Source organism: Croceicoccus sediminis (genome assembly GCF_007570835.1).
GTDB classification, from domain to species: Bacteria; Pseudomonadota; Alphaproteobacteria; order Sphingomonadales; family Sphingomonadaceae; genus Croceicoccus; species Croceicoccus sediminis.
The window spans coordinates 1,132,659-1,585,393 of the sequence record NZ_SUNC01000001.1; the positions used below are offsets into that span (position 1 = coordinate 1,132,659).

450 protein-coding genes, 7 tRNA genes, 1 other RNA gene and 1 pseudogene (2 of these 459 cut by a window edge) are annotated in these 452,735 nt (G+C 63.7%); 200 read left to right on the forward strand and 259 right to left on the reverse strand.

Features of this window, described 5'->3' with window-relative positions:
- A protein-coding gene (locus tag FAX90_RS05260; protein ID WP_240704735.1) for an NUDIX hydrolase crosses the window boundary here: on the forward strand, positions 1-286 show its 3' portion. 248 nt of this gene lie to the left of the window's left edge; the window shows 286 of its 534 coding nt (coding positions 249-534); its start codon lies off the left edge, out of view; it ends in the stop codon at positions 284-286.
- A 68-nt stretch (positions 287-354) separates the two neighbouring features.
- The gene (locus FAX90_RS05265; protein WP_144096158.1) at positions 355-1,713 is read left to right on the forward strand and encodes an MFS transporter; all 1,359 of its coding nucleotides are present in this window, start codon (positions 355-357) and stop codon (positions 1,711-1,713) included.
- Positions 1,714-1,716: 3 nt separating this feature from the next.
- Here the strand turns inward: FAX90_RS05265 and FAX90_RS05270 are convergent, their stop codons facing one another.
- On the reverse strand, positions 1,717-2,277 hold the full coding sequence (locus FAX90_RS05270) for a YqgE/AlgH family protein (RefSeq protein ID WP_144096160.1): 561 nt from the start codon (positions 2,275-2,277) through the stop codon (positions 1,717-1,719).
- Positions 2,278-2,353: 76 nt separating this feature from the next.
- Complete coding sequence (locus FAX90_RS05275; RefSeq protein WP_144096864.1) at positions 2,354-3,307, reverse strand: ABC transporter ATP-binding protein; 954 nt, start codon at positions 3,305-3,307, stop codon at positions 2,354-2,356.
- 118 nt (positions 3,308-3,425) lie between these two features.
- On the opposite strand from FAX90_RS05275, the gene FAX90_RS05280 reads away from it, so the two are divergent.
- The 3 genes from FAX90_RS05280 (at position 3,426) to FAX90_RS05290 (ending at position 5,626) form a co-directional block, all read left to right on the forward strand.
- Positions 3,426-3,644 (forward strand): zinc-finger domain-containing protein, encoded by a 219-nt coding sequence (locus tag FAX90_RS05280; RefSeq protein ID WP_144096162.1) that lies wholly within the window; start codon positions 3,426-3,428, stop codon positions 3,642-3,644.
- Positions 3,645-3,720: 76 nt separating this feature from the next.
- Positions 3,721-5,148, forward strand: coding sequence for a metalloprotease TldD (tldD, locus tag FAX90_RS05285; RefSeq protein WP_144096164.1), 1,428 nt, complete (start codon positions 3,721-3,723; stop codon positions 5,146-5,148).
- 79 nt (positions 5,149-5,227) lie between these two features.
- Positions 5,228-5,626, forward strand: coding sequence for a hypothetical protein (locus FAX90_RS05290; protein WP_144096166.1), 399 nt, complete (start codon positions 5,228-5,230; stop codon positions 5,624-5,626).
- Here the strand turns inward: FAX90_RS05290 and FAX90_RS05295 are convergent, their stop codons facing one another.
- Together FAX90_RS05295 and FAX90_RS05300 are read right to left on the reverse strand one after the other, a co-directional pair.
- Complete coding sequence (locus FAX90_RS05295) at positions 5,627-6,532, reverse strand: hypothetical protein (RefSeq protein ID WP_144096168.1); 906 nt, start codon at positions 6,530-6,532, stop codon at positions 5,627-5,629.
- Complete coding sequence (locus FAX90_RS05300; RefSeq protein ID WP_170234873.1) at positions 6,532-7,578, reverse strand: diacylglycerol/lipid kinase family protein; 1,047 nt, start codon at positions 7,576-7,578, stop codon at positions 6,532-6,534. The genes FAX90_RS05295 and FAX90_RS05300 overlap by 1 nt, the downstream gene beginning before the upstream one ends.
- 193 nt (positions 7,579-7,771) lie before the next feature.
- On the opposite strand from FAX90_RS05300, the gene FAX90_RS05305 reads away from it, so the two are divergent.
- The 13 genes from FAX90_RS05305 to FAX90_RS05365 all read left to right on the forward strand — a co-directional run bounded on the left by FAX90_RS05305 (position 7,772) and on the right by FAX90_RS05365 (position 21,208).
- Positions 7,772-8,188, forward strand: a complete 417-nt coding sequence (locus FAX90_RS05305) for a secondary thiamine-phosphate synthase enzyme YjbQ (RefSeq protein WP_144096172.1) — start codon at positions 7,772-7,774, stop codon at positions 8,186-8,188.
- A 100-nt stretch (positions 8,189-8,288) separates the two neighbouring features.
- The gene (locus FAX90_RS05310; protein ID WP_144096174.1) at positions 8,289-9,089 is read left to right on the forward strand and encodes a transglutaminase-like domain-containing protein; all 801 of its coding nucleotides are present in this window, start codon (positions 8,289-8,291) and stop codon (positions 9,087-9,089) included.
- A 225-nt stretch (positions 9,090-9,314) separates the two neighbouring features.
- Positions 9,315-10,778 carry a glucose-6-phosphate dehydrogenase gene (zwf, locus tag FAX90_RS05315; RefSeq protein ID WP_144096176.1) on the forward strand — a complete coding sequence of 488 codons (1,464 nt, stop codon included), beginning with the start codon at positions 9,315-9,317 and terminating at the stop codon, positions 10,776-10,778.
- Between the two features lie 87 nt (positions 10,779-10,865).
- The gene (edd, locus tag FAX90_RS05320; protein ID WP_144096178.1) at positions 10,866-12,695 is read left to right on the forward strand and encodes a phosphogluconate dehydratase; all 1,830 of its coding nucleotides are present in this window, start codon (positions 10,866-10,868) and stop codon (positions 12,693-12,695) included.
- Positions 12,696-12,729: 34 nt separating this feature from the next.
- Entirely contained in the window at positions 12,730-13,341 is a 612-nt protein-coding gene (eda, locus tag FAX90_RS05325) for a bifunctional 4-hydroxy-2-oxoglutarate aldolase/2-dehydro-3-deoxy-phosphogluconate aldolase (RefSeq protein ID WP_144096180.1), read from the forward strand.
- Positions 13,342-13,352: 11 nt separating this feature from the next.
- Entirely contained in the window at positions 13,353-16,151 is a 2,799-nt protein-coding gene (locus tag FAX90_RS05330) for a phosphoenolpyruvate carboxylase (protein WP_144096182.1), read from the forward strand.
- A 36-nt stretch (positions 16,152-16,187) separates the two neighbouring features.
- Entirely contained in the window at positions 16,188-17,162 is a 975-nt protein-coding gene (locus tag FAX90_RS05335) for a bile acid:sodium symporter family protein (RefSeq protein WP_144096184.1), read from the forward strand.
- 35 nt (positions 17,163-17,197) lie between these two features.
- Complete coding sequence (argB, locus tag FAX90_RS05340) at positions 17,198-18,106, forward strand: acetylglutamate kinase (RefSeq protein WP_144096187.1); 909 nt, start codon at positions 17,198-17,200, stop codon at positions 18,104-18,106.
- Positions 18,106-18,591 (forward strand): hypothetical protein, encoded by a 486-nt coding sequence (locus FAX90_RS05345; protein WP_144096189.1) that lies wholly within the window; start codon positions 18,106-18,108, stop codon positions 18,589-18,591. Before argB ends, FAX90_RS05345 begins: the two co-directional genes overlap by 1 nt.
- Before the next feature lie 109 nt (positions 18,592-18,700).
- A complete protein-coding gene (locus FAX90_RS05350) occupies positions 18,701-18,994 on the forward strand; it encodes a YggT family protein (RefSeq protein WP_144096191.1) in 294 nt (97 codons plus the stop codon).
- Positions 18,994-19,866 carry a bifunctional methylenetetrahydrofolate dehydrogenase/methenyltetrahydrofolate cyclohydrolase FolD gene (gene folD / locus FAX90_RS05355; RefSeq protein WP_144096192.1) on the forward strand — a complete coding sequence of 291 codons (873 nt, stop codon included), beginning with the start codon at positions 18,994-18,996 and terminating at the stop codon, positions 19,864-19,866. Before FAX90_RS05350 ends, folD begins: the two co-directional genes overlap by 1 nt.
- Positions 19,866-20,567 carry a Cif family virulence factor gene (locus tag FAX90_RS05360; RefSeq protein ID WP_144096194.1) on the forward strand — a complete coding sequence of 234 codons (702 nt, stop codon included), beginning with the start codon at positions 19,866-19,868 and terminating at the stop codon, positions 20,565-20,567. The genes folD and FAX90_RS05360 overlap by 1 nt, the downstream gene beginning before the upstream one ends.
- 5 nt (positions 20,568-20,572) lie before the next feature.
- Complete coding sequence (locus tag FAX90_RS05365) at positions 20,573-21,208, forward strand: MarC family protein (RefSeq protein ID WP_144096196.1); 636 nt, start codon at positions 20,573-20,575, stop codon at positions 21,206-21,208.
- Positions 21,209-21,212: 4 nt separating this feature from the next.
- Here the strand turns inward: FAX90_RS05365 and FAX90_RS05370 are convergent, their stop codons facing one another.
- Together FAX90_RS05370 and FAX90_RS05375 are read right to left on the reverse strand one after the other, a co-directional pair.
- Positions 21,213-21,836 carry an LON peptidase substrate-binding domain-containing protein gene (locus tag FAX90_RS05370; protein ID WP_144096198.1) on the reverse strand — a complete coding sequence of 208 codons (624 nt, stop codon included), beginning with the start codon at positions 21,834-21,836 and terminating at the stop codon, positions 21,213-21,215.
- A gap of 12 nt (positions 21,837-21,848) precedes the next feature.
- Positions 21,849-22,757 carry a tetratricopeptide repeat protein gene (locus FAX90_RS05375; RefSeq protein ID WP_144096865.1) on the reverse strand — a complete coding sequence of 303 codons (909 nt, stop codon included), beginning with the start codon at positions 22,755-22,757 and terminating at the stop codon, positions 21,849-21,851.
- 224 nt (positions 22,758-22,981) lie between these two features.
- Between FAX90_RS05375 and FAX90_RS05380 the strand changes: the two genes are divergently transcribed.
- A tRNA-Gly gene (locus FAX90_RS05380) sits at positions 22,982-23,056 on the forward strand.
- Between the two features lie 81 nt (positions 23,057-23,137).
- On the opposite strand, the gene FAX90_RS05385 is transcribed toward FAX90_RS05380, so the two are convergent.
- The gene (locus tag FAX90_RS05385; RefSeq protein WP_144096200.1) at positions 23,138-24,001 is read right to left on the reverse strand and encodes a DUF2785 domain-containing protein; all 864 of its coding nucleotides are present in this window, start codon (positions 23,999-24,001) and stop codon (positions 23,138-23,140) included.
- 108 nt (positions 24,002-24,109) lie between these two features.
- Between FAX90_RS05385 and yghU the strand changes: the two genes are divergently transcribed.
- Both yghU and FAX90_RS05395 read left to right on the forward strand, forming a co-directional pair.
- The gene (gene yghU, locus FAX90_RS05390; protein ID WP_144096202.1) at positions 24,110-24,946 is read left to right on the forward strand and encodes a glutathione-dependent disulfide-bond oxidoreductase; all 837 of its coding nucleotides are present in this window, start codon (positions 24,110-24,112) and stop codon (positions 24,944-24,946) included.
- Between the two features lie 72 nt (positions 24,947-25,018).
- On the forward strand, positions 25,019-26,344 hold the full coding sequence (locus FAX90_RS05395; RefSeq protein WP_144096204.1) for a GntP family permease: 1,326 nt from the start codon (positions 25,019-25,021) through the stop codon (positions 26,342-26,344).
- Positions 26,345-26,361: 17 nt separating this feature from the next.
- Here the strand turns inward: FAX90_RS05395 and dcd are convergent, their stop codons facing one another.
- The 4 genes from dcd to mobA form a co-directional block, all read right to left on the reverse strand.
- Positions 26,362-26,916, reverse strand: coding sequence for a dCTP deaminase (dcd, locus tag FAX90_RS05400; protein WP_144096206.1), 555 nt, complete (start codon positions 26,914-26,916; stop codon positions 26,362-26,364).
- A gap of 96 nt (positions 26,917-27,012) precedes the next feature.
- Positions 27,013-27,711: a glycoside hydrolase family 25 protein gene (locus FAX90_RS05405; protein WP_240704737.1), complete on the reverse strand. Its 699-nt coding sequence runs from the start codon at positions 27,709-27,711 to the stop codon at positions 27,013-27,015.
- Positions 27,712-27,716: 5 nt separating this feature from the next.
- Positions 27,717-28,199 (reverse strand): UPF0262 family protein, encoded by a 483-nt coding sequence (locus FAX90_RS05410; protein WP_144096208.1) that lies wholly within the window; start codon positions 28,197-28,199, stop codon positions 27,717-27,719.
- A gap of 63 nt (positions 28,200-28,262) precedes the next feature.
- Positions 28,263-28,796 (reverse strand): molybdenum cofactor guanylyltransferase, encoded by a 534-nt coding sequence (gene mobA, locus FAX90_RS05415; RefSeq protein WP_144096210.1) that lies wholly within the window; start codon positions 28,794-28,796, stop codon positions 28,263-28,265.
- A gap of 152 nt (positions 28,797-28,948) precedes the next feature.
- Here mobA and FAX90_RS05420 point away from each other — a divergent pair, with 152 nt between their 5' ends.
- Positions 28,949-29,620 carry a glutathione S-transferase family protein gene (locus tag FAX90_RS05420; RefSeq protein ID WP_144096212.1) on the forward strand — a complete coding sequence of 224 codons (672 nt, stop codon included), beginning with the start codon at positions 28,949-28,951 and terminating at the stop codon, positions 29,618-29,620.
- Positions 29,621-29,656: 36 nt separating this feature from the next.
- Here the strand turns inward: FAX90_RS05420 and FAX90_RS05425 are convergent, their stop codons facing one another.
- The 7 genes from FAX90_RS05425 to FAX90_RS05455 all read right to left on the reverse strand — a co-directional run bounded on the left by FAX90_RS05425 (position 29,657) and on the right by FAX90_RS05455 (position 35,980).
- Entirely contained in the window at positions 29,657-30,604 is a 948-nt protein-coding gene (locus FAX90_RS05425; RefSeq protein WP_144096214.1) for a complex I NDUFA9 subunit family protein, read from the reverse strand.
- A gap of 110 nt (positions 30,605-30,714) precedes the next feature.
- A complete protein-coding gene (locus FAX90_RS05430) occupies positions 30,715-32,520 on the reverse strand; it encodes a SulP family inorganic anion transporter (protein WP_144096216.1) in 1,806 nt (601 codons plus the stop codon).
- Positions 32,520-33,749, reverse strand: a complete 1,230-nt coding sequence (locus tag FAX90_RS05435; protein ID WP_144096218.1) for an NAD(P)/FAD-dependent oxidoreductase — start codon at positions 33,747-33,749, stop codon at positions 32,520-32,522. Before FAX90_RS05435 ends, FAX90_RS05430 begins: the two co-directional genes overlap by 1 nt.
- Before the next feature lie 16 nt (positions 33,750-33,765).
- On the reverse strand, positions 33,766-34,188 hold the full coding sequence (locus FAX90_RS05440) for a protein tyrosine phosphatase family protein (RefSeq protein WP_144096220.1): 423 nt from the start codon (positions 34,186-34,188) through the stop codon (positions 33,766-33,768).
- 3 nt (positions 34,189-34,191) lie between these two features.
- Positions 34,192-34,608: a DUF6691 family protein gene (locus tag FAX90_RS05445; RefSeq protein ID WP_144096222.1), complete on the reverse strand. Its 417-nt coding sequence runs from the start codon at positions 34,606-34,608 to the stop codon at positions 34,192-34,194.
- On the reverse strand, positions 34,605-35,054 hold the full coding sequence (locus tag FAX90_RS05450) for a YeeE/YedE family protein (RefSeq protein ID WP_144096223.1): 450 nt from the start codon (positions 35,052-35,054) through the stop codon (positions 34,605-34,607). Before FAX90_RS05450 ends, FAX90_RS05445 begins: the two co-directional genes overlap by 4 nt.
- Positions 35,051-35,980 (reverse strand): MBL fold metallo-hydrolase, encoded by a 930-nt coding sequence (locus FAX90_RS05455; protein WP_144096225.1) that lies wholly within the window; start codon positions 35,978-35,980, stop codon positions 35,051-35,053. Before FAX90_RS05455 ends, FAX90_RS05450 begins: the two co-directional genes overlap by 4 nt.
- A 76-nt stretch (positions 35,981-36,056) precedes the next feature.
- On the opposite strand from FAX90_RS05455, the gene FAX90_RS05460 reads away from it, so the two are divergent.
- The 3 genes from FAX90_RS05460 to FAX90_RS16530 all read left to right on the forward strand — a co-directional run bounded on the left by FAX90_RS05460 (position 36,057) and on the right by FAX90_RS16530 (position 37,432).
- A complete protein-coding gene (locus FAX90_RS05460) occupies positions 36,057-36,698 on the forward strand; it encodes a peroxiredoxin (protein ID WP_144096227.1) in 642 nt (213 codons plus the stop codon).
- Positions 36,698-37,039, forward strand: a complete 342-nt coding sequence (locus FAX90_RS05465; protein ID WP_144096229.1) for an ArsR/SmtB family transcription factor — start codon at positions 36,698-36,700, stop codon at positions 37,037-37,039. Before FAX90_RS05460 ends, FAX90_RS05465 begins: the two co-directional genes overlap by 1 nt.
- A 243-nt stretch (positions 37,040-37,282) precedes the next feature.
- Positions 37,283-37,432, forward strand: coding sequence for a hypothetical protein (locus tag FAX90_RS16530; protein WP_170234874.1), 150 nt, complete (start codon positions 37,283-37,285; stop codon positions 37,430-37,432).
- 102 nt (positions 37,433-37,534) lie between these two features.
- Here FAX90_RS16530 and FAX90_RS05470 read toward each other — a convergent pair whose 3' ends face one another.
- The 3 genes from FAX90_RS05470 to FAX90_RS05480 form a co-directional block, all read right to left on the reverse strand.
- A complete protein-coding gene (locus tag FAX90_RS05470) occupies positions 37,535-40,939 on the reverse strand; it encodes an acyl-[ACP]--phospholipid O-acyltransferase (protein WP_240704738.1) in 3,405 nt (1,134 codons plus the stop codon).
- Between the two features lie 122 nt (positions 40,940-41,061).
- Positions 41,062-42,135: an ACR3 family arsenite efflux transporter gene (arsB, locus tag FAX90_RS05475; protein WP_144096231.1), complete on the reverse strand. Its 1,074-nt coding sequence runs from the start codon at positions 42,133-42,135 to the stop codon at positions 41,062-41,064.
- An 86-nt stretch (positions 42,136-42,221) separates the two neighbouring features.
- Positions 42,222-43,118, reverse strand: coding sequence for an ROK family protein (locus FAX90_RS05480; RefSeq protein WP_338080247.1), 897 nt, complete (start codon positions 43,116-43,118; stop codon positions 42,222-42,224).
- A 360-nt stretch (positions 43,119-43,478) separates the two neighbouring features.
- Between FAX90_RS05480 and FAX90_RS05485 the strand changes: the two genes are divergently transcribed.
- Complete coding sequence (locus FAX90_RS05485; RefSeq protein WP_240704739.1) at positions 43,479-44,555, forward strand: LacI family DNA-binding transcriptional regulator; 1,077 nt, start codon at positions 43,479-43,481, stop codon at positions 44,553-44,555.
- 88 nt (positions 44,556-44,643) lie between these two features.
- Positions 44,644-45,213 (forward strand): superoxide dismutase family protein, encoded by a 570-nt coding sequence (locus FAX90_RS05490; protein ID WP_144096233.1) that lies wholly within the window; start codon positions 44,644-44,646, stop codon positions 45,211-45,213.
- 77 nt (positions 45,214-45,290) lie between these two features.
- On the opposite strand, the gene FAX90_RS05495 is transcribed toward FAX90_RS05490, so the two are convergent.
- Positions 45,291-46,283, reverse strand: coding sequence for a L,D-transpeptidase family protein (locus FAX90_RS05495; RefSeq protein WP_240704740.1), 993 nt, complete (start codon positions 46,281-46,283; stop codon positions 45,291-45,293).
- 165 nt (positions 46,284-46,448) lie between these two features.
- Here FAX90_RS05495 and ettA point away from each other — a divergent pair, with 165 nt between their 5' ends.
- Together ettA and FAX90_RS05505 are read left to right on the forward strand one after the other, a co-directional pair.
- The gene (ettA, locus tag FAX90_RS05500; RefSeq protein ID WP_144096237.1) at positions 46,449-48,122 is read left to right on the forward strand and encodes an energy-dependent translational throttle protein EttA; all 1,674 of its coding nucleotides are present in this window, start codon (positions 46,449-46,451) and stop codon (positions 48,120-48,122) included.
- A 148-nt stretch (positions 48,123-48,270) separates the two neighbouring features.
- Positions 48,271-49,263: an RcnB family protein gene (locus tag FAX90_RS05505; RefSeq protein WP_240704741.1), complete on the forward strand. Its 993-nt coding sequence runs from the start codon at positions 48,271-48,273 to the stop codon at positions 49,261-49,263.
- Between the two features lie 67 nt (positions 49,264-49,330).
- On the opposite strand, the gene FAX90_RS05510 is transcribed toward FAX90_RS05505, so the two are convergent.
- Positions 49,331-49,888 carry a cytochrome b gene (locus FAX90_RS05510; protein WP_144096239.1) on the reverse strand — a complete coding sequence of 186 codons (558 nt, stop codon included), beginning with the start codon at positions 49,886-49,888 and terminating at the stop codon, positions 49,331-49,333.
- A gap of 87 nt (positions 49,889-49,975) precedes the next feature.
- Here FAX90_RS05510 and FAX90_RS05515 point away from each other — a divergent pair, with 87 nt between their 5' ends.
- Both FAX90_RS05515 and trxC read left to right on the forward strand, forming a co-directional pair.
- On the forward strand, positions 49,976-50,650 hold the full coding sequence (locus tag FAX90_RS05515; protein WP_144096241.1) for a prolyl hydroxylase family protein: 675 nt from the start codon (positions 49,976-49,978) through the stop codon (positions 50,648-50,650).
- 21 nt (positions 50,651-50,671) lie between these two features.
- Complete coding sequence (gene trxC / locus FAX90_RS05520) at positions 50,672-51,118, forward strand: thioredoxin TrxC (RefSeq protein WP_144096243.1); 447 nt, start codon at positions 50,672-50,674, stop codon at positions 51,116-51,118.
- A 3-nt stretch (positions 51,119-51,121) separates the two neighbouring features.
- Here trxC and FAX90_RS05525 read toward each other — a convergent pair whose 3' ends face one another.
- The 4 genes from FAX90_RS05525 to putP form a co-directional block, all read right to left on the reverse strand.
- Positions 51,122-51,874 carry an SDR family NAD(P)-dependent oxidoreductase gene (locus FAX90_RS05525; protein WP_144096245.1) on the reverse strand — a complete coding sequence of 251 codons (753 nt, stop codon included), beginning with the start codon at positions 51,872-51,874 and terminating at the stop codon, positions 51,122-51,124.
- An 18-nt stretch (positions 51,875-51,892) separates the two neighbouring features.
- Positions 51,893-52,417, reverse strand: coding sequence for a nuclear transport factor 2 family protein (locus FAX90_RS05530; protein WP_144096246.1), 525 nt, complete (start codon positions 52,415-52,417; stop codon positions 51,893-51,895).
- 283 nt (positions 52,418-52,700) lie between these two features.
- The gene (locus FAX90_RS05535; RefSeq protein WP_170234875.1) at positions 52,701-53,369 is read right to left on the reverse strand and encodes a TetR/AcrR family transcriptional regulator; all 669 of its coding nucleotides are present in this window, start codon (positions 53,367-53,369) and stop codon (positions 52,701-52,703) included.
- A gap of 47 nt (positions 53,370-53,416) precedes the next feature.
- Entirely contained in the window at positions 53,417-54,895 is a 1,479-nt protein-coding gene (putP, locus tag FAX90_RS05540) for a sodium/proline symporter PutP (protein WP_144096249.1), read from the reverse strand.
- Between the two features lie 362 nt (positions 54,896-55,257).
- Here putP and FAX90_RS05545 point away from each other — a divergent pair, with 362 nt between their 5' ends.
- The 3 genes from FAX90_RS05545 to FAX90_RS05555 all read left to right on the forward strand — a co-directional run bounded on the left by FAX90_RS05545 (position 55,258) and on the right by FAX90_RS05555 (position 58,630).
- A complete protein-coding gene (locus FAX90_RS05545) occupies positions 55,258-55,761 on the forward strand; it encodes an energy transducer TonB (RefSeq protein WP_144096251.1) in 504 nt (167 codons plus the stop codon).
- Between the two features lie 164 nt (positions 55,762-55,925).
- Positions 55,926-57,875, forward strand: coding sequence for an outer membrane protein assembly factor BamB family protein (locus FAX90_RS05550; RefSeq protein ID WP_144096253.1), 1,950 nt, complete (start codon positions 55,926-55,928; stop codon positions 57,873-57,875).
- Complete coding sequence (locus FAX90_RS05555; protein WP_144096255.1) at positions 57,872-58,630, forward strand: glucose 1-dehydrogenase; 759 nt, start codon at positions 57,872-57,874, stop codon at positions 58,628-58,630. Before FAX90_RS05550 ends, FAX90_RS05555 begins: the two co-directional genes overlap by 4 nt.
- Before the next feature lie 2 nt (positions 58,631-58,632).
- On the opposite strand, the gene FAX90_RS05560 is transcribed toward FAX90_RS05555, so the two are convergent.
- A complete protein-coding gene (locus FAX90_RS05560; protein ID WP_144096256.1) occupies positions 58,633-60,174 on the reverse strand; it encodes a BCCT family transporter in 1,542 nt (513 codons plus the stop codon).
- A gap of 387 nt (positions 60,175-60,561) precedes the next feature.
- On the opposite strand from FAX90_RS05560, the gene FAX90_RS05565 reads away from it, so the two are divergent.
- Together FAX90_RS05565 and FAX90_RS05570 are read left to right on the forward strand one after the other, a co-directional pair.
- The gene (locus tag FAX90_RS05565; protein ID WP_338080248.1) at positions 60,562-63,234 is read left to right on the forward strand and encodes a TonB-dependent receptor; all 2,673 of its coding nucleotides are present in this window, start codon (positions 60,562-60,564) and stop codon (positions 63,232-63,234) included.
- Between the two features lie 79 nt (positions 63,235-63,313).
- Positions 63,314-65,287 (forward strand): tetratricopeptide repeat-containing sulfotransferase family protein, encoded by a 1,974-nt coding sequence (locus tag FAX90_RS05570; RefSeq protein WP_144096258.1) that lies wholly within the window; start codon positions 63,314-63,316, stop codon positions 65,285-65,287.
- Here FAX90_RS05570 and FAX90_RS05575 read toward each other — a convergent pair.
- The 3 genes from FAX90_RS05575 to FAX90_RS05585 form a co-directional block, all read right to left on the reverse strand.
- Entirely contained in the window at positions 65,270-66,505 is a 1,236-nt protein-coding gene (locus tag FAX90_RS05575; RefSeq protein WP_144096260.1) for an MFS transporter, read from the reverse strand. The two genes, FAX90_RS05570 and FAX90_RS05575, sit on opposite strands and share 18 nt — an antisense overlap.
- Before the next feature lie 75 nt (positions 66,506-66,580).
- On the reverse strand, positions 66,581-66,973 hold the full coding sequence (locus FAX90_RS05580; protein WP_144096262.1) for a metallopeptidase family protein: 393 nt from the start codon (positions 66,971-66,973) through the stop codon (positions 66,581-66,583).
- Between the two features lie 34 nt (positions 66,974-67,007).
- Positions 67,008-68,660, reverse strand: a complete 1,653-nt coding sequence (locus tag FAX90_RS05585; protein ID WP_144096264.1) for a lysine--tRNA ligase — start codon at positions 68,658-68,660, stop codon at positions 67,008-67,010.
- A gap of 97 nt (positions 68,661-68,757) precedes the next feature.
- Here FAX90_RS05585 and FAX90_RS05590 point away from each other — a divergent pair, with 97 nt between their 5' ends.
- Complete coding sequence (locus tag FAX90_RS05590) at positions 68,758-69,162, forward strand: hypothetical protein (RefSeq protein WP_144096265.1); 405 nt, start codon at positions 68,758-68,760, stop codon at positions 69,160-69,162.
- 9 nt (positions 69,163-69,171) lie between these two features.
- Positions 69,172-69,945: a polyphosphate kinase 2 gene (gene ppk2 / locus FAX90_RS05595; protein ID WP_144096267.1), complete on the forward strand. Its 774-nt coding sequence runs from the start codon at positions 69,172-69,174 to the stop codon at positions 69,943-69,945.
- A gap of 119 nt (positions 69,946-70,064) precedes the next feature.
- Here ppk2 and FAX90_RS05600 read toward each other — a convergent pair whose 3' ends face one another.
- The 4 genes from FAX90_RS05600 to FAX90_RS05615 all read right to left on the reverse strand — a co-directional run bounded on the left by FAX90_RS05600 (position 70,065) and on the right by FAX90_RS05615 (position 72,302).
- On the reverse strand, positions 70,065-70,364 hold the full coding sequence (locus tag FAX90_RS05600) for a hypothetical protein (protein ID WP_144096269.1): 300 nt from the start codon (positions 70,362-70,364) through the stop codon (positions 70,065-70,067).
- Between the two features lie 112 nt (positions 70,365-70,476).
- Positions 70,477-70,977 (reverse strand): hypothetical protein, encoded by a 501-nt coding sequence (locus tag FAX90_RS05605; protein ID WP_144096271.1) that lies wholly within the window; start codon positions 70,975-70,977, stop codon positions 70,477-70,479.
- A 10-nt stretch (positions 70,978-70,987) separates the two neighbouring features.
- Positions 70,988-71,230 carry a DUF2188 domain-containing protein gene (locus FAX90_RS05610; protein ID WP_144096273.1) on the reverse strand — a complete coding sequence of 81 codons (243 nt, stop codon included), beginning with the start codon at positions 71,228-71,230 and terminating at the stop codon, positions 70,988-70,990.
- A gap of 19 nt (positions 71,231-71,249) precedes the next feature.
- Positions 71,250-72,302: a ribonucleotide-diphosphate reductase subunit beta gene (locus tag FAX90_RS05615; protein ID WP_144096275.1), complete on the reverse strand. Its 1,053-nt coding sequence runs from the start codon at positions 72,300-72,302 to the stop codon at positions 71,250-71,252.
- Positions 72,303-72,691: 389 nt separating this feature from the next.
- On the opposite strand from FAX90_RS05615, the gene FAX90_RS05620 reads away from it, so the two are divergent.
- Positions 72,692-72,949, forward strand: coding sequence for a DUF2171 domain-containing protein (locus tag FAX90_RS05620; protein ID WP_144096278.1), 258 nt, complete (start codon positions 72,692-72,694; stop codon positions 72,947-72,949).
- Between the two features lie 104 nt (positions 72,950-73,053).
- On the opposite strand, the gene FAX90_RS05625 is transcribed toward FAX90_RS05620, so the two are convergent.
- Positions 73,054-73,776, reverse strand: a complete 723-nt coding sequence (locus FAX90_RS05625) for a sulfotransferase (RefSeq protein WP_170234876.1) — start codon at positions 73,774-73,776, stop codon at positions 73,054-73,056.
- Positions 73,777-73,893: 117 nt separating this feature from the next.
- The gene (locus tag FAX90_RS05630) at positions 73,894-74,283 is read right to left on the reverse strand and encodes a PepSY domain-containing protein (protein WP_144096281.1); all 390 of its coding nucleotides are present in this window, start codon (positions 74,281-74,283) and stop codon (positions 73,894-73,896) included.
- Between the two features lie 226 nt (positions 74,284-74,509).
- Here FAX90_RS05630 and FAX90_RS05635 point away from each other — a divergent pair, with 226 nt between their 5' ends.
- Positions 74,510-74,692 carry a hypothetical protein gene (locus FAX90_RS05635; protein ID WP_144096283.1) on the forward strand — a complete coding sequence of 61 codons (183 nt, stop codon included), beginning with the start codon at positions 74,510-74,512 and terminating at the stop codon, positions 74,690-74,692.
- A gap of 162 nt (positions 74,693-74,854) precedes the next feature.
- Complete coding sequence (locus FAX90_RS05640) at positions 74,855-75,076, forward strand: DUF2171 domain-containing protein (RefSeq protein ID WP_144096285.1); 222 nt, start codon at positions 74,855-74,857, stop codon at positions 75,074-75,076.
- Between the two features lie 72 nt (positions 75,077-75,148).
- On the opposite strand, the gene FAX90_RS05645 is transcribed toward FAX90_RS05640, so the two are convergent.
- From FAX90_RS05645 to FAX90_RS05660, 4 genes are all read right to left on the reverse strand, one after another.
- A complete protein-coding gene (locus FAX90_RS05645; protein ID WP_144096287.1) occupies positions 75,149-78,595 on the reverse strand; it encodes a CheR family methyltransferase in 3,447 nt (1,148 codons plus the stop codon).
- Between the two features lie 94 nt (positions 78,596-78,689).
- Positions 78,690-79,418: a Crp/Fnr family transcriptional regulator gene (locus FAX90_RS05650; RefSeq protein ID WP_240704742.1), complete on the reverse strand. Its 729-nt coding sequence runs from the start codon at positions 79,416-79,418 to the stop codon at positions 78,690-78,692.
- Positions 79,419-79,456: 38 nt separating this feature from the next.
- Complete coding sequence (locus tag FAX90_RS05655; RefSeq protein WP_170234879.1) at positions 79,457-79,975, reverse strand: PAS domain-containing protein; 519 nt, start codon at positions 79,973-79,975, stop codon at positions 79,457-79,459.
- Between the two features lie 313 nt (positions 79,976-80,288).
- Positions 80,289-82,346 (reverse strand): ribonucleoside-diphosphate reductase subunit alpha, encoded by a 2,058-nt coding sequence (locus tag FAX90_RS05660; protein WP_144096291.1) that lies wholly within the window; start codon positions 82,344-82,346, stop codon positions 80,289-80,291.
- A 552-nt stretch (positions 82,347-82,898) separates the two neighbouring features.
- Here FAX90_RS05660 and FAX90_RS05665 point away from each other — a divergent pair.
- Positions 82,899-83,138, forward strand: a complete 240-nt coding sequence (locus tag FAX90_RS05665) for a GlsB/YeaQ/YmgE family stress response membrane protein (protein ID WP_144096293.1) — start codon at positions 82,899-82,901, stop codon at positions 83,136-83,138.
- Between the two features lie 55 nt (positions 83,139-83,193).
- On the opposite strand, the gene FAX90_RS05670 is transcribed toward FAX90_RS05665, so the two are convergent.
- Positions 83,194-84,033: a GGDEF domain-containing protein gene (locus FAX90_RS05670; RefSeq protein ID WP_144096295.1), complete on the reverse strand. Its 840-nt coding sequence runs from the start codon at positions 84,031-84,033 to the stop codon at positions 83,194-83,196.
- A 226-nt stretch (positions 84,034-84,259) separates the two neighbouring features.
- Positions 84,260-85,870, reverse strand: coding sequence for an L-aspartate oxidase (gene nadB, locus FAX90_RS05675; protein ID WP_144096297.1), 1,611 nt, complete (start codon positions 85,868-85,870; stop codon positions 84,260-84,262).
- A 272-nt stretch (positions 85,871-86,142) separates the two neighbouring features.
- Between nadB and FAX90_RS05680 the strand changes: the two genes are divergently transcribed.
- Positions 86,143-87,327, forward strand: a complete 1,185-nt coding sequence (locus tag FAX90_RS05680; protein WP_144096299.1) for an acetyl-CoA C-acyltransferase family protein — start codon at positions 86,143-86,145, stop codon at positions 87,325-87,327.
- Positions 87,328-87,440: 113 nt separating this feature from the next.
- Here FAX90_RS05680 and FAX90_RS05685 read toward each other — a convergent pair whose 3' ends face one another.
- Positions 87,441-87,791, reverse strand: a complete 351-nt coding sequence (locus tag FAX90_RS05685; RefSeq protein WP_144096301.1) for a hypothetical protein — start codon at positions 87,789-87,791, stop codon at positions 87,441-87,443.
- A gap of 305 nt (positions 87,792-88,096) precedes the next feature.
- On the opposite strand from FAX90_RS05685, the gene FAX90_RS05690 reads away from it, so the two are divergent.
- On the forward strand, positions 88,097-88,480 hold the full coding sequence (locus FAX90_RS05690) for a hypothetical protein (protein WP_144096303.1): 384 nt from the start codon (positions 88,097-88,099) through the stop codon (positions 88,478-88,480).
- Between the two features lie 129 nt (positions 88,481-88,609).
- On the opposite strand, the gene FAX90_RS05695 is transcribed toward FAX90_RS05690, so the two are convergent.
- The 4 genes from FAX90_RS05695 to FAX90_RS05710 form a co-directional block, all read right to left on the reverse strand.
- Positions 88,610-90,139: a thioredoxin family protein gene (locus FAX90_RS05695; protein ID WP_144096305.1), complete on the reverse strand. Its 1,530-nt coding sequence runs from the start codon at positions 90,137-90,139 to the stop codon at positions 88,610-88,612.
- A 67-nt stretch (positions 90,140-90,206) separates the two neighbouring features.
- Positions 90,207-91,061: a DMT family transporter gene (locus FAX90_RS05700; protein WP_205700619.1), complete on the reverse strand. Its 855-nt coding sequence runs from the start codon at positions 91,059-91,061 to the stop codon at positions 90,207-90,209.
- A gap of 212 nt (positions 91,062-91,273) precedes the next feature.
- Positions 91,274-92,860 carry a glutamine-hydrolyzing GMP synthase gene (guaA, locus tag FAX90_RS05705; RefSeq protein WP_144096307.1) on the reverse strand — a complete coding sequence of 529 codons (1,587 nt, stop codon included), beginning with the start codon at positions 92,858-92,860 and terminating at the stop codon, positions 91,274-91,276.
- A 49-nt stretch (positions 92,861-92,909) separates the two neighbouring features.
- Positions 92,910-94,295 carry a sugar transferase gene (locus tag FAX90_RS05710; RefSeq protein WP_144096309.1) on the reverse strand — a complete coding sequence of 462 codons (1,386 nt, stop codon included), beginning with the start codon at positions 94,293-94,295 and terminating at the stop codon, positions 92,910-92,912.
- Positions 94,296-94,521: 226 nt separating this feature from the next.
- On the opposite strand from FAX90_RS05710, the gene FAX90_RS05715 reads away from it, so the two are divergent.
- From FAX90_RS05715 to FAX90_RS05750, 8 genes are all read left to right on the forward strand, one after another.
- Positions 94,522-95,427, forward strand: a complete 906-nt coding sequence (locus tag FAX90_RS05715; protein WP_144096311.1) for a pirin family protein — start codon at positions 94,522-94,524, stop codon at positions 95,425-95,427.
- 36 nt (positions 95,428-95,463) lie between these two features.
- A complete protein-coding gene (gene hisG / locus FAX90_RS05720) occupies positions 95,464-96,126 on the forward strand; it encodes an ATP phosphoribosyltransferase (RefSeq protein WP_144096312.1) in 663 nt (220 codons plus the stop codon).
- Entirely contained in the window at positions 96,126-97,430 is a 1,305-nt protein-coding gene (gene hisD / locus FAX90_RS05725; protein WP_144096314.1) for a histidinol dehydrogenase, read from the forward strand. Before hisG ends, hisD begins: the two co-directional genes overlap by 1 nt.
- Before the next feature lie 3 nt (positions 97,431-97,433).
- A complete protein-coding gene (locus FAX90_RS05730; protein WP_144096316.1) occupies positions 97,434-97,961 on the forward strand; it encodes a DUF1993 domain-containing protein in 528 nt (175 codons plus the stop codon).
- The gene (nusB, locus tag FAX90_RS05735; RefSeq protein ID WP_144096318.1) at positions 97,958-98,404 is read left to right on the forward strand and encodes a transcription antitermination factor NusB; all 447 of its coding nucleotides are present in this window, start codon (positions 97,958-97,960) and stop codon (positions 98,402-98,404) included. Before FAX90_RS05730 ends, nusB begins: the two co-directional genes overlap by 4 nt.
- Before the next feature lies 1 nt (position 98,405).
- Complete coding sequence (gene thiL / locus FAX90_RS05740) at positions 98,406-99,308, forward strand: thiamine-phosphate kinase (RefSeq protein WP_144096320.1); 903 nt, start codon at positions 98,406-98,408, stop codon at positions 99,306-99,308.
- Between the two features lie 113 nt (positions 99,309-99,421).
- On the forward strand, positions 99,422-101,587 hold the full coding sequence (locus FAX90_RS05745; RefSeq protein ID WP_144096322.1) for a sodium-translocating pyrophosphatase: 2,166 nt from the start codon (positions 99,422-99,424) through the stop codon (positions 101,585-101,587).
- Positions 101,588-101,736: 149 nt separating this feature from the next.
- Positions 101,737-102,657, forward strand: coding sequence for an acyl-CoA thioesterase (locus tag FAX90_RS05750; RefSeq protein ID WP_144096324.1), 921 nt, complete (start codon positions 101,737-101,739; stop codon positions 102,655-102,657).
- 88 nt (positions 102,658-102,745) lie between these two features.
- Here FAX90_RS05750 and FAX90_RS05755 read toward each other — a convergent pair whose 3' ends face one another.
- Genes FAX90_RS05755 through FAX90_RS05765 form a run of 3 tightly spaced genes read right to left on the reverse strand, consistent with a single transcriptional unit; the run spans position 102,746 to position 105,701 of the window.
- Entirely contained in the window at positions 102,746-104,197 is a 1,452-nt protein-coding gene (locus tag FAX90_RS05755; RefSeq protein ID WP_144096325.1) for an SPOR domain-containing protein, read from the reverse strand.
- A 40-nt stretch (positions 104,198-104,237) separates the two neighbouring features.
- Positions 104,238-104,966, reverse strand: coding sequence for a CopG family transcriptional regulator (locus FAX90_RS05760; protein WP_144096327.1), 729 nt, complete (start codon positions 104,964-104,966; stop codon positions 104,238-104,240).
- A 15-nt stretch (positions 104,967-104,981) separates the two neighbouring features.
- Positions 104,982-105,701, reverse strand: a complete 720-nt coding sequence (locus FAX90_RS05765; RefSeq protein ID WP_144096330.1) for a ParA family protein — start codon at positions 105,699-105,701, stop codon at positions 104,982-104,984.
- A gap of 109 nt (positions 105,702-105,810) precedes the next feature.
- Between FAX90_RS05765 and FAX90_RS05770 the strand changes: the two genes are divergently transcribed.
- The 5 genes from FAX90_RS05770 (at position 105,811) to FAX90_RS05790 (ending at position 108,769) form a co-directional block, all read left to right on the forward strand.
- Complete coding sequence (locus FAX90_RS05770; RefSeq protein ID WP_144096332.1) at positions 105,811-107,067, forward strand: DUF418 domain-containing protein; 1,257 nt, start codon at positions 105,811-105,813, stop codon at positions 107,065-107,067.
- Between the two features lie 46 nt (positions 107,068-107,113).
- On the forward strand, positions 107,114-107,326 hold the full coding sequence (locus FAX90_RS05775) for a (2Fe-2S)-binding protein (protein ID WP_338080250.1): 213 nt from the start codon (positions 107,114-107,116) through the stop codon (positions 107,324-107,326).
- A gap of 85 nt (positions 107,327-107,411) precedes the next feature.
- Positions 107,412-107,894, forward strand: a complete 483-nt coding sequence (gene bfr / locus FAX90_RS05780; protein ID WP_144096334.1) for a bacterioferritin — start codon at positions 107,412-107,414, stop codon at positions 107,892-107,894.
- Between the two features lie 4 nt (positions 107,895-107,898).
- Positions 107,899-108,336 (forward strand): cytidine deaminase, encoded by a 438-nt coding sequence (locus FAX90_RS05785; protein ID WP_144096336.1) that lies wholly within the window; start codon positions 107,899-107,901, stop codon positions 108,334-108,336.
- A 49-nt stretch (positions 108,337-108,385) separates the two neighbouring features.
- The gene (locus tag FAX90_RS05790; protein ID WP_144096338.1) at positions 108,386-108,769 is read left to right on the forward strand and encodes a hypothetical protein; all 384 of its coding nucleotides are present in this window, start codon (positions 108,386-108,388) and stop codon (positions 108,767-108,769) included.
- A 6-nt stretch (positions 108,770-108,775) separates the two neighbouring features.
- On the opposite strand, the gene FAX90_RS05795 is transcribed toward FAX90_RS05790, so the two are convergent.
- A complete protein-coding gene (locus FAX90_RS05795) occupies positions 108,776-109,219 on the reverse strand; it encodes a DUF1761 domain-containing protein (protein ID WP_240704743.1) in 444 nt (147 codons plus the stop codon).
- A gap of 111 nt (positions 109,220-109,330) precedes the next feature.
- Here FAX90_RS05795 and rimO point away from each other — a divergent pair, with 111 nt between their 5' ends.
- Both rimO and FAX90_RS05805 read left to right on the forward strand, forming a co-directional pair.
- Positions 109,331-110,698: a 30S ribosomal protein S12 methylthiotransferase RimO gene (rimO, locus tag FAX90_RS05800; RefSeq protein WP_144096339.1), complete on the forward strand. Its 1,368-nt coding sequence runs from the start codon at positions 109,331-109,333 to the stop codon at positions 110,696-110,698.
- Between the two features lie 90 nt (positions 110,699-110,788).
- Positions 110,789-111,550: a competence/damage-inducible protein A gene (locus FAX90_RS05805; protein ID WP_144096340.1), complete on the forward strand. Its 762-nt coding sequence runs from the start codon at positions 110,789-110,791 to the stop codon at positions 111,548-111,550.
- Positions 111,551-111,737: 187 nt separating this feature from the next.
- Here the strand turns inward: FAX90_RS05805 and FAX90_RS05810 are convergent, their stop codons facing one another.
- Both FAX90_RS05810 and FAX90_RS05815 read right to left on the reverse strand, forming a co-directional pair.
- Positions 111,738-112,904 carry a glycosyltransferase gene (locus tag FAX90_RS05810; RefSeq protein ID WP_144096341.1) on the reverse strand — a complete coding sequence of 389 codons (1,167 nt, stop codon included), beginning with the start codon at positions 112,902-112,904 and terminating at the stop codon, positions 111,738-111,740.
- Entirely contained in the window at positions 112,904-113,686 is a 783-nt protein-coding gene (locus FAX90_RS05815; protein ID WP_240704744.1) for a COG4705 family protein, read from the reverse strand. Before FAX90_RS05815 ends, FAX90_RS05810 begins: the two co-directional genes overlap by 1 nt.
- A 171-nt stretch (positions 113,687-113,857) precedes the next feature.
- Here FAX90_RS05815 and FAX90_RS05820 point away from each other — a divergent pair, with 171 nt between their 5' ends.
- On the forward strand, positions 113,858-114,322 hold the full coding sequence (locus FAX90_RS05820) for a helix-turn-helix transcriptional regulator (RefSeq protein ID WP_240704745.1): 465 nt from the start codon (positions 113,858-113,860) through the stop codon (positions 114,320-114,322).
- A gap of 86 nt (positions 114,323-114,408) precedes the next feature.
- Here the strand turns inward: FAX90_RS05820 and rplA are convergent, their stop codons facing one another.
- Positions 114,409-115,107 (reverse strand): 50S ribosomal protein L1, encoded by a 699-nt coding sequence (gene rplA / locus FAX90_RS05825; RefSeq protein WP_144096344.1) that lies wholly within the window; start codon positions 115,105-115,107, stop codon positions 114,409-114,411.
- 4 nt (positions 115,108-115,111) lie between these two features.
- On the reverse strand, positions 115,112-115,543 hold the full coding sequence (rplK, locus tag FAX90_RS05830; protein WP_066764063.1) for a 50S ribosomal protein L11: 432 nt from the start codon (positions 115,541-115,543) through the stop codon (positions 115,112-115,114).
- 244 nt (positions 115,544-115,787) lie between these two features.
- Here rplK and FAX90_RS05835 point away from each other — a divergent pair, with 244 nt between their 5' ends.
- From FAX90_RS05835 to FAX90_RS05850, 4 genes are read left to right on the forward strand one after another with little or no spacing between them, the layout of a single operon-like run.
- Positions 115,788-117,131 (forward strand): arylsulfotransferase family protein, encoded by a 1,344-nt coding sequence (locus FAX90_RS05835; RefSeq protein ID WP_144096345.1) that lies wholly within the window; start codon positions 115,788-115,790, stop codon positions 117,129-117,131.
- Positions 117,113-117,352, forward strand: coding sequence for a hypothetical protein (locus FAX90_RS05840; RefSeq protein WP_205700620.1), 240 nt, complete (start codon positions 117,113-117,115; stop codon positions 117,350-117,352). Before FAX90_RS05835 ends, FAX90_RS05840 begins: the two co-directional genes overlap by 19 nt.
- Positions 117,352-117,735: a hypothetical protein gene (locus FAX90_RS05845; RefSeq protein WP_144096346.1), complete on the forward strand. Its 384-nt coding sequence runs from the start codon at positions 117,352-117,354 to the stop codon at positions 117,733-117,735. The genes FAX90_RS05840 and FAX90_RS05845 overlap by 1 nt, the downstream gene beginning before the upstream one ends.
- On the forward strand, positions 117,735-118,784 hold the full coding sequence (locus FAX90_RS05850; RefSeq protein ID WP_144096347.1) for a sulfotransferase: 1,050 nt from the start codon (positions 117,735-117,737) through the stop codon (positions 118,782-118,784). Before FAX90_RS05845 ends, FAX90_RS05850 begins: the two co-directional genes overlap by 1 nt.
- A 60-nt stretch (positions 118,785-118,844) precedes the next feature.
- On the opposite strand, the gene nusG is transcribed toward FAX90_RS05850, so the two are convergent.
- Both nusG and secE read right to left on the reverse strand, forming a co-directional pair.
- The gene (nusG, locus tag FAX90_RS05855) at positions 118,845-119,381 is read right to left on the reverse strand and encodes a transcription termination/antitermination protein NusG (RefSeq protein ID WP_144096348.1); all 537 of its coding nucleotides are present in this window, start codon (positions 119,379-119,381) and stop codon (positions 118,845-118,847) included.
- Between the two features lie 25 nt (positions 119,382-119,406).
- Positions 119,407-119,601: a preprotein translocase subunit SecE gene (secE, locus tag FAX90_RS05860; RefSeq protein WP_144096349.1), complete on the reverse strand. Its 195-nt coding sequence runs from the start codon at positions 119,599-119,601 to the stop codon at positions 119,407-119,409.
- Positions 119,602-119,903: 302 nt separating this feature from the next.
- Here secE and FAX90_RS05865 point away from each other — a divergent pair, with 302 nt between their 5' ends.
- Entirely contained in the window at positions 119,904-121,436 is a 1,533-nt protein-coding gene (locus FAX90_RS05865) for an alanine/glycine:cation symporter family protein (protein ID WP_144096350.1), read from the forward strand.
- A 196-nt stretch (positions 121,437-121,632) separates the two neighbouring features.
- Here the strand turns inward: FAX90_RS05865 and FAX90_RS05870 are convergent.
- A tRNA-Trp gene (locus FAX90_RS05870) sits at positions 121,633-121,708 on the reverse strand.
- Positions 121,709-121,818: 110 nt separating this feature from the next.
- Between FAX90_RS05870 and aat the strand changes: the two genes are divergently transcribed.
- Positions 121,819-122,544 (forward strand): leucyl/phenylalanyl-tRNA--protein transferase, encoded by a 726-nt coding sequence (aat, locus tag FAX90_RS05875; protein WP_205700621.1) that lies wholly within the window; start codon positions 121,819-121,821, stop codon positions 122,542-122,544.
- Here aat and FAX90_RS05880 read toward each other — a convergent pair.
- The 4 genes from FAX90_RS05880 to FAX90_RS05895 form a co-directional block, all read right to left on the reverse strand.
- On the reverse strand, positions 122,451-123,026 hold the full coding sequence (locus FAX90_RS05880; protein ID WP_240704746.1) for a DUF2155 domain-containing protein: 576 nt from the start codon (positions 123,024-123,026) through the stop codon (positions 122,451-122,453). The two genes, aat and FAX90_RS05880, sit on opposite strands and share 94 nt — an antisense overlap.
- Positions 123,023-123,421, reverse strand: coding sequence for an NADH:ubiquinone oxidoreductase subunit NDUFA12 (locus tag FAX90_RS05885; protein WP_144096351.1), 399 nt, complete (start codon positions 123,419-123,421; stop codon positions 123,023-123,025). Before FAX90_RS05885 ends, FAX90_RS05880 begins: the two co-directional genes overlap by 4 nt.
- 74 nt (positions 123,422-123,495) lie before the next feature.
- A complete protein-coding gene (locus FAX90_RS05890; RefSeq protein ID WP_240704747.1) occupies positions 123,496-124,011 on the reverse strand; it encodes a DUF192 domain-containing protein in 516 nt (171 codons plus the stop codon).
- 2 nt (positions 124,012-124,013) lie between these two features.
- Entirely contained in the window at positions 124,014-124,625 is a 612-nt protein-coding gene (locus FAX90_RS05895; protein ID WP_240704748.1) for a regulatory protein RecX, read from the reverse strand.
- Positions 124,626-124,779: 154 nt separating this feature from the next.
- Between FAX90_RS05895 and FAX90_RS05900 the strand changes: the two genes are divergently transcribed.
- On the forward strand, positions 124,780-126,549 hold the full coding sequence (locus FAX90_RS05900; protein WP_144096352.1) for a fatty acyl-AMP ligase: 1,770 nt from the start codon (positions 124,780-124,782) through the stop codon (positions 126,547-126,549).
- 91 nt (positions 126,550-126,640) lie between these two features.
- Here the strand turns inward: FAX90_RS05900 and FAX90_RS05905 are convergent, their stop codons facing one another.
- A complete protein-coding gene (locus FAX90_RS05905; RefSeq protein ID WP_144096353.1) occupies positions 126,641-127,036 on the reverse strand; it encodes an MAPEG family protein in 396 nt (131 codons plus the stop codon).
- A 2-nt stretch (positions 127,037-127,038) separates the two neighbouring features.
- Entirely contained in the window at positions 127,039-128,610 is a 1,572-nt protein-coding gene (locus FAX90_RS05910) for a DUF389 domain-containing protein (protein WP_144096354.1), read from the reverse strand.
- Between the two features lie 153 nt (positions 128,611-128,763).
- On the opposite strand from FAX90_RS05910, the gene FAX90_RS05915 reads away from it, so the two are divergent.
- On the forward strand, positions 128,764-130,632 hold the full coding sequence (locus FAX90_RS05915; protein WP_144096355.1) for a glycoside hydrolase family 15 protein: 1,869 nt from the start codon (positions 128,764-128,766) through the stop codon (positions 130,630-130,632).
- A 43-nt stretch (positions 130,633-130,675) separates the two neighbouring features.
- On the opposite strand, the gene FAX90_RS05920 is transcribed toward FAX90_RS05915, so the two are convergent.
- Positions 130,676-130,807 (reverse strand): entericidin A/B family lipoprotein, encoded by a 132-nt coding sequence (locus tag FAX90_RS05920; protein ID WP_144096356.1) that lies wholly within the window; start codon positions 130,805-130,807, stop codon positions 130,676-130,678.
- A 124-nt stretch (positions 130,808-130,931) separates the two neighbouring features.
- Between FAX90_RS05920 and FAX90_RS05925 the strand changes: the two genes are divergently transcribed.
- From FAX90_RS05925 to FAX90_RS05940, 4 genes are all read left to right on the forward strand, one after another.
- On the forward strand, positions 130,932-132,050 hold the full coding sequence (locus FAX90_RS05925) for a transporter substrate-binding domain-containing protein (protein WP_240704749.1): 1,119 nt from the start codon (positions 130,932-130,934) through the stop codon (positions 132,048-132,050).
- Between the two features lie 107 nt (positions 132,051-132,157).
- Positions 132,158-133,369: a toxic anion resistance protein gene (locus FAX90_RS05930; protein ID WP_240704750.1), complete on the forward strand. Its 1,212-nt coding sequence runs from the start codon at positions 132,158-132,160 to the stop codon at positions 133,367-133,369.
- 11 nt (positions 133,370-133,380) lie between these two features.
- Positions 133,381-134,226: a hypothetical protein gene (locus FAX90_RS05935; RefSeq protein ID WP_205700622.1), complete on the forward strand. Its 846-nt coding sequence runs from the start codon at positions 133,381-133,383 to the stop codon at positions 134,224-134,226.
- 1 nt (position 134,227) lies between these two features.
- Complete coding sequence (locus FAX90_RS05940) at positions 134,228-134,524, forward strand: polyhydroxyalkanoic acid system family protein (protein ID WP_144096357.1); 297 nt, start codon at positions 134,228-134,230, stop codon at positions 134,522-134,524.
- Here the strand turns inward: FAX90_RS05940 and FAX90_RS05945 are convergent.
- From FAX90_RS05945 to FAX90_RS05970, 6 genes are all read right to left on the reverse strand, one after another.
- Positions 134,521-134,961, reverse strand: coding sequence for a DUF2721 domain-containing protein (locus FAX90_RS05945; RefSeq protein WP_144096358.1), 441 nt, complete (start codon positions 134,959-134,961; stop codon positions 134,521-134,523). The two genes, FAX90_RS05940 and FAX90_RS05945, sit on opposite strands and share 4 nt — an antisense overlap.
- Before the next feature lie 41 nt (positions 134,962-135,002).
- Positions 135,003-135,809, reverse strand: coding sequence for a class I mannose-6-phosphate isomerase (locus FAX90_RS05950; RefSeq protein WP_144096359.1), 807 nt, complete (start codon positions 135,807-135,809; stop codon positions 135,003-135,005).
- Positions 135,806-136,843: a mannose-1-phosphate guanylyltransferase gene (locus FAX90_RS05955; RefSeq protein WP_144096360.1), complete on the reverse strand. Its 1,038-nt coding sequence runs from the start codon at positions 136,841-136,843 to the stop codon at positions 135,806-135,808. The genes FAX90_RS05950 and FAX90_RS05955 overlap by 4 nt, the downstream gene beginning before the upstream one ends.
- A 4-nt stretch (positions 136,844-136,847) precedes the next feature.
- Positions 136,848-138,080, reverse strand: coding sequence for a glycoside hydrolase family 130 protein (locus FAX90_RS05960; RefSeq protein WP_240704751.1), 1,233 nt, complete (start codon positions 138,078-138,080; stop codon positions 136,848-136,850).
- 25 nt (positions 138,081-138,105) lie between these two features.
- Positions 138,106-140,469: a glycosyltransferase family 4 protein gene (locus FAX90_RS05965; protein WP_144096362.1), complete on the reverse strand. Its 2,364-nt coding sequence runs from the start codon at positions 140,467-140,469 to the stop codon at positions 138,106-138,108.
- A 188-nt stretch (positions 140,470-140,657) separates the two neighbouring features.
- Entirely contained in the window at positions 140,658-141,452 is a 795-nt protein-coding gene (locus FAX90_RS05970) for a TonB family protein (RefSeq protein WP_205700623.1), read from the reverse strand.
- Between the two features lie 56 nt (positions 141,453-141,508).
- Between FAX90_RS05970 and FAX90_RS05975 the strand changes: the two genes are divergently transcribed.
- Positions 141,509-141,919, forward strand: a complete 411-nt coding sequence (locus FAX90_RS05975; RefSeq protein ID WP_240704752.1) for a response regulator transcription factor — start codon at positions 141,509-141,511, stop codon at positions 141,917-141,919.
- A 10-nt stretch (positions 141,920-141,929) separates the two neighbouring features.
- On the opposite strand, the gene FAX90_RS05980 is transcribed toward FAX90_RS05975, so the two are convergent.
- The 13 genes from FAX90_RS05980 to FAX90_RS16810 form a co-directional block, all read right to left on the reverse strand.
- Positions 141,930-142,406 (reverse strand): A24 family peptidase, encoded by a 477-nt coding sequence (locus FAX90_RS05980; RefSeq protein WP_144096365.1) that lies wholly within the window; start codon positions 142,404-142,406, stop codon positions 141,930-141,932.
- Positions 142,407-142,434: 28 nt separating this feature from the next.
- Positions 142,435-143,172 (reverse strand): tetratricopeptide repeat protein, encoded by a 738-nt coding sequence (locus FAX90_RS05985; protein ID WP_144096366.1) that lies wholly within the window; start codon positions 143,170-143,172, stop codon positions 142,435-142,437.
- Positions 143,173-143,200: 28 nt separating this feature from the next.
- Positions 143,201-144,181, reverse strand: coding sequence for a type II secretion system F family protein (locus FAX90_RS05990; RefSeq protein WP_144096367.1), 981 nt, complete (start codon positions 144,179-144,181; stop codon positions 143,201-143,203).
- Positions 144,182-144,183: 2 nt separating this feature from the next.
- Positions 144,184-145,185: a type II secretion system F family protein gene (locus tag FAX90_RS05995; RefSeq protein ID WP_144096368.1), complete on the reverse strand. Its 1,002-nt coding sequence runs from the start codon at positions 145,183-145,185 to the stop codon at positions 144,184-144,186.
- Positions 145,182-146,558 (reverse strand): TadA family conjugal transfer-associated ATPase, encoded by a 1,377-nt coding sequence (locus FAX90_RS06000; protein ID WP_240704753.1) that lies wholly within the window; start codon positions 146,556-146,558, stop codon positions 145,182-145,184. The genes FAX90_RS05995 and FAX90_RS06000 overlap by 4 nt, the downstream gene beginning before the upstream one ends.
- 3 nt (positions 146,559-146,561) lie before the next feature.
- On the reverse strand, positions 146,562-147,701 hold the full coding sequence (locus FAX90_RS06005; RefSeq protein ID WP_170234881.1) for a CpaE/TadZ family protein: 1,140 nt from the start codon (positions 147,699-147,701) through the stop codon (positions 146,562-146,564).
- Positions 147,702-147,744: 43 nt separating this feature from the next.
- Positions 147,745-148,377: a TadE/TadG family type IV pilus assembly protein gene (locus FAX90_RS06010; RefSeq protein ID WP_144096370.1), complete on the reverse strand. Its 633-nt coding sequence runs from the start codon at positions 148,375-148,377 to the stop codon at positions 147,745-147,747.
- Positions 148,374-148,904: a TadE/TadG family type IV pilus assembly protein gene (locus FAX90_RS06015; RefSeq protein ID WP_144096371.1), complete on the reverse strand. Its 531-nt coding sequence runs from the start codon at positions 148,902-148,904 to the stop codon at positions 148,374-148,376. Before FAX90_RS06015 ends, FAX90_RS06010 begins: the two co-directional genes overlap by 4 nt.
- Positions 148,901-150,520, reverse strand: coding sequence for a pilus assembly protein TadG-related protein (locus tag FAX90_RS06020; RefSeq protein ID WP_144096372.1), 1,620 nt, complete (start codon positions 150,518-150,520; stop codon positions 148,901-148,903). The genes FAX90_RS06015 and FAX90_RS06020 overlap by 4 nt, the downstream gene beginning before the upstream one ends.
- 37 nt (positions 150,521-150,557) lie before the next feature.
- A complete protein-coding gene (locus FAX90_RS06025; protein ID WP_144096373.1) occupies positions 150,558-150,833 on the reverse strand; it encodes a hypothetical protein in 276 nt (91 codons plus the stop codon).
- Positions 150,823-152,184, reverse strand: a complete 1,362-nt coding sequence (locus tag FAX90_RS06030; RefSeq protein ID WP_144096374.1) for a type II and III secretion system protein family protein — start codon at positions 152,182-152,184, stop codon at positions 150,823-150,825. Before FAX90_RS06030 ends, FAX90_RS06025 begins: the two co-directional genes overlap by 11 nt.
- Before the next feature lie 4 nt (positions 152,185-152,188).
- Positions 152,189-153,070, reverse strand: a complete 882-nt coding sequence (cpaB, locus tag FAX90_RS06035; RefSeq protein ID WP_144096375.1) for a Flp pilus assembly protein CpaB — start codon at positions 153,068-153,070, stop codon at positions 152,189-152,191.
- A 182-nt stretch (positions 153,071-153,252) separates the two neighbouring features.
- A complete protein-coding gene (locus FAX90_RS16810; RefSeq protein WP_240704754.1) occupies positions 153,253-153,486 on the reverse strand; it encodes a Flp family type IVb pilin in 234 nt (77 codons plus the stop codon).
- Between the two features lie 375 nt (positions 153,487-153,861).
- On the opposite strand from FAX90_RS16810, the gene FAX90_RS06045 reads away from it, so the two are divergent.
- From FAX90_RS06045 to FAX90_RS06055, 3 genes are all read left to right on the forward strand, one after another.
- Complete coding sequence (locus tag FAX90_RS06045; RefSeq protein WP_144096376.1) at positions 153,862-155,091, forward strand: phosphatase PAP2 family protein; 1,230 nt, start codon at positions 153,862-153,864, stop codon at positions 155,089-155,091.
- A gap of 103 nt (positions 155,092-155,194) precedes the next feature.
- Positions 155,195-155,995, forward strand: a complete 801-nt coding sequence (locus FAX90_RS06050; protein WP_144096377.1) for a hypothetical protein — start codon at positions 155,195-155,197, stop codon at positions 155,993-155,995.
- 66 nt (positions 155,996-156,061) lie between these two features.
- Positions 156,062-156,763 (forward strand): Crp/Fnr family transcriptional regulator, encoded by a 702-nt coding sequence (locus FAX90_RS06055; RefSeq protein ID WP_144096378.1) that lies wholly within the window; start codon positions 156,062-156,064, stop codon positions 156,761-156,763.
- A 22-nt stretch (positions 156,764-156,785) separates the two neighbouring features.
- On the opposite strand, the gene FAX90_RS06060 is transcribed toward FAX90_RS06055, so the two are convergent.
- Positions 156,786-157,487: an OmpW/AlkL family protein gene (locus FAX90_RS06060; RefSeq protein ID WP_144096379.1), complete on the reverse strand. Its 702-nt coding sequence runs from the start codon at positions 157,485-157,487 to the stop codon at positions 156,786-156,788.
- Between the two features lie 411 nt (positions 157,488-157,898).
- On the opposite strand from FAX90_RS06060, the gene ccoN reads away from it, so the two are divergent.
- From ccoN to FAX90_RS06110, 10 genes are read left to right on the forward strand one after another with little or no spacing between them, the layout of a single operon-like run.
- A complete protein-coding gene (gene ccoN, locus FAX90_RS06065; RefSeq protein WP_144096380.1) occupies positions 157,899-159,566 on the forward strand; it encodes a cytochrome-c oxidase, cbb3-type subunit I in 1,668 nt (555 codons plus the stop codon).
- An 11-nt stretch (positions 159,567-159,577) separates the two neighbouring features.
- Positions 159,578-160,327, forward strand: a complete 750-nt coding sequence (ccoO, locus tag FAX90_RS06070; RefSeq protein WP_144096381.1) for a cytochrome-c oxidase, cbb3-type subunit II — start codon at positions 159,578-159,580, stop codon at positions 160,325-160,327.
- Positions 160,324-160,494, forward strand: coding sequence for a cbb3-type cytochrome c oxidase subunit 3 (locus FAX90_RS06075; protein ID WP_144096382.1), 171 nt, complete (start codon positions 160,324-160,326; stop codon positions 160,492-160,494). Before ccoO ends, FAX90_RS06075 begins: the two co-directional genes overlap by 4 nt.
- Complete coding sequence (ccoP, locus tag FAX90_RS06080) at positions 160,487-161,407, forward strand: cytochrome-c oxidase, cbb3-type subunit III (protein WP_144096383.1); 921 nt, start codon at positions 160,487-160,489, stop codon at positions 161,405-161,407. The genes FAX90_RS06075 and ccoP overlap by 8 nt, the downstream gene beginning before the upstream one ends.
- The gene (gene ccoG, locus FAX90_RS06085) at positions 161,394-162,935 is read left to right on the forward strand and encodes a cytochrome c oxidase accessory protein CcoG (protein WP_144096384.1); all 1,542 of its coding nucleotides are present in this window, start codon (positions 161,394-161,396) and stop codon (positions 162,933-162,935) included. The genes ccoP and ccoG overlap by 14 nt, the downstream gene beginning before the upstream one ends.
- Positions 162,935-163,405 carry a FixH family protein gene (locus FAX90_RS06090; protein ID WP_338080252.1) on the forward strand — a complete coding sequence of 157 codons (471 nt, stop codon included), beginning with the start codon at positions 162,935-162,937 and terminating at the stop codon, positions 163,403-163,405. The genes ccoG and FAX90_RS06090 overlap by 1 nt, the downstream gene beginning before the upstream one ends.
- Complete coding sequence (locus FAX90_RS06095) at positions 163,402-165,531, forward strand: heavy metal translocating P-type ATPase (protein ID WP_276612206.1); 2,130 nt, start codon at positions 163,402-163,404, stop codon at positions 165,529-165,531. Before FAX90_RS06090 ends, FAX90_RS06095 begins: the two co-directional genes overlap by 4 nt.
- Positions 165,528-165,677, forward strand: coding sequence for a cbb3-type cytochrome oxidase assembly protein CcoS (gene ccoS, locus FAX90_RS06100; RefSeq protein ID WP_144096385.1), 150 nt, complete (start codon positions 165,528-165,530; stop codon positions 165,675-165,677). Before FAX90_RS06095 ends, ccoS begins: the two co-directional genes overlap by 4 nt.
- Positions 165,674-165,895, forward strand: a complete 222-nt coding sequence (locus FAX90_RS06105; protein WP_144096386.1) for a hypothetical protein — start codon at positions 165,674-165,676, stop codon at positions 165,893-165,895. Before ccoS ends, FAX90_RS06105 begins: the two co-directional genes overlap by 4 nt.
- 49 nt (positions 165,896-165,944) lie before the next feature.
- The gene (locus FAX90_RS06110; protein WP_144096387.1) at positions 165,945-167,255 is read left to right on the forward strand and encodes a radical SAM protein; all 1,311 of its coding nucleotides are present in this window, start codon (positions 165,945-165,947) and stop codon (positions 167,253-167,255) included.
- Between the two features lies 1 nt (position 167,256).
- On the opposite strand, the gene FAX90_RS06115 is transcribed toward FAX90_RS06110, so the two are convergent.
- Genes FAX90_RS06115 through ggt form a run of 3 tightly spaced genes read right to left on the reverse strand, consistent with a single transcriptional unit; the run spans position 167,257 to position 170,189 of the window.
- Positions 167,257-167,679, reverse strand: coding sequence for an NUDIX domain-containing protein (locus FAX90_RS06115; protein WP_144096388.1), 423 nt, complete (start codon positions 167,677-167,679; stop codon positions 167,257-167,259).
- Between the two features lie 52 nt (positions 167,680-167,731).
- Positions 167,732-168,385, reverse strand: a complete 654-nt coding sequence (locus tag FAX90_RS06120) for a 6-phosphogluconolactonase (protein ID WP_144096389.1) — start codon at positions 168,383-168,385, stop codon at positions 167,732-167,734.
- A 28-nt stretch (positions 168,386-168,413) separates the two neighbouring features.
- Positions 168,414-170,189: a gamma-glutamyltransferase gene (gene ggt, locus FAX90_RS06125; protein WP_144096390.1), complete on the reverse strand. Its 1,776-nt coding sequence runs from the start codon at positions 170,187-170,189 to the stop codon at positions 168,414-168,416.
- Positions 170,190-170,324: 135 nt separating this feature from the next.
- On the opposite strand from ggt, the gene FAX90_RS06130 reads away from it, so the two are divergent.
- Positions 170,325-171,809: a hypothetical protein gene (locus FAX90_RS06130; protein ID WP_144096391.1), complete on the forward strand. Its 1,485-nt coding sequence runs from the start codon at positions 170,325-170,327 to the stop codon at positions 171,807-171,809.
- On the opposite strand, the gene FAX90_RS06135 is transcribed toward FAX90_RS06130, so the two are convergent.
- Complete coding sequence (locus FAX90_RS06135; protein ID WP_144096392.1) at positions 171,800-173,263, reverse strand: ArnT family glycosyltransferase; 1,464 nt, start codon at positions 173,261-173,263, stop codon at positions 171,800-171,802. The two genes, FAX90_RS06130 and FAX90_RS06135, sit on opposite strands and share 10 nt — an antisense overlap.
- A gap of 95 nt (positions 173,264-173,358) precedes the next feature.
- Here FAX90_RS06135 and FAX90_RS06140 point away from each other — a divergent pair, with 95 nt between their 5' ends.
- On the forward strand, positions 173,359-174,114 hold the full coding sequence (locus tag FAX90_RS06140) for a hypothetical protein (RefSeq protein ID WP_144096393.1): 756 nt from the start codon (positions 173,359-173,361) through the stop codon (positions 174,112-174,114).
- 22 nt (positions 174,115-174,136) lie between these two features.
- Positions 174,137-174,892, forward strand: coding sequence for an SDR family oxidoreductase (locus tag FAX90_RS06145; RefSeq protein WP_144096394.1), 756 nt, complete (start codon positions 174,137-174,139; stop codon positions 174,890-174,892).
- Between the two features lie 7 nt (positions 174,893-174,899).
- On the opposite strand, the gene typA is transcribed toward FAX90_RS06145, so the two are convergent.
- Positions 174,900-176,723, reverse strand: a complete 1,824-nt coding sequence (gene typA / locus FAX90_RS06150; protein ID WP_144096395.1) for a translational GTPase TypA — start codon at positions 176,721-176,723, stop codon at positions 174,900-174,902.
- A 273-nt stretch (positions 176,724-176,996) separates the two neighbouring features.
- On the opposite strand from typA, the gene FAX90_RS06155 reads away from it, so the two are divergent.
- From FAX90_RS06155 to FAX90_RS06165, 3 genes are all read left to right on the forward strand, one after another.
- Positions 176,997-179,684 carry a TonB-dependent receptor gene (locus tag FAX90_RS06155; RefSeq protein ID WP_144096396.1) on the forward strand — a complete coding sequence of 896 codons (2,688 nt, stop codon included), beginning with the start codon at positions 176,997-176,999 and terminating at the stop codon, positions 179,682-179,684.
- Positions 179,685-179,802: 118 nt separating this feature from the next.
- Entirely contained in the window at positions 179,803-180,213 is a 411-nt protein-coding gene (locus FAX90_RS06160; RefSeq protein ID WP_144096397.1) for a DUF805 domain-containing protein, read from the forward strand.
- Between the two features lie 36 nt (positions 180,214-180,249).
- Positions 180,250-180,660, forward strand: a complete 411-nt coding sequence (locus FAX90_RS06165; protein ID WP_144096398.1) for a DUF805 domain-containing protein — start codon at positions 180,250-180,252, stop codon at positions 180,658-180,660.
- Here the strand turns inward: FAX90_RS06165 and FAX90_RS06170 are convergent.
- Together FAX90_RS06170 and FAX90_RS06175 are read right to left on the reverse strand one after the other, a co-directional pair.
- Complete coding sequence (locus FAX90_RS06170; protein ID WP_144096399.1) at positions 180,647-183,175, reverse strand: ABC transporter permease; 2,529 nt, start codon at positions 183,173-183,175, stop codon at positions 180,647-180,649. The two genes, FAX90_RS06165 and FAX90_RS06170, sit on opposite strands and share 14 nt — an antisense overlap.
- Complete coding sequence (locus FAX90_RS06175; protein WP_144096400.1) at positions 183,172-183,879, reverse strand: ABC transporter ATP-binding protein; 708 nt, start codon at positions 183,877-183,879, stop codon at positions 183,172-183,174. Before FAX90_RS06175 ends, FAX90_RS06170 begins: the two co-directional genes overlap by 4 nt.
- Before the next feature lie 52 nt (positions 183,880-183,931).
- Between FAX90_RS06175 and FAX90_RS06180 the strand changes: the two genes are divergently transcribed.
- A complete protein-coding gene (locus FAX90_RS06180; RefSeq protein WP_144096401.1) occupies positions 183,932-184,597 on the forward strand; it encodes an arylesterase in 666 nt (221 codons plus the stop codon).
- Between the two features lie 7 nt (positions 184,598-184,604).
- On the opposite strand, the gene recF is transcribed toward FAX90_RS06180, so the two are convergent.
- Positions 184,605-185,684 (reverse strand): DNA replication/repair protein RecF, encoded by a 1,080-nt coding sequence (recF, locus tag FAX90_RS06185; RefSeq protein WP_144096402.1) that lies wholly within the window; start codon positions 185,682-185,684, stop codon positions 184,605-184,607.
- Positions 185,685-185,907: 223 nt separating this feature from the next.
- Here recF and FAX90_RS16535 point away from each other — a divergent pair, with 223 nt between their 5' ends.
- Positions 185,908-186,048 (forward strand): hypothetical protein, encoded by a 141-nt coding sequence (locus FAX90_RS16535; RefSeq protein ID WP_170234882.1) that lies wholly within the window; start codon positions 185,908-185,910, stop codon positions 186,046-186,048.
- A complete protein-coding gene (locus FAX90_RS06190; RefSeq protein WP_144096403.1) occupies positions 186,045-186,254 on the forward strand; it encodes a PspC domain-containing protein in 210 nt (69 codons plus the stop codon). The genes FAX90_RS16535 and FAX90_RS06190 overlap by 4 nt, the downstream gene beginning before the upstream one ends.
- An 18-nt stretch (positions 186,255-186,272) precedes the next feature.
- Here the strand turns inward: FAX90_RS06190 and FAX90_RS06195 are convergent, their stop codons facing one another.
- Positions 186,273-187,022, reverse strand: coding sequence for a queuosine precursor transporter (locus FAX90_RS06195; protein WP_240704755.1), 750 nt, complete (start codon positions 187,020-187,022; stop codon positions 186,273-186,275).
- 69 nt (positions 187,023-187,091) lie between these two features.
- Between FAX90_RS06195 and FAX90_RS06200 the strand changes: the two genes are divergently transcribed.
- Positions 187,092-187,168, forward strand: a tRNA-Arg gene (locus FAX90_RS06200).
- 5 nt (positions 187,169-187,173) lie between these two features.
- Here FAX90_RS06200 and FAX90_RS06205 read toward each other — a convergent pair.
- The 3 genes from FAX90_RS06205 to bufA2 form a co-directional block, all read right to left on the reverse strand.
- Complete coding sequence (locus tag FAX90_RS06205; protein ID WP_144096404.1) at positions 187,174-187,953, reverse strand: HvfC/BufC family peptide modification chaperone; 780 nt, start codon at positions 187,951-187,953, stop codon at positions 187,174-187,176.
- Positions 187,950-188,786, reverse strand: a complete 837-nt coding sequence (gene bufB, locus FAX90_RS06210) for an MNIO family bufferin maturase (protein ID WP_144096405.1) — start codon at positions 188,784-188,786, stop codon at positions 187,950-187,952. Before bufB ends, FAX90_RS06205 begins: the two co-directional genes overlap by 4 nt.
- A 92-nt stretch (positions 188,787-188,878) precedes the next feature.
- Entirely contained in the window at positions 188,879-189,163 is a 285-nt protein-coding gene (bufA2, locus tag FAX90_RS06215; RefSeq protein WP_144096406.1) for a BufA2 family periplasmic bufferin-type metallophore, read from the reverse strand.
- Positions 189,164-189,368: 205 nt separating this feature from the next.
- Between bufA2 and FAX90_RS06220 the strand changes: the two genes are divergently transcribed.
- Genes FAX90_RS06220 through FAX90_RS06235 form a run of 4 tightly spaced genes read left to right on the forward strand, consistent with a single transcriptional unit; the run spans position 189,369 to position 191,298 of the window.
- Entirely contained in the window at positions 189,369-189,650 is a 282-nt protein-coding gene (locus tag FAX90_RS06220) for a BufA1 family periplasmic bufferin-type metallophore (protein WP_144096407.1), read from the forward strand.
- A 28-nt stretch (positions 189,651-189,678) separates the two neighbouring features.
- Positions 189,679-190,131, forward strand: coding sequence for a DoxX family protein (locus FAX90_RS06225; RefSeq protein ID WP_144096408.1), 453 nt, complete (start codon positions 189,679-189,681; stop codon positions 190,129-190,131).
- Positions 190,128-190,658, forward strand: coding sequence for a sigma-70 family RNA polymerase sigma factor (locus tag FAX90_RS06230; RefSeq protein WP_144096409.1), 531 nt, complete (start codon positions 190,128-190,130; stop codon positions 190,656-190,658). Before FAX90_RS06225 ends, FAX90_RS06230 begins: the two co-directional genes overlap by 4 nt.
- 1 nt (position 190,659) lies before the next feature.
- Positions 190,660-191,298: an NrsF family protein gene (locus tag FAX90_RS06235; RefSeq protein ID WP_144096410.1), complete on the forward strand. Its 639-nt coding sequence runs from the start codon at positions 190,660-190,662 to the stop codon at positions 191,296-191,298.
- A 10-nt stretch (positions 191,299-191,308) separates the two neighbouring features.
- Here the strand turns inward: FAX90_RS06235 and FAX90_RS06240 are convergent, their stop codons facing one another.
- The 4 genes from FAX90_RS06240 to FAX90_RS06255 form a co-directional block, all read right to left on the reverse strand.
- Entirely contained in the window at positions 191,309-192,112 is an 804-nt protein-coding gene (locus FAX90_RS06240) for a S1/P1 nuclease (RefSeq protein ID WP_144096411.1), read from the reverse strand.
- Positions 192,113-192,240: 128 nt separating this feature from the next.
- Entirely contained in the window at positions 192,241-194,751 is a 2,511-nt protein-coding gene (locus tag FAX90_RS06245) for a TonB-dependent receptor (protein WP_144096412.1), read from the reverse strand.
- A 303-nt stretch (positions 194,752-195,054) separates the two neighbouring features.
- Positions 195,055-195,981, reverse strand: a complete 927-nt coding sequence (locus tag FAX90_RS06250) for an isopenicillin N synthase family dioxygenase (protein WP_144096413.1) — start codon at positions 195,979-195,981, stop codon at positions 195,055-195,057.
- Positions 195,982-196,038: 57 nt separating this feature from the next.
- On the reverse strand, positions 196,039-197,358 hold the full coding sequence (locus FAX90_RS06255; RefSeq protein WP_144096887.1) for a NupC/NupG family nucleoside CNT transporter: 1,320 nt from the start codon (positions 197,356-197,358) through the stop codon (positions 196,039-196,041).
- A 205-nt stretch (positions 197,359-197,563) separates the two neighbouring features.
- On the opposite strand from FAX90_RS06255, the gene FAX90_RS06260 reads away from it, so the two are divergent.
- Positions 197,564-198,169 (forward strand): exopolysaccharide biosynthesis protein, encoded by a 606-nt coding sequence (locus FAX90_RS06260; protein ID WP_144096414.1) that lies wholly within the window; start codon positions 197,564-197,566, stop codon positions 198,167-198,169.
- 22 nt (positions 198,170-198,191) lie between these two features.
- Here FAX90_RS06260 and queF read toward each other — a convergent pair whose 3' ends face one another.
- A complete protein-coding gene (queF, locus tag FAX90_RS06265) occupies positions 198,192-198,653 on the reverse strand; it encodes a preQ(1) synthase (protein WP_144096415.1) in 462 nt (153 codons plus the stop codon).
- Positions 198,654-198,751: 98 nt separating this feature from the next.
- Between queF and FAX90_RS06270 the strand changes: the two genes are divergently transcribed.
- The 8 genes from FAX90_RS06270 (at position 198,752) to FAX90_RS06305 (ending at position 205,908) form a co-directional block, all read left to right on the forward strand.
- Entirely contained in the window at positions 198,752-199,582 is an 831-nt protein-coding gene (locus FAX90_RS06270; protein WP_144096416.1) for a sulfurtransferase, read from the forward strand.
- Positions 199,582-200,811, forward strand: a complete 1,230-nt coding sequence (gene metC / locus FAX90_RS06275; RefSeq protein ID WP_144096417.1) for a cystathionine beta-lyase — start codon at positions 199,582-199,584, stop codon at positions 200,809-200,811. The genes FAX90_RS06270 and metC overlap by 1 nt, the downstream gene beginning before the upstream one ends.
- The gene (locus FAX90_RS06280) at positions 200,808-201,905 is read left to right on the forward strand and encodes a mechanosensitive ion channel family protein (protein WP_144096418.1); all 1,098 of its coding nucleotides are present in this window, start codon (positions 200,808-200,810) and stop codon (positions 201,903-201,905) included. Before metC ends, FAX90_RS06280 begins: the two co-directional genes overlap by 4 nt.
- Positions 201,906-201,996: 91 nt before the next feature.
- Complete coding sequence (gene cobA, locus FAX90_RS06285; protein WP_144096419.1) at positions 201,997-202,767, forward strand: uroporphyrinogen-III C-methyltransferase; 771 nt, start codon at positions 201,997-201,999, stop codon at positions 202,765-202,767.
- Entirely contained in the window at positions 202,764-203,060 is a 297-nt protein-coding gene (locus FAX90_RS06290; protein ID WP_144096420.1) for a DUF2849 domain-containing protein, read from the forward strand. Before cobA ends, FAX90_RS06290 begins: the two co-directional genes overlap by 4 nt.
- Position 203,061: 1 nt before the next feature.
- On the forward strand, positions 203,062-204,696 hold the full coding sequence (locus FAX90_RS06295; RefSeq protein WP_144096421.1) for a nitrite/sulfite reductase: 1,635 nt from the start codon (positions 203,062-203,064) through the stop codon (positions 204,694-204,696).
- A complete protein-coding gene (locus FAX90_RS06300; protein WP_144096422.1) occupies positions 204,689-205,114 on the forward strand; it encodes a DUF934 domain-containing protein in 426 nt (141 codons plus the stop codon). Before FAX90_RS06295 ends, FAX90_RS06300 begins: the two co-directional genes overlap by 8 nt.
- Positions 205,114-205,908, forward strand: coding sequence for a phosphoadenylyl-sulfate reductase (locus FAX90_RS06305; protein ID WP_144096423.1), 795 nt, complete (start codon positions 205,114-205,116; stop codon positions 205,906-205,908). Before FAX90_RS06300 ends, FAX90_RS06305 begins: the two co-directional genes overlap by 1 nt.
- 84 nt (positions 205,909-205,992) lie before the next feature.
- On the opposite strand, the gene FAX90_RS06310 is transcribed toward FAX90_RS06305, so the two are convergent.
- Entirely contained in the window at positions 205,993-207,036 is a 1,044-nt protein-coding gene (locus FAX90_RS06310; protein WP_144096424.1) for a PAS domain-containing sensor histidine kinase, read from the reverse strand.
- Positions 207,037-207,107: 71 nt separating this feature from the next.
- Here FAX90_RS06310 and FAX90_RS06315 point away from each other — a divergent pair.
- Positions 207,108-207,269: pseudogene (locus tag FAX90_RS06315) on the forward strand (phosphoadenylyl-sulfate reductase); the annotation flags it as partial.
- Between the two features lie 49 nt (positions 207,270-207,318).
- On the opposite strand, the gene FAX90_RS06320 reads toward FAX90_RS06315, so the two are convergent.
- The 5 genes from FAX90_RS06320 to FAX90_RS06340 form a co-directional block, all read right to left on the reverse strand.
- On the reverse strand, positions 207,319-207,612 hold the full coding sequence (locus FAX90_RS06320) for a hypothetical protein (protein ID WP_144096426.1): 294 nt from the start codon (positions 207,610-207,612) through the stop codon (positions 207,319-207,321).
- A 306-nt stretch (positions 207,613-207,918) separates the two neighbouring features.
- Positions 207,919-208,827 carry an NAD-dependent epimerase/dehydratase family protein gene (locus tag FAX90_RS06325; protein WP_144096427.1) on the reverse strand — a complete coding sequence of 303 codons (909 nt, stop codon included), beginning with the start codon at positions 208,825-208,827 and terminating at the stop codon, positions 207,919-207,921.
- Positions 208,824-209,990, reverse strand: coding sequence for a glutamate 5-kinase (gene proB, locus FAX90_RS06330; protein WP_144096428.1), 1,167 nt, complete (start codon positions 209,988-209,990; stop codon positions 208,824-208,826). Before proB ends, FAX90_RS06325 begins: the two co-directional genes overlap by 4 nt.
- 26 nt (positions 209,991-210,016) lie before the next feature.
- Entirely contained in the window at positions 210,017-211,105 is a 1,089-nt protein-coding gene (obgE, locus tag FAX90_RS06335) for a GTPase ObgE (protein WP_144096429.1), read from the reverse strand.
- Between the two features lie 28 nt (positions 211,106-211,133).
- Complete coding sequence (locus FAX90_RS06340) at positions 211,134-212,642, reverse strand: glycerol-3-phosphate dehydrogenase (protein WP_144096431.1); 1,509 nt, start codon at positions 212,640-212,642, stop codon at positions 211,134-211,136.
- A 142-nt stretch (positions 212,643-212,784) separates the two neighbouring features.
- Here FAX90_RS06340 and glpK point away from each other — a divergent pair, with 142 nt between their 5' ends.
- A complete protein-coding gene (gene glpK / locus FAX90_RS06345) occupies positions 212,785-214,284 on the forward strand; it encodes a glycerol kinase GlpK (RefSeq protein WP_144096433.1) in 1,500 nt (499 codons plus the stop codon).
- A 57-nt stretch (positions 214,285-214,341) separates the two neighbouring features.
- Here the strand turns inward: glpK and FAX90_RS06350 are convergent, their stop codons facing one another.
- Complete coding sequence (locus FAX90_RS06350; protein ID WP_144096435.1) at positions 214,342-215,238, reverse strand: PAS domain-containing protein; 897 nt, start codon at positions 215,236-215,238, stop codon at positions 214,342-214,344.
- Positions 215,239-215,573: 335 nt separating this feature from the next.
- Between FAX90_RS06350 and FAX90_RS06355 the strand changes: the two genes are divergently transcribed.
- Positions 215,574-217,598, forward strand: coding sequence for a YadA family autotransporter adhesin (locus tag FAX90_RS06355; protein ID WP_144096437.1), 2,025 nt, complete (start codon positions 215,574-215,576; stop codon positions 217,596-217,598).
- Between the two features lie 224 nt (positions 217,599-217,822).
- Positions 217,823-218,416 (forward strand): c-type cytochrome, encoded by a 594-nt coding sequence (locus FAX90_RS06360; protein WP_144096439.1) that lies wholly within the window; start codon positions 217,823-217,825, stop codon positions 218,414-218,416.
- An 80-nt stretch (positions 218,417-218,496) separates the two neighbouring features.
- On the opposite strand, the gene FAX90_RS06365 is transcribed toward FAX90_RS06360, so the two are convergent.
- Together FAX90_RS06365 and FAX90_RS06370 are read right to left on the reverse strand one after the other, a co-directional pair.
- On the reverse strand, positions 218,497-218,790 hold the full coding sequence (locus tag FAX90_RS06365; RefSeq protein WP_144096441.1) for an EthD family reductase: 294 nt from the start codon (positions 218,788-218,790) through the stop codon (positions 218,497-218,499).
- A gap of 32 nt (positions 218,791-218,822) precedes the next feature.
- On the reverse strand, positions 218,823-219,383 hold the full coding sequence (locus FAX90_RS06370; protein WP_144096442.1) for a rhodanese-like domain-containing protein: 561 nt from the start codon (positions 219,381-219,383) through the stop codon (positions 218,823-218,825).
- A gap of 78 nt (positions 219,384-219,461) precedes the next feature.
- Between FAX90_RS06370 and FAX90_RS06375 the strand changes: the two genes are divergently transcribed.
- A complete protein-coding gene (locus tag FAX90_RS06375) occupies positions 219,462-220,262 on the forward strand; it encodes a quinoprotein dehydrogenase-associated SoxYZ-like carrier (protein ID WP_144096444.1) in 801 nt (266 codons plus the stop codon).
- The gene (locus tag FAX90_RS06380) at positions 220,259-221,224 is read left to right on the forward strand and encodes a quinoprotein relay system zinc metallohydrolase 1 (protein WP_144096445.1); all 966 of its coding nucleotides are present in this window, start codon (positions 220,259-220,261) and stop codon (positions 221,222-221,224) included. Before FAX90_RS06375 ends, FAX90_RS06380 begins: the two co-directional genes overlap by 4 nt.
- Here the strand turns inward: FAX90_RS06380 and FAX90_RS06385 are convergent.
- The 4 genes from FAX90_RS06385 to FAX90_RS06400 all read right to left on the reverse strand — a co-directional run bounded on the left by FAX90_RS06385 (position 221,221) and on the right by FAX90_RS06400 (position 226,469).
- Positions 221,221-221,751 carry a cytochrome b gene (locus FAX90_RS06385; protein ID WP_240704756.1) on the reverse strand — a complete coding sequence of 177 codons (531 nt, stop codon included), beginning with the start codon at positions 221,749-221,751 and terminating at the stop codon, positions 221,221-221,223. The two genes, FAX90_RS06380 and FAX90_RS06385, sit on opposite strands and share 4 nt — an antisense overlap.
- Positions 221,748-223,790: a TonB-dependent receptor plug domain-containing protein gene (locus tag FAX90_RS06390; RefSeq protein WP_420810966.1), complete on the reverse strand. Its 2,043-nt coding sequence runs from the start codon at positions 223,788-223,790 to the stop codon at positions 221,748-221,750. The genes FAX90_RS06385 and FAX90_RS06390 overlap by 4 nt, the downstream gene beginning before the upstream one ends.
- A 148-nt stretch (positions 223,791-223,938) precedes the next feature.
- Positions 223,939-225,342 carry a porin family protein gene (locus FAX90_RS06395; RefSeq protein ID WP_144096447.1) on the reverse strand — a complete coding sequence of 468 codons (1,404 nt, stop codon included), beginning with the start codon at positions 225,340-225,342 and terminating at the stop codon, positions 223,939-223,941.
- Positions 225,343-225,479: 137 nt separating this feature from the next.
- Complete coding sequence (locus FAX90_RS06400; protein ID WP_144096450.1) at positions 225,480-226,469, reverse strand: PQQ-dependent catabolism-associated beta-propeller protein; 990 nt, start codon at positions 226,467-226,469, stop codon at positions 225,480-225,482.
- Positions 226,470-226,615: 146 nt separating this feature from the next.
- On the opposite strand from FAX90_RS06400, the gene pedF reads away from it, so the two are divergent.
- The 4 genes from pedF to FAX90_RS06420 all read left to right on the forward strand — a co-directional run bounded on the left by pedF (position 226,616) and on the right by FAX90_RS06420 (position 230,555).
- Entirely contained in the window at positions 226,616-227,050 is a 435-nt protein-coding gene (pedF, locus tag FAX90_RS06405) for a cytochrome c-550 PedF (protein ID WP_144096451.1), read from the forward strand.
- Positions 227,051-227,054: 4 nt separating this feature from the next.
- A complete protein-coding gene (locus tag FAX90_RS06410) occupies positions 227,055-227,924 on the forward strand; it encodes a substrate-binding periplasmic protein (RefSeq protein ID WP_144096452.1) in 870 nt (289 codons plus the stop codon).
- 131 nt (positions 227,925-228,055) lie between these two features.
- A complete protein-coding gene (locus tag FAX90_RS06415) occupies positions 228,056-229,810 on the forward strand; it encodes a methanol/ethanol family PQQ-dependent dehydrogenase (RefSeq protein ID WP_144096453.1) in 1,755 nt (584 codons plus the stop codon).
- Positions 229,811-229,895: 85 nt separating this feature from the next.
- Positions 229,896-230,555: a response regulator gene (locus FAX90_RS06420; protein WP_240704757.1), complete on the forward strand. Its 660-nt coding sequence runs from the start codon at positions 229,896-229,898 to the stop codon at positions 230,553-230,555.
- 22 nt (positions 230,556-230,577) lie between these two features.
- Here the strand turns inward: FAX90_RS06420 and FAX90_RS06425 are convergent, their stop codons facing one another.
- The 4 genes from FAX90_RS06425 to adh all read right to left on the reverse strand — a co-directional run bounded on the left by FAX90_RS06425 (position 230,578) and on the right by adh (position 236,191).
- Positions 230,578-232,806 carry a hybrid sensor histidine kinase/response regulator gene (locus FAX90_RS06425; RefSeq protein WP_144096455.1) on the reverse strand — a complete coding sequence of 743 codons (2,229 nt, stop codon included), beginning with the start codon at positions 232,804-232,806 and terminating at the stop codon, positions 230,578-230,580.
- Complete coding sequence (locus tag FAX90_RS06430) at positions 232,806-233,945, reverse strand: FIST N-terminal domain-containing protein (RefSeq protein ID WP_144096456.1); 1,140 nt, start codon at positions 233,943-233,945, stop codon at positions 232,806-232,808. The genes FAX90_RS06425 and FAX90_RS06430 overlap by 1 nt, the downstream gene beginning before the upstream one ends.
- A 160-nt stretch (positions 233,946-234,105) precedes the next feature.
- Positions 234,106-234,516 (reverse strand): DUF779 domain-containing protein, encoded by a 411-nt coding sequence (locus FAX90_RS06435; RefSeq protein ID WP_144096457.1) that lies wholly within the window; start codon positions 234,514-234,516, stop codon positions 234,106-234,108.
- 154 nt (positions 234,517-234,670) lie between these two features.
- Entirely contained in the window at positions 234,671-236,191 is a 1,521-nt protein-coding gene (adh, locus tag FAX90_RS06440; RefSeq protein WP_144096458.1) for an aldehyde dehydrogenase, read from the reverse strand.
- Positions 236,192-236,362: 171 nt separating this feature from the next.
- Between adh and FAX90_RS06445 the strand changes: the two genes are divergently transcribed.
- Positions 236,363-237,628, forward strand: coding sequence for a Zn-dependent hydrolase (locus FAX90_RS06445; RefSeq protein ID WP_144096459.1), 1,266 nt, complete (start codon positions 236,363-236,365; stop codon positions 237,626-237,628).
- On the opposite strand, the gene FAX90_RS06450 is transcribed toward FAX90_RS06445, so the two are convergent.
- From FAX90_RS06450 to FAX90_RS06480, 8 genes are all read right to left on the reverse strand, one after another.
- Positions 237,629-238,525: a kinase gene (locus FAX90_RS06450; RefSeq protein WP_240704758.1), complete on the reverse strand. Its 897-nt coding sequence runs from the start codon at positions 238,523-238,525 to the stop codon at positions 237,629-237,631.
- Positions 238,503-240,266, reverse strand: coding sequence for a flotillin family protein (locus tag FAX90_RS06455; protein ID WP_144096460.1), 1,764 nt, complete (start codon positions 240,264-240,266; stop codon positions 238,503-238,505). Before FAX90_RS06455 ends, FAX90_RS06450 begins: the two co-directional genes overlap by 23 nt.
- Positions 240,267-240,290: 24 nt before the next feature.
- A complete protein-coding gene (locus FAX90_RS06460) occupies positions 240,291-240,917 on the reverse strand; it encodes an OB-fold-containig protein (RefSeq protein WP_144096461.1) in 627 nt (208 codons plus the stop codon).
- 102 nt (positions 240,918-241,019) lie between these two features.
- Positions 241,020-242,963, reverse strand: coding sequence for an asparagine synthase (glutamine-hydrolyzing) (gene asnB, locus FAX90_RS06465; RefSeq protein ID WP_144096462.1), 1,944 nt, complete (start codon positions 242,961-242,963; stop codon positions 241,020-241,022).
- An 83-nt stretch (positions 242,964-243,046) separates the two neighbouring features.
- Entirely contained in the window at positions 243,047-244,138 is a 1,092-nt protein-coding gene (locus tag FAX90_RS06470) for an aspartate/ornithine carbamoyltransferase family protein (RefSeq protein ID WP_144096463.1), read from the reverse strand.
- Positions 244,135-244,257 carry a hypothetical protein gene (locus FAX90_RS16890; protein ID WP_276612217.1) on the reverse strand — a complete coding sequence of 41 codons (123 nt, stop codon included), beginning with the start codon at positions 244,255-244,257 and terminating at the stop codon, positions 244,135-244,137. Before FAX90_RS16890 ends, FAX90_RS06470 begins: the two co-directional genes overlap by 4 nt.
- Positions 244,254-245,678 carry a sodium:solute symporter family transporter gene (locus FAX90_RS06475; RefSeq protein WP_144096464.1) on the reverse strand — a complete coding sequence of 475 codons (1,425 nt, stop codon included), beginning with the start codon at positions 245,676-245,678 and terminating at the stop codon, positions 244,254-244,256. The genes FAX90_RS16890 and FAX90_RS06475 overlap by 4 nt, the downstream gene beginning before the upstream one ends.
- Positions 245,671-245,970, reverse strand: a complete 300-nt coding sequence (locus FAX90_RS06480; RefSeq protein ID WP_144096465.1) for a hypothetical protein — start codon at positions 245,968-245,970, stop codon at positions 245,671-245,673. The genes FAX90_RS06475 and FAX90_RS06480 overlap by 8 nt, the downstream gene beginning before the upstream one ends.
- 383 nt (positions 245,971-246,353) lie before the next feature.
- Here FAX90_RS06480 and bioB point away from each other — a divergent pair, with 383 nt between their 5' ends.
- On the forward strand, positions 246,354-247,409 hold the full coding sequence (gene bioB, locus FAX90_RS06485; protein ID WP_144096466.1) for a biotin synthase BioB: 1,056 nt from the start codon (positions 246,354-246,356) through the stop codon (positions 247,407-247,409).
- Between the two features lie 58 nt (positions 247,410-247,467).
- On the opposite strand, the gene FAX90_RS06490 is transcribed toward bioB, so the two are convergent.
- Complete coding sequence (locus tag FAX90_RS06490) at positions 247,468-249,921, reverse strand: TonB-dependent receptor (RefSeq protein WP_170234883.1); 2,454 nt, start codon at positions 249,919-249,921, stop codon at positions 247,468-247,470.
- 184 nt (positions 249,922-250,105) lie between these two features.
- Here FAX90_RS06490 and FAX90_RS06495 point away from each other — a divergent pair, with 184 nt between their 5' ends.
- On the forward strand, positions 250,106-251,617 hold the full coding sequence (locus FAX90_RS06495) for a tetratricopeptide repeat-containing sulfotransferase family protein (protein WP_144096468.1): 1,512 nt from the start codon (positions 250,106-250,108) through the stop codon (positions 251,615-251,617).
- 45 nt (positions 251,618-251,662) lie between these two features.
- Here the strand turns inward: FAX90_RS06495 and FAX90_RS06500 are convergent, their stop codons facing one another.
- The 7 genes from FAX90_RS06500 to bioF all read right to left on the reverse strand — a co-directional run bounded on the left by FAX90_RS06500 (position 251,663) and on the right by bioF (position 258,393).
- Entirely contained in the window at positions 251,663-252,178 is a 516-nt protein-coding gene (locus tag FAX90_RS06500; protein WP_144096469.1) for a hypothetical protein, read from the reverse strand.
- Complete coding sequence (locus tag FAX90_RS06505) at positions 252,175-253,689, reverse strand: alkaline phosphatase PhoX (protein WP_144096470.1); 1,515 nt, start codon at positions 253,687-253,689, stop codon at positions 252,175-252,177. Before FAX90_RS06505 ends, FAX90_RS06500 begins: the two co-directional genes overlap by 4 nt.
- 244 nt (positions 253,690-253,933) lie before the next feature.
- Positions 253,934-255,208, reverse strand: coding sequence for an adenosylmethionine--8-amino-7-oxononanoate transaminase (locus tag FAX90_RS06510; protein ID WP_144096471.1), 1,275 nt, complete (start codon positions 255,206-255,208; stop codon positions 253,934-253,936).
- Complete coding sequence (gene bioD / locus FAX90_RS06515; RefSeq protein ID WP_144096472.1) at positions 255,205-255,837, reverse strand: dethiobiotin synthase; 633 nt, start codon at positions 255,835-255,837, stop codon at positions 255,205-255,207. The genes FAX90_RS06510 and bioD overlap by 4 nt, the downstream gene beginning before the upstream one ends.
- Entirely contained in the window at positions 255,834-256,607 is a 774-nt protein-coding gene (locus FAX90_RS06520) for a methyltransferase domain-containing protein (protein ID WP_144096473.1), read from the reverse strand. Before FAX90_RS06520 ends, bioD begins: the two co-directional genes overlap by 4 nt.
- Positions 256,604-257,236 carry an alpha/beta fold hydrolase gene (locus FAX90_RS06525; protein WP_144096474.1) on the reverse strand — a complete coding sequence of 211 codons (633 nt, stop codon included), beginning with the start codon at positions 257,234-257,236 and terminating at the stop codon, positions 256,604-256,606. Before FAX90_RS06525 ends, FAX90_RS06520 begins: the two co-directional genes overlap by 4 nt.
- Complete coding sequence (bioF, locus tag FAX90_RS06530) at positions 257,233-258,393, reverse strand: 8-amino-7-oxononanoate synthase (RefSeq protein WP_144096475.1); 1,161 nt, start codon at positions 258,391-258,393, stop codon at positions 257,233-257,235. Before bioF ends, FAX90_RS06525 begins: the two co-directional genes overlap by 4 nt.
- Positions 258,394-258,566: 173 nt before the next feature.
- Between bioF and FAX90_RS06535 the strand changes: the two genes are divergently transcribed.
- The gene (locus tag FAX90_RS06535) at positions 258,567-259,466 is read left to right on the forward strand and encodes a sensor histidine kinase family protein (protein ID WP_144096476.1); all 900 of its coding nucleotides are present in this window, start codon (positions 258,567-258,569) and stop codon (positions 259,464-259,466) included.
- Positions 259,467-259,503: 37 nt separating this feature from the next.
- Here FAX90_RS06535 and FAX90_RS06540 read toward each other — a convergent pair whose 3' ends face one another.
- Positions 259,504-259,713 (reverse strand): hypothetical protein, encoded by a 210-nt coding sequence (locus FAX90_RS06540; protein ID WP_144096477.1) that lies wholly within the window; start codon positions 259,711-259,713, stop codon positions 259,504-259,506.
- Positions 259,714-260,124: 411 nt separating this feature from the next.
- Here FAX90_RS06540 and FAX90_RS06545 point away from each other — a divergent pair, with 411 nt between their 5' ends.
- Positions 260,125-261,504, forward strand: coding sequence for an NAD-dependent succinate-semialdehyde dehydrogenase (locus FAX90_RS06545; protein ID WP_144096478.1), 1,380 nt, complete (start codon positions 260,125-260,127; stop codon positions 261,502-261,504).
- Between the two features lie 87 nt (positions 261,505-261,591).
- Here FAX90_RS06545 and FAX90_RS06550 read toward each other — a convergent pair.
- Positions 261,592-261,666 (reverse strand) — tRNA-Gln (locus tag FAX90_RS06550).
- A 98-nt stretch (positions 261,667-261,764) separates the two neighbouring features.
- Between FAX90_RS06550 and FAX90_RS06555 the strand changes: the two genes are divergently transcribed.
- Both FAX90_RS06555 and FAX90_RS06560 read left to right on the forward strand, forming a co-directional pair.
- Positions 261,765-262,814: a DNA topoisomerase IB gene (locus FAX90_RS06555; protein WP_144096479.1), complete on the forward strand. Its 1,050-nt coding sequence runs from the start codon at positions 261,765-261,767 to the stop codon at positions 262,812-262,814.
- A 132-nt stretch (positions 262,815-262,946) separates the two neighbouring features.
- Positions 262,947-264,518, forward strand: coding sequence for a peptide ABC transporter substrate-binding protein (locus tag FAX90_RS06560; protein WP_240704798.1), 1,572 nt, complete (start codon positions 262,947-262,949; stop codon positions 264,516-264,518).
- Between the two features lie 15 nt (positions 264,519-264,533).
- On the opposite strand, the gene FAX90_RS06565 is transcribed toward FAX90_RS06560, so the two are convergent.
- The 7 genes from FAX90_RS06565 to FAX90_RS06595 all read right to left on the reverse strand — a co-directional run bounded on the left by FAX90_RS06565 (position 264,534) and on the right by FAX90_RS06595 (position 269,896).
- A complete protein-coding gene (locus FAX90_RS06565) occupies positions 264,534-265,634 on the reverse strand; it encodes a branched-chain amino acid aminotransferase (RefSeq protein ID WP_144096481.1) in 1,101 nt (366 codons plus the stop codon).
- 80 nt (positions 265,635-265,714) lie between these two features.
- The gene (locus tag FAX90_RS06570; RefSeq protein WP_240704759.1) at positions 265,715-266,920 is read right to left on the reverse strand and encodes an APC family permease; all 1,206 of its coding nucleotides are present in this window, start codon (positions 266,918-266,920) and stop codon (positions 265,715-265,717) included.
- Positions 266,921-267,001: 81 nt separating this feature from the next.
- Positions 267,002-267,370: a 50S ribosomal protein L19 gene (gene rplS / locus FAX90_RS06575; RefSeq protein WP_144096482.1), complete on the reverse strand. Its 369-nt coding sequence runs from the start codon at positions 267,368-267,370 to the stop codon at positions 267,002-267,004.
- Positions 267,367-268,113: a tRNA (guanosine(37)-N1)-methyltransferase TrmD gene (trmD, locus tag FAX90_RS06580; RefSeq protein ID WP_144096483.1), complete on the reverse strand. Its 747-nt coding sequence runs from the start codon at positions 268,111-268,113 to the stop codon at positions 267,367-267,369. Before trmD ends, rplS begins: the two co-directional genes overlap by 4 nt.
- 33 nt (positions 268,114-268,146) lie before the next feature.
- Entirely contained in the window at positions 268,147-268,962 is an 816-nt protein-coding gene (locus tag FAX90_RS06585) for a TIGR04222 domain-containing membrane protein (RefSeq protein ID WP_170234884.1), read from the reverse strand.
- A 14-nt stretch (positions 268,963-268,976) separates the two neighbouring features.
- A complete protein-coding gene (locus tag FAX90_RS06590; protein ID WP_144096485.1) occupies positions 268,977-269,534 on the reverse strand; it encodes a glycine-rich domain-containing protein in 558 nt (185 codons plus the stop codon).
- Positions 269,531-269,896, reverse strand: coding sequence for a hypothetical protein (locus FAX90_RS06595; protein ID WP_144096486.1), 366 nt, complete (start codon positions 269,894-269,896; stop codon positions 269,531-269,533). The genes FAX90_RS06590 and FAX90_RS06595 overlap by 4 nt, the downstream gene beginning before the upstream one ends.
- 122 nt (positions 269,897-270,018) lie before the next feature.
- Here FAX90_RS06595 and FAX90_RS06600 point away from each other — a divergent pair, with 122 nt between their 5' ends.
- The gene (locus FAX90_RS06600) at positions 270,019-270,939 is read left to right on the forward strand and encodes an NAD(P)/FAD-dependent oxidoreductase (RefSeq protein WP_144096487.1); all 921 of its coding nucleotides are present in this window, start codon (positions 270,019-270,021) and stop codon (positions 270,937-270,939) included.
- An 11-nt stretch (positions 270,940-270,950) separates the two neighbouring features.
- Here FAX90_RS06600 and rimM read toward each other — a convergent pair whose 3' ends face one another.
- Genes rimM through ffh form a run of 3 tightly spaced genes read right to left on the reverse strand, consistent with a single transcriptional unit; the run spans position 270,951 to position 273,474 of the window.
- Positions 270,951-271,460 carry a ribosome maturation factor RimM gene (rimM, locus tag FAX90_RS06605; protein ID WP_144096488.1) on the reverse strand — a complete coding sequence of 170 codons (510 nt, stop codon included), beginning with the start codon at positions 271,458-271,460 and terminating at the stop codon, positions 270,951-270,953.
- An 8-nt stretch (positions 271,461-271,468) separates the two neighbouring features.
- Positions 271,469-271,933: a 30S ribosomal protein S16 gene (rpsP, locus tag FAX90_RS06610; RefSeq protein ID WP_144096489.1), complete on the reverse strand. Its 465-nt coding sequence runs from the start codon at positions 271,931-271,933 to the stop codon at positions 271,469-271,471.
- Between the two features lie 56 nt (positions 271,934-271,989).
- Positions 271,990-273,474 (reverse strand): signal recognition particle protein, encoded by a 1,485-nt coding sequence (gene ffh, locus FAX90_RS06615; protein WP_144096490.1) that lies wholly within the window; start codon positions 273,472-273,474, stop codon positions 271,990-271,992.
- A 323-nt stretch (positions 273,475-273,797) separates the two neighbouring features.
- On the opposite strand from ffh, the gene FAX90_RS06620 reads away from it, so the two are divergent.
- From FAX90_RS06620 to FAX90_RS06640, 5 genes are all read left to right on the forward strand, one after another.
- Entirely contained in the window at positions 273,798-275,468 is a 1,671-nt protein-coding gene (locus FAX90_RS06620) for a putative bifunctional diguanylate cyclase/phosphodiesterase (RefSeq protein WP_144096491.1), read from the forward strand.
- Between the two features lie 77 nt (positions 275,469-275,545).
- Positions 275,546-276,367, forward strand: coding sequence for a diaminopimelate epimerase (dapF, locus tag FAX90_RS06625; RefSeq protein ID WP_144096492.1), 822 nt, complete (start codon positions 275,546-275,548; stop codon positions 276,365-276,367).
- The gene (locus FAX90_RS06630; RefSeq protein ID WP_144096493.1) at positions 276,364-277,587 is read left to right on the forward strand and encodes a MiaB/RimO family radical SAM methylthiotransferase; all 1,224 of its coding nucleotides are present in this window, start codon (positions 276,364-276,366) and stop codon (positions 277,585-277,587) included. Before dapF ends, FAX90_RS06630 begins: the two co-directional genes overlap by 4 nt.
- Positions 277,584-278,507 carry a signal recognition particle-docking protein FtsY gene (ftsY, locus tag FAX90_RS06635; RefSeq protein ID WP_144096494.1) on the forward strand — a complete coding sequence of 308 codons (924 nt, stop codon included), beginning with the start codon at positions 277,584-277,586 and terminating at the stop codon, positions 278,505-278,507. Before FAX90_RS06630 ends, ftsY begins: the two co-directional genes overlap by 4 nt.
- Positions 278,507-279,172: an inner membrane-spanning protein YciB gene (locus tag FAX90_RS06640; RefSeq protein WP_144096495.1), complete on the forward strand. Its 666-nt coding sequence runs from the start codon at positions 278,507-278,509 to the stop codon at positions 279,170-279,172. Before ftsY ends, FAX90_RS06640 begins: the two co-directional genes overlap by 1 nt.
- 59 nt (positions 279,173-279,231) lie before the next feature.
- Here FAX90_RS06640 and FAX90_RS06645 read toward each other — a convergent pair whose 3' ends face one another.
- Positions 279,232-280,203 carry a sensor histidine kinase gene (locus FAX90_RS06645; protein WP_144096496.1) on the reverse strand — a complete coding sequence of 324 codons (972 nt, stop codon included), beginning with the start codon at positions 280,201-280,203 and terminating at the stop codon, positions 279,232-279,234.
- Positions 280,204-280,324: 121 nt separating this feature from the next.
- On the opposite strand from FAX90_RS06645, the gene FAX90_RS06650 reads away from it, so the two are divergent.
- Positions 280,325-280,600 carry a DUF1294 domain-containing protein gene (locus FAX90_RS06650; RefSeq protein WP_144096497.1) on the forward strand — a complete coding sequence of 92 codons (276 nt, stop codon included), beginning with the start codon at positions 280,325-280,327 and terminating at the stop codon, positions 280,598-280,600.
- Positions 280,601-280,606: 6 nt separating this feature from the next.
- Here the strand turns inward: FAX90_RS06650 and FAX90_RS06655 are convergent, their stop codons facing one another.
- From FAX90_RS06655 to FAX90_RS06725, 16 genes are all read right to left on the reverse strand, one after another.
- Complete coding sequence (locus FAX90_RS06655; RefSeq protein WP_144096498.1) at positions 280,607-280,840, reverse strand: hypothetical protein; 234 nt, start codon at positions 280,838-280,840, stop codon at positions 280,607-280,609.
- Positions 280,841-280,844: 4 nt separating this feature from the next.
- Positions 280,845-281,171, reverse strand: coding sequence for a hypothetical protein (locus tag FAX90_RS06660; protein WP_144096499.1), 327 nt, complete (start codon positions 281,169-281,171; stop codon positions 280,845-280,847).
- 21 nt (positions 281,172-281,192) lie between these two features.
- Positions 281,193-283,094 carry a potassium transporter Kup gene (locus FAX90_RS06665; protein WP_144096500.1) on the reverse strand — a complete coding sequence of 634 codons (1,902 nt, stop codon included), beginning with the start codon at positions 283,092-283,094 and terminating at the stop codon, positions 281,193-281,195.
- 106 nt (positions 283,095-283,200) lie between these two features.
- Positions 283,201-283,932 carry a tetratricopeptide repeat protein gene (locus FAX90_RS06670; RefSeq protein ID WP_205700624.1) on the reverse strand — a complete coding sequence of 244 codons (732 nt, stop codon included), beginning with the start codon at positions 283,930-283,932 and terminating at the stop codon, positions 283,201-283,203.
- Positions 283,929-284,318 carry a cytochrome c-type biogenesis protein gene (locus tag FAX90_RS06675; protein ID WP_144096892.1) on the reverse strand — a complete coding sequence of 130 codons (390 nt, stop codon included), beginning with the start codon at positions 284,316-284,318 and terminating at the stop codon, positions 283,929-283,931. The genes FAX90_RS06670 and FAX90_RS06675 overlap by 4 nt, the downstream gene beginning before the upstream one ends.
- A gap of 35 nt (positions 284,319-284,353) precedes the next feature.
- Positions 284,354-284,914 (reverse strand): DsbE family thiol:disulfide interchange protein, encoded by a 561-nt coding sequence (locus tag FAX90_RS06680; RefSeq protein WP_144096501.1) that lies wholly within the window; start codon positions 284,912-284,914, stop codon positions 284,354-284,356.
- A complete protein-coding gene (locus FAX90_RS06685; protein ID WP_144096502.1) occupies positions 284,911-286,893 on the reverse strand; it encodes a heme lyase CcmF/NrfE family subunit in 1,983 nt (660 codons plus the stop codon). The genes FAX90_RS06680 and FAX90_RS06685 overlap by 4 nt, the downstream gene beginning before the upstream one ends.
- A complete protein-coding gene (gene ccmE / locus FAX90_RS06690; protein ID WP_144096503.1) occupies positions 286,890-287,354 on the reverse strand; it encodes a cytochrome c maturation protein CcmE in 465 nt (154 codons plus the stop codon). Before ccmE ends, FAX90_RS06685 begins: the two co-directional genes overlap by 4 nt.
- A complete protein-coding gene (locus tag FAX90_RS16540) occupies positions 287,351-287,494 on the reverse strand; it encodes a hypothetical protein (RefSeq protein ID WP_170234885.1) in 144 nt (47 codons plus the stop codon). The genes ccmE and FAX90_RS16540 overlap by 4 nt, the downstream gene beginning before the upstream one ends.
- Entirely contained in the window at positions 287,491-288,261 is a 771-nt protein-coding gene (gene ccmC, locus FAX90_RS06695) for a heme ABC transporter permease CcmC (RefSeq protein ID WP_144096504.1), read from the reverse strand. Before ccmC ends, FAX90_RS16540 begins: the two co-directional genes overlap by 4 nt.
- 107 nt (positions 288,262-288,368) lie before the next feature.
- Positions 288,369-289,427: a Glu/Leu/Phe/Val family dehydrogenase gene (locus FAX90_RS06700; RefSeq protein WP_144096505.1), complete on the reverse strand. Its 1,059-nt coding sequence runs from the start codon at positions 289,425-289,427 to the stop codon at positions 288,369-288,371.
- Positions 289,428-289,498: 71 nt separating this feature from the next.
- A tRNA-His gene (locus tag FAX90_RS06705) sits at positions 289,499-289,575 on the reverse strand.
- Between the two features lie 170 nt (positions 289,576-289,745).
- Positions 289,746-290,744: a type II secretion system minor pseudopilin GspK gene (gene gspK / locus FAX90_RS06710; RefSeq protein WP_144096506.1), complete on the reverse strand. Its 999-nt coding sequence runs from the start codon at positions 290,742-290,744 to the stop codon at positions 289,746-289,748.
- Positions 290,741-291,325: a type II secretion system minor pseudopilin GspJ gene (gene gspJ / locus FAX90_RS06715; protein ID WP_144096507.1), complete on the reverse strand. Its 585-nt coding sequence runs from the start codon at positions 291,323-291,325 to the stop codon at positions 290,741-290,743. Before gspJ ends, gspK begins: the two co-directional genes overlap by 4 nt.
- Positions 291,322-291,699 carry a type II secretion system minor pseudopilin GspI gene (gene gspI / locus FAX90_RS06720; protein ID WP_170234886.1) on the reverse strand — a complete coding sequence of 126 codons (378 nt, stop codon included), beginning with the start codon at positions 291,697-291,699 and terminating at the stop codon, positions 291,322-291,324. Before gspI ends, gspJ begins: the two co-directional genes overlap by 4 nt.
- Positions 291,700-291,701: 2 nt before the next feature.
- Positions 291,702-292,193: a GspH/FimT family pseudopilin gene (locus FAX90_RS06725; RefSeq protein ID WP_144096509.1), complete on the reverse strand. Its 492-nt coding sequence runs from the start codon at positions 292,191-292,193 to the stop codon at positions 291,702-291,704.
- Positions 292,194-292,273: 80 nt separating this feature from the next.
- Here FAX90_RS06725 and FAX90_RS06730 point away from each other — a divergent pair, with 80 nt between their 5' ends.
- Together FAX90_RS06730 and FAX90_RS06735 are read left to right on the forward strand one after the other, a co-directional pair.
- The gene (locus FAX90_RS06730) at positions 292,274-292,906 is read left to right on the forward strand and encodes a prolyl hydroxylase family protein (RefSeq protein WP_144096510.1); all 633 of its coding nucleotides are present in this window, start codon (positions 292,274-292,276) and stop codon (positions 292,904-292,906) included.
- Positions 292,903-293,451, forward strand: a complete 549-nt coding sequence (locus FAX90_RS06735; RefSeq protein ID WP_144096511.1) for a GNAT family N-acetyltransferase — start codon at positions 292,903-292,905, stop codon at positions 293,449-293,451. The genes FAX90_RS06730 and FAX90_RS06735 overlap by 4 nt, the downstream gene beginning before the upstream one ends.
- A gap of 4 nt (positions 293,452-293,455) precedes the next feature.
- Here the strand turns inward: FAX90_RS06735 and FAX90_RS06740 are convergent, their stop codons facing one another.
- From FAX90_RS06740 to FAX90_RS06760, 5 genes are read right to left on the reverse strand one after another with little or no spacing between them, the layout of a single operon-like run.
- Positions 293,456-293,752, reverse strand: a complete 297-nt coding sequence (locus tag FAX90_RS06740) for a putative quinol monooxygenase (RefSeq protein ID WP_144096512.1) — start codon at positions 293,750-293,752, stop codon at positions 293,456-293,458.
- Complete coding sequence (locus FAX90_RS06745) at positions 293,749-294,057, reverse strand: putative quinol monooxygenase (RefSeq protein WP_144096513.1); 309 nt, start codon at positions 294,055-294,057, stop codon at positions 293,749-293,751. Before FAX90_RS06745 ends, FAX90_RS06740 begins: the two co-directional genes overlap by 4 nt.
- A gap of 14 nt (positions 294,058-294,071) precedes the next feature.
- Complete coding sequence (locus FAX90_RS06750) at positions 294,072-294,620, reverse strand: nuclear transport factor 2 family protein (RefSeq protein WP_144096514.1); 549 nt, start codon at positions 294,618-294,620, stop codon at positions 294,072-294,074.
- Positions 294,617-295,216, reverse strand: a complete 600-nt coding sequence (locus FAX90_RS06755) for a nuclear transport factor 2 family protein (RefSeq protein WP_144096515.1) — start codon at positions 295,214-295,216, stop codon at positions 294,617-294,619. The genes FAX90_RS06750 and FAX90_RS06755 overlap by 4 nt, the downstream gene beginning before the upstream one ends.
- Entirely contained in the window at positions 295,213-295,833 is a 621-nt protein-coding gene (locus tag FAX90_RS06760; protein WP_144096516.1) for a nuclear transport factor 2 family protein, read from the reverse strand. The genes FAX90_RS06755 and FAX90_RS06760 overlap by 4 nt, the downstream gene beginning before the upstream one ends.
- Before the next feature lie 236 nt (positions 295,834-296,069).
- Here FAX90_RS06760 and FAX90_RS06765 point away from each other — a divergent pair, with 236 nt between their 5' ends.
- Together FAX90_RS06765 and FAX90_RS06770 are read left to right on the forward strand one after the other, a co-directional pair.
- Complete coding sequence (locus FAX90_RS06765; RefSeq protein WP_144096517.1) at positions 296,070-298,583, forward strand: TonB-dependent receptor; 2,514 nt, start codon at positions 296,070-296,072, stop codon at positions 298,581-298,583.
- 115 nt (positions 298,584-298,698) lie between these two features.
- A complete protein-coding gene (locus tag FAX90_RS06770; protein WP_240704760.1) occupies positions 298,699-300,849 on the forward strand; it encodes a PQQ-dependent dehydrogenase, methanol/ethanol family in 2,151 nt (716 codons plus the stop codon).
- 65 nt (positions 300,850-300,914) lie between these two features.
- Here FAX90_RS06770 and FAX90_RS06775 read toward each other — a convergent pair whose 3' ends face one another.
- Complete coding sequence (locus tag FAX90_RS06775; protein ID WP_170234887.1) at positions 300,915-301,376, reverse strand: nuclear transport factor 2 family protein; 462 nt, start codon at positions 301,374-301,376, stop codon at positions 300,915-300,917.
- 59 nt (positions 301,377-301,435) lie between these two features.
- Positions 301,436-302,074 carry a TetR/AcrR family transcriptional regulator gene (locus tag FAX90_RS06780; RefSeq protein WP_240704761.1) on the reverse strand — a complete coding sequence of 213 codons (639 nt, stop codon included), beginning with the start codon at positions 302,072-302,074 and terminating at the stop codon, positions 301,436-301,438.
- Positions 302,075-302,381: 307 nt separating this feature from the next.
- On the opposite strand from FAX90_RS06780, the gene FAX90_RS06785 reads away from it, so the two are divergent.
- Positions 302,382-304,727, forward strand: coding sequence for a TonB-dependent receptor (locus FAX90_RS06785; RefSeq protein ID WP_144096519.1), 2,346 nt, complete (start codon positions 302,382-302,384; stop codon positions 304,725-304,727).
- Positions 304,728-304,817: 90 nt separating this feature from the next.
- Here FAX90_RS06785 and FAX90_RS06790 read toward each other — a convergent pair whose 3' ends face one another.
- Positions 304,818-306,335, reverse strand: a complete 1,518-nt coding sequence (locus tag FAX90_RS06790; protein ID WP_144096520.1) for a 2OG-Fe(II) oxygenase family protein — start codon at positions 306,333-306,335, stop codon at positions 304,818-304,820.
- Between the two features lie 17 nt (positions 306,336-306,352).
- Here FAX90_RS06790 and FAX90_RS06795 point away from each other — a divergent pair, with 17 nt between their 5' ends.
- From FAX90_RS06795 to FAX90_RS06830, 8 genes are read left to right on the forward strand one after another with little or no spacing between them, the layout of a single operon-like run.
- Positions 306,353-306,670, forward strand: a complete 318-nt coding sequence (locus tag FAX90_RS06795; protein ID WP_144096521.1) for a putative quinol monooxygenase — start codon at positions 306,353-306,355, stop codon at positions 306,668-306,670.
- The gene (locus FAX90_RS06800) at positions 306,667-307,458 is read left to right on the forward strand and encodes an SDR family NAD(P)-dependent oxidoreductase (RefSeq protein WP_144096522.1); all 792 of its coding nucleotides are present in this window, start codon (positions 306,667-306,669) and stop codon (positions 307,456-307,458) included. The genes FAX90_RS06795 and FAX90_RS06800 overlap by 4 nt, the downstream gene beginning before the upstream one ends.
- Positions 307,459-307,489: 31 nt before the next feature.
- Positions 307,490-307,945: a cupin domain-containing protein gene (locus FAX90_RS06805; RefSeq protein ID WP_144096523.1), complete on the forward strand. Its 456-nt coding sequence runs from the start codon at positions 307,490-307,492 to the stop codon at positions 307,943-307,945.
- Positions 307,942-309,243 carry a M24 family metallopeptidase gene (locus FAX90_RS06810; RefSeq protein ID WP_144096524.1) on the forward strand — a complete coding sequence of 434 codons (1,302 nt, stop codon included), beginning with the start codon at positions 307,942-307,944 and terminating at the stop codon, positions 309,241-309,243. The genes FAX90_RS06805 and FAX90_RS06810 overlap by 4 nt, the downstream gene beginning before the upstream one ends.
- Before the next feature lie 19 nt (positions 309,244-309,262).
- The gene (locus tag FAX90_RS06815; RefSeq protein ID WP_144096525.1) at positions 309,263-310,267 is read left to right on the forward strand and encodes a thiamine pyrophosphate-dependent dehydrogenase E1 component subunit alpha; all 1,005 of its coding nucleotides are present in this window, start codon (positions 309,263-309,265) and stop codon (positions 310,265-310,267) included.
- Positions 310,268-310,280: 13 nt separating this feature from the next.
- Positions 310,281-311,270 (forward strand): alpha-ketoacid dehydrogenase subunit beta, encoded by a 990-nt coding sequence (locus tag FAX90_RS06820; RefSeq protein ID WP_144096526.1) that lies wholly within the window; start codon positions 310,281-310,283, stop codon positions 311,268-311,270.
- Positions 311,271-311,285: 15 nt separating this feature from the next.
- Positions 311,286-311,528 (forward strand): biotin/lipoyl-containing protein, encoded by a 243-nt coding sequence (locus FAX90_RS06825; RefSeq protein ID WP_144096527.1) that lies wholly within the window; start codon positions 311,286-311,288, stop codon positions 311,526-311,528.
- Positions 311,529-311,534: 6 nt separating this feature from the next.
- On the forward strand, positions 311,535-313,898 hold the full coding sequence (locus FAX90_RS06830) for a membrane-bound PQQ-dependent dehydrogenase, glucose/quinate/shikimate family (RefSeq protein WP_144096528.1): 2,364 nt from the start codon (positions 311,535-311,537) through the stop codon (positions 313,896-313,898).
- 17 nt (positions 313,899-313,915) lie between these two features.
- Here the strand turns inward: FAX90_RS06830 and FAX90_RS06835 are convergent, their stop codons facing one another.
- Entirely contained in the window at positions 313,916-314,449 is a 534-nt protein-coding gene (locus tag FAX90_RS06835; RefSeq protein WP_144096529.1) for a VOC family protein, read from the reverse strand.
- A gap of 180 nt (positions 314,450-314,629) precedes the next feature.
- Here FAX90_RS06835 and FAX90_RS06840 point away from each other — a divergent pair, with 180 nt between their 5' ends.
- Both FAX90_RS06840 and FAX90_RS06845 read left to right on the forward strand, forming a co-directional pair.
- Entirely contained in the window at positions 314,630-315,982 is a 1,353-nt protein-coding gene (locus tag FAX90_RS06840; protein ID WP_144096530.1) for an aromatic ring-hydroxylating oxygenase subunit alpha, read from the forward strand.
- Positions 315,979-317,325 carry an aromatic ring-hydroxylating oxygenase subunit alpha gene (locus FAX90_RS06845; RefSeq protein ID WP_144096531.1) on the forward strand — a complete coding sequence of 449 codons (1,347 nt, stop codon included), beginning with the start codon at positions 315,979-315,981 and terminating at the stop codon, positions 317,323-317,325. The genes FAX90_RS06840 and FAX90_RS06845 overlap by 4 nt, the downstream gene beginning before the upstream one ends.
- A gap of 86 nt (positions 317,326-317,411) precedes the next feature.
- Here FAX90_RS06845 and FAX90_RS06850 read toward each other — a convergent pair whose 3' ends face one another.
- From FAX90_RS06850 to FAX90_RS06860, 3 genes are all read right to left on the reverse strand, one after another.
- The gene (locus FAX90_RS06850) at positions 317,412-318,164 is read right to left on the reverse strand and encodes an SDR family oxidoreductase (protein ID WP_144096532.1); all 753 of its coding nucleotides are present in this window, start codon (positions 318,162-318,164) and stop codon (positions 317,412-317,414) included.
- A gap of 59 nt (positions 318,165-318,223) precedes the next feature.
- Positions 318,224-319,141, reverse strand: a complete 918-nt coding sequence (locus tag FAX90_RS06855; RefSeq protein ID WP_205700625.1) for an SDR family oxidoreductase — start codon at positions 319,139-319,141, stop codon at positions 318,224-318,226.
- Positions 319,142-319,281: 140 nt separating this feature from the next.
- Positions 319,282-319,932 carry a TetR/AcrR family transcriptional regulator gene (locus FAX90_RS06860; RefSeq protein WP_144096534.1) on the reverse strand — a complete coding sequence of 217 codons (651 nt, stop codon included), beginning with the start codon at positions 319,930-319,932 and terminating at the stop codon, positions 319,282-319,284.
- Between the two features lie 256 nt (positions 319,933-320,188).
- Here FAX90_RS06860 and FAX90_RS06865 point away from each other — a divergent pair, with 256 nt between their 5' ends.
- From FAX90_RS06865 to FAX90_RS06880, 4 genes are all read left to right on the forward strand, one after another.
- On the forward strand, positions 320,189-321,826 hold the full coding sequence (locus FAX90_RS06865; RefSeq protein WP_144096535.1) for a class I adenylate-forming enzyme family protein: 1,638 nt from the start codon (positions 320,189-320,191) through the stop codon (positions 321,824-321,826).
- 134 nt (positions 321,827-321,960) lie between these two features.
- Positions 321,961-322,722, forward strand: a complete 762-nt coding sequence (locus tag FAX90_RS06870) for an SDR family NAD(P)-dependent oxidoreductase (RefSeq protein ID WP_144096536.1) — start codon at positions 321,961-321,963, stop codon at positions 322,720-322,722.
- On the forward strand, positions 322,722-324,089 hold the full coding sequence (locus tag FAX90_RS06875; RefSeq protein WP_240704762.1) for an aromatic ring-hydroxylating oxygenase subunit alpha: 1,368 nt from the start codon (positions 322,722-322,724) through the stop codon (positions 324,087-324,089). The genes FAX90_RS06870 and FAX90_RS06875 overlap by 1 nt, the downstream gene beginning before the upstream one ends.
- Positions 324,090-324,115: 26 nt before the next feature.
- Complete coding sequence (locus FAX90_RS06880; RefSeq protein WP_144096537.1) at positions 324,116-325,276, forward strand: acyl-CoA dehydrogenase family protein; 1,161 nt, start codon at positions 324,116-324,118, stop codon at positions 325,274-325,276.
- A gap of 12 nt (positions 325,277-325,288) precedes the next feature.
- On the opposite strand, the gene FAX90_RS06885 is transcribed toward FAX90_RS06880, so the two are convergent.
- The 5 genes from FAX90_RS06885 to FAX90_RS06905 are packed head-to-tail and all read right to left on the reverse strand — an operon-like array spanning position 325,289 to position 329,276.
- Positions 325,289-325,786 (reverse strand): MaoC/PaaZ C-terminal domain-containing protein, encoded by a 498-nt coding sequence (locus tag FAX90_RS06885; protein ID WP_144096538.1) that lies wholly within the window; start codon positions 325,784-325,786, stop codon positions 325,289-325,291.
- The gene (locus FAX90_RS06890) at positions 325,783-326,736 is read right to left on the reverse strand and encodes an acyl-CoA thioesterase (protein WP_144096539.1); all 954 of its coding nucleotides are present in this window, start codon (positions 326,734-326,736) and stop codon (positions 325,783-325,785) included. The genes FAX90_RS06885 and FAX90_RS06890 overlap by 4 nt, the downstream gene beginning before the upstream one ends.
- Positions 326,736-327,203 carry a VOC family protein gene (locus FAX90_RS06895; protein ID WP_144096540.1) on the reverse strand — a complete coding sequence of 156 codons (468 nt, stop codon included), beginning with the start codon at positions 327,201-327,203 and terminating at the stop codon, positions 326,736-326,738. Before FAX90_RS06895 ends, FAX90_RS06890 begins: the two co-directional genes overlap by 1 nt.
- A complete protein-coding gene (locus FAX90_RS06900; protein ID WP_144096541.1) occupies positions 327,200-328,003 on the reverse strand; it encodes an SDR family oxidoreductase in 804 nt (267 codons plus the stop codon). The genes FAX90_RS06895 and FAX90_RS06900 overlap by 4 nt, the downstream gene beginning before the upstream one ends.
- 46 nt (positions 328,004-328,049) lie before the next feature.
- Positions 328,050-329,276, reverse strand: a complete 1,227-nt coding sequence (locus FAX90_RS06905; RefSeq protein WP_144096542.1) for an aromatic ring-hydroxylating oxygenase subunit alpha — start codon at positions 329,274-329,276, stop codon at positions 328,050-328,052.
- Positions 329,277-329,489: 213 nt separating this feature from the next.
- On the opposite strand from FAX90_RS06905, the gene FAX90_RS06910 reads away from it, so the two are divergent.
- Positions 329,490-330,122 (forward strand): TetR/AcrR family transcriptional regulator, encoded by a 633-nt coding sequence (locus tag FAX90_RS06910; protein ID WP_144096543.1) that lies wholly within the window; start codon positions 329,490-329,492, stop codon positions 330,120-330,122.
- 8 nt (positions 330,123-330,130) lie between these two features.
- Here the strand turns inward: FAX90_RS06910 and FAX90_RS06915 are convergent, their stop codons facing one another.
- On the reverse strand, positions 330,131-330,901 hold the full coding sequence (locus tag FAX90_RS06915; RefSeq protein ID WP_144096544.1) for an enoyl-CoA hydratase-related protein: 771 nt from the start codon (positions 330,899-330,901) through the stop codon (positions 330,131-330,133).
- A gap of 26 nt (positions 330,902-330,927) precedes the next feature.
- On the opposite strand from FAX90_RS06915, the gene FAX90_RS06920 reads away from it, so the two are divergent.
- Positions 330,928-331,392 (forward strand): VOC family protein, encoded by a 465-nt coding sequence (locus FAX90_RS06920; protein ID WP_144096545.1) that lies wholly within the window; start codon positions 330,928-330,930, stop codon positions 331,390-331,392.
- A gap of 28 nt (positions 331,393-331,420) precedes the next feature.
- On the opposite strand, the gene FAX90_RS06925 is transcribed toward FAX90_RS06920, so the two are convergent.
- Genes FAX90_RS06925 through FAX90_RS06935 form a run of 3 tightly spaced genes read right to left on the reverse strand, consistent with a single transcriptional unit; the run spans position 331,421 to position 334,151 of the window.
- Positions 331,421-332,572 (reverse strand): thiolase, encoded by a 1,152-nt coding sequence (locus tag FAX90_RS06925; RefSeq protein WP_144096546.1) that lies wholly within the window; start codon positions 332,570-332,572, stop codon positions 331,421-331,423.
- On the reverse strand, positions 332,569-332,934 hold the full coding sequence (locus FAX90_RS06930) for a Zn-ribbon domain-containing OB-fold protein (protein ID WP_144096896.1): 366 nt from the start codon (positions 332,932-332,934) through the stop codon (positions 332,569-332,571). The genes FAX90_RS06925 and FAX90_RS06930 overlap by 4 nt, the downstream gene beginning before the upstream one ends.
- Positions 332,934-334,151 carry a CaiB/BaiF CoA transferase family protein gene (locus tag FAX90_RS06935; RefSeq protein WP_144096547.1) on the reverse strand — a complete coding sequence of 406 codons (1,218 nt, stop codon included), beginning with the start codon at positions 334,149-334,151 and terminating at the stop codon, positions 332,934-332,936. The genes FAX90_RS06930 and FAX90_RS06935 overlap by 1 nt, the downstream gene beginning before the upstream one ends.
- A 170-nt stretch (positions 334,152-334,321) precedes the next feature.
- Here FAX90_RS06935 and FAX90_RS06940 point away from each other — a divergent pair, with 170 nt between their 5' ends.
- On the forward strand, positions 334,322-335,131 hold the full coding sequence (locus FAX90_RS06940) for a sugar phosphate isomerase/epimerase family protein (RefSeq protein WP_240704763.1): 810 nt from the start codon (positions 334,322-334,324) through the stop codon (positions 335,129-335,131).
- Here FAX90_RS06940 and FAX90_RS06945 read toward each other — a convergent pair.
- The 18 genes from FAX90_RS06945 to rpsB form a co-directional block, all read right to left on the reverse strand.
- Positions 335,128-335,760 carry a TetR/AcrR family transcriptional regulator gene (locus FAX90_RS06945; protein WP_144096549.1) on the reverse strand — a complete coding sequence of 211 codons (633 nt, stop codon included), beginning with the start codon at positions 335,758-335,760 and terminating at the stop codon, positions 335,128-335,130. The two genes, FAX90_RS06940 and FAX90_RS06945, sit on opposite strands and share 4 nt — an antisense overlap.
- 151 nt (positions 335,761-335,911) lie before the next feature.
- Complete coding sequence (locus FAX90_RS06950; protein ID WP_144096550.1) at positions 335,912-336,859, reverse strand: DUF808 domain-containing protein; 948 nt, start codon at positions 336,857-336,859, stop codon at positions 335,912-335,914.
- Between the two features lie 199 nt (positions 336,860-337,058).
- Complete coding sequence (gene rpmE / locus FAX90_RS06955; protein WP_144096551.1) at positions 337,059-337,283, reverse strand: 50S ribosomal protein L31; 225 nt, start codon at positions 337,281-337,283, stop codon at positions 337,059-337,061.
- Positions 337,284-337,407: 124 nt separating this feature from the next.
- Positions 337,408-337,851: a 3-hydroxyacyl-ACP dehydratase FabZ gene (gene fabZ / locus FAX90_RS06960; protein ID WP_144096552.1), complete on the reverse strand. Its 444-nt coding sequence runs from the start codon at positions 337,849-337,851 to the stop codon at positions 337,408-337,410.
- 11 nt (positions 337,852-337,862) lie between these two features.
- Complete coding sequence (locus FAX90_RS06965; RefSeq protein WP_144096553.1) at positions 337,863-338,516, reverse strand: OmpH family outer membrane protein; 654 nt, start codon at positions 338,514-338,516, stop codon at positions 337,863-337,865.
- Positions 338,516-341,173, reverse strand: coding sequence for an outer membrane protein assembly factor BamA (gene bamA / locus FAX90_RS06970; protein WP_144096554.1), 2,658 nt, complete (start codon positions 341,171-341,173; stop codon positions 338,516-338,518). Before bamA ends, FAX90_RS06965 begins: the two co-directional genes overlap by 1 nt.
- A 215-nt stretch (positions 341,174-341,388) precedes the next feature.
- Entirely contained in the window at positions 341,389-342,498 is a 1,110-nt protein-coding gene (gene rseP, locus FAX90_RS06975; RefSeq protein WP_170234888.1) for an RIP metalloprotease RseP, read from the reverse strand.
- Position 342,499: 1 nt separating this feature from the next.
- Positions 342,500-343,654, reverse strand: a complete 1,155-nt coding sequence (dxr, locus tag FAX90_RS06980; RefSeq protein WP_144096555.1) for a 1-deoxy-D-xylulose-5-phosphate reductoisomerase — start codon at positions 343,652-343,654, stop codon at positions 342,500-342,502.
- The gene (locus FAX90_RS06985) at positions 343,651-344,436 is read right to left on the reverse strand and encodes a phosphatidate cytidylyltransferase (RefSeq protein WP_144096556.1); all 786 of its coding nucleotides are present in this window, start codon (positions 344,434-344,436) and stop codon (positions 343,651-343,653) included. Before FAX90_RS06985 ends, dxr begins: the two co-directional genes overlap by 4 nt.
- Complete coding sequence (gene uppS, locus FAX90_RS06990) at positions 344,423-345,067, reverse strand: polyprenyl diphosphate synthase (RefSeq protein WP_144096898.1); 645 nt, start codon at positions 345,065-345,067, stop codon at positions 344,423-344,425. Before uppS ends, FAX90_RS06985 begins: the two co-directional genes overlap by 14 nt.
- An 80-nt stretch (positions 345,068-345,147) precedes the next feature.
- On the reverse strand, positions 345,148-345,705 hold the full coding sequence (gene frr, locus FAX90_RS06995) for a ribosome recycling factor (protein ID WP_144096557.1): 558 nt from the start codon (positions 345,703-345,705) through the stop codon (positions 345,148-345,150).
- Between the two features lie 24 nt (positions 345,706-345,729).
- Positions 345,730-346,461: a UMP kinase gene (gene pyrH / locus FAX90_RS07000; RefSeq protein WP_144096558.1), complete on the reverse strand. Its 732-nt coding sequence runs from the start codon at positions 346,459-346,461 to the stop codon at positions 345,730-345,732.
- 117 nt (positions 346,462-346,578) lie between these two features.
- Positions 346,579-346,839 carry a hypothetical protein gene (locus FAX90_RS07005; RefSeq protein ID WP_144096559.1) on the reverse strand — a complete coding sequence of 87 codons (261 nt, stop codon included), beginning with the start codon at positions 346,837-346,839 and terminating at the stop codon, positions 346,579-346,581.
- A gap of 49 nt (positions 346,840-346,888) precedes the next feature.
- A complete protein-coding gene (locus tag FAX90_RS07010; RefSeq protein WP_144096560.1) occupies positions 346,889-347,428 on the reverse strand; it encodes a carboxymuconolactone decarboxylase family protein in 540 nt (179 codons plus the stop codon).
- A gap of 142 nt (positions 347,429-347,570) precedes the next feature.
- Positions 347,571-347,834, reverse strand: a complete 264-nt coding sequence (locus FAX90_RS07015) for a hypothetical protein (protein WP_144096561.1) — start codon at positions 347,832-347,834, stop codon at positions 347,571-347,573.
- 89 nt (positions 347,835-347,923) lie between these two features.
- A complete protein-coding gene (locus tag FAX90_RS07020) occupies positions 347,924-349,441 on the reverse strand; it encodes a hypothetical protein (protein ID WP_205700626.1) in 1,518 nt (505 codons plus the stop codon).
- A gap of 193 nt (positions 349,442-349,634) precedes the next feature.
- On the reverse strand, positions 349,635-350,558 hold the full coding sequence (gene tsf / locus FAX90_RS07025; protein ID WP_144096562.1) for a translation elongation factor Ts: 924 nt from the start codon (positions 350,556-350,558) through the stop codon (positions 349,635-349,637).
- A gap of 130 nt (positions 350,559-350,688) precedes the next feature.
- A complete protein-coding gene (gene rpsB / locus FAX90_RS07030) occupies positions 350,689-351,441 on the reverse strand; it encodes a 30S ribosomal protein S2 (protein WP_144096563.1) in 753 nt (250 codons plus the stop codon).
- Between the two features lie 373 nt (positions 351,442-351,814).
- On the opposite strand from rpsB, the gene FAX90_RS07035 reads away from it, so the two are divergent.
- Positions 351,815-352,069, forward strand: a complete 255-nt coding sequence (locus tag FAX90_RS07035) for a hypothetical protein (RefSeq protein WP_144096564.1) — start codon at positions 351,815-351,817, stop codon at positions 352,067-352,069.
- Here the strand turns inward: FAX90_RS07035 and FAX90_RS07040 are convergent.
- Both FAX90_RS07040 and FAX90_RS07045 read right to left on the reverse strand, forming a co-directional pair.
- Positions 352,041-352,847, reverse strand: a complete 807-nt coding sequence (locus tag FAX90_RS07040) for a CDP-alcohol phosphatidyltransferase family protein (protein WP_144096565.1) — start codon at positions 352,845-352,847, stop codon at positions 352,041-352,043. The genes FAX90_RS07035 and FAX90_RS07040 overlap by 29 nt on opposite strands.
- Positions 352,848-352,867: 20 nt before the next feature.
- On the reverse strand, positions 352,868-353,617 hold the full coding sequence (locus FAX90_RS07045) for a phosphatidylserine decarboxylase (protein WP_144096566.1): 750 nt from the start codon (positions 353,615-353,617) through the stop codon (positions 352,868-352,870).
- Positions 353,618-353,788: 171 nt separating this feature from the next.
- On the opposite strand from FAX90_RS07045, the gene FAX90_RS07050 reads away from it, so the two are divergent.
- On the forward strand, positions 353,789-356,017 hold the full coding sequence (locus FAX90_RS07050) for a TonB-dependent receptor (RefSeq protein WP_144096567.1): 2,229 nt from the start codon (positions 353,789-353,791) through the stop codon (positions 356,015-356,017).
- Positions 356,018-356,051: 34 nt separating this feature from the next.
- Here FAX90_RS07050 and FAX90_RS07055 read toward each other — a convergent pair whose 3' ends face one another.
- On the reverse strand, positions 356,052-356,681 hold the full coding sequence (locus tag FAX90_RS07055; protein ID WP_170234889.1) for a TetR/AcrR family transcriptional regulator: 630 nt from the start codon (positions 356,679-356,681) through the stop codon (positions 356,052-356,054).
- Positions 356,682-356,788: 107 nt separating this feature from the next.
- Between FAX90_RS07055 and FAX90_RS16545 the strand changes: the two genes are divergently transcribed.
- Genes FAX90_RS16545 through FAX90_RS07070 form a run of 3 tightly spaced genes read left to right on the forward strand, consistent with a single transcriptional unit; the run spans position 356,789 to position 359,071 of the window.
- Positions 356,789-357,211: a hypothetical protein gene (locus FAX90_RS16545; protein ID WP_170234890.1), complete on the forward strand. Its 423-nt coding sequence runs from the start codon at positions 356,789-356,791 to the stop codon at positions 357,209-357,211.
- The gene (locus FAX90_RS07065) at positions 357,204-357,578 is read left to right on the forward strand and encodes a MaoC family dehydratase (RefSeq protein WP_144096570.1); all 375 of its coding nucleotides are present in this window, start codon (positions 357,204-357,206) and stop codon (positions 357,576-357,578) included. Before FAX90_RS16545 ends, FAX90_RS07065 begins: the two co-directional genes overlap by 8 nt.
- Before the next feature lie 5 nt (positions 357,579-357,583).
- Positions 357,584-359,071 (forward strand): class I adenylate-forming enzyme family protein, encoded by a 1,488-nt coding sequence (locus FAX90_RS07070; protein WP_144096899.1) that lies wholly within the window; start codon positions 357,584-357,586, stop codon positions 359,069-359,071.
- Here FAX90_RS07070 and FAX90_RS07075 read toward each other — a convergent pair whose 3' ends face one another.
- Positions 359,072-359,614, reverse strand: a complete 543-nt coding sequence (locus tag FAX90_RS07075) for a nuclear transport factor 2 family protein (protein WP_144096571.1) — start codon at positions 359,612-359,614, stop codon at positions 359,072-359,074.
- Between the two features lie 156 nt (positions 359,615-359,770).
- Between FAX90_RS07075 and FAX90_RS07080 the strand changes: the two genes are divergently transcribed.
- On the forward strand, positions 359,771-361,276 hold the full coding sequence (locus FAX90_RS07080; RefSeq protein WP_144096572.1) for an aldehyde dehydrogenase family protein: 1,506 nt from the start codon (positions 359,771-359,773) through the stop codon (positions 361,274-361,276).
- Here FAX90_RS07080 and FAX90_RS07085 read toward each other — a convergent pair.
- On the reverse strand, positions 361,273-361,974 hold the full coding sequence (locus tag FAX90_RS07085) for a TetR/AcrR family transcriptional regulator (protein WP_170234891.1): 702 nt from the start codon (positions 361,972-361,974) through the stop codon (positions 361,273-361,275). The two genes, FAX90_RS07080 and FAX90_RS07085, sit on opposite strands and share 4 nt — an antisense overlap.
- A gap of 118 nt (positions 361,975-362,092) precedes the next feature.
- On the opposite strand from FAX90_RS07085, the gene FAX90_RS07090 reads away from it, so the two are divergent.
- On the forward strand, positions 362,093-364,186 hold the full coding sequence (locus FAX90_RS07090) for a PQQ-dependent dehydrogenase, methanol/ethanol family (protein ID WP_240704764.1): 2,094 nt from the start codon (positions 362,093-362,095) through the stop codon (positions 364,184-364,186).
- Positions 364,187-364,274: 88 nt separating this feature from the next.
- Here FAX90_RS07090 and FAX90_RS07095 read toward each other — a convergent pair.
- Positions 364,275-364,360: transfer RNA gene (locus tag FAX90_RS07095), tRNA-Tyr, on the reverse strand.
- A 156-nt stretch (positions 364,361-364,516) separates the two neighbouring features.
- On the opposite strand from FAX90_RS07095, the gene rlmB reads away from it, so the two are divergent.
- A complete protein-coding gene (gene rlmB, locus FAX90_RS07100; protein WP_144096575.1) occupies positions 364,517-365,323 on the forward strand; it encodes a 23S rRNA (guanosine(2251)-2'-O)-methyltransferase RlmB in 807 nt (268 codons plus the stop codon).
- Positions 365,324-365,349: 26 nt separating this feature from the next.
- Positions 365,350-366,177, forward strand: coding sequence for a hypothetical protein (locus tag FAX90_RS07105; protein ID WP_144096576.1), 828 nt, complete (start codon positions 365,350-365,352; stop codon positions 366,175-366,177).
- 115 nt (positions 366,178-366,292) lie between these two features.
- Here FAX90_RS07105 and FAX90_RS07110 read toward each other — a convergent pair whose 3' ends face one another.
- The 5 genes from FAX90_RS07110 to ffs form a co-directional block, all read right to left on the reverse strand.
- Entirely contained in the window at positions 366,293-366,565 is a 273-nt protein-coding gene (locus FAX90_RS07110) for an HU family DNA-binding protein (RefSeq protein WP_066763228.1), read from the reverse strand.
- Positions 366,566-366,845: 280 nt separating this feature from the next.
- Positions 366,846-369,239 carry an endopeptidase La gene (gene lon, locus FAX90_RS07115; protein WP_420810957.1) on the reverse strand — a complete coding sequence of 798 codons (2,394 nt, stop codon included), beginning with the start codon at positions 369,237-369,239 and terminating at the stop codon, positions 366,846-366,848.
- Between the two features lie 150 nt (positions 369,240-369,389).
- Entirely contained in the window at positions 369,390-369,734 is a 345-nt protein-coding gene (locus FAX90_RS07120) for a YbaB/EbfC family nucleoid-associated protein (protein WP_144096578.1), read from the reverse strand.
- Positions 369,735-369,789: 55 nt separating this feature from the next.
- A complete protein-coding gene (locus FAX90_RS07125) occupies positions 369,790-371,622 on the reverse strand; it encodes a DNA polymerase III subunit gamma/tau (RefSeq protein ID WP_144096579.1) in 1,833 nt (610 codons plus the stop codon).
- A gap of 148 nt (positions 371,623-371,770) precedes the next feature.
- An RNA gene (gene ffs, locus FAX90_RS07130) (signal recognition particle sRNA small type) lies at positions 371,771-371,865 on the reverse strand.
- 135 nt (positions 371,866-372,000) lie between these two features.
- Here ffs and FAX90_RS07135 point away from each other — a divergent pair.
- Positions 372,001-372,534, forward strand: coding sequence for a hypothetical protein (locus tag FAX90_RS07135; protein ID WP_144096580.1), 534 nt, complete (start codon positions 372,001-372,003; stop codon positions 372,532-372,534).
- 14 nt (positions 372,535-372,548) lie between these two features.
- Here FAX90_RS07135 and FAX90_RS07140 read toward each other — a convergent pair whose 3' ends face one another.
- The 3 genes from FAX90_RS07140 to FAX90_RS07150 all read right to left on the reverse strand — a co-directional run bounded on the left by FAX90_RS07140 (position 372,549) and on the right by FAX90_RS07150 (position 376,340).
- Entirely contained in the window at positions 372,549-372,827 is a 279-nt protein-coding gene (locus FAX90_RS07140; protein ID WP_066763236.1) for an ETC complex I subunit, read from the reverse strand.
- 95 nt (positions 372,828-372,922) lie between these two features.
- Positions 372,923-375,337 (reverse strand): ATP-dependent helicase HrpB, encoded by a 2,415-nt coding sequence (gene hrpB / locus FAX90_RS07145; RefSeq protein ID WP_144096581.1) that lies wholly within the window; start codon positions 375,335-375,337, stop codon positions 372,923-372,925.
- A gap of 13 nt (positions 375,338-375,350) precedes the next feature.
- Positions 375,351-376,340, reverse strand: a complete 990-nt coding sequence (locus tag FAX90_RS07150) for a polyprenyl synthetase family protein (protein ID WP_420810967.1) — start codon at positions 376,338-376,340, stop codon at positions 375,351-375,353.
- Positions 376,341-376,477: 137 nt separating this feature from the next.
- Here FAX90_RS07150 and FAX90_RS07155 point away from each other — a divergent pair, with 137 nt between their 5' ends.
- Positions 376,478-376,786, forward strand: coding sequence for a chorismate mutase (locus tag FAX90_RS07155; RefSeq protein ID WP_144096583.1), 309 nt, complete (start codon positions 376,478-376,480; stop codon positions 376,784-376,786).
- Positions 376,787-376,813: 27 nt separating this feature from the next.
- Here FAX90_RS07155 and FAX90_RS07160 read toward each other — a convergent pair whose 3' ends face one another.
- From FAX90_RS07160 to FAX90_RS07180, 5 genes are all read right to left on the reverse strand, one after another.
- Positions 376,814-377,251 carry a PilZ domain-containing protein gene (locus FAX90_RS07160; RefSeq protein ID WP_205700628.1) on the reverse strand — a complete coding sequence of 146 codons (438 nt, stop codon included), beginning with the start codon at positions 377,249-377,251 and terminating at the stop codon, positions 376,814-376,816.
- 101 nt (positions 377,252-377,352) lie between these two features.
- Positions 377,353-378,684, reverse strand: coding sequence for a sensor histidine kinase (locus tag FAX90_RS07165; RefSeq protein WP_144096900.1), 1,332 nt, complete (start codon positions 378,682-378,684; stop codon positions 377,353-377,355).
- Between the two features lie 148 nt (positions 378,685-378,832).
- Entirely contained in the window at positions 378,833-379,510 is a 678-nt protein-coding gene (locus FAX90_RS07170) for a response regulator transcription factor (protein ID WP_144096585.1), read from the reverse strand.
- Positions 379,511-379,646: 136 nt separating this feature from the next.
- Positions 379,647-379,955 carry a PepSY domain-containing protein gene (locus FAX90_RS07175; RefSeq protein ID WP_144096586.1) on the reverse strand — a complete coding sequence of 103 codons (309 nt, stop codon included), beginning with the start codon at positions 379,953-379,955 and terminating at the stop codon, positions 379,647-379,649.
- A 94-nt stretch (positions 379,956-380,049) separates the two neighbouring features.
- Positions 380,050-380,784 (reverse strand): SIMPL domain-containing protein, encoded by a 735-nt coding sequence (locus FAX90_RS07180; RefSeq protein WP_144096587.1) that lies wholly within the window; start codon positions 380,782-380,784, stop codon positions 380,050-380,052.
- Positions 380,785-380,956: 172 nt separating this feature from the next.
- Here FAX90_RS07180 and FAX90_RS07185 point away from each other — a divergent pair, with 172 nt between their 5' ends.
- From FAX90_RS07185 to FAX90_RS07210, 5 genes are all read left to right on the forward strand, one after another.
- Positions 380,957-382,786, forward strand: a complete 1,830-nt coding sequence (locus FAX90_RS07185) for an ABC-F family ATP-binding cassette domain-containing protein (protein ID WP_144096588.1) — start codon at positions 380,957-380,959, stop codon at positions 382,784-382,786.
- 576 nt (positions 382,787-383,362) lie between these two features.
- Positions 383,363-383,614 (forward strand): S1 domain-containing protein, encoded by a 252-nt coding sequence (locus tag FAX90_RS07195; protein WP_144096589.1) that lies wholly within the window; start codon positions 383,363-383,365, stop codon positions 383,612-383,614.
- Positions 383,615-383,673: 59 nt separating this feature from the next.
- The gene (locus FAX90_RS07200; protein WP_144096590.1) at positions 383,674-383,874 is read left to right on the forward strand and encodes a hypothetical protein; all 201 of its coding nucleotides are present in this window, start codon (positions 383,674-383,676) and stop codon (positions 383,872-383,874) included.
- Entirely contained in the window at positions 383,871-384,119 is a 249-nt protein-coding gene (locus tag FAX90_RS07205; protein ID WP_144096591.1) for a hypothetical protein, read from the forward strand. The genes FAX90_RS07200 and FAX90_RS07205 overlap by 4 nt, the downstream gene beginning before the upstream one ends.
- A 1-nt stretch (position 384,120) precedes the next feature.
- On the forward strand, positions 384,121-384,306 hold the full coding sequence (locus FAX90_RS07210; RefSeq protein WP_144096592.1) for a hypothetical protein: 186 nt from the start codon (positions 384,121-384,123) through the stop codon (positions 384,304-384,306).
- Between the two features lie 307 nt (positions 384,307-384,613).
- Here FAX90_RS07210 and FAX90_RS07215 read toward each other — a convergent pair whose 3' ends face one another.
- From FAX90_RS07215 to FAX90_RS07225, 3 genes are all read right to left on the reverse strand, one after another.
- Complete coding sequence (locus FAX90_RS07215; protein ID WP_144096593.1) at positions 384,614-386,437, reverse strand: DUF885 domain-containing protein; 1,824 nt, start codon at positions 386,435-386,437, stop codon at positions 384,614-384,616.
- An 11-nt stretch (positions 386,438-386,448) separates the two neighbouring features.
- Positions 386,449-388,251, reverse strand: coding sequence for a DUF885 domain-containing protein (locus FAX90_RS07220; protein ID WP_144096594.1), 1,803 nt, complete (start codon positions 388,249-388,251; stop codon positions 386,449-386,451).
- A gap of 93 nt (positions 388,252-388,344) precedes the next feature.
- Positions 388,345-388,860 carry a DUF6456 domain-containing protein gene (locus FAX90_RS07225; protein WP_144096595.1) on the reverse strand — a complete coding sequence of 172 codons (516 nt, stop codon included), beginning with the start codon at positions 388,858-388,860 and terminating at the stop codon, positions 388,345-388,347.
- A gap of 117 nt (positions 388,861-388,977) precedes the next feature.
- On the opposite strand from FAX90_RS07225, the gene FAX90_RS07230 reads away from it, so the two are divergent.
- Complete coding sequence (locus FAX90_RS07230) at positions 388,978-389,550, forward strand: helix-turn-helix domain-containing protein (protein ID WP_144096596.1); 573 nt, start codon at positions 388,978-388,980, stop codon at positions 389,548-389,550.
- Here FAX90_RS07230 and FAX90_RS16550 read toward each other — a convergent pair.
- From FAX90_RS16550 to FAX90_RS07250, 5 genes are all read right to left on the reverse strand, one after another.
- The gene (locus tag FAX90_RS16550) at positions 389,547-389,684 is read right to left on the reverse strand and encodes a hypothetical protein (RefSeq protein ID WP_170234892.1); all 138 of its coding nucleotides are present in this window, start codon (positions 389,682-389,684) and stop codon (positions 389,547-389,549) included. The genes FAX90_RS07230 and FAX90_RS16550 overlap by 4 nt on opposite strands.
- 93 nt (positions 389,685-389,777) lie before the next feature.
- Positions 389,778-390,761 (reverse strand): protein translocase subunit SecF, encoded by a 984-nt coding sequence (gene secF / locus FAX90_RS07235; protein ID WP_144096597.1) that lies wholly within the window; start codon positions 390,759-390,761, stop codon positions 389,778-389,780.
- Positions 390,762-390,773: 12 nt separating this feature from the next.
- Positions 390,774-392,372 carry a protein translocase subunit SecD gene (gene secD, locus FAX90_RS07240; RefSeq protein ID WP_144096598.1) on the reverse strand — a complete coding sequence of 533 codons (1,599 nt, stop codon included), beginning with the start codon at positions 392,370-392,372 and terminating at the stop codon, positions 390,774-390,776.
- Between the two features lie 10 nt (positions 392,373-392,382).
- The gene (gene yajC / locus FAX90_RS07245; protein ID WP_240704765.1) at positions 392,383-392,715 is read right to left on the reverse strand and encodes a preprotein translocase subunit YajC; all 333 of its coding nucleotides are present in this window, start codon (positions 392,713-392,715) and stop codon (positions 392,383-392,385) included.
- 219 nt (positions 392,716-392,934) lie between these two features.
- Positions 392,935-393,011, reverse strand: a tRNA-Pro gene (locus FAX90_RS07250).
- Between the two features lie 211 nt (positions 393,012-393,222).
- Between FAX90_RS07250 and FAX90_RS07255 the strand changes: the two genes are divergently transcribed.
- The 4 genes from FAX90_RS07255 (at position 393,223) to FAX90_RS07270 (ending at position 399,002) form a co-directional block, all read left to right on the forward strand.
- The gene (locus FAX90_RS07255) at positions 393,223-393,762 is read left to right on the forward strand and encodes a heme NO-binding domain-containing protein (protein ID WP_144096599.1); all 540 of its coding nucleotides are present in this window, start codon (positions 393,223-393,225) and stop codon (positions 393,760-393,762) included.
- Complete coding sequence (locus FAX90_RS07260) at positions 393,750-395,744, forward strand: EAL domain-containing protein (RefSeq protein WP_144096600.1); 1,995 nt, start codon at positions 393,750-393,752, stop codon at positions 395,742-395,744. The genes FAX90_RS07255 and FAX90_RS07260 overlap by 13 nt, the downstream gene beginning before the upstream one ends.
- A 107-nt stretch (positions 395,745-395,851) precedes the next feature.
- The gene (locus FAX90_RS07265; protein ID WP_420810958.1) at positions 395,852-397,375 is read left to right on the forward strand and encodes a DUF4139 domain-containing protein; all 1,524 of its coding nucleotides are present in this window, start codon (positions 395,852-395,854) and stop codon (positions 397,373-397,375) included.
- Positions 397,376-397,385: 10 nt separating this feature from the next.
- Positions 397,386-399,002, forward strand: a complete 1,617-nt coding sequence (locus FAX90_RS07270; protein ID WP_144096601.1) for a DUF4139 domain-containing protein — start codon at positions 397,386-397,388, stop codon at positions 399,000-399,002.
- On the opposite strand, the gene FAX90_RS07275 is transcribed toward FAX90_RS07270, so the two are convergent.
- Positions 399,003-399,464 carry an Lrp/AsnC family transcriptional regulator gene (locus FAX90_RS07275; RefSeq protein ID WP_144096602.1) on the reverse strand — a complete coding sequence of 154 codons (462 nt, stop codon included), beginning with the start codon at positions 399,462-399,464 and terminating at the stop codon, positions 399,003-399,005. It lies immediately after the preceding gene.
- Between the two features lie 106 nt (positions 399,465-399,570).
- On the opposite strand from FAX90_RS07275, the gene phhA reads away from it, so the two are divergent.
- From phhA to FAX90_RS07295, 4 genes are all read left to right on the forward strand, one after another.
- On the forward strand, positions 399,571-400,440 hold the full coding sequence (gene phhA / locus FAX90_RS07280; protein WP_144096603.1) for a phenylalanine 4-monooxygenase: 870 nt from the start codon (positions 399,571-399,573) through the stop codon (positions 400,438-400,440).
- Complete coding sequence (hppD, locus tag FAX90_RS07285; protein ID WP_144096604.1) at positions 400,437-401,546, forward strand: 4-hydroxyphenylpyruvate dioxygenase; 1,110 nt, start codon at positions 400,437-400,439, stop codon at positions 401,544-401,546. Before phhA ends, hppD begins: the two co-directional genes overlap by 4 nt.
- Before the next feature lie 150 nt (positions 401,547-401,696).
- Positions 401,697-402,572, forward strand: a complete 876-nt coding sequence (locus FAX90_RS07290) for a mechanosensitive ion channel family protein (protein ID WP_338080257.1) — start codon at positions 401,697-401,699, stop codon at positions 402,570-402,572.
- Positions 402,573-402,635: 63 nt separating this feature from the next.
- Positions 402,636-403,793, forward strand: coding sequence for an iron-containing alcohol dehydrogenase (locus FAX90_RS07295; RefSeq protein ID WP_144096605.1), 1,158 nt, complete (start codon positions 402,636-402,638; stop codon positions 403,791-403,793).
- 9 nt (positions 403,794-403,802) lie between these two features.
- Here the strand turns inward: FAX90_RS07295 and FAX90_RS07300 are convergent, their stop codons facing one another.
- The 9 genes from FAX90_RS07300 to FAX90_RS07340 form a co-directional block, all read right to left on the reverse strand.
- The gene (locus FAX90_RS07300) at positions 403,803-403,964 is read right to left on the reverse strand and encodes a DUF2474 domain-containing protein (RefSeq protein WP_338080258.1); all 162 of its coding nucleotides are present in this window, start codon (positions 403,962-403,964) and stop codon (positions 403,803-403,805) included.
- Positions 403,951-404,946, reverse strand: coding sequence for a cytochrome d ubiquinol oxidase subunit II (gene cydB, locus FAX90_RS07305; protein WP_144096606.1), 996 nt, complete (start codon positions 404,944-404,946; stop codon positions 403,951-403,953). Before cydB ends, FAX90_RS07300 begins: the two co-directional genes overlap by 14 nt.
- Complete coding sequence (locus FAX90_RS07310) at positions 404,946-406,427, reverse strand: cytochrome ubiquinol oxidase subunit I (RefSeq protein WP_144096607.1); 1,482 nt, start codon at positions 406,425-406,427, stop codon at positions 404,946-404,948. The genes cydB and FAX90_RS07310 overlap by 1 nt, the downstream gene beginning before the upstream one ends.
- Positions 406,428-406,525: 98 nt before the next feature.
- A complete protein-coding gene (locus tag FAX90_RS07315) occupies positions 406,526-407,521 on the reverse strand; it encodes an ABC transporter ATP-binding protein (protein WP_144096608.1) in 996 nt (331 codons plus the stop codon).
- 3 nt (positions 407,522-407,524) lie between these two features.
- Positions 407,525-408,358: a carbohydrate ABC transporter permease gene (locus FAX90_RS07320; protein WP_144096609.1), complete on the reverse strand. Its 834-nt coding sequence runs from the start codon at positions 408,356-408,358 to the stop codon at positions 407,525-407,527.
- A complete protein-coding gene (locus tag FAX90_RS07325) occupies positions 408,355-409,278 on the reverse strand; it encodes a carbohydrate ABC transporter permease (RefSeq protein ID WP_205700629.1) in 924 nt (307 codons plus the stop codon). The genes FAX90_RS07320 and FAX90_RS07325 overlap by 4 nt, the downstream gene beginning before the upstream one ends.
- Entirely contained in the window at positions 409,275-410,585 is a 1,311-nt protein-coding gene (locus FAX90_RS07330; RefSeq protein ID WP_144096610.1) for an ABC transporter substrate-binding protein, read from the reverse strand. Before FAX90_RS07330 ends, FAX90_RS07325 begins: the two co-directional genes overlap by 4 nt.
- A gap of 2 nt (positions 410,586-410,587) precedes the next feature.
- On the reverse strand, positions 410,588-412,123 hold the full coding sequence (gene ggpS / locus FAX90_RS07335) for a glucosylglycerol-phosphate synthase (protein ID WP_144096611.1): 1,536 nt from the start codon (positions 412,121-412,123) through the stop codon (positions 410,588-410,590).
- Between the two features lie 22 nt (positions 412,124-412,145).
- Positions 412,146-412,916, reverse strand: a complete 771-nt coding sequence (locus FAX90_RS07340; RefSeq protein ID WP_144096612.1) for an HAD-IIB family hydrolase — start codon at positions 412,914-412,916, stop codon at positions 412,146-412,148.
- Between the two features lie 539 nt (positions 412,917-413,455).
- Here FAX90_RS07340 and FAX90_RS07345 point away from each other — a divergent pair.
- Positions 413,456-415,063, forward strand: coding sequence for an alpha-amylase family glycosyl hydrolase (locus FAX90_RS07345; protein ID WP_144096906.1), 1,608 nt, complete (start codon positions 413,456-413,458; stop codon positions 415,061-415,063).
- Positions 415,064-415,105: 42 nt separating this feature from the next.
- On the opposite strand, the gene FAX90_RS07350 is transcribed toward FAX90_RS07345, so the two are convergent.
- Positions 415,106-415,348, reverse strand: a complete 243-nt coding sequence (locus tag FAX90_RS07350) for a DUF2312 domain-containing protein (protein ID WP_144096907.1) — start codon at positions 415,346-415,348, stop codon at positions 415,106-415,108.
- Between the two features lie 198 nt (positions 415,349-415,546).
- Positions 415,547-415,894, reverse strand: a complete 348-nt coding sequence (locus FAX90_RS07355) for a DUF1244 domain-containing protein (RefSeq protein ID WP_144096613.1) — start codon at positions 415,892-415,894, stop codon at positions 415,547-415,549.
- Between the two features lie 89 nt (positions 415,895-415,983).
- On the opposite strand from FAX90_RS07355, the gene pyk reads away from it, so the two are divergent.
- The 3 genes from pyk to FAX90_RS07370 all read left to right on the forward strand — a co-directional run bounded on the left by pyk (position 415,984) and on the right by FAX90_RS07370 (position 419,432).
- Positions 415,984-417,438 carry a pyruvate kinase gene (pyk, locus tag FAX90_RS07360; protein ID WP_144096614.1) on the forward strand — a complete coding sequence of 485 codons (1,455 nt, stop codon included), beginning with the start codon at positions 415,984-415,986 and terminating at the stop codon, positions 417,436-417,438.
- 81 nt (positions 417,439-417,519) lie between these two features.
- Entirely contained in the window at positions 417,520-418,521 is a 1,002-nt protein-coding gene (locus tag FAX90_RS07365; protein ID WP_144096615.1) for a threonine aldolase family protein, read from the forward strand.
- Complete coding sequence (locus FAX90_RS07370) at positions 418,518-419,432, forward strand: DMT family transporter (RefSeq protein WP_240704766.1); 915 nt, start codon at positions 418,518-418,520, stop codon at positions 419,430-419,432. Before FAX90_RS07365 ends, FAX90_RS07370 begins: the two co-directional genes overlap by 4 nt.
- On the opposite strand, the gene FAX90_RS07375 is transcribed toward FAX90_RS07370, so the two are convergent.
- A complete protein-coding gene (locus tag FAX90_RS07375) occupies positions 419,385-420,191 on the reverse strand; it encodes a Rossmann-fold NAD(P)-binding domain-containing protein (RefSeq protein ID WP_144096616.1) in 807 nt (268 codons plus the stop codon). The two genes, FAX90_RS07370 and FAX90_RS07375, sit on opposite strands and share 48 nt — an antisense overlap.
- A gap of 125 nt (positions 420,192-420,316) precedes the next feature.
- Between FAX90_RS07375 and pepN the strand changes: the two genes are divergently transcribed.
- From pepN to FAX90_RS07390, 3 genes are read left to right on the forward strand one after another with little or no spacing between them, the layout of a single operon-like run.
- Entirely contained in the window at positions 420,317-422,968 is a 2,652-nt protein-coding gene (gene pepN / locus FAX90_RS07380; RefSeq protein ID WP_144096617.1) for an aminopeptidase N, read from the forward strand.
- Entirely contained in the window at positions 422,961-423,722 is a 762-nt protein-coding gene (pgeF, locus tag FAX90_RS07385; RefSeq protein ID WP_144096618.1) for a peptidoglycan editing factor PgeF, read from the forward strand. Before pepN ends, pgeF begins: the two co-directional genes overlap by 8 nt.
- Positions 423,719-424,171 carry a protein tyrosine phosphatase family protein gene (locus FAX90_RS07390; protein ID WP_144096619.1) on the forward strand — a complete coding sequence of 151 codons (453 nt, stop codon included), beginning with the start codon at positions 423,719-423,721 and terminating at the stop codon, positions 424,169-424,171. The genes pgeF and FAX90_RS07390 overlap by 4 nt, the downstream gene beginning before the upstream one ends.
- Before the next feature lie 4 nt (positions 424,172-424,175).
- Here the strand turns inward: FAX90_RS07390 and FAX90_RS07395 are convergent, their stop codons facing one another.
- The 3 genes from FAX90_RS07395 to FAX90_RS07405 form a co-directional block, all read right to left on the reverse strand.
- A complete protein-coding gene (locus tag FAX90_RS07395; RefSeq protein WP_144096620.1) occupies positions 424,176-425,072 on the reverse strand; it encodes a dienelactone hydrolase family protein in 897 nt (298 codons plus the stop codon).
- 88 nt (positions 425,073-425,160) lie between these two features.
- Positions 425,161-425,565 carry a VOC family protein gene (locus FAX90_RS07400; RefSeq protein WP_144096621.1) on the reverse strand — a complete coding sequence of 135 codons (405 nt, stop codon included), beginning with the start codon at positions 425,563-425,565 and terminating at the stop codon, positions 425,161-425,163.
- Between the two features lie 28 nt (positions 425,566-425,593).
- On the reverse strand, positions 425,594-426,604 hold the full coding sequence (locus FAX90_RS07405; RefSeq protein WP_144096622.1) for an NAD(P)H-dependent flavin oxidoreductase: 1,011 nt from the start codon (positions 426,602-426,604) through the stop codon (positions 425,594-425,596).
- Between the two features lie 234 nt (positions 426,605-426,838).
- Between FAX90_RS07405 and katG the strand changes: the two genes are divergently transcribed.
- The 3 genes from katG (at position 426,839) to FAX90_RS07415 (ending at position 431,724) form a co-directional block, all read left to right on the forward strand.
- Positions 426,839-429,040, forward strand: coding sequence for a catalase/peroxidase HPI (gene katG, locus FAX90_RS07410; protein ID WP_144096623.1), 2,202 nt, complete (start codon positions 426,839-426,841; stop codon positions 429,038-429,040).
- Positions 429,041-429,241: 201 nt separating this feature from the next.
- On the forward strand, positions 429,242-429,412 hold the full coding sequence (locus FAX90_RS16555; RefSeq protein WP_170234893.1) for a hypothetical protein: 171 nt from the start codon (positions 429,242-429,244) through the stop codon (positions 429,410-429,412).
- Between the two features lie 164 nt (positions 429,413-429,576).
- On the forward strand, positions 429,577-431,724 hold the full coding sequence (locus FAX90_RS07415) for a TonB-dependent receptor (RefSeq protein ID WP_144096624.1): 2,148 nt from the start codon (positions 429,577-429,579) through the stop codon (positions 431,722-431,724).
- Positions 431,725-431,830: 106 nt separating this feature from the next.
- Here the strand turns inward: FAX90_RS07415 and FAX90_RS07420 are convergent, their stop codons facing one another.
- Positions 431,831-433,099: an aspartate kinase gene (locus FAX90_RS07420; RefSeq protein ID WP_144096625.1), complete on the reverse strand. Its 1,269-nt coding sequence runs from the start codon at positions 433,097-433,099 to the stop codon at positions 431,831-431,833.
- A gap of 54 nt (positions 433,100-433,153) precedes the next feature.
- Here FAX90_RS07420 and ubiG point away from each other — a divergent pair, with 54 nt between their 5' ends.
- Both ubiG and FAX90_RS07430 read left to right on the forward strand, forming a co-directional pair.
- Entirely contained in the window at positions 433,154-433,903 is a 750-nt protein-coding gene (ubiG, locus tag FAX90_RS07425; protein WP_144096626.1) for a bifunctional 2-polyprenyl-6-hydroxyphenol methylase/3-demethylubiquinol 3-O-methyltransferase UbiG, read from the forward strand.
- A 49-nt stretch (positions 433,904-433,952) separates the two neighbouring features.
- Complete coding sequence (locus tag FAX90_RS07430) at positions 433,953-434,582, forward strand: DUF4259 domain-containing protein (protein WP_144096627.1); 630 nt, start codon at positions 433,953-433,955, stop codon at positions 434,580-434,582.
- Positions 434,583-434,606: 24 nt separating this feature from the next.
- On the opposite strand, the gene FAX90_RS07435 is transcribed toward FAX90_RS07430, so the two are convergent.
- The 3 genes from FAX90_RS07435 to FAX90_RS07445 form a co-directional block, all read right to left on the reverse strand.
- Positions 434,607-435,290: a DUF2059 domain-containing protein gene (locus FAX90_RS07435; protein WP_144096628.1), complete on the reverse strand. Its 684-nt coding sequence runs from the start codon at positions 435,288-435,290 to the stop codon at positions 434,607-434,609.
- A gap of 68 nt (positions 435,291-435,358) precedes the next feature.
- Positions 435,359-436,147: a siderophore-interacting protein gene (locus tag FAX90_RS07440; RefSeq protein WP_144096629.1), complete on the reverse strand. Its 789-nt coding sequence runs from the start codon at positions 436,145-436,147 to the stop codon at positions 435,359-435,361.
- Positions 436,148-436,198: 51 nt separating this feature from the next.
- Positions 436,199-436,546, reverse strand: a complete 348-nt coding sequence (locus FAX90_RS07445; RefSeq protein WP_144096630.1) for an ArsC family reductase — start codon at positions 436,544-436,546, stop codon at positions 436,199-436,201.
- Positions 436,547-436,651: 105 nt separating this feature from the next.
- Here FAX90_RS07445 and aroC point away from each other — a divergent pair, with 105 nt between their 5' ends.
- From aroC to FAX90_RS07465, 4 genes are all read left to right on the forward strand, one after another.
- Complete coding sequence (gene aroC / locus FAX90_RS07450; protein WP_144096631.1) at positions 436,652-437,722, forward strand: chorismate synthase; 1,071 nt, start codon at positions 436,652-436,654, stop codon at positions 437,720-437,722.
- A gap of 211 nt (positions 437,723-437,933) precedes the next feature.
- A complete protein-coding gene (gene ahpC / locus FAX90_RS07455; RefSeq protein ID WP_144096632.1) occupies positions 437,934-438,500 on the forward strand; it encodes an alkyl hydroperoxide reductase subunit C in 567 nt (188 codons plus the stop codon).
- 134 nt (positions 438,501-438,634) lie between these two features.
- Positions 438,635-440,248: an alkyl hydroperoxide reductase subunit F gene (gene ahpF, locus FAX90_RS07460; RefSeq protein WP_144096633.1), complete on the forward strand. Its 1,614-nt coding sequence runs from the start codon at positions 438,635-438,637 to the stop codon at positions 440,246-440,248.
- A 92-nt stretch (positions 440,249-440,340) separates the two neighbouring features.
- Positions 440,341-440,943, forward strand: a complete 603-nt coding sequence (locus FAX90_RS07465; RefSeq protein ID WP_144096634.1) for a Pr6Pr family membrane protein — start codon at positions 440,341-440,343, stop codon at positions 440,941-440,943.
- Here the strand turns inward: FAX90_RS07465 and FAX90_RS07470 are convergent.
- Genes FAX90_RS07470 through FAX90_RS07480 form a run of 3 tightly spaced genes read right to left on the reverse strand, consistent with a single transcriptional unit; the run spans position 440,940 to position 443,363 of the window.
- Positions 440,940-441,521 carry a Smr/MutS family protein gene (locus FAX90_RS07470; protein ID WP_144096635.1) on the reverse strand — a complete coding sequence of 194 codons (582 nt, stop codon included), beginning with the start codon at positions 441,519-441,521 and terminating at the stop codon, positions 440,940-440,942. The two genes, FAX90_RS07465 and FAX90_RS07470, sit on opposite strands and share 4 nt — an antisense overlap.
- Positions 441,518-442,672, reverse strand: a complete 1,155-nt coding sequence (mltA, locus tag FAX90_RS07475) for a murein transglycosylase A (protein WP_144096636.1) — start codon at positions 442,670-442,672, stop codon at positions 441,518-441,520. Before mltA ends, FAX90_RS07470 begins: the two co-directional genes overlap by 4 nt.
- Before the next feature lie 10 nt (positions 442,673-442,682).
- Positions 442,683-443,363 (reverse strand): Tim44/TimA family putative adaptor protein, encoded by a 681-nt coding sequence (locus FAX90_RS07480; RefSeq protein ID WP_144096637.1) that lies wholly within the window; start codon positions 443,361-443,363, stop codon positions 442,683-442,685.
- 278 nt (positions 443,364-443,641) lie between these two features.
- Between FAX90_RS07480 and secB the strand changes: the two genes are divergently transcribed.
- From secB to FAX90_RS07500, 4 genes are all read left to right on the forward strand, one after another.
- On the forward strand, positions 443,642-444,175 hold the full coding sequence (gene secB, locus FAX90_RS07485; RefSeq protein WP_144096638.1) for a protein-export chaperone SecB: 534 nt from the start codon (positions 443,642-443,644) through the stop codon (positions 444,173-444,175).
- A 33-nt stretch (positions 444,176-444,208) separates the two neighbouring features.
- Positions 444,209-445,777 carry a murein biosynthesis integral membrane protein MurJ gene (gene murJ, locus FAX90_RS07490; protein ID WP_144096639.1) on the forward strand — a complete coding sequence of 523 codons (1,569 nt, stop codon included), beginning with the start codon at positions 444,209-444,211 and terminating at the stop codon, positions 445,775-445,777.
- 40 nt (positions 445,778-445,817) lie between these two features.
- Positions 445,818-446,834 carry a tryptophan--tRNA ligase gene (gene trpS / locus FAX90_RS07495; protein WP_144096640.1) on the forward strand — a complete coding sequence of 339 codons (1,017 nt, stop codon included), beginning with the start codon at positions 445,818-445,820 and terminating at the stop codon, positions 446,832-446,834.
- A gap of 200 nt (positions 446,835-447,034) precedes the next feature.
- Complete coding sequence (locus FAX90_RS07500) at positions 447,035-447,718, forward strand: DUF4136 domain-containing protein (RefSeq protein ID WP_144096641.1); 684 nt, start codon at positions 447,035-447,037, stop codon at positions 447,716-447,718.
- Between the two features lie 78 nt (positions 447,719-447,796).
- Here FAX90_RS07500 and dut read toward each other — a convergent pair whose 3' ends face one another.
- The 5 genes in view from dut to FAX90_RS07525 are tightly spaced (at most 39 nt apart) and all read right to left on the reverse strand, a layout consistent with a single transcriptional unit that may run on beyond the window.
- Complete coding sequence (gene dut, locus FAX90_RS07505; protein WP_144096642.1) at positions 447,797-448,282, reverse strand: dUTP diphosphatase; 486 nt, start codon at positions 448,280-448,282, stop codon at positions 447,797-447,799.
- Positions 448,269-449,495: a bifunctional phosphopantothenoylcysteine decarboxylase/phosphopantothenate--cysteine ligase CoaBC gene (coaBC, locus tag FAX90_RS07510; RefSeq protein ID WP_144096909.1), complete on the reverse strand. Its 1,227-nt coding sequence runs from the start codon at positions 449,493-449,495 to the stop codon at positions 448,269-448,271. Before coaBC ends, dut begins: the two co-directional genes overlap by 14 nt.
- Positions 449,492-450,556, reverse strand: a complete 1,065-nt coding sequence (locus FAX90_RS07515) for a hypothetical protein (RefSeq protein ID WP_144096643.1) — start codon at positions 450,554-450,556, stop codon at positions 449,492-449,494. The genes coaBC and FAX90_RS07515 overlap by 4 nt, the downstream gene beginning before the upstream one ends.
- A 39-nt stretch (positions 450,557-450,595) precedes the next feature.
- Complete coding sequence (gene ubiB / locus FAX90_RS07520) at positions 450,596-452,155, reverse strand: 2-polyprenylphenol 6-hydroxylase (protein ID WP_144096644.1); 1,560 nt, start codon at positions 452,153-452,155, stop codon at positions 450,596-450,598.
- A 10-nt stretch (positions 452,156-452,165) separates the two neighbouring features.
- Positions 452,166-452,735 carry the 3' portion of a class I SAM-dependent methyltransferase gene (locus FAX90_RS07525; RefSeq protein WP_144096645.1) on the reverse strand. Its footprint extends 180 nt past the window's final position, so only the last 570 of its 750 coding nucleotides appear in the window; its start codon lies beyond the right edge, outside the window; its stop codon occupies positions 452,166-452,168.

Sequence of the window (452,735 nt, forward strand, 5' to 3'; positions counted from 1 at the left end):
CGAGCTGGAGGAGGAAACCGGCTATCGCGCAGGCGAACTGATCGACGCGGGCGAATTCATGTCCAGCCCCGGCATGGTCAGCGAAAGCTTCACCCTTGTCATCGCCAAAAACCTTGAAAAAATCGGCCCCGGCGGCGGGACAGAAAGCGAGGACATCACCGTCCACCGCGTGCCGCTGGCCGCTATCGGCAGCTTCGTCGAAGACCAGCGCCGCGCGGGCAAGGCCATCGACGTCAGGGTGCTGATGCTGCTCTCCGCCGACCTGCTTAAAACGGCAAGGGACTGATAAACCACGTTATTACGCGCTTTGGCCGCGCCGGGTGTTCCTGCATACTTTGCGCAGGGGGACTATCTATGGCGAGTGTGGCGATTGGTGCGGGGAACGGGCTTGTCCTGACGAGGAGCAGGCCGCTCCGGCTGCTGACGCTCCTGCTCTTCTATTTCGCGCAAGGCTTTCCGATCGGGCTGTTCCTCTATGCGCTGCCCGCGTGGATGAGCGCAAACGGCGCCACCACGCCGGAAGTCGCAGCGGTCGTGGCCGCGGCATCGCTGCCCTGGTCCCTGAAGCTGATCAACGGCTTTCTCATTGACCGGTATACTTATTTGCCGATGGGCCGGCGTCGGATCTGGATCATCGGCGCACAGGCCCTGATCGTCGTCGTGCTTCTGGCCGGGGCCGTGATCTCTCCCGATGCTCGCGACGTGTTCCTCCTGTCCGCTTTCGGCCTTGCATCGAACGCGGCGGTGACTTTCCAGGACGTGGGCATCGACAGCCTTGCCGTCGACATCATGCCAGAGGACGAGCGAGCAAGGGCCGCGGGCATCATGTTCGGCGCGCAGCTACTGGGCATTGCCGCCGCGACGTCGCTTGGCGGCGCGCTGTTCCAGTATTTCAGCCTTCCGGTCGGGCTGATCGCCCTTGCGATCGCGCCGCTTGCGGTCATGCTCTACGGCATCGCCATCCGCGAACGCGACGGCGAACGCCGCCTGCCCTGGACGGCGGGGGAGAGCCACCCCGGCAATGTCGCGATCCAGGTCGAGGCATGGTGGCCCTTGCTGAAATCGGCGGTCCGCGCGCTGGCCGTACCGATCACGCTGGGCATCGTGCCGATTCTTCTGGTCCGATCGATCCCGCACGGCGCGTTCGAGGCGTTTCACCCCGAACTCTTCACCCAGATCGCGGGGCTCAGCATCAGCGACTATACCAATCTCATCTCCACCTCGTCGCTGGTCAGCGGAGTGCTGGGATTGGTCGTCGGAGGGTGGCTGGTGGATGCCATCGGTTCACGCACGAGCCTTTTGATCGGCACGGTGTTGGGCATCGCCCTGCTGACCTTCATGGGGTTTGCGAGCGACTGGTGGACCGAGCGTTGGTGGCTGACGACCTTCATCATCGTCTTCGACATCCTGAGCCTGCTCTATATCGTCGCGACCATCCCGATCTGCATGCGGCTATGCCTGCCCGCCGTGGCGGCGACCCAGTTCACGATCTACATGGCCGTCGGCAATTTCGGACGCCCGCTGGGGGCATGGATGGCATCGTGGACGGCCGGTGCGGGCCATCCGCAATGGTTGTACTGGTGTGCCGCGATCGCGTGGGGCTTTGCGACGTTGATGGCCCTTTTCGTCCGCTTTCCGGAAAAAGGCGCCGCGGTGGAAGAGGTCGTATCCGACCTTCCCGGCGCGGACGGCATTCCGGCCAGGGTCGACTGACGCTCAGGCCGTGCCGGTCTGACCGACCAGCAGCGCCGGATCGACGCCTTCGGCCGCCCACGTCGCGGCCCAGCGTCCCTCCGCCTCGACATCGAACAGAATGCCGGGCCGCCCTTCGGCCGCGTACCAGCCGTGGCGGTGCATTTCCTCGTCCAGCTGGCCATCGCCCCACCCGGCATAGCCGAGCGACATGATCCAGCGTGCGGGCCCCGTACCCTCTGCAATCGCGCGCAGGATGTCGGCCGAATTGGACAGTGCGCCCAGCGGCTCGACCAGCATCGTGGAATCGTCGCTCCAGTCCGGCGAATGGATCACGAAGCCGCGCCCCGTTTCGACAGGGCCGCCGTGGTGGATCGGGCAATCGGGCGCGACGCCGGGGTCGATGTCCATTTCGCGCAGGACATCGTGAAACGTGATCCCCTCGCGCAAGTGGCCGATGCCGACACCGAAGGCGCCTTCCGCTTCGTGGGCAAAAATCGGGATCACCGAATGTTCGAAATTGGGATCGCCCATTCCCGGCATGGCCAGGAGAATGCGTCCAGTCAGGTATTGCCCATCGCTCATCCCTGCCAAGGTAGGGATCGCACCCCCGCCTTGCAAAGCCTGTCTGCCCCGGAACTCCGCTCGTTCAGCAACCTTTTCAGCGCACGGCGTCGCTGGTCAGCTGGACGAAGACATCCTCAAGGTCGGCCTCGCGCGTGGTGACGTCGACGATCGAATAGCCCTGCTGGTTGACCAGTGTCAGCACGTCGCCCGCGTTCATACGGTCCATGTCGTAAGTGATCGCCACCGTGCGGTCGGCGGTCACTTCGCTCTTGCTGAAAGCCTCGTGCGTGGGTGCGGCAGTGATGTCGCGGTCGAGCGTGAGGACGACGACTTTCTCACGCCCCAGCGCGAGCAGTTCGTGCGTCGGCTTGTCGGCGATCAGCTTGCCGTGGTTGATGATCGCGATCCGGTCGCACAGTTCCTCGGCTTCCTCGAGGTAATGCGTGGTCAGCACGACGGTCACGCCGCGCTTGTTCAGATCGACTACAAGCTCCCACAGCTGGCGGCGCAAATCGACGTCGACGCCTGCCGTCGGTTCGTCCAGGACCAGGATCGGCGGCGAATGGACCATGGCCTTGGCCACCAGCAAGCGGCGCTTCATCCCGCCTGAAAGCGAACGGGCATAGGCATCGGCCTTGTCCTCCAGCCTGACCGCCTGAAGCAGTTCGGCGGTGCGGCGCTGCGCCTTGGGAACGCCGTAGTATCCGGCCGTGTTGTCCAGCACCTCTGCCGGGGTGAAGAAGGGGTCGAAGACAATTTCCTGCGGCACAATGCCGATCGACGCCTTGGCATTGCGCCGGTCGCGGTCGATGTCGAAACCCCAGATCGAAACCGAACCGCCGGTCTTGCCGACAAGGCCGGCCATGATGTTGATCAGTGTCGACTTGCCCGCGCCATTGGGGCCAAGCAGCCCGAAGATGCCGCCTTGCGGCACGTCGAAAGTCACGTCGTCCAGCGCGAGCTTGCCCTCCTCCTGCTTTCCGGTGGGGGCATATCGCTTAGTCAGGTTGCGGATGGAGATTGCTGCGTCAGTCACGCGCGGCGTCATGCGCCAAGGCGGAGCGCGAGGCAAGTCGCGTCGATCGCCTGCCCGTTTCGATCCCCCGCCCTTTTTCTGCAGCAACTGGTGCTTGCGGCCACGCGGACCTGTTGGTAATCGCCATCGCATGAATCAGGCGCCCGAAACGATCTACACGGACAAATCCCGCGTTAGCTGCGACGGGGCCACCGATATTCGCGGCGGTGCCGCGCTCGGCCACCCGCGCGTATGGCTGGAAATCGACGAAAAAGGCTACGTCGAATGCGGCTATTGCGACCGCCGTTTCGTACTCGAAGGCGGCCCGGCGCATGACGTGACCGGCGCTCCTCCCGAAGGGGCCGTCTGATCGCGATCACGCGCCTTGCAAGTCATTCGCACTTGCCTGCTTCCGATTTGGTTACATTTGTGCCTATATCACGGTGATGGAAAGCTCCGCTGACCCCCGCTCGCTGCTTTACCGGTCCGATCTGCTGGACCCGGACACCGCTCGCGACCTTACGGCAAAGGCGCTTGAGGGCTGCGACGATGGTGAACTTTACCTCCAGTTCTCGGCATCCGAATCGCTGGTTTTTGACGATGGCCGTTTGAAGACGGCCGACTATTCGCGCGAAAGCGGGTTTGGCCTGCGCGGCATTTCGGGCGAGGCGACCGGCTTTGCCCACGCCAACGAGATTTCCGCCGACGCCATCCGCCGGGCAAGCGAGACGCTGAGCCTGCTGGACGAGACGAAGTCGCCCATGGCCGCCGCGCCGCGCGCCACCAACCGGCACCTCTACACCGATGAAAGCCCGCTCGACGCGGTGCCTTTCGCGGAGAAGGTGAAGCTGCTCGAAACCATCGACGCCGCCGCGCGCGCCCGCGACCCGCGCGTCAAGCAGGTCAGCGCATCGCTGCTGGGCAGCTGGTCGGTGATAGAGATCGTGCGCCCCGACGGCTTTACCGCGTTCGACGTGCGCCCCCTCGTCCGGCTCAATATCTCCATCGTGACGGAGGCGAACGGCCGCCGCGAAACCGGCACCTTCGGCATGGGCGGGCGCAGGCTCTATGACGACATGTTCGATCCCGCGTGCTGGAACAAGGCGCTCGACCGCGCGCTCGAACAGGCGCTGGTGAACCTTGAAAGCGTCCCTGCCCCGGCAGGCGTGCGCCCAGTCCTGCTCGGCAACGGCTGGCCCGGTGTCCTTCTGCATGAAGCGGTGGGCCACGGGCTGGAAGGCGACTTCAACCGCAAGAAGACCAGCGTGTTCTCAGACCGCGTCGGACAGCGCGTCGCCGCCCCTGGCGTGACGGTGATCGACGACGGCGCGATGGCGGGCCGCCGCGGTTCGCTGAGCATCGACGATGAGGGAACCCCGACCGGAGAGACCGTCCTGATCGAGGACGGCATCCTCAAGGGCTACATGCAGGACCGCTTGAACGCGCGGCTCATGGGTGTGGAGCCGACCGGCAACGGCAGGCGGCAGTCCTATGCCCACGCCCCGATGCCGCGCATGACCAACACTTTCATGACCGCCGGCGAAGACGATCCGGGCGACCTGCTGGCGTCGATGAAGGACGGCATCTGGGCCAAGAGCTTTGGCGGCGGGCAAGTCGACATCGTTTCGGGCAAGTTCGTGTTCTCCTGCACAGAGGCCTACAAGGTCGAGAATGGCAAGGTCATCGCCCCGATCAAGGGCGCGACGCTGATCGGCGACGGACCTACGGCGCTGACCAGGATCGTGGGCATCGGCAACGACTTTGCGCTGGATGACGGCATCGGCACCTGCGGCAAGGCCGGGCAGGGCGTGCCGGCGGGCGTCGGTCAGCCGACCCTGCTGATCGAGGGGCTGACCATCGGCGGAACGGGCTGACTTCACTTCATCGGCCTATCGCAAGTCAGCGTCGGTTCAGCCAGTTTCCGTTACGGAGTCGCGGTAGAGGAGCGATAAGATGAAAACTGCAAAAATCATTACCGCCGCCGCACTGGCCGGAATGCTGGCCACCCCCGCGATGGCCGCTAAGAAAGACCCCGAAACCCGCCTTGCCGAAAAGCTCGAAGGCCGCGTGGCCGGTGAACCGGTGCGCTGCATCGACATGAACCAGGTATCCAGCAGCACGATCTACGACAAGACCGCGATCGTGTTCGATTCCGGGTCCACGCTTTACGTGAACCGGCCCGAAAACGGCGAGAGTTCGCTGCGCCGGAACAACATCATGGTCACCAAGACTTTCTCCAACCAGCTGTGCAGCGTCGATACGGTCGAAATGCGCGACAGTACCGGTTTCTGGAGCGGTGTGGTCTTCCTGGGCGATTTCGTCCCCTACAAGAAGGTCAAGGACGAAGGCTGATCACCCCTTTTTCGCGCGGGACTTCGCGCGGAGATAGGACGCGACGAGCACCGGGGAAGAAATCAGGGGGTGCTTTTCGCGAAACGGCGTCAGCGGCACCGCGACGCCGGTATGACGTTCCACCTTCCAGGCAAGGTAACGCGCCCCGCCCGCGAACGTGGTAGCGGCGCGAAGCAGGCGCAGGACGTTGAGCGGCTTGCCAAGCCTCCGCCTGCGTGACCATCGCGTCAGAATACGCTGACGCCCCCGTTCGGTCAGCTTGGGGCGAAGCGTTTCGCCATCCACCGAAAAGGGAATACCGCCCGCGGACCAGGCATCGCGCATCAGTCCGTCAAAGTGCCCGGCCCCGAAAGTCAGGATCTGCTGTTCGCGGCCCGGTTTCTCGACCCGCAGTTCGGCCTTGTATGTCGCGCGGAACAGCGCCCCCCAATAATCGCTTTCCGTCCCCGCGTCCGGACCCAGAGCGGCAGCGAACCGGCTTGCCGTGATCGCGGCGGCGCGCACGGCGGATACGACCGCGTCACGCGCGGGTTCGTCCACCGTCCAGGCCAGCGCGCACGGCTGTACGAACCGTGCCCAGATCGTCGTGTCGAGGTGTTGGCCCGAGGCCGCGTGGGCGAAAGTCGCCAGGCGCATCTCGGCAACTTTGGCGCGCAAGACCTGCCCGTCCATTTCCAGTTCGTGATAGCCGACCCGCGGCCACAGGCCCTTTTCCCGCGCACCCCAGGTCAGGACGTAGAAATCGAGCACGCCGTCGAGCGAGCCGCTGCGCAAGTTGGAGCCGTAGAACAGCACCGCGCGGGCATCGGCCTGCCGCGCCAGCTTTTCCGCGAAAGCCCGCACTTCGGGCCGAACGTCGGCCGCAAGCGCGGTCTCTATCCGCGCCGTGAGCGGATCTGGGGTCATCAGGAGGTGACGAAAGTGACCGGTGCGCCCTTCCGCAGCAGGTAATCGCCCGCGGGAAAGCGTTCGCCGTCGAGGATGAAACCGCCTTCAAGGTCGATCCGCAGTTCGTCGGTATCGACGCGGTGAACACCTTCGGCAGCCATGGTCTTCCACGGCTTGCCGCGCAGGACGCGGGCAAAGACCCGCAAAAAGCGGCGCGGCGGTGCGTCTACCACAAGGGTTTTCAGGCCAGCGCGGCGTTCACCGAAGATACGCAGGCCCAGCGGCAGACGCTCCATCGTGGAGGCCAGCATGATGAAGCGCTTGTTCGTGCTGTTGGTGGCGGTTTCGGCCTGCAGATCGGCATCTTCGCCATAGCGGATCGCCATCGACTTGCCCTGTCGCCAGGTCGAATTGCTGCCGCCCATGAGCGTGCTGGCCACGGCGCCGAAGATCGACAGCCCGACGGCAAGGTTGTTGACCGCACCGAAGCGATGCGTGGTCTGCGCAAGGTCGGTCGCATCGACGAACACGCCAGCCCCGAACAGGAAGCCGAGAACGGGACGTCCTTCGTGCACACGCTCGATCTCGATCGGGGGGCGTTCAACGAAGCTGCCTGCCTTCCAGGCCGCGATCATCTGGCAGATGTCCCATTCGTCGGGCACGCCAAGATCGATCGCCAGCGCGTTCGTCTTGCCGCAGGGCAGAACGCCGATCACCGGCGGGGTGTCGCCCCAGATGTCGGTTCCGCACGTCAGGACGTCGCGCACTGTACCGTCGCCGCCAGCCACGATGACCAGTTCGACGCCGTCATGCTTGAAAGCGGCCAGCGTGCGGCGCAGTTCGTGGCGCGTGCGCGGTGCCTCGACCGTGACGCCGTCGGGCACGGCCAGCGGGCGGCGCTTGTTGCGATAGCTGCGGGGATTGGAAATGACGGCGACGCCTGCGCCTTCGCGCGCGTTGGATCCACGGCGCGACGGCTCGGCCTGCTCAGATCGAGCAGGACCGCCTACACCGTCAAACGCAAAAAGCGGCGTGGTGCAATCGTCATAGATCGTGCCATCCATCTGAGTGACATAGCGACGGGCCTGCCAAAAATCATCCGTAAAAAATCTGAAATATTTGGTCATGTCATCCCCGCAACAGTGCGGCATGGCTGAAACACAAAGGTAAATCGCGCCTTTGCGGACTTGGAAGGTGACGCGAAAGACGTGTGATGCGCCCTGTGCAAAAGCGCCCGGATTTGCGAATACGACCGCGATGCGACAGGCGATCACCACTTTGGAAATTCGGACCGGTGGCCGCGGTCTTGTCGAATTCACGCGCGAAGTCGCGGCCTTCGTGCACGACACGGGCATTGAAACCGGCCTGCTCACGGTGTTTTGCCGCCATACGTCGGCGTCGTTGACCATTCAGGAAAACGCCGCACCCGAAGTACGGCAGGACATCACCGACTGGCTGGACCGGATCGCGCCAGAAGACGGCGGATGGATTCACGACGACGAAGGGCCGGACGACATGCCCGCGCATCTCAAATCGATCCTGACGGGCGTTTCGCTTTCCATTCCGGTCGCATCGGGCGTGCCGGTCCTTGGCACTTGGCAGGGCGTCTACCTTGTCGAACATCGCACCCGCCCGCATGTACGGCAGGTCGTGCTGCACGTGTCGGGCGAATAATCTTTCGCAAGGCATGGATAGGAATATCGCCGCCTGCGTTGAGGTCGGTAAAAGGGGCCGCTGCGCCCCGCCCCGCACTTTTCCAAATCGAGATCATTTCATGGCCATCACGATCAAGTCGTCTATCGCCTACCGTTTCGCAGAACCGACCGATTTCCTCCTCCAGATGGAGGCAGCCGCCATTCCCGAGCAGATGCTGACTGGCCCCGGCCTGACCCTTTCCCCGACCGAGCACACCGCCCGCGTTTCGGGCGAGGACGCGATCGGAGAGCGGATCTGGCTGCGCTGTGCCGGGGAATTTCGGGCCGAGTACGAGATTACCGCCGAGATTCAGCGCGCCCTGCCCGATATAACGCAGCTCCCCTCGCTGCTGCCCCACGACCTTCCGGGCGAGGCAGTGCCCTACCTGTTCGATTCCCGGTTCTGTCCGGCGGACCAGTTTCACAGCTTCGTCGAGGGCGAGTTCGGAGAGCTTCAGGGCGGGCAGCGCATCGGGGCTATCCACGACTGGGTGGCGCACAAGTTCAGCTATGTTCCCGGCTCCAGCACGTCGACGACAACCGCGCTCGACAGTTTTGTCGAGCGGCAGGGCGTCTGCCGCGACTATGCCCACGTGGTCATCACGCTGGCCCGCGCGTCAGGCATTCCGGCCCGCTATGTCAGTTGCTACGCCCCGAACGTCGAACCGCAGGACTTTCACGCGGTGGCCGAAGTCTTCCTGGCCGACCCCCAAGACCCTGTCGGCACCGGCAGCTGGCACATCGTCGATGCGACCGGAATGGCCGACCCGCGCCAGGTGGTGAAGATCGGCGTTGGCCGCGACGCGGCAGAGGTCAGCTTCCTCACCAGCTATGGCATCGCCGAATTCATCGACAAGCAGATCACCGTTACGGAAACTTGATCCGGGGGCACATCGCGCCGCACCGCCGCCATCACGCACCGCGCTGCATACGTATTTGCCGGTTGTGAACGTTCTCAAAGCTATCTATGCTTGCCGTAATGATGGATTGTGGCATGCCAAAGCCTCTGCTTCCCAAGCTTTGCTGCAATTGCTAACAACAGGGCCTGAAGGTCCGAGCGGGAGAAAATTCGCGACCATGTGCATCACGACTGTGCGGTTTGCCGCATGACCTTTTCGGCGAACAAGCTCCTGCTCTTCGGTGCGACCGGAGACCTGTCGCAGCGCATGCTGCTACCCTCGCTCTGCGCGCTGACGTCTGACGGGCTGCTGCCCGACAATATCGACATCATCGGCACGGCCAGATCGGAATATACCGACGAAAGTTTCCGCAATTTCGCGTCAGAGGCGTTGGCAAAGTTCCTGCCCGCCGGGCGCAAGGTCGATATCGACACCTTCCTGACGAAGCTGCGCTACCAGGATCTCGACGCCTCCACGCCCGAAGGGTTCGATGCCCTGGCCAAGTGTGTCGGCCCGATCGGGACCGGCGAAAACGAAGGCCTGTCGATCTTCCTTTCGACCGCCCCTTCGCTGTTCGAACCGACGATCAAGGGCCTTGCCGCCAACGGACTTGCCCCCAACGGCAGGGACGCCAACGTGCGAATCGGACTGGAAAAGCCGCTGGGCACCGATCTGGCCAGTTCGTGCCAGATCAACGACGCGGTCGCCTCTGCCTTTACCGAAGACCGCATTTTCCGCATCGACCACTACCTGGGCAAGGAGACGGTCCAGAACCTGCTGGCCCTGCGCTTTGCCAACATCATGTTCGAACCGCTGTGGAACGCGGCGCATATCGACCATGTGCAGATCACCGTCGCCGAAACCGTGGGCCTTGAATCCCGCGTCGGCTATTACGACGGCAGCGGCGCGCTGCGCGACATGGTGCAGAACCACATCCTGCAGCTTCTCGCCCTTGTCGCGATGGAGCCGCCGACCAGCTTCGACGCCACTGCCGTGCGCGACGAAAAGGTGAAAGTCCTGCGCGCCCTGCGCCCGATTCAACCTAGCGAGACCGTGACGGGCCAGTACAAGGCCGGTGCCATCAACGGCGAGGCCGTGCCCGGATACGACGACGAACTGGGCCGCGACAGCGAGACCGAGACGTTCGTCGCGCTGAAGGCCCATATCGACAACTGGCGCTGGAAGGGCGTGCCGTTCTACTTGCGAACCGGCAAGCGCATGCCCGAACGTACGACCGAAATCATTGTGAAGTTCCGCGACGTGCCCTTCTCGATCTTCGAGGATCGCGGCGCGAAGACGCTTCCCAACACGCTCGTCATCGGCATCCAGCCGCGAGAGAACATCCGCCTCTCGCTCATGGCGAAAGTTCCGGGGCTGGACCGGGGCGGCATCCGCCTGCGGCAGGTTCCACTGGACATCGCCATGCCCGACGCCTTTGCCGGTCCCGAACGCCGCATCGCCTACGAACGCCTTTTGCTCGACTTGGTCGAAGGCGACCAGACGCTGTTCGTGCGCCGCGACGAGGTCGAGGCCCAGTGGAACTGGATCGACGGCATCCGCGAAACGTGGGGCGAGGCGAACATCACGCCCAAGACATATACTGCCGGTAGCTGGGGGCCTTCGTCCGCCATCGCGCTGGCCGAACGCGACGGAGTTACCTGGCACGAATAGCCGGGCATAGCGCCGATCTGATATGCTGCAACGCGGTCAGCCGGGAAGAGGGAGCCCGGCCCCGCCAGAAGAGACCGAAGGAAAACCGTGGCCGAACTGCACCCCACCCTCGCCCGTGTGACACAGCGCATCGTCGAACGCAGCCGCGACAGCCGCGGCCGATATCTCGACCTCATGGCCCGCGAAGCCGACCGGCATCCCGACCGGACGGCGCTCGCCTGCTCGAACCTTGCGCACGGCTATGCCGCGATGGGCGACGACAAGGCCGCGATCGGCAGCGGCAAGGCGCCCAACCTTGCCATCGTCACCGCCTACAACGACATGCTTTCGGCGCATCAGCCCTATGGTCGTTATCCCGAGGCGATGAAGATCTACGCCCGTGAAGCCGGCGCGACGATGCAGGTCGCAGGCGGCGTCCCCGCGATGTGCGACGGCGTTACGCAGGGGCAGGACGGGATGGACCTGTCGCTGTTCAGCCGCGATACCATTGCCATGGGCACCGCCGTGGCATTGAGCCACGAAATGTACGACGGCATGGCCCTGCTCGGCATATGCGACAAGATCGTGCCGGGCCTGCTGATTGGCGCGCTGCGTTTCGGCCACCTGGCCTGCGTTCTGGTTCCTTCGGGCCCGATGCCCAGCGGGATCGGCAACAAGGAAAAGCAGAAGACCCGTCAGCTTTACGCAGAAGGCAAAGTCGGCCGCGACGAACTGCTGGCCAGCGAAAGCGCGTCCTATCACGCGCCGGGCACCTGCACGTTCTACGGCACCGCCAACTCCAACCAGATGATGATGGAAATGATGGGCCTGCACATGCCGGGCGCGGCCTTCATCCCGCCCAACACCCCGCTGCGTTCAGCCCTGACCCGCGCCGCCGTGCACCAGCTGGCGAAGATTTCGACCCGCGGATCGGACCCGCGCCCGCTTTCGGCATGCGTCGATGAAAAGGCGATCGTGAACGCGGTCGTCGGCCTGCTGGCGACCGGCGGATCGACCAACCACGCGCTCCACGTGCCCGCTATCGCGCGTGCCGCCGGAATCCAGATCGACTGGGAGGATTTCGACGACCTGTCGAAGGTTGTCCCGCTGATCACCCGCGTCTATCCCAACGGCACCGGCGACGTGAACGCGTTTCACGCCGCAGGCGGCATGGGCTACGTCATCCGCGAACTGCTGGATGCAGGGCTTGCCCATGACGACATCAGGACGGTCGGCGGGTCGAGCCTTTCGGACCAGGCGCAGGAACCCGTCATGCAGGACAAGGACCTGTCGTGGCAGGCCGCGCCCGCCACCCCGCTCGATCCCACGATGCTGGCCCCCGTGTCCGATCCGTTCAACCCGGACGGCGGCATGCGCCTTTTGACGGGTAACCTCGGCCGTGCGACGATCAAGACCAGCGCGGTAGAAGAAGAACGCTGGGTGATCGAGGCTCCGGCCCGCGTATTCCAGACCCAGGAAGACGTCGCCAAGGCGTTCAAGGCAGGCGAACTGGACCGCGACGTCGTCGTCGTCGTCCGTTTCCAGGGGCCCCGCGCCAACGGCATGCCCGAACTGCACAAACTGACGCCGCCGCTCGGCGTCTTGCAGGATCGCGGTTTCAAGGTCGCACTGGTGACCGACGGCCGCATGTCGGGTGCATCGGGCAAAGTCCCCGCCGCCATCCACTGCACACCCGAGGCGCTGGCCGATATCGATGGCAACAGCGGTCCGCTTGCCTACCTTCAGGATGGCGACATCGTCCGCGTCGATGCGCGCGACGGGACGCTTTCGACCACGGCGGACCTTTCCGGACGTCAGCCCGCCGCCGCGCCGCCCGCCGCGTGGGGCGTGGGCCGCGAACTCTTCGCCATGATGCGCGCCGGGGCCGATGGCGCCGAAAAGGGCGGATCGGCGATGCTCGCGCTTGCCGGTCTCTGACCGCACCGAACAGATTTGAAGAACAGGGAATACCATGACCGACATTCACTCCATCATGACCAAAGCGCCCGTCATCCCGGTCCTCGTGATCGACGATGTCGATGATGCGATCCCCATCGCAGAGGCGCTGGTCGAAGGCGGCATCCCCTGCCTCGAAGTCACGCTGCGCACGCCCTGTGCGCTCGACGTGATCGAAGCGATGAAGACCGTGCCCGGCGCGATCGTCGGGGCCGGGACGGTCCTGTCGACCAAGGATCTGGAGAAGGTCCTGCGTGCCGGCGTCGAATTCGTCGTCTCGCCCGGCCTTACCGAAAACCTTGGCCGCGCGGCGAAGGAGTCGGGCGTGCCTTTCCTGCCCGGTGTCGCCACCAGTGCCGAGATCATGACCGGGCTCGACATGGGCCTTTCGCACTTCAAGTTCTTCCCGGCAGAGGCTAACGGCGGCCTGCCCGCGCTCAAGGCCATTGCCGCCCCGTTCGGCATGGCGAAGTTCTGCCCGACCGGCGGTGTCTCGTTGAAGACCGCGCCCGACTGGCTGGCCCACCCGCAGATCCTTTGCGTCGGTGGCAGCTGGATCGCGCCCAAGGGCGCCGACAAGGATACCATCCGCAAGCTTGCCGCCGAAGCCGCCGCACTCAAATCCTGAAGGGGACCTGCATGAACCCGAAGATTGCCGCGCTCCACGACCGTCTTCGCGAGCTGCATACGCGGACCCGCGAAACTCCGCTTTTCAACCCGGTCTTCCAGCTAGGGCTGGAGTTCTCGCGCAAGCTTGAAACGGGCGAGATCGACCTTGCCGAAATCAACGCGCTGGTCAGCGCGCTGGAATGCGAAGGGCTGCTGGCCCGCGCGCAAAAACTAGACCGCATGGTCGCGCCGATGGCGGCAGAGGAAAACCTCAAGGTCTTCGAAAAACCGGCTGCCGATTTCGAAAGTTTCGCGGCCCGCTGGCAACATCCCCTGCTGCATGTCGTGTTCACCGCGCACCCGACCTTCCTCCTGACCCCGGCGCAGGCGGGTTCGGTCGCAGAGGCCGCAACGGAAGGGCGGGTCAACGGCGATACGGTATGCGCCGCCCCGCACGAGCGGACGATGATCACGCTCGACAGCGAACACGACGCCGCGATGGCGGCCATGTCCCGTGCCCAGGGCGCGCGCGACCAGATCGTGCGGACACTGTTCAAACAGGCGCGCGACAACTGGCCGTCCGAATGGAAGGGCTTTGCCCCCACGCCTGTGCGGCTGGCCACCTGGGTGGGTTACGACATGGACGGCCGCACCGACATCGGGTGGAACACCTCCATCCGCTATCGCCTGTCGGAAAAGGCGGAGCGGCTGACGTCCTATGCCGCGATGCTGGCGCAGGACGCGCCGGAAATGGCGGCGCGCCTGTCGGCCGCTGCCGAACATACTGGCGACATGGCAGCTCTTTTCGCCAAGGACTTGTCCGATCCCGCGCTGCTGTCGCACGCGGCCAATTCGCTGACTGCGGATAACCCCGCAAAGATCGTCTCGCTAACCCCCATCATTGCCGAGCTGGAACAGATGGCCGGCGATGCGGGCGAGGACACCGCCATCGCGCTGCTGACTGCCGCCGCCGCCATGCGTGCGGACGGGCTGGGCATGGGGCTTATCCATTTCCGCGTGAACTCCAGCCAGCTGCAGAACGCGATCCGCCGCCGGGTTGACCCGGAATCGAAGCTCGACCTGTCGAGCCAGGCCGCGCTCAACACCATCCGCACCGCGCTTGAGGATGTGAAGCCGCTCAACGCCAACTTCGCCGCGCTTGCGATCGAGGGCAGCACCGCGATCCGTCAGTTCCTGGCGATGCAGCAGATCCTGAAGCACGTCGACGCCGACGCGCCGATCCGCATGCTGATCGCGGAATGCGAACAGCCGCAGACCGTGCTGGCCGCGCTCTATTTCGCAAAGCTGTTCGGGATAGAGGACAAGGTCGACGTATCGCCCCTGTTCGAGACCGAGGCCGCGCTGGAACACGGCGGCCGTTTCCTCGACGCACTGCTGGCAGAAGACCAGTACCGCGATTACGCCCGCCTGCGCGGCCGCGTCTGCATCCAGACCGGCTTTTCCGACGCGGGCCGTTTCGTCGGCCAGATCCCGGCCAGCCTTGCCATCGAACGCCTTCAGGGCCGTCTTGCCGACGCGATGAAGGCCAACGGGCTGTCGGGCAAGGACGGGGCCGACGTTGCCGCGCTGATCTTCAACACGCACGGCGAATCGATGGGCCGCGGCGCGCATCCCGCGTCGATGAAAGACCGGCTGGAATGGCCGCTGTCGCCTTGGGCGCGCCGCCGTTTCGTGCGCGCAGGCATCCGGCTCGAACCCGAAGTCAGCTTTCAGGGTGGTGACGGATACTTGTGGTTCGGCACCCCCGAACTGGCGCTGGCCACTTTGTCGCGCATTGCCGAAACGCCGCCGACCGACGCCGATATCGACGCGCCGACGGACCAGTTCTATCGCCGCACCGATCTCAGCCTCGATTTCTACCGCGCGATCCGCCGGGTGCAGAACCGGCACCTCGTCTCGGTCACCTACAGCCGGGCGATCACCGCGTTCGGCCTTGGTCTGTTGAACGACACCGGCAGCCGCCGTTCGCGCCGCCAGTCTGATCTCGCCTCCGACCGGAAGATGAGCCTGCGGCAGATCCGCGCGATCCCGCACAACGCCATCCTGCAGCAACTGGGCTATCCGGTGAACGTGATCGCAGGGTTCGGCACGGCGGCGGAAAACAACGTCGAGGAAATCGCCGATCTCCTCTCTACCAGCGAACGGGGCAAGCAGATGCTGCGCCTCGTGCGCGCGGCAGACGCGCTGGCCAGCATCAAGACGGTGGCTGCCTATGGCGAACTGTTCAATTCCGCCTATTGGGCCAGCCGCCCCTATCGCGGCACCGAAAAGCACCTGACCGATGCCTGCCTGACGCTGGCCGACTACCTGACCAAGGACGACCGCGTCGGCACCTTCCGCCGCCTGGCCAGCCGCCTTCGCGTCGATGCCATGCACTTGCACAAGCTGATGGACGCCATCCCGGGCGCAAACGAGGAGTGGGGCCCCGCGATCACGGACCGAGAGCACAAGCGCCGCTCCATCGGGGTCTTGCAGGCTCTGCGCCTGGCCCTGCTTCAGCACATGTTCCTGAAAGCGGTGCAAGTCCCCGTCTTCTCCCGGTCCAACGACATCAGCCGCGAGGACGTGCTGGAAATGGTCTTCACGCTGCGTATCGACGATGCCTTGTCGCAGATGCGCCGCGCCTTCCCGACCAGCTTCCCGTCGATCGACGATTTCCAGATCGTCGAGGGCAGCCAGTATCCCGATGGTGGCGACAGCGGGTATCACGCGATCCGGCGCGAATTCATCGATCCGATCGAGAATGCCTATGCACTTGTGCTCAGGATCGGTACCGCCATCGCGAACGAGTTCGGCGCGCACGGCTGAACCCCGCCGCTAATGGCCATCGCAGAAGGGAAGCACATGGCAGGTCTGCTGGCCCGGTTTCGGCCCGATCCCTTCGTCCTGTCGCTGTTCGCTGCGATCGTGCTCGCCTCGCTCCTGCCGCCGCGCGGGATCATGGCGGACGTCTTCGGATGGGCGGCGGACGCGGGGATCGTGCTGCTGTTCTTCCTGCACGGCGCGAAGCTTTCGCGTCAGGCGATTATCGGCGGGATGACGCACTGGCGGCTGCATCTCGTGATCCTGGCAACGACGTTCGCGTTCTTTCCGGTCTGCACCCTGGCCCTGTCGCTGGTGCCGGGGCTTGACGAGAACTTGGCCCGCGGCCTCGTCTTCATCGGCGCTGTGCCGTCGACGATGCAAAGCGCGGTCGCGTTTACGGCCATGGCGGGCGGCAATGTCGCAGGCGCGGTCTGCGCGGCGGCGATTTCCAACATGGCGGCCGTTTTCGTCACGCCCTCGCTGTCCGCCTTGATGGCAGGGGGCAGCGGCGGGGCCGAGATTTCCGGAACCGCCGCGCTGCGCATCGTCCTGCAACTGCTGGTCCCTTTCATCGCGGGCCACATGCTGCGCCCCCTGATCGGCGGGTTCGTTTCGAAGCATAAAAAGGCCGTATCGCTTGCCGACAAGGGCACGATCGTCCTGATCGTCTTCGTGGCATTCGGCGCGTCGGTGCGTGAAGGGTTGTGGCAACAGACCGGCCTTGACGAACTTGCGCTGGTCGTCGCCCTGTGCCTTGTCCTGCTGGCGGCGGTGTTCACGGCGACAACGCTGGCGGGGCGCTGGCTCGGCTTCTCGCGCGATGACCGGATCACCATCCAGTTCGCCGGATCGAAGAAGAGCCTTGCCGCCGGCGTCGCCTTTGCCGGGGTGCTTTTTCCGCCCGCCAGCGTGGGCGCGGTGCTGCTGCCGCTGATGATATTCCACCAGGCGCAGATGGTCGTATCGGCGCTTCTGGCCGCACGATGGGCACGCGAAGGCGCGCAAAGCGATTGATTGCAGGTGCATTGGCGTGCAATGGCGGCGCCACTATGGTCGATCCTCTGAACCCCAGTGACAAGGCGGTGCTCGCCAAGGCGGAAATCCTCGTAGAGGCGCTTCCCTATATCAAGCGATATGCGGGGCGGACTTTCGTCATCAAGTATGGCGGCCACGCGATGGGAGATCCCGAGGCGGCACAGGACTTTGCCGAAGACGTCGTCCTTTTGGGCGCGGTCGGCATCAATGTCGTGGTCGTCCACGGCGGCGGGCCGCAGATCGGGGCCATGCTGAAGAAACTGGGCGTCGAATCGAGCTTCGTCGACGGCCTGCGCGTGACCGACAAGCAGACGGCGGAAATCGCCGAAATGGTCCTGTCGGGCCGGATCAACAAGGAACTCGTCAGCTGGATCGCCAATGCCGGGGGCCGCGCGCTTGGCATTTCGGGCAAGGACGGCGGACTGGTGAAGGCGACGAAAGTGCACCGCACCCGCAAGGACCCGGACAGCGCGATCGAACAGGTCGTCGACCTGGGATTCGTGGGCGAACCGCAGCACGTCGACACGCGCATCATCGACACCGCGGTGTCGGCCGGGCTTATCCCCGTAATCGCGCCGATCGGCGTGGGTGATGACGGGCATACCTACAACATCAACGCCGACACCATGGCAGGCGCCATCGCCGCCGCCGTGGGCGCGGCACGCCTGTTCCTGTTGACCGACGTTCCCGGCGTTCTGGACAAGCAAGGCGGCCTGATGACCGACCTCACCCCCACCGGCATCGCCAAGCTGAAAGACGATGGCACGATCAGCGGCGGCATGATTCCCAAGCTCGAAACCTGCGTTCAGGCGGTCGAGGCGGGCTGCGACGCGGCAGTCGTGCTCGACGGGCGCGTTCCGCATGCGATGTTGCTCGAAATCTTTACCGAACGCGGCGCTGGCACGCTGATCCGCAACGACTGATGCGCGGACACATTGCCATTGCCCTCGCCTGCCTCGCGCTTGCCGCCTGCTCGCAAGGGACAGAAAGCGCAGAGCAACCGACCGAGCCGGTCGAAACCGCGCCCGTAGCGGAGCAAACGGCCAGCCTTCCCGCGCTTCCCGGCGCACAGGACAAGGACCCGCAGGCCCTGCTCGATTACTGGAAAGCGGCCATCGAAAGCGGCGACTATGCAGCGGCCGCCAAGGCCTGGAACGATGAAGCTCTCGCGCAGGCGCAAGATCAAGATTACGGGCAGGCAGACCTGCGCGTCACTTATGGCGAGCAGCAGCTGGAAGGCGCGGCAGGCTCCAGCTACCTGACCGTGCCCGTCACGATAAGCGCCATCGGACCAGACGGCGAATCGATCGATCGGACCGGCACGATGACCGCCAGGCGCGTGAACGACGTCCCCGGAGCAAGCGCACAGCAACTGAGCTGGCGCATCCGTTCGATCGACTGGAACTGATCCACGCGCGCTTTTGCACCGGCAGAGGCGTATTGGATGGTTGATACACCGCCCGCCCGTCGGCTAGATGCAAAGGGCAAGCCCCCCATTGCCGCCAAGGAATTCGCGCGTGCTCCTGCTTACCCTCATTCAGATCATCGACCTGCTCGTCTCGGTCGTCGTCTTCCTGGTCATCGTCCAGTTCGTGCTGTCGCTGCTGATCGCGTTCAACGTGGTCAATACGTCGAACCAGTTCGTCGCTGCGATCTATTCGGCAGTGAACGCCTTGCTGGAACCGATATTGCGCCCGATCCGGCGCATCATGCCCAACACCGGCGCGATCGATTTCTCGCCGCTGGTGCTGATCATCGGGCTCAACATCCTGCAGATCGTCCTGCGCAACCTTGCCGTGGCGGGTTACTGATGGCCGACATCATCGACGGAAAGGCCTTTGCCGCCGACCTGCGCGGCAAAGTGGCGAAAGGCGTCGCCGAATTCAGTGCGCAGGCGGGGCGCAAGCCCGGTCTCGCGGTCGTTCTGGTGGGTGAAGACCCGGCCAGTCAGGTCTATGTGCGCAACAAGCACAAGGCGACCGTGGGTGCGGGCATGGAAAGCTTCGAACATCGCCTGCCCGCCGAAACGTCGCAGGAAGACCTGCTGGCTCTGGTCGAGAAGCTGAACGCCGATCCGGCGGTCGACGGTATCCTGGTACAGCTTCCCCTGCCCAAGGGTATGGACGAAAACGCCGTGATCCAGGCGATCGACCCGGACAAGGACGTCGACGGCTTTACCACGGCCAGCGCGGGGCGCCTGATGACGGGTCTGCCCGGTTTTGTCGCCTGCACGCCGCTGGGGTGCCTGATGCTGCTGAAAGACCGGCTTGGCGACCTGTCGGGCAAGACCGCGGTGATTATCGGCCGCTCGAACATCGTGGGCAAACCGATGGCACAGCTGCTTCTGCGCGAAAGCTGCACCGTTACTGTCGCGCACAGCCGGACCACAGACCTTCCCGAAGTCGTGCGCGGCGCAGATATCGTCGTCGCAGCCGTCGGGCGGCCCGAAATGGTCAAGGGCGACTGGCTGAAACCGGGTGCGACGGTGATCGACGTGGGGATCAACCGCGTCCCCGCCGCCGAAGATGGCAAGACCAGGCTCGTCGGCGACGTCGATTTCGCCAGCGCCAGCGAAACCGTCGGCGCGATCACCCCCGTTCCCGGCGGCGTCGGTCCGATGACGATCGCCTGCCTGCTCTACAACACGCTCGAAGCTGCAAGGCGCCGCGAAGGCCTCGCCTGATGCGTTTCGCCGCCGTCTTTCTCGCCATTGCACTGGCCGGTTGCGCCGCCGGTGGCCCGCCACGCAGCGGACCCGGAGGATCGACGTTGAAACCCATCGCACAACCCGGCGATGTCGTGGCCGCCGAGCTGGCTTTTGCTTCGATGGCGCAGGAAAAAGGCCAGTGGACCGCCTTTGCCGAATATGCCGCCGATGACGGCATCATGTTCGTGCCGCAACTGGTCAATGCTAAGGACTGGCTGAAAAAGCGCGAAAACCCGGCCCAGTCTGTTGCATGGCAACCGCACGAGGTCTGGGCCAGCTGCGACGGATCGGTCAACGTGACACGCGGCGCGTGGCAGCGCCCTGACGGCAGCACAGGCTGGTTCACCACCGTCTGGCAGCGTCAGAAGGACGGCGAATACCGCTGGCTGATGGACCACGGCGACACTCTGGAAAAGCCTCTGGCCGAACCCGAATTGATCGATGCGCACGTCGCCGATTGCCCCACCCTGCCATGGGCGCCGGCACAGGAACTGCAGCAAGGCGTTCCCGGCAATGGTGAATTCTTCGGCGGATCATCGGATGACCGCACCCTGCGCTGGGGAGGAAGGGTCGACCAGTGGGGCGGCCGGATCGTGACCGTCGACGTGTGGGACGGTGACCAGTTTCAGCGCGTCCTGCACCAGACCGTCGCGCCGCCGCCCAAGGCGGCCGAGTAGGACCGATGGTCGAGCTTTTCGTCTCTGCCTTCATCACGCTGTTCGTGGTGATCGACCCGCCCGGCTGCGCGCCGATCTACGCGGGCCTGACCGCCGATGCCAACAATGCGCAGCGCCGGTCGATGGCGATCCGCGCGACCGTGATCGCCACGATTATCCTGCTGATCTTCGCCTGGTTCGGCGAAGGGCTGCTGGGCGCGTTGCATATCGAACTGGATTCCTTCCGGATCGCGGGCGGCATCATGCTCTTCGCCATCGCCATCGACATGGTCTTCGAAAAGCGGACCGAACGCCGCCACGACCGCGCCGACAAAGTCCGCGCACAGCACGCCGATTCGCCGGAAGTGGACGACGTTTCCGTCTTCCCGATGGCGATGCCGATGCTGGCAGGTCCGGGCGCGATCGCGTCTATCATGTTGCTTATGGCGCGCGCTTCCACGGTTGAGGAAACGGCCGCGGTCCTTGCCGCGCTGGGCGTGGTGATGGTGCTGACGCTTGCCGCGCTGATCGCCGCCGCGCCGCTGATGCGGTTCTTTGGCGACCAGTTCGAATCGGTGGTGACCCGCCTTCTGGGTGTCTTGCTGGCCGCGCTCGCCGCCCAGTTCGTGATCGACGGGCTTCGCGGCAGCTTCAACTTATAGGCTGCTATTGCAGCGTTCCGGTCTCGTCATCGTCGTGACAGCCGTAGAACTGCATCAACTGAACCAGCAGCTCGCACCGCTCATTAAGGTCGGACGCCTCCAGCAAGGCCTGTTTCGAAGCCGCATCGAAGGGTGCGACTTGCGAAATTCCGTTCACCAGTGACAGGTCGTCGAGCCGGGACACCTGCTCCCAGTCGACCGAATAACCCTGACGGTCCGCAAAGCGTCGCGATTCCTGTTCAAGCGATGCCCGCTCGATCGGGAGCAGCACCGCTTCCTCGTTCTCTTCCAGCAATTCGGCATCGACTTGCCGGAACGGTGTGGTCACGTCGAGTTCCCTGACGATGCGATAGCGCGCCAGTCCGTCGAGCACGATATTGAAACGGCCGTCCTCCAGCGCCTCGACATCGTCGATCCGCCCAAGGCAGCCGACATCGAACAGGGGCGAACCCTCGGCCGGGCGCATGGGCTGGATCATGCCGATCATCCGGTCCCGCGCCAGCGCGTCCTTTACCAGCGCGCGGTAACGCGGCTCGAAGATGTGCAGCGGCAGCTGCAGTCCGGGGAACAGCAGCGCCCCCGACAAGGGGAAGATCGAGATACGCGAAGTCTCTGTGCCGGAACCCATGCCGACTTCGCCCTATCCGAACAGGATCAGGGAAAGCTTGCGGCGCTGTGCCCCGACCCAGGGATCTTCCAGCCCGACGGCTTCGAAAATCTGGAGCAGCTTGGCCTTGGCCGCGCCATCCTGCCACTCCGGCTCGGTACGAACCATGGAAAGCAGCGTTTCGGCCGCCTCGTCACGCGAACCGGCGGCGAAGGCCGCTTCGGCAAAGGCCATCTGCGCATCCATGTCGGCCGGACGTTCCGCCGCGGCCTTGCGCAGGTTTTCAAGCTCGCTGTCGTCGGGCTTGTTCTTGGCCAGTTCCAGCGCGGCGACCGCGCGTTCGATGGCCAGGTCCTTGCGCACGTCCTCGGGCAAGCTGGCAATCGCGGTTTCCGCATCCTCGACGTGACCGGCCTCGATCATGGCGCGCAGCAGGCCAGCCTGTGCCTCGACATTGTCGGGGGCCATCTGGACGATCTGGGCGAAGATGCCGAGCGCGCGTTCCGCATCGCCGCCCGAAAGCACTTCCTCGCCCATCGCCAGAAGCGGGGCGACGTCCTGCGCCGCGTCTTCGCCCGGCGCGCCCGCTTCTACGGGAAGCTGCGAGAGGAGCTGGTCCAGAACCTGCTTCAACTGCGATTCGGTGCGGGCCTGGGTCAGGTCGGCAACCGGCTGGCCCTGGAACATGGCATAGACCGTCGGGATCGAGCGGACCTGGAACTGCGAGGCGATGAACTGTTCCTCATCGACGTTCACCTTCGCAAGAATCACGCCCTTGTCGGCATAGTCGGCCGCGACCTTTTCCAAGATCGGGGTCAGCGCCTTGCAGGGCCCGCACCACTCTGCCCAGAAGTCGAGAATCACCAGCTTCGTCTTCGACGGTTCGACGATATTGTCGCGGAACCGTTCGACGGCTTTCTGTTCGTCGATGTTGAGGCCCATACTCGCCAAGGGGGAATTCTCCTGTCTGTCCATGCTTTGCGCCGGCATTTGTGCGGCGTCGGTCGTTGCGTGCAATGTGGGGCAACGGTCGGGTTTTTCCAAGGGTCGACAAAGAATGTGCGCTGGAGTGAATTTTTCCGGTTGCAGGCCTGAAATACCCCTGTTAAAGGCGCGCCTCACCCCGACCGGAAGGGCTTCTTTCCAACCGGTTGCAGGCGTTCAGAGCGGGCGTAGCTCAGGGGTAGAGCACAACCTTGCCAAGGTTGGGGTCGAGGGTTCGAATCCCTTCGCCCGCTCCATTTCCTCACATGGAAAACAAATGATCGCAGGCGCTTAGGTGCCGGGCGATCATTTCGTGTGCCTGCGCGGCAAGCCCTGATTCAAGGCGCGGTGCGGCGCACGATTCGCTGGGCATGGTCGGATAGGGCAATCGCAGGACTGTCACCCAGCTGGCCCGTCATTGCCATGATCTCCAGCGCAAAGGCGCGTGCATTGTGCATGCGGATCAGGGCCGCTTCGTCGGCGTAACGATCGCTGCGGGCGGCCTCTTCCTCGGGATAAAGCGTGTCAAACCACTGTGCCCATTGCGCATCGGTCATGAAATCGCGATCGGCCAGATAGATCACCGGCCGGGCCAATCGCGCCGGTTCGCCAAAACGGTAGGCGTGGAACGACGGCGCGACCTGTTCGTGGATGGCGTCGAGCATGACCTTGGCCGACGCGCGCCCAAGTTTGCGGTTCAGGGCCAGTTGCATGACAAGGTCCGCCCCGTGCGCGACGCCGTGGCGCCAGCCTTCGCCGGGCACGAATCCGCGATAGTCACGAACGCTTTCGAGGTAGAGCGAGGCGAACAGTGCCAGCCGTTCGCGGTCCCCGTCCTCAAGCCATGGATCGATCCGGTCCGTCCGCGCGACTTCGGCCAAGACCAGCGCGGCGAAGGGCCCGATAAAGCCCGGATCGTCGGCATCCGCCCCTTCGATCGCACCGGCCGCCGCTTCGGCCAGCATGTCCATCAGGTCGCCGCGTCTTTCGGGCTCTACGCCCCGTTCGCGCAAGGCCTCCACGAAAGCGGCATAGGCCCCTTCGTCGCGGATCGCGGGATCGGGATCGCCAAGACAGGCGACCATCGCGCGCAGGTCTTCGCGGCTTCCAGAGCCAATCACCTCCACCGCGTCGAAATCGGGCGAGGCTGAAACGAGCGGGCAGGCCGCAACGGCGGCGGCGACAAGCAGGTTGAGCGACATGATCGCAGGTTTCCCCGCGCTGACCCGGATTGTCCAGAGCTTGTCGTCGCCCGATCGCTGCCTATCTGCGCCATGCACCTTTTCGCAGCCAGCAAGGACTTATCCGCGATGACCGAGAGCTATACTCCGCCCGAAATCTGGAAATGGGACGATCAGGGCAGCGGAGAGTGGACTTCGATCAATCGACCGTTTTCCGGCGCGCGAAGCGAGAAAGACCTGCCGAAAGGGCAACATCCCTTCCAGCTCCATTCGCAAGGCACGCCGAACGGGCAGAAAGTCACGATCCTGTTCGAGGAACTGCTGGCCGCCGGGCACACCGGCGCGGAATACGACGCCTGGCCGATCTGGATCGGCGACAGCGACCAGTTCACCTCCGGTTTCGTGGAGATCAATCCGAACTCGAAAATCCCTGCGCTGATCGACCTTAGCGGCGAACAGCCGATCCGCCTGTTCGAATCGGGTTCGATCCTGCTGCACCTGGCCGAGAAGTTCGGTGCCTTCATCCCGGCCGATCCGGCAGGCCGCGCCGAATGCCTCAACTGGCTGTTCTGGCAGATGGGTAGCGCGCCCTATCTTGGCGGCGGGTTCGGGCACTTCTACGCCTATGCGCCCTATCCGATGGAATATCCCATCGACCGCTTCACGATGGAAACGAAGCGCCAGCTGGACGTGCTGGACAAACAACTGGCGGCCCGTGAATTCATCGCAGGCGACGATTATACCATCGCCGACATCGCGATCTGGCCCTGGTACGGCAAACTGGCGCTGGACAAGTCGTACAAGAACGCGGGCACTTTCCTGCAAGTGCAGGAGTACGAAAACCTGCAACGCTGGGCAAAACAGATAGCAGAACGCACGCCGGTCCGCCGGGGCGAAAAGGTCAATCAGCGTGAAGGCGCGCCCGAACGACACAGCGCCGCCGACCTCGACGCGTTATTCCAATAAGCCTCTTCTTTCCGATGGTTTGACCGAACGTCTCCTCCCCTCCATGAAGGTGCAAACCTTCGGGGAGGACGAATGCTAAGCTGGATCGGGCTGATCGGTGGCCTTGCCCTTCTGATCTGGATGACGGTCAGGGGCATCAACATCCTTATCGCCGGGCCGATCGCCGCGCTTGTCGTGGCGGTTACCGCCGGGCTGCCGCTGCTGCCGCCGCTGGCCGAAACGCTGGCGGACGGCACTACCGCGCCCGATTATGCCAGCAGCTACATGGCCGGGTTCTCCAGCTTCCTGGCCGACTGGTTCCTGATGTTCCTTTTGGGCGCGATCTTCGGAGAGGTCATGGCCGCGTCGGGTGCGGCGGCCTCCGTCGCGCGGTTCATCACGCACAAGCTGGGCAGCAAATACGCGCTGGCCGCGACCGTGCTGGCTTGCGCCGTGCTGACCTATGGCGGGGTCAGCGTCTTCATCGTCGCGTTCTCGGTCTATGGCCTTGCCGTCGAACTGTTCCGCGAAGCGAACCTGCCGCGCCGCTTCATTCCCGGCGCACTGGCCTTCGGGTCGGTCACGTTCACGATGACCAGCGCGGGCAGCCCCGAAATCCAGAACCTGATCCCCATGCCGTTCCTTGGCACGACCGCCTATGCCGCGTGGGAGGTCAGCCTGATCGTCGCACTGTTCATGGCGACGCTAGGCTACATCCTGCTGTCGCGCATGGTGAAGAAGGCTGTCCTGGCCGGAGAGGGATTTTCCACGCGCGAGGCGGACGAGCGGTTCGAGGTCGATACCACCCTGCCCTCGCCCCTTTTGGCGATCATGCCGCTGGTCGGCGTGCTGGGCGTTTTTCTCGTCTCGCAGTCGCTGGGCAAATGGGCGCTGGTCCTTGCCCTTGGCGCGGGCGTGGCGCTGGCCTGTCTGGTCGGGTGGAGCGAGCGGGGCCGGTTTGCCGCCACGTTTTCGCGCGGTGCGACGGGCGCGGTCGTGGCGATCACCAATACCTGCGCGGTCGTCGGTTTCGGATCGGTCGCCAAGCTTTCGCCCGCCTTTCTGCAAGCGCTCGATGCGGTGCAGGCCATTCCGGGCAATCCCCTGATCGGCGCGGCCATCGCGGTCACCGTCATTGCCGGCCTGACCGGAAGCGCGTCTGGCGGCCAGACCATCGCCTTGCCGCTGATCGCACCGCATTACCTGGAGGTCGGTGCCAATCCGGAGGAACTGCACCGCGTCGTGGCGATTGCCTCGGGCGCGCTCGATAGCCTGCCCCACAACGGCTATGTCGTGACCACGATCCGCGCGGTCTGCGGCGAAACGCATCAGGCCGCTTACAAGGCGGTGGCGGTGACCACGGTGATCGTGCCGTTGATCGGCTTGGTCCTCGCGCTCACCCTTTTCACGCTCTTCTAGGTCTCACGACCCTCGCTTCAGAGCCGGGGAAGCGTGACCCCGCGCTGGCCCATGTACTTGCCCGCGCGGTCGGCATAGCTCGTCTCGCAAGGCTCGTTCCCTTTCAGGAACAGGAACTGGCACGCGCCTTCATTGGCGTAGATCCGGGCCGGGAGCGGCGTGGTGTTCGAAAATTCCAGCGTCACGTGCCCTTCCCAGCCCGGTTCGAGCGGGGTGACGTTCACGATGATGCCGCACCGCGCATAAGTACTCTTGCCAAGGCAGATGACCAGCACGTCGCGGGGCACGCGGAAATATTCGACTGTGCGCGCCAGTGCGAAAGAATTGGGCGGGATGATGCAGCAGTCGGTCTTCTTGTCGACGAACGAATTGCTGGCGAAATCCTTGGGGTCGACGATGGCGCTGTCGATGTTCGTGAAAATCTTGAACTCATCCGCTACGCGCGCGTCATAGCCATAGGACGACAGGCCGTAGGAAATGCACCCGTCGCGCCGCTGGGCTTCGACGAAAGGCTCGATCATGGCCTCGTTCTGCGCTTTTTCGCGGATCCATTTGTCGGAAAGAATCGCCATGCCTTCACCCGTTTCCTTGCAGCGGCGGTTTCCTTGCCCGTTCCGGCAAAGGAGGGGCAAGCCTGACGGGCCGATAGGTCGTGGATTAAGCGCGCATCAGGGCCGCGCGACCAGCCATGCGACCGGCCCTTCGACCGGTCCGGTGCGAAGCGCGGAATTGGCCGTCCACAGCGCCCAGGGCCGCCCGGCATAGTCCGGCTCCAGCCAGTCGCGCGACAGCCACAACTGCCGTTCGGCCCGCGCGCCAAAGCCGTATTCATCCTCGAACGCGGCGGAAGGGGCCAGGATGGCGCGCTTGCCCGAATGCATCTCGATCTGGTTGAGGAAGACGACGAGTTCGGATTCGAGCTCTGCCGGGCGGACCCGCGGGCTGCAATTTTCGCCCGACCGTGCCAGCACCACCGCAGGCGGCAGCATTTCGGCATCGCGCGGCACGATGGTCACGAAATTGGCCGACTGTTCGTCCGCGCGGCGGCACGGGTCATAAACGTGGACCGGCCCCGCCTGCATCCCCGCCTTGCGCATGGCGTCGACGGTTTCGGGAAAGCTTTCATTGCGCTTGCCCGCGCCCAGGCTGGCCGTGACATAGCCGAAACTCGCCCCGTCTCCGGGCAGTTCGGGGATCGACACCCCACCCTCCTGCCCCGTCAGCCACACGCCCTGCACCGGGTATTCGGCGGTGTCGGGGCGCCAATGGGACAGTTTCCACCATAGAATGCCTGCAATGGCCGCGATCAGCGCCAGCGCGATCAGCCACAGGCCCGGCCTGTGCCGGAGCGTCCGCTTGCCCGCCACGTGCCTCAGCCCCGGATATGGAGGACGCAGATCAGCGTGAACAGGCGGCGCGCTGTGGCGAAATCGGTTTCCACTTTGCCTTCCAGCCGTTCAAGCAGCAGGTCGGCCGCGTTGTTGTGAACCCCGCGCCGGGCCATGTCGATCGTCTCGATCTCTTGCGGGCTCGCCTTGCGGATGGCCTGATAATAGCTGTCGCAGATCGCGAAATATTCGCGGATCGGGCGGCGGAAACGGGCAAGACCCAGAAGCAGCACTTCAAGCTGCGTGCCCGCTTCGTCGGCGATGTCGATCGACAGGCGGCCGTCCACGACCGACAGGACAAGCTTGTACGGCCCCTCGTTCCCCGCCTCGAACGCGCGAAGCGGTTTGAAGGTATTATCCTCGATCAGGTCGAAGATCGCGATCCGGCGCTCCTGCTCGATATCAGGATTGCGCCAGAGGATCGTCGCTTCGTCCAGCGAGATGTCTATGATGCGAGGGTCCGCCATGGCTAACCCCTGCCATCGCAAATGCCGCGCCGCTGGACAAGCGGGCATTGGTGCAATCCACGTTTAGCGTTGCGTAAGCCGGTCAAGATCTTCCGGTGTGTTCACGTTTGCGGGCGGTTCGGGCAGGTCGATCAGGCGCGCCCCGGCCCTTTCGGCAAAGTGCAGGACCGACCGCCGTTCCGATCCGGTCAGGATTTCTTCCAGAACGCCAAGCGCGCTTACCGGCCACAACCCGATGACGGGCTGGCTTTCGGCACAGGCCGGACCGGGCGAGAGGTGATCCAGAAGGTCGGCTGGCAGGTTCACGCTGTCCACCCCGCAAGTCAGCACCGCGCCGAACCCGTTGTCTTTCGCATGGCGCAGCGCCCCGGCCAGCCCGCCCAGAGGACCCAGCCCCGCCTTGGGCCAGTCCGCAACCGTGTTTACCGATGCTTCCTCGCGGCCCGCGACGACGACATCGCCGCAAATCGCGCCCAGCGCGGCAATGGCGCGGTCGATCAGGGTCTGCCCGTCCAGCCTCGCCAGCGCCTTGTCGCTGCCAAAGCGGGTCGCCTGTCCGCCTGCGAGTACGCATCCGAGTGTCGTCTCGACCGTCATATGGCCTCTCCCTGCCGCGACTTGCCCACTATTTGCCAAATCGTGTGCATCACGTGTTGACGCGGGGGTAACTCCTGCGTCAATCGGAATTGTGCCGGTTCGGGGGATCCGGTGCGGGGGACCCTTTACGGAAAGGCATCGTTTCTTCGGCCATGTGGCGGCTCTATCAGTTTCCGCTCTGCCCGTTCAGCCGCAAGCTGCGCCTGCTGCTTGCGGAAAAAGGCGTGTCTTTCGAACTCGTTCGCGAAAACCCTTGGGAAATGCGCGACGAATTCTTCCTGATGAACCCGACGGGCCGAACGCCGGTAATGCGCGAAGACGCGAAAAACATCACCCTGTCGGACAGCCGCGCGATTGCCGAATATTTTGAGGAGACGATCCCGAAGAACCCGATGATCAACGGCACGGCCACCAATCGCGCGGAAATCCGGCGTCTGATGGCCCTGTTCGATGAAAATTTCTTTGGTGACGTCACCGGCCCGCTGCTGATGGAACGCTATACCAAGCGTGTCGTCGCGCGGCAGGCGCCCAATTCCACCGCGCTGCGCAACGCGATGCGGCTTGCGGACGAACATCTCGATTACGTCGATTACCTGATCGACCATCGCCCCTGGCTTGCCGGTTCGACGATGAGCCTTGCCGACCTGACGGCCGCGGCGCAGATTTCGGTCGCGGACTATCTTGGCGGCATCAACTGGCAGGGGCACGAGCAGGCCCGCAGCTGGTATTCGGTGTTCAAGAGCCGTCCCAGCTTCCAACCGCTTCTGGCGGACAGGATGGAAGGCGTGCCGCCGCCGCGGCACTATTCCGACATCAACGCCTGATTTTCGGATCGGTCGGCCCGCAACGGGGCCTGCCGATCAGGCCTGTGCTTCGTGGAAGCGGCCGTGCTTGCGGTAACGCGTCATCCAGCGGTCGAGGAACAGCGTCATTGGCGAAGGTTCGATGCCCAGCTTGGCAAAACCGGGGCAATCGCCGCCCGCCACGTTGCCCTGCGCCAGCATCTCGTACTGATCGCTGCTGATCGGCGCGCCGGGCAGCCAGCCGGTCGCCTTGGCAATGGTCCGCCCCGCGAAATCGGGCAGCGGCAGAAATGCGCGCGACCGATACTGCGCCTTGGCGATCCGTTCGTTGAGTTCCAGCATGGTCAGCACTTCGGGACCGGCCAGTTCGTAAGTCTTGCCCGCAAGCGAGGGGTTTTCGAGCACCGCCACGATCGCGGCGGCCACGTCCTCGACATGGACGGGCTGAAGCTTTGCGTCCGGCGCGAATACCGGAAGGAACGGCAGCGCCGAAATCAACCCGCCGAACATGTTCAGAAACTCGTCGTCCTCACCGAAGATGATCGAGGGTCGCATGATCGTCGCGCCGGGGAACGCGTCGGACACTGCCTGTTCGCCGATGCCCTTCGAACGCTGATAGGCGACTTCGCTGTTCGCGTCGGCGCCGATGGCCGAAACGTGCACGAACGCGGTGGCACCGGCCTTTTTCGCAAGCTCTGCCGCGCGGCCCGCGCCGCGCCCCTGCACGGCATCCAGATCGCCGTCGAACGCACCGACGAGGTTCACGACCATGTCGGAACCGGCAACGATCGCCTCAACCGACTTGGGGCTGCGGATATCCATCGCCGCGAACTGCAGCTGGCCCAGGTTTGCCAAGGGCTTGAGGTGCCAGGATTTCTTGGGATCGCGGCTTGCCACGCGCAGGCGGACACCCTTGCGCAGGAGATCCTGCGCAACGCGGGTTCCGAGGAATCCGCTTCCCCCGATGAGAGTGACGAGCTTGCCGGCCAGATTCGAGGACGCCATGTCCTGCCCTTTCGCAATCGCAGTGATACCGTGGCGGCGCTTTGGCACGCACCCGCCATTCCTGCAACCGTCCAGACGCGCAAACGCTCCCGCCCGGGTGCAGGAACGGGTCAGATCATGCCGCGGGCATGGTCGCTTGTTTGCAGATGATCGTTGCCATCGTCGCGGACCAGTTTGGCAAAGGCGCGGGCCTGCGACAGGAATACCTCGCCGCTCAGTTCCTCCACGAAATGGGTCCGCATCAGACGGTCCATGACAGGGCCTTTCACTTCGGACAGGTGAAGCCCGATCCCGGCGTCGGATAGGCGGTGGTTGATCGCCTCAAGGCTTTCGAGGCCCGATGCGTCGACCTCGTTCACCGCGCTGAACATCAGGATGACGTTGCGCACCTCCGGCTGGTCGGCGACGCGTTCCAGCACGTATTCCTCAAGCCAGCGTGCATTGAGGTAAGTCAGGCTTTCATCCACGCGGATCGACAGGACATGGGGCACGGTGAAGACGTCGTGCCGTTCGACATTGCGGAAATGCTCGGTCTCCGGCACCCGCCCGATAACCGCCGCGTGCGGGCGGGATGCCCGCCACAGGTAGAGCAGAAGGCCGACCGCGACACCCGCGATGACGCCCAGTTCGACCCCAGCCAGAAGCGTGATGCCGATGGTGGCCACGTGGGCGGCGAAGTCCGACTTGGAATAGCGCCAAAGCTGCCCCGGCGTCTTGAGATCGACAAGGCTGAGCACCGCAACGATGATCGTCGCGGCCAAAGTCGCGATGGGCAGGTTGAATAGCAACGGTGTCAGGAACAACGAGGCCAGCGCGATCCCGACAGCGGTAAACGCCCCCGCCGCCGGCGTTTCCGCGCCCGCGTCAAAGTTCACGACCGAACGGGCAAAGCCGCCCGTCACCGGATAGCCGCCGGAAAAGGCGCTGGCGATGTTCGAAGCGCCAAGGCCGATCAGTTCCTGGTTCGGCGCGATCCGCTGCCGCCGCTTTGCCGCCAGCGTCTGTGCGACGGATACCGATTCGACAAAACCGATGATCGAGATGAGGAGCGCCGGCACCCAGAGCTGTGAAATCAGGCCAAGGTCGGTCGACGGCACGGCAAAGGGCGGCAAGCCTTGCGGGATTTCGCCGACGAGGTTCACGCCCTTGTCGCCAAGGTCCAGCACGATCGCGGCGACGATCGTGACCGCCACGGCGACCACTGGCCCCGCCTTCGCGCCGATTTCGGCCATCCGCGGCTTCAGCCCCAGCTTCATCAGCGCCGGTTTCGCACCCTTTCGGACCCAGAACAGGAACACCGTTGCGAAAACGCCAACCGCCAATGCCCAGACGTTTACGTTGCCAATGTTCGAAAATAGCGAGCCCAACATGTCGGGCCAGTTGTCGCCCCCCGCCTTGACGCCCAGAATATGCTTCAACTGGCTGGTCGCGATCAGGATGCCGCTGGCCGTGATGAACCCGGAAATAACCGGGTGCGACAGCAGGTTGGCCAGAAATCCCATGCGCAGGATGCCCAGAATGGCCAGCATCACGCCCGAAAGCGCAGCCAGCGTGATCGCCGCTTCAAGGTATTGCTCCGTCCCCTGAGCCGCGACTGCTCCGGCGGCCGATGCCGTCATCAGCGATACGACCGCGACCGGCCCCACTGCCAGGGTCCGGCTGGTCCCGAATATCGCATAGGCGACCAGCGGCAGGATCGAGGCATAGAGGCCGACGACCGGCGGAAGCCCTGCCAGCAAGGCATAGGCAAGGCTTTGCGGGATCAGCATGATCGTGACGATCACCGCCGCGATCAGGTCATTGGTGAAGATCGACTTGTCATAGCGCCGCCCCCAATCAAGGATCGGCAGATACTGCGCGACGATACCCGGTTTGGGTGCCTTGCCCGGCGCGGCCGCAGCTTGTTGCGTGGTCATCATTGGGCCTGCTTCTCGTGCGGCTTGACCAGCCATTCATGCCCTTTGAGCATGCCATTCCAGTAAATCCACGGCAGCGCCTCGGACTTCAAGAGCCACGACAGGCGGCGCGGACGCGTGCCGTCGATGATCCACTTGGGAAACGTTGGCAGAAGCTTTCCGTCGTATCCGAACTCGGCCAGGACGATACGGCCCTTTTCCACCGTCAGCGGGCAGGAACCATAACCGTCGTAGTCGGCCACCGGTTCGCCGCCATTCATCACCGACAGCGCGTTCACGGCCACGATCGGGGCCTGCTTGCGCGCGGCGGCGGCGGTCTTGGCATTCGGCGTCGAACCGGCATCGCCAAGGCCGAAGACGTTGGGATACTTCACGTGCCGCATCGTGAACTTGTCGACTTCGACGAAGCCGCTCTCTCCGGCGAGGGGGCTGTCGGCGATGAAGTCGGGGGCGACCTGCGGCGGAACGACATGGATCATGTCGAAATCGCGCGTGACTTCGCCCGCCTCGGTGCTGAACGTCGCCCTGCGCGACGGTCCGTCCACGGCGACAAGGGTCGAGCCGAAGTTCAGTCCGATGCCGTAGTGGTCGACATATTCCATTAGTGCCGGGACATAGGCGGGCACCCCGAACAGCACGCCGCCCGCGTTGTGAAACTGGACATCGATGTTGGGCAGCGCGCCATTGTGCTCCCACGTGTCGCACGACAGGTACATCGCCTTTTGCGGGGCGCCTGCGCACTTGATCGGCATCGGCGGCTGCGTGAACAGGGCGCGGCCCGATTTCAGGTTCTTGACCAGGTCCCAGGTGTAGGGCGCAAGATCGAAGCGATAGTTCGACGTCACGCCGTTCTTGCCCAGCGTATCGACTAGGCCGTCGATCTTTTCCCATGCCAGCCGGATGCCCGGTGCGACGATCAGCATTTCGTAAGTGATCGTGGTCCCATCGGACAGGGTGACAGTGTTGTTTTCCGGCTGGAAACTGGTGGCCGATTCGCGGATCCATTTCACGCGGTCGGGCATGACGTCGGCCATCGGGCGGCATGTCACCGGCGCCTGGAACACGCCGCCGCCCACCATGGTCCAGCCCGGCTGGTAATAGTGCGAAGGCGATGGTTCGACGATCGCAATGTCGAGCAGCGGCTCACGCTTCAGCATCGAGGCTGCAGTGGCGATGCCCGCCGACCCGCCGCCGATGATCAGAACCGTGTGCGAAAGTGCCTGCGCCATCGTCTTCTCCTGTCCTTTATTTGTTTTCGCAGACCAGCGCGTCGCGCATGGCCGACAGGTCGTACCCTGCCGATGCTGCGCGCGAGAGGCGGTCGTCTATCGACCGGTCTTCCGGATTGGCGAGTGTTTCCAGCGTGATCGAACGCGTTCCGGTGCGGCAATAGGCCAGAACCGGGCCGTTGGCGGCCTGCCGCACCCCGCGAAAGCGGGCGACGGCGGTTTCGGGAAAGGCCCCGCCCGATACGGCGATAAGGTGGAAATCAAGGCCCGCGCGCTTTGCCGCCTTGGCAATGGCGACAGACGTGGGCTGCCCCGCCTCTTCGCTGTCGGGTCGGTTGCAGATGATCGTGGTGAAGCCTTCACGCGCGATCTCAGCAACGTCATCGGGGGCGATCTGCGGCGAAACCGCGAAGCGATCGTCGATGCGGCGGATTTCCATCGTTCAGTTCCGTTCGAAAAGGCGCAGGATCAGCATCCCGGCAAACATCGAGGCAACGAATGCGGCGGCCTTGGCCGGTTCGATGACCAGCGCGGCAATGCCCGGCCCCGGACAAAGCCCCGCGATGCCCCAGCCGATGCCGAACAGCGCCGAACCGCCGATCAGGCTGGGCGTAAGGTCGGTGCGATCGGGAATGTGGAACTTTTCGGCAAAGAGCGGCTCCACCATGCGGGGCACGATGCCCCACGCGACGGCCATCACGATCACCGCGCCGCCCATCACGAAGGCAAGCGTCGGGTCCCAGGCACCGAAAATGTCGAGGAAACCGCGCACGCGCGCCGGATCGGTCATCCCGCCGATGGTAAGGCCAGCACCGAATATCGTCCCGGCGATGAGAGGAGTTATCAGCTTGCTGCTCATTTCAGCACCTCCATGCCCATCGCGTTCATCACCGCGACCGTGACGATCCCGGCGGCCATGAACGTCGCCGTGGCGACGATGGAACGGGCCGAAAGCCGGCTGACGCCGCAAACGCCGTGACCGCTGGTGCAACCGCTGCCCAGCCGTGTGCCGATGCCGACCAGGACGCCCGCGACGACGATCGGGGCGAAGCCTGCGAACTGCGCTTCGACCCCGCCCGTGACCAGCGCGACGATCAGCGCGCCCAGCGGCAGGCCCAGCACGAAGGCCCAGGCCCCGCCGCGCGACATGCCGCTGCCACCGACACCGGTTGCCTTGGCGAAAATGCCCGAGACACCGGCGATGCGTCCCATGCCAAGCAGCATGATCGCGGCCGAAACACCGATGAGGATGCCGCCGATCAGGCCCGCAAGCGGGGCGGCGTCGGGAAAACCGGGGATCGTCATACCGCGTTCACCGGAATCTTGATGTAGGAAACGCCGTTGTCCTCCGGCTCGGGCAGGCGCCCGCCGCGAATGTTCACCTGCACGCTGGGCATGATCAGGTTCGGCATGGCCAGTGTCTTGTCACGGCTGGTCCGCATTTCGACGAACTCGTCCTCGGTTACGCCGTCCTTCACGTGGACGTTCTCCTCTCGCTGCTGTCTGACCGTGGTTTCCCACGCATATTCGTCGCGGCCCGGTGCCTTGTAATCGTGGCACAGGAACAGACGGGTATCGTCCGGCAGCGAAAGCAGGCGGCGGATCGACTGGAACAGCTGGCGTGCATCGCCGCCGGGGAAATCCGCGCGGGCGGTGCCGAAATCGGGCATGAAGATCGTGTCGCCGACAAATGCGGCATCGCCGATCAGGAACGCCATGTCGGCGGGAGTGTGGCCCGGCACATGGATGGCCATGCCCTCAAGCTCACCGATGCGGAAAGTTTCGCCGTCTTCGAACAGCTTGTCGAACTGCGAACCGTCGCGCTGAAATTCGGTACCTGCGTTGAACAGCTTGCCGAACACTTCCTGCACGCGGACGATGTCCTTGCCGATGGCCAGCTTCCCACCCAGCTTCTGCTGAAGATAAGGCGCGGCGGAGATATGATCGGCGTGGGCGTGCGTCTCGATCAGCCACATCACTTTCAGATTATTCGTATCTATATACTCGATAATGCGGTCGGCCGACCCATTAGACGTTCGACCAGAGGCCGATTCGTAGTCCAGCACCGAGTCGATGATCGCGGCTTCGTTCGTCGCGGGATCATGCACGACGTAGCTGACGGTATACGTGGCTTCGTCGAAAAAGCCAGCAATCGTAGGCCTCAAGGCCTTGTCGGCTTGTGCGCGGCCGATCTGCTCGGCAGCGCGATCGATAACAGCATCCTGGGACATGGTAGTCTCCAAACTTTATTTACATAAATCGTGTATATGTATTGCCTTCAGAAAGTCAAGGTGCAATAAGGGCTGTATGGACCAGACCAACCCGCCCTGCTCCGGCCTGCGCATCGGCGACATCGCACCGGATTTCTCCGCCCGCAGCACCGCGGGCGACGTCCGCCTGTCCGAGTTTCGCGGACGCTGGCTCGTCCTGTTCTCGCACCCGGCCGACTTCACGCCCGTGTGCACGACCGAATTCGTCGAGCTGGCGAAAATGGCGCAGGATTTCGAAGATCGCGATTGCGCGCTCATGGCGCTGTCGGTGGACAGCCTGTTCTCGCACTTCGCCTGGCTGCGGATGATCCGCGACCGGTTCGGGGTGGAGGTGCGCTTTCCCATCATAGAGGACCCAACGCTCGTCATCGGGCGCGCCTACGGGATGGTCGCCGCCGATGCTTATGACAGCGGCACCGTACGCACCACGTTCTTCATCGATCCCGATGGGCTCGTGCGCGCCATGACCTGCTATCCGGCCAATGTCGGCCGTTCGACCCCCGAAATGCTTCGCCTGCTGGACGCCCTGCAGGCCGCCGACGAACGCTCCGCCCTTGCACCCGCCAACTGGCAGCCGGGCGATCCCATGCTTCAGCAGCCGAATGCCACGCTGGACGATGTCTATGGCGCCAAGGGTGACAGCGACTGGTTCCTGCGCACCACGAAGGAAGCGAAGTGATGTCCGGCGAACCGCCGATCGATGCGCTGAAGGCCGTGGCCCACCCGGTGCGCTATCGCATTCTACAGGCGCTTTCGGGCGGAGAGCTGAACGTCGGCCAGATCGAGGAGGCGACCGAGATCGCACAGCCGGGCCTGTCGCAGCAGCTGGCCGTCCTGCGCGGCGCAGGGCTGGTCCAGTCGCGCAAACAGGCAAAGCTCGTCTTCTACAGCCTCGACGCAGAAGCCATCCAGGTCGTGGTTTCGGCCCTTGCCGACCTGTCTGGCGCGACGGTCCGCGGCACACAGGCCACGCCTCGCCGTGCATTGCCGGGTGCTGCAAACTTTGCCCGGCTTTCCTGATTCGCGGGCCGTTTCGTTAACCATTTTGGCGACGCAAAAATCGTTAACATCGGCGCGAATCGGCACGAAGCAGCAAAAATTTTCAACCTTTGCTTAACCATTTAAACCGTTCGTCAAGCGCGCCGAACGGTCGTTTTGGCGCGACTTCGCACCGTCTCGGCTTGGTTAATCGGTTCGACGCGGGAAACCTTTTCTGGCTTGGAGGATTTTAACGGACAAGTAACGAATGCATGAGGTAGACCAATGTTCACTCCCAGCTATCGCAGCAGTTCGCCCGACCGGTGGACTATGCCGCGTCCGTTTTCGGACGCTTCACAGCGCTATGCCAAGTTCGGCGCACTTCAGCCCATGGAAGCCCCCGGCTTCTGGGAACGCCTGATCCGCGGCAACTGATCGCCACGCGGGGCCAACCCGCGGGCCAAAATTCCACATGGGAGAGGCCGTTCCGGTTCATCCGGGCGGCCTCTTTCCATTTCGGCCCACGGTTTCGCCCGGTTAAGCGCCTTCTGCCAGCGCCATTGCGTTCAAGGTGACGTAGTCGATCTTGCCCGTGCCTAGAACCGGGAGAGCGTCTACGACCCGGATTTCGCGCGGGACCATGATTTCGGCAATGCCGTTCGCCTTGGCCCACGCCTGCAACGCCTTTGCCTGCGCATCGGGGGCTGTGGTGTAGAGCACCATCTGCTCACCCTTTTTCGGATCAGGCCGCGTCACGACAGCATTTTCCGCGTCCGGCCAGACCGCGGCGGCATAGCCTTCGACCGCGGGAAGCGAGACCATTTCCCCACCGATCTTGGCAAACCGCTTGGCCCTGCCTCTGATCGTGACGAAGCCTTCGTCGTCGATCGTGACGATGTCGCCCGTATCGTGCCAGCCACCTTCGGGCGGTTGCAGAACGCCCGGATCGTCCGCCAGGTAATAACCTGCCATGACATTCGGGCCGCGGATGAACAGGCGGCCCCCTTCTTCGATCCCGGGCACATCGTCCAGCCGCGCCTCTATCGCGGGCAGAAGACGCCCGACCGACCCCGCCTTGAAGTGCATCGGCGTGTTGACCGCGATGACCGGCGCTGCCTCTGTCGCGCCATATCCTTCAAGGATGCGTAGCCCGAACTTGTCGGCATAGATCCGGCGCGTCTCGTCACGCACTTTCTCTGCCCCGGCAAAGATATAGCGCAGGGAATAGAAATCGTACCCGTGCGCCATGCGCGCATAGCCGGACAGGAACGTATCGGTCCCGAACATGATCGTCGCATTGGCGTCATAGGCCAGCGCCGGCACGATCCGGTAATGCAGAGGGCTGGGATAGAGCACGGTCCTGATCCCGTTCAGCACCGGCAGCAGCGTGCCGCCTGTCAGCCCGAAGCTGTGAAACACCGGAAGCGCGTTCAGCACCACGTCGCTGCCGTTGAAGTCGATCCGCGCCGAAAGCTGCGCGCAGTTGGCCAAGAGATTACGATGGCTGAGCACGACGCCCTTGGGCGTGCCTTCCGATCCGCTGGTGAACAGGATGACCGCCGGACTGTCGGGCGAAACGCCCAGTTTCGCGTGCCGATGTTCGACGCGGCCCACGGAAAAGGCGGCCCATGCCTTTTCCGGCCCGTCGATGGATTCGGCCAGATCCTCAAGGTAACGAACGTCGATCCCCTCGCCCTCAAGCGCGGCGATCGCACCGTGCAGCTTGGCCTGTTCGACGAAGGCCCGCGCGGTCACGACCGTCCTGACTTTCGCGGTGGCGCAGGCCGACTTCAGGCTGGCCTCGCCCACGGTGAAGTTCAGCATGGCGGGAACGCGCCCGATCGACTGCAGGGCGAAGAACGCCGCCACGACGCCGTTGACGTTGGGCATCAGCAGGCCGACCGCCTCGCCCACTTCGGTCCCTTGCGCCAGCCGCTTGCCCAAAAGGCCCGACCCCGCGATCAACCGGTCGAACGACACCTGCTTTCGGGTCACGTCCTCGATCACCGGCGTGTTGCCGCCGTGCAATTCGCGCGCGGCGCACAGGGCGGTAAAGAGCGTGCGGTCGATCTCGGTCGTGTCGAAGATCATCCGGCTCATTTCGTCATAGAGCCGCCGACCGGCGATGGCCCGGCGTTCGCGCGCGCTCATCTCCCCTTCGATGGCGAAGCGCCTTTGCGGCAGGACGTCGATGGTGATCTTCGGGAAAAGCTGTTGCCGGACTTTGCCCTTGAGGCGCGAGAATGGAGTGAACTGCGGCCCGTCCAGCCGGACCGGGACGATCGGGGCATCGGCCTTGTCAGCGACCATGCCGGGGCCGTCGAACACTTTCATCAAGGCGCCGGTCACGGTGATGCGCCCTTCGGGGAAGATCACCAGCGTGCGCCCTTCGCGCACGGCGCGGACCATGGCCTTGGCCGACATGGGGTTGGTCGGGTCGACCGGGAAAATCTCGAACAGGCTAAAGAACGGTTTGAGCCAGAGATTGCGGGCAATCGCGGTGTGGACCGCGAAAGTCGGCTTGCCCGGCAGGAACGCGCCCAGCAGCACCCCGTCGAGAAACGAGAGGTGGTTCACGATGACCACCGCCCGCTCTCCCTTGGCGGGCATGTTCTCAAGACCGGTCACTTCGACCCGGTACAGCAGGCGCAGGACGAAGGCGGCGATTTGCTTGAACAAGTATTCGGGCAGCAGCCAGATCGACACGAATGCGACGATCAGGGTCAGCCCGCCCAGCACGGCAAGCAGGCCCGGCGTCGCAAAGCCGATGGACAGAAGCGCGGTCATGATCGCCACCAGAAACACAGTCACGCCTGCATTCACAATGTTGTTCGCGGCGATCACGCGCGATCGTTCTTCGGGATCGGACCTGACCTGCAGGAAGGCATAGAGCGGCACGATGAACATCCCGCCCGACAGCGCGATGACGGCAAGGTCGGCCAAAATGCGATAGGACGAGGGGTGGTCGAGAAACTGCCCCACGCTCGCCCCGGCGGTCCGCGGCACGAAACCGCTGGTCGAGAAATAGAGATCGATCAGGCCGAGCGCGAGGAACAGGGCGGAGACCGGTACGAACTTTGCCGATACCTCGCCTTTCAGCAGCCGGTTCACCAGAAGAGAGCCGATCGCGACGAACATCGAGAACACGATCAGGAACAGCGTGACCACGCCCTGCTGCGCATCGAGAGTGCCGCTGACCAGCGGGGCGAACAGCGAAACGACGACCGCGCCGCAAGCAAAGAACCAGCTGATGCCCAGAATGGCGAGCCAGACCCCGCGGGCGTGATGCGCGATGGAAAGGATGCTCATCGTCGCGCGCCAGATATTCCGGTCGATCCGGTGGCTTTCGCGCACGGGCGGCGCGCTGGGCACGGCAAGGCTGACAAGGAAGCCGAGCCCGGCAAAACAGACCGCCGTGATGCCGCCGACCCACGGATCGATGATGCCCGCCAGAAGCTGACCGCCCAGGATTGCGACGAAAGTGCCCGCCTCGATCAGGCCGGTGCCGCCCATGACTTCTTCGCGTTTCAGGTGCTGCGGCAGGATCGAATACTTGACCGGACCGAAGAACGTCGATTGCAGCCCCGACAGGAACAACGCCAGCAAGAGGACCGGGATCGACTGCAACACGAAGCCCAGCAGGCCGAAGCCCATGATCACCACTTCGCCCAGCTTTACGAAGCGGATCACTTTCGACTTGTCGATGGTGTCGGCGATCTGCCCCGCCATGGCCGAGAACAGGAAGTAGGGCAGGATGAACAGGCCGGTCGAGATCGTGGCCAGCATCTCCGCCTTGCCCGGTTCGGCGGTGTAGACGGTAAAACTGGCCAGAAACAGCAGGGAGAATTTCAGCAGGTTGTCGTTGAATGCGCCCAGGAACTGGACAACGAACAGCGGCGCAAAGCGGCGCTTGGCCAGCAAGGACAGGTCAGGTGCGGACAATCGTTCCCCCTACGCGAAAACGCGATGCGCCGGACGCTAGTCGAGCCGGGCTTGGCCGCGCTAGGCCCGCGTGTGTTAAAATTGTGCGTAGACGCTACGGCTTGCGCCCGAACCGGGCCGCATCAGGCCGCCGGAAAGCTGCCGCGCGTGCGGTTCGCGATGGCGACGAGAGAGAGCATCACCGGCACTTCGACCAGAACGCCCACCACCGTCGCCAGCGCCGCCCCGCTGCCCAGCCCGAACAGGCCGATGGCGACCGCGACGGCCAGTTCGAAGAAGTTCGACGTGCCGATCAAGGCGCAGGGCGCGGCAATCGCGTGGGGCACGCGCCAGACCCGCGCGGCGGCATAGGCGATGGCGAATATGCCATAGCTCTGCACCACGATCGGCGCGGCGATCAGTGCGATCAGCAGCGGGTTGCCGACAATCGTGCCAGCCTGAAAACCGAAAAGGAGCAGCACCGTCAGCAGCAAGCCGACGATCGAAAGAGGCTTCATCGCGTGGATAAAGCGCGAAACCGCCGCCACGTCTCCGCCGCTGCGCGACAGGAGCCGTGCGCGAACGATGGCCCCGGCGGCAAGCGGTACGACGACGTAGAGCAGGACCGAAAGCAACAGCGTTTCCCACGGAACCGCGATATCGGTCACGCCCAGCAGAAGCGCGACGATCGGGGCGAAAGCGACGATCATGATCAGGTCGTTCGCGGCCACCTGCACCAGGGTATAGGCGGGGTCGCCGCGAGTCAGTTGCGACCAGACGAAAACCATCGCTGTGCAGGGCGCAGCGCCCAGCAGGATAAGACCGGCGATATATTGCTGCGCATCGGCAGGCGCGATGAGGTCCGCGAAGAAGACCTCGAAGAACAGGACCGCCAGCGACGCCATCGTGAACGGCTTGATCAGCCAGTTCACGACCAGCGTGATGATCAGCCCCTTGGGCCTGTCCCCCACGCGGCGCACCGCCCCGAAATCGACCGCGACCATCATCGGGAAGATCATCGCCCAGATCAGCACCGCGACCACCAGGTTGACCGAGGCATATTCGACGCCCGCCAGCGCCGCGAAGGCGCCGGGCAGAACGTTGCCCAGCACTATCCCTGCAAGGATCGCCCCCGCGACCCAGACCGACAGCCACTTTTCAAAAAGGCCGAGCCCGGCTTCACGCGCGTCCACCGTTCCCTGATCAGTTGCCCCCATCGCCAATCGATCCCCGACATTGCCAATGGGCCGCGCTTTTCAGAATCGCGCGAACCGATCAACGATTTTCGGCAACGGTCACAAGATCAGCGGTCGAGCGCACGCATGGCCAGCGCCAGCGCACCGGCTGGCCCCGCCCTATCGCCAAGCGCGGGGGCGCGGATCATGTCGTCCAGCCGCGCCGTGTCGATGTCGGTAAGATAACCGGCAAGGATCTCGGGAATACACGCCCGCGCCTTATCCAGAAGGTGCGGCTGACGGTTCGTAACCCCGCCACCGACCAGAATACGCTGCGGCGAGAACGTCAGGATCAGCTGCGCCAGCAATTCGGCAAGGTCGCTTGCCACCGGGCACCACGCCGGATCGTCCGCCGCCAGTTCGCCGGGATGAACGGGCAGTCTTTCAAGGAGCGCGGGCCCGCTCAGCAGCCCTTCGGCGCAATCTGCGTGGAACGGACAGACACCCGCAAAGGTATCCCCGTCAGCACGGCGCATACGGACGTGCCCCGCCTCCGGGTGCAGCAATCCGTGTACCGGCACGCCGTCGAGCAGGATGCCTGCGCCAAGCCCCGTGCCGATGGTGATGTAGATCGTGTTCGAACACCCTTGCGCCGCGCCAATGGCGTATTCGGCCATGGCAGCTGCATTCACGTCGGTATCGAGGCCGATCGGGCAATCGAAACGCGCGGCGACGAGCGCATGGACGGGCGTGTTCGCCCAACCCGGCTTGGGCGTGGCGAGTATCGAGCCGAAATCGGAAGCATCGCGCGAAACGCGAATGGGGCCGAAGCTGGCGATACCGATGGCGGCCAGCGCCTCAACCTCGTTCCATTCGGCCAGAACGTCGATCATTGCACTCAGCGTTTCGTCCGGCGTCGTCGTCGGAAAGGACCGCATCTCTACCACGTCGAGCCCGCGTCCGCGCACCGCGATGGCCTTGGTACCGCCGAGTTCGATCCCGGCAACGGGCGTCATCGTGTCCATGGTGCGGCGTCCTCCTTGTTATCGCGGCCTTTTGCAGAGCGTTCCCGCACTGCAAGGCAAAGTCCAGTCAAATCAGGGAAGTGGTTGGGGGTGGCTCTTTTGAGGGAAGAGGAGCCACCCCCACGCGTCCGATCCCGAGAATTCGGAAAAGGCGCCGCACAAAAGGACCGGTTGAGGGAGAGAGATGCGAAACGCGGAAAAGAGCATTGCAAGCCGCTAGTCCGAAGCGCCGCAATGCCCTTTTCCGGTGTCCGCGCCGGTCCGCTTGTGCAAGTGCTTTGCAATCGTTTGCAAGAAGAGTCAAGATGTACTTGCGCAAGACCGGTCCGCGCCCCTGTCCGAAACGAGGGTTTGCGCCCGATGCTGCTCCCAATCTATGTCATGCACATGGACGAACTGCCCCAATCGCCGGACGAGGAGGAACAGGTACAGGTTCGCACGCTTGCCGACCTTGCGAAGCTGGCGGGCGTCTCCACCGGAACGGTGTCTCGCGCACTGGCGGGGTCGAAGCTCGTCAAGGCCAGGACCCGCGAAAAGATCCAGTCCATGGCGCGCGAACACGGGTTTCGCCCCAACCAGATGGCAAGCAAGCTGCGCACGCAGCGCACCGGCATCATCGGCGTGGTGATCCCCTTGGGGCACGAACTGAAGCAGCATATTTCCGACCCATTCTTCATCAAGCTGATCGGCCATCTGGCGGACGAGCTGACAGAGAACGGCTACCAACTGCTGCTGAGCCGGGCGATCCCGTCCGAAACGCCCGACTGGCTCGACCGCATCTGCGGCTCCGGCATGGTCGACGGGGTCATCGTCATCGGCCAGTCCGATCAGTTCGACGCGATCGAAGAATGCGCGAAGACTTATCCCAAGATGGTGATCTGGGGCGCGCATCGCGCAGGTCAGCACCAGTGCACCGTCGGCACCGACAACGTGAAAGGCGGAGCGATTGCCGCGCGCCGCCTGATCGATGCGGGCGCGCGCAAGCTGGCGTTTTTCGGATTTCACACCGGGATCGAGATCGCGGACCGCCTTGCCGGGGCGCGGCAGGTCGCGGACGAGGCGGGTGTCAGCTTCATGCATCTGCCCTGCCACATGTCGGACGACCTGATCGAATCCGAACTGCGCGAACACCTTGCAATCCATGCGGACAATATCGACGGGATCATCACCGCGTCCGATCTCATCGCCACGCACGCGGTACATATCCTGGGCGGAATGGGCCGGTCGGTGCCCGGAGACATCCAGGTGATCGGCTTCGACGACCTGCCGCTCTCTTCCCGTACACAGCCGCCGCTCTCCTCCATAAGACAGGATATCGAGCGCGGAGCGAAGGAAATGGTAGCAAAGCTTCTCGATGCGATTGCGGGGCGCACGATCGAACCGCTCATCATGGAACCGTCGCTGATCGATCGCGGCACCACGCTGCCGCTTCGCTAAGGCAGATCGGAACACAATCGGCGTTTGAACGCTGAGACAGGAAGGCGCGCATCGCAATGCGGGTCTTGCGCAAAACAAGGAGTGAAACGTGAAAGCCCTTAAAGCCAAAGCTTCCATCCTCGCGCTGGCCGCGCCATTTGCCCTGGCCGCGTGCGGCGATTCGGCCGAACCCGCGGGCGAGGCGACGATGGACCCGGCTGCCGCCGAAACTGCAGAGGCCCAGACCGCTACCGCCGAGTTGAAGGACACCGAAGGCAATGTCGTCGGCAATGTCACCGTGACCGGTGAGGATGGCGCCCTGATGGTCGAAGTGAACGCGATGAACATGCCCGCCGGCATGCACGGCGCGCATATCCACGAAACCGGTGACTGTTCGGCAGGCGATTTCGCCAGCGCTGGCGGCCACTGGAACCCGGACAACAAGAACCACGGTCCCAACAGCGAACCGCCCAACCCCCATGCCGGTGACATCGGCAATATCGAAATCGCCGAAGACGGCACGGGCACGCTGTCCAACACGTCTTCGGGCACATGGGCAGGCCTGATGGATGCGGACGGTTCGGCCTTCGTCGTCCATGCCGATGCCGACGACAAGGAAAGCCAGCCTTCGGGCAACGCCGGTGCGCGTATCGCCTGCGGTGTATTCGTTTCGAGCTGATCGAGGCGTCGAGACATGAAAAGGGGCGGGCCGCCATATCGGCGCCCGCCCCTTTTTCGTGTCGGTACTATCGAAATTTAACGGAAAGCGACCTTCACGCCCTGGCTGACCGCCTCGGCCAGTTCGTGTGCGTCCCAGTTGGTCAGGCGGACACAGCCGTGGCTGTTCGTCTTGCCGATCAGGCTGGGATCGGGCGAACCGTGAATGCCATAGCCGTCCTTGGTCAGGTCGATCCACGTGCCGCCCACCGGATTGTTCGGCCCCGCCGCAATGGTCAGCTGTTCATCAGGGCCCCAATCGTTCGCTTCGGGGTTGAAATAGTACTTGGGCGCAGGGGCGACCGCGCGCACTTCCATCTCGCCTTCGGGGCTGGGAAACGAAGTGCTGCCGATGGAGGCGGGGTAAGTCGCGACCAGTTCGTCCTTGTCGTTGAACACGGCCAGTTCGTTCGTGTCCTTGTGAATCTCGATGCGCGCGACATTGGCGTTCAGCTTCTCGTCGCCGTGGTTCACGATCGTCAGCGTCTGGCCCGCCTTGCCGAAATCGGCATCGGGATTCAGCGCGGACAGGAAGTCTGCATCCATGTGAAACCGCTCGGCCAGCATTTCGCGGGCGTCCTCATAGCCTGACGCGGACAGTTTCGCGCGTTCGGCAAAATCGCTCGGGATCGTGACGAAGTCGGTGGCGGCGTCCTCGTCCGTCACGGTGTAAGTCGCAAAGATCGCGCTGCCCTCCTTCGACTTCAGCGAATCGATCAGGTCCTGGTCCACCCCGCCCTCGCCAAGGCCGTTTGCCCGGCGATAGGCGGCGATGGCGCGGTCGGTATTTCCGCCCCCGTAACCGTCGATCACGCCCGGCGAATGGACCGACCGGTCGAGCAGGACCTGTACGGCCAGCGCGTCGATCGTACGGTCGCCCAGCATCGACTGCGTCACCCCGTCGGGAAGCGTGAAGCCGTATTGCGAAGTGGTGGACGCGCTTGCCTCGACCTTCGGGGACGAACCTGATGCGCTATCCTGTGCGAATAGCGGCGTGGCGGAAAAGGTCAGGGCGGTGGAAAGTGCGAGCAATTTTATAGTTTTGTGCATGCCCGACCAACGGGTACCTGCCATGACCGTTCCCCAAGACGCCCACTGCCCGTGTCCCTTGGCCCTCGCCCCTTGCTCGCAGCCCCCATTACGCCTATCTGCGCGGCAAATCCCTTCAGTTTCAGATTTCGCCCAAGAGGACGACAGATGGCCGCCCAGTACGCATACGTCATGAAGAACATGACGAAGACTTTCCCCGGCGCGCAAAAGCCGGTGCTCTCCAACATCAACCTGCAGTTCTATCAGGGCGCCAAGATCGGCATCGTCGGCCCGAACGGTGCGGGTAAGTCGACCCTGATCAAGATCATGGCCGGTGTGGACACCGACTTTACCGGCGAGGCATGGGCCGGTGAGAACATCACCGTCGGCTATCTGGAGCAGGAGCCCGAACTGGACGAGAGCAAGACCGTGCTCGAAAACGTCAAGGACGGTGCGCGCGACATCGCCGACATGGTCGATCGCTTCAACCAGATCGGCATGGAAATGGCCGAGGAAGACGCCGACTTCGACGCGCTGGGCGCGGAGATGAGCGAGCTTCAGGACAAGATCGACGCGGTCGACGGCTGGACGCTGGACAACCAGCTCGAAGTCGCGATGGAAGCGCTGCGCTGCCCGCCGGGCGACTGGCCCGTCAGCGACCTGTCGGGCGGTGAAAAGCGCCGCGTGGCGCTGACCCGCCTGCTGATCCAGAAGCCGTCGATCCTGCTGCTGGACGAACCGACCAACCACCTCGACGCCGAATCCGTGCAGTGGCTTGAAAACCACCTCAAGGAATATGCCGGTGCCGTGCTGATGATCACCCACGACCGCTACTTCCTCGATAACGTGGTGGGCTGGATCCTCGAACTCGACCGTGGTTCGTACTACCCCTACGAAGGCAACTACTCGACCTATCTCGAAAAGAAGGCCAAGCGTCTCGAACAGGAAAGCCGCGAGGAATCGGGCAAGCAGAAAGCCCTGTCGCGCGAGCTTGAGTGGATCCGTCAGACCCCCGCCGCGCGCCAGACCAAGTCGAAGGCCCGTATCCGCAAGTTCGAGGAACTGCAGAACAGCCAGGACAGTCGCCAGGTCGGCAAGGCCCAGATCGTCATCCAGGTGCCCGAACGCCTTGGCGGCAAGGTGATCGAGGCCAAGAACATCACCAAGGCCTATGGCGACAAGCTTCTGTTCGAAAACCTGTCGTTCATGCTGCCGCCGGGCGGCATTGTCGGCGTGATCGGTCCTAACGGCGCGGGTAAGTCCACGCTGTTCAAGATCATCACCGGCAAGGAAGAACCCGACAGCGGCACGATCGAGATCGGCCAGACGGTCCACCTCGGTTATGTCGACCAGAGCCGCGACCACCTGAATCCCAAGCACAATGTCTGGGAAGAGATTTCCGACGGCCTCGACTACATGAAGGTCAACGGACAGGACATGTCGACGCGCGCCTATGTCGGTGCCTTCAACTTCAAGGGCCAGGACCAGCAGAAGAACGTCGGCAAGCTGTCGGGCGGTGAACGCAACCGCGTCCACATGGCCAAGATGCTGAAGGAGGGTGGCAACGTCCTCCTGCTCGACGAACCGACCAACGACCTCGACGTCGAAACGCTGGGCGCGCTTGAAGACGCGATCGAGAATTTCGCCGGTTGCGCCGTGGTCATCTCGCACGACCGCTTCTTCCTCGATCGTCTGGCGACTCACATTCTCGCGTTCGAGGGCGACAGCCACGTCGAATGGTTCGAAGGCAACTTCGAGGCTTATGAGGAGGACAAGCGCCGCCGTCTGGGCGATGCCGCGGATCGCCCGACCCGCCTTGCCTACAAGAAGCTGACCCGCTGATCGAATACTGCCCCGCCGTTCATGTAAGTATGCCTTAACATGAACGGCGGGATGCAGGCCGGTTCAGGACTGCGACAGACGGATACATATAGATACTACCACAGCGACCGAGACGTGCGCCTAGCGCCGATCCATGTGGAGAGTATCAATGACCAGGGCCAAAGCCTTCAATGCAGTGACGGGAGCGTTGCTCTGCGCCACCATGCTGGCAGGTGCACCGATCGCGCAGGCTGCCGAAATCGCACCTCGCACCGGCGTAACCGCTGGTATCGACATGAGCGCAAACTTGCGCGACAAGGAAGAACGCCGCTCGCAGCGCCGTTCAGAACGCGTCAGCAGCCGAGAGGCACCGCGCCTGCGTTCGTCGGGACGACAGGAAACGCGCGACACCCGCGCCCAGAACAACCGCCGCACCAGTTCCAGCCAGTCGAACCGTTCGGACGAACGTTCGGGTCGTCAGTGGAACCAGTCTGACCGTCGCAGTGAAACGGCGAAGACCCGTTCGGGTCGGGATTGGAACCGGAGCGAGAGCAGGCCTAACCGGGGCGACACGCACCGCGATCGTATCCGCCAGGCCGAACGCGATCAGAACGACCGTGCCCGCTCTGGCGATCGCAACCGGTCCTATGCCGACCGCGACCGCAATCGCGATTATTCGAGCCGCGACCGGACCCGGAATCGGGACCGTGACACGAACTGGCGCGATCGCACGCGCCACGTCGATCGCAGCGACCGCTATCGTGACAGGGACCGGAACTACCGGGACAGGAACTATCGCGACCGCGACCGGAACTATCGCGACCGTGACCGCTATGCGCACCGCAATCACCGCAAGTGGAATCGCCAGTGGCGGCACAACAACCGCTACGACTGGCACCGCTATCGCACGCACAACCGCAGCCTTTATCGGGTCGGCCGGTATTACTCGCCCTATCGCGACTATCGCTATCGCCGCCTGTCGATCGGCTTCACCATCGGCTCGCTGTTCTACAGCTCGCGGTACTGGATCAACGATCCGTGGCGCTATCGCCTGCCCGAAGTCTACGGCCCCTATCGCTGGGTCCGCTACTACGACGACGTGATGCTGGTCGACATGTACAGCGGCGAAGTTGTCGACGTGATCTACGACTTCTTCTGGTAAGGTCAGGGTCGCAGACCTTAGCCGGAAGGACGGCCCCCCGAGCATCGCTTGGGGGGCCGTTTTCGCATCAGCGCTTGCCCAGACCGGGGATCATCCGCCCCAGTTCATTGGTCTTGTCATAGAACTGATGCTTGAGCGCACCCAGAATGTGCAGGACGATGAGCACCGACATCCCGGTCCACAGCGTCTCGTGGACTTCAAGAATCGATTTGCCCGCGCTCGGGTTTTCCGCGACCGGCAGGGCGAACATTTCGAAAAGGCCAAAAATATCGACGGTTTTCCCGTAAGACGACACGGCAAGCCAGCCGGTCAGCGGAATCCCGATCAGCAGGAAGTAGAAAAGCACATGGGCGGTCTTTGCCAGCATGCGTTCCCACTTGGCATAGTCCGAATGCATTGCCGGCGGCGGGTTCATCAGGCGCCATATGATGCGCAGCACCGTCAGGAACAGAATGGTTATGCCCAGCGCCTTATGCGGGTTCATGTAGGCCGCAGCGGCCGCGCCCTCGAGATGATGTCCCGTCTCGGCCAGTCGCCAATTGACGATGACAGCGATCGCGATGACCCAGTGCAGGATGATGGCCCCCATCGAATAGCGGGCCTGAGAGGTGTTGCTTGTTGCCATTGTGCTGTGCTTAGCCTTTCGTGACGAAGTCCAAAATCGGACAATCCTGACCCTATTGATACCGTTCCAGAAAATCGAAGCAATCAAATGGCAAAGACCGGACGCACCGACAAAGCGAACCAGCGCGAAATCGCCGCCATGAACGAGGCCGTTCTCGCCCGTCTGAAAGCCGATGACAGCGTACAGGTCCTCGTCGACGACAAACTGCAACTGTTTGGTATTCCCGACTTCTTCTCGCCTGAAGAGTGCGAGCGGTTGATGAAGATGGTCGACGATACCGCCCGCCCCTCGCCCGTGTTCGACGTCGATTACGGCAAACAGGCGCGCACCAGTTATTCGGGCGATCTCGATCCCTACAATCCGTTCGTGCGCATGTTGCACCGGCGGATGGACGACCTGATGGGAGTGCCGGAAAACTGGGGCGAGACGATGCAGGGCCAGCGTTACGCCGTGGGCCAACAGTTCAAGGCCCACCACGACTGGTTCGACACCAGCCAACCCTACTGGACCGGAGAGGTCTCGCTCGGCGGACAGCGGGCCTGGACGCTGATGGTCTATCTTAACGACGTGGAAGAAGGCGGTTCGACCGATTTTCCCAAGGCCAATATCGCCGTCCCGCCGCAGCAAGGCACCCTGATCGCGTGGAGCAACGCCAACGCCGACGGCAAGGTGAACATGGAAACGCTGCACGCCGGAACCCCGGTCGTCAAAGGGGTCAAATACGTCGTCACTCGCTGGTACCGCGCCCGCGCGTGGTACTAGGCTGAACAGGAGTTCTTCGCCATGGCCGCCACCGACAGCAAGATCGTCGCCTGCCCATCGTGCAACACCTTGAACCGCATGCCCGACGCAAAACCGGCGGCAGAGGCGAAATGCGGCAAGTGCGGATCGATGCTGTTCAAGGGCAAGGTGCTGACCCTGACCGCTGCGAACTTCGACGCCCATGCCGCAAAGGGCGACTTGCCATTGCTGGTCGATTTCTGGGCGTCGTGGTGCGGCCCGTGCCGCCAGATGGCCCCGGCCTTTGCCGCCGCGGCGCAGCAGCTTGAACCCGGCATGCGGCTGGGCAAACTCGATACAGAGGCGGAGCAGGCAATCGCCGGGCGGTACGGCATCCGGTCCATCCCCACGATGATCCTGTTCGCGAAGGGCCGCGAAGTGGCGCGCCAGTCGGGCGCGATGCCGACCGGCGCGATCGTTTCGTGGGCGCGGCAGGCCTTCCCGCGCTAGGGCTTACTGCGCGGTAAGGCCGCCATCGACGACGAATTCGGCGCCCGTGATGTACTTCGCCCCGTCCGAAATCAGGAAGGCGATGGTATGCGCGATGTCGTCCGGCTCTCCCATGCGTTTCATCGGGATCGACGCGTTGATCGCGTCGTAGCCATCGGGATTGTCGGCAATCGCCACTTTCTGCATGTCGGTCCAGATCACGCCGGGATGCACGGTATTCACGCGGATGCCCTTGTCCGCCACTTCCATCGCGATCGACTTGCTCATCAACCGGACCCCGCCCTTGCTGGCCGCATAGGCTGCCGTGCCCGCTATCCCGACAAGGCCGGCCACCGACGACAGGTTCACGATGGCCCCGCTCTCCTGCTCTTTCATCGCGGGAAGCACCGCGCGGCAACCCAGGTAGACGCTCTTCAGGTTGACGTCGATCTGCTTGTCCCAGCTTGCCTCGTCGAGGTCTTGCATGAAACGCAGCACGGCGATCCCCGCGTTGTTGACCAGCCCGTCGATACGGCCCCGTTCCTTCGTCACGGTATCGACCAGTTCGGTCCATGCCGCAGCGTCGGTCACGTCCTGCGCCAGGCCGGTTGCCGTCAGCCCTTCTTCGCGCAATTCGGCGGCGCGCGCGGCAACTGCGCCAGCATCAAGGTCGGTCAGGTAGATGGCATGGCCCTGGCGCGCCAGCATGCGGGCCGTGGCAAATCCCAGGCCCGCATCGGAAGCGGCGCCGGTCACGATAATGGTCTTTTGCGTCATGGATCAGTCTTTCCGTTTTCAGGCATTTCGCAGCCAGGCCCGGTCGTAGGACCGGTCCTTCATGTCGTGACGGCCGGTCAGGGCATCGGCGAGGTCGGTTTTCAGGAATTCGTCGGCGGCAGGTTCCTTGCGCGCCCAGTCGTTGACTTCGGACCGGTGGGCAAAGCGCCATTCGCCATCGCGACGTTCATAGCGGTCGATGTACCGGCCGCAGATCGTCATATCGACGGGTGCGCCATCCTCCACGATGCGGTGGAAGGCATAGAAATAGACTTCGCCGAAAGCCATGTCGGCATCGTCCTCGTCGAACCAGATAAGGTGCTGGCCGATGAGGTGCTGGTTGGCCAGGTGTTCGACCAGCAGGCCTTGGGCAAAGCGGACGAAGTCGGGGCCGCTGCCGACGAAGATGCCATAGTCGGTCGTGGAATCGGGCCAGAACGTGCTCATCTGCAGATCGGCGTCGAGGCGGTCCTGACCGCGCATGTACCGGGCGGCCAGATCGCGGATCGCGTCTTTCGCCAAAAGCCTGTCGAGGTCGTTCATCGCTTTTTATCCCGTTATCGCGTTGAAAACGGAGCCGGCAGGCGGGTGGTGTTGCCTGCCGGCCCAGGTTCAAGTCTGCATGGTGCGAGGGAGGGCAGCCATGCGAGGGAAACTGCATGGGGTCATCGGTCCGGAAAGGACGCGCAATGGTGCCGTCGTGTCTGACATCGCCTATCCTTTCCCGTGACCGGCGAGGCCTGTCTTTTGTCTGGCGCCTCGCGGGGTGCCCCTGGTTCAGGGCAACTGCGAAACTGTCACAGCCGGCAATTACAGTGCACTGCAATTATGGATAGGTTTCGGCGGCCTTAATACGCGCGATGGCATCCCGGGCATCGGCAAGCACCGCGGTCTGAAGATCGCCCCGGACATGCGGGGCAAGAACTTGCCAGACGGCCAGCCGCATGTGCGCGTTCAACGCCTTGTCGGCGATCGTCCCGCCCGACCACAGCGAGATGAGGCTGACGATCCGCATGGCCAGCAGGTTGCAGATCAGGGGTACGTCGGATGCGTCGACGATACCCCGGTCCGCCAGGGGTGCGAGCGCGACGCCAACGTGCCGTTCGTAAATCTCTCCCAGCGAAACCAGATCAGGATTGCGCACCAGCACCGTCGCCAGCCCGCGGGCGAGCGCAGGCGCGGCCAGAGTTTCGTGGGCAAGCGTATCGGCCAGTGCATGGAAATAGCCCAGATCGCCGACACCTGCATTATCGGCGATACTGCTGATGATCGCTTCGGATCGTTCGCGCGCGCTGGTCGCGACGAGGATGTCCTTCGACGAATAGATGTTGAACAGCGTGCGTTCCGCGACCTTTGCGGCCCTTGCGATCATCTTCATCGACACGCCGTCATAGCCGTGTTCGGCCAGCAGGGCGTAAGTCGTCGACAGGATGCGGGCGCGGCGTTCGAGTTGACGCGGCGTCAGGGCGCGCGGGCCGGTGGTCGCCTGTTCCACGTGCTGAGCCCTCCCCGCCTTTTCCGTAACGCCGAACGCCGCCCCGATCAGGCCGCCTGCGAGGGGGCGGTCTTGGGCGCGGTCGCGCGGCTGACGATGACGATCATCAGCCACGCCACGATGAAGCCGGGAATGATCTCATAAACGCCGGGGCCGCCAAGGAAGCTGGCGTTGAAACCCAGAGCAATCCACGCAATCACGACCAGCGCGCCCGAAACCAGCCCTGCGACCGCGCCCGTCCCGGTCATCCGGTCCCAGGTAAGCGCCAGGACGATCAGCGGACCGAAAGCAGCGCCAAAGCCTGCCCAGGCATTGGACACGAGGCCAAGGACTTCGCTTTCCGGGTCGGAGGCAATGGCGATCGCGGCCAGCGCGACAAGCAGGACGCAGACGCGCGAGACGTTCACCGTTTCCCGCTCTGACGCGGATTTACGCAGGAAGAGGCGGTAGAAATCCTCAGTCAGCGAGGACGAGGCGACGAGCAGCTGCGAGCTGATCGTGCTCATGATCGCGGCCAGCAGCGCCGCGAGCAGGAAGCCCGTGATCAGCGGGTGGAACAGCGTGTCGGCCAGCAGGATGAAGATCGTTTCCGGATCCTCCAGCACGAGATTGTTAATCTCGACATGGGCGCGGCCAAGGATGCCGACGCCCAGCGCGCCGATCAGCGACACGAACATCCAGCTCATGCCGATGTTGCGCGCGGTTTTCACGCCGCCTTCGCGGACGGCCATGAAGCGCACGATGATGTGCGGCTGTCCGAAATAGCCCAGGCCCCAGGTGACCGCCGACAAAAAGCCAACGACGGTGAGCCCCGAAAACAGCGAGAGAAACTCCGGATTGACCCGCCGAAGTGCTTCGGAAACGCTGGCACTGCCGCCATCGCTGGTCAGGACGACGATCGGCATCAACACCAGCGCGACGACCATGATGCAGCCCTGCACGAAGTCGGTCAGCGACACGGCCAGGAAGCCACCGACCATCGTATAGGCCAGCACGACCCCCGCCGTCAGCCAGATGCCGGTCATGTAATCGCTCATCCCCGTATCGCCGAACAGGCCCGCAAAGCTTGTCACGAACAGCTTGCCGCCGCCAACAAGCCCTGCGGCCGTATAGACGGTGAAGAACAGCACGATGATGATCGCGGAAACGACACGCAGCGCGATGGCGCGGTCGGGGAAGCGGTTGGCGAGGAATTCGGGGATCGTCAGGGCATTGCCGTAATCCACCGTCTGCTGGCGAAGGCGCGGCGCCACGATGATCCAGTTGGCCAGCGCGCCGACGAAAAGGCCGATCCCGATCCACGCCTCGACAAGGCCGCTGGCATAGAGCGCGCCGGGCAGGCCCAGCAGCAGCCAGCCCGACATGTCGGACGCGCCTGCGGACAAGGCCGCGACGGCAGGAGGCAGGTTTCGTCCGCCCAGAAGGTATCCTTCCGAACTGTCGGTCGACTTCTTCCAGGCAAACAGGCCGATGCCCAGCATCAGCACGAAGTAGAGGGTGAGGGAGATGAGTGTTCCAGTAGCCATGCGCACGGAGTTAATGGAGCGAATCGCGTTTGGCCACCGCAGTGAGCAGGAAAGTCCGATTGCTGCGCCCCGCCGCTGATCGGCTTGGCGATCCTGACACGCATGTAAACAGATATGCAACAATATCGCCCGTGCAGAAATGTTAGATATCAAAAACGGACATATCGGAACCGTCAGTTGCAACTAAATAAAGTTGACCATGTAACATTTGACAGATTTCAGATTCGGGCAGACCTTTCGCGCCTGAAGTTGGGGGGAATTAGCCAGCTTCTGGCCGACCACTCGTCTATTTGCGAAATTACAGGCGTCGCAGCGCATACCAACTGACCCGTTGGCCGGCCATCCATAGAAAGGATGGTCCGATGAAGTACATCACGAAAACAACCGCATGCATCATGGCAGCCGCCATGCTGACCGTGTCAGCGCCCTCAGCGGCAGGGGACGATGAAATCGTCGTCGCCGCACAGCCGGGCATGACGACATGGGTCGGCAAGGTCTCCGAAGACCTTTCCGCGACCTTTGAACGCACCCGCATACCTTCGCTTAACGCTATTCCAAGCGACTATGCGCAAGTGCAGTTCACATGCGACGAAAACGGCAAGCCGGCGCAGATCGCGCTTGTCCGCAAGTCGCGCAGCGGCTGGATCGATCGCGCCGCATTGCGCGCGGTCCGCAGGCTGAAGACGATGCACCCGCTGCCCCAAAACGTCCGCGAAGGTCAGCTTTACCAGGCCGACTTCATCTTCGCGGAAAACGAAAGGGCCTATGACCGGGTCGCCGACGCGGTACACGAGAGCCATGCACGCATGCTCGCGTCCGAAGACCGGACAGTCATCGCGCTCGTGATCGCGCGCTCCGCAGGATAAGGGCCGCAGCGCGGCGACCCGGAAAACACAAGGGGCGGACGGACACCGCCCCTTTCTTCTGCATTCCTTGCATTTCTGACAGTAAGGACAGCTTACCGGCGCGGTCCCGCTCGTCCATTCACCGGTTCAACACAACCGCATGTGAATTGTCGGGAGAATAGAGGATGGGTATCGGGATTGCGAGGCAAAGGCTTCGCATCGGGGCGCTGGGCATTGGCAGCGCGGCGCTTGTAACGGCAATCGCTTTTGGCACGAGCGGGCTCAACGCCGCACCGCGCGACCAGCAGGGCGTGGCGGCAGACAATTACCGCGATCTCAGCACCCTGCCCCCGGAAACCAACGAACAGGGCGACAGGATCTGGACCGAGGTTTGCGCCGCCTGTCACGACACCGGCGTCGCGCGCGCACCGGCAAAGCTGATCGTTCAGCAGATGACGCCCGAGGCGATCTACAAGGTGCTGACCACCGGCATCATGGCGCCGATGGCCGGTTCACTGGACGACGGCGAGAAAAAGGTCGTCTCTGAATACCTCGCCGGTCGTCCGATGGGTACGTCCACGCCCACACCCGCGCCCCGGTGCGAAGGCGCAAAGGCAGGGTTCGATCGCGGCGCGCCGACCAGCTATCCCTTCTGGGGCGTCGATGCGGGCAACACCCACTTCGTTTCGGCCGAGATGGCGGGGATCGACGCGCAGAATGTCGGCGATCTTGAACTCAAGTGGGCGCTTGCCATCCCCAACGCCACGCGCGTGCGTTCGCACCCCGCCTTCGCCGGCGGCGCGGTGATCTTCGGCGGACAGGACAACACGGTCCGCGCCCTGGACGAGGAAACTGGCTGTCTGCGCTGGACCTTCGAAAGCGATGCCGAAGTGCGCACCGGCATCACGGTGCAAAGCTGGGACAAGGACGATCCCGACGCCAACCCGCTCGCCTTTTTCGGTGACGTGACCGGCAATGCCTACGCCGTCGAAGCCTTTACCGGAAAGCAGGTCTGGAAGATTTCCGCCGACGACCATTCGTCCACCACGCTGACCGGCGCGCAGGCCTATCACGATGGCGTGCTCTACATTCCGGTCTCCTCGCTGGAGGAAGGCGCGGCGGCCACGGACGGCTATCCGTGCTGTTCTTTCCGCGGATCGCTGCTCGCCGTCGATGCGGCGACGGGAGAGGAGAAGTGGCGCACCTACCTGGTCGAGGAACCGAAGGAAGGGTCGCCCGGCTTGCTGGGCAATGCCCTGATCGGTCCGTCGGGCGTGCCGATATGGTCGGCCCCGACGCTCGATCCAGAACGCGGCCGCATCTATGTCGCGACCGGCGACAACTACACCGGCCCCGCCACCGAAATGAGCGATTCGCTCGTCGCTCTCGACATGGAAACGGGCGCGATCGATTGGCATTTCCAGGCCTTTGAAGACGACGCCTGGAACGGCTCTTGCGAAGAAGCGGACCAGACCAACTGCCCCGAAGAGGACGGCCCCGACTACGATTTCGGCGTGAACCCGGTCCTCGCCAAGACGAAGGACGGCAAGGACATGATCCTGCTGGGCCAGAAATCTGGCGCGGCCTTCGGCGTCGACCCGGACACCGGCAAAATGGTCTGGAAAACGCAGGTCGGCCGGGGCGGGGTCGTGGGCGGCATCCATTTCGGCATGGCGGCGGTGAACGGCGTGCTGATCGTGCCGGTATCCGACGTTCCCGACGGGCAGGAATACGACATGGACCCGCGCCCGGGCATGTACGCGCTCGACATCGCGACCGGCGAATATGTCTGGCAGGCCCCGTCCGAAGATGTCTGCGAAGGGCGTTCGCTCTGCTATCCCGGCTATTCCGGCGCGATTTCGGTAACGCCGGACCTCGTCTTTGCAGGCGCCAACGATGGCCACGTCCGCGCCTATCGCGTGTCGGACGGCAAGGTCGTGTGGGATATCGACACGACGGTCGAATATACCGGCGTGAACGGCGAAAAGGGGCGTGGTGGTTCGTTTTCGGGCGGGTCGGCGCCGATGCCGCACAAGGGCATGCTGTTCATCACCTCGGGCTATGGCTTTTCGGGCAAGATGCCCGGCAACATGTTCCTCGCCTATGGCGTCAAGGATGACGCCGACACCGAATGAGCGGCCGGATCGAAGGCAAGGTCGCGCTGGTCACCGGCGCGGCCTCGGGCCTTGGTGAGGCCATCGTCAGGCGCTTCGTCGCCGAGGGAGCGAGCGTCGTTGTCGCCGACATCGATGAACCGGTAGGACGTGCGCTGGCCGAAGAACTGGGCGATGCGGCCAGCTTCCTCTCGCTCGACGTGACGAAGGAGGACCGCTGGATCGACGCCTTCGCGGCAATGGAAATCGTCCACGGGCGCTGCGACGTGCTGGTCAATTGTGCGGGGATCACCACGATGGGCAATGTCGAGGAATGCTCGCTCGACGCGTTCCGGCACGAACTGGACGTCGATCTGGCAGGTGTTTTCCTGGGCTGCAAACACGTCGTCCCGCTGATGAAGAAGACCGGCGGTTCGGTCATCAACATCGCCTCGATGGCGAGCATCCGGGCCAGCGACTACCTCGTCGCATACAACGCGGCGAAGGCGGGCGTAACGCACATGACGAAGTCTGTGGCGCTGCACTACGCGAAATCCGGTCACCAGATGCGCTGCAATTCGGTCCATCCCGGCGTGATCCGCACGCCGATCCTCGACAAGGTGCTGGAACAGTCGGACGATCCCGACGCGCTCTATGCCCAATGGGTCGCCGGGCACCCCATAGGTCGCATCGGTCGTCCCGACGAGGTCGCGGCGCTATGCCTCTACCTCGCCAGTGACGAAAGTTCCTTTGCCACCGGCGCGGAGTTTGTCCTCGACGGTGGCTCCTCGCTCTAGCGTCAGTCGGCCGGCGGGACTTCGGCGCGCAAGAGCCGTATCAGGCCCGCCACCATCGCCAGCAGCACCAGCGCAAAGGGCATACCGGTGACGATCGCCGCCGTCTGCAGCGCATCCGTGCCGCCCGACCACAACAGGGCACCGGCCAGAACGCCGATTGCGATGGCCCAGGTGACGCGCGGAATGAACCCTGCGTGCTGGTGCCCGCCCGATGCGATCATCGCGGTGACCAGCGCGCCGGAATCGGCCGAAGTCACGAAGAACGTGGCGACGATGATGATCGCGAGGCCCGAAGCGATCTGGGCGATGGGGTAGTGCGCCAGAAACGCGAACAGGGCGTCCGGCATCGATTGGTTCACCGCCTCCGACAGGCCCCCTGCCCCGAACAATTCGATATGCAATGCGCTGTCGCCGAAGATCGTCATCCACATGAACGTGAAAAGCGTGGGCACCAGCAGCACGCCGCTGATGAATTCGCGGATCGTACGGCCATAGGAAATGCGCGCGATGAAAATGCCAACGAACGGCGACCAGCTGATCCACCAGGCATAATAGAAGATCGTCCACCCGCTCTGCCAGTCGCCCGGCGTGTAGGTTTCCGTCCATGTCGAGAGGTAGATGAAGCGCTGGAAGTAATAGCCGATGTTCTGGACGAAGGCGTCCATCAGGAACACCGTAGGCCCGGCGATGAACACGAAAGCCGCCAAAAGCACTGCCAGCGACATGTTGATTTCGGACAACCTGCGGATGCCCTTGTCGAGGCCCAGCGCCACCGAAAGCGTCGCCAGGCCAGTTATGATCACGATCAGGATCGCCTGGACCATCCCGCCTTCGGGCAGCCCGAAGAGCAAGTTCAAACCGGCATTGATCTGCGCCGAACCAAAACCCAGCGATGCCGCCACGCCGCAGACCGTGGCGGTGATGGCCAGCACGTCGATCGCATCGACCAGCCAGCCCGGTACGCGGGGAAAGGCCGCCTGAAGGAACGATCCGATAGAAAGCGTCAGGTTCCGGTTATAGGCGATGTAGGCCAATGACAGCCCGATGATCGCGTAGATCGCCCATGCGTGAAGGCCCCAATGCAGGAACGTCAGGCCCATCGCGTGCTGGGCATTGCTGGCAAAGCCGCGCGGCAGGACTGCGTCGGGGTTCGAAAAGGCCGAAACCGGCGGGTTCGAAAAATGCATCACTGGCTCTGCCACGCCGTAGAACAGCAGGCCGATGCCCATCCCCGCGCTGAACAGCATCGAGAACCATGTCAGCATCCCGTAATGCGGCTTGGCCCCTTTGCCGCCCAGCCGCACGTCGCCCATGCGCGACACGGCAAGCCAGACCGCCGCGACGAGCAGGATATTGACGGTAAGTACCAGAAACCACCCGAAAGTGTGCGTCACATAGGCCTGTACCGCACCGAATCCCTTACCCGCGGCACCGGCGTTCAGCACCGCGAACAGTATCAAGGTCCCTATAAGTCCGATCGCCCCGAAGAATACCGTAGGTTTGAAGTTGTCGGAACTGCCCGAACCACCTGGTTGACTTGCCACCCGGCAATGCTCCCGAAAGTATGATTGCGATATTTACTTAGAAATAACGCAGAAAAGAACTGATCCGCGGCGCCCTGTGTCCGTGACGCCAAAGTATCACTACTGTTGCAGTGCAGCATCGGCATTCGATCCCGCTGCTTCTCCGTCGAATATGCGCTGTGTTGTGTTTATGCAACGCCAATATGATTATTCTGTAGATTGGCGCCCTGTCCGGTGGCCATCGCTTGAAAGCTTTCCTAGACGGCCGCCAAGGGTTGAGGACTCCCGCCCTCATCGTTGGGCATACTCTGCACATTGTTGCGGAGTGCGTATCACTTCGCCGACGTCCTCGCCCTGCCTGCGGACCAGCCCGGTCTGCCGAATGCACGATTGAAAACCAGCAGGGGAATGACAGTAATGACGAAGTTCAGCCGCGGCGCCTCCCTCGGCGCGCTGGCGATGGCAATCGCCGTCCCCGCCCATGCACAGGACACGCAAAGCCAGCCCGCCGACCAGCAGGGCGCACAGCGTAAGGGCGGCCTCAACGTCATCGTGGTCACCGCGACGAAGCGCACCGAAAGCCTTCAGGACGTGGCCGTTTCGGTCAATGCGCTTGGCGAGGACGAACTCGACAATCTCGGCGTCGATACGTTCGCCGACTATCTCGACCAGCTGCCCAGCGTCACCGCCGGTGGCAGCGGACCGGGGCAGAGCACGATCTACATTCGCGGCCTTGCCTCCACCACGCCGAACCTGACAACGGCGGGCGTCGCGGGCCTTGCCCCCAACGTCGCGATGTACCTCGACGAACAGCCGCTGGCTCAGCCGGGCCGCAACCTCGACGTCTATGCCGCCGATCTTGCGCGTATCGAAGTGCTCGGCGGGCCGCAGGGCACGCTGTTCGGCGCATCGTCGCAGGCAGGCGTCGTTCGCCTGATCACCAACAAGCCCAGCCTTTCGGGCTTTGCCGCCAAGGCCAAGGGCGAGACCTCGTTCACCAAGGGCGGTGAGACCTCCTACAAGGCAGAGGTCATGCTGAACTTCCCGGTCACCGACCGGCTGGCACTGCGCGCGGTCGCCTTCATGGACGATCAGGGCGGCTACGTGGACAACGTGGCCGGTCAGCAGACGCTTGAAGAAAGCGCCCGCTTCCGCCCCGCCGGCACGGTTCGTTCCAACGGCGTTCCGGTCAGCCCGCTTCGCGCCGGTTTCCAGAGCACGTCCGACCTTTCGGGCGTAAACTTCCTGGCGGCCGACAATGCAGGACTGGTCGAGGAAGACTTCAACGATACGCAGTACACCGGCTTCCGCGTCGGCGCGTTGTATGAAATCAACAACGACTGGACGCTGACGATCAGCCACATGCGCCAGTCGGTCGAATCCGACGGCGTGTTCTTCGCCGACCCGACACTCGACGGTCTCGATGACCTTGAAATCCAGCGGTACGAGGACGACCGTCTCGAAGACGATTTCTCGAATACCGCGTGGACGATCGAAGGGCGTCTGGCGATGCTCGATGTCATCTACACCGGCGCCTATACCGATCGCGAAACGCAGCAGCGGGTCGACTACACCGACTACCTCTTCGCCGGTCAGTACCTGCCGTATTACATCTGCGACGGTTCGGTCAGCTATCCGGGCGATGCCGCGCCCAGCGGTACGTGCCAGGCCCCGAACCTGTTCGTGACTTCGAACGGTTCGACCGAAGTGATGACGCACGAATTCCGCGTCAACACGCCGGCCGACAACCGCCTGCGCGCAACCGTCGGCGTCTTCTATCAGGACCTGAAACTGAAGGAGCGCAATGACTTCGTCTATCCCGGTAGCGAGCTTGCGCAGCCGTTTGGCGGCTTTGTCGATAACTTCCCGTTCCCGGGCGCCTACAACTCGGATGCGGGACCGTTCCCCTACGGCACGATCTTCCGCAACGACGTGAAGCGCACCGACCAGCAGTTCGGCCTGTTCGGCGAAGCCAGCTTCGACGTTGTCGAAGACCTGCTGAGCGTCACGCTGGGCGCGCGCTATTACGACGTCGAGGTCGACTTCGAAGGCTCGGCGAACTCGTCGTTCTGTAATGCGGGTGCGACAAGCGATGCCAATGCGTTCGGCACCAACATTTCGGACCTTTACGACGGTGACGGCCAGTACACCTTCATCGGTTCGTGCAACGCTGACCTGCGCCAGACGTTCAACGAAGGCGATAGCATCGACGACATCATGGCCGCGGGGCTTTCGCAGGCGCAGGCAACACAGGTCTTCAACGCCCTTGCCGCGCCCGACAAGGCCAAGGCCAGCGGCACGATCGTCAAGGGTACGATCACGCTGACCCCTGCCGACGACGTGATGTTCTACGCCACCTATTCGGAAGGCTATCGTCCGGGCCTGCTCAACCGTCCGGGCGGTGCGACCAACGGGGCGGGCTTCACCGTGCCGTTCGAGCTCGATACCGACGAGGTGAAGAACTACGAAATGGGCTGGAAGACCGAGCTGTTCGATCGCCAGTTCCGCTGGAACGGCAGCGCGTTCTATGTCGACATCAGCCGTCTGCAGACGACGATCTTCGATCCCAGCATCACCAACCTGTTCTTCTCGGACAATGCGGCCAATGCGGAAATCTGGGGCCTGGAAAGCGACTTTACCTTTGCGCCTTACGCGGTGCCGGGCCTGACGGTCGCGGGTGCGGTCTCGTTCCTCGATACCGAGATCACCAAAGTGCTGACCCCGACGAACGACGTGATCAAGGGCGAACCGCTCGCCTACGCTCCGGAGTTTCAGGGCAACCTTCGCGTACGGTACGAATGGGACCTGTCGGACAGCCTGACGGCACACGTCATGCCGCAGATGACCCATTCGGGTTCGAAGTACACGGACATCATCGAAATCAACAAACTGAAGCTCGACAGCTACACGACGTTTGCGATGTCTGCCGGTGTGACTGCGGACATGTGGTCGGCGGAGATCTTCGGTGAAAACCTGACCGATAAGCGCGCCCAGATCGCGGGCAGCTTCTATTACGATCGTGCCCGCATCACGACGAACCGCCCGCTGACGGTGGGCATGCGGGTTTCGTTCAATTACTGATCGACGCTAAACGCGCCGAAGGAGCGGCGGGCGGGCCATGGCCTTGCCCGCCGCTTCCTGTTTCTGGCAAGGCAAACGCATGACCCAGAGCCCCGACATCCCATCCGCGCTGAGCGACGCGCAAGCCGCGCTTAAGGATGGACGCTTCGATGCAGGGCTGCTTGCCGCGCAGTCCGCCTTGCAGGCAGAGCCGGAAAATACCGAAGCGCTCTACCTCGCCGCCGTTGCCGCGCGCTATGTCCGGCGTTTCGTCGATGCCGAGGCCTATCTTGCCAGCCTCATCGCACTCAGCCCCGAATATGGCCGCGCCTGGCAGGAACAGGCCCATCTTGCCCGCGCGAAGGGAGAGGACGCACGCGCCCTTGCCGACTATTCGCGCGCATGCCGCTACAACCCCGCGCTGGAGGCGAGCTGGCGCGCGCAGGCCGAACTGCTGTCGCTGGCCGGGCGCAGCGGCGAGGCTGCGGGCGCGCAGGCCCAGGCCGACAAGCTGCGCGCCATGCCGCGCGAACTGATCGCGGCAAGCAATCACCTTCACGAAGGGCGCCCTTTGCGGGCAGAAGAACTGTGCCGCCACTACCTGCGCCGTAACCCGCGCGACGTGGAAGGCATGCGACTCCTGGCCGAAATCGGACGCAGGCTGGGCATCCTTGACGACGCGGAATTCCTGCTGGAAAGCGCGCTCGCCTTTGCACCCGACGACGCGGCGCTGCGACTGGATTACGTGCAGGTCCTGCGCGCGCGGCAGAAGTATGCACGCGCCCGCGAAGAGGCCGAAAAGCTTTATGAACGCGACCCGGCCAACCCCCTGTTCCAATCGCACCTCGCCATCGAATCCATGCAGACCGGCGATTTCGACCGCGCCTTCGAGCTGTTCGACGCGGTTCTGGAAAAGCTGCCGTCGGACCCCGCCACGCTGACCTCGCGGGGTCATGCGCTGAAAACGTGCGGACGTCAGGACGAGGCGGTCGCATCCTACCGCGCGGCACTGCGCGCCAGCCCCGCGCATGGCGACACGTGGTACGCGCTGGCGAACCTCAAGACCTATTGCTTTACCGACGACGAAATCGCCGCGATGCGACAACAGGTCGAACGCCCCGATCTCGCCTTCATGGACCGGGTCCACATCCTCTTCGCGCTGGCCAAGGCCGAAGAGGACCGGAAAGACCACGCCGAGGCCTTCCGCCTTTACGAGGAAGGCAACCGCCTGAAACACCGACAGAGCGGATACAGCGCCGACCGGATGAGCGAGGAACTGCACCGTCAGGCCGAAGTCTGCACCCCTGCCCTGTTCGAGAAACATTCCGGCCATGGCCACGATGCACCGGACCCGATCTTCATCGTCGGCCTGCCGCGTGCCGGATCGACCCTGCTGGAACAGATCCTCGCCTCGCACTCGATGGTCGACGGGACACTGGAATTGCCCGACATCCTTGCGCTTGCCCACCGGCTGCGCGGGCGCAAGGCGGGTGAAAACCTCTATCCGCAAGTGCTGCACGACCTGACGACGGAGCAGCTTGAGAAGATGGGTCGCGGTTATATCGACAGCACGCGCATCCACCGACAGGGCGCGCCGTTCTTCATCGACAAGATGCCGAACAATTTTCGGCACGTCGGCCTCATCCACCTCATCCTGCCCAATGCCAAGATCATCGATGCCCGCCGCGCGCCGATGGATTGCTGCTTCTCCGGGTTCAAGCAGTTGTTCGCCGAGGGGCAGGAGTTCACTTACGGGCTGACCGAGATCGGCCGCTATTACGCCGACTACGTCGACCTGATGGACCATTGGGATAATGTCCTGCCCGGCCGTGTCCTGCGCGTTCAGCACGAAGACGTGCTCGACGATCTGGAAGGACAGGTGCGCCGGATGCTCGACTATCTCGGCCTGCCGTTCGAGGATGGCTGCCTCGACTTCCACCGCACCGATCGCGCGGTTCGCACCGCCAGTTCAGAGCAGGTTCGCCGCCCGATCAATCGCAGCGGACAGGGCGCGTGGAAACCGTTTGAACCCTGGCTCGGCGAATTGAAGGACGCGCTAGGCGCTCTCGTCTGAATGTTGTGAGGCCGGCTCCAGCGCGGCGGCGGCAGGCGTTGTGCGCGGCAGGATCTGGTAGGGCTGCTGGTCTTCGCCGGCCACCGCGTCGGACCGGTACATTCGCCACAGCGCAAAGCCGAGACCCGCCACGCCAAGCGCCGTCGTGAACAGGAACAGCCCCCTTGCCCCGAACGCGGCGATCGCCGCCGATCCCAGCAGCGGGCCACCCGCCGCGCCGCCTGAATAGAGCAGGATCAGCACGCTGCTCGCACTCAACTGTTCTTCTACCGTCAACCGGTCGTTCGCGTGGGCGACACAAAGCGGATAGAGCGAGAAGACGAACCCGCCGAACAGCGCGCCGACCGCGAATATCACCAGGTGATCGGTGAGCAGCGCGAGCACGAGCGAGGCCAGCACGATCCCGCCCAGCACCATGGCGATGACCAGGCGGCGATCGATGCGGTCTGACAGGCGGCCAAGCGGCCATTGCAGCGCGACACCGCCCGCGATCACCACCGACACGAACAGCGCGACATCGGACAGGGAAAACCCGCTGCGCCGCGCATAGAGCGCGCCGAGACCGTAAAAAGCGCCCATCATCACGCCGGTCAGCGTCACCCCTACCGTGCCCAGCGGCGATGTGCGGTACAGGGAGGGCAGCGAGAGGTGGTGCCCGTCATCGGGCAGCGGCGGACTGTCGATCTTGGTCAGGAGAACCGGGACCGATGACAGCGAAACCAGCATCGAGGATATCACGAAGGGCAACATCAACCCGGTATCGAGTTCCAGAAGGAACTGCCCCACCGCCTGCCCCGAATAGAGCGCGATCATGTAGGCCGCCAGGATCGCCCCCCGGCTCTGCGCATCGGCACGGTGGTTCAGCCAGCTTTCGAGACAGATGAAGACACCCGCGACACAGACCCCGTCGATCAGGCGCAGCGCGCTCCACAACACGGCGTTCTGGTAAAGCGAATAGAACAGCGTGCTGGACGACAGGACCGTGACCACCGTGGCAAAGCTGCGGATGTGCCCGACCTGCTTGATGACGTTGGTCAAGGTGAGCGAGCCCACCACCAGCCCGAAGAAATAGGCGCTGGCCATCAGGCCGACGACAGGCGCGGACGCACCTGCCGCTTCCATGCGCATGGCGAGCAGCGTGGGCATGAACCCGTTGCCCGCCATGAGGACGAGAACGGCGAGCAGGAGGCCCCTGATGGCAAAGACGCGGTCGATCATTGGGCGCCCCTTATTGATCCACCCCCGGTCCACGCAACCCTTGTAGCATGCCGCCCGGCGATAGTCCCAAACGGTCTATCGAACCTGGTCTTCCAAGGCGTGCATATCATCGTCCGACAGGCCGAAATGGTGACCGATTTCGTGCACCACGACATGAGTGACCAGCGCCTCCAGCGTCACGCCGGTTTCGCACCATTCGGCCAGCAGCGGTTGGCGATAGAGCGTGACCTGCGGCGGCATCGATCCCGAATGCCAGACCGATTGTTCGGTCAGGGGATGTCCGTGGTAGAGGCCGGACAAGTCCCACTCGCTCTCGATCTCCAGCGCGTCGAGCGTTTCGCGGTCGGCGAACTCCTCCACCCGGATCACGATATCGCCAAGGTGCTGGGCGAACGGTTCGGGCAGCCGGTTTAGCGCGGCAACCGCCAGCCGCTCAAACATGGCGGCATCGGGCGCCTGGCCCGCCATCAGGGGCGTGCGCCTTTCCCGATGGCGAACGGCGTCATGCCTGCTCAGGCTCGGTCCGCATCATCGCCTTGGCAATGAGGCGGCGGGTATTCTCGATCCCGTAGAGCGCGATAAAGCTGCCCATGCGCGGCCCCTGGCTCGATCCCAGCAGGGTTTCGTAAAGCGCCCGGAACCAGTCGCGCAGGTTATCGAACCCGAATTCCTCGCGCTTGCCGATCTCGTAAACGGCGGTCTGCAGGTCCTCTGCCGGGGTTTCGTCGTCGAAACCGCCCAAGGCGCGGTCCAGCGCGTTCAGTGCCTTCATCTCATTCGCAGCCGGAGGCCGCTTGACGAGGGTGGGCGCGACGAAATCGCGGTTGTAGGCCAGCGCCCGTTCGACCAGCACGTCGAGATCGGGGTGCGCCGCCGGGTCGGCATCGTGGATGTAGTTGCCGAGGTAGTTCCAAACCTGGTCGCGCGTCGCCTCTGCGCCCAGCACGGACACGAGATTGAGCAGAAGGCCGAACGTCACCGGCAGGCTGTCGCCCGCACCGGGCACTTGCGCGCCGTCATGCCCACCGTTCGCACCCAGCAGGTGCCACGCGGCATTGCCAAGTTGCTGCTCGATCGGCTGCGACGGGATCTTCTCGCGGAACTGCCAGTATTCGTCGACGGCCTTGGGAATGATGCCGACGTGAAGCTGCTTCGCGCTCTTCGGTTCGCGGAACAGGTAGAAGCCGAGGCTCTCCTCGCTACCGTAAGTCAGCCATTCCTCGATCGTCAGGCCGTTGCCCTTCGACTTGGAAATCTTCTCTCCGTTCGCGTCGAGGAACAGTTCGTAGATCATGCCCTCGGGCTTACGCCCGCCGAGGATCTTGGCGATCTTTCCCGACTGCGTGACGCTGTCGGTAAGGTCCTTGCCGCACATTTCATAGTCGACGCCCAGCGCGACCCAGCGCATGGCCCAGTCGACCTTCCACTGCAACTTGGCCTGCCCGCCAAGGATCGACTGCGTCACGCTCGTGCCGTCGCTGTCCTTGAAGCTGACCGTTCCCGCTTCGGCATCGACCACGGTGACCGGCACTTGCAGCACCTCGCCCGTGGTCGGGCTGACCGGCAGGACCGGCGAATAGGTCGCGCGGCGTTCTTCGCGCAAGGTGGGCAGCATGACGCCCATGATCGCGTCGTAGTGGCGCAGGACGTTCTTCAGCGCATCGTCGAACTGGCCCGAATTGTACCGGTCGCTTGCCGCGATGAATTCGTAGTCGAAACCGAACCGGTCGAGAAATTCGCGCAGCATCGCATTGTTGCGGCCGCCGAAACTGTCGTTCGAACCGAACGGATCGGGAATGCGCGACAGCGGCATGCCGAGATGTTCGGTCAGCATCTCCTTGTTCGGCACGTTGTCCGGCACCTTGCGCAGGCCGTCCATGTCGTCCGAAAACGCCACCAGCCGCGTGGGATGCCCGCCGGTCAGCACTTCGTAAGCGCGGCGGACGAGCGTCGTGCGCAGGACTTCCTGAAACGTCCCGATATGCGGCAGGCCCGACGGGCCGTACCCGGTTTCGAACAGCACCGGCACCAGATTGCCATCGGCGTCCCGCTTTCCGTTGGGGAAGCGTTTGGCGAGCCGCTGGGCTTCCTGAAAGGGCCAGGCCTTGGAGTTTGCGGCGGCGGTCTGCAGCTGTTCTTGCGTCACGGTTTCCATGCCGCGTGCATTGGCCGCGAAAGCGGCTTTTCGCAAGGGCTGTCATTTCGTGGCGGAGCGCTTACCTTGATCGTCGATACAATTCAGGAGGCCGACGATGCGCAAGGGACTGATCGCTTTGATGGGGGCCATGACGATGACCGGTTGCGTCACCGCCGAGGATGGTGAGGACATGGCCCTGCCGGTCTGCCCGGTGGAAACGCGCGGGTGGGAGGCGTGGGTGAACGCCATGCCCGGCCCCGATGCGACCCCGACCCTGATCGTGATGGGAGAGGCGCTGATGCCCGAAAAGGCCACCGCCGTCCTGACCGCGGGGCCGACCGACCGCATGATGCCGCCCGGACAGCGTGTCGCCCTGTCAATAGAGCCGTCCGACCGCGCCGCCGGGTGGGACCAGGTCCGGCTGGAGATAAAGCCCGCCCTGCCCGAGTATTCGAGCGTGGTGATCGGCTGCGGCGGGAATACGATCGCGACCATTCAGCCCGTCATGGTCGCGCAATAAGCCGCCGCCGTGAAGAAGAAGGACTACGAAGACGCGCTCGACACGCTGGCGCTCGAACTGGTCGGCATGGCGCGATGGGCGCGGGCGAAGGGTGAGCGGATCGTCGTCATCTTCGAAGGGCGCGACACCGCCGGCAAAGGCGGCGCGATCAAGGCGATCCACGGCACGCTGAACCCGCGCCAGTGCCGCATCGCCGCCCTGCCCAAGCCCAGCGAGGACGAGAAGACGCAGTGGTATTTCCAGCGCTACGTCGCGCACCTGCCGTCGGCGGGTGAAATCGTGCTGTTCGACCGCAGCTGGTACAACCGCGCCGGGGTCGAGAAAGTCATGGGCTGGGCCAGCGAGGACGAGGCGCAGGCCTTTTTGCGCGCCGCGCCGATCTTTGAAAAGATGCTGGTCGACGATGGCATCCGCCTGTTCAAATACTGGCTCACCGCCAGTCAGGAGAGCCAGGAGGAACGGTTCCGCGAACGGCTGGACGATCCGCTGAAACGCTGGAAACTTTCGCCCACCGACATCGCGGCCCGCGATCTTTATGCCGACTATACCGCGGCGCGGGAGAGGATCTTTGCCGAAACGCACACGGCATGGGCGCCGTGGACGGTGGTGGACTTCAACGACCAGAAGCGCGGGCGGCTAACGCTGATCCGCCACTTGCTGGACCGCCTGCCCGACACCCATGTCGAGCCGGAGCCGATCGCGTGGACCCCATTGGGCCACGAACCGCTGACCGAGGATTTCAGGACATTGCACCCGATCGAGGATTACCCGGTCGAGGACTGAAACGCGCCATGCCGCAGGTGACAGGGGCGAACCCGTGTCACCCGGCGCATGAAGCCAGAAGCACTACCCTCGCAAGAACGCGCGGGGGCAGGTAAATACCCCGCGCGCGGCCCCGCCGATCAGCGCACGTTGCTATAGATCGTGTTGGTCAGGTAGCTGGCCTGCTGGACCGACGCGGCCTCTTCGGTCAGCGGACGGACACGCTGCGGCCTTTGCGCCTCTTCCCTTGCCAGCACGGGAAGCTCCTGCGCCTCGCGCCGGTTGTAGGGCCGTTGACGCATATCCCCCTCGGCAAAGACCGAGACGGGCCGCATCGACGCGGCAACGTCGGCCTTGATGCGCGAAGGCGTATCGGATTTGGCAGAGATCTGCGGCCCCGGCGCTACGAGAAGCAGGGCGGCGGCAGTGATGGTAAACATGGCAATCCCCCGTGTTGCTGACGGAGGTATATCACGCGCCCCCGAGTCGGGCCGCGTGATTTGGGTCACGGCGAAATACTTGGAAAATGACTATTTGCTCTGTCACTTTGGCCTAGATCGATTGACGACCCGCCGCAGTGGCTTTTGCTCTAAGGCGAGATTTTATGTAGCCGTCTTCCTTACGGAACGCGTAAAGAAAAACGATCATTCCTGCAATAATCGCTAGAATGGACAAGATTGAATCTTTTTTCGGAAAATCAGGCACCAAGCAATCGATTGAGATAGCGAAGAAATAGAGAAACCCTGATGTGAAGAAAGTCCGATATAAACCAGCATTGGCAACAAGAGTTTCTAGCTTCGGATCTTTCTCCTCAGCAGTTACAAACGCATCGTAATCTTTTTTTTCGAGAAAACTAACAGATCGAAGAAGCGGATCAAGGCATAGTGATCCAAGACGATTAGCCGTCACTCCGACTACAAATGCGACAAGCAAAAACGCCCCGAGTTCGTGAGGGCTTGGAATCGGGTATCCGCTATAGTGCAAGGCGTATGAGAGCGCCGCCCCCGGAACCAGATTTGCAACTAAATTATAAGCGTCAAGCTTATCGAACATGAACCCCTACTCAATGCTCAGTGTCACGAGGTGGGAAAGGATCGCGTTTGCCGATTGTATCCTTGCTCCTGATCTTTCCGTTAAGACCATGAGTGTTCAGCTCACCACCGCCAGAGTTACGAAGCATGCCTTTGGCGGCGGATTCCGCCTCACGCTGGGTTCTGTGGATTGAAGAAGCCCGGCTTGCACCATGCTTCTTGTTAACCCAATTCCCATCAGAGTTTCGATACACGGACCGATCGTTACTCGACATACTTCACTCCTCTTTTTACTCACTCCGCCGCTTCGGTATCCCCGAACAGGCCCGGACCGTCGTCTTCGGCATCGTTGGCTTCGGCGCCCTTGGCGGCCTTGCGGCGGTTGTCGAAGTTGGACCACACGGTGTTCCAGTCGCCCGTGGTCGCGCCCTTCGAATATTCGGTCGCGCGGGTTTCGAAGAAGTTGGCGTGTTCCACCCCGTTGAGCAGCGGCGTCAGCCACGGCAGCGGGTGTTCCTCGATCATGTAGACCGCCGGCAGGCCGAGCTGCGACAGGCGCCAGTCGGCGATGTAGCGGATGTAACGCTTGATCTCGTTCGCGCTCATCCCCGGAACCGGGCCCTGTTCGAAGGCCAGGTCGATGAAGGCGTCTTCCAATCGCACGGTCTTCTGGCACGTGTCGATGATGTCTTCCTTCACCGCCTTCGTCAGGCAGCCGCGTTCGGCGCAGAAGGCGTGGAACAGGCGGGTGATCCCTTCGCAGTGCAGCGATTCGTCGCGCACCGACCACGACACGATCTGGCCCATGCCCTTCATCTTGTTGAAGCGCGGGAAGTTCATCAGCATCGCGAAGCTAGCGAAAAGCTGCAGCCCTTCGGTAAAGCCGCCGAACATGGCCAGCGTGCGGGCGATGTCTTCATCGTTGTCGACGCCGAACTGCTGAAGGTAGTCGTGCTTGTCCTTCATCTCCGAATATTCGAGGAACATGCCGTACTCGCTTTCGGGCATGCCGATCGTGTCGAGCAGGTGCGAATAGGCGGCGATGTGGATCGTCTCCATGTTGGAGAACGCGGCCAGCATCATCTTCACCTCGGTCGGCTTGAACACGCGGCCGTACTTTTCGTGGTAGCAGTCCTGCACCTCGACGTCGGCCTGCGTGAAGAAGCGGAAGATCTGCGTCAGCAGGTTGCGTTCATGGTCCGACAGCTTCTGCGCCCAGTCGCGGCAGTCTTCGCCCAAAGGAACTTCCTCGGGCATCCAGTGGACCTGCTGCTGCCGCTTCCAGAACTCGTACGCCCAGGGGTACTCGAACGGCTTGTAGGTCTTGCGGGCTTCGAGCAGCGACATGGGCGATATTCTCCGTTCGGGTGCGAGTCAGTTCGGGCGTCGAGCCACAAGATATAGCATGGCATCGCCGCTCCGTTACGTACCGGTAGCGTCTTTTCCCCAGCGGACACGCGGTTATCCACGGCGCGTTTTCACCCGTATTCCCGATATGGGGACTTGCCCTGCCCGCTTCCAGACGGCGCGCGAGTCGCTCTTGGTTAACGGCCTGCCGCAGCGAATAGGCCGCTCGTCGCGAAGCGGGCGTAAATCGTTCGAATGCGGCGGAAATCGGGCACTTTGGACGGAACGGAGCGCGCTATCGGCGCGTTTATGTTACAAGCCGGCCGAGGGTATCCACCCCTTTGCCTTCGGCCGGTCACCCATCCCACTTACAGGAAGGAGTGCATGACATGAGCATTGCAAGCCAGATCAAGGAACACATGACAGTCATCGGCGCCGACGGCGCCCCCGTCGGCAAAGTCGACAGTGTCGAGGGTGAGCGTATCAAGCTGACCAAGGACAGCACCAGCGCGGGCTTTACCCAGGAAACCCATCACGGCCACCACCACTACCTGCCGCTCGGCCTCGTCGCCGACGTGGAAGGTGACACGGTGCGCCTGTCGGCAACCGGCGCGAACGCGGCGGAACTGTTCGAGCAAGAGGCCTGAGCCTTACCCGCATGACGCGATTGGCCGACCGGCCATGACGAAACGCCCCCGGCCGCACCCGCGGCTGGGGGCTTTCGTTTGGCTGGCTTCCATCTGAAGGGCTCTTACTTTTTAGCCGAAAGCTTCCTGCGAAGGCCCGCCATCAGCCTGCGGGCCGACCGTGCGTCCAATGCCCAGCCCGATCCCTGCAAGTGCTGCAACCGCTTCGCGCCTATTGCCGCGATCTGCGCCTCGTCCAGTTCCTCGCCCAGCCATGCCAGAAGCGGGGCGAAACCTTCGGGCTTTCCGTCGTAGTCGGCGTGGTCGATCAGGAAGGTGCGGCGCGGCTCTCTTGCGTGGAATTGGCGATACCAGCGCGTCGCCTCGTTCAACTGTGCGCGAGCGGTGTCGGGATCGCGGTCCTTCCACCAGCCGGAGCGCAGCGTCTTTTCAACGTCGCGCGTGTTGAACACGATCCGGGCATCGGGGAAGGCATCGAGCATGAAGCGCATGGCATGGTGAAACCCGGCTTCGTCGATCACTTCGGGCAAGTATCGGATTTCCTTGAAGCCGGTAACCCGCGTTCCCGGCGGCGGGCAGAGCACGTCGTTCGTGAATGCCGCGGCAAGCGACGCGGCAAAGGCATCCGGGTCCAGCGTGTCGATCCCGAACCACGGGGTATCCGGGCCGTCGGCAAGGTGGCCGAAGCGATCGTGGGAATCGCGCACGACATGGGCCGCCTGCGCCAGCGCGTTCAGCGCCCCGCCGTTTTCCCCGCGAATGCAATAACCGGGGATCGCGTTCAGCAGGTTGGTCAGCGCGGTCGAACCCGACCTGCCGAAAGTCACCACGAATAGATGCTGCAAGATACCTGCCCCTGCCCTCGCTCACGCCGGTGCGTGCCAGTGCCGCATATCTCGGCACAGGCATGGCACCATTGCAAGGGCAGCGGCGGGCTTGTCCGCCTACTTCCAGAACCAGCGCGGGGAGAGCCGGCGGCTTTTGCGGTTGCGCCACATCTGCACGTAGAGCCAGATACCCGAGAAGCTGAAAAAGATCATCGCAAGGCCCGAGAGGACCGAGATCGCGGTACCGATCGGCCCGAAAGTCTCGCCCGAATGGAGGTGATGGAACAGGCCGACCATCGAACGGATACCGCTCGTCGCGCGTGGAGGGCTGCAACGCCAGCCTTCCGGGCATTCGAACCCTTGCGGAGGCGTGGCCAAGGCGGCCACTGCCGGATCGGGCGCGCCCTGGGGCCAAAGCACGGCCACCTGGCTCAACACGCCGGTGACCGCGATCCAAAGCAGGAAGATACCAAAAAAGACCGAAAGCCACCGGTGCCATTTACGCATTTAACGCCCCTTCGTTGAAATAGTTCGAAATCCGCTTGGCGCGCTAATTCATGGTTGCCGCTGCATAAACCATCGAACTGTCGCAGTTTGTAACCGGGAGCAGGGTTACCGCCGGATTAGGCATGATTTTCGGAATCGGAATAACCACCCTTTTTTGCGCATCGTTCAAACCCCGCTGCCAATATCGTCCGTGCGTGATCGCAAATGCACGAGACCAGGAAGAAGGATGAACGACATGCTTGAGAAACTTGGAGTGAAAAGCGGAATGGCGGTCTACGACGCGGCCGGCCAATCGCTGGGTGCCGTCGAAACCGTGGGCGAAAACGACTTCACCGTTGGTGCGAAGGGCTACACTGTGAACGACGTCCAGATGGTCGAGCCAAGCGGCATCTACCTGTCGGTCAAGTAAGCCCCTCCTTCCTACGCAGCCGATCGGACGGACCGCAAGGCACCCCCCCACCCCTACTCCGCAGGCCCCCACCCCACGAGGCGTTACGCTAACGCGTCGAGGCGTGGACCCGATCACCGATCTGTCCGTTAATATAGTAAATACAGACAGATAGGAGTTTTTATGTTTGAGAAGCTGCGCATCAAGGAGCACATGGAAGTCACCAACATCAACGGCCAGCACATCGGTACCGTCGATGAAGTCGAAGACGACCGTATCAAGCTGACAAAGTCGGATTCGAGTGACAACATGCACCATTTCGTCGCGCTCGACGATATCGACCGCATCGACGACAATCGCATCTACCTGAAGGCGATGGCGATTATCCCAGAGGGCGTCGCCTGACGCTTACAGACATACCCAGAAAAGCCCGCGCCATCCTGACGGCGCGGCGCGAAGGCCCGGCGGAGACCCCCTCTACGCCGGGTTTTCTGCGTGCGCCTTGTGCGTCAGACCGTTGAGTTTCAACGTGCGATGAAATTCGCCGTCGCCCTGCGCGCCTTCCAGTTTGGCGTCCAGCTGACGGACCGATGCTTCGACAAGGCGGGTGCCGAAACCGGCGCTGGGGCCTTTTTCGGTGATGCCGTCCATCTTCTCGATCCAGGACACGACGACCTTGTCGCCGGCCTCTCCGATGTCGATCATCAGCTCGCCGCCTTCATCGGACAGCGCACCGTACTTGGTCGCGTTCGTTGCCCATTCGTGGAAGATCAACGCCAGCGACGTAATCTTGTCGGTCGGAATGACGGCATCGCCGCCTACGACGCGTACATCCTGCTTGCTGCGCGCGGGCAGCAGGACGACATCGATCAGTTCGCGCAGGCCGACCGGTTCGTCCACGCGCCGCTTCTGGGTCAGCGAATGGGCGCGGCCCATCGCGTCGATGCGGCGTTTCAGGTCCGATGCGAATTCTTCGACCGTCTCGCTCTCACGGTGTGAGATACCGATCATCGCCCCCACGACCGCGAAGAGGTTCTTGATGCGGTGGTTCATCTCGCGCAGCAGCAGGTCGCGTTCTGCCAGCGCCTTGCGTTCGGAGGAAATGTCGTAAGTCACGCCGACGAAGCGGTATTCTCCGCCCATCTCGATCCGACGGGCCAGCCCGTGCAGCCAGCGCTCCTCACCGGCACGCGTGACGATGCGGAAAGTCTGGTCGAAATCGCGCTTGCCGTCCATCGCACCGCGCAAGGCGGCGCTGACCTCGTCGCGGTCGTCGCCGTGAACGCGCTTGATGATGAGATCCATGCTGGTCGATTCGCGCTCGTCCGTGTCGAGCAGTTCACGTTCGACATCGTCCAGCTCGGTCCGGCCGGTCAGCGGATCGTATTCCCAGATGCCGATCCGCGCGACCCGCAGGGCCAGTTCCAGCCGCTCACGCTGTTCGGCCAGTTCGCGTTCCATGGCCAGCGCCGAAGTGATGTCGTTGAACACCAGCGTCGCGCCATCGACGGTCCCGTCCTGGCGCAAGTAGGGCAGCACGCGCAGCGCGTAATCCTGCCCGGTTTCGGTCTTGTGCGCCCGCGTCTCGGCCTTTTCCCCGGTCTGCGAAACCTTGCGGGCAAGATCCATATAGCGATCGTCGCTTAGCAAGGTCGTGACTTCGGACAGCTTGCGTCCGCGGTCACCCTGCTGGAACGGGAAGAGCGAGCAGGCCTCGTCAGTGAAACTGCGAATCCTGAGATCGGCGTCAACCACGATGACGGCCAGCTGTGTGGAATCGAAGAAGTTCTCAAGATCCGCATTGGCGACGACCAGCTGATCGACCTTGTTGCGAAGCTCGTCGTTGACGGTGGTCAGCTCCTCGTTCGTCGACTGGAGCTCCTCGTTCATCGACATCATTTCTTCGTTGGAGCTTTTCAGCTCCTCGTTCGCGGTCTCCAGCTCTTCGACAGTGGAGCGGAGCCGGTGGCGGGTAATGCGCAGTTCGTCTTCAAGGAACTCCAGCTGATCGTCGTTCTCTCCCAATTCGACGAACTCGTCCTCGGCCAAGGGGACGAAAGGCCCGCTTTCGCGGATGACGATAAGGAACGTGCCGTCGCGCACCGGATCGCAGATGACCTGGACCGGCTGATCGCCGAAATCGGTGCGAACCGATACGTCGCGCGCAACGCGGCGGTTCTTGCTCTCCGCCGACTGACGGATCAGCGCGCCCATCACTTCGCGCAGGCCCGTCTTGGCAAGCGAGGTCGCATGCAGGCGGCGATCGCGGTCGGCGGGAAAATCGAGATAGCGCCCGACCTGCCCCCAGGTGTTCAGGATCGTCGATTCCGCGTCCACCAGCAGCGAGGGCGAAGTATAAGTCTCGGTCAGCTTGCGCAGCGCCTCTCCCTCAAGCCAGCTGCGTTCGTACTGATACGACTGACGCTCCATCGTGGTGCGCGACGGGCGGCGCGTAGTGCCGGGAAGCTCCAACGGGTAATTCGGGTGCATGCCAGTGCGCAGGAACAGACGGTGCTTCGCATCGACCGGCGAGAAGAGGTCGTCGTAGCGGCCGATCGTCTCGGACGGGCCCAGCAGCAGCCAGCCATCGGGGCGCAACGAATAATGGAACAGCGGCAGGACGGCCTGTTGCAGCCGCTCGTCGAAATAGATCAGCAGGTTGCGACAGGAAATCAGGTCGATCCGCGAAAACGGCGGGTCCTTGATCACCGAATGCAGGCTGAAACGCACCATGTCGCGGATCGAAGCATTGATCGCGAAAGTATCGCCGTGCCCGACGGTGTAGAGGCTGCGCATCGGTTCGGGAATGTCGGCCAGCGCAGCGATCGGATAGATGCCTTCGCGCGCGATGCGCAGCATCTGGTCGTCGATATCGCTGGCGATGACCTGAACCGTGATCTGCCGGTCCTGCGCGCGCAATTCCTGGTCAAAGAGCATGGCGATGGAATAGGCTTCCTCGCCGCTGGAACAGCCCGGCACCCAGACACGGATACCATGGCGCTGGTCGGCCATGCGGACCAGCGGCCGGATGACGGTATTGTGCAGGACGTCAAAGGCATCCGGGTCGCGGAAAAACCGGGTGACGTTGATCAGCAGGTCGCGGAACAGCGCCTGGCATTCGTCGACGTCGCTGCGCAGGCGTTGAACGTAGGTCGACAATTCCTCGATCCCCAGGACCTGCATCCGGCGTTCGATCCGGCGGCCCAATGTCGATCGCTTGTAGCCTGAAAAGTCGTGTCCGATCTGATCGCGCAAGGTGCCGCACAAATCGTCGATGGTGTCGACGACCGCGTCGGCGGCCTCTTTCTCATCGACGTATTCGAGGCTGCGGTCGAAGAAATCGCGCAGGCAGGTGATGATCTCGTTGGCGTTGCGCACGAAGTCGACGAGGCCGGTGCCAACCGCCGACATGGGCATGCCGTCATAGCGCGCGCCCTCAGGCTCCTGCGCGACGGCGACGCCGTGGTGTTCCTTGATCGCGCGCAGCCCGCGGCTGCCGTCAGCGCCCGTTCCCGAGAGGATGACACAGGCCGCCCGGTCGCCCAGGTCCTCTGCCAGCGCCTCGAAGAAGTCGTCGATCGGCCGGCGCATGCCGCGCGGGTCCTTGAACTCGGTAAGCTGAAGCACACCGTCCCTGACCGACAGGCCGGACCCGGGAGGGATGACGTAGATATTGTCACGTTCCAGCACCTCGCCGCCCACGATCTGGCGCACCGGCATGTCGGTGTACCGTTCGATCAGCTGCGCCATCAGCGATTCGTGATTTGGATCAAGATGCTGCACGATGACGATGGCCATGCCCGGCAGCCCTTTCGAGCCACCCAGCATTTCCCTTAGCGCCTCCAGGCCACCGGCAGATGCCCCGACGCCAATGACGGGGAACTGCGGCTCGGCCTCTGCGTCCCGTGGAGTCCGCGATACCATCCGGGCAGGACGTTATCGCCTCATTCGAAACGTTACAATCGTCTTGTTTCAATCGTTGTCAGATTAACGTCACATCAATCTAACCATCTTCGAATCAAGCGACTTCGGTCTCCAATGCGTCGGCAAGGTAGAGGTCGCCCTGACCGTAGAGATAGGCCCCATCGAACTGAGCCAGTTTCTTCAATCTCTCCATGTCGGAGATCATGACGCGGCCGCGCGAAAAGTCGATCAGGCCCGCCTCGCGCATGGCGCGCACCGTGCGGTTCATGTGGATCGCCGTCGTGCCGCAGGCATCGGCCAGTTCCACTTGCGTCAGCGGCATGGCGCAGCTTGACGGTTCCGCCAGCCCCACGAAATTCAGCCTGTGCCACAGCTCGGCGATAAGGTGCGCCAGCCGGCCATCGGCGTTCAACTGCTCCAGCTTCAGGATCCATTCGCGGTGCAGCGCCGCATCCAGCAATGTTGCGAACCACAACAGGCGTGTCAGGTGCGGTTCGGTCCGCATGACTTCGACCAGCCGGGCATGCGGCGTATGGCCGACGACCGTGTGACCGATTGTGACGATGTCATGGTCCAGCCGCTTCAGCGCGAAACCGTGCAGGTCCACGAAGTCGCCAGGCACGTGGATGCCGATGATATGCCGCTTGCCTTCGCGCGTGATCGAACGCGCGATGAACCCGTCGATCAGCATCGTCGATTTTTGCGCAATGTCACCGCGGCCGATCAGCTTGGTCGGCGTCGTGTAGATTTCGGTTTCCTCGACAAGATCCTCGAGCAGGTCCTTCTCACGGTCACGCATTTCGTGACGGAGCCGACCCATCATGAAACGTCCGGTCCTGGGGTGTCCCATCGCGACTGCCATCACGTCAGCTTCGCCTGGGCGATCAACGCCGCGCTGTTGGCAAGCGAGCGGAAGGTGCCGAGCGTCACCATCCCCATCTCTCCCGCGAGAGAGCCGAGTTCGCGAATGTCGTTGCGGAGCGATTCGTCATATCCGTTGTGGCCGCGGCGGTCGTGTTTCGAAAAATCGAACTGCGATCCGATGATGAAGGCATCGGTCCCGTCGCGGCGGATCTTGGTCATGTAGAGAAGGTTCAGGAACGGCGTACCATCCTTGCGAACATTGGGGACCAGGAACCTGTCTTCCAATGCGTCATCATCGAAGATGAAATGGTGCATGCGATCACGCACCGGACCAGCGCCGGCTTCGGGCTGGAGGAAGCGACAATTGTGCCCCACGACATCCGCGCTGGAGTAACCGGTCAACCGCTCGAAAGCGGCATTTACCGCGATCAGCGGTACATCCTCGGCGCGAGCGTCGGCCACGCTCAGCGCGATACCGCTGTTTTGCATGAACTCGATGATCGGATCGGCAAGCATGCCTCTTTTCGTCCCCCGACGTTGGAGTTTTACGCCTTTCTCAACACGCCCCCTCATATAGACATTTGTTAAACTGACGAGGGGGCAGGGCAAATTTATTCATACCCTTGCGCCGCTCCGTTCCCGGCACGACGACGATATATTTCCAACGGGCGAGGCGGCGCGGCGGTTCCTCGCAATGCGACGAAACGTGCGTAAATCCGCCATGTTAAGTCATTCGACCGGCAAGGTGATTTTGCGCGGCACCTCAATAGAAAAGGGCCGGAAGGCGTGATGCCCCCGGCCCTTCATCCTGATTTCGATCCTCGTGCCCTCACTGGCAGGCGAGGCATTCCTCGTAGTCGGTCTCTTCACCCGCGGCGAGGTTGAACTTTGCCGCGTCCTTGGTGTTGTCGGCCTCCACCCCGCCGGCAAAACCGGCGCGCTGCACCGACTTCGACCGCAAGTAGTACAGCGACTTGATGCCCATTTCCCATGCACGGAAGTGCAGCATCATCAGGTCCCACTTGTCGACATCAGCGGGGATGTAGAGGTTGAGGCTCTGCGCCTGGTCGATGAAAGGCGTGCGATCGGCCGCGAATTCGAGCAGCCAGCGCTGATCGATCTCGAAGCTGGTTTTGTAGGTCGCCTTCTCCTCGGGCGTGAGGAAGTCCAGGTGCTGGACCGAACCGCCGTGTTCGAGGATCGAGTTCCACACATTGGTGGAATCCTTCGACTTTTCACGCAGCAGCTTTTCCAGATACGGGTTCTTCACGACGAAGTTACCCGACAGCGTCTTGTGCGTGTAGATGTTGGCCGGGATCGGTTCGATGCAAGCGCTGGTCCCGCCACAGATGATCGAGATCGACGCGGTCGGCGCGATCGCCATCTTGCAGCTGAAGCGTTCCATCACGCCCACGTCCTCTGCATCGGGGCAGGGCCCGCGTTCGTGGGCCAGCATCATCGACGCCTCGTTCGCCTTGGCGTTCACATGCTTGAAGATCTGCATGTTCAGCGCCTTGGCCATCGCGCTTTCGAACGAGATGTTCTTCGATTGCAACAGCGAGTGGAAGCCCATCACGCCCATGCCGACGCTGCGTTCGCGTGCGGCGGAATACTTGGCGCGGGCCATTTCGTCGGGGGCGCGGTCGATATAGTCCTGCAGCACGTTGTCGAGCATGCGCATGACGTCTTCGATGAAGTTCTTCTCGCCCTTCCACTCGTCCCAGGTTTCAAGGTTCAACGAGGACAGGCAGCAGACCGCGGTACGATCGTTGCCGAGATGGTCGCGGCCGGTCGGCAGCGTGATTTCCGAACACAGGTTCGAGGTCGAAACCTTGAGCCCCAGTTCGCGGTGATGCTTGGGCATCATGCGGTTCACCGTGTCGTTGAACACGATATAGGGTTCGCCCGTGGCAAGGCGGGTTTCGACCAGTTTCTGGAACAGGGCGCGCGCATTCACGGTCTTGCGGACCGACCCGTCACGCGGGCTGAGCAGGTCGAAGTCCGCACCGTCGCGCACCGCTTCCATGAATTCATCGGTCAGCAGCACGCCGTGGTGCAGATTCAGGGCCTTGCGGTTGAAGTCGCCCGAGGGTTTACGGATTTCGAGGAACTCCTCGATCTCGGGGTGAGAGACGTCGATGTAGCAGGCGGCCGAACCACGGCGCAGCGAGCCCTGCGAAATGGCGAGCGTGAGGCTGTCCATGACGCGCACGAACGGGATGATGCCGCTGGTCTTGCCGTTGAGGCCGACCGTCTCGCCGATCCCGCGGACCTGGCCCCAATACGTGCCGATGCCGCCGCCGCGCGATGCCAGCCACACGTTCTCGTTCCAGGTGCCGACGATGCCTTCAAGGCTGTCCTCAACCGAGTTCAGGTAGCATGAGATCGGCAGGCCCCGGCCGGTGCCGCCGTTCGACAGGACGGGCGTTGCCGGCATGAACCACAGCTTGGAGATGTAGTCGTAGAGGCGCTGCGCGTGTTCCTGATCGTCCGCATAGGCGTCGGCCACGCGGGCGAAGAGATCCTGATAGGTCTCGTTCGGAAGCAGGTAGCGATCCTTCAGCGTTTCCTTGCCGAATTCGGTGAGGTTCGCATCGCGTTCGGCATCGGTGACGATGGTAAAGCGGCGCGGCATGATGTCCTTCGACGACCGCTTGGGCGCGGCGGCGCTCTTCACCGCCTCGGCAACGGCGTTGCCAAGCGCCTCGGCGGCGGCTTCTGCCACCGGTGCGTCCTCGATCGTGTCCGTCTTGTTCATCTTGTCCTGCACGTCTGCCTCCACGGGCGTTGTCTCCTTGGGAGGGGCCTCGAACATGTCGCTCGTCGTATCGTCGCCGCTCACGTCACCGGCATTCACGCGACCATCGTCCCCGTTCCTGAAATCCATTTCGATACCGCCCCGTTTTGCCGCCCCGACCCGTCCATCGGACCTGGCGACGTGTTGCACTCCGGCCGACCTGCGCGACCGGCGGTGGTTCCGGACATGTCCGGCAAACCTGTTACCTGATCCAGCCCCACAGATCGTCTTCGGCCACTTGCCGCAAGCATTCCGGGAGCGGCTTTTGCGTTCACCTTGTGAACAGCACCAATCCCTAGGTCTTGCGGTCCTCCCGTCGAACCGACCGCTAGGGATAGTGCCTCAACGCGCAGACCAAGCAAGCGCAATTTATCCACCGAACCGTGCACCAGACGATGCCGCAGCGCGGCGACGCGTGGACCAAGCTTGACCCGCGGATGGCGCAAGGGGGTAGGCGCGGTTTAAAAAACTTTTCCCCAGTTTGATGATGCCGGGGCGCACTCACCATATATGGTAGGGGGCAACCCCTAATAAAAGGCTGACGGGCGCTATTTGCGATAATCGCGGGCATCGCGGGTTCGCCCGGCGAAACCTTTTCGCGCTAGTGAAGTTGCATCACCGATTCGGCATAGAAGGACAGACATGCTCAACATCATCGGCGCCATCGTATCGGGCCTTATCGTCGGTATCCTTGCCCGCTTCTTCTATCCGGGCGAAGTGGACCTGGGCTTTTTCGCGACGATCGCGCTGGGCATCGGCGGCTCGCTGCTGGCGGGCCTGATCACCAGCCGCGGCCGGTCGGAGTTTTCGCGCCCCGGATGCCTTGCCTCCATCCTTGGCGGCATGGCGCTTATCCTGATCGGCCGCGTCCTCCTTACGTGAGGCATCTTGCAGCGCGGCGGCCTGTTGGCCCGATCCGCGCGGCACATGTCCTGGTTCAGGCCGCGCGGCGCTCCGACTTGCACTCGTAAAGCCGCGCATCGGCCAGTTCCATCGCGCTTTCCAGCGTGTCGTTGTTCCGGCGCTCCATGCTCGCGACGCCCCATGAAAAGCCGACCGGACGGCCATCGACGACCGCGTCGGGCGCCTCGTCCACGGCGAGAGAGATGCGTTCGATGATCTCGCTGGCGGCGCGTTCGCCAAGGCCGGGGAAGAACATCACGAATTCGTCCCCGCCCCAGCGGCCCGCGATATCGCCGGCGCGCATGTTGCCGACCATGCGCTGCGCCAGGCCGCACAGCACGCGGTCACCCTCGGCATGGCCCAGTTCATCGTTCACTTTCTTAAATCGGTCCCCATCCAGCACGGCGACCGTGCCGCCGCCACCCGCGCGCAGAACCGCCGCGACGGTTTCCTCGAACCCGCGACGGTTCAACAGGCCGGTCAGCATGTCTGTCCCCGCCTCGGTGCGCAGTTCGTCCATGCGCGATACGGTCTCGCGCGATGCGCGGCTGACGGCGTGGAGCAGCTGGCCGGCAAGGTCGGGACCGCCCACCGGTACGTTTTCGACGATCTGCCCGCGTTCAAGCCGTTCGAGATCGCGCGTCGCACGCTGCAACGGAGCGAGCAGGCCCGCGAGCGCGAAGATGCCGATGGCCGAACCGGCAACAGTCGCGACCAGAAGCGGCAGGAAGATGGACCACTGCCACTCGCCCAACGCCGCCTCTACGCCCGCGAAGACCAGGATCGGTACGTGGACCGATGCGAAGCAGACCGTGAAGACGCGAAGCGCAAAACTGCGGGGGAAGATAAACCGGGTGGCGTTGTAAAAGCGCATGCCTGCTCGGACCCTTTTGCTGGTGCGACACGGCAAGGTCTACGAACAACGCCTTAAAACTTTGCAGAACTCACTTGGTTAAGCACCACAAGACAAACCCTAAGGGTCTGTGAAAAAGCCCGAAATAGCCTCCAGATCAATAGCTTGGGCGAAACCCGGGCGTTGACCAACACAAATAGGCTCGAAAGAACTACGCAAATTACGTAATTTCAGCCCCGCGACCGGGTCAGGGCACCAGGATCGTATCGCGCGCCACTTCGTCGGTCTGCGGATAGTCGACATTGTAGTGCAGCCCGCGGCTTTCCTTGCGGCGACGCGCGCTGCGCACGATCAGGTCGGCGGTCTTGAGCAGGTTGCGCAGCTCGATCAGGTCCTTCGAGACGCGGAAGTTGCCGTAATACTCGTCCACTTCCTCGTTCAGCAGGCGGATGCGGTTGGCCGCCCGCTCCATCCGCTTGTCGGTTCTCACGATGCCGACATAGTTCCACATGAAGCGGCGAATTTCGGTCCAGTTCTGCTTGATGACGACTTCCTCGTCCTGCGTCGTCACGCGGCTTTCGTCCCACATCCGCACCGGCCGCGGCGGAGAGAGTTCGCCAAAGCGTTCGCAGATGTCGCGCGCCGCGGCATCGCCGAACACGAAACATTCGAGCAGGGAGTTGGACGCAAGCCGGTTCGCCCCGTGCAGCCCGCTCTCGCTGCATTCGCCGATGGCGTAAAGCGCGGGCAGGTCAGTCCGCCCCTGCAGGTCCACGCGCACCCCGCCGCAGGTATAGTGCTGGGCTGGGACGACGGGGATCGGCTCCTTCGTCATGTCGATGCCAAGGCCCAGCAGGCGTTCATAGATCGTGGGAAAATGCTCGCGCACGAATTCGGGTTCGCGGTGGCTGATGTCGAGGTGCACGTAATCGAGGCCAAGTCGCTTGATCTCATGGTCGATGGCGCGGGCCACGATGTCGCGCGGGGCCAGTTCCAGACGTTCGTCGAATTCGGGCATGAAGCGCTTGCCCGCCTCGGCCCCTGCTTCGGGCGGCAGCTTCAAAATGCCACCCTCGCCGCGGACGGCCTCTGTAATCAGGAAGTTCTTGACCTCCAGGTTGTAGAGACAGGTCGGGTGGAACTGCATGAATTCCATGTTCGACACGCGGCAACCTGCGCGCCAGGCCATGGCGATGCCGTCGCCCGTCGCGCCGCGCGGCGCGGTGGAGAACAGGTAGGTACGCCCCGCCCCGCCCGTGGCCAGCACGGTGGCCCGTCCGGTCAGCGCCTCGACCTTGCCCTTGCCGGTGTCGAGCGCATAGACGCCCCAGACCTGCTGGCCGCCCTGCGGCTCGACGAGGTTGCGATCGCGGATCAGGTCGATCGCCACCATGTTCGGGCGCATCGTGATGTTGGGATTGGCATTGGCGGCGCGCAGCAACGCTTCCTGCACGGCCCAGCCGGTGGCATCGTCGACGTGCACGATACGGCGGTGCGAATGCCCGCCTTCGCGCGTCAGGTGCAGACTGCCTTCTTCCGTATTGAACGGCACGCCCAGATCGACCAGCCGCTTGATCGCCGCGGGTGCGTGTTCGATCACGTATTCGACCGTTTCCAGCCGGTTCAGCCCCGCGCCTGCGATCATCGTGTCGCGGATATGGTCCTCGAACGTGTCGCCTGCGTCCAGCACCGCGGCGATGCCGCCCTGCGCCCATGCGGTCGACCCCGAATTCAGCGCGCCCTTGGCCAGAACGAGCACACGGCAATGTTCGGCCAGCACCAGCGCGGCAGTAAGACCTGCCGCACCCGAACCAACAATCACAACGTCGTAATCACGGTCGGCGGCTGCGTCGGTCATGCTCTCTCCAATGGCTGGCTCCGGACTTCGGCTGCCCCATCGGCACGCCTTGCCACCGTCATCGCCATGTCACAAGCATTGCTGCTCGATCGGGCTTTCCAGGGCCCATTGGCACCGTAGACTTTCGACGGGCTGGACGCAGGGCGAAATCCTGCCTATTTCGCACTCGCACACTGAACGCCGGACATGTCCGGCACCGGGGCATCGGGCCTTTTTTCGAGTGCAGTGAAAACCAGGAAGCCCGCGCCCCCTGACGGAAAGGACCTGATCCGATGAATGCAGTCTATCTCGTCTCCGCGGCTCGTACCGCAATCGGCACGTTCGGCGGCGCCCTCAAGGACGCGAACCCCGGTTCGCTTGGCGCGGTTGCGATCAAGGGCGCACTGGCCCGTGGCGGAGTCGATCCGGAACTGATCCAGCACACGATCATCGGCAACGTCGTTCCTTGCGAACCGCGCGACGCCTACGTCAGCCGCATCGCCGCGGTCGAAGCCGGCATCCCGCACGCGGCGCCCGCGCTTACCGTCAACCGCCTGTGCGGTTCGGGCATGCAGGCCATCGTTTCGGCAGCACAGCACATCATGCTGGGCGATCATGACGTCACCGTCGGCGGCGGCAGCGAAGTCATGAGCCGCGCGCCCTATTTCGCCATGGGCGTGCGCTGGGGCCTCAAGCTGGGCGATGCTGCCATGATGGACGGCATGCTGGGCGCGCTGCACGATCCCTTCCACCGCTATCACATGGGCATCACGGCCGAAAACGTGGCCGAAAAGTACGAGATCAGCCGCGAACAGCAGGACGCCTTCGCCGCGGAATCGCAGCGCCGCGCCTCTGCCGCGATCGAAGCCGGATACTTCAAGGACCAGATCGAACCGGTCGAAGTGAAGGTAAAGCGCGACACCGTGATGTTCGACACCGACGAACACGTGAAGGCCGGAACCACCGCCGAAAAGCTGGCCGGCCTGCGCCCCGCCTTCAAGAAGGACGGCGGCACGGTTACCGCCGGTAACGCATCGGGCATCAACGACGGTGCGGGCGCGGTCATCCTCGCCAGCGAGGAAGCGGTGAAGAAGAACGGCTGGACGCCGATGGCGCGCTTGGTTTCCTATGGCCACGCGGGCGTCGATCCGGCCTACATGGGCATCGGCCCGGTTCCGGCCAGCCAGATCGCCATCGAAAAGTCGGGCCTGTCGAAGGAACAGCTCGACGTGATCGAATCGAACGAAGCTTTCGCCGCACAGGCCTGCGCCGTGTCGAAGCAGCTCGACCTCGACCCCGCCAAGGTGAACCCGAACGGTTCGGGCATCTCGCTCGGCCACCCGATCGGCGGCACCGGCGCGATCATCGTTACCAAGCTGCTCTACGAACTGCAGCGCACCGGCGGCAAGTACGGCCTTGCCACGATGTGCATCGGCGGCGGCCAGGGCATTGCCACGGTCTGGGAAAACCTGGGCTGATCGTCCTACCGGTCCGAAACAGCCGATCCGAAACGAAAAGGGCGGCCCTTCGCGGGGCCGCCCTTTTTCATTTGCGCCGGTGTTCACGGCGCCGCTGAGATGCCCCCCGCGCGTCAGGCGAAGAGGTCGTGATCCATATCCTTCTGGTGCGCGTTGGGCACGGGAAGTTGGTTATCGTCGCGCTTGCGATCGATCTCCGGCTCGTCCTCGGCAATCGGGGCGGCCATGCCCATCATGCGCGCACCCATGGTCACGGGCATCATCCAGAATTCGATCCAGCTCGCCAGCAGCGGCAGGCCCGCGTCGTTGAAAGGGGTCGGTGTGATGTCGTTCTTGTTCGGCATTCGTCCGGCTCTCCCGAATTGGAAACTGCACGCTTCGACTACGCAAATCAGCCTGTGGTCGCCTTTACCGATTCTGTCGATCGACGAAATATCACGGCCGATGCGGCGATTGTCGCCCATTTGGCGGCAAAAATAAACAACGTGCTCTCAACCTTATGAAAGCGCGAAAGAACATTGTGTTCCCAAACGGGAATCGCCCCGCCCGAAGGGTAAAATCAACCATGTCGGGTAACCCCACCTCAACTGCAAACGGTGACGGCTGCACAGGGTTGCACGCGTAGACTGTGGGCAAGGAAGGCCGGACGTGCCTGGCGCGCCAAAGCCATCAACGGGCCCGTCCGACCTTCCGACCGGAAGTGGAACGCTTTGACCGCACCCTGGCGACTGCCCGGTATTCAAAAGACGAATACAAGGAGACATGGGACATGAAAGCCACTTTGAAGACCGTCGCCGCCGCGGCCGCCGTGACGCTCGCCCTGCCGACCCTCGCCATGGCGGATCAGGGCGAAGCTGGCGGCAAATCGGTCAATTCGGCCCAGGTCGCCAATGGTGACTGCATCGGCTTCGTCCCCGGTCCCAACGGCGAAATCACGACCCCTTTACTGAAATCGGCCAGCAAGGTTCAGCGCGTTCACAACAAGAACGGTGCTTTCTCGATGTGCCATTTCGATGTTCCGGCCCAGCAGAAACCGGCCTCGATCCGCGTGACGGAAGGCTTCACCTGCCTTGTTTCGGGCGTGCCGACCAACGAGTCCGTCATGCAGGTTTCACCCGGTGGTCGCGGCCTGCTCCTTTGCCGCGTCGACTGACGGTCCAGACCTCGGGACGCGTGCCCGCCGCTCCGGCCCTTGCGGCCCTAGCGGTGCGTGGCGCGCGTATCCGGCCGGGCGGCGGCGTTTGTGCGGACGGCGCCGTCCGGCCATTTCACTAAAGGCCGATCAGGCGCTTTTCATCCAGCCGCCACAGGCCTCAGCCTTCTCGCCCTGCCGGGCACAGACTTCGGCCATGCGCGCCTCGACATCGTCCAGCACCGCGCTGCCGCCGTGCTCCTTGCTCCATTTGACCAGCGCCTCGCCCCAGCGGTCGGCCGCGCGCTGCGTGCGCTGGTAATAACCGTCGGGACTGTTGGCGAGTTCGGATAGAACCGCGTCCGCACTGGCCAGAACGGCTGCATCGTCGTCGGGTTTTTCGTCCATGACCGTCATGGCATAGGACACGGCCCACTGGACGCGGGTGGCGGGGCCTTCGGCGGCCTCATAGGCCTTGCGCGCCCATTCCACTGCCTTGTCGGAATCGCCGTCTTCTGCCGCACGGTCGGCCATGATCGCCATGTAGTAATAGGGCGAAGGCGATGTCTCGATCTCGGCCAGAAGCAGCTTGCTCGCCGCGTCGCGGTCGCCGATTTCGTCCAGCACCATGGCGGCATAGCTCATCACCGACTTGCGGGCGATGGGATCGCTGGCCGCCTTGTCGATGGCCGCCATGCGCTTGCGCACCTTGGTCTTGAGCGGATCGTCCATCGTGCCCATGCCTTCGGCCAAGAGCACTTGCCCGTAAGTCGCGTAAGTCCGGTCGAGCAGGGTCAGCGACTTGTCGGCATCGATCGCCTCCAGCGCGCTCTCCAATTCCTGAGCCAACGCCGTGCGCGTCTCACCCGAAGGCAGCGCGGCAACCAGCGGACCGCCCATGTAGGCCAGCTCGTAACGGTTTTCGATGGTCTCGTCCCGGCTGGCCAGAATGCCGGGCAGCACGGTTTCGAGCGTGTTTTCCTGCGCCGCGGAGAGCTTGTAGCCATCACCCTCCCGCTCTGCCTTGCGGGTCAGGGCGAGCAGGGCGAAACGCCGTTTCAGCGCATCGTCCGGCGCGTTCTTTGCCAGCGTCTCCAGCAAGTCGGCTTCCGAACCGCTTTCCTTGAACCGGGCCGGATCGTTGCCCCATGCAAAGCCGCCAAGGATGGTCCAGTCCTCGTCCGACAGGGATGCAGGATCGGATTTCGCATCGGCCAGAACGGCGTCGATGGTGCGCGTGCGACCCGCGGCCAAAGTCAGCAGGTCGGGCAGCTGCGATGCCATCGTCGCGCTCGAAATGCGGGTGATTTCCGTGCCGTCAGGGGTCAGCGCGATAACCGTGGGATATCCGCTGATGCCGAACCGGTCGCCCCACTTTTGCGCGCCCTGCGTATCGCCGTCGAGGTAGACGGGCACGAAATCGCGGGTCTTGGCGATGAAGGCCGGGTCCTTGAACAGCGTTTGCTTCATTTCCGCGCAGGGCGGGCACCATTGCGCGCCCCAGTAGAGCAGGACCGGCTTCCCGCTTTCCTGCGCCTCTGCCAGCGCGTCGTTCACGTCGCCCTCGCGCCATGCGATGGACTGGCTTTCCAGCGCCTCGGTCCCGGCAGTGTCGGTACACGCCGCGACGACGGCTGTGCAGGACAGCGCCAGCGCGAGCTTGAATGTAAATGCCTTCATGGCGCCCCTTCCTGAGGTTCGACGAAAAAAACAGCCTATCGCAATGCGCCGTGGCTGCAAGCGCGCTTCACTTGCGCAGCGTAAGCACGATACCGCCGATGATCATCGCGCCCGCCACGGCAAGGCGCATGGTCAGCGGCTCTGCCAAAGTGACGGCCGCGATCAACGCGGCGGCGACGGGAGTTGCCAGTTGGACCGTCGCGACGGTGGCAAGGCCAAGGCGCGGGGCCACGGCATACCACGCGACATAGCCCAGCCCCGACGTGATCGCCCCTGCCGCGACGGCCAGCCAGATGCCGCTGACGCTAGCCCCCGCAATGTCATGCGGGCCGATCGCGGCGACAAGCGCGATGGCCATCGGTGTCGCCAGCAGAAAGTTCGCCGCCGTACGCCGGGCCGGATCCCCCGCGCCGCGACCCAGCAGGGTGTAGATGCCCCATGCCACGCCCGCCACCGCCATCAGCGCTGCGGCAAAGGCGTCTTGGGGTACCGAAGCGGCGGGCGCGATCAGCCATGCGACTCCAACCAGCGCGAGGACCAGCCCCGCCAAGCCTGCCGCGCCCGCCCGTTCCCCGTGCGCCATGCCGATGACCATGATCGTGGCCTGCACGCAGGCAAACAGAACCAGCGCGCCCGTTCCTGTCGGCAGCGCGATATAGGCGAACGAGAACGCGGCGGCATAGATGAACAGGGACACAGCACCCGGCAGGTCCGAACTGCGCGGCAGCCCGCGTTTCAGGAAGACCGGAAGCAGGATCGCCGCCCCGCTGGCCAGCCGCACCAGCGTATACCCGCCCGCATCGATCGCACCGCTGCCGATAGCCGCGCGCGCCAGCAGCGAATTGCCCGCAAAAGCCGCGATGGCCAAGGTCGCCAGCAAAAGCAGGACGGCGGGCCGCATCGCGGCTTTCGGGTCAGACATCGGCGGTCATCCTGCTCGCAAGACTAGCGCAGGAATGCGCGGTGGCCATTACCCAAAGGTCGCGTAGAGCCCGAGATCCAAGCCTACGCGTCGCTGTCGCTCGCGAGCAACCGGCCGAAACCGTCCCCCGGACGGCCATAGGTCGTTCTACGCTTCGCTGTCGCTCGCGAGTGATCCGACAAATCCGTCCCCCGGACGGTTTCGTGTCTGGATCACTCCCACTCAATCGTGCCCGGCGGCTTCGACGTGTAGTCGTAAACCACGCGGTTGATGCCCTGCACTTCGTTGACGATGCGGGTCGCGACGTTCGACAGGAAAGCCCCGTCGAACGGATAGACGTCGGCCGTCATGCCGTCGGTGCTGGTCACTGCGCGAAGGCCGCAGACGCTGTCGTATGTGCGCGCGTCGCCCATGACGCCCACGGTGCGGACCGGCAGCAGCACCGCAAAGGCCTGCCAGATCGCGTCGTAGAGGCCCGCGTTGCGGATTTCCTCGAGGTAGATCGCGTCGGCCTTGCGCAGGATGTCGCACTTTTCCTTGGTGACTTCGCCCGGAATACGGATCGCAAGGCCCGGCCCCGGAAAGGGATGGCGACCCACGAAAATCTCAGGCAATCCCAGTTCGCGGCCCAGTTCGCGCACTTCGTCCTTGAACAGTTCGCGAAGCGGTTCGACCAGCTTCATGTTCATGCGTTCGGGAAGGCCGCCGACGTTGTGGTGGCTCTTGATCGTGACGCTCGGCCCGCCGGTGAACGAAACGCTCTCGATAACGTCGGGATAGAGCGTGCCCTGCGCGAGGAAGTCCGCGCCGCCGATCTTCTTCGCCTCGGCCTCGAACAGGTCGATGAAGGCCGCGCCGATGAACTTGCGCTTCTTTTCGGGATCGGTCTGTCCGGCAAGCCCGCCAAGGAACATCTCCTCGGCGTCCACATGGACCAGCGGGATGTTGTAATGGTCTCGGAACAGCGTGACGACCTGCTCTGCCTCGTTCATGCGCATGAGGCCGTGGTCCACGAAAACGCAGGTCAGCTGATCGCCGATCGCTTCGTGGATCAGCACCGCGGCAACCGCGCTGTCGACGCCGCCCGAAAGGCCGCAGATGACCTTACCATCGCCCACCTGTTCACGGATTTCGGCGATCTTGGTGTCGCGGAACTGCGCCATCGTCCAGTCGCCCGCGCAGCCGCAGACATGCCGCACGAAATTGGCGATCAGCTTGCCGCCGTCGGGCGTGTGAACCACTTCGGGGTGGAACTGCGTGCCGTAATACTTGCGCTTCTCGTCCGCGATGACCGCGAAGGGCGCGCCGTCGCTGGTCGCCACGATCTCGAAACCGGGCGCGAACCGGGTGACCTTGTCGCCGTGGCTCATCCACACCTGATGGCGTTCGCCCTCGGCCCAGAGGCCGTCGAACAGGGCGCAATCCTTTGTCACGGTCAGGAAGGCGCGGCCAAATTCGCCGCCCTCACCCGTTTCGTGGCCCGGCCGCACTTCACCGCCAAGCTGGTGCGTCATGACCTGCTGGCCATAGCAGATACCCAGGATCGGCAATCCGCTGTCGAACAGGCACTGCGGCGGGCGCGGGGAACCGTCGTCGGGCACGCTGGCGGGGGAACCCGACAGGATGATGCCCGAAGGCTTGAGGCGGGCAAATGCCTCTTCCGCCATCGTGAAAGGCGCGATTTCGGAATAGACGCCCGCTTCGCGTACGCGGCGGGCGATCAGCTGGGTAACCTGGCTGCCGAAATCGACGATGAGGATGGTGTCGCCGTGAGGCGCTTCAGTATCTGCGTTGGCCATGGGCGCGCGATAGGAAGCAAGCGCGATTCTGTCCAGCGCGGGTGTGTTCTCAGTATGCCTTGGGGTGGACCAGCACCCGGACGGTCGCCAGCACGATGCGCAGATCGCGCCAGATCGACCAGCCGTTGCGGTATTCAAGGTCCGCCTGAAGCCGGGCGCGCAAGTGATCTTCGTGATCGGTCGCGCCGCGATGCCCGCGCACCTGGGCAAGGCCGGTCAGGCCGGGTTTCAGCGCATGGCGTTCCCAGTACCGGGGGTCGACCTGCCAATAGAGCTTGTCCCCCGCCTTCGCCATCGGCGCATGAGGGCGCGGGCCCACGATGCTCATCTGACCTACAAGCACGTTCAAAAGCTGCGGCAGCTCGTCAATGGAAGTGGCGCGGATGAACTGGCCAACCCGCGTCACGCGTGGATCGCCGCGCGTGGTCAGCCGCGCCGCCCGTGCATCGCATTGTTCCACCCGCATCGAGCGGAATTTCAGCACCGTGAAAGGACGGTTGCCCTGCCCCACCCGCTGCTGCCGGAACAGGATCGGCCCGCCGTCTTCCGCCACGATGGCCAGCACGACGATCGCGAATATCGGGATCAACAGCACGATGGCGACGATAGACATGGCAAGATCGAAACCGCGCTTCACGATCCGGTGATGTGGGGCCAGCGGGTGGGCCGCGACGACCAGCGTGCCCCGATCCCCAACGCGACCCGCGCCGATCACGCCCAGCGCATCGACCTGTGGATCGATGATCTCCCCCCTTGCGTCGAAGCTTTTCAGCACCTCGGCCCAGCGCATGCGGCGTTCGGGCGGGCAGCACACGACGACGCGGTCCATCCGGTGCATCAGGCCCCCGATCCGGCCCAGCATGACGGGATCGTCGGCATCGGGGCGCAGGCCCATCGCCCCTGCCTCCACCCGCAAGTTCCGGGCCGCCCCAGCGCAGCGGCAGCCATCCTCTATCAGCAGGATGCGTTCGGCCACTGCGTTGCACAGGATGCGAACGCGGATCGCGATGACGATACGGCACAGCACCATGGCGCAGATCGCCAGCACCACGCCCAGCAGCGAGGCGATACGCGACACGTCCTGCGCGGCCTTGACCGCGAAGAGGACGAACATGACGCCGGCGGCAGCATAGAGCATGGCCCGCCCCCCGCGCGCGGCAGACAACGTCGGCCGCAGCAGCACCCGCCCCTGATAGGCCCCGGTGACGATGGCCGCCCCGACGGTAAGCGGCGGCAGGAGAGCGGCAAAGTCCATCGTGCGGTGGGACAGGGCGATTCCGTGCAGAGCGCAGGCCAATACAAACGCGAGGTAGACCGCCGCCCCGTCGCACACCGCGACAAGGCTTTGCACGGCCAGTCGCTGCCCCTGCCCCAGGCCGGTCGGCCGGTGGAGGGTCGCGGTGTCGGCGCCCGTGATGGTCGAGATTGCGTTCATGCGCGGCGCGCGGCCACCCCTTTTTCCAGTGCCGTTGCGATCTATGGCAAGGCGTAAGGTCTGGGGCGGACGGGGTTAATCGAAACAAACTCCGATCCTAAGCAAAACGCGCTGTTTGCGGGGGTTTTACCGCCGGATCGGATCAATCCCTTGCGCGTTGGGACAGGACACGACTTCGACACCTTTCGCAGGCACCCTGCGCCGCGCAACCATGAAGGACCCGCAGATGAGCACGGACGAGACTTCCCCCTTCACCACCACGGTAGAGCCGGTAAGCCACGACCTTGGCGGCTTCACCGTGCGCCGGGCGGTGCCTTCGCCGCGATGCCGGATGGTCGGCCCCTTTGTTTTCGTGGACGAGTTCGGACCCGCGCAGTTGCAGCCGGGCGACGCGATGGACGTGCGCCCGCATCCGCACATCAACCTGTCGACCGTGACTTACCTGATCGAAGGCGCGATCGATCACCGCGATTCGCTGGGCACTTTCGCCACGATCCGGCCCGGCGCGGTCAACCTGATGACGGCGGGCAGCGGCATCGTCCATTCCGAACGCACTCCGCAAAAAGAGCGTGAGACCGGCTTTCCCCTCTATGGCATGCAGACCTGGCTCGCCCTGCCGGAGGACAAGGAAGAGATTGATCCCGCCTTCGAAAGCATCGCGGCCGACGATCTGCCGGTCCTGAACGATACCGGCGTCAGCGCGCGGGTCATCATGGGCAGCCTGTGGGGCAAGGCCGCGCCTACGACCTGCCATGCCGAAACGATCTATGCCGATATCGCGCTGGACGCGGGCGCATCGGTCCCCATCGACGCCGAAGCGGACGAACGCGCGGTCATGCTCATCGGCGGAGAGGCGCGCATCGATGGCGAACCGCTCGACCTCTATTCCCTGCATGTCCTGCGCCCCGGTGCGGCGATGACCTTAATCAGCGATACGGGCGCGCGTGTCATACTGCTGGGCGGCGAGGTGATGGGCCGCCGGACGGTGTGGTGGAACTTCGTGTCAAGCCGTCGGGACCGCATCGAACAGGCGAAAGAGGACTGGCAGGCAGGGCGTTTTCCCAAGGTTCCGGGCGATGAAAAGGAATTCATTCCCATTCCCGAAAAGCCCAAGACCGTCAGTTACCCCTAGCCTAAGCCGGTCATGCGGCCTATCTGCCCGCCTGTCATGACCGCAACACTTACATTCGCCGTGCCCAAGGGGCGCATCCTGGAAGAAGCGCTGCCCCTGATGGCGCGCGCCGGTATCGTTCCCGAAGCCGGGTTCCACGACAAGAAGAACCGCTCGCTTTCCTTCGCCTGCGAAGATCCATCGATGCGCGTGATCCGCGTGCGCGCCTTCGACGTGGCGACTTTCGTTGCGCATGGCGCAGCCCATGCCGGTATCGTGGGTTCGGACGTGATCGAGGAATTCGATTATTCCGACCTTTACGCACCCGTCGATCTAGACATCGGCCACTGCCGCCTGTCGATCGCGGAGCCGAAGGACGGCGCCGCGGGCGAAGCCGACAATGCCAGCCACGCGCGCATTGCGACGAAGTATCCCAACCTCACCCGCCGCTGGTTCGAGGCGCGGGGCATCCAGGCGGAGTGCGTGAAACTGAACGGCGCGATGGAACTGGCGCCTTCGCTGGGCCTTGCCACGCGGATCGTCGATCTGGTGTCCACCGGTACGACGCTGCGCGAAAACGGCCTTGTCGAAACGGCCGAACTGCTGCCCGTGTCGGCGCGCCTGATCGTGAACCGCGCCGCGCTGAAGACGCACCCGGAACGGCTTGGCGCGCTGATCGACAGCTTCCGCGCGCTCGCGGCAGAACCAAAGGCCGCCTGATGAAGCGGCTCGTTTCTTCCGATCCCGGCTTCGAAAAGGCGTTCAAGCGCCTCGTCGCCGACCGGCGCGAGACGGACGACGATGTCGGCCGCGACGTGACCCGCATTCTCGAACGCGTCCGCGCAGAGGGTGACGAGGCTCTGGTCGACTATACGAAGCGGTTCGATCACTGGGACCTTGCGGGCGATGACGACTGGCGCATCGGGGCAGAGGCTTGCGCTGCGGCCTATCACGCACTGGACGGCGTGCTGCGCGATGCGCTGGAAACGGCGGCGACGCGGGTCCGGGCCTATCACGAAGCACAGCTGCCGCAGCGCCGCGATTACCGCGACGAAGCGGGTGTGCGGCTGGGTGCGATCTGGCGGCCGGTCGATGCGGCGGGGCTTTACGTGCCGGGCGGACGCGCGGCCTATCCGTCTTCGCTGCTGATGAACGCCATTCCTGCCAAGGTCGCGGGCGTCGGACGGCTTGCCGTCGTCACGCCGACCCCGCGCGGGCACATCAATCCGCTGGTCCTTGCCGCCGCGCACATCGCGGGGGTGGACGAGATCTGGCGCATCGGCGGGGCGCAGGCCGTGGGCGCGCTGGCATATGGCACCGACCGCATCGCGCCGGTCGACGTCATCACCGGCCCCGGCAACGCCTGGGTGGCAGAGGCGAAGCGCCAGCTTTACGGCACGGTCGGCATCGACATGGTCGCAGGGCCCAGCGAAATCCTGGTGATCGCGGACAAGGGCAACGACGCGGGCTTCATCGCCGCCGACCTGCTTTCGCAGGCGGAGCATGATCCCGTCGCGCAGTCGATCCTGATCACCGACGATGCCGAATTCGCCGACCGCGTGGCCGACCGCGTCGGTGTGGAACTGGCCCAGCTTTCGACCCGCAAGGTGGCCGAACAGTCGTGGAGGGACCACGGCGTCATCATCGAGGTGGCTTCGATGGACGAAGCGCCCGCGCTGGCCAATGCGCTGGCTGCCGAACATGTCGAACTGGCCGTCGCCGATCCCGAACCGCTGCTTGAATCGATCCGGCATGCAGGGTCGATCTTCATGGGTCGTTCCACGCCAGAGGCCATCGGGGACTATGTCGCCGGGCCGAACCACGTCCTGCCCACGGGCCGCCGGGCGCGGTTCGCCAGTGGGCTTTCAGTGCTCGATTTCATGAAGCGCACCAGTTTCATCCAGCTTGACGATGACGCGCTGGCCGCTATCGGCCCCGCCGCCGTCGCACTGGCAGAAGCCGAGGGGCTGCCCGCCCACGCGCGTTCCGTTTCGATCCGGCTCGACCGCCGCAGGGGAGAATAGACAATGCCTATCACGCTCTACGATGCTTTCGTCCCGACTTGCCTGCAGCAGCTTGGCGCGGTTTCCGGCCTGCTCGACAAGGCAGAGGCGCATTGCACGGCAAACCGGTGGCAGCCTGAAAAGGTCATCCAGGCAAAGCTTGCCCCTGACATGTTCGATTTCGCCTATCAGGTGAAGTCCTGCTACACGCACAGCGCGCTTGCCATCGAAGGGGCGAAGTCCGGCACGTTCAGCCCGAACATGGACGATGCGCCGACGACTTTCGACGGGCTGAAGGCCCTGATCGCCAACGCCATCGCGGCGATGGAGGCGGTGACCGTGGACGAACTGGAAGCCCTGATCGGCAAGGACGCGCAATTTGCTTTCCGCGATTTCCGCATCCCCTTCACGGCCGAGAATTTCCTGCTGAGCTTATCGCTCCCCAATTTCCAGTTTCACGCGACCACGGCTTACGCGCTGCTGCGCCACCTTGGCATAGAGATCGGCAAGCGCGACTATCTGGGCGCCATGCGAATGAAGACCGACCAATGAACGCACGATCCCAGTCCCGCTCCGCCGCGCGCCTCGCCGCGGTTCAGGCGCTTTACCAGATGGACATGGAGAAGACCCCGCTGGCGCGGCTTCTCGATGAATTCCATCAGCACCGCCTCGGCCGCGAAATCGAGGACGAGCAATATGCCGACGCCGAAGTCGCGTTCTTCGACGATGTCGTGAAAGGCGTCGACGCGCGCCGCGAGGAGATCGACGGCATCGTGTCGGCAAAGCTGGCCGAAGGCTGGTCACTCAATCGGCTGGACCGCACGATGCTCCAGATCCTGCGCTGCGGCGCATACGAACTGATGGCACGCAACGACGTGCCCAAGGCGGCGGTCATCACTGAATATGTCGACGTCGCCCACGCCTTTTTCGAAGAGCGTGAGGCCAAGTTCGTCAACGGCCTGCTCGACGCCATCGCCAAGGACGTAAGAGGCTGACGTGAGCGAGAGCGGCGAGGAACGCTTCATCGCCGCACTGCGCGCCATCGCGACATCGCCGGGTGCGCGCGGCCTTGCCGACGACGCCGCCGAACTCAGGCTTTCCTCCGCCACGCTGGTCGTGACCCACGACATGATGGTCGAAGGCGTCCACTGGCTGCCCGGACAGGACGCCGCCGACATCGCGTTCAAGCTGGTGGCCGTCAACCTGTCCGACCTTGCTGCCAAGGGCGCGGCACCGCTGGCGCTGATCCTTGGCTACATGCTGGGCGATGCGGACTGGGACGCGCGCTTTGCCCAAGGCCTTGCCGAGGCGGTCGACACTTTCGGGGTGCCGCTGCTGGGCGGCGACACGGTCTCCTCCCCGCAGGATAGCGCGCGCAGCGTCGGGCTGACCGCGATCGGCCGCCCCGCCGTCATCCCCGCCCCGTCGCGCACCGATGCGCGGGCGGGACAAGCCTTGTGGGTCACGGGCGAACTGGGCGGCGCGCTTGCCGGGTTCGAGGCGTTACAGGCAGGCTCTGCCGACGAGGCGCTGACCCGCCGCTTCCGCCGCCCCCTCCCCCGCATGGACGAAGGGCAGGCGCTTGCCCCGCTGGCCGGGGCGACGATGGACGTGTCGGACGGCCTGCTGCTCGACGCGAGTCGCATGGCAGAGGCCAGCGGCACGACCATCGCCATCGACAGCACCGCCGTGCCGGTCTGTGACGCGCTTGCGGATCGCAGGCTGGAGGCGATGTCGTGGGGCGACGACTACGAGCTTCTCTTCACGCTTCGCGAAGAACGCGAACCGCCCTTTGCCGCGACGCGCATCGGCAGGGTTCTGCCGCGCGGAGACCATCCGCTCCTCCTCGACGGATCGCCGCCGCCCCCGCAAACGCGCCTCGGCTATCGCCACGACTGATGCCCGCAAGGCCCTGTGCACAGGGCGCTTGCGCCGCGCTCGATACCGTGTAGCTTCCCCAGCCAGACGCCCCGCGGAATAGGGGCGCGGACAAAACAGGAGGGGATTCCAACGTGGATCTAGTTACGATCGCTATCGTACTGGGGCTGCTTGCCATCGTGTATGGCTTTGTCACCAGTCGCCAGGTTCTGGGCGCTGCCGCAGGCAGCGAGAGAATGCAGGAAATCGCCGCCGCAGTTCAGGAAGGGGCTCAGGCCTACCTCAAGCGGCAATATACCACCATCGCCATCGTCGGCGTGATCGTCGCAGTGCTCGTCGCGATATTCCTCGGAATGATCAGCGCCGTGGGCTTCGTGATCGGCGCGATCCTTTCGGGCGTTGCGGGCTTCATCGGGATGAACATCTCGGTCCGCGCAAACGTCAGGACGGCAGCGGCGGCGCAGACCGGCCTTCAGGAAGGCCTGACGCTTGCGTTTCGCGCCGGTGCCATCACCGGCATGCTGGTGGCGGGTCTTGCCCTTCTCGCGATCGCGGGTTTCTACGGATACCTGACGATGGTGGCCGGTTACACGGTCGGCGGTGAGGATCGCACGGTCATCGATGCGCTGGTCGCGCTGGCGTTCGGTGCTTCGCTGATTTCCATCTTCGCACGTCTTGGCGGCGGCATCTTCACCAAGGCCGCCGACGTCGGCGCCGACCTTGTCGGCAAGGTCGAGGCGGGTATTCCCGAAGACGATCCGCGCAACCCGGCGGTGATCGCGGACAACGTGGGCGACAACGTCGGCGACTGTGCCGGCATGGCAGCCGACCTGTTCGAAACCTATGTCGTGACCGTGGGTGCGACGATGGTGCTGACCGCGCTGCTGCTTTCGGGCGTTCCGCAGCTGGCCGGCCTCATGGCGCTGCCGCTGCTGATCGGCGGTGCGTGCATCCTCACCTCGATCGTGGGGACCTATTTCGTCCGTCTCGGCTCGAAGAAGTCCATCATGGGCGCGATGTACAAGGGCTTCCTCGTCACCGCGATCCTTTCGGTCCCGGCGATCTACGTCGTCACGCAGCTTGCATTGGGCGACATGAACGCGCCGATCCAGGCAGGCGACCCCGGCCTCATCGCCAATGTCGATGCAGGGATGCCCTTGGCAGAGGAAGGCACGGCCAGCCAGGTCGGCGGCTTTACCGGCATGGACCTGTTCTGGTGTTCGATGCTGGGACTGGTCATCACCGGCCTGATCATCTGGATCACGGAGTATTACACCGGCACGAACTTCCGTCCGGTACGCTCAATCGCCAAGTCGTCGGAAACCGGCCACGGCACCAACGTGATCCAGGGCCTTGCCATCAGCATGGAGGCGACCGCGCTTCCCACGCTGGTCATCGTGGCAGGCATCATCATCGCTTACCAGCTGGCGGGCCTGATCGGGATTGCCTATGCGGCAACCGCGATGCTGGCACTGGCCGGCATGGTCGTCGCGCTCGACGCATATGGTCCGGTGACGGACAACGCGGGCGGTATCGCCGAAATGGCCGACATGGACGCAGAGGTTCGTGAAAGGACCGACGCGCTCGATGCGGTGGGCAACACCACCAAGGCCGTGACCAAGGGTTACGCGATCGGTTCGGCGGGCCTTGCCGCGCTGGTCCTGTTCGCCGCCTACACGACCGACCTTGCTCACTTCTTCCCCGATCTCGACGTCGATTTCAGCCTCGAGAACCCATACGTCATCGTCGGACTGCTGCTCGGCGCGCTGCTCCCGTACCTGTTCGGTTCGATGGGCATGACGGCGGTGGGCCGCGCGGCGGGCGACGTGGTGAAGGACGTGCGCGACCAGTTCGCCAAGGACCCCGGCATCATGGCCGGGACCAGCAAGCCGAACTATGCCCGCACGGTCGACCTCGTCACCAAGGCGGCGATCAAGGAGATGATCGTCCCCTCGCTGCTGCCGGTTCTGGCGCCCATCGTGGTCTATTTCGTGATCACGCTGATCGCGGGGCCGCAGAACGGCTTTGCGGCGCTGGGCGCACTGCTTCTCGGTGTCATCGTGGGCGGCCTTTTCGTCGCCCTGTCGATGACCGCGGGCGGCGGCGCGTGGGACAACGCGAAGAAGTACATCGAGGACGGCAACCACGGCGGCAAGGGCAGCGATGCCCACCATGCCGCGGTGACGGGCGATACCGTCGGCGATCCCTACAAGGATACCGCAGGCCCCGCCGTGAACCCGATGATCAAGATCACGAACATCGTGGCCTTGCTCCTGCTGGCGGCGCTTGCTGCCGGCTAAGACCTAGCCCCATGGTTGGGGTCCAGCCCCGCCCGGTTCCTGCCGGGCGGGGCTTTTCTTTGGCCTGCCCGGCCGTCAAGCGCCCGATTTCTTCCGCCATGCCGTAACGGCGTTGACGCGGGGCCGGGGCCGCTGCAAGGCTCGGCCCCATGACATCGACCACACGTTCGCTGCTGACTGGCACCGATGCCGAACGCGCCGCCATCCTCGCCGAGCTTCTGACCGTCAGGGAAGTCGCCCACGACATCTTCCTTGCCCCGCGCATGCCCGACGGGGTGGGCCGCATCTTTGGCGGGCAGGTCGTGGCACAGGCGCTGGCCGCCGCACGGCAGACGGTGGACGAAGGGCGTAAACCCCATTCGCTCCACGCCTATTTCCTGCGCGGCGGGGACGAGGCCTATCCCATCGAGATGCGGGTCGAACGCGACTTCGACGGCGGCAGCTTTTCCAACCGCCGTGTCATCGCATCGCAGAACGGCACGCCGATCCTGAACCTCACCGCCTCGTTCCAGCGCCATTCGATCGCGCCGTCATGGCCGGTGTCCATGCCCGATGTTCCGGGCCCCGAAGGGCTGATGGATGAACTCGATTCGCCTGCGCGGAAGAATCCGGTGGATCTGGGCGATCGCATTCCCGCCCTGATCCGCCATCGCGCGTTCGAAATGCGTATCCCAGGCCATCAGTGGTTCAACGGCAAAGCGCCCGATGGGCCAATCTTCTTCTGGTTCCGCGTCACCGCGCCGCTATCCGACGACCTGGCGGTCCACCGGCTCGCGCTGACGTACCTGTCGGATTATGGCCTGCTGTCGACCGCGCTGGTCAATCGGGGCATTCGCATCAAGTTCGACGAGGCGCGAATGGCCAGCCTCGACCACGCCTTGTGGTTCCATGCCGATGCGCGGGTCGACGACTGGCTGTGCTTCGTCACCGATTCGCCCTTCCTCGGCGCGGGCCGCGCGCTGACGCGGGGACAGTTCTTTACCCGCGATGGCACGCTGGTCGCCTCCGCCTCGCAGGAAGGCATGATCCGCCTGCCCGAAGGCAGCTATACGCCGCCCGCCGCGGACTGATCCGGCCGCCCACACGAAAAAGGCGGCCCCCGTCAAATGACAGGCACCGCCCTTATCCCCCTCCGCCGCGGCGGAGCGTCTATACTGGTCAGTCGGCCTTGGCGACGCGGACCTTGTCCGACTTCGCATTGGCCTTGGCGATCGGCAGGCAACCGTGGCCGCTGCTCTTCACCGCATTGCACATCTGGGCCGCGGACTTTGCATCGAAGCCGCCCGCTGCGACGCGGAAGTAGTCGGTTCCGTCGACGCTGGCCTTGGTGATGACGGGCTGCTGCCCCTTGAGGTTCGAATAGCGCGACTGGAACACCTTCCAGCCTGCACGGGCATTGGCCTCGCTGGTATAGGAGCCGAGCTGCGCGACGTGCGTGCCGCTGGCCGACGGGGTCGGCAGCCTGGGCGCGGCGGGCTTGGCCGATGCCTTCGGCGCGGCCTTGGCCGGAGCTACGGCAGCGACCTTGACCGGCTTCGCCTCGACCGGAGCGGCCTTCTTGGGCGTGGGCTGGATGACGGCCATCTGCATCATGGCAGGCTGCGAGGCGGGAACCGATGCGGTCTTCACGCCGGATGCCTTGGCGACTTCCTTGGCCGGTTCGTCCATGCGGGCGACGATGACCGGTTCGGCCTTCTTGGGCGCAGGAACTGCGGCAGGCTTGGGCTCGACCTTGGCTTCTGCCACCTTGACCGGAGCAGCCTTGACCGGGGCCGGGGCAGGTGCCGCCTTGACCGGAGCCGGAGCCGGAGCCGGCTTGGCCTCGGCCATCACCGGTGCCGGAACGGGTTTCGGCGCAGCGGGGAAGTTCGCAAGGGCGAGCTGCGCGGGCATGCCGGCATCGTCCTTGAATTCGGCGCCGACAAGACGGGCGACGCGAACGCCGACCTGGTCGGGACGTGCGGTCATGGCCCATTCGGTCATGCGCTTGTCGATCACGTCGGCAGGAACGTCCTGCGCCGCCATCATGCGCGCCTCGCGCCAGCGCCCGTCGAGGGCGAAGGCATAGGCAAGGTTCTGGCGGTTCTTGGGATTTTCGTTACCGGCGCGGATGTCCGACGCGATGATCTCAACCCCGCGGGCGGTTTCCCCGGCCAGCGCAAAGGCAAGGCCGCGATCCGATGCCGGAATGGCATTGCCGTGCAGGGCCAGCGTGCCGACCGCGCTGCGGGCGCTGCCGCTGCCGATCTCGGCAAGGGCGAGCATAAGTGCGGTGCGCGGGCTGCTGTCGCCCAGCGACACGGCTTCCATAAGGGCCTGACGGGCCGATGCGAGGCGGCCATCGCGAAGATAGGCCTTGCCCAGCAGCGTGCGGCGCGATGCGTCGCGCGGTTCGGCCTGAACGGCTTCCTCGGCATAGCGCACGGCCTTTGCGGTATCGTTTTCGGCCAGCGCCTCGCTCGCCCTGGCGACCGAACGGTCACTGGCGATTGCGGGTTGTGCGATCATGGCGCCTGCCAGCATCGTGCCGGCAAGCAGCGGCGCGGCAACTGCGCCGAGGCCAAGGCGGCGGACGCGTTTCGCGGTTTCGAAGCGGATGCTCTTGCTCATCGGTTGCGGTCCTTGCTCTCGTATTCCCAGTGCGATGGGATCAGTTCCACGAAGTGCCTGCGGGGGGCATTGTAGCACCCTTGCCCGCCTGCTTTCCAAGATATTCTTCAATGGCATGCTCGGCGAAATCGGCCTCGTGCATGCCCTGGCGTCCGGCTGCATTGCGAAGCTGCTCGCGAAGGGCCGGGTTCAGGTGAAGAACCGTGACCGGCCCACGCCCGAAGATCAGCGCCATGAAATGCGCCCATGCGGCACGGATCTGTCCGAACAGGCCGACCGGGATTTCCTCTTCCGGCTCTGCATAGACATCCTCTGCATAGACGCGCTCTGCTGCTGCCGGAGCGGTGGCGACAGGCTGCGTTGCCGCGGCCTGCAGGCGTTCCTGCATCTCGCCGACCGGATTGGCGGGCGGAGACGGGCTCCACGCCGGGGCCGAGGCGTTCCATTCGCTCGCTTCGTCGTCGTAGCTGTCGGCCTCGTCCCAGTCGGGATCGCTCGACCCGCCGTTCACGTAAAGCGAATCGGCCGAATTGCTCATGGCGGTAAGGCCGATCGCGCTGCGCTGTCCGAAATTGGGGGTGGCTGCGCCATCGCCCATGTCGTTCCAGCCGCAGTCGTCCTCTGCGCCTGTCAGCCAGCCCGAAAGGCCGCCTGCATTGGCCGAGCCGAAGCCTGCCTGCTGAACCTGCGATTGTCGGCGCATGGCCGGACGTGCTGTGCCCTTCTTGGCCAGCAATCCGCCTGCACCCGGTTGCATCGTACCTGCCATCACGACATCGCCTCCTTACGACCCGGCCACGCGGCGGCCGAAGCCACCTTGCGCACGACCGCTGGCCGAAGCCCCGGCGCCTGCCTTCTGGCCGGCGAACACGGTGCGACGGAAGTTCTTTTCGAGACGCTCTGCAAGATACGCCCAGAGCTGTTCGATCTCTTGCGCCGAACGGCCGTAGGGATCGATTTCCATGACCGTGCGGCCGTCGATCATCGAGGCGGCAAAGTCGGTGCGGTGGTGAAGCACGACCGGCGCGACAGTGCCGTACTGGGCAAGCGCGGCGGCGGCTTCGGACGTGATGCGCGCCTTCGACAGGGCCGAGTTGACGACGAAGACCAGCGGCTTGTTGGCGCGGGCGCAGATGTCGACAGTGGCGCCGACGGCGCGAAGATCGTGCGGAGAGGGGCGCGTCGGGACAACGACCAGCTCTGCGACCGAGATCACCGACTGGATCGCCATGGTAATCGCGGGAGGGGTGTCGATGACGGCCAGCTTGAAACCCTGTTCGCGAAGCGTGACAAGATCCTGTGCCAGGCGGGCCACTGCGGTCTGGGCGAAAGCGGGGAATTCATCCTCGCGCTCGTTCCACCAGTCGGCGAGCGATCCCTGCGGGTCGATGTCGATAAGAACGACCGGGCCTGCCCCGGCGCGCTGGGCCTGAACGGCCAGGTGACCCGACAAAGTCGTCTTGCCCGATCCACCCTTCTGTGAAGCCAATGCGAGTACGCGCACCGATGATCCCCTTCAGTGACACTGATATGCTGGCTGCCACTCTTGCGGTGTAACCCTAATTTTGCGTTAAGACTGACCGCCAAGCGCGATAAAAAGGCCCGCTCCCTGCATGACGGATGACACGTCGCAGCCCCAAGTGGTTGCAGATAATCGAAGAATTCCCGTCATCGACCTGGCACGCGGTCTTGCCGTGCTGGGCATACTGGTCATCAACGTGACGACGATGGCCGGACCGGGAATCGCGGCAGGTTCGCCGGATTGGCACGGCCATGCCGAAACGGGCGACTGGATCAGCTTCACGATCACCTGGCTCCTGTTCGAGGGCAAGATGCGCGCGCTGTTCGCGACTCTGTTCGGGGTGAGCCTTGTCCTGTTCCTGTCGCGCGGTGACGAATATTCGCGGATCGTCGAACAGGTCCGCCGCCTGCTGTGGCTGGCGATCTTCGGCTATCTGCACTTCGCCCTGTTCTGGTGGGGCGACATCCTGTTCACTTACGCCATCGCGGGCATGGTCGCGCTGTTCTTCAAGGATCTGTCGCCATCGCGCCTGTTCGTGATGGGGATCGGCGCGTACCTGTTCGCCAGCCTTGCGGCAGCAGCGCAGGTCTGGTCGACGCTGTCGGCGGTCAATGCGGTCCATTCTGGGACGGCAACGGCGATGGAGGCCGATTTCGTCGCGCAGAACGCGGCCTTCTTCGCAGAGCGGACCGGCCTCAAGATGGCCGAATACGCGATGCCGTTCGTGGAGGCGCTGCGATACCGGCTGACCGTCATGCCCGCCTATCCCTTCACCCTGGCATCGGAAGCGGTGTTCGAGGCGCTGCCCCTGATGCTGTGCGGGATGGGTCTGGCGCGAAGCGGGTTCTTTACCGGGCAATGGCCGCGCAAGTCGCTGGTCCTGATCGCTGTCGTCGGCGCGGCGGTGGGACTCTTCTGGTACGCGGCCATGCTGCTCTATGCCGCATCGCAGGGCTTCGACATCGTAACGGCCAGCCTCTTGCCCTATCGCATCGGGATGATCGGGCGCTTCGCCATGGCGGCAAGCTACCTTGCCCTGATCGCGCTGTGCGGCACGGCGATCGTGCAATGGCGGATCGGACAGCGGATCGCGGCGGCAGGGCGGATGGCGTTCAGCAACTACCTGGGATCGACCGTGGTGATGACCTTCCTGTTCCACGGCTGGGGCCAGAACCTTGCCGTGCGGGAATACGAACACACCACGCTGATGCTGTTCGTCCTTTTAGGCTGGGCCTTGATGCTGGGCTGGTCGAAACCCTGGCTCTCGCGCTTTGGCATCGGCCCGCTGGAATGGTTGTGGCGCATGCTGGCAGGGGTCGGAATCCGCAAGGCGAAGCGAGCGGTCTGAGCCGCCGGAAATCGCCAATTGCTTTTGCAATCAATTCTCATTAACAATGATTCGCATAGGCAACCTAGAGGCCGATTCGACGATGTACCTTTGCATCTGCAACGCGATCCGGGAAAAAGACTTCCGCACCCTGGCCCCCCTTTGCGGCGGCGATGCGGAAGAAATCTATCGGGAACTGGGCCACGCGCCCCAGTGCCGGCAGTGCCTTGAAGAGGCGAACGACATCCTGTGCGAAATGGGATGCGCCTGCGCGGCCTGACCCGCGGATAAGAGGCCTTTGCCCTTGCGTCCGCGAATCCGAACGATCATCAAGGCCCGCGAACCGATAACAGGAGTCCGGCCCGATGAAGGGTGACGCAAAAGTCATCGAGTACCTGAACAAGGCGCTCACCAACGAACTGACCGCCGTCAACCAGTACTGGCTGCACTATCGCATGCTGGACAACTGGGGCGTGGCCAAGCTGGCCGAGTTCGAGCGGCACGAATCCATCGACGAGATGAAGCACGCCGACCAGCTGGCCGACCGCATCCTGTTCCTCGACGGGCTGCCCAACTTCCAGGCCATCGGAAAGCTGAAGATCGGCGAGAACGTCGAGGAAATCCTGAAGGCAGACCTCGCCCTTGAGAACGAGGCGATTCCCCTGCTGCGCGATGCCATCGCCCACTGCGAGGACGTGCGCGACTATGTCAGCCGCGACTTGTTCACCTCCATCCTCGATAGCGAGGAAGACCACGTCGACCACCTCGAAAAGCAGTTCGACATGATCGAGCGGATGGGCATCGAAAACTACGTCCAGCTCAATTCGAAATCCGTCCACGACGAGTGATATCGTGGCCGGTCACGACACCCTGATTGCCCTAGCGCGCGAGGCGGCGGCGAAAGCCCATGCGCCCTATTCCGGCTTTCACGTCGGTGCGGCGGTCGAAAGCGCGGACGGCACGATCGTCACCGGCGCGAACATGGAAAACGCCTGTTACCGTCTCGGCATCTGTGCCGAACAGTCCGCCCTGACCGCGGCGCAGCACGCCTTCGGATTGAAGAACGTGGTGCGCATCGCGGTCGCCGGCGGCCCGATGCGCGGCGGCGCAGTGGTCGGCGACGATGTCGTCACGCCCTGCGGCGGGTGCCGACAGGCGATATACGAGGCGGCGGCGCTATCAGGTCACGACGTCGAAATCGTCTCTGCCAGCGCGGAGGGCGACGCGGTAGAAGTGCGCCGGATATCAGAGCTGCTGCCCATTGCCTTCGGGCCCGACGCTCTGGCCTGACCTGCCCGCGCCGTGTTAACCCCCATGCGGGTCGTGCAAGGGGGAAGCCATGAAAGAACTCATCGCCTGCATCGCCGCTGTCGGCCTTGCCGCCTGCTCGCAACCTTCGCAAATCTCGGATTCCGCGCCCTCACCCGAAGTCGCCGGCTTCGTGGCCGGACCGGGCACTTATGCCGTCGGCGATGACACCACGGTCTACGTCAAGACGCAGCTGGACGAGGATGGCACTTACGTCGACATGGACGATACCGAGCCTGTCGACGGCGGCACGTGGCGCGTGGACGGGGCGACGATGTGCTTCGATCCCGAAGGCGATGCAGCGGACCGGCAGGAGCGCTGCTGGATCAACGGACCGCAACAGGCCGACGGCAGCTTCATGTCGACCCGCGACGACGGCAGCCAGGCCTATCGCGTCACGCCGATAAGCGAATGATCCCGCTCAACTGCGGGCGAAGAACGTGAGCCCCATGGCAAGATAGGCGCAGAACCAGAAGCCCGCATCGATCAGGGCAATGACGCGCGGCGTGCGCTGATGCAGGTAATTGGTCCAGAGTGCGGGGATCACGAAGAACAGCGCGACGCCCCCGCTCATCATCGGGTAGAGCCACCACTTCGACGGATCGGAAAGCCGGGCGAACATGTGGCCCAGCATGGCCGCCGACACCAGCACCAGAAGGAAGGTGAAGAACATCGTCGTGAACGGCCGGCGCCGGACTTCCAGACCGCCCGGCCCGGCCATCACGGCCATCGGGCGCGAAAATACGCGATACCAGATCGCCGCGACGACCATGGCGGCCAACGCGGCGAGAACGACGCCAATCCAGTCGACAGGACCCATCCGTACTCCGCCTGCAAATTCCCGCTGTCCGGGCGGGAAGCTCACTCTTGCAACGGTCCCTACACCCAATTCGCGCAGAGTTTAAGGGCAGGCGCGCTCTTGCACAGTCAACGAACCGCTGGCGCGCACGGCCCGTCGCGTGTATCGGCGCGGCAAATGGCTCAAGAAATCGCACCCTCCCCCAAAGTCGGCATGGTCAGCCTCGGTTGTCCCAAGGCGCTCGTCGATTCCGAACGCATCCTCACCCGTCTGCGCGCGGACGGTTATTCGATGAGCGCGGATTACGAAGGCGCGGACGTCGTGCTGGTCAACACTTGCGGCTTCCTCGATTCCGCCAAGGAAGAGAGCCTAGACGCGATTGGCGAGGCGATCGCCGAAAACGGCCGCGTCATCGTCACCGGCTGCATGGGCAACGAGGCGGAGATGATCCGCGCAAAGTACCCCGACGTCCTGGCCGTTACCGGCGCGCACCAGTACGAACAGGTGGTCGAGGCGGTTCATGAGGCCGCCCCCGCCGCGCGCGGGCCTTTCGTCGACCTCGTGCCGCAACCCGACATCAAGCTGACGCCGCGCCATTATGGCTATCTGAAGATTTCGGAAGGCTGCAACCACTCCTGTGCGTTCTGCATCATTCCGGACCTGCGCGGAAAGCTGGCCAGCCGCCGAATTGATGCGGTCCTGCGCGAAGCGGAAAAGCTGGTCGCCGCGGGCACGAAGGAACTTCTGGTCATCAGCCAGGATACGTCGGCCTATGGCGTCGACGTGCGCCATGAAGAACGCATGTGGAAGGGTCACCCCATCCGCACGCACATGACCGACCTTGCCCGCGAACTGGGCAAGCTGCGTACGCCGCAGAACGAAGTGCCGTGGGTGCGCCTTCACTACGTCTATCCCTATCCGCACGTCGACGCGGTCATCCCGCTGATGGCGGAAGGGCTGCTGACGCCCTACCTCGACATTCCGTTCCAGCATGCCAGCCCGTCGGTCCTGCGCGCCATGAAGCGCCCTGCGAACGAGGCGAAAGTGCTCGACCGCCTGAAATCGTGGCGTGAGATCTGCCCAGACATCACCGTACGCTCCAGCTTCGTCGTCGGCTTCCCCGGAGAGACCGAGGACGATTTTCAGTACCTGCTCGACTGGCTGGAAGAAGCGCAGCTCGACCGGGTCGGTGGGTTCCGGTTCGAGCCGGTCGAAGGCGCGCAGGCCAATGCACTGCCCAATCCCGTGCCCGAAGAGGTGAAGGAAGAGCGTTACGCCCGCCTGATGGAAGTGACCGAGCGGATCAGCGCGGCCAAGCTTGCCGCCAAGGTCGGCCGGACCCTGCCCGTCATCATCGACGAAGTGGGTGAGCCGGACGAGGACGGCGACATCGGCGCCACGGGCCGCAGCCAGGCCGACGCGCCGGAAATCGATGGCAACGTCTTCCTGCGCGACGTGCCGTCCGATCTGTCCGCCGGCGACATCGTAAGCGTGACGGTGGAAGACGCCGACGCCCACGACCTGTTCGGCGTCATCGCCCCCTGAAACAAAGCGGGCGTCGTGAAAACCGGTGCCATGCGGACATCGACCACAACGGATTTGACCGGCGGCGCGCCAGAAGGCAGGAGAGGCGCAATGACCCAAGCAAGCCGCATCTGGACCGCAGCCATCATCGTCATCGGCGATGAAATCCTGTCGGGCCGCACCCAGGACAAGAACATTTCCCAGATCGCCACCTGGCTTGGCATCCAGGGGATTCGCCTGCGCGAAGTGCGCGTCGTGTCGGACGACATGGACGCGATTGCCGAAGCGGTGAACATCCTGCGGGCGCGCAACGATTACCTGTTCACCACCGGCGGCATCGGGCCGACGCACGACGACATCACCGTCGATGCCGTATCGGCAGCGCTGGGCGTGGACGTGATCGTCCATCCCGAGGCGCGCGCCATCCTTGAAAAATACTATGCCGACAAGGGCGGCGTGAACGAAGGCCGCCTGCGCATGGCGCGCACCCCTGCGGGCGCTTCGCTGATCCCCAACCGCTATTCCGGCGCTCCGGGCATCCAGATCGACAACATCTATGTCATGGCGGGCGTACCGCACATCACCGCCGGAATGCTCGACGCGCTGACCGGCTCGCTCGAAGGCGGCGAACCGTTGATGAGCGAAACCGTCGGCGCATGGGTTCCCGAAAGCGAGATCGCAGGGCTCCTGCTCGAACTGGAACGCGCGCACGAAGGGTCGCAGATCGGCAGCTACCCCTTCTTCCGCGAAGGCCGCGTCGGCGCGAATTTCGTGGTCCGCTCGACCAGCCAGGACACGATCAAGAGCGTAATCGACAGCCTCTGCGAAGGGCTGGGCGAGATGGGCTACGACTTTACGCCGGGCGGGATCTGAGCGCGCAGGCCCATTGCCAACGGTGATCGAGGCGGCAGCGTGTCACTCTGCCCCATCACCTGAAAACCCAACAATCACGGGCTTTCCGCCTGCCACCTTCCGGGTGACAAGTTGGCGGAGAAGTTTGCCTATTTCACAGAGCAGCCCGTTCGCCAGCCCGCCCCCGCCGCAGTAGGGAACCAACCGTTCAGGCCCGCGCGACGGGAAAGGCGGCCACTTCCGGACCGCGCGCCAGTTGCACTTCGCGCGCAAGGCAGTTGGCCCAGTCCTGCATGCACTTGTCGATGGCGAAGTCCCCTGCCCGCCCGCGTTGCGCACGTGGGGAGCGCAGCGCAGTCAGTTCGATGTCGATGCACGCGGCAAGGTCAGCGACATCGTTCGGGCGGGCAAGGGTTCCGAACCGGCCATGGCCGAGCATTTCGGCATTTCCGGTCGGACAATCGGTGGCGACGATCTTCACCCCGCAGGCCAGAGCCTCCAGCAAGGCATTGCTGGCCCCTTCCCAGCGCGACGGCATCACGAACAGGTCCGCCGCTGCGATCAGGGGAAACGGGTTTTCGAGAAAGCCCGCAAAGTGGACGCGCGATGCGGTGCCCAGACGGTGCGCCAGCAAGCGCAGGTTCGCTTCCTCGGGACCGGTTCCGGCGATGACCAGCCGCAAATCGGGCCGCCCCGCCAGCGCCGCGATCAAGAGGTCGAACCCTTTTTGCGGAGCCAGCCGCCCCATCGCGACCAGCAGGGGCCCGTGCCCCCGCGGCAGGCCGGCGGGCAGCGCTGCATCTCCTGCCATCCGGTCGATGCGGGCAATGTCGACCCCATTGGAGATGACGTCGATCATCGCCTTGGTTCCGCTGGCCTCGATCTCGGGCCGCAGGGCTTCGGCGACGGCAATGACGCGGTCCGCGCCGAGATACTTCGACAGTTTGACCAGGCCCGGCTCCTTGCCGGGACGGCGAGAGGAATTGCTCGCGCGCAGGACCAGCCGCATCTGGCCGCGCAGGCCCGACAGCAGAGCCGCAGCGCTGACCGGCAAGTGCGAATGGTTGCCCCCGCTGACCACCACGGCGGGGCGGTGACGACGGACAAGTCCGGCCAGCGTCGGCACCGCGAGCGCGAGGGCGACGGCACGCGGCATGCCGCTTCCCACGTCGCACGACCGTACCGGAATGTCTTCCGGCACTCGGTCGCGTAGCGGGCCCTTGCCGCTGACCGACCAGAGTTCGACGGCTAGCCCCTGCCTGCGCGCGGCGGCGGCGATCTCGATCGATTTGGCCACCGTGCCGCTGGCGCGGAAATCGTGGTTCACGATGACCACGTCGGGGCGGTCGGTCATGCGGGGCGAATCGCCGATCATCAGTGCACCTGTTGGGCCGAGCGCGATGCCGCGCGCTGAGGAAGGAGGAAAACGAGCAGGACGATTGCCGTGCCCAGCACGAGGGACGCAGCCGCGCGGCTGAGCTCCAACCCGCCTTGCGCCACCGGCTTGTCGAGAAAATCGCCTACGACTGCGCCCAGCGGGCGAGTCAGGATGAACGCGGCCCAGAACAGGGCGGCCTTGTTCGCCGAAGTGAAGAACCACAGCGCCGCCACGACCGCGAGCGCCCCGCCGAAGATCAGCGCGGCACCCAGATAACCCGGCCCGCCATCGGCAACCCAGTCGCCCAGCGCGGTGCCGAGCGTCTGCGACAACGTGATGGTGAGCCAGTAGAACATCTCTACCTTGGGGGTGCGAACCGACAGGACCGACACCGTGCCCATCGTTAAATGCCACGCTAATATCGCGCCGAGCACCAGCGTCAGCAGGAGCAACGAGCCGCCCGGATAGCCGATGCCGAGCGAGCGGGTCGCAAAGTCGGCCATGGTCGTACCGGCGGTGGTCGATGCGATGATGGTCGCCCAGTAGAGCGCCGGGTGAAAACGCGATGCCCTGATCTGCGCGATCACCAGCGCGATCAGCAGGGTGGCAAAAATGGCCGTGCCGACCAGATAGCCGAGATTGAGCGACATGCTGACCGTATCGCCTGCGGTTTCCCCGAAGGTCGTGGCAAGAATCTTGATGATCCAGAAGCCCAGCGTGATCGCAGGGACTTTGGTCAGGTCGGCGTAGTCGTCCCGGTCGGGTGTCGTTGGCATCATGGAAGGCTCGCAGCGATTGGTTGAGACCTACGAACTAGAAATCGATGGCGATGCGCTCCATAAGCGGGCGCTGCCTGCGATAAGCACACGCTTATGACGCGCCGATTACGGTCGTTTCAGGGATGGGAGACTCGCTTGATATCAACCCGCCGACTGCCACCGCTGCGCTTCGTGACCGCGGTTGTCGTGGTCCAGGCCATCGCTGCGATCTACTTTCTCGTCGACGGCGTGAACGACATGCTGCGCGCCGGATCGGGGATGACGACGCTCGAGGCATCGCTCGAGGCGCTGGTCGCGCTGGGCTTGCTGGCAGGCGTCGTGCTGGGCGTTTTTGCCATCCGCGCCGCGGCACGCGAAGCGCGCGAGACGGAACAGGCGCTGGATCTTGCCCGCGGCGCGCTGGCCGAAGCGATCGAGCGGGAATTTGCCAGCTGGGGGCTGACCGCATCGGAAGCGGACGTGGCGCTCTTTGCGCTGAAGGGCTGCACTGTCGAACAGATCGCGACAATGCGCTCGTCCGCACAAGGGACGGTGCGCGCGCAGTTGAGCCAGGTCTATGCCAAGGCCGGCGTCAATTCGCAGGCCGCGCTGATGGCGACGATCATGGAAGACCTGCTACCCCAGCGGAACGACTGAGCCGCCGGCCTGTCAGGCATAGAAAAAGGGCCGGGAGGACGTGCCCCCGGCCCTTTTTTCGTGAACCTTGCTTAAGGTCGTAGCGCTCAGGCGCCTTCGACTTCGGCGAGGTCGATCTTCAGGCCCGGGCCCATCGAAGAGGTCACGGTGACCTTCTTGACGTACTTGCCCTTGGCGCCCGAGGGCTTCGCCTTGACGATCGCATCGACGAATGCGTCGAAGTTGGCCTTCAGCGCATCGTCCGAGAACGACAGCTTGCCGATGCCCGAATGGATGATGCCCAGCTTCTCGACGCGGAATTCGACCTGGCCGCCCTTGGCGTCCTTGATGGCCTGTTCGACGTTCGGGGTGACGGTGCCCAGCTTCGGGTTCGGCATCAGGCCCTTGGGGCCCAGAACCTTACCGAGGCGGCCGACGACGCCCATCATGTCCGGCGTCGCGATGACGCGGTCATAATCGAGGTTGCCGTTCTGCATGTCTTCCATCAGGTCTTCGGCACCGACCTTGTCGGCACCGGCGGCCAGAGCCTTTTCGGCATTGTCACCGCGGGCGAACACGGCGACCTTGACGTCCTTGCCGGTACCCGAGGGGAGCGAGACCATGCCGCGGACCATCTGGTCGGCGTGACGCGGGTCGACGCCGAGGTTCATCGCGATTTCGACGGTTTCGTCGAACTTCGCGCTCTTCAGGTCGCGCAGAGTCTTGATCGCTTCGTCAACGCCGTACAGCTTTTCGTTGTCCAGCTTTTCGGCCAGCGACTTCTGCTTCTTGGTCAGCTTTGCCATGTGATCAGCCCTCCACCACGTCGAGGCCCATCGAACGCGCGCTGCCTTCGATGATCTTGGTTGCCTGTTCGATGTCGTTTGCGTTGAGGTCGGCCATCTTCTGTTCGGCGATGGCGGCGACTTCGCTGCGCTTGATGGTTCCGGCCGAAACCTTGCCCGGTTCCTTGGAACCCGACTTCAGCTTGGCGGCCTTCTTCAGCAGGAACGAGGCCGGCGGCGACTTGGTCGTGAACGTGAAGCTGCGATCGGCATAGACCGTGATGGTCGTCGGGATCGGCATACCCTTTTCAAGGTCCTGCGTGGCGGCGTTGAACGCCTTGCAGAATTCCATGATGTTCACGCCGCGCTGACCCAGCGCGGGACCGATCGGCGGGGACGGATTTGCAGTGCCCGCAGGCACCTGGAGCTTGATATAGCCCTCGATCTTCTTGGCCATGATGGCCTCCTTTCACACTGTCGGACCGGCCCTTTCGGACCGATCCTCCTGATAAGCGGTACATGCGGCATCCACCGGACACCTCCCGCACGGAATCACCCGCCCGAAGGCAAGCGAAGGCGCGCACTTAGCGGTTTTGCGGGTGAATGCAAGCAAATCCCCCTTGTCAGCAGCGTTTTTAGCGGGATGTTAACCAAGTTCTTTCAGGCAGGTTGGGACAAACGGGGGCGATAGTCGATCTGCAATGGGTAAAGCGGAAGAAAACGGTGACCGCGTCGGTAGGATAATGCTGTTCGCGGCAGGGTTCACGCTGGCTGGTCTTGCCGGTGCGCTCGGCATGTCGCCTTTCAACGAACTAGCAAGCGGCGCGCGCGCCACGGTCGGTCTGATAACGGAGGTATCCTCGGACCGCCCGGCGATGCTGATGCCTACCGCTTACCCCGGCGAACAGCTCGTCACGATCGACAAAGAAGCGATTCAGCCAGGACTGACCTTGATCCAAGGGATCATGCCGGGAGGCAATCAGGTTCGTCTGATCTCTGCGGACGGGCGCGAACTGCACCGCTGGCGAGCGGATTTTTTCAAGATATGGCCTGACGCGGCCAAGGTGTTTGGTCGCGACCCTATACCGGCCACCGAAAATCACTATTTCATTCAGGGCATGCACCCCTTCGCTGACGGCTCGCTGCTCGTCAGCTTCGGACAGTTGGGTACGGCCAAGCTGGACCGATGTTCCAACCTCGTGTGGCGCACCGACCGGCAAACACACCATTCGATCACGGCCACGAAAGATGGCAAGGTCTGGATACCCGGCGCAATCTCCGTTTTCGATACGTCCGAAGACCTTTTTCCTGCCGGACTAAACGCGGAAAAACTACACGCCATGGCGGGCGACAATCTGTCCAAGGCGTTCAACAACTCGGTGCTTTTGGTAAACGCGAACGGCAATGTGGAGCGCGAGCTTTCCGTCCTACGCGCCGTTAAGGAAGCAGGTCTTGAGAACGCGCTTTACACCTCGCTGCAGGAAGTGCCGCAGGATCCGATACACCTCAACGACATCGAGATCGTGACGGAGCCGCTGGCGGCGAAGATCGGCGGCGTGGAAGAAGGCGACCTCCTGCTGTCTATTCGCGAAATGAACATGCTCGCCATCATCGATGACGAAACCGGTGTGTTGAAATGGGAAAAGCAGGGTCCGTGGTTGCGTCAACACGATGTCGACATCACGCCGGACGGCAAGATCGAGATTTTCAATAACCGGTCCAAGACCATTGGTGATTGGGTCAAGGGAAGCCAGATACTGTCATTCGATCCCGCGACCGAGCAGGTACGCGTGCTATACCCGGTCGGCAGTCAGGACAATTTCTACTCACACATCATGGGCGCGCACCAGGCGCTGCCCAATGGCAATCGCATGATCGTCGAATCGACCGCAGGCCGCGTCTTCGAAGTGACGCCCGCGGGCGAGATCGTGTGGGATTACCGCCTGCCCTACGACGATGAGGCAGCATCGCTCTTTTCATATGCAATTCGCGTTCCGGAAGATTTCTACAAAGGGGAAGACTTGTCATGTCCTTCACGAACCTGAAGACCGCCGCGCTGGCGGCCATCACGCTGGCGCTGTTCGCCGGTGCCAGCCCGGCCCACGCCTACATGGGCGCGGGCGCAGGGCTTAGCGCAATCGGATCGGTGCTGAGCTTCATCGGCGTCGTCCTGCTGATGATCGTCGGCTTCGTCTGGTATCCGGTAAAGCGCCTGCTTCGCCGCAAGCGCGCCAATGCCGCGATGGAAGACACCGGAGCCGAGTGATGCTGGCTGCCTACCTTGCCACTTGCGTCCTGTTTGCAGGCGCCTTCGCCCTGCTGGGGGTCGTCGGGCGCACGATGACGATGTTCGCCGCGATGCGGGGATCGTTCGCGGTCATGCGCGACCCGGCGATGGACGATCTGGCCAAGGAAAAGGCGATCCAGAAAGGTTCGGTCGAACTGCTCGGCCACCTCGTCGCGGTAGTCGCGATGCTGGCGCTGGCATTCGGGGTGGCCGCGGTCCCGGCGTTGATCGGCAGTTGGGCGGGACTGTTCACGTTTGACGAATTCGTGGCTTTCACGCTGCGGCCCGATGTCCTGATCGCAACGATCGCGGTGTTCACAGGCCTTGCCTTCGTCGTGCGCAAACGACGGATGCAGGCCTGATGGCGGTAGAAGACTACAACTGGGCGGACCGGCTGGTCCACAGGCTCGCGTTCGGAAGCAAGGTGCCGCAGGACGTCCTGTGCGACCTCGAGGCGCAGTTCTATGCGCAGCAGATCGCGCAGCAAAAGGCGATGGCGCCGATCTTCATCACCTCGTTGCCGCGTGCGGGCACCACGGTCCTGCTGGAAGTGCTGGCCCGCCATCCGGCACTCGTCGCGCACAGCTATCGCGACATGCCCTTCGTGCTGTCGCCGATCATCTGGCGCCGCGTGTCGAGCCGCTTTCACGTTGCGCAAGACGCGGCAGAACGCAGCCACGGCGACGGGCTGATGATCAACGTCGACAGCCCCGAAGCTTTCGAGGAAGTGCTTTGGCTGCGCGAGTTTGCCGGACACTACGCCGCGAAAGGCATCAAGACGTGGGACCGCCTTCCGGACGCGTTCGTCAAGACCTTCCGCGATCACATGAAGGCGCTCATCGCCTCACGCGGGGTGGAGCATGGCGGGCGTTATCTGTCGAAGAACAACGCCAATATCGCGCGGTACGGCGCGCTGGCCCGCGCCATGCCCGATGCAAAGTTCCTGCTGCCGCTGCGCCACCCGCTGGACCAGGCCGCGTCGCTTTTGCAGCAGCACGTGCGGGCGATGGCAGAACATGACGCGACGCCCTTTGCCCGTGCCTATACCCGCGATGTCGGCCACTTCGAATTCGGTCGCAATCACCGCCCGATCCTGTTCGGCGAATTCGCGACCGACGGGCTGGACGCGCTGCACATCGACTATTGGCTCGCCTATTGGACTGCGGCCCATCGCCAGTTCGAAAGCGACATGCGCGCCATCGTGCTGGACATGGAAGCGCTGACGAGCGGGGTCACGAAGGTCGAAACGGTCTTCGAAAAGCTCGATCTTGCCCCATCGCCAGAAGCGCAGGCCCATGCCGGCGGCTTGCTGCGCCCCCTGCCCCACCGGCGTGAGGACAGCGGCTGTGACGCGAACCTGCTGAACGCCGCCACCGCCCTTTACGAAACGATCCGCAGCCGGGCGATCTGATCCACAAACGAAAAGGGGCGGCCGAAGCCGCCCCTGTCGTTCCTGCGTTGCCGCGAGGCCTTATTTCGAGAGTTCGACCTGCTCGAAGTCGAGTTCGACCGGCGTTGCGCGGCCGAAGATCGAGACGCTGACCTTGACCTTGCTCTTGTCGAAGTCGAGCTCTTCCACCACGCCGTTGAAGCTGGCGAAGGGGCCGTCGAGAACCTTGACCGAATCGCCGATTTCGTAATCGACGCTGATCTCGCGCTTGGGCTGCGAAGCCATTTCCTCGCGCTGGCCAAAATAGCGGGCGGCCTCGCGCTCGGAGATCGCCTGCGGCTTGTTGTTGTTGCCGAGGAAGCCGGTGACCTTCGGCGTGTTCTTCACGAGGTGATAGATGTCGTCGTTCATCGCCAGCTTGGCGAGGACGTAGCCGGGCATCGTCTTGCGCTCGGTCTGGACCTTCTTGCCGCGCTTGACCTCGGTGACGGTTTCGGACGGAACCTCAACCGCTTCGACGAGCGCTTCGAGACCGGTGCGCTCCGCTTCGGCGAGGATTGCTTCCTTCACCTTGTTTTCAAAGCCGGAGTAGGCGTGGATGATGTACCAGCGAGCCATGTTCTTTTCCTGAATGTGTCTTCGATCAGACCAGCGACAGCAGCCACTGCATGACCGCGCCGAACAGCGAATCGACGCCGAGGAAGAAGACCGACAGGATGACCATCATGATGCCGACGAAGATCGCCGTGCTGGTCGTTTCCTTGCGGGTCGGCCAGACGACCTTGGAGCCTTCTGCTCGGACCTGGCGGAAAAATTCGCCGGGGCTGGTCTTGGCCATCGTGTCTCTTCCTTGACTTGTCGTTCGAACGGACTGTGTTTCGGCATCGGTCCATCGCCGCTCCGAGCGAGGCTGGAGACGGCGTTTAAAGTTCCGATGTCGGAATTGCGGAACTGCCAATAGTATCGCACGCGCCTCGGTGCAAGGGGGGAGACGCCTTTGCAGACCGCTTCACCGCGATTGATCGGCCCGTCATACCCCAATGGACGGTGCAAAGCGCGCGATTGGCGCTTTCCAAGCGTGCGGAGGACCGATAGCAATTGTAACCATTCTGCAATCGGGATCACGGACGGGACAACTGCATGACAGTAGAAGCTCAGGCCGGGGCGGGCCTTATCGACCACGTCACCAACGTATCCGACTTCATCTGGGGCGGCACGTGGAACGGGGAACCTGTCCTTGCCATTGCCGGGCAACCGGTCCCGCCGATGACGATCGTGCTGCTGGGCGTGGGCCTGTGGCTCATGTTCGGGTTGAAGTTCTATCCCTTGCGCAACCTCGGTTCTGCCTTTGCCGGTCTGTTCAAGGGCCGCAAGGGCCAGGGCGCGGGCGAAATCAGCCCCTTTGCCGCGCTGTCGACCGCGCTTTCGGGACAAGTGGGCACCGGTAACCTTGCCGGCGTCGCCACGGCCATCGCGCTGGGCGGGCCGGGCGCGATCTTCTGGATGTGGATCACCGCCCTCATCGGCATGGCCCTGGCCTTTGCCGAAGGTTCGCTGGCCATCCGCTATCGCGAAAAGACCAGCGACGGTACGTATCGCGGCGGCCCGATGAGCTACATCATGATCGGGCTTGGTCCCAAGTGGACGTGGCTGGCCATCGTGTTCTGTATCGGCACGCTGTTCTCCGGCCTTGTCACGGGCAACTCGATTCAGGCGAACGCGGTGGCCGACGGCCTCAACGAACTCTTCGGGATCGAGGAATGGCTGGGCGGCCTGATCACCGCGATTGCCGTGTTCATCGTCATCATCGGCGGCATCAAGTCGATCGGCAACGTCGCCGAAAAGGTCGTGCCCTTCATGGCCTTTGCCTATGTCGCCATGGCGATCGTTGCCATCCTGCTGAACCTGCAGGACATCCCCGAAACCTTCAGCCGGATCTTCGCCGGCGCCTTCAACACCCAGGCGGCCAGCGGCGGTTTCGTCGGCGCGGCTATCGCGCTTGCCATCCGGGCCGGTGTCGCCCGCGGCCTGTTCTCTAACGAGGCGGGCCAGGGTTCGACCCCGATCGCCCACGCCGTCGCACAGACGAACGATCCGGAACTGCAGGGCCGCATGGCAATGCTGGGCACGTTCATCGACACGATCGTGATCTGCACGATGACCGCGCTGGTGATCCTGACCGTCGAAGGCCCGTTCAATCACGCGGGCGAAGCGGTGAAGCACGCGTGGCAGTCCGACCTTCAGGGCTTTGCCGTCACCTCGGGCGCCTTTGCGGCGGCGTTCCCGTTTGCCATCGGGTCGATCCCGATCGGCACGCTGGTCGCCTCGCTCGCGCTCATCCTGTTCGTGTTCACCACGCTGCTGACGTGGAGCTACTACGGCGAACGCGCGATCACCTTCATCTATGACCGCGTGCCCGGATCCACCCGCAAGGGTGAGAAGATTCTCCACATGGGCTGGCGGGTGCTGTGGTGCGTGGTGATCTTCATCGGCTCTTCGCAGGACCTGACGCTGGTCTGGCGCCTTGGTGATATCTCTAACGCGGCGATGGCACTGCCCAACCTGCTCGCGCTCGCGCTGCTGTCAGGCGTGGTGTTCAAGCTGGCCAAGGGACAGCGCAAGGCAGGGCCCGACCACACCCGCGCAACGCCGGAAGAGCCGGAGGAATACTGACGCTTACGGCCACGGCCTAGCATGACGAAGGGCGGCGCGATTCGGTTCGCGCCGCCCTTTTCGTTTGAGCGCGCGACGGGCCGAAGACTGGCACGGATGAACCGCTAACTCAGGTCCCTGAAAGAAGGGCGGGGACAGGCTTGCGCGCCCTTCTGCGCATCGGCAGGGGCGTTGTCGCATCAATCTGAAAGGAAAGTGGCAGGAGTGGCAGGATTCGAACCCGCGGCCCTCGGTTTTGGAGACCGATGCTCTACCAACTGAGCTACACTCCTGCGGGTGGAGCGGCCTCTATCGCCCTTCGCAGCGGCTGACAAGCGCCTCTTGCAAGGAAATTGGTCGCCCGGCGTGACAAGCCCCCGAACGCGCGCCATGATGCCGCCCGATGTCGACCGGCGCTCCTCCCGACAAGTCCCATGCGGTGATCGCGCCAGACCTGCTTCTGCTCGCCTATCGCAGCGGCATCTTCCCGATGGCCGAAAGCCGCGACGATCCGGAAATCATGTGGATCGAACCGCGCGAACGCGCGATCATCCCGCTAGGCGGCCTGCAAGTGTCGCGGTCGCTGGCCAAAGAGCTGAAGCGCGGCCGCTTCACCGTCACCTGCAACCGCGCCTTCGGGCAAGTCATGGCCGAATGTGCGGCCCCCCGCCCGGACGAGGACGGGGAGGAAGGCGAAAGCTGGATCAGCGACCGGATCGTGGCCAGCTATACCCTGCTGCACCGGCTGGGCCATGCCCATTCGGTCGAAGTGTGGGACGGCGAACGGCTGGTCGGTGGGCTTTACGGCGTCGCGTTCCAACGCGTGTTCTGCGGCGAATCGATGTTCAGCCGCGTGTCCAACGCATCGAAGATCGCGCTGTGCTGGCTGGTCGCTGCGATGAAGGAGGCGCGGATGGAACTGCTCGACTGTCAGTTCATGACCGCGCACCTTGCCTCCATGGGCGCGTTGGCCATGCCGCAGTCGGCCTATCTGGAAAAGGTGGAGCAGGCCTGCCGCCCCGCAGATTTCGCGCCTTACGTTCCGCTGCCCGAAGCGTTCGAGGCGCTGGCCGCGGCCTCTTCCTCGCCGGGGAAGGTCATTGCGCAGTCCTTGATCCACACGTCGTAGATCGGATGCTCCATCACGTTGAGTGACGGGCTGTTGAGGAACAACCAGCCCGAAAATACGCGTTTCCAGTCCGGATTGTCGTCCTGGCGATCGTCGGTGGTGAAGACCTGCACGAAAGCGCCTTCTTCCGGCTCGTTGTCCCAAGGCGGGCGGCGTTCGCAGGTCTTCAGGCGAATCAGCACATCGTCGACGCGCCGTTCCTCACCCGGTTTCAGGACGATGTCCTGCGTCAGGTTGTTACGCTTGTTGAGCAGGCCCAGCGTCGCGACACGTTCTTCCATCGGCGTGCCTTCGGGCAAAGTGCCGTCGGGTGCCTGTTCCTCGGTCGCGGAATGAGTTTCGTTGGCCGCGGGCGTCGCGATCGGTTCTTCCGTCTGGACCGCGGGGGTGCCGCCCTCTTCGGACGGTTCGTCGCCGCAGGCGGTCAGCATCAGCGCCGCGCCCAGCGCGAGGGTCGCGGCCTGCAGGGCGCGTCGGCTCACTGGTCGGGCGACCACGCTTCGTAATCGCCGGTCGCACGCGCACGCACGCCGCCTTTTTCAAGCGCGCCCGCAGGGCGATAGGCGCCCGCGGTGCCGGTGGCGTTGGGGGTATAATCAACCTCGAAAATGCGCGGCGGGGGCAAGTGCGATTCGGGAACCGAATCGAAGGACCCGTGCAGCCATCCGTGCCATTCGGCCGGAACGCGGCTGGCGTCGTTGGCGCCGTCGTAGATCACCCAGCGGCGTTCGCGCCCTTGCGCATTCAGCTTCTTCGCGCGGTAATACTTGTTCCCCTGCGCGTCAGTGCCCACGTGCTCGCCATGGCGGCTCGTGTTCATCATGGTCGTAATGGTGGCACCGTTCCACCAGGTGAAGATCTTGCCGAGGATGCTCATGATGCAGGAGCGATTAGCCGCAAGCGCGCGGGCGCGCAACTGCAAGACGCAACCCCACGCGGCAATCCGCGCCCTTATCCCGCCGGAGCGGTGAAAGTGACCCGGTCCCCCGGCTCCAGACCCAGCTGCGCGGCGCGGCCCCCGGCCAGTTCCAGCACGTACATGACCGGCCCGACCGAACGCACCGAATTGAGGTCGTAGGGCTGCGCTTCGGCGCCGATCGAATCCACTGTGCCGTCGGCCTTGATGAAGATGATGTCGAGCGGGATGACCGTGTTCTTCATCCAGAAGCCCTGACGGCTCGGCTGCGAGTCGGTGGTCGAGAAATCGAAAATCATCCCCTCGTCCGCGCCCAGTTCGGTGCGGAACATCAGGCCGCGGCCGCGTTCCTGGGGGGTTCCGGCATATTCGGCGGCGATCTCGTGCGTCTTTCCGTCGATGGTCAGCGTCACCGGCACGATGGCAAGACCCGATACGAGGTGGCGTGCAACGCTCTTCTCGCTCGCCGCGCCTTCGGGCTGCTGTGCCGCAGGGGTGCAACCGCCTGCTGCCATCAGGGCCAGCAGCACAGGTGCCAGTATCGATTTCATCTCTATTCCTCTTCGTCGAGAGCATGGGCCCAGTCGCGGGCCGTGTCCTGATCCGGCGCATCCACCAATTCGCGCGCCGCGTCCAGCGCGTGACCAGCTCGGATCATTGCCGCCACCTGCTTTTCGCGCACGGCCCTGTCGTCCGCCGGTGCCCCTTGCGCGCCGAACGGGCCGAAGCGGCGTTTTTCGGCCATGCGCAAGGCGGCGTGACGCTTTTCGCCTTCCGCGATTTCGTGCCGGTCCTCGCCCGCGATGCCGGCCTGGTCCAGCGCCGCGCCGACGCGCCTTGCGCCATAACCACGTCGCAGCAGGCTTCCGGTCTTCACGCGGGCATATTCTCCGTCGTCGACATAACGCTTTTCCACGAAGCGGGAGACGAGCGCGGCGACGTCCGGCGGGGCCGCGCCCTCGTCCTGCCCTTCCCAACCGCGTTCGCGCAATTTTCGCCGGCAATATCGTTCAAGCGCCTTCGCCGAAGTCGCAAAGCGGGCGACATAGGCGACGGCCAGTTCGTCGAGCGCCGCCGGGGTCAAAGGCTTTCTTACCCTTGCAGCCCGGCTTTTCCGGGGATATTCGCCCTCGCTTCGATCCATCGCGCCATATTCGTGCCACACTCTCGTAACAATGGAAACGGCCTCACGGGTCGCAAGCGGTGGATGTAACAGTAAAAACGGCTCTTGCACCGGGGGGAGCGAATTTCATGCCGTATTCATCGGGCGACAGGCTAGAGCGGCCGGATTTGCAATTGGACGGGAAAGCTAAGTTTTGATGACTCAGACCGCCCCCACGGCTGACACGACCCTCGTTCCCACGCCGAACGCGGATACGCTTGCGCGCCGTTTGGCAGACTTCGACACCTTTGCCGACGCGATCGATTACGCGGCGAAGGGCAATCGCGGCCTGAATTTCCACGATCCGCGCGGCAAGCTGACCCGGGTCTATCCCTATTCCGAACTGCGCGAAGATTCGCTGGCGATGGCCCGCAGGCTGGTCGCCGCCGGGATCAAGCCGGGCGACCGCGTTGCGCTGATCGCTGAAACCGGCACCGAATTCGCGGCCCTGTTCTGCGGCGCAGTCTATGCCGGGGCCTGGCCGGTCCCCCTGCCCCTGCCGACCAGCTTCGGGGGCAAGGAAAGCTATATCGACCAGTTGTCGGTCCAGCTTCAGTCCAGCGACCCCACGGTCCTGTTCTACCCCGCCGAAATCGCCGCCATGACCGAGGCCGCGGCCGAGCGTCAGGGTTGCCAGGGCATCGACTGGAATTCCTTTGCGGAGCGTGAGGCACCCGAAGTCGCGCTGCCGATCTTGAAGCCCGATGACATCTGTTATCTGCAGTATTCCTCCGGCTCGACCCGTTTCCCGCACGGCGTTGCCGTCACGCACCGCGCGCTGTTGTCGAACCTTGCCAGCCACTCGCACGGCATGTGTCTTGCCGAAAACGACCGCTGCATATCGTGGCTGCCGTGGTATCACGACATGGGCTTGGTCGGCTGTTTCCTCTCGCTCATCGCGAACCAGGTTTCGGGCGATTACCTGAAGACAGAGGATTTCGCCCGCCGCCCGCTGGCGTGGCTGGACCTTATCAGCCGCAACGAAGGCGATTCCATCTCGTACTCGCCGACCTTCGGATACGACATCTGCGCCCGCCGCATTTCCAGCCAGTCGAACGTTGCCGAACGGTTCGACCTGTCGCGCTGGCGGCTTGCGGGCAACGGCGCGGACATGATCCGTCCCGACGTGATGCAAGGCTTCGTCGACGCCTTTGCCGAGGCCGGTTTCAAGGCCAATGCCTTCACGCCCAGCTACGGCCTTGCCGAAGCGACGCTGGCCGTGACGATCATGCCGCCGGGCGAAGGCATCCGTGTCGAACTGGTCGAGGAAGAGCGTCTTTCCGGCACTCCGCGCGATCTTTCGCGCCCGGCCCGTTATCGCGCCATCGTCAATTGCGGCAAGGCCGTGAAGGACATGGAAGTCGTGATCCGGGGCGAGGATGGCCGCGAACTGGCCGATCACCGCATCGGCAAGGTCTGGTGCCGCGGGCCCAGCGTCATGCACTCCTATTTCCGCGATCCCGAAGCGACCGAGGCGTGCCTGTTCCCGAGCGAGGACGACAACGGCCCGTGGCTGGATACCGGCGACATGGGTTACATGGTGGACGGTTACCTGTTCATCGTCGGCCGCGCCAAGGACATGATCATCATCAACGGCAAGAACCACTGGCCCCAGGATATCGAATGGGCCGTGGAACAGCTGCCGGGCTTCCATCAGGGCGACATCGCCGCATTCGCGGTACAGGCCGAAAACGGCGAGGAAGTACCCGCCGTCCTTGTCCACTGCCGCATCTCCGATCCGGTCGAGCGTGTGAAGCTGCACGACCAGATCCGCGACAAGGTGCGTTCGATTACCGGCATGAACTGCGTCGTCGAACTCGTCCCGCCGCGCACGCTGCCCCGCACGTCATCGGGCAAGCTGAGCCGCGCCAAGGCCAAGAAGCTTTACCTGTCCGGCGAGATCGAGCCTTACCAGCTCGCCGCCTGAGAGTTGATCGCCTGAACCTTATCGGTTGGAGAGGAGGGGCGGCCCCACGTAGGGCCGCCTCATTCCGCTTCCAAGCCGCTGATATGCTCCATCAGCCCCAGAGAAGGGGCCAAAGCACCATGATCAGCCCGACCACGCTGATCAGGAATACGATCGTCCTGACGACCGGAATGCCCGCCCAGTAAAGCGGCAGGTAGACGATCCGCGCGCCCAGCCAGATCCAACCGCCCAGCGCGGTCATGTCGCTGGTCTTGCCCGCGGCCACAACGCCCAGAAGACCGATGATCGCGATCGGCAGCGTTTCCTGAAAATTGTCGCGCGCCCTTTCCAGCCGGGCCGGTACGGGATTGAGCGGGGGCATGTCCTCGTCCCGCGCGCCGGTGTTCCATTTCGTCCCGTATTGCTTCGTCTTGAAATGGACGGCCGTAAAGATGTGCACCAGCAGCAGGATCGCCGCATAGACCAGTATCCTGATTTCAATAGCCATCATCATTCCTCTCTCGAAAGCGTGTCGGGCGTAGCCCAGGCGGTCCGGACGAGGCCGTTCGTCCCGCGCGTATCCTCGACTATGATCGGCACCTGCTTTTCCTCCAGCGCCTTTCGCACGGGCGCGATATCCGCTGCCGTACCGATCAGGCGGACCGGCGCGTTGATGCGCTGTGCCGACCAGGCGATCAGGTCCACGGCCACTTGCCCCTCTGTCGTCAGCACGCGGCCGTCAGGCACGGTTCCATCCTCCGCCGCAGGTGGCGCCTGGGTCCGCACGTCAGGCAGCGGCCCAGCCGGGGGCAGGAGCGTGACCTGCCAGCGCGGCACACTTTGCGCGATGCGCGTCTCCAGCGCGGCGTAAGTCGCCAGCTTCGCGCCGGGCAACGGGGCTGCCGTCACTTGCGCGCGGCGCGCCTCCCGGTCGACGAAGACGTCGGCCTCGCGCACTCCGGCGATAAGCGCGAGCCTTCCGACAAGATCGCGAACCTCGCGGTCGTTCGCCGCCTGCTCCCTTGCCCGCGCGGCGCTCAATTCGGCCTGTTCGGCGGCAGACGCGCTGGTCCCCACCTCGAACTGGTCCAGTGTCAGGGCGACCGGCGCTTCCATGATGCGCGAAAGCCGGCGGGACACCGCTTCTTCGGCCCCGGAACGCAGTTCGGGCGTCAGCACCGTGGCGTTGACCGAGATGGGGTCGGCATCGAAATCGATGTCGATCTGCGAAACGCGGGCCTTGCCGGGAAAGCTGTCCAGAATGGCGCTGTTGGCCAGGCGCTGGGCGTTCGATTCCCTCGCGATGGACACCAGCGACAGGCCCAGCGGCACGGCAAGCCCGGCAAAGGCGATGACGACAAGGACGTCCTGCAGCCGCGTCTGCTTGTCCGAAAGCTGCGTGTGAAACCCATAAAGCCGCGCCATCATCATGGCGGTCAGCGCGATGGTGATCAGGTTGGTGACGTAAAGCAGCAGCGCGCCCGAAAAGACCGTCCAGTTGAGCGTGGCAAGGCCAAAGCCCACCACGGCCAGAGGCGGCATCAACGCGGTCGCGATGGCAACGCCGACGACCGTACCCTCGCGCCCGCGGATCATCGCATAGGCACCGGCAAGTGCGGAAAAGAACGCGATGAACAGGTCGAACAGGTTGGGCCGCGTGCGTGCCGCGATTTCGGGCGTCACGGTCTGCAGCGGCGAGATCGCGACGATCAGCGCGGTGAACAGCACGGCCAGCACCGTACCGATGGCAAGCGCGCGCAGCGACTTGCGCATCCAGGCATAGTCCCCCGTCGCCAGTGCAAAGCCGAGGCCGATGATCGGCCCCATGAGCGGCGAGAGAAGCATGGCGCCGATAACGACGGCAGGCGACGACAGGAGCAGGCCCAGCACCGCGATACCCGCCGACATGGCCAGCATGAACATGTAGCGGGCCGAGATGACCGCCTCTTCGCGGCGATTCTCGATGACGGAACTTTGGTCGACCGTGTTCACGACCGAATGCCGCCACCACAGCCTGAGCGACAGCAGCACGCCGGTAAAGCTGGTCCTGGCGCGGCGCACCGCGTCTGATTGTTCTACCATCGGTCTTCCCCGCGGCGGGCTCCATCCTCGCTCGTCATCCCGCCGTCATAGCGGACGCAGGGCTGCTGTCGAGAACGGGCGATCGTTGTGCAATGCAAAAAATTTCGCGCCCCGCCCTTCACAGCGGCGACCTTGTTCCTAAACTCGGACCGGATGACACAGCCGAATCACGAGGGCCAGAGCCCCGCCGCCGATCGCCGGACCGCCGAACATCCCGCGCATCTTGGCGACTATGCCAATCTCGAATTGTGGCCCATCGGCAATTGCCAGGCATCGGCACTGGTCGACCGGCACGGGACTTTCACCTGGGCCTGCATCCCGCGCGTCGATGGCGATCCGGTGTTCTGTTCGCTGCTCGACAACGGCCGTTCCAAGGACGAGGCGATCGGTTTCTGGTCCATCGACATGGAAGGCGGCGGCGTCGTTTCGCAGGAATACATCCGCAACACGCCGATCCTGAAGACAACATACGCCGACGATCACGGCAACGCGCTCGAAGTGCTCGATTTCTGTCCGCGTTATCGCGACAAGGGCCGCATCTATCGCCCCGTCGCCTTCGTGCGCGTGGTCCGCCCCGTCAGCGGCAGCCCGCGCATTCGCATGGCGCTGCGCCCGGCGGCCGAATATGGCGCGCAAATGCCCGAACGCAGCTTCGGGTCCAGCCACATAACCTTCAAGATCCCGGCCATGGCCATGCGCCTGACGACCGATGCGCCCATCGGGCTGGTCCAGCAGGAAACCGCCTTTCGCGTCGAACGCCAGCTGCATTTCTTCTTCGGGCCGGACGAAAGCTTCTCGACCAGCCTTGAAAGCGGCATTGGCGACATGCTGTCCCGCACGGCCAAGGAATGGCGCCACTGGGTGCGCGGGCTTGCCATTCCGTTCGAATGGCAGGACGCCGTCATCCGCGCCGCGATCGGGCTGAAACTGTGCCAGCACGAAGATACCGGCGCGATTGTCGCGGCGCTGACCACCTCTATTCCCGAACACGCGGATTCCGGGCGGAACTGGGACTATCGCTACTGCTGGATCCGCGATTCCTATTACACGGTGCAGGCGCTGAACCGGATCGGCGCGCTCGACGTGCTGGAAAGCTATCTGGGTTTCCTGCGCAACATCGTCGACAATGCCAACGGCGGTCACATTCACCCGATGTTCGACGTGCGCGGCAATCCCGAACTGCCCGAGGGAGAGGCCGAGCATCTTGCCGGGTATCGCGGCATGGGGCCGGTGCGCATCGGCAATGCGGCCTGGTTCCAGATCCAGCATGACGCCTATGGCCAGATCGTCCTGTCAAGCGCCCAGGCCTTTGCCGACCGCCGCCTGCTGCGCATGAGCGGGGTGGAAGATTTCCGGCAGCTGGAAAAGGTGGGCGAACGCGCGCTGTCCGTCTGGGATCAACCTGACGCGGGGCTTTGGGAACTGCGCAATTCCAGCCACGTGCACACATACTCGGCCGCCATGTGCTGGGCCGCCTGCGACCGGCTGGCCCATGCGGCACAGGAACTGGAGCTCAAGGACCGCGAGGCATACTGGCGCGAAAACGCCGCGCGCCTGCGCGAAGAGATCATGGAAAAGAGCTGGAACGAGGAAGAGGGCCTGATTTCCTCGACCTTCGGCGGCAAGATGCGCGATGCCTCGATCATCCAGCTGCTCGACCTTCGCTTCATCGCCAAGGACGATCCAAAAATCCACTCAACCCTGAAAGTCGTGGAGAAATCGCTGCGGCGGGGCGACCACATGCTGCGTTACGACAGCAAGGACGACTTCGGCGTGCCGCATACCGCGTTCAACGTCGCGACCTTCTGGCTGATAGAGGCGCTGTCGCTGACCGGTCAGGCCGAAGAGGCGCGACGCCTGTTCGAAGTCATGCTGGACCGCCGGACCGGCGCAGGCATGTTGAGCGAGGACATCGATCCCGCCTCACTCGAACTATGGGGCAACTACCCCCAGACCTATTCGCTGGTAGGGATCATCAACTGCGCGGTCATGCTGACCAAAAGCTGGAACGAATACCGCTAGGGCGTGCGGGGCGGGCCGGGAAACCGTCCCGCCCCTTGCTCGATCAGTTGATGGCTTCTTCGCCGGCGCGGCCGACCGAACTGATATCCTCGCCAAGGCCCTTCACGGTATTGCAGGCGGCAAGGCCCATGACGATGGAGACGAGCGCAGCGCCCTGGACGATTTTGCGGATCATGGTTCGTGTTCTCTTGATGAAATGGTGGCCCATAATAGGCGAGCCATCCCTTTCAGGGAATATCGATTGCCCACAGATGAACCGCCGGGGTTGCAACCCCTTCGGTTTGCGGCATGATCGCCCGATGGATCGCATGACGAGCCCTCATGGCCGCAAACCGCCCGCAATTCTTGCCACGCTGCTTGCCTGCCCCTTGCTGCTGTTCTGCCTCGCCCTGCTTGTCCCCGCGACCGCGGCGGCACAGGACGGCGCGGAAATGCGCATCGCCACGCGTGAGGCACCCCCTTTCGCGATGAAGGACGACGACGGCCGCTGGCAAGGGCTCGCCATCGAACTGTGGCGCGCGGTGGCCGAAGAAAACGGATATGATTACACTCTGGTCGAAACCGACCTGCCCGACATGATCGGCGGCGTCGCCAGCGGCGAATACGATGCCAGCGTCGGTGCGCTCACCATCACGCAGGCCCGCGAAGAGGATGTCGATTTCAGCCACCCCTTCTACGCCACCGGCTTCGGCATTGCCGTGCGCAAGGAACCGGCGTCCTACTTCTCGCTGATTGGCAAGTTCTTTTCGTGGGATTTCATGAAGACGCTTGCCGTTCTGGTCGCGATGCTGACCGTAGTCGGCGTGCTGTTCTGGCTGGCAGAGCGCAAGCGCAATTCGGATGAATTCGCCAGCGATGCAAAAGGTATCGGGTCGGGTTTCTGGTTCGCTGCGGTGACGATGACGACGGTGGGTTACGGCGACAAGGCGCCGCGCACCCCGGCGGGCAAGATCGTCGCGCTGATCTGGATGTTCACCGCCCTGCTGATCATTTCCACCATCACCGGCATGATCGCATCGTCGCTGACGGCCGACCGGCTGGAAGGCGCGGTCACCGGGCCGGGCGACCTCAACGGTGTGCGCGTGGGCACGATTTCGGATTCGGCAGGAGAGGAGTGGCTGGCCCGCGACGGGATCAGATCGACCGGTTTTTCCAAGGTTTCCGACGGGCTGGCGGCATTGGGCGCAGGAGAGATCGACGCTTTCGTGCATGACGACCCCCTGCTGCGCTATTCCGTGGGGCGCGGTGAGCTTGGCGACTTGCGGGTCCTGCCCGGTTCGTTCGGGCGGCAGGACTATGGCATCGCCCTCCCCGAAGACAGCCCCCTGCGCGAAGACGTGAACATCGCGCTTCTGCGTCATATCGAAAGCGACGACTGGCTGGCTCATATCACGCGGCAACTGGGGCCGACCGAATGACGGGACGGGCCGCCTGAGGGATGCGTTCGGCAGTCCTTGAAATACGTGTCTTACATAGCTAATACAGTTACTGAACCACTGGGGCCTGTGCGCTCTTCAATTACGGGATGACCATGGCAGAACAGCCGACCGCAACTGCGACCGCAACCGAACTCTCGCTGGAGGCACCCAGCCCCGTTCCCGACGTGAAGCCCGAAAAGGCCGCAGGGCTGGTCCCGGTCGAGGAAGAGACGAGGTCCAAGCTGGAGGCGAAGGTCGACCTTTTCGTCACGGACCTGATCGCGCAGGATGCCAATTCGCCCGAATTCGGCAAAAAGGTCGACCAGCTGACCAACATGGGCCGCAAGGAAATCATGGCGGCATCGTCGATGTCGAACCGTTTCCTGGACCGCCCGGTTCGCGCGATGGATGCCGACACCGGCATCGGCGCGGACCTGACCGAATTACGCCAGACGGTCGAGGATCTGGACCCCGGCCGCAAGGGCAAGCTGACGGGGCGCAAGCTGTTCGGCATCATCCCGTTCGGCAACAAGCTGAAAGGCTATTTCGACAGCTATACCAGCGCGCAGGGCCACATTCAGGCGATCCTGGCCCGTCTTGCCAGCGGCAAGGACGAACTGTTGATGGACAATGCCGCCATCGACGTCGAACGGCAGAAGCTGTGGGACGCGATGGGCAAGCTTGAGCAGATGATCCACATCTCCAAGACGCTCGACGGCAAGCTTGAGGACGCGGCGAACGACCTTGATGCGACCGATCCCGCCAAAGCCAAGGCGATCCGCGAATCCGCACTGTTCTACACGCGTCAGCGCACGCAGGACCTGCTGACGCAAATGGCGGTCAGCGTTCAGGGCTACCTCGCGCTCGACCTGGTGAAGAAGAACAACGTCGAACTGGTGAAGGGCGTGGACCGCGCCAGCACGACGACCGTGTCGGCCCTGCGCACCGCGGTCACCGTGGCGCAGGCGATGACCAACCAGAGGCTGGTCCTGGGCCAGATCACCGCGCTCAACGACACGACGGCGGGGATCATCGATTCCACCAGCACGCTGCTGCGCGACCAGACCGGCAAGATTCACGAACAGGCCGCATCCAGCACGATCCCGCTGGAAACGCTGCAGCGCGCCTTCCAGAACATCTACGACACGATGGACACGATCGACACGTTCAAGCTGAAGGCGCTCGATTCGATGAAACAGACGGTCGACACCCTGTCTGACGAGGTCGAACGGTCGCGCGGCTACATCGCCCGCGCCGAAGGGGCGTCCAAGGCCCAGATCGATACGCAGAACAACCCGCTGCTGAGCCTGGATAGCTGAACGCGCGACCCATGGCCGACAGCACGCACGATACATCCCGCATCATGGACGGGGCCCGCACCAGCCTCGCGGTGAACCGCACCGGCGGCTATCACCGCGGGTCCATCGGCGCCGGTTCCGCGCGGCTGAAGCGGGAGCATGCGGCAAAGAAGTTCAAGCGGATCTTCTTCGCGCTGGCCGCCATCGTGATCGCGGCGATGGGCTTCGGCCTGTTCATCAGTGCGCTGGGTTTCGAAGGACTGTTCATCACCGTCCTGCTGGCGGTCATCGCCGTCTTCGTCCTGTCGAAGTTTCCCCGGATCAAGGTGCCCAAGGCGGCAACGCTGTCGCGCGGCGATCTTCAGCAGAACGTGGCGAAGACCGAACTGTGGCTGGAACACCAGCGCCCCGCCCTGCCCGCGCCCGCCGTGACGCTGGTCGACCAGATCGGCGTTCAACTCGACGGATTGGGCGTGCAGCTTCAGGGTCTGGACGAAAACACCCCCGCCGCCGTTTCGGTCCGCAATCTCGTCACGCGCGACCTGCCAGAGGTCGTGTCCAGTTATACCAGGATACCGCGCCACTTGCGCTCAACGGAAAGCGCGGGCAGCACGCCCGACCGGCAAGTTACCGAGAGCCTTGAGAGCATCAGCCGCGAGATCGACACCGTGACGCGCCAGCTGGCCGAAGGCGATCTCGATGCCCTGGCCGTGCGGACCCGCTATCTCGACTACAAATATGGCAGCGCGATGGACGAAACGGCCGCCCTGCCCCCACCCGGCGCGCCCGATCCGGCGCTGCCACCGGTCAGCCCCGCGCCAAAGGCGCTGGGCGAAACAGACCCGCTTGCACCTGAATCTTCATCCAAGGAAAACTGACATGCGCGTAGCCGTGCCGCACTCCCTCCCCAAGGCGGAGGTGCGCCGTCGCCTCAACGACAAACAGGATTCGATTTCCGGCTTCGTGCCGGGCGGCATGGCCGATATCGAGACCAGCTGGGCCAGCGAAGATCGCATGGTCATGACCATCCGCGCCATGGGCCAGGAACTGACCGGCAACGTCGATATCGAGGACGCGGCCGTCGTCTTCACGATCGACCTGCCGCCTGCGCTGTCCTTCGTCGAGCCGATGATTTCCGGCGCAATCGAACAGAAGGGTCGCAAGCTGCTGAGCTAAAGGTCGCGGTCCAGTTCGAGGTAGGCCAGCGGGACGCGTAGCTGTTCCGAGGCGACCCGCGTTTCCATCAGGAACAGGACGAGGCCACCCAGCAGGAATGCGATGGCCGAGGCAAAGGAGATCGCAACCGCCGGTTCGGTCGCCGCGTGCAGGAACTGGTTCGAAAAGATCAGCACGACGGTAATCCCGATCGTAATCGCGCTGAGCACCATCGACAGCTGCGCACGCCCGATCAGGGTGGTGCGGCGGGCCAGCATGCGCAGTTCGCGTACGCTGGCGTCATGGGCCTCGCCCTCTGATTCGCGGAACGCGACCTGCATTTCGCGGGTCCGGTCGACAACGCGCGACAGCCGCGACGCCATCATGTTGAGAATGTTGCCGATGGCGACGAGCACGAACACCGGCGCGAGCGCGAGTTGGATGGTCTGTACGATCATGCGGCTCTTCTAACCGCGCCCGCGCCCCGCGAAAAGACGGATCAACAGGCCCTCGTCAGCAGAGCCGTCGCGTCTTGTGCGATTTCGACGCAGTGGATGTCGTCGGCCAGCGCACATTCGCCGACGGCAACCGGCCTGCCCGCGATCGACACACCCTCGCTGCGCGGGATGACCAGCAGTGCGCCGGGATAATCGCCTCCGATGGCAGGTTCCACCGGACCTTCCACCCTGTCGAGCAGGAAGAACGGCCCTTCGACCAGCCGCAAGGTCCCGCTTTCGGGGACGACCCGGTGAAGCGACATGTCGTAAGGCTCGCCCCTGGCGACCGCCATGCCTTCTTCAAGATGCAGTTCGCGCGGGCGACCATAGTCATAGAGGCGGTAGGTAATGTCGCTGTTCTGCTGCACCTCGATCAGGCTGACGCCTGCACCGATGGCGTGGACCGTATTGGCCGGGATGTAGAAGAAGTCGCCCGCCTTCACCTCGTGCCAGACGAGCAAGTCCTCGATCGACCCGTCGAGCGATGCGGCGCGCATCGTTTCGGGATCGAGGTCCCTTGCAAACCCGACACCGAGCGTCGCCCCCGGTTCGGCATCGATGACGTACCAGCATTCGGACTTGCCCTGCCGGCCCATGCCCGCCGCTTCGGACTGATCGTCGTCGGGGTGAACCTGCACCGACAGCTTCTCGCTGGTGAAGATATATTTGACGAGCAGCTCGGGCAGCGCCTCTGGCGGTTCAAACCAGATTTCGCCGATCCGCTGCCCCTCTGGCGCGGTGAACGGCGCAGGGAGCGTGTCCTTGCCCCAGGGCTTTTCGACCGAGATCGTTGGCAGAACCATGCTCATTGCGAACACGCACCCGACAGTTTGCCGACCTTTTGCGCCCCATCCGCGGTGGTAACGAGTATGTCATCCCCGTCGACCACGACGATCACGTCCTGAAGCCCGATGACCGATACGCGCGGACCGTCGCTATCGACCATGACATTGTGGCAATCGACCAGTTCGACCCGCCCCTTAACGACGTTTCCGTCATCATCGCAGGCCCTCGCCTCGCGCAGCGCCTGCCAGTTGCCGATGTCGGACCAGCCCATTGCGACAGGCACCATCGCTGCCTTTTCCGTGTTTTCCATGACGGCGTAGTCGACGCTTTCGCTCTCGATCTCGGCGAAGGCCTTGGCCTCTGGATAGAAGCGGCGACCATCGACGTGCCCCGCGCTCACCGCCAACCGCGCCTTTTGCGCGATGTTGGGACGGTATGCGGCCAGTTCGTCCATGAACGTGCCCGCGCGAAAGGCGAAGATCCCTCCGTTCCAGCTATACCCGCCCTCGGCCAAAAAGGCTTCCGCGCGGGCGCGATCGGGCTTTTCGACGAAACGTTCGATGCGCCATGCGCTGACGCCTAGCGCGTCCCCCTGTTTCAGATAGCCAAAGCCGGTTTCGGGCGCGTCCGGCGTGATACCGAACGCGACCAGCCAACCTTCGCCCGCCAGTTCGGCCGCGCGCGCGGCGGCCGTGTTGAAGGCCGCGCAATCGGCAATGTGATGATCGCTGGGGCACACCAGCATCACGTCATCTTCGTCCAGCCTGCACGCGGCCAGGGCAATGGCGGCGGCGGTATTGCGGGCCATGGGTTCGACGATGACGGTGCCGTCGGCTGCCTCCAGCTGCGCCTCGACATGGGCTAGGTGCGCGGTGCCGGTGACGACGACGGGTGGGCCGAACATGTCCGGATCGGCGCATCGTTTGAGGGTAGAAACGAACAACGGCTCTTCATCCACCAGCGGGATGAAGGGCTTTGGCCGCGAAGCCCGCGATCTGGGCCAGAGACGGGTCCCGCTTCCGCCACAAAGGACTACGGGGACCAAATGCGATGCCACTATCCTACTCCATAATCTTCATTATTTCGCCGACCGTAGACGTTGCGAAGCCGACCGCACTATCGGAAATCCCATAGGGCACCAAGATATTCTCACCCATTTTCAGGGCACCGCACGTATAGACCACATTAGGGACATAACCCGACCGGTCGTCATCTTCGGCGGTAAGGACGGGCGCCTTGCTGCGGGCCAGAACTTTCGACGGATCGTCCCGGTCCAGCAGCGCGCAGCCCAGTGCATATTTGCGCATCGCGCCGACGCCATGCGTGAACAGGAGCCAGCCGTGATCGGTAAGGATCGGGCTGCCGCAATTGCCGATCTGGATGAATTCCCAGGGATATTTCGGCCCCATCAGAAGTTCGCCCTCGTCGTCCCAGCACGACAAGTCGTCGGAGCGCAGCAGGAACAGGTTCTTCCCGTCCTGCCGCCCGACCATGACGTACTGCCCGCCGATCTTTTCAGGGAACAGGGCCATACCCTTATTGCGCCCTGCCTTCCCCTGAATTGCCTCAAGCGTGAAGCTCTTGAAGTCGCGCGTGCGCATGAGTTCTGACCGGATCGAACGGCCGGAATAGGCCGTGTAGGTCCCGATCCATTCGTAATCGCCGCCGCCATGGTCGAAACGGACGAGGCGCAAGTCTTCCAGCCCGCCGGCCTGCTGTTCGGTCACCGGAAAGATCACGGTGTTCGACAGGCTGGAATCGGCGTTGCGATAGACGGTGACCGCCGTATCGCCCGCGACTTCGGCAATCGCGCTGTCGGCGGCGGTCGCAAAGCTCGATTGCGGCCAGAGATCGAATTCGCCGCCGGGTTCGAAGATACCCTCGCGAAAGGCGATCGAAGAGATGTGCCCTTCCCCTACCGCGCGCAGCGACATGACGAAGCGGCAGGCTCCGTCCGACATGCCCGACTGGTCAGGATGCGGGACGATCGACGGGTTCATCAGGGCCGCGGCGGCATAAGTATATTCGTGGCAGAAATAGCTGCCGATCAGCTTGCGCCGCATTTCGGAAAAGCGCGAACCGTCGAAGCCGAGCACGTCCTCGACCTCGGTATAACGTTCGAGAAACATGTTCTCCGTCTGCCAGTGGCGTTCGGCGAAATCCTGCTGCACCCGGCGATATTCGATGGCCGCCTGCTCTTCGGTAAGTCCGGCGATATCCTCGATCAGCCTGGCGGCGCGATTTCCGTCCGCCGTCCGTGCCTGCCAGCCAAGATGGAACGGGCGAAGGACCACCCGCGAAGGGTCCGCATGCAGCCGCTCATCTGAAATGTGTAGCGGGCTGTCGGGGTAATCGCTGGTTCTCAATGACTTCTCCGGACGAATCGGCTCGCTGCACATTTGCCAGCGCTACCACGGCGTAGTGGGCAAGCTGAAATGCCAAAATCGATTCCGCCCCGCAATTGCGGTTCGCCCCGCGCGGAGTGATCCCGTCGCGGCAGCGGCCAGAGGCAATGTCGGCAAGGACGACGTTGCGATCGTTGTCGCCCAGGAACCAGCGGTATGCGGTCGTGGCGTGATCGTACCAGAACCGGTCCTGCGTCGCGCGAAACGCGGTCTTCGCCGCGTCGACCGCGGCCTGTGCCTCAAGCGGCTGCTGATCGAAAGGCAGGACCTCGTGCGGCTGATGGAAACTGTCCGAACCGACCGCGCGGAAGTTGCCCTGTGCCGAAGTCTGCTGCTGCGCGATCCAGCGCAGCGACGACAGGCCAGAAGCCAGCCATTCGGGGCGGTCGAGCAGTCGGCCCGCCTCTATCAGGGCCTGAGAGAGGCGCGGATTGTCATATCCCAGAACGCATTCGAACCAGGCCCAGTCGGGGCGGCGCGATTCGTCCAGCAGGCTGTGCAGCATGGTTCCGCCCCGCTGCAGCAGGGCGCGAGCACCGGCGTGGTCCTTTTCGCCTTCCAGCCGGCCAACCGCGCCCAGCATGGCAAAGGCGACCGCACGGGGGGAATCGATATCGGCGAAACCGGCCAGCGCCGCATCGAACAGCCCGCGAGCCCACCAGCGCATGTCCTCGGTCCGTCCGCGCGATGCGGTGTGGCCCAGGGCCCAGATCGCGCGCCCATTGGAATCGTCGGAGCCGCAGTCCTCGGACCAGGTTCGGTCATAGGCCATGAAATTACGAAAGCGGCCTTGTGCCGGATCGAAGGCGTGCTGGACGAAGGAGGCGAACATGGCAGCATAACGGTCCGCCTCGCGCGCTTCCATCCGGCCGGTCACGTTCATCAACATCAGCGCGCGAGCATTGTCATCGAGGCAATAGCCGTGGCTGCGATCGGGTATGGTGCCGATCGCGTGCTGCATCATGCCGACATCGTCGCACATCGCGGTTACGCCGCCCATGCCGGGCACTGCGAACAGGCGCGAAGCGGCGGGGCGCCGATCGCCAAGGCACTTTTCGACCAGCGAAGCGGCGGCATCGGCAAACCGGGGCCAGATCGTTTCACGCCCCTTGTCATAAGCGCGGCGCTGCATCGCGGCCAAGGCCTCGGGCCGGTCGAGAAGGCCGTTCACCGCCTCTGCCACCGCCTGCGACGATCCGGGTTCGAACAAGTGTCCAACCCCATCGGAAAGCAGTTCGGACGCGTGGATATAGGGCGTGGAAACCACTGCCTTGCCCAGCGCGACCGCATAGCTGAGCGTGCCCGACGTCGATTGCTGAAGGTTTGGGTAGGGCGTGAGATAGATATCGCACGCCTCGAGCTGGTCGAGCAACTCGGGCGTGTCGAGATAACGATCCACCCATTCGATCATGTCGGCAACGCCAAGCCGGGCCGCCAGACCCTGCAACCCTTCGCGGTAGCTTTCGCCGTGTTCGGCAACGAGATTGGGATGCGTCGCGCCGACGATGCGATAGAGGACGTCGGGATGGCGTTCGGCAATCGCAGGCAGGGCCTCGATCACCGTTTCGATCCCCTTGCCGGGGCCGAGCAGGCCGAACGTCATCAGGACGGGCCGCTCGCCAAGGCCAAGCTGCGCCTTGAACCGGTCCTGCCGCCCGAAGGGACGGTCCGGCGCGCCATGGGGAATGACCGTCAGCCGTTCCCGCCCGATACCGTACAGGCGGGCCAGCAGGTCGGCGGAATGGTGAGACATGACCATGACCCGCGCCGCACGCGACAGCAGGTGGGCCAGTATCTCACGCTGTTTGTCACCGGGTTCGGCCAGGACAGTGTGGAGCGTCAGGATGATCGGGGCCGCGATGCGATCGACGAAATCGCAGACCATTTCGCCGCATTCGCCGCCGAAGATGCCGTATTCGTGCTGAAGCCAGACGACATCGGCGCCGCTGTCGTTGATGGCCTGTGCCGCGCGGCGATAGTCGTCCGCATCGTCTTGCACGATCTCGCGGGCAACGCCTTCGTATTCGAGGGGGTCGCCGGCATCGACCAGTGCGTGGACATCGACCGCCAGTTCGCCATGATGATGGCCAAGCTGTTCGACCAGATCGGACGTGAATGTCGCGATGCCGCACTTGCGCGGAACATAAGTGCCGACCACGGCGACGCGGCCTGTGACGTGATCGGAAGTCTGTCCGGGAAACAATGTGACAACGTCGGCTTGGCCGGCCCCGACAGTTTCGGCAAGAACGCTTTCGAGCGGGCTGCGATCATCCGGCATGGGCTTCCTCGCGTTATCGGGGTGTACCGGAAGGAAACCCCCGAGTGGACCGACAGTTCCTTCGCAGATGCAAAATTGTCGGCTCGGTCACGACGACTCGTAACGAGGATAACACGGGCAAGGCTATTGGAAGAAATGTTAATTTGCACTTGCGAAATAATCTCGCAAGTGCGGCGGGATGGCCGATCTTACTGCCACCACCATTGTTTCCAGCCGACTTTTTCGCTGGTCGGGTTGCCGTCACCGTCAATCGCCGGGCGATAGCGGAAACGCTCCAGCACCAGCTGACAGGTAATGCGATCGACCTCGGAATTTCCGCTCGACCGGCGGACGCGGCAATCGCGGGTGCGGCCTTCGGGGGTCACCGTGAAATGCACGATCACATAGGCTCCGTCGCGGTCCTGCGCGCTGCTGCGCGGATAATCCTTGGCGCGGATTTCGCCCGCGATCTTTTCGGCATGGCGCGCGAAAGGCACGCCGCCCGAACCTGTGCCCTCGCCGCCGCTGCCGGTGCCGACACCCGGTCCTCCGCCGCCCGTGCCGGTGCCGTCCTCGGCCGCGCCCGACCGGGTCTGGTCGCCGGTTGAGGAGACGGGCGGGACTGGTGGGTCCTCTTTCTTGGGAATACGTGCCGGCGGAGCGCTGACTTCCTTGGGAGTGGCCTCGGCAGCTTCTTCGCCGGACGCGCCCTCGGGCTCTATCTCTTCCACTTTCTTTGGCGGTTCTTCCGGCTCGCTCTGAAACGGGATCGAAAACGACGTGACCGATTTCACCGCCTCGGGCACGATGTCGATATCGAATGCTCGCAGCAGGCCGAAAATGACCGCGACGTGGATCAGGCCCACGACAATCACGGTCGCCAGCTTGCGCCCGGTCAGGCGGGAGCGTGCGCGACTGATGATGCTTTCACGGCGAGAGAATGTGCCTTGCGGGGCCTGGTCCATGGCGGTGAAACGTATGCCGCCCCCGCCCCGTTCCCGCAAGCCGACCGCTTCGCCCGCGCCCGCCCTATCATGGCTGGAAACAGACGGAGGTAATCATGGCCTATATCCTCGTGGCGGACGACGACGAGATTCTTGCAGAAATGGTGCGGCACCGGTTGGCGACCGTCGGGCATGAAGTAATGGTGGTCGAAGACGGGGAAGAGGCGCTGCGCTGTGTGGCGCAGCGTTTGCCCGATGCGATCCTGCTCGACTGGATGATGCCGATCCGTTCGGGAATGGAAACGCTGGTCGAATTGAAAAGCCATCCGCAGCGGTGCCACGTGCCCGTCGTCATGATGACGTCACGGCGCAGCCAGACCGATGTCCTGGCCGCCCTGCGCGCAGGTGCGACCGATTACATGACAAAGCCTTTTTCGCCCGAGGACCTGGCGCTCAGGATCGAAGGCTTGCTGGAAAGGAAGCGGCATGTCTCAGAGGATGGCGCCGTGCGCCAGAGCCTCCACTAAACAGCGGCGATCAATAGGGCAGCAGGCCCACCGCCGGATTGGAAAGCTGCATGATGATACCGCCCGCCGCAATCGCGACGCCATAGGGCATGACCTTGTCGCCCTTGGAGATCTTGCGCTTTGTCACCTTGAAAATGATGAGCCAGACGATCGCCACGACCAGACCGGCCAGGGCGATCGACACGAACAAGCCAAGCGCCTCCGAAATGGGAAACCAGGCCGCGCTGGCGGCATAGAATTTCGCATCGCCGCCGCCCCACAGCTTCATCGCAAAGATGATCATGGCAACGACCAGCGCGCCCGCGAAATGGCCGAGTGACGACAGGCCCAGTTGCCACCCGTTAAGCGCGGTCACCAGGACAAGACCGGCGACCAGCATCGCGGCGTTGAGCCAGTTGGGAATGCGCCGCGTGCGGATGTCTGAAACCGCCCCGACAAGAGCAAAGAGAGTAAAGATCGCGGCAAGCGCGACAGCAGCCGTATTCACGCGGGGTTATTCCTGGATTGTTGGGGGATCAATTCCGCCTGTCCGAACCCGTATCGTTCAGGACGATGCGGATCGGATAGGAAGCCTTGCGAGCCATTCTGCTGCGGTGGACCTGCCGCGTAACCTGCCGGGCGGAACGTTTTGTTTCCACGCGAACGGGCGAGTCCACTTCCGACAGTGCCATGCGCACGACCGGTTCGACCTGCTTGCCCACGGTGACCTGCCCCTTCGCCACACGGGCAACGCGCGTTGGCTGGCGGCTTTCCACGGTGACCGCGCCCGACACGTTGACGGGACGGGTTTCGACCGTGACAGGGCCGTGCAACTGCGGCTGGGGCGCTTCGCGAACGGCCAGTTCGATGGGTTCCAGTTCGGGATAGACCGGCGCCATCACCGGTCCGCGTCCTTCGAGACGGGCAAGGTTGCGGGCAAAGCGTTCGTCCTGCGGCGCGGCGGCAACGGCACGCGCGAAATAACGCTGCGCCAGATCGGGCCTGCCGATGCGGTCATATGCGATCGCCATGCCGTTGAACGCCTCTGCCGCGTAGCGCGGATCGTACGATGCCTGGCGGAAAGCGGTGACCGCCCGTGCGGGACGGTTCGCCTCCAGGTGGACTTTCCCCATGGCGAGGCGGCTTTCGAAGTAGTCGCCCATGTCGATCGATGCCGGATCGACAGCGGCACTGTTCGAGCCAAAGACCGACTGGCAGCCACCGAGCGTTGCAGCGACCAGCACGAGACCGGCGACGTTTGCAATCTTCCGCATGTTTCCCCCCTTTGGAACCACGAACCTGTTATCGCGACATCATCGGGAAGATGTCCCGAACGACGCGGATGGATGCCGGGAGCATGAGAACCCCGATCATTGTCGGCAACATGCATACCACAAGTGGTATCGAAATGAGAACCGGCAGACGGTGGGCCTTTTCCTCGGCCCGCATACGGCGCTTTTCACGCATTTCAGAGGCATAGACACGCAGCGTGGACGACATGCTGGTGCCCAGCTTGTCCGACTGGATCAGGAGTGTCGTGAACGACCGGATTTCGTCGACGCGGGCCATGTCGGCCAGGCGGCGGAAAGCCTCCTCGCGGCTGGCACCGGCGCGCAGGCGCAGCACCGCGATGGAAAGCAATTGTGCCACCAGCGGGTGCGAGTGCACCATTTCGCGGCCGACACGGTCCATCGCAGCCTCGATACCGAGGCCTGCCTCGACGCAAACGAGCAGGAGATCGAGGCAGTCCGGAAAGCCGTTGACGATCTCTTCCTTGCGGCGATCGGCCTTTGCCTGAACGAAAAGGTTCGGGAAATAGAGCCCCAGCAGGCCCAGCAGCGACGCGCCGATGTAGATCGTGAAGAAACCCGGCGGTTCTTCGGAATATCCGTACATCAGGATAACGTACATCAGCGGAAAGAACGCCATCGCGCCGATGCGCGCCATCGTGAAGATGCGCGGCGCGGAGGGATGGGTATAGCCCGCTGCGATCAACTTGTCGCGAAGGCGCTCGCTCTTGGTGTCGGTCAGGTCGAGGCCGGTCCGCTCCACCATGTCGGCAAGGCGGGCCCATGCGCCCTGGTTGTCACGCTGCCGCAGGCTGGCCGCCGACATCTCGCCACCCGCATTCGTCGGGGCGGCGATCTGCTGCAGTCCGGCGCGAATCTGCGCCCGGCGGTTCATCACGTTGATCACGACCAGCGCGATACCGACGACGACGATGAAAATGCCGATCAGCGTGGCAATGCGTGTCGCTTGGTTCTGGAGAACGAGATCAAGCATCGTCAGACCTTCAGGTTAACGAGATTGCGGATCCAGAAGAACCCGATCGCGTAGAGCGCCATCAGGCAGATGAAGCCGATGATGAACATGCCCTCGCCCGCAACGCTGAGATAGAATTCAGGGTTCACCGTGAACAAGCCGATGAACGCCACGATCGGCAGGATGGTCAGCATCCAGCCCGTCATGCGCCCTTCGGAGCTGAGTGCGCGGACCTTCATGTAAAGGCTCGCCCGCTGGCGGATGACGTCCGACAGGTTGGCCAGGATTTCCGCCAGGTTGCCGCCCGTTTCGTTCTGGACCGAAAGCGAGACGACGAACATGCGAATGTCTTCAAGGTCCCAGCGGTCCGCCATCGCGCTGAGCGCGTCGGTCAGTTCCGCACCATAGGCCACTTCGTCCGAAACGATGCCGAATTCGCTGCCGATGGGATCTTCCATCTCCGTCGTCAGCAGCTCGATGGCCGATGCGATCGGATGGCCGGCCCGCAGCGCGCGCACGAAAACGTCGAGCGCGACGGGGAACTGTTCTTCCACCTTCTTGCGGCGCTTTTGCGCGATGGAGGAAATGACCATCAGCGGCAACAGGATCGCAGCGCAGATCGCAATGGCCATGGCAAGCACCAGGACTCCGGCCGAAAACTCGATCCCCGTCCCGCCGATCGCCAGCAGGATCAGCGCCATGATGAGGACGAAGGCACCGATCATCACGAACAGCATCTGGCTGGCCGAGATCGGCAGGGCCGCGGTCATCAAGGTACGCTCAAGCTTGACCACCATGCCCGCCAATACGGGCGGCAGGTTGGTCATCGTCTTGGGCGTCGCCTTGCGCAGGCGAGCGAGGATTTCCTCACGCGTGCTGCCTTCGCGGATCATCTTCAGGCGCTTGTTCACGGCGCGAGTATGCGCGGTGCGGCTGAAGGTGAAGTCGAGGAAGACCTGCGCGATCAGGAACACCGTCCCGAAGACGGCGATGAGCGTGATGATCTTGAGAAGTGCGTCTATCATCGGTTCATATCGAAGTCAGGGCGGAACAGTTCGGACGGAAGTTCGATACCGGCGGATACCGCCTCGGCATGGAACTTGGGCCGGATGCCGGTCGCTTCGAAGCGGCCGATCACGTTGTTGTGTTCGTCACGGCCCGAAATCTTGAAGCGGTAGATTTCCTGCATCGTGATCGTGTCGCCTTCCATGCCGGTCAGCTCCGAAAGGCTGAGAACGCGGCGGCGACCGTCGGCAAGGCGGCCGACCTGAACGACAACGTTGATGGCCGATGCGATCTGCGCGCGCGCCGATCGGGCACCGATTTCGATCCCGCTCATGCCGATCATCTGCTCGATACGCGAAAGCGCGTCGCGGGCGGTGTTGGCGTGAACCGTGGTCATGGAACCGTCGTGGCCGGTGTTCATCGCCTGAAGCATGTCGAATGCCTCCCCGGCGCGGACTTCGCCGACGATGATGCGGTCAGGGCGCATACGCAGTGCGTTCTTCACCAGATCGCGCTGTGTGACCTCGCCCTTGCCCTCGATGTTGGGCGGACGCGTTTCGAGGCGGGCGACGTGTTCCTGCTGAAGCTGAAGCTCGGCGCTGTCCTCGATGGTGACGATACGTTCGCGGCTGTCGATGAAGGACGACATGGCGTTGAGCAGGGTCGTCTTGCCCGAGCCGGTACCGCCCGAGATCAACACGTTGCGGCGCGATGCAACGACCGCGCGCATGACATGCGCCATCGGTTCGGGGACCGAGCCCAGTTCGATCAGGCGGTCAATGCCGATGCGCTTCTTCGCGAACTTACGAATGGAGAGCAGCGAACCGTCGACGGCCAGCGGCGAGACGATCGCGTTGACACGCGAACCGTCGGCAAGGCGTGCGTCGACGAAAGGCGATGATTCGTCGACGCGGCGGCCGACCGCGCTGACGATCTTCTGGATGATCCGCATCAGGTGCTTGTCATCCTGGAATTCGGTGCGCGCGCGTTCGAGAATACCCGAACGTTCGACGAAGACCGTCTTGGGACCGTTCACCAGGATATCGGTGATCGAATCGTCCTGAAGCAACGGCTCGAGCGGGCCAAGGCCCAGCAGTTCGTCCAAAACGTCGTCGACGAGCGCGGTCCGTTCCGTCCGGTTCAACGCCTCATGACGCTGGGACAGGATTTCGTTGATGATCTCGCTCAGTTCCGCACGGATCTGTTCGCGCGGCATCTTTTCAAGCGCCGACAGATTGATCCTGTCGAGCAGGGCGCGGTGGATCGAGACCTTGAGGTCGAGCGCACGCTTCTGCTGCTCGTCCTGTTCGCCGTCCAGCGTTTCCAGCTGCATCGGTCCATCGACGACCGGCGGGTCGACCTTTTCCTCGGCGCGCTTGACCGACCACTTCATAGATTAACCCCCAATGGTTCGGTCGCAGATTTCATCCGCCAGCCGGTCGACGTCCTTTACGAACGCGGCCTTGCGGTTGTTGTCCGACAGGAGGACCCCCTGGTCCTGCGCCATCTGCAGATCCCCACGATCACGCGAGACGGTTGCGAATACCTGTCGGTTCAGCGTCTCTGCGACCTCGTTGACGCTGATGGACTGGAAAAGCTTCTTGCCGACGCGGTTGACGACCACGCGGACGTTCTCCGGGCTGACGTTCATCACGTCGAACAGTTCGACGACGCGCTTCGTCTGGCGAAGTCCCGTGATCGACTGGTCGGTGACCAGCAGGTTCTCATTACAGGCGAGCGCGGCCGACAAGGTCCAGTTCGTCCAGTTCGCCGGAAGGTCCAGCAGGACAAAATCGAACGTCTGACGCGCGACGATCAGCATCTTGAGCAAGCGATCGACATCGACATCTTCAAGCGGTGCAATAACCGACGGCGCGCCGATGACCCAGAAGCCCTGCGGCGCGGCCAGCGCGGAATCGCGCACCAGATCGGTGTCGAGCCGTTCCGACGCCTCCAGCAGGTCAAGCACCGTGGTGGTGGGCGTCAGGCTCAGATAATTAGCGACCTGCCCGAATTGCAGATCGAGATCGATGACGCACACGTCCATCGGCCGCCCGCGGCAATCGGTGAGCGAAGCTGCAAGATGCGTGATCAGCGTCGTGGCGCCAACACCGCCGGCGGCGCGGACCATCGAAACCATCGGCGCAAGCGAGGACCTGGTGACGGGCGCGACACTGGCCGACGTGTCGAGAAGCTGGGCGGTGAGCTCCTCCACGTCGAAAGGCAGCGTCGCCACATCGCTGACACCCTGGCGAATCAGGGTGCGCGTCATCGCCAGGTCGGCCTGTTCCAGCGCAACGATCAGCGGCAGGCCGGGACGCTTCTCACGTACCGCCGAGACGCGGTTCAGTGATGCCTGCGAAGCCGGATCGACTTCGAGGACAAGCACGACCGCGCGCGACATGACTTCGTCGGGCAGCGCGGCATCGGCCGCCAGATCAACGACGTGCACTTCGCTGCCGAAACGGTTTTCAAGCGCAGCCGCATGGTGATCCTGCGCGACGATGTAGATGCCCGAAGGCAAATTGCGATCCATCCTGATTCCAGTTTCCGAAGGAACTTCCATTTTGCCCATCATCCTAACTCGCGATCGCCCCGTCCCCGTCCTCGAGCGTGAGCGAGTACGAGAAGTTCGGGTAAGGAACATTCACGCCGACCAGGGTCAGCGTGATAGGCTGATAACGCATATTGGTTAAAGTGACGGTAACGATGGGAGCGACGTCTGCAAGCGGCTGATCGGCATCATCGACCGCCGGATCGGCAACATACCCAAGCCCGCTACCGGCATAAGACACGGTGACATCCTGGTCGCTGAGCCGCGGTGTCGCGACACGCATGCGCGTTACGATCGCATCGAACGCGGTCGCGTTGTAATTGCCGTTATAGCACAGCCCCGAACCGCCTGAGCAAGAACAACTGGTGTCGTTACACGTGATCGTCTGCATCGCTTCGGCACAGATCGTGTCGCCCGCGACGATCGCTGCGCCGTTGCAGGTTTGCCCGGCGAAACTGCCGCTGTTGAGTGCGCCGGGCACGATGTCCGTTGCAACCGCATAACGCGCGCCAAGTTGAACGGCCTTTTCGTACTGGTTCAGTTGCCAAGCGTACCGGCCCACGTCGATCACGCCGAAAAGAAGCAGCAGCGCGGCCGGCAGGACCAGAGCGAATTCGGCGGCACCTGCACCGCGGTTGTCCCGGATGAACCGCATCATACGCCAATCACCGGTGCATGGCTTTCGGCCGCGAGACGGTACGAATTGTTCATCACGCCGAGAGCGCCGAGAATCGAGAAATACGGGACAGCCGGGGCGGAAACGGTGACGACCGCACCTGTTCGCGCGTTACCGGCAGAATCGTTACCGAGAGAATCGAAGATGCCGGTCGATACGAATGCCGTGCAATCGACGGACACGCTGACCTGCGCGTTGGTCCACCCTGGAAGTTCTGAAGGACCGGTACCCGCGGTATTGCCGGTCCGCGTCAGGTTCTTGATCTTCGTTTCAACTGTCGACGCAATCGGCGCATAGCCCGCACCGCTCGGGTTACAGACTTCCGAATAGTTGAGACGCGCGGCGTAACGCGCGCCGTTACGCACCGATTCGACCAACTTCTGCTGGCTCCAGAAGAAGTTGCCCGCTTCCATCGCCACGAAGATCAAGGGCAGGATCATCGGCAGCGAAAGGACGAATTCCGCTGCGGGCGACCCACCCTCGTCGTGAAGGAAATCACGCAGGATCATCGGATCAGCACCGCCTTGCGCTTGGTGTAGCCCTGAAACGAATTGTTCGCCCCGGGAGGCGTCGCCTCACCGTTCATTTCGACATAGAACGACTTTTCCTGGCCGTTTGAGGCCGTAGTCGTGAGCAGGAAGACATCGACCCAGTTGATAATGTCGACCACGCCGCTACCGCGCAGGTCCGTGCAGTCGACAGCGGCGATGGTGAGAGCCCGGCGATCCTTAAGGCTCGACGGAGCCAGCTGAGTCGCATCCGCAAATTCGGGTCTCGCGCAATAGAGCGTGACGGAGAATCTTCCGTTGTTCTCCTGTACGGTCGCCCGACCGACTTCCACGTTATCGTTCGCCGCCACGCGATTGGCGTAATCGGCATTTTCCCACTGATAGACCTCGTATCGGGTCGGAGTTCGTGCCGGCTCCGATCCTGCATCATATCCGATACCCTGGAAGACCGAATTTGCCGAAGTCCCGCCATGGTAGAACGACATATACTCGCTGAAATTGCTCGACGTCCAACCGTCACCGATCCGGCCATAGGGCGAACAGTCGCCGGCGAGGACGCATGCCTCGATCTCGTAACCGGCAGGGGCGTCGATATCGCCTGAGATCGCCGGGTCCGTTGCCAAGGCGGACCCCGTCGTACCGCCCGTTGAAGTGCACGTCTTGGCATCGGCGTCGGCTTCGGATGCCAGCTGCGTCCACCTCTTCGTTTCGACAAGCTGCTTCGTCTGGTTTCTTGAAGCGCAGAAACTGCCATCGTTCATGCAGTCCGGAATGCCGTTCTGATAGACGCCGAAACGTGTGTTGAACGCCTCGCCCTGCTTGTCGACGATACCCGGCTGGGCCTCAACCTCTTCGCCGGTGCAGTTCTCGTTCGTGTTCGCCCAACCAAGCGAAGTCGTAAGGTTGTTGCCGCTCAACCCCTCGGGCCGCGTGTAGGGAAAATCGAGAAACCCGAAGATGCCCGGATTGCTGTCGGTGCTGGTGCTCGGCACGCTGTGCATCTTGAGCCCTGAACCGAAATAGTCATCGGCATCGAACCCCGGAGGCGCGCAGAACATCAGCGGCGGAACCTTGCAATAAGCCGAGGTCAAGCTCGCCATCGCTGTCGCGCCCGCATTGCCGGTAATCGCGCCGACAATGGGCGTCAGGGCATAGCGTACCTGCCGGTTGCCGATCGCGACCTGCACGATCTTCGCCTTCGTCGCGGCATTGCTGGGCGTGCTCTGCTCGCTGACCACACGAACCGGTGCGTCATCGACGTAATCTTCCCAGAACGTGTAGGAAATCTGGGTGATTGGTCGTGTTTCGCCGTCGGCATCGTCATCAATGTTGGACAGGCGCGTAACGTTCACGAAATCGCTGCCCGAAGAAGCAAAGGTCGCATTCGTCGCCTGGATTGCCCGGACTATGGAATCTTCCTTGCCATCAAGCTGGCTGGCCGCAGCGAGCGCCGCCTGGTCGGCCGCGTTCTGCAATTCGGAATCGAGCGCCATGACACGGGCGTAGTCGAATCCGACGCCCGCCATCGCGACGAGCCCGAAGAGCGACAGGGCGTAAAGCGGAGCGATTGCCCCGTCTTCGTTAACCCCGAACTTGCGAATTGCCTTCCCCACCATGGCAAACAAGCTTTTTCAGCTTCCTCCTGATTCCATATTAGTTACCAAAACTCAGGCCACCGCCCGAATTCTGCTCGGGCTCTTCGACTGAACCTTCGCGATAGGCGTCAACAGCATCTGCGGCCACCTCGGCGTCGCCTTCCATCGGCCCATCATACTCCGGATCAGGGTCGACGACCATGGCCGCGTACGTCATGCGGTTCGCCTCACCGAAATCCTCGGGATCGAACTTGCCCGCTTCGGGACTGTTGTAGGTCGCGCAGCCTGCCAGAGCGAGAGCTGCGGCGCTGACGCCTGCGATCTTAATATTCATATGCCGTCTCCCCCACGGGCATGTTCGGTGCCAGGTCTACCGGCTGATAATCATCCCCGGCCAGAAGCGTATCGAGCACGTCAGGGTCCTCGACACGATCGGTCGGCAGGCGAACCTGATCAGGCCGGATCGGCTTCACCAAGCGCGGTGTCACGACGATCAAAAGCTCGGTCTCACCCTTCTGGAAGCTCGTCGACCTAAAGAGCGACCCGATGATCGGAATCGAGCCGAGCAGCGGGATCTGGTTCACCGTGGTCTGGTAATCCTGACGCAGAAGACCCGCGATCGCAAAGCTTTCGCCGTCGCGCAGTTCCAGCGTCGTGCTGGCACGGCGTGTCTGCAAACCCGGAACAGCGATGCCGTTGACCGTGACCGATGCGGACGGGTCGAGCGAGCTGACCTCCGGTTCGACCACGAGGTTGATCACGCCATTGCCAAGAACCGTCGGGGTAAAGGCCAGGCCAACACCGAAGTCCTTGAATTCGACCGTGATGCCGTCGCCATTGCCCTGCGAAACAGGGATCGGAAACTCACCACCTGCCAGGAACGAGGCGGGCTGTCCCGAAAGAGCAACCAGCGTCGGCTCGGCCAGAGTTTTCGACATGCCCTTGCGTTCCAGCACGTCGAGATAGGCATCGATATCGAGATCGCCGATCGAGAACAGCGTGCGGATCACGCCGAATGCACCGCTGACCGCGTCGACGGCGAGACCGCCCACGTCGGAACTGGCCGATGCGCCCGGTCCGCTGGCGAACTCGACATCCGATCCGATGCCGAACCCGCGAACGCCGAGTTGCTCACCGACAGTGCGGTTCACTTCGGCGAAACGGACTTCGAGCATGACCTGCTGACTGCCGCGAACGGTAAGCAGGTTGACGACGGCATCACCGGCAAAAGCTTCCGCGATGCGCGCGGCGCGGCTGGCGACACCGGCGTCGGTGACGCTGCCCGAAAGGACGATCTTGCCGCCCGAAATGCGGGCATCGATGCCCTCACCCGGAACGAGCGAGGCGATTTCGGAGCGGATTCCGTCAACGTCGGGACCGACGGTGACATCCATGACCGCGATGACCCGGTTTGCCCGATCATAAAGCGTCAGGCTGGTCGTGCCCATCGACTTGCCCAGCACATAGATCGAACGATCCGAGACGGGCAGAACGTCGGCGATACCCGGATTGCCGACCATGGCACGAGAGATTGCGCGCTGTGCGGTGACGACCTCGCTTTTGTTGATGGCAACTTCGAGCGAACCGGCATGGAGACCGTATCCGCTGTCCGCCTGCGCGTAAGCAGCCGGCGCGGTGAGCGCCGCAGCTGCCAGAGAGCAGGCCATGATGGTGTGCTTCAGCATTGGATCAATTCCCCCCAAGACGTCCGACGCTGTAATCAGTCGGGGCCGTCCCCCTGACGACGGTCATGCTAGGCCCGCTAGGCCGCGGTGCAGCGACATTGCCGCCCGACGGCATCGGACCCGAAGGCGCAGGCGCGGCTGCGGCCTGCTGACGCACGTTCCCGCCGCCCGAACGCTTACGGAAAGGGCTGACATCGCGGGTCATCACGGCAACGCCGGGACCTTCATCAGCATTTTCGACATTGCGCAGGACCAGGCTCATTTCGCCCATCTTGCGTGCAAGCGTAAGCTTCTGTGCGCCAAACAGGTCGACAAGGACCGTCGCGGTACCGGCAAGGCCCGGCTCGGTCGCGTTTTCACTTTGTGTTGTGCCGATGGCGAGAACCTGGACGGCTTCCATCACCACTTCGGTCACCTGCTCGTCATCTCCCAGGTCGCGGGTGAGAAGGACGTCGACGATGTCGGCGGGACGAATGAAGCCGGACACGGCGTTCGTGGCGCTGATCGGGATCGACATCGCCCGCATGCCATCGGGCAGCTTGGCGGAAAGAACCGCGCGCCCGCTCAACTTGTCGGCCAGGATCGGTTCGCCCGGTACGATCGGGCGCAGGGCGACTTGCCCGCCCTGAAGAAGTTCTTCCATGGAGAAGAAGGCGCCGACAGGAACCGAATTAGCCGGATAATTCTGAAGACGGATATTCTCGGTCGTCAGCGCGCTGCCGAAGTCGAGAGGCTGTGTCGCGACGACGATACGCGCGAGCTGCTGCTCTTGCGCCGTACGCTCCTGCCGTTCCTCGATCCCCGAGAAATAAGAGTTTGCAAGTACGACCGCGACGAGACCGAGCCCGACGGCGATCAGGATATAGATTAGGTTTCGACTACCCATATTTCCCCCCTTGGCCGCGAAACCTAACAGTATCGCGCTCCGTCGCCAACATACACCAATTGATTCGTAAAGGAATCACCCAAAATGGGGCATGTTCAAAACTGACGGATTTTCCGGGTCCCACCCCGGAAAAAAAGCCCCGCCGTTGCGGGCGGGGCTTTAAATTCCAATCGCAATCCGGATCAGAGCGTATCAGTGCACTCTGCTGCGCTCGGGTCGAGGCCGACGCTCGATGCGGTCGTGTTGTTGCAGTTGTAGATGTCGGTCGATGCGCCGTCGACGGCTTCCTTGACGTTCGCGCCCAGGACGAGGGCGGCAGCGCCGATGCCAACGCCGACGACGGCGATGATCAGGGCGTATTCAGCAGCCGATGCGCCGGCTTCGTCAGCGACGAAATTCTTGATGAAAGTCTTCATGATAACATTCCCCAGTTTCGCATGATGATCATGCGTGTCCAAATCATAGGGTCCGGCCTCTATTTCCGGGTACCCAAAGGACCGAAGTCGAAGATCTGAGACATTCCAGGCCCCACCCGGATGTTTCGATGCCCCCCACTCGGCATGTTTCGAATCTGCTGAAACTCGGCCGAATCGTCAATTGATTACCAACTCGTAAAAAAATCGCTTTGCCTTCATACATTTAGCAGCCCGCAATCCTAACGGGCATCGTTAATTTCTGTCATAATCCAATCGATCCGGCGAAAGACCACGCAAAAACCGCCTGAAAACAGCGTTTTCCGGCCCATTTCGCCCGATTTCGCGCAAAGCCGTTCCCATCTGGCACAATTTCTAATGCAAAAAGCGGCCCCATGCCGTGGTCTTGGCAGACTCGTACTCTCTGCCGCGCAGTTGATGATCACGAAGTGTAACTTGCCTTGGCCCGGTTTTCGGAAGAAAACTTGCAGCATGGGGGGAAACAGATTTTCATCTGCGGGTTGGCTGCTTCGCCATGTCCGGAAATCAGACATGGCGCTGTTGCTGTGTTGCGCTTTCGCTCTCGGCTGTAGCCTGCTCGCAGGCTGGATTGGCGATGCGCAACCTCTTGTCGCTCCAACGGTGACGATGAGGCAATGGCCGGTTCTGTTCTTGCCGCTTTTCCTCTGGCTTGCCTGGGTGATATTCCTGATGATCAGGCGCAAGTACGAAAAGCCATTGAAAGTCGTCTGGCGGTTGCTGCGACGCGACCCGCTCTGGTTGATCCGGGCGATGCTGATATTGGCGGTAATGTCGGTGGCGGCGCCCGCCTACTCGATATTCAAGCTTCAGATCCCGCATATCATCCCGTTTTACGCCGACGATGCGATTATCAGGATCGAGGCGGCGCTGTTCGGGCAAGACCCCTGGAGGTTGACCCACGCGGTGTTCGGAATGCGCGGGACCGTAGTGCTCGACCGGCTCTACATAGTCTGGTTTCCCGTATCGGCATTTCTGGTCACATGGTCGATCATGACCCGTGACCGCGTGTTTCAGGCCCGCGCCATCGCGACCATCCTGTTCGTCTGGTTCGTGCTTGGCAATTTCGTCGCCTTGGCACTCTCTTCGTGCGGCCCCGTTTATTACGAGCACTTCTATGGCGATGACAGGTTTGCGCCGCTGATGGATACGCTGCGCGCTTATCACGCACAGGCAAATATCAAGGCGGTGGCGGTCAGCGACTGGCTGATTTCAGACGAGGCCCAAGGAAAGCTGGGCACGGGCATATCCGCCATGCCGTCGGTCCATGTCGGAATGACATTCGTGACATGGCTGCTGGTCCAGTCCCGCATCGGCTGGAAAAATCCGATGTCGGCAATTCTGGCCGTCTATGTGGCGTTGATCTGGATCGCTTCGGTGCACCTTGCGTGGCATTACTGGCTCGATGGGCTGGTTTCCATCGTGGGGGCTGCGCTGTTCTGGAAGGCGACGGGCTATTTCCTGCAGCCGGAGCGCAAGGTGCGAGCCACAGCCCTTGGCGAATCGGAGCCGCACGCACCCGAAATTCCGGACGGTTCCATGGCTGTCGAAGCGGGCCGGACGGCATAGCCTTCGCCAAAGACGCCGTTCAGGCCCTCGCCCGCGATGAAAGGTTGCACATTGCGCATCTTCGTCGGACAGGATCGACGCGATGTTTCCCTATCGAAGACACATGCTCCGCCTGATCGCACAGCAAAAGCGGCGGCTCATGCGGCAGAGCCGCCGGTTCGTCGACCTGCTGGAAGCCAACCTGGTCAAGGTGGCGATCGGCTGGTTCGCGATCATCGGCATTCTCACCACGCTTCGCCTTGCCGGTCCGGCCGCGCCGATCAACGTGCTGAGCGATGCCTGGGCGATGATGATCGGGTACGCCATCATCGCGGTCGCGCCGGTGCTGGGCTATCTGGTCGGGGTTGGCGCGGCGCGGGCGCTGGGGCGGGACTTTCGCCTGCGTTACCGGTTCGCCCTGTTCGGCAGCTGGCAACCCATCGATGCATTACGGGCGCGGGCAAGGCCCGAATTCGGTCCATACGGCTTTCTCGCCTCGCTCGTCTTCGGGCTGCTGCTCAATGTCGCGATCCGCACGTTCGAGTTCTTCACCGCGGTCCCGGCAATGAGCGCGAACGCACCGGCTTGGGCGCAGACGATGTTCGCGATCATGGCGGTCGATCTGGTCGTCACCAGCTTCTTCTACATGACCAGCCTTGCGTTGGCCCTGCGGCTCAACCCGCTGTTTCCACGAATGCTGTTCCTGGCCTGGGCGATTGACATTTACATGCAGCTGTTCCTGGCCAGCAGCCTGAAGACCGTCGGGGGCCTGCCCGAAACGCTGCACCAGCCCATGCTCGACCTTCTGAACGGCAATGTGACCAAGGTGCTGATCGGATCGGTGATCTGGCTGCCGTACCTGCTGCTTTCGCGGCGCGTGAACCTGACCTATCGGCTGCGTATCCCCGCGCCGCGCGATGCATAAAACTGCAACCACCTAGTCAATTTAGCCAATTGTAGGCGATCTGGCGCACTGATAAGGCCGCGACCCATGGATTCTTGCCAAACATGTGTCGTGCGCAACCGGGCGATCTGTGCCGATCTCGATGGTGACGAACTCGGCGTGCTCAACACGATCGGCCGTCGCCGCAACCTTCAGGCGGGGGAGCAGCTGCTGTGGGAAGGCGAGGACGCGGTCCTTGTCGCCAACGTCATCGAAGGGGTGCTGAAGCTTTCCAATTCGATGGAAGACGGGCGCGAACAGATCGTGGGCCTTGTCTATCCTTCCGACTTCATCGGCCGCCCGTTCGGGGCCACCACGCCCTATGGGGTCGAGGCCTTGACCGATTCGCGTGTCTGCGTCTTTGCCCGCAAGGATTTCGACAAGTTCGCGCGGGAACACCCCCGGCTTGAGCACAAGCTGCTGGAACGAACGCTGACCGAACTGGACCGCACGCGAAAGTGGATGCTGCTGCTTGGTCGCAAGTCGGCGGAAGAGCGGTTGGCCACGTTCCTCATGGAAATTTCGCAGCGGCTGGACCCGGCGACCTGTTCCGATCCCGATCCCGACGCGCACCGGGTTTTCGACATTCCCTTTTCGCGCCAGCAGGTAGGCGACGTGCTGGGCCTGACGATCGAGACCGTCAGCCGACAGTTCACAAAGTTGAAGCGGGACGGGGTCATCGACCTGCCGTCCCGCCGCTCGGTCGAAATTCTCGACCGTTTCGAATTGGAAGCCAGGGCAGGCGGCTGACCGCCCGCCCCTTCTCCGTTCCTTACATACGATAGGTGAGGCCCGCGCTCACCACCCACGGGTCGAGCTTGTGCTCGGTCCGCAGGACTTCGGTATCCCCTGCGTACCAATGCGCCGTCTGGTCGACGAAATATTTCTTGGCATCGACCGACAGACCAAGGCCATTGTCGTTCAGCTTGAAGTCGACACCGGCCTGCAGAGCAAAGCCGAATTCATCGTCCATCTTCTGCGAATCAGCGCCAAGCGCCTTCGTCGTTGCGCCAGACTTGTCCTGAATCCACAGGAAGTAGGTGGGGCCGACGCCAAGGTAGGGTTTGAACGGACCTTCGGTGAAGTGATACTTCAACGTGAAGGTCGCCGGGATGACGCGGGCGTCGGAGACCAGCTCGGTCCCGGCAAGGCCGTTCGCACCGTCGACGTCGTGCTGCGTCACGCAGCAAATCGTTTCGACCGAAATGTTGGGCGTGAAGAAATATTCAATCGCCAGCGTCGGCACGAAGTTGTCGTTCGCCTTGGTATCGAAATCGGCGGCAGGCGACACGGTCAGCAGCGTGTCGAGCAGGGCCGGATCGACGTATTTCACCTCTTTCAAGCCACCATCGGGCAGGACGCCCGTACCCATCAGCTTGATCTGGATCTTTCCGTCCGGACTGCCCGCATGTGCAGCCGCCGGAAGCATGGCCGCGGCCATGACGGCGCTTGCGGCAAGTGCGAACTTCTTCATCTCGATACCTCCCTGTCGGGGTGATCCCCGTTCAATGGCAATAGTTCAAAACCTGGTTGGGAAGACTTTACGCATAGAGTTAATTTCAAATTCGCAAAGTCTTCATTCAGAATCTGTGAAATACATACATTACTTTCTGAAATCACTTTTCGTGTCATGAAGACAATCGCGAAGTGATGACAGGCGTAACGCACGAATTTCCTTCAGGCGATTTGCCATTTCGCCTTGATGACTTGCCTTTGCTCTTGCCGAACCGGCTCTGCATTGATCGAGCGCAAAATCCTGCACCTGCGAAGAAAAAGGCGATCTGGCCCGACCGTTTGACCTGCATCAATGCGCAGCCGCCCGCGCAGGACCAGAGGGCAACGGGATCAAAAATGCCCTTTGGACAAAACGGAAAGGGGGACGACCGTGGAAACGGTTCTCACTCGTGCGGGTATCTGGCTCGTCGTATTTACACTCGCTATCGCCGCGATCGCCCTTGCGGCCGACGGTGCCTATGCGATTCACATGGGAATCGTGGCCGCGGCCGCGCTCATCGCGCTTGCCGCGACGGTAACCCGGGCCGACTATTCGGCCGCTGCCAATTCCATCCTGCGCGCGCCGGCCGACCCGTCGCGTTACGATGACGATCCGGTTCGCTGGGGCGTCATCGCCACGGTATTCTGGGGCATGGCCGGTTTCGCCGCCGGGCTTTTCATCGCGGCGCAGCTGGCCTGGCCGGTCCTGAACATGGAACCCTATCTGAACTTCGGACGCCTGCGCCCGCTGCATACCAGCGCGGTGATCTTCGCGTTCGGCGGCAATGCGCTGATCGCGACGAGCTTCTACATCGTGCAGCGCACCTGCCGCGCGCGGCTTGCCCTTCCCGGCCTCGCCCGCTTCGTGTTCTGGGGATACCAGATGTTCATCGTCCTTGCGGCCACCGGCTACTTGCTGGGCGCGACGCAGGGCAAGGAATATGCCGAGCCGGAATGGTACATCGACTGGTGGCTGACGATCGTCTGGGTCGCGTACCTTGCCGTCTTCGTCGGTACGATCCTGAAGCGCAAGGAACCCCACATCTACGTGGCGAACTGGTTCTTCCTGGCCTTCATCCTGACCGTTGCCATGCTGCATGTCGTCAACAACCTCGACATGCCGGTCTCCCTGTTCGGTAGCCGCTCCTACCCGGTCTTCGCCGGTGTGCAGGGCGCGCTGGTGCAGTGGTGGTACGGCCACAACGCGGTGGGCTTTTTCCTGACCGCGGGCTTCCTTGCCATGATGTACTACTTCGTGCCGAAGCAGGCCGAACGCCCGATCTATTCCTACCGCCTGTCGATCATCCACTTCTGGTCGCTGATCTTCCTCTATATCTGGGCAGGTCCGCACCACCTTCACTACACCGCGCTGCCTGACTGGGCACAGACGCTGGGCATGGTGTTTTCCGTCATGCTGTGGATGCCCAGCTGGGGCGGCATGATCAACGGGCTGATGACGCTGAACGGCGCATGGGACAAGGTCCGTACCGATCCGATCATCCGCATGATGGTGATGAGCCTGGCCTTCTACGGCATGAGCACGTTCGAAGGCCCGATGATGAGCATCAAGAGCGTCAACTCGCTCTCGCACTACACCGACTGGACCATCGGCCACGTCCACTCCGGCGCGCTGGGCTGGAACGGGATGATCACCTTCTCGGCGATCTACTTCCTGGTTCCGCGCCTGTGGAACCGCGAACGGCTCTATTCGCTGCGCATGGTGAACTGGCACTTCTGGCTCGCGACGGCAGGCATCGTCTTCTACGCCGCGTCGATGTGGGTCGCCGGTATCACCCAGGGGTTGATGTGGCGCGAATACGGCGCCGACGGCTACCTCGTGAACTCGTTTGCCGAAACCGTCGCGGCCCTGCACCCGATGTACATCCTGCGCGCCTTTGGCGGCCTGCTGTACCTTGCCGGCGGTGTCCTGCTGGTCGTCAACGTCTGGGCCACGATCCTTGGCAAGCTGCGCCAGGAAAAGCCGATGAACGATGCCGCCTACGACGCAGAGGCCGACCGCCCCTACGTTCCCGCCCCCGCGCTTTCGGCCGCTAACTGAGGGTTCCTGCCATGAGCATGACCGAAAAGCACAAGAAGCTTGAAAAGAACGTCACGCTGCTGGGCGTGGCCGCATTCGCCACCGTCACGATCGGCGGCATCGTGGAAATCGCGCCGCTGTTCTGGATCGACAACACGATCGAGGAAGTGAACGGCATGCGCCCCTACACCCCGCTCGAACAGGCAGGGCGCGACATCTATGTCCGCGAAGGCTGCTATGTCTGCCACAGCCAGATGATCCGCCCCTTCCGGGACGAGGTCGAACGCTATGGCCACTACAGCCTTGCGGCCGAATCAATGTACGACCACCCGTTCCAGTGGGGGTCGAAGCGTACCGGGCCGGACCTTGCCCGCGTGGGCGGCCGCTATTCCGACGAATGGCACGTCCAGCACCTTGAAAACCCGCAGTCGGTGGTGCCCGAAAGCGTGATGCCGCAATACGGCTTCCTCGCCGAAACGCCGCTGTCGGTTCACGACATGAGCGCGAACCTCACTGCCCTGTCGCGGGTGGGCGTGCCCTATTCGGACGAGATGATCGAGAACGCAGACGCGGACATGAAGGCGCAGGCGAACCCGATGGCCGATACCGCCGGCCTGTCCGAACGCTATGGCGACAAGGTCAACTTGCGCGACTTCGACGGCAAGCCGCAGAAGCTGACCGAAATGGACGCGCTGATCGCCTACCTGCAGGTGCTCGGCACGATGGTCGACGTCGACGCCGCCGCCGCGCAGGAAGAACTCGCCACGGAGAAGGGCCGGTGAACAGCCACTCCTTCTACGAAACGCTGCGGCATCTCGCCGACAGCTGGGGCCTGCTCACCATGATGCTCGTATTCCTCGTGCTTGCCGCCTGGCCGTTCCGGCCCGGTGCCCGCCAGCGCAACGAGGATGCGGCGACGATGATCTTCAAGGACGAGAACGATGGCTGAGAAAAGACTCGACGAAGCCACGAACACCGAAACCGTCGGCCACGAATGGGACGGGATCGAGGAACTGAACACCCCGCTGCCGCGCTGGTGGCTGTGGACTTTCTACGCCACGATCGTCTTCGCGGTCGGCTACGTCATCGCCTATCCGGCATGGCCGATGATCAGCCAGGGTACTGAAGGCGTGCTGGGCTGGACCAGCCGCGGCGAGCTGGCCAGGGAAATGGACGCGGCGCGCAAACAGCGTTCCGAAGTGGTCGCGGCCCTTGCCCGCACGCCGATCGAGCGGCTGGACCCGGAATCGCCGCTGATGCGCGCCGCCATTTCGGGCGGGGCCGCGGCGTTCCGCGTCAACTGCGTCCAGTGCCACGGCGCCGGGGCGGCAGGGTCGAAGGGGTATCCCAACCTCAACGACGACGACTGGCTGTGGGGCGGTGACATCAAGGCCATCGAATACACGCTGGTCCACGGCATCCGCCAGCCGGACGGCGAAGAAACCCGCTTTTCCCAGATGCCCGCGTTCGGCCGCGACGGTATCCTGAGCGGTGCGGAAATTTCCGACGTCACCAGCTTCGTACGCAGCCTGTCGGGCCTTGAACCGACCAGCGCGGCATCGCAGCGTGGCAGCGCGCTGTTCGAGGCGAACTGCGCTGTCTGTCACGGGTCCGACGGCACGGGGCTGCGCGAATTCGGTGCGCCCAACCTTGCCGACGCCATCTGGCTTTACGGCAGCAGCCGCGATGACGTGACCGCGACGATCACCAATTCGCGTTACGGCATGATGCCCGCATGGGGCGAACGGCTCGATCCGGTGACGGTGAAGATGCTGGCCGCCTACGTCCATTCGCTTGGGGGCGGTGAGGATTTCATCGAAATCGCCGAGGACCCGGAGGTCGAGGTCGATGAAGCCCCCTGATCCCCTACCTGAAGGTGATCTCATAGATCGCGCGCGCGTTGCCAAGGATGCCCATCCGGCAACGGCGCGCAAGCCTTCCACCCCGCCCCCTGCCGGGCCGGACGTGCCCGCCACGCTTTACGAAAAGCACAAGACGGTCCACCCCAAGCGGATCGACGGACCGTTCCGCCGCTTCAAGTGGCTGATCATGTTCGTCACGCTGGCGATCTATTACGGCACGCCGTGGATCCGCTGGGACCGCGGTCCCTACGCCCCCGATCAGGCGGTTCTGATCGACCTGGCCAACCGCCGTTTCTACATGTTCGATATCGAGATCTGGCCCCACGAATTCTACTTCGTCGCGGGCCTGCTCATCATGGCGGGCATCGGCCTGTTCCTCGTCACCAGCGCGGTCGGCCGCGCGTGGTGCGGCTATGCCTGTCCGCAGACGGTGTGGACCGACCTGTTCCAGCACGTCGACCGCTTCGTCGACGGCGACCGCAATGCGCGCATACGGCTCGACAAGGCGCCGTGGACGGCGGGCAAGGCCGCGCGGCGGTTCTGGAAGTGGACGATCTATCTCGTCATCTCGTTCTGGACCGGCGGCGCGTGGATCATGTATTTCGCCGACGCACCGACGCTGACCCGCGAATTCTGGGCGGGCGATGCCGCATTCGTCGCCTATGCCACCGTTGCGGTCCTGACCGGCACGACCTTCTGGCTGGGCGGGTTCATGCGCGAACAGGTCTGCGTCTACATGTGCCCCTGGCCGCGTATCCAGACCGCGATGCTCGACGAAAAATCGCTGATCGTGACGTACAAGCACTGGCGCGGAGAGCCGCGCGGCAGCCTGAAGAAATCACAGAAAGAGCCTGAAAAGTTCGGCGACTGCGTCGATTGCAACCAGTGCGTCGCCGTCTGCCCAACCGGGATCGACATCCGCGAAGGCGCGCAGATCGGCTGCATCACGTGCGCGCTGTGCATCGATGCCTGCGACCGGGTGATGAAGGATGTCGGCCGCCCGCGCGGTTTGATCGACTATGCAACGCTCGAAGATTGCGAGCGCGAAGCCGCGGGCCATCCGCCCCGCCCCGTCATCAAGACACTGATGCATCCGCGCACGTTGATCTATTTCGGCGTGTGGTCGGCGATCGGCATCGCCCTGCTCTTCGCATTGGGTGCGCGCGAACGCACGGGCATCACCGTCCAGCCCGACCGCAACCCGCCCTTCATGCTGCTGAGCGACGGGTCGGTGCGCAACAGCTACACCGTAAAGCTGCGCAACATGCAAAGCCGCCCGCGCGAAATGGAACTGTCCATCGTGGGCCTGCCCGGCGCGATGATGTGGACCGACGACATGAACCGCGATGCCGCGGCCCGTTCTATCGTCCGCGAAGTCGCCGCCGACGTCACCCTGCCGCTGCGCATCTACGTCATGGCCCCGCGCGGCAACGAGGAACAGGACTTCAGCTTCAAGGTCACCGCCCTCGACGCCGAGGGCGAAAGCGACAGTACCGAAACCGCGTTCAACGCACCCGAGGCCCCCTGATGATGAGCAAGTCCCCCTCTGCCGCAAAGCCCCGCTTCACCGGCAAGCACATGACCGCGATCCTCGTCGGCGGGTTCGGCGTGGTCGTCGCGGTCAACATGCTGATGGCAACGCTCGCCACTTCCAGCTTCGGCGGTGTGGTCGTCGAAAACTCCTATGTCGCCAGCCAGAACTTCAACGAATGGCTGGACCGGGCGGAACAGTCCGAGGCGCTCGATTATGCCGTCTCGCCGGTGCACCGCGCCGATGGGCGGGTCACGCTCACGACCGAAGGCGTTCCCGCGGGATCGCAAGTCACGGCCATCGCCCGCCACCCGCTGGGCCACATGCCTGACGAAGCGCTGACCTTCGTGCTGACTTCGGACGGCACCTGGGCCAGCACGCGCCCGCTGCCCGAGGGCCGCTGGACCCTGCGGTTCGATATCAAGGCCAACGGCACCCAGTGGCGCGGGGAAAGGCCCTTGCCGTGAACGCGGTCACCCTCACTTCTTCGGACGCCGCCTGCATCGACAGCCGCTTCACCGTGCCCGGCATGCGCTGTGCCGGGTGCATCGGCAAGATCGAGCGCGGTCTGGCCGAAGTGCCGGGGGTCGCGGCGGCGCGCGTTAACTTTTCGGCCAAGCGCGTCGCGGTCAGCCATGCGCCGGACCTGACCGACGCGCAGATTGTCGATGCGCTCAACCATCTGGGTTTCGAGGCGCAGCCGGTGGCGGAAAACCCGCTGGCACGCGACGACGCGGAAACGAAACGCCTGCTTCGCGCGCTGGCCGTCGCGGGCTTTGCCATGATGAACATCATGCTTCTGTCCGTCGCGGTCTGGTCGGGCGCGGACGGCATCACGAAAGAGCTGTTCCACTGGCTGTCCGCCGCCATCGCCCTGCCCGCCGTCGCCTACTCAGGCCGCCCCTTCTTCGCCTCTGCCGCGATGGCGCTGCGTTATCGCCGCACCAATATGGACGTGCCGATTTCCATCGGCGTCCTGCTGGCCACGGGGATGAGCGTTTACGAAGTGCTGACCGGAGGCGAACACGCCTATTTCGACGGCGCGGTCATGCTGCTGTTCTTCCTTCTGGCGGGCCGCGTGCTCGATGCCGTGATGCGCGACAAGGCGCGTTCGGGCATCGCTTCGCTGCTTTCGCGCATGGGGCGCGGCGCGCAAGTCGCCTATCCGGGCGGCGAAACGAAATGGGTCGATGCCGCCGACCTGGCCCCCGGCATGACGATGCAGGTCGCCGCCGGAGAGGCGCTGGCCGCCGATGGCGAGATCATTACGGGCGAAAGCCGGTTCGACCGGTCCATGCTGACGGGCGAAAGCGTGCCCGAGGCTGCTGGCCCCGGCGATATCGTCCATGCCGGGACCATCAACCTCTACGCCCCCGTCACCGTGCGCGTGACCGCAGCCGCCGAAGACACCGCGATTGCCGACATCGCCCGCCTGATGGACGAGGCCGGACAGTCGCGTAGCAAGTACGTGCGCGTGGCGGACCGGGCAGCACGACTCTACGCCCCGGCGGTCCACTCGCTCGCTGCGCTGACGTTCCTCGGCTGGATGATCGCGGGGGCGGGCGTGCACCAGTCTCTGCTGATCGCGATTGCGGTGCTGATCATCACGTGCCCCTGCGCGCTGGGCCTTGCGGTTCCGGCGGCGCAAGTCGTGGCTGCTGGCGCGCTGATGAAGCGGGGCCTGCTGATCAAGGACGGCAGCGCGCTGGAACGCCTGGCCGAAGTCGATCACGCGCTTCTCGACAAGACCGGCACGCTGACACTGGGCGAACCGCGCCCCGCATCGATCGCGGCGCTGGGCGAAGAGGATCGCGCCGTCGCCCTCGCGCTCGCACAGGCGAGCCGCCACCCGCTGAGCAAGGCATTGGCCGCGACGCTGCGGCAGGCAGGCGTAAGAGCGGCGGACGTCACCGATATCGCGGAAACGCCCGGTGAAGGCCTGCGCGGCAGGTTCAATTACCGCCCCGTGTCGCTGCTGCGCCCCGAACATGGCGGCGAAGGCCTTGCCGTCGTCTTGCACAACGATGAGCGCGAGTGCGTCATCGTCTTTACCGATCCATGGCGGTCCGACGCGGCAGAGGCCATCGACGCCCTCGCCTCGCTCGGCATAGCCAGCGCCATCGTATCGGGCGACAGCAGCGACGCGGTGTCCCGCGCGGCCTGTGAATTCGCGATTCCCGCAACCGGCGGCATGTCGCCCGCCGACAAGCTGGCCGAGCTGGAACGCCGCCGCGCCAGTGGCCAGAAAGTGCTGATGGTGGGCGACGGGTTGAACGACGGACCGGCCCTTGCCGCAGCACACGTCTCCATCGCGCCCGGCGGGGCCAGCGACGTCAGCCAGCAGGCCGCCGACGCGGTCTTCGTGGGCGAGGCGCTGATGCCCGTGCCGCTGGCCGTCCGCGTCGCGCGGCGCACGATGAAGACCGTGCGCCAGAACTTCGTCATGGCCGCTGGCTACAACGTCCTGGCCGTGCCGATCGCGATTGCCGGATATGTCACCCCGCTGATCGCAGCGGTTGCGATGTCGCTTTCCTCGCTCGTCGTCGTGGGCAATTCGCTGCTCCTCGCCCGCGCGGCAAGGGGCGGGCGATGAACGGGTTGCTGTTCCTGATCCCCGTCGCGCTGGGCATGGGCGGGCTGGGCTTGGCCGCGTTCTTCTGGTCGATGCGCAGCGGCCAGTACGAAGATTTGGACGGTGCGGCGCAGCGCATCCTGATCGATGAAGAGGACGAGGCATGAACGGCCTTCTGACCAGCCTTGCCGCCGTCGCGCTGGTCCCGGCGATGACCGGCATGCCGCCCGAACAGGCCGGACGCACCATTACGGTGACGCTCTGCACCGGGGGCACGATGTCGATCCCCATCGACGGACAGGCCCCGGCCAAGGGCGTTGCCCCCTGCTGTGCAAAGGGGTGTCGTTCGCGCAGAAAAATCAAGGCGCAACAAGCCGCTGATTGATCGAAAGCAATGAACCCACCCGGCAAGGCGCGATAGAACCGTTTTCATCATGTGGCCCTATCTTCCCGACCTGCTGGCCGTGCCCGTACCGCGCTATACCAGCTATCCCACTGCCGCCGAATTCGGTGAGGCGGGCGAAGACGATTTCCTGGCCGCGCTGGACAGCGCGAACTCGGACGTCTCGCTTTACGTTCACATCCCCTATTGCCACGAAATCTGCTGGTACTGTGGGTGCAACACGGGCGCGGCCAACCGGCAACAGCGGCTGGCCGCCTATCTCGAAGCCTTGCAGGCGGAAATCGTGATGGTCGGCAACCGGCTTCCGGCAGGTGCGCGCGTGCGGCACATCGCATTTGGCGGCGGCAGCCCGAATGCGATCGCGCCTATCGAATTCGTGCGGCTGATCGATGCGCTGACGCTGGCTTTCCCGCTGGTCGATCCCACGCTCTCGGTCGAACTGGACCCGCGCACGCTGACCGAACCGTGGGGCGAAGTGCTGTCTCACGTGGGCGTCGAACGCGCCAGTCTGGGCGTGCAGACGTTCGACCCCGCGATCCAGCAGGCCATCGGCCGCGTCCAGCCGGTCGAACTGATCGAACGCGCGACAGACATGCTGCGCCGCGCGGGCGTCACGTCGCTGAACTTCGACCTGATGTACGGCTTGCCGGGACAGGACCTTGAACGCCTGCTCCTCTCGCTCGACACCGCGGCACGGATGGGGGCGGACCGGATCGCGCTGTTTGGTCTCGCCCACATCCCCTCAATGTTCCCCCGCCAGAAGAAGATCGACGGCAGCACGCTGCCCGGCGCGCGCGAACGGTTCCAGATGATGCAGGCGGGTTATGACCGTCTGGTCGGCCACGGATACGATCAGGTCGGGTTCGATCACTTCGCCCTGCCCGGCGACCCGATGTCGCGCGCGGCGCTGAGCGGGAAGCTGCACCGCAATTTCCAAGGCTTTACCGACGATGCCGCCCCCGTCGTCATCGGTCTTGGTGCCAGCGCGATCAGCCAGTTTCCGCAAGGCATCTATCAGAACGAAAAGGCGGCGGGCCGCTATCGCGCGATGATAGGTGAAGGCGTGCACCCGACCCGGCACGGCATCGCCCGCTGTCAGGATGATCGGCGGCGCGGGCGGGTCATCGAACAGATCCTGTGCCACGGACGCGCGGCGATGGACGTCGAAGTACTGCAAAGCGCGATCCCGCGCCTGCAACCCTTCCTCGATGCGCGGCTATGCCATGTCTTTGACGGGCAGCTGATCCTGACCAGCGATGCCCTGCCCTATGCACGGGGGATCGCGGCCTGCTTCGACCCCTACCGCGTGAAAAGCGACCGTAAGTTCAGCAACGCGGTCTGATTTAGCGCGTCACGGCCTTCGCGACGTACTTTCGCGCCCACTCCGGCGTCGTCGCGGGAAGATCGTCTGCCGCAAAGAACGCGATCTCCGCGATCTCGCGATCATCGGGTACCGGCGTGCCCGAAAAGGTCGCGGCAAAGACGCTGACAAGGTTTGTCGCTCCGTGCAGGTCGATCTCCTCGACATGTACCAGCGTGATCGTGGCGACGGTCACGCCGACTTCTTCGGCCAGTTCGCGCCGGGCGGCGACTTCGGCATCTTCGCCGTCACGAACCCCGCCGGTCGGCACATGCCATTCGTCCCGCTTGCGATAGGAATGGCGCACCATCAGAACCTCGCCCGCGTGGTTGCGCGCGACGATGGCACACCCCCTCAACCGGGGTTTACGCCATCGCCACCAGCGCCTGCGGACCAGTTCCGCCACGCGCAACAACCGCCGGTGGACCCCGGCGGGCAGTAAGTTCGCAAAAGGAACGTCAGGCAAAGCAGGAGACTTCGCCTCGCGCGTGGCCCAACAGACGCGCGACGGGCAGGTCGTTATCGCCCTTCGCCGCTTCCTCGAAGACCTGCAATTTGTCCTCGCCCCGGATGACGAACATCAGCGCCTCTGCCGACAACAGCTTGGGCAGGGTCATCGTCACGCGGTCGAACGGTGCCTCCGGCGGCAAGGGATCAGGCGTCAGGCGGCGGACCTGCCGGTCGTCGTCCACTTGCGGATCGGTGTTGGGAAACAGCGAGGCGATATGCCCGTCACCGCCCATGCCCAGCCAGGCCAGCGCAAAGTGCGGCGGCTGGCTGCCTTCGTCGAGCGGGACGACGCGGGCGCCCGTCCCTTCCAGCGTGGCAGCAAGACGTCCGAAATTGCTCGCCTCGTGATCGGCGGGCACGCAGCGGTCATCGCCCGGCCAGATTTCCAGCCGCGACCAGTCGAGGTCCTTCTTCGCCAGCTCCGCAAGGATCGGGAACGGCGTCGATCCGCCGGGCACGGTGATGGCGACGGTGCCTTCGCGGCGGTCCAGTTCGTGGGCAAGGCGGGCGTGCAGCCAATCGGCGATCTGGGCGTCGCTGGCGTCGTGGTGAAAGGCGATTTCGGTAAGCAAGGGGGTATTCTCCGATTGGGTCGTGCCCATGCAACGCACAGGCGGCGCGCAGGTGCCATCAATATCCGGCGGCGATGCCATCCTTTCGCATTTCGGTCGCGCCGGTAAAGACCCCGGTTTCCGGGTCGCGGGCAATCGCCTGGTATCCGCCGAAAGGCACGCCGGAGTAGTCGTATTCGACCTTGTGCCCCATCGCGCGCAGCTTTTCCGCGGTTTCGGCCGGAATACCAGGTTCGATGAACAGCGTGCCCAGCGGGTCCGCCGTGGGTCCATCCAGCGCCTCGGTCGGCTGGCGTCCGCCGTCATGCATCAGCCGCGCGGCATCGCCCGCTTCTTGCAGGTTCATCCCGAAATCGACGATATTGACCAGGATCTGGACATGGCCCTGCGGCTGCATACCGCCGCCCATCAGGCCAAAGCTCATCCACGGTTTACCGTCCTTCTTGATGAAGGCGGGAATGATCGTGTGAAAGGGCCGCTTGCCCGGTGCGTAGGCATTGGGATGTTCGGGATCGAGACTGAAGAGTTCGCCGCGGTCCTGGAACATGAAACCCAGCCCGTCGGGCGACAGGCCGGACCCCATGCCGCGATAGTTGGACTGGATCAGGCTGACCATCATGCCGTCCTTGTCCGCGACGGTCAGGTAGGTCGTATCGCCCTCCCCCTCAAGCTTGGGTTCGCCCGGAGCGAAATCCGCGCTGGCCTTGTCCGGATCGATCATCGCGAACCGCTCGCGGCCGTATTCGTCCGACAGAAGTTCATCGGGGAATCTCGCAAAATCAGGGTCGGCATAGAACCGCGCGACATCGGCAAAGGCCAGCCGCTTGGCCTCTGTGATGTAGTGCAGCACTTGTGCGGACCCGCGCGAATATTGCGACAGGTCGACGTTCTTCAGGATGTTGACCATCTGCAGCGCGGCAAAGCCCTGTCCGTTGGGCGGCAGTTCGCACAGCTCGTACCCGTCCTTGTAGGCAACGCAGGCCGGTTCCACCCAATCGCTGTGATGCGCGGCGAAATCCTCGTAGCGCAGGGCCGATCCGGTGCGTTCTAGATAGTCCGCCATTGTGCGGGCCATCTCGCCTTTGTAGAATTCGTCCCGGCCCTTTTCGCCCAGCGCCTCCAGCGTGTCGGCAAGTTTCGGGTTCCTGAAGACGTCCCCCGCTTTCGGGGCGCCATCGGCGAACCAGACCGAGCGGGCATTTTCAAACTCCGGGATCATTGGCATGCGGCGCTCGAACGCTTTCAGGCTGCCGTTCAGGTAATACCCGATGACCGGCGCGATCGGATGTCCTTCACGGGCATAGCGCACGGCCGGGGCCAGGACCTGGCTCATCGGCAACTTCCCGTATTTCGCGTGCATTTCGAACCACGCATCGACCGTGCCGGGGATCGTCACCGGAAGCGGACCGACCGGCGGGATGGACGCCGCATCGCCCAGCTGCGCCTTCAGCTGCGCCAGTGTTTGCCCGCGCGGCGTGCGGCCGGACCCGTTGATCCCGTGCAATTCGCCGGTCGCGGGGTCGAGCACGATGGCGAACAGATCGCCGCCGATGCCGTTGCCGGTCGGCTCCATCAGGCCAAGCGCGGCGTTGGCCGCAATCGCCGCATCGACCGCGCTGCCGCCCTGTTGCAGGATGTCGAGCGCGATCTGCGTCGCTAGTGGCTGGGCCGTAGCCGCCATGCCGTTCATCGCCATGACCGGACTACGCGACCAATCGGCCCCCACCGGCCGCGCCCCGGCACCGATCTCTTCGGTGGCGGCCCTGTCCTGCGCTACTGCGGGGACTGCCGCCATGGCGATGGCGATGGCAAGCGGGAAGAAAGTTCTGATCATGCGTGGGCCTGCCCATTGTTAGGGAAATGGTTTCAACCGAGACCACGCTATGAGCGCACAGGGCACAGGGCAAGTGTGGCGGTAGCGATCCACCATCTTGCGCTGGCACGATCCACGCGCCAAACATCGCAGGTGATGGGGGAAATTCGAAAAACCGGCCGCTGGCCTGTCATCAGTGCACCGCTGCGCCGTGTGATCGTCGCGGCAACGATCGTGCTTTTCGCACTGGTCTGGCGTTACACGCTGTTTGGCAATCCGACGCTTCACGTCGACGACGAATTCTATTTCGTGGTCGGCCAAAGGATGCACGCGGGCGACCTGCCGTATGTAGACCTTTGGGATCGCAAGCCTTTCGGGCTGTTCCTGATCTATTACCTGATCGGGTTCTTCTCGGACCAGGTCATATCGTATCAGATCGCCGCTTGGCTTTTCGTCAGCGCGACCGGCATCGCGATCTACGCGATTGCGCGGCAGTGGACGACGCCGCTCGCCAGCATTTTGGCGGCATTGCTCTATATCGCCGCTCTCGGCGTGTTCGGGGGTCAAGGCGGACAGGCACCCGTATTCTACAACCTGTTCATCGCCATCGCCGCCCTGCTGATCGTGAAATGGACGAAAGATGACAGTGCCCGCCCTGACTGGCGCGTGTGGACCGCCATGGCGATGTGCGGTCTCGCGCTGACCGTAAAGCAGACCGCCATCGCGGAAAGCGCGTTTTTCGGCCTGTTCGTGCTTTATCGCCTGTACAGAAACGGCGCGACCCAGGCGCGTATCGCCATCACGGCCCTTGCCGCGATGGCGATCGGTATCTTTCCCTTTGCGATGACCGGCTTGTTCTATGCGCTGTCGGGTTACTGGTACGAATTCTATCAGGCCATGTTCCTGTCGAACCTCGACAAGGCCTATCCCGACGCGGAACAGATGGCGCGCAGGGCGCTGGTCCGCTTCATCTATTTGCTGCCGATCGGGATCGGGATTGCCCTGACGTTCACGCAGCGGGCGGGCCTCGCCCGCCGCGACCGGGCGTTTATCGCAGGCTGGCTGATCGCAGGTGTGATCGGCGTCGCGCTCGTTCCGAACTTCTGGATTCACTACATCCTGCCGCTCCTCCTGCCGGTCGTGGTCGCGGCAGCACCGGCTTTCGGCATAAGGCATCTCGGCCCGCTGATCGCGCTCGCCTCGATCAGCTATGGCGCCGTTACCGCGCCACCCTTACGGCAGGCCTATACGGATCAGTCCATCAAGGACTTCGACACGCTATTGGCGGCGCTGCCTTCGGACCCCGATGCAAGGGTACTGGTCTTCGAAGGACCGGTGATGGTCTATAATTATCGGAAGCAGGGCGATCTGCCCGTCATATTCATGCCCAGCCACCTCAACATGGAATCCGAGAAAGATGTCGCGCACGTCAATACGCTGGAGGTTGTCCGAGCGGAACTTGCGAAGAAACCCAGAGCCATCGTTCTTGCCCCGACTGCGCGCGGCCTACCTGCGAACCTCGAAACTTTTGCTGCCGTGAGGCGCTATATCGCGCTTCACTGCCGTGACGAGCGGGAAATCGAACTTCTGGAGCAATGGTCGAGGTGGAAGATCGAGATCAAATCTGCGTGCTACGGCTGAGCGCAGCGAAAGACGGACACGTATCTGCTCGAAAGCGCAGCCTTCTCCACTAGCTGGCAGTTTCGGGTGAGAAAATCATTGACTGACTTTCGATTCGCCCGATGTTCTGCCGATCCCGCAATTTGTGGCGCGATCACGACAGCGCCGGGTCGGGAACTCAGAACCCTTTCGATTTCTTTCGCCTGATCGATGCCGAGTGAATTGCGCTCCAATGCATTGTTGAGATGGTCCGGGTAGATGTAACGAGTGGGAAAGCAGGTATCGGAAAGCGAGTAGAGCGCTGTTGGTCCATCAAAGACAAAAAGGCAGCGCTTAGCCGATACGTAGGGCCGAACTGCATCGGCCAATTTTTCGATTGCGGCCTTCTGTTCAGAAGCATCGGACCACTGCAAAACCACACGCCCAGCCCAAAAGCTGACTGCAATCAAAATGACGGCGACCAGCTTTCCGATGATCGGCTCATCGATCAGCCAGACGGCCAGCAGATTGCAGCCAATCGCCGCCGCAATAAAGTAATACGGGTAAGCCGAGCCCAGCGCGAAATACGAAATCAAGGCCCCGGCCGCGTAAGCCAGGACGATCACCCTCCCACCGGTCAGCTGTCGCCGCATCAGAACCAGCAGCACGCCCGCCACGGCCGCACAGGCGGGCAGGAGCGCCTTCACCAATATCACTTTCCCCCACATGACCGTCGCAGCGCCCGACGGGCGCCCGCGTTCGAGGATCGAAAAGAAGTTCGCGAACAGAAACGCGTCAAGCTGCCCCATCGCGGCATAGACGAGCGCGGCGATCAGCGTCGGCAAGACACCCAGAATGCCGAACAGCGCCGCCAGACCGAAAACGCGCTTCACATCCCGGAACCGCTGCCACGCGATGACCAAGAGCGATATCCCGCAGGCGATGCAGACGAAAACGGCGGTGTATTTCACCTGTAGCGACAGTCCGCCCAGCGCCATCGCGATCATCGCGAACTTCACGAACTCTCGATCGTCCGCCTCGCTCGCGCGCAGCGTGAACAGCAGCATGAGCAGCGTGATCGGGATATAGAACACCTCGCTCTGCCCCACTGGCCCATAGTACATCGGGAAGGCCAGCAGGCACATCAGGCCGCCGACGACGCAGGCGAATTGCCCGGCGAAGCGGCGCGAGATCGTCCAGGCGAGCCAGGCCGTCCACGCCGCGCTCAAGGCCGCAAGCACCTGGTAACCGTAGACGCTGCCCCCGCTTATCAGAGCGCCGAAAGCATAGATCAGGAACAGTCCGATCGGCTTCCTGTCCCACAGGTCAACATAGGGCACATACCCGTCGAGCATGCGCGAGCCGATGAGGTGGTAAAGCTGTTCGTCGAAATCAGGAGCCGGATTGCCGAAATGCGGCAGGCGCAGCAGCGCCGAACAAACCGCGAAAAGCAGAAAGGCACCCGCGCCTTGCCATGACCGGAAACGGTTCTGCACGATTGACGGCCCCCTGAACGCAAACTTCGCGGACAACCCGCGATGCCCCCGCCTGCGATCTTGCCGATTGCTGCGCGATGCCGCAACTACGCTTGATGCCCAGTCCCCTCGTCATCGTCACCGGCCTGTTCGTCGCCGTCTTCGCGGCCGTGCATCTCAATATCTATCGCTTGCGGTTTCTGGACGTTTCGCCGCGCAGTGCCTGGCTTTCGTTTTCGGGCGGCGTCGCGGTGGCCTATATCTTTCTGCACGTGCTGCCCGATCTGGGTGCGCACCAGAAAATATTCGCACACGAACTGCGGCTAAGCGCGAAGCTGGCCGAAACGCTCGTCTATTCGCTGACGCTGATCGGGCTGGTTTGCTTCTATGGGCTGGAGCGGATGGTGAAAGTGTCGCGCCAGCGTTCGCGCGCGAAGGGACAGGGCGACCGGATCGAGGATCACCTCGAATGGGTCCACGCCGGGTCCTATGCCGTGCTCAACCTGCTGGTCGGCTACCTGCTGCTGCACCGGGAAGAGACCGGACCCTGGCCGCTCGCGCTCTACTTCATCGCGATGACGCTGCATTTCCTGACCAGCGATTACGGCATGCGGATCGACCATCCAGAGGCCTATGAGAAACGCGGGCGGTGGGTTCTGTCGGCCAGTGTCATCGCTGGCTGGGCGCTGGGACTTGCGGTGTCTCTGCCGCCGGTGGCCATCGGATTTCTCTTCGCGTTTCTGGCAGGCGGGATCATTCTCAACACGCTGAAAGAGGAACTGCCCGAAGACCGGTCCAGCCGGTTCGGCCCCTTCCTTGGCGGGGCGCTGGTCTATTCGGTGATCATGCTGGGCGAACGTTCAATCGGCTGAAGCGGCTGCGACAGGAGGGAATATGGCACAGATCAACGTGGTCACGGGCGCGAGCAGCGGGGTCGGCCGCGCGCTGTGCCTGCAATTTGCCGCCAAGGGGGAACGCGTGCTGGCCCTGGCCCGCCGCGCGGACGAATTGGAAACCCTGAAAGCCGCCTTCCCCCACCTGATCGCCGTCGTTCCCTGCGATTTGGCCAGTCCCGCTGGCCGCGTGGCAGCCGCCGCTGCGTTGAGGGAGGAGGACGAAGTGCGCGCCCTGGTCCACAGCGCAGCCATCGCCTCGCTTGAGGACATGCGCGAGATGACGAGTGCCTCGTACCACGCGATGATGGCGATCAATCTGGAAGCGCCGCTGTTCCTGACCCGCGATCTCCTGCCGCGCATGGCGAAAGGCGGGCGAGTGCTGCACCTGTCTTCGGGATCGGCGCACCGAACGCTGGCGGGCAACGGCCTTTACTGCATATCGAAGGCCGCGCTGCTGATGGCCAAGGACGCCTGGAACGCGGATCTGGCGGGAAGCGGGGTGACCGTGGGTTCGGCGATGCCGGGCGTCGTCATCGGCCCGATGCAGGACGCGGCGCGCGAGAACGACCATCCTTCGTCAGCCGTTTTTCTCGGTTTCCGGGACGATGGCCGGCTGATCCGCCCCGAACGGGTGGCGGAATTTCTTTACTGGCTGCTGCGATCCACCGGCGACGAAGCTTTCGCCGCCGGGGACTGGAACATTTTCGACGAGGCCCACCATGCCGAATGGCTGGACGGGCCCCTGTCGGGATAGCGCTGGCTTACGCCGCGTCGGCCTTGCGACGGGCCTTCTTGCGCTCATGCGGGTCGAGCAGGGCCTTGCGCAGGCGGATCGTCTGCGGAGTGACTTCGACCATCTCGTCATCGTCGATATAGGCGATGGCCTGTTCCAGCGTCATCTTCTTCGGCGGGGTCAGGCGGATGGCGTCATCCTTGCCGGTCGAGCGGAAGTTGGTGAGCTGCTTCGACTTGAGCGGGTTGACCTCAAGATCGTCCGGCTTGGCGTTCTCGCCGATCACCATGCCTTCGTAGACCTTTTCCTGCGGGCTCACGAAAAGGATGCCGCGATCTTCGAGCGCGTTCAGCGCGTAGCCGACGGCCTCACCGGTGCAGTTCGAGATCAGGACGCCGTTCTGGCGGCCTTCGATCGGGCCCTTGTAGGGGCCGTAGCTGTCGAACAGGCGGTTCATGATGCCCGTGCCGCGCGTGTCGGACAGGAATTCGCCGTGATAGCCGATAAGGCCGCGCGACGGGGCGAGGAAACCGAGACGAGTCTTGCCCGGGCCCGAGGGGCGCATTTCGGTCAGCTCTGCCTTGCGGCGCTGCATCTTCTCGACAACCGTGCCCGAAAACTCGTCATCGACGTCGATCACGACGGCTTCGTACGGTTCGGTGCGCTGGCCGTTTTCTTCGCGCAGCAGCACGCGGGGACGCGAGATGCCAAGCTCGAAACCTTCGCGGCGCATCGTCTCGATCACGACGCCCAGCTGAAGTTCGCCGCGACCGGCGACTTCGAAGCTGTCCTTGTCGGCCGATTCGGTGACGCGGATGGCGACGTTGGTTTCCATCTCGCGCATCAGGCGGTCGCGGATCAGGCGGCTCGTCACCTTGTCGCCTTCGCGGCCCGCGAAGGGGCTGTCGTTGACAGCAAAGCGCATGGCCAGCGTCGGCGGGTCGATCGGCTGTGCGGCGATCGGTTCGGTCACGGCGGGGTCGGCGATGGTGTTCGCGACGGTCGCCTTTTCAAGGCCCGCCAGCGCGATGATGTCGCCTGCGCGTGCTTCTTCTACCGGCACGCGTTCAAGACCGCGGAACGAGAGCAGCTTCGATGCGCGGCCCGTTTCGATGATCTTGCCGTCCATATCCATGGCGCGAATCGGGTCGTTGACCTTGATCGTGCCCGACTGGACGCGGCCCGTCAGAACGCGGCCCATGAAATTGTCGCGGTCGAGCAGGGTGGCAAGGAACGAGAACGGCGCATCGACGTCGAGACCCGGGGCCGGAACGTGATCGCGGATCAGTTCGAACATCGGCGTCAGGCTGCCTTCGCGGGCGGTGATGTCCTCGCTGGCATAACCGTTGCGGCCCGATGCGTAGAGAATCGGGAATTCGAGCTGTTCGTCGTTCGCGCCCAGGTTCACGAAGAGGTCGAACACTTCGTCGAGCACTTCTTCGGGACGGCCGTCGGGACGGTCGATCTTGTTGACGACGACGATCGGCTTCAGGCCCAGTGCCAGCGCCTTGCCGGTCACGAACTTGGTCTGCGGCATCGCGCCTTCCGCGCTGTCGACCAGCAGGATGACGCCGTCGACCATCGAGAGGATGCGTTCCACCTCTGCGCCGAAGTCGGCGTGGCCGGGGGTGTCGACGATGTTGATTCGCAGGCCTTCCCACTCGATCGAGGTCGGCTTCGCAAGGATGGTGATCCCGCGTTCCTTTTCCAGATCGTTGGAATCCATGGCGCGTTCCTCGACGCGCTGGTTGTCGCGGAAAGTGCCGGACTGCCGGAACAACTGGTCGACCAGGGTGGTCTTCCCGTGGTCGACGTGGGCGATAATAGCAATGTTGCGCAGCTCGGCGGACATGGTCGGAAGCCTCGAAAATTCGTGTTTTTTGGCGGGTATGTGCAACGCGGGCCGAAATCCACCGGCGAGGCGCCGCGCGCCCTACCGAAAATGATGCGATGCAGCAAGCAAATAAGGGCGTGGCATCTTCGCAACGCTACGGGAAATTCCGTTAACCTATACGTAAGGTAAGGATTGCCACCATCGGTTAATAGCCTTACGTATAGGTGAGAAGCCACCGGAATCCCCCAAGACAGAACAACCCGGCTGGTTGAGAGTAGAGGAACGCTACCCATGCAAACGATCCCGACCGGCCGTTTTGCCGTTCGTACGGTTTTGACATCCAGCTGCGCCCTGGCGGCGGTCATGGCCGCGCCTGCGCTGGCCCAGGATACGACGGAAGAAGTCGAAATCGAGGTTACCGAGGAAGTCGAGTATGCCGAACCGGCAACCGAATATGCGGAGCCGTCGAGCGACAGCAACACCATCATCGTGACCGCGACGAAGCGCGAACAGACGCTTCAGGACGTGCCGGTCGCCGTTACCGTGACGACCGAGGAAGACCTTGAGCGCGCCGAAATCCGCGACCTAAAGGATCTGACCAGCATTGCCCCTTCGCTGAAGGTGACGCAGCTTCAGTCGAGCGCGAACACCAATTTCATCATTCGCGGCTTCGGCAACGGCGCGAACAACGCCGGTATCGAACCCTCGGTCGGCGTCTTCGTCGACGGCGTTTACCGTTCGCGCTCTGCCGCGCGCATCAACGACCTGCCCGACCTGCAACGCATCGAAGTGCTGCGCGGTCCGCAGTCGACGCTGTTCGGCAAGAATGCCAGCGCCGGCGTCATCTCCGTCGTGACGGCAGAACCGCGCTTTACCTTCGGCGGCGAAGCCGAAGTGAGCTACGGCAACTTCGACTCGATGGTCGCCAAGGCGAACGTCTATGGCCCGCTGACCGACACGATCGCGGCCTCCATCGGCGGCGGCATCAACAAGCGTGACGGCTACATCACCGACCTCGGCACCGGCGGCAAGACGAACGAGCGTGACCGCTGGTTCACTCGCGGCCAGCTGCTGTTCGAACCGGGCGGCGTCTTCAAGGTCCGCCTGATCGGCGACTATGAAAAGACCAACGAGAACTGCTGCGCCAACGTGCTGTTGCAGGAAGGTCCGATCGGCGCCGCGATCACCGCCCCCGCCCCGTTCGGCCTGGGTGCCGGCAATTCGGACCCGAACGATCCCTATGCCGATGTCATCTATTCGAACTTCCCCAGCACGAACGACATCGAGAACTGGGGCTTCTCGGGCCAGATGGATTTCGGCTTCGGCCCGTTCAAGCTGACCTCGATCACCGCCTATCGCGGCGTCGATGCCATCACCAACCAGGATTCGGACTTCACCGGTGCGGACCTCATCAGCCGCAACTTCCAGGACCTGTCGATCCGCACGTTCACGCAGGAATTCCGCGCGAACGCCTCGTTCGGTCCGGTCGACCTGCTGCTGGGCGCGTTCTACTTCGATGAATCCATCGATCAGGTGAACCAGCTCTATTACGGCGACGACCTGCGCCAGTTCGCGAACATCGGCATTTCCGGCCTCAGCGGCGGGGCGTTCGACGTTCCGAGCCTGGAGCAGTTCTTCGGCCAGCTGGCCGGTGCGCCGGGCGTGTTCGACAACCAGTTCTTCATCGGCAACCGCGGTCTCGACGAAGCCTACACGCTCGACAACGAGGCGCTGAGCCTGTTCGGGCAGATGGACTTCTACGTCACCGACCGCCTGACGCTGACGGCTGGCATCAACTACACGAAGGACAAGAAGAAGTTCTCGACCAACGTGGTCAGCTCCGACGTGTTCTCCTCGCTCGATCTCGACGCGTTCGTGACCGGCGCGACGCAGGCCGGCATCAGCCAGACGGTTGGCGGCATCCTGGGCGTTCCGGGTGGTTTCGCCACGGCCGACCAGATCGCCGCTTTCGCAGGCAGCCAGCCGGACCTCTATCAGCAGATCGCCACCGGCGCCGCTGCTGCGGCCGCGCCTATCGGCAACCTTGCCGCGTTGCAGTACCTGCCGCCGTTCCTCAACGTCCCCAACTCGGTCGAGAGCGGGAAGCTGAGCGACGACGATATCTCCTACACCCTGCGCGTCGCCTATGACGTGACCGACAGCCTCAATGCCTACTTGTCCTATGCGACAGGGTATAAGGCACCGTCGGTCAACCTGTCGCGCGACAGCCGTCCGGCGTTTGCCGACCGTGCCTCGATCGAGGCGGCGGGGCTCGACTTCCCGACGCAGGAATACGGCAGCCGCTTTGCGGATGCTGAGGATTCCAAGGTTATAGAGCTTGGCCTGAAGGGCGATTTCGGTCCGGCGAACTTCACCTTTGCCGCCTTCAGGCAGACAATCACCGGATTCCAGTCGAACATCTTCACCGGCACCGGCTTCTTCCTTGCCAACGCGGGCAAGCAGGAAGCCATCGGTTTCGAATTCGACGGCTCGGTCCGTCCGGTCGATCCGCTGCTGCTGCGCATGGCGGTCACCTACCTCGACAGCGAGTACAAGGACTTCCCGCTGTCGGGCGTGGGCGACCTTTCGGGCACGGCCGTGGCCGGCGTTCCGGCGATCTCGGCAACGTGGTCGGCGCAGTACACGCATGATTTCGGCAACGGCGACGCGCTGATCGCGCGTGGCGACTATCACCACGAATCGGCGGTGCAGATCGTCGAAGGCCTGCCCGGCTTCATCGAATTCGGCCAGGCCGCGGCCATCGGCGCCGCCGCGCAGTTCCAGCGCGAAGTCAACGAAGTGAACGCCTCGCTGACTTATGCCATGCAGAACGGGCTGCAACTGTCGGTCTGGGGTCGCAACATCACGAACGACCGCTACCTGCAGTCGATCTTCGACACGCCGATCCAGCCGTTGAGCATTTCGGGTTACCCGAACCAGCCGCGTACTTACGGCGTGACGGCACGCTACAAGTTCTGATCCGCTTTCAAGACGGGAAATTTAAAGGGGTCGTACCGAAAGGTGCGGCCCCTTTTGCTTTTTGACATAGAACAGGCAATAAGTTGCGCAGCGACCTTATCGTGAAGGGGGAATTTTTATGGAATGGATGTTGCTGCCGTACCGGCGGTATTTCGAGTTTTCGGGCCGTTCGCGGCGCAAGGAATACTGGATGTTCGCGCTGTTCAACTTCCTGGTCTATATCGGTTTCATGCTGATCATGATGGCGCTGGGCGGCGGCATGGAATACGGCGAAACCGCTTCGATGAGCCCGCTGGCATCGGTGGTGATGATCGCGATGTTCGCCTGGGGCCTTGCGACGATCATTCCGTCGCTGGCCGTCACGTTTCGCAGGCTGCACGACACCGACCGTTCGGCATGGTGGATCCTGATCGGTTTCGTGCCCATCATCGGCGGACTTGTCCTGCTGTACTTCTACCTGATCGAAGGGACGCACGGGCCGAACCGGTTCGGGCCCGATCCCAAGGAAGGTGAAGCGCGCGGCGTCTGATACGCCCTTCTTCAAAGACAAACGGGGGGTTTGTCGATGAACCTGATATTTGCGCCCTATCGGCGATATTTCGATTTCTGGGGTCGGTCCAGCCGCAGCGAGTATTGGGGCTTCATGGCCCTGATACTGATGCTCTGGGCCGTCACCGTGGTCCTTGGCTACAGTTTTGGCGGCAGGCTGAAAGATGGCGTGCTGGTCGGCGGCAGCGCGATGGTCGACGTGCTGAACATGGCCTACACGCTGTTCGTGCTCGGCTCACTCATCCCGATATTCACGGTGACGATCCGGCGGTTGCACGATGCCGGTCATTCGGGGTTCTGGCTACTGATCTACCTCGTCCCGCTGATCGGGGCACTGTTCATGCTCTACATGATGTTCAAGACCGGGGACATCGGCGCGAACGCCTATGGCCCCGATCCTCGGCTCGATTACGTCATAAGCTCCTGAGCGCGCGGGCCGGTCTTGCGCGCAGGACCGGCAGCGACGCCGCCACGGCGGCCAGCACGACGAGAAGCACCCCGCCGCCCAGCACGGCGAGCACTATCGGCAGGTCGGGGCGATAGGGAAATTCGAACAGGCGGGTCATGACCAGCCAGCCCGTCCCCAAGCCGATGCCCAACCCGATCGTGCCCAGCACGGCGGCCAGGATCAGGTATCGCGTCAGCAAGGCACCCAGAAGCTGCCCCTGGCTTGCACCCAGAACGCGCAGGACGACCGTGTCGTAAGTCTCCCGGGAGCGCGCAGCGGCAATAGCGCCCAGCAACACGGCCAGCCCCGCCAGCACGGCGACACTGGCAGCGGCAAGGATGGCGACCGCAAGGCTGGACAGGATTTCGCGCGCCTCTGCAAGAACGCCGCCGATCTCGATCACCGAAGTCGTCGGAAAGGCGCGGACCAGCGCGCCCAGCAGCGGGCCCCCGTCCGTGCCATCGGACAGGATGACCGAAGCCGAGAGGTTGTGCGGCGCATCGTCGATGGCACCGGGCGCGAAGACGAGGACGTAGTTGAAGCCCAGATCGTCCCACTCGATCCGGCGGAACGAGGCGATGGTCGCCTCACGCTCCACCCCCAGCAGGCCGATGGAGAGCTTGTCCCCAATCTCGAGATCGAGCGCATTGGCCAGATCCTGATCAACCGATACCAGCGGCGGCCCGTCGTAGTTCTCAGGCCACCACTCGCCCTCGCTCACCACATTACCGTCGGGCAGTTGCGCGGAGTATGTCAGGCCCCGCTCTCCCCTCAGCGCCCATGCACCTTCGGGAATATCATCAAGCTCCGACACCCGCGTCATCGCGTCTTCGGGGCCATAGGCGAGGATCGCCCCGCGCAGCGATGGCACGGTCCGCACTTGCGATCCCGGTGCCTCGCGCTCCACGATCTGCCGGAACGAACCCTCTGCATCGCGCGGCAGGTCCAGCACGAAGTAATCGGGCGCCTTTTCGGGCACGGTCCCGGCGATATAAGCGTCGAGACTGGTCTGGATCGCGGCGATCGCGGCAAAGGACGACAGGCCGAAGCCCAGCGCCGTGACCAGGGCGATCGTCGGCGCGCCCGGCCGGTCCAGCGCGGAAAGGCCCATGCGCATGGCGAGCGACCCGCGCGTGCGTGGCACGCGGGCGGCAAGCCTGCGAATGAGAATTCCCAGCAGCGCCAGCAGGCCCAGCACGACCGCCGCCCCGCCCAGGAAACCGGCCGTCAGCAAAGGCTCGTGCGCGGTTACAAGCGCCAGCGCGACAATCGCGATCAGCCCCGCCGCGACCGGCTTGGCCGCCTTGCGCCATAGGCCTGCGGGCAATGTCACCCGCGAACGCAGCAGTGCCATGGCCGTGATCGAACGCGAGGCGAGCAGCGGCGGCGCGGCAAACACGAACGCGACCAGAAGGCCGAACACCGCCGCCCGGATCAACGCCAGCGGGTCCAGCACGAAGCCGGTTTCGACCGGCAACAGGCCTTCGAGAAGTGCGGCCAGCGCGGGCACCGCGAGGACGCCGACAACCAGCCCGCCCCCGATACCGATCAACGCGGCGGCCAAGACCTGCAAGGCATGTATCCGCAAGACATCGTCCGATGTCGCGCCCAGCACTTTCAGGGTCGCGACCGTACCGCGCCGCGATTCCAGCCACGAAGACACCGCGCCCGCGATGCCGATCCCGGCGATGACCAGCGCGGCCAGCCCGACAAGGCCGAGGAACTGGCCCATATTGGCCATCAACCGGTCCGCCCCCGGCGATGCCCTGTCGCGCGTGCGGGTTGCCCAGCCGGAATCGGGGAACCGCGCCTCGAACGCATCTGCCACGGCCTGCGGGTCCGCGCCCGCGGGCAGAGCCACGCGGTATTTCGCACGCATCATCGAACCGAACTGGACCAGCCCGCTTTTCTGCATCGTGCCCTGCGACACCAGAACCGGCGCGCCCAGCGCGAAGCCTTCGGAAAGGCGGTCGGGTTCGCGCGCGATCACGCCCGCGATGCGCACGTCTTCCTCGCCCAGCCGGATCGTATCGCCGATCGCGACGTCCAAGCGGTCGAGCACCCCGCCATCGACCCATGCCGCGCCGTCGGGCGGCGGGCCCGCGTCCTTGTTTCCTTCGAGTTCAAGCCTGCCATAGAGCGGCCAGGCCCCGTCGACCGATTTCAGCTGAACCGGAGAGACATTGCCGTTTTCCGCGCTGGCCATCGCCTGAAGCCGGATTCCGCCCGATACCGGGCCCAGTTCACGAAGCGCGTCCAGTTCCTGGGCGCTCGCCTCGCGGGCATAGATCGCGAATTCAACGTCGCCGCCCAGGATTTCCTGGCCGCGCTCGGACAGTTCGCCGCGGATCGCGGATTCCAGCGTTCCGATCGCCGCCAGTGCGCCCGCGCCGAGGAACAGGCAGATGACGAGCAGGCGCAGCCCGCGGAATCGCCACGAAAAATCGCGCTTCGCCAATCGAAAGGCGAGCGCCCAGCGACTTTGTCCGCTCATCCGTTCAGACGGTCCGTAACGATGCGCCCGTCGGCCAGTTCAAGCACCCGCTCGCACTTTTCGGCGAGTGAGGGATCGTGCGTGATGAGGAACAGCGTCGCCCCCATCTCCGCGCGCCGGGCAAACAACAGATCGATGACTTGCGCCCCGGTTGTGCTGTCCAGATTGCCGGTCGGCTCGTCTGCGAACAACAGCGGCGGGCGCGGGGCCAGCGCGCGAGCAATGGCGACGCGCTGCTGCTCACCGCCCGAAAGCTGCATGGGATAGTGATCGAGCCGGTGGCCGAGGCCGACCGCCTCAAGCTCTTCCCGTGCCCGGCCAAAGGCATTGTCCGCGCCTGCCAGTTCGAGCGGAGTGGCGACGTTTTCGGTCGCCGTCATCGTGGGCAGCAGGTGGAAAGCCTGAAGCACGATACCGATCCGGCCACGCCGCGCGCGAGCCAGCGCGTCTTCTGACAGGCCGGAAAAATCCTCCCCCGCCACGTCCAGCTTGCCGCCGCTCGCCCTCTCAAGCCCTGACAGCACTGCCATAAGCGACGATTTGCCCGATCCCGACGGGCCCAGCAGCGCCACCGTCTGCCCTTCGGGCACCACGAGGTCGATGCCTTTCAGGATCGGTACAGGGCTTCCCGTGTTACCCAGTTCAAGGGTCAGGGCTTCGGCATGGATGGCAGGGCGGGTCGCGATGTCTGGGGGGCTTTGCATGGAGCCCACAAGATTGGCATGGATGGGGCGAGCTGCAAGGAAATTGATCGAAATGCGTAAGTTGATCGCGGCACTTGCCGCACTGGCCCTCGCGGCCTGCGGACAGGCAGAGGGTACGAAGGCCGATGGCGGCACCGCCGAAGCGGATGCGCCGATCGGTCAGCCGACGATGGTGCTGGCCTTTGGCGACAGTCTTTTTGCCGGGTACAACCTGCCGCAATCGGCGGCCTATCCGGCCCAGCTGGAGCAGGCGCTACGCCAGCGCGGGATGAACGTGCGCGTGCAGAATGCGGGCGTTTCGGGCGACACTACGTCCGCCGGGCGGCAGCGGCTGGAATTCGTGCTCGATTCCATGACGGTGAAGCCTGATGTCGCGCTCGTCGAACTGGGCGGGAACGACATGCTGCGCGGCCTGCCCCCGGCACAGGCGCGTCAGAATCTTGATGCGATCATGGCCGAACTCGACCGGCGCGATATCGACATCGTCGTCATGGGCATGAAGGCCGCGCCCAACATGGGCGGCGACTACGCGGGCGAGTTCAACGCGATCTTCCCCGACTTGGCTGACAAGTACGATGCCGAACTGGTGCCGTTCTTCATCGAACCGCTGATCTTCGATCGTTCGCTGGTGCAGTCGGACCAGATCCATCCCACAGCAGACGGCGTGAAGGCGATGGTCGAAGAATCGGTCGATACGATCGAGGACGCGCTGAACTGAAGCGGGCCTAGAGCGGCACCGCCTCGCCCGATGTGACCCGCCATGCGGCGGGGCGTTCGGGAAGGCTGGCAAAAGGTTCGGTCTCCGTCCCCGTCATCCAGATCTGCGCACCGGTAGCGGCAAGGCGTTCGTAAAGCACCGCGCGGCGCACCGGGTCGAGGTGGGCCGCGACCTCGTCCAGCAAGAGGACCAGCGGACGCGATCCGGCGGCCAGTTCGGCATGGGCAAGCGTGATCGCGATCAGCATCGCCTTCTGCTCTCCGGTCGAACACTCCGCCGCCGCGCGCCCTGTCCCCGCCATCGTGACCGACAGATCGTCGCGATGCGGGCCCGCCAGCGTACGGCCCGCCCCGCGATCGGCAGCTCGGCCCGCGCGCCAAAGCTCAACCAGTTCGCCCGCATCGGCAGGCGCGGCGGGTTCGACGCGCAACTCGGGCTGCGCGAACGGACCGTCGGGCACGGCGGCAATAGCCTCGGCCAGGCGCGCGACCGTTTCGGCCCGCCCCTGGGCGATAAGGGCGCCTGCCTCCGCCATTTCCTTTTCCAGCGCGTCGAGCCAGCCCGCATCGGGCCGGGCATCGCCGCCCATCAGCCGGTTCCTTTCGCGCAGGGCCTTGTCATAACGGGTCGAATGCGCCGCATGATCGGGGCGTAGGGCCAGCACCATGCGGTCGAGGAAACGTCGGCGTCCACCGGCGCTGTCGGTGAACAATCGGTCCATTGCCGGGGTCAGCCACGTAACCGAAAGCCATTCGGCCAGCCGCGTTGCCGGCAGCGGCGCACCGCTGGCCTGCACGATCCGGCGGCCCGGATTGTCGGCCCGCAGCGCTGTGCCGATCCGAACCGGCGTTACCCCGCTGACCAGATCGGCCCCGACCGCGAAACCGCCATGCGCACCTTCGCGCGGGATGTCGGACAATTGCGCCCGCCGCAGCCCCCGCCCCGGTGCGAGCAGCGATAGCGCTTCCAGCACGTTGGTTTTCCCCGCGCCGTTGGGGCCGATGAGCAAGTTGAAACGCCCCGCGCCCTCTAGCCGGGTGGCGGCGTGATTCCTGAAATCGGCAAGGCGGATACGGTCCAGCGCCATCGCCTATGCGCTTAGGGTTCGCCCGCGTGCAGGAAAAGGTCGAAATGCCAAAACCAATACTTGGTGAATTTTCCCAATTCGCGGCATTATTAACATCCGTTCATCTCGCGAAACCAAAGCAAGCATCTGAAAAACGGTGATTTTCAAAACTGGCACGGTTGCTGCAATGTATCTGGCATGAACGGCACGACGCCGTATCAACCAGTAAACAAGGGGAATTAAAATGACCAATCTTTCGCAGATCTCTTCGCAGGTGACCGCTGGCCTGGCCGCTCTTGCCATCTCGCTCTTCGCCATTTCGGCAACGGTTTCGCCGGTCGATTTCGCCGCTCAGGCCCCGATCGCTTCGGAAATGCGCGCATGAGCAACGTGACCAATTCCAACGGAGGCTCGCCGCGCAAGTTCCATCTCGACAAGAGGCGCGGCAAACTGATGGGCGTGTGCGCCGGCATCGCCGAATACTTCGGCATCGACGTCACGCTCGTCCGCATCCTGGTGGTCGTGGGCACGCTGGCCGGTTTCGGCTCGCTGATCCTCGTCTACCTGCTTATCGGGCTGATCGCGGACTGACCCTCCGCGATCACACCCTCAATCGACTTTCGCAAACGGCGAGAAGTCGGTGTCGGTGTCGTAGACATCGACCCCTTCACGCCGTTTCAGCCATCCCACGACGAGATAGGTGACCGGGGTCAAAAGCGCCTCCCAGCTCACTTTCAGCACCCATTGCGTCACTGCGACCCAGAACACCTGCTCTACCGTCCAACCCATCGTGCCCAGGAACGCCAGCGGATAGAATATCGCGCTGTCGACGCCCTGCCCCACGACGGTCGATCCGATCGTCCGGCTCCACAGTGCCTTGCCCCTGGTCCATATCTTCATGCGGGCAAGGACGTAGGAATTGACGAATTCACCCGCCCAGAACGCGATGATGGAGGCACCGGCGATACGCCATGCCTGTCCGAACAGGTTTTCGTAGTCCGACTGGAACGGCCAGCCCTCGGCAGGCGGCAGGGCCACGACGACTTCGGCCATGACGACCATGAAGATCAGCGCCCCGAACCCTGCCCAGATGCACCGGCGCGCACGGGCATAGCCGTAAACCTCGGTCAGCACGTCGCCGATGACGTAGGATATCGGGAAAAACAGCACGCCCGCGCCGAAATACCATTCGCCCAGGATCGGAAGATCGACCACGGACCGTTTCGATGCGCCGATGATGTTGGACAGCAAGAGGACGGTGACAAAGGCCGCCATGACAAAGTCGAAATACCGGAACAGCCGGTGCCCGGCTGCCTTGCCATCGACCCGCGCGGGCCCCGTCGAGCGTTCACTATCCACGCATCAGGGCCTATCGCGATTTGCGCCCCGCGAAAAGAACGCTATCTGCACCTGCACACAGTGATATGCGCGCCCTTAGCTCAGCTGGATAGAGCACGGGACTTCTAATCCTGAGGCCGCAGGTTCGACTCCTGCAGGGCGCGCCAATCGCTTACCCGTCGATCCCGGCGATCCAGCCTTCGCCCAGCCAGCGGGCGAGGAACCTGCCCGCACCGGCGATGGCGGCGTCTTCTCCGGCCATCTCGACCAACGCTTCGCACATCGCGCCATATGTCGATCCGCCGATCATCCGGGACAGCGCCGCGTATTCGAGCGGATCGACCATTACGAAGGCGGGCGTGCGGCCATCACGCCAGACGAGCGCGCCCATCGCCGGTTCGAGCGTGGGCGCAGACCTTGCCGCCTCTACGTCCCCATCTTCACCCAGCATGGGCCAAAGTGCGGACCATTCGCGCGTTACGGAACGCAAGGCAAAACCGGGCACGAAGGACAGGCGCATCGCGTGCCAGTTCTCGTCCGCGAAATCCTGCGTTGCTGCGGCAAAGCCACTGGCGTCCAGTGGTGTGCACTCGGCGCAGACCAGCGCCTGCTGCATCGACCATTCGAGCCACGCGCATTCGGCCACGTCGGCGTCGGACGGACACAGCGTTTCTAGCGTGGTTTCGAAGCCCCGCCCCGCATCGTCGATCGTCCAGCCCGAGGGCGGGTTCGCGACAAGGTGATGAATCGCGGCGGCCGTAAAAGCATCCTCGCCGACCAGCAGCCGCGTGCGCGGGTATGCGCCTTCGAGCACTTCGACCAGGCGCGTGCGATAGGCATTGCGGTAGATGGCGAAACCGCGCTCTTCCCGCGCGCTCCACGAAGCGGGCAGCGCGGATTCGTCCGAGCGTAACGCATCAAGGAATGCGTTCTGCAGCGCGGCTAACGTCATGCCGCCCTCGCCCGCTTGCTGCCCTCTACGATAGTGCGGGCCCGGCCCAGTTCGGTGAGCAGGTCGGCCAGCGGCGGGATCGCGTCGTCCCGCTCGATCATGATGGCGACGGGGCCAAGGCGCGGCGCGGCCGCAGCCAGGAGCGCCCAGACGCCCTCGCACACGTCCCGGTCATGCGTATCGATCAGGATTTCGCCCGGCATGTGCCCGGCCAGATGGACCTGCCGCACCCGGTCCAGCGGCAACGCGGAGAGATAACGCGATGCATCGAACCCGTGGTTATGCGCGCTGACGAAGACGTTGTTGAGGTCGAGCAGGAGGTAACACCCCGTTCGCCGCACGACTTCGGCAAGGAAATCGTGTTCGGCATACTCGTCCTGCGGAAAGGTCATGTAGCTCGACGGGTTTTCCAGCAGGATCGGGCGGCGCAGCCTGTCCTGCGTTTTCTGGATATTGGCGCAGACCACGTCGAGCGCCTCTTCCGTCATCGGCAGGGGCAGCAGGTCGTGGCTGTTGTGCGCGCTCGACCGGGTCCAGCACAAGTGGTCCGAAACCCAAAGCGGTTCGACCCGCTGCACCAAAGCGGCAAGATGATCCAGATAGTGGTCATCGATCCCGTGCGCCGATCCGGGCGAGAGCGAGACTCCGTGCATCACGACCGGGTGCCTGGCGCGCACCGCGTCCAACACGTCGAGCGGGCGCCCACCGTCGACCATGAAGTTTTCTGAGATCACTTCCACGAAATCGACCGGCACGTCGATATCGAGGAAATCGCGGTAGTGCGGCTGCCTCAGGCCAAGGCCGTAACCGCCGAAAGGCTCGATCGCGTTCATCAACGAAGGCTCCTGAAAGAAATGTGAGCGGCCCGGCGGAAAGGGTGACGGGAAGCCGGGCCGCCCTGGGGCGGTGGATCAGCGGCCCGGGATCAACCCAGGTCGCCGATCGTGCCGCCCTTGCTGAGGCACTGGCCCGCGGTCATCGCCTTGAAACCATGGCCCTTGCAGGCGTTCATGCCCTTGCATTCGTGCGCGGTGGTCTTGCAGTCGGCCGTGCCCTTGCACGAATTGACGCCGTAGCAATGGACGGTGTCCTCGCTGGCGATGGCCTTGCCGGTGCTGCCTGCAGGCGCGGTCGCGGCAAGGGCGGCGGTAGCCGAAAGCGCGAAGGTGGCCGCGGCGGCGGCAATGGCGGACTTGTTGGAAAAGGACATGGCAAAGCTCCTGACAAAGGTGAGGCGCGCCCGGCGTGTCTGTGCCGGGCAGGCATCCCTTCATTCGCTCGCCCGCCAGCCACGGTTACAGGCCACGAAAATTATCCTGTGTCGAAACCGCGCTGTAACCGCGGGGCAATGCGCCGCGAATGACCTTGCAGGCACCGCACATCGCCGGGCCGTAGTATCAAGGAGCATTCGCCCCATGTCCCACCGTCCCTTCGCCGCCCTCGCCGGAGCCGTCCTGACGGGCGCCATCGCCGCCAGCCTCGCCGCCCCCGCCTCTGCCGCAGAGCCCAAAATGGAAAAGTGCTACGGCGTCGCCAAGGCGGGCCAGAACGATTGTGCCGCAGGGCCGGGCACCAGCTGTGCCGGCACGTCCACCCGCGACTGGCAGGGCAATGCCTGGAAGTTGGTCGAAAAAGGCATGTGCACTTCGATCAGGACGCCCAAGGGCACAGGCTCGCTGACACCGATCAAGCGCTGATCGGCAAAGGGGGGCAGGTAAGATGCTGATGCTGAGCCGCCGATGGCACGAGCTTACACGCCTGCTGGCGTCCCGCTGGGCCGAAGGTTTCGCCCTCTTCATCGTGCGCATCGCGCTTGCCGGAGTGTTCTGGCGGTCGGGACGCAGCAAGGTGGTGGAGGGAACGTGGCTGCAGGTCAGCGACGCAACGAATTACCTGTTCGAATACGAGTATTCGGGCGTCCCCCTGCCCCCTGCCTTTGCCGCGCAGATGGCAACGCTGGCCGAATTCGTGCTGCCCATACTTGTCATACTGGGTCTGGCGACGCGGCTATCGGCGCTGGCGCTTCTGGCCATGACGATGATGATACAGGTCTTCGTCTATCCCGAAGCATGGTGGTCGGTCCACGTGATCTGGGCCGCGCTCGCCCTCGTCCTCGTGTCGCGGGGCGCAGGTCCCTTTTCCCTCGATGCGCCGCTCGCGCTATGGTCGCGGGCGTGACGGGGGACGAGGCCACTCTGGCGCGGTTGATGCGCGCGGCCCAGTCGGGCGACAAGCGGGCCTATTCGGCGCTGCTGGAGGAAGTCGCGCGCTGGCTGCGCCGGTATTTTCGCGGCCGCATTGCCCCGGAACGCATCGACGACCTGATCCAGGACGTGCTGATCTCGCTTCATGCCAAGCGTGCGACATACGATCCCGAACGCCCGTTCTTTCCATGGATCGCGGCCATCGCCCGCTATCGCTGGCTCGACCACCTTCGCGCCGACTATCGCGGGCGCACCGCCGAACTGCACGACGATGCGGCGGTAAAGGACAGCGACGAGGAAGTCGTCGTCGCACGCGTCAGCCTTGACCGACTGTTCGAACAGCTTCCACCCGCACAGGCCGAAGTGATCGAGATGGTGCGTATCGAGGGACGCTCCATCGCAGAGGCATCGGAAAAGACCGGGCAGAGCGCGTCCCTGGTCAAAGTGAACATACATCGCGGACTGAAGAAACTGTCCGCGCTCGTCGAAAAGGCAAATTGAGATGACGACCCCCGAAACCCGATCGTTGATCGACGAACTTGCCGCCGACAGCGTGCCCGTCACGCCGATGCGGAAAGGACGCGGTATCGCGCAGGCGCTTGCCGCCTTCGCGGTGACGGTCGTTATCGTCCTTGTCCTGCTGGGCGCGCGCGACGGGCTGTTGCAGGGCGAATTTTCCGTCTTCTTCGTGGTAACGAACCTGCTGCTGCTCCTGCTCGGCACTGCCTGCACACTGGCCGTGGTCGCGATGGCCAGCCCGCGCGTCGGGGCAGAGCATGACGGGCCGCGCTGGGCCATGGTCATGGCCGCGGTGATCCCGGTGGCGGGCGTGGTCGCGCTGGCCGGACATGTCGGCCCAGTACCCTATCACTGGGACGAGCCGCTGTGCGTCCTGTTCGGACTGATCTCCGCGATCGTCGCGGGTTCGGTGCAGTACCGCTGGCTCAGGCGCGGCGCGCCGGTTTCGCCAGAACGGGCAGGCCTGCTGCTGGGCACGGGCGCGGGCGCGCTGGGCACGGTGGCCTATGGCCTGTCCTGCCCGTTCAATTCGGTTGTCCACTTGGGACTTTGGCACGCAGCGCCGGTCGTGATCGCGGCCCTGTTCGGGCGCTTCGTCCTGTCCCGGTTCCTGCGCTGGTAGGATCGGGCGTTCAGCCAGTGGGTTCCGCGCCGAAGACCCAGTCGAGATAGGCCGCAAGGCGCACACCGCCCTGGGCCAGGCGACGCTCTGCCACAGGGCGCCATGTCCACTGGTAGGAATAGCCGATCGATGTCGCGTCCGCCGGCGGATAAATCCGATCGCGCAGCGCGATGCTTTCCGCCATCCATGTTTCCGGCCGGGCATCCCACCATGCGATCTTCTGCTGATTGGTCATGTGCCGCTCCAGGCTGTCGGCATATTCGGTGTAGCTTAGGCCATTGCCCTCCAGCAGCGCCGTGTCCCAGAGCGAGTGGAGATTGGTTTCCTCGCCGAACCACTCGATCTTGAACTGGTTGCCGCCGCGATCGGTGCCGTTGCCGTTATGCAGCGGCTGGTGAAGGTCGCCCACGATGTGAACGACGAAGCGCAGGGCCAGCGCCTTGTCCTCTCGCGTCGCATCGGGATCGCGCAAGGTGGCGGTGAAGCGGCGGAGCGCGGAATAGGCATCGCCCTCGGGCGGCGCGCCGACTTCGTCATAAGTCTTGCCCTCAGGCACGGTGACCCAGTGCCAGGGATAGGAAGTCTTCTGCCAGTATTCGTCCGGGTCGGACTTCTGCTCGTCCGGCCATGTCGCCGCCTCTGCCAGCGTTTCGCCGTGATCGAGGATCAGCGCGATGTTAGCCGCCGTGCGGCCGTCGACATTGTCCGCCGCGATCTGGCCGACCACGCGGTGGCCGAGCTGCCCCCATGCATGGGCGGTCGTGGACAGGGAAAGGCTAAGGCCGATTGCGGCGAGAATCATGGACTTGCGCATGGGTGATATTCCTAACTTTCGCGCGCGCACCGCGCAAACACGAAGGCGGCGGCATCCCGCTGGAATGCCGCCGCCCCGTTACCTTTTGAAGTACGAACCCCGAATAGCCGAGGCCCGCCCCTCTACGATCAGTAGCCGATGATCAGCGAAATGCTGCCTGCGCGCGGCGCACCGATCTGGGCAAAGCCGAAGTCATCCAGCGAACCACCGAAGTAGCCGACGTAGTATTCGTCGAACAGGTTGGTGATATTCAGCTGAACCGCAACATCGCCACCGGTCGGGAACTGTGCGATCGTGTAACGTGCGTCGAGATCGACCAGCGTGTAGGCCGGGACACGGTCGGTGTTGAGGTCGTTGACCCAACGCTTACCCGTGCGCTTAGCCTGCGCACCCAGTTCGAAGTCACCGAAAGCAACCTGACCGCGAGCGCCGAACGAGTAGTTCGGGGTGCCCGATTCCGAGTTGCCCGCCGTTGCCAGGACGCCGCCTTGCTCGTCGGCGACCACGTTGTCCTTAATCTCGGATTCGTTGAGCGAACCGAAAACGTAGAGCAGCGTGTTGCTGGTCGGACGGAACGCAATCGAGGCATCGACGCCGTACTTATCGACACGGCCGAGGTTACGATAGACCGTTGCACCTTCGCCGTTGTTGGCTTCCGGGTCGAACGCGCTTGCGAGGCGATCGTTGTAACGGGTGTACCAACCGGCAATTTGTGCCGTGATCTTGCCGCGCTGGAAGCGGAAACCCAGATCGAAGCTGTCGGTCGTTTCCGGAACCGGACGCGCGAAGTCGTCATCGGCCAAGTAGAGCGAGTCGTACAGCGGATCGGTGCCGGGGACCGAGAGGCCCTTGGCGTAGTTACCGAAGACCGACGCATTGTCGACGAACTCGAACGTGAAGCCCAAGTTCGGGAGCAGCTTGTCGTACTTGTACGTACGCGTCTGCGGACGAGCGTAATCGGGGTTCAGCGCTTCGTATTCGGCAAGGTCCTGACCCGGGTTCGGGCAATCGACGAAGCCATTGATCGAGGTCGTGTAGCAGTTCTGGTTCAGCTCGCGCTTGAAGAACGGCGCACGCAGGCCAAGGACCGTGGTGAGACGATCTTCGAGGAAGCGGCCACGATATTCACCCGAAACCTGATGCAGGATCGCATAGGACAGGCGGTCACGCTTGTTCACTTCCAGACCGTTCACGTCGAGCAGCGGGTTGTCGATCGCGAAAGGATCGCTGATCTCGCCGTTGCCCTTCATGTAGGTAATCTGGCCGGTCTGACGGTGACGTGCGCGGTCCCATGTGTAGGCAACGCGAACGCGGTGTTCGGGGGCCAGGTCGTAGATCAGGTTCGCGACGACGCCGTAACGGTTCGTGCGCGTCTGGCTGGGATCGTTACCGGCGATCTCATCTTCCATGTCGCCGTCGCCGTTGAGGTCACGGCCGAAGTAGTAACCGCCGTTGAATGCACCGGTCAGGCCGGTCGTACCGCCCCAAGGGGTGAAGTACGATTCGCGAAGATCGTCGGGACCGCCACCATTGGCTTTGACGTACTGGTAGGACGGGTCGAAAGTGAACACGAGGCCATCGGCCAACGTGAAACGCGACGAACCGCGGATGTTGCCCGTGTCGGACGGGTTGTAGCGGCGATAGAACGCAGCGCCGCAGCCATTACGATCGTCATAGTCGACGCTTTCGCCCGGCGAACCGGTCGCATCACCACTTTCGACGGCGAGGACATCGGTACCGACCGAGCACGGGTAGGAGCCCGAACCTTCGTAGGCGTTGAAGCGGTCAGCCTTGGTGAAAGCGCCGTCGTAGTAGCCGAGGAGGTCGCTGAGACGTTCCGAACCGGCGAAGTTGTTGCGGTTCTGGTTGAAGTGGCCAGCGACCGAAACAAAATCGCCGTTGTCGCCGAGATCCTGGAAGATGCGGCCATTGAACTGCGTCTTGTTGATCTTGCCGTACGGATTGTAAGGCACGCCATAAGTGGTGTAGCTGGCCGAACCGAATGCCTTCAGGCCCGAACCGGTGATGTCGCCAGTGTCGAACATGAAGAAGCCGCGGGTGTAGAGGCTGTCCGAAAAGTCGTTCTTGGCAAGGACGTCACCAAACGTCATCGTCGCCATGATCGCCATGTCGTCGCCCGGTTCGCGGGTACGGATGTTGATCGTGCCGCCCGAAGCCGATGCGGTCGGGCTGTCGACGTCGGTGGTGCCGAGGTTGACGTTGACCGATTCCAGCACTTCGGAATCAACCTGCTGGTTGGTGTAGAGCGCGTAGTTGCCCGAATCGTTCAGCGGCAGGCCGTCGAGGGTCTGCGAAACGCGGTCGGCGCCGAAGCCGCGAACGGTGAAGCCACCGCCCGACGAACCCCAGGGGTCGTTGTTCTGGAAGCTGACGCCGGGGACGAGGTTGACGATGTCGTTGACCGTCTGTCCGGGACGCTGGCGACGGATGACTTCCTGCTCGAGGACCTGCTTGGCCTTCGGCGTATCCGGAATTTCGACGCCGCCGACATTGTCGACGCGGAAACCGGTGACGACGATTTCGTCTTCGAAGTCGACCGAACCGGTCGACTGGGCGTGGGCAGTGGCCGGGATCGCAACAGCGATCAGCGCAGCACTGCGAAGCAGCATGGTCTTCATTGGATAAAGTCCCTGAATTGTGATTCGACCCCGACGGCAATTTCCCTCGGACGAGGGCCGCTTAGAAGCGCGATGCGTCGTTATTTTTTCCGTTTCGCGACTGCAATATGACACACCGGCAAGCGCGTTGCCGGGCCATGCCGAAACTGGACGTGAATTACCTGATTTTCAGAGAAAAACCGTCAGTTTACCGTGACTTGCAGCCTGTGTTGCTGCAATACCACATGGATCGGCATTTTTCATTTCATACGAAACTTTTCGCGCATGTCGCCACACGATTCTCGGCGAAAGCCGAATCGCCCATTACATCAGGCCGATTTCCTTCAGGCGGATCGCGAGGAAATCGTGCGCCGTCAGCGAATCGGGATACTGGTCCGGATGTTCGTCATCGATGCACGAGGTCAGCGTCCTGATTTCGAAATCGGGGCGGAAATGCAGGAAGAACGGCATCGAGTAGCGTGAGTGCCGCGCACGCTCGCCCTCGGGATTGCGGACCTGGTGGATGGTCGAGCGCAGCCGGTCGTTGGTCAGGCGGCTCAACATGTCGCCGATGTTGACGGCCAGCGCGCCCTTGGGCGGCTGCACCGGGATCCATTCGCCCTGCTGCGACAGCAGTTCGAGGCCTGCCTCCTCTGCGCCCAGGAGCAGCGTGATCGTGTTGATGTCGCCATGGGGCGCGGCGCGCACAGCACCGTCCGCGTTCTCGATCGGCGGATAGTGCAGCAGGCGCATGACCGAATTGCCCTTCTCCACAGTCGCGTCGAACCAGTTCGGCTCCAGCCCGAGGTGGAGGGCGATCGCGGACAGGATCTTGGCCCCGGCCTTTTCGAATTCGGCATAAAGCGTCTCGAACGTTTCGCGAAAACCCTCGACTTCCGTCGGCCAGACGTTGGGCGCCATGTAATCGGCCAGCGGATCGCCTTCGGGCAGAGTGCGCCCGATATGCCAGAATTCCTTGAGGTCCTTCTTGTCGTAGCCCTTCGCTACTTCGGTCTTGAACGGGGTATAGCCGCGCGCACCGCCGCCGCCCGCGATGAAGTAGGACCGCTTCACGTCTTCCGGCAGCGCAAAGAACGCGCGCGACAGTTCCTCGGCCCGCGCGATCAGGTCCTGGTCGATGCCGTGGTCCTGAACGACGGCGAAACCGTATTCGCCGAAGCTTGCGCCCAGCCTGTCGGCAAGCTGGTCGATCGGGTCGTTGAGCGAAACGGCGGCAATCGGGCTGGTCATGGGGCTACTCTGTCGATTCGTATCGGTTGAAACTATCACGTGCCCATAGCCAGCGGCTCAGGCTAGGAAAAGTCCTGCAAGCGCCGCGCTCATCAGGTTGGCGAGCGAACCAGCGGCAAGCGCTCTCAATCCCAGTTTCGCAACGACCGGACGTTGGTTCGGTGCCAGGCCGCCGATCACCGCGATCTGGATCGCGATGGACGAGAAGTTGGAGAAGCCGCAAAGCGAGAACGTCGCGATGGCGCGGGCCCGCGGGCTGAGAGCCGAGGGATCGAGCGCGCCGAGGTCGATGAAGGCGACGAATTCGTTGAGCACGATCTTGGTGCCGAACAGCCCGCCTGCGATCTGCGCTTCCTGCCACGGGATGCCCAGCAGGAACATGACGGGCGAGAATATCCAGCCCAGGATCGCCTGGAACGTCAGCCCTTCGAGGCCGACGAGTTCGCCAGCGCCCGACAGGAGCCCGTTGGCCAGCGCGACGAGCGCGACGAACGACAGGACCATCGCGCCAACGGCGACGGCGATCTTCACGCCGGTCTGCGCGCCCTGTGCAGCGGCCATCAGGATATTGGCGGGTTTTTCCTCGTCATCGTGGGCGTCGGGCACGTCGTCGCTCTGCCGTCCGCCTTCGGGCATCAGGGCAGCGGGGCCTTCACCGCTGCGGCGGCCTTCGGGAAGGTCGAGTTCGCCTTCGGCAGCAGCACCCGGCTCGTCGATGTCGGGCATGATGATCTTGGCCATGAGGATGCCGCCCGGCGCGCTCATGAAAGCGGCGGCCAGAAGGAACGGCAGGTATTGTTCGCCAAGCAGCGAGGCGTAGGCGGCAAGGATCGTGCCCGCAACGCCCGCCATCCCGACGCACATCATCGTGAACAGGCGGCTGGGGGCCAGCCCTGCCAGATAGGGACGCACGACCAGCGGGCTTTCCGACTGGCCGACGAAGATGTTGGCCGCCGCCGCCAGCGATTCGACGCGGCTGATGCCCGTAATCCAGCCGATCCCGCCGCCGACCCAGCGGATCACGAACTGCATGATGCCAAGGTAATAGAGAACCGAGACGAGGCTGGCGAAGAAGATGATGACCGTCAGCGCCGCGATGGCAAAGCTGTTGCCGCCGATTTCCGGGCTGGCCAGCGGGCCGAAGATGAACTTCGTCCCCTCGCCCGCATAGCCCAGCAGGTTCGACACGCCCCGGCTCATCGCCGCGATCGTGGCAACGCCCCAGGGCGTGCGCAGGACCAGCAGCGCCATCAGCGCCTGAAGCGCGAAGGCCGCACCGACGACGCGCAGGCGAATGCGGCGTCGCGCCGTGGACAGGGCAAAGGCAATGCCGAGGATGACGGCAATGCCGGCAAGGCTGATGAGCTGGCTGGGCATGTTAAGGAGAGCGTTCCCGCGAAGTGAGTTAGTCGCGGGCGAAACCTTTAGACACAAGTGCGCCGCGATGCAAAGCGCGTTGCCGAATAGGTGATGACGCCCGATCGACAGGAACGTCCGGTCCAAGGCTCCCGGCACCAGATCGCCAGCCATGCGTTTACATGCAAAGGCAGGGAACGGGAAACCCTGGCAACAGGGGATTACGATGGCGAAAGACCCGCACAGCGTGTGCGAGATTCTCGACTGCCTCGACGAAGTGGCGGAAGAGCACAAGAAAGTCAGCATCGGCGACATTCTCGACGCCATCGGCAATCGCAGTTACGGCCCGGCGCTGATGATCCCCGCTCTGCTGGAACTCACGCCCATCGGCGCCATTCCGGGCGTCCCGACGTTCCTTGCCGTGATCGTGGGGCTGATCGCGCTGCAGATGCTGTTCGGCAAGAGGCACCTGTGGTTGCCCGGTTTCATCCGCAATCGCAGCGTCAGCGCCGACAAGGTCGAAAAGTCGAGCAAGAAGCTGCGCAAGATGGCCGCGTTCCTCGACAAGTGGTTCCACGGCAGGCTCAAGGCGCTGACCACCGGAGTGCCGGTGCGCATTGCCGCCGTCCTTATCATCGGTTTGTGCGCGACGGTTCCGCCGCTGGAACTGCTGCCGTTCGCCAGTTCGGGACCGATGCTGGCGGTGGCCGCCTTCGGGCTGGCGCTGATGGTGCGCGACGGCTTGCTGATGCTGATCGCCACCGCGCTCAGCCTTGCCGCCTTCGGGCTAGGCTTCACGATGATGGGCGGCGAGGAAAGCGGCGGCGGCTAGGTTTCAGCCCGATCCGCGATAATCAGCCCCGGCCGCGATAGGACGCAACGCCCTGATCCGGCACCCACAGCCCTTCGGGCGGCGTGCCGGTTTGCCAGAACACGTCGATGGGAATGCCACCGCGCGGATACCAGTATCCCCCGATGCGCAGCCAGACGGGCTTCATTTCGTCCGCCAGCCGCTGGCCGATGCCCACGGTCACGTCCTCGTGAAACCCGCAGTGGTTGCGGAACGAGCCGAGGAACAGCTTCAACGACTTCGATTCCACGATCGTCTCGCCCGGCGCATAGTCGATGACGATATGCGCAAAGTCGGGCTGGCCGGTCACGGGGCACAGCGAGGTAAATTCGGGCGCGGCAAACCGCGTGAGATAGAGCGAGCCGACGCGCGGGTTGGGCACGTAGTCGAGAACAGCCTCTTCCGGCGAAGCGGGAAGCGCGCTGGTCTGCCCCAGGTGGAGCGGGGAAATCTGTTCGTCTGCCATGGCGTGGGCCTTTCGCACGCGGACGCTTTTCGCTCAAGCGCCTTGGCAAGGGGCGGCGGCGAAGGCTAACCCCGACAGCAGACGTGGAGAATGCTGCAATGAACATGCTCGTTTCGACCCAGTGGCTTGCCGATCACCTCGACGACGTCGTGCTGCTCGATGCAAGCCATCATCTTGCCGACACGGGCCGCGACGCGGCGGCGGAATATGCAGCAGGGCACATTCCCGGCGCACGCTTCGTCGGATTCCATACGATTGCCGATCCTGACAGCGGTCTCGACAACACCGTGCCCAAGGCAGACGCGTTTGCCGCGCGCATGGGCGAACTGGGCGTCGGCGACGACAGCACGGTCGTGATCTACGACGACAGCGCGCTCCATTCCTCGGCCCGCCTCTGGTTCCTGTTCCGCCTGTTCGGGAAAGAGGCGAGCGTTCTGGATGGGGGCCTGGCCAAGTGGAAAGCCGAGGGACGCTCCGAAACACGGGACGTCCCCTCTCCCACCCCGGCGACTTTCACTGCCAAGGCGGACGAAAGCCTGTTGCGCGACAAGGCCGCGATGCTGGCCAATGTCGACACCCGCGCCGAACAGGTCGTCGACGCACGCGGCGCGGCCCGTTTCACCGGAGAGGCGGAGGAAATCCGTGCCGGTCAGCCCGGAGGCCACATTCCCGGCGCACGCAACATCCCGATCGGCATGCTGTTTCAGGAAGACGGCACGATGAAGGACGCCGCCGCGATCGAGGGCGAGTTCCTGGGCGCGGGGCTGGACCTGTCGCGCCCGATCGTCACCACTTGCGGGTCCGGCGTGACGGCGGCGGTGCTTTCGCTTGGCCTTGCGCGGCTGGGCAAGGACAGCGCACTCTATGACGGAAGCTGGAGCGAGTGGGCCGCCGATCCGGCAACGCCCAAGGCGACGGGCGCGGCCTGATGGCGAAGACCGATGGCAAGAACCTGAAACCCGGCACCAGAGTCGTCACTGCCGGTCGCAGGCCGGAATGGACCGGCATTCCCGGCCAGCCGGGCCGTGTGGTCAGCCCCGCCGTCTGGCGCGCCAGCACGCACCTTTACGAAGACAGCGCGGCGCTGGCCGACGGACCGAAGACGAACGAGGACGGCCAGTTCTTCTACGGCCGCCGCGGGTCGCCGACCCAGTGGGCCTTGTGCGAGGCACTGACCGCGCTGGAGCCCGGTGCGCATGGCACGATGCTCTATCCGTCCGGCGTAGCGGCGATCGCGGGCGCGCTGCTTTCGGTCGTCAGGCCCGGCGGCACACTGCTCATCACCGACAACGCCTATGACCCGACGCGCAGCATGGGGACGGGCCTGCTCAAGACTTTCGGCGTGGAGACGAAGTTCTTCGACCCGCTCGACCTCGACGCGTTCCGCACGCTGGTGGCGCAAGGGGTGCAGGCGGTTTTTCTGGAAGCGCCGGGCAGCCTGTCGTTCGAAGTCTGCGACATCCCCGCACTGGCCGCCATCGCCAAAGATGCGGGCGCGTGGGTGCTGATCGACAATACCTGGCCGGGGCCGACCGGCCTGCACGCGATCGAACTGGGCTGCGACGGTACGGTCAACGCGCTGACCAAGCATGTCGGCGGGCATAGCGACCTGATGATGGGGGCCGCCACGGGCACCGAACGGCTCTATCGCCGGCTGCGCCGCACGGCACAGCAGATGGGTCAGGTCGTCTCTCCCGACGATGCGGCCCTTGCCTTGCGGGGCTTGCGCACGCTGGACGTCCGGCTTGAGCGCGAGACGCAAAGCGCGCTGGCGATAGCCCGCTGGCTGGCGGACCGGCCGGAGGTGGAGACCGTGCTGTGCCCCATGCTCGAAGGCGCGCCGGGGCACGAATTGTGGAAGCGCGATTTCATCGGCGGGTGCGGCCTGTTCGGCTTTGTCCTGAAAACACGCGATGCCGATGCGCGGGCGCGTTTCATCGATGCGCTCGACCTGTTCGGCATCGGCTATTCATGGGGCGGCTTCGAAAGCCTGGCCCTGCCCACCAATCCGGCAAAGGACCGGTCGGTCGCCAGCTGGCCTCCGCCGGGGGTGGACCCGGCCTGCACCCTCGGGGTACGGCTGTCCATCGGCCTTGAAGATCCCGCCGACCTGATCGCGGATCTGGAACAGGGCTTTGCAGAAATGGAACGCGCATGACCGTCGCCGCCGAAACGCCCGCACCCGAAACGACCGAGACTGCGGCCTCGGCAGTCGATCAGGTGGCGGCAACGGCAACGCCCGTCCCTACGGCTACGCCCACCCCGACCGAGGCGGCAGACCCGCTGAAAGGCGCGGACCAGATCAAAGAGGCCGTCGCCGAACAGTCGATGACCGTCGCCCAAATCATCGAACAGCTCGACAGCTTCGGCGTGACCATCGGCGACACGCGCTTTTCGCTTTGGACCATTCTGGTCGTCGTACTCGTCATCGCCTTCGTGATTATCCTGGCGCGCGTCGGCAGCAAGATGGCCCACTCCGCGCTGAAGCGGATGAACCGGCTTTCCCCGACGCAGAACCTGCTGGCCGAAAAACTGACCACGCTGGCGGTGTGGGCCTTTGCCATCCTGATCGGTATCGACCTGCTCGACATCGACCTTACCGCATTTGCAGTCTTTTCCGGCGCCTTCGGCCTTGCCATCGGTTTCGGTCTGCAGAAGACGTTCGGCAACCTGATCGCAGGGATGATCCTGCTGATGGACAGGTCGATCAAGCCGGGCGACGTCATCGCCGTATCGGACATGGCGGGGAACGAAACGTTCGGCCAGATCCGCAAGATCGGCATTCGCGCGATATCGGTCACCACGCGCGACGAACGCGAATACCTGATTCCTAACGAAAACCTGATGGTCAACCAGGTCGAGAACTGGTCCTATTCCAGCCGCAACGTCCGCATGCAGGTGCCGGTCGGGGTTTCCTACAACTGCAACATCAAGCTGGCCGAAGAGCTGATGCTGGAAGCGGCGAAAAGCTGCAAGCGCGTGCTGGAACTCCCCCCGCCCAGCGTTTGGCTGTCCGAATATGGCGACAGCTCGGTGAACTTCATGATCCACTGCTGGATCCGTGACCCCGAAGAAGGCGTGGGCAATGTCCGGTCCGAAGTCCTGAAGAAGCTCTGGGACCTGTTCCAGGAAAACGACATCGAGATCCCCTTCCCCCAACGCGACATCAACTTGCGGAACAACGAACAGTTCGAACAGCTGATTTCCGCCATCGCGCAGCGGCTGGAAGACAAGGGCAGCGACAAGACCTGATAGCCAGACAAGGGGCGTTGAAAGCTGATCTAGCCCCCCTGCAAAGCATTCTGGCTGGCATCATCGGTGTGATGCGCGCATTTGCCTTGTCATGGCCAATCACGCATCCCATCCCGGACGGGTCTTTCTCGTCGGTGCAGGTCCGGGCGATCCCGACCTTTTGACGCTGCGCGCGGCGCGGTTGCTGACATCGGCGAAGATCGTCGTTCACGACGGGCTGGTCGATCCCTCGATCCTTGCCATGGCGAACCCGCAGGCGCGGATGATCTCCGTCGCCAAGCGCCGCGCCCACCACACCATGCCGCAGGAAGACATCTGCGCCCTGCTGGTACGAGAAGCGCTGGCAGGAAACGACGTCGTGCGCTTGAAGGGCGGCGACCCGCTGGTCTTCGGACGCGGCGGGGAAGAGGCAGAGGCCTGCCGCGCGGCTGGCGTCCCGGTTGAAATCGTGCCCGGTATCTCCGCCGCCAACGCCGCAGGGGCCGCCGCGCAGATCGCGCTAACCCACCGCGACCATGCCAGCGTCGTCAGCTTCGTCGCGGGCCAGTGCAAGGGCCTTTCCGATCAGGACTGGTCGGGCCTTGCAGGGGTCGGCCGTACGCTGGTCATCTACATGGGCGTAAAGACCGCGCCGCAGATCGCCGAAAAGCTGATGGCCGACGGGCTTGCCCCCGACATGGCCGTTGCCGTGATCGAAAATGCCGCACGCCCCGAAATGCGGGTCATCCGCGGGCTGCTGGCCGGACTGCCCGACCTTGTCGAGGAAAACCGCGTCAAAAGCCCCGCCCTGATCGTAATCGGCGAAGTCACCCGCGAACACGACGCGGACCTTGCCGCCATTGCCGTGAAAGCAGAACAATGAAGATCCTGACCGGAAACGACCTCAAGACCGGCGACGTGACCTGGTGGGACGGCCAGGGCTGGTCGCGCCACGTGAACGATGCCGTCGACGTCGGCGAAAAAGCCGATGAAATCGCCGCTCGCGAAGAGGCAAGCCGCAATGTCGTGAGCGCCTATGCGATCGACGCGACGAAGGACGAAAACGGCGTGCGCCCCGCGCACATCAAGGACCGCATCCGCGCCCTTGGCCCCACGGTCCGCCCCGACCTGACCCTGAAACCCGCCGATCCCACCGCCGGCAACTGGGTGATCTGAGATGTACAAATACGACAACTACGACCAGCAGATGGTCGACACCCGCGTCGAGGAATTCCGCGACCAGACCCGCCGCCGCCTGTCGGGCGAGCTGAGCGAGGAAAAATTCCGCCCGCTGCGCCTGATGAACGGGCTCTATCTGCAGCTTCACGCCTACATGCTGCGCGTCGCCGTGCCCTATGGCACGCTGTCGGGTGCGCAGATGAAGGCGCTGGGCGATATCGCGGACAAGTACGACCGCGGCTACGGCCACTTCACCACGCGTCAGAACATCCAGTACAACTGGATCAAGCTGGAAGATGCACCGGAAATCCTGGCCGATCTCGCCAAGGTGGAGATGCACGCCATCCAGACCAGCGGCAACTGCATCCGCAACATCAGTTCCGATCACTTCGCCGGTGCCGCCGCCGACGAACTGGTCGACCCGCGCCCCTATGCCGAACTGCTGCGCCAGTGGTCGAGCTTCCACCCGGAGTTCAGCTACCTGCCGCGCAAGTTCAAGATCGCCGTCATCGCAGCGGACACCGACCGCGCGGCCATGCGCCTGCACGACATCGGCATCCAGATCGTGAAGAATGACGCGGGCGAAATCGGCTGTGCCTTCTACGTCGGTGGCGGTATGGGCCGCACCCCGATGGTCGCGCCCTGCATCAACGAATTCGTGCCGCTGGACGACCTGATCACCTATTCCGAGGCTTGCCTGCGCGTCTACAACCGCCACGGCCGCCGCGACAACAAGTACAAGGCGCGTATCAAGATCCTCGTCCACGAAATGGGCAAGGACGAATACACGCGTCAGGTCGAGGAAGAGTTCGCACACCTGAAATCGCAGGGCATCGAACCCCCGCTGGCAGAGCTGGAGCGGATCAAGCCGTATTTCGCCGACCCCGCCTTCAAGTCGGGCCTGTCGGACGAGATCGACCGCACCGACACCGACTTCGCCCTGTGGGTGGACCGCAACACCGTCGTCCACAAGGCCCCCGGCTATGTCAGCGCGGTGATCTCTCTGAAGCCTGTCGGCGGTATTCCCGGTGACGCCAGCGCGGACCAGATCCGCCTGATGGGCGAACTTGCGACCGACTATTCGTTCGACGAATGCCGCGTGACCCACACGCAGAACATCGTCCTGCCGCACGTCGAAAAGGCGCGCCTCAAGGACCTGTTCGACATTCTCGACGCGAACGGCCTGTCCTCGCCCAATCTAGACACGATCGAGGACATCATCGCCTGCCCCGGCCTCGATTATTGCTCGCTCGCCAACGCACGTTCGATCCCCGTCGCTCAGAAGATTTCGGAGCGATTCTCCGGCAGCGGCAAGACCGCCGAACTGGGCGAACTGAAGCTGAAGATCTCGGGCTGCATCAACGCCTGCGGCCACCACCACGCGGGCCACATCGGCATCCTGGGTGTCGACCGCAAGGGCGTCGAAAACTACCAGCTGCTGCTGGGCGGTAGCGAGGCGGAAGACACCTCGCTCGGCAAGATCACCGGCCCCGGTTTCAGCGAGGACGGCATCGTCGACGCGGTCGAAAAGGCCGCCGACGTCTACATCGCCAATCGCGAGGATGGCGAACGCTTCCTCGATACCTATCGCCGCATCGGCATGGATCCGTTCAAGGAGGCGATCTATGGTTGAGTTTCTCCGTTTCCGCGACGACGAAGTGTCGGAAAGCCCCGCCGTTACCGTCGACGCGTTCGGCGAACAGTCGAACGCTGGCGCCGTCCGCATCGAACCGGGCGACGACGCGCGCGAACTGCTTCCGCATCTTGCCCACATCGCCCGCGTGGAAGTGAACTTCCCCGTGTTCGGCGACGGGCGCGGTTATTCGGCGGCGCGCATCCTGCGCGAAGCCGGGTATGAAGGCGAAATCCGTGCCGTCGGCGATGTCGCTGTGGACCAGCTGGCCTATATGCGCCGCTGCGGTTTCGATGCGTTCGAACCGGAAAAGGCGATGAACGAGGCGGACGTGAAGACCGCGCTGGAACGCTGGGAAGAGGTCTATCAGAAGACCGTCGACGGACGCACGCCGATCTGGGCGCTTCGGCACGGCTGATGACCGAAGCTGCCCGCCGTCTCGACCGTATCGACACCGCTGCGCGTTTCACCGCAGAGGACGCCGCCGCGCTCAATGCGCGCTTTGCGGATGCCTCCGCGCTGGATGTCCTGCGCGCGGTGCTGATCGATGGCGTGGCGGGCCGCGTTGCGATCGTGTCCAGCTTCGGGGCGGAAAGCTCGGTCCTGCTGCACCTCGTGTCGCAAGTGGACAAGGCGGCGCCCGTCCTGTTCCTTGAAACGGGCAAGCATTTCCCCGAAACGCTGGCCTATCGCGACCTTCTGGCCCGCACGCTGGGCCTGACCAACGTCATCAACCTGACGCCCGATGCAGACACGCTGGCGGCCAAGGACGAAAGCGGTCTGCGCTGGTCCTATGACCCCGACGGCTGCTGCGAAATCCGCAAGGTGATCCCGCTCGCAAAGGAACTGGCCGGTTACGATGCGTCGATCACGGGGCGCAAGGCGTTCCAGTCGGCCACCCGCGCCGACCTGCCGATCTTCGAGGTGGACACATCCGACGCGGCGGGCCGCCTGAAGGTGAACCCGCTCATCGGGTGGAGCCGCGACGATCTTCTTGCGTACATGGACGATCAGGGCCTGCCGCCCCATCCGCTGGTGGCGCAAGGTTATCCCTCGATCGGCTGCATGCCCTGCACCAGCACCGTCGCACCGGGCGAAGACCCCCGCTCGGGCCGCTGGCGCGGTTGGGACAAGACCGAATGCGGCATCCACCAGGTGCCGGGCCTGACCAAGGATGGCGACCTGCCGCCCGATTTCGATCCGGTGTTCTGAAGCGGCTCTGCGCGCTTTACGCCAAGCGGCGCGGAGCACCAGCTGGCGACCTGACCTTCGGCCAATGATTCGCCAGCGTCGGTCTTAGCCGCTGATTTCTATGGTAAAGCAGGTTTCGTCGTCATTCGACAGGACGGTCAGATCGCCGCCATGGGCCTTGACGATTTCGGACGAGATAAACAGGCCAAGACCCAGGCCCTGCTGGCTTCTTTGAACCTCGTCACGCAGGAACGGCTGGAACAGGTGTTGCCGCGCGTGGGGACCGATCGGCGGTCCAGCATTACAGACCATCAGCGTCAGCCGCTCTCCCTCGATCACGCAGTCGATCCTGACAGGCTTGCCCAGGTCGCCGTGTGTCACCGCATTGCCAAGAAGGTTCGATAGGACCTGTTCGATCCTGGGAATGTCCAGCCGGACCGCGCCGTTGGCCTTGTGGCTGACCTCGAAATCGGCACGCGGCGTGGACTCTTTCATTTCGTCCACGATCCGCCGGATCGTCTCGCTCAGATCGGTGACGGACTGACGGTTCAGGCCGATGCCACTACCCAGTCGTACCCTTGCGAAGTCCATCATGTTGTTCACGAGCTCGACCATCCGCGAAGTGCTTTGCCGCATCCCATCCACCACCTCGAGGTGCGCGGGGTCCTCCAGTCGTCGTGACAGGATCGACACGCCCGAACTGACCGCGGCAAGCGGGTTGCGAAGATCGTGGCCCAGCACCGCCAGAAACTGTTCGCGCAATTCGGCCTCTGACCGTTGCTCCTCGATCACCTCTACGTTTTGCCGATCTTCGGTAATGTCGCGCGCGGTGCAGACGACGAGATCGTTTTCGGGGACAGCAACCCATCGAAGCCAGCGGTAGAGCCCGTCTTTCGACCGATATCGATTGGTGAATTCAAGCACCGGATCGCCGCCGGTGACCTTTGCGAACGCCGCGACGGAACTGGAAATATCGTCTTCGTGAACGAAATCGCCGTAACTGCGCCCTTCAAGTTCGTCCTGCCGCCAGCCCAGAACCTTCTCCCAAGCCGGGTTCACGGCCTGGAAAACACCGTCGAGCCGGATGACGGACAGCAGATCGGGAGTAATCTGCCAAGTCAGACTGGCTTCGGGATTCGATTCTTGCATGGCGTTATCGTGTACCAACAAGACATCGAGCAAGCATCTGATATTTACGCAGTCGTACCGGGTCCAACGCTCCGTCGATCGGCTGCATGCCCTGCACAAGCACCGTCGCACCCGGCGAAGACCCCCGCTCGGGCCGCTGGCGCGGGTGGGACAAGACCGAATGCGGCATCCACCAGATGCCGGGCCTGACCACGGATGGCGACCTGCCGCCCGATTTCGATCCGGTTTTTTGAGAGGTCGGTTTTTTCGGCAGCCAGGACAAGCAAAAGGGTTGGCTCAACATCATTCGCGAAAGATCACCAACTCACCTTCATTCAGGGAGGTGAGCGCTTCCCAAGAATCAGTTCCCGTGACTTCCCGACGGCTGGCGGCAAACTCCTCGGTTGCGACGTCGTTCGAATAGGCTCTTACCAAGAGGCCGCCATATGAAAGCTTCAGGTCCGTACACAGGTCGCGCAGAACGTCGGTCCAGAGTTCGAGGCTGTCCGGACCACGCTTGGCAGGCTTGTCATTGGCCTTGCGCTTGCCGTCCAAGGCGCGTGCGATCTTCGCATCAGACCAGCCCTTGCGCTTCATCTGCGCCTCTTCTTTCGCGAGTTTCCTTTCGAAAGCTTCGGGTGAAAGGTGAGGAGGCGCAAGAACGGTACCGCAGTCACACCACCCGATCATGGTGAGATACTGACTCTCTCCCTAACGAAGAACCTTGCGGATCGACGGATTGTCTATCGGAGTTGCCGCCCGGCCGTGACGATGCATGATACCCCCGACTGCAGCGACATCATCGACCGGCGCGATTAGCGTGATAAAATAGCACATTGGGGGCAACATGGCGCAATGGCACCGGATCTACAATTGTATGGTCAGCCGCCCATCCACTTTGACCTATAGCCACCCCTCGGCCCGATACCACTGGGCCGTCTGCTTCAAACCCTCCACCGTCGCAATTCGTGGCTCCCACAGGTCGGCAGGCGGACGGTGGTCCGGGTCTGCCACCCAGTCGGAGTGCACCATGTAGCTGGCGCGGTCTGGCGTCAGTTTCGCGTTTTCCCCGCGTACCAGCCGGTCGATCCGGGCCGCGCCCTTTACCAGCATCGCGGGCATCGACAGCGGCGTGACCTTGCGGCCCACTGCCTCGCCGATGGCCTTGGCCATCTCGACATGGCGCCAACCGCCTTCGCGTCCGTCGTCAGGGTCATAGACCTTGCCCGCATGGGCCCCGCCGTCGGTTGCCAAAGCCAGCAGCAGCGCGGCAAGATCGGCCGCGTGGATCATCGAGGCGCGGCCTTCGGGCGGCAGGGGCACGACGCCCAGCTTCGCCGCCTTGAACAGCTCGAACATCTCGGTATCGCGGGGGCCGTAGATCGCGGGCGGGCGCACGATGGTCCATTGCCGGTCGCTCTGCTCCACCGCGACTTCGCCGCCGAACTTGGACTTGCCGTAATCGGACAGGAACGGCTCCCGCGCAGAGAGCGAGGAAACGTGGACGAACCGCTGCACCCGCGCAGCCGTCGCCGCATCCAGCATCGATTTCGTACCAGTGACGTTTCCCGCGACGAAGCCGGCCTTATCAGGCGCGTTCACCACGCCTGCCACGTGAACGACCGCGTCCACGCCGGTGCACAGTGTTTTCAGCGCGTCGGTCGCGGCCAGGTCGCCGCGCACCCATGTCACGCCGTCGCGCGGCTGTTGTTCGCGCCGCGTCAGGGCACGCACCTCGTGCCCTTCGCTGAGAGCGAGATCGAGCAGCGTCGAGCCGACAAAGCCCGTCGCACCCGATAGCGCCAGCTTCACCGGCGCATGCTCACGATCACCATCTGGTCGCGGTGGATGACCGCGCTGCGCGGCGCATAGCCGAGCAGGCGTTCCTGGTCGTCCGAATGGCGGCCCATGATGGCAAAGACTTCGGATGCGTCGTATTCGGCAAGGCCCTTGGCGATCTGTTCGCCGTCCGGCCCGCGCACTTCGACCACGTCCCCGCGCGAGAAATTGCCCGTCACGTCGGTAATGCCCTTGGCCAGCAAGCTGTTACCGTCATGCATGGCCTTGGCCGCACCAGCATCGACGACCAGCGTGCCGCGCATCCGCAAACGCCCGCCCAGCCACGCCTTGCGCCCGCTGTCGCGGCGGCGCGGCAGGAACAGCGTGCCGATCCCGCCTTGCAAGGCGCGGGCCAGCGGCGCGGTATATTGTCCGTTGACGATGGCGAGCGCGATACCGGCGCGTTCGGCGATTTCCGCCGCCTGCAACTTCGACGTCATGCCGCCCGACCCCAGGCCGGAACCCGATCCGCCGTCGGCCATGTCGTGGATTTCCTTGGTCACGCCGTGGACCATCGGAATCATCTTCGCGCCTGGGTCTTTCGGGTTGCGATCGTAGAGCCCGTCGATGTCCGACAGCAGCACGACCGCATCGGCCTTCCCCGCCTGCGCCACGCGCGCGGCAAGGCGATCGTTGTCGCCGAAACGGATTTCGTGGGTGGCAACCGAATCATTCTCGTTCACCACCGGCACGACACCGCGATCAACCAGCCGCTTCAGCGTGGCCGAAGCGTTGAGATAACGGCGGCGGCCCTCAAGGTCCTCCAGCGTGACGAGAAGCTGGCCCGTCGTCAGGCCATGTCCGCCCAGAAGATCGGCCCAGAGCGCGCTCAACTCGATCTGCCCCACCGATGCGGCGGCCTGTGCATCGGCAAGATTGGCGCGCCCGCCCTTTTCAAGCTGAAGCCGCGACGCGCCCAGCGCGATAGCGCCGGAAGAGACGACGATGACTTCCTGCCCGCGAATGACCGCGGCGGAAATCTCGCCGGCCAGCGATGCCAGCCATTCGCGGCGCGGCTGGCCATCCGGGCCGACCAGCAGGGCCGAGCCCACTTTGATGACGATGCGCTTGCACGTGCGCGGCAGCGTCAGATCGTGAAGATTGGTAATCTTGTCGAGCGGTTGGGAATTATCCATTACGCCTGTCGTATCTGTCTGCGGGTTCAAAGCGGGGACCAATCGCTGGACGTGTCGTCGCCCGCGCCGCCATCGGGTCCCTCGTGCTCTGCGCCCTTGGTTTCGGTCCGTGTCTTTTCGGGCAGGTACTGCAGAATGGCATCCATCAGTTTTTCGATGCCCGCGCCGGTCGCGCCAGAGATCGGAAAGACCTCTTTCGCGCCCGCCTGCTTCAATTCCTCGGCAAAGCCGGCGATCAATTCCTCGTCGCCCAGATCGACCTTGTTCAGCGCCACGAGGCGCGGTTTGTTTTCAAGGTCTTCGGCATAGGCGGCAAGTTCTTCCTCGACGATGCGCATCGCCTCCACCGGCTCCTGCCCTTCTCCGGTGCCCGACATGTCGATCAGGTGGATCAGCACGCGGCAGCGTTCGATGTGGCCCAGAAAACGATCGCCGATGCCCGCACCCTCTGCCGCGCCCTCGATCAGGCCGGGAATGTCGGCCAGCACGAATTCGCGGCCCTTGTGCCGCACGACGCCCAGTTTGGGGACCAGCGTCGTAAAGGCATAGTCACCGACTTTCGCGCGGGCGTTCGTCACCGCGTTGATGAAGGTCGACTTGCCCGCGTTGGGAAGCCCGACAAGACCGACGTCGGCCATGAGTTTCAGCCGCAGCCAGACCCACATCTCCTCACCCGGAACACCGGGCTGGTGCTGGCGCGGGGCGCGGTTGGTGCTGGTCTTGTAACTGGCGTTGCCACGCCCGCCCATTCCGCCTTCGAGGAAAACGACCCGCTGGCCGACCTCGGTAAAGTCGGCAAGCACGGTCTCCCGATCGTCGTCCGAAATGATCTGGGTGCCGACGGGCACTTCGATCACCAGCGGTTTCGCACTGGCGCCGGTGCGGTCCTTGCCCATGCCATGGCCGCCGCGCGGGGCCTTGAAATGCTGTGTGTAGCGGAAATCGATCAGGGTATTGAGCCCTTCGACCGCTTCGAACACGACGTCGCCACCGGCCCCGCCGTCACCGCCGTCGGGTCCGCCATACTGGATATATTTTTCGCGCCGGAACGACACCGCGCCGGGGCCGCCCCCGCCGGACTTAATGTAGATCTTGGCCTGGTCTAGAAAATGCATGGGCCGCATGTAGGGCGCACAGCGCGATTTAGCCAGTGGGTGCGTAGCCGTTGAAATAGGCGCTGAGCCTTTCATGGGTCCCGCCCGGCGCGTGAAGCCCCATCTTGCTCCGTCGCCAGAGCACGTCGTCCGCGCTTCGCGCCCATTCGTGGACCGCCAAGTAATCGACTTCCGCCCTGGTCAGCCCGCCGCCGAAATCCTCGCCCATGTCGTCAAGGCTGCGGGCCTTGCCGATGATAAGTTCGGCCTTCGTGCCATAGGCGCGTGCAAGGCGGCGAAGCAGGTCGTGCGGCAGTTTCGGGTGCGCGCGAGCAAGACCGACGAGGTAATCTTCGAAATCGGCGAAATCGCCACCGGGCAGTGTCGCCCCTGCCGTCCATGCGCCGCCAGCGCCCGGCAGGTCCAGTTCCTCCATCGCGTGTTCGGCAAGGCGGCGATAGGTCGTGATCTTCCCGCCGAAGACGTTGAGCAGCGGCGCTTCCTCGCCCCCACCGCGATCGAGATCGAGGACATAGTCGCGCGTTACCGCCGATGCGTTCTTCGCCTGGTCGTCGAACAGGGGCCGCACGCCCGAATAGGTCCAGGCGATGTCGCCGCGGGTCGTCGTCTTTTCGAAATAGCGATTCGCCGTATCGAGCAGGTAGGCGATCTCATCATCCGAGATTTCCGCATTTTGCGGGATATCGGCGCAAGGCACGTCGGTCGTGCCGACAAGCGTGAATTCCCCCTCGTAGGGAATGGCGAAGACGATGCGCCGGTCCGGGTTCTGCAACATGAAGGCATGGTCGCCGGGATAGAGGCGCGGCACGATGATGTGGCTGCCCTTGATCAGGCGCACCTGCCCCTTGGGCTTTGCATCGGCAATGTGGCCGATGACATCGCTGACCCACGGGCCCGCCGTATTGACGATGGCCCCGGCGTTGACCGTATGGATGCCGTGCGCGTCCTCGACCCTGGCGGTCCAGCCCGATCCTTCGCGTCCGGCGGACAGGAAGCGGGTGCGGGTCCGTACCGTCGCGCCGCGCTCCACCGCGCTCATCGCGTTGAGGACGACGAGGCGCGCATCCTCCACCCAGCAGTCGGAGTAGACGAAGCCCTTGCCCTTGCGGTCGGCCAGCCCTTCGCCCTGCCGCGCGCGGTCCAGCCGCACCGTTTCGGTCTTGGGCAGGCGTTTGCGGCCGCCGATATGGTCGTAAAGGAACAGGCCCATGCGCACCATCCAGCCCGGACGCGGGCTTTGCGTCTGGGGCAGAACGAAGCGCAACGGCCAGATGATGTGCGGCGCCATGCCCCAAAGCCGTTCGCGTTCCTGAAGCGATTCGCGCACCAGCCGCACTTCGCCATATTCAAGATAGCGCAGGCCGCCGTGGATCAGCTTTGTCGATGCGGACGAGGTATGCGAGGCCAGATCGTCCTTCTCCACCAGCAGAACGGAAAGGCCCCGCCCTGCCGCGTCGCGCGCGATACCGGCACCGTTGATCCCGCCCCCGATGACGAGGAGATCTACGGACTGCGGGAGTTCATGGCTTTGCTGCATTGCACCAAACCTAGCGACGAGTGGCCGCCGGTTAAAGCCCCCGCGCAAGAACGGCTTTCCCGCCGGGGTTGACCATCGCGGCCCGCATCGCGACTCTCGCAGGCGAAAACGCCTGAATCGTCATGCCAAAACCGGAGACACGATGACCGCCAGCGGCCCCTATATCCTCGCCATCGATCAGGGAACGACTTCGACGCGAAGCATCCTGTTCGATGCCCGGCTCGACAGGGTATCGGTCTCTCAGCAGGAATTCGCGCAGCATTATCCCCGGCCCGGCTGGGTCGAACACGATGCCGAGGAAATCTGGACGAAAACGCTGGAAACCGCGCGCGGCGCGCTGGCCAGCGCCGATGTCCCGGCAGACGCGGTGGCGGCCATCGGCATCACCAACCAACGTGAAACCGTGGTCATCTGGGACCGCGCGACCGGGGAGCCGATCCACAAGGCCATCGTCTGGCAGGACCGCCGCACCGCCGCGATGTGCGAGGAATTGCACGAAGCCGGGCACGAGGAGATCGTCCGCAAGACGACCGGCCTGCTGCTCGACCCCTATTTTTCGGCGACCAAGATCGCGTGGATCCTGGACGAAGTGCCCGGTGCGCGCGAACGGGCCGAACGCGGCGAACTGGCCTTTGGCACGATCGACTGTTTCCTGCTGTGGCGGCTGACCGGCGGGCGCGTCCATGCGACCGATGCCACCAATGCCAGCCGCACGCTCCTGCTCGATATCGAGAAGGGGGAATGGAGCGACGCGCTTTGCCATCTGCTTCGGGTGCCCCCCGCCTTGCTACCGCGCATCGGCGACAATGCCGAAATCTACGGCGAAACCGATCCAGGCCTGCTGGGCTGCGCCATTCCTGTCGCGGGCATGGCGGGCGATCAGCAGGCGGCCCTGTTCGGGCAGGCCTGTTTCCATCCCGGCATGGTCAAGTCCACGTACGGCACCGGCTGTTTTGCCGTCGCCAATACCGGCGAAACGCCGCTGCGTTCGGCAAACCGCCTTTTGACCACGGTGGGATATCGTCTGAACGGCAAGACCACTTACGCGCTGGAAGGGTCGATCTTCGTGGCGGGCGCGGCGGTCAAATGGCTGCGCGACAGCCTAGACCTCGTCGAGAATTCGGCCGAGACGGCCGAGCTTGCCGCGACGCTGGACGACAACGGCGGGGTCTACATGGTCCCGGCGTTTACCGGGCTTGGCGCGCCGCACTGGGACCCGCACGCACGCGGGGCGCTTTTGGGCATGACGCTGGGCACGACGCGTGCGCACATCGCCCGCGCCACGCTGGAAGCCGTGGCATACCAGACGATGGACCTGCTCGACGCGATGAACGCCGACGGCGCGCCCCCGCCCGATGCAATGCGGGTCGATGGCGGGATGGCCGCCAACGACTGGTTCTGCGCCTTTCTTGCCGACATGCTGGCCACGCGGGTCGACCGGCCGCAGGAGCTGGAAACGACAGCGCGCGGCGCGGCGGCCCTGGCGGGGTTGGGCGTGGGCCTGTTCGAAAACCTTCAGGCGATCGAGGCGCTGTCGAACTTCGACCGGAGCTTCGAACCGTCGATGGCAGAGGAAAAGCGTGCCGAACTGGCCGATGGCTGGCACGCGGCGCTGTCACGGGTGAAAGCGCACGGGGCCTGACCGCTCAAGACAGACCGCGGGACAGATGGGCGGCCCCTGATCGGTCAGGCGTCGCCCTCAGCTTTCGGCTCGGTCCTTCGTGCCTTCCGCCGTCAGCATGACAATGGCCCCTTCTGCGCCATAGGCCCCGTGAAGCTGCACGATCGACAGTTTCGCATAGGAAACCTTGCCGCTGTTGCTGAGAAAGCCGACCTTCACCTGCTGGGGCGGACCGCCGCGCAGCACGCTTTCCAGCTTGTCGCGGAACGCCACGCGGTCCTCGCGCGCGACGAGATCGACGAGGGCAACGCCGATCAGGCGTTCTTCGTCCAGCGACACCATGCGCGCGAAGGGATCGTCGACACGTTCGATCGTGCCGCGGACGGACAAACGGACATAGCCGACCTCGCCATGCACGCTCATCGCCTCGAGGATGGAGGCCTTGACGTCGGCGAGTCGATGCCGCTGCACGTCCTCGGTGATGTCGCGGAACATGAGCACGTTGGTGTTGCCCAGCGGAAAGGACTGAAAACGCAGCCACGCGCCGTCCTTGAAAGGAGAGGGAATGTCCGCGGCACTGGGCTCGCCGCCGACGACGGTACGGCGCGCATGCACCTCCATCAGCGATCCGGTAACAGATGGCAGGGCCTCTACAAGAAGCTGGCCGGTGAAATCGTTGGAATTCTTCCGGCAGATGGCGCCAGCGACCCGATTGGCATACTGGATGCGCAAATCAGAATCGCAAATGATGAGAGCCTCGTCGATCCATTCGGCGAGGCCGACAAGCTCACTCGCGCCGCCCCTGCCTGCAGCGTCGGTGTTTTCGCTGATCAGACCACGGTATTTTTCAATGTCCAGAAGGACATGGGTTTCCTTGCCGTGGTTGGTAATGAAGACCGCCTTGTCGGATGCGACATCGCGCCAATGCGAAAACGCCCGAACAACCTCCGCTGCCGTAGCGGTGACACCGCTCATTATGCGTCTCCTCGATCTTTTGAGGTTAAAGTTTTTTCTTCACTTCGATCGCCGAACGATACTGCGATATTACTAATCAGAAATTGATTATACACAAAATACACGAGGAATTCTGCATCTCATCACATACCGCCTGTCGGATAAACTTCACAGACCGTCGCACAACAATGACAAATAACGATATTAACTAATATTAATTTCGCACTAAACTCTCGGAAGGCGTGCTGATTTCGTAATTTTAGTAAGATCAAGTAACCGAATCATTTACCTGATCTTTTTGTCAGCACTGCGAGCCTCTCCTCATCCCGAATGGGTTTATCAGGGGAGAAATTACAGTGAAGTGCAACAATCTAAACGCCCGCTTCGCCATGTTGGCGACTGTCGGCATCAGTGCTCTCGCCATGTCCAGCAATGCCCAGGCGCAGGTTACGCCCGTCGTGGACGTCTGCACCGGCATCAGCCTCGATCCCTCGGCCGTGACAACCATCGTGGGAGAGACCGTCCAGCCGGTCGAGGATATTGAATCGGTGCTCAACGGGCTGGTTCTCAGCCCCTTGCTGGCAGGCCTCGGACTGCCGGTACTCAACAGCGACCTTGCCACAACTCTCGACAACATCGCGAACGGCAACCAGATCGCGCTGACCGTGCTGGACACCAACGGCAACATCGTCACATCGTCCGATGCCTGCAATGTCACCGCTGACGGCTATACGCTGAACCAGGAAGCCGGCATTGCGATCGGTGGCAATTCGATCACCGGCCTTGGCGCGAATGGCCTCGACGCATCGGCGGGCGAACTGGACGCGATTGCTTTCGGTAACAGTGCGACGACTACGGCAGGCGCAACGGGTGCGATCGCCATCGGTGCCGACAGTTCGGTTTCCGCGGTCGACGGTATCGCCCTTGGCAACGGGGCAAGCGCGACTTTCGCCAACTCGGTCGCCATCGGTGCCGGTTCGGTCACGTCGCGCGGCGCGGTGACGGGCTATTCGTCGCCGGGCCTTGCCGGAACGTTCGATTCCGTCGGTGAAGTGGCGGTCGGCGCGCCCGGTGCCGAACGTCAGATCACGAACCTTGCCCCCGGCACTGCGGCGACCGATGCCGCCACGGTCGGACAGGTCCAGGGCGCGCTGGACGCGGTGGACGCGCTGGCCGATGTCGCGGTCCAGTATGACGACGGCACTTTCGCCACCGTCACGCTGCAGGGCCCGGGCGGCACCACCGTCACCAATGTCGCCGACGGCGCGCTCAACGCCACGTCGAGCGATGCGGTCAACGGTTCGCAGCTGTTCGCGACGAACCAGAACGTGCAGGCCAACACCGATGCGATCACCGCACTGGATGGCCGCGTCACGACGAACGAGACCGACATTGCCAACCTCGACGGCCGGGTCACGACCAACGAGACCGATATCGCCAACCTCGACGGCCGCCTCACGGTGAACGAGGGCGACATCGCCAGCATCGACAACCGCGTGACGGTGAACGAAGGCGATATCGTTGCCATTGATGGCCGCGTCACCAGTAACGAGACCGCGATCACCAACCTGCAGACACAAGTGGGGAACGTGCCGCTCGGCTATGTCGACGATGGTGACGGCATGACCCCCAGCAGCACGCCCACGCAGACCGTTGCCATGATCGGCGCGGCGGCAGGCCCTGTCACGCTGACCAACGTTGCATCGGGTTCGCTTTCGGCGACATCGTCGGACGCGGTGAACGGCTCCCAGCTTTTCGCCACGAACCAGCAGGTCGGCCAGAACACGACCGATATCGCCACCAATGCGAACAATATCGCTGTCAACACGGCCAATATCTCGCAAAACACCAGCGATATCCAGGTGATCCAGAACAACCTTGCCGGCAGCACGGTTGTCGCGGTCCAGTATTCGAACGCCGACAATCCGCGCGTCAGCAACGGCGGCGTGATTTCACAGGACGTGACGCTGATCGGGCTCGATCCGAATGCGACGGTGGGTCTGCACAATGTTGCCGACGCCGTGTCCGACTTCGACGCGGTGAACCTGCGCCAGTTGCAGTCGGGCATCGATGCCGCGCTGGCCCAGTCGAACGCCTATACCGACATGCGCTTTGCCGAGATCGCCTTCGATCTCGATAAGGTCCGCCGTGCGTCCTATGCCGGCACGGCAGGCGCTCTGGCGGTATCGGGCCTGCCGCAGGTGATCGAAAGCGAAGGCCAGATGATGGCCGGTGCGATCGGCCATTATCGCGGGGAAACCGCCTTCGCCATCGGCTATTCGGCATCGTCTGACGATGGCCGCGCGGTCTTCAAGTTCAACGGCACCGTCGACACCCATGGCTATGCCGGGATCAGCACGGGCGCGGGTTTCGCCTTCTGACCCTTTGACGAAACTTCGCGTTGCGGGGGTGTAGCGGAGGTCATGCGACCCATTCCCTGACATCCGCGCACCCCCGGGCCAGCCCTTGCGATTGCGATCGCGAGGGCTGGTTTCTTTGTTAGTTGCGAAGATGGGCCGGGACGATACCAGCCAAAAGTGCAATGTCGGCAAAGCCGCCGCCGTGCGATTGAACGCCCTGAAACAAATCGTTCGAGAGGACAGCCATGCGTAAATCGTCCCTGGTTCTGGCCGGCACTTCGCTAGCCCTTGCCCTGTCGCTTGCCGCTTGCGGCGGCGCGCCTGAACAGGCGGAGGAAACCCCCGCCGCCGAAGTGACCGAGGCACCTGCCGAAGTCGCCGCATCGGACGCGGCGATGGAACCACCCGTCGCCGAGGAAACGGCAGAGCCCGAGCCCGAACCGACCCCCACGCCGACACCGACGCCCACGAAAACGGCGGAACCGAAGAAGGAGGCGGCTGCCGCGCCGGAACCCAAGGCTGAGCCGGTCCAGGTCGCCGAACTGACGCCGCCAGCATCATTCAATCGCTGCGCAGTGTGCCACACCTGGGAAAAGGGCGGAGAGAACAAGCTGGGCCCGAACCTGTGGGGCACTTACGGCAAGCAGGCCGGTTTCCATGCAGGGTTCAAGTATTCCGACGCCATGAAGGATTCGGGCGTAACCTGGGACGATGCCACGCTGAACCAGTGGCTGGAAAACCCGCGCAAGTTCATCCCCGGCAACCGCATGAGCTTCCCCGGCCTGAAGGACGAGGCGAAGCGGCAGGAAATCATCGACTTCCTGAAAAAGCTGAAGTGATCACGGCGTAAACGCGAGCTCAGTCTACGCCAGACAAGGGACCCGGCCTCACCTCTCGGCCGGGTCCCTTTTTCGTGCGATCAGTCGGCGCGGTAGATCGCCGGTTGGATGTCGGTGAATTTGGCGACATCGGCCAGCACGCCCGGCGTTTCGGGCGCTGCCAGCGCCTTGTCGATCTGGCCCTGTTCGTCGAAGTTCAGCGCAACCATGCAGGCAAAGGGCTGCGCATCGTCATAGGGCCAGCTGACGTCCGCGCTTTTCAGGCCATGCGGCCCCCATGCATCGTTCACCACCGTCATGTGGGTGCCCAGATAGTATTCGCGGTCGAACGTGTGCCCTTCGTGTCTGGGGTAATAGACATACAGCCTGGCCATTTTCGGATAACTCCTCTTCCTTCACAAAAGCGTCAGTGTGACGGGACGGCGACTGGCACCGCCACGACCAGCGGCTCGACCTTGCGCCACCCCTCTATCCCTTCGGCCAGCCACCAGACGCCATCGTGCCCTTGCGCGGCAAGGCGTCTGGCCGCGTTCCAGCCCATCCAGCAATCGGTGCGGCAGAACAGGATGACGGGCAAGTGCGGATTGCGGCGGCGGGCATCGGTCACTTCGCGCACCAGCGCGTTCCACAAGGCCGGATCGGCATCGCCGCGCCCGGCCTCGGGGTGCCACACGGCACCGGGGATCGTCAGGTGTTCTTCGGAAAGTCGCCAGCGCCCCGTCTCGGGGTCGCGAACCCCGCCGCCTGCGGGCAGGACATCGATGAACAGCGCGTCCTTGCCGGGGTCGAGCAACAGCGCAGCGGGAAGCGCAAGCCGGGCCGAGGGGCGCGGATCACGGTCGACCGGCGCGCGGTAGCGGTCCGTGCGATAGCCATTGTCATCGAACACCGCACGCTCCTGCGCGGCGGACGGCACCGCAAGGCAAGTCGCCACCACGGCCAGCAAAATCGCATTTGCCTTCGCCATTTTCCCTCGCCTTCCCGTTCTTGGACCAAAGTGCAATGTGGCGCAGAGCGGTCCTGCACTACATTGTTCTTTGGACCCATGCGCATCGCGAACAACATCCTGCCCGCCGCGGCCACCCTCGTTATGGCCCTCGCCGCCTCCCCCGCACTTGGCGGGGAGCTTCCGGCCGACCCGCTGGGATCGCCAATGTGGGAATATCACGCCGAAAAGCTGTTCACCGGCGGCCCGGTCGTTTTCGACAGCCGGGTAAAAGTAATCCTGCCCGTCGTCGCAGAGGATCAACACGTCGTGCCGGTCACGGTCGATGCGCGCAAGCTGGACGGGGTGAAGCGCATCGTCGTCTTTGCCGACCTCAATCCCATTCCCGTCGCCATCGACTATCGCCCGATGGATGCCGCGCCCTTCGTCGCCACGCGCATCAAGCTGGACCAGCGCACGCCGGTTCGCGCCGCGGTGCAACTGGCCGACGGCAGCTGGCACGTGGCGGGCGAGTGGATCGATGCGGCGGGCGGTGGCTGTTCGGCCCCGCCCTTGTCCCGCGTGCGCGGCGACTGGGCCGACCACCTTGGCGAATTGCGCGGCGCGGCGTGGAGCGAGGGCGACACGACACGCCTGCGTTTCGGCTTTCGCCACCCCATGGACACCGGCCTGGTCGAGAACATCCCTGCCTACAACATCGAAACCGTGCGGGTCATGGACGCGGACGGGCGCGAAGTGGCGAGCATGGACGTCTATGGCTCGGTCGCGGAAGATCCCGCCTTCACGCTGGTCGTCGACCGTGACGGGCCGATGGAAGTGGCCGCGCGCGACACCAGCGGGCTGGAATTCGCGGGCGAACTTGCACCGATGAGCGGCAAGAAGCAGACGGCCAAGCCATGAGGGTTTCCCGCCGCGCGATCATCGCCGGTTTGGGCGCTGCGGGCCTGGCCCCTGTGCTGGCCCCCGCGCTGGTCCATGCCGAACAGTTCGCAGGCACCTACGACCCGAAGGCCGAAGAAGTGGCCGACGGCATCTGGATGGTGCGCGGTGCGGACGAACCCATCGCTTTTTCTAACGGCGGCGCGATCGCCAATTCGGTCATCATCGCAACCGATGACGGAGCCGTGGTCGTCGATCCCGGCCCCTCGCTATCCTATGGCAGGGCGATCCGGGCGCTGGCTGAACGTGTCACCGGCAAACCGGTCGTGCGCGTCTATGTCACGCACTTGCATCCCGATCATTCCTTTGGCGCCGGGGCGTTCGATGCGCGATCTGTCCATGCCCTTCCCGCCACGCGCCACGACCTCGAACGCGACGGCGAAGGGTTTTCCGACGCGCTGTTCCGCGTGCTGGCGGACTGGATGAAAGGAACAACGGTCGTCATGCCGCAAGGCGACGTGACGGCGGGGGAAGTCGTCATCGGCGGACGCAAGCTTCGCCTTTTCGCGCTGGACGGACATTCCAGCGGCGACCTTGCCATCCTGGACGAGGCGACCGGCACCCTCATCGGCGGCGACCTGGTGTTTCACGACCGCGCCCCTGCCACGCCCCATGCAAATCTGGACGGCTGGCTCACCGCGCTGGACCGGCTGGATGGCGTGCCGCACGACCTTGTCATCCCCGGACACGGGCCATTGGACAGCGGCAACGCGGCCATCGCGCAGACCCGCGACTGGCTGACCTGGATTCAAGGGATGCTCAATGATGCCGTGTTATCAGGCAAGGACATGAGCGAGGCGGGCGCAACCCCGATCCCGGAGCGCTTTGCCGATATCAAAGTCGCACGCTACGAACTGCAGCGCAGCGTCTCGCACTTCTATCCGGGGCTTGAGGCGAAACTGCTGCCGATGGTCGGCAATTAGGCCATCCGCCGCAGGACATTGTCCTTCAGCACGAAGTGATGGCGCAGCGCCGCGCCGACGTGCAGCACGATCAGCGCCACCGCGACCCAGCCCATGATCTCGTGCGCTTCGTGCGCGAAACCGTCGATGGCGCCGTCGGGTGTGATACCGAACTTGGGCACGTCGAACAGGCCGAACCAGTTGAGCGGATACTTGCTGCCCGACGATACCAGCCAGCCGGTCATCGGCAGTCCGATCATGAGGACATAGAACAGGGCGTGGGTCAGGTGCGCCGCGCCCCTTTCCCATGCGGGCGTATGTGCAGGCAGCGGCGGCGCACGGTGCGCCATGCGCCAGCCCAGCCGCACCAGCGACAGGACCAGCACCGTCAGGCCGAACGACTTGTGCAGCGGCATGACGTTGACGACGTCTTCCAGCGCGTCGTGAAAGAACCCGCCGATGATGTTGCCGATGATGATGACCGCGATGGTCCAGTGGAGGAACCGCGCGACCGCGTTGTAACGCTCTACCCCCACGGCTGCGGTCACAGGCTGAACCCGATACCGGCCCACACCGTGCGCGGGATGCCAAGGTCGATCGATCCGGACTGGTTACGCGTCACGATATCCTCGTCGGTCAGGTTCTCTCCGCGAAGGACCAGCGACACGCCGCCCGCGACGGGAATGCGGGCATAGGCATCGAGGGTCGTGGCCGAAGGCATGATGTTTTGCTCCAGGTCGTCCTCGAACTGTTTGCCGACGTAGCGAAGCGTTGTCGACAAGAGCCAGCCGTCCATCGGTTCGATGGCCAGCGTCGCGCCTGCCACCCATTTGGGCGTCTGCGACGGGCGGTTGCCGTCAAGCGCGGCGGCAAAACCGCTGCCCTGTGCCTGCGCATCGGTATAGGCAAGCGACCCGTTGAAGCGGAAGATGCCCTGCCTGATCCCTGCCGAAAGCTCCACGCCCTTCGCGCGGACCGCATCGATGTTCTGACGCTGGCGCAGGTTTTCGGCGATGGTGACGTTCGCGATCGCGCCCTTCACCTTGTTGTGAAACGCGGTCAGCGAAAGGATCACACCGTCATTCGGCGTCAGGTCCAGACCGGCTTCGAACCCTTCCAGCTTTTCGACGTCCAGGTTCTCGTTCGCCTGCGTGACGACGGGAAAGACAACGAAGGGGCGGTAAAGCTCGTTCAGCGTGGGCAGGCGCAGCCCGGTATAGGCCGCCGCCCGCAGGCTGAGCGCATCGTTTGCATCGAAGACGAGCCCGCCGCGAAACGATTCTTCCCATCCCGAACGGTCATCAAAACGCTGATCGGAAAGGACCGCGCCATCGATGTCACGCGCGGTATAGAACCCGTCGTTGATCGTATAACGGTCAAGCCGCGCCCCCGCCGTCAGCGTCAGCGCGCCGAAGAGGAAGTCGTTTTCCGCATAGAAGCCAAGGTCCGTATTCGTGCCGCCCGCGTTGCGCCGTTCGCGGATCGCGCCGGTGAAGCCGCTGATCGAATCCTCGAACAGTTCGCCGTCGGACCGGCGATAGTCGGCACCAAGGCGTAGCAGGTTGGCATCGCCCACCGGCGGGCGCAGTTCGAACTTGCCGCCGATGCCGGTCGACGGCGTATTGCGCTGATCCAGGACCGGCACGAACAGGCTGGACGAGACGACGACGTTGGAAAAATTGCGCGACTGGACATAGCCGAGGAGGTCGAAGGCCCAGTCGCCCTGTCCGACGAAGCGGAGGCTGGCGTCCTGCCCTTCGCTCGACGAATCGGCGCCGTCGAAGCGCAGCGTGCGGTTGTCGTCGAACAGCAGGACATTGGCCTGCACCTCGACATCGTCGCTGATCGGCGCGACGCCGCGGATCTGGGTCGACCAGCTGTCGTAGGCCGCACGCGCCGTGGCGGGCACGCGCTGGTCCCTGGGCGTCGTATAAAAGCCCTTACCGCGGTCCCAGCGTCCCGAAACGAGGGCGAAACCCGCGCCAAGCTGCGTGGCGAGCGTGCCGCTGATGTCGGTTTCTTCCCGGTCGTTGACGAGGGCGTGGCCCGAAAACGTGCCAAGAGAGCCGGGATCGCCGCTGGTCAGCTCGATCGTGCCGGCAAGCGCGCCCGACCCGAACGGGCCGGACCCGCCGCCGCGCGTGACGCGTGCGCTGGCCAGGCGTTCCGGCGCGATGGCGGACAGGGGGATATAACCGAAGAACGGATTGGCCATCGGCACCCCGTCCAGAAGGACCTGTGCGCGGCTGGAAGCATTACCGCCCAGCGCGCGGAGCGTGACGCCCTGTGCCGAGGGGTTCGAAGACCGGCTGTCCGACCGGCGGAACTGCTGGAACCCGGCAACGTTGCTGAGCGCGTCCTCGATCCGGCCGGAGCCGGTGGCGATCAGTTCCTCATGGTCGAGGATCGTGACGTCGTAGGCGGCCGTGGCCGGAGTGGCAGGCAGGCCTTCGCCGGTGACGATGATCGGCGCATCATACGAAGTGATCTCGACATCGTTCTGACCGGCATCCTGCGCCATCGCCGGAACCGCCGTCATGGCGACCCCCGTGGTCAGCGCCGTAACAATCGACTTGCGACCGAACATGTTCATCCCTGCCCTCTCTCATCCATCCCGTGTGATCTGGTTTTTTGTGTTCCATCACAGACAGTTCAATCACAGACACGGGCGGCGACCACGATAGCCGTGGCCGCCGACGCGCATCTCATAGTGATATCCGAAGCACCGGCAACCGTCAGAAGAAGAGAATTCCCCCGACCGCGACCGCGTCGCTGTCCGCTTCGTTGCCGTTGTGCGCTTCGGCCTTGGAGTGGATGTATTCGCCGATCAGCGTCACCCACGGCGTCAGGCCGTAACGCAGCTGTCCGACCCAGCTGGAGTTCGTGTCCACCAGCGTCGGGTTGGCTGCCTCGTCGGCGGCATTGGCATAGTCGAGACGGCTTTCACCATAGCTGCCGGCGACCGACACCTTGCCGAAAGTGGCCAGCGCCTGGAGGTAGAACCCGTCGCTGGACCGGGCATTGCCTGACCCGTCGGTGTCGAACAGGCCGAGCACCGTCGTACCAAGGCCATCGGCGGTGTAGTAGTAACCGACTGCCGTGACCGGCCCGGCCGTAACCTTGGCGCCGACGTCCAGCCCCTTGCCGGTGTAGGAACCGCCGCTGACCAGATCATGCTTCTGCGTGATGCCGCTGGTCCACAGGTGGGTGTTCACACCGCCGAAATCGCCGTCGTAAGTCAGCTTCGCCTGAAAGCCCGGATCCGAATTGGTCTGGTCCTGACCGGTCAGCGACTTCAGGGGCTGGAACACGCCGACGCTGGCCTGAACGCCGCCAAAACTGGGCGAGGTATAGGTCATTTGCGGCTGGAAATCGGAATAGATGTAGCCCGAACCGATACGGCCCAGCGTCGTGTTCGCCGGGGCGACGTTGCCGCCCGGAGGGCCGCTGGACAGCAAGGTGATGTCGTTCAGGATCGCGTCCGATGCGAACAGGCCGATGTCGCGGCCGATCTTGAACGTGCCCACGTTCTTCCTGCCGAAAGTCATGAAGGTCTGGCGGAAGTCGATACCGGCCGTGGCAAGCGCGGTTGGCTGGCCGCCGTTGTTCGCGCCCAGCGCACCCCATGCGGCCGAGTTGATGCCCGGATACATGCCGAAAGTCGCGCCCACGTCCCATCCGTTCTGCTGGGTCGACACGTTCACGACCAGGAAACCGGGAAGAAGGCCGTTGCGAACGGCGCTGGAATTGCTGCCCGAAACGCTTGCGATCCCGCCGGTCACGGCCGTCGTCGCGCTGGGCGTGTCGGGATTGTCATGAACGTAGAAACCGTTGACCGAACCGGCGAACTTGATCGTCGCGGGCCCGACTTCGAGACCGATGCCACTGTCGGTCATCTTGACCATGCGGTCGGCATCGAAGGATGCCGGGGCCGCTACCTGCGTCTGCGCCGCCTCAAGCTCGGCCCGTTCCTCGGCCTCTTCCTCGGCAACGAGGGCTGCGTATTCGTCGTCGGTCAGAATACCCTTTTCGTGCAGACGCTTCAGCAGGTTCTCGCTCGAACCAGCGTATGCGGGTGCTGTCGACAGGGCAATGGCAATCGCCGCGGCAGTGCCGCGCAACATGATCCTGGAGATCATACTCTCCCCCTTCAATTGTTATCTGTATCGCATCCAGGCGACCCGAAAGAGGATGCTGCGCGGCGCGGCGCGGCACTATTGGACTTTGGTTCTCGTACTTTGGAACAAGGCGTGTTTATGGACGCGCGATCGCCGCGTCAGTCCGCGATGGTAACGCCCCACGGACCCTTGCCGCCCGCGATCCGCCCGGTCACTTCAAGGCTGGCGATGTCGAGGAAGGCGATGTCGCCGCTCGTGCCGTTGGCGACGATCGCCGTGCTGTCGTCGGGCGTGATCGCCAGGTGCCAGGGCCGCCCGCCCGTCGCGGCATAGCCGGTGACCTTGCGGCTGGCGACATCGACCACGGCCACCGCGTCCGCGCGGCCCAGCGCGATAACCGCCGTCCTGCCGTCGGAAGTGAACCGGATGCCGCAGGGCAGGACCTTGTACGAAGGCACGCCGGGCGGCGCGAAGGACAGGGTATCGACGATTTCCTTCGTCGCCACGTCGACGACATGGACGGTTCCGGCAATCTCTGCCGCAATCCAGACATGCCTGCCGTCCGGCGTGAACTCGATGTGGCGCGGGCGATAATCGGTTTCGGTGACATGGACGATCTCGCGCGTGGCGATATCGATCCAGTCGACGATGTTCTCCTCCTCGCTCGCCACCAGCAGGTACTTGCCGTCCTTGCTCTGCGCGATGCCTTCCGGTTCCTCGCCAACCACGACCTGCCAGGCCACGCGCCGCGTTTCGAGGTCGACCGCCGTCGTCGCGGCATCGTCCTCGTTGGAGATGAACAGGTACTTCCCGTCGTTGGAGACAAAGAACTGTTCCGGGTCGTTACCCGACGGCAGCACGCCGACCAATTCGCCCGTCTTCGCGTCGCGAATCTCCACCGCGTTGTCGAGGCTGGCGCAGATGAGGACGTACTTGCCGTCCTTCGTCAGCGTGATGCCGCGCGGGCGTTCGCCCACGTCCCAGGTCGCCGTCACCTCGCGCGTGTCGAGGTCGATGACGGTTACCGTGTTCGACCGTTCGTTGCTGACATAGGCCGTCGCGGCCTGCGCGCCCGGCGCAAGTACGATGCCGATGGCGAGTGCCGCGCTGGCAAGTAGGTAACGGGCAGGGAGATGGCGGTTTTTCATGTACTTCGATGTAGCTTGGCCCCTGTCAGCCGCGACATTGTACCAAGGTTCAATGGGTCACTGCCGTCCAGGTCGCTATCTCTGTTACCGAACAAGGGGGCTTGTTGGACTGACGGCCCTCGGGTCGTAAATGAGGATGCACTGAAATGTCGAAACTGACCAGCCGGCTGGCGCTTGCCGCCACCGCGATGGCCTTTGCCGGCCTCGCCACCACCCAGCTCATGGCGCACGGCGACGTGACGCCGCAAGCGGTCGATACCTCGGCCCTGCCGGAAATCGGCGAGGAATGGCTGGGCGAAAACCCCTATACCGGCAACGCGAAGGCGATCGAGATCGGCGCCTCGGCCTACAACCAGAACTGCGCACGCTGCCACGGGCTCCAAGGTATTTCGGGCGGCATCGCGCCCGACCTGCGCTACCTCGAACTCGGCCCCTCGGGCGACGAATGGTTCATCGAACGGTTCCGCAACGGGTCGAGCCACGACGGCAAGGTCTACATGCCGCCCTTCGGCGACGTCCTGGGCCAGAAGGCCGGCTGGGCGATCCGCAGCTGGGTCGAAACCAAGTATACGGACGAATAAGGCGATGACGTTTGGGCGCAGGGCGTTTCTGGGCGGTCTCGCGGCAAGTGCGGGGGCGCTCGCCCTGCCCCGTGTCTCGAACGGCGCCCCGCTTGCCAAAGTGCGCGAACTGGGCGTTCTTCGTGTCGGCCTTTACGAAAACAACCGGCCCTGGTCTTGGGAAGAAGGCGGCAAGGTGATGGGCATCGATGCCGACATCGCCCGCGCCGTTGCCAAAAGCCTTGGGGTCGGGACCGACCTTGCGCTGTTCCCGGCGGACGAGGAGGTTTCGGACGACTTGCGCAACGTCGTCTGGCGCGGCGGACTGCTTGGTTTCCGCAAGTGCGACGTGATGATGCACGTCCCCTTCGACCGCACTTTCGCGGCGCAGGAAGACCAGGTCGCCATCCTTGCCCCTTATTACCACGAAGGCTTCGGCGCGGCCTGTTCGCCCGGCATGGCCGAGTGCGAGGGCACGCCGACCGAATTTCGCGGCAGGAAGCTGGCGGCGGAGATCGATTCGATCCCCGACTTCTACCTGATCGGCAGTTTCGGCGGCATCCTGCGCCCCGACGTGACCCACTACACCACCGGTTACGAGGCAGTCGCGGCGGTAAAGTCGGGCAAGGCGGACCTTGCCGTCGCCACCGACGCACAGATCGAGGCCGCGCTGACCCATGCACCGGGCGAAGGCAAACGCCGTAAAGGACCCTTGCCCGCCATGCTGTCGCCCGGATGGGACATCGGCATCGCGGTCGACGAAAAGAGCCGAAGCCTGGGCTTCGCCTTCGAGGAAGAGATGGACGCGATGATGGCCGACGGGCGCATGGCTGACATTTTCGCACGTTACGGCGTTACCTGGCGTCCCGCCAACGCGGTTGCCCCCGGGGCCTGAGGGCCGCTCTCGTCCTAAGGTTCAATTGTTCCCGGCAAGCGCGGGGATACTCTCGACACCACCAAGATACCGCAAACGGGCGCAAGCGCGCCCTAATCAAAGAAGACTTCGGTCTGACGAAGGAGGGAAGGATGAAGGGGCGTTTCAAAACTTTTGCCGTGGCGCTCGCGGCTTCATGTGCAGCAATGGGGGCACCGGCAGTGGCGGACAACCACGCCGGCCCGACCATGAACGACCTGCTGAACGACGCCAATTCCACCGGGGACGTCCTTACTTACGGTATGGGCCCCTGGCAGCAGCGTTATTCCAAGCTCAACCAGATCAACACCCAGACGGTAAAGCGGCTCGTGCCCGTGTTCTCCGCCTCTCTCGGCGGGGAAAAGCAGCGCGGCCAGGAAGCCCAGCCGATTGTCTATGACGGCACGATCTACGTGACGGGTTCCTATTCGCGCGTCTTTGCATTCGATGCCAAGACGGGCGAGAAGAAATGGGAATACAACGCCCGCCTTCCCGATGGGATCATGCCGTGCTGTGACGTCGTCAACCGCGGCGCTGCCATCCACGGCGACAAGATCATCTTTGCAACGCTCGATGCGCACCTCGTCGCGCTGAACCGCGAAACCGGCAAGGTCATCTGGAACAAGGAAATCGGCGACTACAAGGCCGGTTATTCCGCCACCGCAGCCCCGATCATCGCCAAGGACATGGTGATCACCGGCAATTCGGGCGGTGAATTCGGCATCGTAGGCGCGGTTCAGGCCCGCGACGTCAACACCGGCGAACTGATCTGGGACCGTCCCACCATCGAAGGCCACATGGGCACGATGAAGGGCCAGGACAACGGCATAACCGGCAAGACCAACGCCACCTGGGAAGGTGACCTCTGGAAAACAGGCGGCGGCGCGACCTGGCTTGGCGGCACGTACGATCCGGGCACCAACCTCGTCTATTTCGGCACCGGCAACCCGGCCCCGTGGAACAGCCACCTGCGTCCCGGCGACAACCTCTACACCTCGTCCACCGTCGCGATCGATGTCGATACCGGCAAGATCAAGTGGCACTACCAGACCACGCCGCACGACGGCTGGGACTTCGACGGCGTGAACGAGTTCATCCCCTTCGATGCCACGATCAAGGGCAAGAAGATGCAGCTGGGCGCGAAGGCCGACCGCAACGGTTACTTCTACGTCCTCGACCGCACCAACGGGAAGTTCATCAGCGCGAACAAGTTCGTGATGGAAACGACCTGGGCCGACGGCATCGACCAGAAGACGGGCCGCCCGATCTATTCCAAGGACGGCCGCCCCGGTGCGCCCAGCGGTGCGGACAAGGGCAAGGTCGTGTTCGCGTCGCCCTCGTTCCTGGGCGGCAAGAACTGGATGCCGATGGCCTATAGCCAGGACACCGGCCTGTTCTACGTCCCGTCGAACGACTGGGGCATGGACATCTGGAACGAACCGATCGCCTACAAGAAGGGCGCGGCCTATCTGGGTGCGGGCTTCACCATCAAGCCGATCGCCGAAGATCACATCGGCGCCCTGCGCGCGATGGATCCCAAGACCGGCAAGATCGTCTGGGAAGCCAAGAACAAGGCCCCGCTGTGGGGCGGCGTTCTCGCCACCGGCGGCAACCTGGTCTTCACCGGCACACCCGAAGGCTACCTGAAGGCGTTCGATGCCAAGACGGGCCAGGAATTGTGGAAGTTCCAGACCGGTTCGGGTGTGGTCGGCTCGCCCGTCACGTGGGAAGACGGCGGCGAACAGTACGTTGCCGTGATGTCCGGCTGGGGCGGCGCAGTTCCGCTCTGGGGCGGAGAGGTTGCCAAGACCTTCAGGGACATCTCTCAGGGCGGCTCGCTCTGGGTCTTCAAACTCTTCAACCAGTAACGAAGGACATGGCCCGCCCGGCATCTGTCGCGGCGGGCCATTTTCCCCTATGGCAACAGTGATAACAGAACTCCCGAGGAAGAGGATGAGCGAAGCTCCCACACCCGACCGCGTGCTCATCGTCGACGATCATTCGCTCGTCCGCGACGGGTTGCGCTCGATCCTCGAAATCAGCTTCCCCGAATGCGAGATACTGGAAGCCGACAGCTTCGAGCAGGCGCTGGAAGAACTGCAGAATGCCGACGAGGTCGACCTCGTCCTGCTCGACCTCAACATCCCCGACGTGAACCGCCTGTCGGGCCTCAAACAGCTGCGCGCCGATTTTCCCAGCACGCCTGTCGTCATGGTCACCGGCGTCGTCGACCCGATCGTGATGCGCGATGCGCTGGCCGCCGGGGCCGCAGGCTACGTCCCCAAGTCGCTGAAACGTCAGGCCATTCTCGACGCGCTGCAACAAGTGCTTTCGGGCGAGATCTACCTGCCCGAGCTTGAAACCACCGAATGCGACGATGCCCGCCTGCGCGAGGACGAGGACATCCGCGCCCGCATCGACAGCCTGACCCCGCAACAGCGGATCGTGCTGGGCCACCTTGTCGCAGGGCTGCTGAACAAGCAGATCGCCCATGAGCTGAGCGTGTCGATGACGACCGTGAAGGCGCACGTTTCGGCCATCCTGCAAAAGATGAACGTGTTTTCGCGCACGCAGGCCGTGATCATGGCCAACCGCGTCGGCTTCACCGACTGAAGAACGCAAAGGCTGCGGGCGTTCAGCCAGTGATCGCCAGCTGCCTTAGCAGAGCGCGCAATTGCGCGGGCTTTACCGGCTTGGTCAGGATCGGCAGGCCTTGTGAACCCAGCTTCTGCTTTACCTCGTCGCTGCGGTCGGCCGTGATGATGACGGCGGGAAGATCGCCGGGATGCCTGGCGCGCAGCATGGCCACCGCCTCGTCCCCGGTCAGCCCGTCATCAAGGTGATAGTCCGCGATCAGAAGACCTGTGCCCCGCGTCACGCTTTTCACCACGGCCGGATCGTCGGGGTGGCCGCCGGTCACCACCGTCAGGCCCCAGTTTTCCAGCAGCACGCGCATGCCCTGCTGCACCTGTTCGTCGTTGTCGACGACGGTGACGGTGCCCTGCGCGCTGCGCCCGATGCTTTCCCCCGCCGCCACGGCCGCGGGGCTGGCCTGGCGCGGTTCGGCGCGCGGGACGAAGATGGTGAAGGTCGAGCCCGTCCCTTCCTGCGATTGCAGGTCGATCTCGTGGCCCAGCATCGCACTGGCACGGCGCACGATGGCAAGACCAAGCCCCTTGCCCGGCGTCTTCTGCGTTTTCTTGAGCCTGCGAAACTCTTCGAAGATCTCCTCGCGCTTTTCCGGGTCGATGCCGGGCCCGGTATCGGTGACCGAAATCGCGACGTGGTCCCCCTCCTCGCGCGCCCGCACCTCGACCCCGCCCTCTTCGGTATAGCGGATCGCGTTCGACACGAAGTTCTGCAGGATGCGGCGTAGAAGGCGAAGATCGCTTTGCACCCACAGGCCCGTTTCCGGAATGTCGAACTTCAACCCGTCCTGGCGGGCCAGCGGCGCGAATTCGATGCGCAGGGCCGACAGGATACGATCCAGCGGCAGGGCGGCGATTTCGGGCTGAATGGCCCCGGCGTCGAGCCGCGAGATTTCGAACAGCGCCTCCAGCAATTCCTCGACCGAATCCAGCGCCACCGCGCTTTGCCGGACCAGTCCGCGATTGGTGGCGGCAAGGCGGCGTTCGGCAAGGGCCGACACGAACAGGCGCGCCGCGTTCAAGGGTTGCAGCAGGTCGTGGCTGGCCGCGGCGATGAAGCTGGTCTTGGACCGGTTCGCCTGCTCGGCCTCGTTCTTCGCCTCGACCAGCTGGCGGTTCACCTCGATCAGTTCGGCGGTGCGTTCCTGCACGCGCTTTTCCAGCGTTTCGGCCTGTTCGGTCAACGAACGCTGGAACCGGATACGGTCGGTCACGTCGTCGAAGGCATAGGCCATGCCGCCCGCCGACAGGGAAACCGACCGGATGACGAAATTGCGCCCCTTCATCGAACAATCGGTGCTGATGCGCGGCCCCTTGCCGCTGCGCCATTCGACGGCGTGGGCCATGTCCAGTCCGCATTGCCCGACGCACCAGTCGCTCAACCGTTCGTGCCGCCCGATCGCGCCTTCAAGGTCGTTTTCGATCCCAAGCATGCGGATCAGCGGTTCGTTCCACGCGACAAGACGGCGCTGGCTGTCGAACAGGCAGGCCCCTTCGGACAGGGTATCGAGCGAGGCCTGAAGCGCGAGGTTGCGTTCGGCCAGTTCGCGGGCGCGTTCGCGCGCGTCCTCGGCCTTGACCGAGGTGATGTCGGTATAGATGCCGACCGTGCCGCCCTCGGTCGTGCGAAGCTCGTTGATCTGAACCCAGCGACCGTCCGACAGCAATTGCACGTGGGCACCCGACGCATCGCGGTGCCGGGCCAGTCTCTCGCGCATCCAGCTGTCGGGCGACAGGCGCGATCCCATCGTGCGGCCGCCGCGCGCAAGCTGTTCGGCAAGGTCGGTGAAAGTCGGCGAAGCTTCGGTGACATCGGCGAATTCGGGCCAGATCTTCAGGAACGCCTTGTTGTGCATGACCAGCCGGTCGTTCGCATCGAACAGGGCAAACCCGTCGGACAGGCTTTCGATCGCATCGCGCAGGCGCGCACGGGCCGCGTCCGCATCGCGGCTGACCGTTTCGAGGTAGGCATTGACTTCGGCCAGCTTGCCCAGCGCGTCTTCCAGTTCGCCGGTCCGGTCGCGCACCATCGCCTCCAGCGCGATGGCCGTCTCGAACATGGAATAGGACCCTTCCATGTCGCTCGACCTCTCGGCACGGTCGATCAGGGCCTCGTTGACCTTTTCCAGCCGGCGGACACGCTCTTTCAGCGCGACGATTTCCTCGTCGCGCGGGTCCTTGGCCACAGAGGCCTCGTTCTTGCCCTGCGTCGCCATCAGCGCCCGATCGCAAGCCCGCTGAAGGTCTGGTTCACATGAGCGGTGCGCAGCTGTTCGCCATAAGTGTTGAACCCGATCACGCCCTTTTCGGTGTAGAGCGCGGAAACCTGGTGCGCGACCTGGCGCCGTTCGGCATCTATGCGGTTCAGCACGCAGTCAAAGGCGATGACGTGGTCCAGCCGGCCGACCTTTGCCTCTGCATCGTCCAGCAGTTCGCGCATGGCCGCAACGCGGTCGATCGGTTCGCCCACCGTCATCACCACACCGCGATCGATGGCGCAGTAGAACGTCAGCGATCCGTCCGCATTGGCCGACTGGATCGAACGCACGTGGTATTCCCCGCCGGTGCGTACCATCAACGGGTGCGAGGCAAAGAAGGCGGAGTCCAGCGCCTCGCTCGGCTGCCCCACCATGCGCAGGTATTCCTCCGCCGCCGGGACGGCATTGATTTCGAACACGGTGCGGGTTTCGGCATCAGCTTCGGTGATGACCATGCGGTCGCTTCCCGGACGGTAGTGGTTGGCCGAAAACACCTGCATCGGGCGAGATGAGGACAAAAGGCCGATTACCGCCGCATCGCGCTGAAACTGGCCGTCGAAGAATATGCCGGTTTCCTTGAACGCGAGCCCATCCCCGCTCGATCCGCCGATCAGTTCGATATCGCCCAGCGCTTCCTGCGCGGTCATCGTCAGCAGTTCCTCGCGGTGGGACAGCCCGTCGACCAGGAACAGCGCGACATGCGACAGCCCCTCGCCCAGCGCATCTGCCGCATCGTGGCGGCAAGTGCCCGCGAAATGGCGGACCTGCTTGCGCGCGGTCTGGGTGTCGAAACTGTCGAGATCGGTGAACGGCAGCAGTTCGAGGTGAAACGCATCGGCCGGAAAGCCGATAAAGACCAGGCTGTCACTGTCGTAGCCGCGCGTCGTCAGCTCCCCCGCGCTGGTGCATCCGAACAGGGGGACGCCGGGCATCAACCCGTCCAGCGCCGCGGCCAGCCGCGTACGTTCGAAACGGTGCGAACAGAACACGAGCCCGCCCGCCAGCGGCACGCCGGCAATGGCGCGCGCGATTTCCGCAACCGCGGCGTCGGGCTCGCTTGCCTGGGTCGTGACGGTGACAAGGCCGTCGGCGCTCACCTCGGTATCAGTCAGATGCCCTCTCCTTCATCCCCTCACCGGCCTGTCGCGCCCTTTGTTGGCGTCCTTGGCCGGGGCCTGTTCAGCCCCTTCGATCCTTAGCGTTTCGCGCCCTTCGGGCCAAGCGGCAAGCATTGGCGATGCGGCAAAACGGGAAGAGTCATGACACTTCGTCGCCGCGCGGCGGTTCGCCTGCCGCATTCAGCCTATCGACCTCTTCATCGGTAAAAACCCGGCTGCGCACGATGAAGCGCACGCCTTCGGGTGCCTCGATGCTCATGCCCGAACCGCGCCCCGGCACGACATCGATGGTGACTTGCGTGTGACGCCAGTATTCGAACTGCGCCGCGCCGATCCACACCGGCGTATCCTGGACCAGTTTCCCCAAAAGCACGTCCTGCGCACCGACGCGGAATTCGCCGCGCGGAAAGCACATCGGCGCGCTGCCGTCGCAGCATCCGCCCGACTGGTGGAACATCAGCGGGCCGTGCATCTCGCTCAGCTTGCAAATCCACGCCTCCGCCTCGGGCGTCGCGACGATGCGGGCGGGCGCGGCGGCAATCGCGTTCATGCCCCGATCCCTGCTGCCAATGCCCCCGACGCACCAAGGCCGGAGCAGGCAAACACCTGCCCCGGCCGGGGATGGCCTCGGCACGGTTCCGGCACATGGAAGGCGTGCCGGAACCGGGCTCGAGGTGGGAGATCGCAAGCCCTCATAGGCGGCATCAGAAGAAGCCGAGCGCCTTCGGGCTGTAGCTGACCAGCATGTTCTTCGTCTGCTGGTAGTGTTCGAGCATCATCTTGTGGTTTTCGCGGCCGATACCCGACTGCTTGTACCCACCGAACGCGGCATGCGCGGGATAGGCGTGGTAGCAGTTGGTCCACACGCGGCCCGCCTGGATAGCACGACCAAAACGGTAGCAGGTGTTGGCATCGCGGCTCCACACACCTGCGCCCAGGCCATAGAGCGTGTCGTTGGCGATCGAGAGCGCTTCTTCGTCCGAAGAGAATTTGGTCACGGCAAGGACCGGACCGAAGATTTCTTCCTGGAAAACGCGCATCTTGTTGTGCCCTTCCAGAATGGTCGGCTGCACATAATAGCCATCGGCCAGTTCGCCTTCGTGCATCGCACGTTCGCCGCCGGTCAGCACTTTCGCACCCTCGTCACGGCCGATGCCGATGTAGGACAGGATCTTTTCCAGCTGGTCGTTCGACGCCTGCGCGCCGATCATCGTGCTGGGGTCGAGCGGGCTGCCCATCTTGATCGCCTCGACCCGCTTGATCGCCCGTTCCATGAACCGGTCGTAGATCGATTCGTGGACCAGCGCGCGGCTGGGGCACGTGCAGACCTCGCCCTGGTTCAGCGCGAACATCGCAAAGCCTTCAAGCGCCTTGTCGAAGTAATCGTCGTCTTCGCGTATCACGTCGGCAAAGAAGATGTTCGGGCTCTTGCCGCCCAGTTCCAGGGTGCAGGGAATGAGGTTTTCGGACGCGTACTGCATGATCAGGCGGCCGGTCGTCGTCTCGCCGGTGAAGGCGATCTTGGCGATGCGCTTGTTTGATGCCAGCGGCTTGCCCGCCTCCACGCCAAAGCCGTTCACGACGTTGAGCACGCCTTCGGGCAGCAGGTCACCGATCAGTTCCATCAGGACCATGATCGACATCGGGGTCTGTTCGGCCGGTTTCAGCACGACGCAGTTGCCTGCCGCCAGCGCCGGGGCCAGCTTCCACACGGCCATCAGCAGCGGGAAGTTCCACGGAATGATCTGGCCGACCACGCCCAGCGGTTCATGGAAGTGATAGGCCACGGTGTCGTGGTCGATTTCGGAAATCGAACCTTCCTGCGCGCGCAGGCAGCCTGCGAAATAGCGGAAGTGGTCGACGCCCAGCGGAAGGTCGGCCGCGGTCGTTTCGCGGATCGGCTTGCCGTTGTCGATCGTTTCCACCAGTGCCAGCATGTCGAGGTTTTCCTCCATGCGGTCGGCGATGCGGTTCAGGATGTTGGCACGCTCGGTCGTCGAAGTGCGACCCCAGGCGTCTTTCGCCTTGTGCGCGGCATCCAGCGCCAGCTCGATATCCTCGGCCGTGCCGCGGGCCACCTGGCACACGGGCTTGCCGGTCACCGGCGAAATGTTGTCGAAATACTGTCCCTTTACGGGGGCGACCCACTTGCCGCCGATGAAATTGTCGAAACGGTCGCGGATCATCGACTGACCGCTGAACTTGCTGAGAGCCTGTTCGAGCATTTTGAATTCCTCCTCTCGCCAAAGACGTGTCGCCAGGCACTTTGCGCCTCATCGGGGGGCGCGCCAATTATACCTTGGACCGATACGCGGCCGGGGCGGACTGTCGGGGCGGCGGGACGGCCGGAAGGGCAGCGGGTTGCCGCGCGGGCCTTAGTCCCTATGCTCGTGACCATGACCGACACGAAAAACAGCGCGACGAAAGTGGACATCGAACGGATCGAGCGGGACATCTCCGCCATTGCGCAGTTCGGGTTCAACGAAACCGATCGCGGCGTCTATCGACAAGGCTTCAGCGAAGAGGACATGGCCGCGCGCCAATGGGTGCGCGACCGGTTCGAAGAACTGGGCATGAGCCACCGGCTCGATGGTGCAGGCAATGTCATTGGCCGCTGGGGGCCGGACGACAGGCCCGCAATCATGATCGCATCGCACCTCGATTCTGTGCCTGCGGGCGGGATTTTCGACGGAGTTCTGGGCGTTGTCGCGGGACTCGAAGTCGTGCGCGCCATGCAGGAGGCAGGCATCGAACCCGCCGTCCCGATAGAAGTCATCGGCACGAGCGAGGAAGAAGGCCGTTTCGGCGGCATGCTGGGCGCGCAGGCGATGACCGGCAAGCTGACCCGCGAATGGCTGGACACGGCCAAGGACGAACACGGTTACGCCTTGAAGGACGCGATGCGTGCCGCAGGCCTCGATCCTTACGGCGCGCTCCACGCCTATCGCCGCCCGGACGAAATCCACGCGTTCCTTGAAATCCACGTCGAACAGGGGCCGGTCCTCGACATGGAAAAGACAACGATCGGCATCGTTGAAGGGATTTCCGGCGTCTTCAAGTGGAACTGCCGCCTGATCGGCAAGGCCGACCACGCCGGGACCGCGCCGATGAACATGCGCGCCGACGCGCTGATGGGCATGGCCGATTTCGCGCACGAGATCGGCCGCATCATCGACGAACACGGCACCGACAAGAGCCGCATCACCATCGGCCACGTGGCCTGCAAGCCGGGCTTTCCCCACACCGTTCCGGGCGAGGTCGATTTCACCATCGTCGGTCGCGATCTCGACGAAGGCGTGATGGAAGCGCTGGCAGAGGCGTGCGAGAGAGTGCTTTCCTCCATCGCGCGGCGGCACAAACTGCGGTTCGAGTACGAACAGATGAGCTGGCTGAAACCGGCCTATTGCAACACCGAGCTGATGAGCCTTCTGGAAGACAAGGCCAAGGCGCTGGGCCTGTCGTACAAGATCATGCCATCGGGCGCGGGGCACGACGTGCAGTTCTTCTGCAATCACGCCAGGGCCGCGATGTTCTTCGTGCCCTCGGTCGGCGGGGTCAGCCACGCACCCGACGAATGGACCCACTGGTCGGACATCGAACGCGGGTGCCAGCTACTGCTCGAAGCGGTCATGGAACTGGCGGTGGAGCAGGTGCCCGCCTGATCAATCGGATAAAGCGCCCGGCATAAAGCGGATCGCGCAGGGGACACGGCCTTCATCGATGTCGATCACCACGTCCGCCGCCACGTCCTCTAACTGCCAGCGGGTCAGCCGCTCGTAATGCGAAATGAAACGGCGTAGCTGAGCTTCGCTCATCGCCTTGCCCGCACCCACGCCGCTGCGGTCAAGGCCGCGTTCCTGCTCGGCGCGCCACCCGTGAACGACGTCGAACGATGGTGCCCGCAGCATGATGGACAAGTCGGCGCGGGCAAACAGGGTGCGATACTCCCCTGCCAGCGCCGCATTTACCGCCCGCCGCCATGCACCGCCTGCATCCTCTGTCCGCTCCAGTTCGTTGACGGGCTCGTCCAGCGCCGCTTCCGGTTGCGGCCTTGCGCCGACGCACCACCCTTCCAGCAGGACGACATCGACCGGCCCCTCGGTCACTTCCCACTGGTCCTGCGGGCGGCGGTCGTCGGCGGCCTTGTCGAACGAAGTGACCCTGACCTCACGCCCGTCCAGCAGGGCAGAGATCGTCGCATCCATCAAGGCTACGTCATGGGTGCCGGGAACCCCGCGCGTAGCCAGCAGCGGGTGACGGCTGCGCGCAAGGTCCTCGCGCTCTGCCTTCGTCAGGTAGAAATCGTCGATCGAACAGACCTGCGTCGCAAGGTCGCGGGCGGCCAACCTCTTGGCGAGCCGCGCCGCGGTCGTCGACTTCCCGCTGCCCTGCGAACCGCTCAGCGTTATCAGGACGGCCCTGCCTGCCTCCCGCCGGGTCGCGGCAATCGCCTCGACCAGACAGGCATCGGCGGCGGCAAAGGCAGTGGCCGCCGAAACGGCCCCTGCCCGCGCCTGGTCGCCAGCCTTCATCGGATCAGGCGTCGGCGGCTTCGCCATCGCCAGTGTCCAGTTCCGCCACCTCGGGCTTCGGCACTCGCGCGCTTTTCGCGCCCGTAGCGCTTTTGGCCCCGGTCCCATTGCTGGGCTCATCCGCGTCATCCGGCGCTTCGCTTACCACACCGGCCTTGGCCAGCCCTTCCAGCGATCCGCCGTCGAGGCCCAGTTCCTTCATCAATCCGTCGATGACCGGGGCCTGCGCGCGATAGGACAGCGCCGCGCTCAACGCGTCGCTGGCAAGGTTGCCGCCGCCAGCGGGGCCTGATGCAACATGCTTGCCGTCGGCGCCGCGGGCGCCGGTGATGCCGTCGACCTGCACGATCTTGATCGAATCGATGGCTTCCAGCGGCTTGGCACTTTCGCGTACGAGTTCGGGCAGGACGCGGAGCAGCGCCAGCTTCGTCTGCAGCGAAACCTGGCTGCTGGACAGGATGTTCGCCGCCTCGTTCACGGCGCGCTGACCGGCGGCCTCGACTTCGAAGCGGACACGGTCCGCCTCGGCACGAAGCTTTTCGGCCTCGGCCTCGCCCTCTGCCTCAAGCCGCGCGGCCTCGGCGCGGTTACGGGCGGCATCGCGCTCGGCCTCGGCCTCGACCTTGACCTTGATGGCGTCGCGTTCGGCCCCCTTGGCCGCCTCGATCAGCTGGATGCGCTTGTCACGTTCGGCCACTTCGGTTTCGCGGCTGGTAGCGACCGCTTCCTCGGCAGCGACTGCCTTGGCGCGGGCCTCATCGGCCTCGGCCTTGGCCTGGCTTTCCTCGCGGCTCTTGTTCTGGACCGCGATCTGCTGTTCCTGACGCGCGATTTCCAAGGCGCGCTGCTGATCGATGCGGGCTTCCTCGACAAGGCGGTCGGCCTCGATCTGCTGGGCATCGACCTGCTTCTTCGCCTCGATCCGCGCGGCATCGGCCTCGCGGTTGCGTTCGGCCTGTTCGCGCGCGATTTCGGCAGTCTGCCCGGCGCGGCGCACCTCGACCTCGCGCTCCTGCTCAAGCCGGGCATATTCCTGGTCGCGGCTGATTTCGAACGAACGCTTGTCCGCCTCAAGGTTCTTGGTCTCGATCTGGACGCGGGTATCCTGCTCGATGTCATTGCGCAGCTTCTTGCGCGCCTCGATCTGCTCGGTCAGCTTGGTCAGACCCTCTGCGTCAAATGCATTGTTGGCGTTGAAATGCTCGATGCTCGTCTGGTCGAGCCCGGTCAGCGAGACCGATTCCAGTTCAAGTCCGTTCATCGCAAGGTCGTTCGACGACACTTGCTGCACCTTCTGCACGAAGTCAGCGCGCTGTTCGTGCAATTCGTTCATCGTCATGCCCGCCGCGACCGAACGGAGCGCGTCGACGAACTTGCCTTCGACAAGGTCCTTCAAAGCCTCAGGGTGCATGGTGCGTTCGCCCAGCGTCTGCGCTGCCATGGCGATGGCGTTGGCATCGGGACGAACGCGAACATAGAATTCGGCCTTCACGTCGATGCGCAACCGGTCCAGCGTGATGAGCGCGTCCTGGTTCTTGCGTTCCACCGCCAGACGCACGGTGTTCATGTTTACCGGCATCGTTTCGTGCAGTACCGGCAGGACCAGCGCACCGCCGTTCATCACGACCTTTTCGCCGCCGAAGCCGGTGCGGACAAAGCCGACCTGCTTGGTCGCGCGGCGATAGAGCCGGGTGATGGTGAAGGCGATGATGAGCAGGACAACAAGAACCGTGCCCGCGTAAATGCCGATGGTGATCAATTGGTCCATTTGCGTACCCCCTGGAATGTAAAATTAGCGTGCCAGCCGGAACGGTTCGGAACCGCCGATGGCAAAGAAAACCTGGTCCTCGCGGCGGACGAGCATGATCTCGTCGCCCTCGATGAATTCGGATGCGTCCTCGTGCGGCTCGACCATGACGTTGTGTGCCTGCCCGAACCGGTCGGTAACTTGCGCGCGGGCGGGACTGCCACGCCGCGCCGTACCGATTGAGATCGTGCCCCGCTTGCCCAGCAATTCGTCGACCGAAACCGCCGTCGTCTCGTCATGCGGCCAGATCCGGCCCAGCGGCCGTGCCAGCAATCCGGTCGCTGGCAAACCAACGACCAGACCCATCGCCGCCGCAGCCGCAGCAGGCAGCGGCGCGCCAACCAGCGCGACGATCAGTTGCTGAAGCGACAGGCCGATCAGCCCAAACGAGGCGCAGAACAGCGCCAGCCAGGCCACCAGCGGCAACCTGTCGAGCCCGACTATGCTGGCCAGTCCGCCGGTCACATCTGCGCCGTCGGGACCATCCACATCGACGTCACCGTCGAAATCCGGCCCGAAATCGCCAAGTCCGATCAGCTGAACAACAAGCAGCAGGAGAAGAAACGCCAACGCCACCGCGAACGGCGTGTTGTGCGTTGCAAGAATATCCATTTCGAACCCCTTTCCCTGTCTGGAAAGATGGCAGGAAATTGTTGCAATTCATACCAGAATCGGATCGGCGGATGCCGATTTTCGATGCTTGCGCGCAGGCTCTCAGCCTTCGATCAGATCCTCTATCGCGTGCAGCGCGATGGCGTGGTTCAGGATGATGTCCTTGCGCGTGTTCTGGGCATGGTCGTCGCTCTTGCGATAGTCCTCGATCGAGGCGCGCAGCTTGGCTTCGTCGAAGATGCCATGCTCTGCGATTTCCTGCGAAGACAGCCACTTTTCAATCAGCTTGTCGATCTCCGCCGTCTTTTCCGTATCGGTATGTGCGGGCGGTGCCATGAAGGCGAACTTCTCACGCTTGTAGAGCACTTCGGGAAGGACATGCTTCATCGCCTCGCGCACGACCCATTTCTCGATCCCGTCGCGGATGCGGACATGCGGCGGAATGCGCAGGGCCAGTTCGGCAACGTGATGATCGAGGAATGCTGGCCGGCTTTCGAGAGAGTTGGCCATGTCCACACGGTCGCCGCCCCAATTGAGGATCTGGCCTTCCAGCATCGTCTTGATCCACGAATACTGCACTTTGTCGAGCACGTGGCGCCCGTCGAGCATTTCGCGGTCGAGGCTGTAGGCGATGGCCGCCACCGGGTCGTAATCGCCCAGCTTCGCCTTGAAGTCGTCGGACAACAGCGGCTTCACCCGTTCCAGCACCAGCATCCACGGCTGGATCCACGACGGCGTGAAGCCCATCACTTCTTCGAACGCGGGGTGGCTGATCTGTTTTTCCGCCAGCACGCTGCCTGAAAAGATCGCATTGCGCTTCTTCATGTCCTCGCCAGCCGCAGTCTCGGCATAGGCCGGATCGTGCAGGAAATAGTCGGCCTTGAACTGGGCATATCCGCCGAACAGCTCGTCACTGCCTTCGCCGGTGATGACGACCTTGTAGCCGACCTTGCGCACGTGTTCGCTCATCAGCATCTTGGCGACGCCCAGCGTGTTGTAGAACGTGCGTTCGGAGTAATAGACCGCCTTTTCGAAGTTCTCTCCGTAAAGGTCGGTCGCCTTGATCTTCAGGATGTCCTGATCCGCGCCGACCATCTCGGCCATTTCGGTCGCGATGTGCGCCTCGTCATAACGGTCGTCGTCGAAACTGATGGTGAAGGCCTTCACCGGCGATTGCTGGATCGCGGCGGCCATGCCGAGGATGGAACAGCTGTCGATGCCGCCCGAAAGATAGCAGGCGACGGGAACGTCGGCCTCAAGCCGCAGGGTGATCGATTCCACCAGCGCGCGGCGCACGTTCTCGATATGCTCCTCGTCCGGCAGGTCGTCGTGCTGTCCGTCCAGCGGGAATTCCGCGTCCCAGTAGCGGCGCTCCTCCACCTCGTAATCGTCGCCCTTTCTCGACACGATAAGCATGTGGCCGGGCTTCAGCGCGTGGATATCCTCGTACAGTGTCATCCCCGGCACCATCACCTGCATCATCTGGTGCAGCTGCGCCTTGGGGCATACCTTGCGCGGCACGTCGGGGTGGGCCAGCATCGCCTTGATCTCGCTGCCCCAGAAAAAGCCCTTGTCACCCTTGTGGTAATAGAGCGGGCGGATACCGAAACGGTCGCGCACCACGATCAGCTGCTGTTTCTTTTCATCGAACAGCGCAAAGGCGAATTCACCGCGCAGATGATGCACGAAATCCAGCCCGTGCTTGTCGTAAAGCTTCATCGCAATTTCGGAATCGGACCGCGTGTTGAACCAGTACCCGTCGGTACGCAGCATGCCGCGGATGCGCTTGAAATCGTAGAACTCGCCGTTGACCGTCAGCTTCAGGTGCGCCGTTCCGTCATCCTCGCGGCCGTGGATCGGCTGCGTCCCGCTATCCAGACCGATGATCGACAGGCGCGTGTGGATCATTGCGAGGCCGTTTTCGGGATCGTGCAGGAAACCGCGCCCGTCCGGTCCGCGATGGTACATGCGGTCGGCCATCTTCTCGGTATGGGCCTTGGTCTGCTCGTCGTAATGGGGGCTCCACAGCCCGGCGATGCCACACATGGGTCGGTATTTCCTTTTCGGTGACCGGGCCGATGGGGCCGGTCGGTCTAGCTGAATTCTGGCGATAAACTCAGGCAATGAACTCAGGCGATAAATTCTCTGGGCACGACCTGACGCACGCGGCCGAATATGGCCAGCAAGAGCGCCTGTCGCAGCCAGACCGCACCGTCCGCCTGGTTGAAATAGAGGTTGTGCTGGGTGTTATCGAGGTCGGTCGAAAGCTCCTCCCCACGGGCCAGCGGATGCAGGATCACCGTATCGGGTTTCAGCTGGCTCTGCTTCGACAGGGAAAACCCTTCGCCGAAGAACCGGTATCCGTCGCCCAGGAACGCGATGGCATTCATGTAGATGACGTCCAGATATTCGAGGCTCTGCTGCAGGTTGCGGCTGAAATCGATGCCGATGGGGCTGTTGTTCGTCATCTCGCGGATTTCGTCGCCCAAGGGGTCGGCCATTTCCGAAAAGATCGTGATATGGTTGATGTTCTGGTGGAAATTGAGTGCCAGCGTCAGGAAGCTCTTCACCGTGCGCATGTTGCCCGGCGTGCCGATGATCCCGATGTTGAGGCGGAACTGTTCGGGCAACTGGCCGAAAGCCAGCTCGGGCCGCCACTTGCACAGCGCGAACCAGTCGGCCAGCGCCTGTGTCGGGTGTTCGTCCGAACCGTTGCCCCCGTTGATCAGCGGGATGCGCAAGTATTCGGCCAGGTCCTGCAGGCTGGACTGTTCCGTATGCCGGACGACGACGACATCGGCATAGGAATTGAACATCTGCCCGATGTCGCGCATCGATTCGCCCTTGGCCACGCCGGTCGTCTTGGCATCGGCCACCGACAGCGTTTTCCCGCCCACGTGCAGCATCGCGCTTTCGAAGCTGAGCCGCGTGCGGGTGCTGGGCTCGAAAAACGCGGCGGCGAGGATCTTGTCCTCCAGCGCGCGGCCCGCCTCGAACTTGCGCAGCTGCATATAAGCGGCAAGCTTCATCAGCTCGCGCATCAGCGGCAGGTCGAACTGCGACGCGGACAGGACCGAGGTATCGTGCAACCGGTCGAGCTGGGCCAGGTCCAGCTTCGGATCGTTGTCGATGAAAGCCTGCGGATCGGGGCAATTGCCCAGACGCCCCGATTTGCGCAGGGGGTCGGCGACGTGTTCGACCTGGCTTGCCGGGCGGATCACCAGATTTCTCCCGACTTGCCGTCGCGGATCAGCATGACCGCCAGCGCAAGGGCGGATACCCCGCACCAGATCAGCGATCCGTAGATCAGTACGTCGAGAAATCCTTCGCTAAAAGTCATGCGGCCTCCTTGAGGCGGGTCCAGTCGAAGCGGCCCTTGGCAAAGGCGCATGCGCCCAGCGTCCAGACCATCGAGACGGCGGTGGCGATCAGCGTGGCAACGTACCAGCCGATGGCGAAATAACAGTAGAGGCCGATCCCGGCACCCAGCACCATGGCGCCCACGGCCCCGACGGTATTGGCGCTGCGCCAGTAGAGGCCGGTGACGATCGGCCAGATCATCGATCCGACCAGCGGCCCTGCGAAAAACAGCACGGTCGCCAGAGTTCCGATGCGCGGCAGGCATACCAGCCATGTCAGCACGCCCAGCGCCAGCGTCACCCACTGCGCCGCGCGCTTGAGCCCTTCGACGCTGGTCTTGGGGTGTAGGAGGCGGCGCCAGATATCCTCGGTGATCAGGTCGGACGTGGCCGCCAGCAAGCTGTCGATGCTGGACGCGAGCGAGCAGAACACGACGATGAAGATCGCCACCGCGCCTACGCCGCCCAAAACTTCGGCAATGACCAGCGGGCCGACCATGTCCGCACTGGGCACCGCGACGCCCAGCGCGCCCGAGGCCAGCGCGATGAAGCCCGCAGCAACGGGGATCGGCAGCCAGACAAGGCCGCCCATAAGGAACGCCTTGGACGCCACGCCATCGCGAAAGGCGAAGGCTCTGCTCCACCACACGTTGTTGTGAAACACCTCGCCCAGGCCGAACAGCAGGTTGTTGAAGATCGCCATGATCGCGGCCGGGAACAGCACGTCGAGCAGAGCGGGTTTCGTCGCGGTGAGATTGGCGTGAATTTCGGAGACGGAGACATTCTGAAGGACCGCGAAACCGGTGACGCAGATGCCGACGATGATGATCAGCGACTGGATGAAATCGGTCCCGATCACCGCCGCCAGCCCGCCGCGCATCGTGTAGATAACGCAGACCGCCAGGATGACGCTCATCCCCCAGACGTAGTCGATGCCGGCCAGCGCCTCCAACAGGATGCCGCCCGCCATCGCCATCGAGACCAGCCACGTCAGCGAATAGAACAGCGTGAAGACAAGAAATATCGCCCAGGCGACCCGGCCATAGCGCAGGCGGAAGAAGTCGCCACTGGTATAGCCGTGCGGCATCAGGTGCCGGATGCGTTTCGCCATCGGCGCGAACAGGATCAGCCCGAATGCGGCGGTGGAATAGGCCAGCATACCCCAGATGCCCAGTTGCAGGGCAAATTGCGGGGCCAGCATCGTGGTGTTGGACGTGATCCACGTCGCCGCCGCCGTCGCGGTGCCCAGCGCCAGCCCGACATTGCGCCCGGCCAGTGCGTGATCCTCGAAACTCTTGTTCCGGCGGCCCCAATAGACGCCCAGCCCGATCCAGAGCGCGCTGAACAGCGCGAGCAGTATCCAGCCGACGGTGGGATCGAGAAAGACCTTGTCCTCAGCCATCGGTGCCCTCTCCGCGCGTGCCGCGCAGGATCACGATGACCGTCAGCAGGAAGACGAGCGCGCCAAGCCCGGCAAGCCAGAGCGCCTGCGACAAGGACTGGTGTTCGACGGAAAGTGTGATGGGGTCAGCTCTTGCGCCGCTTTCGCCGACAAGGCCGAGCGCATAATCGCCATCGGCCAGTCCCGACAGGAAGATGCCGTCGCCCGTGCCGTTATAGACGGGGCGGACCGTTCCCTGCGGATCGGTGAGGGTCAGGGTGACGGGCTCGTCACTCGTCCAGCCGACATGCACGTGTCCGGTATCGGTGGACAGCGGGGCTTCATCGACGAAAGCCGGTGCCGCAAGGCCGGTTGCAGGCAGCCCCCCTGCCGACAGGAGAACCGCCGCGAGTATGGCAATGCTCCGCGAATTGCGCGTTCGAAAAAAGATGCCGCTGCTGTCCCGGTTACCCCATGAAAATCGCTGGAATCCTCGATGTTCCTAGCGTGGCGACCGGGTTATCAAAACCGGCCCTACCTGTGAACCACCGTAAACGATTTCATCCCCTGCGCGCCCGTAAACGCGGCAATGCTGTCACGAATCGGGCTTGCAAGACCGCGCGCCTTGCTTCAACCGGCTTTTCAAAGGGCTTGGGCAACAACCGGGCCGGATAGAAAAAGCCGAAGGACGAGAGCGTGACACAAACAAGTGCAGCCCCCCGCAGCGACTGGACCCGCGAGGAAATCGCGGAACTTTTCGACCTGCCCTTCACCGAACTGGTCTTTCGCGCAGCGCAGGTCCACCGCGACAATCACCCCGCGAACCAGGTCCAGCTTTCGACCCTCTTGTCGATCAAGACCGGCGGTTGTCCCGAAGATTGCGGTTATTGCAGCCAGTCGGCCAGCGCCGACAGCGGCGTGAAGGCGACCAAGCTGCTCGACGTGCAGCAGGTGCTTCAGGCCGCGGCACAGGCCAAGGATCACGGATCGACCCGTTTCTGCATGGGCGCGGCCTTCCGCAATCCCAAGGAACGCGACATGCCCGCCATCATCCAGATGGTGGAAGGCGTGCGTGCGATGGGGATGGAAACCTGCATGACGCTGGGGATGCTGAACGAGAAACAGTCGGCCATGCTCGCCGAAGCGGGCCTCGATTATTACAACCACAACATCGACACTTCGCCCGAGAACTACGCCAACATCACCAGCACCCGCACGATGGAGGACCGGCTCGACACCCTGTCCAACGTGCGCAATGCAGGGATCAACGTCTGTTCGGGCGGGATCGTGGGCATGGGTGAGACACGGGCCGACCGCGTGGGCTTCATCCATACGCTGGCGACTTTGCCCGAACATCCCGGCTCGGTGCCGGTCAACGCACTGGTGCCGGTCAAGGGCACGCCGCTGGGCGACATGCTGGCCGATACGCCGCTGGCCAAGATCGACGACATCGAATTCGTGCGCACCGTCGCGGTCGCGCGCATAACGATGCCCGGATCGATGGTCCGCCTGTCGGCAGGCCGCGAATCGATGAGCGTGGCGACACAATCGCTATGCTTCCTTGCAGGCGCGAACTCGATCTTCACCGGTGACAAGCTGCTCACCGCGCCCAATGCAGGCGATGATAGCGACGCGGAAATGTTCGAGCGCCTGGGCATTCAGGCCATGCCGGCAAGCGAGCCGCGCGAAGCTCAGGCCCCGTCGTGCGCCGGTTCGCGCAGCGAGCGTAGCGAAGCGGCGATGACCTCGTAAACGCAGGTCAGTTGCGACGGGGGCAAGGACCGATGTTGCCCTTGCCCCTCGCGAACTATCAGAAGCGCAGGATCGACCGGATGCCGATCGTGCGAGGCGCGGTTACGAATGTGCCGTACCTGCGCACGAAATGCGGGTCGTCGTTTTCGTCATACACGACCTGATTGTATTCCGGCGACGAACGCACGCCCGTTTCGGCATATTTGTCGAACAGGTTGTCGACGTAGAGCTGGGTGGAAAAGCCCCTGTAATCCAGCGTCAGCGCGGCACCGTGAAGCGCAAAGCCGTCCAGCGTCGTGCCGCGACGTCCGCCGGCCCGGGTCAGAATGTTCGACTGCGCGGTCATCTTGTAGGTGAAGCCGATATCCGTGTCGGGACCGACCGGGCGCTTATAGCTGACGAAGATGTTGCCCTTGTGCTTCGGGCTGCCCGGCAGACGATCGCCCTTTAACCCGTCCTCGTACAAGGTCGGGAAACCGGGCCCCTCGGTATAGGCGATGAGGTCGGGGCTCAGCGCCGTCAGCTTTGCATCGGTGTAGGAATAGTTGGCGCTGATCGTCAGATCCGGAGTGACCCGGAAGCTGCCCGACAGTTCCACGCCCTTGGATTCTGCACCTGCGCCGTTGACCGTAATCGGCAAACCACCCGCCAGCGTGACCGTCGAAAGCTGCGGCCCCTTCCAGTCGATGTAGTACAACGCGCCGTTCAAGGTCAGCCGCCGATTCAACCACTGCGTCTTGAAGCCGACTTCATAATTGGTCGTCTCGTCCGGACCGTATGCGAATTCGTCCGGCAGGGCGCACAGCGTCTGGTTGCCCGGATCGTTCGGATCGAAACCCGGCGGGCAGGCGGCAATGCCGTTACCACTGCCGATTCGGTAACCCGTGCTGACCGTGGCATAGGCCAGAGCATCCGGATTGAATTCGTAGGACGCGTTGACCTTCCAAAGGAAGCCGTCCTTCTTCTGTCCCGATTCCTCGTAATCCAGCTGGATGTCGTTGGCGGGGTCGCGGCCGCCGAAGGCAATTTCAAAGAGCGGCAGGTCGAACGCCGAGGCAACCTTGTAATTGTACTTGTAATAACGCCCGCCAAGGGTGACCTGCAGTCCGGACAGGATTTCGTATCCCACTTCGCCGAACACCGCGTATTCCTTCAGGTCTTCGGTCACGGCCTGAACGTATTCGATGTTCTGGGGGTAATCCGTGCCGTAATAGACATCGAGATTGGGCGTGAATTCCAGCGAGAGGCTGTCGCTTTCACGCTTGTTGAAGAAGCCGCCGACGATCCAGCTCAGCGGACCGCCCGACGTGCTGACAAGGCGCAGTTCCTGGGTCCAGGTTTCCTCCTCGCCGGTTTCCTGCGTCCTCGAAGTGAAGGTCGGGAACAGTTCGTAGCTGTATTCCAGCGTAATCAGCAGATCGGTCTGATCGCGATTGCCGTCGTCGGAATATTTTGAATATCCGCTTGCGCTGGTCAGTTCGGCAAAGCCGAGATCGACGACCGCCTCAAGCGCGATCAGTTCGTTCTTGATCCTGTTCGGCTCAAGGACGCGAAGCGCATTTTCGTAGTCACCGACCTCGACCGGGAAATCCACGAAGTCGCCATTGCTGTCCAGCAGCGGCTGGTCGTTGAGGCTGTTATGCGTAAGCTGCCGCCCGCCGACTTTCAGATCCTGAAGATAATATGTCAGGTTGATGTCCACGGCATCGACCGGCTGCCAGCGCAGCGCAGCCCGCGCGTTGACGATTTCGGCCCAGTTGGTGTCCTTGTGCCGGCGCACGGCATCGGGATTGCTGAAATCGTCCGGGTTAACCGCACCGATGTCGGTCACGACGAAAGGCTGGTCTATGAACCCCCGGTCGTTGAGCAGGTCCAACGATCCGCGGAAGGCCAGCCGATCGCTCACCGGGACATTGACCGTCATCCCGGTATCGGTGCTGATGCCGTCGCCATGCTTGTAGCTGTAAAGATCGGCACGAACTTCGCCGCTGATGCCGTCGAACTGCGGGCGGTTGGGAATATAGCGCACGGCGCCCCCCAACGTACCGGCGCCGTAAAGCGTGCCTTGCGGTCCGATCAGGACCTCGACCCGTTCCATGTCGATCGGGCGCAGGTTCACGTAGAGCGGAATTTCGCCGACATAGATGGAAACCGTACCGCCGCCCGAATTGTCGCCATCCTGCGCCGTCAGCGGATCGGCATTCAGACCGCGGAATACGATGGTGTTGCCCTGTCGCGGCCCTGCATCGACGATATAGACGCCCGGAACGGTCGCCGTAATGCTTTCAAGGTCGAGCGTGCGCTGCGCCTCCAGGGATTCGCTGGTCACGGCGGCGATGTTGAAAGGAACATCCTGCACCGTGTCGGCGCGCCGTGTGGCGGTGACGATGATTGCGTTGCCGGTCGCGATTTCAGGATCTTCGCTTTGGGCATGGGCCGTTCCGGCAAAAGCAGTGGGACTGAGAATCGATCCGATCAGAAGGGCAGTGCGAACATTACGCTTTATCTGCATCGACATTTCCTTTCATATTGAACGGCGGCCCAGTCCCAAGACGCCGAGGGGACCAATAAGTATTGGTGCGGTGCAGCATGCATATAACGACGGCGGGTGGTAAGCCTTGAAACCAGATTTGACGAAAGATGCCTCGCCCCCCGTTGCAGTTTTGCAACTTTTCGCTGGGCGTGAGCGTGAGGCCATGTCCAGCGCGCAGCAGGCCCTGCGCGATCATGGTGCCGATGCGGCGATGGTTCTCGTGCTCGCCGCAATCGCGTTGGAACATGACAACGATGGCAAGGCCCAGGAGCTGGCCGAACTTGCGCAGCGGATCGGCGGAGCGGCGGGCTGGTGCGAAATCGTTCTGGGTCGACTGGCCCTGAAGCGAAGCGATACGGTCGCTGCCCGGGCTGCCGCACGCGCGGCTGCCAAAGCTGGCGTGCCTTGGGCTCGGCTGGCCGGAGACCTTGGCGTGCTGTTTTCCCGCACCGGCCTCCATCTAGAGGCGCTACCCTATCTTGAAAGGGCGGCCGAGGCCGATCCTGGCGATGCCCAGGCGGCCTATAACCATGCGATCGCGTTGCAGTTCGCAGGGAGGCTCGATGCCGCCCGCGCCCGCTTCGAACAAGCCGTCGCAGCGGACCCGAACCATGCCTCGGCCTGGCTGGCACTGGTGGCGCTGGCCCCTGACCGTCATGGCGACATGCTGCCGGTGTTGAGCGCAGCCTTTGCAGAGAAGCATATCAGTGCAGAGGACAGGCTGGTCCTGGGCCACGCGCTCGCCCGAATTCTTGAAGATGCGGGGGAGTGGGACAAGTCGCTCGCCATTCTGGACGACGCCAAGGCCCCGATGCGGGAAAAGGTCGATCACGACCGGGCGCAAACGGAAAAGCTGTTCGCCGCGGCAGCCGCCTGTGCGGCAGTCAAGCTACCCGGCGGCGTCGAGGGGGATACCGCCCCGATCTTCGTCGTCGGCATGCCGCGAACCGGCACGACTTTGGTAGAGCGTATCCTGTCGGCCCATCCCGACGTCCGCTCTGCAGGCGAACTTTCCGATTTCGCGGTTCTGGTCAAACGATCGGTCCGTACGCCCGGAAAGCATGTGCTGGACCCCGAAACGCTTTTTGCCGCGCGCGATGCCGATCTGGGCGATATCGGTCCGGATTACGTGGCGCGGGTTCGTTCGATCGTCGGTGACACACCCCACTTTATCGACAAAATGCCGTTCAATTTCTTCTTCGCGCCGCTGATACTGCGCGCGTTGCCGGGCGCGCGCATTGTCTGCCTGCGACGATCCGCGTTCGATACGCTGTTCAGTAATTACCGGCAGCTGTTTGCCACGGCGTTCACCTACTATTCCTACGCATACGGCTTCAACGACACCGCGCATTTCGTCGCGCAGTTCGAGAAGCTGATCGATCGCTTTGAATCCGACTTTCCTGCGGACCGGTTCCTGACGGTGCGGTACGAGGACATCGTCGGCGATTTCGACAATCAGGCTCGGAAGCTGGTTCACTTCGCCGGTCTCGACTGGGACCCGGCCTGCGCCGCGTTTCACGAAAACGCCGCCCCCGTCGCCACGGCAAGTTCGCTCCAGGTGCGAAGCCCCATCTACAAGAGCTCTCTCAAGCGATGGGCTCGCTATCCCGAGGGCGCGAAGCGAGCGATCGCTAGGTTCGCAGAATTCGGAATTAGTGAGGAAGCAGACAGGTAAACTGGCGACAACTCACGCCTGATTTCCTTGTTCTGCCCGCAGCGTTCAGCGGCGCTGGAACTTCACCAGGCGATCTTCGATCACACCGCCGCGTTCGTAGGCAATCTCGACTTTGTCCAGAGCCGCGAGTTCGTTGCCAAGCCCGGCCATGCGGTTCGGGTCGAGCGGCAGGTTGTCGATAGAGACAAGCACATCGCCCGGTTGCAGGCCGAAACGAACGAGCAATTCCCGATCGGTCCGCCCGGTAATCTCGTACCCCACCGTGCCGATGCGCGGCTTTGGGGGGCCGAGCCGCAAGCTTTCGGCAAAGTCGCGGCCCTCGGTCTCGCCGAAATATCCGGCGGCGGCGGGCGTCGCACCGATCGGGCCGGGCAATGTCGAGTCCCGCCCGCCTTGCAGCAGGACATATTCGTCGCCCGGGATCGCCGAGCTATGCGAAGCACCTTGCCAAAGAGCAGCCGCGGCGACGATCGCAATCATCGCCGCGCCCGCAATCGGCACGATCCGGCCTGCCGCGCGCCAAAGGCGCGACAGGCCCGCATCAGGTACCGGTCTCGTCACAGGTTGCCAAGTGCCCAGGGGCCGCGAATGGCGAAGGTGACGCCCGGCGTCTGGACGTTGACGAAGAGCGTATGGCCGTCGAAATCGAACGTCGCGCCAGCAAACTCGTTGCCCCTGTCGTCTTTCGCCGTGAACTGCCCCGAACGGCCCATCGCTGCAAGATCGGCATCGCTGAGGTTGATGTTGTTCTTGGCAAAGATATAGGCCTCGCCGTGATCGGTGTAGCCCATCAGGCGGTTGCCCCGGCCGAACTCGTCCTCGACCGCATCGCCGTCGTCGCAGGTCAGGATCCCGCCGCGCGGCGAGATGGTGATGTTGTCGGGGTTGTTGCCCGCGACTTCACTGGCCGCTGCGTAAAGCAGGGTCATCGTCCCGCGTTCGGGATCGGAAGTGCTCGGCGTGTAGATCCACACCGCGCCCTGACCGCGCCCATCGCGGCTGCTCCCGTCCCGCCCGAAAGCAGTGTCGACGATGGCGATGGTATCGCCGTGCTGCCAGATGCCCTCACCGCGGCTCATCGTAAGGGCGCCCTTGCCCAGACCTTCGAGGTAGGGGCCCGATGCACCGCCGACGGGATCAGCATCGGGATTGTCGATGTCGACCCACTCGATCTCAAGCGTCTGACCGACTTCGCTAACCGCATTCGAACCGCCAAGGGCGAGAAGCTTGGCCTGGTCGACGCCAGCGACTTTCGCTGCCTGCAGCTTGCCGCCCTTCGCCAGCGCGCCATAGGCCGGGGTCGTGTCGTTCGGCTTGAACCGGTAAAAGCCCGAAACGTTGCGGCGATCTTCGGTTTCGTAGACGTAGCCGGTCACCGGATCGACTGCGATCGCTTCGTGATAGAGGCGGCCCATGGCGACGAGCGGCTGGCCGGTCGTCTGCCTCGGATCGATCGAGCATTCGAAGACATAGCCGTGCTTCTTGCCGCCCTGCGCGGTGCCGTCGTAGAACGTTTCCTCGCAAGTGATCCATGTGCCCCAGGGCGTCACGCCGCCGGCACAGTTGTTGAAGGTGCCGCCGATGGTGGCGTAATTCTCGATCAGCTTGCCGTTGCGCACCTTGAGAACGTCGCAACCGCCGCCGATGAGCTGGCCGTTCTGAACCGCGGTGTCATACTGGGCCGGTGCGTCGATGAGGCTGGATGCGCCCTGAACTTCGTGGTTGCGGATCAGGTAAGTGTCCTGGCCGCCCGCACCGCCGACAGAGACGACGCCCATGCCGTCATGGCGCGGGGCGACAATGCCGCCGTCGGTCATCTTGTCACCGGTCCAGCTCATCGAGCGGTAGGTGAAGCCGCGCGGCAGCTTCAGCAGTTCTAGGCCGGTTTCCTGGTCCTTCACCGGGAACAGCGGGCCATAGGGGCTCGCCAGCGGGGCGAGCTGGCCGTTGGTGTGCGCAGCCATGGCCTGCCGCGTCATCAAACCGCCAAGCACGCCTGCAAGAGCGGTAGCCGCACCGGCCTTGGCACTACCGCGCAACAGCGCGCGACGATTGATCGAAGATATTTCCATGTGTCCCTCCATTTGCGCCTTGGCAAAGCCGGCGACGAATCGACACACGTTGATTAGGTTTTAACTATTACAGTTATTGCGCGTTGAAGACGGTTCTGTGAAAATGACAATAAGATGTCGTATTCATGACATGGTCTTACACAAAAGAACGGCACATTTCATTTTTCTGAAAGGCGTTCATCTTCTGGTCTGAATAGTAATTAGGGTCAGCGTTCGAACAGGACTTTTCGACGCCTGCCGGTTATCAGCCCTGTGGCGGTTCACGCAGCGAGCGGAGCGATGCGGCGATGACTTCGTAAACGCGGGTGAGTTGCGCCTCTGAAATGCAGTAGGGCGGCATGACGTAGACCGTGTTGCCCAGCGGGCGCAGCAGCAGGTCGTTTTCGCGGAAGAATTTCAGCAATCGCGGCTGCACATCGGCCAGATAGCCTTGCGCGCCGGAAACATCGGCAGGCACGTCGAACGCCGCGATGGTGCCGCACTGGCGCACGTTCTCGATAGCGTGCTCTGCGGATAGGGCGGCGAGATGCGCTGCCTGACGCTCCACCAGTGTCGCGACCTGATCGCGCACCGTGCCATCGCGCCAGATCGCAATGTTCGCCGCCGCCGCCGCGCAGGCGATGGGGTTGGCGGTATAGCTGGACGAATGGAAGAACAGCTTGGCCCGGTCGGTGCTGTAATGCGCGTCCCAGATCGGCTCGCTCGCCATCGTGACGGCCAGCGGCATGGCCCCGCCGGTCAGCCCCTTCGACAGGCACAGGATATCGGGCACCACGCCCGCCTGTTCGCAGGCCAGCAGCGTGCCAGTGCGGCCCCACCCGGTCATCACTTCGTCCGCGATGAACAGAGTGCCGTGCTTCGCACAAATCGCCCGCATTTCAGCCAGAACGTCGGGACCGTACATCAGCATCCCGCCCGCACCCAGCACCAGCGGCTCGACGATAAAGGCCGCGGCCCCGGCTGCGCAGGCGCTTTCCAGCGCGTCGTAGCAGGCCTGCTCCGCTCCCTTGCCCGGAAACGGCACGTTCGCGACATCGAACAGCAGCGGTTCGTAAGCCTGGTTGAAGACCCCGCGTTCCCCCACCGACATCGCGCCAATGGTGTCGCCGTGATAGGAATGTTCCATCACGACGATGCCCTCGCGCCGCTCGCCCTGCGCCTGCCAGTAGCCGAGCGCCATCTTCAGCGCGACTTCGACGCAGGTCGAGCCGGAATCGGAAAAGAACACGCGGGTCAGCGCATCGGGCATAAGGTCGCGCAGGCCCCGTGCCACGTCCTCTGCCGGTTCGTGGGTCCAGCCCGCGAAGATGACCTGGTCCAGCTTCAACGCCTGTTCGCGGATCGCCTCGATGATCGGCGGGTGGTTGTGCCCGTGCGTCGTCACCCACCACGATGAAATACCGTCGATCACTTCGCGCCCGTCGGCGGTGTGGATCAAGGCGCCATCGCCCTTCACGACGGTCGGGATCGCTTCTTCCAGTCCATGCTGGGTGAATGGATGCCAGATCGGGGAGGTCATGGGAGAAAGTCCTGAATGTCGAAGTTTTCACGGAATGCCGCGGCAAGGCTGTCCGCGTCGAGCGGGTCCACAAAGGGCAACCGGCCCAGCCGCTTCACCTTGCCCATCGCGGCGATGATCGCCTCGCTGTCCTCGACCGCGTCGCCGACGAAGGCCACGCCAAGGATCGGCACCCCGCGCGAACGCAGCGCCTCTATCGAAAGCAGCGAATGGTTGATCGTGCCCAGCGCTGTCCGCGCGACCAGCACCACCGGCGCGCCCCACGCGGCGAACATGTCGGCATAGAGCAGATCGCGCCGCAAGGGGACGAGCGTGCCGCCTGCGCCTTCGACCACCAGCGACCCCGAAACCTGCGGCAGGGCCAACCGTGCCGGATCGATCGTCACGCCGTCTATCTCCGCCGCGATATGCGGCGATGCGGGCGTAGCCAAATCGTAGACTGACGGCACGAAGCGATTTGCGGCAAGGCCCGACAATTGCGCGACGCGGTCCCGGTCGGTGCGGCCCGCGTCGTCGGTTCCGGCCTGTACGGGCTTCCAGTAATACGCGCCCAGAGCGCCTGCCAGCGCGGCGGCGAAGACGGTCTTGCCGATGTCGGTATCGGTCCCGGTGACGACGATGGCGTTCATGCAGCGCTCCTGCGGTAGTGGCCGATGACGACTTCGTAAGTGACGGCTGCGCCCTGCTGCTCAAACCGGGCCATCACCTGCCGCATTTCGGCCGGACCCAGCGGGCTGTGCGCCGGTTGCGGCGTGCCCGCCCCGATGGCGCGCAAGCTGCGTAGGAATGTCAGCGCGTCGGCATGGTCTTCGACGCGATTCTGGATGACGAGGTCGCCGACCCGCGCGTCGATGTGCATCGCCGCCAGCTCTGCAACCGGGGCGAAACGGCGCGTGCCGGCCTCAAGCCCGTGCGCCTCGTGCGCGGCGCGCCATTGGGCGAACGTACCCGCGCCAAGCGTTGCGAACAGGCAGTGCCCGCCAGGCCGAAGTGTGCGCAGCATCCGAGCAAGGCCCATGCCCTGATCGTCGAACCACTGCATCGCAAGGCTGGAGCAGACGAGGTCGTATTTGCCCGTATCGGGGAGCCCGTATTCCCCGTCCATTAACGCGAAACGGCGCCCCGGCCCCTCACCCACGCGCGCCTTGCAGCGTTCGATCATGGCAGGGGCGATATCGGTGACCAGCCACTCGCCCCCGATGCCCGCATCGATCAGCGCCTGCGTCAGGAAACCCGTCCCGCATCCGATCTCTAGGATGCGGGGATTTTCGGGCAGGTCCAGCGCCGCGATCCGCGCTCCCAGATCGCGCGCGACGTCGTGCTGAACCCGTGCGTTGCGGTCATAATCGCGCGCCGATCCGAAGGCCGCGCCGATCCGGTCACGCTCCACCGCGTTCATGCCGGCCCCCGCGCGAAATCAGCGATGGCGCGCGCGGTCCATTCGGGCGCTTCGAGCGGCAGCAGGTGCCCCGCGCCGTCACAAGTCAGGCGGGTCACGCGCTCCGCCTTGGCAAAGACCCGATCGCGCATGGATAAGGGCAACAGCGGATCGACCGCGCCTTGCAGCGACAGAACCGCAAGATCCGCCACACCGGCGCGAAAATCGCCATCGCGCAGCAATTCCAGATCGGACAGCAGGGGCGCCAAGACGGGCGTGCCAGCCTGCGTGTCATCGCCGCAACGGGCGCGGAAATCGGACAGGACCTGGACCGGGTTCTGCGGCATACGCGCGATCATCCGGTCCAGCGGGCGGCGCGGAACGCCGGGAAAACCGTCCCCTTCCACGAATCGGTCGAACCCGTTCACCGCTACCAGTCCGGCAGCGCCCGAAGGCAGGTCAGCCAACCAGTGCATCACGCCAAGACTATGCCCGACGACGAGGCAAGGCCCGTCGCTCCCCACCGCGACCGGCGCGCCGAAATAGCCGCGATCGGCAAGGCGGCAATCGAACCCGTCGAGATGGCGCACCACCCCCGACCAGATCGCCGCGTCGAACCCCCAGCCGTGCAGGAAAAGCAGCGTGGTCACGCCCGCTCCCCCATGGCGTCAAGCAGGGCGTCGATATCCTCTTCCCCATGCGTCGCGCGAAGGGCAAGGCGCAGGCGGCTGGTCCCCTTGGGAACCGTGGGCGGACGGATCGCCGATGCGATCATGCCCAGTTCTTCCAGCCGCGCCGAAAGCGCCAGCGCGTCCTGCGCCTCGCCGATCACGGCCGGGACGATCTGCGTGCTCGACGCGCCGACATCGAAGCCCCGCGCACAAAGCCCTTCGCGCAGCCGGTTGCCCAGCGCGGACAGATGCGCCCGCTCTCCGTCCATGTCAGGCACCAGGTCGAGCGCCGCATCGATCGCGCCCAGCACGGCAGGCGGCAGCGCAGTCGTATAGATAAAGCCGCTGCTGGTGTTGACGAGGTAGTCGATCAGCGTGCGCGATCCGGCGACATAGGCCCCGAACCCGCCCAGCGCCTTGCTGAACGTGCCCATCGTCACGTCGACCCCGCCGGGCACCGTGGCCGAAAGGCCCGCGCCTTTCGGGCCCAGCACGCCGGTCGCATGGGCTTCGTCCACGTAGAGCAGTGCATCATGTTCGCGCGCCAGGCGGACCAGCCCGGCCATGTCGGCGCGGTCGCCGTCCATGCTGAACACCGATTCGGTCAGGATCACGCGGGCAGGTGCCTCCGCGTTCTGGATCAACAGCGTTTCCAGCGCCGCCATGTCGTTGTGCGCGAACCGCGTCTGGCGGATGCCTGCCACGTTGCAGCCTGCGTGCATGCTGGCATGGTTCAGCCGGTCGGTCAGGACCACTGCCCCCGGCACCGCCGCCAGCAGAGCGGGGATCACCGCTGCATTGGCCTGCCAGCCCGAAGCGAAGATCATCGCGGCCTCGGTCCCCTTGAACCGGGCGATCTTTTCTTCAAGCGCCAGATGCGCCTCGTGCGTGCCGGTGACCAGCCGCGACGCGCCGCTACCGCTGCCCATGCGCGATGCCCATTCGCAGGCGCGGTCAACCAACCGGGGATCACGCGCAAGGCCGAGGTAGTCATTGCTGGAGAAATCCAGCATCTCTCGCCCGTCGCGCTCTATCCGCCCGCCACCGACAAGTGCCGCCGGACGCAGCGTACGGCGCAGTCCGCTTTCGCCCTTGCGAGCGAGCAGGTCGGCAAGAATGGGGTCGATCCGGGTCATTCGCGCGCTTCTTGGTCGAAGTCGCGCCGCGCGGCAAGTTTCGCGCTATAATCGGGTGATCGGGGACGGCGAACGAGTCGCTGATATTAACGTGGCATCAATGCACTTGATGTTGGCGCAAGGTTTCCGCTACCGACGGGCGAAACACCGTTTGGGGGTGAAGAAAAGACGTCATGACGGCCGCTTCGGCTCCATCATCCAGCACTGCCGGCCTTGCGGCAATCGTGATCGACAAGCAGGCCAAGATCCTTGCCCGCACCGCGTCCACGGTGGCCGGTTTCTCGGGCCGTGGCATCGAACCGGGCCGCTTTCTGGACGAGGCGATCACCCCGTTCGGCGAGGCGTTCTACCAATGCGTGAACACCGCCGCGCGGACCGGGGACGAGCAGTTCGAACGCAGGCTGGAGAGCGAGGACGGCAGTCAGGCGCTCGACCTTTGGTTCCAGCCGTGCAGCGCAGGCAAGCCGCCCCACGACGGCGCGGTCGTCGTCCTGATCGAGGAAGCGCCGGACGGTCGCGATTCGGGCGATGAAGGGCAGAGCAGGCGGCACAACCTCCAGAACATCCTTGCGCAAGTCCGCGGGCTTGTCGCGCTGGGCCAGAAAGAGGCGACGTCGCTGCCGCAATTCGCCAACCTTTTCTGCGACCGTGTCGATGTGTTGATCGCGGTCGACGGGCTCTATGCCGGGGCAGACCTTGCGCCGATACGCGCCGTGACCGAACGGATCGCCGGGGTGGCCGGGCTTCCCGACATTTCGATGGAGGGCGAGGATATCGCGATTGCGCGGGCACTGGGCCTGCCGCTGGCGCTCATCCTGCACGAATGGACCAGCCCCTTGGCCCGCCACGCCCACGCAGGATCGGATCATCCCCCCGTAACCGTGTCGTGGCGGATGGAGGATGCAACGCTCATACTCGATTGGACCGAGCGCGGCGCGAACGAAGACGCCCACCGCACCTCGCCCTTGGCCGAACGCCTGATCGAGGCCACGATATACCGTGCAGGCGGCCTTGTTCACGAACGTGAGACAGGCGGCGCAATGTGCCGGACGATCCGGCTCCCTCTCGCCTAGGCGGCAAGGGACGGCGCCGTTGGCGCGCCCGCAAAAGTCAGGACCGTCCGCGTTCCAGAACGCGGTCGCTGCGCCATTCGGCGAACATCACGCCATGACAAAGGGCCGAAATGACGAGCAGCAGGATCGCGACCGCAGGCGTGACGCCCATGGGCGACTTCAGGCCTTCGATAACGAAGCCGAGGGCGACCAGCCCTGCGGAAAACCAGCAGTAATAGCGCAAGAAACGTGCATGCTCGTCGAACATGAAATGCAAACCTCGTCCAAAAATCCCGCACGCAGAATAGAGGACGAGAATTAAGATCGGCTGAAAACGAAAGCCACCGTGCCGGCCCTTGCGAAAGGGAACGAACGGTTCGCCGAACTTTTCGCGCAATTCGTCTCTGCGCTCACCGTGATACCACGCGAAGTCCGCCCATTTCGTCATCGCATTCCAGCCGCGACCAACGGTCTGTCACATCCCCTCGTCCTCTTGCCCCAAAGTGGGCACGCGGCGGGAACAGACCCTGTGCCCACGCTTTGATGGGGTAAGCAAAACTGCAAAACGGCGGCCCTTCCTGATCCCGACGCCTGGCCTTTGTCCTGCTGCCCCCGGCGGCACGGCCCGGCCTTGCGCCGCGAAGCGAGCGGACGCGCCGTGCAACGCACAGGACATTTCATGGCAGACAATCACCTCACCACCACAAACCCCCTGACCGAAGAAGTCATCGCGACTTACCCCTACATGTCCGACGACGAAGCGGACGCGGTCATCAAGGCCAGCCACGACGCCTTCCGCCAGTGGCGGCTTCGCAGCCTGGAAGATCGCGCCGCGGTCATTTCCGCCATCGGCAAAAAGCTGCGCGAGAAGAAAGAAGACTTCGCCCAGCTGATGACGCGCGAGGTCGGCAAGCTGCTCAAGGACAGCCGCGACGAGGTCGAGCTTTGCGCCGCGATCTGCGACTACACCGCGGAGCACGGGCCAAAGGTCCTCGCCGACGATGAACGCGAAGTCGACGGTGCGAACGCCTTCGTCTCGCACGCGCCGCTCGGCGTGATCTATGGGATCCAGCCTTGGAACTTCCCGGCCTATCAGGCGGTTCGCTATTCGATCTCCAGCCTGATGGCAGGCAACGGCGTTCTTCTGAAGCACGCCGAAAACTGCACCGGCAGCGGCGTATTCCTCCGCGATCTCTATGAAGACGCGGGCCTGCCCAAGGGATTGTTCGGCGTATTGTTCATCACCCACGATCAGTCCGACGCGGTGATCGAACACGATCTGGTGCGCGGTGTGACCATGACCGGAAGCGACAAGGCCGGACGCCATATCGGCGCCAAGGCCGGTGCCGTCGTCAAGAAGACCGTGCTGGAGCTGGGCTCCAACGATGCTTACCTCGTGCTCGACGATGCCGATCTGGATGTCGCAGTGAAGACCTGCGTTGCGGGGCGCATTTACAACAACGGGCAGACTTGCGTGAACGCAAAGCGGTTCATCGTGACCGAGAAAAACTACGACGCCTTCGTCGATGCCTATGCCAAGCAGTTCGAGGCGATCCCCGTGGGTGACCCCACGCAGGACGATACCGGCCTCGGCCCGATGGTCAGCAAGTCGCAGCGCGAAAAGCTGCATGAACAAGTCGAGGAAAGCGTCGCCAAGGGCGCGCGGCTCGTCACCGGCGGGACGATCCCCGACCGCAAGGGCTGGTTCTATCCCCCGACAGTGCTGGCCGATGTCGCGCCGGGCCAGCCCGCTTACGAGGACGAGCTGTTCGGTCCTGCCGCCTCGATCATCAAGGCCAGGGATGATGAAGACGCGATGCGCATCGCCAACAGCAGCCGTTACGGCCTTGGTGGCGGCATCTTCAGCAAGGACGTCGAACGCGCGAAAAAACTGGCAGCCGAACATTTCGACACCGGCATGATCTTCATCAACACCTTCGATGTCGCATCGCCCAGCCTGCCGTTCGGTGGCGTAAAGGATTCCGGTTATGGCCGCGAACATGGGCCCGAGGGCCTGAAGGAGTTCGTAAACGCAAAGGCGATCAAGATCGCGACCTGACCGCCCGCGTAACGGGGGGGGGGGGGGGGGCGGAATTCCTCTTTCGGCATTCCAGAAACGGAATGGGGGAACCATCACAATCCGAACTGGCTGGGGCGGCAGGATTCGAACCTGCGCATGCCGGTACCAAAAACCGGTGCCTTACCGCTTGGCTACGCCCCAATGACCGTTCGGATGGGCCCATATAACGCGGCGGGCGCGGATGAAAAGGGGTCGAGTGCAGGAACCGGCATGGCACTTGCCCCGTTCACTCCCCGATCATGGCAAAGCATTCGAAAAAGGCGGAAAACGCGAAAGGCGGTGGAGGAACCGGCGGGCTGATTTTCGTCGACGATTCGCTTCCGGGAATATCGCGTCGCCGCTGCGGGCGCGGGTGGTCCTATTCCGACCCGAAGGGGCGGCGCATCGCCGACCGGGTCGAGATCGACCGGCTGAACGCGATTGCCCTGCCGCCTGCCTATACCGATGCGTGGTTCTGCCCTGCGCCGAACGGCCACATCCTTGCCACCGGCATCGATGCCCGCGGGCGCAAGCAGTACCGATATCACCCCCGATTCCGGGCGGAGCGGGAGAGCGAGAAGTTCGACCGCACCATCGCGTTCGGCAATGCCCTTCCGCTGATCCGCAAGCGGGTTGAAGAGGACATCGCGGCGGGCGGGCTCACGCGGCGGCATACGATCGCCTGCATCGTGCGCCTGCTGGACCTGGGCCAGGTGCGGATCGGCAACGAGACATATGCCAAAAGCAACAAGAGCTTTGGCGCGACCACCCTGCGCCAGCGGCACGCACGAGTGAAAGGCCAGCGCCTGACACTCCATTACAAGGGCAAGTCGGGCAAGGAGCGCAAGGTCACGCTGACCGATCGCAGCCTGGCGAAATTCGTGCGCCGCCTGCAGGAACTGCCCGGACAGCACCTGTTCCAGTACATCGACGATGAGGGCGGCGCGCATCCGGTGCGCTCGTGCGATGTCAACGAATACTTGCGCGAAACCATGGGCGAGGATTTCAGCGCCAAGGATTTCCGCACCTTCCACGCCAGCTGCCTTGCCTTTGCCACGCTGGCGCAGACCGGCGAGCGCATGACCATCAAAGCCCTGCTCGAAGTCGTGTCCGGCCGCCTTGGCAATACGCCCGCGGTTGCCCGTCGCAGCTACATCCACCCCGCGGTCATCGATCTTGTCGACCAACAGGACGAATGGCGGGCATCGCTGGAACTTCCGCGCAAGACCCGGTGGTTGAGCCGCGAAGAACGCGGCCTTGTCGCGCTTTTGGAAAATAGCACCGAAATGGGGCTTTCGACCGCCGCCTGATCTTAAGCAAAACTGAAAAGTCTCTATGCCAAACTTACTTGCACGATTCGGGTCGTTGCGAGTAGTCGTCGGGTCATTAGGGGGACTGATCTCATTTTACGTATATTCGCCTTGGTGGCGTGCGTGCTGGCAATGGCCGGTTGCGGCGCGGCGGAGACTGATACCGATCGCGCATCGCGCGACGGGATCCTGCTTGTCGGCAACGGCACGGATCCCAAGACGCTGGACCCGCACCTTCTTGTCGGCCTGCCCGAAGACAACATCGTCCGCGCGTTGAGCGAGGGGCTGGTCGTCCAAGACCCCGACGACAGTTACAAGGTCCGCCCCGGCGTAGCCGAAAGCTGGTCTCACGATGGTGAATTCAAGCGCTGGACGTTCAAGCTGCGCAAGGGCGCGAAGTGGAGCAACGGGACACCGGTTACCGCGCAGGACTTCGTCTTCAGCTGGAAACGCGCGCTAGCCCCCGCCCTAGAGGTTGAAGGCGCCGAACAGCTCCACGTTATCCGCAATGCGCGTGCCTACAACCATGGCGAAATCACCAACTTTGCCGATGTCGGCGTCAGCGCGCCCGACCCCCATACCCTGATCGTGGAGACCGAACATCCCACGCCATACTTCCTGACGATGCTGGCCAGCACCAATTTCGTGCCGGTCAACCGCTCTGCCATCGAAGCAGGCGGCGCGATCGACAGCCGCTCGAACCGCTGGGCCGATGCCGGTTCCTATGTCGGCAACGGGCCCTTCCTACTCAGCGATTGGAAGATGCACGACTATGTCCTGGTGGAGCGTAACCCCCAGTACTGGGACGCCCAGAACGTTCAGTTGAACGCGATCCGCTTCATCCCGATGGAGCAATCGCAGGCAGAGATGGACGCCTTCATGAAGGGCAAGCTCCACGTGACCAGCACGGTCCCCGTCGATGCGCTCGCCGATTTGCGCAAGACCCGCCCCGACAGCCTCTATACCGATGAGTTGCTGGGCACTTACGCCTATGTCTTCAATACTGCGAAAAAGCCGTTCGACGATCCGCGCGTGCGCCGCGCTCTGGCCTTGGCGATCGACCGGGACGCCATCATCCGCGACGCGCTGGGCGGCGCGGAAAAGCCGATGGGCGGCGTGATCCCGCCCGGAATGCCCGATTACCGGTCCGTCGCCGCACCCCGGCCCGACCTTGCAGAAGCACGCCGCCTTCTGGCCGAGGCCGGGTTTTCCGACATTTCGACCTTTCCGCAGATCGAACTGCTGACCAACCGCCTCGCCCGCCACCGCAGCGTCGCGGAAATGATCCGCCAGATGTGGAAGGACGGGCTGGGCGTCGATGCCGTGATCCGCGAACAGAACTGGAAGGACTATCTCGATTCGCTGTCCGAAGGGAACTTCGACGTCGCCCGATCAGGCTGGGTCGCGGGTTATAGCGACCCGATCGCGCTTCTGGATGCGTTTGAATCGGACAGCCGTAGCAACGACATGAACTGGCGCGATCCGCGCTTCGACGCGCTGCTGACCAAGGCTCGCGACACCGGCAACCGACAGGCACGTCTTGCCATTCTTGAGAATGCGGAGCGCCTGATGCTGGCGCAGCAGCCCGTGATCCCGCTGTTCACCTATTCGCAGAACTACCTCGTCGATCCGCGGGTCAAGGGGTGGGGCCACTCGATCAGCGGCAACCACGTCTACAAGTTCATGTCCCTCGCCGCGAACTAGGCGCGCCTTTCGGCATCAGCCGACGCGGCGGACCCAGCCGTGGGTATCCTCGACTTCGCCGCGCTGAATTCCGGTCAGCTTCGTCTTCAGCTTTTCGGTGATCTGCCCCGGACCACCGCTACCGACGGTGAAGTCGCGGTCGCGTCCGGCGACGCGGCCGACCGCCGTGACGACCGCGGCCGTGCCGCAGGCGAAACATTCGACCAGCTTCCCGCTTTGCGCATCGGCCTGCCACTGGTCGATCGAATAGCGTTCCTCGACCACGTTAAGACCCTCTTCGCGCATGATGTCGATCAGGCTGTCGCGGGTGATGCCCGGCAGGATCGTGCCGGACAGCGGCGGGGTCACGACGCGGCCGTCATCGAAAACGAAGAACAGGTTCATGCCGCCCAGTTCCTCGATCCACTTGCGCTCGACCGCGTCTAGGAAGACGACCTGGTCGTGCCCCCGCTCGATCGCTTCGGCCTGCGGGACAAGGCTGGCGGCATAGTTGCCGCCGCACTTGGCCGCGCCGGTGCCGCCGGGGGCCGCACGGGTATAATCGCTCGACACCCAGATCGAGACGGCGGGCGCACCCGACTTGAAGTAGTTTCCGGCCGGACTGGCGATGACGATGAACTTGTAGCTCTTGGCCGGACGCACGCCCAGGAACGCCTCGTCCGCGAACATGAAGGGCCGCAAGTACAGCGACGCGCCCGCGCCACCCGGAATCCAGTGACCGTCGACTGCCAGCAACGCGTCGATCGCGCCGAGGAACAGGTCTTCGGGAATGTGCGGCATAGCAAGTCGGTCGGCAGAGCGGTTGAAACGCGCCGCGTTCTGTTCAGGGCGGAACAGCGCGGTGCTGCCGTCGGGATGGCGATAGGCCTTCAGCCCTTCGAAGATCTCCTGCGCATAGTGCAGGACCGACGCCGCCGGATCGAGCGGGATTGGCTGACGCGGACCTATGGTGGCGTTGTGCCAGCCCTCGCCTTCTTTCCAGTCGATGGTGACCATGTGATCGGTGAACTGCGTCCCGAAGCCGGGGTTCGCAAGTACCGCAGCGCGATCGGCATCCGAAGTCGGGGCCGGGTGCGGAACTTGCGCGAACTGGGGCTTTGCGGCGTTATTCGCCATGGGACTAGTCCTGATCACTGTGGTTTTTCGAATGGGCCGGTTAGGCCTAAGGCGGCCGCTGTGCAAGCCTTCGCGAAGGTTCAGGCCAGCCCCGCGACATAGAGGACCAGCGCTGCCGCGGCGAGGATCGAGGTAACTGCCCCCACCCCGCTCAACCAGCGCATCCGCACCTTGCCCCGCCAGGCCAGCACGTTGACCAGCGCAAAGACGCCCAGGAACACGAAACTGGCCCCTTCGACCAGTTGTTCAATGCCGCCGACGATGGCCAGCACCATGGCGACGCCGGAAATCACCATGACCCCGGCCCACGGCACGTCGCGCGCATTGCGTCTGCCGAAGATCGCGGGAAGCTCGCCGTCGCCGGCCGCCTCCCCGGCAAGGCGCGCGGTGGCGAAGACAGTGGCGTTGATCGCCGATGCAGTGGAGAAAGCCGCCGCGATGGACACCGCGACGAAGCCAAAGGCGCCCAGAGCGGCGCGACCCGCCTGTGCCAGCGCGACTTCCTCCTTCGCCACGATCTCGGGCGCGCCCGCCAGCATCGTCGCGCCCAGCGCGACCAGCACGTACGTCGCGCAAGTGGCGATGATCGCAAGGCTCATCGCCCGGCGGATCGTGCGCTTCGCATCCTTCATCTCGTCATAGTCGTAGGACAGCAGCTGAAACCCTTCGTAGGCCATGAAAACCACGCCCACGCCCGCCAGCGCGCCCAGCGGGCCGACCGGATCGCCCGTTTCCAGCACCAGCCGCTCCGGCGCCCAGTGCCAGATGCCCAGCGCCGCGAGGCCGAGCAGGATGACCAGTTTTACAAAGACCGCGAACAGTTCGACAATCGTCGCCTGCGTCGCGCCCAGCAGGTTCACCCCTGCCAGGATCGCGATCGCGCCGACCGCCGCCGCCGATGCCGCCCAACCCGGCGCGTTCAGCGCGTTCGCGGCATAGGCCCCGAACGTGAAACCATAGACCGCGACCGTCAGCGTGTAGCCCGCGATCAGAACCCACATCAGCCAGCGGGCGACGGTGGTGCGGCCGATATCGCGCAGAAAACCGTACGACCCGCCAGGCTGGTCTCTCCGCACGGTCAGTTCGGCGTAGGAATGGCCCGAACACCACGCGATCAACCCGCCGATAAGAAAGCTTGCCCAGGCCCATTGCCCCGCGACCTGAATGACGACGCCCAGCGTGGAGAAGATGCCCCCGCCGATCATGCCGCCCACCGCCATCGCCCATGCGCCGGGCAGGCCGAGGGCTTTTCTGGTTTGGCTTTGCGCTGGTATCTTCCGGGTCACGGCACCCTCATACGAAAAAGGCGGCTCCCGAAGGAACCGCCCAATCGTTTTTTCAGGATCGCGTGATCCAAAGCGCGGCGCTTATGCGCCTTCGCGAACGGTCTTACGCTCTGCGATACGAGCGCGCTTGCCGGTGCGGCCGCGCAGGTAATAGAGCTTCGCACGACGCACGACACCGCGACGAACGACGGTGAGCGAATCGATGTTGGGCGAGTAGAGCGGGAAGACACGCTCGACACCTTCGCCGAACGACATCTTGCGAACCGTGAAGTTCGAGCCCATGCCGCGGTTCGAGCGGGCGATGACGACGCCTTCGTAGTTCTGCACACGCTCACGCGTGCCTTCGACGACGCGTACGCCGACGCGCACGGTGTCGCCCGCGCGGAATTCCGGAATGTCCTTGCCAAGGCCCTGAATTGCTTCGGCCTCAAGCTGCTGGATCAGGTTCATTTGCCTGTACCTTCGTCTTTTCGCCGCGCGCCAGAGGCAGACTGGTCCCGAACGCCGATATGACGTTCCCAAAGGTCCGGTCTGCGTAACCGTGTATCTTCTTCGCTGCGTCGCTTTCGCCACGCCGCGATCTTCGCATGATCCCCCGATCGCAGCACTTCAGGGATCGTGCGCCCTTCCCATTCGACAGGTCGGGTAAAATGCGGATATTCGAGGAGGCCGCTTTCGAACGACTCTTCGACTCCGCTTGAAGCCGCGCCCATTACTCCGGGAAGCAGGCGAATGCAAGCGTCGAGCAGCAGCAGGGCGCCCACTTCTCCGCCCGACAGGATCACGTCGCCGACCGACACTTCCTCGACCTGGCGACCTTCGAAGATACGCTCGTCGAAACCCTCGAACCGGCCGCACAGCACGTTGACGCCCGGCCCCGCCGCCAGATCGCGTACGCGGGCCTGTGTCAGTGGGGTTCCACGCGGGGTCATCGCGATGACGGGGCAGTCGGGATGAAGCCCGCGCGCATGGTCTATCGCAGATGCCAGAACGTCGGCTTTCAGCACCATGCCCGCGCCGCCGCCAGCGGGCGTGTCGTCGACCGTGCGGTGCTTGTCGGTGGCGAAATCGCGGATCTGCACCGCGTCCATCGACCATGTGCCGGCATCGAGAGCGCGGCCCGCAAGGCTTACGCCAAGCGGCCCGGGAAACATCTCCGGATAAAGGGTCAGGACGGTAGCGGCGAAAGTCATGCCGCGCCGGTTAGTCGAAAAGACGCGGACTTGCTAGCCGCCGCAACCGCCGCAGCCGCCCCCGCCACAACCACTGCCGCCATCGGAACCGCAACCGCCGCCCGAATCGCTCGACCGCATCCGGTGGAAGTCCGACAGCATCGTGCCCGCCAGAACCGGCGTGCCGAACAGGGCGACCGCCATGCCGGTTTCCTGCGACAGCGGCGCACGGCGCAAACGCTCGTTCGTGGCGCGCAGCGAGGCGAGTTCGGCGCGGCCCGATTTGGTCGCGCGGTCGACCTTGAAGGTCAAGGCGATACCGATCAGGGCAGCGATCGTCATGCTGGCGATGAGATTGCCGACCGCTTCGCCGCGCATCTCACCCACCTGCACCCGTATCCACCCGAAGCCGAGCAGGAAGAGGAACGGCACGGCCTGGAGCAAACGCACTTGCCAGACCTCTCCATCGCCCATCATCAGACCGCGGCTGACGAGCCGTTCTTCAAGCTGCCGCGCATTGTCGCACAGCGCCGCATTGACCTTTTTCCACTTGATCCGCGACCCCAGGGCAAAGACCGCGCGTTCTGCACCCGTCGGGTTGGCGGGGCGGTTGGCGGGGGCGAAACGGCCTATTTCGACCATCGTGAGCATTCCCGTCGCCAGCATACGCGCGACGACAGCTTCGTTGAAACGTCGCCGCCCGCCCGAGACCATCGCGATCTCGTCCGCGTCCTTCAGCGTCCCGCAGTAACCCTCGCCGCGAACGAAATTCGCGATGATCGTGCGCAAGATGACCGCGACGACGATCAGGACCACATAGAGGATCAGAAACTCCGTCGCGTCCCAGTCCAGCGGATTGCTCCCGTTCACATCCACCCCTTTCGCTAGCTGCCCATTCCCCATGCGATCATCGCGCTAACGCAGATAAGTGCAACAATCATTACCGCCCAACCGGCGCGCCGGGGCACCAGCCAGTAATTCCGGGTCTGGACGCGCCGGGCCAGCGGATCGACGTAGAGCCGCCGGTTCGCATCGGGCCAGATGTCGGCGGGCGATGGGCCGAAGACCTCCTCGTAACTCGCCAGCGTCTGCGCATATTGCCGGTAATAGCGGTCCCGCTCCGCCTGTCCGCCAGCGGTCGGGCCGTGATGCAAGGACCCTTCAAGGACGTCGGGGCAGAACCTCTGCCAGTAATCGCGGCTGTAGGTCAGGTGCAGGTGCCAGGCCTGATCGACCTGGTCCGAGGGCGTGACCTCGTGCCCCGCACGCATGGCGAGGAAGCAGAAGCGCCGATATTCCCCGACGACGCGTTCGGCATAGTCCGCGTCCCACCCGTTTTCGCGGGCGAGGCGCTGCTCAAAGGTGAACTCGGCATCGGGCGGGCCGATCCGGTAGGCCTCCAGCCGCTGCCAGAGCGGATCGTCGGGCGCCAATGCGCTCATCCCTCGATGGCGAGCGTTTCCTCGTCGGCACCGATCGCGGGTGCATCGTCGCCATCCAGCTTTTCGGTCACGTACCACGCAGCGGGAAGCGTAAAGACCGCCCAGAGCACGAACTGGAACACGACAAGCGCCGTTAGACCCAGTGCGAACTCACTGCCGCCATCGCGCAAGAGATCCGCCGATTGAGAGAAGAAGCCGCCGAAAGCGATGCTCATCGGCAGAAATCCGGCAAGACCGCCTGCGATCAGGATACGGGTGCGCTTCGCTAGTCCGGGCCGCAAGAGGTGCAGGCACAGGGCAAGACCGCCCGAAAACGCCGCGACGAGCACCAATCCGATAATCAGCGGGATAAGGAACCACATTGCTTTTCGAACTCCAAGATAGACGTGCCATGCTGTATTACCTCAACAATACGCCTTCCTCAAGCCCTTCGAAAACTCGCTATGGCCGGGCACCGATCTGGTGGCCCATGAGTTAGGCACGCATGGATGAACACATCGACGACTGCATCATCATCGGCGCGGGGCCTGCGGGGCTGACCGCTGCGATCTATCTTGCGCGCTATTACCTCTCCATCCGGCTGTTCGATTGCGGCACCAGCCGCGCCGCACTGATCCCCTGCACCCGCAACCACGCGGGCTTTCCCGACGGCATCAAGGGAACCGAGCTGCTTGAGCGGATGAGCGATCAGGCCGCGAAATACGGCGCGCGGAGGGAAAACCGCAAAGTTGAGAAGCTGGAGCGCAAGGACGGCCTGCATATCGTCCAAACCGATAGCGGAGCATGGCGCGCGCGCACCGTATTGCTGGCGACTGGCGTGGTGAACCGTTACCCCGACAGCCTGCCCCGCCCCTTGCATGACAAGGCGTTGTCGCGGGGCCTGCTGCGGTATTGCCCGGTCTGCGACGGATACGAAGTGACCGACAGGCGCGTCGCCGTGATCGGCACCGGACAGCACGGCACGGCAGAGGCGTTGTTCCTGCGCGGATATACGGCCGACCTCACGCTGGTCAGCCCCAAGGGGGATCACGACCTCGACGACAAATGCCGCGCCAGGCTGGCGGATGCGGGGATCGCCCACGTCGCGGGCCCGTGCGGAGGTTTCGCGATAGAGGGCGAACAACTGGCCTTCGACACGGCAAAGGGTCGCATGGCGTTCGACAGCGTCTATCCCGCAATGGGCAGCGACGTGCGCTCAAGCCTTGCCGCAATGGCGGGCGCGGAGACGAGCGAGGAGGGATGCATCGTGGTCGACGATCACTTGCAGACGAACGTGCCCGGCCTCTTCGCGGCAGGGGACGTTGTCATCGGGCTGGACCAGATCAGCCACGCGATGGGACAGGCAGGCGTCGCCGCGACGCGCATTCGCAACCTGCTCGCCGAGGAAAGACCGCTGCGCCGCTAAAGGTGGGCCGATCAGGGCTCCGCGAAGTTGGCGGTTACGGTCAGGGTAGTTTCGTCCCACGCACTAACGGCATCGGCATGCATCGGCACCATGAAGATGCGCGGTTTCGAACCTTCGGGCCGTTCGATCTCGATCACGTCGCCCGCGCCGTAGTTTTCGACCGCTATCACGGTGCCAAGGGTGCGTCCGTCTTCGGCCATTGCCGACAGGCCGAGCAGGTCGGCGTGGTAGTATTCGCCCTCTTCCAGGGCAGGCAGGGCATCGCGCGGCACGGTCAGCAGGCTGCCGCGCAGGCTTTCCGCCGCATTGCGGTCACCCACTTCCGCAAAGCGGGCGATCGCGCCGCCCTTGCCGTCATCGCGGACTTTCTTCGGGGTCAGCGTTTCATCTTTCCCCGAAATGCCGAAGGCGCGGAACCCCTTGAGGGACTCCACGCCTTCGCCAAAAAGTTTCAGCCGGACTTCGCCCGTCACGCCATGCGCGCCGGTGATTGCGGCCAGCGTGACGGACTTGTCCGACATCGAAGGGATCAGCCTTCGGTCTTTTCTTCGGAAGCTTCCTCGGCCGGAGCTTCTTCAGCCGGAGCTTCTTCAGCAGCAGCTTCTTCGGCCGGTGCGTTGGCTTCTTCTTCAGCAGCCTTGGCAGCTTCCTCGGCTTCGCGAGCCTTCTCGGCCTTTTCCTCTGCGCGTTCCTTGGCCTTTTCGCCCGGTTCGGCCTTCTTGGGGTTGTTCTTGGCCGCACGCTCAAGGATGCCGGCGGCATCGAGGAAGCGGGCAACGCGGTCGGTCGGCTGCGCGCCGACGCCCAGCCAATAACGGACGCGGTCTTCGGTCAGCTGAACGCGCTTTTCGTCGTCCTTGGCGAGCAGCGGGTTGTAGATGCCGACCTGCTCCAGATACTTGCCGTCGCGCGGGCTGCGCACGTCCGAGACGACGATACGGTAGTAGGGACGCTTCTTCGCGCCACCACGGGCGAGACGGATTGCAATTGCCATTGTTCGGTTACCTTTCGTTCAATTCGTATTCGTTCAAATTCAAATGTTCGTAAAAATCATTTCTTGTTCAGCAGGTTGGCGAGATCCGGCGGAAGCCCGCCAGCACCGCCGCCAAGGCCGGGCATGCCACCACCGGCACCGCCGCCCATGCCGCCACCAAGTCCCGGCATGGCGGCATCGAGACCGCCCTTGCCGAACAGGGCGCCAAGGCCCTTGAGCCCGCCCATCTTCTTGATCTGCTTCATGGCCTTGGCCATTTCCTGGTGCATCTTCAGCACCTTGTTCACGTCCTGAACCTGCGTGCCCGAACCTGCCGCGACGCGCTTCTTGCGTTTCGCGTTCAAGAGCGCGGGGTTGGCCCGTTCCTTGGGGGTCATGGAAGAAATGATCGCGTCCATGCGCAGCAGCACGCGGTCGTCCATGCCCGACGACTGCATCGCCTGCTTGGCCTTCTTCATGCCCGGCATCATCTGCGCGATCATGCCCAGACCGCCCATCTTGGTCATCTGCTGCAACTGCATGCGCAAGTCATCAAGGTCGAACTTGCCCGACGCCATCTTCTTGGCGAGGCGTTCGGCGTCCTCTTCCTTGACCGTCGCCGCCGCCTTTTCGACCATGGAGACGATGTCGCCCATGCCCAGGATGCGGTTGGCGACACGCGAAGGCACAAACGGTTCGATCGCGTCCAGCTTTTCGCCCGTGCCGGCAAACTTGATGGGCTTGCCCGTCACAGCACGCATCGACAGCGCCGCACCGCCGCGCGCATCGCCGTCCATGCGGGTCAGCACAACGCCGGTCAGCGGCACTTCGCCGGTGAACGACTGCGCCACGTTGACCGCGTCCTGACCGGTCAGCGAGTCGACGACGAGCAGCACTTCCTTCGGCGCAGAGACGGAGGCGACGGCCTTCATCTCGGCCATCAGCGCCTCGTCGACGTGCAGGCGGCCCGCGGTGTCGAGCATCAGGACGTCGAAGCTCTGCAGCTTGGCCGCCGAGATCGCGCGATTGGCGATGTCGACCGGCTGCTGTCCGGCGATGATCGGCAGGGTGGCAACCCCGGCCTGTTCGCCCAGCACGGCAAGCTGTTCCTGCGCGGCGGGGCGATTGACGTCGAGCGAGGCCATCATGACCTTCTTGCCCTCGGTCTCCTTCAGCCGCTTCGCGATCTTGGCGGTGCTGGTCGTCTTGCCCGAACCCTGCAGGCCGACCATCATGATCACGACCGGAGGTTTCGCCTCAAGGTCCAGCTTGGCCGCCGACGCGCCGTCGCCGTCTTCGCCGCCCAGCATTTCGACCAGCGCGTCGTTGACGATCTTGACGACCTGCTGCCCCGGCGTGACCGAGCGCAGGACTTCCTGGCCGATCGCGGCTTCGGTAACCTTGTCGATAAACCTTCTGACGACCGGCAGCGCGACGTCGGCTTCCAGAAGCGCGATGCGCACTTCGCGCATGGCGGCGCGGACATCGTCTTCCTTCAGCGCCCCGCGACCGCGCAGCGAATCGAAGACGTTACCGAGCCGGTCTGACAGGCTGTCGAACATCGTTTTCTCCTTCTGCGCGCCAGCAAAGCGGCGCCAAACACTTCAAAACCGGGCTAAACGCGAAAAACGCCGGTGGGCGAAACCTCGCCGACCAGCGTACCGCGTTACAGTCACGGAACATGATTTTGCGAACCCTTCCGCCGCAGGGCGGGCCGGTCCTTGCCGCGCCACATACATAATCACCCCACAGCTGACAAGGTGCTACGGAAAAACGGGCTGCACGAAAAAACCGGGCTCTATGACAGGTTTAACCCGATGTTTAGAGGGCGGCGGTAACCCTTGGGACCGAGTCTCTTTCGGCTCAACCAGGAGCAAGTGCGTCGATGGACGATACCCCGCCAGGGTTCAACGATGACAGGGAAAGCAGGGTCAAGCTTCCGGAAGAGCGTGACATCGTCGCGCTTGGCATCATCGTGGCCGCGGTTATCATGTTCATCGGCCACGCGGGCGCCGTCCTGCCGGGCACGGTCCGCGTCATGCTGGGCACCGGTTCGGGTCCTGCGGGCTATATGGTCAGCGCTTTCCTGCTCAATGCCGCGCTCGTTATCTTTGGCTGGCGCCGATATCGCGAACTGATGGCCGAAGTGCGCGAACGCCGCGCGTCGGAGGAAGAAGCGCGCGAACTTGCCTTTACCGACCCGTTGACCGGCTCGCTCAACCGCCGCTCGATCGTGCCAGAGGTCGATCGCCTCATCGCCGAAACGCGTGCGCAAGGCGGCAGTGCGGTCGCGTTCATCATGCTCGACCTCGACCATTTCAAGCAGATCAACGATCTCAACGGACACCGTGCGGGCGACACCATGCTCATCACCATGGCAAGGCGCGTGCGCCAGGTCCTGCCCGAAACGGCAAAGCTGGCCCGCCTCGGCGGTGACGAGTTCGCTTGCGTCATGCGTTACGACCCGCGCGATCCAGCCATGATCGACCGCATCGCATCGGCCATCATTTCCGCCGGACGCCAACCGTTCGAGGTTGCGGGCGGCGAATTGGCGATCAGCCTGTCGCTCGGCATCGCCTGCAGCAGCGCCCTTCCCGATCCGTGCGAGAACCCGGCCGAAGAAATGCTGCACATGGCCGACATGGCGATGTACCACGCCAAGAAGAACGGCCGGAACCGCTACGACTGGTTCGAGGCGAAGATGGAGCGCGAATTGCGAATGCGCGCCGATCTGGAAAACGGCATACTGGCGGGCATCGCGCGCGGCGAATTCGTGCCCTTCTACGAACAGCAGGTGGATATCGAAACGGGCGAGCTGACCGGCTTTGAAATGCTGGCGCGCTGGCAAAGCCCGCGCCTTGGCCTTGTCACGCCCGACCGGTTCATCCCCGTGGCAGAGGAACTGGGCGTCATCGCCGAACTGTCCGAAAGCGTGATCGCGCAGGCCCTACGCGACGCCCGCGAATGGGATCCGCGCCTGACGCTGGCGGTCAACATCTCGCCGGTGCAGATGCGCGACCCGTGGTTCGCGCAGCGCCTACTGAAGCTGATGGCCGAAGCTCGCTTTCCCGCCGAAAGGCTGGAGATCGAAATCACCGAGATGTGCCTCAACGAAAACATCGGGCTGGTAAGGTCGATGGTGACCAGCCTGAAAAACCAGGGCGTCTCGATCAGCCTCGACGATTTCGGCATCGGCTATGCCACGCTGGCCCAGCTTCGCGCCCTGCCGTTCGACCGGATCAAGATCGATCGCCAGTTCATCGCCCGCCTGTCCCGGACCGAGGACACGGCCAATGTCATTTCCACCATCGCGTCCATCGGCGAAGGCATGAACCTGCCCGTCACGGCCGAAGGGATCGAGACCGAATCCTTGCGCGATTCGCTGCGCCGGATCGGCACTTTCAAGGGTCAGGGCTATTTCTATGGAAAGCCCGAAACCGCCGAACAGGTCCGTACCCGGTTGAAGAGCGAGGCGCGCCTTGCCGCCGACACCGCGGCCAACGATAGAGCCACGCACGACGCCCCCGCCGTCCACGCCGCAGACCCGGCCGCCTGATCGCCTCCCCTTTTCGCGTTCGACAATTACCGGCCGTGGCACTGGACGCATGGCGCGCGGGTGCATAGATGCGGGCCATGCGGATCGCGTTCACCAAGATGCATGGCCTGGGCAACGACTTCGTCGTGCTGGATGCGCGCGACCATGCCCTGCCGCCGCTGACCCGCGATGTCGTGGCGGCCCTTGCCGACCGGCACACCGGCATCGGCTGTGACCAGCTTGTCCTGATCGAGCCGAGCGAGAGCGCCGACTGGCGCATGCGGATCTTCAATTCCGACGGTGGAGAGGTCGAGGCCTGCGGCAACGCCACCCGCGCGGTCGGCCTGCTGATCGGCGGCGAAGTCAGCCTGGAGACGCTGGGCGGCATCATCATGGCCCGGCCCGACGAGCGCGGCATCGCGGTAGACATGGGTGAGCCGCGTTTCGATTGGCAGGCGATCCCGCTGGGCTATGCAATGGATACCCTGGCCATGCCTGTCGGCTGGCCGCTCGACGATGGCGAACTGGAAAACCCGGTCGCGGTGAACGTGGGCAATCCCCACGCGGTCTTCTTCGTCGACGATGCCTATGCCATCGACCTTGCCGCCATCGGTCCGGTAATCGAAAAAGATCCGGTGTTTCCTGAACGCGTCAACGTCAACGTCGCTGCCGTCACCGCGCGCGATGCGATCACCCTGCGCGTGTGGGAACGCGGCGCAGGCATAACGCGGGCTTGCGGCACCGGTGCCTGCGCCACGGCCATCGCAGCGATGCGGCGCGGCCTTGTGGACCGCGAAGTGACGGTCACCCTGCCCGGCGGCTCGCTGGTCATCGCGTGGGACGGGGACAACAGGATCACCATGACCGGCCCTGCGACGGTCAGCTACACCGGGTCGTTCGACTGGGGCGACTACGCTTGAACGCGCCCGAAGTGATTACCTTGGGCTGCCGGCTCAACGCGGCGGAAAGCGACCGGATCCGCGCCATGCTGGCCGGGCGCGACGATACCGTTGTCGTCAATTCCTGCGCCGTCACGGAAGAGGCGGTGCGCCAGACGCGCCGCGCCATCCGCCGGTTGCGCCGCCGCCGCCCCGATGCCCGCCTGCTGGTCACCGGATGCGCCGCCGACATCGAACGCGAACAGCTTGCCGCCATGCCCGAAGTCGACGCCCTGGTTGCCAATATTGCCAAGCTGGAACCGCAAAGCTGGAACGCGGGCCACAATGCTGCGGCCATGCCGCCGGTCCGCGTCCACCAGGGCACCAGCACCGCGGCGACGGCCCGCACCCGCGCCTTCGTCGCGGTCCAGAACGGGTGCGACCATGCCTGTACCTTCTGCGTCATTCCGCAAGGACGGGGCGAGAGCCGCTCGCTCACCGTGCCGCAGGTCCTGTCCGAGATCGAGATGCACCTTGAACAGGGCTCGCCCGAAGTGGTGCTGACCGGCGTGGACGTGACCAGCTGGGGCCACGACTTGCCCGGCTCGCCCGCGCTGGGCACGCTTGTCGGCGAAGTGCTGCGCGCTTTCCCGTCCCTTGAACGCATCCGCATGTCTTCCATCGACGGGGCCGAGATCGATGGCGCACTGGAAGAGCTGTTCGCGGGTGAGAGGCGGGTCATGCCGCATCTTCACCTTTCGCTTCAGCACGGGCACGACCTGATCCTGAAGCGCATGAAACGGCGCCACTCGCGCCGCGACGCGGTCGAACTCGTATCCCGCCTCAAGGCCCGTCGCCCCGACATCGCCATCGGCGCGGACCTTATCGCCGGCTTCCCGACCGAGGACGAGGCGATGCACGAGGCGAACCTGTCGGTGATCCGCGAATGCGCGGTCGTTCACGGCCACGTCTTTCCCTTCAGCCCGCGCCCCGGCACCCCGGCGGCACGAATGCCGCAACTCGATGCGGCGACGATCAAGGCCCGCGCGGCCGAAATGCGCGCCGCCGTCGCAAAGTCCCGCGCCGACTGGCTTGGCGCGATGATCGACAGCGTGCAGTCTGTGCTGGGCGAGAACGACGGCACCGGTCACACCCCCAATTTCGCGCCCGTCCGCCTGCCCGATGGCGTGCGCGGCGGCGACATCGTCTCCATGCGCATCACCGGCGCGGCGGACGGTCTGCTAATCGGAGAGAGAGTATGAGCGAGAGCTGGTCAGACCGGCTTTTCGGAGGATTCCGCAAGACGAGCGAGCGGCTGTCGGGCAACCTCGGCACCTTGGGGAGCGGCGCGACGAAGCTGACCGAGGATCAGCTGGACGAGCTGGAAGACGCGCTCATCATGTCGGACCTTGGCCCGCGCGCTGCGATGCGCATCCGTGACGCGGTAGCCGAACGCCGGTTCGAACGCGGCGCGGACGAGCGTGCCATTTCCGAGGCCGTTGCCGCGGAAATCGCAGAAATCCTACGCCCCGTGGCCAAGCCGCTCGAAGTCACCGCCTTCCCGCGCCCGCATGTCGTGCTGGTCATCGGCGTCAACGGCAGCGGCAAGACGACGACGATCGCAAAGCTGGCGCACCTGTTCCAGGAAGACGACTACTCCGTCATGCTGGCCGCAGGCGACACGTTCCGCGCCGCCGCCATCGGACAGCTCAAGGTATGGGCCGATCGGATCGGCGTGCCCATCGTCACCGGCCCGGAAGGCGGCGATCCGGCATCGGTGGTGTTCGACGGCGTGAAGGCCGCGACCGAAAAGGGCAGCGACGCGTTGATCGTCGACACCGCAGGCCGCTTGCAGAACAAGCGCGAGTTGATGGACGAGCTGACCAAGATCCGAAAGGTTTTGGGCCGCCTCAACCCCGAAGCGCCGCACGATGTCGTCCTCGTGCTCGACGCCACGAACGGGCAGAACGCGCTGCAACAGATCGACGTGTTCAAGGAAGTCGCGGGCGTCACCGGGCTCGTCATGACGAAGCTTGACGGCACGGCGCGCGGCGGCGTTCTGGTCGCGGCGGCGGAACAGTACGGACTTCCCATCCATGCCATCGGCGTGGGCGAGAAAATCGACGACTTGCGCCCGTTCGATCCCGATCTGGTCGCGCGCGTCATTGCGGGAGTGGCCTGATGACCGAGACGCCTGAAACGAAGCCCGCCGCCAAGCCGAAAGCGAAAAGCGGCTGGCTCAACATCGCGATCGACTACGGGCCGCTGCTCGTCTTCTTCCTCGTCTACAAGTGGTTCAGCCCCTCGGAAGACGGCAACGCCGTCGGCGAGGTTCTGGCCATCGTGAAGGGCACCGGCGCCTTCATCGCCGCCGCCGTGATCGCGGTGGCCGTGTCGAAGTGGAAGCTGGGCCACGTCACGCCCATGCTCATGCTGTCGACCGCGCTGATCGTGTTCTTCGGCGGATTGACCATCCTGTTCCAGGACCCGGTCTTCGTGCAGGTGAAGCCGACGATCATCTACGTCGTCTTCGCCGTGGCGCTGTTGTTTGGCGTTTGGCGCGGCAAGGCGCTGCTCAAATATCTGCTCGACGCCGCGTTCGAAGGGCTATCGGACAAGGGCTGGATGAACCTGTCGCGCAACTGGGGCTTCTATTTCATCGCGCTGGCCGCGCTGAACGAAGTGCTGCGCGCCACGCTCAGCTTCGATGCATGGCTTGCTGCAAAACTATGGGTCTTCCTGCCGCTGTCGTTCCTGTTCACCTTCACCCAGCTGCCGATGATGCTGCGCGAGGGTCTGGGCAAGGAGGAAGAGGAAGAAGCGGTGACGGAGCATCCGCCGGCCTGAACCGGCGGAAACGGGGCGGAAAGCGAGAGCGCATCGTCGGATAGCGCCCCGAACCCTGCCTAAAGCACTTCGAGTTCGATCCGGCAGACGACGCCGTCCCGTAAAAGGTCGAGTTCCACCGACCCATGGGAGGAAAGCGCCTTTTCGATCAGCACCGATCCAAACCCCTTGTCGTTACCGGCATCGACGGGCGGCCCGCCACGTTCGGTCCAGACGATGCTTGCGGATCGGCCATGTCTGACGATTTCCACCGCGACCTGACCGGCATCGTTGGAAAGCGCGCCGTACTTGATCGCGTTGGTAATCAGCTCGTGAAAGACGAGTGCGAGCCCCTGGCTCCCGGACGGGGTAAGCGACGGTTCGTCCTGCGCATCGATGCTGACCCTGTCCTGCAGCTCCTGGAACGCCAAAAGCTCGGTTTCCAGGATCGCGCTCGGCTTCATATCGGCAACTTCATGGCCAACCAGCAGGCTATGACTGCGGGCAAGCGCGCCGATGCGGCCTTCGAGCGAGCTTGAAAACGACGGAATGTCCGTCGCCCTCCTCGCCGTAAGCGCGATCATGCTCTTGATCATCGAAAGGATGTTGCGGACCCGATGGTTCAGCTCTTCGGTGATCAGCTGCAGGCGGGCTTCGTTCCGCTTCGTATCGGTGATGTCGATGACATGGCCGATCAGCTTGACCGTGTGCCCGCTCTCGTCCTCAAGCGGGCGCCCCGCCACGCTGATCCAGCGATCGCGACCGTCCGCTGTCCTGATCCGGGATTCGAAACCCCATTCGGTTCCGTTCCCGATCGCAGTCTTCTGCAGCTCGTCGACCCTGCCCCGGTCCGCTTCGTCCATGTGGTCGAGAAAAGTGTCGTATGTCCAGTCGGGCACAGGCTCGGAATATCCGAAAATCCTGTCGTGCGTCTGGTTGCGCACCGCACGGCCGGTTTCCAGGTCGAGTTCCCATATCCCGATCTTGCTCGTCTCGATGACCAGCCGCAGGTGTTCGGCACTGCGAGACTCGAAAGCTTGGATATCGGGCATGGGTATGTACGTAGATGTTCGCGGGATGCGTGTCACGCGAAGCAGTCGGCAACATGCGCGAGCTTGAGCAACCACAGCCAGCAAACCGTTGATTCACCAATTCTGCACTAAACCTGCCGCCATGTTCGTAAAGCTCGCTCTCTATCTTCTGGCTATCAACGTCTGGACCGTCGGCCAGTTCTGGCATGACAAGTCGCGGGCCATGAACGGCGGCTGGCGCGTGCCGGAGGGGCACCTGCTGGGCCTTGCGCTCATCGGCGGGTCGCCGGGCGCGTTTCTGGCGCGCAAGGTATTTCGCCACAAGACGCGCAAAGAGCCGTTTTCGACCCGACTGCAGGTCATTGCCGTCCTGCAGGCGGGCGGCCTGATTGGCTGGTTCCTGCTCGGCGCGATATGAGCCCGGTCAGATAATGCCCAGTTCCACGTCGAGGCAGTGGACATAGGCGACCTGGTCCCACCGCTCGAAACCCCTGGCGTTCTCTTCCCGCTCGTAGATTCCGGCGATCGTTTTCGCCTTTTCGCAAAGCTCGGCACTGGTCGCGTTGGAGCGGCGCATGATCGTGTATTCGTCTTCGTGCCGCTTCGCCTCGCTGGCACAGGCCGACACCATCAGCGCGGCTGTCGTGATGAGGAGCATTCCCCTAGGCATCGCGGCCCTTCGGGCTTACCGCGGTGAGGTCGGTGCCACATCGCGAACAGGTCTTTTCAGGCCAGAACACGCTCCATATCCCGCGCCGGAATATAGATTTGCCGCAATTCGGGCAGCGGATCAGCAAGCTGCGTATGCCGAACAGCACGACCCACACGACCAGCAGCGGCATGACGATCCAGTCGAGCCACCCGCTTTGCGCCAGTCCGGCCGCCACGGCGAGCAGCGGGATGCCCCAGACGATGAATATGCCGCTGACGATTCCGCCAATCATGAGGGCCTTGCCCGCGTCGTATGCCGTTGGCTTGCTTTCGGCCATCAAGACGCCATCGCGGTCAGGTCAGATCCTGACCTGAGAGCCCAGTTCGACGACGCGGTTCGTGGGCAGGCGGAAGAATTCCATCGCGGTTGCCGCATTACGCAGCATCCAGCTGAAGATCTTTTCCCGCCACAGCATCATCGCCGGTTTCTCGCTGGGCAGCAGCGTCTGTCGCGAAAGGAAGAAACTGGTCTGCATCATGTCGAACATGCCGCCGCAGTTGTCGATCTTCTTCAGCGCGGCCGGAACGTCCGTTTCTTCCATGAAGCCGTAACGCAGCACGACGCGATAGAACCCGTCGCCCAGATCCTCGATCTCGGCCCGGTTGTTCGGATCGACGTAAGGCTCCTCGGCGATGCTGACGGTCAACACCACGACGCGGTCGTGCAGGACCTTGTTGTGCTTGATGTTGTGAAGCAGCGCAGAAGGAACGCCCGCCGTGCTCGACGCCATGAAGATCGCCGTGCCCGGAACGCGGGTGGCCGAATTGGCCGCGCTTTTGGCGAAAATCTCGATCGGCAGGGCAACCTCGGTCATGCGTTCGCGCATCAGCTTGCGGCCCTTGGCCCAGGTCGTCAGCAGAGTGAAAGCCGCAGCGCCGACCAGCAGCGGGAACCAGCCGCCATCGGGGATCTTGGTGGCGTTCGCCGCGAAATAGGCCCCGTCGACGACGAAGAAGAGGATGATGACCGGAACGGCCCACCACCACTTCCACTTCCACACCGCGAACAGCAGGACGGCCATGAGGCAGGTGTCGATCACCATCGCGCCGGTCACCGCGATGCCATAGGCGCTGGCAAGGTTCGACGAGTTCTGGAACGTCAGCACCAGCAGGATGACTGCGACCATCAGGGCCCAGTTGATGAAGGGAATGTAGATCTGCCCTGCCTCGGTCTCGCTGGTGTGCAGGATAGAAAGGCGCGGAATGAAGCCCAGTTGCATCGCCTGGTGCGTCACCGAGAACGCGCCCGATATCACCGCCTGGCTGGCGATGAACGTCGCGCACATCGCGAGGATAACCAGCGGCAGGCGCAGGATGTCGGGCGCCATCATGAAGAACGGGTTCTGGATCGCCTCTGCCGCGTCCGCACCGGTAAGGCTGGTCACCATCGCGGCCTGTCCGAAATAGTTCAGCAGCAGCGCGGGCATCACGAACCCGAACCACGACAGGCGCAGCGGCCCGCGCCCGAAATGCCCCATGTCGGCATAGAGCGCCTCTGCCCCGGTCACGGCCAGCACGACCGAGCCGAGCGCCAGGAACGCCAGCCACTTGTCGACGATGAAAAACTGCACCGCGTACCAGGGGTTTAGTGCCACCAGCACGCCGGGATTGTAGAAGATCTGCACCAGGCCCAGCACGGCCAGCACGATGAAGTAGGTCACCATCACCGGTGCGAAGAGCGCGCCGACTTTGGCCGTTCCGCGCCGTTGCAGCAGGAACAGGAAGATCAGCAGGGCAAGCGCGATCGGGATGACCCAGACTTCGAACCGTTTTTCGACGACGGTCAGGCCCTCGACCGCGGAAAGGACCGAAATGGCGGGCGTAATCATGGAATCGCCGTAGAACAGCGAAGTCGCCAGGACGCCGAGCAGGACGGTTATCCAGCCATATTTGGACCGGCCGATATGACGCGAGATCAGGGCCAGCAGGGCAAGGCTGCCCCCCTGCCCCTTGTTGTCGGCGCGCATCAGGATCGTGACGTATTGCAGCGACACGACAAGCGTCATCGACCAGAAAATCAGGCTGACGACGCCGAGGATGTGCAAGCGGTCGAGCGTCAGCGGGTGCGGGCCGACGAATGTTTCGCGAAACGCGTAGAGCGGGCTGGTACCGATGTCGCCAAACACGATGCCGACCGCGCCTGCAGCCAGCTTCAGCTTGGCGCTGGTGCGCGCGTCTTCTCCGGATGCGGAGTGGCTCATGCCCGGTTTTCGTCCCTTGTTGCGGCCACGGATCGAAACCGACAGGCCAACGGGGGCAGGCGATTAGCAGCGGTTATTCGCACCTGCAAGAAAAGGTGGCGCCCCGTCACGAAGCGGGACCGTCTGACCCTACGGAATCCGGGGTTTCCTGCTCCACCGGCACCGGGCCAGACGGCATTTGTTCGGCTGCCGCAGGTACGCCTTGGCCCGATTGCATCGCAATGATCGCATCGAGTCGTTCGATACGGGCCGCAAGATCGGCACGCCATGCCTCCTCCGGGTCGCCGGGGCGGTTCATGAGTTCCTGCCAGATCGCGCGGGCATCCTCGAACTGTCCCGACTGCGCCAACGCGAGGCCGGTGAAGAAGGGCGGGCCGGGATGTTCGGGCGCAATGTCGGCGGCGCGTTGAAACGCGTAGAGCGAGGCCGGCGTGATGATCCCGCCCGAATGCCCGACCAGCGCGTTGCCCAGTGCCAGCCACAGGTCCGGATCGTTCGGCGAACTTTTCAGCGCGACTTTCAGGATACCCGCCGCCGTTGCGAATTGTCCGCGCCGCGCCATCGCATCGGCAGTGATGAGCAGGTTGCGCCCTTCGCCGAACTTGTTGCCCATGGCCTGACGCGCCTCGATCAGGGCGGCCTGACCCGTTTCTTCGGTTTCGCGCGGCGGAGTGGGCGATCCGGCTTCGGACGGAGACCCCTGCAGGGCATAGCCCGACAAGCCGATCAGCAATGCGGCCGCGGCAAATTCGCGCCCTCCGCGCGGCAGTTTCACCACGAAGACCAGCACGCAGAAGGTGACGACCGCAATGCCAATGGCAATGGCCCAGCCCATCATTCCTCTCCTTCCGGCAGACGCCGGATGAACCGTTTGCGCAGCAGCAGAAGCGCTAGCAGCAACAAGACCAGCGGCGCGGCGAAAAGCGGCCAGGTCAGCGTGGTCAGTTCAGGCTTGTAGCTGACATATTCGCCATATCGTTCGACCAGCCATGCGCGGATCGCCTCAGGCTCTTCGCCCGCCTTGATGCGCAGGCGGACCTGATTGCGCATGTCCCCTGCCATCGAGGCGTCGGAATCGGCGATCGACTGGCTCTGGCACTTGAGACAGCGCAGCGTCTCCATCAGGTCCTGCGCCTTCTGCTCCTGCGCCGGGTCTTCGAGCTGGCGATAGGCATAGGGCGCGGGCGGCAGCTGGTCCTGCGCAGCAACGGGGACGGCCAGCATGGCGGCGATCAGGGCCAGGAGGGCAAGAGCGCGGGTCACAGCGGGGTTTGCGCCTTCTTCACTTCGGAAAGGATGATCTGCACGTCACGCTCCATGATCGGGCCGATATGCTGATAGCGGATCGTGCCGGTGCCATCGATCACGAAAGTTTCCGGCACGCCGGAAGACCCGATGCCCAGCTGCACTTCGCTGATATCGTCTTTGCCAATGGTGGCGAAGGGATTGCCGTAGCGGGCCAGAAAACGGGCGATGTCCTGCGTGCGGTCGCGGATAGCGACACCGTCGATCGGGACGCCCGCACGGGCCAGCTCGTCAAGTTGCGGCGCCTCTGCCGCGCAAGGCACGCACCAGCTGGCAAAGACGTTGAGCAGGCGAACCTCGCCCTGCCGGAAATCGTCGGTGGCAAGGCCGGGGCGTTCGTCGACACCGGCGGGAAGGGTGAATTCGGGCAGCATCTTGCCAACCATCGCGCTTTCGATATCGCGATTCGCAGGGCGCACCAGCCCGTTCATGACCAGCACGAAAAACACGCCGAACAGGACCAGCGGTAGCCAGATCGCCCAGCGCTTGCCCGGTTTCTTTTCCGTCCCGCTCATTCGGCAGGTTCCGGTGCGGCGCCGTGCAGCGGGTTATCCTCACGCCGCTGGGCGATGCGGCGAACCTGGTGCGCCTTGCGCATGTCGCCCAGCAAGCGGCCAAGCAGCGCCAGCGCGCCGCCCAGCGCGACGATCAGACCGCCGATCCAGATCAGCGGAACGAACGGTTTCCACCACAGCCGAAGCTGCCAGCGCCCGTCGAGGCCTTCTTCGCCCACGACGGCATAAAGCTGACCGTTCCAGCGCGTCGACAGCGCCGATTCGCTGGTGGTCATCGGTGGCTGCGTGAAATTGCGCGATTGCGGGTGGAGCGAGATCGGATCGCCGCCTTCGTAGCGGGCGTTGATGTTCGCCTCCAGCGCGGTCCAGTTGGGACCGGCGACCGGATCGATACCGACCAGTTCGATCGACCAGGGGCCGACTTCGACCGTATCCCCGATTTCCGCGGCGACGAGCCTTTCGGTCGAAAACGCACTCTCGCTCGCCATGCCGAACAGGGCGACGGCAAGACCGAAGTGGCCGAGCACCATGCCCCATGTCGCCAGCGGGGTGCGCAGCAGGTTGCGGCCCAAAAGCGGCAACAGGCTGGCGATGCCCAGCCCGATCGACAGCGCAAGACCTAATAGCGGAAGCAGGCCGATGCCCGGCGCAAGGACGACCGCGCCGACAATCACGCCCGCGGTCAGCACCGCAGGCAGGATCAGCACTTTGGCGATCCGGTCGAAACTGTCGCGCCGCCAGCGCAGCAGCGGGCCGATGGCCATGACCACGATCATCGGCAAGGCGAAGATCGCGCCGACGGGATTGAAATAGGGCGGGCCGACCGAAACCTTGGTGTCGAACGCCTCGGTCAGCAGCGGGTAGAGCGTGCCGAGCAGGACGATGCCCAGAATCGCCGAGAGCGCCACGTTGTTGAAGACCAGTCCCGCCTCACGGCTGACGAGGCTGAACTGCTTGCCCTCGTTCACGGTGCTCGCACGCGCGCCGAACAGGGCCAGCGCCCCGCCGATATAGATCGCCAGCAAGGCCAGGATGAAGCTGCCGCGTTCGGGATCGACCGCGAATGCGTGAACCGAGGTGAGAATGCCCGAGCGCACGAGGAAGGTACCGACCATCGACATCGAAAACGCCACGACGCCCAGCATGATCGTCCACGTCCGCAGCGCATCGCGCGAGGCCAGGACCGATGCCGAGTGCAGCAGCGCGGTCGCCGCCAGCCACGGCATGAGCGAGGCGTTTTCGACCGGGTCCCAGAACCACCAGCCACCCCAGCCCAGTTCGTAATAGGCCCAGTAGGAACCCGCGGTGATACCGATGGTCAGAAATATCCAGCTGCCCAACACCCAGGGCCGCATGGCGCGGGCGAAGGCCGGGCCGACCTCGCGCGTCAGCAGCGCACCGACCGCAAAGGAAAATGCCACCGAAAGCCCGACATAACCGATGTAAAGAGTGGGCGGATGGAAGGCGAGGCCAATATCCTGCAAGAGCGGGTTGAGGCCATTTCCTTCGGGGACCGGCGTCGCCAACCGCTCGAACGGGTTCGAGGAGAATAGCAGGAAGGCATAGAAGCCCAGGCTGACAAAGGCCTGCGCAGCCAGCGTGGCGATCATCGTGCGTTCGGGCAGTCGCCGTTCGACCAGCGCGACGAGCGAACCCGACATGGCCATGACCGTGACCCACAGCAGCATCGAGCCTTCGTGGTTGCCCCATGTGCCGGCCAGCTTGAAAATGAACGGCTTGGCGCTGTGCGAATTGGAGGCGACCAGCAGGACCGAGAGATCGGTGCGGATGAACAGCCACATCAGCATCAGGAACGAGAGCGCGACGAGCGGCCCCTGCATGATCGCAGCGGGGCGGACGACGCCGCCCATCTCCGCCTCGCTCTGCCCGCCGACGAGCGTCATGACGCTGGCGAAAAGCTGCAACAGCGCCAGCGCGGCGGCGAACCACAATAGGGCCAGGCCTGCCTCGGCAATCATTGCGCGGTCGTCTCCGCGACGACGGCCTTGGCCTGTGCCTCGCTCATCTCTTCCAGTTCGCGGGGCATGTAGTTCTCGTCATGTTTGGCCAGAAGGCTGTCGGCAACGAATGTCCCGTCGGCATCAAGGCGGCCATCGGCAACGACGCCCGACCCTTCGACGAACAGGTCCGGCGTAATGCCGGTATAGCGTACGGGCACGGTCGCCTTGCCGTCACCGACGACGAAAGCGACGGTTACCCCGTCGGCCAGCGTCTGGATCGAGCCCTGTTGTACCATGCCACCCAGACGCACCGCACGGCCCGGTTCGGGCGGATCGGACGCGATATCGCTGGGCACGTAGAAATAGCTGGCCTGGCCGCGCAGGCCCCAGATGGCCAGAAGCGCCGCGCCGATCAGCACGACGAGCGCAAGGATAACCAGCACGAGGCGCTGGTGCTTTGGCTTCAAGGCTGTGCTCATTTGCGTCCCTTGGCTGCGTCCCTGCGGGCTTCGGCGCGGCGCATGGCAATCCAGCTCCACACCACCATCGCCAGCGTGCCGCCGATGCCGATGACATAGGCCGCGATCACGAACGGCCAGTGGTCCAGACCCTCGTTCACGTGGCTGCTCCCTCTACCGAGGACATTGCCCGGCCCGTCGCCAGTTCCCTTTGGGCACGGCGGCGCAGGCGCGCCTCGGCCTGGAAATCGGCAAGGATGGCGCGCATCCGGGCCAGCACCACGCCGCCGAACAGCAGCGAAAAGCCCAAGGCACAGATCAGCAGCGGCCAGAGGAAGGCCGGATCGATCGCCGATTTGCCCATGGTAATGCTGGCCGGTTGGTGCAGCGAGTTCCACCAGACGACCGAGCGGTTGATGATCGGCACGTTGATCGCGCCGACCAGACCGAAGATCGCGGTCACGCGGCTACCCGCGCCGATGCCGTCCTTCTGCGCGGCATTGGCCAGCGCGAGGTAGGCGAAATAGAGAAACAGCAGGACGAGCATGGAGGTCAGCCGCCCGTCCCAGACCCACCACGTGCCCCACGTCGGCCGGCCCCAGATGGAACCGGTGGCAAGGCAGATCGCGGTAAACACCGCGCCAGGAACGGCGGCGGCGCGCGCCGCGATCGTCGCCAGGGGGTGCCGCCAGACCAATTCGACCAGCGAGGCGATCGCGATCGTGGTCCAGCCACCCATGCCCAGCCACGCGCTTGGCACGTGGATATAGAGGATGCGCACCGTCTCGCCCATCAGGCGGTCTGCCGGGGCGTAGAACAGCCCCCAGGCTAGCGAGCCGGCGACGAGCACAAGCCCAGTCACCAGCAGAAGCGGGGTCATCCAGCGTGCGAGGCGCAGGAAACGGGCGGGATTGGCGAAACCGTGCATAGTCCTTGGCTTTCGCCGACCGCTTTGGCAGCGCCCGCGCCTCGCTTCAAGTGCAAGACTCGATAGCCTTGGCCTAATGGACGAGATTTCGTCTCAAAAACGGCCGATCAGCGTCCGATTACCTTGCGCGCCATTGCATCGGCGACCCGGTTGGAGGCCACGCCGGTCGCGTCGCTTTCCTGCCAGATCTGTTCGAGGCGGCCCGGAATCTGCGCGATGCGGGAATTCACCTCGTCAAAAGTGGCAGGCACCGAGCCGTCGCGCGACAGGTATTCCACCGCCACGGAAATGATGCCGCCCGCATTGATGACATAGTCTGGCGCAAACAGGATGCCGCGTTGTGCCAGAAGGTCGCCGTCTTCTACGGTGGCAAGCTGGTTGTTCGCGCCGCCCGCCACGATCGGGCAGTCGAGCGCCGCGATCGATTCCGGCGTCAGGATCGCGCCCAGCGCATTGGGGCTGAAAACGTCGCAAGGCACGGTCATGATCTCGTCCGCGGCAACGCTGGTCCCGCCCAGTTCATGCGCCAGTGTCGCCGCGCGCTCTGCATTCACGTCGGCCAGCGTCAGCTTCGCTCCTTCGGCAGCCAGGTAACGGGCAAGACCCGAACCCACGCTGCCCACACCCTGAAGCGCGACGTGCACGCCTTGGACGCTGTCCTTGCCGAGCTTGTGCTTCACCGCCTGCTTCACGCCCAGGAAAATACCGTGCGATGTGAAAGGACCGGGGTCCGAACCGACGGTCGGTTCGTCGCCCTTGGCCGGGAGGCCGGTCACGAAATTGGTGCGGCGATTGACGAGCGCCATGTCCGCTTCGGTGATGCCGACGTCCTCTGCAGTGACGTACCGGCCGCCCAATGCTTCGATGGCGTCGCCAAAGGCGAGCATCATGTCATCGGTCTTGGTGCGGTTTTCATCGGCCAGGATGACGGCCTTGCCTCCGCCCAGCGGAAGACCCGCCAGCGCGTTCTTGTAGCTCATCCCCTGTGACAGGCGCAGCGCGTCGGTCAGGGCTGCTTCGCTGTCGGCATAGTGCCAGAACCGGGTACCCCCGGCCGAGGGGCCGAGATGGGTCGAGTGGATCGCGACAATGGCGCGAAGTCCGCTCTTCCGGTCGTTTACCAGGGTGATCTTTTCGTGATCGTCGAACGCGGGATTGTTCCACATACGAGTGTTCGCCGCCTCTCCAGTACGGAAACGGATGATGTGGATTTCACCCCCGTTCCGGCAGTGAAGACTGGGGCGACCGAGGGGTCTCGAACCCCCGACCTCCGGTACCACAAACCGGCGCTCTAACCAACTGAGCTACGGTCGCCACGAGCCTTTTGAACGCCCGCCGGACGGCGAGCGGAAGAGGCCTGTTTTCACTGCAACACCTTCGCGTCAAGCGCTATCGGCGGCGGGCTGCGCCTGTTGCACAAGCCGTTCGAGAAGGGAAGCAAAAAACGTAACACAGCGCGCGAAACGCAATAATATTACGCGAGGCTAATTTGCCTCCCCCCAGCTTCGCGCAACGACGCGCGCCGGTTCGAGCCCGGCATCGATAATCGCGCGTTCTCCAAGCGTTATCGAATCGACCCGAACCGCGAATCGCGCCTCGAACCAGCGGGACGTGACGGCCAATTGGCGCAGCTGCACCGGACCGAACGGCGCGCCCGCGGCGGCCAGTGGGCCGACAGCTTCGTTCACCGTGGCCCAGCCGGTGGCCGGGCGCTGCTGGATAAGGGCGCGCACCTGTTCGATGCTGAGCGTGCCGGGAACGAGCGCGGTGACAAGCCGGGCCTGGTCCGGACGCAGGGTGTTGAGATTGATCTTCGCACCCTCCCCGCCCGGCAAGGCGCAGAGCCAAGGGACCAGCCGGCGATAGATCGGCTCTTCCATTCCGCGGATCGCGCGCAGTTCGGACAAGTCGACGATGCGGCGCCCCGCAGTGCGATAGGGCACGGCGAGCTGCTGATAATAGGCATCTTCCGCCCCGTTCACTTCCGGGTCCTGATCCGCGTCGATCCAGTCCGCTACCGAATCCGAAATGATCACGGCGGCATCGGGCGGCACGTCGAGGCTGTCCATCAGGCGGCGAAACTGTTCGAGCGAGATGCGGTTGAGGCGCGTGCGGTCCCCTTCGCCCGAGACCAGCGAGTTGACGTTGAAGCAGTTGCCCGCATCGCGCACCCGCACGGTCACGCTGCCGCGCGACAGGGGCAGCGGCGTTTCGCGGTCCAGCATCCCGCCCGGATCGATCGTGCGGCTGCGGTCCAGCGCGACAAGCTGGCCGAGCCGCGAGGCGACGATCGATTCCGCGCTGAAAGCATAGAGCCGCGCCTGCGCCATCGCCTGCGAGTTGAGCGCAAGGCGCGTGGCAAGGTTCAACCGTTCGAGCATGAGCGCCGCGATCACCGCCATGACCGCGACGAGCAGCAGGACCGACAGCAGGGCGGCCCCGCGCTCTTTCGCGCGCATCCAGCGGTTGCGACCTTTCCTCACTGGTAGTTCGCTCCGACGAGGGCGACGACGCGCAAGGTCGTGCCGTCCGCTTGCGGCAACAGGAGTTCGACGGCGGTGGGCAGGTCGGTCGCGCGCTCCGGCTCCCACGCGTCCAGCCAGTTACCTTGCGGCGCGCGGAAACGAAGGCGCGGGATGCCCGACACGCGGGCCATGGGCGAAGCTTCGGGCGGCTGTGCACCATCGGGGAACGGCAGGCCGATACGGACCAGCCGGTCGCCCTCCACCCGCCAGCTAACCCGCTGGATCGAGGGGCGCGGTTCGCCCGCCGGATTGTCCCAGCCGCTGCGGGTCAGGTCGAGCAGCGCACCGCTGCGTCCCTGCTGCATGGCGGGCACGATGTCCCCACGCTCATCGCGCGCCGGGCGGGCGGCGGCCTGGGCAAGATCCGATGTCCAGACCGCGAGGAAGCGGCGCTGATCGGCGATGCGTTCGGTGGCGTTGCGGCCCGAAATCTCCGCATCGACGGAGAACCGCAGCATGGCCAGCGCCCCGCCCGCGATCACCGCGAAAACGACGAGCGCGACGAGCATTTCGACCAGGGTGAAGCCGTTGCGCCTCATGAAGGGGCGACCCGCAGGAATTCATACGTCACCGCGCTCGATTCCCGGCCCGGCGTCACTTCGCGCAAGGACAGGACGATGCGGATCGTGCCGGGAAATTCGGGCGGCGCTTCCACCGTTCGCGACCATTGGAACTGGCGGCCTGCGTTCTCGACCGCGCCCTCGTCATCGCCCAGTGCGGGCGGGATCGGATCGGTCAGCCACTCGGCGGCAAGGTTCTGTGCCGTGACTTCGCGCAGCAGGCGTTGTTCAAGGTCCGCTGTCCGCGCGATCGACGCCCCTTCCATCCGCATCAGCGTCAGCCCCGCGATCGCGAAGATAGCCAGCGCGACCAGCAGCTCGATCAGGGTAAAGCCGTTTGCGCGCCTGTTCATGCTCATTGTCCGGAAACGGCGACTTCGCCGTTGCGGCGCACGGTTACGACCATCGCGTTGCCATCATGTGACAGCGTAACGCGCAAGTCCTCGCTCGCCAGGCCGAGCGGGTCGAAGATGACGCGGCGATTGGCAGGCGCGTTGTCGCCCTGTCCGGCGATGACGGCCTGTGTGCCTTCGTCCCAGTCGGTCGCCGTCAGCGACCGCCCGTCGAGCGGAGCCCAGCGGCCTTCGACGCGGCGTTCGAAGTAATATCCCGCCGGACCGACGATTGTGGCCACCGACGCGGAAGTGGAGATCGCCTCGTTCCGTGCCGCGATGGTGCGGGCGGCGAACTTTTCCGCCTCGCGCCGCAAGTCGCCCGCCCCATTGGGCATGGCCAGCACGACCGCGCCTGCCATCAGGGCAATGACGAAGAGGACCACCATAAGCTCGACCAGCGAGAAACCGTTGGGTTTTACGCGGCTGAAAGGAGCGGGGCGGCGGCGTGGCATGATGGGCAAAGCCTATGCGCCAGCCATGTTACACCTGCAAGCTTGGCGCGGGCCGGGCGATACCCTAAATGCTGTTCGAGATGAGAGATTTCGGTCAATCGGTCGCCGCCCACGTCAGCGGCTGGCCCGGCATGCAGCGGGTCCCTTCGCCCAAGGTAGAGCTGTTTACCGTCCGCGACTTCGTGCCAGAAGCGATGCGCGGGCAGTTGATGGACCTGATCGACGCGAACCGGCGGCCATCCACCATCGCCGATCCCAACGGTGACGACTATTTCCGGACCAGCGAGACGTGCGACCTGCCGCCCGAGGCGCAAGTGGTGCGCGAACTTCGTGAACTGTTCACGCGGGTGTCGGGTATCGACCTTGCCCATGCCGAACCGTCGCAGGGGCAACGCTATGCCGTGGGGCAGGAATTCAAGAACCACACCGACTATTTCGAACCGTCGGGGGCGGATTACCAGAAATACTGCGCCATCGCCGGACAGCGGACGTGGACCTTCATGGTCTACCTCAACGAGCCAGAGGCAGGCGGCGCGACGCGGTTCAAGGCTGTGAACAAGACCTTCCATCCCGACGCGGGGCGGCTTGTATGCTGGAACAACATGCGCCCCGACGGTCGTCCCAACCCCGCCACGCTCCACCACGGAATGAAGGTGCGCAAGGGAACGAAATACGTCATCACGCAGTGGTACCGTGAAAAGGAGTGGAAATGAGAAATCCGGGAAAACCGGTCCTTCACGGACAGAGGATCACTTTACGACCCGTCACGGCCGACGATGCGGACACGATGTTCGCCGGGCTGGAGGACGAGGAATCGAACCGCCTGACAGGCACGCACGAGATATTCACGCTGAAACGCGTGGAAAAACACTGCGCCAATGTCGCGGCCGCGGAAGACCGCTGGGACTATGCGATCGAGGTCGATGGCCGGATGGTCGGAGAAGTGGTGCTGAACGAGATCGACTGGGACAACCGGTCGGCCAATGTCCGCATCGTCATCTGGGAACCGGCGTCGCGCAACACCGGCCTTGGGACAGAGGCCATGCGCCTGGTGACGAAGTTCGGGATCGAGGAAGTCGGCCTGCACCGGATCGAGCTGGGGGTCTATGCCTTCAACCCGCGCGCCATCCGATCCTATGAAAAGGTCGGCTACAAGCTGGAAGGCACGCGCCGCGATGCCCTTTATTGGGACGGAGATTGGATCGATTCCTACACGATGGCCGTGCTCGCCCCCGAATGGGAGGCGAGCGCCGCCTGAGGCATCAGCCCAGCGAGCGGAAGAAGCTCAGCTGCATGTCTTCCGCCAGGCATTCGAGGATCGGCGGGACCAGCCGGTCGTGAAAATCGATCGCCATGTGCTTTTCGAAGGCGGCATCGTCCTTGAACGTTGCGACGACGTTGAACGTGTCGGGATCGTCGTCCGACTGCAGCAGTTCATAGACCTGCGCATCGGGCTCGTGCTTGAACACGAGGCCCTTCAGCTCGCTTTGCAGCGCGATCATCTCCTCGCGCTTTTCGGGCTTGGTCCGTAGAACCGCGATAAAGCTCTTGCCGCTCATGCCTTGCCCTCCGGATGACGGCCGAGATCGAACAGCAGTTCGCGTTCGTAGCTACCGTCCATGCAGGCGATCATGCCATCGATCAGCGGCTTGTTCTGCGGGTATTCCATGTGCGCCTTGTCCGCAGCCTCGTCGACGAAGCTTTCCAGCACCGCGAACATGCCCGGATCGCCTAGCCGGAAGAACTGGAAGTGCAACGTGCCCGGTTCATCCGGTGCCTGCTTTTCCATCTTGCGGGCAAGATCGATGAATTCGTCCTGCTTGTCGTCGCGCACCTTGAAGCGCGACAGGAATGTATATGCCATGAAAGAGCCTCTCCTCAGGCGCGTTTTCGGTTTTCGTGATAGGCCTGCCAGCTTTCCAGCTTCTCGGGAAAGTCGGCGGGTCCGGGCGTGTCGTAAGCCATGTTTCGATCCTCGCGCAGGAGGATGTCGGGGTATTCCGATACCGGCACGTAATAGAGGAACTGGATTGTGCGTTCAGCGAATTTCCAGCCGCGATCCGTCTTACGGTACTTGTCGGCGTAGCGCAGTGCGGTAACCATCATCATGCCCTTGCGCTGCAATTCGGCATGGCCCGATACGCGGCCCGTTGCCTCGTCCTCACTGATGAAATCGATCTGGACGTCGTGCATGAAGTGATGACCGGGGCCCAGCACGTCGAAGCGCCCGTGATACTGTTCGATGATCGCGTCGGGGCCTTTTGCATGCATCACCCCGTCGACCGATTGCAGGACGCCGTCCTCGGTAAACAGGTCGCGCACCGCCTCTATATTGCGGTCGTCGATGTCGAAGCAGTAATGCGCGATGAGCTGACGGATCTGGGATTCGGCTTCCAGCCGTGCGAGCCGTTTTTCAAAATCGCTCATGCACGGTCTCCTGCGAGATAGCCTGAAAGTGCATAGACCGGATCGCCCTTGCCCCATTCGCCGATGGGGCGAAGGGTCTGGCTCATGCCCTGGTCCAGTATCTGGTTCGACGGATGGCTGGCGTTCCAGTCGGTCACCACCATGCGGCGCAGGATGCGCCATTCACCGTCGCGCCTCTCGAACCGGTCGAGATAACGGCCTGCCATGACGAACATCTCGTGCCCGGCGTCGAGCCCGGTTCCGGCCAGTTGCCCAAAGTAGCTTGAGCCGAGCATGTCCTCGGCAATGCCGTTGCGGACGCGGCAGGCCGAATAGAGGTAGCTTTCGCTGGACGCACGATCGCCGTCGACCTCGATATCGACGTTCAGCAGGCAATGCGTGCCCATCGTGAAGTACTTGGTGATCTCGGAAATGATGAAGGGGACGAACTCGCTCGCCCGCCCGGAATAGATGCCATGGATGTCCTCGCCGTCAGGCCAGTAGACCGTTTCCATCAGTGCAAGATCGGCCCGGTCCAGCGCGCGGCAATAGCGGGTCAGCACGTCGCCGACGTCACGCACCGCCACAAGTTCGGCAAGGCGTTCGCGGGCCTTCACGGGCGGTTTCCCCAGACCGGATCGCCGGGTCCGCGTTCACCCAGCGGCCGCAGGGTCGCGAACATGCCCTGGTCGAGAATCTCGTTCGAGGGGCGGCTCTCGTTCCAGTCCATCACGACTTCGCGGCGGAAGATGCGCCATTCGCCATCGCGGCGTTCGAACCGGTCGAGATAGCGGCCGCCGAAAAAGAAGTGATGGTGCGCCGGGTCCAGCCCCTTGCCCGCAAAGCGCTCCATGTAGCGCGAACCGAAGATCTCCTCGGCCTTCTCCTCGCGGACCTTGTGATAGGCGAACAGGTAGGTCTCGGTCGCCGCGCGGTCGCCGGCGACTTCCATGTGCACGTTCATGATCCCGTGCATGGTGACTTCGAACCATTCCTGGATTTCGCAGACGATGAACTCGGCAAATTCGACCGCGTTGCCGTCGAACACGCCGTGCGAATCCGAACCATCGGGCCAGTAGACGCTCTTCATCAAATCGACGTCGGCCCGGTCGAGCGCGCGGCAATAGCGGGTCAGCACCGAATAGATGTCCCGGCGGGCGAGCAGATCCTCGATATCGGCGTCGGATATTGCCCTGGATTCGCCCGGCGCACGTTCGCTCAAGCTATTAGTCATCCTCTTCTCCATCGCGTCGTCCCGTTCGGGCAGGATCGTCCGCCAAGTACGATAACGGAGCGTCAGAAAAAAACAATCATGCTTGTTCGTAACAACCCTGCCCGTTGCCGAACGGCATCGCTCGAAACTTTTTCCCGAGAAAAAAACATTCATGATTGATTGGAAGCTGGCGACGTGCTTCTATCCTGCCCTGCGTTACCCGCAAAGATGGCGGGAACTTAGGAGAGGAGCAGGGGATGAACACGAGTAATCTCTATCGTACGACGTGCGCCATCGCTTTGGCCGCCTGCATCGCGGTGCCGGCCCATGCGCAGGACGCAGACAATCTTGACGGACCAGAAACCGCCCCGGCCGGACCCGTGGACGAAAGCCCGTCGCCGGCACCGACATCTTCGGTCGGACTTGGCGACATCATCGTGACGGCAACGCGCAGGGCGACGGACCTGCAGACCACGCCGGTCGCGGTCTCGGCGGTCGATTCCAAACTGATCGAACAATCCAACCCGCGCGATATCGGCGACCTTGCCGCCTTTGTGCCGAACTTCTCGGCCGCGACGATCGCGAACTTCAACGCGGCGTCCTTTGCCATGCGCGGCGTCGGCCAGACGTCGATCATCATCTATTACGAACCGCCGGTTGCCGTCCTCGTCGATGACTTCGTCATGCCGTCGGTTCAGACCCAGCTTCTCGACACCTTCGACGTGGAACAGGTCGAAGTGCTTCGCGGTCCCCAGGGTACGCTGTTCGGAAAGAACACCACTGGCGGCGCCGTGACCATCCGGACCAAGCGCCCTGAACTTGGTTACATCGGCGTCGATGGACAGTTCGAGGTCGGCAGCTGGAACACGATCAATGCCAAGGGTGCTGCCAACGTGCCGATCGGCGACATCGCGGCCCTGCGCCTTGTCGCGGGCTACGAATCGAATGACGGCTATTACAAGAACGGCGCGTGCTATGGCCCGGTGACCGGCTTCGTGCCCAGTAAGTTCGACGGCGTTTCTGGCTGCCTTGGCGGTGAAACGCTTGGTGGGCAAAGCGTCATTTCGGCCCGTGCAAAACTGCTCGTCGAACCCAGCGAACGGTTCTCGGCTCTTGTCCAGTACGAGTATTTCCGTGACGATTCGGACGTCGTCCCGTCGGTCAACGTCAATGACGAATACACCGGCAGCGTCCCGTTCCTGTCGGACACTCTGGGTACGATCCGCCCCAACCCGGACAGCAGCGATCCGCTCGACAATGCGGCCTATACCGGGCGTAATGCCGGCGGCCTAATGCTGGGCAAGGGTCAGCGCATCTACGTGGATGGTATTTACGCCAACCTCGAGTTCAGCCCCGACTTCGGTACCTTCACCTCGGTTTCGGGCTATCGCTTCCAGCGTTCGCGCATCCCCAACTCCTACGCCGGTGCCACCGCGATCGCACCCGACGGGACGTACCTGTCGTTCTTCGATGCGACCCGCGACGACGACCGCAAGACGTGGCAACAGGAACTGCGCTTTGCCAGCGACCTTGGCGGACCGTTCGATTTCGTGGCGGGCGGTTTCTACCAGAAGGACAAGACCAGTTTCTGTGTCCCGCAGTTGCTCGGCTTCCTCGACCTGACCAGCGGACCGCTGCCGTTCGGCAACTGGAACGACACGATCTACACCTTGTGCAACGCGCAGAAGGCGGAATCGAAGGCCGTGTTCCTTGAAGGCACTCTGAAGGCGACAGATCGCCTTTCGATCACCGTCGGCGGTCGCTACACTTGGGAAGACAAGACCTGGTACGGCCGTCAGCAGGTGTTCTACGAACAACTGAACGGCGGCTTCGACCCGTCAATCGTCGACCAGATCCGAACCCCTCTCGATGCCAATGTCTTCGACTATCCGGCGAATGTCATCCGTGTCGACGGCAGCTGGAAGGAGCCGACCTGGCGCGCCAGCATCAGCTACGAGGTGAACCCGGACGTCTACGTCTACGGCACCTATTCGCGCGGCTTCAAGGGCGGCGGCTTCAACGACCAGGCCGGTAACTTCAACGCCTTTGATACCGATCTCGACGCCTTTGCAGAAGCTGCCGCGCCGACCGATCCGGAAACGGCTGACAGTTACGAAGCGGGCATCAAGTCCGAATTCTTCGACAATCGCCTGCGCTTCAACCTCACCGGCTTCTATGTGAAGTACAAGGATCTGCAGAAGCAGCTCAACGTGCCGATCGTGGTCAACGGCCAGCCGAACCAGGTTACGCTGTTCGTCAATGCCGCAGCCGCAGAGGTTAAGGGTATCGAGCTGGAAACATCAGCCAATCCGTTCGAAGGCTTCACCCTTCGCGGCGTGCTTGGCTATCAGGACGGCAAGTACAAGGAATACGACACCACGGGTGCCGGATACGACCTTGCCTCCGCCCCGCTCGACCGTGCGCCGAAGTGGCAGTGGACCGTCAACGGCACGTATGAAACGCCCGTGTCGTCCGACTTCAACCTCGCGCTCAACGGGTCGGTTGCCTACGTGAGCCGCAACCTCAACACGCAGGCGATCACGGACCCGCAGGGCAATACGTTCCTGAACGCCCGGACCCTCGTGAACGGTTCGATCACGCTAAGCGAGGCGGATGACAAGTACTATGTCCGTCTGATCGGCCAGAACCTGACCGACAAGCGTTACAAGGTCGCGATTCAGAACGTCGGTGGCCTGTGGCAGAACGCCCAGTACGGCCCGCCGCGCTACTTCGGCGTGGAAGTGGGCTTCAGCTTCGGCGACTGGCTCTGAGGCTTTGACACCGAAATGCCCCGCAGGCCGCCACGGTCTGCGGGGCATTTCAATTCAACGGATCGCACAGGACATGAAGGTCGGCGCCGCGCTGCGCCGGGTATGAAGGGTCGACGTGACACATTCAGCAATCGGGCGTGCCCCCCGCGCCATCATTCCCGCCATTATCGCCCTCGCGCTTGCATCCTGCGGCGGACCGGGCGGTGAAGTCGCCAACAACACCGATGGCGATGCCCAGTGGCTGGCGCAGCTGTCAGACGACAGCGACGGCAAGGACTGGCCCGCTTTCGGACGCACTTATGGCGAACAGCATTTCAGCCCGCTGACCCAGATCAACGCCGAAAACGTGGGCGAACTCGGCCTTGTCTGGGCGGTCGATCTTCCCGTCGGCAATCCGGCCACCGGCCCGATCGAGGTCGGCGGCACGATCTATCTTGCCAGCGGCTATTCGGTCGTCCGCGCGATCGACGTGGAAACCGGCAAGGTCAAATGGACCTATGATCCCGAAGCGCCGCAGGCGTCGGGCATCAAACTGCGGCAGGGATGGGGCAGCCGCGGCATCGCCTACTGGAACCACAAGGTCATTACCGCGACACAGGACGGGCGGCTGATCGCGCTGGACGAAAACACCGGCGAACCGGTCTGGACCGTACAGACGTTCGGCAAGGACGAACTGCGCTTTATCTCCGGCCCGCCGCGCGTGTTCGACGGCAAGGTCATCATCGGCAGCGGCGGATCGGATTCCGGCCCCGTGCGCGGCCTGGTCATGACCTACGATGCCGACACCGGCGAAAAGCTTTGGGAATTCTACACCGTACCCGGCAACCCCGCCGACGGGTTCGAGAACGAGGCCATGGAAATGGCCGCGAAGACGTGGTCGGGCGAATGGTGGAAATACGGCGGCGGGGGCAGCGTGTGGAACGCCATGACCTACGACGCCGCGAACGACCAGATCCTGCTGGGCACCGGCAACGGCGCGCCGTGGAACCACAAGATCCGGTCCGCCGGCGAAGGCGACAACCTGTTCCTGTGTTCTATCGTCGCGCTCGACGCGAAGACCGGCAAGTACAAGTGGCACTACCAGATCAACCCCGGCGAAAGCTGGGACTTCAACGCGTCAATGGACATGGAACTGGCAGACCTGGTCATCGACGGGAAAACGCGCCAGGTCGTGATGACCGCGCCCAAGAACGGCTTCTACTACGTCATCGACCGGACGAACGGTAGGCTGATCTCGGCAGAGCCTTTCGTCGAAGTCACCTGGGCCGAAGGCATAGATATCGAGACCGGCCGCCCGATCGAGGCGAAGGGCGTTCGCTACGAAGGGGGCAACACCACCTTCCGCCCCACCCCGCTGGGCGCGCATAGCTGGATGCCGATGGCCTACAGCCCGCAGACCGGCCTGACCTACATCCCCGCCATCGACCTTGAGGTCACGTTCGACGATACCGGCGTCACGCCCGAGAACTTCAAGTGGACGCCCAAGATGGGCCTGTCGCCGGGCGTGGGCTATGCCATTGGCGACGGGGGCAAGAAGGTGACCGGCTGGCTGATCGCGTGGGACCCGGTAAAGCAGGAACCGCGCTGGAAACTGCCTATGGCAAAACACCTTAACGGCGGGATCATGGCAACGGGCGGAAACCTGATCTTCCAGGGCCGACCGGACGGCGGGTTCAGCGCCTATAACGCCGCGACCGGCGACCGGCTGTGGAACTTCGACGCCAAGGCGGGTGTCGTCGCGCCGCCGATTTCCTACAGCGTCAACGGCAAGCAATACGTCACCGTTATCGCCGGGATCGGGACCAGCGCGGGCCTGTTCGGGCCGATGTTCACCGAATACGGCATCGACTACCACCACCAGAAACGGCGCGTGCTGACCTTCGCGCTGGGCGGCAAGATGACCCTGCCGGACAACGAGCCTTACAAGGCGGTCGCTTTCGACGATCCCGATTACAAGGCGGACGCGGCGCTGGCGGCAAAGGGCGAAGGCATGTTCAACGCCCGCTGCGCCGTCTGTCACGGCACCGGGGCGATCGGCGGGGGCACCGCGCCTGACCTGCGCACGTCGGCGGCGGTGGCCGATGCGGAAACCTTTGCAGCCGTAGTCCACGACGGATTGCTGGTCCCCAACGGAATGCCGCAGTTCGAGGAATTCGGCAAAAAGGACCAGCAGGCGCTGCGCCAGTACATCCGTTCACGCGCCGCGGCCTTGCGCAGCGGCACGAACGAACATTCCGCGGCATCGACCATGAAGGCATCAAACTGACCGCAGGGAATTCTGCCTGAATGACGGCGCGCCCCGGTCCCGCTTGGGGCGCGCCGTCCGGTTCTTCATTCCTCGCGCACCGGCCAGGCTGTCATCAGGCGGATCGTCTTGAATTTCCACTTGCCGTCGACGCGGACGTATTCATCGTCATAACGTCCGATCAGCAGCATCGGATTGTCATGCCCGCCGCGCGTGGCGATGGGCGACCCTTCTTCCTGCCGGGTCACGAAATCCAGCAGCAGGCAGCTGCCCTTCGCGCTGTCGGGGCCCGTCAGTTCGATCGTGTGGTTGCCGATGAAGTGGATCGTGTCGAGCGGCGCCTCGCAATGCGCCCAGGTCGCGCGGAACAGGTCCAGCACCGCCTCAACCCCCGTGATAGTACCGCCGAAAGCCTCGGGGTAGTGGCATACGATGTCGTCGACGAAATTGGCGCGCACGGCCCCTTCATCCATCGCGTCGAAGGCTGACGAATAGGCGTTGCGCAGCTCTCGTATCGCTTCTCGCGCAACCAGATCCTCTAGGGTCATCACTCTCTCCATTCTCTTCTTTTTTGAGATAACGCACGCCAGCGGCGCGCAAGGTGCGGTCAGGCCGGGGCTATGGCGCTCAGCTTGCGCTGAATTCCGGCCAGCTGGGACAGGTATTCCTCGCGCTGCGGCCCGCGCAGCATCAGCATCGCGCTGCGCAGGAAACAGGCGTGGAGTTCCAGCTTGCACTCCTCGCTGGTCGACTGTCCCAGGACCCAGCGGCGATAGACGAGGAATTCGTGCATCACGTGATCGCGCGCGACCCGTTCGACGTCGAGTTCATCGCGCACCACTCCGGCTTCTCGCTGAACTTCGTACCAGTTCATGAAGCGGCTGTAGGCAACGCTGGTCAGCTCGCGCACTTCAAGCTGGCGCTGTTCGGTCTCGAAAACAAAGCCGACGACGACGCGGGCATAGAGCGTGTCCCGCTCCATCTCGCTGACCATCCAGTCCAGTTCGTCGAAGACCACGGGAAGCGTATAGGTCTGCCCGCGCCGCGCGATATGTTCGCGCACTTCTTTCATGCGGTCCACGACGGTTGCGGAAATCACCCCGTCCTTGTCACCGAACAGGCGGTAGATCGTGCGCTGCGCGACTTCGGCCTCGTCCGACAACCTGCGGATGGTGAGAGCGGCGACTCCGCCCTCGCCCAAGAGCCGGTGCGCCGTGTCGACGATGCGCTTCCGGCGTTCCCGCATGGCGGGAGAGGTATAGCGCCGGCGAGCGGGCGCTATTTTTTCGGCCCGATTCTCCTGCACTGCAACATCGCTTGGCGGCACGTCCATCCTTCCCGGTTTCATCGCGTTTCTAACCCCAATCGGGACCGTCAGGCAAATCGACAAACACGCCTCCTTTCGCCGCTGCGGCATGAATCAAACATACATGATTGTCTTTTTCTACTTCACAAAAATGATCACATGCGTTCATTTATAGGACAGGCGAAGGACGCCGCACTGATTCGAGCTGTCAGCAACAGACATGGCAGCCGGGATGGGAGAGGGTTTGATGATCGGTAAGACACAGGCGAATTGTGCTCTGAAACTGCTCGTGACGGGGCTTCTGACGACGGCAAGCACACAGGTCATGGCCCAGACGGCCACGACCGACGACACCGCCAACAACCAGCAACCGCAAGTCCAGCAGACCAACTCGCGCGATGCCGGACTTGAGGAAATCATCGTCACCGCACGCCGCGTGACGGAATCGCTGCAGGATACGCCGGTGGCGGTCACCGCGTTCACGTCCGCCGCGATCGACGACAAGTTCGCAACGGACATTCGCGGCCTTGCCGGCGACGTTCCCAACGTCGTCATCACCAACGTCCCCGGCTTCAACGCGGCCTCGATCGGTATTCGCGGCCAGTCGACCGGCGACATCATCCTGACGTTCGAACCGGCGGTCGCCGTGGTCGTCGACGACTTCGTCCTGGCCCACGTCCAGACGCAGCTGTTCGACCTGTTCGACATCGACCGGATCGAGGTCCTGCGCGGTCCGCAGGGCACCCTGTTCGGCAAGAACACCGTCGGCGGCGTGGTCAACGTGATCACGAAAAAGCCCGAACCCGGCTTCAGCGGCGAAGTCCGCCTCGGCTATTCCAGCTTCAACACCAAGGACGTGAAGCTCGCGCTGAACATCCCGCTGGCCGACAATCTCTATTTCCGCACCGCCGGTTCTTTCCAGGAAAGCGACGGGTTCTACCGCCTGACCAAGAACAACGACGTCGACGGCATCCAGGGCGTCCCGGGCACGGGACAGCGCTGGGGCGGGTCGCGCTATTTCAACAACCGCGCCAAGCTGCTGTGGGAACCGGGCCCGACGACCGAGCTGATGCTGACGTACGAGATGCTGCGCGATCGCGGCGATTCTCCGCCGTCGGTCAACGAGACGCCTGAAGGCTTCCTGTTCGATGTCGTCGGCTTCCCCGGCATCCAGACGACGGGGGCCAGCCCCTATGACACCGGCACCACGCTTTGCGAAGGTTCGGCCAACGATGCGACCTGCCCCGGCACGCTGAGCGGGCACCGGGTCGATGTCGACGGGGTGTTCCTGCGCGGCGAACACGGCTTCGATGCAGGCACGGTGACCGTCGTGGGCGGCTGGCGCCGGGTGAAATCGCAGCTGCCGTCGGACTACACCGGCGAGAACGCATACCTGTTCGTATCGACCCGCGACGACGTACGCGAACAATACAGCGTCGAGGCGCGCTTTTCGTCCGACTTCTCCGACGTGTTCAAGTTCACCGCGGGCGGCATGTACTGGGGCCAGACGCTGGACGCGAATGCGACAAGCTTCCTCGGCTTCCTGCGCTTCCTCGGCAGCCCCGGTTCGCTGACCGATCCGAACCTGTCGACCGCCGACTACAAGGTCGATTCCTACGCCGTCTTCGGCGAGGCGGAGTACCAGGTCGCCGACCCGCTCGCCGTGTTCTTCGGCGCGCGTTACACCAAGGAGGAGAAGTCCTTCTCGGTCCAGCCGCAGGTACCGCGTTCGGTTGTCGAGACCGGGTTCTGGCCGCAATACAGCGACAGCGCGAAATTCGACCGGCCGACCATCCGCGCCGGCTATCGCTGGGACATCGCGCCGGGGATCAACAACTATTTCACCTACAGCCAGGGCTATAAATCGGGCGGCTACAACGAACAGGCGATGTCCGCCACGTCGGCCCTGCCCTTTGCCGAGGAAACCGCAGACAGCTTCGAACTGGGCCTGAAGACAGAGACCGCCGACCGCCGTCTGCGCGTCAACGTCGCCGGCTTCTACGTGAAGTACAACGACCTGCAGCGCGACGCCGTCGTACCCTTCATCGATCCCATCACCGGCCTTCCGGGCCAGGAGACGAAGACCACCAACGCCGGCAAGGCCGAAGTCTACGGGCTCGAGGTCGAGCTCTCGGCAAAGCCGGTCGCCGGGCTCACCCTGGGCGCGGGCATGGGCTGGCAGAAGGCGAAGTATCTTGAATTCTTCACCGACGTGAACGGTGACGGGGTCAACGACGATGCGTCCTATCTCGACCTGCGCAACGCACCCGAACTGACGCTTTCGGGCAATGTCCGGTACGAATTTCCGCCGATGGACTGGGGCATGGTCGCGGTGGCGGCCGACGTGAACTACCAGTCAGAATACGAATCCGTGACGCTCAACGCCGACTACACGCAAGGCGAGGCCCGCACGCTGCTTGGCACCAGCGTGTCATGGACCGACCCGTCGGATATGTACCGCATCGCCGTGTTCGGCCGGAACCTGCTGGACGAGAATTATCGCGTCAGCGCGAACTCGGTCGCCGGGCTCTTCAACTTCACCAACTACGCCCCGCCGCGTTCGTTCGGCATTGAGGGCTCGGCGAAGTTCTGATCGATGGCGCTGGGGCACTCTCCTTCCTCGCGCGCTGCCGGTACTCTCCCGGAACGGTCCCGTCGGCCGTTCCGGGAGGGCTCGGCCGTGTCACGAAAGGCTGTGTGCCCGGCCGATCCCTTCGGGGACGAGGTCGAAGGCAAAGCTGATCCGGTCTTCCGTCCCGCCGAAGGGCAGCGTCGCGTGCCACAAGTAGGACGGGAACAGGATCATCCGGCCTGTTTTCGGGGCGAAGACCTGCAGGGGTTCTGCATCGCCGCCCAGTTCATCCGGCAGGACGCCGATACCGAAGGCGCCCTCGCGCTCATCGGCCGGATTGGCGGTGAAATCGGGGTAATAGACCCCGGACATCCAGTTGGGCGCGTGGATATGCGCCCCCACTTCTCCGCCCGGGCGCAGGATCGTGCCCCACAGGGTGAGAGACCAGTTTTCAGGCATGGCGCGCAGGAAAGGGTGGTTGCCGCCCATCGCGCGAAGCCTGTCCAGTTCGGCGGCCAGCCGCTCTCGCGCCAGATCGCCCAGTACGGCAAGCGCGGGCGTCTGCGCAGCGGCCAGATCATCGCTCTGCCGCCCCTGCCGCGTCACCAGGCCCTCGGGCTCTTCGGTGAGCGAGGGGTGATCGCGAAGTTCGGCGACAAGCGCGGCATTGAAACTCGCCATGTCGGCAAAACCGGGTGCCTCCGCGATGTCGTGGACGGACACGAAATGCTCGACACCCATGAGCTGGCCTTGCGCACCGTGCTCTCCCATCCGGCCCAGCGCGACCGTCGCCATGGCCAGAGGCGTAGTGACCGAGGGCGAGTTCGCCAGTATCCTTTCACATATGGTCAGCGCATCGCGCGGCCGATCGGCGCGGATCAGGTTGCGGGCAAGATTGATGCCCAGCGCATGGTTCGGGGCATTCGGATCGAACCCGCTGCGCAGAGCATCGGCTGCTCCGGCGAAGTCACCGACCTTTTCCTTCATCAGGCCAAGCTGGTTGGCCGCCCGCGCATTGCCCGGCTGCGCGCCGAGCACATCTTTAAGAACGCGCATCGCACCCGCCGCGTCGCCCGACTGCACCAGCGCGTCTGCCATGTTGATGCGCGCCTCGGCCGTCGCCGGCCTAGCCGCGATCGCAGCGCGATAGGCCTCTACCGCCTCGCCGAACCGCCCCGCGCGGGCAAGGGCGATGCCGCGGTTGTTGCAGAAATCGGGATGGGCGGGATCATCGACTTTTGCAGGGTCGAGCAGGTCCAGAGCCTCCGCGTTGCGGCCCGCCGCCAGAAGGCACGAACCCATGTTGGCCACTGTCGCCACATGCCGCGGGCGCAGGCTCAGCGCGGTTTCGAACGCGGCCAGCGCCTCGTCAAAACGGCCCTGCCCCTTAAGCGCGACGGCAAGGTTCTGATGCCGCGAGGGATTGGCCACGTCGGCCTCGCAAGCGGCGCCGAACAGGCGAACCGCCTCTTCCCCGCGCCCCGTTCGCTGCGCGACGAGCGCCGCCACGGTCAGTGCGTCGGGGTCGGCGGGACTGTCCTGCAAAAGGCGTTCGACCAGCGGCGCGGCATCCCCCGGCCTTGGCCCCTGGGCGATGCGTGCTGCCTCGGCCAGCAAGTTACCGTCCATTTCGAAAGGCCCCTCTCATGATTGCAGTCATCATGCATTTTCGCACGAAGCCGGACAAGACGGCGCGCTTCGTCGAACTGGTCACAAAGCTGCAACAGGACGTGCGCGCGAACGAGCCAGACACCCTGCACTTCCAGATCCTGCGTTCGCCCGAAGACCCGGACGTCTTCGCCTTTTACGAAACCTTCCGCGACCGCGCGGCGCAGAAAGCCCACGCCAACCAGCCCTATCACGTCGCGATGTCCGAAGAAGGCTGGTCCTGCATCGACGGCGAGGTCGACATCCACAGCTTCGACCTTTTGGGCGAACCACACATCACTGGAGAACACGCATGATTTCATCGCTTGAAGGACGGGTCGCACTCGTCACCGGTTGCACGGGCGGCATCGGCCGCTCGATCTCGCAGGCGCTGGCCGAAGTCGGCGCGACCGTTGTCGGCGCGGACCTCCCGGCCGAAGGCGGCGACTGGAACGAGGGCATGGCAAAGTCCGACTATATCCAGCTCGACGTGACCGACGAGAATTCGTGGGCAGAGACCATCGCCCATGTCGAGGCGAAGCACGGCAGGCTCGACACGCTGGTCCACGTGGCCGGGATCGTGGTGGTCGACAAGCTGGAGACGACGTCGCTGGCCGACTGGCGCAAGCAGATGGCGGTCAACGTCGACGGAGTGTTCCTGGGATCGAAGGCGGCGGTGCAGCTGATGAACCGCACCGGACAGGACCTGCCGCACGGCGCATCGATGATCGTGATTTCCTCGGTCGCGGGGTTGATCGGATCGCCGCTTCACACCGGGTACTGCGCATCCAAGGCCGCGGTAAACATGTTCGCCAAGGCCTGCGCACTCGAATTTTCGGCGCTGGGCTACAAGGTACGCTTCAATTCGGTCCATCCCAGCGGCGTGAAGACCGGAATGGTCGACCACATCTTCCAGCGCTTCGTCGACTGCGGCTTTGCCGAGACGGTCGAACAGGTCGCAGAAGGCATGGCCCCCGCGCACCCGATCGGCCGGATGGCGGACCCCATCGACATCGCCAAGGCGGTCCGGTTCCTCGCCTCCGACGAGGCCGGATACATGCACGGATCCTCACTGGTCGTGGACGGCGGGTTCACGGCCCAGTGATCGGCAGAACAGACATTCAAGGAGAGCGGTAATGACCGAACACGATCCCGGAAAACTGGGCGACCTGATCGTCAACATCAACGACTGCAACGAAGTGGCACTGGGCACCGGTACCACGATCCGCCTGCTGCGCTACAGCGAGGAGACCGGTGATTGGGTGCTGTGGGTCAAGATGGAACCGGGCGCGACATTCGCGCCGCACTGGCACCTTGGGCACGGGCAGTACTTCGTCACCAAGGGAGAGCTGATCTACGACGTCGGCTCCGCGCCCGAGGGGACTTACGGCTATGAACCGATCGGATCGCGGCATAGCGAGGCGCGCTGCGAACAGGTCACCGAATACCTTTTCATGGGCCACGGCGCGGTCGCCTTCCTTGATGACGAGGGCGAGATCCGGTTCATCCTGAACCACGAATTCCTGCGCGATGTCGCAAGGGGCGAAGTCGAGTCCAACGTCGCCAAAGAGCAGGCGGAGGCGGCGGAATGACCGAGCGTTCAAACCCCAGGGCCGAGCGGCTGAGGCGCATGATGGGCGAAGAGGGCTACGACGCGGTCGTGCTCTCACACCCCCACGACGTGCGCTATGCGGTCGGCTACCACTCGATCCTCGAACGCTGGGGACAGATGGAGGCGATGGCCGCGGCCATCGTCTATGCCGACCCGGCAAAGCCGCTCACCCTCGTCATACCCGAGGCGAACCTCGGCCTTGTCGCGGTGCTGAACCAGGATGGCCCGGCCTGCACTTTCGGCGAAATCCGCACGTTCGACATGCTGAACTTCTGCGAGGTCAGCCGCTATCTCGACCCTGACCGCGATGCCGGGCAACTGGGCGAGGACGCGATGGCGATGGCAGGCCTGATCAAGGGCGACTGCCAGCCCGACATCGCCTCTGCCGTGGCAACGGCGCTGGCGGACAACGGCATGGCGGGCAAGCGCATCGGGTTCGACGAACACCGGATGTCTGCCCGAATTTCGGACCGCGTAGCGCACGACTATTCCGACGTTCTCGACTTCATGATGCGCGTGCGCGTGGTGAAGACGCCGGGCGAGATCGAACGCTATCGCAAGGTCGGCAAGCTGGCCGACCGGATCATCGAATTTGCCGGAAGCGTCCTTTACGAAGGCGCGGACTGGAACGACGTGCAGGCGAAAATCTGCGACTTCATGGTCCGCAACGAAGTGATCCCGGTGGACGAAGGCGCAATGCTGTTCGGCGGCGCTTACGAACAGGACGAGTTCATTCCCGACCTGTTCCGCACGCGCGGCAACCGTTCGCTGCGCCAGGGCGACATCGTGATCCTGGAAACGCAGGGCATTCACGACGGGTTCTGGGTCGACATCAACCGCACCGCCGTGATCGGCCCGCCGAGCGCGGAGTACCAGCGCCAGCATGACGTGCTGCGCGATGCTTTCGTGAAGATGGTGGACAAGCTTCGCCCCGGCATGAGCACGGCGGACCTGCCCGCGATCGGGTACGAACACCTGAAAGCCAACGGCGTCGCCACGCCCGAAAAGCTGCTGGTCGTGGCGCACGGCATCGGCCTCATGCCGCTGGAGATTCCGCTGCCCTATCCCGCCGCAGGACTTGCCGGGGTGAAGGAAGGATTCGTGCTGGAAGAAGGCATGCTGCTCTCGCTCGACAGCCTTTATTTCGGCGCGAAAGTCGGGCCCTGCCACATGGAGAACGTCTACGCCATCACCTCGGGCGCGCCCGAGCCGATGTACGACACGCCACTCGAACTGATCGTCGCGCCATTGGCCGCAGAGACAGAGCCGGCGGAATAAGAACAAAAGGACGAGAGAGATGACCACGACAGGCGAAAACGACCCGCGGCTCGAAAAGTACCGGCGCATGCAGCGCATCCGCCAGTTCGAGGCGAAGGCGGAAAAAATCCATGCCGACGGCGAGATTCCCGGCGCATTGCACACTTATGCGGGCATGGAGGCATCGGGCGTCGGCGCCTGCATGGCGCTGCGCGACGACGACTACATGGTCGGCACCCACCGCAGCCACGGCCACCCCATCGCCAAGGGGGCGAAACTGCGCCCGCTGATGGCCGAACTGCTGGGCAAGAAGACCGGCGTTTGCAGTGGCAAGGGCGGTTCGATGCACTTGTCCGACTTTTCGATGGGATCGCTTGGCGAAACCAGCATCGTCGGATCGGGCGGGCCGGTTGCCGCCGGTGCGGCGCTGGGCGCGAAGCTCCAGGGGCTGGACCGCGTGGCGCTGTGCTTCTTCGGTGACGGGGCCAGCAGCGAAGGCGCGATCCACGAAGGCATGAACCTTGCCGCCGTCTGGTCGCTGCCCGCGATCTTCGTTTGCGAGAACAACCGGTTCGGCATGTCGACGCCCACCAGCGACGCGGTCGCGGGCGAAAACGTCGCCGACCGTGCCCACGGATACGGCATTCCCGGCGTGATCGTGGACGGACAGGACGTCGATGCGGTCGAAGCCGCAGTGCGCGAAGCGGTAGACCGCGCGCGTGGGGGCAAGGGCCCGACCCTGATCGAGACCAAGACGTACCGCTATGGCGACCACGCCGTGAACATGGGGCGTGAACTGACACCGCGCGGACCGGAACATGACGAGTGGGTCAAGCGCGATCCGATCACGATATATCGCCAGCGCCTGATCGAGGCAGGCGTTGCCGAGGATGATCTGGACGCGATCGACAAGGCGGTCGCCGACGACGTGGCCGACGCGCTGCAGTTCGCGCGCGACAGCGCATACCCGGTTTTCGAGGAAGCATTCGACCACGTCTTCGTCGACCGCCTGCCCATCCCCGCCGAAGTCCAGGCCCACGCCTGAGGAGGACCAGACAATGGCAAGAATCACATTTCTAGAAGCGATCATGCAGGCGCAGCAGGAAGAGATGCAGCGCGACGACAGCGTCTTCATCATGGGTGAAGACGTGCGCTGCAACGTCTTTGGCACCACCACCGGCTTCGTCGATGCCTTCGGCGCGGAACGCGTGCGCGACACGCCGATTTCCGAGAACGGTTTTATCGGGGCCGCGGGCGGCGCGGCGATGGTGGGCATGCGCCCCATCGTCGATGCGACGATATCGTCCTTCCTGTTCCCGGCGATGGACCAGATCTGTTCGATCATCGCGAAGTCGCGTTACATCTATGGTGGGCAGGCGCGCCTCCCGCTCGTGATCCGGTCGTGCCTGTTCTACGGCAATTCGAACGCGGCGCAGCATTCGGACCGGCCCTACCCGATGTTCATGAACATGCCGGGCCTGAAGATCATCGCCCCGTCATGCGCCAGCGACATGAAGGGCCTGCTGAAGGCCGCCGTGCGCAGCGACGATCCCGTGCTCAGCTTCGAGGATTCGACCTGCTGGATGGCCAAGGACGAAGTGCCCGAGGGCGAACACGTCATCCCGCTGGGCAAGGGCGACATCAAGCGCGAGGGCACCGACATCACGATCATCGGCGTCGCCGGCGGTGTGAACGTCGCGCTGAAGGCCGCCAAGGCGCTGGAGGCCGAAGGCATCTCTGCCGAAGTGATCGACCCGCGCACGCTGGTCCCGCTGGACCGCGAACTGATCCTGCAATCGGTGCGCAAGACGGGCCGCGCGATATGCGTCGATCCCGCCCACATGACCTGCAGCGCGGCAAGCGAGATTTCGGCCACGATCGTCGAAAACGCCTTCGATGCCCTGCGTGCACCAGTCCTGCGCGTCACCACGCCCGATACGCACCTGCCCTTCAGTCCGCACATCGAAAAGCCGCTCTACCCCTCGGTGGAACGCATCGTCGACGCGGCCCGCAAGGTGATGGGCGCCAAGCAGACCCAGCCCGCCTGATCGGAAAGGAAAACCATGGCTGAATTCACGGTAGTCCTGCCCCAGTACGGAATGGGCATGCAGGACGGCGAAATCGTAAAGTGGCTCAAGGGCCCGGGGGACAGGGTCGCTGAAGGGGAAAACCTGGTCGAGGTCGAAGCGGCCAAGACCACGGTCGAAGTCCCTTCCCCCGTGTCCGGGACGGTGCTGCGGATCATCGCAGAGGAAGGCGAGACGGTCGACGTGCGCGCGCCGATCATGGTCATCGATACCGAGTAGGACGCGATGGCGATCGGAGAGAGCGCAGGCGGGACGGGCCGACGCCCGCCCCTGTGGGCGCGCCTGCTGGCCGCGGCATTTCTGGGCGTGGTCGGCATCGCGCTGCTGGGCGGCGGCGCATGGCTGATCTCGCTTGGCGGATCGGCCTACTACGCGCTGGCAGGGGCAGCCTGCCTTGCCGCTGGCGTGCTGTTATTGCGCGGCGATCGTCGGGCCCTGCCGATCTATGCCGCGCTCCTCGTGGGAACGCTCGTCTGGGCGGTGTGGGAAGTGGGCCTGACGTTCTGGCAACTCGTCCCGCGCGTGGCGGGTCCATTGGTGATCGGCGTGATACTCGCCCTGCCCTTCGTGCAGCGTGCGCTTGTCGTAAGGCGCTCGCGAACAAGCGCTCTCCTGCCCGCCATCGCAGCCGGTGCCTCTGCCGTGGTCATGGCGGTCGCGTTTCTCCAGCTTCAACCCTACGACGTTGCCCCCAACGGCAATCGCGTCGCGGCGGCGGTCGCCGAGGATGGGCCCACGGACTGGACCGCGTATGGCAGCAACGCCGCAGGGCTGCGCCATTCGGGGGCCGACCAGATCACGCCCGCCAATGTCGCCAACCTGCAATCGGCATGGACTTTCCGGACAGGCGACACGGCGGAAAGCCGACCCGATATCGGCGTGCCCATGTCCTTCATGGCAACGCCGCTGATGGTCGATGACACCGTCTACTTCTGCTCGCCCACGGGCAAGGTCTTCGCTCTCGACGCCGATACGGGAAAGCCGGTCTGGACCCGCGATCCGCGTGCCGATATTGGCAATGCCCAGATGCTGAATTGCCGCGGCGTTTCCTACCACGCCGATGCACAAGGCGCGGGCCTTTGTTCGGCACGCATCCTGTCGATGACGGTCGATGGCCGCCTTCTTGCCAGCGATGCCAGAACCGGCAAGCCCTGCCCCGATTTCGGCAAGGACGGCAGCATCGACCTGACGCAGGGTCTGGGCTCCATCGATCCGCTGCGAAGCTATACCTCTTCGCCGCCCGCCATTATCGGCGATGTCGCGGTGCTCGGCTCTTACGTGCGCGACAATTTCGACAAGGACGACCCGTCGGGCGTGGTTCGTGCGTTCGATGTAAAGAGCGGCAGAATGCTATGGGGTTGGGACAGCGGCAGGCCCGACGATGCCCTGCAGCCCGCAGCGGGAGAGGAATGGACCCGCGGTTCGCCCAATGCGTGGAGCGTTTTCAGCGCCGATCCTGAACTCGGCCTCGTCTACCTGCCCACCGGCAATGCCACGCCCGACCATGTCGGGACTCATCGCTCGCCCGGTCTGGAACGCTATGCCAGCTCTATCGTCGCGCTGGACGTTGCAACTGGCAAAGTGCGGTGGAGCTTCCAGACCGTGCACCATGACATCTGGGACTATGACGTCCCGGCCCAGCCGGTCCTGTTCGATTATCCGTCGTCGGACGGTCCCGTACCCGCCCTTGCCGCGCCGACCAAGCAGGGGGAGATTTTCATCCTCGACCGCCGGACCGGCAAGCCGCTTATCGAGGTTGAGGAACGGTCCGTCCCGCAAGGAAACCTGCCAGGCGAACGCTATTCCCCGACGCAGCCGTTCAACAAGGACTTCGCCTCGTTCGCCCCGCCGAAGCTGACCGAGGCGTCGATGTGGGGGGCGACCCCGCTCGATCAGCTCTATTGCCGCATCCGGTTCCGGTCGCTCGACTACAAGGGGCTATATACTCCGCCTTCGGAGCGCGGGATGGTGCAATATCCCGGCACCTTCGGCACGCTGAACTGGGGCAGTGTCAGCATCGATACCGCGCGCGGATTGATGATCGTGAACTCTGCCGCGATCCCGCAGGAAGTTCTGCTGTTCCCGCGGGACGGCGACGCCGAGACGCCAGAGGAAGCGACCAGTTCGCACGCGCCAGGATACCTGCCGCAGATCGGCACGGATTACGGCGTCAGTCTCTGGCCGATGCTTTCCCCGCTGGGCATTCCCTGCACTGCGCCGCCATGGGGCCATCTTTCGGCGGTCGACCTGAAAACGGGCAAGCTGGCGTGGCAACGCACCATCGGGACGAGCGAGGATGTCGCCCCGCTGGGCATCAGGATTCCGGGCGCCTTCAACCTTGGCGGATCGGTGACTACGAAAACGGGCCTGACCTTCATCGGCGCGACGATCGACGATTACCTGCGCGCTTTCGATACCGAGACCGGTGCCGAGCTATGGAAGGGCCGCCTGCCTGCTGGCGGACAGGCCACGCCGATCACGTATCGTTCGGCAAAAACCGGGCGACAGTACGTAGTGATCGCGGCCGGCGGGCACATGTACATGGGCTCCACGCCGGGCGATCACGTTGTCGCCTTCGCGCTTCCATAAGCCAGGCAGCCGTTCGATCAGATCGACATGCGTTGCGTCTTGCCATCCCAGTCGCGCACTCCTGCGCGGATCATGTCGAAAGCCTCGAACATCGGTGGATGGGGCTCGATAATCTCGATGATGGGGCTAAGCCCCGGCACCGCCGTGTCCAGATAGGCGAAACGCGAAATCGGCAGGCTGCCTTCCAGCAGGACCGGCACGCCCCGCGCCCGGACATCGGCCATGACCGCGTCGTAGTCTTCGACGAAGGTGCCGAAGTGGTGAATACCGCTCTGCCCGGATTCGAGGAATTCGCGGTATGTCGAAGGCGCGCTGCCCGGCTGGATCAGTTCGATCATCGTGTCGCCGCTGTAGGTTACGGCAATGCCGCCGAAGATCGGGTGGTCGTTCGGCACCGTCTCATCGCGCACGGCGACATGTTCGAACGGCAGGGGCAGCGGAAATTCGAAGAACGGGCCGACCCCCATCTTCGTGGTCCAGTGTTCGATCGCGGCGTCGATGTCGGGCACGACATAGGCGACCTGGAAGGTGGTGCCGTACAATTTGCTCATCTTCGTCTCTCCACTGGCGCGCCTTGTCGTTCGCATGACGCTTGTCACTTGCAAAACAATCATGACTGTTTTTTAATGGTAGTCCAGCCCCCCGTGGAGTCGGCCGGAAGAAACATGGTCGCACGCGGAACGGTCCCGGTTCGTAATCCGGGGAGAATCCCAATTGGAGAGGGACGCCTGATGAAGCTCGATTTCGATGACTGGAACATCCATGTCGGCACGCCGCACCCGTTCAACAGCCGTGCGCCCCGGATCGACAACGGAACCGGCCGCCCCGATCCGCGCCGCTATCACGATCCCGATTTCATGCGGGAAGAGTGGGAGAAGGTCTTCTGCAAGTCATGGCTTCTGGCCGGGCACGTGTCCGACATTCCCGAGGCCGGGGACTTCTTCAAATTCGACATCGGACCCGAAAGCTTCATCCTCGTTCGCGGAGAGGACGGCGCGGTCAAGGCGCACTACAACGTGTGCCCGCATCGCGGCAGCCAGTTGGTGACGACCGACTTTGGATCGGTGGACCAGTTCACTTGCCCGTTCCATTCGTGGAAATTCGACCTTGAAGGCAAGAACGTCGCCGTCACCGACGAAGAGACGTTCCGCCCCGAAGTCCTGTGCCACGGGCACGACCTGTCCTCCGTCCGCTGCGAAGTGGCATGCGGGCTGGTCTTCATTTCGATGGACCCGGAAATCGAGCCACTGACGCAGTGGCTCGCGCCGATCCTGCCGCAGCTTGAGCTTTACGACATCGACAAGATGTACGTGGTCCAGCATCGCCGGTCCGACTGGGGCGCGAACTGGAAGGGCGGGGTCGACGCCTTTGCAGAGATCTACCACCTCCATGCCGTGCACCCGCAGACCCAGTGCCTGATGGACGATCGCACCCAGATCGACTTGTGGCCCGGCGGCCTGTCGCGCCAGTTCGTGCCGTTTGCCCAGCCGGCGGAGCGGTACCACGACCAGGAAACCGTGAATCCGGGTATCCAGCTCATGCTGCGCGATGCAGGCATTGATCCCGAAACCTTCGAAGGCACCGCCGCCGAAACGCGCGAGGCCGTGCAGAAGGCCAAGCGCAAGCGGTCCGAGGAACTGGGGCTCGGCTATGAACGGTTCAGCGACAGCCAGCTTTCGGATTCGGTGGTCTATTCGCTGTTCCCCAACACGCAGATCGGTTGCCACCCCGAGGCGATCTTCCTGCACCGGTTCATCCCGCACGAAAGCGATCCGAACCAGTTCACTTACGACACCTGCATCCTTTACCGCCATGTCGATGCACCCGGTTACTGCGCACCGGCCTGGATGGGGCTGAGCGAGGAAACCGACATGTCGGGCAAGACCCGCCCCGAAATCGTGCACACCGGCCTTGGCGAACCGCCGGGGCTTGGCGAAGTGCTGGACCAGGATTCCGATCTTCTGCCCATCGTGCAGCAAGGTGCGAAATCGCGCGGATTTCGCGGACCGTTGTGGAGCGAGCAGGAAGGCCGCCTGCGCCACTTCCACGGCGAACTCGACCGGCGCATGGGCAAAGGCACGTGAACTACGATCCGCGCAGCTGGGCAGTCCACAAGGGGTCCGAACACCCCTTCGACCAGCCGGCCCCCGCCATCGACAACGGGGCCGAAAGGCTCGATCCGTCCCGCTACACTTCGAAGGCGTTCTTCGAGGACGAGTGGGAGAAAGTCTTTACCAGGACGTGGCTGCTGGCCGCACCGGCGAGCGATCTGCAGGAACCGGGCGACTGGGTGAAAGTCGATATCGGGCGCGAAAGCTTCCTCGTCGTTCGCGGCGAGGACGGCGCGGTCCACGCGCACTACAACGTTTGCCCCCACCGCGGCAGCCAGCTGGTCACGACCGACATGGGCAGCCAGGACAGCTTTACCTGCCCCTTCCATTCGTGGCGTTTCGCCCTCGACGGCAAGAACGAGAAGATCACCGACGAGGAAACCTTCCGCCCCGAAGTCCTGTGCCACGGCACCGACCTCACTTCGGTCCGCGCCGAGGAAGCAGTGGGCCTCGTCTTTATCTCGATGAGCGACGACGTGCCGCCGCTGAAGGAATTTCTCGGCCCGATCCTGCCCATGCTGGAAACGTATCGCATCGACCAGATGCACGTGGTGCAGCATCGCCGATCGGACTGGGCCGCGAACTGGAAGGGCGGAATCGATGCTTTCTATGAAAGCTATCACCTCCACGCGATCCATCCGCAAACGATGGGCGTGATCGACGATCGCACGCACATCGACCTCTACCCGCATGGATTGTCACGTCAGTTCGTGCCCATGGCGCAGCCCAATTCGCACTTTCCCGACCAGGAAGGCATAAATCCGGGTATCGCCATGCTGCTCGCCGATGCGGGAATCGATCCGGACACGTTCGACGGGACCGCGATGGAAAGCCGCGCCGCGGTGGCGCAGGCCAAACGGGACCGGGCGGAAAAGATCGGCCTCGACTATTCGCACTTTTCCGATGCGCAGCTGACCGATGCCACGATCTTCGGCATTTTCCCGAACATCCAGATCGGCTGCCACCCAGAGGCCGTTTTCCTGCACCGGTTCAACCCGCACGAAAGCGACCCTGAGCAGTTCACCTACGAAACGACGATCCTCTACCGGCATGTCGACGCGCCGGGGTATGGCGCGCCGGGCTGGATGGGCCTTGGCGATGAAGTCGACGTGACCGGCAAGACGCGGCCCGAAGTGGTGCACACCGGCCTTGGCGAACCGCCGGGCATGGGCGAAGTTCTGGACCAGGATTCCGATCTTCTGCCCATCGTCCAAAAGGGCGCAAGGTCACGCGGCTTCGATGGCCCGCTGTGGTGCGAACAGGAAGCGCGCCTGCGGCACTTCCACACCGAACTGGATCGCTGGCTCGACAAGTAACGAAGCCAGCCAAATAGCCACCTCCCTGGCCCTGCCTCTCCCTCATGAGGCAGGGCTTTTTTTGGCTGTTCTGGAAAAAACGCAGCTTAGAAGGGGCGGATCGTCACGCCGTTGTCGATGACCAATTCGGCCCCGTTCACAAAGCGGGATTCGTCGCTGGCAAGGTAAAGCACCAGCGAGGCGACGTCCTTGGGCGCACCGGGCATGCCGGGCGGCAGCACGCCTTCGGCCACGGGCTTGGCCTCGCGCCCTTCGGCGCCTTGCACCATCGGCGTTTCGATCGCGCCGGGATGCACCGAATTGCAGCGGATCTTGTATCCCTTTTCCTGGCACATCACGGCGACCGACTTGGTCATCGAACGCACCGCGCCCTTGGCCGCGGAATAGGCGAAGAAGATCGGATAGCCCAGCAGCGCGCCGGTCGAGCTCATGTTGACGATCGAACCGCCGTCGTTCTCGTTCATCAGCGGAATCGCATATTTGATGCCTAGGAAGACCCCGTCGGTCATGATCGCGTTCACCCAGCGGAATTTCTCAAGGCTGGTATCCTCGACATCGGCATTGAGCACGACGCCCGCGTTGTTGACGAGGATGTCGAGCCTTCCGAACCGGTCCTTGATCTCGCCGATCACCGACTGCCACTGCTCCTCGCTCGACACGTCGAGTGCCAGTGCGATTGCACCGCTGCCGATCCGGTCGGCGACGGTTTGCGCGGTGTCCTGCTTGACGTCGGTCACGACGACCGTCGCTCCCTCGGCCGCCAGAGCCTCGCAATCGGCGGCGCCAAGCCCCGAACCGCCACCCGTGACGAGCGCAACCTTGCCTTCTACGCGGCCCATAATCCTCTCTCCTTCATGCTGATCCGCGTTTGTCGCGGTTTATGGCGATGCGGCGGGCCTCAGGCGGCCCCGTCCTCGCTGAAATAATCCGGCATCCCGGCAGGCCAGACGACGCCCCACTGGGCCTGTCCGCCATCGAGGATGATGAGGTCGCCATTGATGAAGCGCGCCGCAGGCGACGCGAGGTAGGCGATCATTTCCGCCACGTCCCACGCATTGCCGCGCTCCTTCCTCGGGTTCGCTTTATGAAACCGGGCCAGCGCCTCTTCGGGATACATGCGGAAACCCTCGGTCTCGATCACGCCGGGGCCGATGCAGTTTACGCGGATGTCCCATTGCGACCATTCGGTCGCCAGCGTCTTCGACAGGTAGATCACGCCCGCACGCGCCGCGCAGGTGTGTGCCGCCTGCGGCATCCCGCGTTCGACGTTGGCGACGATATTCACGATGTTGCCGGGCTTGCCATCCTCGCGCCAGCGCTTGGCCGCTTCCTGCATCATCCACCATGTGCCGTTGAGGTTGGTGTCGATGACGGCAAGCCAGCCCTTGCGCGAAAAGTCGATCGCGTCCTGCGGGAACTGTCCGCCCGCATTGTTGACCAGCGTGTCGAGCCCGCCGAAATGGTCGTGCACCCTGGCGATCAGGGCCTCGACCGCGTCGGCATCGCGGATGTTGGTGCCAACGGCCAGGACATCGCTGCCGATCTCATCCTTCACGAGCTTGACCGTGGTCTCCAGCTTTTCTTCGTCCCGGCCGCAGATGGCAACTTGCGCGCCCAGCTTCGCGGCAAGATAGGCGGTCGCCTTGCCCATGCCGCTTCCGCCGCCGGTGATCAGAACCGTCTTCCCGGCCAGCATGTCATCGCGGTAGATCGTCTGCTGCTGCTTCAGATCCTCTTCGTCGAGGCCGCGCTTGGGCCGTTCGGTCTTGACGTCCTCGGGCCGGAAGATTTTCGGCTTGTGCGATCCTGCGTTCAAGGCGCGTTCCTTGCTTGTTTTTGCCAGATGCCATCGTCGCGGCATCCACCCTTCTCCGATCGCGACGGTAGCCCCGAAGTATCAAAAAGACAAACAAGATTGTTTTATTATTGTCGCTTGTCGAATGTCGACGGTGGCGATCACCCCATCGGCGGCATCAGTGCCCTGATCTGGTTTTCGAGATGCGTGAGCATGGCAGGCACCTGTTCGGGCGACATCGCCCCGGTCTGAACCGAAATGGCCATGCCTTCAAGGATGGTCTGCGACAGCCGCATGGCAAGTTCGAATTGTTCGGGGGCGATGCGCCATTCGGGAAACAGCGCGTCTGCCTGCGTGTTGAAACGGTCGCGGAATTCTTCCTGCAAGGGCATCATGATCGCGGCCAGATCCTTGTCCGTGCGCGCGGCGACGGCCAGTTCGTGAAAGGCGATGAAGGCCGGCTTCTGCAATTGCTGCCAGTAGGTCTCTACCAGGGTGTCGACGTCATGCTCGGTCTCGCCCGCGGCGCGGCGGAATGCGCGCAGGCGCTTTTCGTGCAGTTCCCGGATCGTCGCCTTGATCAGCGCCGCCCCGTTTTCGAAATGATGCATCATCGCCCCGCGCGAAAGACCCGCCTCTTCGGCGACGCGCGGCGTCGTGGTCCGGGCATAGCCATATTTCACGAGGCAGCGCACAGTGGCATCGATCAGCCGCTTTCGCGTCTGCGCGGCCTTGGCGGCCTGCATGGTCCCGCCGTTGCTGCGGGTCGCGGAAGTGCTGCTGGCCTTTGTTCGCGTGCGCGAGGTGTTCATTCTCGACTCGTCTTTTCAAAAATCCGGTGCGGCCCGATGTTCAAGCGGCCCGTGAGACAATGCCGGACCCCGAAGAGCCTTTAGGAGCAGCGAGGCCCCCGGCGCAAGCGAGGAGAAGCAACGATCGCATGGACGATCCCCGCAGCAAAAAACATTCATGCATGATTGTATTTTTCTTTTTGGCTGATAAGCTTTGCCGCAAACAACCACCCGATGCCGCGACAAGACGGCGTATGGGAACGTTGGGAGAGACACGATGGGCGATAATCAGCCTGTGCTGACAATGGGCGAGATGATCCGGTCTTCGGCCGAACGCTTCGCAGACCGCGACGCGATCATCTTCCCGGATGAGAGATTGACCTACCGCGAACTCGACGAACAGGCGCGGGCCTGGGCGCGCGCGCTGATCGCACTGGGCGTCCAGCCGGGCGAGAACGTGGGCATCCTGCTGCCGACCTGCATCGAGTTCATTTCCGCATTCTACGGCATCACCATGACCGGCGCCGTCGCAGTTCCGATCAATGCCCGCTACCAGGCGAGCGAGCTGGGCTATGTGACGGCGAACGCCGATCTCGTCACGATCATCACGACCGGGCGCGTGGCCGAAAACCTCGACTTCGGGGAACGGCTTGAAGCGGCGCTTCCCTCGCTGAAATCGGCCGGCGATGCGCGGCACCTCTCGCTCGACGAAGCGCCGGTGCTGCGCACGGTGATCTGCCTCGATGACGACTGCGCGCCCTATCTCCTTTCGGCAAGCGATGCTCTGGCGGGCGGCGATAGCGTCGCGGCCAGTGCGCTCGACAAGCGGATCGACGATGTCGCCGCCGAGGACACGTCGATGATCCTCTATACCTCGGGCACGACCGCCAATCCCAAGGGCGCGATGATTTCGCACCGCGCGCAAGTTGCCAACAGCCGCAATCTGGGCGTGCGTTACGAATGCACGGGCCAGGACAAGGTCTGGTCGCCGCTGCCGATATTCCACATCGCGGGCATCCTGCCGATGACGATGATCCTCGACCTCGGCGGAGCCTACATGACCATTCCGCGCTTCGATGCGGGCGTGGGACTGGAAATGCTGGGCCGCGAAGGCGCGACGATCGCCTATCCCAGCTTCGTCACGATCATGCAGGACCTGATCACGCACCCCACGTTCAAGAACACGGACCTGTCGAAACTGCGCGTCATGAATTCGAACTTCGCGGTGCAGCCCGAATGGATCAAGCTGGCCGTCGCCGATGCCATGCCGCACACCACCCAGGTCGGCACCTATGGCCTGACCGAGGCGGCAGGCACGGTTTCGACCAGCCGCCTGTCCGACAGCTATGAAGTGCGCACCGGTCGATGCGGTGTTCCGCTGCAGGAATGGGACGTGCGGATCGTCAATCCCGAAACGGGGCAGGACTGCGCCGCGGGCGAACAGGGTGAAATCGTGCTCAACGGCCCGAACCGGCTGAAAGGGTATTACAACGACCCGGAAAAGACCGCCGAGGCCATTCGAGGCGGATGGTTCCACACTGGCGACATCGGTTCGATCGACGCGGACGGCAACGTCATGTTCCACGGACGGTTGAAAGACATGCTCAAGGTCGGCGGGGAAAACGTTGCCGCAGCCGAGATCGAGGCGATGCTGCAGACCCACCCGGCGGTAAAGCTGGCGCAAGTCGTGGGCCTTCCCGACGATCGCTATGTCGAAGTGCCGGCCGCATTCGTGGAACTCGCCGAAGGGCAGAGTGCGAGCGAGGCCGAGCTGATCGAACACTGCAAGGGCAAGATCAGTTCGTTCAAGATCCCGCGCCATATTCGTTTCATCGAGGAATGGCCGATGTCGACATCGAAGATCCAGAAATTCCGCCTGCGCGACGAGCTCGTCAAGGAATTGCAGACGGTATGACGGGTCTTATATAAAAGTCAGTCATGACTGTTTTATCTTGCCTCCGGGGCAGTGCTGCTCCTAGGGCACGGGAAAGCGAGGGCGAGATGCGGGGGGCAAACCGCGCCGCCGGAGAAGAGCGAGGAACGTAGAACATGGATCTTGGACTGCAGGGGAAGAAGGCCATCCTTGTCGGCGCGGCGCGCGGCATCGGCTATGCCGTGGCAGAAGTCCTCGCCCGCGAAGGCTGCGACATCGCGCTGACCGCGCGTAGCGAAGACAGCGTCAAGGACGCGGTCGCCGAACTGGGCAAGTATGGCACCAAGGTCGTCGGCAAACCCGCGAACGCCAAGAACGCCGACGAATACAAGGCCTGGTTCGAATGGGCGATCGAGGAACTGGGCGGGGTCGACATCATGATCCCCTTCACCTCCGCCGGGGGCGGGATGGGTTCTGAGAAATACTGGCACAACGCCTTCGAGGTCGACCTGATGGGCGCTGTCCGCGCGGTCGAGGCCGTGGTCCCCACGATGACCGAACAGCAGCGCGGATCTATCGTCCTGATCGGCACGACTTCCATCCTTGAGGCGATGGGCGGACCGCAGGCCTATAACGCCCTCAAGGCATCCATCGCGACTTACGGCAAGCAGCTTGCCCTGCATCATGGCAGCGACGGCATCCGCGTAAACGTCGTGTCCCCCGGCCCGATCGAGTTCGAGGGCGGCAACTGGGACATGATCAAGGGCACGATGGAAAAGTTCTACAACGCCCAGCTTCGCCAGCAGCCGATGGGCCGGCTTGGACGTCCCGAGGAAGTCGCCAAGGCGATCACTTTCCTCGCCAGCGATGCGGCCAGTTGGTGCAACGGGTCGCACCTCGTTGTCGACGGGGGCTACACGAACCGGACGCACTTCTGATGAAAAAGCACGTCATGGGATGGGATCCGGCGGCGATGGACGCGCTTCGCGTCGTCGACGTGCCGCGCGTCGATCCCGAGACGACGGGCAACGGCACCCCGGTCGAAAAGGCGCCCGATCCCGAACTGGGCACCGACGTCATTCCCGCCGCCCGCTACTACTCGCCCGAATTCATGGCGATGGAGTGGGAGAAGATCTGGACCAAGACCTGGCTTCTGGGCGGGCGTAGCGACGACCTGAAAGAGCCCGGCGACTACATCTGCACCGAGATCGGCAAGGAATCGGTCCTGATCGTGCGTCAGGTCGACGGGTCGGTCCGCTGTTTCCCCAACGTGTGCCTGCACCGCGGCAACCGGCTGCGGCCCGAAGGGCTTGGCAATGCCGAAAACTTCCGGTGCATGTATCACCACTGGACCTACGGCCTCGACGGCAAGATCGAACACATTCCCGACATGTGCACGTTTTTCCAGGGCGGCCCACCCGACATGTCGGCACAGGCCCTGCCCTGCATCGAATGGAACAGCTTCGTCTGGTACTCGCTGAACCCGGACGTCGAACCGTTCGACGATTTCATCGACCCGCTGAAGCAGCACCTTGAACCCTATCACCCCGAAAGGATGGCGTGGAAACGCGACATCACGGTGGAGTGGGACTGCAACTGGAAAACGTCGGTCGACGCCTTCAACGAGACCTATCACGTGCAGGGCATCCACCCGCAGCTGAAGTGGTATCTCGACGACATCAACGTCCAGATCGACTGTTACGGCAAGCACAACCGCTACCTGATCCCGTTTGCCGCGATCAGCCCGCGCGTCCACATGCCAAGCCAGATCCCGCCCGCGATCCACGAAATCATGGTCAACGCCGGGATGGACCCCGCCGAATACGAAGGCCGTGTGTCCGACATCCGCGTCGACGTGCAGAAGTTCAAGCGCGAGCATGGTCCCGAGCAGGGCAAGGACTATTCGGAGCTGAACGACGACCAGCTGACCGACGATTATCACTACATGATCTTCCCGAACGTCGCCGTGAACGTCCACGCCGACGACATCATGCTGTTCCGCCAGCGCCCGCACGCGACTGACCCGAACAAGATGTACTACGACATCTGGATGTTCGAACTGGTCCCAGATGGCGAGGAATGGCCCGAACGGGTCAAGCACCAGCGGTTCAGGCACGGCGACAAGTCGATCGGGCAAGTGCTGGACCAGGACGCCTTCAACCTGCCGACCGTGCAGCAGGGCATGCAGTCCGAGTATTTCCCCGGCCTGTGGATCGGTGACCAGGAACTGCGCATCCGGCACTTTCACAAGGTGCTGGACGATTTCATCTACGGCCCCGGCCAGAAGAGCCCGGACGACCTTTAAGGCGTGCCGACGCAAGGACGCGATACATGAATTTCAACCTGACCGAAGACCAGCAGCAGCTGCAGCAGGCGGCACGCGATTTCGCCCGTGGCGAATTGCCAGCCATCGCCGCCGAACTGGAACGCGACAACAAACCGCCCAGCCGCGAATTGGTAAAGCGGTTCGCCGAGCTCGGCTTTCTGGGCATCAACGTGTCCGAAGACCTCGGCGGTCTGGGCCTCGGCAATATCGAGGCGCTGATCGTGCTGGAGGAATTCGGCAAGATTTCCTCGGCCATCGGCTTCCCGGTTTTCGAAAGCTCGGTCGGGCCGGTGCGCGCGATCGAACACTTCGCATCCGACGAACTGAAGCGCCGCGTCGTCCCCGCCGTCTGCGCGGGCGACATGGTCGTTGCGGTGTCCATGTCCGAACCCGATGCGGGCTCGGCGCTGACCGACCTCAAGACCAAGGGTGTCGTGAAGGGCGACAAGATCGTCATCAACGGCACCAAGCGTTGGTGTTCGGGCGGCGGCCATGCCGATGCCTATGTCGTCTATTGCCGCCTGTCCGACGATCCGGGTGCCAAGGGCATCGGTGCGGTGCTGGTCGAAAAAGACGCGCCGGGCCTGTCGTTCGGGCCTAACGAACAGCTCATGGGCTTTCGCGGCGTGCCGTCGTCCGATCTCAACTTCGACGATTGCGAAGTGCCGGTCGGCAACGTCATCGTGCCCGCCGGCGGCTTCAAGAAACTGATGGAAGCTTTCGACCTCGAACGCTGCGGCAATGCGACGATGTCGCTGGCGCAGGCGTCGGGCGCGCTGGAAGACATCTGCGTCTACGTTCAGGAGCGCAAGCAGTTCGGAAAGCCCATCGCGGAGTTCCAGGCGGTGCAGTTGAAGCTCGCGGAAATGCAGATGAAGTGCGAGGCCGCGCGGCTGCTCATCTGGCGCGCCGCTTCGCAGGCGGAGGACGGCCTGCCTTCGGTCCTGCACAGCTCCACCGGGAAATGCTTTGCCAACACGATTTCGCGCGAAGTCACGGGCGATGCCATGCAGCTGATGGGTGCATACGGCTATTCCAAGGAATTCCCGATGGAACGCCGCCTGCGCGATGCATGGGGCTGGGGCATCGCGGGCGGTGCGATCGACATTCAGAAGGTCAACATCGCCTCGGCCATGCTGGGCCGCAGGTTCGATCAGCGGCGCTGATTTTCGGCACCGCTACCGCGCGGTGCCGATCTTCCTCTCGCGCCCTTCGCGCGTGTAGACGAGGTTGATGCTGGTGAAGGTCACGCACTCTGTCCCGTCGTCCAGCAGCACGGCATAGCGCGTCAGCGCCGTACCCCTGTCGCTGCGGGACTTCGACGGTTCAAGGCTCACGATCTCGCTCGTCACGTGGATGGTATCGCCCGCGCGGACCGCGCGTTTCAGGCGTATTTCGTCCATCCCCACACCGCATACGAAATCGATGTCCCAATTGATCTCGTGATCCATCTGCCGCCACATGGCGAGCACGTGGATGCCGCTGGCGACGACCTGGCCGAAGACCGATCCCTTCGCCGCCTCGGGGTCGGAATGAAACCACTGCGGATCGTACTGGCGGGCGAAGTCCACGATCTCCTCGGCCGTCACGGTCCGGCTTTGCGACACCCGCTTTTCGCCGACCGAGAGGTCTTCGAACGTGCGATAGGGTTCGCGCGGGGTGAAAGTATCGATCACAGCTTGCCCTCACGCTTCTCGTTCAGCACCCGGGCCAGCCCCTGCTGGCTGACACTGGCAACGCATGTGCCGTCGCGTCGGAATATGTTGCCCCGCCCGAATGCGAGCGCATTGCCCCCAGCCGGCGATTCGAGCGCGTAGAGCAGCCATTCGTCGACGCGGAATCGGTCATGGAACCAGATCGCATGGTCGAGGCTGGACGTCTGCATCCGGTCGTCGGACCAGTCCAGCCCCATCGGCCCCAGCCCGGTCTGAAAGATATGCATGTCCGAGGCATAGGCCAGCCAGCGCTGATGCACATGATGCGGCCCGTCGATAGTGCCCTTGAACCGGAACCAGAAGTGGCGGCTCGGGTCCAGATGCTGTCTGTTGCGGAACGGAAACGGCTCCACCGGTCGCCAGTCGATCTGCTGTCGCCGCAGCCAGAACGGGCCATGGCGGTCCGACAGTTCGTCCGCAAACCGCGCGAAGATATCGACCAGCGGCTCCAGCGTTTCGGGGTCGGGTACGCACGGCATCGGCATCGAATGGCCCGGCCCGTCCTCATCCACTTTGAACGATGCCATCATCCGCATCAGTGGTGCGTCATCCTGCTTCATGCGTACCGCGCGCGTGGCGAAACTGCGCCCGTCGGTTTCGCGGGTCACCTCGATCTCGTTCACCGCGTCGGTCATGCCCGGCTTCATGTAATAGGCGTGCAGGCTGTGCGCGATCTTGTCCTCGGGCACGGTGCGGCGCGCGGCATCGAGGCATTGCGCCACGATAGCCCCACCGAACAGCCGCAGGAGCCCGCTTTCAAGCGGGGCGACAGTGAAACGGTCGGGCGCGGTTTCGACCAGGTCGAACAGGCGTTCGCGCTCTTCACGCGGATCGTCGGGGTACGGGTTCGCTTCGGTCACGTGTTCGGCATAGGCCCCGTTCGGCCCACCTGCAAAGCGAGAGCCATCCATCAGGCGACCTGCTGCCTCTCGAACGCGAAGGCGCAGTTGGGATCGACGATCTGCAGCAATTCGACGACATTGCCGTCGCAGTCACGGCCATATGTCGCGCGGGTCGCGGCACTGCCGCCCGGCGGGCAGTTGAACTCCATGCCCAGTGCCTTCAGCCGTTCGTATTCCGCGAAGACATCGTCGCAATAGAGGCACAAGTGCGTGATGCCACGGTCGCACATGCGCGGGCGCACGTCCCGTGGGTCGTTGCTGGCATATTCGAAAACCTCGATATGCAAGTTGCCCAATCGGATCATCGCGTATTTCGCCTGGCTGTCCTTCAGGCCGACCATCGTGTCGATGCGCTCGTTCCCCGGCTCCCAACCGCCGCCGCCCGCACGTTCGAACCCGAACCAGCGTTCGTAGTGATCGACGAAGCGTTCAATATCCGGCGTCGAGATCGCCAGGTGGTGAACCCCGCGGATCATTCGGCGGCTTCCGCGGCCCGTGCGGACTTCACCGCAGTCACGATCTCTCGATTGGTGGGATTGCGGCGCAGGGTCAGCCCGCCGTTCACCTGCAGGACCTGCCCGGTCATGAAGCAGGCATCGCTGGCCAGCCATGAAACGGCCTCGGCGATGTCCTCGCTCGTCCCCACGCGGCCCAGCGGGTATTCCTTGGTGAAGGTATCGACGATCGCTTCGTTCTTCGAAGCAGCCTCGGTCATCGGGGTCACGGTAAAGCCCGGCGCGACCGAATTGGCGCGAATGCCGCGATGGCCGAATTCGTTGGCGACACAGCGGATGACATGGTCGGCCCCCGCCTTCGTCCCCATGTAGGCGGCATGGTCTTCCAGCATGATCGAGGCCGTTGCCGACGAAATCTGGATCAGCGAACCACCGTCGTTCATCGCGCGCAACATCGCCTGGTAAAACAGGAACGCGCCCGTGAACTGAAGCGCGGCCATCTTCTCGATGTCTTCCTTGGTGTTCTTGAGGAACGGCTTCAACAGGCCCCACCCTGTGGCATTCACCGCGATGTCCAGCCCGCCGAACCCGTCGACCGCCGCCTTGGCCAGTCTTTCGAGGTCTTCCTCGCTGGTCAGGTCGCAATCGCCTACCGCGATGCCGCCGATCTCCTTTGCAAGGTCCTTAAGCGGCCCGGCATTGCGGCCCGCGACGACGACTTTTGCGCCGTCGCTCGCCAGCCTGCGCGCGATGACCTGCGCCATGTTGTCCCGGTTCGCCGCGCCCATGACGACGGCGACCTTTCCGTTCAGATCGGCCATGCAAGGCCTCCTCTCCAACTAGTGTCCTGCCGGCTCTTGCGGCCGATCAGTCCTTCTGAACCCAGTCGCCCAGAACCTGTTCGACCCGGGCATGTTCGGGCACCCGGTTCAAGCCAATCCGGCGGTCCAGTTCCTCGTGCCAGTGGTAGATGCGGCGTTCCTGGTAGTTTAGCGGCATCCCCCTGAAGCCGGGGCTTTCCAGCGAGGCCTGGATCTGCGGCGCGTACTGCAGGTCCTCGTAAAGAATACGCTCCCAGTTGCTGAGGCGCGTGGGCCAGAGCGGGTGCGGATTTTCCGGATCGTGGTCGGGCGCAAGCCAGCTCGACACGACACGCGACCGGCGCGGGCCGAGCGGCCAGAATTGAAGAATCGGGATGCCCGTCGGTGCAGGCGGCATCACGAAGTTCGGATAGATCTGGTAGCTGACGTTGTTCTTGGCCGGAAACTCGGTGATCGAGGGGATTTCGGGCATGCCGACCGTTCCCGGATCGACCCAGTCGGGGCGGCGGTTGGGCGTTGCCATGCGGCTGTGCCCCTTGGGCCAGAGCGTGACGATCATCGCCCGGTGATCAAGGAACCGGTCCACCGTGTCGATGTGGATCGATTTGAGGTGATAGACCTCCAGAAACGCGTCGAGCAGGACCTTGACGTTGCAATCCACCTCGTATTCGCGGCTGTCGACGAGGCGCAGCTTGTCGAGCTCGAACTGTTCCAGCTGCTCGGCCATTGGGCCGATGTGTTCCATCAGCGGCTCTGCATCTTCGTCCTTGTTCACGAAGATCATGGAGCCGAGCAGTTCGCAGCGTACCTGCACGAGGCTGCGGCACGAGAAATCGAGGTCCACGAAATCGCGCTTGTCGCGCACCGCCGTCAGCTTGCCATCAAGCGTGTAGCTCCACCCGTGATAGCCGCAGACGAAGCCGCGGTCCTTGCCGCTGTCTTCGGTGACCAACGGGGCGCCGCGGTGCTGGCAGGTGTTGTAGAACGCCTTGTATTCGTCCTGCAGCGTGCGCACGACGATGATCGGCACGCCCGAATTGCGCCACAGGAACCACGAGCCCTTTTCGGGAAGCTGGTCGACATGGCCGGCATAGAGCCAGGCCTTGTCCCACATCATTTCCTTTTCGAGCCGCAGGAATTCCGCGTCGGTATAACGGCTGCCCGGAATGTCGGGCAGGTTCGGGAATCCCTCGGGCGGGCCTTTGCGGTCCCGTTCGTAGTCCATCCGCGCGAAGTCGTTTTCCGGTTTTTGGTTGGTCACCAGATCGAGCATCGATGTTCTCTCCCATGCATCGTGCGAGCGCGATGGGGATAGCGCTCCGATGTTCTAATAAAAACATACATGACTGTTTTTGATTCGTCACGCACGATGGTTGCGAAACTACTCCTTCCAGGTCTAGAACGTCAACAAGCGTGATGCTTGACCCCTGCTAAGTGCAGAATCTTGCCAAACGTGCGTTTGGTTGGGGCGGTTGAGAGAGGATCGATGAATACGACTGTCCTCGACGAAAATGCACCGGGCAATACCGGGCAGCGCAAGGACCGTGACGAACGCTGGGCGCAAGTCGTTGCCGTGTCCGCGGAACTCTTCGCGCAAAAGGGCTACGAGGCGACTTCGCTGCGCGAGATCGCAGAACGCGTCGGGATGCTGAAAGGCAGCCTCTACCACTACATCAGCGGCAAGAGCGACTTGCTCGTCCACGTCCTGAGAGAAGCGCACGCGCGCGGCGTCCTGCGCCTGACCGATATCGCACGGCGGGAGGGGCGGGCCATCGAATGCCTTGAACAGGTCGCCGCAGCCCATGCGAAATACATCTGCACCGAACGCGTCTTCACCGCCGGTTTTATCGAGGCGCACGTCCACCTGACGCCCGGGCAGGCCCGCGAGTTCGACCTTGCCGAACGCGGCTATCGCAAGAGCGTGGAGAGACTGATCGCGCGCGGGCAGGCCGAAGGCGACTTGCGCGACGATCTCGAACCCAAGGTCTGCGCGCTGTGCCTTCTGGGCTTTCTCAATTCGCTCCACAATTGGGTCAAGCCGTCGAGCGGCCTCACCACTCGCCGCCTTTGCGATCATGCGCTGACAATGGGCCTCGGCGGCCTCAGAAAGACGCTGTGACGCGCGGCTCAGCCCTCGTCGAAGGCGGCACCGCGCTTTTCGGCATAGGCCGTAACCCCCTCGCGGCTGTCCGCGCTGTCCAGCGTCGCCTTGCCCCACGCGTTGCCGAATGCCAGCGCCTGTTCCAGCGGGATGCCGGTGGAAAGCTCGTAAAGCTCGCGCCCGTTGCGGATCGCCTCCCAGCTGTTTTCCAGCATGCCACCCGTCACCGCCAACGTCCGATCCATCAGTTCGCTTCCCGGCACGACTTCGGTCACGATGCCCAGATCGTAAAGACGGCGCGCGGGAAACAGTTCGCCGGTCATGATCATGGCCAGCGCCGTGGCGCGCGGAACCTGCCGGGCCAGCCGCTGAATACCGCCGGCAAATGCGAAAAGCCCGCGCTTCACCTCGCTCAATCCCATCAGCGCGTGATCGGCGGCAAACACCATGTCGCAGGCCAGCATGATTTCGAACCCGCCCGCAACCGCGGTCCCGTTGATCGCGGCGATCAGCGGTTTCTTTCGCGTGCGTTCGGTGATGCCGCCAAAGCCCCTGCCGGGGATCAGGCCATGCCCGGCACCGTGTTCGGCCGCTTCCTTCAGGTCCATCCCCGCGCAAAAGGCGCGGTCGCCCGTGCCGGTGATGATCATCGCGCCGATAGCGTCGTCCGCCTCGGCCTCGGTTATCGCCGCGTCGAGCGCGGCCGACGTGGCGGCGTCGAGCGAATTGGAGGCCTTCGGCCTGTCGATCCGCAGCACGCACACTTTGCCGACCGTTTGCGTGACCAGAACTGTCATGACGCCATTCTCCCGGAGATCGAACGTTGAAAAGCATTGCCAACCTGCACCACCACGGCAGGATCGTGACCGACATTGCCGCGTCCATCGTCGCTCTCGAACGCGATCTGGGCATGAATTTCGCGCCGGTGCGCAAGTTCGATCCGATCCGCGTCTGGCTGCCCGATGACGGTTGGGGCGAGGCGCATATTGCCGTCACTTATTCGCGTGCAGGGCCGATCCATACCGAACTGATCGAGATGCTGGCTCCCGGTCCTTACGAGGTGTTGAGGGCGGTTTCGACCGATCATGTCGGCGCCTGGGTGGCGAACGTCGGTGACGAGGTCGAGGCGCTTCTGGCCGATGGCTGGACCCTCGTCATGGCCGGGGCCTCGCCCAAGCATCGCTATGGCCAGATGGCCTATCTGTCGAAGGACGAAGGACCGGTTCTCGAACTGGTCGGAGAACCGATCCGCCCGATGATCGAGGAATGGATCGCCGCGGCGGGTTGAAGCGCGAAGACCGGTCACACCCCCGACCTCACAAAGTCGCCATGCTGCCCAGGATCACGGTCGCCTGGCTGGACAGGGTGCCGCCATTCCCGTGCGCCAGCGCGATATTCACGTCATCGAGCTGGTTCGCCGCCTCTCCGCGAATCTGGCGTGCGGCTTCGATGATCGCGAACAGGCCGTACATGCCGGGGTGGCAACAGGACAACCCGCCGCCATTGGTGTTGACCGGCAGGCTGCCGCCGGGCGCGATTGCGCCGGATGCCACGAACGGACCGCCCTCGCCCTTGGCGCAAAATCCCAGGTCTTCGAGGAACAGGATCGTGTTGATCGTGAAGGCGTCGTAAAGCTGGGCCGTGTCGATGTCTGCCGGGGTGACGCCGGCCATCGCCATCGCGCGCTCTCCCGATTCGCGTGCGCCGGTCATCGTCAGGTTCGGCGCCTGCGCGACCGAGTTCCACCACGTCGCCGCCGCAGAGCCCAGCACGGGGACCGGCACTTTCGCGCAGTCTTTCGCGCGGTCCATTCGCGTCATCACGATCGCCGCGGCACCGTCGGTCACGAGGCAGCAGTCCGCTTTCGAAAGCGGCGTGCTGATCATGCGGGCCGAAAGGCAATCCTCCATCGTCAGGGGGCCGCGGGCGAAAGCCTCCGGATTGGTCTGCGCCCAGGCCCGCGCCGCGAGCGCGACCGAGGCCATCTCCTCGCGCGTGGTGCCAAACACGTGCATGTGACGTGCTGCCGCAAGGGCATAGGACGACAGCGGGAAGAGCGGCTTGTAAGGCTCGTCCCACTGATTGTTCGTAATTTTCGTCGCCAGCTTCCCGCCGCTTGTCCGCTGGTTCGAACCGTAGGCGATAAGGGCGCAGTCGATGTACCCGGCTTCCAGCGCCAGCGCGGCGCTGGCGATGTGGCTCATGAAGGCCGACCCGCCCGTTCGGTTGTTGTCGGTGTAACGCGGCCTGATGCCGAGATATTCGGCAAAAGACAGGCCTGCGAAGAAATCCGTCGGCTGACAGACGTAAAGCGCATCGACATCGGCCAGCGTCATACCGGCATCGTCCAGCGCCATCAGGCCCGCCTTGGCCGTCAGTTCCATCGAGCTATGGCCCGGCGCCTCGCCGACGCCATATGTCGCAAGTCCAGCAATCGCGGTCCGCCCGCGCGGGAAGACGTCGCTCATGCTGCGTCCCCCACAGGCCGGAACAGCAGGATCGGATCTTCCCCGCTCGTGTCAACGAAAGCCGTGACATCCTGTCCGATGGAAAGCGTTTCGGGCGTCACGCCCTCGACCCGGCTCATCAGGCGGGCGCCTTCGTCAAGTTCGACGATGACGACGTTGTAGGGCTCCTGCGGCGGCCTGCGCTGCACCCATGTCAGCGAATAGATCGTGCCCCTGCCCGAAGCCTCGAACCACTCCAGCTCGCCCTCTCCCGTGCCCGGCGCGGCCACGCGCGGCGGGAAGATCGCATTGCCCTCTGCCGTGCGTTGCAGCAGCAGGCGTCCTTCGGCCAGCGCCTCACGCCAATGCGCCTCCGGCCCCATCACGCGGCGACACCCGCCTTTGCCAGCGCTCCGGTCGAAAGCAGGCCCTCGATCTCGCTCTCGCTGAAACCCGCATCGCGCAGGACCGCCTCGCCGTCGCCGCCCAGTTCGGGTCCGGGGTCGCCGATCGCGCCGGGCGTGTCGGAAAAGCTGGTCGGAATACCGGGAAAGCGGATCGTGCCCATATCGGTCTCACGCTCGTCCCAAAAGCCTGTCTGTTCAAGGTGCGGGTCGACCAGCAGGTCTTCAAGGCTGGCAATCGCGGTCGCAGGGATATGCGCGCGGCGGAACAGTTCGACCCATTCCTCTGTCGTGCGCGTTTCCAGCACCCTGGCCACTTGCGCCAGCACTTTGCCGATGTTCTGCGTACGCGTCCGCATGGAGGCGTAGATCGGATCCTTCGACCAGTCGGGATGGCCAAGCTCAGCAAAGAAATTCTGCCAGTGCCGGTCGTTGTAGATCATGACCCCGATATAGCCGTCCGAAGTGCGATAGGGGCGGCGCGCCTCGGAAACCGCGCGCGGATATTCGGGCGGTCCCTGCGGCGGCACGAAGAGCGAGCCGCACAAGTGTTCGACCATCGCGAAAGAGACCAGCGTCTCGAACATCGGAACCTCGATCTCCTGTCCGCGCCCGGTCTTTTCACGCGCATAGAGCGCGGCCATGACCGAGTAAGCCCCCGTCAGGCCCGCGACCTTGTCCGCGATGACGGTCGCCGTATAAGTCGGCACCCCGCTCGAAAGCTTGGCCTGCAGGTCGACGATGCCGGATGCGGCCTGCACGATATCGTCATAGGCAGGGTAATCGCGGTAGGGCCCTTCGCGCGAAAAGCCGTAGAGATTGGCATATATGATCCGCTCGTTCGCCCCGCGGAGGGCCGCGTAATCGAGGCCCAGCCGCCCGATGGCGCTGGCCCGCATGGAATGGATGAACACATCCGCCTGCCCCGCCAGCCGCAACAACGTGTCGCGCCCTTCCCGCTTTTTCAGGTCCAGCACGATCGACCGCTTGCCGCGATTGACGTTGAGGAACATCGCCCCGCGCGAATGGTCCGGGCCCGGCGGGATGAAGCGCGTGGTATCGCCCTGCGGGCTTTCGACCTTGATGACATCGGCGCCCAGATCGGCGAAAATCTGCGTGGCATAGGGCCCCATCAGCACGCTTGTCAGGTCCAGCACTTTCACGCCGGCCAATGGCCCCTTGCCGCGTCCGCTCACAGGTCTTCTCCACGTATCGACATCGTTTGTCTGCGACAGGGTCTAGCGCACATCACATTTCAAAAAAAGACATACATGATTGTCTTTTCATGGTAGCCCGACGGCAAAGCCGCACCGCGTCAGTCCATGGGCTGGCGAAGCAGAATGGCATTATCGAGAGGAGCCGCCAAGTGAGCGACCGTTTCCCGCTTTCGCTGCACCACCTGACCGCGCTCGACGCTACGCCCGCTCAGTTGATCGAGCTGGCCCGGGACAATGCCTGCACCCACGTCTGCCTGTTTACTTATGTCCCCGAGGCCGCGCGCGGGGCGTTTCCCATGGTGGTGCCTGCCGACGTCGCGGACTTGCGTAAAGTCATCACGGCAGCGGGCGTCACGGTCTGCAACCTCGAGGTATTCCCGCTCGATGGGAGTAACGATGTGGCGGGCTTCGCTTCCGCGCTCGACACGGGCGCGGCACTTGGCGCGACGCGGGCGACGGCACATATCCATGACGTGGCGGACGAGGATGAGGCGATGGCGCGCTTTGCCACCTTTTGCGACATGGCCTCCGACCACGGGATTACCGCCGGGCTGGAATTCAACGCGTTCTCGGCCGTAAACGACATCGAAAGCGCGGCGCGGATCGTTCGCGGCGCGGGCCGTGCGAATGGGCAGCTCGTCTGCGACGCATTGCACCTGTTCCGCAACGGCGGGACAGTGGACGCGGTCGCGGCGCAGGCCGATATCATCGGCTATGCGCAGTTCTGCGATGGACCGATGGAACTCGACCGCGCCGATTGGTGGCGTGAGGCTGTCGGCACCCGCGAAATGCCGGGACGCGGCGAATTTCCGCTGCGCGAACTGGCAACCGCCTTGCAGGACGGCACCGTGATAGAAGTCGAAGTGCCCCGAAAGGCCGAACTGAAGCAGGGCATCCCGGCAAGCGAGCGGGTACGCGCCGCCGTCGAAGCGGTGCGGTCCGTGCTCGACCCCGGCTAGGCCGGCTTGGGCCTCATCTCGAGGATCTTGGCCTCCAGCATCTTGAGCAGGTGCGGCACCATGTCCTGTTGCAGCGAACCGGTCGAAAGGCTGGTCGCCATGCCCTCCATCAGGGTCTGTGACAGGGCGATGGCCTTGGCGAATTCCTCCGGTGCGGAATGCCATTCGGGATAGAGCGCAATCGCCTCGCTCATGAACCGTTCGCGATATTCGGTCTGAAGCGGGCGCATGATCTCGGCCAGGTTGTCATCGGTGCGCGCCGCCATTGCCAGTTCCTGAAAGGCCAGGAACGCGGGCTTCTGCACCTGTTTCCAATAGGCATAGACCATCGTCGCCGGTTCGTGATCGCCAGCCTGAGAGGATCGGCGGAACGCGCGTAGGCGGCGCTCGTGCAGTTCGACGATCGTGGCCCGGATCAGCGTCGCGCTGTTTTCGAAGTGATGCAGCATCGCGCCGCGAGACAGCCCCGCCTCTGCCGCGACGAGCGGCGTGGTAGTGCGTGCGTAACCGACTTTGACAAGGCACTGGATCGTCGCCTCGATCAACCGGCCGCGTGTCTGCGCGCTCTTGATCGACTGGCGCGTGGGTGCTTGCTCTTCGCCTGCGGCCTTTATTGTCTTTGTTGCCACTTGAGGCTCCCGAAGTCATTGCGCCGTTGCAAATGGGCGCTTTGCATGTCCGGCGGCTCTCCTACGCCAGGTAATCAGTCATGATTGTTTTTTTGATGGCCTGCGTCAATCCGCTGCGTGAATTTGCCACCATTCGAGACAACCTGCGGCGTCAGTGCCCACCCTTGCCGTTGAGCTTGAGAACGTTGTGCAGCACGAAGGCGATGATCGCGCCAAGGATCAGGCCAAGCACCGCAGAGGCCGCCGCGAAAGTCAGCCAACCGAGAACGCCGCTAAGGCCGCCGGTCGCCATTTCGACGTGATGTTCCATCCCGTGCACCAGGTCGTAGAACAGATCGAAGCCCAGATCGTGCGTGCCGTGCAGGACGATGCCGCCACCGACCCAAAGCATCGCGATCGTGCCAATGAAGGAGAGAAAGACGAGCAGCTTGGGCATTGCGGCCAGCAGGAAACGGCCGACCTTCTGCGCAAACTGCGACGATTTCTTCGCAAGATGCAGGCCGATATCGTCCATCTTCACGATCAGGCCAACCGCGCCGTAAACGACGAACGTGAAGGCCACGCCGATGATGGCCAGGATGACCGCACGCTGCCAAAGCGAGACGTCGGCGATCTCGTTCAGGGTGATGGCCATGATTTCGGCCGAGAGGATCAGGTCGGTCCTGATCGCGCCCGAAGTACGCTTCTTCTCGAACTCCGCCATGTCTGACGGGTCGTCTTCGAGCGTCTCGCCGTGCTTAGCCCCGCCCAGCTTCTCGATGACCTTTTCGGCCCCTTCGTAGCAGAGAAACAGCCCGCCCAGCATCAGGATCGGCGTGATCGCGACGGGCAGGAATTCACTCAACAGCAGAGCTGCGGGCAGCAGGATCAGCAGCTTGTTGCGCAGCGATCCCTTGGTGATCTTCCAGATGATCGGCAATTCGCGGTCGGGCGTTATGCCGGTGACATAGCTGGGCGTGACGGCGGCATCGTCGATCACGACGCCTGCCGCTTTCGACCCTGCCCGGGACGCGGCGACACCCACGTCGTCCATGCTGGACGCGGCAGTTCTGGCGATAAGGGAAATGTCGTCGAGAAGCGCGACCAGACCTGAGGGCAAGGGTAATCCTTTCGAACCAAGTTCTGCGGGGCAGACGGTTCGACCCGGCCCCGGTTCCCGGTGTTAGCCTGCACCCGCGAAAAGGCAAAGGGCGGCAGGGGCGATATACGCGGTGCCCACATAGGCAAAGGGCGGCCCCGCAGGACCGCCCTTATGTCTTTCGCCCCGGCGTGGGGGCATCTTCCCTTGCGGGAAGCGATTACTTCTTGAGCGTGAGGCCGCCGAAACGCTGGTTGAAGCGGGCGACGCGGCCGCCTTCGTTCACCACGCGGTTGCCGCCGGTCCATGCCGGGTGGCTGGTCGGGTCGATTTCGAGCGTCAGCGTGTCGCCTTCGCTGCCCCAGGTGGAGCGCGTTTCGAACACGGTGCCGTCGGTCATCTGCACCTTGATCATGTGGTAGTCGGGGTGGGTATCGGCCTTCATCACTCAATCTCCGTCGATGCGCCGGTTCCGACCGGCGGCACGGTGTGTCTGTTGGAAAGCGGCGCGCTTAACCGCGAATCGATTCAAAAGCAAGCAAAGCGGCCATCGCAGGCCCCTCGCGAAGTTACTTCTCGATCATCGCCGTGAATTCGCACTCGCACGTGACGTTGCCGTCGATCGATGCGGTGCCGGCGAACTTGCAGATGCGCGCCCGCTTGTGAACGAAGCTGACCTTGAGGTCGAGCAGGTGGCCCGGGGTGACGGGCGCACGGAACTTCGCATTGTCGATGGCGAGGAAGTAGACCAGCTTGCCCGACCCTTCGAGGCCCAGCGCCTTGATGGCCAGCAAGCCGGCAGCCTGTGCCAAAGCCTCTACCTGAAGCACGCCCGGCATGATCGGACGGCCCGGGAAGTGGCCCTGGAAGAAATCCTCGTTGAACGAGACGGCCTTGACCGCGTGGATCTCGTGCTCCGGGTCGAGCGATACGACCCGGTCCACCAGCAGCATCGGATAGCGATGCGGCAGGAGTTCAAGAACCTTTTCGAGTTCGAAACCCGTCTCGCTCATCGAAATGCTCCTCAGCGGCCGCCGGCGGCGGCGGCGTTGCCCTGCGCGGCAGCGGCCTGTGCGGCTTCTGCCTGGCGCTGTGCGGCCGGCTTCCAGTCAGCCGGCGGGACCAGCTGGGCCTGCGGCAGCATGCGGTCGAGTTCGGTCAGGACAGCCTGGTTGAGGTTGTAGGCCTGATCGGCAGAAACGACAGCGGCGGGATTGAGGACCAGCGTGATCTTGCGGCTCTTCTTGGCCGCTTCCATCGCGTCGGGCAGCTTTTCGCTGATCTGTTCGAGGACATAGGCGCGCGACATGGCGACCGGCTGAAGCAGGCGGTTCAGTTCCGCTTCGCCCGACTGCTGGATGCGCTGGATCTGCTGTGCCTGCTGCTGCAGCGATGCCTGGTTGGGCGAGGCTGCCTGGCTGTCGGTCTGATACTTCTGGAGCATCGGCTCCAGCTGTGCCTGAATCTGTGCGCGGCGCTGTTCGGCGGCGTCGATCTGGGCCTTGTAGGTCGTCGGGCGCTGCTGCTCGGAAAGCTTGTAGGCGGCCGAGTTCACGACGATGGCGTCGGGATTGGCAACCGCGAGGCCGGGGACCGTCTGGGCCGAAGCGGCAGCCGGAAGGGCGACGGGTGCGGCAGCGGCAAGCGCGGCGGCGATGATCTTGTGCGAGGTCTTCATCAGAATTGCGTTCCTACGTTGAAGCTGAATGTCTTCGGGTCGTCCCCTTCTTCCTTCAGGAGGACCCGCGAGAAGTCGAGGCGCAGCGGCCCGAAGGGCGAATTCCAGCTGACACCGATACCGACGGAAACACGCGGTTTGGGCGTGTCACCAAGGTACTCTTCTGTGAAAGGAGAGATGAACAGGGTGTTGCTGGTCTCACCGTCAGGGGCGACCGGATCGTTGGTATAGACCGGCGCCGGCAGCGGATCGCCGTTCGCGTCCACCGACTGGAGGTAGAGCGGGGAGGAGATGGTTGTGGTATTCGGGTTCTTCAGACCCCAGACCGCGCCGATGTCGGCGAAGATCGAGGGGCGAAGGCCCAGCTCGCGCGCGCCCGAACCGAGCGGGATTTCCAGCTCTGCACGGCCCTTGTAATACATGCGGCCGCCAAGCGCGTCGTCGACCCAGTTGTCGCGATCCTCGTCGACGATGGTGAAGTTGCCGTTGTCATCGGGCAGCAAGCGCTTGCGCACGACGCGCGGGCCGATGCCGCGAATGTCGAAACCGCGCAGGTCCGGTTCGCCCAGGAAGAAACGGTCGGTCAGACGCACGTCGTCGGTTCCGGCAAGGTTCCGGTCCTTGAGCGACTTGATGTAGCCGCCTTCGGCCTGCAGCGAGAACACGAAATTGTTCAGGATCGAGAAGTACTTGGCGCCGTTAATACGCGCACGGGCATAGTTCACGTTGCCGCCAAGGCCCGCATAATCGACGTTGGCCACGACGCGCTCACCCTTGCTGGGGCGGATGCGGTTGTTGAGCGTGTCGTAGATCAGGCTGGTGCCCAGGATCGAGCTGGTGCGCTTGCCCAGTGCGTCGCACAAGTAGCGGCCCGCGATGAGCGGATCGCACTCTGCCACGCCGTCACCGTCGAGATCGCGGAAATAACGGTCGCCCAGCGTCACATCTTCGAGGTTCAGGGTATAGCGACCGATCAGCGTCATGTACTCGCTGAGCGGCGTACCGGCACGCAGCGAGAAGCCCGTGGTGCTGTTCTCGTACGTGTTGTTACGGTCGTTGTTGAAGTAGTTGAAGCTGTTGTAATCGCGGCGATAGATGTCCGCGCCGAACGAGATGTTCGAGTTGAACATGTAAGGTTCGGTGAAGCTGACCTGAGCCGACTTGGAATAGCGCGAGTAGTTCAGCGACAGGCCGACCGTCTGGCCGCGGCCGCGGAAGTTGCGCTGCTGGATCGAGCCCTGGAGGATGAAGCTTTCAAGGCTGGAGAAACCGGCCGAGAGCTGCAGTTCGCCCGTGGGCCGTTCTTCGACGTTGGCGACCAGCTTGATGCGGTCGGGCGCGCTGCCCGGCTGCTGCTCGATCTCGAAGTTTTCCTGGAAATACCCCAGCGACTTGATGCGCGCGGTCGAACGGCGGACCTGCAGCGAGTTGAACGCGTCCCCTTCGGTCAGGCGGAATTCGCGGCGCACGACCTTGTCCTGCGTCAGCGTGTTGCCGTTGACGTCGATCGATTCGACGTAGACGCGCGGGGCGTTGCCGATGCGGAAGACGACGTCCATCGTCCGCTCGTCCTTGTTGCGGTTATAGTCCGGCTCCACCTGAGCGAAGGCATAACCGAAGGCACCGATCGTTTCCGACAGGCCTTCGATGGTGTCTTCCACCGTCTGGGCGTTGTACCAGTCGCCGGCCTTCATCGGCAGGTTGCTGGTCAGGCGATCGGAATCGAAGTCGCGGATCTCGCTGTCGACGGTGACGTCGCCGAACTTGTAGCGATCCCCTTCTTCCACCACGTACGTGATGATGAAGTCCTTCTTGTCGGGCGTAAGCTCGGCAACGGCGGACACGACACGGAAATCGACGTAACCTTCGGTCAGGTAGAACTGGCGAAGCTTCTGCTGGTCGAAGGCCAGCTTGTCGGGATCGTAGCTGGTGCCGCCCTTGAGGAACGACAGGAAGCCGGTCTGCTTGGTCAGCATCTCGCCGCGCAACTTACCGTCGGAGAACTTGTCGTTCCCGATGATGTTGATCTGGCGGACCTTGGACTTCGGGCCTTCCTTGATCTCGAAGACGATGTCGACGCGGTTCTGGTCCAGCGTGACGGCCTTCGGCTCGACCGTGGCGGCAAAGCGGCCCTGACGCTTGTAGAGTTCGATGATGCGGTTGACGTCGGCGCGCACCTTCGAACGGGTATAGATCTGGCGCGGGGCCAGCTTGATCTCGGGCAGGATCTTGTCGTTCTTGAGGCGCTTGTTGCCTTCAAGGATGATGCGGTTGATGATCGGGTTCTCGACCACCTGAATGACGACGTTGCCCGCTTCTTCGCGGATCTTCACGTCCGAGAACAGCTCGGTCGCGTAGAGGTCCTTCAGCGCCGCGTCGGCGGCGGCATTGGTATAGACGTCGCCGGGGCGCATCTTGATGTAGGACAGGATCGTCTGCGGCTCGAGGCGTTGTGCCCCTGCGACCGCGATCTGGCGCACGATGGTCTGGTCGGGAACTGCGGGCGCGGCCGTTTCGGCCTCCGGCTCCACCGCGACGGGCTGCGCTTCCTGTGCCAGCAGGGGCGTCGGCGCAAGGGCCGTTCCCGACAGCAGCACGGTGAACAAGCCGGCGCGGTATGCCGAGAAACGCGGCGATCCAACTGCCTTTGCGGCCATCAAGAAACCTTCCGTCCAAAATGGGCCTGCCCGTTCCTTACGAACAGCCCGGATACGTCCCCCGCCAAGCCGGTCCTTAACCGGCCAGACGCGTCGCAGCCCTGTGCCCGATGGGAGCGGCACTATCAAGCCGCAGCCGTGTCCTTTTCCGCGATTCACCGCCGCAAGCACCCTGTGCGCGCGACCTCTTGCCGGTGGGCCGTTGCCCTGCGGCGTCAGAATATGTCGAGTGAGGAGATATCGAGGATAGTCACGAACACCATGAGGCTCAGAACAAGTGCCAGTCCCGTGCGGAATGCCAATTCCTGGCCCCGCGGTGAAACCGGACGGCGGCGAACGGCCTCGATCGCATAGAAAGCAAGGTGCCCGCCGTCGAGGACGGGGATTGGCAGGAGGTTAATGAATGCCAAGTTAATTGAGATCATCGCGACGAAACCGATGTAGGCGTACCAGCCCTGGATCAGCTGTTCGCCGGAGTATTTCGCGATCTTGACCGGACCGCCCAGCTCGTCGAGCGAACGCCTGCCGGTGATGATCTGCCACAGGCCCACTGCCGACATTTTCATGATCGCGTAAGTCTGGGAAACCCCCTCGCCCACGGCCTGGAGCGGGCCGACTTCGTCCACCCGCATTTCGCGCGCGCCGATGCCGAGGCGGCCCATGCGGAACTCGTTGCCGAAGCGGTCGACTTCGACATGGGTGCCCAGCGTGATGTCTGCGCTCTTTTCCGCGCCATCATGCAGCCAAGTTACGCGAACCGTTTCGCCCGGATAGGCCATGACGGCCTGCTGAATGTCCTCGAAGCTGTCCACGCTCGTCCCGTCGAGCGAGGTGATCCGGTCGCCCAGATCGATCCCGGCGGCAGCCGCCGGCGATTCTTCGAGGATTTCGCCCACGACCGGCTCGGCCACGACTTTGCCGAACGCCATCATGAAACCCGCGATGATGACGATGGCGACGATAAGGTTGGTGACGGGGCCCGCCGCGACGATTGCCGCGCGTGCGCCCAGACCCTTCGACTGGAACGTCCGGTTACGCTCTTCCTCGGGCAGTTCCAGCCATTCGTCGGTCGGCTGGCTGGCCGGGTTCATGTCACCCGCGAACTGGACATAGCCGCCCAGCGGAAGGGCCGAGAGTTTCCAGCGGGTGCCGCGCTTGTCGGTGAAGCCGAAGACTTCCTTGCCGAAACCGACCGAAAACGCCTCCGCCTTCACGCCGAACCAGCGTCCGACAAGGTAATGGCCCAGTTCGTGCACCACGACGAGCGGCGCCAGCACGACGATGAAGCCGATGATCGCGGTCAGCAGGTTTGGACTGTCGAACATTTCAAACGCGTTCCAGCAATTCCCCGGCACGCCGCCGTGCCTCGGCATCGGCGGCGATCACTTCGTGAAGGCTCTGCGGCGCAGGCGGTATGCCCTGCGCCAGGACCTGTTCGCATTGTGCCACGATCTGCGTGAACTTGATCTTACCGGCAAGAAAAGCGGCCACGGCCACTTCGTTCGCGGCGTTCAGCACGGCCGGTGCCGCCCCGCCCGCCTGCGCACATTCGCGCGCGACGCGGGTGGCAGGGAACAAGTCCTCGTCCGGCGCGCGGAACGTCAGCGTGCCGATGGCGGCAAGGTCGAGCGGCGCGCAGGGCGTATCCATCCGGCGCGGCCATGCCAGCGCGGATGCGATGGGCACGCGCATGTCCGACGGGCCAAGCTGCGCCAGGGTCGATCCGTCGCGGTATTCGACCATCGAATGGACGATGGACTGCGGATGGACGATGATGCGCAGACGCTCCAACCCGACGGGAAAGAGGTGAAATGCCTCGATGAATTCGAGGCCCTTGTTCATCATCGTGGCCGAATCGACGCTGATCTTCGCACCCATGTCCCAATTGGGATGGGCGACGGCCTGAGCCGGGGTCGCGGCCTCGATCTGATCGCGCGTGGCATCGCGGAACGGGCCGCCACTGGCCGTGAGCGTAATCCAGCGAACATCGCCCAGATCTTCGCCGTGCAGGCACTGGAAAATCGCGTTGTGCTCTGAATCGACGGGCAGCAGCGTCGCGCCGTGATTGGCGACCGCGGCGGTCATGACTTCGCCCGCGCTGACCAGCGCTTCCTTGTTGGCGAGCGCGATGGTCCCGCCCTGTTCGATCGCAGCCATCGTGGGGGCAAGCCCCGCACAGCCGACGATGGCGGCAACGGTCACGTCCGCGCCGCGCGCAGCCGTTTCGACCAGCGCAGCGGGTCCGCCAGCCGCCTCGATCCCGCTTCCGGCCAAGGCCTCACGCAGTTCCGGCAGACAGCTTTCTTCGCCGACCACGGCGATATCCGCGCCGAATTCGCGGGCGAGCCTGGCCAGCTCCGCCGCGCTGCAATTCGCGGTCAGGGCGACCACGCGCCAATCCCCCCGATTGCGGCGGACGAGGTCCAGCGTAGAAGCGCCGATGGACCCGGTTGCGCCCAGTACCGAAATGCTGCGCGTCATGCGGCGACCTGCGCCAGCGCGCCAATCAGGATCGCCACCGGCAACATGCCGTCGATACGGTCGAACACGCCGCCGTGGCCGGGGATCAGGGTGGAGCTGTCCTTTACCTTGGCCCGCCGCTTCATCCAGCTTTCGAAGAAATCGCCCGCCTGCGCCAGCACCGCCAGCACCGCACCCGCCGCAAGGGCCGAAGCGATCCCTTCGGGACCGCCGAAGACGACGAAATAGGTGTCGTGCGCCGTGCCGCCGCCGATCATGTCGCTCATGCCCACGGCCCAGATGTGCGACGTGAACATGAACAGCAGCAGCGCGAGGGTCGCCCCGAGCACGCCGCCCGCCAGCCCGGCCCATGTCTTGGACGGACTGATCGACGGGGCGATCTTGGGCCCGCCGATCGTGCGTCCCGAGAAATAGGCGAAGGTATCGACGAACGCGGTGACAAGGATCGCAAAGACGACCAGCATCGCGGGCATCGTCACCATCAGGAATGCCGCAGCGCCCATGTAGCCGGCACCGGCCAGCATCCAGACCAACGATTTCGCGCCGGAGAAACCCGATTCGGCCGCCATGCGCCGCACGATGCGTTGCCATTCCCAATAGGCCGCACCCGCGACCAGCACGATCAGCGCGTCGAGCAACAGTCCGCCGATCCAGAGGCAGATCGCGGCGATAGCCACCATGACCACGGCAGAGATCGCGCGCGCCTTCAGGTCGGTATTGCGCGGACCTTCGGGGCGCACATGACCCGGCTCGACCGGGCCGGGTTGTTCAGCGTCCACCATAGCGACGCTCCCGTCCTGAAAAATGGTCCAGCGCCTCTCGGAAATGCGCGGGGCTGAAATCGGGCCAGAGCACGTCGGTGAAGTAAAGCTCCGCATAAGCGGCCTGCCACAGCAGGAAGTTCGACAGGCGCACTTCGCCGCTGGTGCGGATCAAAAGGTCGAGCGGCGGCATGTCCGCCGTGTCGAGATTGCGGGCAATCGCCTCTTCGGTGATCTCACCCTCTGCTGCGGCGGCCCGCGCCGCGCGCACGATTTCCGCCTGCGCGCCGTAATTCAGCGCGATGGCCAGCGTGATCTTGTCATTGCCTGCGGTGCGCGCCAGCGCCCCGTCGATCAGTTCGACCGCTTCTTCGTCGAAAACCGAATAATCGCCCACGATCTTCAGCTTCACCCCGCCCTCGGCGATCTCGTCCAGGTCGTTGCGGATGAAGTGCTTCATCAGTGCGGTCAGGTCCGCGATCTCGTCCGCCGGGCGGCCCCAGTTCTCGGTGCTGAAGGCATAGAGCGTCAGCGCCTCGACCGGATTCTCGCGCAGCGAACGCACAAGCTTGCGAACCGCTTCGACGCCCTTCTTGTGGCCCATCGCGCGCGGCAGCAGGCGCTTTTTCGCCCAGCGCCCGTTGCCGTCCATGATGATCGCGACATGGCGGGGGCCGCCACGCGGCCCCGCGCCAGAACCCGACGCCGGCGCCTTCGAGGGCGCGGGATTGCTCACTGGGTGAGGATTTCCTTTTCCTTCGCCTCTGCGGCCTTGTCGGCCTCGGCGACGTACTTGTCGGTCAGCTTCTGGACCTCTTCCTCGGACCGCTTGCGCTCGTCCTCGGAGATTTCCTTCTTCTTCTCGTCTTCCTTGAGCGATTCCATGCCGTCACGACGCACGTTGCGGATCGCGATCTTGGCCTGCTCGGCATATTTGCCGGCCAGCTTGGCGAGATCCTTGCGACGCTCCTCGGTCAGGTCGGGCATCGGCAGGCGCAGCGTCTGGCCATCGATCATCGGGTTGAGGCCGAGGTTCGCATGGGCAATGCCCTTTTCGACCGCGGTGACGTTCGACTTGTCCCACACCTGCACCGACAGCATGCGCGGTTCGGGCGCGGAGACGGTGGCCACCTGGTTCAGCGGCATCATCGCGCCATAGACCTCGACCACCACGGGATCGAGCAGCGAGACGTTGGCGCGGCCGGTGCGCAGGCCGGAAAGGTCGCTCTTCAACGATTCGACGGCGCCGTTCATGCGGCGTTCGATGTCGGCCTTCTCATATTTGGCCATGATCGGTCCTCTCTAAATCAAGCTTCAGGCCCGGCGCAGTTCGGTCCGGACGATGGTCTGGGTGCCTTCCCCGGCAAGCACGCGGGCAAGATTGCCGCGTTCGCGGATGGAGAAGACGACGATGGGGATGTCGTTGTCGCGGCACAAGGCCACGGCGCTTGCGTCCATGACTTTCAGGTTGTCCGCAAGCACGGTGTCGTAGTCGATATGGTCGAAGCGCGTGGCCGTCGGATCCTTTTTCGGATCGGCATTGTAGACGCCGTCGACGCTGGTGCCCTTGAACAGGGCGTCGCACTTCATTTCGGCGGCCCGCAGCGCGGCGCCGGAATCGGTGGTGAAATAAGGGGCGCCCACACCTGCGGCGAAAATGACCACGCGGCCCTTTTCCAGATGCCGTTCGGCGCGGCGGCGGATCACCGGTTCGCAGACCTGATCCATTTGGATCGCGGACTGCACGCGGGTTTCGACGCCCAGCTTTTCCAGCGCGGACTGCATGGCCAGCGCATTCATCACGGTGGCCAGCATGCCCATGTAATCGGCCTGCGCACGGTCCATGCCCTGGGCTGCGCCCGCCATGCCGCGGAAGATGTTGCCGCCGCCGATGACGAGACAGATTTCCAGCCCCGTTTCCTTGGCCGCCTTCACCTCCGCCGCCAGCTTGGCGACGAAGTCGGTATCGATGCCAAACTGCTGATCGCCCATCAGCACCTCGCCCGAAAGTTTCAGGAGAATACGCTTGGTGTCGGCAAGAAGCATGGCAGAAGGAGTTCTCGAATTGGTGAGGGGCCGCCTTGCCTTAGTGTCGCAGGCGCCCGATGCCAAGCGCGCTTTGCCCGAAATCACCGCCCGGGAAGGGCAGCGCGCCCGACAGGCTCATCCCGCGGCGCGGCGGCCCCTTGCCCAGCGCCACAGGCCCCAGACGATCGCGATGTTGAAAAGCGGCGCCAGCACGCCAGCCAAGGGACCGGCCAGCCCCAACCGGTCCAGCAGGATGTTCCACGGCAGCCCCAGCGGCACGAGGAACACTCCGGCAAGCGGGTCCTCAGCCTGCCCGAACAGTCCGAACGTGCCCACGATCAGCAGCGCAAGCGCCGCAAGGTAAAGCACGACATAGATACTCAGCAGCCACTTCATCGCGGCAAGTCCCCCGTTATCATCCGACGCGGGGGACCCTTAGCAGCTTTCAGGCCGCCTCGGTAAGAGGGCCGCCGATGCTGCACGCCATGTCGACGCCCAGCACGTGTGCGACGCGCCCCATCGCCATCCATGCGGCGGTGGCATAAGTCAATTCGACGATCTCGGCATCGCTGAGGTGCTGCTTCAATTCGGCCCAGAAAGCCTCGTCCGTAGCAAGACCGCGCGGGTCTTCGCCCATGCGCTGGGAATAGCGCACGGCGATCCGTTCGCGATCCGACAGGGCCGAAAGGTCGCCGTTGAGAACGGCCTGGTACATGTCCTCGTCGGGATGTTCGTCCTGTTCCAGAACGCCGGCATCGAGCCCGATCGCGCGAAGATCGCGTTCGGAGCGCCAGTTCTTGCACACGACGCAGCCATTGATGACGGCGGTCGCGATGCGGCAGGCCTCGAACATGCGCAGCGGCAACGTCGAAAACCGATAGGGCGACATGGCGAACTTGTCCGCCGCCGCGATGATTTCAGGCGAATACTGCGCCGCAAGGCTGGGAATCGGGGAATCGGGCTGTGGGTCGAGTGCTACGCGCATGATGCTCTCTCCGATAAGCGGGGCCCTCGTTTCCGTGGCTTTCGGACCGGACCCTCGTTTCGGGCGGCGGACCGCCGCTCCGTTCGCGTGCAAGGCTACGCGAGGTGCAGAAAGAGTCAATCATGTATGTTTTTTATCATCCCTAGTCCTCGCGACTGGCGATGAGATCGGCCGCAAGCCAGAGAATGCCGACGTTAATCGCCGGAACCAGCATGAAGGCGAGCGAACCTGTCGCCCCATCGGCATCGAAGAACATGTTCCACGGCATGCCAATGTAGGCAAGGAAGATACCGGCAAGCGGCTCCTCTCCCGATCCCGTCGTCCCGATATAACCCAGCGTTGCCGCGAGGTAGAGTCCCAGCGCCGCGAGGTAGACCGCAGTAAAAAGCCGAACCAGCCACTTCATGACCGTTCCCCCCGAACGATCGCGACCCTCAAAATCGATCATACCAGATCGGCGCCTCGCCATGAAGTGTTGAGGCGCAGGCCTGCAGTTTACCCGACTTCGGGCACCTCGTTTTCCTCGACAGGAACGTAGACCTTCCAGTCGACATGCAGCGGTTGACCTTCCGGTGCATCATCAAGCTGAGCGGCTAAGAAAGACGCAGCACTTGTCAGGCCGCCTCCGTGCGGGTCCGAAGTTAGCGACTTCACCAGTTCCGAGGCCAGCGCGATCTTTCCTTCCATCGCCAACATCTGGACAAGTTCGAACCAAAGCGACTTGTCATAGGGAGCCAGGATGGCGGCACGCTCCAGACCGTGCCGAGCGGTTTCGCTTGGCGGAAGGCCACGATCCTCGAAACTTCGATAGTAAAAGATCAGCGGGATCGGATGGTCATTCTCGATCCTGTTGAGCGCCGTGAACGCCGCAATCGCGATATTGTAAAGCTCCGCCCGATCTTCGCCGGATGCTGCATTTTCCGCCTTGCGATAAAGAGCATAGCCCTTCTGAACATGCGCGTTGACGAGTGTGGAATCCAGCGCGAGCGCCTTGTCCGCAGCCGCGATCGCCGCGTCATCGAACCCTGCGTCGAATTCGGCCTCAGCCAGCGCGGAAAGAACGCCCGGATCGCCGGGATACTCTGCCGCAATCCGGCGCGCATCCTCGACAAGCTCTGCTGCGGCTTCATCATCAACGCCGTTTCTCGAGCGGATATGCAGGGGCATCATCTCGTCCATACCCTCCGACAGCGTCCGGATCGTAATCGGTCCAACGCGGGTCATCTCGCTATTCAGAAAAAATGTCTTCATGCGCCGTTTGCGCAAATAGGAATCAAGATCCTTGTCCAACTGTTCCAGGCTGCCAAACGCGTGCTGTGCCGCGGGCAGAGCAGCCATCCCCTGCGCCAGCGCAGACCAGTAGGCGGCAAGCTGTCCTCGCCGCGCATCATCGAAAGTGAGCATGTGATAGAGAAGCCAGCTTCGGCCATAGAATGCGTCGAAACCGCGGTGCTCCTTCGACCGGTATTTCTCCTCGTCAAGAAGTTCTTCAATCGACACCTGCGCAGCACGCATCAGTTCGTAAGCGCGATGGTTGGCGGGCCTGCCGATGGACAATTCGCCGCTGTTCTTGAATTCGGCAGAAGCAAAGAACTCGGCCCCACCCTCGCTCAACCAGCGGGGCATCGCCCGGCTCGACTTCGAGATCATGAAATGGTGCGCATATTCGTGGAGGAGCACGCCCTGTGACCGGCTTGTGCTCGATGTTCGCAAGTCTGGAACGAAGGCCACTGTATTGCCTGCCGCGGGCCTGTAATATCCGACGATAAATTGTGCGCCAGCTCCATAGAGGTCCTGCACTTCATCCTCGTCTCCGACGTCGTAGATCGTCACCCGGTTCGATGGACTCGGTATCGACGGCTGCGTATTGGTGAGCAGTTCCATCGCGGAATGGTAGCGTTCGAGGTTTTCCGAAAACCTCCTGAGCGTCCGTTCCGAACTCTGGGAATAAATCACGAAGTGATCGCTGCTGGCTTCGCGCCATTTTGCCTGAGCAGGAACGGCAAAAAGCACAGCAAGGCACAAAATCAAAAAATACCGCAAGTTGAGACCCCGAACTTTGCCTACGCAACTCGTAGGCCAATCTGAAACACTGGAACAAGGGTCTGATCCGTCTTTTCCAATTCTACACGGCTGGAAACCAAAAAGGGCCGGAAAACCCGCAGGTCTTCCGGCCCTTTCATAAAGCCTTGCAAGGCGTAAGCGATCAGCCGCCGACGGCAGCTGCGACTTCTGCTGCGAAGTCGCTTTCTTCCTTTTCGATGCCTTCGCCCAGCTGGAAGCGGACGTAGTCCTTCAGCACGATCTTCGCGCCTGCATCCTTGCCAGCCTGGTCGACCACCTGCTGGATCGGAGTCTTGTTGTCCATGACGAAGACCTGCGAGAGCAGTGCGTTTTCCTTGGCGTACTTGGCGACGGCGCCTTCGACCATCTTTTCCTGAACGTTCTCGGGCTTGCCGCTTTCGGCCGCCTTTTCGCGCGCGATCGCACGCTCACGCTCGATCACTTCGGCGTCGAGGCCTTCAGCGGTCAGCGCCTGCGGGAAAGCGGCGGCGATGTGCATCGCCAGCTGCTTGCCGAGGCCTTCAAGAAGATCGGTCGCAGCTTCCGATTCCAGCGCGACGAGAACACCGATCTTGCCAAGGTTCGGCGCAGCGGCGTTGTGCACGTAGGGAACGACGACGCCCTGATCGACCGAAACGGTCTTCATGCGGCGAACCTGCTGGTTCTCACCGATGGTGGCGACATTGTCGGTCAGCTTGTCGGAGACGGTACCGCCGGTCGGATAGGCTGCTGCCTTGAGCGCTTCGACGTCATCACCATCCACGCCCAGCGCAACTTCAGTGGTCTTGCGCACGAAGTCCTGGAACTGATCGTTCTTGGCAACGAAGTCCGTTTCCGAGTTCACTTCGACGGCAACGCCCTTGGTGCCTTCGACGGCCACGCCGACGAGGCCCTCTGCCGCGGTGCGGCTGGACTTCTTGGCGGCGGCGGCAAGGCCCTTGGCGCGCAGGAAGTCGACGGCGGCTTCGAGATCGCCGTTCGTTTCTTCCAGTGCCTTCTTGCAATCCATCATGCCCGCGCCGGTCTTTTCGCGCAGGTTCTTCACGTCAGCGGCGGTGTAAGCCATCGCGTCGTTCCTCTTTCATTTGGATGTGCTGCCGGGCGGCAGCGGATGCGGCCCGGCGCACGAAACATCAAAACATGACGGGGGCATGACGCGCCCTGGCGCGTGAACCCCGTCAGAAGGCAGTAATGCCTCAGGCGGTTGCCTCTTCGGCAGCCGGCTCTTCCATGGCGCCGACGTCGACACCCGAATCGGCAACGCCCTTGTTACCGCCCTTGCGTGCGGCGTCAGCGATCGCGTCACAGTACAGGCGAACGGCGCGCGATGCGTCGTCATTGCCCGGAACCGGGAAAGCGATGCCCGAAGGATCGACGTTCGTGTCGAGCACGGCGACGACCGGGATGCCAAGGGTGTTGGCTTCCTTGATGGCCAGCTCTTCCATGTTGGCGTCGATCACGAACATCACGTCCGGAATGCCGCCCATGTCGCGGATGCCGCCCAGCGAAAGCTCGAGCTTGTCCCGCTTGCGGGTCATGTCGAGGATTTCCTTCTTGGTCAGGCCCGAAACGTCACCCGAAAGCTGTTCCTCGATGGTCTTCAGCTTCTTGATCGACTTCGAAACCGTCTGCCAGTTGGTGAGCATGCCGCCCAGCCAGCGGTGGTTCACGAAGTACTGACCGCACGAGAGCGCAGCTTCGCGGATCGGGTCCTGCGCCTGGCGCTTGGTGCCGACGAAGAGAACCTTGCCGCCGGCCTGCGTGGTGGCCGAAACGAAGTCGAGCGCGCGCTGGAACAGCGGAACGGTCTGCGACAGGTCGATGATGTGCACGCCGTTGCGCGAGCCGAAGATATACGGCTTCATGCGCGGGTTCCAGCGGTGGGTCTGGTGGCCGAAGTGTGCGCCGGCCTCGATCAATTGCTGCATCGTGACGCCAGTGGACGCCATAGTCATTTCCTTTCCGGTTGAGCCTCTGGAAGACGGATGACCGCGGCGGGACCTGCCCTGCCGTGGCACCGGTATGTGTGCCTTCCATGTGGATTTTGCCTGCACGTCCGGAATTCGGTGGAATCCGAATCCCTTGGAACAGACGCCGGCGCCCTTAGCGCGGGTGGAGACAAAAGAAAACCCCTGCCGCGCCCACGCCCCCAAGGGATCCGCCGCGGATCGGGGTTTGCGGCCGACAAGCCGTTCCACCCTTGACAGAGTAGAACAAAAAGGGAACAAAGCGAATCAGGAAGACTACTTAACCGAGTCGCTTCTTCGCATCGCGCCCCAACCCTTTACCGGAACGGGCGGTGGAACAAAAGGGGGTCATTCAATGTCGGCCATCATTTCCGGTCTCGTCGCGTTCTTCTTCGTCGCCGCTGCCATGGGTGGCTGCGTGCTCGTCGGAAGCCTGCTGTTCGACCTGCTCCCCGTTCTGCGCAACGGCGACGATCGCCTGCGCCAGCCGCTCGTCTTTCCTGAAGTGAGCGAAAAACCCGCCGTCCGCACGCCGGCCAATGTCTATCGCATCGCGCCGACCGGACGGGTTGCCCTGCCCGTTACTGCGCCGCTGCGCGCTGCCGCCTGACCCTGGCGTAACGGAATACGCCCACGGGCAACAACAGCAGGTAGATCCCAGATACGACGACCAGCGTCCACCACGGTTCGAGGAACAGGAACGCACCCAGCAGGCCGACCAGCGCGATCAGTTCGAGCCGAACCGAACGGCTCGGCTTGATCGAAGTCCAGCTGAGCGTGGCAAGGTTAGAGATCATCAGGAACGCGGTGACGATCACCCAAGGGAACACCAGCCAGGGATCACGGAAGATTTCGAGATCCGTCGCCTTCCACAGGTAGAGCGGCAGGAACGCCACACCGGCACCGACGGGCGCCGGGATCCCCGTCAGGAAACCGGCCGACTTGTGCGGTTGCTCTTCCTCGTCGATCTGCGCGTTGAAGCGCGCAAGCCGCAACATGCAGCACAGCGCGAGCGCCAGAGCTGCGAACCAGCCAAAGCGGGGCAGGTCCTGAAGCGACCATGCGAAAAGGATAAGCGCGGGCGCGACGCCAAACGAAAGCGAATCGGCAAGACTGTCGAGTTCGGCACCGAACCGGCTCTGCGCCTTGAGCAAGCGAGCGATCCGCCCGTCGATGCCGTCCAGCGTCCCGGCGACCAACACGGCAAGAACCGCACGGTCCCAGTCGCCGGCCATGCCGAACCGGATGCCGGTGAGGCCGATGCACAGGGCGGCCGCCGTAATCGCGTTGGGCACCACGGCCCGCATCGTCAGGCCACGCGAACGGCGCGAGGGCACCGCGCGTTCGCCATGCGTGACGCGGGGGCCGACATCGCCCGGTTCCGCCATTCTATCGTCGTGCTCTTGCGTCACAGGCGGACACCTTCCAGCATTTGGGTTGCGCCGACTTCGGCGATAATGGTCTCTCCCGCGACGGTTTTTTGGCCTTTGAGCACTTTCGGCTCGGTCCCGGCGGGAAGGTATATGTCGACGCGGCTGCCAAAGCGGATCAGTCCGACCCGCTGCCCCGTGCCGACCATGTCCCCCGGCTTCACGAAGGGAACGATGCGACGGGCGACAAGCCCCGCGATCTGCGTAAAGCCGACCTGCACACCGTCCTGACGTTCGACCAGGAAATGTTGACGTTCGTTGTCCTCGCTCGCCTTGTCGAGATCGGCGTTGAGGAACTTGCCGGGAATATAGACCACGCGGCGCACCGTGCCCGCGATGGGCGAGCGATTGATGTGAACATCGAACACGCTCATGAAAATGGATACGCGGGTAACTGGTTCCGACGACATGCCGCGCGATTCCCCGCCGTCGTCCATCTGCAGTTCTATCGGCGGCGGAACCTGCGTGATCAAAGTGACCAGCCCGTCCGCGGGCGCGACGATCGCGTTTTCGTCCTGCGGCACGATGCGTAGCGGATCGCGGAAGAAGGCCAGCACGCCCAGCGTCAGGAAAGCCAGCGGCCAGGCCAGCGTTTCCCATGCCATGACCGCACAGCCCAGCGACGCCGCCGCGGTGATCAAGCCGAATTTCCGACCTTCGGGGTGGATCGCAGGCCAGCGCCAGCCAGCTTCGCCGCGTCCGCGGTTGTCGAGAATTTCTCCTGCCATCGCCGCTATCTAGAAGGCTGGGCAGCGAGCGGCAAGCGAAGTCGCGCGTTCAACCGGACGGGCCAACCTCTTCCGCCCTCCCGGAACGCGCCATTTACCAGATACGATAATGCGGTTGCGTTTTAAGTAAGGTATCCTTATTAGTGCTGCAAAAGCGAGTGGGAGGATGCAATGAAAACCACGAATTCGAAGGGATCGGGGCGTGTTCTGAAGGGGTTTCTGCTGGGTTCGGCGGTGGTCTGGGCCGCGCCTGCGCAAGCCCAGAGCGAAGACGAGGAAACCGCCAGCCCGGCGGAAACGAATGCCATCGTCGTTACGGCACAGCGACGCGCCCAGCGGCTTGAAGAAGTACCGTTGGCGATCACCGCGCAGACCGGGCAACAGCTCAGCGAGGCGGGCGTCGACGACATCCGGGATTTGGGCAACGTTGTTCCCGGCCTTACCTTCACGACCCAGGGCGCATTTGCCGCGCCCACTATTCGCGGGGTTCAATCAACCGTCGCCATTGCCGGCGCGGATTCACCGGTCGCCATCTACGTCGACGGGGTCTACCAACCCAATCAGCTGGCGAACGTATTCGAGCTGGCCGACATCGAGCAGCTTGAAGTCTTGAAAGGTCCACAAGGCACGCTGTTTGGCCGCAACGCGACGGCTGGCGCGGTCGTCATCCACACGAAGAAACCTGAATTCCGAACGACCGGCTCCATCGAGATCAGCGAAGGCCTGTTCTTTGGCGGCAGCTCCCGGACTTCGACTGACACGACGGTGAAGGGCTTCGTTTCGACTCCGCTAGTGCCAGACCTCGTTGCTGCCAGCCTTTCGGGTTTCTACGAATACATCGACGGCTATCTCACTGACGACCGCACCGGTAACCGCACCGGGCGCGTCGACAAATGGAATCTTGGCCTAAAGTTCCTCATCCAGCCCGCCGACAATCTGGAATTCCTGGTCAGCGGCTCACTCAGCGACAGGACCGATTTCGCGGCGATGGCGACCCAGCCGCTGAACGGGAACTCGAACGCACAATTCTATCCCGACGCGGTGGTGCCGACCCAGCCCTGGCACGTCGCGACCGAGCTTGAGCGAGGCGGCAACCCGACGCGAACCAGGCACAAGGCGCTATCGTTGAAAGGCACGCTGGAACTCGACGACGTCGGCACGTTCACATCGATCACGGCGTGGCAGGACATCAAGGCCCGCATCACCGTCGATATCGACGCAGCCTACTCGCCGCAGTGCACAGCCGTCTTTGCCTGCATTCTTTATGACGAGGACTATCCTGAAGAGACATTCCAGCAGGAACTGTCGTTCGCTTCCGAACAGTTCGGAGCCTTCAGTTTCGTGGCGGGCGCGTTCTACTACCGCGACAGCCACTTCATGGGGAACGGCATCCAGCCGCTTCTGCGCGCGGATGGAAGCGTCGATCCGAGCGAGACTTACGCGGTCGAATTCGATTCGACGATCAAGACCCGAGCGTGGGCGGCCTTCGGCGAAGTCAACCTCGATGTCAGCGACAGCCTGCACCTTATCGGCGGGCTCCGGTATAGCCGCGAAAAGCGGTTCGGCCTTGGGGATGCGGTGCCCTTTTTCCCGACGACCGGGGCGGTCATTTCCGATTCCTGGACCCCACGCCTGTCCGTTCGGTACGATATCACTCCCGAATGGAACGTCTATGCGACATATTCTAAGGGTTTCAAAAGCGCGGTCCTGGACACCACCGGCCAGTCCAACAACTTCGCCGCACCGGAGACGATCACCAGCTACGAAATCGGCACGAAGGGCAAATTCGATGCGGTCTCGTTCTCGCTCGCCGCATTCTACTACGACTACACCGACCTGCAGGTACAATTTTTCGACGGCAGCGCGACGATCCTCGCCAATGCCGCCGACGCCACGATCTACGGACTCGACGGCGAAATCAGCGTCGAGCTGAGCGACAATTTCAACTTGCGGGCGGTGGGCTCCTGGCTACCGGAAGCAAAGTACGACACGTTCGAGAACGGCGTTGCCTTCGCCCTCCCCAATACGCCGGCCGGGATGAGCCAGGTGGTTCTGGATGCCAGCGGCCAGCGCCTGTTGAAGGCGGCGAAGTTCGCCGGGTCGCTCTCGCTCCGCTACGAAGGAAACGTGGGATCGGGAGAGATGGACGGCAACGTTACGCTCGCCCATTCAGGATCTTATGATTTCGACCTTCTGGGCAGGGTCAGGACCGGACCCTACACGACGGTCAACGCGCAACTGGGCTATCGGCCCGGAGGCGGGGCACTGCGTTTTGCCGTCTATGGCAAGAACATCACGAACGAGGCCTATTTCACCAGCGCTCTGCTCGGCAACCAGGCAGATGCGCCGGTTTACGCCCCGCCGCGCCAGCTTGGCGTCAGGCTGCAGTATGATTTCTGAATTCCTGACGGGGCGTTCGCAAGCGGCCGTCCCGTCAATTCGCGCAAAGGCCGTCAAGCAGCGTGTCCACGAAAGTCCGGGCCTGCCGATCGACATCGACCGGCTTTCCCGCGAGCGATGTGCGCATTGCCACGTGTTCCAGCCCGCCGAACACCATGTCGCGGACCATCGCCGCATCAAGACCTGCCCGCAATTCGCCTCTCTCCACGCCTTCGCCGACGGCTTCTATCACCGTGTTGGCGAAACGGCGGTTCAGCTTGTGAAGCGGCGAGCCGACATAGTCCGCCCAGCGCAGTTCCTGATAGAAAACGCGGTGAAGGCGCGGCGTGTCGTCCATTCCTCGCAAGTAGCTGGTGGCGATGAGCACGAAGCGTTCCCGCACGGACGTCGCACCCTCAAGCCGCAGCAGCAGATTGGTTATGAAAGGCTCCGCCCACTCGGTCAGGACTTGATTGATCAGGGCCTGCTTACTGTCGAAATAGCGGTAAACCAGCGCCTCGGACACGTTCGCACGGGCCGCGATGCGGGCCATCGACACGCCCGAAAGCCCCTTCGCTTCGAGCATCTGTCTGGCCGCCGCGATGATTTCCGTCGGCCGGTCGTTCTTGCGCCTTCGCCAAGCCGGGCCTTCGTTCGAAATATCGGGCGATGCCTGGGTCGACATGGAAGAAACCTGGCCTTTGTGCTGGAACGGATGGATGGGTCTTATTTCATCGACGACCCGAAGTTGGCAAGGTCGCTGGCAGCAGAATGCCGGAGGGGAAGAGACGAATGAGCCAGTTTCCGATGACGCTCGGGTCCGGCACGTTCCATATCGATGCCGCTCTTGACGACAGGACTCGCGAAAGCTGCCGGTCCGAAGCGCGTTCGGGCAACGACGCTCATCCGATCTTCGCATTCGTCGCCGCGCTTCGCGGAACCGGCACGTCGATCGAGACGCTCTGCTCGCTTTGCGGCTGTTCGATCGCGGACGGGCCGGTGCTCGCTTCCTGCGACATCGAGTATCTTGCCGCCATGCCCGTAGACGAGACCTACCGCGTCGATGCCCGTATTACCGACAGGATAGAAAAGCCCAGCCGCCGGTTCGGCAAGGCCGTCCACGCATTCGTCGAATTCGCGATCGACCGGGACAGCGACGTCTGTGCGAAAGTGCGGCTGCACATCATCATGCCCAGGAATTCCAACCATGACTGACGGACCGAACTGGAATCTCGACGACGTTTCGGCGTCGGAAATGATTTTTTGGGCCGACCTGCTGGACGATCCCAATCCCATCCATGCCGATCCGGAAGCTGCGCGGCGGCTTGGCTTTGGCAACCGGACGGTGAACCCCGGTCCGGTCAATCTGGCCTACGTCCTGAACCTCGTCGCGCAGCAGTTCGACGCGACTGCGCCTTCGCGCATCACCGCGCGCTTCCTGGGCAACGTCATGGCCGGAGACGATGTCACCGCGGTCCTTGTCGACCGGACGGCGGACGGCGGGTCGGTGATTTTGCAGCGCAACGGTGATGAAGTCGTACTTCAGGCCGACTTCACGCTGCCGCAGGATTCCGGCTCGTGAACGGGATGGCTACTTCGGGTGCGACGATCTGGGGCCTCATCGAAATGCGCGCAGCCGCCGAACCGGACGCCATCGCCCTGGACGACGGCACGTCTCAGCTTTCCTATGCCGACTTGATCGAACAATCCGCGCAGATCGCATCGGGTCTCACCTCAAAGGGTATAGTGCGCGGTGACCGCGTTGCGATCCTCTCGGAAAACTCGATCCGCTACACCCTCCTGCAAATGGCCTGCGCCCGCATCGGGGCTATTGCCGCCTGTCAGAACTGGCGGCTCTCGGTCGATGAATTGCAGCACTGCATTTCGCTAGTGGAACCTGCCCTGTTTTTCTTTTCGGAACGCTATCGTGAAGTTGTAGGCGCCATTGGGGCCGACCTCGCCGCCATCGCGATGTCCGATCTGCCGGTTGGAAAGCCCATGCCCGCCACGGCGCAAGCGGACGATCCCTGGCTCATCATCTATACCAGTGGGACGACCGGCCTTCCCAAGGCGGCCGTAATATCCCAGCGTGCGGAAATCGCGCGCATGTGCACCTTGCGGCTCGACCTCGGCCTGGAGAAAGCCGACGCTTTCATCGCCTGGGCTCCGATGTTCCACATGGGCGGGACGGAACATACGATGGCGACGCTGATGGCCGGCGGCCGGGTTTTCGTGATCGACGGATATGATCCGGCACAGATGGCGACGGTTCTGCAATCCCACGCAATCGGCTGGCTCTTGCTCGTTCCGTCCACGATCATGCCGCTGGTCGAGGAGCTGCGAAGAAAAGGCGTATCGCCACTGTCGGTCAAAGCAGTCGGCTGCATGGCCGACCTTTGTCCCGAAGCCGAGATCGCGGCGGCCATCGAAACGCTTGGCGCGCCCTTCCTGAACAGTTTCGGGGCAACGGAAACGGGGCTTGGCCCCTTGACCGGCAACCTTGTTCGAAGCCGCCCCGATATTGCAGACCTCGCCAAGCAGCCAAGCTCGCTCTACGAAATTCGCCTGACAGACAGCACGGGCCTTCCCTGTGCCGATGGAGAGGTGGGCGAAGCGGTCGTGCGCAGTCCATGCCTGTTCGACGGCTACTGGAACGCGCCGGATGCAAATGCGGACGCGTTTCGCGATGGCTGGTTCCGCATGGGCGACCTGTTTTCGAAACGTCCCGACGGCCGGTTCGAATATGCCGGTCGGTCGAAATACCTGATCAAGTCGGGCGGGGAGAACATCTATCCTGCCGAAATCGAACGCGTACTGCTGGGCGATCCGCGTGTCGAACAGGCGGTCGTCGTGCGGCAAAGCGACGCGCAATGGGGTGAAGTGCCGGTCGCGATCATGGTGGCATCGGGCATGTCGGAAGACGATGCCCGCGCCCTGCTGGAACTGCGTCTCGCGCGTTACAAGCTTCCGCGCCGCTATATTTTCGTGACCGAGGAGGCGCTGCGGCTCAATGTCAGCGGAAAGGCCAACCGGACCGCCCTCGAGCAGCGGCTCGAGGAATTAGCCGGCCTCTGATCAGCCGATCGGCAGGGTCGCGAAGTCCGGATGGTCAGTTCCGGTCGCGCCAATGGTGTTCAGTGCGGAGAGGTCACCGGTAATCGCGACATCGGGCAGGTCGGTGCCCGCGACGAGGATGTGCTTTCGGCCAGCGATGGCCCAACGTCCGTCGCGCTTTTCCATGCGGTCGTTGTAGAAGCCGAAGAACCCGGTCAGCCGCGAATTATCGTTGCTTTGGACGCTATCGGCCGCGAGCGACAGGTTGTATCCGGTAACCCGCGCGCTGCTGCCGTCGATGGCGGTGCGCAACTGCGAGGTGAAGTGCCAGCGCCTGCCCATGCCGCGCTCGACCTCCATCAGGATCGGCTTGAAGTCGGCTCCGCTGCCCTTGAAGAAGCCATAATCGATCTGGGCATCATCCCAGAACACCCGGTCCAGCGTTGCATCGTCCAGCCAATCGAGCGCGAGCGAATAATCGGCGAGCACACGGGCGATCGCCAGTTCGTCCTCCAGGATGGAAATGCGCGCCTCAAGCGCGGCCATGCGGCCCTCGTCAGTCACAGTCGTCTCCCGTTTTCAGGCATCGTATCGCAGCTGTCACGTCCGTGCCATTAATTCGAATACGCAATACCATATTGATCACATCGAGAAAATGATAATATATTATCGAATTGATTGACCCGCAGACCATGCGGGCTGCAACGGGAGTGCGATTAGATGAACATGGCGAGCGACAAGTTCCGGATAGATCCCAAGGCGATCGAATGGGTCGAACGCGGCGACGGCCTGTTCGTCGGCGGCAAACTTACCCGGGGCAGCGGCGAGGAACTTGCCGTTATCGATCCGGCGTCCGGTGACCGCATCGGCACGATCGCGGCAGCTTCCGTGGCGGAGGCCGATCGCGCTGTCGCGGCGGCTCGCGAATCTTTCGAGGACGGCCGCTGGCGCAACATGGACAGCGATCAGCGCAGCCAGATCATGTGGCGGCTCGCCGAACTGATCGCGCGCGACAGCGAAGCGCTGGCCGCGACCGAAGTGCTGGACAACGGAATGCCCATGCCCTTTGCGCAGTGGGAAGTGGATTCGATGGGCAAGTGGCTTCGCCATTACGCCGGTCTCACCCGCACCATCATGGGCAGCAACGCGAGCCAGGCGATCTCGTCACAGGCCGCTGAATTTCATGCCTATTCGCGCAAGGAACCTGTGGGCGTTGCAGCGCTGATCGTCCCCTGGAACGCGCCTGCCGGCAACCTCACGATCAAGCTTGCCCCTGCCCTTGCGTCTGGCTGCTCGGTGGTGATCAAGCCTGCCGAGGATACGAGCGTCAGCGCACTGCGTATTGCCGAACTCGCCAGCGAAGCGGGTGTGCCCGCCGGGGTCATCAACGTCGTCACCGGGCGCGGGCATGACATCGGTGCGCACCTGGTCGCCCATCCCGACATTGACAAAATCAGCTTTACCGGTTCGACGGACACGGGCCGCCGGATCGCGGCAAGCGCGGGTCACGATCTCAAGCGCCTGACACTGGAACTCGGCGGCAAGTCGCCGGTCATGGTGTTCGACGATTGCGATGTCGAAACCACGATCCCGCAAGTCGCGATGGCCATTTTCGCAAATACGGGCCAGGTCTGTTTCGCTGGCTCACGCCTGTTCGTGCAATCGGGCGTCTATGACCGCATCGTGGAAGGTATCGCAGAGTTCGCGAAAGGCCTGGCCGTGGGCTCCGGCTTCGAAGAGGGCGTCCTGCTCGGACCGCTGATTTCCTCCAAGCAGCTCGACCGCGTCACCGGATTTCTTTCATCTGGCAAGAAGTGCGGAGCCAGCGTTGTGACCGGCGGGGATACCATTTCGCGCGGGGGATTCTTCGTCGAACCGACGGTTTTTGCCAACGTCGATGCCGATGCCGAAATCGCGCGCGAGGAAATCTTCGGCCCGGTCCTCGTCGCCAATCGCATCGACGACGAGGCCGAGATGCTGCGACTTGCCAACGATACTCGCTACGGTCTTGGCGCGGGGATCTTTACCCGCGACGTCGGCAGGTTGCATAGGCTTGCCGCGCGGCTTCAGGCGGGGAATGTCTGGGCCAATTGCTATGGCAACGTGCATCCGACCCTGCCGTTCGGCGGCTTCAAGGAATCGGGCATCGGCCGTGAAATGAGCAGTGAAGGCCTCGACGCTTTCCTCGAAACCAAGTCCGTCTATGTCGACGTGACGGCGCGTTAATCCGCCTCCGCCGCCGCCACCCTTTTTGCGGTGGCGTCGGCGCGGGCCAGCGCCTGCGTGCGCGCCGGTTCGGCCAGGACCGGAGAGACCGCGAAAAAGAACGCGCTTTTCAGTGCGTCGGCCACGCTTTCATCCTTCAACGATCGCTGCATCCAGTTCAGGAATACCGAGTATTCGAGATCGACCTGCCTTTCGCACGCAAGCGCGAGGTCGATACGCGGATCGAGCTGCCCCGCGTCCTGCATCGCACCAAGAAAATGCTCCACTCTGCCGATCGCGACCGATCGCATCGAAAGGCGCGCGCGCGCGTCGATCGTCGGGCTGAAATAAAGCTGCATGATCGCACGGGCATATTCGGGATCGCGGTGCAGTTCGTTCATGATCCAGTCGTACTCGGCCTCGACCGCGTCGAAAGTCGCAGGGCGGCCCACTTTATCGAGATGTTCGGCAATGCCGCTCATGTGCTCGACAATGGACTGGTAGATGACGCCTTCCTTGCTTTCAAAGCTGCGATAGATCGTGCTGGGCGCGACTTCGGCCAACTCGCTCAATCGGTTGATCGTCATCGCCTCGACCCCGCCTTCGGCCAGGATCTGGTGCGCGAACTTCAGGATGCGCATTCGCCGTTCCGCCATGCGCGGACTGTCATAGCGGGTGCGCGGGCCGGTGCTGCTTTCGTCTGGTATGATCGCGTTCATCGCTCGCGACACTAGCATGAATATCGCATCTCACCACCCAGATATCCCTTGCTTTCAAGGGCAACTCACTTAAAATGAGAACGAGATTGCGTTTTGACGCAGCGTCGAGAGAGGTTGAATGATGCTGAAGGCCTATTTGCGCCGTGCAGGCAGGATCGTGCCCACGGGAATTTGCGCCGGATTGGGTGCCTTGCTGCTGGCCGGTTGTTCGACATCCGACGCTGCTTCGGATCCGGACGACGGCTGGCCCACACATGGCGGCAATTATGCCGAACAGCGCTATGCAGCGGGCACCCAGATTTCTGCCGAGAATGTGGGCGGCCTGAAATTGGCATGGTTCCACGATCTGTCGACCAGCCGCGGGCAGGAAGCCACGCCGCTGATCGTGGACGGCGTGCTCTACACTACCACCGCGTGGAGCATGGCGGTCGCGGTCGATGCCGCGACGGGTGAGGAATTGTGGACCTTCGACCCGGAGGTTCCGGGCGAAGTCGCCATCCGCGCCTGCTGCGACGTTGTGAACCGCGGTCCGGCCTTCGCAGCGGGGAAGCTTTACATCTCTACACTGGACGGTCGCCTGATCGCGCTCGATGCCAAGTCGGGCGAGCCGATCTGGACGACGATGACGGTCGATGCGGACAAGGACTACACGGTAACCGGGGCGCCGCGTGCTGCGGCAGGGCTGGTCTACATCGGCAATGGCGGCGCGGAACTGGGCGTGCGCGGATATGTTTCGGCCTACGACCAGGAAACCGGCAAGCTGGCATGGCGCTTCTACACCGTACCGGGCGATCCGAAAGTGAAGGACGGGGCAGCCTCCGACGAGATTATCGAGAAACTGGCGCGAAAAACGTGGTCCGGCGACGCCTATTACGAATATGGCGGCGGCGGTACGGTCTGGGATTCGATCGTCTACGACGAGGATCTCGACCGGATCTATATCGGGACCGGCAACGGCAGCCCGTGGACGCACGCGACCCGGTCGGAGGGCAAGGGCGACAACCTGTTCCTGTCATCGATCATCGCGCTCGACGCGAAAACCGGCAAATACATCTGGCATTATCAGGAAGTGCCCGCGGAAAACTGGGACTTCACCGCGACGCAGCAGATCGTACTCGACACGATCGAATGGGAGGGCAAGCCGCGCCAGGTCATTCTCCACGCACCGAAGAACGGTTTCTTCTACATCATCGACCGGACAGACGGCACGCTCCTCAGCGCAGAGAAGTTCGCGAACGCGAACTGGGCCGACCGCGTCGACATGAAGACCGGCAGGCCGGTGGAAGCCGAAGGGGCGCGGTATGAAGACGCACCGTTCCTCGCGACGATCGGCGGTAGCGGCGCGCACAACTGGCACCCGATGTCGTGGGATCCCGAAAAGCGCGTGATGTACATCCCGGCGCAGCAGGTTCCCTTCCTCTACGTGAAGGACCGCAAGTTCAAATATACGCCGGGCACGTGGAACCTCGGCGTCGACATGCTCTCCACACCGCTTCCCGAAACGCCGGCAGACATCGCAGCGATGAAAGAAGCGCTTCAGGGGTCTTTGCTGGCGTGGGATCCGATCGCGCAGAAGGAAGTATGGCGCGTTCCTCACGGTGCACCGTGGAACGGCGGCGCACTCTCGACCGCTGGCGGGCTGGTATTCCAGGGTCTCGCTGACGGAACGTTCCGTGCCTACGACAGCAAGGACGGGTCCGAGTTATGGAAGTTCGACGCGCAGTCGGCGATCCTTGGCGGGCCGGTCAGCTACACCCTGAACGGAAAGCAGTATATCGCGGTCCTCGCCGGCAACGGAGGCGGCTTTCCGCTCACCCTGCCGCAGTTCGATGGGCCCAAGCCAGCGCTCAACGGGCGGATACTCGCTTTCACCTTGGACGGCACGGCGGCACTACCCGAAAAACCGACCGGACTTGCCCCGCTCAACCCCGACAGCGCGAACTTCAGCGCCGAGCAGATCGCATCGGGCAAGGGTAACTTCGCCGCACATTGCGCTTCGTGCCACGGCATGGGAACGCTTTCGGCGGGTATCGTGCCCGACCTGAAGCGCTCCGCAGCTTTGTCCGATGCCGACCTGTGGCATGAGATCGTAATCGGCGGATTGCTGCAACAACGCGGCATGGTCAGCTTCAAGCAGCGGCTGAGCACCGAAGATGCCGAATCGATTCGCGCCTACGTCAGCAGCGAAGCGGCGAGGCGCAAAGGCTCCTGAAACCCAAGCGCTGACGTCAAATTCACGCCGTGCGAGCGATTCGCGCGGCGTGAACAGTTGTTTCCGCATCATTTTTGAAGGGCGGCGGTGGTGGACAGGGCTGGATTCGAACCAACGTACGCTTGCGCGGGCAGATTTACAGTCTGCTGCCTTTAACCACTCGGCCACCTGTCCACACCGGTGCCGCAAATTGGGGTGATACCCCGCTTTGTTCGACGGAACCCGAAGGTGCCGTCCGGCCGAGAGGCGCCCATTTGGCGAAGCCGCGCTTGCCTGTCAATGGGGCTGGTCGCTACAGGCGCGCAAAGATTTAAAAAGGCGAACGATACGATGGCAAAGAAGGGCAAGGAACGTGCACTGCGCGGACGCGCGGGTCGCATGCAGGGCGGACGCGGTAGCGGCCGGGCGACCAAGGGTGCCGTGCGGCTGTGGGGAAAGCATGCCGTCACGGCTGCGCTCAACAACCCCGACCGCGAGGTAAAGCGAATCTGGGCCGTTCGCGAACTGCTTGAAGAACTGGTCGACGCCGGTGAGTTCGAGATTCCTGCGGACGCCCGCGTCGAATATGCCGATGCGCCTGACCTGGCCCGGCTCGTGTCGCGCGATGCGCCGCACCAGAACATCGTGATCGAATGCGAGCCTCTACCCGAACTGTTGCTCGCCGATCTGGACGCCCCCCGGCCCGAAGCGCCGATCGTCGTCCTTGACCACGTGACCGATCCGCACAACGTCGGCGCGATCATGCGCTCTGCCGCTGCGTTCGGCGCCGCCTGCATCGTGACGCAGGACCGGCATGCCCCGCCCGAATCGGGCGTCCTGGCAAAGTCGGCATCGGGCGCGCTGGAAACACTGCCGTGGATTCGCGTCGTGAACCTGTCCCGCGCGCTGGAGGAGATCGCCGAGGCGGGATACTGGCGCATCGGCCTTGACGGTGACGGCGAAGTCACTTTGGCAGAGGCCCTGCCCGTTGGCCCCGTCGCCTTCGTGCTGGGCGCGGAAGGCGACGGCCTGCGCTATCAGGTCGGTCAGCATTGCGACCAGATCGCACGCCTTCCCATCGAAACCGCCGTCGAAAGCCTCAATGTCTCGAACGCGGCGGCAATCGCCCTTTACGCCTGTGCAACCCGCGGCCAGTAAGAAGGCGGGACAGACAGGAGGGTTGAATGGGAAAATTTGTGAACCCGCGCAGCTTGGCTGCGGCGGGCGTCGCGGCATCGTCACTGCTTCTTTCGGGCTGCCTGCTGACGCCGGGTGCCTTTACGTCGGAAATGACGCTGGCGAAGGGCGGGGTCTTCACCTTTACCTATGACGGCGAAATCGCGGCGATGGGCCTGTCGGACCTGGCGCGGATGGGCACGGTCGACGAATTCAAGGCCGAGTGCTTCGACGACGATTTCGAGCAAACCGAATGCACGGCCCAGGAAACTGCCGAGCAGCGGTCGGAATGGGAAGCCGAGCAGGCCAAGGACAAGGCCGAGAAGGAACAGTTCGTCCAGATGATGGGCGGGCTGGACCCGTCCGACCCGGAGAGCGCACAGAAGCTGGCCGATTCGCTGTCGAAGCAGGCCGGTTTCCGCAGTGTTACGCACGTCGGCAACGGCGTCTATGACGTCGATTTCGCGGTCAGCGGGCGGATGACGCACAGCTTCGTCTTTCCGCTGGTCGAAAAGATGCCGACGATGTCGCCCTTCGTCGTTGCCGTCCCGCGCGGCGATGGCAGCGTGCGGATCGAGGCGCCAGGCTTCGGCGGCAACGATTCGATGGCAGATCCGGGCATGGCGATGATGATGGGCATGGCGTCGAAGCAGGCCGGTGTCGACGCGCCCAAGGCCGTCCTGCCCGACGGCACCTTCACCATCCGGACCGATGGCCGCATCCTTGCCAACAACACCGATGAAGGCCCGTCCGAAGAAGGCGGCATGCAAGTGCTGAGCTGGGACGTGAACACGGCCAGCAAGGTCGCACCGATGGCGCTGATCGCTCTCGACTGAGGTCACACCCTCGGCCGACGTCAATGGCGAGATCGAAAGAAAAAGCCGCGCGGGAGACGATCCCGCGCGGCGATTTCTATTTGCGACCCCGTATGCGGGGGTATGCAGACGCGTCTTAGTTGACGGCGTCCTTGAGGCCCTTGCCGGCCTTGAACTTCGGCTGGGTGGAGGCCTTGATCGTCATCGGTTCGCCGGTGCGCGGGTTGCGACCGGTCGATGCCTTGCGCTTCGCGACAGAGAACGTGCCGAAGCCGACGAGGCGGACTTCGTCACCCTTGGCGAGGGCGGCGGTAATGGCATCGAACACGCCTTCGACAGCCTTGGTCGCGTCGTTGCGCGAAAGGCCGCTGGTTTCGGCGACGGTTCCGATGAGTTCGTTCTTGTTCATTTGGTAAAAACCCCCTTTTGGTTCTTTTGTAAAAATTCGTGGGAGGCGGTCGCAGAGTGAATCTCCGCACGCCGATCGCGGTGAGCGAATGCGCGGGAATGGAGCGGCTTTTTACATTTCTGTCAAAGCCAAATCGGCCCCAAAACGGGTAAATTCCGCGCTTTTTTCGATGAATTGAAGTTAACGGCGGGCATCTTCCTCGACATCGACCGAAATGCTGCAATGCAACATGTCTTTTGTTGCACTTGCAACCGCCTTGGTCGCAAGTGCAACACGTGAATCAGTGCGCGGTCGGAGCGACTCCACCACCGTGAACCGGACCGGGCTGGCTTGCGATATCGTCTTGCTCGCTCCACTCGATCGGGTGCAGCGGTTCGGACAACGCGCGCGACAAAACTTCGTCCACGTGGCTGACGGGAATGATGTCCAGACGCTCCTTGATGTTGGCCGGAATCTCGACGAGGTCTTTCTCGTTCTCTTCCGGGATCAGCACCGTCGTGATGCCGCCACGAAGCGCGGCGAGCAGCTTTTCCTTCAGCCCGCCGATGGCCAGGACACGGCCACGCAGCGTGACCTCGCCCGTCATCGCGGTATCGGCGCGGACCGGAATGCCGGACAGCGACGAGACGATGGAGGTGACCATGCCAATACCCGCGCTGGGCCCATCCTTGGGCACGGCGCCTTCGGGCAAGTGGATGTGGATGTCCTTGCGGTGGAAGATCGACGGCTTGATGCCATAGGCTGGCGCGCGAGCCTTCACGAAGGAGAACGCGGCCTGCACGCTCTCATTCATGACTTCGCCCAGCTTGCCCGTCGTGCGGACCTGACCCTTGCCGGGCACGGTCACGCTTTCAATGGTCAGCAGTTCGCCGCCCACTTCGGTCCAGGCAAGGCCAGTCACCGCACCGACCTGGTTCTCTTCGTCCGAGACGCCGTGGCGGAATTTGCGGACCCCTGCAAAGTCGCCGAGGTTTTCCGGCGTAATGGCAACGGTCTTCACCTCACCCTCAAGAATCTTGCGCAGCGACTTGCGGGCCAGGCGCGCGATTTCACGCTCCAGCGTGCGGACGCCGGCTTCGCGGGTGTAATAGCGGATCAGGTCGCGAAGCGCAGGTTCGGTCAGTTCGAACTCGCCCTTCTTCAGCCCGTGCAGTTCGACCTGCTTGTCGACCAGGTGACGCTGCGCGATTTCGACCTTCTCGTCCTCGGTGTAACCTTCGAGGCGGATGATCTCCATGCGGTCCAGCAGCGGCTGCGGCAGGTTCAACGAGTTCGCCGTGCACACGAACATGATGTCCGACAGGTCGTAGTCGATTTCCAGGTAGTGATCCTGAAACTTCGCGTTTTGTTCGGGATCGAGCACTTCAAGCAGGGCCGAAGCCGGATCGCCGCGGAAATCCTGACCGAGCTTGTCGATCTCGTCCAACAGGAACAGCGGGTTGTTCGTGCCTGCCTTTTTCAGGTTGGACACGATCTTGCCCGGCAGCGAGCCGATGTAGGTGCGGCGGTGACCGCGGATCTCGGCCTCGTCACGCACGCCGCCCAATGACTGGCGCACGAATTCGCGGCCCGTCGCCCTTGCGATCGACTGACCCAGCGAGGTCTTGCCGACGCCCGGAGGGCCGACGAGGCACAGGATCGGGCCTTTCAGCTTCTTCGTGCGGGCCTGCACCGCGAGGTATTCGACGATGCGGTCCTTGACCTTGTCGAGCGCGTAGTGATCGGCATCGAGCACTTCCTGCGCCTTGCCGATGTCCTTCTTCAGGCGGCTCTTCTTGCCCCAGGGCAGGCCGAGCAGAACGTCGAGGTAATTGCGGATGACGGTCGCTTCGGCCGACATCGGCTGCATCGCCTTCAGCTTCTTCAGTTCGGCGTCGGCCTTGGCGCGCGCTTCCTTGGAAAGCTTCGTACCTTCGATCTTGGCGGCCAGTTCGGCGATTTCGTCACCGCCGTCTTCGCCGCCGCCCAGTTCCGACTGGATCGCCTTCAACTGTTCGTTGAGGTAATATTCGCGCTGCGTCTTTTCCATCTGGCGCTTCACGCGCCCGCGGATGCGGCGTTCCACCTGCAGCACGCCCAGTTCGCCTTCCATGAAGGAAAGCGCCATTTCCAGCCGCTTCACCGGATCACGTTCGGTCAGCATTGCCTGCTTGTCCGAAACCTTGGCCGCGATGTTGGAGGCAACGGCATCTGCAAGGCGCGACGCATCGTCGATCTCGCCCAGCTGTTCGCCGGCGTCGCCCGACAGCTTCTTGTTCAGCTTCGCATAGTCGTTGAACTGTTCCAGCACCTGCCGCATCAGGGCCGATACCTCGGTCCCGCTGGCGGTGATTTCGTCCAGCAGCTCGACCTTGGCCGTCAGCATCGTCGTGTTGTCGTCCAGTTCGGACATGCGCGCGCGCTGCTGCCCTTCGACCAGCACGCGGACGGTGCCATCGGGAAGCTTCAGCAGTTGCAGCACGCTGGCCACGACGCCGACATCATACATTTCGTCCGCGCCCGGATCGTCGCAACCGGGATCGAGCTGCGACACGAGCATGATGTCCTTGTCGCCCGCCATCGCCGCTTCAAGCGCGGCCACCGATTTGTCGCGTCCCACGAAGAGGGGAACGACCATGCCCGGAAACACGACGATGTCGCGCAGGGGCAGCAGGGGGAATTCATTCATCGACATAATGTCCGTCCGAAAAATACGATCGCCTGCCATCCATCATAGGACGGCCTGCGCGAACCGGTCGTGCCGTGGTCGCGCCGTTGCCTCCGATATGGGGGCTTTCCGCGCGGCGACAAGCAAGATGGCATGGGCGTTATCAGTGGGCTGCGATCAGAGGCCCAGCTTGGAAAGATCGAAACCGGGGGGAAGTCCCGAATTCTGCTGAACCTTGGCCATTTCCTCGCCTGCTCGCTGGTCAGCACGCTGGCGCGCGTCGTTGAAGGCCGCGGTGATGAGGTCTTCGAGCATCTGCTTTTCGGACGGCACCATCAGGCTGTCGTCGATCGAAACGCCCAGGATGCGGCCCTTGGCGGTGCAACGGATCTTGACCATGCCGCCGCCCGACTGGCCTTCGACCTCGATCGCGTCGAGAGTGGCCTGCGCATCGTTCATCTGCTTCTGAATCGTTTCGGCCGCCTGCTGCGCGGCCTGAAGCATCTCTTCCATCGATTTCATCGTACGTATCCTTTCCTAGCCGCCCGCGCCCCCGGCAAAGAGAACGCGGCCAGCATCAGGCCCGACGCTGGTCGCGCTCATGCTCGAGCAGCCGGGCGTCGGGAAAATTGTCCATCGCGGCCTTCACCATCGGCGAGTTGCGGACGATGTCCGCTTCTGCCTCTGCCTCGACCTTGCGGCGTTCGGTGATGGTGGGCGTGCCTTCCTGGTCGGGAGCAGCCCGTTCGACCTGCCAGCGTTCGCCCGTCGCGCGGTAAAGCGCGTCGCGAAGGTCGGCGGCCGGATCATCGTTGAAGCCGGATGCGAGTTGGTAAGTCAGGCGCCCCGGCGCAAGGTCCACGACACGAATCCAGTCGGTCATGATCTGGCCGACCTGCAGGCGTCCGGCTGCCTCGACTTGCGCGATCAGTCGGTCCCAGTCGGGAGCGGGTCCGGCGCGGACCTGGGCGGCGGGTGCCGCATCGCCCTGCGGTGCATCGCCGGTGGCGGGAGCGGGGGCCGCGACCGCCGGATTGGCGGCGATCTCGTCCAGCTTGCGCAGCAAGGAGCCGGGATCGGGCATGTCGGCGGCGTGAAGCACGCGCAGCAGCGCCATCTGCGCGGCCACGATCGGTTCGGGCGCGCCGCGCACTTCCTCGTGTCCCTTCAGGAGCAGCTGCCACATGCGGTGGACCTGCGCCGGGCCCAGTTTCTGTGCCCATCCGGTCAGTTCTTCGCGTTCCTCCGCGCTCGGCCCGTCGGCCTCTCCGCCCTTGCCGTCTCTTTGACCCAGTTGGGCCAGGGCAATGCGGTGAACAAGGTCCATCTGCCCGCGCATGACCGCGATGGGTTCGACGCCCAGCGCATATTGCCGGTCCAGCACGTCGAGCATTTCCGGCCCGTTGCCCGTGAGCATGGCCGAAAGCAGGCGCCGCTGCACGCCCTTGTCGGCAAGGCCCAGCATGTCGCGGACCTGTTCGGCGGTGACGTGCGTGCCTTCGCCCTCGCTCGCCATGTCGGCATGGGCGATGGCCTGGTCGAGGATGGAAAGACCGTCGCGCACCGATCCTTCTGCGGCCGAGGCCACCATGGCCAGCGCCTCGTCCTCCGCCGTCACGCCTTCTGCGGCGCAGACCTTGGCAAAGTGGTCCTTCAACATCGGCGCGGTGATGCGGCGCAAGTCGAAACGCTGACAGCGCGAGAGGACCGTGACCGGGAGCTTGTCCACCTCGGTCGTCGCGAACAGGAACTTCACGTGGGCAGGCGGTTCCTCAAGCGTCTTGAGCAGCGCGTTGAACGCATTGCGCGAGAGCATGTGAACTTCGTCGATGATGTAGATCTTGTAGCGCGCGGACACCGCGGCATAGCGCACGGCCTCGATGATCTCGCGCACGTCATCGACGCCAGTATGGCTGGCCGCGTCCATCTCGATCACGTCGATGTGGCGACCCTCGGCAATGGCGCGGCACGGTTCGCACACACCGCACGGATCGATCGTCGGACCGCCCTGCCCGTCGGGGCCGATGCAGTTCAGCGCCTTGGCGATAAGCCGCGCCGTCGACGTCTTGCCGACCCCGCGCACGCCGGTCATCAGGAACGCATGGGCCAGCCGGTCGCGCTTGATCGCGTTGGCCAGCGTCTGGACCATCGCGTCCTGCCCGATCAGCTGGTCGAACGTTTGCGGGCGGTACTTGCGCGCCAGCACGCGATAGGGCTGCGCCGCCGGGGCGGGTGCCGCGACGGGTGCCGTTCGAACAGGCGCGGCCTCGGGCGCAGCCGCAACCGGGGCCGATGGTGCCGGATCGCCGAACAACGCGTTCTGGCCAGCCGCCTCCAGCTCCGCCGCGCTGGGCTTCGCGTCTTCGTCATCAGGCTCTTGCGAGCCGAAAATGTCGGGTGAATCGGACATTGCCAGCCAATCTAGGCACGCATCTCGCCGCTGTCGAACCGTCAGGTGCTCTCAATCCGCCGAAAACTGTGAAAGGTTTGGCAACTGGCGACGGAACACGGGCTTTACGCCGCGAAAGTGCGGGTTCGGACGTGCCACGCGATGTGATGAAAAAGGAGCCGGGCGACCCGCTGCCATCCGTTATGGCTGCTTCCTTCCGGACCTGACCAGGTTGGCGGACGCGAACGTCCACCCGACTCCCGGTGCGCGATATGGCGATCTTCACCGGCGAACGCAAGTCCAAGATCGGAACAGAATCCAGGGGATATGGTTACCTCGATTGGGGCTGGTTTCGGTGCGTGGTATCTGGATGTCATGGACAGAAAGGTTAATTCGCCAATGCGTACTCGCCTCTTTACCGCGCCGATTGCCGCCGCCGCGATCCTGTCGCTGGCCCTGCCCGCGCCCGTCATGGCCGCGCCGGAGAGCGAACTGTCCATGCTCGTCAGCAGTTTCGAGGGCATCGATTTCGGGGACGACTCGGGCGAATACGCCCGTGATGGAGAGTGCGACGACCTGCGCTTCGATGGCGAAGGCATGACGCAGACGCCGCTTCTGGCCGAAGATCTCTATCACGATGCCAGCGATTGCCGCGCCGCGTTCGAGGCGAATCGAATCACGCTAAGCCCCATGTTCATGCGCCTGTCGGGCAAAGCGGAGATCGTGTGGGGTGACGATTCGGGCGATTTTTCGCGCGACGGTGAATGCGACGATATGCGTTTCGAAGGTCAGGGCATGACATTCACGCCGCTGATCGCTGAAGACATCGGCCGCGATGCCAGCGATTGCCGCGCCGCATTCGAAGAGGGCAAGATCACCTGGCGCTCAGGGCCCATCGGCCGGCTCGATCAGGAACCGGCGTCTTTCAGCTGAATTGAGAGCCGCGTTTAGCGGAAGTTGTCGGCGTAGGCCTGAATCTTCAGGCGGCGCGGCGGCGTCGGCACCACGTGCGCCTCGATCCCGTACTTTTCGGCATAGGCGACGGCCGCGTCGCAGTCGGGGAATTTGAGCTGCACCTGCTGCTGCGTATCGCCAGACCCGGCCCATCCCATCAGGGGGTCGGGCTTCTTCGCCTCTGCCGGAACGAAGTCGAGCACCCATTCGCCGGTCCGTGCACGGCCGGACTGCATGGCGTTCTTCGGGCGCTGATAGATGCGAGCGGGCATGACGTTCCTTCTGGGTCGACTGTCCGGCGACCGATATGCGATTCGCTTGCCCGGCTCAAGCAGGGAGGTGGGCGAAATCAGCGTTTGGGGCGAAATCAGCGGTTGAAGGCATTCTTGGTCTTCAGACTGGGCTTTTCCTCCCACGGACGGTCGGGCCAGCGATGCTTGGGATAGCGGCCCTTCATGTCCTTTGCCACGTCGGCCCAGCTGCCGCGCCAGAACCCCGGCAAGTCGCGCGTCGCCTGTATCGGGCGGCCCGCGGGACTGGTGAGGTTGAGGAGGAGCGGTGTTTTTCCGATCATCGGATGGTTATCCAGCCCGAACAGCGCCTGCACCCGCACCTCCACCGAGGGCGCGTTCTCTCCGCCATAATCGATCGCGTGGCGCGTACCGGCCGGGCTTTCGAACTCTTTCGGGGCCAGCGTGTCGAGCCTTTGCCGCGTGTTCCAGTCGATCCGCGCCAGCAGCGCATCGGTGAGCGGACCTTTCGGCAGATCCAGATCGCGCCGCCCGTGCAAAAGCGGCAGCAGCCATTCTTCCGCACTTTGAGCCAGAGTATCGGACGAAAGTTCGGCGATCCCGACATGGCCCGCGCGGGCGATAAGTGTCCGGGGCAGGATCGCGTCCAGCCGGTCGACAGCCTTTTCCAGCAGGAGCGCCGCAACCGCATCGGGATCGGGCTTAGGGTCGGGTCCGCTCGCCAGCGTGATCGCGTCCAGCCGCCGTTGCAGCCGCGCTTCGACTCGCCCTTCGCCCTCGTTCCAGTTGAGGACCGAGCGCCGCTCTATCCTTTCCGCGAATGCCGTTTCGATTTCCGCCCCGGTCAGGGTCGCAGCCGCCGTGATTCGCGCGCCCTTGGCCTGACCTTGCGCGTCGCCAATGGCCAGCCACTCCTCTCGCGCCAGAGGCGATGCCGGGTCCAGCGTGAAGCCGCGTCCCGATGCCGACAGCCAGTTCTCCCCGCTCGCATCGCGGCGGCGCGCCACGTTGCCGGGGTTCGCCTTTGCCAGGAAAAGCGCCGGATTGCCGCCAGCCGTCTTGCCCGGTGCCAGCTTTTCGGCCCGCTTCGCCCAGCCGTCGGCCAGCCGCCGCGCCGCATCGGCCCTGCGGCCACGCTCCCCTTCCATGCGGGACAGCCGCTGCAACAAGTCCTCGCCCCGTCCGCCAAGGCCGCGTTCCTGCAAGAGCAGCGCCATGCGCGCGGCATCGCGGGCCTGCGCCGCTTCGGCCCCGAAAAGGACCATGGCAGCGTGGACCGGGTCCATCGGCAGCTGCGAAAGCTTCTCCCCGAAGTCGGTGATGTGCCCCTGATCGTCGAGCGCGCCCATCGCCGCCAGCCTGTCGCGCGCCCCAGACAGCGCGGGCGCGGGCGGCGGGTCCAGCCACGGCAGGCGCGTCGGGTCCGCCTCACCCCACTTGGCCAGCGACAGCGTCAGGGGCGCAAGGTCGGCTTTCTCGATTTCAGGCGTGTCGAATTCGGGGCGACCGGCATGGCCAGCCTCCTCCCACAGACGATAGGCGACGCCCGGCCCCTGGCGCGCCGCGCGGCCTGCACGCTGGGCGGCAGCGGCGCGGCTGGCGCGGCGGGTGACGAGATGGCTGGTGCCGGCGGCAATGTCGAATTCGGCAGAGCGGGAGAGCCCGCAATCGACCACGACCGACACACCGTCCAGCGTCAGCGACGTCTCTGCAATCGCGGTGGCCAGCACGATACGGCGGCGTCCATCGGGATCGCGCCGGATCGCCAGTCGCTGCGCCGCCGGTTCGACCTGCCCGTGCAGCGGCAGGATCGGCGTATCGGGCAGGCGTTGCTCCAGCCGTTCGCGCACGCGCTCGATCTCCCCCAAGCCGGGAAGGAAGGCGAGGATGTCGCCCTCTTCCTCGCGCCATGCGGTCAGGACCGCGCTGGCGACTTGCTCGTCCATCCGCTTTTCCGCCCTCGTGCCGAGCCATTCGATGCGCAGCGGCCAGGCCTTGCCCTCGCTCTCGATCACCGGCGCGTCATCGCCCAGAAGGCGGGAGAAACGCGCGCCGTCGATCGTCGCGCTCATTACCACAACGCGCAGGTCTTCGCGCAGGACCGACCGGCTTTCGATGGCAAGCGCGAGACCGAGATCGCTGTCGAGGTGGCGTTCATGCGCCTCGTCGAACAGCACCGCGCTGACGCCCGGCAGATCGGGATCGGCGACGATGCGGTTCACGAAAATCGCCTCTGTCATGACAATGATACGGGTCTTGGCCGAGACTTTCGTATCCATGCGGGTGGCATAGCCAACGGTATCGCCCGCCTTTTCGCCCAGCATTTCGGCCATGCGTTCGGCAGCGGCGCGGGCGGCCACGCGGCGGGGGCTGAGCAAAAGGATCTGTCCTTCGCACCAGTCCTCGCTGATCAGCGCCGGGGCGACGGCGGTGGTCTTGCCCGCGCCCGGCGGTGCGATCAGGACAGCGCCGGTCCCGCTTTGCAGCGCGGCGAGAAGGTCGGGAAGGACGGCTTCGACCGGAAGGGTCATTGACCCACCGGGATCAGAAGCGGCGGGAAACCGCGAACTGCGCAGCTTCGATCATCGCGGCGCGCGCCTCGTTCGCCGGAAAGCCGGAGATCGAATCGATGGCGCGGTTGGCGAAATGCTTGGCCCGTTCGCGCGTGTCGGCCACCGTGCCATGCTTCGCGATCAGCGAGGTGGCGTGGGCCAGGTCTTCGTCCGACGAACGGCGGCCCTGCATCGCATCCTGCCAGAACTGGCGTTCCTCGGCATTGCCGCGCGCATAGGCCAGGATCACGGGCAGCGTCATCTTGCCATCGCGGAAATCGTCACCCTTGTCCTTGCCGCTTTCGCCGACTTCGGAATCGTAGTCGATGGCGTCGTCGACAAGCTGGAACGCGATGCCGAGATTGCGGCCATAGTCGTCCAGCTTCTGTTCGATCGCGGGATCGCGCTCGGCGACGACCGCGGCGATCCGGCAGGCGGCGGCGAAGAGGGCAGCGGTCTTGGCGCCGACGATGTCGAGGTACTGCTCCTCGCTGGTTTCAACGCGGCGCTGGGCGGTCAGCTGGTCGACTTCGCCCTCGGCGATGATCGCGCTGGCGCCCGACAGGATTTTCAGGACCTTGAGGCTGCCATCCTCGACCATCAGTTCGAACGAACGGCTGAACAGGAAATCGCCGACCAGAACCGCGGCCGGGTTGCCGAAGACAATGTTCGCGGCCTGTTTGCCGCGGCGCATGTCCGATCCGTCGACGACGTCGTCGTGCAGCAGGGTCGCGGTGTGAATGAACTCCACCGCCGCGGCGAGCTTGTGATGGCGCGAGCCTTCGTATTCGAGCAACGCGGCACTGGCCAGCGTCAGCATCGGGCGCATCCGTTTGCCGCCGCCCGCGATCAGGTGACCGGCAAGTGCCGGGATCAGCGGGATTTTCGACTGCATGCGATCGAGGATGATCTGATTCACGCAGTTCATGCCGTCCGCCGTCAGGGCAAGGACAGGCTCAAGCGAAGGTTCGCTACGGGGCATCGTATGGACGGTCGCACTCACGGGCGCCCGTTTGGGCGTTGCGGCGCGGAATGGCAAGAGCCTTGCGGCCTATCCATCGCCCATCACGCCATTTTGCTTTGCCTGCCCCCCACCCGCTTTGCTAGGGGCCTGCCACCATGAGCGGATCGAACGAACAGCAGGATACGCCGGACAAGGTTCTGGCCAGTTTTCGCAAAAGCATCGACAACATCGATGCCGCGCTGGTGCATATCCTTGCCGAGCGGTTCCGCATCACCAAGGCGGTTGGCGAATACAAGGCGCAGACCGAACTGCCGCCCGCCGATCCCGACCGCGAGAAGAAACAGATCGCGCGGCTGCGCAACCTGGCCGAAGAAGCCGATCTGGACCCGGAATTTTCCGAAAAGTTCCTGCGCTTCATCATCGACGAGGTCATCCGCCACCACGAACAGGCGCGCGGACAGTAAGCTTCGCAGGCGGCGCAGTGCCGCTGGTCAGCTGCCGAGGATCGCCTGAAGGCTGTAGAAAAGCACGACCACGAAGGCGAGAAACAGGCACAGGACGACGAGCGAGCGGGTATCGTCGCGTTCGGTGCGGACTTCGCGGACGCGGCGGCGCGGCGCCTCTACCGGATGGGGCATGTTTGACCGGGTCCGGCGGGCGGCATCGTCGACCACCGATGCGGGGATCGGCGCAAAGAAGCGGCAGCCATATTCATCGGCATCGTGCCACATGACTTCGGCGGCGGTGTTTCCGATCTGAGGCAGGTCGACCTGTACCGTATCGCCAACGCGCAAGGCGCGCGGGCTGGACAGCATCATGCCCGAAGTGGAGAGGTTGATGAGCGTCAGGGGATAGTCCCCCACCGCGTCATGCGTGACGAGGCGGACCGAAACGCGGTTAGCGCGACGTTGTTCGTCAAGCTTCGCCATCGCCATGCCCATTGCTTTCAACCCCATTACATTAGCGGTTCTTCACACCTTTTTCTATCGCGTAAACGGTTAACGATTTGTGCAGGAATCCCCCATGCACGTCATTTGTCATTAATTATCGCGCGGGGCAGGCGCAGTTCGACAAGAAGACCGCCCAGATCCTCGCTTTCGCCCAAGGCGACGGTCCCTCCGTAGATCTCCACCACATCGCGCACGATGGCCAGGCCCAGGCCGGTTCCCGGCTTCCCGGTGTCGAGTCGCGCGCCGCGATCGAAGATGCGTTGCCGCTCCGCCTCGGGAATGCCGCGGCCGTCATCCTCGATCCACACGACGCACATGCGCGGGTTGTCCGGTTCGGCATCGACCGTCACGAAGACGCTGCCGCCGCCGTATTTCGCAGCGTTCTCGATGCAGTTGCCCAGAAGCTCGTCGAGGTCCTGCCGTTCTATCGCGACAATCGTCTCCCCTTCCGTCCCGCCGGCGATATCGAAGCGCACGTGGTGGTAGAGGCGCGAAACCGCGCGTTCCACCGCCACGGCCGCTTCTTTGACGTCGGCGCGGGCAAGTCCGGTCGCGCGGCGGCCCACGGCGCGGGCGCGGGCAAGGTGGTGATCGACCTGCCGCCGCATCGTCGCGGCCTCGCGCTGGACAAGTTGATCGAGATCGGGCGCATGGGCCGCCGCGGCGTTGTTGAGCACCGTCAGCGGCGTTTTCAGCGCATGGGCAAGATTGCCGGCATGGGCGCGGGCTTCTTCTGCCTGACGCTCCGAATGGGCGAGCAATGCATTCAATTCCTCCACCATCGGTTGCACTTCCAGCGGTAGCGGTTCGGTAACGCGGCTTTCGCCCGTCACGCGGATACGCTGGATCGCGCGGCGCACCCCGCGCAGCGGCGAAAGGCCGAGCCAAGTCTGCAGCGCCGCCATCATGATCAGGCCGCCTGCCAGCACGATGAAGCTGTAGAACAGGATGGACCGGAACCGCGCGATCTGCGCATCGAGTTCCTCGCGGCTGGCGGCGACGACGAACCACCACGTGGTGTCGCTTCCCGGTAGCATGATCGGACGCTGCATCACGCGCAGCGGTTCGCCGGGGAACTGGACGCTGTCGAAAACCATCGGCTCGAGATGCCCGCTGGGCCGTATTTCAAGCGAGCGGTCCCATAGTGAGCGCGACGGGAAATCCTCGTGCCCTTCGCCCGTTATCTGCCAGTAGAGGCCCGAATTTGGCTCAAGAAACCGCTGGTCGCCCAAGGGGCGGGAGAAGAACACCTCTCCGTCCGGTCCGATTTCGGCCGAGGCGACCATGGCGGTTAGCATGTATTCCAGCTGTTCGTCGAAATTGCGGGTGATGAGGCTGGACAGCGTGCGATCCAGCGCGACGCCGCCGATCAGCAGCAGGAACACGATCCACCCGATCGCGATCAGCATCATGCGCCGCGACAGCGAACCGGTGTGCCCGGCGTTCAGGATATGCTCCGGCCGGACAAGGCGGCGCGCGACCTTGAGCCGGTACTTGCCAATACCGCTCGTGCCCACGGCTGAAGGGGGCGCAGAAGCGCCGCCTTCGCCGTCGGGGCGATCAGCCGCGGGGCTGGTCGGCGGGATCGTCGAGGCTGTATCCAAGGCCACGTATCGTCGTAATCACGTCGGCACCCAGCTTCTTGCGGATGCGGGTGACGAACACCTCGATCGTGTTCGAATCGCGATCGAAGTCCTGATCATAGATGTGTTCGATCAGTTCGGTGCGACTGACCACCTTGCCCTTGTGGTGCATGAGGTAGCTCAGCAGCTTGTATTCCTGCGCCGTCAGCTTGACCGGCTCTCCCTTCAGGGTGACGCGGCCCGAACGCGTATCCAGCCGCACGTCGCCGGCGGTCAGCTCGCTGCTGGCGTTGCCGGTGGCACGGCGGATCAGCGCGCGAAGGCGGGCGATGAGTTCTTCGGTCTGGAACGGCTTTGCCAGATAGTCGTCGGCCCCGGCATCGAGCCCTGCGACCTTGTCGGACCAGCTGTCGCGCGCGGTCAGAACCAGAACGGGGAAATTGCGCCCTTCGCGGCGCCACATGCCCAGCACGGTCAGCCCGTCGATTTCCGGCAGGCCAAGGTCGAGCACGACCGCGTCATACTCTTCGGTCGAGCCAAGGAAGTGCCCGTCCTCGCCATCGGCGGACAGGTCGACGGCATAGCCGTTCTGTTCCAGCGTGGTCTTCAGCTGGTTGCCGAGAGTGGGTTCGTCTTCGACGATCAGGATACGCATGTGCTCTCCACATCAACGGGCATGGCGCCCGGCTTGTTCATGTAGATGAACAGATGGGAGCAAGAAAAGGTCCGCGCAAGATGAACGAACTGCGAAAGGCGGTCCTGACAAGGGATAGGCGCGCCCAAGCGGCCGGTCACTTCATGACGTTGATGATACGGCCCGTTCGCGCGTCCACGTCGACGAAAACGACGCGGCCCTCCTTGATGAACTTCAGGCGATAGGTGTTGGCCACGAACTCGTCCATGCCGAGATAGTCCATGCCGCGCATCTGCGGCAGGACCCGGTTTTCGATCTGGCGAAGGGTTTGCACGTTGCCTGCGCGCAATTCGCGGCGCGCCTCGCCCTGCCCGTCCCGGCGGCCCTGCGCGGATGCAGGGACCACCATGGTCAGACATGAAAGCGAGGCCAGCGAAAGGCCGACAAGGCGCACGATACGGTTCATCCTGGGCACTGTGCCTATCCCCACGGCATTGAACAAGGCGTGAATGCCGCGTTCGCGAACCGGAAAGCAGACGAGTGTTGCCGCGCGGCGACAGTCACCGCACCAGCTCGAACTTCATCGTCAGGCTTACCGTCGTGGCGACCTGGCCGGGCCGCGTCGGCGTCATCGGCGGGGGCGGGGCCGCAGATAAGGCCTGGATCGCAACCCCGCGTTCGTACATCGGCTGCGAATAGCCCATCGATTCCTCGATCGCGAGCAGGCGGACATCGCCGTACCCGGCCATCCGGGCATATTCGCGGGCCTGCGCCATCGCGGCATCGAACGCGCCCTTGCGCGCCTCTGCCTTGCGCGGCGTATCGTCGATGACACCCCACGTCGGACCGTTCAGGTTGTTCGCCCCCGATGAAACGAGCGCGTCGAGCACCGGCCCGACCCGCTCCAGATCGCGCAGTTCGATGCTGACGGTATTGGTCGCATCGTAACCCAGAAAGCGGGGCTGCTGCGACGCGTTGTTGTACTGGTACTGCGGATTGAGCGTGATGCCGCTGGTCTGGACCCGGCTGTCCGGCACGCCGAGCGCCCTCAGCTTTTTCAGCACGGCATCCATCTGCGCCGCGTTCTGCTGCATCGCGGCCACCGCGGTCTGCGCGCGGGTGGTGACCCCTGCGCCAACCATCGCCTTGTCCGGATCGCCAACGACCTGCTGGCTCACCTGCAGCTCGACGACGGGGCCGGTCGCCTCGATATCGACTTCGGCAGCAAGGGCCGGTGTGGCCGCCATGGCGACGGCGGCAAGGGCAACGGACGGCATAGTGATGATATCGCGCATGGGGTTACTCCTCTAATCCCTTCCCATCTCAACCCGGCCCCGATGCGGCTTGTTCCCTGAACCATCGCTTGCGGCCTCGTTCACACCCCCTCGAACTTTCGATGCCGCGATTTTGCAAGGCGCCCGATGAAGGCTTTCATCCGGCTCGAAATCGCTCTAGTCGCGCACCGACATGGCACAACCTCCGATCCTTTCATGGGAAGGCCTAGGCCTGCAGCAGGGTGGCGGCTGGCTGTTCGGCGGCCCCGACAGCACCACCGCGTCCGGCGGCCTCGACCTTCATATCGGTCCACGCGACCGGCTTGCGCTTATCGGCCGCAACGGCGCGGGCAAGACCACGCTGCTCAAACTCATCGCAAACGAGATCGAGGCCGACCGCGGCAAGCGTTCGATCCAGCCCGGCGTAAAGATCGTGACGCTGGAACAGGAACCCGACGTCGCGAAATACGAAACGCTGATGGACTACGCACTGTCGGGCAAGGACGCGCCGCAGCAGTACGAGGTCGAAGCAATCGCCGGACAGCTCGGCATCGACATGTCCCGCAACGCGAAAAGCGCCAGCGGCGGTGAACGCCGCCGCGCCGCGATTGCGCGGGCGCTGGCGATGGAGCCGGACCTGATCCTGCTGGACGAGCCTACCAACCACCTCGACCTTGCCGCGATCGACTGGCTCGAAGGCTGGCTCAACCGCTACAACGGCGCGTTCGTGGTGATCAGCCACGACAGGACTTTCCTGACCCGCCTGACCAACGCGACACTCTGGCTCGACCGGGGCAACTTGCGCCGCAAGGAAATCGGCTTTGGCGGGTATGAGGCCTGGGAAGAACAGGTTTATGCCGAAGAGGCGCGTGCCGCCGAAAAGCTGGACGCGAAGCTGAAGCTGGAGGCCCACTGGCTGCAACGCGGCGTCACCGCGCGGCGCAAGCGCAACATGGGCCGCCTTGAAAAACTGCACGAAATGCGCGCGCAGCGTGCGGCCATGATGTCCCCGCAAGGCGCGGCGAAGCTGGCGGTGGTGGCCGATGACACCAAGACCAAGTCGGTGATCGCTGCGGAACACGTGACGAAGTCTTTCGGCGCCGGAGAAAACCAGCGCACGATCATCAAGGACTTCAACCTTCGGATCCAGCGGCAGGACCGCATCGGCATCGTCGGCGCGAACGGCGCGGGGAAGACGACGCTGCTGAAAATGCTGACCGGAGAGCTTGAGCCCGACAGCGGCACGATCACGCTGGCGAAAACGCTGAACGGCGTGATGATCGACCAGCAGCGCAGCTTGCTCAGCGACGAGAAACGGCTGCGCGACATCTTGGCCGAAGGCGGCGACTGGGTCGACGTGCGCGGGGTGCGCAAACACATTCAGGCGTATCTCAAGGACTTTCTGTTCGACCCGTCACTGGTCGATGCGCGGGTCGGCACGTTGTCGGGCGGCGAGCGTTCGCGGCTTTTGCTCGCACGTGAATTCGCGCGCACCTCGAACCTGCTGGTGCTGGACGAGCCGACGAACGATCTCGACCTCGAAACGCTGGACATGCTGCAGGAAGTGATCGCCGACTATGACGGCACCGTCCTGATCGTCAGCCACGACCGCGACTTCCTCGACCGGACGGTCACGATCACGCTGGGCCTTGATGGCACCGGCACGGTGGACGTGATCGCGGGCGGCTATGCCGACTGGGAAGCAAAGCGCAAGAAGCCGACGGGACAGGCGAAAGAGGCGAAGAAGGCCTCGGCGCCAACACCCCCTCCCCCGCCGCAGAAGAAGACGAAGCTGTCGTACAAGGACCAGCGCGACTACGACCTCCTGCCCGGCCGGATCGAGGAAATCGAAGCCGCGATCATCGCGGACGAGGCGGCGCTGGCCGATCCCGATCTCTACGCCAGCGATCCGGCGAAGTTTGCGAAGTTGACCAAGGCACTGGAAGACAAGCGCGCCGAAAAGGACGCGGCGGAAGAACGCTGGCTGGCACTGGCCGAAGAGGTTGAGGGGCTGGACGGCTGAGGTCCCCCTGCCACGGGTGACAAGGTCGACACTGCAGACCTCGACCGCCGCGCGGTACAGCACCGAGCCGGAACCGGCTCCGACTTATGCGCCCGCTGCGGCCTCACCCGCCTCGTCTGGGCCGAGCATGTCGACGACATCACCGACTGCATCGGACAGGAACAGCGCATCTGGCGCGGGCGACGGGGATGGAAGTTTCCCTTAATGAAAAGGCCCAGCCGGAACGGGCAGACCTGTTCGAGATTGGCGCTTGTTTCGCAGTGGAAGCGAAGCAGGACCCCGGATCGAGTCCGGGGCGACGAGGGGTGCGGTATGGCTGCTTTTGGTGGGAAGCGGACTTTGCCGTTTTCATCGTCCAATGTCAGCTAACGCCCGCGAAAGCTGCCTTCGGTTTAACGCCTCAACTGTTCGGCTGATTGTAAAACACCGCCGTCATAACCACATTAGGGTTAGCTACCTGTCGCAATCGACGGTCCAGGGCGTTCAATAGAGAAACGCCATTTCCTTCCCTTTCGCCTCTTAGCCGCAGCCGTGGCCAATCCCGGCTGGCTGCACTTCGCGCAAAAGGAATGTCCGATGACCAATTACGGCAAGATCAAATGGTACAACAGCGGCAAGGGTTCCGGTACCATTCTACCGGAAAAGGGTGGCGATGCCCTTCCGTTCCGCAAGTCCGACTTGCAACAGGAAGGCCAGGAGCCCCAGACCGACCAGCGCTATAGCTACGAAACGAGCGAGGTCGACAATGGCCAGAAGCGCGCCGTCAACTTGCGTCAGCAGGGTGAGAGCCAAGTAGTCGAGGAGCAGGCGCACGCCCAACAGGGCTGATTAGCGTTGATGGCTGGGGGCGATCCTCCAGCCATCGCTCCCATGAAGGCGTTACTCCAATGAACCTGAACCAACTTCTGCACGATCATCAGCGGGCTAAGCTGAATGCCCAGCGAGCTCCATCGCGCGAGGATTGCGAGACTTATTCCGATATTATCGGTCATTCCGCAATGCTCATCGCGGATTGGCGTCGTGCCAAGGGTTTGTCGAACATTGGCTGGCCGCAAGATGAGCGGCTCAAGGACGGATGCAGACCATGACGACCTTACCTGAAGCCTCCGCAAATGCCGGAGATGGTCGCTGGGAAAACGAAGGCGGTGCGCTGCCGCCTCGAACTCTTCCCCCATTGCCCGACGGCATCACTGCAATTTCGGTCACGCATTATCGGGTAGGACCATACACTTACACCAACCTTGACGATGCGATGGCCGAATATCGGCGACAAACTCCAATGGCCGATAAAGAAGGTTCTCGGATCTCACCCGCCTCTATGCGCAAAGGATAATATGCCAGACCCAATAAAGTTCGTGCTGTTCCAGCGCGGCGACAGTTCCCAGGTAGCGTGTCAGGTTTCCCAAGTTCTTTACGTGACCAAGGCGGACCACGGCGCAACGCTGCATTTCGGCGGCAACTCTCAGGTCAACGTCAAGCAGAGCTTCGATGAGGTTCTGGTGCAGTTGGCGAACATCTGATCGGAATGCCGGAGCGCTGGTTCACAACCAATGACGGATGTGAACAACGAGTATCGGCGAATGAACAGATCGGTAATACTGCCACTTTGCAAGCGAGAAGCGGTCGAAATGTGCCGCGCAGCCCGCGTTGGCATTTACGATAGCGAACAGCTCAATCAGGTCTCGACCCGAATTTATTGCAGGACCGGAACGGGAGCGGACGAGTTGCGACGACAGCTATCCACCCCAATGTCGGACATGGGGCCGGTCTGACAGTCACGTCCGCAACTGTACCGCTAGCCGACAACCCGCACTGTGCTCATCCCCCTCACACCCCCAGCCGGACTTTCTCCGCCGCGATCCACTGGTCGATACGCTTGTCGAGAAGGGCGAGCGGCATATCGCCGTCGAGCAGGAGCGTGTGAAAACGCTTGATGTCGAAACCATCGCCCAGCGCCGCGCGGGCGCGTTCGCGGCCTGACAGCCAGGCGTTCTGGCCGATCTTGTAGCTGCACGCCTGCCCCGGCATCGTGATATAGCGTTCGATCTCGTTGCGGGTCTGGTTGTCGGGATAGCCCACGGTCGATCCGAAATAGTCGATCGCCTTTTCCCGGCTCCACCGTTTCGAATGCAGCCCCGTGTCGGTCACCAGGCGCGCCGCGCGGTAGAGCCACGACTGCAACGCGCCTGCACGCTCCAGCCCATCGTACATGCCCAGTTCGTCGGCCAGAATCTCGCTGTAAAGCGCCCATCCTTCGGAATAGGCGCCGATATACTGGTTGCGCAGCAAGAGGTGCAGGTCGTCGTTCCCGGTCAGGAGGCCGGTCTGCAAATGGTGCCCCGGCAGCCCTTCGTGAAAGATGATCGCGGGCAGCGTGTAACGCGGCCAATCGTTCATGTCGTAGAGGTTGAGAAAGAACGTGCCCGGACGCGTCCCGTCGGGCGACGGCGACTGGTAATAGGCGGTCGACGCACCGACCTCGATCGCGACCGGCACGCGCTGCACTTCCAGTGCCTGCGGCGGAAGCTGCGCGAAAGCGGGGCTGACCTGCTCCCAGCTTTTCTCGACCCGACCGGTCAGCCAGTCGATGATCTCTTCCCGCCCCGCTGGGCTGTCCGCGAACAGCTGGTCGGGCCGCTTATTGAGCGCCATCAGCCGCTCACCCACCGTGCCGCCGGTCATGCCCGCGGCGGTGAGTTCGGTATCGAGCTGGGCCAGAAGGTCGGCCACCTGTTCCAGACCGATCTCGTGGATCTCGTTCGCGCTGAGGCCTGTCGTCGTGTAATAGGCCAGCGCATCGGCGTAGAGCGCGTCGCCGTCTGGCACGCGCCACACGCCGTCGCCTTGCCGGGTGCGCGGCTGCAGCCGGTCGACCAGCGCCTTCTGCCGCGCCAAGGCCGGATAGATCGCGCCTTCGAGGATAGCGGCGGCCCGTGCCGCCCAGTCACCCGCGATGCCCTTTTCCGCCGCGCGCCTGGCCAGCGACTGCACCATCAGCGCGTCGGCAGGCTTGGTCGCCACCATCTCGCCCAGCGAGTTCGACACGTGCGCCAGCGACCAGTCGGGCGCGGCGAACCCGCGCGCGGCCTCGCTACGCTGAAGCTCGCTCTCGTTGTCGAGCGCGTAGGCGAAGCTGTCGAGCCGGGCGAGATAGGCCTCTGCGTCCCCAGCCGTCTCGACGGGGTGCACGCTGTCGAGAAAGTCGGGGATCGAACCGTAAAGCCCGTCCTGCTGCGTCAGGACATAGGGCGTGCCGATGTGCGCAAGCCCGTGGTTGCGGGCGTGCAACCGGGAATCGAGATCGAATTCGACGATGCCGGCATGGACCTGCCCCAGATCGCTGAGCCCGTCGGTAGGGACATCGTCCAGCGCCTGCTTCCTCCGTTCGGCATGATCCCAGCCCGCAACGCGCCCCGCCATGCCCCCGCTCGCCAATTGCGAACGGGCCCAGGCATAGGAACCGGTGTCGAGACCCATGTAGGTCAGTTCCGCTGGGTTGAGCCGGAAATCGCCCCACAAGATCCGGTCCATCACCCGTTCGAACTGCGCCTTTGCGCCGCTGTCGGTTGCGGTGGCGGCGATCGCACTGCCGCTGCCCGATGCCAGAAAGGCGGCGGCCGCGCCGGAGCCGAGAAATTGCCTGCGATGCATCGTGTCTTTCCTCAGGAACCTCGTTCGCGCGCGATGAAGGCGTCGACGCGCTTGTCCAGCAGGTTCAGCGGCATCACCCCTTCGAGCAGGATATCATGGAACCGGCCCAGCACGAACTTGTCGCCCAGCTCGCGTTCTGCCCTGGCGCGCAATTCCATCCACTTGTTCTGGCCGATCTTGTAGCTGCACGCCTGCCCCGGCATCACGCAATAACGCTGCGTTTCGCCCAGCGAACGATCGTAGGTCAGGCCGATCGTGTTCTGGAAATAATCGGTCGCCCTGGCCAGGTCCCACCGCTTGTAATGAAGGCCCGTGTCGGTCACGAGCCGCGTTGCGCGGTAGAGCCACGATTGCAGGCGGCCGATCTGCTCAATATCGGTATACCCGCCCAGTTCGTTCGCCACCTGCTCCGCGTAAAGGGCCCAGCCTTCGCCATAGGCGGACAGGAAATAGTTCTTCAAAAGCAGCGGCAGATCCTCTGCCTGCTGCATCAGGCTGAGGTGCAGGTGATGGCCTGGCACGCCTTCATGATAGTTCAGCGCGGGCAGGAAGAACCTGGGCCAGTTGGCCGTGTCCTTGAGGTTGATCCAGTAAATGCCGGGGCGCGATCCGTCGAGCGAGGGGCGATTGTAGTAACCACCCGACGCACCGTCCTGAATCGCCTCGGGCACGGCGCGGATTTCCAGCGGCTGGGTCGGCAGAGTGTTGAAGGCCTGCGGCAGCTTTTCCATCATCGCCGCGGTCTGCGAGTTGAGACTTTCCAGCAACTCCGCCTTGCCCTCTGGCGTGTTGGGGTAAAGCTGGTCGGGCCGCTTGTAGAGTTCGGCAATGCGCGCACCGACCGGTCCCTCGGTCAGCCCTGCGCTTTTGAGCAGGGGGTCCAGTTCGGCATGGATTTCGGCCACCTGGTCAAGGCCGATCTGGTGGATTTCTTGCGGCGACAGATCGGTCGTAGTGAACAGCTTAAGCGCGTCGGCATAGATTTCCTCACCGCGCGGCACGCGCCAGATGCCGTCGCCTGCCGGCGTTTCGGCTTTCAGCGCGCGCATCGCCTCTGACTGACGGGCAAGCGCGGGATAGACGCCGCTTTCCAGGATTTGCGCCGCGCGTGCGGCCCAGTCGCCCTCGATGCCCTTCTCCGCCGCCCGCGTGGCGAGCGAGGAGACCATGTCGTTTTCCGCTGGTTTTCCAGCCATCAAAGCGTCGATCTGCGTCGCCGTGATCTCCAGCGACCAGGCCGGCGGAAGATAGCCGCGCGCGCCTTGCGACTTCTGGTATTCCGTCTCTGCGTCAAGCTCGCCCGCGAAGGCATCCAGACGGTCGAGATAGGCCTCCGCATCGTCGCGCGTTTCCACCGGATGGGTGGTGTCCAGCATGACGGGGATGGAGACGTAAGCCCCCCTGCGGTGTTCGACGACGAAAGGCGTGCCGACGCTGGGCAGGCCAAATTTGCTGCCCAGCAGGCGTTTTTCCATCATGTCGATCGCAACGGCGCGCTGGGTCTGCTTGTTCTGGGTCAGACCGGCTTCGGGAATGCGCTTCATGTTGTCGAGCATGTTGGCCGCATGGACCATCTGGGCCTTCGTGCCGCCTTCGCCATAATTGTCGATGGCATGGCGCGCCCATGCGAAGCGGCCATCGTCCAGCCCGGCGCTGGTCAGCCATTCGGGGCTGAGCTGCATGTCGCCCCAGAACGCCGCGTCAAGTACGGTGTCGAGCTGCGATGCGGCATCGGCCTGGGCAAAGGCGGCGCGCGGCGCGGCGGCGGCAATGGCCGCGACGGAAGCGGAGGCGATGAACTGGCGGCGATGCATTGTGGTGCGACTTCCCGGTGGCCTTGGTTTCAATCGCAACCATGTGCCAGCAAGGGCGGGCACGCTCAAGCAAAAGCGCCCCGCCCATCCCGTTCAGATGCGATAATAGTCGGCGACCCGGTCGAGCGCGAGACCCAGCACCAGCTTGCCGCTGCGCGCCGGCCAGGCCAGCGCCTTTTCCGCGTCCGGCAGGCTTTCCCCGGCACAGGCCACGCGCCATAACACGTCGGACAGTCCCGGCCCCGCCTGAGCCGTCGCCTCGTCGAAACGGCGCTTGGCCGCCATCTGGCGTTCCGAGGGCGTGAGGTCCGCATCGCGCTTGCCGCCATCGACGCGCACCGGGTTCCAGCTCATCGTGATCGACGGGGCAAGCTGCGCCCGTTCCCAATCGGCGCGCAGTCGTTCGCCCGCATCGTGCTGGCGTTCCGACAAGTGACCGCGCGCATAGAGCCAGGAAAGCGGGCTTTCGCGCAAGTTGACGGTGACGCTGCGCCCACGTTTCGGCGCACCGCCCTTGTATTTGGCAGATGTGCGGCGCGGCCCCTCGCTCGTCAGTTCGCGCGTGGCGTAGTGCGCGCCTTCGGGATGGGTGGTGTCGGGCTGGCTCATCCGGTGATTCTCCCTTCTGGACAAGATGTGCCCACTCCTTGCGTCGCGGTTCATCTTGTAGGAAAATAACACCAGATAGGTTATTCGCAGACATCATTCGCAAACTGGGCCATCCCGATGATCAACCGCATCCGCGCCATCCGCAAAAGCAAGGGCATGACCCTGTCCGACCTTGCCGCCGCCTGCACCCCGCCCACCACGCCGCAAACGATCGGGCGGCTGGAAACCGGCACGCGCACGCTGTCGATCGATTGGCTGAACCGCATCGCCGCGGCCCTTGGGGTCGAGCCCGAATCGCTGCTGACAAGCGAGGCGAAGGCCCCGCCTATGGTCGTCGCGCGTCTGGGGGCCGAAGGGCCCGAGCCGCTGACCCGCCCGCGCGAAGCCGTGCCGCCGCAGGTCTTGCTGGGCGACGATCCGATGGGGGTTCTGGAAATAGACGTGGCGCAGGGCGAATACCGGCCGGGCGACCGGCTGTGGCTGCGCGAGTTGAAACCGGACGAAACCGCTCAGGCGATCAATCGCGACGTGCTGGTCCCGCGTCCGGGCGGGCGTTTCGCGTTCGGGCGGCTGATCGATCGCGACGCGAACTTCGTGGCGATCCTGCCGCCAGGTGCCGGGCAACGCCAAGCCGTGATCAAGGACCCGGCCTGGGTTGCGCTTGGCGTCATGCTTGTGCGGATGCTCTAGGCGTCTTCCGTCTCGACCAGCTTGCGCAGGACAGCGATGCGCTGACGCGCCTGGTCGTGATTACGCTCGGGATGGTCGCGCATCTCTGCCAGCAGGTTCTTCAGCTCTGCCCGATAGCGGTTATCATGTGCCATTCTCGGCCTCCTTTCCCATTTGGAAGCCGAGTTTAGCACAGATACCCCTCGTGCGGGAAACCGCTCCGCCGCACGGGCAGAGCGGATCGCCCGTCAGATCTCTCCGCGGGCGATCTTTTCCTGCCTGTCCGTCGCGCTTTCCTGCGGGACGAAACTGTTCGAATTGACCTTCAGCCAGATCAGGATCGGCGCCGCCATGTAGATCGACGAATAAGTACCGACGAAGATGCCGAACGCGATCGCGGCGGCAAATCCGAACGTCGTCGCAGGACCCAGGAACATGAGCGCGAGCAGGACCATGAGCGTCGTCATCGAGGTCATGATCGTGCGCGGCAGCGTTTCGTTCACCGACAGGTCGAGCAGCTCTTCCATCGGCATCTTGCGATACTTCTTCAGGTTCTCGCGGACGCGGTCGTAGACGACGATCGTATCGTTCAGCGAATAGCCGATGATGGCCAGAATGGCCGCCACGATGTTCAGGTCGAATTCCATCTGGGTCAGCGCGAAGAGGCCCAGCGTCAACGTCACGTCGTGAACCAGCGCGAACAAGGCGCCCACACCGAACTGCCATTCGAAGCGGACCCAGATGTAAATCGCGATGGCGATCATCGCGGCCAGAAGCGCGAGCATGCCGGTTTCGAACAGTTCGCTCGACACCTTGCCCGACACCGAATCGACGCCGTCGATGCGGACGCCGGGATAATTGGCCTCCATCTCGCCGACGATCGCGTTCGTCATCTGGTCGGCAAGGTCCTTGACCTGCACCGCGTCCTTGCCTTCGGGCAAGCGCATGCGGATCGACACCTCGTTCGGCTGTCCGAAACGCTGGATGATCGGCGCGCCATAACCCAGGCCCGCGATATCGTCGCGCAATTCGGCAACGGGTGCCTCGGTGCTCTCGACGAACGTGGCGCGGATCATCTGGCCGCCGACGAAATCGACGCCCAGGTTCAGACCGTTGGTCAGCACCGCGCCCCAGCTCGCCGCCATCAGGATCAGCGAGATGATATAGAACGGCAAGCGCCAGCGAAGGAACTTCACGTTGGTGTTGTCGGGGACGAGTTTCAGGAGTTTCATGTGCGTCCCTCCTTATATGTTCAGGTCGCTGGGGCGATGTTTGCGCAGGTAACCTGCCACCCACATGCGGGTCATCGTCACGGCGGTGAAGACCGAGGTCACGATACCGATGATAAGAACGATCGCGAAGCCGCGGATCGGGCCCGAACCGAACAGGAAGAGCAGCACGCCGGCGATCACGTTGGTGACGTTGGCGTCGATGATCGCGCGCTGCGCCTCGCGGTAGCCCACTTCCACCGCCTGCACGACGCGGCGGCCGCGTCGGCGTTCCTCGCGGATGCGTTCGTTGATCAGCACGTTGGCGTCGACCGCCGTACCGATGGTCAGAACGAAGCCTGCGATACCCGGCAAGGTCAGCGTGGTTCCCAGCAGCGCCATGATGCCCAGGATGATGAGCACGTTGAGGAAAATCGCGGCATTCGCATAGAGACCGAAACGGCCGTACGTCGCGAACATGAAGGCCAGCACGGCGGCGCCGCCGATCATCAGGGCAAGAACGCCCTTGCGGATCGAATCGGCACCAAGGTCAGGCCCGACGGTGCGTTCTTCGACAATCTGAAGATCGATGGGCAGCGCGCCCGAACGCAGCGAGATGGCCAGCGCATTGGCGCTGTCCACGGAAAACCCGCCCGAAATCTGCGCCGATCCGCCAAGGATCGGTTCGTTGATATTGGGCGCGGAAAGCACTTCGCCGTCAAGGATGATGGCAAAGGGCTTGCCGACGTTGGCCGTGGTCAGCGCGGCGAACTTGCGGCCGCCTTCCTGGTTGAAGGTGATGTTGACGACGGGCGTGCCGTTCTGGTCGTAACCCTGCTGCGCATTTGTCAGCTGATCGCCCTGGATACCGCCAAGGCGGCGCACGGCGATCGCGCCCTGCTGGCTCGCGTCGGGAGCGAAAGGCAGGATCTGGCTTCCGGGGGGCACGATGCCCTGGGCGATGTCGGTCGGCAGCGCGGTCTGGTCGACCAGCTTGAATTCCAGCTTCGCGGTCTGGCCCAAAAGCGCCTTCAGCGCCTGAGGATCGTCGAGACCCGGCACCTGCACGACGATGCGGTCGTCGCCCTGGCGAATGATGGTGGGTTCGCGCGTGCCCAGTTCGTCGATACGGCGGCGCACGACGTCAGTCGCGGTGTCCATCGCGTTTTCGACGGCCTGGTTCAGGCCGACTTCGGTGGGCTCGAAAATGAAACGCTGACCGTCGACGACGTTGATCGTCCAGTCGCGCTGACCGGTAAGGCCCACGCCCTCCGTCATCGGCAGCAGGACTTCGCGGGCTGCGTCGACCTGGCTTTCATCTTCGACCATGAACGACAGGCGGCCGTTCGCGGTGGAGATGTCGCCGATCGCAATGGAAGGATCGGCATCGCGCAGGGCGCGGCGCACTTCCTCTTCCATCGCCTCGAGGCGAAGCGAGCGGACTTGCGCGGTGTCGGCTTCCAAAAGGATGTGGCTGCCGCCGGCAAGGTCGAGGCCGAGGTTGATTTCGGGGTCGGGCAGCTGGGACGGCCAGCGTTCACCCGCCAGCATCGTCAGCGACGGCAGGGCCAGGAACACGCCCGCAAGCGTGAGGCCCCACAGCCAGATGCGTTTCCAGCGTGGAAAATCGAGCATTCGCGTTAACTCAGTCGTTGGCCGGTGCCGAACCGCCCGGGGGGATCACGTCGCCGATGGTGGACCGCACGGCCTTTACCTTGACGTTCTGGCCCAGGTCGATGTCGACGTAATGTTCGTCCAGCTTGACGATCTTGCCGACGAGACCGCCGGCGGTAACCACCTTGTCGCCCTTCTGCAGGCTGGCGATCTTGGCCTGGTGGGCCTTGTGCCGCTTCATCTGCGGACGGAACACGAGGAACCAGAAGATGACGCCCATCGCGAGAAGCGGCAGGATCTGCACCCATCCGGGAGGGCCTCCGGCAGGGGCGGCGGCGGCAAGTACGAGCATGGTGCTGGACATGGAAGGCCTTCGTCTTGTTGTGACGGCTTGAATAGGATCGATCGGCCGCCAGACAAGAGCAAAGCATCAAGGGCAACCGGTCAAGCCCGCGCGCCTAGCAGCATTGCATTTAAGTGGCAATGGAGCGGCGGGGCCGGACCGCCCGCGAGCGACACGCCGAAGCGGCGCAAGGCGTGAAGCCCTGCGCGCCAGCATGTCGAATGATGTCTTGTGAAAGACTGGTCGGGACGAGAGGATTCGAACCTCCGACCCCCACACCCCCAGTGTGATGCGCTACCAGGCTGCGCTACGTCCCGACCGGAGCGCGCCCTATAGGCCTGCCTTTTTGGCGATGCAACCCGTTGTTGCGCCCTTCGTCGCACAGCCGCGATTTTGCCGTCCCTGCGCCCCGTTGCACCCGGAAAACTCGCCGGAAACTGCCAGAACGCGCCCGTCGGCAGGTACTCTTGAAAGGATTCTGCAAGACCTTCTGGCCTATTCCAAGGGAAACACACGCCCGGAGTTCCCGTGAAAGGAATCGTCTTCAACCTGCTCGAAGAAGTGGTCACAAGCGACCATGGCGACGACGCGTGGATCACGCTGATCGAGGGGACCGGCGTTTCGGGCATCTACACCTCGGTCGGCAGCTATCCGGACGAGGAGCTTTACACGCTTGTCCAGGCGTCGGCAGAGGCGCTGGACCTTTCGGTGGACGAGATGCTGCGCGTCTTCGGGCGCAAGGCCATGCCGCTTCTGGCGCAGCGCTATCCGGTCTTTTTCGAGGACCAGACATCCTCGCGCAGCCTGATCCTGTCGCTGAACGACATCATCCATCCCGAAGTGCGCAAGCTCTATTCAGGTGCGGGCTGCCCGCATTTCCATTTCCAGCAAGGGTCCGACGGGCGACTGGTGGTCGGCTACCAATCCCCGCGCAAGTTGTGCCAGCTGGCCCACGGCTTCGTTGACGGCACCGCCGACCATTTCGGCGAAGCGGTGCGCATCGAACACGAGATGTGCATGAACCACGGCGATCCCGTCTGCCGGATGGGGATCGAATGGCTGTCATGAAGCCCGGCAGCACCGGCAACGGATGCAGTGAAGCGAACGATGCCGAAGCGCGGATCGCGCGGCTGGAACGGCAGGTCCTGCGCGAACGCATGGCCCGTATCGAGGCCGAGGCGATTGCCGAAAAGGGCCTGCGCGACCTGTTCGAATCGACCCGGCGCATCAGCCTGCTGCAGAAGATCACCGAGATCGCCAACAGCTCGAACGAGGTGAACGCCTCGATCAAGGCCGCGCTGGATGAGGTTTGCTGCACGCTGGGCTACGACTTTGGCAACGCCTTCATGCTCGACGGCGAAAACCGCATCTGCGCCTGCGACACCTGGTTCGTGCAGGAACCGCAGGATTTCGCCCGGCTGGTCGCGGTATCGCGCAAGGCCGAGTTCGAAGTAGGCCAGGGCCTGCCGGGCAAAGTCGTGGCGTCGGGCGACATCGTCTGGACGCGCGATCTCTATTCGATCAGCGGCTGCACGCGCGGCAAGGAAGCGGACGCCTGCGGCCTGGCGTCTGCCTGCGCCTTTCCCGTCCGGGTCGAAAACGAAATCGTCGCCGTGCTGGAATTCTTCGCCCGCAAGCCGGTTCACGAGACCAAGGAGCTGAGCTGGCTGATGAACCAGATCGGCACGCAGCTTGGCCGCGTCATGGAACGCCAGCGCGCGTGGTCGCTGCTGCAGACCGCGCGGCACGACACGCTGACCGGCCTTCCCAACCGCGCGATCCTGGCCGATCGGGCCCAGGCGGTTTTCGCATCCCTGCCGCCCGACAAGTCCGGCATGGCGATGCTGGTACTCGACCTCAACGGGTTCAAGGCCGTGAACGACCGCCACGGTCACCATTCCGGCGACAAGCTGCTGACCCTGGTTGCGGCGCGGCTGGGCCGGGCGATCATGAGCTGGCAGGAACATCACCGGCTGGGCGCAAAGACTCTGCTGGCGCGGACCGGGGGAGACGAATTCGTCCTGATGCTGCACGGCCACCTCGATCCGAAATCGCTGAGCTTCCTGGCCGAGACGATCCACGACCGCCTCGCCCCGCCATTTCGGATGGGCAACACTTCGCTGAATGTCGGGGCCTCGGTCGGAATCGCCACCGGCACCACCGTGCACGAAAGCCACGATCACCTTTTGCGCGATGCCGATCTTGCGATGTACGAGGCCAAGAAGCTGGGCCAGAGCCGGACGGTCATGTTCACGCGCGAGCTGGGCACATCGGTTCGCCGCGCCCGCCAGCTCGAAGGCGAAGTGCGCGATGCCGTCACGAAAGGGCAGTTCCAGCTGCACTACCAGCCGATCTTCAGCCTTGGACCCAATACGCGCATCTGCGGGTTCGAGGCGCTGCTCCGCTGGAACCACCCGATGCGCGGCTTGATCGGGCCGGATGAATTCCTGGCCTGCGCCGAAGACATCGGCGCGCTGTCGACGATCGGCGAATGGGTACTTTACGAAGCCTGCGCCGCGATCGCCCGCATGCCGCCGATGGGCTATGCAGACGATGCGCCGTTTGTGTCGGTCAACATCGCGCCCGAACAGTTTCTGCTGCCCAATTTCGTCGACCAGGTGAAGAGCGCGTTGAACGGGGCAGGCGTTTCGCCGTCGCGCCTGAAGATCGAGATTACCGAGAACGTCGCCATCATCGACGCTGCCGCCGCCGCCGCCGTTCTGACCGAAATCCGCCAGTGGGGCGTGAAGGCCAGCCTCGACGATTTCGGGACGGGCTATTCCTCGCTTTCGTACCTCCACCAGATGCCGCTCGATTCGCTCAAGATCGACAAGAGCTTCGTCGCTGCGTTGCACGAACCCAAGAACGTGAACATTATCCGCGCCATCGTGGACCTTGCCCGCGACCTCGAACTGACCATCATCGCCGAAGGGATCGAAACCGGCGAACAGGCCCGCATTCTGGCCAGCTTCGGTTGCCAGCTGGGCCAGGGCTATCTTTTCGGCAGGCCCCGCGCGCAGTGGGACATCTTCGGCCTGCTGGCCGCCTGAGCACGATGGCGCAAGGTCGCCTCGTTCAGGAAAGAGCCATCTGAAAGTTCACACTTTTGCAGCCGAAACGTGCAACACCGGCGTCGAATAGTGGGGAGACGAGTTCCGTGGCAAAGGGTTTCAAGGTGCGATCGGCGGTCTTCGCCCTCGCCGGATCGGCACTGATCGCGGCACCGGCCGCAGGGCAAAGTGACCCGACGGGCAAGAGCCAGCAGGGCGATGTCGCCGTCACCATCTACAACAGCGGTCAGGCCTTGGTGCAGGACGTGCGCGACATTGCGATACCGCAGGGCCGCACCCGGATCGAATTTCCCGACGTGTCCAGCCGGATCAGGCCCGAGACGCTGTCCTTCGACGCAGCGGGCGCCACGATCGTCGAACAGAATTTCGACTTCGACCTGCTGACCCCCGGAAAGCTGATGGAAAAGGCGGTGGGCGAGACAATCACCCTTGTCCGCACAAACCCCGCGACCGGCGCCGAAACGCGGGAGCGGGCCAAGGTCCTGTCCGTCGCGGGCGGGGTCGTGGTGCAGATCGGCAACCGGATCGAGGTGCTGCGCGACGATGGCCTGCCGGTGCGGGCCGTTTTCGACAAGGTGCCCGAAAACTTGCGCGCCCGCCCCACGCTTTCGGTGACGGTGGATTCGACGCGCGCGGGAACGCGGCCCGTTTCACTGCGATACCTGACGCCGGGGCTCGGCTGGTCGGCCGACTATGTCGCGCTTTACGACGAGGTGAAGGGCACGGTCGACATGCAGGGCTGGGTCACGCTGACCAACCAGACCGGCACGACTTTCGACAATGCCAGGACGATGCTGGTCGCGGGCAACGTGCAGACGCTGAATAACAACAATAGCCGCTATAGCCGCCCGTCCCCGCCGCCTCCGCCAAGGGGCAATATCGATACGATGGGCACCGAGAGTGCTGACCGCGAACGGTTGGGCGATTTCTATCTCTACCCGCTGGACGAACGCACGACGATCGCGAACGCGCAGACGAAACAGGTCAGCTTTCTCGACGTGACCGCCGTGCCCGCCGCCAAGATCTATACCCGCACCATCGGCTGGCTGCAGAGCGACAACGAACCGGTGAAAGCGGCAAGCGAGATCGCCTTTTCCTCCTCGCGCAACGGCGGGCTGGGCGATGCACTTCCGGCGGGCACAGTGCGGTTCTACCAGCGCGACGCGCGCGGCACGCCGCAGTTTATCGGCGAAAACGCCGTCGACCACACCCCGATGGGCAGCCGCCTGTCGCTCAGCACCGGGGACGCTTTCGACGTCTCGGTCGAGGCGACGGTCATGGCACGCACCAAGATCGCATCGGAGGAATACGAACGCTCTTCCCGGTATCGCGTGATCGAGAATGGCCGCGTACGTCAGGTCCAGATCGACCGGGCGAGGGATTTCTACCGCACGACGATGCGCTATCGCGTCACCAATGCACGGCCTGTGCCGGTAAACGTGGAAGTAACGCAGGCGGGCCTCGACCGAGGGTACTGGAGCAACGACTTCCGTGTCGTGTCGGAAAACCTGAAGGGTGAGCAGGTCAATCTCGATCGCCGCAAGTGGACCGTGCCGGTGCCAGCGAACGGCGATTACGAACTGACCGTCGTTTACGAAACCCGCTATTGAGGGGCGGCCCGTGCGGCTATTTCCCCTGATCCTTGCGGCGGGCGCGCTGGCTATGCCGGGCGCGGAGCACGCGCAGGCGCGCACGGTGGTGGAGGCTTCCGCGCCGGAAAGCCTTGCCGTCACCGTCTACCGCGATCCCAATCGTGATCGTGCGATGCGGCTGAACTGGCTGAACGGGTTTGCCCTCATTTCGGAAACGAGGACCGTCACCCTGCCACCGGGCGAAAGCCGCATCCGGTTTGACGGAGTGACCGAAAGCATGGTCGCGGTCAGCGCCATCGTCACCGGCCTTCCGGGCGGCACGATAGAAAAGAACCGCAACGCTGACATCCTGTCCCCCGCCGCACTGGTCAACGGTTCGCTGGGCAACCAGGTCACGATCACCCGCACCAATCCGGCGACGGGCGCAGAGACGAGCGAGCGGGCCATCGTTCGCACACGGGCCGACGGCGGGCTCGTCCTGCAAACGGGCGCAGGGTACGAGGCGGTACGATGCGCCGGCATCCCGGAGCGGCTGACTTTCGACGAGGTTCCGACAGGCCTTTCGCCCAACCCCGTCTATACCGTCGACACGCGCAGCGAGAGCGGCGGGACCTATACCGTCACGCTGACATACCTTGCATCCGGTTTCGACTGGAGCGCGCATTACGTCGCGACGTTTGCAAAGGCTGGGCAGGAGCGAAAGCGCCGCCTGAACCTGACGGCCTGGCTGACGCTGGCCAACGGCAACGGGCAGAGTTTTCCCGATGCCGAGCTGATGGCCGTGGCCGGAAAGCTGGAGATCAAGAGCAACTACCGCAATCTTGGCACGCCGCCGCGCGGAGAGCCTTTGCGCCTTACCTGCTTTCCGATCGGCAGCACATCGGCTGGCACCCGCTATCCGCCGCCGCCCCCTCCGCCTCCCGCACCCGCCGCGATGATGGAAGACGCCATCGTCGTGACAGGCCGCCGGGTCATGGCGCAGGAAATGGCCTATGCCCCTGCAGCCGTGATGAAAGCGGTAGAGGAAGCGCTGGGCGACTTGAAGCTCTACCGCGTGCCCGAACCCGTCACCGTTGCCGCAAAGGCGCAGAAGCAAGTCGCTTTCCTGGCGCTCGACGCGGTGGAAGGCAGCCTGATACACCGCGCATCCTGCCTGCCGGGCATGGCGGGTCAGGAAGCCTTGGCCGATGTCGTGCTGCGCAGCATGAACGAGGAAGAGTTCGGCCTTGGCCGCGCGCTTCCCGCAGGCGGCGTGACGGTGTTCGAACCGAGCGCCTATGGCCCGCTGCTGATCGCCGAAGACAAGATGGAAGACCGCGCCGTTGGCCAGGAAGTCGAAATCGCCATCGCGTCATCTTCGCAAGTGAAGGCCGTGTGCGAGGCCGGGCGCGGCGTGGTGCTGGGCGAAACCGACGTGCACGACGGCAACTGGCACGAACTGGCCGCCAGCATCACGAACGACGGGGCCGAAACGGTGGAGGCGGAAATCATCATCGCCAACCCTGCGCAGTGGGAAGTGCGCAAGACTTCGCGCAAGACCGCGATGCAGAACGGGATGAAGGTGATCCGCGTGACTGTCCCGGCGGGCGAGACGCGAAGCTTGCGCTGGCAAGTCCGCAATCCCGCGCGGGCAAAGGCGGAGTAGCTATTCCACCGGCAACGCGGGCGAGGTTTTCACGTTTTCGAGCACGAGGATCGACTTCACGTCGCGCACGCCCGGAATGCGGACCAGCGTCTTCAGCGTGATTTCCGACATGTGTTCCATATCCCGTGCAGTCACGTGGAGAAGGTAGTCCATCTCTCCCGTCACCGCATGGCAGGCGATGACATAGGGGTTGTCCTGTATCGCCCCCTCGAACCGGTCGATGATCTCGTCGCTGTGCGATTGCAGGTTGATCATGATGTAGGCGTCCAGCGGAAAGCCCAGTTTGCGCGCGTCAAGACGGGGGGAATAGCCGGTGATGACGCCGTCATCCTCAAGCTTTTTGAGCCGCCTGCTGACCGGCGTCGCCGATAGCGAAACCCGCTCTGCAATCTGGGCCACGGTCATACGCGCATCTTCCTGAAGCGCGGCGATGATACGGCGGTCGAATCGGTCGAGGGGCATGAAATCACTCTCATCACGGGGTTTGGCGCGATAAATCGGCGCATCATCGCGTCATCCTGCACGGATTAGCACACAAATCGCCACCTGTTGATGGTATTGTGCGCGGATGGAGAAGCCTGGAACAGCAAAAAGCGAAAGCGAACTGCGCGGCGATTATTCGCAGGCCGGCCGCGACTATACGGTCGGGCAGGACTGGGACGCCTATACGCCGGAGGAACACGACCGCTGGCGCCGCCTTTATGCGCGGCAGAGCGAACTGGCGAAGGCTTATGCCGCGCCGCAGTTCCTCGACGGACTGGCGCGGCTGGACTGTTCCTACGGTATCCCGCGGTTCGAATATGCGAACATGGTGTTGAAGGAAGCGACCGGGTGGCAGCTTGTCGCCGTGCCCGGCTTCATCCCTGACGAGGTGTTCTTCGATCACCTTGCCGCGCGCCGTTTCCCCGTCACCCGCTGGATCCGCGAAGAGCACGAACTGGACTACCTGGTCGAACCTGACATCTTCCACGACTTCTTCGGCCACGTGCCGATGCTGCTCGATCCCAGCGTCGCCGACTTCCTTGAAGCTTATGGCAAGGCGGGCCGCCGCGCGATGGCAATGGGCGCGCTCGACATGCTGGCGCGCATATACTGGTACACGATCGAATTCGGACTGATCGACGGCAAGAAGGGGCTGAAGGCCTTTGGCGCGGGGATCGTGTCCAGCGCGGGGGAAACGGTGTTTTCGGTCACCGACCCCGACGTCCTGCGCCTGCGCTTCGATCCCGAACGGATCATGAAGACCGCCTACCGGATCGACGATTTCCAGACCAACTACTTCGTCCTCGATTCGATGGAGCAGCTTTTGCAGCGGCTCGTCGAACTGGACTTCGGCCCCATCTACGAAACCTGGCGCGACAGCGACCCGATCCCGGCAGGCACCCTGCTGGACGGCGAAACGCCGTGGCGCGGAAAGCTTGCGGAGAAAGCATCATGACCGACTTGTTCGAAAACCCCATCGGCCTTGACGGGTTCGAGTTCGTGGAATTTTCCGCGCCCGAAAAAGGCTTGCTGGAACCCGTGTTCGAGGCGATGGGCTTTACCCGCGTGGCGCGCCACCGTTCGAAGGACGTGGAACTTTGGCGTCAGGGCGACATCAACCTTGTCACCAATTACGAACCGGGCAGCGCGGCGTGGTATTTCAGCCGCGAACACGGCCCCTCGGCATGCGGCATGGGTTTTCGCGTCAAGGACGCGGCCAAGGCCTATGCCGAATTGTTGAAGCGCGGGGCGGAGCCGGTGGAGACGCACACCGGACCGATGGAGCTGCGTATCCCGGCTATCCGCGGCATCGGCAATGCCATCATCTACCTCACCGACCGTTACGATGATGGAGATGGCAGCCTGTCGATCTACGACATCGATTTCGAATACCTGCCCGGCGTTGCCAAGCGCCCCGAAGGCGCAGGGCTCGACCGGATCGACCACCTGACGCACAACGTCTACGGCGGGCGCATGGCCTATTGGGCCGACTATTACGAAACGCTGTTCAACTTCCGCGAAATCCGCTTCTTCGACATCAAGGGCGAATATACGGGCCTCACCAGCAAGGCGCTGACCGCGCCCGACGGCAAGATCCGCATCCCGCTGAACGAGGAAGGCAAGTCCGGCGGCGGGCAGATCGAGGAATTCCTGCGCGCCTACAACGGCGAAGGCATCCAGCACATCGCCTTCATCTGCGACGATCTTCTGGGCACCTGGGACAAGCTGAAGGCCAGCGGCGTGCCGTTCATGACCGCGCCGCCCGAAACCTATTACGAGATGCTGGAAGAACGCCTGCCCGGCCACGGCGAGCCGGTGGACGAGCTGAAAACGCGCGGCATCCTTCTGGACGGCACGACCGAGGGCGGCACCCCGCGGCTGCTGCTGCAAATCTTTGCCGAGGCGCAGGTCGGCCCCGTCTTTTTCGAATTCATCCAGCGGCGCGGCGATGAAGGGTTCGGCGAAGGCAACTTCAAGGCCCTGTTCGAAAGCATGGAGCGCGACCAGGTGCGCCGCGGCGCGCTCAAGGTTGGCGAGCCGAAAGTCGACGAACAGGCCTGAGGCAGGATCGGGGGCCGCATCCGCGTCGCGGGCGGCCCCAATGCCGCGCTCCATCATTCCCGACCGACGCCCGATTTGACCCGACGCGGTCGGAACCCCTAGGCGTGCCAGCGATTTGCAAAAGACAATAATGCTGGAGAAGACGCGCTAGTGCTCAACATCGTAGATATTCTGAAGACCGAACTGCTGGGGATGGGCAAGGGGCTCGTCACGCTCATTCCCAACCTTGCCATCGCCATCGTCGTCCTGCTGATCACGTGGATCGTCGCACGGTTCGCCAGCCGGATCGCGGACCGCATCACCGGCAAGACCGCGATGCGCGAAAGCCTGAAGGCGCTGGTCGATACGGTCGTGAAACTGGCGATCTGGCTGGCCGGCCTGCTCATCGCGCTTGCCATCCTGCTTCCCGGACTGTCGGCAGGCGGACTGATCGCAGGGCTGGGCGTGGGCACGGTGGCCATCGGCTTTGCGTTTCAGGATATCTTCGAAAACTTCCTGGCCGGCGTGCTCATCATGCTGCGCGACAAGATGCAGATCGGCGATGCGATCGAGGTCGAGGGCATTCTGGGCAAAGTCGAACACATCAGCTTGCGCGAAACGCATATCCGCCAGTTTACCGGCGAACTGACCGTCTGCCCCAATTCCATGCTGTTCAAGAACCCGGTCAAGATCCTGACCGAACAGCCGATCCGCCGCTGGGAAGTGACCGTGGGCGTATCCTACGACACCGATCTCGACCATGCGACCGACGTCATCAAGAAGTCGCTGGAAGGGCTTGAGGACGTGGCCGAGGATAAGCCCATCGACGTCTATGTAGCGAATTTCGGCGGCAGTTCGGTCGACTTCATGATCCGCTGGTGGTGCGGTTCGATGCCGCGCGACATGTTCGCCATTCGCGACGACATCTTCAAGCGCGTGAAGGCCGGGCTTGAGGCGGCGGACATCGAGATCCCGTTCCCCTACATAACCCATACCTTCAAGGAACCGGTGCCCTTCCTGCCCGCGCCGGAAAAGGCGCAGGACTAGCGGAACGTCGCATTGCCGTTCTTTCGCCCAGCGGTCTATGATCGCGGGTGGGAGAACACGCACATGCACGACATCAACCTGCCCCGCCGCATCCGCATTGGCGGAGGAACGCTGGCCGAAACCGGATCGCTGATGCAGGCCGCCGGACTGTCCAACGCGCTGATCGTAACCGATGCGTTTCTTGCGGGCAGCGGCCTTGTGGCAAAGCTTCAGGACATCCTGGGCAAGTCTGGCTGCGCCAGCACCGTCTTTGCCGATACCGTCCCTGACCCGACGGTCGCGGTGGTCGAAGCCGCACTGAACGTCGTGCGTGCGGGCGATTTCGACTGTGTCATCGGCTTTGGAGGGGGCAGCCCGATCGACACGTCGAAGGCGGTCGCCGCGCTGGCGCTGGACCCGCGGCCGATCCCGTCGCTCAAGACGCCGACGATCACCGATACGCCAGGTCTTCCCGTCATCGCGATTCCCACGACGGCGGGGACGGGTTCGGAAGCGACGCGCTTTACCATCATCACCGACGAGGCGACGGACGAAAAGATGCTCTGCGCAGGGCTGGCCTTCCTGCCGATGTTGGCCGTGATCGACTACGAACTGACATTGACGAAGCCGCGCCGGTTGACCGCCGATACCGGCATCGATTCCCTGACCCACGCGATAGAGGCCTATGTCTCGAAGAAGGCGAATGCCTTTTCCGATGCCATGGCGATTTCTGCGATGAAGCTGATCGCCCCCAACTTGCGCAAGGCCTGCGACGATCCGTCGGACCATGCGGCAAGGGAGGCGATGATGCTGGGCGCGCACCATGCGGGGCTTGCCTTTTCCAACGCCTCGGTCGCGCTGGTCCACGGCATGAGCCGGCCGATCGGCGCGTTCTTCCACGTGCCGCACGGGCTTTCCAACGCGATGCTGCTTCCCGTCGTCACGCGCTATTCCGTGCCCGCCGCGACGACGCGCTATGCCGATTGCGCGCGGGCGATGGGCGTTGCAGCGGACGGCGATGCCGACCAGCTGGCGACCGCGCGGCTGGTGGATGAGCTGGAGCGGCTCAATGCCGATCTCGACGTGCCCGGCCCCGGTGCCTATGGCATCGCGAAGGAGCGGTGGGACGAGCTTTTGCCGGTGATGAGCGAGCAGGCCATCGCCTCCGGCTCTCCGGCAAACAACCCGATGGCCGCCGACGCCGATGCCATCGTGGAGCTTTACCGCCAGGCCTGGTCCTGAAATCGGGGCCTAAGGCGCGATCCAGAGCCTGAGCACATAGGCGACCGCGCCCAGCGCCGCGACGCTTCCCGCCCAGATCAACACCAGCCAACCCAGCCGCTGCCACAGCGGCGCTTCCTCATCCTCGGGAGCGTCGCCCATGGCGCCGGGTTCGCGATCAATGATACCCATCGGCCCCGACCTTGCCGCGGAACACCCAATAAGCCCAGGCAGTATAGCCGATGATCAGCGGCATCGTCAGGCCAACGCCGACCAGCATGAAGATCTGGCTGCGTTCCGGCGCGGCGGCATCCCAGATCGTCATGTCGGGCGGAACCACGTCGGGATACATCGTCAGCCCCAGCCCCGCCATGCCGAGCAGGAACAGCAACAAGCTGAGCAGGAACGGTGCGACTTCGCGGCGCTTTGCCAGTGCGCGCCACAGGAACAGGCCCGCGATGGCCGTGGCGATGGGGATCGGCCAGGTGAACAGGATTTCCGGGGTGGTCAGCCAGCGTTCGGCATATTCGGGGCGCAGGCCAAGGTTGTAGAACGAAACCGCCGCCATCAACGCGCCCGTCGCCAGCATCGCCTTAAACGCCAGTTTGTACGCATGGTCCTGCGCCGGGCCTTCCAGTTTCCAGATCAGCCAAGTCGAACCCAGCAGGGCATAGCCCGCCGTCGTGCCAAGGCCCGTCAGCAGGGTATAGGGCGTAAGCCAGTCGAACCACGATCCGGCATAGGCGCGGTCCGCCACCTCGATCCCTTGCAGCATCGCGCCCAGGATCATGCCCTGCGACATCGCCGCGACCAGCGAACCGCCCGTGAACGCCGCGTCCCAGAACGGACGGTGCGCCGGATCGCGCCAGCGGAATTCGAAGGCCACGCCGCGAAAGACGAGGCCCAGCAGCATGGCGATGACCAGCGGATATGTCGCGGGCAGCAGCACGGCATAGGCCAGCGGAAACGCTGCAAACAGGCCGCCCCCGCCCAGCACCAGCCACGTTTCGTTACCGTCCCATACGGGCGCGATGGAATTCATCGCCTGGTCGCGTTCCGGCCCAACTTTGAAGGTCGGAAACAGCACGCCGATGCCAAGGTCGAACCCGTCCATGACGACATAGGCGAAGACGGCAAAGGCGATGATACCCGCCCAAAGGATCGTGAGGTCCATCAGCGTTCTCCCCCTTCGTTGTAGCCTTCAGGCGGGTCCTCGTCGGTCGGATCGCTGTCGGGCAGAAGTTCGGCATGGCCGGGGTTCTGCGTCGGCCCCGGCGTGATACCGGCGGTACGGATCGGGCCCTTCATGCCGCGCTTCACGCCCTTTTCAAGCGGATGCGGTGCCTTGCCCATGAGGTGCAGGATATACCACGCGCCCATGCCGAAGACGGCGAAATAGATAACGACGAAAGCCAGCAGCGAAGCCGCGACCGCAGGCGCATCGAGCGGGCTGGCGCTGTCTGCCGTGCGCAGCAGGCCATAGACGGTATAGGGCTGACGGCCCACTTCGGTCGTAAACCAGCCCGCGATCACCGCGACGAAGCCCGACGGCCCCATCAGAACCGCGGCGCGGTGCAGCCACGACCAATCGTAAAGCCTGCCGCGAAAGCGCGCGAGCAGGCTCCACAGGCCAAGGCCCAACATCGCGAACCCGATACCAACCATCACGCGGAACGCCCAGAAAACGACGCCGACAGGCGGGTGGTCTTCCTTCGGGATCGTATCGAGCCCGGCCAACGGCGCATTCGGATCATGCTTCAGGATCAGCGACGAGGCCTTGGGAATCTCGATCGCGTACTTCACCTCGCCCGCCTCGCTGTCGGGAATGCCGAACAGGATCAGGGGTGCGCCGTCGGGATGGCTTTCGTAATGTCCTTCCATCGCCATGACCTTGGCGGGCTGATGCTCCAGCGTGTTGAGCCCATGCATGTCGCCGGCAAAAATCTGCACCGGCGCGACGAGGGCCGCCATCCACATCGCCATCGAGAACATCTTGCGCGCATGCGCGTTCGACCGATCCTTCAACAAGTGCCACGCGCCGACGCCGCCCACGGCCAGCGCAGTCGTCAGGTAGGCCGCGATGACCGTGTGGACCAGGCGATAGGGAAAGCTGGGGTTGAAGATGATCGCCATCCAGCTGTCCCCGGGCATGAACTGTCCGTTCGCGCCCATTTCATACCCCGTCGGCGTCTGCATCCAGCTGTTCACCGACAGGATCCAGAAGGCCGAGATGAAGGTACCCAGCGCCACCATGCAGGTCGCGGCAAAGTGGATTTTCTTGCCCACTTTCTCCATCCCGAACAGCATGACGCCCAGGAAACCGGCCTCGAGGAAAAACGCGGTCAGCACTTCATAGGCCATCAGAGGCCCGATCACCGGCCCCGCCTTGTCCGAGAACACGGCCCAGTTCGTACCGAACTGGTAAGACATGACGATGCCCGACACGACGCCCATGGCAAAGGCGACAGCGAAGATCTTCAGCCAGTACTTGAACAAGTCGAGATAGAGCGACTTACCCGTTTTCAGCCAAAGCCCTTCCAGCACCATGAGGTAGCTGGCCAGCCCGATCGAAAAGGCCGGAAAGATGAAGTGGAAGCTGACCGTGAAGGCAAACTGCGCACGCGCCAGAAACAGGGCATCAAGGCTGTCGAACATGTCTTCTCCTTGAGACGCGTCCTTACAGAGCTGTCAGTTGCATTTGAAGCGCGCAGAATACCGTCGCAGTTGCACGAAATGCAAGTCGACACGGTCCGTCAGATGCGCATGCCGTTCGCGTTGAACCTGTGCACGGACGCCTTGTCGAAGGAGACCGATACAGCCTGCCCGATCCGCGGATCGGCGAGCGAACGGTCCCTGACCGCGATGTTGTCGCCGTTTTCCAGCTTCACGTGAAGGATGCGGGTTTCGCCCAGTTCCTCCACTTCCTCGATCGTGCCCGACAGCCCGCTTTCGGCCACGTGTATGTCTTCAGGCCGTATGCCGATGCTGTCCGCTCCGCCCGCATCGCCGACAACCGTTGGCGAAAGGAAATTCATCGTGGGCGAGCCGAGGAAGGCCGCGACATATTTCGTCGCGGGCTCGTGATAGAGCACGGCTGGCGGTCCGACCTGCTCGATATGCCCGCCGTTCAGGATGACCATGCGGTCGGCAAGGCTCATCGCCTCCACCTGATCGTGCGTCACGTAGATCATTGTCGCCTTCAGCTTGCGGTGCAGGTCCTTGATCTCGATCCGGGTGCGGGTGCGCAGCGCGGCATCGAGGTTGGACAACGGCTCGTCGAACAGGAACACGTCGGGTTCACGCACGATGGCCCGCGCGATGGCAACGCGCTGACGCTGACCGCCCGACAATTGCCCCGGCTTGCGGTCCAGCAGGGCCTCTATCTCCAGCATGGTGGCCACCCGCGTCACCGCTTCGGCAATGTCGGCCTTGCCCGCTTTCTTCAGCTTCAGGCCAAAGGCGATGTTTTCGTAAACCGTCATGTGCGGGTAGAGCGCGTAGGACTGGAACACCATCGAGACCCCGCGCTCTGACGGAGGGGCGTCGGTCACGTCGCTCTCGCCGATGAAGACGCGCCCTTCGCTCGGCTGTTCCAGCCCGGCGATCATGCGCAGCAGCGTGGACTTGCCCGACCCCGACGCGCCGACGAAGACGACGAATTCGCCGCTTGCGATATCCAGGTCGACGCCGCGGATCACCTCCGTTGAACCGAAACGCTTGGCTATCCCTTCAAGGCGGACGGACGACATCGCTTATCCCTTTACTGCCCCGGCGGTGAGACCGGCGACGAGTTTCTTCTGAAAGAACAGCACCAGCACGATCAATGGCACCGTCACGATGACCGATGCGGCCATGATATTGCCCCAGGGCAGTTCGTACTGGCTGGCCCCGGTGATCAGCGCGATGGCGACGGGTACGGTGCGCTGTTCGTTGGTGAGAGTGAACGACAGCGCGAAAAGAAACTCGTTCCACGCCGCGATAAAGGCGAGCAGCCCCGTGGTGACCAGCGCCGGGGCCAGCAGCGGCAGGAATACCTTGGTCACGATGGTCCACGATGACGCGCCGTCCATGATCGCCGCCTCCTCTATCTCCACCGGCAAATCCCGCATGAAGCTGGTCAGCACCCAGACCGTGAAGGGCAGGGTGAAAATCATGTAGCTGAAGATCAGCGACAAGAGGTTGTTGTAGAGCCCGAACATCCGCACGATCTCGAACAGGCCCGAAAGCACCGCGACTTGCGGAAACATTGATACGCCAAGGATGGTGTAAAGCAGCAGGCGGCGGCCTTTGAACCGCGCCCGTCCGAATGCGTATGACGCGAACGTCGCCAGCCCCAGCGACAGGACGACGACCGAGAACGCGACGATCAGCGAATTGAGGATGTTCCTGGCAAACGGCTGTTCGGTCATCACCGCTTCGTAGTTCGCGAAAGTGGGGTTCGCGGGCCAGAGCGAGGCCTCGAATATGGCGGACCCATCGCGCAAGGACGACACCACCGCGTAATAGAACGGGAACAGCAGGAACAGCGCCACCACGATCCACAGCGCGATCAGCCCGCCTGTTTTCAGGGCCGTCTTCCCCTTCATTCCGCCCTCTCCCGACCCAGCGGTTTGAGCGCCATGATGTAGATGACGGTAATCAGCGCGATGATCAGGAACAGCCCGGTCGACGCCGCCGAACCGTATCCCACGTCCTGAAAAGAGACGAGCGCCTGCCGCGCGAAAACCGACAGCGTCATCGTCTCCTCGCTCGACCCCGTCATGACATAGACCAGATCGAACATCCGCATCGCGTCGAGCAGGCGGAAGATGACCGCGACGATCAGCGCGGGCTTGATCAGGGGCAGGGTCACCTTGAAGAACACCTTCACCGGATGGATGCCGTCGACCCTGGCGGCCTCATAAATCTCTTTCGGCAGGGTCTGCAGCGCGGCCAGCACCAGCAGGGCCACGAAGGGCGTCGTCTTCCACACGTCGACCATGATGATCGACACCATCGCAAGGCTGGACCCGCCAAGCCACGCGACCGGCCCGTCGACGAAGCCTGCCCCCTGCAGCATCGCGTTAACGACGCCGAACTGGTCGTTGAGCATCCATTGCCAGATCTTGGCCGAAACCACTGTCGGGATCGCCCATGGCACCAGCATGGCCGCGCGCATCAGGCCCCTGCCCGGCAGCGCGGCATTGACGATCAGCGCGACGATCACCCCCAGTACGAGTTCAAGGCTGACCGAAACGGCGGCAAAGACCAGCGTGTTCCAAAGCGCGCGCAGCCACTGCGGATCGGTGAAGATGCCGTACCAGCGCCCTTCGGCATGGACGATGAAGTTGTCGAACCAGATGAAGTCGTATGTTGTCAGGTCGACCAGCGTGGCGTTGGTCATCGAAAACCAGATCGTGCGCGCCAGCGGCCATGCCGCGACGAGCGCGAGGACGATCAGCATCGGCGTGACGAAAATCCACGCCGACCGCGCCCGCGCCTTATCTATCGCGGAACGCGCGCTCACTGCCCCACCTTCGTCTCGGCCCAGCGGGCGCGATAGGCGATGCGGGCGATTTCTTCCTCAAGGTCTTCCATCGCGGCCTTGCCCGTCTTGTCGCCCTGAAGCACGTCGTAGCTTGCCCGCCAGATCGCGTCGGAAACCTGGTTGTATCGCGCCCCCGCCGGACGCGCGGGGCGGGCGACCGCATTCTTGAACGCAGAGGAAAGCGTACCGAAGAACGGGTTCGCCGCCAGCACGTCGGGATCGTCATACAAGGCCATGATCGTGGGATTGACCGAACCCTTGATCGCGCGGCGCTTCTGTTCTTTCGCGCTGGTGAGATAGCGGACAAGGTCTTTCGCCGCCTCGGGGTTCTTCGAATAGCGGGAGACGGCAAGTTGCCAACCGCCCAGCGTCGCCGCGCTTTCCCCGCCCGGCCCTGCCGGAAGGGCGACCACGCCGACCTTGCCCCGGATCGGGCTGCTTTCGGCCTGCGCCAGCGCCCATGCATAGGGCCAGTTACGCATGAAAACGGCATTGCCGGTCTGGAATACCCCGCGCGATGCCTCTTCGTCGTAGTTCAGCACGCCGCGCGGCGATATCGTGCCAATCCAGCCAGCCGCCTCGTCCAGTGAGGCGGCGGCGCGGGGATTGTCCGCAGTAAAAGTCCGGTCGGGGGCAAGGAACGACCCGCCGCCGTAGGAGGAAACCCATTCCAGCGCATTGCAGGTCAGCCCTTCATAAGCCTTGCCCTGAAAGACATAGCCCCACATCCGCCCATTACCTGCCTCGCGCTCGGCCTGCTGGATCGCGGCGGCGATGCGGGTCAGGTCTTGCCATGTTTCCGGAGGGGTAAAGCCGTATTTGGCCAGCATGTCCTTGCGGTAATAGAGCACGCCCGCATCGGTGAACCACGGCACGGCGACGAACCGGCCGTCGACGAGATTGTTGGCGACCAGCGCGGGGAACATCGCGGCATCCGCCTCTTCCCTCATGTCGGACAGGTCCGCCAGATGCGTCTGCAGCATTCCGGCCCAGACGACGTCGATCTGCAACACGTCGATGTCCGAGGACTGCGACGACAGAAGCTGGACGAAAAGCTGGAACCGGTCGCCCGGCGAATTGGGCGTATTGACGATCTGGACGGTGTTGCCCGTCTCGCGCGCCCATTGCGAGGCCGCCTCGGCGCACATTTCCAGCTCTATGCCCAGCGCGCCGCATGCGATGGCGACATGGACGCCCTCGCGCTGCGCCCCCTCCCCCATCACTTGGGCAGGGCCCAGCGCGAATAGCGCCACGACCGCGACGACGAGGGCGCGCAGCCGCGCCATCGTCAGGCGGCGGCTTCGGCAGTTTTCGGCTTGTCCTTGGTGCCGTCGAAACCGACCCGTTCGAACGATGCAAACAGGCTGTCGATCCAGTGGACGATGTCATAGGTTTCGACGTCGGCGCGCATGCGCTTCATGCGGCCCGATGCCTCGGTATCCTCCATCGCCAGCGCCTCGTCCAGCGCGCGGTCAAGGTCGCGGTGGCCATAGGGGTTGGTATAGATCGCCTCTGGCAGCTCGACCGCGCATCCGGCAAATTCGGACAGGATCAGCTTGCCCGGCTCACCGTTCTTGGCAGCGACGAATTCCTTGGCGACAAGGTTGAGCCCGTCACGCAGCGGGGTGGTCACGCACATGTCGGCGGCCTTGTAGTAACTCATCAGCCGGTCGAAGGGAATCGCGTTGGAATAGAGCACGATGGGCGTCCAGCCGAGGTTGGAATAGAGCCCGTTGACCCGCCCGACGAGCTGTTCGATCTCTTTCTGCGTCTCGTCGTAGATCGCCATGCCGCTGGCCGCGCGGACCGATACGCACAGCATCTTGATCTTGCCGCGAAGGTCCGGCCTGCGGTCGATCAGGCGTTCAAAGCCTTTCAACGCCTCGATCGTGCCCTTGGTGTAATCGGTACGCCCCACCGTGACGATCAGCTTGCGCCCGTCCAGCCGGCCAAGGATGCGATCCTCCAGGTCGGTGGTATCCTGCTTGGCGAGGATGTCGTCGATCAGGTGCACGTCGGCGCCCACCGGCGACACGTCGATTGCGATTTCGCGGTTCCCCAGCTTCAGCGTGCGCGGCATCTGCGGTTCGGACAACGCCTGCCCGGGCACGTTCAGGTGCCTTGGCGTCGTCACGACCTCGCTGATCTCCGCCCCCGTCAGCCCGCGGGCGACGTCGGTGAAGTTCTTGGCATAGCGCGGGATGTGAAAGCCCACGAGATCGCAATCGAGCAGGCTCCCCAGGATTTCCGCGCGCCACGGCAGCACGTTGAACACGTCCTGCGACGGGAACGGCGTGTGGTGATAGAACGCGATTTTCACGTCGGGCCGGATCTGACGCAGGTAATGCGGTACCAGCCACAGATTGTAATCGTGGATCCAGACCAACGCGCCTTCGTCGGCCTGTTCGGCTGCGGCCTCTGCGAAAAGGCGGTTCACTTCGTGGAACGTGCGCCAATCGACGTTGTCGTAGCTGAACAGCCAGGGAAAGCTGTGCAGCACGGGCCAGAACGCCTCTTTCGACGTCACGTGATAGAAGCTGGACGCCTGCTGCTTGGTCAGCGGCAGGCGGCGCACGTGAAAGCCTCCGCCACCGGCCTGTTCGTCGTCGATGTGGATCACCCGCTCGAAATCGGGGTCGCCTTCTTCGTGTTCTTTCCACGCGACCCACGCGCCGCGGCCCGGTTCGAGCCGTTTGAAGAACGCCTTCAGCGTCGGGACGATGCCGTTCGGGCTCTTGTTCGCGCGGAATACGGTTTTCCCGTTCTCCTCGAACTCCTCGTAAGGCTGCCGATGATAGACGATGACGAGTGACGATTTCTGCATGGCGGTGTCCGTTCCGTATCTTTTATCGTGCGGTCAGGTCGAAATGGTGAATGGCCTCCAGCACCCCGGCACAGCCGTGGCCCGTCGCCCGGTAGATGTGCGGCGCCTTTGGCAGGGCGGCCAGAAGACGGTCTTCCGAATTGCCGACGGCCACCGCATTCAATCCGCAGTCCAGCATCGACAGGTCGTTCATCGTGTCGCCTGCGGCCAGAACCTTTTCGTAGGGCAGCGCGAGCGCATCGACCATCCGGCGCAGCGTCGGCCCCTTGGCAATCCCCCTGGGCAAGACGTCGAGGTAGAGATCGGCGCTGGTGATACAGTCGAACCCGGCCTCCTCGATCTTGCGCACAGTCGATTCCCGAAGCTCGTCGGGCTTGTAGTAATAGCTGACGCGGTGGCGAAACTCGGTCGGCTGAAGCTCGATGCCGGGTTCGTCTTTCAGCATTTCCATCACGCGTTCGTTCGCGTTGTCCCACCGGGCCACGATCTCGGCCTCAAGCTCGTGCACCGGCGAAAAGTCGGCGGCCACGTCATAGACCGAGGTGCCGACATCACCGACGATATAGCGCGGGGTGGGCATGCCGGGCTCTGCGATCAATTCGCGGATGAAGTCGCGGTCGCGTCCCGTCACGAAGACGAGCAGGACATCGTCGCGCGCCTCTATCGCTTCGTAAAGCGTGCGGCGCTCTTCATCGCTGCCGCCAAGGAACGTGCCGTCGAGATCGGTGGCCAGGACGAGGCCGTAATCCTGAGTAGTGGAAAGGGGTGAATTGCTGCGTGCAAGCGTCGTCAAAGTCGTACCTCCGATATGGCGGGTTGATCGCCGCGGGCCTCGCCGATGCACCGCGCAGAGGCGCGTATATCGGGAACCGCGAACGATGCCGCCGAGTATCCATCCGAAGATTGAAGTCTATTTTTCGAGCTGTTCTGCAGTTTTTCTATCAACAGTCTTCCATAACGTCGTTATACAGGATCGACGAAATAAAGCCGCAAACGCTAAAAACAGATACTATAGATTTTATTTTGTTTTTGTTTCGCAGGCGTTTTAAAATTGGCTTTACCGCCCAATTATTACAAACACCCTCTTCCCCAGGTGGATGATTTGTTATCCCGAACGCGCTTGATTATCAAGGTGCGCGCCCCAAAACTTCATGCTAGCCTTGCGGCTGGCCGGGAGAGAATGGCCGCACAAGGCACAAATCCAACCGACAAGGCGGACAAGCGTTCCGCCTTTTCAATGTGAGTGCGAGAAGCCCTGCGATGACTCTGGAAACCGGCGCGACACCGGCCCCTGCGATCACCCCCGATGAAACCGGCATCGTGCCGCAAGGCATGACCCGTACGCCCGGCGCGTCGGATTTCCCGTGGTGGCGCGGCGCGGTGATCTACCAAGTCTATCCGCGCAGCTATGCCGATGCCGACGGTGACGGGGTCGGCGATCTGGCAGGCCTTACCCAAAGGCTTGAACATATCGCCTCCCTGAACGTAGATGCGCTGTGGCTTTCGCCCATCTATGCCTCGCCGATGAAGGATTTCGGCTACGACGTTTCGGATTATTGCGACGTCGACCCGCTGTTCGGCACGCTGGCCGACTTCGACGCGATGCTGGAAAAGGCGCATGGCCTCGGCCTCAAGGTGCTGGTCGACCAGGTCTATTCCCATACCTCTGACCAGCACGCTTGGTTCGCCGAAAGCCGTTCCAGCCGCGACAATCCCAAGGCCGACTGGTACGTCTGGGCCGATGCCAAGTCCGACGGCACGCCGCCCAACAACTGGCAATCGATGTTCGGCGGCCCCGCGTGGAAGTGGGACCCGGTCCGCGCACAGTATTACATGCACAATTTCCTGGTCTGTCAGCCGCAGCTTAACCTGCACAACCCGGAAGTGCAGGACGCATTGCTGGGCGTGGCGAAGTTCTGGCTGGACCGGGGTGTCGACGGGTTCCGCATGGATGCGCTGAATTTCGCGATGCACGATCCGCAATTGCGCGACAATCCGCCCGCAGCCCTGTTCGACCGATCCGTCGTGCGGCCCTTCGATTTCCAGCACCATACATACAGCCAGTTTCACAAGGACACGCCGAAGTTCCTCGAAAAGCTGCGCAAGCTGACCGACCAATACGACGGCATCTTCACGCTGGCCGAAGTCTGCGCCGACGACGGCAACGTCGCGATCAAGCGTTTCATCAAGGGCACGACCCGGATGAACAGCGCCTATGGCTTCGATTTTCTCTACGCCCCGCAACTGACGCCGCAGCTGGTCCATGACGTCATGTCGCACTGGCCGGACGAACCGGGCATGGGCTGGCCCAGCTGGGCCTTTGAAAACCACGATGCCCCGCGCGCGGTATCCCGCTGGGTCGAGCCCGAACACAAGGACGCCTTTGCCAAGGTGAAGCTGGCCCTGCTCGTCGCGCTGCGCGGCACGGTCATCGCCTATCAGGGCGAGGAACTGGGGCTTGAGCAGGACGAGATACCCTATGAACTGCTGAAGGACCCAGAGGCGATCAACAACTGGCCGCGCACCCTGTCACGAGACGGAGCGCGCACGCCGCTACCCTGGGACGAGAGCGAAAACGGCGGCTTCACCACCGCCAATCCGTGGCTGCCGCTGGGCGAGGAAAACGCGAAGCGCGCGGTTTCGATACAGGACGGCGATCCGGGTTCGACGCTCAACATCGCGCGGGCCATGTTCGGGCTGCGCAAGCACTTCCCCGCCCTGCGCCTTGGCGGGATCGAGAATTGCCAGTTCGACAATGAATTGCTGGTGCTGGACCGCGTCTACGAGGCGCAGCGCATCCGCTGCCTGTTCAACCTTGGCCCGAACGAGCGGCCTTTTTCCGACACTTCGGAAGATACCGTCCTGATCGCATCGGTCGGCGGCGCGACGCGCGACAAGCTGCCCGGCTTTTCCGCGCTGTTCTGGGAATGCGATTGGTAATTGCGAAGACGGCCGGCCCCGCAAAGGGACCGGCCGGTTCGATCAGATCATGCCAAGAGCGGCCATGTAAGTTTCCAGCACTGCTTCCTCGTGCTCGAAATCTTCCTTCTTCTGCTTGCGGATGCGCATGATCTTGCGCATCGCCTTGACGTCGAAACCGCGGGCCTTGGCCTCTGCGAAGACGTCCTTGATGTCTTCGGCAATGCCCTTTTTCTCTTCTTCGAGCCGCTCTGCACGCTCAAGCAGGAGGCGCAGTTCTTCTGCGGTGACGTTGTTGACGCCCATGGCGCTGTCGGCACCGCCGATCGTGGTGGTTTCTTCGGACATTTTGGCAACCTTTGCGATTGTTCGGATGGAGCGCGGGCTCACGCGATGTGCGGACCCGCAGCGAGAATCACGCGAAGCAAGCTGATAGCGATGCGCCCGGCGCTGGTGAAGGGCGCAGCTTCAATTTCCACCGCCGCTTTGCATCGCGCGCCGCGATCAGGGCGCGTTCTTCTTCAGGCTTTCTTCCATGCGGGCCAACTGCTCGGGCGTTGCGGGGGTCTGGTGGCGGTCCTTCCATTCGTCCATCGGCATCCCGTGGATCAGGGCGCGGGCCTCGCCCTTGTTGCCTTCGTATCCGGCATCGCGAATCCAGTCGGCAAGGCAGTTCCGGCAAAAGCCGGAGAGGCCCATAAGGTCGATGTTCTGGGCATCGTGGCGATGGCGCAAGTGGCGCACCAGCCGGCGGAACGCGGCGGCCGCGACCGCGTCGGGCAAGGCGTTCAGGGCATCATTCTGGTCGGAAGGCAGGTCGGAATCGCAGGACAAGTCGTTTTCTCCGGTCATGGCGGCGTCATTGTGGTTGCCTAGGTGCCGTGCAGCCAATAGGCCTCGTACGGAAGCTCCCTCGTGAAAATATCAGGTACAAACCGCCCGTGAACAAGTTCGACCCGCGCGACCGCAAGGTCAAGATTCTCGCAACGCTTGGCCCGGCCAGCCGCGATCCCGAAATGATCGAACGCCTGGTGAAGGCCGGGGCCGACGCATTTCGCGTCAACATGAGCCATGGCGAGCACGAGACGCATTCCGAAACGATCGCCTCGATCCGCAAGCTGGAAAAGAAGACCGGCCGCCCGATCGGCATCCTGTGCGACCTTCAGGGGCCGAAGCTGCGCGTGGGCAAATTTGCAGACGGCAAAGTCGTCATCCCGCATGGCCGCCACTTCACGCTGGACCGCAAGGACGAACCGGGGGACGAAACCCGCGTCCAGCTGCCGCATCCCGAACTGTTCGGCCTTTTGCAAAAAGGGCAGCGCCTGCTGATCGACGACGGCAAGATCCGCCTTCGCGTCATCAAGGCGAGCGAGGACGAAATCCTGTGCAGCGCCGAAGTTGGCGGCGTCATTTCGGACCGCAAGGGCGTGAACGTGCCCGACGCGGAAATCCCGATCCCCGCGCTGACCGAAAAGGACCGCCGCGACCTTGCCTTTGCCGTGCAGCACAAGGCCGACTGGATCGCGCTGTCCTTCGTGCAGCGTCCCGAAGACGTGGCCGAGGCCCGCCGGTTGATGGGCGGATACGGCGCGCTGATGGCCAAGATCGAAAAGCCGCTGGCGGTGCGCCACCTCGAAGGTATTCTCGAGCTGTCGGACGGCATCATGGTGGCGCGCGGCGATCTTGGCGTCGAACTGAACCCGGAAGAAGTGCCGCCGCTGCAGAAGCGGATCGTCCAGCAGGCCCGCGCCGCGGGCAAGCCGGTGGTCGTCGCCACCCAGATGCTGGAATCGATGATCGAAAGCCCGGCCCCGACCCGCGCCGAAGTCTCGGACGTTGCCAACGCCGTTTATGACGGCGCCGACGCGGTCATGCTGTCGGCCGAAACCGCCGCAGGACAGTGGCCGCAGGAAGCCGTGACGATCATGGACCGCATCGCGGCGCAGGTGGAAAAGGACCCCGGCTATGCCGAGCGTATCCACCTGACCGGGGTGAAGGCGGATGCGACCACTTCCGACGCGCTGGCGCAGGCCTGTTCGTCGATCGCCAACACGCTCAACATTTCCGCCATCACCGTCTTCACCGCATCGGGCAGTTCGGCCCGCCGCGTGGCGCGCGAACGTCCCAAGGTGCCGCTGCTGGTGCTGACCCCGCTGGAAAGCACGGCACGCCGGCTTGCCCTGTTGTGGGGGGTCCACGCGGTGCAGACCAAGGACATCGGCAGTTTCGAAGAGATGATCGCCAAGGGCAAGCGCATGGCGCTGCGCAACGGGTTCGGCAAGGGCGGCGCGAAGATGATCGTGCTGGCCGGGGTCCCCTTCGGAACGCCGGGGGCGACCAACCTTTTGCATGTCGTGACGCTGTCGGGCCGCGAACTGGACAAGCACGGGGCGTAACCCCCGGCACCGGCCTTGCGGCCAAGGTTTCAGATGCAACCGGCTTGACGCGCGCGGGCCTTGTGCGCAAGGCGCGGATCTATGCAGTTCCTTTCGGACAATGCCGCCCCCGTCCATCCCCGCCTGTGGGATGCGATGCGTGACGCCGACGCCACCGACGCGCCTTATGACGGCGATGCGCTCTCGCGCTCGCTCGACAAGGCGTTTTCGGACCTGTTCGGCATGGACTGCGCGGTTGTGTGGACCAGCACCGGGACGGCAGCCAACTGCCTTGCGCTGGCAACGCTGGTCCCGCCCTATGGCGGCGTGGTCTGCCACGACGACGCGCATATCGAACAGGACGAAGCCGGCGCGCCCGAATTCTACACGCACGGCGCAAAACTGATGCTGGCGCACGGGCCCCATGCCAAGCTGACGCCCGAAAGCGTCGCCGCCGTGATCGACCCGATCCGCGATGATGTGCACCGGGTGCAGCCCACGGCCATCGCCATCACGCAGGCGACCGAACAGGGCTGCGTCTATACGCCCGGCGAACTTGCCACGCTGATCTCCTATGCAAAGGACAAGGGCCTCAAGGTCCACATGGACGGCGCGCGTTTCGGCAATGCCGTCGCGCATCTGGGCTGTAGTCCGGCACAGGCTGGCCCGGCACATGGCATCGACACCCTGTCGTTCGGGATGATCAAGAACGGCGGGATGAGCGCGGAGGCGCTGGTCCTGTTCGATCCGGCCAAGGCGGCAGAGGCAAAGCGCCGCCACAAGCGCGCCGGTCAGTTGCAGTCGAAAGGCCGCTATCTCGCCGCGCAGCTTCTGGCGATGATCGAAGGCGACCTGTGGCTGGAAAACGCCCGCGCCGCAAACCATGCCGCCACCGCTATCGCCAAGGCAGCGGGCGACCGCCTGCTCTATCCTTGCGAGGCGAACGAGGTATTCGTGCAGATGTCCGCGCCAGAGCGTGAGGCCCTGCGTGCAAAAGGGTTCGGCTTCTACGACTGGGGCGCGGATGCCGCGCGTTTCGTCGCCGCATGGAACACCGATGCGGCCGATGCGGACAAGCTCGCCCAGGCAATCGCCGCGCTATGACCGCGCGCGCCAAGCGGGAACGCATGTCGTTTGCCGATCCGCGCGTCTTCCTGCCGTTCTGCCTCGTCGCGCTGATCTGGGGGTCGACCTGGCTGGTCATCAAGGACCAGATCAGCACCGTTCCGCCCAGCTGGACGATCGCCTACCGCTTCATGATTGCCAGCGCCGCGATGCTGGTCCTGCTGGCGATCCGCCGCGAAAAGCTGCGCGTCACGAAAGCGGGCCTGCCCATCGTCGCCATCGTCGGCGTGACGCAGTTCGTGATGAATTTCCAGTTCGTCTACCGCGCGGAAATGACGCTGACATCGGGCATCGTCGCGCTGTTTTTCGCGCTGATCCTGATCCCCAATTCTATCCTTGCCTGGATCGTCCTGGGCGACCGGGTATCAAAGGGATTCGTCGCCGGATCGGCCATCGCGCTTGTCGGTGTCGGGCTGCTGCTGGTTCACGAATACGACAAGGCGGGCACGCGCGAAGGCGTGATGATGGGCGTCTTCATGGCCGTGCTCGCCACGTTTTCGGCATCCGTCGCCAACATCACGCAGGCGACCGAGCGCGCCCATGCACAACCGTTCCTGCCGATGCTGACGGTCTCCATGCTGCTGGGCATGGCGATCAACGTCGTGCTGGCGCTGGTCCTGGACGGTCCGCCGATGTGGGATCCGCGCCCGCAATACGGGCTGGGTCTGCTTTACCTCGGTGTCGCGGGATCGGTCGTCACCTTCTCGCTCTACTTCACGCTGATCCGCAACATGGGCGCGGGGCGCGCGGCCTATGTCGGGGTGGCGACGCCGATCCTTGCCATGCTGCTGTCGACCCTGTTCGAAGGGTACGACTGGACCGCGCTGACGATCGGCGGTTCGCTACTTTCGCTCGTCGGGCTGGTCCTCGCGCTCAAGGCACGCAGCTAGACCTTCACGATAAGTCGGGAACCGCGGGGTCCAGCCCAGCACCCGCTTGGCCTTGCCATTGGCGACACGGCGGTTCTCTGCATAAAAGCCGCGCGCCATGGGCGACAGGTTCGCCTCTTCTATCGACTGCATCGGCGGGACCGGCGCGTCGAGCACCTGGCAGGCATGTTCGATCAGCTGGTTCTGGCTGCACGGATAGTCGTCGGACAAGTTGTAGGCACCCGGCATCGCGTCCAGACCGCAGACGACGCCGCTGGCGATGTCGTCCACGTGAACGCGGCTGAACACCTGACCCGGAATGTCGATGCGATGCGCGCGACCTTCGCGCACGCGGTCCAGCGCCGACCGCCCCGGACCGTAGATCCCCGGCAGGCGAAAGACCCGTGCGCCCAGCGCCAGCCAGGCCGCGTCGGCATCGCTGCGCGCGGTGCGCCGGCCCGTGCCGACCGGCGCGCTTTCATCGACCCACGCCCCGCCCGCATCGCCGTAGACTCCGGTGGAAGACAGGTATCCGATCCACCCGCCAAAGCGCCCAAGCGCCGCGCCATAGGCCGACAGCACCGGATCGCCACCGTCCTTCGCAGGGGGAACCGACGACAGGACCGCATCGGCACGGGCCAGCGCGGCATGGACCGCGGCATCGTCGGCAAAGGCGATATCGCCGTCGCTTCCCGTCGCCTGCACCTGCCAGCCGCGTTCGCGCAACTGCGCCGCGATGACTTTCGCCGAATAGCCCAGACCGAATATCAACATCTGCATGGCACGTGCACTAACCGGCCAGGGGGCATGTCCCCAAGCGTTTTTCCGCCAGAATTTATCCCACAGGCCCGGTACATACAGGATTGGCCCTTGCCTCTTGCGGGCGAAGGCGCATCTATCCCTTCATGGATATTGCACGCACGCCTTCGAACCCCGCCGGCAACCCCGAAATGGCGGACGCCGCCGTAGAGCCGGTCGACCCCGCCACCATCTTTCGCAAGAACTATACCCCGCCCGCCTGGCTGGTCCCGCAGATCCGGCTTGACTTCGACCTGGGCACCGAACTGACCAAGTGCGTCGCCACCATGAAGGTCGAACGCAATCCCGCTGGCGACGGGGATCAGACGCTGCACCTTTGCGGTGACAACCTTGCAGTGATGAGCCTGAAGGTCGACGGCGCGGATGCCGAAGGCTGGTCGATGTCGGGCGCGAGCCTGCTGCTGCCGCTGACCGGCACGGCGCACGAGGTGCAGATCGAAACGCACCTGCACCCGGCGACGAACAGCCAGCTGATGGGTCTTTACGCGTCCGGCGGCATGCTCTGCACGCAGTGCGAAGCCGAAGGGTTCCGCCGCATCACATTCTTCCCCGACCGGCCCGACGTCCTGTCGAAATACACGGTCCGCATGGAAGGTGACAAGGAAACCTTCCCCGTCCTTCTGTCGAACGGCAACCTTGTCGAAACCGGCGATGGCGAAGATGGCCGCCACTGGGCACTGTGGGACGATCCCTGGCCCAAGCCGAGCTATCTTTTCGCGCTGGTCGCCGGACAGCTGGTCGCCAACCGCGACACCTTCACCACGATGAACGGCCGCAAGGTCGACCTGGCCGTATGGGTCCGTGACGGCGACCTGGAACGCACCGATCACGCGATGCGCAGCCTGATCAATTCGATGAAGTGGGACGAGGAAACTTTCGGCCGCGAATACGACCTCGATCAGTTCAACATCGTCGCCGTGTCCGATTTCAACATGGGCGCGATGGAGAACAAGGGCCTCAACGTCTTCAACACGCGCTATGTCCTGGCCGACCCGGAAACGGCGACCGACGGGGACTATGACGGCGTCGAAGGTGTGGTGGGCCACGAATACTTCCACAACTGGTCGGGCAATCGCATCACCTGCCGCGATTGGTTCCAGCTCAGCCTCAAGGAAGGCTTCACCGTCCTGCGCGACCAGATGTTCAGCGCGGACATGGGATCGGAACCGGTCAAGCGGATCGAGGACGTGCGCGTGCTGCGCGCGGCCCAGTTCCCCGAGGATTCGGGCCCGCTGGCCCATCCGATCCGCCCCGATTCCTATCAGGAAATCAGCAACTTCTACACCGCGACCGTCTATAACAAGGGCGCCGAAGTCATCCGCATGATGCACACAATGGCCGGCCCAGAGGCGTTCCGTAAGGGCACCGACCTTTACTTCGACCGCCACGACGGCGAGGCCGCGACTTGCGAGGATTTCGTGAAATCGATGGAGGACGGCGCGGGGCTGGACCTGTCGCAGTTCCGCCTGTGGTACGAACAGGCCGGCACGCCCAGGGTTACGATGCGCGCCGAATTCGACCAGTCGAATGGCGCAGTCACGCTCTATTTCACGCAGAAGGTCCCGGCCACCCCCGGCCAGCCGACGAAAAAGGCGATGCCGATCCCGATCAAGGTCGCCCTGTTCGACCGCGACACCGGTTCGCACGGCGGCGAAAAGCTGCTGATCGTCGACAAGGACAAGGCCAATTTCACCTTCGACGGCTTTGCCCGCCCGCCGGTGATCAGCGCGAATCGCGGCTTTACCGCTCCGATTCAGCTCGATGCCGAACAGGGCGATGACGATCTCGTCTTCCTGGCCGCGAACGACGATGATGCGTTCGCCCGGTACGAAGCGCTGCAGCAGCTAGTCACTCGCGAATTGCTGGGCGCGATCGAGAACGGGCCGGACGAAAAGCGCCGCACCGCGATTGCCGACGCGATGGGCGCGGTGCTGGACGATACGCAGATCGACGACCTGATGCGCGGCGAACTGATGATGATGCCCGCCGTCACGTTCCTGCTGGAACTGGCCGCGCCTGCCGATCCGGTGGCGCTGCACAAGGCGCGCGAGCGGCTGAAGGCCTACATCGGTACGCGTTTGCGCGACAGGCTGATCGCGCTGCACGAACGCGCATCGGCGATCGGCTACAGCCTCAGCGCAGAGGCGCGCGGCGCACGCAAGGTCAAGACGCAGGCGCTGGTCCTGCTGTCCGCCGCCGACGCCAAGGAAGCCGCCGCCCGTGCAGAGGCGCAGTACCGTGCTGCCGACAACATGACCGACCGTCAGGGCGCGCTCATGGTGCTGGCCGGGATCGACTGTCCGGCCCGCGCCGAATTGCTGGAGGATTTCCGCAAACGCTTTGAAGGCAACGCGCTGGTCACGGACAAGTGGTTCGCACTACAGGCCGGTTCGCTCGACCCGAAGGTGCTCGACACGGTCGAGGCATTGGCAAACCATGCCGATTTCACGATCAAGAACCCGAACCGCGTGCGCAGCCTTTACATGACGATGGCGGTCAACCAGCCCGCCTTTCATGACGAGAGCGGGCGCGGATACCGGATGATCGCCGACCTCGTGCTCGCACTCGACCCGCTGAACGCGCAGACCGCCGCGCGCTTCATCCCGGCGCTGGGCCGCTGGCGCAAGATCGAGCCGAAGCGCGCCGCCATGATGCGCGCAGAGCTTGAGCGTATCGCCAAGGCCGAAGGGCTATCGAAAGACACCCGCGAACAAGTGACCAAGAGCCTCGATGGTTGATCGCATTACCGCCCACGCGCTTGCCGGGGTGCCCCACGGGTTCCTCGGCCGGCGCGGCGGCGTTTCCACCGGGCAGTACATGGGTCTGAATGTCGGGACCGGGTCGGACGACCTGCCCCGCGCGGTCGAGGCGAACCGGGCCCTTGCCGTCGACGGCGTGATGCCGGGAGCGCAGCTTGCAACCGTCTACCAGGTCCATTCCGCCGATGTCGTGCGGATCGATACGCCCTTCCCGATGGAGGCCCGTCCCCACGCCGATGCGATGGTGACCGACAGGCCGGGCATCCTCCTCGGCATACTCACCGCCGATTGCGCGCCCGTGCTGCTGGCCGACGAGCAAGCGGGCGTGATCGGCGCGGCCCATGCCGGATGGCGCGGGGCCTTTGCGGGGGTCTGCGGCAACACGGTAGAGGCGATGGAAGCATTGGGCGCGGACCGTTCGCGCATCGCCGCTGCCATCGGCCCCTGCATCGCGCAGGCAAGCTACGAAGTGGACGAAGGTTTCTACCTCAGGTTCCTTGCCGAAGAGCAGGAATACGACCGATTCTTCAAGCCGGGCCGCGCCGGGCATCACCAGTTCGACCTGGCCGCCTTCGTCGCATCCGACCTTGCAAAGGAGGGCGTGAAGCGGATCGAGATCACCGGCCACGACACTTTCGCGGACGAAAGCCGCTTCTTCTCCTACCGCCGGTCAACCCTGGCGGGAGAGGACGGATACGGCAGGCAGATCAGCCTGATCGGCCTGAGCGCGTGACCGACCCCGTCGGAATCCGCGCCTGGCAAAGGCTGGATGCACGGACGACGACTTCGGGCGCCTTGACCCCCGCGGACATCGCCGCGCTGGCCGACATGGGCGTGCGCCACGTGGTCAACCTCGCCATGCCCGACCATCCCGAGATCCTGCGCGATGAAGCAGCGATCTGCGCCGAAAACGGCATCCGCTATACCGCAATCCCGATTCCCTTCGATTGCCCGACCGAAGACCATTACCGGCAATTCCGCGAGGCAATTTCCGCGGGCGATCCGGTGCACGTGCATTGCGTTTTGAACTGGCGCGTGTCGGCCCTTTTCTATCGCAGCAATGTCGAGGACGGCATGGACCGGGATCAAGCGCTGGACCTGCTGACCCGGCAGTGGGATCCCTGCACATCGGACAATCCCGCTGCCCCGGCCTGGGCCAGCCTGATCGGCCTGCCGTCCTGATCCCTTACATCGCGTTCAACATGGCGAGAAACGCATCATATGCGCGCTCCGCCTCTGCCTTGTCGTAAGACGGCGAATCCGGGACGGTCCAGCCGTGGCCCGCGGCATAGACGTCGACGATACCCTCTGCACCTGCCTCTGCCAGGGCTTCCTGCAGCTTGGTCTTCGCCTCGGGCTGCTTCGCGTCGTCGTCCTGCGCGATTGCGATGAGGTAGGTCGCGCTGTCGACGATCATTTCGTGCGGGCTGGTCGGCGCGTCGGTGACAAGCCCGCCGCCGTGCATCGAACCTGCGACCTTCACGCGTTCGGGCGAACCGTGCGCGGCCCAGATCGTCCACGATCCGGTCATGCAGTGGCCGCGCGCGCCGATGCCCTTGGATTTGTCGACCACGTCCTGCGCGTCCAGCCATGCGACGATGCTTGCGGTATCGGCCATGACCGTGTCGGCGGAAAACTTTTCACGGTAAGGGCCGACCTTCTGGAAGCCGTCGTTTTCCATGAAGTCGGCGAAATCGGTGAACGTCGCGTGCCCTTCGTCGCGCCAGTATGGGTCGGGCACGATCACGGCGAAACCTTCGGCGGCCAGCCGTTCGCCCATCGCCTTGGCGGCAGGGCGAATGCCCGCGATGTCGGGCCACATGATGACGGCGGGGTGGTTTCCGGCAGAGGGGTGATAGAACCATGCGGTCATCGTGCCGCTGCCCGTCGGGATCTGCACTTCGTTGCCCAGCACGCCGCCATTGGTGGCCGCTGCGCTCGACGCCTCTGCATCTGCCACGACATCGGATGCCGAGCACGCCGAAAGGATCGCGGCGCCGCCAGCCACGCCGATGCCTGCGGAAAAGGTGCGGCGGTTCACGCCGCGACGGGCGAATTCGGCCAGTTGCTGTTGATCACACATTCAATGTCGCTCCCACGCGTAATTTCCGCCCATCCGGGGCCGAGATTAGGAGCGTGACGGCGCGGCGCAACCCCTTGCCCGTGCACGATCAGCCGTCGTGAAAGTTCAGTTCCACAAGGACATTGTCCGGATCGGTCAGGAACACCTGTTTCAAGCCGATGCCCGAAACGCCCGACTGCCGATAGGCGATGCCCATCTCATCCAGCCGCGCGACGAAGCCCGCATGACCGGAGCAATTGAGCGCGAAATGATGCACCGCCCCCGTCGGCGCGCCGGGCTGGCTATCACGGTTGGCCGAATCGCGGCGGTCCTTCGACACGAGATGAAGCACGGGCCGCCCCGCGCCGTCGTGCATCCACTGGATCAGCGAAGGCTCCAGCGGTACGGGCGGATCGTGCCGGGTCAGGCCGACGACCTCGGCATAGAAGCGGGCCGATCGTTCCAGATCGTTGGAGACGATGTTGACGTGGTCGAGCGTTTCTACCTGCATCATCGCAGTGTGCCCGACCGGGCGCCCAGGCTCAACGCTTTGTCAGCGCGGCCTCGCTCTCGCTCATCAATTCGGCGATGATGTCGGCAACGGGTTCTTCCTTCTTCACCATGCCGACCGACTGGCCCGCCATCAGCGAACCGTTTTCGATATCGCCGTCGATTACCGCGCGGCGCAGCGCGCCTGCCCAGTAATGTTCGATCTGCAACTGCGCTTCGGCCATTTCGATACCTTCGGAATCGAGCAGGCCCGCGACTTCGCGCTGCTTGGCAGTGAACAGTTCGGTGCCCTTGTTCTTCAGCGCGCGGACCGGGATCACCGGAAGGCGCGGGTCGACCTGCACACTGGCGATCGCGTCACGCGCGCCGGCGCGGAAGAACGCCTTCTTGAAATCGGGATGCGCGATCGATTCGCTTGCACAGGCGAAACGGGTGCCCAGCTGCACGCCCGCCGCGCCCATTTCGAGGTATCCGGCAATCGCCTCGCCGCGCCCGATCCCGCCTGCGACGAAGACAACATGATCTTCGGCGAGTTCGGGCAGGAATTCCTGTGCCAGCACGCTGGTCGCGACGGGGCCGATGTGCCCGCCCGCTTCCATCCCTTCGATCACCATGGCGTCCGCACCCGAACGCAGCAGCTTTTTCGCAAGCGCCAGCGTGGGGGCAAAGCAGATGACCTTCGCGCCCGATTCCTTGATCTTGTCGACGCTGCCCTTGGGCGGAAGACCGCCCGCCAGCACGACATGTCCCACGCCGTGTTTCGTGCAAACGTCGATCAGGTCCATGATCTGCGGGTGCATGGTGATCAGGTTCACCCCGAAAGGCTTGTCGGTCAGCTTCTTCGTTTCGGCGATTTCGGTGTCGAGCAGATCGGGCGTCATCGCACCGCAGGCGATCACGCCGAATCCGCCCGCGTTGCTGATCGCGGATACGAGGTTTCTTTCGGACACCCAGCTCATCGCGCCGCACAGGATCGCATATTGAGAGCCGAGGAATTCCGCGCCGCGACGCATCAGGGCGTCGGTTTTCGAATAGGTCGTCATGAACGGCGGATTAGTCCCACCTGCGGCCAGCGGCAAGAGCAACGGGGCGGATACCCCCGTGAACCCGATTCGCGCCATTGACGGCGCGGTGGCGACTCGCCCCCATGGCCATTGATCGGTTTTCCCTATCTGTCTGTGCAGGTTTGATCATTTCGGACGATTGACCGGAACTGGTAATCTTGTCCCAGCATTAAATCGAGAGGGGGACCAACCCCCACGAAGGAGGATGCCGAGATGGATGTTGCAACTGGATCGATGCCGGGCGGTGGATGCCCGTTCAATCACAACGATGGCGGCGTACGCAGCCTGCTGGGCCGGACCAACCGCGACTGGTGGCCCGATGCCCTGCAGCTCGACATCCTGCACCAGGGCGGTGTCTCGCCCGATCCGATGGGCGACGATTTCAATTACGCAGAGGCTTTCAACGCGCTCGATTACAATGCGCTCAAGGCCGATCTGACCGCGCTGATGACCGATTCGAAGCCGTGGTGGCCAGCGGACTATGGCCATTACGGCCCGTTCTTCATCCGCATGGCATGGCACGCGGCGGGCACCTATCGCACCGCCGACGGTCGCGGCGGCGCGAGTTCGGGGCAGCAGCGTTTCGCCCCGCTCAATTCCTGGCCGGACAATGCCAACCTCGACAAGGCCCGCCGCCTGCTGTGGCCGATCAAGCAGAAGTACGGCAAGCACATCAGCTGGGCCGACCTGTTCGTCCTGACCGGCAATGTCGCCATCGAATCGATGGGCGGCCCCACGTTCGGCTTCGGCGGCGGACGTGCCGACGTCTATGAACCGGAAACCGACGTCTATTGGGGCACCGAGGAAGAGTGGGTGAACACCGGCGCGGAAACGCGCATTCAGCCCGACAAGGAAATGGCACTGGAAAACCCGCTTGCGGCGATCCAGATGGGCCTCATCTACGTCAATCCCGAAGGTCCGGGCGGCAATCCCGATATCGAGGGTTCGGCCCGCGACATCCGCGAAACGTTCAAGCGCATGGCCATGAACGATGAGGAAACCGTCGCGCTGACGGCCGGTGGCCACACGTTCGGCAAGTGCCATGGTGCGGGCGATGCCTCGCTCGTCGGTGCGGACCCCGAAGGCGCGGACATCGCGTTCCAGGGCCTTGGCTGGACCAGCGGATTCCAGAGCGGCATGGGCGCCGACACGATCACCAGCGGGATCGAGGGTCCGTGGACCAATACGCCGTTCGAATGGTCGCAGAACTACTTCCGCCTGCTGTTCAAGTACAACTACGAACTGACCAAGTCGCCCGCAGGCGCGAACCAGTGGACGCCGAAGAATCCCGACCCGGAAGACATGGCCCCCGCCGCTGACGATCCGTCGAAGAAAGTCCCGACGATCATGACGACGGCGGACATGGCGATGAAGGTCGATCCGGCCTACCGCGCGATTTCCGAACGGTTCCGCGACAACCCGGACGAATTCGCCGACGCCTTCGCACGCGCCTGGTTCAAGCTGACCCACCGCGACATGGGGCCCAAGTGCCGCTACCTCGGCCCCGAAGTTCCGCAAGAAGACCTGATCTGGCAGGACCCGATCCCCAAGGGTTACTCCCCGTCGGACAGCGAAGTCGCGGACCTGAAGGCAAAGATCGCCGACAGCGGCCTTTCGATCGCACAATTGGTGAAGACGGCCTGGGCCTCGGCCTCGACCTATCGCAAGTCGGACCATCGCGGCGGCGCCAATGGTGCGCGCATCCGCCTGGCCCCGCAAAGCGATTGGGCCGTGAACGAGCCGGCCGAGTTGCAGAAGGTCCTTGCCGTTTATGACGACATCAAGGGCGGATCGCAGGTGTCGATGGCCGACCTGATCGTGCTGGGCGGCTGTGTCGGCGTGGAAAAGGCGGCAAAGGCAGCTGGCCACGACATCACCGTCCCCTTCACCGGCGGCCGCGGCGATGCGAGCGAGGAGTGGACCGATGCCGAAAGCTTCGAGCCACTCGAACCGGCGGCGGATGCATTCCGCAACTACCTCAAGACCAAGATGAGCGTGAAGACCGAGGAAATGATGCTCGACCGCGCGCAACTGCTTGGCCTCTCGGCACCGGAAATGACGGTGCTGATCGGCGGGATGCGCGCGATGGGCGCCAATCACGGCGGTTCGAAACTGGGCGTGCTGACGACCCGTGAAGGACAGCTAACCAACGATTTCTTCGTCAACCTGCTCGACATGAACACGGCCTGGAAGGTCGTGGACGACAGCGGCGACGAGGAATTTGTGGGTAGCGACCGGGAAAGTAACGAAGAGAGGTGGCGCGCAACGCGAACTGACCTTATATTCGGTTCGAATTCACAGCTGCGGGCTCTCGCCGAGGTGTACGCGGAAAACGGAAACGAGCAAAAGTTCGTCAAGGATTTCGTGGCAGCCTGGACGAAAGTCATGAATGCCGACCGCTACGACGTGGCGTAAGGCAGCAAAAGGAAGGCCAAAACTCCAGGGCGTTTGCGTTCCCCCACAACGCGCAGACGTCCACCCCCCAACCAACGGAGACTAGGCCGCCCCCCGTGTTCACTCACGGGGGGTTCCTTTTTGGCGGTTCACCATGTCCCGAAACCTTTTGTAAACCACCGAAGGCGCACTCTCTCCCGATTGAGAAAGGAGGAGGGACAAATGGTCACTTTCTTCGTCATGATCCTCGCCGCCGGCGCAGTACTGCTTTGGGTGCTGCCGGTATCGAAGGATCGCAACAAGCGCATTGCCGCGCAGATTGGCGGCGGCGCTTTGTTCACTGTCGGCATTGCCGGTATCGTCATGAACCTGATGGGGCCAGCGGCGGCATAGCTGCACGCCCGAAGTCGCGCACATTCCCGCGGCTCGGACAAATCTAAGAAACAGGCCGGTTCGTCCGTCATCCCGGCGGGCGAATCGGCACAATTCGTCGCAACCCGATGTTGCGCTGCGCAATCGTGCTTGACTGGAAACGCGCATCGGCTAGTTGCGATGACATGTTATATCATACACGCACGATCGCACTCGTACTCGCCCTCGCCCCGCTTTCCATAGCGGCCCCCGCTCTTGCCGATGACGCACCGGGCGATCCGCGCGAACGGGAAACGGCCACTCCGTCCAGCGACGACTACCACGATCCCATCGTCGTCACCGCCAAGGGCATTGGCCGGATCGACTTTCTTGCCGGCACCTCCACCCTTGCGGGCGAAGACCTGCAACGCGCGATGGACGGACAGATCGGCGAAGTGCTCGAAGGGCTGCCCGGCGTCAGTGCATCGGGCTTTGCGCCGGGCGCGTCCCGCCCGATCCTGCGCGGGTTTTCGGGTGACCGCGTGCGCGTCCTCGTCGACGGCATCGGTTCGATCGACGCCTCCAACGCCTCTGCCGACCATGCCGTTTCGGTCGACCCGCTGACCGCCCAGCGGATCGAGGTCCTGCGCGGCCCTGCGACGCTGCTTTACGGCAGCTCCGCCATCGGCGGCGCGGTCAACGTGATAGACAAGCGCATCCCACGCCGTGTCCCGGACGAGCCAGTCCATTTCGATGCGCTCGCCTCGCTCGACAGCGCGGCCAATGCGCGCGAGGCCGGTGCCTCCGTCGACACGCCGCTGGGCGGCGGGTTCGTGCTTCATGCCGACGGTTCCTGGCGCAAGACCGACGACCTGCACGTCGCGGGCCATATCCTGTCCGCGCCGCTGCGCGCCGAAGTCCTGGCAGAAGCCGCCGAAGACGAAGGCGAAGACCCCGAACACGCCGCCGAACTGCGCGATGTCGCCAATGCGAGCGGCGTCCTGGAAAATAGCGCCACCGAAACCAAGTCGGCGGGCGCGGGGCTGGCCTGGATCGGGGACCGCGCCAATATCGGCGCCTCGGTCTCGCTCTACGACACTTATTACGGAGTCCCCACTGCGCCGGGCGTGGAACACGCACACGGGGAAGATGCGCCGGACGAGGAAGAACACCACGAAGAGGAAGGCCCCGTCGCCATTGATCTCAAGCAGGTCCGTGCCGATTTCCGCGCCGGCCTGACTTTCACCGACGGTCCTTTTGCAGAGGTCGACACGCGCTGGGGCTACAGCGACTACAAGCATACCGAGATGGAAGGCGACGAAGTCGGCACCCGCTTCTTCGTCGAAGGCGTCGAAGGACGCGTCGAACTGGTCCAACGCCAGCGCGGCACGTGGAACGGCACTCTCGGCGCGCAGTACTTCCACCGCGACATGGAAGCGATCGGCGCCGAAGCCTTCGTGCCGCCCAACACGACCGAACAGTATGCCCTGTTCGCCTTGCAGGAAGTGGGCGCCGGGCCGGTAACGGTCGAGTTTGCGGGCCGTTTCGAACACGGCAGCGCCAAGGCACCAACGGAATCGCTGTCGCGCAGCTTCGACGCGGTCTCGGGCGCGGTCGGCGTCTGGCACGAGACTGACAGCGGATTGCGTTTCGGCCTCAACGCCAGCCGCACGGCACGTATTCCCACGGCAGAGGAGCTTTTCGCCGACGGCCCCCATGTCGCGACGCAGCAGTACGAGATCGGCGATCCCGACCTGAACCTCGAAACCGCGCTGGGCCTTGAAGGTTATATGCGCGGGCGCGTTGCGGGCGTGAACCTGTCGCTGACCGGATATGCCAGCTGGTTCAACGATTACACCTATCTGGCCGCCACACCGGAAGAGGACGACGGATTACCCGTCTATGCCCAGCAGCAGCAGGACGCGGACTATTACGGGTTTGAGGCCGAGGCCGACATTCCGCTGGGCCAGGCCGGGATGTTCGACATCTCCACCGAGTTGCAGGGCAGCTATACCCGCGCAACGCTTGCCGACGGGACGCCGGTTCCGCGGATTCCCCCCCTCGCGCTGGGCGGTGCTCTTGTCGGCAAGTCGGAGAAGCTGGACGCGCGGATCGGGATCGAATGGAACGCGGCGCAGGAACGCGTCGCCGAGTATGAGACCGAGACCGGCAGCTTTGCGATGGTCGATGCCTCGCTTGCGTGGAAACCGATGCGCGGCAGTGAGAACTTCACCGTCATCGCCGCGGTCGAAAACCTGTTCGACGCCGAAGGCCGCCGCCATGCCAGCTTCACCAAGGACTTCGTGCCGCTGGCAGGCCGCAACTTCAAACTGAGCGCGCGCCTCAGCCTCTGAAGCGGACCGAAATTAAGAAAACCCCGCGCGGCCCATCGGCTGCGCGGGGTTTTTCATGTCCGTCCTGGCCCGCCTGCCCCCTGTTCGGGACGAGCGGCGCTGCGGATCAAGCCGCTTCGTCGGTCTCGTCGAGGCCGTAGGCAGTGTGCAGGATGCGCACGGCCAGTTCGGTTTCGTCCTCGTCGATCAGGACCGAAACCTTGATCTCGCTGGTGCTGATCGCCTGGATGTTGATGCCGCGGTCGGCCATCGCCTTGAACATCGTAGCCGCGATACCCGCATGGCTGCGCATGCCGACGCCCACGATCGAGATCTTGGCGACTTTGCCATCGGTGATGATGCGGTTGAAGCCGATCGTTTCCTTATGCTCTTCCAGCAACGCCTGCGTGCGGACCAGGTCCGCGCTGGGCACGGTGAAGGTCACGTCGGTTTCGCCCTTTTCGCGGCCGACGTTCTGGATGATCATGTCGACGTTGATGCTGGCCGCGGCCAGCGGGGTGAAGATGCTCGCCACCGCGCCCGGACGGTCGGGCACGCGGGTCAGGATGACTTTCGCTTCGTTCTTGTCGGCGGCGATGCCGGTGATCAGCTGGCTTTCCATGTTCAGTCCTTCGAGCTCTTCGTCGCTCACGATAAGGGTTCCGGGCAAGTCGTCGGCAAGCGGCGCATCGTCGTCCACGAACGAGGACAGGACCTGCACGCGCACGCCTTCCTTCATGGCGAGGCTGACCGAGCGGGTCTGCAGCACCTTCGATCCGACCGAGGCGAGTTCGAGCATTTCCTCGAACGTCACGGCCTTCAGCTTGCGCGCCTTGGCAACGATGCGCGGGTCGGTCGTATAGACGCCGTCGACGTCGGTGTAGATGTCGCAGCGATCGGCTTTCACCGCCGCTGCCACGGCCACCGCACTCGTATCGCTGCCGCCACGACCCAGCGTCGCGACGCGGCCGTCCTCGCCAATGCCCTGGAAACCGGGAATGACCGCGATCTCGCCCGCCTGCATCGATGCGATCAGGCCGTCGGCGTCGATGTCGCCGATGCGTGCCTTGGCGTGGGCGTTGTCGGTGTGGATCGGCAGCTGCCAGCCGAGCCACGACCGCGCCTTGCAGCCCAGCGCCTGCAGCGTGAGCGCAAGCAGGCCCGAGGTAATCTGCTCACCCGCCGCAACGACGACGTCGTATTCGGCCGGATCGTAAAGCGGATTGGCTTCACGGCAGAAGTTCACGAGCCGGTCGGTTTCGCCCGCCATGGCCGAAACGACCACCGCGACTTCGTGTCCGGCTGCCTGTTGGCGGCGCACGATGTTGGCGACGCGGCGTATACGCTCCGTCCCTGCCATCGAGGTTCCGCCGAATTTCATAACGATACGGGCCAAGGCCGCGTCCCCTTCGTTGTGGAATCGGTTTGAGCGCGCTGTTAGGGATAGGGCATGACAAGCGCAACTGTAACAGGCGAAACCAGTTCGCCAACCATCCGCCCCGAAGAAGCCGCACACTTCGGCAAGCTGGCGGCAGAGTGGTGGGACCCCAGGGGCTCATCGGCCATGCTGCACAAGCTTAACCCGGTGCGGCTCGCCTTCATCCGCAGCGCAATCGACACGCACTGGGGCACCGATGTCACCATCCGCGCCCCCCTGACGGGCCGGACTGCGATCGACGTGGGCTGCGGCGCGGGCCTGCTGTGCGAACCGCTCGCGCGCATGGGGGCAAAAGTCACCGGGGTCGACGCGGCGGCGGAAAACATCGCGGCGGCGCGCCATCACGCGGCCGGAATGCGGCTCGACATCGACTATCACGCGGGCGAATTGTCGAGCCTGCCCGAAGACACCTTCGATCTCGTGACCTCGATGGAAGTGATCGAACACGTTGCCGACAAGCGCGCTTTCGTGCGCGAACTCGTCTCGCGCCTTGCGCCGGGCGGGTTGATGATCCTGTCCACGCCCAACCGCACCGCGGCGTCGAAACTGCTTCTGGTCGACGGGGCGGAGATGATCGGACAGGTCCCGCGCGGCACGCACGACTGGGACGATTTCATCGTGCCCGAGGAACTGGGCGAACTGTTGAACGATGCCGGGATGGAGATGGGCGCGCCCAAGGGCATCGCCTTTACCGCGATGAAGGGCCTGCACCTGTCCGACGATCTGAAGCTCAACTACATCGTCACGGCAACGCGCCGGTAACCCGTAGCGGTTAGACCATCGCGGATTTTTGACGAGGAGCGACGACGCGATGGGTGCATGGGGCGCAGGCAGTTTTGAAAACGACACCGCTCTCGACTGGGCGGACGAGGTAGAAACCGCCGACGACGTCGAAAAAGTCTTCACCGGCCTGCCACCTTTCGATGGCGCGACAGACCTCGATGCCGACGATGCCAGCCGCGTGATCGCGGCGGCCGAAACGGTGGCCGCGATGATGGGCCGGATCGCCGACGACGTGCCCGAAGACCTGATGGAAAAACTGAAAGGGTCAGAGCCTTCGCCCGCTCTTGTCGAAATGGCGCGGGGCTGCGTCTCGCGGGTGATGAGCAAGTCCGAACTGCTCGACCTGTGGGCAGAAGACGAGGAAGGATCGGAAGCGTTCGGCCGCGCGGTCACCGGGCTGGTCGACCGGCTGAACCCGGACATGAGCTGGGACCGCCCGACCAAGGAAGAGGTCGAAAAACAGGCTGGCCCGATCATGCCCTGCGTCTTCTGTGACGAGAGCATGAGCGAGGGCGAAATGTTCTACCTCGGCTTTCGCGACTACACCGACCGCAACGGGCTGTTCGGCGAGCAGGGGATGTACTGCCACCTCAAATGCCTCAACGCGAAGCTGCACCCCCGGCACATGGTGCAGAACTGGAAGTTCGACCTGCGCTGACCTGCACGGGGGTGATCCCCTCGATCAGTCCTCGGTCGCCAGATTGATGATGCGCTCGCGCTCTTCCTCGGTCAGGTCCTCGGGCTTGCGCGGGGGCGGCAGGTGGGCGGTTGCCTCTTTCACCTTACCGATCAGGCCGGGCATCGCCTCCATGATCTTCGGCATCGCTTCCTGCATCTTTGCCATCATCTTCGGGTCCATGAAGATCAGCATCGCGTTCTCGGCATATTTGGTGCCGGTAGGGGTCGCGAAAAAGGCGGTCAGTTCATTGAGTTCGGCAGCGGTGAACTTGTCGGCATAGGCCTCGGTCAGCCCCTCGCGCATGGCAGGTTCCATCGATGCCATCACGTCGATCATGCCATCCATCATGACCGAATTCGTCAGCTGCATCCGCTCAAGGAAATGCGGGTCCAGCACTTCCATCATCTCGCGCATCGACGCTTCGCCCAGTTCCGCGACCTTGTCTTCGGGCAAGCCCATCTGCGCGATGAGATTGCGCATCGGCATGTCCATCATGGATTCCATCATCTGCCCGGTCATCTGTTCCATAGTGCCGCGCATCATCCGTTCGTAGATGCCTTCGGGGAACAGGTAGTCGACAGTGGCCTGCGCGGCTTCTTCGCGCGCTGCGGGCACATCCTGCGCGGCGGCAGGCTGGGCTATGGCGGTAAGGGCAAGCGCCGATACGGCACCAAAAACGTTCTTCATCAGGTAACTCCCCGGATTGATCCCTGCGCCCCACTGTAAGGGCCAAGTCCAACGTGGAAAAGGATAAATCAACCCGCCAGAACGCCATCGGCCTGCTTGGCCTCGCGGTGGCCGTCATCGTCTTCGCCATGCTTCCAGTAGCTGGAGATGTAGAGATGGTCCCGGTCCAGGCCGCATTCGTCGCGCAAATAGGCGCGCAGCGCATGCATCGAACCAAACTCGGCGGCGGCCCAGCCATGGACTTCACCCTCGCCGCGTCCCGCCTTGCGCAAGGCATCGGCCAGCATATCGGGCCGCGTGCCGGGTTCGGGATTGACCAACCAGATCACTTCGACCCCTTCGGGATGGGCGATGTCCTGGCGGTCTTCCGCCGACTGAATTTCGATCGCCGCGACGCCCTTCGCATCGGCGGGAAGGCGTTCGAGGTTGACCGAAATCGCGGGCAGCGCGGTCATGTCGCCCGCGATCAGGTAACGGTCCATACCTTCGGGCAGCGTCTTTGCAGGCCCCGGACCGCCGGCCAGGATGACCTGCCCCGGCTGCGCCGTCAGTGCCCATTCCACCGCGGGCCCGGCATGGCCACCCTCTCCGTGAACGACGAAATCGACCTCGATCGATTCGGCGTCCTGTCGGCGAATGGTGTAGGACCGCACCGGAGGCTTGATGCCCTCCTCGTCACCGAAGCGCATCTTCAAATAGCCGCCCTCGGCACCGGGGCGCAGCGCCGCCACGCCCTCGCCGCCCAGTGTCACGCGGATCATGTTCGGCGTGACGCGGGTCCTGGCAAGAACGGTGTAAGATTGCGGTGCAGGGCGGCGCGGCGGCGCGCCTGCGGATCGTTCGGGTCGCGTGGTCATGACCGTCACATGGCCGTCTTGCGAACAATTCGCAAGAAATCGGCGGCAACTTTATTGTATCGAATTGTCCCACGCATCGGCATCGAAGCCGATCAGAAGGCCGCCGTCATGTTCCACCACCGGCCGTTTGATCATCGAGGGATGGTCGATCATCAGCGCGATCGCCTTCTTCGTGTCGATGTCCGCCTTGTCGGCATCGGGCAACTTGCGAAAGGTGGACCCGCGCTTGTTCAGCAGCACTTCCCACCCTTCCTTGTCCACCCACGCGCGCAAATGATCCTCGGGCACGCCCGCCTTCTTGTAATCGTGAAAGGCATAGTCCGTGCCCCGCGCCTCAAGCCACTTGCGCGCCTTTTTCACGGTGTCGCAATTGGGAATGCCGTAGAGGGTCACGCTCATGAGTATCGGGTCCGTTTGGTTGCCGGGATGGAGAATGCCTGCCCTCTCTAGCAACTGGACATTTGCGTGCAATGCGCCAAAGAGGCGCGCGAAAGGCGCTGATACATGAGTTTCAACACGTTCGGCCGCGTGCTGCGGTTCACCACCTGGGGCGAAAGCCATGGACCGGCGCTGGGCGCCGTGCTCGACGGGTGCCCGCCGCAGATCGCCCTTTCCGAAGCCGACATTCAACCGTTCCTCGACGCGCGCAAGCCCGGCACCAGCCGCTTCACCACGCAGCGCCGCGAACCGGACGAGGTGAAGATCCTGTCCGGCGTTTTCGAAGACCGCACGACGGGCACCCCGATCAGCCTGATGATCGAGAATACCGATCAGCGTTCGAAGGACTATTCCGACGTCGCCAAGGCATACCGTCCCGGCCACGCCGACTATGCCTATGACGCCAAGTATGGCTTCCGCGACTATCGCGGCGGCGGGCGATCGTCGGCCCGCGAAACCGCGGCGCGCGTTGCGGCTGGCGCCGTTGCCCGCAAGGTCATCCCCGGCGTGCAGATTCGCGGCTGGGTCAGTGCGATCGGCGGGGACGAGATCGACGCGGCCAATTTCGACGCCGACCAGATCGGCCAGAACCCGTTCTTCTGCCCCGATGCCGCAGCGGCCAAGCGCTGGGAAGCCATGGTGGACGAGGCGCGCAAGGCCGGATCATCGCTCGGCGCAGTCGTGACGTGTGAGGCGACCGGCGTTCCCGCCGGTTGGGGCGCGCCGATCTATGCCAAGCTCGACGCTGACCTTGCCGCCGCGATGATGGGCATCAACGCGACGAAGGGCGTGGAGATCGGCGACGGTTTCGGCGCGGCGGCCCTGCGCGGTGAACAGAACGCCGACGCGATGAGCCCCGGCGAAGGCGGCCCCGATTTCGCGTCGAACCACGCAGGCGGCATCGCGGGCGGCATTTCGACCGGTCAGCCGGTGCGACTGCGCGTTGCGTTCAAGCCGACTAGCTCGATCCTGATCCCCGTCCCCACCGTCACGCGAGAGGGCGAGGAGAGCGAGATCATCACCAAGGGCCGCCACGACCCCTGCGTCGGTATCCGCGGCGTTCCGGTGGTGGAGGCGATGATGGCGCTGGTGCTAGCCGATCATTTCATGCTGCACCGCGCACAAACCGGCGCCTGAAACGCCCCGGCGATATTTGCGCAATCGGGGCTTTTATCCGTGCCTCATGCCTCGGGTTCCCGCGAATTCATTGATTCATCGCAAAAATCGATCAATTCAGCCTGATTGATTTATTCGATCAAACTGTTCGGCTTTTGTCGTTTGGGTTTTGCTGCGGCGCAACCTATCTGGGGTGCGTCAACGAATTCACGCGTACAGGAGTTATAACGCAATGGGTATTATCGGCAGCCAGATCAAACCGTTCAAGGCAACCGCGTTTCAGGCCGGCAAGGACTTCTTCGACGTCACGGAAAAGGACATCGAAGGCAAGTGGGCCGTGTTCTTCTTCTACCCCGCCGATTTCACCTTCGTCTGCCCGACCGAGCTTGAAGACCTTGGCGAGCATTACGAAATGCTCCAGAAGATGGGCGTGGAAGTGTTCGGCGTTTCGACCGACACGCACTTCAGCCACAAGGCATGGCACGACACTTCGGACAAGATCAACAAGATCAAGTACGCCTTCCTTGGCGACCAGCTCCACACGCTGTCGAAGAACTTCGACGTCCTTCGTGAGGAAATGGGCCTTGCTGACCGTGCGACCTTCGTCGTCGATCCCGATGGCGTCATCCAGCTGATGGAACAGACCTGCGAAGGCGTCGGCCGCAATGCGAACGAACTGGTCCGCAAGATCCGCGCCGCACAGTACGTCCGTGAAAACCCCGGCCAGGTCTGCCCGGCCAAGTGGGAAGAAGGCAGCGACACGCTGGCTCCGTCGCTGGACCTCGTCGGCAAGATCTAAGCTGATCGCGACGTTTTAAAGGTCGGATCTCCCCACCCTCCCCCCCAATCCGGGGCGATGCGACCTACCATGCGGCCCGGGGCACCTTACCGGAGCTCCGGGCCGCTTTGCGTTTGTAATCCAGGAGAATTTCCATGCTCGACGCCAACCTGAAGCAGCAGCTGCAGCAGTACCTCGGCATGCTGCGCGAGCCGATCGAGCTCGTCGCCTCGCTTGGCGACGGGCAGAAGTCGGACGACACCCGCGAACTGCTGACCATGATCGCCGACATGTCGGACAAGGTCACGGCAAGCTTCGATGGGGATAACGCCCGCAAGCCCAGTTTCATCATCCGCCGCGCCGGTGACCACGACGTCGCCGTGACGTTCGCAGGCCTTCCGCTGGGCCACGAATTCACTTCGCTCGTCCTGGCCCTGCTCTGGGCCGGCGGCCACCCGCCCAAGGTCGACGAGAAGCTGGTTGAACAGGCCAAAGCCCTGTCCGGCACGCACAACTTCGAGATGTATTTCTCGCTGTCCTGCCACAACTGCCCCGACGTCGTTCAGGCGCTGACGCTGCTAAGCCTGTTCAACAAGGGCGTGACCGCGACGCTGATCGAAGGCGGCACGTTCAAGGACGAGGTCGAGGAACGCGGCGTCATGGCCGTCCCCGCCGTCTTCAAGGAAGGCGAGATGTGGGCCAGCGGCCGCATGGGGCTTGAGGATATCCTCGCCAAGGTCGACACCGGCGCTGCGGACCGCATCGCCGACGAGATGAAGGAAATGGCCCCGTTCGAGGCGCTTGTCGTCGGTGGCGGCCCCGCAGGATCCGCCGCCTCGATCTACATGGCGCGCAAGGGTTTCCGCACCGGCATCGCCGCCGACCGCATCGGCGGGCAAGTGCTGGACACGATGGGGATCGAGAACTTCATCGCGACCGTCTACACCGAAGGCCCCAAGCTTTCCGCCCAGATGGAAGCGCATATCGGCGAATACGACATCGACGTCGTAAAGCCCGTGCGCGCCAGCAAGCTGATCCCCGCGGCCAAGCCCGGCGGCTATCACACGGTCGAGTTCGAGAACGGCGGTACGCTGAAGGCCCGCAGCCTCGTCCTGTCCACCGGTGCTCGCTGGCGTTCGCTGGGCGTGCCCGGAGAGGCCGAATACCAGACCAAGGGCGTTGCCTATTGCCCGCACTGCGATGGCCCGCTGTTCAAGGGCAAGCGCGTGGCGGTGATCGGCGGCGGCAATTCGGGCGTCGAGGCGGCGATCGACCTTGCCAACATCGTCGGCCACGTCACCCTGATCGAATTCGACAGCCAGCTTCGCGCCGACCAGGTGCTGCAGGACAAGCTGCGTTCGTTCAAGAACGTCGACATCCACGTCTCGGCCCAGACGACCGAGATCACCGGCGATGGTTCGAAAGTGAACGGCCTCGTCTACAAGAACCGTGAGAGCGGCGAGGAGCACAAGGTCGAACTGGAAGGCGTCTTCGTGCAGATCGGCCTCGTCCCCAATACCGAGTGGCTGAAGGACAGCGGCGTCGAACTGTCGAAGCACGGCGAGATCGTGATCGACGGCCGCGCGGCGACCAACATCCCCGGCATTTTCGCCGCGGGCGATGCGACGACGGTGCCTTACAAGCAGATCGTCATCGCCATGGGCGAAGGGTCGAAGGCGGCGCTGTCGGCGTTCGACTACCTGATCCGTACGGAACCGGCAGAGGAAATCGCACAGGCCGCCGCGTCTCACGAAGCGCAGGTCGCCTGACCGCCTTTCTCAAGCGACAAGAATGGGGCGGGATCGGCGCGGGCCGGTCCCGCCCTTTCCATTTTCGGCCCGCGCGTTAGACCATGCAGCTCATGAACCGCATCATCCCCGCAGCCCGCATCGCGGCTGGCACCATCGCCGTTATCGGCATCGCCAATTTCGCGCTGCAGATCGTGCTGAGTGTCGAAAACAACGGATCGCTGATCGGCGCTTTCACGGCACTATCGCGCTATTTCACGATCCTGACCAATGGCGCCGTGGTCATCGTCATGGCGCGCATGGCGCTGGGCCGCATGCCGGGGCACCGGCTGATGCTGGCGCTGGTCACCGCCATCGCGATGGTTGCGATGGTGTTCCACGCGGTCCTGGCCGACCTGCAGACTTTCAGCGGGCTCGGTGCCGTGACCAATCAGGGGTTCCACACCGTGATCCCCGCGCTGACCGTGCTGTGGTGGATCGCTTTCGGCGGCACGCCGGGTATCGTGTGGCGCGATCTGGCCTGGGTGCTGCCGTGGCCTGTTGTCTATACCGCCTATGCCCTGGTGCGCGGGGCGGTGACGGGCGAATACCCCTATCCGTTTCTGGACGTGGCGGCGATCGGTTGGCCGATGCTGGCGATCAACGTCGCGGCGCTGGCCGCGATATTCCTGATCGTCGGCGCTGTCTTCGTCGGGATTGCCAAAGTCAGGCGCTAGATCCGGTCCTGCCGCGACCTTCTGAGCACGAGGTAGAGCGCCCCTTCGCCGCCGTGCCGCCGCTGCGCGTTGCGGACCGCCGCGATGTCCGATCCGTGCGGCCCCGCCGCCAGCCAGTCGAGAACCTTGGCCCGGATCGCGCCGCGCCGCTCGCTCCTGTCCGCGGATTCAACCGGACGCGGCCTGCCGGTGACGAGCAGCACGACACGCGCGCCCATCGCCTTGGCCTGCGCCAGCCCCATGTCCAGCCGCCGGTGCGCCTGGTCAAGCGTGTGGCCGTGCAGGTCGAGCGTGAAGTCCGGCTGAAGCATCCGCCCCGAAAGCCGCCGATCCCAATGCGAATCGAGGCCCGGCACAGGCGCGGGGGCCGGTGGCGGCGGCGGGGCCGGACGCGGGGCAGGCACGCGGCCTTTCACCTTCTTTGGCGGGGTTACCGTAATCGGCGCGGGCTTGACCGGGACCGGCGCGGGGCGGGTCATCCGCTCCTGTAGCGGGGTCACGGTCGCGGCAACCTTGGCCCAGAGCGCGGCTTCTTCCTCGCTCAACCCTTCGGGCGTGCGGGGGCGGGGCGGTTTCATCGCGCGATCCGCGCCAGCGTTCCCTTCGGCAGGAATACCAGTGCGCTGGCATCGCTGCTCATGCCGCCCGCGATCGCCTTGGCCTGCGCGCCTGCGCCCCAGAACGTATCGAACCGGTTCGCACCCTTGATCGCGCCGCCGGTATCCTGCGCGATCCACAGTCCGTCGGCCACGTCCTCGGCCGCATCGATAAAGACCGGCGCGCCCAGCGGCACGAAGCGCGGATCGGCGGCAACGCTGGCATGCGCACGCACCGGAACGCCCAGTGCACCCAATGGCCCATCGCCGTTCAGCTCCTTGAAGAAGACCCACGACTTGTTGCCGTTCATCACCTCGTCGGCCTGATCGGGATTTGCGTGGAGCCAGTCGACGATCCCCTGCATCGTCGCCTCGCCCGGCGCAAAGACGCCGCGTTCGCGCAATGTGCGACCGATGGCGACATATTCGCGCCCGTTCTGCCCCGCATAGCCGATGCGCAGCACTTCGCCGTCGGGACCGATAAGCTGGCCCGATCCCTGAATCTGCAGGAAGAAAAAATCGATCGGGTCTTTCGCCCAGCCGATCACCGGCGCTTGCGACGGACCGGGGCCATTCAGCGCACCGGCGACGATCTCGGCCCGTTCGTAATAGGGCACGAATTCGCCGTCGGCGTTCACGCGGCCCAATGGCCCGCGCCCTTCGCCGGCATAGTTCGGATCGCGGATCAGGTCGCCCGGCATACCATAGACCGCGACGTCATAGCCTTCGCGCTTCTCGCGTACGCCCGCAATTTGCGGTTCGAAATAGCCGGTGAGGAACGCCTCACCCGTGCCGATCCGTGCGGTTTCGAAATAGGCGCCGAAGAATCCCGCCGGATCGCCGCCCCACCTGGGCGCGGCTTCGCAGGCCGGCGTCCAGAACGCCGCGATCCCGCTATTGTCGTTGCGCGCGAGCAGTTTCGGGCACGATTCGATAAAGGAAAGGCGCGCGGCCTCTGCATCGTCGCTCGAAAGCGGCAACGTCTCGATCGCCGGGCCGGGGGTCAGCCCTGCCTCGACCGCGTTGGTCGGTTCCGGCGGCGGCGGCGCTTCTTCGGGGGGCTGCGGCGCGGCGCAGGCGGCAAGAGCGGCCACGCCGGAAAGGATCGCGATCCGGCGCGCCCAGTTCACCATGGCAGGAGGATCAGCCTTCGTCGGTTTCGTCGAGCAGCCAGTCGGGCCGCATCGCGGTGACCTTGCGGCTGAAAGTCCACACGTCGTGGCTTTCGACCGCATCGTCGAGCGAACCGGCGATCATGTTCCCGTCCTTGTCCTTCGTCATCGCGGCGATGTCGGCGGAAAAGCGAACGGTGATGCGCGCCATCGGCGAATCGTAATCGGCGCTGGTGATCTCGGCCTCGTTAATGCGGATCAGGCGGTTTTCGACCACCTCGCCCGCTTCTTCGCGTGCGTCGATCGCAGCGGAAAAGCTGGCATAGACGTCGTCGTCGCAAAGCTGGCTCAGCGTTTCCTTGTCACCCTTCCAGAAGGCGTCGAGGATCATGCCGTATGCGGCCTTCGCACCTTCGATGAAAGCCATCGGGGTAAAGCGACGGTCGGCGGCGGCGATTTCGCGAACGGCGCGGTGAGCCCCTGCGGGAACGCCGATCAGCGCGCGGTCGAGCGCGGCCGCGCCTTCGACGGTGCGCGCCGGTGCGCCATCACCGGGACGTTCGCCGGACGCGGGCTGTCGCGGTTCGGCGGCACGCGGCAAGTGGCCCATCAGCGTTTCTTCCTCATGCTCCGCCCGGCGGCCGAGCACCGAATAGAGGCGCAGCCCCAGGAAAGCGGCAATCATGGCGAGGATGACGATTTCAATAATCACTGGGACCCGTCCCGATTTTCGTGCGTGTGACGCCATTATGGCGATAAAATGTGAACTTGCCCCAAATAGGGAGGAAACACAATTCGACAACCGTCGAAGGGCCCAGTTGATCCCACCAACCGCATCCCGGCGCGTCCGGCCCCTTTGGCACCGCGAGCCCGGTTGCGGGGCGGCAGCGCCGGTGCTACTTGCCCCGTCATGCGCGGGCGGGGCCTTCATCGGTCCTCGACACCCGCTGCTCGCACGGTTTTCTCTATTTCCATAAAGTGAAAGACATCATGGCCGACGAAGGCAACATCATCACCGATCTTGGCGGAAACGCCGACGCGAACCAGCCCAACGGTGCGGACAACCAGCCCGCGATCGGCCTGATCTCGCAATACATCAAGGATCTCTCGGTCGAAAATCCGAACGCGCCGAAATCCTACCAGTTTCCGGGCCAGCCCAACGTCGATGTGCAGTTCAACATCAACTCGGTCCCGGTTGAGGGCGAGGTTCACGAAGTCGTCCTGAAGATCACCGTCACGGCCAAGGCCGATGAAGGCACGCTCTACATCGTCGATCTGGAGTATGCCGGTCTGATCGGCATGCGCAATGTACCGGCCGAACAGGGGCACATGTTCCTTTACGCCGAAGCGCCGCGCATCCTGTTCCCGTTTGCCCGTCGCATCGTCGGCGACGCGGTCCGCGACGCAGGCTTCCCGCCGATGCTGCTCGATCCCATCGATTTCCAGGGTATCTACATCCAGCAGCTTCAGCAGCGCCAGGCCCAGGGCGAAAACCCCGCAGCCGCCCCGACGGGCGAGGCCTGATCGGGCCAAGCGGCTGAGAGGCCGAGGGGGCGCATGAGCCTGCTCAAGAACGTGGGAACCATAGGCGCGCTGACGATGGTCAGCCGCGTCTTCGGTTTCGTGCGCGACGTCATGCTGGCCCGCGTCCTGGGCGCGGGCGGCGTTGCCGATGCCTGGCAATTGGCGTTCCAGCTTCCCAACATTTTCCGCCGCCTCTTTGCCGAGGGCGCTTTCGCGCAGGCCTTCGTGCCGCTGTTCAACCGGCGGATGAAGGACGAGGACACGACCGAGGCCCGCCGCTTCGCGAACGAGGTGCTGGCTGTCCTGCTGCCGATGCTGATCGTGTTCGGCGCGCTGTTCCTCATCTTCATGCCGTGGGTCATGGGGCTTTTCGCGACCGCGGATCTTGAGGCCGACCCGCAGAATTTCCCGCTGGCCGTGACGATGGCGCGGATCACATTTCCCTATCTTTTGTTCATGAGCCTGGCGACGTTATGCGCCTCGATCCTGAACAGCCTGTCGCGCTTCGCCGCCGCGGCCGCCGCGCCGATCCTGCTCAACATCTGCCTGCTCGCCGCGCTGACCTATGGCGCGATCCTGCCCGATAGCGAGGCGACGCGCCAGGCAACCGGGTTCTGGCTGGCGATCGCGGTGTCGGCCGCTGGCCTGCTGCAATTGTTGTGGCTGGGCTTCTGGATGCACCGCGCGGGCTTTCGCCTGTCGCTGGGGCGACCGCGCATTACCGGCGGGGTGAAGGAACTGGGCCGACTTGTCGTACCGGCCGTATTCGGCGCGGGCGTTTACCAGATCAGCCGCTTCATCGACCTGTTTTTCCTCTCCACCCTGCCCGACGGCAGCTATACCTATCTCGCCATGGCGGACCGCTGGAACCAGCTGCCGCTGGGCATCATCGGCATTGCGCTGTCGACCGCGATCCTGCCGGCCCTGTCGCGGTTTCTCGGTCGCGGAGAGGCCGACGGCGCATTCCGCCTGCAATCGAACGCGGTCGAACTGGCCATGCTGCTGACCGTGCCCGCCGCCGTCGCGCTGTTCGTGACGGGAAGCGCCTTTACCCGCGTGTTCTATGTCGGCGGCGCCTTCACGCTCGAAGACGCGCTGGTCACCGGGACGGTCGTCTCGGGCCTCGTGCTGGGTCTTCCGGCCTATGTGCTGGTGAAAGTGCTGACGCCCAATTTCTTTGCGCGCAAGGATACCAAGACCCCGGTCTTCACCGCGGCAGTGGGCCTTGCCGTGACGGTGGGCCTGAACTTGATGCTGGTCCCGCGCCTTGGCGTGCTGGGCCTTGCCGTGTCGGGTTCAGTCGGGGCCTGGACCAACACGGTCCTGCTTTACGTGATCCTCTCAACGAAAGGCTACTATCACCTCACCCCGCTGGTTGCCGGGCGCATTGCGCGGATCGTGGCGGCCGCGGCGATCATGGGGGTCGCCCTGTGGTTCGCGATGCCGTTTGGCGAGGAGTACTTCGCCGGCTCCACCGGGGAACGTGCGATTGCGGTCATATCGCTCATGCTTGCAGGCGCGGTCATCTTCCTGATTTCGGCTTGGGCCTTGCGTGTTCTGGACCGATCGACCATCGAACGACTGGTCCGCCGCCAAGGGTAACGGCATAACGCCGACACACAGACAGTAACGGGTTTCTTTCATGCGCATCGTTTCGGGCATCCAGCCCACCGGCAATCTCCACCTCGGCAATTACCTCGGCGCGATCCGCAACTGGGTGCGCATGCAGGACGATGTCGCCGAAACCGGGGGCGAGTGCTTTTTCTTCCTCGCCGACCTTCACGCGATTTCGATGCCGCACGTCCCGGCGGAATTGACCGCGAATACTCGCGAAATGGCCGCAGCGCTGCTGGCCTGCGGTGTCGACACGGCAAAGTCGGTCCTGTTCAATCAGGCGCAAGTGCCCGCCCACTCCGAACTGCAGTGGCTGCTGAACGGCACGGCCCGCATGGGCTGGCTGAACCGCATGACCCAGTTCAAGGACAAGTCGGGCAAGAACCGCGAAGGGGCCAGCGTCGCGCTGTTCACCTACCCGGTGCTTCAGGCCGCCGACGTCCTGCTTTACCAGGCGACGCACGTTCCGGTTGGCGACGATCAGAAGCAGCACCTCGAACTCGCCCGCGACATCGCGCAGAAGTTCAACAACGACTTCTGTGAAGAGGACGCCCCCGTCTTCACCCTTCCCGACCCCTTCATCCCGCCAGAGGCCGCCCGCATCATGAGCTTGCGCGACGGCACTGCGAAAATGAGCAAGTCGGACCCGTCGGAAATGAGCCGCGTCAACCTGTCGGACGATGCCGACACGGTGATGAAGAAGATCAAGAAGGCCAAGACCGACCCCGAACCGCTGCCCAGCGAAGAAGCGGGCCTGGAAGGCCGGGCCGAGGCGAAGAACCTCGTCGCGATCTACGGGGCGCTTTCTGGCCAGTCGGTGGCCGAGGTGCTGGGCGAATATGGCGGCGAAGGCTTCGGCAAGTTCAAGCCCGCGCTGGGCGAACTTCTGGTCGAAACGCTGCGCCCGATCAGCGAGCGTTTCAACGAGCTGAGACAGGACGTGCCCGAGCTTGACCGCCAGCTTGCCACCGGTGCCGCGAAGGCGCGCGATGCGGCGGCAGACACGCTTTCCAGGACGTATGAGGCGCTCGGCCTGCTGCGCTGAGCGCTCTTTTGCGCCGTTAACGCGGTAAACCCCTCAGATGCATTGCGTTTAGCACAAATGTTAAGCGCGATGTTCAAATCCGGTTCATGGCCAAAGAGCCATAAGGCGTGCATATTATGCGATGCCCTGCCCGGATTGCTGCAATCGATTCGGGTCCGTTGGAACGCGGTTCGGCACGTGATTTTTTTGGAGGTCTTGAAATGAAGTTCAACGCCAAACGCGCGCTGAAATTTGCCGCAGCACCCCTGCTGATGGCCGGGCTCGCCGCTTGCGCAACCCCGTTCAACGCCGACGTCTCGCGTTTCCAGACGCAGCTGCCGGCACCGCAGGGCCAGACTTTCGCGGTCGTGGCCGAAGATCCGGCGATGGCCGGCGGTCTCGAATTCGCGCAGTACGCCGACTATGTCGAGGCGGAGATGGCGCAGCTCGGCTACACGCAGGCCGCGCCCGAAAACGCCGACCTTCTGGTCCGTTTCGACTATGGCGTCGACAATGGCCGCGAAAAGGTGGTCACCACCGGATTTGCGCGCCGCGACCCGTTTTATGATCCGTGGTATCGCGGTTACGGCTACTATCGCCCGTTCAGCTACCGCCGCTCGGCATGGGGCTATGGCTGGTACGACCCGTTCTTCGACAGCGGCCCGGACGTGCGCAGCTACACCATCTACACCAGCGGCATCGACATGAAGATCGAACGCCGCGCGGATGGCGAACGCCTGTTTGAAGGCAAGGCCGAAGCGGTCTCGCGCTCGAACCGCCTGCAGTATCTCGTGCCGAACCTGGTCGACGCGATGTTCACCGATTTCCCCGGCCATTCGGGTGAGACGCTGCGCATCTCGATCGCACCGGAAGACCGCGAGAAGAAGGTGAAGGTCGTCGACTGACGACGCGCCGAACGTCTGAAAATTAAAAGCCGGGCGCACCTGACATGGGCGTCCGGCTTTTTCTTGTCCGGGTGTGGCTCAACCCTTGCGGATCGGCTCCACTTCCGCCGCGCCGAAGCCCGTCGATCCGAATCCGCCCTCGCCGCGCGCGGTTTCGTCCAGTTCGTGTACTTCCAGCCAGCTCGCCCGAACCACCGGGCTTAACACCGCCTGCGCGATACGATCGCCGCGCCTGATCTTGTAGGGCTCCAGCCCGTGGTTGATCAGGATGACCTTCAGCTCGCCGCGATAGTCGGAATCGATCGTGCCCGGCGTATTGGGCACCGTGATCCCGTGCTTTAGCGCAAGTCCCGAACGCGGGCGGATCTGGATTTCGTACCCCTCGGGAATTGCCACGGCGAGGCCGGTCGCCACCGCGGCGCGATCGCCGGGGTTCAGGATACGCTCCTCGCTCGACACGACGTCCATGCCCGCCGCGCCCTCGGTGGCATAACTGGGCAGCGGCAGGTCGTCGTTGCCTTCCAGCCGCTTGACCGGAACGGGGACGCGTTCATGCGATTTCATCGGCAATCCTGTCTATCAATGCGGCTGCGACGCGGGCCTTGGGCATTGTCTCAAGGCTGGTCGTGCCGTCTTTGGTCACGATGTGAACGGTGTTGGCATCGCCGCCCATCACGTCGCCCGACACATCGTTGGCGACGATCCAGTCCGCGCCCTTGCGTTCGCGCTTGGCAGCGGCGTGGGCGACAACGTTCTCGGTCTCTGCGGCAAAGCCGATCAGCAGGCCGGGTCGCTGCGGCGATTTGCCCAGCGTTGCCAGAATGTCGGGGTTCTCGGTCAGCGCCAGCGGCGGCACTTCGCCCGATCCGTCTTTCTTGATCTTCTGCTGCGCCCTATCCGCCGCGCGCCAGTCGGCAACGGCGGCGACCATCACGGCGACATCGGCAGGCAGCGCCGCTTCTGCCGCGGCCAGCATTTCGCGCGCCGATTCGACGTCGACACGGTCCACCCCCTGCGGCGTTTCCAGGTTCACCGGCCCGGCGACCAGCGTGACCCGTGCACCTGCCGCCGCAGCGGCAGCGGCAATGGCAAAGCCCTGCTTCCCGCTAGACCGGTTGGCGATATAGCGGACCGGATCGATCGGCTCGTGCGTCGGCCCGGCGGTGACGAGGACGTGCTTGCCATAAAGATCGCGGTGCGTCTCGCCCGCGAAATCGGGCTGGCCCGACAGCGGATCGGCCCCGCCGAAATTGCGGATCGCGGCCATGATCGCTTCAGGCTCGGGCAAGCGGCCGGGGCCGAATTCGCCGCAGGCCATCGCGCCTTCATCCGGCTCCATCACCGTCACGCCGTCTTCGCGCAGGCGCGCGACGTTACGGCGGGTGGCGGGATGCTCCCACATCTTCACGTTCATCGCGGGCACCGCCAAGACCGGCTTGTCGGTGGCGAGCAGCAGCGTCGTTGCCATGTCGTCGGCAACGCCCGCCGCCATGCGCGCCAGAAGATCCGCCGTTGCCGGACAGACGACGACAAGGTCGGCCTCTCGGCTGAGCTGGATATGACCCATCTCCGCTTCGTTCTTCAGGTCCCAGAGCGTGGTGTGAACTGCATTTTCACTGAGCGCCGCAAGCGTCATGGCAGTCACGAATTTCGCGCCCCCCTCGGTCAACACGCAAGTGACCTCTCCCCCGTCTTTGTGGATCATGCGCACGAGTTCGCACGATTTGTAGGCCGCGATACCGCCGCCGACGATAAGGAGTATCTTCTTCGCCATCAGGCCGATTCCATGGACGTTTCGCCCCGCCCCCGCAAGGCCGAGCCCAGATCGGCAAGCCCCCGCGGCACCAGGGCCAGCCCGGCCAGTGTCAACGGCAGGCCAAGCGTCGCCCAGTACCAGTTCTCCGGTCGGGCGAAGAGCGCCATCATCGCGGCCAGCCCGACCAGCCAGACGAAGGCATAGATGCCCGCCGCACTGCCCCGCGCCAGAAAACCGAACAGCGCCAGAACGACGATCGGCCCGGCCAGCCATAGAGGCAGGAAATAGAGCGCGGTGGACTGGCGAATACCCGCCACGAACAGCGCGGGACCGGCAAAACCGGACCATCCCTGCGATGAAGGATCGGCGGCAGTCGTCACCGCCGCCACGGCATTGGCATGAAGGGTGAGCGCCACGGCAAAGATCACCAGCACCGCGACCACCCCACCGAGTTCGCGCCAGCGCCGCGTGACGAGCGCGAGCCCCGCCCAAAGCAGCACCGCGGGAAGCGCGGTTTCGCGGATCAGCAAGGCGGCCAGTGCGCAGAGCAACGACGGCCAGATGCGATCCGGGCGGCGCAGCGCAAGGGCCAGTGTCAGCAGGACGCCTGCCCACAAATCATGGAACATCACCCCCGGCCCCGCCGCGACGACGGCAACGGCCAGCACCATGGCAAGCACGCCGATGCCCTCGCCCGACGTGCGGGCCAGCGTCTTGGGCAGCGCCACGGCACAGGCGATGAACAGGGCAAGCAGGCCGATCTGAAGCCCCTTTGGCCCGACGAGCGCGTATGCCCACGCCAGCGCGGGCTGCCGCACCGTGAAAAAGGGTTTGAGCGGGTAACTGTTGGCACGATGTTCCGCAGCGACGGCCTGGTAGTAGTCCTCACCCGATGCGACGCGGGCCGCGATCAAGCGATAGAGCGCATCGTCACCGATGGCCTGGCCCTGCGAAACCGACTGCTTGGGCGCAGAGCCTTCGGGCTGCGTGGGCAAAGCGGAAAGCGCGATCAATGCGGCAAGGATGACGGTAAGCCCCATCGCGGCCATGCGCGGCAGACGGCGCAGCGGGCCGTCCCCCAAAAATGCCGCCAGTCCTGCCGATGCCCCCCGCAAGCCGCGCTATCCCAGAAGGCCTGCCAGCATCGCGCCATAGACGGCGCCCGCACCCAGTAAGGCGGAGAGCAGATAGGGCAGGATGCTTTCGCCTTCGGCGCGTTCCTTGCGTTCCCAGATCAGCTCGATGTCAGTCAACGGCGGCGGTTCGGGGGCGCCGCCCTTGGCCGGGAAGCGGTCTTCGATCCTGCGGATGAGGTCGGGGATGCGCAGCAGCGTTTCGGTATCGGTGCGAATGCGATCGGCAATCGCGGCCTCCGGCCCCAGTTCGTCGCGAATCCATTCGCGCACATAGGGCGCGGCGGTGTCCCACAGGTTGATCGACGGATCGAGCTGCGTCGCGATCCCTTCGACCATGACCATCGTCTTTTGCAGCAGCAGCAGGTGCGGCTGCGTCTGCATGTCGAAATCACGGGTAATGGCGAAAAGCCCGTCGAGCATCTGGCCAACCGACAATTCGCTGACCGGCTTGCCGCGCATGGGTTCGCCCACCGCGCGCAGGGCCGTCGCGAACTCGTCGACGTTGTGATAGCTCGGCACATATTGCGCCTCGAAATGGATTTCGGCGACGCGGCGATAGTTGCCCGTCGTCAACCCGTAGAGAATCTCCGCCAGCCACGCCCGCGCCCGCCGGTCGATACGGCCCATGATGCCGAAATCGATGGCCACGATCGTCCCGTCGCCCCGCACGAACAGGTTCCCCTGGTGCATGTCGGCATGGAAGAAACCGGCGCTGATCGCCTGGCGCAGGAACGCCAGAACCAGCCGCTGCGCGATGGAGGGCAGATCGTGCCCCGCCTCTGACAGGGCCTCGTGATTCGAAATCTTGATGCCGTCGATCCACTCGATCGTCAGCACGCGCCCGTTGGTGCGGTCCCAGTCGACCGAAGGGATACAGTAACCGGGAATGGCATGCATCACTTCCGCCAGTTCGGATGCGGACGCCGCCTCGCGCCGAAGGTCCAGTTCGCGCAGGGTCCAGCGTTTGAAATTGGCGATGACGAGCCGCGGGCGCAGGCGCTTTGCCTCTCCGCCCATGGCCTCAAGATGCGCGGCGGCCCATTCGTAGGTTTCGATATCGCGGGCGAACTGTTCGCGGATGCCGGGGCGCAGGACCTTTACCGCCACGGTCCGCCCATCGGTCGTCACCGCCTTGTGGACTTGCGCGATGGAGGCTGCGCCGACCGGCACGGGGTCGATCTCGGCATAGAGCCGGTCCAGCGGGCGTTCGAAGCTGCCTTCGATCGCCTTGGCGATTTCGGAAAAATCCACCGGCGGCAGCGAGTCCTGCAATGATAGCAGGTTGCGCGCCGCGTCTTCGCCCACGATGTCGGGGCGGGTCGCCAATGTCTGGCCCAGCTTGATGGCGGCCGGACCGATGGCGCGGAAGGCTCCGGCGAAATCGGGTTCCCGAGGCTGCACCGTGCCCAACCGCGCAAACTTGCACAGGCGGCGGACTTGTGGCGGCGTGTTCGGGTTCTGCTCGATCGGGCGCAGCGCGCCGTGGCGGGCAAGGATGCGCCCCCATTTCAAGAGCCGGAAGATATGCGTCGAATGGCGGGTCATGAAGCGGGCTTCAGACCTTCCAGCCGGAATGGATCGCGACCAGCCCGCCCATGATCGGCTCTACCTTCGTCTGCGTGAAACCGGCCTCGCGGATCATTTTCTCGAATTCCGGCATCGTCGGGAAGCGGCGGATCGATTCGATCAGGTAGCGATAGGAATCGGCATCGCCCGCGATCGCCTGTCCGATCTTCGGCACCAGCTTGTGCGAATAGGTATCGTAGACTTCCTTGAAGCCCGGCCATTCGGTGGTCGAAAATTCGAGGCAGTAGAACCGACCGCCCCGGCGCAGGACGCGATATGCCTCTGCCAATGCCTTGTCGATGCGGGTCACGTTCCGGATGCCGAACGCGATGGTATAGGCATCGAACGACTTGTCCGCGAAAGTCAGTTCCTCTGCGTTCTGGCGCGACCAGACCAGCGTGTCGATCCCGCGCTTCACCGCGCGGTCGAGGCCGACGTCAAGCATGTCCTGGTTGATGTCGGATACGGTTATCTGCGCGCCGCGCGCTTCCATGCGAAAGGCGATGTCGCCGGTGCCGCCCGCCATGTCGAGGATCTGTTCGCCGGCACGCGGTTTCAC

Coding starts and splice junctions, on each gene's coding strand:
- FAX90_RS05265 (WP_144096158.1), top strand. CDS start 355: ATGGCGAGTGTGGCGATTGGTGCGGGGAACGGGCTTGTCCTGACGAGG.
- FAX90_RS05270 (WP_144096160.1), bottom strand. CDS start 2,277: ATGAGCGATGGGCAATACCTGACTGGACGCATTCTCCTGGCCATGCCG.
- FAX90_RS05275 (WP_144096864.1), bottom strand. CDS start 3,307: ATGACGCCGCGCGTGACTGACGCAGCAATCTCCATCCGCAACCTGACT.
- FAX90_RS05280 (WP_144096162.1), top strand. CDS start 3,426: ATGAATCAGGCGCCCGAAACGATCTACACGGACAAATCCCGCGTTAGC.
- tldD (WP_144096164.1), top strand. CDS start 3,721: ATGGAAAGCTCCGCTGACCCCCGCTCGCTGCTTTACCGGTCCGATCTG.
- FAX90_RS05290 (WP_144096166.1), top strand. CDS start 5,228: ATGAAAACTGCAAAAATCATTACCGCCGCCGCACTGGCCGGAATGCTG.
- FAX90_RS05295 (WP_144096168.1), bottom strand. CDS start 6,532: ATGACCCCAGATCCGCTCACGGCGCGGATAGAGACCGCGCTTGCGGCC.
- FAX90_RS05300 (WP_170234873.1), bottom strand. CDS start 7,578: ATGGATGGCACGATCTATGACGATTGCACCACGCCGCTTTTTGCGTTT.
- FAX90_RS05305 (WP_144096172.1), top strand. CDS start 7,772: ATGCGACAGGCGATCACCACTTTGGAAATTCGGACCGGTGGCCGCGGT.
- FAX90_RS05310 (WP_144096174.1), top strand. CDS start 8,289: ATGGCCATCACGATCAAGTCGTCTATCGCCTACCGTTTCGCAGAACCG.
- zwf (WP_144096176.1), top strand. CDS start 9,315: ATGACCTTTTCGGCGAACAAGCTCCTGCTCTTCGGTGCGACCGGAGAC.
- eda (WP_144096180.1), top strand. CDS start 12,730: ATGACCGACATTCACTCCATCATGACCAAAGCGCCCGTCATCCCGGTC.
- FAX90_RS05330 (WP_144096182.1), top strand. CDS start 13,353: ATGAACCCGAAGATTGCCGCGCTCCACGACCGTCTTCGCGAGCTGCAT.
- FAX90_RS05335 (WP_144096184.1), top strand. CDS start 16,188: ATGGCAGGTCTGCTGGCCCGGTTTCGGCCCGATCCCTTCGTCCTGTCG.
- argB (WP_144096187.1), top strand. CDS start 17,198: ATGGTCGATCCTCTGAACCCCAGTGACAAGGCGGTGCTCGCCAAGGCG.
- FAX90_RS05345 (WP_144096189.1), top strand. CDS start 18,106: ATGCGCGGACACATTGCCATTGCCCTCGCCTGCCTCGCGCTTGCCGCC.
- folD (WP_144096192.1), top strand. CDS start 18,994: ATGGCCGACATCATCGACGGAAAGGCCTTTGCCGCCGACCTGCGCGGC.
- FAX90_RS05360 (WP_144096194.1), top strand. CDS start 19,866: ATGCGTTTCGCCGCCGTCTTTCTCGCCATTGCACTGGCCGGTTGCGCC.
- FAX90_RS05365 (WP_144096196.1), top strand. CDS start 20,573: ATGGTCGAGCTTTTCGTCTCTGCCTTCATCACGCTGTTCGTGGTGATC.
- FAX90_RS05370 (WP_144096198.1), bottom strand. CDS start 21,836: ATGGGTTCCGGCACAGAGACTTCGCGTATCTCGATCTTCCCCTTGTCG.
- FAX90_RS05375 (WP_144096865.1), bottom strand. CDS start 22,757: ATGGGCCTCAACATCGACGAACAGAAAGCCGTCGAACGGTTCCGCGAC.
- FAX90_RS05385 (WP_144096200.1), bottom strand. CDS start 24,001: ATGTCGCTCAACCTGCTTGTCGCCGCCGCCGTTGCGGCCTGCCCGCTC.
- yghU (WP_144096202.1), top strand. CDS start 24,110: ATGACCGAGAGCTATACTCCGCCCGAAATCTGGAAATGGGACGATCAG.
- FAX90_RS05395 (WP_144096204.1), top strand. CDS start 25,019: ATGCTAAGCTGGATCGGGCTGATCGGTGGCCTTGCCCTTCTGATCTGG.
- dcd (WP_144096206.1), bottom strand. CDS start 26,916: ATGGCGATTCTTTCCGACAAATGGATCCGCGAAAAAGCGCAGAACGAG.
- FAX90_RS05410 (WP_144096208.1), bottom strand. CDS start 28,199: ATGGCGGACCCTCGCATCATAGACATCTCGCTGGACGAAGCGACGATC.
- mobA (WP_144096210.1), bottom strand. CDS start 28,796: ATGACGGTCGAGACGACACTCGGATGCGTACTCGCAGGCGGACAGGCG.
- FAX90_RS05420 (WP_144096212.1), top strand. CDS start 28,949: ATGTGGCGGCTCTATCAGTTTCCGCTCTGCCCGTTCAGCCGCAAGCTG.
- FAX90_RS05425 (WP_144096214.1), bottom strand. CDS start 30,604: ATGGCGTCCTCGAATCTGGCCGGCAAGCTCGTCACTCTCATCGGGGGA.
- FAX90_RS05430 (WP_144096216.1), bottom strand. CDS start 32,520: ATGACCACGCAACAAGCTGCGGCCGCGCCGGGCAAGGCACCCAAACCG.
- FAX90_RS05435 (WP_144096218.1), bottom strand. CDS start 33,749: ATGGCGCAGGCACTTTCGCACACGGTTCTGATCATCGGCGGCGGGTCG.
- FAX90_RS05440 (WP_144096220.1), bottom strand. CDS start 34,188: ATGGAAATCCGCCGCATCGACGATCGCTTCGCGGTTTCGCCGCAGATC.
- FAX90_RS05445 (WP_144096222.1), bottom strand. CDS start 34,608: ATGAGCAGCAAGCTGATAACTCCTCTCATCGCCGGGACGATATTCGGT.
- FAX90_RS05450 (WP_144096223.1), bottom strand. CDS start 35,054: ATGACGATCCCCGGTTTTCCCGACGCCGCCCCGCTTGCGGGCCTGATC.
- FAX90_RS05455 (WP_144096225.1), bottom strand. CDS start 35,980: ATGTCCCAGGATGCTGTTATCGATCGCGCTGCCGAGCAGATCGGCCGC.
- FAX90_RS05460 (WP_144096227.1), top strand. CDS start 36,057: ATGGACCAGACCAACCCGCCCTGCTCCGGCCTGCGCATCGGCGACATC.
- FAX90_RS05465 (WP_144096229.1), top strand. CDS start 36,698: ATGTCCGGCGAACCGCCGATCGATGCGCTGAAGGCCGTGGCCCACCCG.
- FAX90_RS16530 (WP_170234874.1), top strand. CDS start 37,283: ATGTTCACTCCCAGCTATCGCAGCAGTTCGCCCGACCGGTGGACTATG.
- arsB (WP_144096231.1), bottom strand. CDS start 42,135: ATGGGGGCAACTGATCAGGGAACGGTGGACGCGCGTGAAGCCGGGCTC.
- FAX90_RS05480 (WP_338080247.1), bottom strand. CDS start 43,118: ATGGACACGATGACGCCCGTTGCCGGGATCGAACTCGGCGGTACCAAG.
- FAX90_RS05485 (WP_240704739.1), top strand. CDS start 43,479: ATGCTGCTCCCAATCTATGTCATGCACATGGACGAACTGCCCCAATCG.
- ettA (WP_144096237.1), top strand. CDS start 46,449: ATGGCCGCCCAGTACGCATACGTCATGAAGAACATGACGAAGACTTTC.
- FAX90_RS05505 (WP_240704741.1), top strand. CDS start 48,271: ATGACCAGGGCCAAAGCCTTCAATGCAGTGACGGGAGCGTTGCTCTGC.
- FAX90_RS05510 (WP_144096239.1), bottom strand. CDS start 49,888: ATGGCAACAAGCAACACCTCTCAGGCCCGCTATTCGATGGGGGCCATC.
- FAX90_RS05515 (WP_144096241.1), top strand. CDS start 49,976: ATGGCAAAGACCGGACGCACCGACAAAGCGAACCAGCGCGAAATCGCC.
- trxC (WP_144096243.1), top strand. CDS start 50,672: ATGGCCGCCACCGACAGCAAGATCGTCGCCTGCCCATCGTGCAACACC.
- FAX90_RS05525 (WP_144096245.1), bottom strand. CDS start 51,874: ATGACGCAAAAGACCATTATCGTGACCGGCGCCGCTTCCGATGCGGGC.
- FAX90_RS05530 (WP_144096246.1), bottom strand. CDS start 52,417: ATGAACGACCTCGACAGGCTTTTGGCGAAAGACGCGATCCGCGATCTG.
- putP (WP_144096249.1), bottom strand. CDS start 54,895: ATGGCTACTGGAACACTCATCTCCCTCACCCTCTACTTCGTGCTGATG.
- FAX90_RS05545 (WP_144096251.1), top strand. CDS start 55,258: ATGAAGTACATCACGAAAACAACCGCATGCATCATGGCAGCCGCCATG.
- FAX90_RS05550 (WP_144096253.1), top strand. CDS start 55,926: ATGGGTATCGGGATTGCGAGGCAAAGGCTTCGCATCGGGGCGCTGGGC.
- FAX90_RS05555 (WP_144096255.1), top strand. CDS start 57,872: ATGAGCGGCCGGATCGAAGGCAAGGTCGCGCTGGTCACCGGCGCGGCC.
- FAX90_RS05565 (WP_338080248.1), top strand. CDS start 60,562: ATGACAGTAATGACGAAGTTCAGCCGCGGCGCCTCCCTCGGCGCGCTG.
- FAX90_RS05570 (WP_144096258.1), top strand. CDS start 63,314: ATGACCCAGAGCCCCGACATCCCATCCGCGCTGAGCGACGCGCAAGCC.
- FAX90_RS05575 (WP_144096260.1), bottom strand. CDS start 66,505: ATGATCGACCGCGTCTTTGCCATCAGGGGCCTCCTGCTCGCCGTTCTC.
- FAX90_RS05580 (WP_144096262.1), bottom strand. CDS start 66,973: ATGGCGGGCCAGGCGCCCGATGCCGCCATGTTTGAGCGGCTGGCGGTT.
- FAX90_RS05585 (WP_144096264.1), bottom strand. CDS start 68,660: ATGGAAACCGTGACGCAAGAACAGCTGCAGACCGCCGCCGCAAACTCC.
- FAX90_RS05590 (WP_144096265.1), top strand. CDS start 68,758: ATGCGCAAGGGACTGATCGCTTTGATGGGGGCCATGACGATGACCGGT.
- FAX90_RS05600 (WP_144096269.1), bottom strand. CDS start 70,364: ATGTTTACCATCACTGCCGCCGCCCTGCTTCTCGTAGCGCCGGGGCCG.
- FAX90_RS05605 (WP_144096271.1), bottom strand. CDS start 70,977: ATGTTCGATAAGCTTGACGCTTATAATTTAGTTGCAAATCTGGTTCCG.
- FAX90_RS05610 (WP_144096273.1), bottom strand. CDS start 71,230: ATGTCGAGTAACGATCGGTCCGTGTATCGAAACTCTGATGGGAATTGG.
- FAX90_RS05615 (WP_144096275.1), bottom strand. CDS start 72,302: ATGTCGCTGCTCGAAGCCCGCAAGACCTACAAGCCGTTCGAGTACCCC.
- FAX90_RS05620 (WP_144096278.1), top strand. CDS start 72,692: ATGAGCATTGCAAGCCAGATCAAGGAACACATGACAGTCATCGGCGCC.
- FAX90_RS05630 (WP_144096281.1), bottom strand. CDS start 74,283: ATGCGTAAATGGCACCGGTGGCTTTCGGTCTTTTTTGGTATCTTCCTG.
- FAX90_RS05635 (WP_144096283.1), top strand. CDS start 74,510: ATGAACGACATGCTTGAGAAACTTGGAGTGAAAAGCGGAATGGCGGTC.
- FAX90_RS05640 (WP_144096285.1), top strand. CDS start 74,855: ATGTTTGAGAAGCTGCGCATCAAGGAGCACATGGAAGTCACCAACATC.
- FAX90_RS05645 (WP_144096287.1), bottom strand. CDS start 78,595: ATGGTATCGCGGACTCCACGGGACGCAGAGGCCGAGCCGCAGTTCCCC.
- FAX90_RS05650 (WP_240704742.1), bottom strand. CDS start 79,418: ATGATGGGTCGGCTCCGTCACGAAATGCGTGACCGTGAGAAGGACCTG.
- FAX90_RS05655 (WP_170234879.1), bottom strand. CDS start 79,975: ATGCTTGCCGATCCGATCATCGAGTTCATGCAAAACAGCGGTATCGCG.
- FAX90_RS05660 (WP_144096291.1), bottom strand. CDS start 82,346: ATGGATTTCAGGAACGGGGACGATGGTCGCGTGAATGCCGGTGACGTG.
- FAX90_RS05665 (WP_144096293.1), top strand. CDS start 82,899: ATGCTCAACATCATCGGCGCCATCGTATCGGGCCTTATCGTCGGTATC.
- FAX90_RS05670 (WP_144096295.1), bottom strand. CDS start 84,033: ATGCGCTTTTACAACGCCACCCGGTTTATCTTCCCCCGCAGTTTTGCG.
- nadB (WP_144096297.1), bottom strand. CDS start 85,870: ATGACCGACGCAGCCGCCGACCGTGATTACGACGTTGTGATTGTTGGT.
- FAX90_RS05680 (WP_144096299.1), top strand. CDS start 86,143: ATGAATGCAGTCTATCTCGTCTCCGCGGCTCGTACCGCAATCGGCACG.
- FAX90_RS05685 (WP_144096301.1), bottom strand. CDS start 87,791: ATGGGCGACAATCGCCGCATCGGCCGTGATATTTCGTCGATCGACAGA.
- FAX90_RS05690 (WP_144096303.1), top strand. CDS start 88,097: ATGAAAGCCACTTTGAAGACCGTCGCCGCCGCGGCCGCCGTGACGCTC.
- FAX90_RS05695 (WP_144096305.1), bottom strand. CDS start 90,139: ATGAAGGCATTTACATTCAAGCTCGCGCTGGCGCTGTCCTGCACAGCC.
- FAX90_RS05700 (WP_205700619.1), bottom strand. CDS start 91,061: ATGTCTGACCCGAAAGCCGCGATGCGGCCCGCCGTCCTGCTTTTGCTG.
- guaA (WP_144096307.1), bottom strand. CDS start 92,860: ATGGCCAACGCAGATACTGAAGCGCCTCACGGCGACACCATCCTCATC.
- FAX90_RS05710 (WP_144096309.1), bottom strand. CDS start 94,295: ATGAACGCAATCTCGACCATCACGGGCGCCGACACCGCGACCCTCCAC.
- FAX90_RS05715 (WP_144096311.1), top strand. CDS start 94,522: ATGAGCACGGACGAGACTTCCCCCTTCACCACCACGGTAGAGCCGGTA.
- hisG (WP_144096312.1), top strand. CDS start 95,464: ATGACCGCAACACTTACATTCGCCGTGCCCAAGGGGCGCATCCTGGAA.
- hisD (WP_144096314.1), top strand. CDS start 96,126: ATGAAGCGGCTCGTTTCTTCCGATCCCGGCTTCGAAAAGGCGTTCAAG.
- FAX90_RS05730 (WP_144096316.1), top strand. CDS start 97,434: ATGCCTATCACGCTCTACGATGCTTTCGTCCCGACTTGCCTGCAGCAG.
- nusB (WP_144096318.1), top strand. CDS start 97,958: ATGAACGCACGATCCCAGTCCCGCTCCGCCGCGCGCCTCGCCGCGGTT.
- FAX90_RS05750 (WP_144096324.1), top strand. CDS start 101,737: ATGACATCGACCACACGTTCGCTGCTGACTGGCACCGATGCCGAACGC.
- FAX90_RS05755 (WP_144096325.1), bottom strand. CDS start 104,197: ATGAGCAAGAGCATCCGCTTCGAAACCGCGAAACGCGTCCGCCGCCTT.
- FAX90_RS05760 (WP_144096327.1), bottom strand. CDS start 104,966: ATGGCAGGTACGATGCAACCGGGTGCAGGCGGATTGCTGGCCAAGAAG.
- FAX90_RS05770 (WP_144096332.1), top strand. CDS start 105,811: ATGACGGATGACACGTCGCAGCCCCAAGTGGTTGCAGATAATCGAAGA.
- FAX90_RS05775 (WP_338080250.1), top strand. CDS start 107,114: ATGATTCGCATAGGCAACCTAGAGGCCGATTCGACGATGTACCTTTGC.
- bfr (WP_144096334.1), top strand. CDS start 107,412: ATGAAGGGTGACGCAAAAGTCATCGAGTACCTGAACAAGGCGCTCACC.
- FAX90_RS05790 (WP_144096338.1), top strand. CDS start 108,386: ATGAAAGAACTCATCGCCTGCATCGCCGCTGTCGGCCTTGCCGCCTGC.
- rimO (WP_144096339.1), top strand. CDS start 109,331: ATGGCTCAAGAAATCGCACCCTCCCCCAAAGTCGGCATGGTCAGCCTC.
- FAX90_RS05805 (WP_144096340.1), top strand. CDS start 110,789: ATGACCCAAGCAAGCCGCATCTGGACCGCAGCCATCATCGTCATCGGC.
- FAX90_RS05810 (WP_144096341.1), bottom strand. CDS start 112,904: ATGATCGGCGATTCGCCCCGCATGACCGACCGCCCCGACGTGGTCATC.
- FAX90_RS05815 (WP_240704744.1), bottom strand. CDS start 113,686: ATGATGCCAACGACACCCGACCGGGACGACTACGCCGACCTGACCAAA.
- rplA (WP_144096344.1), bottom strand. CDS start 115,107: ATGGCAAAGCTGACCAAGAAGCAGAAGTCGCTGGCCGAAAAGCTGGAC.
- rplK (WP_066764063.1), bottom strand. CDS start 115,543: ATGGCCAAGAAGATCGAGGGCTATATCAAGCTCCAGGTGCCTGCGGGC.
- FAX90_RS05835 (WP_144096345.1), top strand. CDS start 115,788: ATGGGTAAAGCGGAAGAAAACGGTGACCGCGTCGGTAGGATAATGCTG.
- FAX90_RS05840 (WP_205700620.1), top strand. CDS start 117,113: ATGTCCTTCACGAACCTGAAGACCGCCGCGCTGGCGGCCATCACGCTG.
- FAX90_RS05845 (WP_144096346.1), top strand. CDS start 117,352: ATGCTGGCTGCCTACCTTGCCACTTGCGTCCTGTTTGCAGGCGCCTTC.
- FAX90_RS05850 (WP_144096347.1), top strand. CDS start 117,735: ATGGCGGTAGAAGACTACAACTGGGCGGACCGGCTGGTCCACAGGCTC.
- nusG (WP_144096348.1), bottom strand. CDS start 119,381: ATGGCTCGCTGGTACATCATCCACGCCTACTCCGGCTTTGAAAACAAG.
- secE (WP_144096349.1), bottom strand. CDS start 119,601: ATGGCCAAGACCAGCCCCGGCGAATTTTTCCGCCAGGTCCGAGCAGAA.
- FAX90_RS05865 (WP_144096350.1), top strand. CDS start 119,904: ATGACAGTAGAAGCTCAGGCCGGGGCGGGCCTTATCGACCACGTCACC.
- aat (WP_205700621.1), top strand. CDS start 121,819: ATGTCGACCGGCGCTCCTCCCGACAAGTCCCATGCGGTGATCGCGCCA.
- FAX90_RS05885 (WP_144096351.1), bottom strand. CDS start 123,421: ATGAGCATCCTCGGCAAGATCTTCACCTGGTGGAACGGTGCCACCATT.
- FAX90_RS05890 (WP_240704747.1), bottom strand. CDS start 124,011: ATGAAATCGATACTGGCACCTGTGCTGCTGGCCCTGATGGCAGCAGGC.
- FAX90_RS05900 (WP_144096352.1), top strand. CDS start 124,780: ATGACTCAGACCGCCCCCACGGCTGACACGACCCTCGTTCCCACGCCG.
- FAX90_RS05905 (WP_144096353.1), bottom strand. CDS start 127,036: ATGGCTATTGAAATCAGGATACTGGTCTATGCGGCGATCCTGCTGCTG.
- FAX90_RS05910 (WP_144096354.1), bottom strand. CDS start 128,610: ATGGTAGAACAATCAGACGCGGTGCGCCGCGCCAGGACCAGCTTTACC.
- FAX90_RS05915 (WP_144096355.1), top strand. CDS start 128,764: ATGACACAGCCGAATCACGAGGGCCAGAGCCCCGCCGCCGATCGCCGG.
- FAX90_RS05920 (WP_144096356.1), bottom strand. CDS start 130,807: ATGATCCGCAAAATCGTCCAGGGCGCTGCGCTCGTCTCCATCGTCATG.
- FAX90_RS05925 (WP_240704749.1), top strand. CDS start 130,932: ATGGATCGCATGACGAGCCCTCATGGCCGCAAACCGCCCGCAATTCTT.
- FAX90_RS05930 (WP_240704750.1), top strand. CDS start 132,158: ATGACCATGGCAGAACAGCCGACCGCAACTGCGACCGCAACCGAACTC.
- FAX90_RS05935 (WP_205700622.1), top strand. CDS start 133,381: ATGGCCGACAGCACGCACGATACATCCCGCATCATGGACGGGGCCCGC.
- FAX90_RS05940 (WP_144096357.1), top strand. CDS start 134,228: ATGCGCGTAGCCGTGCCGCACTCCCTCCCCAAGGCGGAGGTGCGCCGT.
- FAX90_RS05945 (WP_144096358.1), bottom strand. CDS start 134,961: ATGATCGTACAGACCATCCAACTCGCGCTCGCGCCGGTGTTCGTGCTC.
- FAX90_RS05950 (WP_144096359.1), bottom strand. CDS start 135,809: ATGAGCATGGTTCTGCCAACGATCTCGGTCGAAAAGCCCTGGGGCAAG.
- FAX90_RS05965 (WP_144096362.1), bottom strand. CDS start 140,469: ATGCCGGATGATCGCAGCCCGCTCGAAAGCGTTCTTGCCGAAACTGTC.
- FAX90_RS05975 (WP_240704752.1), top strand. CDS start 141,509: ATGGCCTATATCCTCGTGGCGGACGACGACGAGATTCTTGCAGAAATG.
- FAX90_RS05985 (WP_144096366.1), bottom strand. CDS start 143,172: ATGCGGAAGATTGCAAACGTCGCCGGTCTCGTGCTGGTCGCTGCAACG.
- FAX90_RS05990 (WP_144096367.1), bottom strand. CDS start 144,181: ATGCTTGATCTCGTTCTCCAGAACCAAGCGACACGCATTGCCACGCTG.
- FAX90_RS05995 (WP_144096368.1), bottom strand. CDS start 145,185: ATGATAGACGCACTTCTCAAGATCATCACGCTCATCGCCGTCTTCGGG.
- FAX90_RS06000 (WP_240704753.1), bottom strand. CDS start 146,558: ATGAAGTGGTCGGTCAAGCGCGCCGAGGAAAAGGTCGACCCGCCGGTC.
- FAX90_RS06005 (WP_170234881.1), bottom strand. CDS start 147,701: ATGGATCGCAATTTGCCTTCGGGCATCTACATCGTCGCGCAGGATCAC.
- FAX90_RS06010 (WP_144096370.1), bottom strand. CDS start 148,377: ATGATGCGGTTCATCCGGGACAACCGCGGTGCAGGTGCCGCCGAATTC.
- FAX90_RS06015 (WP_144096371.1), bottom strand. CDS start 148,904: ATGATCCTGCGTGATTTCCTTCACGACGAGGGTGGGTCGCCCGCAGCG.
- FAX90_RS06020 (WP_144096372.1), bottom strand. CDS start 150,520: ATGGTGGGGAAGGCAATTCGCAAGTTCGGGGTTAACGAAGACGGGGCA.
- FAX90_RS06025 (WP_144096373.1), bottom strand. CDS start 150,833: ATGAATATTAAGATCGCAGGCGTCAGCGCCGCAGCTCTCGCTCTGGCA.
- FAX90_RS06030 (WP_144096374.1), bottom strand. CDS start 152,184: ATGCTGAAGCACACCATCATGGCCTGCTCTCTGGCAGCTGCGGCGCTC.
- cpaB (WP_144096375.1), bottom strand. CDS start 153,070: ATGGGTAGTCGAAACCTAATCTATATCCTGATCGCCGTCGGGCTCGGT.
- FAX90_RS16810 (WP_240704754.1), bottom strand. CDS start 153,486: ATGAAGACTTTCATCAAGAATTTCGTCGCTGACGAAGCCGGCGCATCG.
- FAX90_RS06045 (WP_144096376.1), top strand. CDS start 153,862: ATGCAAAAAGCGGCCCCATGCCGTGGTCTTGGCAGACTCGTACTCTCT.
- FAX90_RS06050 (WP_144096377.1), top strand. CDS start 155,195: ATGCTCCGCCTGATCGCACAGCAAAAGCGGCGGCTCATGCGGCAGAGC.
- FAX90_RS06055 (WP_144096378.1), top strand. CDS start 156,062: ATGGATTCTTGCCAAACATGTGTCGTGCGCAACCGGGCGATCTGTGCC.
- FAX90_RS06060 (WP_144096379.1), bottom strand. CDS start 157,487: ATGAAGAAGTTCGCACTTGCCGCAAGCGCCGTCATGGCCGCGGCCATG.
- ccoO (WP_144096381.1), top strand. CDS start 159,578: ATGAGCATGACCGAAAAGCACAAGAAGCTTGAAAAGAACGTCACGCTG.
- ccoP (WP_144096383.1), top strand. CDS start 160,487: ATGGCTGAGAAAAGACTCGACGAAGCCACGAACACCGAAACCGTCGGC.
- ccoG (WP_144096384.1), top strand. CDS start 161,394: ATGAAGCCCCCTGATCCCCTACCTGAAGGTGATCTCATAGATCGCGCG.
- FAX90_RS06090 (WP_338080252.1), top strand. CDS start 162,935: ATGATGAGCAAGTCCCCCTCTGCCGCAAAGCCCCGCTTCACCGGCAAG.
- ccoS (WP_144096385.1), top strand. CDS start 165,528: ATGAACGGGTTGCTGTTCCTGATCCCCGTCGCGCTGGGCATGGGCGGG.
- FAX90_RS06105 (WP_144096386.1), top strand. CDS start 165,674: ATGAACGGCCTTCTGACCAGCCTTGCCGCCGTCGCGCTGGTCCCGGCG.
- FAX90_RS06110 (WP_144096387.1), top strand. CDS start 165,945: ATGTGGCCCTATCTTCCCGACCTGCTGGCCGTGCCCGTACCGCGCTAT.
- FAX90_RS06120 (WP_144096389.1), bottom strand. CDS start 168,385: ATGGGCACGACCCAATCGGAGAATACCCCCTTGCTTACCGAAATCGCC.
- ggt (WP_144096390.1), bottom strand. CDS start 170,189: ATGATCAGAACTTTCTTCCCGCTTGCCATCGCCATCGCCATGGCGGCA.
- FAX90_RS06130 (WP_144096391.1), top strand. CDS start 170,325: ATGGGGGAAATTCGAAAAACCGGCCGCTGGCCTGTCATCAGTGCACCG.
- FAX90_RS06140 (WP_144096393.1), top strand. CDS start 173,359: ATGCCCAGTCCCCTCGTCATCGTCACCGGCCTGTTCGTCGCCGTCTTC.
- FAX90_RS06145 (WP_144096394.1), top strand. CDS start 174,137: ATGGCACAGATCAACGTGGTCACGGGCGCGAGCAGCGGGGTCGGCCGC.
- typA (WP_144096395.1), bottom strand. CDS start 176,723: ATGTCCGCCGAGCTGCGCAACATTGCTATTATCGCCCACGTCGACCAC.
- FAX90_RS06155 (WP_144096396.1), top strand. CDS start 176,997: ATGCAAACGATCCCGACCGGCCGTTTTGCCGTTCGTACGGTTTTGACA.
- FAX90_RS06160 (WP_144096397.1), top strand. CDS start 179,803: ATGGAATGGATGTTGCTGCCGTACCGGCGGTATTTCGAGTTTTCGGGC.
- FAX90_RS06165 (WP_144096398.1), top strand. CDS start 180,250: ATGAACCTGATATTTGCGCCCTATCGGCGATATTTCGATTTCTGGGGT.
- FAX90_RS06170 (WP_144096399.1), bottom strand. CDS start 183,175: ATGAGCGGACAAAGTCGCTGGGCGCTCGCCTTTCGATTGGCGAAGCGC.
- FAX90_RS06175 (WP_144096400.1), bottom strand. CDS start 183,879: ATGCAAAGCCCCCCAGACATCGCGACCCGCCCTGCCATCCATGCCGAA.
- FAX90_RS06180 (WP_144096401.1), top strand. CDS start 183,932: ATGCGTAAGTTGATCGCGGCACTTGCCGCACTGGCCCTCGCGGCCTGC.
- recF (WP_144096402.1), bottom strand. CDS start 185,684: ATGGCGCTGGACCGTATCCGCCTTGCCGATTTCAGGAATCACGCCGCC.
- FAX90_RS16535 (WP_170234882.1), top strand. CDS start 185,908: ATGACCAATCTTTCGCAGATCTCTTCGCAGGTGACCGCTGGCCTGGCC.
- FAX90_RS06190 (WP_144096403.1), top strand. CDS start 186,045: ATGAGCAACGTGACCAATTCCAACGGAGGCTCGCCGCGCAAGTTCCAT.
- FAX90_RS06205 (WP_144096404.1), bottom strand. CDS start 187,953: ATGACGTTAGCCGCGCTGCAGAACGCATTCCTTGATGCGTTACGCTCG.
- bufB (WP_144096405.1), bottom strand. CDS start 188,786: ATGAACGCGATCGAGCCTTTCGGCGGTTACGGCCTTGGCCTGAGGCAG.
- bufA2 (WP_144096406.1), bottom strand. CDS start 189,163: ATGTCCTTTTCCAACAAGTCCGCCATTGCCGCCGCCGCGGCCACCTTC.
- FAX90_RS06220 (WP_144096407.1), top strand. CDS start 189,369: ATGTCCCACCGTCCCTTCGCCGCCCTCGCCGGAGCCGTCCTGACGGGC.
- FAX90_RS06225 (WP_144096408.1), top strand. CDS start 189,679: ATGCTGAGCCGCCGATGGCACGAGCTTACACGCCTGCTGGCGTCCCGC.
- FAX90_RS06235 (WP_144096410.1), top strand. CDS start 190,660: ATGACGACCCCCGAAACCCGATCGTTGATCGACGAACTTGCCGCCGAC.
- FAX90_RS06240 (WP_144096411.1), bottom strand. CDS start 192,112: ATGCGCAAGTCCATGATTCTCGCCGCAATCGGCCTTAGCCTTTCCCTG.
- FAX90_RS06245 (WP_144096412.1), bottom strand. CDS start 194,751: ATGAAGACCATGCTGCTTCGCAGTGCTGCGCTGATCGCTGTTGCGATC.
- FAX90_RS06250 (WP_144096413.1), bottom strand. CDS start 195,981: ATGACCAGCCCGATTGCCGCCGTTTCGCTCAACGACCCGATCGACCAG.
- FAX90_RS06255 (WP_144096887.1), bottom strand. CDS start 197,358: ATGCCCAGCCAGCTCATCAGCCTTGCCGGCATTGCCGTCATCCTCGGC.
- FAX90_RS06260 (WP_144096414.1), top strand. CDS start 197,564: ATGGCGAAAGACCCGCACAGCGTGTGCGAGATTCTCGACTGCCTCGAC.
- queF (WP_144096415.1), bottom strand. CDS start 198,653: ATGGCAGACGAACAGATTTCCCCGCTCCACCTGGGGCAGACCAGCGCG.
- FAX90_RS06270 (WP_144096416.1), top strand. CDS start 198,752: ATGAACATGCTCGTTTCGACCCAGTGGCTTGCCGATCACCTCGACGAC.
- metC (WP_144096417.1), top strand. CDS start 199,582: ATGGCGAAGACCGATGGCAAGAACCTGAAACCCGGCACCAGAGTCGTC.
- FAX90_RS06280 (WP_144096418.1), top strand. CDS start 200,808: ATGACCGTCGCCGCCGAAACGCCCGCACCCGAAACGACCGAGACTGCG.
- cobA (WP_144096419.1), top strand. CDS start 201,997: ATGGCCAATCACGCATCCCATCCCGGACGGGTCTTTCTCGTCGGTGCA.
- FAX90_RS06290 (WP_144096420.1), top strand. CDS start 202,764: ATGAAGATCCTGACCGGAAACGACCTCAAGACCGGCGACGTGACCTGG.
- FAX90_RS06295 (WP_144096421.1), top strand. CDS start 203,062: ATGTACAAATACGACAACTACGACCAGCAGATGGTCGACACCCGCGTC.
- FAX90_RS06300 (WP_144096422.1), top strand. CDS start 204,689: ATGGTTGAGTTTCTCCGTTTCCGCGACGACGAAGTGTCGGAAAGCCCC.
- FAX90_RS06305 (WP_144096423.1), top strand. CDS start 205,114: ATGACCGAAGCTGCCCGCCGTCTCGACCGTATCGACACCGCTGCGCGT.
- FAX90_RS06310 (WP_144096424.1), bottom strand. CDS start 207,036: ATGCAAGAATCGAATCCCGAAGCCAGTCTGACTTGGCAGATTACTCCC.
- FAX90_RS06320 (WP_144096426.1), bottom strand. CDS start 207,612: ATGAAGCGCAAGGGCTGGTCTGATGCGAAGATCGCACGCGCCTTGGAC.
- proB (WP_144096428.1), bottom strand. CDS start 209,990: ATGGATAATTCCCAACCGCTCGACAAGATTACCAATCTTCACGATCTG.
- obgE (WP_144096429.1), bottom strand. CDS start 211,105: ATGCATTTTCTAGACCAGGCCAAGATCTACATTAAGTCCGGCGGGGGC.
- FAX90_RS06340 (WP_144096431.1), bottom strand. CDS start 212,642: ATGCAGCAAAGCCATGAACTCCCGCAGTCCGTAGATCTCCTCGTCATC.
- glpK (WP_144096433.1), top strand. CDS start 212,785: ATGACCGCCAGCGGCCCCTATATCCTCGCCATCGATCAGGGAACGACT.
- FAX90_RS06350 (WP_144096435.1), bottom strand. CDS start 215,238: ATGAGCGGTGTCACCGCTACGGCAGCGGAGGTTGTTCGGGCGTTTTCG.
- FAX90_RS06360 (WP_144096439.1), top strand. CDS start 217,823: ATGCGTAAATCGTCCCTGGTTCTGGCCGGCACTTCGCTAGCCCTTGCC.
- FAX90_RS06365 (WP_144096441.1), bottom strand. CDS start 218,790: ATGGCCAGGCTGTATGTCTATTACCCCAGACACGAAGGGCACACGTTC.
- FAX90_RS06370 (WP_144096442.1), bottom strand. CDS start 219,383: ATGGCGAAGGCAAATGCGATTTTGCTGGCCGTGGTGGCGACTTGCCTT.
- FAX90_RS06375 (WP_144096444.1), top strand. CDS start 219,462: ATGCGCATCGCGAACAACATCCTGCCCGCCGCGGCCACCCTCGTTATG.
- FAX90_RS06380 (WP_144096445.1), top strand. CDS start 220,259: ATGAGGGTTTCCCGCCGCGCGATCATCGCCGGTTTGGGCGCTGCGGGC.
- FAX90_RS06390 (WP_420810966.1), bottom strand. CDS start 223,790: ATGTTCGGTCGCAAGTCGATTGTTACGGCGCTGACCACGGGGGTCGCC.
- FAX90_RS06395 (WP_144096447.1), bottom strand. CDS start 225,342: ATGATCTCCAGGATCATGTTGCGCGGCACTGCCGCGGCGATTGCCATT.
- FAX90_RS06400 (WP_144096450.1), bottom strand. CDS start 226,469: ATGAAAAACCGCCATCTCCCTGCCCGTTACCTACTTGCCAGCGCGGCA.
- pedF (WP_144096451.1), top strand. CDS start 226,616: ATGTCGAAACTGACCAGCCGGCTGGCGCTTGCCGCCACCGCGATGGCC.
- FAX90_RS06410 (WP_144096452.1), top strand. CDS start 227,055: ATGACGTTTGGGCGCAGGGCGTTTCTGGGCGGTCTCGCGGCAAGTGCG.
- FAX90_RS06415 (WP_144096453.1), top strand. CDS start 228,056: ATGAAGGGGCGTTTCAAAACTTTTGCCGTGGCGCTCGCGGCTTCATGT.
- FAX90_RS06420 (WP_240704757.1), top strand. CDS start 229,896: ATGAGCGAAGCTCCCACACCCGACCGCGTGCTCATCGTCGACGATCAT.
- FAX90_RS06425 (WP_144096455.1), bottom strand. CDS start 232,806: ATGGCGACGCAGGGCAAGAACGAGGCCTCTGTGGCCAAGGACCCGCGC.
- FAX90_RS06435 (WP_144096457.1), bottom strand. CDS start 234,516: ATGAACGCGATTGCCGCCGCGCCCGCCCGCATCGTCGCGACGCCCGAG.
- adh (WP_144096458.1), bottom strand. CDS start 236,191: ATGCTCGAACAGGCTCTCAGCAAGTTCAGCGGTCAGTCGATGATCCGC.
- FAX90_RS06445 (WP_144096459.1), top strand. CDS start 236,363: ATGACCGACACGAAAAACAGCGCGACGAAAGTGGACATCGAACGGATC.
- FAX90_RS06450 (WP_240704758.1), bottom strand. CDS start 238,525: ATGGCGAAGCCGCCGACGCCTGATCCGATGAAGGCTGGCGACCAGGCG.
- FAX90_RS06455 (WP_144096460.1), bottom strand. CDS start 240,266: ATGGACCAATTGATCACCATCGGCATTTACGCGGGCACGGTTCTTGTT.
- FAX90_RS06460 (WP_144096461.1), bottom strand. CDS start 240,917: ATGGATATTCTTGCAACGCACAACACGCCGTTCGCGGTGGCGTTGGCG.
- asnB (WP_144096462.1), bottom strand. CDS start 242,963: ATGTGTGGCATCGCCGGGCTGTGGAGCCCCCATTACGACGAGCAGACC.
- FAX90_RS16890 (WP_276612217.1), bottom strand. CDS start 244,257: ATGACTTTTAGCGAAGGATTTCTCGACGTACTGATCTACGGATCGCTG.
- FAX90_RS06475 (WP_144096464.1), bottom strand. CDS start 245,678: ATGGCTGAGGACAAGGTCTTTCTCGATCCCACCGTCGGCTGGATACTG.
- FAX90_RS06490 (WP_170234883.1), bottom strand. CDS start 249,921: ATGCAGATAAAGCGTAATGTTCGCACTGCCCTTCTGATCGGATCGATT.
- FAX90_RS06495 (WP_144096468.1), top strand. CDS start 250,106: ATGTCCAGCGCGCAGCAGGCCCTGCGCGATCATGGTGCCGATGCGGCG.
- FAX90_RS06505 (WP_144096470.1), bottom strand. CDS start 253,689: ATGGAAATATCTTCGATCAATCGTCGCGCGCTGTTGCGCGGTAGTGCC.
- FAX90_RS06510 (WP_144096471.1), bottom strand. CDS start 255,208: ATGACCTCCCCGATCTGGCATCCATTCACCCAGCATGGACTGGAAGAA.
- bioD (WP_144096472.1), bottom strand. CDS start 255,837: ATGAACGCCATCGTCGTCACCGGGACCGATACCGACATCGGCAAGACC.
- FAX90_RS06520 (WP_144096473.1), bottom strand. CDS start 256,607: ATGAACGCGGTGGAGCGTGACCGGATCGGCGCGGCCTTCGGATCGGCG.
- bioF (WP_144096475.1), bottom strand. CDS start 258,393: ATGACCCGGATCGACCCCATTCTTGCCGACCTGCTCGCTCGCAAGGGC.
- FAX90_RS06535 (WP_144096476.1), top strand. CDS start 258,567: ATGACGGCCGCTTCGGCTCCATCATCCAGCACTGCCGGCCTTGCGGCA.
- FAX90_RS06540 (WP_144096477.1), bottom strand. CDS start 259,713: ATGTTCGACGAGCATGCACGTTTCTTGCGCTATTACTGCTGGTTTTCC.
- FAX90_RS06545 (WP_144096478.1), top strand. CDS start 260,125: ATGGCAGACAATCACCTCACCACCACAAACCCCCTGACCGAAGAAGTC.
- FAX90_RS06555 (WP_144096479.1), top strand. CDS start 261,765: ATGGCAAAGCATTCGAAAAAGGCGGAAAACGCGAAAGGCGGTGGAGGA.
- FAX90_RS06560 (WP_240704798.1), top strand. CDS start 262,947: ATGGCCGGTTGCGGCGCGGCGGAGACTGATACCGATCGCGCATCGCGC.
- FAX90_RS06565 (WP_144096481.1), bottom strand. CDS start 265,634: ATGGCGAATAACGCCGCAAAGCCCCAGTTCGCGCAAGTTCCGCACCCG.
- rplS (WP_144096482.1), bottom strand. CDS start 267,370: ATGAACCTGATCCAGCAGCTTGAGGCCGAAGCAATTCAGGGCCTTGGC.
- trmD (WP_144096483.1), bottom strand. CDS start 268,113: ATGACTTTCGCCGCTACCGTCCTGACCCTTTATCCGGAGATGTTTCCC.
- FAX90_RS06590 (WP_144096485.1), bottom strand. CDS start 269,534: ATGAGCGCATTGGCGCCCGACGATCCGCTCTGGCAGCGGCTGGAGGCC.
- FAX90_RS06595 (WP_144096486.1), bottom strand. CDS start 269,896: ATGTGGTTCCTTATCCCGCTGATTATCGGATTGGTGCTCGTCGCGGCG.
- FAX90_RS06600 (WP_144096487.1), top strand. CDS start 270,019: ATGGATGAACACATCGACGACTGCATCATCATCGGCGCGGGGCCTGCG.
- rimM (WP_144096488.1), bottom strand. CDS start 271,460: ATGTCGGACAAGTCCGTCACGCTGGCCGCAATCACCGGCGCGCATGGC.
- rpsP (WP_144096489.1), bottom strand. CDS start 271,933: ATGGCAATTGCAATCCGTCTCGCCCGTGGTGGCGCGAAGAAGCGTCCC.
- ffh (WP_144096490.1), bottom strand. CDS start 273,474: ATGTTCGACAGCCTGTCAGACCGGCTCGGTAACGTCTTCGATTCGCTG.
- FAX90_RS06620 (WP_144096491.1), top strand. CDS start 273,798: ATGGACGATACCCCGCCAGGGTTCAACGATGACAGGGAAAGCAGGGTC.
- dapF (WP_144096492.1), top strand. CDS start 275,546: ATGCGGATCGCGTTCACCAAGATGCATGGCCTGGGCAACGACTTCGTC.
- ftsY (WP_144096494.1), top strand. CDS start 277,584: ATGAGCGAGAGCTGGTCAGACCGGCTTTTCGGAGGATTCCGCAAGACG.
- FAX90_RS06640 (WP_144096495.1), top strand. CDS start 278,507: ATGACCGAGACGCCTGAAACGAAGCCCGCCGCCAAGCCGAAAGCGAAA.
- FAX90_RS06645 (WP_144096496.1), bottom strand. CDS start 280,203: ATGCCCGATATCCAAGCTTTCGAGTCTCGCAGTGCCGAACACCTGCGG.
- FAX90_RS06650 (WP_144096497.1), top strand. CDS start 280,325: ATGTTCGTAAAGCTCGCTCTCTATCTTCTGGCTATCAACGTCTGGACC.
- FAX90_RS06655 (WP_144096498.1), bottom strand. CDS start 280,840: ATGCTCCTCATCACGACAGCCGCGCTGATGGTGTCGGCCTGTGCCAGC.
- FAX90_RS06660 (WP_144096499.1), bottom strand. CDS start 281,171: ATGGCCGAAAGCAAGCCAACGGCATACGACGCGGGCAAGGCCCTCATG.
- FAX90_RS06665 (WP_144096500.1), bottom strand. CDS start 283,094: ATGAGCCACTCCGCATCCGGAGAAGACGCGCGCACCAGCGCCAAGCTG.
- FAX90_RS06670 (WP_205700624.1), bottom strand. CDS start 283,932: ATGATGGGCTGGGCCATTGCCATTGGCATTGCGGTCGTCACCTTCTGC.
- FAX90_RS06675 (WP_144096892.1), bottom strand. CDS start 284,318: ATGCTGGCCGTCCCCGTTGCTGCGCAGGACCAGCTGCCGCCCGCGCCC.
- FAX90_RS06680 (WP_144096501.1), bottom strand. CDS start 284,914: ATGAGCGGGACGGAAAAGAAACCGGGCAAGCGCTGGGCGATCTGGCTA.
- FAX90_RS06685 (WP_144096502.1), bottom strand. CDS start 286,893: ATGATTGCCGAGGCAGGCCTGGCCCTATTGTGGTTCGCCGCCGCGCTG.
- ccmE (WP_144096503.1), bottom strand. CDS start 287,354: ATGAGCACAGCCTTGAAGCCAAAGCACCAGCGCCTCGTGCTGGTTATC.
- ccmC (WP_144096504.1), bottom strand. CDS start 288,261: ATGCACGGTTTCGCCAATCCCGCCCGTTTCCTGCGCCTCGCACGCTGG.
- FAX90_RS06700 (WP_144096505.1), bottom strand. CDS start 289,427: ATGTGGAACAATCCCGCGTTCGACGATCACGAAAAGATCACCCTGGTA.
- gspJ (WP_144096507.1), bottom strand. CDS start 291,325: ATGAGGCGCAACGGCTTCACCCTGGTCGAAATGCTCGTCGCGCTCGTC.
- gspI (WP_170234886.1), bottom strand. CDS start 291,699: ATGAACAGGCGCGCAAACGGCTTTACCCTGATCGAGCTGCTGGTCGCG.
- FAX90_RS06725 (WP_144096509.1), bottom strand. CDS start 292,193: ATGCCACGCCGCCGCCCCGCTCCTTTCAGCCGCGTAAAACCCAACGGT.
- FAX90_RS06730 (WP_144096510.1), top strand. CDS start 292,274: ATGAGAGATTTCGGTCAATCGGTCGCCGCCCACGTCAGCGGCTGGCCC.
- FAX90_RS06735 (WP_144096511.1), top strand. CDS start 292,903: ATGAGAAATCCGGGAAAACCGGTCCTTCACGGACAGAGGATCACTTTA.
- FAX90_RS06740 (WP_144096512.1), bottom strand. CDS start 293,752: ATGAGCGGCAAGAGCTTTATCGCGGTTCTACGGACCAAGCCCGAAAAG.
- FAX90_RS06745 (WP_144096513.1), bottom strand. CDS start 294,057: ATGGCATATACATTCCTGTCGCGCTTCAAGGTGCGCGACGACAAGCAG.
- FAX90_RS06750 (WP_144096514.1), bottom strand. CDS start 294,620: ATGAGCGATTTTGAAAAACGGCTCGCACGGCTGGAAGCCGAATCCCAG.
- FAX90_RS06760 (WP_144096516.1), bottom strand. CDS start 295,833: ATGACTAATAGCTTGAGCGAACGTGCGCCGGGCGAATCCAGGGCAATA.
- FAX90_RS06765 (WP_144096517.1), top strand. CDS start 296,070: ATGAACACGAGTAATCTCTATCGTACGACGTGCGCCATCGCTTTGGCC.
- FAX90_RS06775 (WP_170234887.1), bottom strand. CDS start 301,376: ATGACCCTAGAGGATCTGGTTGCGCGAGAAGCGATACGAGAGCTGCGC.
- FAX90_RS06780 (WP_240704761.1), bottom strand. CDS start 302,074: ATGCGGGAACGCCGGAAGCGCATCGTCGACACGGCGCACCGGCTCTTG.
- FAX90_RS06785 (WP_144096519.1), top strand. CDS start 302,382: ATGATCGGTAAGACACAGGCGAATTGTGCTCTGAAACTGCTCGTGACG.
- FAX90_RS06790 (WP_144096520.1), bottom strand. CDS start 306,335: ATGGACGGTAACTTGCTGGCCGAGGCAGCACGCATCGCCCAGGGGCCA.
- FAX90_RS06795 (WP_144096521.1), top strand. CDS start 306,353: ATGATTGCAGTCATCATGCATTTTCGCACGAAGCCGGACAAGACGGCG.
- FAX90_RS06800 (WP_144096522.1), top strand. CDS start 306,667: ATGATTTCATCGCTTGAAGGACGGGTCGCACTCGTCACCGGTTGCACG.
- FAX90_RS06805 (WP_144096523.1), top strand. CDS start 307,490: ATGACCGAACACGATCCCGGAAAACTGGGCGACCTGATCGTCAACATC.
- FAX90_RS06810 (WP_144096524.1), top strand. CDS start 307,942: ATGACCGAGCGTTCAAACCCCAGGGCCGAGCGGCTGAGGCGCATGATG.
- FAX90_RS06815 (WP_144096525.1), top strand. CDS start 309,263: ATGACCACGACAGGCGAAAACGACCCGCGGCTCGAAAAGTACCGGCGC.
- FAX90_RS06820 (WP_144096526.1), top strand. CDS start 310,281: ATGGCAAGAATCACATTTCTAGAAGCGATCATGCAGGCGCAGCAGGAA.
- FAX90_RS06825 (WP_144096527.1), top strand. CDS start 311,286: ATGGCTGAATTCACGGTAGTCCTGCCCCAGTACGGAATGGGCATGCAG.
- FAX90_RS06830 (WP_144096528.1), top strand. CDS start 311,535: ATGGCGATCGGAGAGAGCGCAGGCGGGACGGGCCGACGCCCGCCCCTG.
- FAX90_RS06835 (WP_144096529.1), bottom strand. CDS start 314,449: ATGAGCAAATTGTACGGCACCACCTTCCAGGTCGCCTATGTCGTGCCC.
- FAX90_RS06840 (WP_144096530.1), top strand. CDS start 314,630: ATGAAGCTCGATTTCGATGACTGGAACATCCATGTCGGCACGCCGCAC.
- FAX90_RS06850 (WP_144096532.1), bottom strand. CDS start 318,164: ATGGGCCGCGTAGAAGGCAAGGTTGCGCTCGTCACGGGTGGCGGTTCG.
- FAX90_RS06860 (WP_144096534.1), bottom strand. CDS start 319,932: ATGAACACCTCGCGCACGCGAACAAAGGCCAGCAGCACTTCCGCGACC.
- FAX90_RS06865 (WP_144096535.1), top strand. CDS start 320,189: ATGGGCGATAATCAGCCTGTGCTGACAATGGGCGAGATGATCCGGTCT.
- FAX90_RS06870 (WP_144096536.1), top strand. CDS start 321,961: ATGGATCTTGGACTGCAGGGGAAGAAGGCCATCCTTGTCGGCGCGGCG.
- FAX90_RS06875 (WP_240704762.1), top strand. CDS start 322,722: ATGAAAAAGCACGTCATGGGATGGGATCCGGCGGCGATGGACGCGCTT.
- FAX90_RS06880 (WP_144096537.1), top strand. CDS start 324,116: ATGAATTTCAACCTGACCGAAGACCAGCAGCAGCTGCAGCAGGCGGCA.
- FAX90_RS06890 (WP_144096539.1), bottom strand. CDS start 326,736: ATGGATGGCTCTCGCTTTGCAGGTGGGCCGAACGGGGCCTATGCCGAA.
- FAX90_RS06895 (WP_144096540.1), bottom strand. CDS start 327,203: ATGATCCGCGGGGTTCACCACCTGGCGATCTCGACGCCGGATATTGAA.
- FAX90_RS06900 (WP_144096541.1), bottom strand. CDS start 328,003: ATGGCCGATCTGAACGGAAAGGTCGCCGTCGTCATGGGCGCGGCGAAC.
- FAX90_RS06905 (WP_144096542.1), bottom strand. CDS start 329,276: ATGCTCGATCTGGTGACCAACCAAAAACCGGAAAACGACTTCGCGCGG.
- FAX90_RS06910 (WP_144096543.1), top strand. CDS start 329,490: ATGAATACGACTGTCCTCGACGAAAATGCACCGGGCAATACCGGGCAG.
- FAX90_RS06915 (WP_144096544.1), bottom strand. CDS start 330,901: ATGACAGTTCTGGTCACGCAAACGGTCGGCAAAGTGTGCGTGCTGCGG.
- FAX90_RS06925 (WP_144096546.1), bottom strand. CDS start 332,572: ATGAGCGACGTCTTCCCGCGCGGGCGGACCGCGATTGCTGGACTTGCG.
- FAX90_RS06930 (WP_144096896.1), bottom strand. CDS start 332,934: ATGGGGCCGGAGGCGCATTGGCGTGAGGCGCTGGCCGAAGGACGCCTG.
- rpmE (WP_144096551.1), bottom strand. CDS start 337,283: ATGAAGGCCGATACCCACCCCGACTACCACATGATCAAGGTGCAGATG.
- fabZ (WP_144096552.1), bottom strand. CDS start 337,851: ATGAGCGAGACGGGTTTCGAACTCGAAAAGGTTCTTGAACTCCTGCCG.
- FAX90_RS06965 (WP_144096553.1), bottom strand. CDS start 338,516: ATGAAGACCTCGCACAAGATCATCGCCGCCGCGCTTGCCGCTGCCGCA.
- bamA (WP_144096554.1), bottom strand. CDS start 341,173: ATGGCCGCAAAGGCAGTTGGATCGCCGCGTTTCTCGGCATACCGCGCC.
- rseP (WP_170234888.1), bottom strand. CDS start 342,498: ATGTTCGACAGTCCAAACCTGCTGACCGCGATCATCGGCTTCATCGTC.
- dxr (WP_144096555.1), bottom strand. CDS start 343,654: ATGACGCGCAGCATTTCGGTACTGGGCGCAACCGGGTCCATCGGCGCT.
- FAX90_RS06985 (WP_144096556.1), bottom strand. CDS start 344,436: ATGGTGGACGCTGAACAACCCGGCCCGGTCGAGCCGGGTCATGTGCGC.
- uppS (WP_144096898.1), bottom strand. CDS start 345,067: ATGGACGGCAACGGGCGCTGGGCGAAAAAGCGCCTGCTGCCGCGCGCG.
- frr (WP_144096557.1), bottom strand. CDS start 345,705: ATGGCCAAATATGAGAAGGCCGACATCGAACGCCGCATGAACGGCGCC.
- pyrH (WP_144096558.1), bottom strand. CDS start 346,461: ATGCTTCTTGCCGACACCAAGCGTATTCTCCTGAAACTTTCGGGCGAG.
- FAX90_RS07005 (WP_144096559.1), bottom strand. CDS start 346,839: ATGAAGTGGCTGCTGAGTATCTATGTCGTGCTTTACCTTGCGGCGCTT.
- FAX90_RS07010 (WP_144096560.1), bottom strand. CDS start 347,428: ATGCGCGTAGCACTCGACCCACAGCCCGATTCCCCGATTCCCAGCCTT.
- FAX90_RS07015 (WP_144096561.1), bottom strand. CDS start 347,834: ATGAAGTGGCTGGTTCGGCTTTTTACTGCGGTCTACCTCGCGGCGCTG.
- tsf (WP_144096562.1), bottom strand. CDS start 350,558: ATGGCTTACACCGCCGCTGACGTGAAGAACCTGCGCGAAAAGACCGGC.
- rpsB (WP_144096563.1), bottom strand. CDS start 351,441: ATGGCGTCCACTGGCGTCACGATGCAGCAATTGATCGAGGCCGGCGCA.
- FAX90_RS07035 (WP_144096564.1), top strand. CDS start 351,815: ATGTCGGCCATCATTTCCGGTCTCGTCGCGTTCTTCTTCGTCGCCGCT.
- FAX90_RS07040 (WP_144096565.1), bottom strand. CDS start 352,847: ATGGCGGAACCGGGCGATGTCGGCCCCCGCGTCACGCATGGCGAACGC.
- FAX90_RS07045 (WP_144096566.1), bottom strand. CDS start 353,617: ATGGCAGGAGAAATTCTCGACAACCGCGGACGCGGCGAAGCTGGCTGG.
- FAX90_RS07050 (WP_144096567.1), top strand. CDS start 353,789: ATGAAAACCACGAATTCGAAGGGATCGGGGCGTGTTCTGAAGGGGTTT.
- FAX90_RS07055 (WP_170234889.1), bottom strand. CDS start 356,681: ATGTCGACCCAGGCATCGCCCGATATTTCGAACGAAGGCCCGGCTTGG.
- FAX90_RS16545 (WP_170234890.1), top strand. CDS start 356,789: ATGAGCCAGTTTCCGATGACGCTCGGGTCCGGCACGTTCCATATCGAT.
- FAX90_RS07065 (WP_144096570.1), top strand. CDS start 357,204: ATGACTGACGGACCGAACTGGAATCTCGACGACGTTTCGGCGTCGGAA.
- FAX90_RS07070 (WP_144096899.1), top strand. CDS start 357,584: ATGGCTACTTCGGGTGCGACGATCTGGGGCCTCATCGAAATGCGCGCA.
- FAX90_RS07080 (WP_144096572.1), top strand. CDS start 359,771: ATGAACATGGCGAGCGACAAGTTCCGGATAGATCCCAAGGCGATCGAA.
- FAX90_RS07085 (WP_170234891.1), bottom strand. CDS start 361,974: ATGAACGCGATCATACCAGACGAAAGCAGCACCGGCCCGCGCACCCGC.
- FAX90_RS07090 (WP_240704764.1), top strand. CDS start 362,093: ATGATGCTGAAGGCCTATTTGCGCCGTGCAGGCAGGATCGTGCCCACG.
- rlmB (WP_144096575.1), top strand. CDS start 364,517: ATGGCAAAGAAGGGCAAGGAACGTGCACTGCGCGGACGCGCGGGTCGC.
- FAX90_RS07105 (WP_144096576.1), top strand. CDS start 365,350: ATGGGAAAATTTGTGAACCCGCGCAGCTTGGCTGCGGCGGGCGTCGCG.
- FAX90_RS07110 (WP_066763228.1), bottom strand. CDS start 366,565: ATGAACAAGAACGAACTCATCGGAACCGTCGCCGAAACCAGCGGCCTT.
- lon (WP_420810957.1), bottom strand. CDS start 369,239: ATGTCGATGAATGAATTCCCCCTGCTGCCCCTGCGCGACATCGTCGTG.
- FAX90_RS07120 (WP_144096578.1), bottom strand. CDS start 369,734: ATGAAATCGATGGAAGAGATGCTTCAGGCCGCGCAGCAGGCGGCCGAA.
- FAX90_RS07125 (WP_144096579.1), bottom strand. CDS start 371,622: ATGTCCGATTCACCCGACATTTTCGGCTCGCAAGAGCCTGATGACGAA.
- FAX90_RS07135 (WP_144096580.1), top strand. CDS start 372,001: ATGCGTACTCGCCTCTTTACCGCGCCGATTGCCGCCGCCGCGATCCTG.
- FAX90_RS07140 (WP_066763236.1), bottom strand. CDS start 372,827: ATGCCCGCTCGCATCTATCAGCGCCCGAAGAACGCCATGCAGTCCGGC.
- hrpB (WP_144096581.1), bottom strand. CDS start 375,337: ATGACCCTTCCGGTCGAAGCCGTCCTTCCCGACCTTCTCGCCGCGCTG.
- FAX90_RS07150 (WP_420810967.1), bottom strand. CDS start 376,340: ATGCCCCGTAGCGAACCTTCGCTTGAGCCTGTCCTTGCCCTGACGGCG.
- FAX90_RS07155 (WP_144096583.1), top strand. CDS start 376,478: ATGAGCGGATCGAACGAACAGCAGGATACGCCGGACAAGGTTCTGGCC.
- FAX90_RS07160 (WP_205700628.1), bottom strand. CDS start 377,251: ATGGCGAAGCTTGACGAACAACGTCGCGCTAACCGCGTTTCGGTCCGC.
- FAX90_RS07165 (WP_144096900.1), bottom strand. CDS start 378,684: ATGATGCTGATCGCGATCGGGTGGATCGTGTTCCTGCTGCTGATCGGC.
- FAX90_RS07170 (WP_144096585.1), bottom strand. CDS start 379,510: ATGCGTATCCTGATCGTCGAAGACGAACCCACTCTCGGCAACCAGCTG.
- FAX90_RS07175 (WP_144096586.1), bottom strand. CDS start 379,955: ATGAACCGTATCGTGCGCCTTGTCGGCCTTTCGCTGGCCTCGCTTTCA.
- FAX90_RS07180 (WP_144096587.1), bottom strand. CDS start 380,784: ATGCGCGATATCATCACTATGCCGTCCGTTGCCCTTGCCGCCGTCGCC.
- FAX90_RS07185 (WP_144096588.1), top strand. CDS start 380,957: ATGGCACAACCTCCGATCCTTTCATGGGAAGGCCTAGGCCTGCAGCAG.
- FAX90_RS07195 (WP_144096589.1), top strand. CDS start 383,363: ATGACCAATTACGGCAAGATCAAATGGTACAACAGCGGCAAGGGTTCC.
- FAX90_RS07200 (WP_144096590.1), top strand. CDS start 383,674: ATGAACCTGAACCAACTTCTGCACGATCATCAGCGGGCTAAGCTGAAT.
- FAX90_RS07205 (WP_144096591.1), top strand. CDS start 383,871: ATGACGACCTTACCTGAAGCCTCCGCAAATGCCGGAGATGGTCGCTGG.
- FAX90_RS07210 (WP_144096592.1), top strand. CDS start 384,121: ATGCCAGACCCAATAAAGTTCGTGCTGTTCCAGCGCGGCGACAGTTCC.
- FAX90_RS07215 (WP_144096593.1), bottom strand. CDS start 386,437: ATGCATCGCAGGCAATTTCTCGGCTCCGGCGCGGCCGCCGCCTTTCTG.
- FAX90_RS07220 (WP_144096594.1), bottom strand. CDS start 388,251: ATGCATCGCCGCCAGTTCATCGCCTCCGCTTCCGTCGCGGCCATTGCC.
- FAX90_RS07225 (WP_144096595.1), bottom strand. CDS start 388,860: ATGAGCCAGCCCGACACCACCCATCCCGAAGGCGCGCACTACGCCACG.
- FAX90_RS07230 (WP_144096596.1), top strand. CDS start 388,978: ATGATCAACCGCATCCGCGCCATCCGCAAAAGCAAGGGCATGACCCTG.
- FAX90_RS16550 (WP_170234892.1), bottom strand. CDS start 389,684: ATGGCACATGATAACCGCTATCGGGCAGAGCTGAAGAACCTGCTGGCA.
- secF (WP_144096597.1), bottom strand. CDS start 390,761: ATGAAACTCCTGAAACTCGTCCCCGACAACACCAACGTGAAGTTCCTT.
- secD (WP_144096598.1), bottom strand. CDS start 392,372: ATGCTCGATTTTCCACGCTGGAAACGCATCTGGCTGTGGGGCCTCACG.
- yajC (WP_240704765.1), bottom strand. CDS start 392,715: ATGTCCAGCACCATGCTCGTACTTGCCGCCGCCGCCCCTGCCGGAGGC.
- FAX90_RS07260 (WP_144096600.1), top strand. CDS start 393,750: ATGGCTGTCATGAAGCCCGGCAGCACCGGCAACGGATGCAGTGAAGCG.
- FAX90_RS07275 (WP_144096602.1), bottom strand. CDS start 399,464: ATGCCCCTCGACCGATTCGACCGCCGTATCATCGCCGCGCTTCAGGAA.
- phhA (WP_144096603.1), top strand. CDS start 399,571: ATGGAGAAGCCTGGAACAGCAAAAAGCGAAAGCGAACTGCGCGGCGAT.
- hppD (WP_144096604.1), top strand. CDS start 400,437: ATGACCGACTTGTTCGAAAACCCCATCGGCCTTGACGGGTTCGAGTTC.
- FAX90_RS07295 (WP_144096605.1), top strand. CDS start 402,636: ATGCACGACATCAACCTGCCCCGCCGCATCCGCATTGGCGGAGGAACG.
- FAX90_RS07300 (WP_338080258.1), bottom strand. CDS start 403,964: ATGGGTATCATTGATCGCGAACCCGGCGCCATGGGCGACGCTCCCGAG.
- cydB (WP_144096606.1), bottom strand. CDS start 404,946: ATGGACCTCACGATCCTTTGGGCGGGTATCATCGCCTTTGCCGTCTTC.
- FAX90_RS07310 (WP_144096607.1), bottom strand. CDS start 406,427: ATGTTCGACAGCCTTGATGCCCTGTTTCTGGCGCGTGCGCAGTTTGCC.
- FAX90_RS07315 (WP_144096608.1), bottom strand. CDS start 407,521: ATGTCGTCCGTCCGCCTTGAAGGGATAGCCAAGCGTTTCGGTTCAACG.
- FAX90_RS07320 (WP_144096609.1), bottom strand. CDS start 408,358: ATGAAGGGGAAGACGGCCCTGAAAACAGGCGGGCTGATCGCGCTGTGG.
- FAX90_RS07330 (WP_144096610.1), bottom strand. CDS start 410,585: ATGGCGCGGCTGCGCGCCCTCGTCGTCGCGGTCGTGGCGCTATTCGCG.
- ggpS (WP_144096611.1), bottom strand. CDS start 412,123: ATGCAGAAATCGTCACTCGTCATCGTCTATCATCGGCAGCCTTACGAG.
- FAX90_RS07345 (WP_144096906.1), top strand. CDS start 413,456: ATGACCCGTACGCCCGGCGCGTCGGATTTCCCGTGGTGGCGCGGCGCG.
- FAX90_RS07350 (WP_144096907.1), bottom strand. CDS start 415,348: ATGGGCGTCAACAACGTCACCGCAGAAGAACTGCGCCTCCTGCTTGAG.
- FAX90_RS07355 (WP_144096613.1), bottom strand. CDS start 415,894: ATGACCGGAGAAAACGACTTGTCCTGCGATTCCGACCTGCCTTCCGAC.
- FAX90_RS07365 (WP_144096615.1), top strand. CDS start 417,520: ATGCAGTTCCTTTCGGACAATGCCGCCCCCGTCCATCCCCGCCTGTGG.
- FAX90_RS07370 (WP_240704766.1), top strand. CDS start 418,518: ATGACCGCGCGCGCCAAGCGGGAACGCATGTCGTTTGCCGATCCGCGC.
- FAX90_RS07375 (WP_144096616.1), bottom strand. CDS start 420,191: ATGCAGATGTTGATATTCGGTCTGGGCTATTCGGCGAAAGTCATCGCG.
- pepN (WP_144096617.1), top strand. CDS start 420,317: ATGGATATTGCACGCACGCCTTCGAACCCCGCCGGCAACCCCGAAATG.
- pgeF (WP_144096618.1), top strand. CDS start 422,961: ATGGTTGATCGCATTACCGCCCACGCGCTTGCCGGGGTGCCCCACGGG.
- FAX90_RS07395 (WP_144096620.1), bottom strand. CDS start 425,072: ATGTGTGATCAACAGCAACTGGCCGAATTCGCCCGTCGCGGCGTGAAC.
- FAX90_RS07400 (WP_144096621.1), bottom strand. CDS start 425,565: ATGATGCAGGTAGAAACGCTCGACCACGTCAACATCGTCTCCAACGAT.
- FAX90_RS07405 (WP_144096622.1), bottom strand. CDS start 426,604: ATGACGACCTATTCGAAAACCGACGCCCTGATGCGTCGCGGCGCGGAA.
- katG (WP_144096623.1), top strand. CDS start 426,839: ATGGATGTTGCAACTGGATCGATGCCGGGCGGTGGATGCCCGTTCAAT.
- FAX90_RS16555 (WP_170234893.1), top strand. CDS start 429,242: ATGGTCACTTTCTTCGTCATGATCCTCGCCGCCGGCGCAGTACTGCTT.
- FAX90_RS07415 (WP_144096624.1), top strand. CDS start 429,577: ATGTTATATCATACACGCACGATCGCACTCGTACTCGCCCTCGCCCCG.
- ubiG (WP_144096626.1), top strand. CDS start 433,154: ATGACAAGCGCAACTGTAACAGGCGAAACCAGTTCGCCAACCATCCGC.
- FAX90_RS07430 (WP_144096627.1), top strand. CDS start 433,953: ATGGGTGCATGGGGCGCAGGCAGTTTTGAAAACGACACCGCTCTCGAC.
- FAX90_RS07435 (WP_144096628.1), bottom strand. CDS start 435,290: ATGAAGAACGTTTTTGGTGCCGTATCGGCGCTTGCCCTTACCGCCATA.
- FAX90_RS07440 (WP_144096629.1), bottom strand. CDS start 436,147: ATGACCACGCGACCCGAACGATCCGCAGGCGCGCCGCCGCGCCGCCCT.
- FAX90_RS07445 (WP_144096630.1), bottom strand. CDS start 436,546: ATGAGCGTGACCCTCTACGGCATTCCCAATTGCGACACCGTGAAAAAG.
- aroC (WP_144096631.1), top strand. CDS start 436,652: ATGAGTTTCAACACGTTCGGCCGCGTGCTGCGGTTCACCACCTGGGGC.
- ahpC (WP_144096632.1), top strand. CDS start 437,934: ATGGGTATTATCGGCAGCCAGATCAAACCGTTCAAGGCAACCGCGTTT.
- ahpF (WP_144096633.1), top strand. CDS start 438,635: ATGCTCGACGCCAACCTGAAGCAGCAGCTGCAGCAGTACCTCGGCATG.
- FAX90_RS07465 (WP_144096634.1), top strand. CDS start 440,341: ATGAACCGCATCATCCCCGCAGCCCGCATCGCGGCTGGCACCATCGCC.
- FAX90_RS07470 (WP_144096635.1), bottom strand. CDS start 441,521: ATGAAACCGCCCCGCCCCCGCACGCCCGAAGGGTTGAGCGAGGAAGAA.
- mltA (WP_144096636.1), bottom strand. CDS start 442,672: ATGGTGAACTGGGCGCGCCGGATCGCGATCCTTTCCGGCGTGGCCGCT.
- secB (WP_144096638.1), top strand. CDS start 443,642: ATGGCCGACGAAGGCAACATCATCACCGATCTTGGCGGAAACGCCGAC.
- murJ (WP_144096639.1), top strand. CDS start 444,209: ATGAGCCTGCTCAAGAACGTGGGAACCATAGGCGCGCTGACGATGGTC.
- trpS (WP_144096640.1), top strand. CDS start 445,818: ATGCGCATCGTTTCGGGCATCCAGCCCACCGGCAATCTCCACCTCGGC.
- FAX90_RS07500 (WP_144096641.1), top strand. CDS start 447,035: ATGAAGTTCAACGCCAAACGCGCGCTGAAATTTGCCGCAGCACCCCTG.
- dut (WP_144096642.1), bottom strand. CDS start 448,282: ATGAAATCGCATGAACGCGTCCCCGTTCCGGTCAAGCGGCTGGAAGGC.
- ubiB (WP_144096644.1), bottom strand. CDS start 452,155: ATGACCCGCCATTCGACGCATATCTTCCGGCTCTTGAAATGGGGGCGC.